Raw genomic sequence first — 461,373 nt, 5'->3', positions numbered from 1 at the left:
GTCGGCCTGGCGGCAGTCGACGTCGGCGACGCAGCGATCGACGCACAGCGTGCCGTTGTTGAAGCCGCTGGTGATCTGCGCGAGATCGACGCAGTGGCCGTCGCCGCCGGTCGCGCAGGTGCTGTCGTCACCGACGGTGCAGCCGATCCGCCCGCACTGGCCGTTCGGGAACTCGAACGGGCCGTTCTGGCACAGCGAGTCCTGCGCACACTCGGCAAACTCGGTGCACGCGGCGCCGTCGCTCGCCGAGGCGTTGCCGGGCAGGCACGCCGTCTGACCGGTGCCGAGCTCGGCCCCGGTGAACGACGTGGCGCAGACCTGGCCATCGGGGCAGCTGCACGGGTCCAGGCCGCAGGCCGGCAGGCACGTGGTGTAGGCCCCGAGCGGGTCGTTGATCGTCGCGCAGATGTTCCCGGCGCCGCAGCTCGCGTCGGTGGTGCAGTCGGTCAGGAGCACGCAGTAGCCATCGGTCGGCCAGACCACCGTGCCCTGGGCGCCCCGCAGGCAGAACCCGTCGCCGGCGCCGGTGGTCGAGTCGCACTGCGGATCGGTCGTGCACGGCGCGCCCACGCCGGTCGAGCGCACCGGGCAGCTCGCGTCGATCATCGCGTCGATCGGCCGGGCGTCGACCGCGACTGCGTCGATGTCCGGGGCGTCCGCGACCGCCGCATCGACAGGACCTGTGACGCTCAGGTTGTCGCCACAGCCGGCGACGGGCACGAGCAGAAGGAGCGCGGCGCAAGCCAGGAGGTGCCTCATCGCGAACATCCTACCCACCTTTGGCGGCCGGTAGAAATAACCGACCGCACACATCGGCCCGGATCGTGCGCCAGGACATACAACGATCTTCGCGAGTTGCAGGTCTTCTCGCGGAACGCTTGACGCGGCGTTGCCTGTGAGTAAAGTCCGCGATTCCAAACGCGCGATCGCGGAGAGAACAATGTACGCGGTGATTCAAACTGGCGGAAAGCAGTACCGGGCCGAGCCCGGCCAGACCCTGTGGGTCGAGAAGCTCGCGGGCAACGCGGGTGACCAGGTGTCGTTCGATCAGGTCCTCCTGGTCGCCGACGACGGCAAGGTGTCGGTGGGCAAGCCCACCGTCGCCGGCGCCAAGGTCACCGCGTCGATCGTCGAGCAAGGGCTCGGCGAGAAGCTGGTGGTCTTCAAGTTCCGCCGTCGCAAGAACTACGTTCGCAAGAACGGCCACCGTCAGGAGCTGACGGCGGTGAAGATCGACACGATCGTCGGCTGAGGAGCGAAGCGTCATGGCTCACAAAAAAGGACAGGGATCGACTCGCAACGGTCGTGACTCGCTGCCGAAGATGCGTGGCGTCAAGCGCTACGCGGGGCAGAAGGTCAGCGCCGGCAGCATCCTGGTGCGGCAGGTCGGGACCAAGTACCACCCCGGCGCCAACGTCGGCATCGGGCGCGACTTCACGCTGTTCGCCCTCATCGACGGCGAAGTGAAGTTCGAGCGCTCGGGTCGGACCCAGACCAAGGTCGCGGTCTACGCGGCCGCGGCCGCGGCCTGATCGTCTCCCGACGATCGACCGCCTCTTCGAACTGCGATCGCACCTCGATCGGCTCGCTCCGCGGGCCGATCGATCGCGTTTCGGGGCCCGCGATGGTCCCGGGGCCGTGATCCGCCCGCCGCCCGGGGCCGTGATCCGCCCGCCGCCCGGGTCGTGATCCGCCCGCCGCCCGGGCCATGATCCGCCCGCCGCCCGGGTCGTGATCCGCCCGCCGCCCGGCCTGCCGCCGTGATCCGCGCCGCCGCAGGTTCTACCGTCCGGACGCCGGCACGAAACCTGGCGGAAACGTCGGGCCGCTAGCGTCGTTCTCGATGTCTGCGATCAGCTCGGGCGACACGGCGTGGCTCTTGATCTCGACGGCCCTGGTCATGCTCATGACCCCGGGGCTGGCGCTGTTCTACGGGGGCATGGTGCAGGGCAAGAACGTCCTGTCGACGTTCATGCACAGCTTCTTCGCGCTGGGGCTGGTCAGCGTGCAGTGGGCGCTGATCGGCTACACGCTCGCGTTCGGGCCGACCCACGGCGGCCTCATCGGCGGGCTCGACTTCGCCGGGCTCGACGGCGTCGGCACCGACGGCGCCGGCCGCACCGTGCCGCACCTGCTGTTCATGATGTACCAGGGCATGTTCGCGGTGATCACGCCCGCGCTGATCTCGGGCGCCTACGCCGAGCGGCTGAAGTTCTCGGCCTACGTGCTGTTCACGCTGGCCTGGACCACGCTGGTCTACGATCCGATCGCGCACTGGGTCTGGGGCCCGGGCGGCTGGCTCGGCGCGCGCGGCGCCCTCGACTTCGCCGGCGGCACCGTCGTCCACTGGGCCTCGGGCGTGTCGGCGCTGGTCGCCGCGCTGGTCCTGGGCAAGCGCATCGGGTACCCGTCGCGGGCCCACACGCCGCACAACCTGACGCTGACCGTCCTCGGCGCCGGCCTCCTGTGGTTCGGCTGGTTCGGGTTCAACGCCGGCGGCGCCATGACCGGCGGCGCCGACGGGTCGGCCGCGGCCCCGGGCACCGCGGCCCTGGCGCTGGTCAACACCCACCTCGCGGCGGCGGCGGGCGCGCTGGCCTGGGCGGCGCTCGAGGCGATGCGCCAGAAGAAGGCCACGATGCTGGGCGTGGCCTCGGGCCTGGTGGCGGGCCTGGTCGGCATCACCCCCGCGGCCGGGTTCGTCGGGCCCGGCGCGGCGATGGTGATCGGCGCGCTCACCGGCGGCGCGTGCTTCGCCGGCGTGCTGCTCAAGCACCGCTTCGGCTACGACGACTCGCTCGACGCGTTCGGCGTCCACGGCGTCGGCGGCGCGGTCGGCGCGATCCTGACCGGCGTGTTCGCGACGGCGGCCCTGACCCCGGCCGCGGTCGGCGGCGGCGCGCTCGCCGGCAACCTCGGCCTCGTCGGCGAGCAGCTCCTGGGCCTGGCGGCCGCCGGCGCCTACGCCGCGATCGTCACGCTGGTGCTGCTCAAGCTGATCGACAAGACCGTCGGCCTCCGGGTCGAGCCCGAGGTCGAGTACGAGGGCCTCGACGGCGCGCTCCACGGCGAGACCGGGTACGCCTTCGGCGGTGGCGGCGGCTCGCACCCGGCGCTCGACGGCGACTGACGCCACGCGGGGCGGGGCCTGCTCACGGCTGACGTTACGCGGGGCCTGCGCACGCGGACGTCACGCGGGGCCTGCGCGCGCGGATCGACGAGACCGTCGGCCTCCGGGGGCAGTCCCGAGGTCGAGGGCCGCGCCGGCGCGCTCCACGGCGAGACCAGGTACGCCTTCGCGTCGGCGGCGTCGCGCACCCGATGCTCGACGGCGATTGACCGATTCCGCTAAAACGGATACCGTTCCGTTGATGAGCCGGCGACCCGTGGCGCGGCGCCGTCGCCCCCCATGCCTCGCCTGTCCCTGCTGTGCCCGAGCCCGTCGTCGATGCGCGTATACTCGGGCGCAGCTTGGAGCCGGTGAAAGAAAAGAAGCGTCGCGTGCGCGCTGGTAGCCCCCCGAGCAAGGACCACGGCAAGGAGCCGCGCGCGGCGCGCGTGCGAGCCGCCGCCGCCCCGGCCGTGCCGCCGGCCGACGAGCCCACCGACCTGGCGCCGGTCGTCGGCGGCAACCTCCGGCGCCTGCGCACCAAGCGCGGGCTGTCGCTCGAGCGCCTGTCGCAGCTCTCGGGCGTGAGCCGCGCGATGCTCGGGCAGATCGAGCTCGGCCAGAGCGCGCCGACGATCAACGTGCTGTGGAAGATCGCGCGCGCCCTCGAGGTCACGTTCTCGGCGCTGATCTCGACGCGCACCCAGTCGGGCGCGCTGGTGCTGCGCGCCGACGAGGCCAAGATCCTGTCGAGCAAGGACCGCTCCTTCACGTCGCGGGCGCTGTTCCCGTTCGACGAGCCGCGCCGGGTCGAGTTCTACGAGCTGCGGCTGACGCCGGGCGGCGTCGAGGACGCCGACGCCCACGCCCCGGGCACCAGCGAGAACCTGGTCGTCACCGGCGGCACCGTCGAGATCGACGTCGCTGGCGAGACCCACCGCCTCACCGCCGGCGACTCGATCTTGTTCGAGGCCGACGCGGTCCACGCCTACCGCAACGTCGGCAAGCACGAGGCGGTCATGTACCTGGTCATGACCTACGCCGAAGAGGTCGGGTAGCGCACGTCCCGGGTGGGAAACCCTCCCCCATTCTTGCGCTTCGCGAACATGGGGCCCCCCCTCCCGAAACGTGTGAGCACGCGGACCCGGGACGTTCAGCGGATGGTGGCGGCGCCGCGGCTGGCCGGTGCCCGTCGAGCCCCCGGCCGCGCGGCGCTCAGCCGACCCAGGCGATCGTCCACGAGCGCTCGCGACCCTCGATGATCACGTCGACCACGTCGCCCTGACGCCGCCCCATGACCGCGCGCCCGATCGGCGACGCCGGGGTCACGACCGACAGGAAGCCGTCGCCGCCGGGGCCCGCGAGCGTCACGCCGGCGCCGGTCGGCGCCAGGAAGAACGTGCGGCCCTCGCCGGTGTCCTCGTCCTCGATCTCGACCAGCGCGCCGGTGCCGATCGGCGCGTTCGGCCGCCACGCCGGCGGCCGGAACCCGGAGAGCTCCTCGACCGCGGCCTCGGCCGCGCGCAGCCGGCGGTCCTGGGCCTTGGCCATCGCGCCGTGCTCGATCGCGGCGCGCGCGTCCTCGCGCTTCTCGGCCGGGGTCGCGCCGTCGCGGGCCTCGGTCGCGGCGTCGTCGCGCAGCGTCTTGGCGGTGTGGGCCGAGGCCCGCAGGTGATCGACGAGCTGGACGACCAGCGCAGCCTTGTCCATGAAATCGATCGTCCCGAGGCTGGGCGGTCGGGGCAAGTTTTCGCGCGCGGTCGGCCTCCGCGTCGGTCAGCGGGGCTCGGCGCCTGGCTCGCCGCCTGATCCAGTCGGCCTGGGCGTCCCGGGGCGCCTGGCTCGCCGCCACGCCACCGCCTGTCCGCCGGGCGGCCTCAGCGTCGGTCGCGCCGCGCCGCCCGCCACAGCCACGCCGCGGTCAGGAGCCACCACAGGTACAGCGGCACCAGCGCGGCGTGGCCGGGCAGCCCGGCCTTCATCCCCAGGTTCCACGCCTGCTTGGGTCCGCGCTCGGGGTTGCCGGCCATGTCGATGCTCTGGCGCGAGATCGCCAGGTCGCCCTTCCACCAGCGCTTCCACACCACGCCGCTGTACGGGCGCAGGATCTTCTCGCTGATCTCGGGCTTGACCGCGGTCGCGGCGAACATGTGCGCGCCGCTCCAGGCCAGGCTCACCGCCACCACCACGCCCGCCGCCCGCGCCGCCGCCCGCGGCCACGACCGCGCCCAGGTCAGCACGCCGCCGCACAGCACCACCGCGAACGGCAGCATCGGCACGACGTAGCGCGGGCCGGTCGCCCAGCCGCCGTGCCACGGCTTGATCGACACGTTGAGCCACACGAACGCGATCACCGCCCACGCCGCGATCGCGACCTCGACCGCGTAGCGCCGCGCCAGCGCGATCGTCCCGGGCACCAGCAGCACCAGCCACGGCATCGCGTACAGCAGGCCGCGGTGCTCGCCCCAGAACGTGCCCTTGACCGCCGCCCACTTCGGCGCGCCGATGCCCATGAACACGCCCGTCGACGGCTCCTTCCACACCGAGTACTTGTACGGGAACGTCCCGGGGCTGCCGAACGCGACCGCGTGGTAGAGCGCCAGGAGGCCCAGCGGCACCGCGCCGCCGAGCACCGCCCACGCCAGCGGCCGCCAGCCCGCCGCGCGCCAGACGACGATCAGCCCGTAGGCGGCCATCGGCAGCACCACCAGCATCGCCGGATACTCGGTGGCGCCGGCCAGGCCCAGGCACCCGCCGATCGCGACCATGCGCAGCGGCGTCGCGCGGGCGCCGCTGCGGCGGATCTCGACCAGCAGCGTGAACGCGATGACCAGCAGCGACGCGGCGAGCTGGTTGCCGTAGAGCAAGGTCGAGTACGGCAACGCCAAGGTCGCCAGCCCCCACGCCAGCGCCAGCGCGTACGCGCGCCAGCGATCGAGCCCGAGCGCGCGGGCCAGCCGCGCCAGGAACGCCGCGGCGATCGCCGCCGGGACGCCGATCGCGATCACGATCGCCAGCCACGCGGCCCAGCCGAGCCAGGTCGTCGACGGCTTGGCCGGCGAGCCCGCGAGCCAGTACATCACCGCGTACGGCGGCGTGCACAGCCACGACGCGCCGGGCGCCTTGTCGCAGTAGTGGTGGCCGTCGCGGACCGAGTCGTCGCCGGTGTTCTTCTCGAACCGATCGATGCGCAGCGCGTGGTCCTCGACCATCGCGCGCACCAGATCGAAGCGCGAGTTCTGGTTCCAGCCGCCGGCCTGGTAGAAGTACGCGTAGGTGCCGAGCAAGAGCGCCACCAGCGCCACCGCCGGGCGGGCGGCCAGCGCACGCACGCGGGCGCGCACAGGACCAGGGGCTGCCGGCTCGGCCGTCCGCGTTGTACGACAGCCGCGCCCGGAAGTGGTATCGATGCCCGTGCCCGTCGACCTCGACGCCGCGGCCGCGCCGGTCCTGGCCACGCTGACCGCGCCACCCTTCGCGGCGGCGGTGGCGGCCCGGGCCGACCTCGCGGTCGACCACGTCGGCGCGCGCGTGGCCGACATCGCCGGCGAGCTCCGCCAGGCGCTGGCGCTGCTGGCCCGGCCGGCGCTGGGGCTCGCCGCCGGCCAGCGGGTGCTCGAGGTCGGCGCCGGCGCCGGCGCGCTGACCACCGTCCTGGCCCGGGCCGGCCTCGCGGTCACCGGGCTCGAGCCGGTCATCGCCGGCTTCGATCTGTTCGACCACGTCCACGCCGAGCTGCGGGCGCGCCACCCCGAGGCGCCGGCGCTCGACCGCCGCGAGGCCCGCGCGCTCGACCCCGATCGCGACGGCCACTTCGCGCGCATCGTCAGCGTCAACGTCCTCGAGCACTGCCGCCCGCTGGGCCCGACCCTCGACGCCCTGGCCGCGGTGCTCGCGACCGGCGGCCGGATGCTGCACGCGTGCCCGAACTACCGGATCCCGTACGAGCCGCACCTGGGCCAGTGGTTGGTGCCAGGCGCGCCCGCGATCACCGCGCGCCTGCGGCCGGCGCTGGCCGACGACGCCATCTGGCGCACGCTCAACTTCATCACCGCCGGCGATCTGCGCCGGTTCGCGCGCCGCCACCACCTGACCTGCGCGTTCGAGCCCGGCATCCTGGCCGACGCCGTGGCCCGCATCGGTCGGGACCCGGCGTTCGCGCGCCGGCAGGGCGGCGTGGCCACGCTGGCGCGCTGGCTCGATCGCGCCGGGGTCGCGGCGGTGCTGCCGCCGACCTGGGTCACGCCGATGGTCGCGATCATCGGCCGCCCGGCCTGATCGCGCCGGGGTCGCGGCGGTGCTCCTCGGTCACGCCGATGGGCGCGATCATCGGGCGCCCGGGCTGACCGCGCCGGGGCGCGTGCGCTACCCTGGCGCCATGGCCGAGCTCGACCTCGAAGCGTTCCGCGCCGCGATCTTCAAGCGCGGCTTCCGCCAGTCGGATCCGCTGCTGCACCCGTGCCCCAAGTGCGGCGTGCAGCAGGGCGTCGAGAAGTGGGTCCTGTTCGGCAAGACCGGCGGCCGCGACATCGACATCTGCATCAAGTGCGGCAAGTGCTCGTCGTGGCGCAAGCGCCCGCCCGAGGAGTCGCGCGAGGAAGACCTCGCGTTCGACCCGATCGCGTTCATGAAGTGACGATGGCGGTCGGCTGATCGAGCGCGGCCGCCTCGTCGAGCGGGCGCGCGCCCGGCCGGCGCGCGCCTGAACGGCCGAGGTCGCGGCCGCCTCGTCGAGCGGGCGCGCGCCCGGCCGGCGCGCGCCTGAACGGCCGAGGTCGCCGACGCGGTGGCTCGCGGGCGGCGCTCAGCTCTCGCGGTAGTTGTCGACCATCCGGTAGCGGCGCGCGACCAGCACGAACATGCCCGCGGCCGCGAACGCGAACAGCGCGAAGAAGAACATCAGGAACCCGGTGACCGACAGCCCGGTCGCCGCGACCCCGTCGATGACCGCGTCGCGCTTGAGGGTCTTGTCGACGAGCAGCACCCACAGGTTGCCGATCGTCACCGCCAGGCTCCAGAAGCTCATGATGACGCCCTTCATCGACTTCGGCGCCTGGCTGTAGGCGAACTCGAGGCCGGTGGCGGACACCAGCACCTCGCCGGCGGTGAGCAGGATGTACGGCACGATCTGCCAGACGATCGACAGGTCGGTGCCCAGGCGCCAGGTCGACAGCGCGGCGGGCCAGGGCACCCACGCGCTGGCCAGGAGGGTGCGGTTGTCGAGGACGACCTGCAGGATCCCGGCGACGATCCACGACGCCCCGGCGAGCGCGATGCCCAGGCCCATCTTCTTGAGCGGCGCCGGGTCGTAGCCGCGCCGCCGCAGCGCCGGGAAGATCACCAGGTTGTTGAGCGGGATCAGCAGGATCACCAGCGCCGGGTTGAGCGCCTGCATCATCGCCGGCTCGAACCAGCCGGGCTTGGCCATGGCGCCGGCCTGGAACACCCAGGTCGAGGCCTTCTGATCGAACAGCGACCAGAACGGGGTCACCAGCGCGAAGATCACCAGCACCCGCAGCACGCTGCGCACGCCGTCGACCGCCTCGTCCGGATGGGCCCCCCGGGCTCGGTCGAGCTGCAGCCACGCGCCGACGCCGATGCCGGTCAGGCCCAGCACCAGCGCCAGGCACAGCGCCATGACGATGTCCTTGCCGCCGAAGCTGGTGCCGAGCGGCCAGCCGACCAGCGCGGCCGCGGCACCGACGATCCCGACCAGCGCCAGCACGGTGCCGACGTTGCCGGTCGGCGCGCCGCCCGCGCCGACGACCTGCGCCCGGGGCACCGCGCCGCCGGCGCCGCGCAACGCCGACCGGATCACCTTGGCGAACGCGTGCGGATCGTCGGGCGCCGGCGGCACCCGCACGTAGCGCTTGCGCCCCAGCCAGAACGCGACCAGCGCGACCGCCATCAAGATGCCGGGCACGCCGAACGCCACCGACGCCGGGGTCAGGCCCCACCACCGGGCCGGGCCGTCGCCGCGCAGGAGCCGCGGCATCAAGAGCGACGCGAAGAACGAGCCGAAGTTGATGATCCAGTAGAACGCGTCGAACGCCACCTTGCCGAGGTGCTTGTTGGTCTGGTCGAACTGGTCGCCCATGAACGTCGACACCAGCGGCTTGATCCCGCCGGAGCCGATCGCGATCAGCAACAACCCCAGGTAGAAGCCGTTCGGTTCGTGCTCGAAGATCGCCAGGCACGCGTGCCCGATCACGTACAGGACCGACACCCAGAGGATCGTCCGGTACTTGCCGAAGTACCGATCGGCCAGCCACCCGCCGATCAGCGGGAAGAAGTACACGCCGATCACGAAGACGTGGAAGATGTCCTTGGCCTCGCCCTGGGCCGCGTCGCCGCTCAGGTGGGCGAAGAACGCGCCGGCCAGGAACGTCGTGAGGATGTTGCGCATCCCGTAGAACGAGAAGCGCTCGCAGCCCTCGTTGGCGATGATGAACGGGATCTGGCGCGGCATGCGCCCGGTCGGCGGACTCGACATGGCGGCCACCATACGACGCCCCGCCGGCCCCGTGCACCGCGCGCGGGCCATCGACGCACCGCGGCGGACCCGGCCGACCTTACGGCTTCGTACATGAGGTGACACGGGGCCGCGGGGGCGTCGGCGCGCGCGCGGTGCTGTTAGCGTGCCGATGCCCAGGAGGGTCCGATGCGCCAGCTCTTGTCCGTGTGCTTGCTGATCTCGATCGCCGCGTGTGGCCCGTCGGCCACCGGCAGTGACGACGACGACGACGCCCCGATCGACGCGGCCGCCGGCACCTGCACGCCCGGCGTGCCGGTCTGCGTCGGCAACGAGATCCACGCGTGCCTCGCCGACGGCACCGTCGGGCCGACCACCCAGGACTGCGCGCCCAACAGCTGCAGCGGCGGCGTCTGCACGACGCCCAACGGCACCAGCTGCGACGACGCGGTCGCCAGCCGCAGCTACCTCGGCTGCGAGTACTGGCCGGTCGATCTCGACAACGCCGTCGAGGTCAACGGCACCGAGTTCCTGCCCGGCCTCGGCTGCCCCGATCCCGCCGGCGGCTCCGGCTTCGTGCCGGCGGTGCCGATGCCGGTGTGCAACTCCGGCGGCATCCTCGCCGGGCTGTGCGACTACGGCATGAGCTGCGCCGCGTCGCCCGGCTACACCTGCCAGACGATGAACATCTGCGCGCTCAACGCGCAGCAGTCGCCGTTCGCGATCGTCGTGTCGAACCCGCAGCCGCAGCCGGTGACGGTCACGCTCACCAACGCCGCCGGCCAGACCGGCACGGACACGATCGCGCCGGGCCAGGTCAAGGCGCTGTTCCCGCAGCAGCTCGGCATGGCCGATCAGTCGCTCGACTACTCGGGCATCGAGGCCAAGGCCTACAAGCTGGTGTCGAGCGCGCCGATCGTCGCCTACCAGTTCAACCCGCTCGACAACGTCGGCGTGTTCTCGAACGACGCGTCGCTCTTGATCCCGGCCCACGCCTACGACCTCGACTACACCGGCATCAGCTACAAGACGCTGGTCCGACGCCCGGCCAAGAACGACTACAACGGCTACGTCACGGTGGTCGCGTCGGGCGCCGGCACCACGACCGTCATGGTGCGCCCGACCGCCGGCGTCCGCGCCGGCGCCAACGTCCCCGCGATCGCCGCCGGCGCCACCCAGAGCTTCACGCTGACCCAGTTCCAGACGCTGACGCTCGAGGCGGTCGGCGGCGGCGACCTCACCGGCACCGCGATCACCTGCAGCCAGGCGTGCGGCGCGTTCGGCGGCCACGAGGCCACCAACCTGACCAACCAGGCGCAGTCGCCGTGCTGCGCCGATCACCTCGAGGACCAGCTCTTCCCCAACAGCACCTGGGGCAAGGTCTATGTGGTCGCGCACTCCAAAGCGCGCACCCACGCGGTCCCCGACCTCGTGCGCGTCGTCGCCCAGCGGCCCGGCACGATGGTCACGTTCAACCCGGCCCAGCCCGGCTGCGCCACCGCGCTCGCCGCGGGCGGCTACTGCGACGTGTTCACCTCGGCCGACGTCGAGGTGTCGGCGAACGAGCCGATCGCGGTCGCGCACTACCTGCTGTCGAACATCCCGCCCCAGCCCGACACCGACGTCGGTGACCCGGCGATGGCGCTCGCGGTGCCGACCGAGCAGTACCGCACGACCTACACCGTGCTGGTGCCGCAGCAGTACCAGGAGAACATCCTGGCGATCGTCACGCCCGCCGGCGCCACCGTGCGCCTCGACGGCACCGACGTGTCCGGCCAGCTCGCGCCGTTCGCCGGCGGCACCTACAAGGCCGGGCGCATCACCGTCGCCGCCGGCCCGCACACGCTCGACTGCCCCGGCACCTGCGGCGTCGAGGTCTACGGCTGGTCCGAGGCGGTGTCGTACCTGTTCGCCGGCGGCCTCGATCTCGAGCAGATCGTGATCGGCCGCGCGGCGGTCACCGCGCCGGCGCTGCCGACCGACCGCGCGCAGTGATCGGCCGCGTGGCGGTCACCGCGCCGGCGCTGCCGACCGACCGCGCGCAGTGATCGGCCGCGCGGCGGTCACCGCGCCGGCGCTGCCGACCGACCGCGCGCAGTGATCGGCCGCGCGGCGGTCACCGCGCCGGCGCTGCCGACCGACCGCGCGCAGTGATCGGCCGCGCGGCGGTCACCGCGCCGGCGCTGCCGACCGACCGCGCGCCGCGAGCGCCTGATCGAGCGGTCACCGCGCCGGCGCTGGCGAGCGCGCGCGCGCAGTGACCAGCGGTCCCCGCGGCGGCGACCGCGCGCAGTGAGCGCCTGACCGCTCGATCGAGGCGCCGCGCTCGTCCCGCCGGTGCGCGTCGCGCGGTGGTCACGCCTCCAGCCGGCTGGCGTCGTCGTCGCCGATCGATCCGTCGCCGTGCAGCATCGGCCCCTCCTCGGGCGCCTCGGGCTCGGGCGGGATGCTCGCCTCGACCAGCAGGCCGGTCTGGAACGTGGTCTTGCGCGTGCGCAGCCAGGTGTGGTGGGGCAGGATCTCGACGAGCGTCAGCTCGCCCTCGCCGACGTGCCGGCCGTCGGGGTAGCACAGCACGAACGAGCTGTCGGCCGTGATGCCGTCGTCCTGGCCGAAGTTGGCGGCCACGCGGGTGCCACCGTCCTCGTCCCGGCGATCGACGATGTCGGTGGTCAAGGCCCGGCGCTTGCCTGGCCCGGCCGCGCCGTGCCCGCCACCCTTTGGCGCCCTTGCCGCCCTTGGTGCCCTTGCCGCCCTTGGCGGCGTCGAGGAAGTCGAACGGATCGCCGATGACCGCGCGCTTGGTCGTGGGGCCGACGACGCCGTCGACCTTGAGCCCGATGGACGCCTGCTTGGCGGCGACGTCCTGGGCGAACTCCGCCGAGTCCACCGGGGCGCTCGAGAACGCGGTCGGCGCGAACTTGAGCTTGTGCTGCAGCTCGGGGTTCTTGCGCTGGGCCCGCCGCACCAGCCGATCGGTCAGCGCGCGCTTGCCCGGCGCCGCCCCGCCCGCGCCGCCGCTGTCGGGCGCCGCCTGATCGCGGCGCTGGTCGAGGTCATGGCCCACGGCCGACCTCCGCGCTCGGGCCACGCCGGCCCAGGTGTCCTCGTCTCGATCGCGCGCTCGTGGTCATCGACGCCTCCAGGTCTGCGCGACCTCCGTGGTCGCGTGCCCCCCCTATCGACCGCTCGCGCCCGCGGTTGCGTCGATCGCGCTGAGTATCGCGTGCCCTGGTACACGCCGTTCTGGTCGTAGACCCGGGTCGCGCGGCCGTACGGGTAGTTGTCCATGATCCCCTTCACGACCTCGTGCTCCGCGCGCTGCCGATCGGACAGCTGCCGGGTCACGTCGCGGAGCTCCGCCGCCGTGGTCAGGGCGCCCGAGACGATCGCGTCGGCGCACATCACGAACATCGCGCCGGCGAAGTGGTGCTCCCGGTAGAGGAACCCGCACTTGCGGCTGCTCGACGAGCGGAACACGATGTAGTCGCCGTCCTCGGTGCCGGCCTTGTCCTCAGGCGAGTCCTGCCCCGCCTGGAACTCGCGCCCGACCGCGGTCGCGACGTCCACGTTCGCGAACTCGGCCCGATCGCACTCGGCGCCCTCGGCGATCGTCCCGGCCTGGAGCAGACACGCCAGGTGGCTGGCGGTGGCCCGCTTGCTCGTGCAGTCGCCGAGCGCCTTGTCGGGATCGAACACGGCGGCCGCCTTCGCGTCGGTCTGAGCGAGAGCGCTCAGGTGGGCCACGACCGCCGCGCAACCGCTCGGGTCGCCGGCCTCGTCAGTTGCCGCCGCGGCCTCGTCGGGGGCCGCCGGGGCCTCGTCGGGATCGTCCTCGTCCGGTGCGGGCGCCGCGCCTGGGGCTGGCACGGGATCCGCGCTTGGCGCCGTCGGAGCAGTTCCGGGCGCCGCCGCGGTGGACTTGGCCGCGGGCTTGTCACCCTTGCAGGCCCCCATCGTTGCGGCGCTCAGCATCAGGGCGATGAGCTGCTTGGTCATGGGTCGATGCTAACGCGGCGCCACCGCAGCAGCTTCGCAGTGTTTGCGAGGTCTGCGCGTCTGCGCGCAATACTTGCGCGCCTGCGACGATGAGTCGCCTACGATCCCGCGGATCAAGGCCCCGGCACGATCGGTGCACACATGGTGGGCAACCGAAACCTGGAGCGAGGACATGCACATCTCTGAAGGCCAGCAGGTTGTGGTCGCTTACGATTTCTCGAGCACCGCGGAGGTCGCCCTCACCGCTGCGATCGAGCTGGCGACCCGAGCCCCGCGCCACGTCCTGCACGTGGTCGTGGCGGTCGATGACGACCATCGCGTCCCAGGGCTGCCGACCACCAAGGTCGACTACCACTACACCGAGAAGGTCCACGAGCACCTCGCCGCCAAGCTGGCCGAGGCGTTCACCGCCAGCGCCCCGGGCGTCGAGATCCACTTCTTCGTCCACGTGCGCATCGGCAAGCCGGCCAAGGAGATCCTCGGCCTGGCCGAGCAGATCGGCGCCGACCTGGTGGTCATCGGCTCCCACGGCTGGCGCGGGCTCGACCGCGTGCTGTTCGGCTCGGTGTCCGAGGCCGTCGTGCGCGGGGCCGGCTGTCCGGTCATGGTCACCCGGCCCAAGACCTACCCGAAGGCCACGCTGGTCGACATCGTCGACACCTCCGCCGAGCAGCACTCGACCTACAAGCAGCCGCACCGCTACTCGTACAGCGGCAACCGCGTCCTCACCCGCCCGAATGACTGGCCGCTGAGCTGACCGACGTGATCGTGGGCGCCGGCGCCGCCGCGTGACCGCGCGCGGCGAGCCGGCGATTGCGATCGTGCGCGCCAGCACCGCGCGGCGCGCACGTTGCGCGCGCCGCGACCGCGACCGGCGACGCGCCGCGCAGCGCCGCGGCCGCCGCTGCCGCTGCCCACCGAGGTCGCCACACGGGTCGCGTTGCGGCCGCGACCGGCGACGCGCGCGCCGCGCCGCGGCCGACGCTGCCCACCGAGGCCGCCACACGGGTCGCGCTGCGGCCTCGACCAGCGACACGCGCGCCGCGCCGCGGCCGCCGCTGCCGCTGCCCACCGCGGCCGCCACTGCGCGCGCCGCGGCCGCGACCAGCGTCGCGCCGCGCCGCCGCCGCGGCCGACGCTGCCCACCGCGGTCGCCACACGGGTCGCGTTGCGGCCGCGACCGGCGACACGCGCGCGCGGCCGCCGCCGCGGCCGCCGCTGCCCACCGCACCTGCGCATCGTCGCGCCGCGCCGCCGCCGCCGCCGCGGCCGACGCTGCCCACCGCACCTGCGCATCGCCGCGGCGCGGCCGCCGGCCCCGCGCCTACTCCTGGCGCATACCGTCGTCGCCGACTTCCCAGGTCATGCCCTGGACCATCAACTTCGCCAGGTCGCCCTTGCCCTGCTTGGCGATGGCGTCGGTGACCTGCTGGTGCGCCATCACGTCGAACGCGGTCTTGTCCTCGACGTGGAGCACGCCGACCGGCACCGGGAACTCCGGCGTGGTCAGGCTGCTGATCAGGTGCGCGTAGGCCGAGCTGCCGCGCTCGCGGTGGACCAGCAGCGACTCCTTGGGCACGCCGTCGTCGCCGACCTTGACCAGCTCGGGCACGAGGTCGGGCGTCATGCGCACGCCCATCGTGCCGCCCGCGAACGTCAGGGGCTGGCCGTCGACCAGCGCCAGCTGGCGGTTGGCGGCGTCGTCCTTGACCTGATCCCAGATGCCGTCGTTGAACACCGGGCAGTTCTGCAGGACCTCGATCAGCGCCGAGCCCTGGTGCTTGTAGGCGCGGTCGAGGATCGCCGCGAGGCCCTTGGCGTCGGTGTCGGTGGCCCGGGCGATGAACGTCGCGCCCGCGCCGATCGCGAACTGCAGCGGGTTGAGCGGGTGATCGATCGAGCCCGACGGCGTCGACGCCGCGCGGGTGCCGACCTTCGACGTCGGCGAGTACTGGCCCTTGGTCAGGCCGTAGATCTGGTTGTTGAACAGGATGATCTTCAGGCCGACGTTGCGCCGCAGCGCGTGCAGCATGTGGTTGCCGCCGATCGACAGGCCGTCGCCGTCGCCGGTGATCACCCACACGTCGAGGTCGGGCCGCGCCAGCTTGAGGCCGGTCGCGATCGCCGGCGCGCGGCCGTGGATCGTGTGGAACCCGAACGTGTTCATGTAGTACGGGAACCGGCTCGAGCAGCCGATGCCGCTGACGAACACCGTGTTCTCGCGCTTGATGCCGAGCGACGCGAGCGTGCGCTGGACGATCGCGAGGATCGCGTAGTCGCCGCAGCCTGGGCACCACCGCACGTCCTGATCGGTCTCGAGGTCCTTCTTCGACAGCTTGACCAGCTTCTGGGCAGGTTCGGTCATGGTGGAGCTCCTAGGCGCGGGCGGCGGGGGCGGTGGGGACGGTGACGTCGGGCAGGCGCTCGCCGTCGAGCAGCTGCTCGATCGCGGCGACGACCTCGCGCACCTTGAACGGCAGGCCCTGGACCTTGTTGAGCCCGGCGATGTCGATCAGGAACTTGGCGCGCAGGACGCCGCGCAGCTGGCCCATGTTGAGCTCGGCGCACACGACGTGCTTGAAGTTGCCGATGATCTTCGCGAGGCCGGGCTCGAGCGGCGACAGCCAGCGCAGGTGCGCGTGGCTGACCCGCTTGCCCTGGCCGCGCAGCTCGTCGACGGCCTGGCGCAGCGACCCGAAGGTGCCACCCCAGCCGATCACGAGCACGTCGCCCGACTCCTCGCCGCGCAGGTCGAGCTCGCCGATGTCCTGGGCCACGCGTGCGATCTTCTCGGCGCGGACGTGGACCATGCGCTCGTGGTTGGTCGGCTCGTACGAGATGTTGCCGGTCAGGAAGTCCTTCTCGATGCCGCCGATGCGGTGCTCGAGGCCGGCCGAGCCCGGCACCGCCCACGCCCGCGCGAGCGTGGTGGGGTCGCGGTCGTAGACGTAGTAGCCGTCGGGGTCGGTGCGGTGGGTGACGTCGAACCGCGGCAGCGCGGTCACGTCGGGCACCGGCCACGGCTCCGAGCCGTTGGCGATGTAGCCGTCGGACAGGAGCATCACCGGCACCATGTAGCGGCTGGCGATCTTGAGCGCCTCGACCGCGGCGTAGAAGCAGTCGCCGGGCGAGCGCGCGGCGATCACCGGGATCGGCGCCTCGCCGTTGCGGCCGTGCAGCGCCTGATCGAGATCGCTCTGCTCGGTCTTGGTCGGCAGGCCGGTCGACGGGCCGCCGCGCTGGACGTTGACGATCACCAGCGGCAGCTCGGTCATGACGCCGAGCCCGATGGCCTCGCCCTTGAGCGCGATGCCGGGGCCGCTCGACGCGGTCACCGCCAGGGCGCCGCCGAACGACGCGCCCAGGGCCGCGCCGATCGCCGCGATCTCGTCCTCGGCCTGGAACGTCAGCACGCCGTAGTTCTTGAACTTGGCGAGCGAGTGCAGGATGGCCGAGGCCGGCGTGATCGGATAGCCGGCGAAGAAGATCGACTTGCCGGCCAGCTCGCCGCCGGCGACGAGGCCCAGCGCCAGCGCCTCGTTGCCGGTGATGTTGCGGTAGGTGCCCGGGGCGAAGCGCGCCGCCGGCACCTTGTAGACCGTCTGGAACACCTCGGCGGTCTCGCCGAAGTGGTAGCCGGCCTTGAACACCGCGATGTTGGCCTCGGCCAGCTCAGGCCGCTTGGTGAACTGCTTGGTGATCCGGCGGATCTCGCTGTCGAGCTCGCGGCCGTACATCCAGAACACCAGGCCGAGCGCGAAGAAGTTCTTGCTGCGGCCCTTCTCCTTGGTCGACAGGGGCCCGCCCTCGAGCGCGGCGACCGTCAGGCCGGAGATGTCGACGGCGTGGACCCGGTAGCGCTCCAGCGAGCCGTCCTCGAGCGGGTTCGAGGTGTACTGCGCCTTCTTGAGGTTGCTCTCGATGAAGGCGCCGCTGTTGATGATGAGCACGCCGCCGTCGACCAGATCCTTGAGGTTGGTCTTGAGCGCGGCCGGGTTCATCGCGACCAGCACGTCGGGCGCGTCGCCGGGCGTGTGGATCTCGTTCGACGAGAAGTGCAGCTGGAAGCCCGACACGCCGAACAGCGAGCCGGCCGGCGCACGGATCTCGGCCGGAAAGTCCGGGAACGTCGAGATGTCGTTGCCGGCTTCGGCCGCGGCCTTGGTGAACTCGGTGCCGGTGAGCTGCATGCCGTCGCCCGAATCGCCAGCGAATCGGATGACGACGCGATCGAGGTGCTGGGTCTTGGACTCCATGATCATTCCTGCCGTGGGGGCGCCGGGACCCTACCGATGTCGAGGCACCCGCGCAATGCCAACTCCGGGTGCTTGCGAGGGCGCGGGCAACGCTGTATGTGTAAGCCCGTACGCACCCGTAGCTCAGCTGGATAGAGCGTTGGCCTCCGGAGCCAAAGGTCAGAGGTTCGAATCCTCTCGGGTGCACAGCTTGCCCAAGACACTGGCGCAGATCGCGGTCGACGCGGGGCTCTTGTCCCGGGCCGACGTGACCCGGGCCAAGGAGCTGGCCGAGGAGCGGTCGCTGCCGCTCGCGGTCGTGGTCGTGCGCGAGCTCGGCGTCGACGAGGTCGCGCTGGTCGCCGCGTTCCGGCGCGAGCTGCGGATCCTGGCGGTCGATCCGCGCGCCGTGACGCCCGACGTCGAGGCGCTGCGCCGGGTGCCGCGGGATCTGTGTCGCAAGCACCGGGTGGTCCCGCTCGCGATGCGCGGCGGCCCCGAGCGCGACGACAAGGAGCTGTGGCTGGCGATGGCCGACCCGACCGACACCGCGGCGATCACCGAGATCGAGCGGGTCACCGGCGCCGTCGTCGACGTCGCGCTCCTGCCGCTGTCGGCGATCGACGAGCTGATCGAGCTCGGCGCCAAGCAGCTCACGACCCAGGTGGTCCGGCGCACCGCGATCCCGTTCGGCGGCACGGCGGTCGTGGTCACGCAGCCGCACGCGCGGGTCAGCCCCGACGTCGTCGACGGCACCGGCGAGACCACCGCGACGATGCGCCTGCGCGCCAGCGAGGAGGCCGACCTGGCGATCCGGCTGCAGGCGCTGGTCAAGCTGCTGGTCGACCGCGGCGTGATCAAGGACGAGGACTACGAGGACGCGGTCCGCGACCTCCTGCGCACGCGCGCCGATTGATCGACGCGCCGAACGATCGGCGCGCCTCGGCCGCCGCGCTATCGTCGGCCGTGCCCGAGGCCCCGCCGCCGGAGACGTCCGCCGCGAAGGCCCCGCCGCCGGAGACGTCCGCCGCGGCGGCCGCGCCGGTAGTGACGTCCGCTGAGGGCGCGCCGGTAGTGCCGGTCGCCGCCGCGCCTCCGCCCTCGGTGACGGTCGCGGCCGCGGCCCGGGTGTGGGCGCGGATCGGCTGGCTGTCGTTCGGCGGGCCGGCCGGGCAGATCGCGCTGATGCACGACGAGCTGGTGGTCCGGCGCCGCTGGCTCGACGAGGCCCGGTTCCTCCACGCGCTCAACTACTGCATGCTGCTGCCGGGGCCCGAGGCCCAGCAGCTCGCGACCTACATCGGCTGGTTGCTGCATCGGACCCGCGGTGGGCTGATCGCCGGCGTGCTGTTCGTGCTGCCGGGCCTGCTGATCGCCGCCGGGCTGGCGACCGCGTACTGCACCTGGCGCGACCTGACCGCGGTCGCGGGGCTGCTGTTCGGGCTCAAGGCCGCGGTCGTGGCCGTGGTCGCGGGCGCGCTGGTGCGGATCAGCCAGCGGGCGCTGCGGCGCCGGTTGCCGCAGGCGCTGGCGGTGGCCGCGTTCGGGGCGATCGCGATCGCCGGCGTGCCGTTCCCGGTGATCGTCGCCGGGGCCGCGGCCATCGGCGCGCTCGCGCACGGGCTGGCGCCGGCGTGGCTGCCGACCGCGCCCGCCGCCGACGCGCCCGAGGATCCCGCCACCGTCGTCGCCCAGCTCGCGGCCGCCGGCGGGCTCGGTCACACCCGCCCGTCGACCGCGCGGACCGCGCGCACCCTCGCGGTCTGCCTGCTCGCGTGGCTGGCGCCGGTCGCGGCGCTGATGGCGCTGGCGCCCGACAGCCTGTACCGCCACCAGGCGGTGCTGTTCAGCCAGGCGGCGCTGGTCACCTTCGGCGGCGCCTACGCCGCGCTCGCCTACGTCGGCCAGCGCGCGGTCGCGCTCGCGTGGCTGGCGCCGGGGCAGATGGTCGACGCCCTCGGCCTCGCCGAGACCACGCCGGGGCCGCTGGTGCTGGTGCTGCCGTTCGTCGCGTTCGTCGGCGCCCACGCGGTCGACGGGCTCGGCGGCGGGCTCGCGGCGATGGCGCTCGCCGCGTGGGTGACGTTCGCGCCCAGCTTCCTGTGGATCTTCGTCGGCGCGCCGTACATCGAGGCGCTGCGCGGCCACCGCGGGCTCCACGCCGCGCTCGCGTGCATCACCGCGGCGGTCGTCGGGGTGATCGCCAACCTGTCGCTGTGGTTCGCGCTGCACACCCTGTTCGCGGCGCTGCGCCCGGTCGCGCTCGGCCCGTGGACGGTCGCGGTCCCGGTCTGGGCGTCGGTCGACGGCGCGGCGGTGGCGCTGACCGCCGCGGCGCTGATCGCCGGGCTCGGCCTCCGGGTGCGCGGCCCGTGGCTCTTGCTCGGGTGCGCGCTGGCCGGGCTGGTGTGGCGGTCGCTGGGCTGACGCCGGGTGCGCGCTGCGCGGGCGCGCTGCGCGGGGCGCGCTGGCCTGGCGCTGGCCTGACACCCGGGATTTCCCGACACCCGGGCTCCGGCGCAGGCGCGCACGTGCTGACGTGGGCGGCGCTGGCGTGACGCCGGGTTTCCCGCCACCAGCACCTGTTCACCCGCGAGACAGTGACGAGATCGCGACAGGCGTGTCGATGGATTCCTGAGATCGAGAACAGCGAGATACGGCGGCGCTGGACGGTCGTTGACGTCAACCGATTGAACTTGTTGATCTCCCCGCGCCTGCGCGCCCGCCTGCGCACCCTGGCCCACAGCGTGCAAGTGGTCAGGAAGGTTCGGACTGCATGCGCTATATTCCACACGCGCATCGCCGGCCCGACGACGGAACCCCGATGCCCTTGCCCGACATGAACCCCGTCCCGGTCCCGTGTGCCAGCTGCCGGCGCGAGCTCTCGCCCGCGGCGCTGTTCTGCCCCGCGTGCGGCACGCCGCGGGTGCGCGATGGGGTCGTCGACGAGCTGATCGGCAGCATCCTCGGCGAGCGCTTCCTGGTCGTCGATCGCCTCGGCGCCGGCAAGTCCGGGACGATCTACCGCGGCGAGCACGTCACGCTCCGCCGCAAGGTCGCGATCAAGGTCCTGCACCACGAGCTGTCGCGCGACGACCTGGCGATCGAGCGGTTCCGGCGCGAGGCCACCTCGGTCGCCGAGATCGACAACGAGCACATCGTCGAGATCCACGACTTCGGCCGCACCGCCGACGGGCGCTTGTATCTGGCGATGGAGCTGCTCGAGGGCGAGACCCTCGACATGGTGCTCGCGCGCGCCGGCCAGCTGTCGATCGAGCACACGCTCGACGTGCTGATCCAGGCGGCCGAGGCGCTCGTCGACGCCCACGCCGTCGGCTTCGTCCACCGCGACCTGCGCCCGCGCAACGTCTACCTCGCGGTCCGCCGCGGCAAGGCCAACTTCGTCAAGCTGCTCGACTTCGGCCTCGCCAAGCTGGTCGAGCAGGGCGGCGGCGCCGCCTCGACCAGCCTGGGCATGACCTTCGGCGACCCGCGCTACATGTCGCCCGAGCAGGCCAAGGGCGATCCGACCGATCGCCGCGCCGATCTGTACTCGCTCGGCTGCATCGCGATGGAGATGCTCACCGGCGAGCCGCCGTTCGTCGGCGGCCGGGTGTTCGACGTGCTCACCCGCCACGTCAGCGAGGTCGCGCCCCGGGTCGCGAGCCGCCGGCCCGACGTGCCGGCCTGGCTCGACACCGTCATCGCGCGGCTCCTGGCCAAGGCGCCCGACGATCGCTTCGTGACCGCGACCAAGCTGGCCGAGGTCCTGCGCGGCGGCGGCGCCGTGCCGATCGAGGACGCGTCCTCGGCCAGCGGCCGGCGCGGGCCGACCGGGACGCCGGCGGTCGGTGTGCCGACGATGCCCGCGGCGCCGACGCCGGCCGAGCCGACCGCCAGCGAGCGCGTCGCGATCCCGGTCGCGGTGGCGGACGTGCCGTCGGGGCCGGCGGCGCCGTCGGCCGAGCTGACCGAGCGCGTGCGCCACGGCTCCGAGGCCGAGCCGCCGCGCAGCCGGGATGACCTGGAGCCGCGGGCTCGACGGGCCAGCGCCGCGCCCGCGGTCGAGTTCGAGCCCGAGCCCGGGCCGCGCGCCCGCCGGGTCAGCACCGCGCCGGTCGCCCCGCTCGAGGACGAGCCGCGGGCCCGCCGCGCGAGCGCACCGCCCGAGCCCGACGACGACCAGGCCGTGCCGCGGGCCCGCCGCGCGAGCGCCCCACCCGAGCCCGAGGGCCACCTGTCCGGCGCCTGGTTCGCCGACGGCGACGGCGGGGATCCCGGCGCCAGCGGCGTCGCCAGCCTCGAGGCCGCGCGCACCTTCATCGATCCCGGCGACAGCTACGCCGACGACGAGCTGTACCGGCCGCGGCGCTCGCTGACCAAGCCGTTCCTGATCGCCGGCGGCGCGGCCCTGGCGCTGATCGTCGCCGCGCTGCTTTTCGGCGGCGGCAAGAAGTCCAAGCAGCCGGCCGCGCCGAACCCGGTCGCGGCGGTGGCCGTCGACGCGGGGGTCGCGGCGCCCGTCGACGTCACGCCCGACGCGGCGGTCCCGGCGGTCGACCCGCCCAAGGACCCGCCGAAAGATCCACCGAAGGATCCGCCGCGCGGCCGCACGTCCGGATCCGGCTCCGGCAGCAGCGGCCGCACCCTCGACGATCCGTTCCCGACCGACGGCTCGGGCTCGGGCTCCGGCTCGGTCACCACCGCGCCCGACGACGAGGCCGCGGGCATGGCCGAGTTCTACGCCAAGGCCGGCGACGCGGCGCTGCGCTCGGGTGATCCCGTCAGCGCCGCCAGCAACTACTCCAAGGCGCTGGCGTCGAACCCGAAGAACATCGACGCGGTGATCGGCCTCGGCGAGGTCGCGCTGTCCCAGGGCCAGTACGGCCCCGCGATCACCCAGCTCAAGAAGGCCGCCAAGCTGGCGCCCCGCCGCGCCCGCATCTACACGCTGCTCGGCGAGGCGTACCTCAACAGCGGCAACGCGGTCGCCGCCGAGGCCAGCTTCAAGAAGGCGCTGACCCTCGACCCCGACGACGCGCGCGCCCGCAACGGCTACAACGAGGCCGCGGGCCGCCTGCCGCCGCCCGCCGACGATCCGTGACGCTGGCGCGGCCGGCGGTTCGATCGCCAGGATGCGCCTGCCGCCGCCCGCCGACGATCCGTGACGCTGGCGCGGCCGGCGGTTCGATCGCCAGGATGCGCCTGCCGCCGCCCGCCGACGATCCGTGACGCTGGCGCGGCCGGCGCCGAGGTGCTTCCATCACAGGCGATGCGCCCTCCGTCCGCGCCGCGCCCGCCCGCCGCGGCCGCGCCTCCCGTCGACGGCCGCCGCGCCCGCACGGTCCGCACCCGGGGCGCGATCCTCGACGCGCTGATGGCGCTGGTGCGCGCCGGCGAGATCAACCCGACCGCCGCCGCCATCGCCGCGCGGGCGCAGGTGTCGCTGCGGTCGATCGGCCAGCACTTCCCGACGCGCGGCGATCTGTTCGGCGCCGCGGCCGCGCTGTACCAGGAGCGCCCCGACTCGCCCGAGCCCGCGGCCGCGCTGCCCGTGGCCGCGCGCGTCGCCGCGTTCGTGCCGATCCGCGCGCGCGAGCTCGAGGGCTCGCGCCCCATCCGGGCCTCGGCCGCGCAGTTCGCCGCCGACTACCCCGTGGTCGCGGCCGCGATCGCCGGCAACGCCGCGCGCCGCCGGGCCCAGGTGGCGCGGGTGTTCGCCGCCGAGGTCGCCGATCACCCCGACCGCCTCGAGCTGCTCGACCTCGCGCTCGGTGGGCCGGTGTGGGACGCGCTGCGCGCGCGCGCCCTGGTACCCGCCCGCGCCCAGGCGCTGGTCCGGCGGATGGTCGCGCAGCTCGTCGCGCTGTGATCCGGGCGTCCACGTGCTGGTCCGGCGCATGGTCGCGCAGCTCGTCGCGCTGTGATCCGGGCGTCCACGTGCCGGTCCGGCGGATGGTCGCGCAGCTCGACGCGCTGTGATCCGGGCGTCCACGCGCTGGTCCGGCGGATGGTCGAGCAGCTCGTCGCGATGTGATCCGGGCGACGCTCTCGCCTGCGGCGCTGCCCGCGCCGCGCGATCGGCGTATCATGGGCCCATGCGCCGATCCTCGAGGGTGTTCGGCCGCCGCCACCTGGGCGCGCTCGCGCTCGTGGTCGCGACGGCGTGTTCCGGTGAGACCGGCTTGATGGTCGAGGTGAACTGGGAGGCCGGGTCGATCCCGCCCGGCGCCGATCAGCTGCGCATCTACGTCGGCACCGCCGTCGCCGGACTGCCGCAGTTCGTGGTCAGCGACGGCGGCACCACCCGCGCCTTCGGCGAGGTCGAGTCGCCGTACCGCTACCTGCTGCGGCCCGAGGGCGACCTCGCGGCGATCGGCGAGCTGCAGATCGCGGCGGCGATCACCCGCGGGCAGCCGCCCGAGCGCATCGAGCCGCTGGCGTTCGCCGCGTACCCGACCACGGTCAAGTTCGTCGACGGCCAGGTCGGGCTGGTCCGGCTGACGCTCGGGACGGACAGCTACCTCCCCGCCGGCCCCGCCGGCGAGTGCGCGCTCTACCGCGATCCCGACGACGGCAGCTGGAGCATCGGGCGCGCCGACGACGCCGACTGCGACGGCACGCTCGACGCGGCCGACTGCGCGCCGTTCGACCCGGCCGACGCCTCGACCGCGACCGACGGCGACGGCGACGGCGTCGCCTGCGGCGACTGCCTCGACGCCCCCGCGCCCGTGCGCCTCGGCGGCCCCGACGGCTGGATGATCAACCCCGGCACGGTGTTCCCGGGCCAGAACGAGGCCGCGTTCCGGGCCGGCAACCCCGACCTGCCCGACACCGTCGACTGCCTGCACATCGACTTCGACTGCTCGGGCGTGTGCGGCGACGAGGCCCGCAGCGACGGCGGGCCCACCCAGCCGGCCGACCCGGACGGCAGCGGCTCGAGCCGGTGCGGCGCGGTCGCGCTCCGCCCCGATCGCGTCACCTGCGCGCCGCGGCCCAGCGACTGCGACGAGCAGGCGCCGGGGCACACCCGGGCCGCGGGCGATCCCGAGATCTGCGACGGCACCGACAGCAACTGCGACGGCCGGCCGGCGCCGGCGTTGCCGTGCGCGATCGATCGCGGCGGCCCGCTCGGCTGCAACATCGGCGTCCACGCCTGCAACGACGACGTCGGCCGCTACGCCGGCGATCCGGCGGCGTGTGAGGACATCATGTTCCCCCACCTGTTCAGCCTCGAGTGCGCGACGCTGCGCGCGCTCGACGGCGGCGCCTCGAGCCGGTGCGCGTACGACCCCGATCCGCTCAAGTGCGCCGGCGCCGACGGCTCCGAGTGCCGGGTCGGCGTCGACAGCAACACCGGCGCGTGCGGCGAGGTCGAGAAGGTCACGCTGCCGGGCCTCGTCGGCATGGGCTGCGACTGGCGGATCGTCGGCGGCATGATGCAGGGCGACTGGGACGTGGGGCTGATCCCGCAGAACGACACCAGCGTCGGGATGATGCCGGCCACCCAGGCGTGCGCGCCGTTCCTGGTCGTGCGCCCGGCCAACGCCGATCCGCAGCCGCGCACGATCATGCTGCTCGGCGACGCGCGCACCGCGGTGACCCCGGTGCGGGCGTGGTTCCTCACGCTCAAGGCCGACAACGTGTGCGACGGCATGATCGACTGCGAGCCGCTGCTGGTCCCGGCCGGCCTCACCCAGCCGTGACGGCCGCGGCCAGCACTGGCAGCAGCATCGCCGCGCCGGTGCCCTCGCCGCTGCCGAGCCCGACCGACAGCACCGGCGTCAGCCCGAGCGCGGTCCGCGCCGCCGCCGCGGCCGCGCCGCCGCCGGCGTGGGCGCACGCCAGGTAGCCGCGCACGTCGGGCGCCAGCCGCGCCGCCACCAGCGCCGCCGCCAGCGTGACCGCGCCGTCGAGGACGACCGGCACGTAGGTCGCCGCCGCCGCCAGGATCATCCCCGCCACCACCGCCACGTCGCGCCCGCCGACCGCCGCCACCACGTCGAGGGCGGTCGCCCCCGGCGGGACCAGCGCCAGGCCGGCCGCGACCAGCGCCCGGCCGTCCGCCGCCGCGAGCTCGGCGCCGCCACCGGTCAGCGCCGCGATCACCGCCGCCGCCGCCAGGTCGCCGCCCGCGCCCAGCGCGCCGACCGCCAGCAGGTCGAGCCCGCCCTCGGCGAGCGCGGTCGCGATCGCCACCCCGGCCTCGAGCGCGGCGATCACCTCGACCGGCGTCAGCGCCGCGCCCTCGGCCAGATCGCCCGACGGCCCGCGCGCCACCGAGATCACCGCCGGCGGCAGCGCGCCCGCCGCCGCGACCCCGGCGTCGATCAGCACCAGCGCCGCGCTCGCCGCCGCCGCGGCCCGGGCCAGCGCCGCCTCGCCGCGCGCGATCGTCGTCGCGGCGATCGCCGTCGGGTGCTCGGCCCCCAGCGCGCCGCCGGTCGCGACCACGCCGTGATCGGCCAGCACGCACACCACCGTCCGTCGCGCGAGCGCGGGCGTCCGCGCGTGCCGGGCCGCCGCCAGCCACGCCGCCAGCGGTCCGTCGGCCGCGCGCGCCGCCGCCATCGCCGCGCTCGCCGGCCCGATCGACTCGACCAGGTGCGCGACGACCGCGCTCACTCGCTCTGCCACAGCGCCGAGCCGCGCTTGCCCCGCACCAGCAGCACCAGGAAGAACGGCCCGCCCGCGAGCGCGGTGACGACGCCGACCGGCAGCTGGCCCAGCACGCGCGCCAGCGTATCGCAGCCGACCACCAGCACGGCGCCGCCGATGAGCGACATCGGCAAGAGCACGCGGTGATCGGGCCCGACGATCGCGCGCAGCGCGTGCGGCACGATCAGCCCGACGAACCCGATCGGCCCGGCGATCGCGATGCTGGTGCCGACCAGGAGCGACGCCGCGCCGAACGCCAGCGTCTGGACCCGGCCGACCGCGACGCCGACCGACGCCGCGGCCTCGGGCCCGGCCGCGAGCGCGTTCAGATCGCGCCCCAGCCACAGGAGCACCAGCGCGCCCACCGCCAGCGCCGGCAGCGCCCGCGCCACCGTCGCCAGCTGCGTCCACTCGAGCCCGCCCATCATCCACCGCAGCATCCGGCTCATCTCGGCGAAGTCGGCGGTGGCCTGCACCACCAGCGCCGCCGCCGAGCAGAACATCGACACGGTCACGCCCGCGAGCACCAGCGTCGCCGGCGGCAGCGTCGAGCCGACCCGGCCCAGCTGCCACACCAGCGCCACCGCCGCCAGCGCGCCCAGCACCGCCGCCGCGCCCACGCCCGCGGTGCCGGCGATGCCGACCACGCCCAGGCGGATCGCGATCACCGCCGCCAGCGACGCGCCCGACGACACGCCCAGCGTGAACGGCTCGGCCAGCGGGTTGCGCAGCACCGCCTGGAACGCGCACCCCGCCGCCGCCAGCGCCGCGCCCACCAGCGCCGCCGCCAGCGTGCGCGGCAGCCGCACGTGCCAGAAGATCGTCGCGTCGGTGCCGTCGGACCACAGCGCCCGCGGCGACATCACCCCGACGCCGCGGCCGTGCGCGCCCGGGCCCACCAGCGGCGCCAGCAGCACCGCCACCGCCAGCACGATCAGCCCGATCACCAGCACCGCCGCCCACCGGGCCCGGGTCAGGCGCGCGCCGCCGCCGACGAAGCTCACCGCGCCACCCCGAACCGCGCGCCGTCGGGCAGCGCGCCACCCGGTGCACTGATGATGACGCGCATCGCGCCGCCGCGCATCAGGCCACCGGCCGCCGCGCCGCCGATGCCGCTCACCGCGCCACCCCGAACCGCGCGCCGCCGGGCACCGCGCCACCCGCTCCCCCCCCGATGACGCATCGCGCCACCCGCCGCCGCGCCGCCGATGCGGCTCACCGCGCCACCCCGAACCGCGCGCCGTCGGGCAGCGCGCCACCCGGTGCGCCGCTGATGACGCTCATCGCGCCGCCGCGCAGCAGGCCACCCGCCGCCGCGCCGCCGACGCAGCTCACCGCGCCACCACGAACCGCGCGCCGTCGGGCAGCGCGCCGACGTGCAGGGTCACGCCGAACGCCGCCTGCACCCGCGCGTCGGTCAGCACCGCCTCGGGCGCGCCGTCGGCGACCACCTCGCCCTCGGCCATCGCCACGATCCGGTCGGCGAACCGCGCCGCCAGATCCAGATCGTGCGTCACGATCAGCACCGCCGCGCCGCGGCCGCGCTCGTCGGCCAGCGCCCGCGCCACCGCGATCGCGTGGGCCGGATCGAGCGCGGCGGTCGGCTCGTCGAGGATGATCGCGTCCGCGCCCTGGCACAGGGCCTGGGCCAGCACCACGCGCCGGCGCTCGCCGCCCGACAGCGCGTCGAACCGCCGCTCGGCCAGGTCCGCCAGGTCGCACCGCGCCAGCGCCGCCCGGGCCGCCGCCTCGTCGGCCGCGCTGTCGAGCCCCGGCCCGCGCTGCCGGGCGTAGCGCCCCATCAGCACCACCTCGAGCGCGGTGAACGGGAACGCCAGCTCGTAGCGCTGCGGCAGGTACGCCAGCGTCCGCGCCAGCGCCCGGCGCGTGGTCGCGCCCGGGTCGCGCCCGTCGACGCGCACCGTGCCGGCCCGCGGCGGCGCCAGCCCCGCCGCCAGCCGCGCCACCGTGGTCTTGCCCGCGCCGTTGGGCCCCACCAGCGCCACCAGCTCGCCGCGCGCCACCGTCAGCGACACGCCGCGCACCACCGCGCGGGCGTCGTAGCCGAAGGTCACGTCGTCGAGCGCGAGCACGCCCGTTGGTACCACGCCCCGGCGCGGGCTCAGGGCGGCGCGACCGCGGCGACCGCGGTCACCGCGGCGTCGGGCGGCGCGTCGGGGGAGACGCCCGCGTCGCAGCGCACGACCTCGACGATCCGCGCCGGCCCCTCGCCGTCGACGACGGCGCAGCACACGCCGCGCTCCCCGTGTCACGGCGCGAAGCTGGCGTCGGCCTCGCGGGCGTCCTCGATGGGGCTGCCGCCGTCGCCGCACCGCGCGCAGTCGATCTCGAGCACCAACCAGAGCGTCCCGCTGCAGTAGCAGCACTTCGGCACCGCGTCGCACAGGCTACCGCACGCCTCCTGCACGCTCGGGCACGCGTCGAGCGACTCCTCGACGAACTGGCACCCGCCCGGGTCCGGCAGCACGCCGCACGCGCTCCCGCTCGCGTCGAGCGCGTCGACGGCGGCGTCGATCGGCCGGGCCTCGTCGTTGCCGCAGCCCAGCACGACCATCACCGCGATCCCCAGCAGTCGCCCCATGCGCATGGTCACGATGCTACGGCGGCCCCGCGCGCGCCCGGTCACCCGATCCGTCGCGCCGTGATCGACCGCACGAGCGCCGCCACGGTCACGGCCCCAGCGCCGCCTCGAGCTCGGCCAGCGCCGCCGCCATCCGCGGCGACGGCGCCAGGAAGTACGGCGCCTTCAGCACCCGCACGCGGCCGTCGCGGATCGCCGGCACGCTCGCCAGCTCCGGCCGCGACCGCCACTCGGCCAGCGCCGTCGCCGCGTCGGCCGTGAACGACACGTCGAGGATCGTGTCGGGCGCGGTCCGCACGATCTCCTCCGCCGTCACCTTCGGGTAGCGCGTCGCCGCGCCCGCCAGGACGTTGGCCGCGCCGGTCATCGCCGCGAGCTCATCCATCCAGCTGCCGTTGGCCGCGGCGACCATGCCGTCGAGCCCACCCGGCGCGCGGTCGATCACGATCAGCACCCGCCGCGTCCGGCCCACGTGGCGCGCCGCCGCGCCGGCCCGCGCCGCCGCGATCTCGTCCTGCCGGGCCCGCGCCTCGCGCGCCCGCCCCAGCTTCGCGCCCAGCGTCACCAGCGCGCGCTCGACGTCGGGCAGCGCGTGCATCGGCAGCTTGACGACCGCGACCCCGGCCCCGGTCAGCGCCCCCGCCGCGTCGTCGTGGATGTCGTCGGCCACCACCAGCGTCGGCCGCAGCGCGACGATCGCCTCGAAGTCCGGCGCGATGAACGAGCCCACCTTCGGCAGCCCGGCGACCCGCGCCGGGTAGGTCGAGTACGCGTCGACGCCCACCAGCGCGCCGTCCGCGCCCAGCGCCGCCACCAGCTCGGTCGCGCTCGGCGTCAACGTCACGATCCGCGCCGCGCTCGCCGCCGGCGCCGAGCGATCGCACCCGCCCGCCAGGACCACCATCGCCAGCACCAGCGCGCGCACGATCCGCATCCCCGGTCGCTACCACCCGCGCGCGCCGCTGTCACCCGGCGCGTGCGCCGCGGTCTCCGCCGCGCGCGCCCTCGGCCCCCGGCGCGATCGGCCGCGGTCTCCGCCGCGCGCGCCCTCGGCCCCCGGCGCGATCGGCCGCGGTCACCCCGCCGCGCGCGCCCTCGGCCCCCGGCGCGATCGATCAGCGGATCTGGCCGTGGCGCCGCGTCGGGCACCCCGCCATCGCGATCGTCTCGTCGACCGGCGCGAACAGCGCCAAGCGCGCCACCTCGGAGCCATCGAGCGTCAGGGTCATCGTCCCGCTGCGCGGCGGGCCGATCTCGTCACAGCCACCCTCCGGCGTCCCGCCCGCCCAGCACTCCTGCACGTTGATCTTGCCCGCCGCCGTCGTCACCCGTAGCCACCGGTCCGGGCCCACCATCACGAGCGAGTCGCGCGTCGCCGTCGACCGATCCTCGATCCGCGATGGCCACCACACCGCCGCCCGCTCGCCGCCTTGCTCGACCTCGACCCGGTACAGCCCCGGCGCCACATCGATCTGCACGTCCGCGCCCGCCGGCCCCCCGCACTCGTGCCCCGCCCTGTCGGAACGCTCACCACAGGCCGTCGACAATCCGACGATCCCCGCCACCAATGTCGCGGCCAACCCGCCCCCCAGCCCTCGTCCGCGCATACCAGCCATCATGTCCCCAATGTAAGCAACGCCCGCGCCAACCCATGGGGACAGGCTCCTACCCTCCAACTACTCGATACTACTAAGGAATTTAGACCTACCGCGTCAGGATATCCTGAACGGCGTTCGCAGGTCCGCCCTGGCAGCTAACTACCTGATCTAGCTGACCAATGGGCTCTCGCGCCCGAGCGCTATTCACAAGAATTCCGACACCTGCCCGCCACGCACCGCACCGCTTCCAGGCACGCCGCGCGCTCCTGTGGCACGGGCGGCGACGGGCACTGCGCATCCACGCACGCCGCCTTCCAGCCCTTCGCCCAGCTCGCGTACGCCCGGCTCTGGGCCACCGCGCCCAGCTCCCGATAGCTCCAGCAGCACCCCGAGTCGTCCAGGGTCCCCGCCACCACGCAGTCGATGTCCGCCGCGCACGCCCCGGGCGCCGGCGCGCCCGCCGCCGCAAAGAACCCCGGCTCGCGATCCCCCGCGCTGCCGCTCGCCGCCCCGCTCGCACCGCCACCACTCACCGCGCCGCTCGCCTGACCGCTCGGCGCGCCCTGGCCGCCCCCGCACCCCGCGATCACCACCGCGATCCAGGCCGCCTTCGTCATCTCCGCAACCTACCGCACCGCCCCGGCCAGACACCACCCACCCGCGGCGCCCCCCCGCGCCTGCGACCCACCGACGCAGGCCGATCCCGCCCTTCCCCCACCCGTACCCCACGCCAACCCAAGCGTCCACCTAACCACCCGCAATCGCTAAAACAATCGCCACGCACCCCAAGGCCCTCGCCACCCCGTGCGCACACCGCCCCACCCAGCGCCCGAGGCCCCGGATCGCGCGCGGCAAAACCCCCGTTTCCACCCCATTCGCGCTCTCGGGGCAAATTTTTTTCAGGTGGAGATCTTCCCGTGACGCGCCGCGCCAGAAAGCCTGGCACGCGATCCACAGACTTCTCCACATCCCCATCCACCCCTCGGTTTCGACTTCATTTTTCGGCCGCTCTCCACCTCATTCCACACACAATTCACAGCCCGCCCCACAGCTTGTCATGTACGCACCCACACCATCCCTAGTAGGTCGCCCCCTTCGCGCCCCCAAATCTAGTAGCTCTTTTCTTGCCCTCCCGTAGCGACACGACTACAACCGGGTTCCGTCGCGCGGTTCGTCACACGCGCGACACGCTCCAGCGCCATACACGAAATTCACCAGGGGATTCATGCAGATGCGACCCGTCTGCAGTGGGGCCCTGTCGTCTCGAACGCCGCCGCACCGACACACCAGCGCCACACGCCAGCGCGACACGCGCCAAGCGCCGCAAGCCAGTTTTCAACGATGCCAGGAGGGGCCATGCTGAACGAGGACACCACCACCATGACGAACGACGACGGCCAGGACGCCCGCGCTGCCAAGCGCGCCAAGCGCAGCACCAGCCGTGTGATCCGCGACGCCCGCCCGGGCCTCGCCGTCGAGCGTTACTTCACCCGCGAGGGCGTCGACCCCTTCGCGGAGGTCGAGTGGGAGTTCCGCGACGCCGTCATCAGCGGCGCCGATGGCAAGGTGTACTTCGAGCAGCGCCAGGTCGAGTTCCCCAAGGCCTGGTCGCAGACCGCGACCAACGTGGTCGTCCAGAAGTACTTCCGCGGCACGCTGGGCACGCCCGAGCGCGAGCGCTCGGTCAAGCAGATGATCGGCCGCGTCGCCGACACCATCTACGCCTGGGGCAAGGCCGACGGCTACTTCAAGACCCCCAAGGACGCGCTGGCGTTCCGCGACGAGCTCGTCCACCTGCTCGTCCAGCAGAAGATGGCGTTCAACTCGCCCGTCTGGTTCAACGTCGGCGTCGAGGATGATCCGCAGTGCTCGGCCTGCTTCATCAACTCGGTCGAGGACTCGATGGCCAGCATCCTGACCTTGGCCAAGACCGAGGGCATGCTCTTCAAGTACGGCAGCGGCACGGGCTCGAACCTCTCCAACCTGCGCAGCTCGCAGGAGAACCTCAACGGCGGCGGCACGGCCAGCGGCCCCGTCTCGTTCATGCGCGGCTTCGACTCGTTCGCCGGCGCCATCAAGAGCGGCGGCAAGACCCGCCGCGCCGCCAAGATGGTCATCCTCAACGTCGACCACCCCGACGTCGTCGACTTCATCGAGTGCAAGGCCACCGAGGAGAAGAAGGCCTGGGCGCTGATCGACGCCGGCTACGACGGCGGCTTCAACGTCGTCGGCGGCGCCTACGACTCGGTCGGCTACCAGAACGCCAACCACTCGGTCCGCGTCTCCGACGACTTCATGCAGGCGGTCCTCAAGGACACCGACTGGAGCACCCGCGCCGTCATCGACGGCCGCGTCGTCCAGACGTTCCGCGCCAAGGACGTCATGCACAAGATGGCCGAGGCCGCCTGGGTCTGCGGCGATCCCGGCATGCAGTACGACACGACGATCAACGAGTGGCACCCGTGCATCAACACGGCCCGGATCAACGCGAGCAACCCGTGCTCCGAGTACATGTTCCTCGACGACTCGGCCTGCAACCTGGCCTCGCTCAACCTGCGCAAGTTCCAGGACGCGCGTGGTGATCTCGACGTGGTGTCGTTCCGCAAGGCCTGCGCGACGACGATCACGGCGATGGAGATCATCATCGACAACTCCAAGTACCCGACCGAGAAGATCGCCCAGAACAGCTGGGACTACCGCCCGCTCGGCCTCGGCTTCGCCAACCTCGGCGCGCTGCTCATGTCGCGCGGCCTGCCCTACGACTCGGCCCCCGGCCGCGCCTACGCCGCCGCGATCACCGCGATCATGTGCGGCGAGGCCTACCGCCAGTCGGCGCAGATCGCCGCCGACGCCACCGGCCCGTTCGTCGGCTACGCCAAGAACGAGCAGCCGATGATGCGCGTCATGCGCAAGCACCGCCAGGCGGTCGAGAAGATCGACAGCGCGTTTGTTCCCTATGATCTGATGATCGGCGCCCGCGGCGCCTGGGACGAGGCCATCGAGACCGGCGAGAAGTACGGCTTCCGCAACGGCCAGGTCACCGTGCTCGCGCCGACCGGCACGATCGCGTTCCTGATGGACTGCGACACCACCGGCGTCGAGCCCGACATCGCGCTGGTCAAGTACAAGCGCCTCGTCGGCGGCGGGCTCTTGAAGACGACGAACCACACGGTGCCCGAGGCGCTGACCAAGCTCGGCTACGACGCCAAGGAGGTCGAGGTCATCGTCGCGCACATCGCGGCGCACGACACGATCGAGGGCGCGCCCGGCCTCAAGGACGAGCACCTGCCGGTCTTCGACTGCGCGTTCCGCTCGAGCAACGGCACCCGCTCGATCCACTACATGGGCCACCTGCGCATGATGGGCGCCGTCCAGCCGTTCCTGTCGGGCGCGATCAGCAAGACGGTCAACCTGCCGACCGACTGCACCATCGAGGACATCGAGGACGCCTACATCCAGGCGTGGAAGATGGGGTTGAAGGCCATCGCGGTCTACCGCGACGGCTGCAAGCGCACGCAGCCGCTCTCGACCAACCTGAAGCAGGCCACCGGCAACGGCCGCGCCGACGCCGTCATCGAGGAGCCGATCGAGGTCGACCCGTTCGCGCTGCTCGCCGACGACGAGCGCGCCATGGTCGCCGCGATGCGCGAGAAGAAGATGCGCCCGGCCGGTCCGCCGGTCGCGCGTCGGCACAAGCTCGCCGACGAGCGCATGAGCTTCACGCACAAGTTCAGCATCGGCGGCCACGAGGGCTACATCACCGTCGGGCTTTATGCTGATGGCACGCCCGGCGAGATCTTCGTGCGGATGGCGAAGGAGGGCAGCGTCATCGCCGGCCTGATGGACTCGTTCGCGACCGCGGTGTCGCTGGCGCTCCAGCACGGCGTGCCGCTGCCGATCCTGGTCGACAAGTTCAAGGGCACGCGGTTCGAGCCGAGCGGATTTACGGGCAACCAGGAGATCCCGATCGCCACGTCGATCATGGACTACATCTTCCGGTGGCTCGCGATCCGCTTCCCGGTCGATGGCAACCCGATCGAGCGGCACCCCGCGGCGCGCGAAGCGCAGCTCGACCTGCCGCGGGTGGGGCTAATGGCCGGCGATAGCGTCGAGGCCGCGCTCGCGAAGGTGACCGCGGTGGCTAGCGCGATCGTCCAGGGCCCGACGCTCGGGATGAAGGACCGCGCCTGGGTGCAGGAGACGGACGCCCCGCCCTGCCATGAGTGCGGGACGCTGATGGTGCGGAACGGGGCGTGCCATAAGTGCCCGAATTGCGGGAGCACGAGCGGGTGTAGCTGAGGGGCAGTTGGTACTGGAGGGGTGAGTCCAAGGCGGCGGGGACGCGCGGCCCTGGCGGCAGATACGCGTTGGCCTCTGCGAGCAACTTAGCAACTAGTGTTGTAGGCTAGGCTAGTTGGCGATGAGCGACGTGTATCAACTGCCCGCGACAGGTTGTGCGGATGGGGTTTGATCTACCCGGACTCGGCGAGCTCGTACGCGCGTTCCGGTCGGATCGTGGAATCAGCCAGGCGGCTCTCGCCGCCCGCTGCAGGCCGGCAAGCAATCGCTCCGCGGTCGCCCACCTAGAGCAGGGATTGCGTGCACCACCCGCGGGTGTTCTCAAAGCAATCTGCGAAGAACTAGCGATTCCAGCACCGCTCTGGAGGCGGTTTGTCACCAGAGTCGACCAGTATCGGACGGGTACCATCGTTCAGGGCCAAGACCCACGGCCTCGATACATCGTGGTGTCCGGAGTGATGGGAAGCGGAAAGACGACCCTTGCGCGCAGCCTCGCTAGCGTCCTCGGTATACGCTATCTACCCCATTCTGTTCCGGCCCGGTCATACATTCGCGATCTAACAAGTGACCCCAATCGATGGGCATTCGAAACGCAGCTGTCCTTCCTGTGTTCGAAGGCAGTCCAGGTTAACGAGGCACTCGCAACCGGTACGAGCTTCGTGCTCGACCGCTCCCTTCAGGAAGATATCTATGTCTTCGCCGAGCTGTTTCGTACGCGAGGGGAGATTGCCGAACGAGCCTACGAGACCTATGCGCTAGTAGCCAACCACTTTCTTTCGGTGCTGCCCCCCAGACTTGGTCATATACTGCCGTTGTGATGTGGAGACAGCGATGAAGAGAATCGGTGCGCGGCAACGCCGAGACTCGCCGCTGCATACCGAGTCGTATGTTCGCGACATCCACCATCTCACTGAGTCATGGGTACAGTCCTACGCGGATTCAACCATTGTTGCGCTGGACTCAGCTGCCGTAGATTGGCGAGATTCGAAGGCTATTCAGACCGTCGCGCAGGAGATCGACGCGCTCTGGATAGACAGATACTCGCCGCCGACACAGCTGGATCTGTTCGCCAACGGCGAGATTCCGCTCAATCAGGCCGGCACGCCGCCCCCAGTCGCGCCGCCTCCACTATTGAGTTGCGACGCGATCGACGTCCGATCGTTCACATTGATGCGCAATCGGAGTCTGACAACAGTGTCCTCCCCTATCCAGCGGCCTACATCGCGGCGCCATTCTCGGCCGTAGCCAGTGTGCCCAAATCAGGAGGGGCATCTCTTCGAGCCACAGCATGGTCGAATCCCCCGACGCAAGTATCGACGAGCGCTGGAAAGCGTCGACGCCTCACTTCGAAGCATTGGTCTTCACACCGTCCTTCCTCATCGGGACATCAACGCATGGGGGGCGACTCAATTGTCGCCCGAGCAGGTTGCAGACCAATGCGCAAGGCAGGTCGCCAACTGTGACATATTCGTCGGCATCCCAGGAACGAGCCATGGTACGCACTTCGAATTCGGGCTCGCTCGCGGCCTATCGAAACCATCGATAATTGTCCACTGCGAAGAAATTTCAGAGTCGTACATCGCCCGGGGCTTCGTCGCCGACCGGCTGCTCTTGGTACTGAGTTGTCCAACTGTCGCCAGTATCTCAATGCTATTCAAGAGCCAACAAGTGACTCACTTTCTTGAGCAGTTCATTCCACTAAGAATGGCGTTTCCACAATGATACGGTGGTTAACGCAGCTTTCGAATTTCTGGAAAGGATTTCTACAAGCGGTCCTTGCGGCAGTCATCTTCTACGGCGGGGCCGTCCTTGAGCAGTGGATCCAACAGCAAGATCTCGCACCGGGTGGGATCGTTCGCGGCATCGCATTGTTCTTAATGATTCTGCTTGCCGTACTGCTTTACGTAGGTATGCGATCTCACATCGAGGCCGCTGAGCGCATCGACGCTGACAGACGTGCGGAATTGGCCTACGCCGCCAGTCGGATGGACTATCTTGTTGCAGAACAGGTCAAGGACCTGTCGACGAAAGAGTGGTGCACAATGTCACCCGACGAGGCCATCGGGAAGGCTTTCGCGTCCTCGAGGCGCCTCGAGCTCATAGTCAAGGCGGTCCACGATCTCTTTGATGCGAAGCATTCCGCTGCTGGAGTCAAGAAGGTCGATTTTGAGGTCACTTTCATGACGAAGTCACTCCTTGACGACGGCGTGACCATAGCGGCCTACGCGAACAGTACCGGGCGAGCTCCAATCAGCATGAACAAGCGCCAAGCAAACGCCGCTCTATATAAGGACACAGAGGTCGGGCGCATGTATGCTGCGGAGAAGCCCTCGCTGAAGATCATCGAAGACACGGCGGTTCCCGAAGCGCGGTACGCGGAGATCTACCCAGGGCAGAAAGAGCGAATCCGTTCGAGCGTAGTCTGCCCCGTCTTGAACGGTAGTAATGTAATGCTCGGCGCGCTGGTTGTGCACTGCGATTCGCAGCGATTTTTCAAAGTGGTCGATTCGGGGCACTGGGGCCCGCTTTTAGAAATGTTCGCCAAGCGGCTCGCCCTCGAGAGAATTCGGCTAGAAATCGCTCACAGAGAAGGGGCGGGGGCCTTTCAGCGGAAGCCGTTCTAGCGTTTCTCGCGCCGTCCCCGCGCCTGCCCGCGTCGCCCCGTGAGCGAGGGGGGCGATGTGTAGCTCGCGACACGCGGGGGTCATGGGAGCAATCGCCACGTATCGTGGCAGCAACTAGATACTTCGGCGCCGCACTGGCGCCGAGACTCGCGCGCTTCTTATGTGAGTCGAGAAGCGCCGAGGAGAAGGCCATATGACTCGCATTGAAGGACGTAAAATGGGAGAGAGAACAATATACGTAATGATAGATCGGGACGGGACATCTCGTGTTGTTTTCGTGCCACCACTTTTGGATGGGGCGACGACGCGGAGTGAGCATCGCATTCAGGATGACCATCGCGGGGATTGGGCCATGATCGACGCTGGTAACTACTCGGGTCCCTACGGATACTCCATCAAAGGTCCGTATCGCGAGGATCTACCAAGAAGCGGGTAGCCCGACCATCCGGGATCCGAGTCGCAATCGATCGGATCGCACGCGCGGGGTGAGGTGCGACCGATGACGTCGCAGAATCTCCCGCCCGGCACGCCCCGAAAACGCCGCTGCCCGACCGGTCCGGGGTGAGTCGGACGGCCGGGAGCGGCGAGCGGGAGGGCGGTGGATGCGGCGCGTCAGCGCAAGGTCGTGCGGCGGGCCCTCAGGCCAGGGCCAGGTCGGCGTCGTCGACGCCGCGGAGCCACTCGTGGGTGATGGTGGGCGGCGCGGGGATGTACCAGCGGGGGCGGACGAGGGCGCCGGGCGGGTACTGCTTCTGGATGTCGAGCTTCGTGGCGGTGCGGTGCTTGCGCAGGCGGGCCGAGGCCTCCTGGTACAGGCCGCGGAACCGCTCGTACGCGGCGCGGAACCGCTCGCGGATCGTGCGGTGGCCGGCGTGGCACAGCGGCGCATCGGTCGCGACGAAGTTCTGCGCGCACGCGTCTGGGTCCTCGGTGAGCAGGCGCTTGACGCCGAGCACCTTGTTCCCCGGTGCTCCTCCTCGATCTCGGCGACCAGCGCGGCGTGGCGCGCGCGCAGCTCGGCGGCGGTGAGCTCGGCGAAGACCGGCAGCGGCGCGAGCTCGATGGCGACGTCGTGCTCGAGCTCGGCCTCGGGCCGCGGGCTCGGCCGGCGCGCGTTGCGGCGGCGCTCGTCGAGCGAGCGGTAGACCGCCGGGCTGGTCATGTCGCCCAGGAGCGCCGGCGTCGAGCACGCGCCCGGCCAATCGGCCGGCGACGCGACCAGGTTCGACGCGGGGCCCTGGGCCAGGATGTACCGGAGGCGCTCGATCTGGGCGTCGTCGTCGAGGACCGCGATCACGCTGCCGCGGCGGCTCCAGAAGACGCCGGTGCGGCCGCGCAGGTCGTTGACCTGGCGCGCGATGTTGCCGTGGACGTAGTCGAGGAACAGCGGCACCTGCGCCGGGTCGCTCGCCGCCAGCAGGTAGTGGAGGTGGTTGCTCTGGCGTCGTACGCGCAGCCGGACGCCCTGGTACAGCTGCAGCGCCTTGCTGAACACGCCCTCCACGATCGCCTTGCACGCCGCGTCCGGCCGCAGCCAGAACGCCCCGCCCAAGGTCCGGATCGTCACCTCGAACACCACCCCCTCCAGATACCAGCGCACTCGATGGCCCATCCCCCGCTCCCGGCGACCGCGCCCCACCGCGGGACGCTTGGACGGCCTATCGGCCAGGGCGGGCGGCGGTTGCGGCCGCGCGCCGCCCCGCAACCCGGCCGGCAGCAACCCGGCCGGCAGCAACTGCGCGCGATTCCGGGACCAGCGCGAGGACCGGTAGCGGGGAGCGCTGGGAGTAAGAAAACGCCGCCCCGCAAGCAACCGGGCCCCACCGCGGCCGATAGGGGGGCATGCGACGCCGAACCTGGCCCGATCCGCGGGGCCTGACCGCCTGCCGGTCGAGCCGCACGTGAGGTCGCATCGGTTTGACCGGCCCGAGCCCGAGGCCGAGGAGACCGCACCCAGCCCGGCTCGCTACCCCGGCAAGGTCACGCTGACCGCGGGCTTTCGCCCACGGCCGGAGCGCGACGGGGCCGAGCACCCGCCACAGAACGAGCAGATCGACAGCAAGTCGGCATCGCACCGCGCGGGGCGCCTCGCCGCACTTGACGACCCTTCGGTCTGCACGTGCCGATCCAGGCCAAGGGCGACCTCCGCGACGCCAAGACCACGGCCGACCCGCGCGCGCCCGTCCACGTCCAGCGGCACACCGCTCCCGCCCGCCGTGCGCGATCATGGAGCGCGCGTTCCACGCTGATTCGGCGACGTGCTGATCCACCCAGATTCGGCGCGGGCGGCTGCGCTCGGCGCCCGCGCCTATACCGAAGGGCAATTCGGTGCATGGCGCCGGGACAGTACGATCCGGAGTCGCAGGCGGGTCGCGAGCTCATCGGCCACGAGCTGGCCCATGTCGTCCAGCAGCGGCAGGGCCGCGTCGCCGTGACGAGCCAGGTGCGCGGCATCGCCATCAATGACGCGCCCGGCCTGGAGCAAGAGGCCGATGCGCTCGGCCAGCGGGGCCGCGAGTGGCGCGGTCGCGGCCCCAGCCCCGGCCCTGTCCGTCGAGCGGCCGGCGTCCACCACGCCGGCGCCCCGTCACCCAGGCCGTCGCGCAACGGCAGCCCGCGCCGCAGGACAACGAGGAGACGCTGGATACCGAGGTCGAGAACGCCGCGCAGCTCGAGCGGTCGAACGTCCCGGCTGAGCGGGCGTATGGCACGCGCCTGGTCTTGCTGCTGACGCTGATGCGCCCCGACGATATCGATGACGACGCGGTGCTGTTTCCGTTCATCGACAAGTGCCAGGAGCTCGCGCGCGACGAGCGGCTGACCCTGGGCTTCCTCACGTTTCGTCGCGATCGCAACACGATCCTCGAGGAAGATGGCGGTGGCTTCCCGCGGCCTGGGCCGAGCGCATGTCCCAGGAGCTGCGCATCGACGCGAACCTGAAGGAGCTCGAGACCGCGTACCGGGCCGAGCGGAGCCGCGCCCTCGACGGCGTCGCAGCGATCGGCTCGACCGTCTGGGCGCGCGGGCTCCCTCACGCTCGATCAGGCGCGCCAGCTCGATGCCGACGGGCTGGTCCGCGACGTCCTGAACTACCGCCGCCTGGCCGCCGGCTCCAGCGAGCCCACCGATCGCTACGCCGCGGCGATGGCCTCGTGGCTGCGGCTCGCCGCGCACTACGGCGCCGTGCTCGAGCACGAGCGCGACCTGGTCGATCAGGTCCGGCAGATCCGGGCCGGCGAGCTCGTGGTCACCAGGCCGTACTACAAGCAACAGCGCGCCAAGTTCGCCGAGCTGCAGGCGGCGTTGCAGTTCGTGCAGCAGGCCGGCGCGGACCCCGCCACCGTGGCGCGCAAGTTCATCCGCGTCCTGAGCTGGACCGTCGGCGCTGGCCTCTATTCGTTCGGCGGCGGCGGCGTCGCCGCCACGTGGCCGCTCGACGGCGTCGAGGCGTACCAAACCGAGCTCGCCAAGCTCGACGCCCGCCTCGCCGGGGCGGCGTCCGCCGACTCGATCACGCGGGCCCTGACGTGGGCCCACGAACGCGGCTACCTCAGCGCCGCGGGCCGGGAGGTCTGGAACGCCATCAAGGCCGACGCGGTCAAGATGATCGCCACGGCCGTCGGTATCCTGATCCTGCAACAGATCCCCGGCGTGAACGTCGCGCTCGACGTCGCCTGCTGATCGAGTTCGGGCTCGACGCGGTCGTGATGCTCGGCGAGGTGGTCGACACCTCAAGGCCGCCATCCGCGCGAAGTCGGTGGTCGACATGGAGCACGCGTCGGCGATGATGGCGACGACCATCGTCGGCGACGCCGCCAAGCTGCTGCTGTGGGCGGCGACCTGGGGCGTCGCCAAGGCCTCCAAGCGGATCAAGAGCTACCGCGACGGCAAGAAGTTCCTCGAGGAGCACGGCCATGCATCGGAGGCGCGCGAAGCCCTGGCCGGGGCCAAGGGCGACATCGACAAGGCCAGGGCGACCCTCGCGAAGAAGCGCGCGCAGGAACAGCGCGCCCGCGACCAAGCCGACCTCACTCAGAAGCCCCCGCCCGCCGCGCCGCGCCCGGACGAGCCGCCCGCGCCGCAGAAGGACACTCCACCCCCGACGCCGAAGGCGGAGACGCCCGAGGCGTGGATGGCGCGCGTCGAGGAGGGGCTCACCCCGGAGGAGAAGGTCAAGCTCACGAAGATGACCAAGGGCAAGACGCCCGAAGAGCAACGCGCGATGCTCGGCGGCAAAGACGTGGAGACCGCACGCGAGAAGATCCGCAAGGCAGTTGGCGAAGAGCGGGAAGCCGTCGCCCTCCGGACGCGCTCGCAGGCGCGGACGGCCGAGCTGAAGCAGAAGATCGCCGAACTCGATCTGATGAACGATCCCGAGGTCCGCGCGATCCTCAGGAGTGCCAAGCCCTCGCGCGTGAAGCTCGTAGACCTGCGCGACAAGGTGATGGCCAGAGTGCTCAAGGCCGAGGCCGAAGCTGCCCATCCCAATGCCGAAGTGCTCGACGGCGTGAAGATCTACGAGAAGCAAGCGGAGGCGACCATCGAGGAATGGCGGGCAAATCATCGGAATCCCGATGGCTCGCTACCGTCCAACCCTGGTCTCAGGAAATTCGGCGACGGGCTCTACCTCGAGCGCGGCGAGATGGATCTCGTGATTCTCGAACGCCCGGCAACCGGCGCCAAGGCCAAGATTCTGAAACGCGAGGAAGTGAAAACAGGCACGGGAGACACTCACGCCAAGGCCGATGCTCAGCTAAAGGCGCAAAGCGAACTGCTAGGCGTTGGCGCCCGTGGTCAAACGAAGGTCCGGCTCGTGCGCGGTAGCAATGATGGGCTCGCAGACGAGATCGATCTCGCGAGCGACGCAGGTGCGATAAAGGCGACGCGGGGACCTGCAAACAGAGTATTCAATGAATCCCTTGGGATTACGGCATCCGATCTCGAACAGCTCGTTGAGGAACTCCTCAAGACCAGCCCTTCCACATGAGGACGAGACGAAAATGGCTACTCTATACGCGGCTCGCATGGCGCCCGATTCGCTTCACTTCGAAGACGCCGAGGTGATCGATGAGATGAAGCACGGCTGGGCGGTCCTCGAATCGGCCATCACGCTGTGGCGCTTGGTAGATCCCACGCGCGCAGAGGTCCTCCGGGCGTTCATCTTCCGTGTAGCGGACGCGAGCAAAAGGCATGTCCAATTCGCTGGTGACGACCTTGCCACATTGATACAGATGATCTCTGGTGTCGGAGACGCGATCCAAGCGGCCGGCGTCATCGGTCGCGACGGGCGGGTCTCCGCAGAGCGTCTCGACGAGTTGAAGCAACTGGTGCCCGCCATGGATCTCGAACTCAACCGGCCCGAGGAGTGCAAGGCCTCCGCACTGCTGGAGGTAATCTGCGATGTGGAATCCTTGCAGGGGTTTCTCTCCAGCGCCCAGCGAGCTGGATGCGTCGTCGTTCACGACTGACGCGGCGGGGGGACGGCCCCCGGGGTGGCTGCGACCCGGATCCCCCGCGACCGGGTGGCTGCGACCCGGATCCGGGCGACCCGGATCCGGGGGGCGCCTTACTGTGCAGGTGGATGCGGAACGGCCCGACGTGGAGAACCATCCGATGACAATGACCGCCGATGTCCGCGACCAGGCGTTCTGTCGCCTCGACCTCGAAAGGACCGTTCACGAGGACAGCTCACGCGCCGTCGCCGCGGAGATGCAGCACGCGTTCTGGACGTTGGCTGATGCCGTCCCGAACCACTGATCGTCGAGGGATCTTTGGCGCCCCAACTCAGGTGCGCCCGACGAAGCGCCGCCAAGGCCGATCATCCCTACTGGCTGTTGCAGCGCGCGGCCCTACCGCCGAGCCTCGACGGGGCGCGGGTCGAGAGCCTCGGCATGCTTGGGCGGTGCGCCGCTCAGCGCGCGATCGACCGGCCCGCGATGGCCGGGTGGGTCGAAGCGCTCACACCATCGGGGGCGCGGGCCTCGAACTCGAGCATCTCACAGTGCTCGCGGGCCTCGTTCGGATTCCGCCCGTCTGGGCTGGCGAGGATGCGATGCACATCGAGTCCCCGGCTGGGCACTTGGTGGTTCCCACGGTGCGCAATGGTGACGTCGCGTGGCTGGCGCCGCCACCAGGGCGTCACGTGCTGCGGCAACCGGTCGAGTTCTCCATCGGAAGCCAGGGCAACGAGTGCTCGATCTCCCTCGCAGTCTACTGGTCACCATGGCTGGAGGAGCTCAACTGCCCCGGCCGCGCGTTGAACCGGGCAATCGAGGCGCTGCGGGCTGGCGGCTGGCGCGAGACGACAGACGTCGCTTGACGCTCGCCACGCGACGGTACCTCAGCGAGGGCGATCGAGTCGGCCCGATCCCACTCGACCGAGTGGCCCTCAACCGGTTGGCCCTCAGGCGACATCACGGACGGCACCCAAGTGCTGAGAGCCTACACGGTCGACGTTCGCAAGGCCCTCTTCGAAGCGATGGACAAGGGCAACGAACAACTCGCGACCGCTCCGGCTCGCGTGCGCCGTGTCGTCGTGTATCTTCAGCGAGGTACGGCAACTGATGTCGCGCCGTTCGCTGCGACCTTGCAGCGGTACACGCGAGAGACGGGTGTCATCATCGAAGCCGTCCTCCCCGACGGCACGCGCATCATCTCGAGCGGGGCAGTCCAATGATCCTTCATCACGGAAACGATGCCGTTGGCGAGTGGGCGTTCTGGGACCCCACTATGCACGCCTGCTCGCGCCCGACTTGGCTATCGTGATATTCGCGCCTGCGGACGGTCGGGGGCCTTTCCGTCGCCGGCTCTCAGCCAGCGATCCTATCGGTGATCTCGAGCGGCTGTTCCTGGGGGAGTGGGCCGGGAGCTTTCCCCTCAGCCTCTCCCTCGAGGGAGAGGGGACGCTCCTGTCATCCCTTGGGGAGACCGTCGTCAGGAATGTCGTGACGGCTAGCGCTTCCGACGTCGCGCATCACGGGCGAGTGCTGGTCGCGACGCGCTGCGATGCCTGGTTGCCGTACGACCTCCGCGGACGGCCACAGCCGGAGACGAGCGGCCTGAACGCCCCTCGGCTGCGGGGCGCCCTCGAACGGATCGGGCAGGTGCTCGGCATCGCGGGCGACTGCCGTCGCAGCGAGATCGCGCGCTGCGAGGGTTACACGGTCACGAATCAACTCGACGTCGACGACGAGCCGATCGACATCTTCGACCTTGGCTACGACGAGTCGAAGGTCGAGACGCCCTGATCCGATCGGCTGCCCCGTGATCCGATCGGCTGCCACCCGGTTTCGGGGGCAGCCAGGCGGCGATCCGCAGCGAGGCCGGCGACCTGGCCGGCTCGCACCAGTTCGCCGAGCAGGCGTTGATCATGGCGCGGCGCCTGGGCGATCGCCGGCGCGAGGGCAGGAGAACGGAGTAGCAACCCATCGACTCACACGCACGGGCTCCCCGATCGCCGGGTCGCCGGGTCGCCCGATCGCCGGGTCGCAGCCGATCGGATCCCGGCCGCCGATCGGATCGCCGGGCCGATCGGATCGCCGGCCGTGACGCGGTTCGCTGGGGTGCCGCTCGGCTGGCCTGCGCCGCCGCGTCCGGCGCCGCAGGCCAAGGAGCGCTACGACGAGCCACGTCGCCTTCGACCCTGAGCCGCCAGATCGTCGAACCGCCGCAGATCTGATCGCCGCACTGGACCGGCGGGTTGCCGGGGGTACGTGGGCGCGGCGACGACCGGCGCCGGGATCACCGCCGTGTGCCAGGTGGCCGTCCCCGATCCGGGTGGCCCCGATCCGGGTGGCTGCGACCCGGATCCCGGCGTCCATCCGGCATCGCGGACGGACAAGAACTGGACGGCTGCGTCAGGATGAGCGAGGGTCTCTACGTCCCGTCCATCCGGGGCATCCGTGCGGGCTCGGGTGGCGACCCGGGTCCGCACATCCTTTTCACCGCGACGCTGATCTAACGGCCAGTCCGCGAGCGGCGCGAGTTCTCGGCGCCCCGCGCCCGCACGCCGACCGCGGGGCCCGGGGGAACCCGGGCTCCGGTGTCACCGCTGGAAGTGGTTCCCACCCAGGCCGGTGGCGACACAGGTAGTGGAGGTGGTTGCTCTGGGCGTCGTACGCGTGCAGCCGGACGCCCTTGTACAGCTACAGCGCCTTGCCGAACACGCCCTCCACGATCGCCTTGCACGCCGCGTCCGGCCGCAGCCAGAACGCCCCGCCCAAGGTCCGGATCGTCACCTCGAACACCACCCCCTCCAGATACCAGCGCACTCGATGGCCCATCCCCCAGCTCCCGGCGACCGCGCCCCACCGCGGGACGCTTGGACGGCCTATCGGCCAGGTCGGGGGGCGGTTGCGGCCGGCGCCGCTGGCGGGCTCGCCCTCACGGCTCAGGGCATCACGCGCTCAAGCCAGTAGCCAGGTCGGCGGTGAGTGTGGACGACCGCCTCGATGCGCACGGTCGCGCCGACCACCCGGTAGCCAGGGCGAACGGGAAGCCGGGCACGAGTCGTCGCCGGACCGCGAGGGCTTCCGGAACGGCTGGAAACAACGGCGCCGCGTTCGGCAGCATCGCGATCAACCGCATGGCCCGCTCCACCGCGTCGTAGAACCGCAGGCCGCGGCCGCGGTAGTCGCGCTCGTAGTGGTCCGCCGCCGCATCGAGTTCGGTGCGCGCTTCGCGGCTGAACTCGAGCTGGGTCACGACTGGTCGCGCAACCGCCGCCGCCCCTCGTCCAGCACGCCCTCGGCCGGGATCCCTGGCGACGGTTCACGGATCCGACGCTCGAGCTCGGCCGCCCAGGCTTGCCGCACATCGACCTCGTCGGGCGCCTCGCCCTCGAGGCTGCGGAGCAGCTCCTCAGCCGCCGCCGCGCGCGCATCGGCGGGGAGCTTCAAGAGTTCGTCGAGCTGGCGCGGGCGAGCCACCATGAGGACAAGGCTACGGGCTCGCGCGTGTCGCCACAAGCCTCTCCCGCAACCGCCCAAGGTCCGGATCGTCACCTCGAACACGACCCCCTCCAGATCCTCCAGATACCAGCGCACTCGACGACCCATCCCCCAGCTCCCGGCGACCGCGCCCCACCGCGGTGCGCTGGGACGGCCTATCGGCCAGATCGGGCGGCGGGCACGACGGGGTGCACGCTCCTCGCCGCGCCGTGCTGTGGCTGGAAATCGGCCGCCGTCCCGCAACCGGACGCGGCGGCGGCCGATAGCCCGGGCGATGGACGCTCACGAAGCCACCGTGCCCATGCCATCTGGCGGACCCGCACTGGCCGCTCGCTTCCGCGTCCGCGGGCGGCAGACGGGGTTTCTTGTCGGCCGGCAGCGGGGAACGGTCGCGGCCATCGCGCCATTCTCGCTTGACTCGATGCCGGAGCACGACCCATCATGGCGAAGTGGCCGGACCCGTGACGCGCATGGTTGGGCGTAGTCGATGAGTCGCGACCACCAGCAGCAGCCGGGCGCGGCCCAGGGGCAGGCCGGCGCCACGTCGAGCCACAGCGGCGCCGCGAGCGACGAGATCGCGAAGGGCCACCTGGCGGTCCAGCACCTGGAAGGCGGCGTGTTCCCGCGCATCTCGACCTGGGCGGCGACAGCGATCGAGCAGCAGAACTTCGTCGCGGCGCGCGCGGCGGCGATGCAGTGGTACGTCAACAAGCCGTTCCTGCGGACGCTGGCGCAATCGCTGGATCCGCGCGACCGTCAGGTCGTGAGGGCGCAGGCGCTGCTCAATGACATGGCCCCGCTCGAGGCGCAGCTCCCCGATCTGTTCGAGGTCGGGTTCATGGACGACGAGGCCGCGACGGGCCGCGCGCGGTGGCTGGCCCGGATCGGCGGCGCCGCGCCGCGCAAGGAGGAGGCGGCGCAGCGTCCGCGGGCCGCGACGGAGACGCCGGCCGCACCGCCGGAGGCGCCGCCCGCGCTGCAGTCGCCGCTGCGCCCCGAGAACATCAGGCCCGACTGGCTCGACTGGCGGGTCGTGGCCACCGGGGTGGTCGGGGTCGGCGTGATCGCCTGGGCCGAGATGGAGCGGATGCAGGGCAATCCCGTGACGCGGGTCCCGGCGGACATCATCCACGCGCTGGTCACCTCGCCGGAGTACACCAGCGGGTTCGCGGTCGGCGGCGTCGAGGGCGTGTGGGCGGCGCTCAAGGACAACGCCGCGATCTTTGTCGACATCTACGACCTCGTGAAAGATCTGGTCAAGACGCACCTGGTGAGCGGGGACCTCGGCGTCTTGCTCGCGGTGCGCGACAAGATCATGGAGCTGATCGCCGCCGGCCGGCAGGTCCCCGCGGCGATCTCGGCGTTCGCCGAGCGCTGGAACGACAACTCCGACTTGCACGCCCAGGGGCACTTCCAGGGCCACGCCGTCGGCTACATCGCGGTCCAGGTGCTCGCGCTGGTCATCGGCGCGATCGCCCCCGGGGGCCAGTACGCCGACGTCATCCGCATCCTCAAGCTCGCCACCGATCCGCTCGGCGGCCTGCTCGAGGTCGCCACCACCGCCAAGGCCGCGCGCGCCGCCAAGGCCGCGACGACGGTCGAGCACGCCGTGGACGGCGCCGTCGTCGGCGAGCGCGCCGGCCTCCACGCGGCCGAAGGCGCCGCCGCCGGCGAGCGCCGGCTGGGCAGCGTGTTCGAGGAGGCGACCGCGGGGGGCAACGAGCCCACGAGGCCGGAGCCGCACGCCGCAGGCCAGCACACTCAGGAGTCGGCTGCCACTGCGACTGACCACAGCGTGCACGAACCTACGCGGGCACAAGAGCCAACGATCAGTGCAAGTCGCGCCGCAGAGATCAATTTCGGCATTCGCGACATCACTAGCCGACAGCAAGCGATTCTCGCAGAGCTGCCAGATGTCCGCTCAAGATTCATAGACCACAAGCGACGCATTCGAATTTCGGACCTGGCGGACCTCACTGCGAAGACTGGCGATGAGTTTACCATCTTCACGCGCGGCCCGCAGCGCCTCATCATCAGAGGTGACTCGCTCGGAGTCCCTCTCACGGTGCCCGAAATCGAAGTATTGCGGGATGCGGGATGGCGATGGTCTGGGCACACGCATCCGGGGACGAGCGACCTAGTCCTCGATGCTAGCGGTCATCCCGGCGACCGCCTGGTGCTCGAGATCATGGGCCAGGACCAGAGCTTGATCATGAACAGCCGCGGGAGTCGAAACCTCTTCGACCAGGCCGATAACACGCGCATCCCGGAGAGGAGCCGTCGATGACCATCCGCAGCATCTGCCGGTCGGGCGCCAGCACCGTCCATGAAATCAACGGCGAGTTTCGGGTCCGAGTCACACCCGGCGACGACGGTCACCTCGTCGCGGTCTCGATGGCCAGGACCCGGCGCGTCGGCGAGGCCGCAGCTGCTCGACTCGAGCAGGTGGCCCGGCAGCGGGGAGCGCTCGTACGCATCGAACCGATCATCGACGGCGCCATGCTCGTCGCCCATGACCACTTGTGGCAAGCGGTACTGGACGAGGTCGCCGAGCAGCGCCTGTGGTCGGGGACGGCCGAGGAACTCTCCATCGAAGGTGCCCACCGCGCCATCTGCGAGCGGCTCGAGGACGCCGGTGGAGAGCTTCCATGGGACGAGGTCGTCCCCGAAACCATGGAGGCAGAGTGCTTTCCGCTCGGCTATCGTGGACGAGATGCCATCAAGGCGCTTCTCGCGAATGGCACGCTCGAGCAGGATCGCAAATCGGCGGTCCCGCGCTGCGCCTCATGGCACGTTGAGGCTGCTGGCCCCCCGATCCGGGTGGCCCCCGACCCCCCGATCCGACGTGCCCGACCGCCGACGTGCCCGCCAATGGCCTGCACCCGCTCGCCTTCGCGGGCGACGCGCGCCGCTTCTACTGGACCGACACCGGCTGCGGCGAGCGCACGTCGCCGACGAGCGGCATCTCGATGCTCGAACGGGCCAGCGGACGCGTGACGCGGCTCGTCCCCAACGAATGGGGCCCTGAGCTGGCGGTCGGCGCGCGCGGCGTCTACTGGCACGGCCGGGCCGGCATCCGCCGCGTGTTCCCCGACGGTCCGCTCGACGTGCAGACTGCGGTGCCGGCACCGTGCACGCGTTCGCCGTCGACGGCGGCATCATCTGATCACCGTGAGGACATCCATGCAGGAACTGCAACGCGCCCGCGACAACCAGGTTCCCGGGAGCCACGCGTTATGCTCTGCGCTCGCCGCAGTCGTGGCGGCTTGCCACGGAAGCCCGCCTCCTCAAGGCGTTGAGCGGCGCGCGCCACTCGTTTGCCCGGTTGGGGAGGTGCAAGAACTCGCGATGGACTCGCTGCCTGCAGGGACATGTGAGTGGAACGTGGACCCACGCTCACCACGCTCACCGCCACCGCAAGACTTCCAGCCAATCACGGATGAGCGGCGCCACGGCCGAGGTCCAATGTCGAGAAGCTGTTCCCATGTCTCCGCCTTGAAGGCCTGTGCGCTTCAAATGCGTCCTCCACCGGGAGGCATTCTCCTCTACTGCAAAGATTCGACTGAAAGACTCCACGGCCCGGTAGAGGTCCTCTTTCCAGATCTCTCGGTGTCGGAGCAGGTCTATTGCGACAGTGGCCAGCCCAGCGGCCTGCATGCCGTATGGCGCCACGGCCGCCTTTGGCAGGCCGACGTGCCGGGCGACAACGGACTATGGATTACGGCAAGCGAGTACGGCTGGGAGCGACGCCCGTGACTCTCTACGTTGCGGGCTCAGCTGCTGCGGGCTCAGCTGCCGGAGATGTCGATCTCCGCGACCAGGGCGGCGTGGCGCGCGCGCAGCTCGGCGGCGGTCAGCTCGGCGAAGACCGGCAGCAGCGCGAGCTCGATGTCGACGTCGTGCTCGAGCTCGGCCGCGGGCCGCGGGCTCGGCCGGCGGGCGTTGCGGCGGCGCTCGTCAAGGCGAGCGATAGTCCGCCGGGATGGTCATGTCGCCCAGCAGCGCCGGCGTCGAGGATGCGCCCGGCCAGTCGGCCGGCGACGCGACCAGGTTGGACGCGGGGCCCTGGGCCAGGATGTAGCGGAGGCGCTCGATCTGGGCGTCGTCGTCGAGCACCGCGATCACGCTGCCGCGCCGGCTCCAGAAGACGCCCGTGCGCCCGCGCAAGTCGTTGACCTGGCGCGGATGTTCCCGTGGACGTAGTCGAGGAACAGCGGCAGCTGCGCCGGGTCGCTCGCCGCCAGCAGGTAGTGCAGGTGGTTGCTCTGGGCGTCGTACGCGTGCAGCCGGACGCCCTTGTACAGCCGGGATCCGGGTGGCTGCCACCGCTACCAGGACCGGTAAGCGACGAGCGCTGGCGGTAAGAAAACGCCGCCCCGCAAGCAAACCGGGCCCCACCGCGGCCGATAGCGGGGCATGCGACGCCGAACCTGGCCCGATCCGCGGGGCCTGACCGCCTGCCGGTCGAGCCGCACGTGAGGTCGCATCGGTTTGACCGGCCCGAGGCCGAGGCCGAGGAGACCGTACAGTGTTCCCCGTCGAGAGGTTGACACTTCCAGGAACTGGAAATCCCCCGCGGTTCGGGTAGTGGACAACGCCACGTGAGACGCCCCCGTCGTATGAACGAGAAGAACCCCGTCACCCCGTCGTCCTCGGTCCCTGCGGGTGCCGACGCAAACGAGCCCGCCGGCGCGGACGTTCGCGCCCGGCCCGGACGGCGTACCGTCGAGGAGCGGCAGCAGGCCGTGCTCGAGCTGATGGCCGGCAAGGCGACCGTCGACCAGATCGCGCGCCGGCTGGGCGTGCACGCCGCGACCGTCGAGGGCTGGCGCCAGGATGCGCTCGTTGGCGTCGAGCAGGCGCTGCGGCGCGGCAGCGGCAAGACGGCCGCCGAACTCGAGCTGGAGCGCAAGACGCGCGACCTCGAGAAGGTCGTCACGACGCTCTCCATCCAGAAGTGCCTCCTCGAGAACGCGCTCGAGGCGGAGCGTGAGAAGCGCCCTACCGTGCCCGCGAGGTCCAGGCGATGAGCCGCATGACCGTCGCGGGTGAAGCCAGCGTGTCGCTGCTGTGCGCGACGTTCCACCTGTCGCGCGCCGCGTTCTACGCCGAGGCACGCCGACAGCGCGGCGAGGGCGCGTCGGCCGCCGTGGCGACCGCCGCCGTCATCCCGCTGCCGCGGCGCCCGCGCTACACCGTCGCCGCCGTCGTGCTGGAGCGCATCCGCGACGTCCTCGCGCGGGACACCGCCCGGGCCTGGGGCGTGCGCAAGGTCTGGGCGACGCTGCGCCGGGAGGGCCTGCGGGTCTCCCGTCGGCGGGTCCACGCCATCATGCGCGCGCACGACCTCGTCCTCGCGCGTGACCGTGAGCCCGGCGAGACGCCGCGTGGGCACGTCATGGTGCCCGAGCCCAACCGGCGCATCGCGACGGACCTCACGACCGTCTGGACGCGCCGCGACGGCGTCGTCGCGCTGGTGCCGACCATCGACTGCGGCGACCGGACCACCGTCATCGAGGTGACCAAGGACCAGCACGGCCCGGCGGTGCTGGCCTCCGTCGAGACCAAGCTGGTCGCGGCGTTCGGCACGCCAGCGAACGTGCCCGACGGCGTCGAGCTGCGCACGGACCACGGGCCGCAGTACACCGGCGCCGACTGCGAGGCGCTGTGCACGCGCTGGGGCCTGCTCCACACCTACGCGCCCGTCGGCCGCCCGACCGGCAACGCCGTCGTCGAGCGTTTCATCCGCACCCTCAAGGAGGAGCTCATCTGGCTCCAGGACTGGGAGAGCGCCGACGAGCTGCGCGCGGCCATCACGCCGTGGCTCGAGCACTACAACACCAGGCGTCCGCATCAGGCGCTCAACTGGCAGACCCCACTCGAGCGGCGCACCGAGCGCTTGGCCGTGCCCCTCGTGCTCGTCACCGCCGTCGCCGCCGCCGTCGCCGCCTGACCCATGCGCTCTGCTTCCCACCAGCGCGGACCGCAGTGCGAGGCGTCCGCCTCGCGCGAGGACCGCACCGCGCGGCCGCTGCGCCTCGTGAGCCACGCGAGCGCCTGTCCGCGCGGAGCCACATCCGTCGACCACGACCCCGTCACTCGCCTGCCCGCACTGCCCGAATCCCGGGTGCGCGAGTATCTTGACTTTGGGGGGACACTACACGAGGCCGAGGAGACCGCACCCAGCCCGGCTCGCTACCCCGGCAAGGTCACGCTGACCGCGGGCTTTCGCCCACGGCCGGAGCGCGACGGGGCCGAGCACCCGCCACAGAACGAGCAGATCGACAGCAAGTCGGCATCGCACCGCGCGGGGCGCCTCGCCGCACTTGACGACCCCTTCGGTCTGCACGTGCCGATCCAGGCCAAGGGCGACCTCCGCGACGCCAAGACCACGGCCGACCCGCGCGCGCTCCCGTCCACGTCCAGCGGCACACCGCTCCCGCCCGCCGTGCGCGCGATCATGGAGCGCGCGCTCCACGCTGATTTCGGCGACGTGCTGATCCACCCAGATTCGGCGCGGGCGGCCGCGCTCGGCGCCCGCGCCTATACCGAAGGCAATTCGGTGCACATGGCGCCGGGACAGTACGATCCGGAGTCGCAGGCGGGTCGCGAGCTCATCGGCCACGAGCTGGCCCATGTCGTCCAGCAGCGGCAGGGCCGCGTCGCCGTGACGAGCCAGGTGCGCGGCATCGCCATCAATGACGCGCCCGGCCTGGAGCAAGAGGCCGATGCGCTCGGCCAGCGGGCCGCGAGCGGCGCGGTCGCGGCCCCAGCCCCGGCCCTGTCCGTCGAGCGGCCGGCGTCCACCACGCCGGCGCCCGTCACCCAGGCCGTCGCGCAACGGCAGCCCGCGCCGCAGGACAACGAGGAGACGCTGGACACCGAGGTCGAGAACGCCGCGCAGCTCGAGCGGTCGAACGTCCCGGCTGAGCGGGCGTATGGCACGCGCCTGGTCTTGCTGCTGACGCTGATGCGCCCCGACGATATCGATGACGACGCGGTGCTGTTTCCGTTCATCGACAAGTGCCAGGAGCTCGCGCGCGACGAGCGGCTGACCCTGGGCTTCCTCACGTTTCGTCGCGATCGCAACACGATCCTCGAGGAAGATGGCGGTGGCTTCCCCGCGGCCTGGGCCGAGCGCATGTCCCAGGAGCTGCGCATCGACGCGAACCTGAAGGAGCTCGAGACCGCGTACCGGGCCGAGCGGAGCCGCGCCCTCGACGGCGTCGCAGCGATCGGCTCGACCGTCTGGGCGCGCGGGCTCCCTCTCACGCTCGATCAGGCGCGCCAGCTCGATGCCGACGGGCTGGTCCGCGACGTCCTGAACTACCGCCGCCTGGCCGCCGGCTCCAGCGAGCCCACCGATCGCTACGCCGCGGCGATGGCCTCGTGGCTGCGGCTCGCCGCGCACTACGGCGCCGTGCTCGAGCACGAGCGCGACCTCGCCGATCAGGTCCGGCAGATCCGGGCCGGCGAGCTCGTGGTCACCAGGCCGTACTACAAGCAACAGCGCGCCAAGTTCGCCGAGCTGCAGGCGGCGTTGCAGTTCGTGCAGCAGGCCGGCGCGGACCCCGCCACCGTGGCGCGCAAGTTCATCCGCGTCCTGAGCTGGACCGTCGGCGCTGGCCTCTATTCGTTCGGCGGCGGCGGCGTCGCCGCCACGTGGCCGCTCGACGGCGTCGAGGCGTACCAAACCGAGCTCGCCAAGCTCGACGCCCGCCTCGCCGGGGCGGCGTCCGCCGACTCGATCACGCGGGCCCTGACGTGGGCCCACGAACGCGGCTACCTCAGCGCCGCGGGCCGGGAGGTCTGGAACGCCATCAAGGCCGACGCGGTCAAGATGATCGCCACGGCCGTCGGTATCCTGATCCTGCAACAGATCCCCGGCGTGAACGTCGCGCTCGACGTCGTGCTGCTGATCGAGTTCGGGCTCGACGCGGTCGTGATGCTCGGCGAGGTGGTCGACACCCTCAAGGCCGCCATCCGCGCGAAGTCGGTGGTCGACATGGAGCACGCGTCGGCGATGATGGCGACGACCATCGTCGGCGACGCCGCCAAGCTGCTGCTGTGGGCGGCGACCTGGGGCGTCGCCAAGGCCTCCAAGCGGATCAAGAGCTACCGCGACGGCAAGAAGTTCCTCGAGGAGCACGGCCATGCATCGGAGGCGCGCGAAGCCCTGGCTGGGGCCAAGGGCGACATCGACAAGGCCAGGGCGACCCTCGCGAAGAAGCGCGCGCAGGAACAGCGCGCCCGCGACCAGGCCGACCTCGACCAGAAGCCGCCGCCCAGCGCGCCGCGCCCGGACGAGCCCCAGGGAGCGGGGCAGCAGGGCCCGGTCGAGTCCGGCAGTGGCGAGCCCAAGCCGCCTGAGCCGGGCCCCAAGTCCGCCGAGTCCGGCAGCGGCGAGCCCAAGCCGCCCGACCCCGGCCCGAAGCCTCCCGAGCCCGGCAAGCCGAACCAGCCACACCGGGAGGCCACGGACGTCGGCGTCCAGCGGCCTGGCCCGCAGCCGGAGCCGCTGCCGCGCGATGCCGACGGCCACTTGGACTTCAGCGGGCGGCACGGCAAGACCCTGGCGCGCGATTGCGACGCCAATCCATACGCGGGAGAGGTGGCCGCCGACGCCGCAGCACGTGCCCAGGCCGCGCAGCAGGAGGTGACGGCGCGGCTCGGCGAGTTGCAGCCCTGCTTCGTCGCCGGCACCAGCGTCCTGACGGGCGAGGGCCCGCGTCCCATCGAGCGCATCGAGGTGGGCGTGTGGGTCCTCGCCGAGGACCCCGAGCGCCCGGGCTCGCGACGGGCGTACGAGGTGCTCAACGTGTACCGCGGCCACGCGCGCGAGCTGCGCCACATCGTGGCTGGGGACACGACGATCACCGCCACCCTCAACCACCGCTTCTTTGTGGTCGACCACGGCTGGGTCGCGGCGCGTGATCTCGCGGAGGGGGACGTGTTGAGGACTGCCACCGGCGGGCTCGCTGCCATCGCGGCGCTCACCGACGAGCACACCGCCGAGGACGTCGCCACCTTCAACTTCCACGTCGCCGAGGTCTCGACCTACTTCGTCGGCGACGGCACGCCAGTCTTGGTCCACAATGCCAACCCGAACTTCGAGCGACCGCTGTGGTGGCTTTTCGGGAACAAGGCTAGCTTCCGGGCAGGCGACACCGACGGCGTGTCGCTGTGGAAAACCGAGAACGAGCACGACGTCAAAGACATGTTCAAGATCCGCAAGAACATCGACGGGCGCTCCTCGAGCGACGCACACAAGGGCTACACGGCGGAGCAGCTGGCGTCGCAGGGTATCGAGGTCGAGGTCACGCCCGGGAACGGCCCGATGGCGGGGCGCTTGCAGCACGGAAGCGCGCGGCCCGCGTCGCCGCAACCGTCCGACCTGGAGCCGACGTCGGCGCAGCCGAAAGGCCTCAGCGAGACGGGGATCCGTCGCGCCGTCGACGGCATCAATGCCAGCACGCCCGACGAGAAGGCGACCCCCAAGTCGATGGGGTGCAAGTGAGCGCCGACCTCGCCGCGGCGACCGTGCCCGACACGGGGGTGGTCCTCCGCCATCAGGTGCTGGCCTGGCCGGAGCCTGACGGCGTGGGTTGCTGGCTCGACGGTACGCGGGTGCGCCTGCCGGTCGAGTGGCCGCTCGACCGGGTGGAGCTGACCTCCGACGCGCGCTGGCTCGCGGCTTGGGGTGACCAGGGACGCCGGATCCGGGTCTGGCGCACCGACGGGATGACGCCTGCGCTGGACCTGGTCGGAGCAGACCGACGACACAGCCTGTCGGGAGGGCTCGCCACGCTCGGCGACCGGGCGTACGGCTTCGTGGCCCGGCGGGATGGCAAGCTGGAGATCCACGATCTGATCGACGGGCGCCCGTGCGGATGGCTGTCGATCACCGGATGGACCTGGTTCCACGTGCACCGGGTCGCAAGCCTCGCCGGTCGGTGGCTGGCGGTGCGCGGCCACGGCGACGGCGAGCAATACGACACGGTGGTCGTGGTGCCTGGCGACCATGCGCTCGCCGAGGACCAGGCGATCCAGATGGCGCTGACCCAGGGACCGGGCTTGCGCGAATGGGGGTACCAGCTCGCGGCCGGTCCCGTGGGCGCGAGCCAGGTCGCGATCTTCCGCGACCCCGAGTGGGAGCCCGATGACGATCCGGATCCGAGCGAGGCGTTCCGCGGCGTCGCGGTCCACGACCCGCGCGATGGCTCGGTGGTGCGGATCCCACTGCAACTCACCCTGGCGGGCGACCTCACCATCGGAGGCGATGGGCAGCGGATCGTGCTCGCGCACGCGGGCCAAGTCGACATCGTGTCGCGCGCCTCGGGCGACGTGATCCGACGTCCGGCGCTCGCCCTCGATCCCGAGCGTCTCGAGATCGCGCGACGCGATGGCGATCGCATCACCGTCGAAGCGCTCTGATCTGGATCGTGCCTCCGTGGAACAGCGAGCACACCCTGCGAGCACACCCTCGACCGGGTGGCGCCTCGACCGGGTGGCCCCTCGACCGGGTGGCCCCTCGACCGGGTGGCTGCGACCCGGATCAGGGGGATCCCGCCGATCCGGTTGGCCCGATCCGGTTGGCTGCGACCCGGATCCCGGGCCTCGGGCCGCGGCGTGGGCCGGCGGGCGTTGCGGCGCCCCCGGATCCGATCGGCTGCCACCCGGTCGTCGGGTCCAGGCGCGCTGGGTGGACGACGTCACCCTGTGCATCGCGTACCCTGCAGAGCTGGATCTCGAGCGTCACAACCAGCGCGACGACCAAACGAGGATGTTCGATCAGGTCGTCCAGGTTCGCTACGAGACTCTGACTGGCCACGGCGCGGTGGTCGCCGAAGCCATCGCTCGGCGCGACCTCTTCCACAGCTCGCCGCAGCCCGCCAGCCCCCATGAGCCGGAGCCGGAGCCGATGAGCAGCTCACCCGGATCCCATCGTCGACGCGCAGATCGCCGACGACGACGGCGGCCCGCTCGGCCGCGCCGGCGGCCCATCGCCACCGACGTCGGCGGCGGATCGTCAGGGGAGCGCAGCCGGTACGCGAGGTGCGGCACGTAGCCGCCGCCGAGGAACGTGGCGCGCAGGCGCTCGTCGAGGTCGACCGCGCCCCAGCGCACGATGTACTCGACGCCGACGCACTCGCGGCCGGGGACGTCGCGGACGCTGCCGTCGGGGAAGTACAGCGTGCACTGGTACGACGGCGGGTACTCCTGCGAGTACAGCGGGCGCGGCGCGGCGAGCGGCGCGGCGACGCCGAGCGGCGTCCAGCCGGCGATCGCGTCCTTCGCCACCCACAGGACCGCGAGCACCTCGGGCGTGCGGGCTGTGCGGGCCACCTTCGCAGGGGTCGGCTGCGCCTTCGACGTGCCGCCGAGGATCGCGAGGTACGGCGACTCCAGCATCTGCGCGACCACCCAGCAGCCAGGTCGCAGCGCCGTGGCGAGCAGCTGCCCCGCGATCCACGGCGGCGCCGGCGGCGGCGGCGGTCTCGGCGCGCGCGCCTTGGGCGGAGGGCCCGACGCGGCGTCGACCAGCCGCGCCCGCAGCTTCTTCAGCTCGGCCCGGAACGCCTTCGCCTGGGCGCCCTCGGCCCACAGCTGCGCCAGCTCGGACCGGCGCACATCCGCGACGCGATCGAGCGCCGCGAGGGCGCGCTCGCGCATCGCCTCGGTCGGCTTGATCCGCGCCGCCAGGGCGGCGACGTCCGGCGGTGGCGCCGTCGTCCCCGGCCGCCCGAACGCCAGCGCCACCAGATCGCACGCCGCCCACGTCGCGCTGCCGGCATCGACGTCGATCTCGTCGCTGGCCTTGGCCGACGCCACCGCGCGCAGCGCGCTGGTGACCGATCGCCCGGGCGCCTCCTCCGCCTCGGCCAGGAAGTCCGCCGCGCCGTCGTTGTCGAACGGTCCCAGTTGCCAGGTGCCCACGGCGCCACGCTATCCTGCGCGCCGCGCGCCGAGAAGTCGCCGCCGCAAGACATCGAACCCATCATGCCCCCGACCCGACGACGCCCGCGCTGGAACATCGGCGACCTCTACGCCATCCACCTGACCCCGCGCCACGACGCGATCGCGCAGCTGCTCGAGGACAACCATGTGGCGATCCTCGACGGCGCGGTCCCCGTCGGCAGCCCCGCCCCGAGCGCGGACGAGCTCATGAAGGGCTGGATCTACCGCGTCTTGTTCGTGGTGAACGAATTCCTTGTCGAGGCGACCCGGATCGGCCGCCTGCCATTCTTGATCGCCGACGTGCCGCCGGTGTTCACCGGTGACACCGCGCGCGGCTACAAGATCCACGAGGCCGATGGGAGTTCGCGATCCGCGACGCGCGTGGAGTGTCGCGGGCTCGAACCAATGTGTGCGTGGTCACATTGGAACCTCATCAACCGCCTGCGCGACCAGTTCCTCCGCGGCGGGTACGTGCCGTCCGACCGCCATCGCCCCTGACGCCCCAATCGAGGGTCGCCCCCAATCGAGGGTCGCCCCAATCGAGGGTCGCAACCTCTCGGAACACCCTGCGCGGGTGAACGCGCGACGGATCGCGTCGCGGAATCCCCGCCACTTCTCCCCGAAAACGCCTTGGGCCCGACGAAGGGGTCGAGTAGCAACAGGGGTGGAGTAGCAACCGATCGGCTCGCAGGAACGGGTGAGGTGCGACAGATCGCATCGCAGAATCGCCGGCCCGCCGGCGAGCTCGTGGTCACCAGGCCGTATTACAAGCAACAGCGACCCCGCCGATCCGGTTGGCCGATCCGGTTGGCTGCGACCCGGATCCAGGTCGCAGCGCCCGGACCCAGGGTCGCCGCTACCGCCGCGGCTTCCCAAGCAGCGCCTGGAAGTCGGCGCGCGCCAGCAGCGGCCCGAGGTGCGGGTCGACCTTCACGCGGTCGAGGTGGGGGTAGCCGAGCTCGACCGCGCGGGCCACCTGCGCCAGCGCGTCGTCGTGGCGCCCCACCGCCGCGTAGCTGCACGCGGCCGCGTGCGTGATGTGCGGATTCTCCGGCGCGTACTGCACCACCTGGTCGGCCATGCGCGCGCTGTCGGCGAAGCGCCGGGCGGCGTGGCTGACGATCAGCGCGTTGTTGGCGGCGTACAGCCACGACGTGCGTGCATATCCATCTGGCGGGATCGGCGCCGCCAGCAGCGCGCCGTAGACGGCGAGCGCGGCGTCGATGTTCGTGCCGTGGGCGGCGTGCGCGAGCGCGGCGACCTGGACGATCAGGCCCGGGTGCGCCGCGGCGGCGCGCGCCAGCCGCTCGACCTCGGCAACCTCCAGCGCCGCCGCGCCCTGCCGGGCCTGCACGAGCAGCAGGAGCTGCGGAACATCGACCGTGTCGCCGCGCGCAAACCGCGCCTCGGCGTCGGCCTGGCGCCGGCGGTGGCGCTCGACCGAGGCAGCCCGGAGCCGCGCGCCCTCGGCCGCCAGGGCCTGATCGGCGAGGGCCTGCTTGCACAGGCTCTCGAACAGGAACGCGGCGTGGGACAGCGCGTCGTCGTCGAGCGCGTCGAGCGCCGCCGGCGCCAGCGCGGGCGCCGCGAGCTCGCGCACCACCCGCGACGCCGCCGCGCGCTGGCGCGCGTCACCCAGCTTGGCGACCTTGCGCGCCAGGCTGTAGCCCGTGACGTAGCGCTCGGCCATCCGGTGCAGCGCGTCGCCGTCGTCGCGCCGGCCGAGCGCGTCGCACAGGCCAACCATCGTCTCCCAGTTGTTGTCGTTGTACGAGTTGGCGCCGAGCACCACCGGCGCCACCTCGGCGCGCGCCTCGTCGAGCTGCCCGGCCCGCACCAGCTCGTCGACCAGGTGCGGGCGCCAGTGCGTGTCGGGCCACCGGCACCCCGGCGACGCCAGCGCGCGCCGCAGCACCTCGCGCAGCAGCGGCGCGTGCGCGGGCGTGCGCTGGGCTGGGTCGAGCAGCGCGTGCTGCAGCCCGAACAGGTCCCACGGCTCGGCCAGCCCGCGGTGCGCGAACGCCGCCGCGAACGCCGCGACCACGTCGGCCTCAGGCGGGATCGCCGCCCACGCCGCCTTCATCTCGTCGAGCGTGGGCTCGGGCGGCGGCTTCACTGGTTCCTGCGCCTGGGGCACGCCGCCGAGCGCCCGCAGCACCTTGCGCGCCTCCGGAGCCAGCGCGTCGATCACCCGCTGCTGGTCGGCCAGCGGCTGCTCGCCCAGCCAGGCCCGCCACAGGTCACACGCGTGCTCGACGTACCAGCGCGCCTTGCGGCCGGCCGCGTACAGGAACCGCATGTAGCGCGGCGCCTCACCCATGCTCCAGGCGTGCCAGTCCGACACCGCGGTGCCGTACTCCTCATCGATCGGCCGGATCACCGCGGCGATCGGCTGCCGCTGGTGCAGCCGCTGCAGCGTCGCGTCGACCGCCTCGTTGAACGCCGCCCACTGCTCGCCGGTGGCCTCGCCCTGGTCCGCCCGCGGCCCCGGACTCGGATACGTCGCCGCCACCACCCACTGCAGCGAGTCGGCGTCGTGCAGCAGCACCACCACACGCTCGCCCACCTTGGCCTCGATCGTGTCGAGCGCCACCGGCGCGCCGAGGCCCTTGATCGGGGCCCGCAGCGGCTCGCGCAAGATCGCCACCAGCCCCCACGTCTTGCGCGCGCACGACACCCCATGCCCGACGTGCAGGTACGGCCGCTCCGCCGACGCTTCCGGAGCCCGCAGCACGACCGCCCTGTCCGTCGCCCCCCGGGGGGCCGGCTTGGCTGGCGCTGCCGACCTTGCCGCCGCCTTCCCGGCCGGCTTCGTCGTCGCCCTCCGCGCCGCCGTCCCCGCCCGCCTGGACGGCTTGGCTGCCGCCGCCTTCCTGGCAGAGGCGGTGGCCTTGGCCGTCGGCGTCGCCCGCGGCTTGCGCTTCTTGTCCCCACGCTTGGCTGCTGCCACGCCGCGAGCGTACACGCCGGCGCCCGCTCCCGCGCCTCACCTGGTCAGCGCGCCACGAGGCCGAGCGGATCGCCCCGCGATCCGGGTCGCAGCCCCGATCCGGGTCACCCCGATCCGGGTCGCAGCCCCCGATCCGGGTCACCCCGATCCGGGTCGCAGCCGATCGGATCGGGGGCGTCACCGGGGCCGGGTCGGCATCGTGTAGCCGTTGTCGATCAGCACCCCCGCGACCGGGTGGCTGCGACCCGGATCAGGGGTCACCCCGATCCGGGTCGCAGCCGATCGGATCGGGGGGGCGTCACCGGGGGCCGGGTCGGCATCGTGTAGCCGTTGTCGATCAGCACCCCCGCGACCGGGTGGCTGCGACCCGGATCAGGGGGGGCCGATCGCAACGCAACGTCGCGGCGTGGCGAGCGAAACTCGACGGAGATGCCTCGCTCGTGGTAAGCTGCGCCCGTTGTCGCAGCGTCGAAAGCGCAGTCGGTTGAGGCGGGCACCACGGACAACTTCGATCGCAGAGCCTGCGCTCTTCGGCTATCTGGCGCAGTGCGAACACATCCTGATCGCCGGCGCGGGCGGTGGCTTCGATGTGTACGCGGGCCTGCCGCTGGCGCACGCGCTGTGGCGGCGCGGTCAGACGGTGCACCTGGCGAACCTGAGCTTCAGCAATTTGGCGCTGAACGGTGCGACGCAGCTCGGCCCGGCGCTCTACGAGGTCATCGCGGAGACCCAGGGTCGGGATATGTATTTTCCTGAGCGCGCGCTGGCGCGGTTCCTGGCCCAGGAAGATCTGACGGCGACGGTCTACGCGTTCCAGCGCGTGGGCGTGCGACAGTTGCTCCTCGCGTACCAGACGCTCGTCGCGCGGCTCGACCTCGACGCGATCGTGCTGATCGACGGAGGGACGGACTTGTTGATGTTTGGCGACGAGGCCGGCCTGGGCACCCCGGTCGAGGACATGACGAGCCTGGCGGCGGTGGGACAGCTACCGATCGCGCATCGCCACGTGGCGTGTGTCGGCTTCGGGATCGACGCGCACCACGGGGTGTGTCACTCGCACTTCCTCGAGAACGTGGCCGCGCTGGAGCGCGACGGCGCGTACCACGGCGCGTTCTCGATCTCGCGCCACACCAAGGAAGGCGCGCTCTACTTGCGCGCGGTGGCCCACGCGGTGCAGGCGCACGACGGGCCCGCGAGCATTGTCAATGGCAGCATCGCGGCGGCGCTGGGTGGCGCGTTCGGCGACGTGCAGTTCTCGCCACGCACGGCGGGGAGCGAGCTGTACGTGAACCCACTGATGGGGCTGTACTTCACCTTCGACCTGATGGGCGTGTGCAACCGGAACCAGTACCTCCGTCAGTTGGTCGACGCGCCAAGCGTCGTCCACGTGGAGGCGATCATCAGCGACCATCACCAGCACGCGTCGCGGCGACCCCATCGGCTGATTCCGCACTGACATCGCGCGGTCGCGAGTCGAGCGGAGCGCCCCGATCCGATCGGCCCCGACCCGGTTCGGGGGCTCCCGATCCGATCGGCGGCGACCCGGTTCGGGGGCTCCGGCGGGCCTTGTCGGGGCCCTCCTCGACCGGGTGGCTTCGACCCGAAGCGGACCCGGGATCCAGGATCAGGGACGCAGCCACCCGGATCGGCGGCCACCCGGATCGGCGGCCGGCGCTTCGGCCACCCGGACCGGCGGCCGGCGCTTCGCGCAGGCGCCGGCACGTCGCCGATCCGGGTCGCGGTAGATCCGGGTCGCTGCCAGCCGGATGGATGGCTACTCGTCGCGGCCGAACGACATCAGGAACTGCAGCACGTACCAGAACAAGGTCGCGATGGTGGAGAACAGCAAGAGCGCGGCGGCGACGTGGGCGGTGGGCGGGAAGTCCCGCGCGATCTGGCCGGTCTGGTACAGGATGTAGCCGGCCATCAACAGGATCATGGCGCCCGCGAACACGGCCCCGAGGCTGAAGCCGAAGATCATCGAGGCCACGATGATGCCGAGGGCGGCGAAGCTGCCCACCATCAAAGGCGCTGCGGAGGAACGAGAAGTCGCGGCGGGTCACGAACACCGTCAAGGTCAGGCCGACGAGATCGCCAGCGTGACCGTCGCCGCTTGCAGGATGACCGTCTGGGCATCGCCCGCGCCCAGCAGCATCGCGGCCCACAACAGCGGTTGCAGCAGCGGGGCCTGCGCGATCACGCTGACCCCAAGCCCAGGTACTGCAGCGCGCGCGACGATCGCGACCACGCCAGGCGATCGCCGACGTAGCCGACGCCCATGAACAACGCCAGCACCAGCAGCCAGTTCCAGGTGCCGGCGAACGCCCACCGGGACATCGCCAGGCTGGTCTCGGGGAAGAACCTCATCATGCCGCCGGTGAACACCGCGAGCGCGACCAGCGCGACGCCGAGGTGGGCGGTCTTGCCAGGAACGCCATGCGGTCCCTCTCTGACCGAGCGTGGCTGAGGCGAGGGGATCGAGCGGGGGGACGAGGCTGCGGCGGCATGGGGCACCTCCGGTGCGGTTAGCCACCCATGCGGCCGCGGGTCGTTGTCAACAAGCCGCAAGTTTCGAATGAAACATTCGATTATATCGAAGTGTCCGCTGATCGACCCGACCGTCGGCCCGCGACGGTCGCCGCGAGATCGTAGTCCGTCGAGTTGCCCCAGATGTCCGAGTTCGCGAAGCCGAGCGAGGTCGCGCCGCCGGATGTCCGGCTCAGCCCGGTGACGTTGCTCGAGATGATGCTGTTCGCGATCGAAACGTCCGCCGACGCACCGGCGACGGCGTCGACCCGCGGCGGTAGGCGCGCCATGGATCGTGCTGTTCACGACGTCAGCGCTGATGGCCCCGGGTGCTGGCCTGGACGAGGACCCCGTCGTTGGAATGCTGTGGACCACCGCGTTCGCGATCGCGGCGCGCCGCCGACGACGAAGCCGGGCCGAGTTCCTGATCGTGAAGGCGTCCAGCACCGGCGCGCCGCTCTCGACGCGGACCGCGGCGCCGGTCGCGTTCGTGACCGCGAGGCGGACGAGCGTCGTCGCGCCGCTGCGCATCGTCAGCCCCGTCGACGCGTTGTTGATCGTGAGGTTGCGCACGTCGGCGTGCCGCTCGCCGTCGGCAGCATGAAGAGGCCCTTCGGGAACCCAGCGTCGATCGGTCAGGGTCGCGGGCCCGAGCACGACGAGGCTGTCCCTCGACACGAAGCTCGGCGCGGCTCAAGACGTCCCCAGACTCCATGACATCCGTGCTCGCAAACGTCAACGTCACGCCCGACGCGATCGTCAGCGTGACCCCGACGCGACCGTCAGGTCGCCCTGCACAATCGCCGAGGCGGTCACCGTCGTGGATGACCAGAGCTTTCCGTACAGGCCTGGCGTCGGATCACCTGGATGCGGCAGCGCGCCGAAGGTCGCTGCCATCGTGTGCGCCGAATCGCCCCGGCGGATTCGACGTCAGGCGACTTTCCAAGTGATGACGGGATCAGGTTCCCCTGGATGATGCCAGGCCCGACGGTCGCCCCGGAAGGTATGTTGGAAGAACGAAAGACATTCGTGTACAACAAGGACACCGCCGCCTGTGACGCGCGCAAGATCGCCCCCGTGGCGATGCTGTTGCGCACGCTCTCTACAGACGTGCCATTGGCGTAGATCAGAATGCCCAGGGTCGAGATCGTGCGGTGTTCGACATCGACCGTGCCCGCATCGACCTGTAGGCCATACGTGAAACTTGTCGTGCTGCGAATCGTGACGTCGTTGAGGCATCACGGCCCCCCCTGGCTGAACCACGACCCCGAAGACGACGCATTCACGATCGTGGCGTCGTTGGTCGTGAGCGGCGCGCTGCTGGCCTTGCCAGATGATTGCCCTGGAGCGCCGGTGATGCGGACATGCGAGGCTGCACGGAGGTCGCGGTCGTGTCGACGAGGATGCCGCCGGTCGTCCAACGTCACCGGCTGCGCCGTGGTGCCCACCGCGGCGAGCTCGCCGGCGACGGAAATGGCGTAGCTGTTGCTGGCGAAGATGACCGATGCGCCTGGTTCGATCGGGTGATGCCCCAAGCGGGACGGTGACGCTGCCCTGGAGTCGATACGGCGAACCCGCCGGCGTCAGACCTGATTGACGATATTGGTCCCGGCCGGAATGACCGTGTCGGCGCGAGATGGCCTGGCGGTCATGGCGAGCGCGGCCATGCGCCGCGGCGACCGCAGGCGCGGTGCGCGTGCTCGTCAGGTTTCCGGTGCTGCGGGGTGTGTTCTGGAGCATCAGGACCTCACGTTCTATGCCGGACGTTCGAGCGTTCGAGGGGGCAGGTAGCTTCTCGGCGCTTCTCGGCCTGTCAGCCCGCCCAGATCGTCTCCGGGCCGTGCGGCAACTGGCCGACCATCGCTGGGCGTCAGGGGGCATGGGCGCCCGACCTATCGACGGGCGAGCGCCGTCGTTGCGGGAGCCAGACAGGCGGCCGGACCAAGTGCGTCGAGACTCGCGCTGACCGCCGCCCTTGGCTCGATCGACGACTCCCTCCTCGCCTCGCCCATGCTCCGCCTCGCCCCATCGCCGCGACCTTATCCCAAAGCGGGATCAGGACGCAAGAGTGCCCGCAGTTCTGGGCGTTCGGTCACGCATGCCTCATCGTTAGATCGCGTTTGCGAAGCAGCCCGCGCGGCAGCAGCGTTCCGCGTCGCACGACGTGATCGCGATGAGATGTCGATCGGCTGCATCGTGGCGTTTTAATTCGCGGATCGAGCGACTTTCATCCACTCCTGCAGTGGCGCTCGGGTCCGAGGAAGATCTAGCGCACAGAAGAAAGCCCGCGTCTGCGCGGCGTGGCGATGGTCGAGTCGCGTCCGGATCAGTCGCAACCCATCAGTACGCGGTCCGCAACGCCGAGCCGCGCTCGTGTTTCAGCCGCGGCCGGCATCCGGGCGCATCCGCCTTTCACCCGGCCGCTCGCCGCGCTACGCTTCCCTCACGGACTCTACGATCAGGGCTCGAGCTCGAGTTGCGCGACCACCCGCGGTGGTCCCAGCCCTGGCGACGGCGCCAGCTCCTGGCGGGCATCACGCCCGCCGCCGACGTGTGCAGGTTTCGCTGTCGCTGCGTCAGGCGCGCGCGCGGTCAGGTCGCGACGGTCAGGTGGCGCCGTTCCGGACCGGGTGTACGCTCGCCCGATGGTGCGACTCGGGACTGCGCCGGCGGTGCTGGCGGCCCTCGTGGCGGTCGCCTGCGGCCCGCGGCGACAAGCGAGGCCGAACGACCGACCCGCCACCGCCCTGCGACCGGCACCGCTGCAGCACCGCAGGCGCTTCGCCGTACCCGGTACGGGCACGCCGGACGACGCTGCTGGCCCGGGGACGCCCACCCTGGTCGTTGGCACCCTCGGCGACGACGCGGCTGACCGCGCGATCGTCCTTCGGGCGGAGCGGGTCCGCGAGCTGTTCGCGGGCGCCCGATCGTGCCCGGCGTCGATCGACCTCGCGGCAGGCCCGTCGGGTGGCCGCCCAACCCCGATCCTGTACGGCGGCGCGCAGGTGAACGCCCGTGGTCGCGGCGCTCGGCGGCGGCGGTGCCGCTCCGTCGACGCCAGGCGGATCGTGGTCGGCGGCGAGACCTACGCCGGCGTCGGCGAGCGCGTGATCGCGGTGGTCCCCGCTGATGCCACTCACCCGGCGTTCTTGCTCTACGCCGGCACCGGCACCCCGGGCGTCGCGGAGATCAATTCGATCCGCCACGGCGAGGCCGCCTGCTCGCCGACGTGCGTGGTCGGCTCCAGACCGGGACCTGGGTGCGGGGCGCCGACGGCGGGTGACCCGCGACGCTGGCGGCGCGCGCGGCGGATCGCGTGGCGCACCGTCGACCGCGCGGTCGCAGGCGCCACAGGTGCGGGTGGCGTTCCCCGCGCAGCTCGCGGCGGCGCCCGACAGGCGGCGGTCGTCGGCGATCGCCCGCGGCATCGCGCGCGCGCAGCCGAGCGCCTGCACGGAATCGCCGCCCGGCGGCGATGACGATCTGCGTGTACCCGGACCGCCGCAGCAGGAGACGCTGACCGGCGACCCGGGCGATGGCCACGCGGTCGCGTCGGGCGCCGCGCTCCCGTGATCCGCTTTGACCCGGCGCCCGACGGCGGCCTCGAAGCGGCTGGTCCCCACGAGGCCACGCACGCGATCACCGGTCAGCTGTGGGGTCAGCCGGCTCGGGGCTGATCGGCGAAGGCATCGCGGTGTGGGCGTCAGGCCAGTACGGCGGGCGCGCCCTCGCCGACTGGCAGCACACGCGCGGCGATCGCCCCCGGTCGCCGCGCTGCCGATGAAGAGCGTTCCGGGCCAGGCCCGGGAGGCCGACACGTACCCGCTCGGCGGCCTGCTGGTCACCATCGCGGTCAGGCGGGGTCGGCCTCGACGCCGTGCGCGACCACCTGTTCAGTGCGACCGCCGGAGACCTGGGCGGACGCGTGCAGGGCCGCCGGCACGACCGCCGAGGCGCTCGATGCCGCGCTGGCCGCGCGCCGCTGATCGCGGCCGGCGAACCGGAGCCCCGAGTCGCCCCGAGAAACCGAGTCGCAACCGATCGGATCGGCGTGATCTGCTCATGGATCACGACACCTAGGGCAGGCTGGTCGAGGTGTCGAGTTCCGCTGCCGATGCACCGGAGAACCAAGGCGCCGGAGAACCGAGGCGCAACCGATCGGATCGGCGGATCGTGCGGAGCTGGGGCCGCCGGGCCGCGGTCCCAGCCGCACAACCGGGCACGGCCTTGCGCGCGGTCTCGGCTTCGAACATCCTCGGCGGATGACGACCAAGAGCCTGGCATGGGGGGCGGCGGTGGTGGCGCTGATGCTGGCCGCGTGTGCGATGAAGCCCGTCAACACCCGTGCGCTCCACATCGAACCGACGCTACCGCTGGTCGCGACCAAGATCCCACGTCCACTCTATGTCGTGCTCGATCCCACGCAGGTCCCCGACGAGTACACCATTCCTGCGCGGACCACCAAGGAGATCCGCATACTGGAGATTCGCGAGTTCGTACGCCGCGACCTCCGCGACGCCCTGTCCTCCATGTTCGCCGTCGTGACCGTCGTCGGCCTCGACGACGTGGCGCCGCCCGACGCGATGATCGCGCAGGTCCAGATCCAGCGGTTCGCCGCGGAGATCGATCAGGTGACCTCGGGCGACCTCATCGCGGGGCGTGTCTGGACAGATGGGCTGGTCGTTCGCGATCCGCAAGATCGATGAGCCCGAGTTCAGGTTCTCGTATGCCGAGACCGTCATAGGCACATTCCCCCTCGAGAAGGTCGACCAGACCGCCGAGATGATGGAGTCGACGTACCGGATTGCCCTCGAGCAGCTGATGGCGCGCCTCTCGGACCGTGAGGTCATGGCCCGCCTGTCGGAGTGACGCGCGGAGCGCCGTCGAGCAGCTGATGGCGCGCCTCTCGGACCGTGAGGTCATGGCCCGCCTGTCGGAGTGACGCGCGGAGCGCCTCGACCGGGAGGCCGCGAACCGGAGCCCGCGGAATAGCTTTCGGTCCCTCGATACGGATCCTCGATCCGGTTGGAGGCGACCCGGATCCCGGCGACCCGGATCCCGGGCGCCCCGTGTTGGAGCGGGCGCAGCTCGTCGACTGTGCCCCCCTCAACCGGTTGGCTGCGACCCGGGGCCGGCGCGGGGTCACAGCCGGAACGGCGTCGCGTCGGCGGGGACCGGCTCGCGCAGCGCCCGCCGTCCGGCGCCGCCGGGGCGCTCGGCCTCGGCCCGACATAGCTCGGCGACCAGCGGGTGATCGCGCGTGTTGAGGCGCAGCGACCACAGGGCCGAGCCCTTGAACGCCAGCGCCAGCAGGTCGGCCGGCGCCAGCCCGAGCACCGGGAACACCTGGACGCCTTGCTCGGCGGCTCGCCAGGCCCACAGATCGAGGTCACCGTCGGTGCGGATCGCGCGCGTCGTCAGGTCGACGTCGAGCCCGACGGCGGCGAGGGCGGCAGCGTGCGCGCGCCGCCGGCCACCGGCGAACCACCGGCGCTCGGCGAGCCACGCGCCGACGTGGGCGCGCACCCGGTCCGTCCCGTCGAGCACCCCGACGAGGCGCGCGACGGCGTCGCGCCGGCCGGTCGCGAAGAACTCGGCCCACAGCAGATCGAGGTGGATCGGATCCTCGATCGGCAACGTCAGCGCGTCGGGGAAGCCCGGGGCGTCGACCTCGACGATGCGCTCGACCAGCGGCGCGTCCGGCCCGCGATAGGTGGCGACGACCTCGGCGAGCGCGGCGCGGGCGTCGTCGGCCTCGCGCGCGATGCGCCCGAACAGGTAGATCAGCGGCCCGAACCGACCGAACTCCTCGGGCGGCGCGCTCGCGAGCAGCGCGAGCGTCCCGGTCAAGGCCAGCGCGGCCTGGGTCGGTCGCGGATCGCGGTAGTACCCGTGGATCACAGCCGCGAAGGCTCGCTCGACGTCAGTGGTCGTGGTCATCGAGATGCCTCCCGCGGGCACGATCGCACGAGGCGCGGCGCGCCGCCATCGCCGGCCGCGGGATCGACCCCGCTGGATTGGGTGGCCTGGACAGCCACCCGGATCGGGGGCGACCCGGATCCGGGCGCGCCGCCATCGCCGCTCTCGGGAATAGGGTCGCAGCGGTCCGGCAGAAGGTTCGGATTCGCAATTCGTTGCCCTTCGCCCGCACGACACCCGTGCTGGAGGTCCTGCTCGCGGAGGTCGCTCGCCATCCGGAGGGCTCCGTCCGCGTGCTCGGCGACCTGGTGCGGCAGATGCTCGACTACGATCCCGCGACGGCGACACGTCTCGCCGGCGCGTTGCGCTGCTAGAGTCGCGTCGTGGGTGCGCGTCGCGAGATCCGGGCTGACTACGATCGCGACACGATCGTCGTCTATCAGGCGTACCCGCCGGCGATCGCGGAGCCGGCGATCGCCGCGCAGCGGTTCGTGGCGCCGTTCTCGCTCTCGCGGATGACGTGGATCAAGCCGTCGTTTCTCTGGCTCATGCACCGCAGCAACTGGGGCCAGAAGGCCGGTCAAGAGCGGACCCTCGGTGTCCGGCTCCACCGCGCGGGGTGGGAGCGCGCGCTCGAGCTGGGGGTCTTGACGTCGCCCGAGCGCGCCGTCTTCCGGACCGCCGACGAGTGGGCGCGACAGTTTCGCGACGCCGTGGTCCACGTGCAGTGGGACCCGGAGCGCGACCTGCGCGGCGGGTCGCTGAATCACGACAGCATCCAGGTCGGGCTCGGACGGAGCATCATCGGCGAGTTCGTCTCGACGTGGGTGAGGTCGATCGAGGACCTGACCCCGCGCGTCGCGAAGATGCGCGAGCAGCTGCGGTCGGGGCACGCGGACAGGCCCGGCGCCAGCTGCCGCCCGAGCGCGTCTACCCGGTCGCACCGGACGTCGCCCGCCGCTTGATGATCGGCGCGTAGCCAGGTCCGCGCAGGTCCGCGTCGCGGCCAGTCGCTCGAAGGCCGCAGGTCGAGCCGCAACCCATCGGGACGCCAGCGGGCAGTGATGACCGAGCGGCGGCGGCTCCAGCAGGTGTTGCGGTCAACGGACGTGGTGCCCGATCTTTGGCAGGGAGTGCGAGGGTCAGACACCAGGCGACGTAAGATCGGCGGCTTACGCGTGGCGAGGCAGTTGCATCAGGTCGGACCATGCGGACTCCGCCCGCGCTCGTGCTGACGCTCGCGCTCTCGTCGGTCGTGACCGGTTGCGGCCGCCACAACGGCGCGGTGGTCATGGGCATCGGCATCGCGACGATCGTCGCGGCGCCGATCGTCGGCTCCGCCGCCAGCGAGCCCCCGCCCGATCGCAGCGACGGGGCCCCGGACGGGCTGCACCTCGATCTCGGGCCCGCCGTGGTCGGGGCACCCTCGCGATCACCGGCGTGCTGATCGTCGTGGCTGGGCTCGTCGGCTGGGTGCGCGCGAACGCGGACCAGCGAACCTCGCCGGGCGCCGCCGGTGGCGCCCATCGCGGAAGCCACCAGTCCCCACGCTCGCACGCTCGAGCGCGCCGTCATCCGCGCGCGCGCCGGCAACTGCGCCGCGGCGCTGCGACTCGCGGACGAGCTCTTCGATCTGGACGAGTTCTTCTACGACGCCAACGTCCGCCGCGACCCCGCGCTGGCGGCGTGCCTAGCCGCGCGCGACTGACCGCGGCGACCTGCTGAGACGCGGACCTTCCGCTGCGGGCCGACCGGGTGGCCTGCCGACCGGGTGGCCTGGCGACCGGGTGGCTGCGGCCTGCCTGCCTGACCTGCCTGCCTGCCTGCCGACCGGGTGGCCGGTGGGGGGTGGCCTGCCGACCGGGTGGCGGCCGACGCGGGGTGGGTCCGACGTGGCTGCGACCCGGGGTGAGGGGGCCGGGCGGCGACGCGGCTCGGGGCGCCCCGCGGCCACCCGTTCGAGAAAAGGTTGCGACTTCTGCGGCAGCACGTCTCCTGTCAACAATGCGGACATCGTCCTGCGCGGCCCTGATCATGACCGCCTTGCTCGCGTCGCTGGTGTCATGTGCCTCCCGCCCGGGTTGGCACCGAAACCGCTACTACGCGACATCGAGCGACGAGGTGGCCCGGTCCGTGGAGGCGGTCCTGCGTGAGCTGGGCTACCAGTACGTGCAAGTCGGCGACGGCCGACCCGACTATCGCGTCGGGCCTTTCTGGTACGGCGCGGGGCACCGTCCGATCGACCCGCCCGCAGGCCGCGTTCCCGACGGGACCGAGCGAGCTGATCTGTGGGTGGGCGTCGGCGGTAAGGAGAAGTTTGGCTACTTCCTGCACGTCAGGGGCGTGGTCTATCGCTACCGCGGCGGCAAGCCTGTGTTGCAGCATCCCAACAGACCGCCGGGCTTTCAGCGCAGCCACCAGGAGGTCCGCTTCAACTCGACGCTCGCTGCGGTCGTCGATCCGGTGTTCGTCAAGGTGTACGAACGCCTGAAGGCGTCTGCGGTCAACCCGCCGTAGCAGCTCGGGTCGCCGCAGGTTCGAGGCTGGTCAGCGCTCGAGCCTGGATCCGATCCTGGATCCGATCGGCTGCGACCCGGCTCCAGGGGCGTCGGCGCGGCGGGCGGGCGGGCTACTGTGGACAGCGCTCGAGCTCGTCGAACGACGTGGCGGCGAGCACGCATCGCCGTTGTCGAGCGTCGCCCGCGCCTTTGCAGCCCGCGGCCAGCACCGAGCGCTGGGCGTCGAAGCGCGCGAGCATCTGGCCGGTGCGGTCCTTGGCCGCGATCAGCTCGCGCATGTGATCGAGCGCCGCGGCGCACTCCCGCGCGGTGATGCCGCCGCTCCGCCGCATCATGCCGGCGGTCGCGGCGACAGCCAGCACCAAGACCAGCGGGGCCGTGCCAATTCCCGATCAGGGCATGGTCGCCGCTGAGCCCGCGCCAGAGGCTCAGCGTGCCGGCAACACCGCCACGACAACCACGCCGAACGCGGCGACGTTGCCCCACTGGTACCCCGTGCGGGGACGCGGGCAGCCCGACGTCGAACCCGCGGTAGATGCCGAACGCGCCCCAGCCAACAACGATCAAAGTGAGCAGCTTCTTCACGGCCCGTCCTCCTGCGCGCACGACTGTCTCAAACGCCCCGAGCGCAGGTGATCGCCAGTCGCGACTGATTCGCACCCATCGCGAGACGCCCCCGACCCGCGCGGGATGATGGCGCTATGCTCTCGACATCCAATGGCCGCCGACCCGATGGACCTCTCCGACGTCGCGCTCACGCCGGACCGCCGACACGCAGCCGACGAGTTCCGGATGTTGTGGGTTGACGACTGGTACGACGGCCCCCTCGCCGGAATGGTCGAGCGCGGTGGTGAGCTCCTCTACCTGGCGGTGCACGAGCGGGGCGCGCTGGGTCGCGACACCCCTTGGCGCTGGGTCGTGCTGCGCCTCGCGCCCGCCGCACGTGCCGAACAAGAACGACAACACGCGCCGTTCGCGCATCACGTCGGCGAGCACTGGTGCATGCACACGGTCCCTCATCCGGAGATCGAGGAGGGGCGCTCCGCCAGCCACTTCTATCAATCAACAACAATCCACCCGTCCGCCGCTGACCCGCGCGGACTGCGAAGTCATCGGCTGGCTCGCCGACGCGCCGCCGCCCGAGCGCCGGCGCGCGCCGTCGCCAAGGCCCGCTGGCCGCCGGGGTGCAGCCGACCCAGTCTTCCTTCGTCGGCCGTGACCGGATGGCCGGAGCGACCGATGGCCGGGGAGGGGAGCGCCCCGGCGCCCGCGCCCGCGGTTGGCTGCGGCGCAGGACGGCGGCGCGGGACGGGCCAGCTTTCCGGGCCTCGCGGGCGCCGCGGTGTCTGAACGGCGTGCGTAGGTGGGGCCTGGCGTTGCTTGTGGTCGGTTGGGCGTGTGTCCCGCCGGGGCCAGCCGCGCCGCCGCCCGCGCCGCCGCTGCCGGGCTGGCGACGCCGGGGCACCCTGTTCTTGATCAGCACGGAGGACGGCGCCGCGCATTGCCAGCGGTGGGACGTCGTCCCGGCCGCGGGCGGGCGGGGCAGCTGGTCCGCGGATCGACATCAGCGGTGAGGCCGGTGTCGACACGATCGACGCTACCACCTGCGGGGGCGCGACGCTGACCCTGACTGGCCGCAGCCGCGGCATCACCGCGCGCCTGAGTTTCGATGGGCTGTGGTGCACCTGCCGTCCGAGGACCTGGTCGACGCGGTCGCGGTCGGCGACAGCCGGTGGTTCGCAGACGCGGCTGGGTGCGACCGCGCCCTGGCCCAACATGCGCGGGTCGCCACCGACCTGACCCAGTGCGAGTTCGAACCGTTCGTTCCGGACGCGGTGCAGCAGGCGACGCGGCGCAGCTTCGAGGAGCTGCTGCGCCGCGGTGGCGTCGCGTACGCCGTGGGGGGCGACGCTCGCGTGGCGGCCGCGGACGAGGACGGGCGCTGCGAGCCGTTCAACGTCACGCCCTCGAAGCGTCAGCGCGCCGGGCTGCTAGCCGGCGCGCTGTGGCGCGAGACCGTCAGCCACGGCGTGCGTGAGAAGACCAGCACGGGCTACATGTACTTGCGCGGCGGGAGGCGCGTTGGCCGCAACGGGCCCGACGAGCTGACGCGGCTGGGGCACAGCGTCACGCACGCGGACGGCTCGGGCTACGGCATCGGCTGTGCGTCCACCGCCTATGTCACCTACGGCCGCGGGGTGGTCTATGCCGATGGGCCGCTGTACCTGACGCGCGCCGCGTGCCAGGGACGCGATCGCCGCGCAACAGCTCCACGACGCGTGGGTGCCGGAGGTGGCCGAGATCGATGAACTTGACGAGGACGAGGACGCCGACGCCGGCGAGCCCGACACCGAGGAATCCGAGCGCACCACCGGTGCCGCGGTCACCGATGGTGACGAGGTCGAAGCCGACGAACTCACAGACGGCGACGAGGACGCTGACGCCACGTGGACGACCTTCGCGCTGGGCGGCTGCTGAGCGGCGCCACGACCTGGGTGGCGGCCGATCCGCTCACGAGGCCGCTGACGCCGCGCAGATTCGCCGGAACGGGCGCGCACCGACAACGCGACCTCCGCACCATGCTCACCGTCGGCGGCCCTCGGCGCCAGGGACACCCGCGTGCGGTCGGCGCGGCTCACCGCCCACGGCTTCGATGATGGCATCCCAGGAGCCGAGTCGCCCGGATCCATGGGTGTCGGCGGCGTCGCCTGGCGCGATCGAGGAGTTGCTGCGGGAGTCTTCGCCTCACCCGATGGCGGTCATTGTCGGGCATCGAGCGATTCGTAGACTGATCAGATGAGCTTCGACAGGGCGAGTCGGGAACAGGCGGGCGGCCCCGAGGCGAGCACCGGGGTGGCGGCGGGCAAGCGGACGCTGACGTCGGCGTTGCCGGTCCAGCGCCAGGCGCCGACCGCCGCGCCGACCGCGCCGATGGTGGCGCCGACGACCGCGGGCCGCGACGATCCGTTCGGGGTGCACCTCGACGGCCAGGTCTCGACGGCGACCGCGGCGCGCTCGCTCGAGCCGCCGCGAGCGCCACCTCGGGGCCGATGGCAACGTCGGCGAGCGGCTGTTCCGGGTGCCCTCCGGTGCCGAGATCACGTCGATGCTCAAGGCCGGGACCATCCCCGAGGACAAGCTCATCGCCTCGATCGAGACGGCGCTGACCCGCATGGCCAAGGAGAACAAGCTCAAGTCACCGACCCGATACCCGACATCATCAAGCGGATCTTCCCGTCGCCCGGCGTCTTCGACGAGGCAGAGTTCGCCAACGTCGTCGACACGGCCGATCGCTCGCGGATCTACCAGTCGGTGGCGGACGCGCAGACCAAGCTCAACACGACCGATCAGCCGAAGGTCGAGGGCATCATGGACGACGCGGTCAAGCTGATCGACGATGCCATCGCCGACGACACCGGGCTGACCGAGGTGTTCGGGACCAAGGCCGGGACAGCGAAGGCCGTCTACGCGAAGGCCAAGGTCGAGCTGCAGACCCGCAAGACCACGATCGACGTCTCGCTCAACACCGACTACAACCGCGACGACGAGGAGATCGGCCTCGGCGGCTGGGCCAACTTTGGCAAGAAGCAGGTCCACCTCCACCGCAAGGTGGCCGAGGTCGTCGACAAGAACGGGTCGACGGCGACGGTGGTCCACGAGTTCTGCCACCTCGCCGACAACACCGTGAAGGACAAGGGCTACTACGGCAGCGCGGGGTTCGAGGCGATGTCCGAGGACGAGAAGGTCACCAACGCCGCCCACTTCGAGGAGCTGCCGCGGCGCAAGCTCGGCACCAGCAAGTACGCCGGGCACACCTTCACGCCGGGCAAGACCAAGGGCGGCGGCGCGGTGACGTTCGAGGACGAGGTCAAGCGCGCGGTCAGCGAGTACTTTCGCAAGGCCTGGGACAAGGCTGTCGACTGCCACCTGTTCCTGCGCCGCATCAAGGGCGAGCTCGACGGCGGCGACGACTCGAACTTCAAGCTCAAGCAGCCGCGCATCATCGAGCTCTCGAAGCTCCAGCACCTGACCATCCACGAGCAGAAGCCACCGACGACGATCAACCTCAACGACATCGTCCTGTGCGAGGGCGTGGCGCACGCGACGACGAAGATCCGGCGCGAGGCGGTAACGCGACGTACCCGACCACCGCCGCCGTCGGCAAGGTCGCCGCCGACTACGTGCCGGGCATCGCCGAGGCGACGATCAAGAGCTACGGCGCGCTGACCGGCAACGACGCCGACGACCTGACGCTCATGAACTGGTTGGTCGCCGAGTACAAGCTGGCGCTATGATCCCGGCGGTGCCCACAATCCGGTTCGGCGACGCCACGCTCGGGCTCGACGCCGAGGCCGTCGACGCGGTCAACGTCGCGGTCGACGATCTCGGGCCGCTGGCCGCGCTGACGCGGCTACGCCGGCTGCGGGTGACCACGACCGATCCGCACCGCGACCTGCCGTCGCAGATCTCGTCGCTGGCGCCGCTCGCGGGCCTGACGCTCCTCGAGGAGCTCGAGCTGCCGGGGGCGCCGGTGATCGACCTGACGCCGCTGGCCGGGCTGCGGCGGCTGCGGATCCTGGATCTCAGCGGCACGGCGGTGCGCGACCTCGCGCCCCTGCGCGGGCTGACCGCGCTGACCCGACTGCGCCTGGGCGCGACCGCCGTCGCGGACCTCGCGCCGCTGGCCGAGCTGCTCGGCCTCGAGGCCTGGGCCTGGCCGGCTCGCGCGTCACCGACCTCGCCCCGCTGCGCGGCCTGGTCCGGCTCCGGCGGCTGGCGCTCGACGGCGCGCCGATCTCCGATCTGACGCCGGTGCTCGGCTCGCCGGCCCTGCGCGAGGCGACCAGCCTCGATCTCTCGGGGACGCGGGTGGCGGACCTCGCCCAGCTCGCGGGGCTCACCGCGCTGCGCGAGCTACGCCTGATCAACGCGCCGGTCGTGGCGCTGGGGCCGCTGGCCGGGCTGGCGCTCGAGCGGCTCTGGCTCGACGGGACAGACGTGGCGAGCCTCGCGGGTGTCCCGACCGCGAGCTTGATCCACCTCGCGTTGTCGGGGACCGCGGTCGCGGACCTCGCGCCGCTGACGCGCGCGCATCGGCTCCGTGCGCTCCAGCTCGCGCGCTGCCCGGTGCGCGACCTGGCGCCCCTCGCCGGGCTCGATGAGCTCGAGGAGCTCAACCTGGCGGACACCGGCGTCACCGACGTGGCGCCGCTGGCCGGCCTGCGGCGGCTGGCGCGCGTGAGCTTGGCGCGCACCGCGGTGCACGACGTCGCGGCGTTGATCGAGCTGCCGGCGCTCGCGCTGGTGGACGTGCGCGGCACGGGCGTCACCGCGGCCCAGGCTGCGGCGCTCGGTCGCGCGGGGCGCACCGTGCTGACTGCAGATCCGGCGCCAGCCGAGCGCGAGGACCACGACGTCGAGCCGGAGCCCGAGGCGTGATCCGGTTTGCGCTCGCGCTCGCGCTCGCGCTGATCGGCTGTGGGCGCGGCCGCGGCGCCACGCCGGTGCCGGCGCCGCCTCCCAGCGTCGCACACGCCCCGCGCCCGACCTGCGCTGGCACCGCGTGCGCGCCGGGCCAGTTCTGCGAGACGCGTTTCAAGGGCCACGACGCCGACCTCGACGGGCGACCGCTGGATCAGACGCGGTGTGAGCCGCTGCCGGAAGCGTGTCAGGCGCAGCCGACGTGCGCGTGCGTCGCCGCGGTGGTGTCGATGACATCGTGCGAGGACGACCACGGGTTGCTCCGCACCGACGACACGCCGTGACGCGCCAGCGTCCGGCCGCAGGCCTCACCGACGAGAACCCTCCGATCCGGCGCGCGGCCATCCGGGACCGGGGGCAAACTCCATCGATGGATCCAGCGGATGACCAGCCACCCGATGGGAACCAGCACGAGCACCTGTGCACGAAGCTCCAGCCGCAGATCAGGCGCACGCGCGCAGCCCTCGCGGCGGGCACGGCGCCGTCGCGGGTCGCCAATGAGCTGCTCCGCGTCGACGGCTTGGGCACGATCGCCATCATCCTGGTGTTCTGCGAGGCCACCGGCGCCAGCCTCGGGGACGTGCAGGCCCTCGGCCACTGGTGGAACCGTGACACCGGCGTAACGGCGGCGGGCCCGTTCGATGAGTGGGCGCGCCGAGCCTTCGCGAAATAGCACGAGCTGAAATGCGGGTCGCGGCCACCCGCACGAAGGGCCACGTGGACGAGGGCCAAGCTGTCGCCGAGGGCTGACCTCGAGGCCGGTGGCTGCGACCGCTGCGACCCCGGCCTGGGCGACCCGGATCCGGAGGCGCGACCACACCCGCCGAGCTGCGCCCGACGGCGCTGAGCGGCTCGCGTGGCGTGCCCGTTCGCCCCGCTCGGGCGGCGGAGATGCGGCAAGCTCGCGGGATGTTCGTCATCGAGCTCGTCTACAAGGTCCCGCTGGCGCAGATCGACGCCATGATGTCGGCGCACGTCGCGTTCCTCGATCGCCACTACGCCGCGGGGACGTTCCTCATCTCGGGCCGAAAGATCCCCCGCGATGGCGGCATCATCCTGGCCCTCGGCGGCAGCCGTGGGCAGATCGAGGCCATCATGGCGGAAGATCCGTTCGTCGCCAGCGGCGGCGCCGAGCTCCGCATCATCGAGTTCCGCGCCAGCCAGCGCGCCAAGGATCTGCCGGCGCGGCTCGCGCCGTAGGGCGCGCGGCGAACGTGGCGCGTCGGGCATCTGTGCCGCTGCGACCATGCCGCAACTCCACGAATGCCACGTGCCGCGCGGAGCCTCGAGCGTGCGGCGCCTCCGGCGGCTGGTGGATGAAGATGAAGGCGGCCCACCCGCAGGCACGCTCGCCGTGCAATGGTCGCGAGATGATCAGGACCAGTGCGATCGTGATCCAGCTCACTGCGGTCGTCGCGGTCGCGGTCATTGGCGCTGCGCCGCCCAGCGCCGCGGCCGAGTCGCGCATCACCGGGCCCGAGGTCATGGCCGACGGCGGGCTGACGCTCGGCGTGGTGCGCGAGCAGCGCGATGACATCTGGGAGTGGCTCCCCACGGCGGGGCTGCAGCTGCACGTCGCTGGGGCGCCGGTCCGGGTGCGGATCGCGGGGACAGCCTCGGGGCGCCACGTCGACGTCACGCTGGCGCCGGAGGTCTCGCTCGCGACCTGGCGCAACGACGTGTCGTCGGACGTCGCCGGCGGGCTCGGCGCGCGCCTCGAGCTGCGGCTGGTCAGCGCCGCGGGCCGCACCTTCACTGGCTACGTCGGCGGCCGCCGGCGCTGGTGGTCGGCAGCGACTACGATCCCGCGGTGACGATGGCCGGCGGCGTGGTGTTCCGCGCTGCCGGCGGCGCGCTGCGCTACGGCGCGGAGTTCGCGTACACCGACCGGACCGGCGGCAGCATCATCGTCAACCGGAATGACATGTGGGTCGATGGGCCGCAACCCTGGCATCTCATGACGTTCTTCGTCGGTCTCGAGCTCTGATCTGATCTTGATGACGCGACGCTGATCCGCGCCGCGCGCGCCGTGCGCCGCACGGACTGTCCGCCCGGCCGGAACCGCGAAGGACCGGAACGGAACGAGTCGCCAAGGACTGAGTCGCACCCCATCGGCGCGCACAGGTCCGGGGCCGGCGGGCCGGCGCGACGGCCGGCGTGGACGGCCGGCGCGAACGAGCGGCCCCCCCCGCGTGCGCCGCGTGCGACCGGTCGTCTCTCGACGCGGTGACCGCGAGCGCCCAGTCCGCCAGCGGACGTCGAGACCAGCGACGCGCTCGCCCAGGAGCCGCCGTCGCGCTGTGCTCGACGCTTTCGCGCGGTGTGCGAATGGGCTCACGCCCCCCTCGCTTGAACGCCTCCGTGGTCGGCGGCGTGGTCGGCGGCCACGGCGCGCTTTGTGCACCCCACGAGCGACCGGTCATGCACGCGGAGCAGCACATCCAGGACGGACAGCGAGCATGCCGTCGGTGCGCGGCTGCGCATCCGCGCGCGATGACCGCATCGGGAGCACGGGAGGCAGCCGTCCACGAGGCTGGACACCGCGCGCACCGCGTCGAGCCGACCGCGCCGATCCCTCGAGCGCACGCTGGAGCGGCTGGCGGAGTTCGGAAGTACTGATCGCGCGGCCGCGCGCGCGGCGTCACCCGGCTGCGCGACGCGTGCGACCTACACCTCCAGGCCCTCCGATCGCCAGGCCTGGGCCAGGTGGTCGCGCCAGTCTTCATCGAGCACGTCGGCGTGCCCGACGATGAGCCGTCGAGCCGGTCGCTCGAGGATGGCGTGGATCGCGCGCTCGGCCGCGGACCTGTCCGCGATCTTCTTCCTGACGTCGGGCGGCACGCGCACGCGCTCGTAGCAGCCGGTCAGGCGCGCGGCCCAGCGCCAGGTCCAGTGGTCCTGGGCGCCGGCGCATAAGACGATGTCTGCGCCCAGCAGGGTCTGCGTTGGCCGATGGTAGAGCACGGTCTCGTCGAGAAACGGCACGCCCCGGAGCGGCAAGGCCTCGAACTCGGGGACCCGCTCGCCGAACTGAGCGCCGTGGATGTCCACGTCGAGCACCAAGGCCCTGTTCCTGGCCAGCGCCGACACCGGCCCCACCACCTGCGCCTCGGGGAAGCGCGCCGCCGCCGCCGGCGTCCCGAGATGATGAAAGCAGCTGGGCACCACCAGCCAGCGCACGGGGCCCAGCGCGCGGAGCTGCTCCACCAGTGCGTCGGTGGGAGGCGCCGGACTGTGCAGGAGCAGACTGCCGTCGTCGAGGCGCACGACCGTGGTGCGGGCGCGCAGCCGGACCCCGCCGAACCACACGGGGCGGTCCAGCGTCCAGATCGTGTCATCGACCACGGCGGCGAGCTCGTGCTCAGGCATACGGTACATTCCTTCCCGGCGGCCGAACCCATCGAGCGACGAGTCGGTCGATGCGAGCGCGTACCGGCACGGTGTCATGCGATGCCGGCCACGGCGCGAACGTTCCGGATTCCGTCCAACTCAGGGTCGGTCACCGCGGCGATCCACGAGGACCGCCCTCGGCCACGCCCAGACTCGGCTGGGGCCGCGCGGTGGCGATGAAGACCCGTGACACATGGGCGAACGATACCGCGCGGCCGACCAGCAGGCCTGACCGGCGGGCCTGACCGGCGGGCCGTCCTCGCGCACGTCATGGCGGCCAAGGCGCGCGTCGGCGCCGCGCTGGCTCACGTCGCGGACAACCTCGGCGTGACTGGGCGAGTTGCCGGCGCCTCGTCGTACGCACGGATCCTGTCGCCGGCAGGGGACATGATATCGTCGCAGGCTCGCGCTCGGGCGAACCTCTCGCTCGACGCCCACTCGCCACGAGGTCCCACGATGCGAACCCGACGTGCTGCCTGCGCGCTGGTCACCTTGCTCGCTGTCCCCGCATGCGGGGCTGTCAACAACGACCCGATCGACAGCGGCACCGTCGACGCCCCCGTCGACGCCGCCATCGACGCCGCGGTCGGGATGTGCGATCCGGCGGTCAGCGCCGCGCCGATCGCGGACAGCTGTGGCGTCTTCGTCGACCCGACGGGCGGCGACGACGCGAACGTGCCGTCGAGCAAGGCCAGTCCGATGGCGACGCTCGCCGCGGCGCTGGCCCAGGTCCCAAGCGGCGGCGCAGTGTACGCGTGCTCGGGGGCGGCGCTGGTCGGCGGCGTGACGGTACCGGCCGGGGTGCGGCTCTACGGCGGCCTGGCCTGCGGCACCTGGATCTACGACCCGCAACAAGCCACGGTGATCTCCGCGATCCCCGACGTGATCCCCCTCCGGCTCGGCAGCGGCGCCGCGACCACGGTGCTGTCGGACCTCTACGTGCAAGCCGCCTCCGCGAGCGATAGCGGCGGCTCGTCGATCGCGATCGTCGCTGACGGCGCCACGGCGTCGCTCCGCCGCGTGTTGATCGTCACTGGCGATGCCCGCCCGGGTGACCCGGGCGACCCTCCCGTCGGCCAGGGTACCGCGGGGACGCGCGGCAATAACGGCGCCGGCGGCTGCACGGGCATCTCGATCCCCGGCGGTCCGGCGGTCACGCTCACGTGCAGCACCGGCGCCTCGACCGGCGGCAAGGGCGGCGATGGTGCGTACTACGGCTACGACGGTGACAACGGCACGCCCGGGCCCGCCAATTTCGGGCTGGGGATGCACATGAGCACGTCCGGATGCCTGAACGGCAGGGTCGGCGCGGTCGGCGACGTGGGCGGCACCGGCATGCCCGGCATGGGCAAGGGCGCCATCCGCGCCAACGGGTACACCGGCGTGGCCGGCGACGTCGGCGGCGTCGGTACCCACGGCCAGGGCGGTGGCGGCGGCGGTGGCAGCAGCAGCTTCGGCAACTGTCCCGCTGGGAGCGTGTTGGGCGGCGGCAGCGGCGGCGCCGGCGGCACGGGCGGCTGTGGCGGTAGCGGCGGTACTGGCGGCCAGCCCGGCGGGGCGAGCATCGGCATCATCAGCCTCGACGCCAGCTTGATCTTCGCCGAGGTGACCATCCGGACCGGGACCGGCGGCGCCGGCGGTCCTGGCGGCGACGGGCAGGCCGGCGGCCCCGGCGGCGACCCCGGGACGGCCGGGTCGTTCCCTTACAACGCCTGCGGCGGCGGCCGGGGCGGCGTCGGCGGCGTCGGCGGCATCGGCGGCGGCGGCACCGGCGGGCACTCGATCGGCATCGCGTACACCGGGGTCGCGCCGGCCTCCGCGATGGTCACCTTCATGCTGGGCACCGCGGGCGCCGGCGGGGGCACGGGCCCGGCCGCGGGCGAGCCCGGCATCGCCACCAACAGCGAGGCCTTCTGAGGTTCCCTGGAGGCTCATCGCCGGGCCGCGAGCTCGTCGGGCGCACCTACCCGAGACGCTAGACGCCCGCCGCGCCGACCGGCGCCCCATCGGAACGAACAAGGCCTGAGGTCCTCTGAAAGGTCGTCGCCGGCTCGCGAGGCCTCCCCTCGTCGAGGGGCAAGCCTCCCGCGCCTCGGTCCGACACGAGTGAACCGAGGCGCGCCTCGCCGGGCGCACGGAGGATCTGGAGCTCGTGCCGCGTGCGCGCGTGCCTCAGGGCGGGCTCGGCCAGCGCTTGCTGTCGGCGAGCACGCTCGCGACGTGATCCAGGAGCGCCGTCGCCCGGGCGGCGAAGTAGCGCCCGAACGTGGTGAGCACGATGCCTCGGCCGCGTCGCTCGAACAGCGGCTGCCCGAGCTCGTCCTCGAGCGCCTGGATCTGCCGGCTGAGCGGGGGCTGCGAGATCCGGAGCCGCTCGGCCGCGCGCGTGACGTGCTGCTCCTCGGCCACGGCGACGAAGTAGTGCAGCTGCTGCAAGCTCATGGCGCGATCATGCCGAAGTTCGTCGTCGGCATCGAGATCGAAATGGTATTGGACGCGGCGCGCCGGCGGGCGCACGGTCGGCGCGTGGCCATCACGATCCTGGCGCCGGTCGAGCGCGAGCGCATGCGGCGCGCCGGTCGCGCGGCCGCCGCGACCCTGGCGTACGTCGGCGCGCGGCTCGCGCCCGGGATGACCACCGCCGAGATCGACCGCCTGGTCCGCGCGCACACCGCCACGCTCGGTGGCCGGCCGGCGCAGCTCGGCTACCACGGCTTTCCAGCCGCGGTGTGCGTCAGCCGCAACGACATCGTGTGTCACGGCGTGCCGAGCCCGCGCGTCCGGCTGGCGGACGGCGACATCGTCAACATCGACGTCACCACCGAGCTCGACGGCTACCACGGTGACACCTCGGCGACGTTCGTGATCGGCGAGGCGTCGCCGCACGCGCGCGCCCTCGTCGCGCTGGCCCGTGGCGCGCGCGACGCCGGCATCGCCGCCGCGGTGCCCGGCGCGCGGCTCGGCGATATCGGCGCCGCGATCGTGCGCCACGTGGGCCGCGCCGGCGGCATCGTCGAGGCCTACGGCGGCCACGGCATCGGCCGCGCGATGCACCTGGACCCACACGTCGCGCACGTCGGCCGCGCGCACACGGGGCACCGGATCCGCGAGGGCATGGCGTTCACCGTCGAGCCGATGGTCAACGCCGGCTCGGCCGCGACCCGCACCGACGCCGACGGCTGGACCGTGCGCACCGTCGACGGCGCGCTGTCGGCGCAGTTCGAACACACCGTGGTGATCGGCGCGCACGGCCCCGAGATCACGACCGTGGCGGACCAAGGTTAGGGCAGGTTAGGGCCCCGCATCGCCCGGGCGGCGCGGTTGGCCTACAGTCCGCCCCATGACGATCGCGCAGGTGCAGGCGGTGTTCGACGGCCGCTCGCGGCACGCGGCCGCCGCGCGCGCGGCCTGCCGAGCTGGAACCTGGCCGAGCTTCCTGGCCGCCACCGCACCTGCCCGGCCCGGGATCTTCGGTCCTGGCCGGGGTGAACACGCCCGCTGCCTGAAGCTCGCGGCCGAGCTGTTCGCCGGTCCCCAAGCCGCGATGTTCGACGTGATCCCGGTGTGGGTCTGTCAGGCCTACGAGGAGCCGGAGGACGGCTGGGTCCGCGGCCACGTCGCGCGCGTCGACGACGAGCCCTGGAGCCTGACCGGGGTCGGGGGCCTCTACCACAAGGACGCGCCCGCGGTCCTCGACGCGCGCACGACCGGCCGCGGACGCTCCTGGAATGTCGGACAGGTGGTCGAGACCCGCGCCTACGCGCCCGACATCCCGCTCGCGCTGCGCGGCCAGCGGTTCGGGGTCATCGGCGGGACGATCTTCGAGGTCGAGGTGATCGACGCGGTCCGCGGCGTCGAGGTCCCAGCGCCGACGCTCGAGGTGCCCGCGTACTGCACGTGGGTGCGCGCGCGCATCGAGGGGCTCGAGGCCGTGGACCTGCGCGCGATCGAGGCGCTGTCGATCACCGTCGACGATGACGGCGACCTGATCGATTGACCCAGCGCCGCGCGCGCGAGAGCGGGCCAGCCACGAAGATCAGGGATCGGGGATTCAGCCGGCCGACCCGGCCGGCGTGACGCCCCGCGCGAGGATCGCGACCAGCAGATACAGCCCGGCGGCGAGGCGCAAGGTGTCGGTCGAGCCGGCGACGCGCAGGGCGAGGACGGCGATGGTGCCGCCGGCGACGGCGGCGGCGCCGTTGATGGCCCACATGCTGGCGATGCGGCTCGCGGGCGCGCCCTCGTGCGCGAGCAGCACGGGGAACGGACACCCGAGGGCGACGCCGACGGGCGCGAGGACCGCGATGATGAGCGCGAAGCGGGCGGTGTCGCTGGTGATGGCCTCGAGCCAGGCGAGGTCGCGCGCGAGCCAGGCGCTGCCGGCGACGACGATCGCGGCGGTGAGGCAGGCCCACGATGCGCCGCGCGCGCGGCGCCGCCAGTGGCCGCTGACGAACCACGCGCCGGCGGCGCACCACGCGAGCAGCCCGAACAGCACGACCGAGATCGCGTAGAGCGTCCCGCCGGCGGCGAGCGTGAAGCGCTGGATCAGCGCGAGCTCGACGCACATGAACGCGGCGCCGAGGCCGGCGGCGATCGCGGCCGGGCGCACGAACGAGCGCGGGTCGCGCCGGCGCTCGACGACGAGCAGGCCGACGAGCAGGACGGCGCCGACCAGCGCCCCCAGGCGGCCGGGCTGCGCGCGCGCGGTGGCGCGCAGGCCCTGGGTGTTCTGGAAGAAGTACGGGCGCTCGTCGTGGACCGGCGCCAGATCGTCCGCGGCGGTGGCGCCGAGCTGCGCACGATCGAGCAGCTGCGCGGCGCGCTCAGGAGGATCGCCGGGCCCCCACAGCAGCTCCGCGGGCTCGACGTCGAGCGCGTCGACGACGTCGAGCGGCAGCCGCGCGGACGCGACGACCAGCAGGTACCGATAGGCGGTCTCGGGGCGCGGGTCGCGCAGGACCGCGATGCCGTCGAGGGCGCGGTCGCGGGCGACGCCCGTTGCGGCCCGCGCCTCGAGCACGGTGAGCAGCTGCCGGTAGGCGTTGCCGGGATCGCTGTGGATGAAGATCAGCGCGCCGGTCGGGGTGAGGCGTCGCAGGTACAGCGCGACGGCCTCGACGGTGTACAGGTGGGCCTCGAGCCCGGCGGGCTGGGCGTGACCGTTGCCCGTGAGGGCCAGCGCGAGCTCGATCAGGTCGTAGCGCTCGGTCGTGTCGGCGAGGTAGCGGCGCGCGTCCGCGATGATCAAGCGGACGCCCGGCTGGTGGTAGACGTCGCCGGCGAAGCGCCGCCAGCGGGCGAGGACGCGGGGCATCGCCGGGTTCACCTCGACGCCGTCGACGCGCGTCGCGCCGTACTTCTTGGCCAGCCAGACGCTGGCGCCGGCGCCCGCGCCGAGGACGAGCACGCGCTCGGGCCGGAGCGCGCGGTACGGCAAGGACGAGAGCAGGCCCCAGGTGTCCTCGAACGCGCCGGCGCGGGCCTCCGCGGCGCGCACCATGAAGGTCGGGCTCATGCCGTCGGTGTAGACGCCGAGGCGGGTGTCATCCCCCCGCACCCGGGCGACGTCGAGCCGGCCGAGCGGGCTCCAGGCCGAGTCCAGCACGTCGCGCGGCGTCGCGCCGGCCTCGGCGAGCGCCTTCTCCGTGCCCAGGTCGGAGCGCAGCATCGACGCGAGCGCGCCGTCGGGCATCCACCCCGCACGCCCGGCGACGAGCGCGCCGGCGTGCGCCAGGACGAGCACCGCGGTCGCGGCGACGAGGCGCGGCCTGCGCTCGACGACGGCCAGCGCCCACACGCCGCCGAGCACGCCGAGCGCGGCCACGATCTCCGTCGGCGCGAGCGGGCCGACCAGGCGCGGCGCGACCAGGCAGCCGGCCGCCGCGGCCATCAGATCGAGCGCGTAGGCGGTGCGGACCCGGTCGCGGCCGCGCGCGGCGTAGGCGTCCGCCACGAACATCCCGGCCAGCGCGAACGGGGCGAGCGACACGACGACCAGCCACGGCAACGACAGGCCGCAGGTCTCGGCGACGACCAGGCCGAGCAGCGCGGCCGAGAGCCCGGGCGCGGCGCGGCGAGCGCCCGCCCACGCGGACCAGCGCGCGCGGACCAGCGCCCCGACGCTCAGCCCCAGCAGCGCGATCGACAGCGCCACCGACGTCGCGTGCGTGCTGCCGATGTACGCGTAGAGCCTGGTCGAGGTGAGCTCGAGGACCAGCACCACGAACGTCACGACCACGATGGTCGTCGCCGAGCGATCGTTGCGCGCCTGCAGGTGCGCCCAGCGTATCACGCGCGCGCCCCCGGGGACCGAGGGAGCCGCGAGGTCGGCGGGCCGGCGCTCATGCACATGGTCCTCGACCGCGCCGCCGCCGGCGCCGCGAACCTCCTCGGCGGTGCTCGCCGGCTGGTGCGCTGCCTTGGGCCGTCGAGCCTCCGCGGCAGTCGATCGGACCGGTGTGACGGCGCACGGCGCCGCCCGCGATGCTCGATCGCGGGCGACCCGATGTCCGTGGGTCGCGGCCGCCGCGATGTATCGATCGCGGGCGACCCGCTTGTCCGTGGGGCGCGGCCGCCCGGCGGGGCGCGCGCGATCCTCGGGGAGTCCCGGGCCGCCAGGGGCGCGGCGTCGCGCTCGGGCGCCGGACCATCGACCCCGACCGGGTTCTCGGGAATATCGCTGGCCCGGCCCGTCAATCTCGACATGGCTCGAGGACTTGACCAGTTTTCAGGGACTTCGTCCGATGGCCAGGACCTGGGACCGTCCGGCGGCGCCCCGGGCAAGCGCACCTTGACCTCGCGGCTGCCGACGCGCAGCGCGCCGGCCGCGCCGGCCGCGCCGGCCCGCGTGGCGCCGGTGCAAGCCGACGGCGGCGGCGCCATGGACGACCCGTTCGCGATGCACCTGATCGCCGCCCGGGGCGTCGCCGGCGGCGGCGGCGGGCTGCCTCACCAGGCGGCGATCCAGACCAGCTTCGGGCACCACGACGTCAGCGGCGTGCGCGCTCACGTCGGCGGCGCCGCGGCCGACGCGTCCGCCGCCATCGGCGCCCGCGCCTACGCGACCGGCGACGCGGTGGCGTTCGCGGCCGAGCCCGATCTGCGCCAGGCCGCTCACGAGGCGGCGCACGTCGTGCAGCAGCGCGGCGGCGTGCGGCTCGACGGCGGCGTCGGGCGCGCCGGCGATCTCTACGAGCAGCACGCCGACGCTGTCGCCGACGCGGTGGTGCGCGGCGAGTCAGCCCAGGCGCTGCTCGATCCGATGGCCCATCGCGGCGCCGCGGGCGGACCGGCGGTGCAGCGGCTGGTGTCCGAGGGCGACGCGGTGGCGGTCGGCCGGCTGCAGCGGCTGCTGTCGTCGGCGACGCCCGCGGAGGTCGCCACGATCCGCGCCGAGCTCGAGCGGGCGCTCCGCCGCGCCGGCTCCGTCGTGGTGATCGCGGTCGATCTCGACTTCCTGCACCGCGGCGAGGAGTACCGCCTGCACCTGCCCGTCGACGACGCGCGCACGATGCTGAGCGAGTGCGCCGGCGCCGCCGACCACGCCGCGCGGCCCGCGCACCGGAGCGCGGCCCCGCACGCCACCCGCACGCTCACCAGCTTCGGCGCAGCCAGCCTGGGCGCGATGATCCGGAGCCTGGCCGGCGCCGAGGGCGAGGAGAGCGAGGTGCAGTGCACCGTGCGCGCGCCGATCCCCGAGACCCCGCTGTGCGTCACCGGCGGCATCGCCATGACCGTCGGCCACACCGGCGAGGGCTGGACGGTGGAGTTCTCGCCCCAGCTCGGCCTGGGCCTGCTGGAAGGCGAAGGGCACCTCGATCTGGTCACGACCCACGCGAGCGAGGTCAGCGGCCACACCCCGGAGCTCGCCGCCGAGCTGCTGAGCGTCGCGCTCGAGCACGAGATCCGCGCCATGGGCGACGGCCCGCCGCCGCCGTTCGTGATGGCGGCCATGGCGGCCGCCGCGACGGTGGCGCCGTTCGCGGTCGGCGCCGTGGTGCTGGCCGACGTCGGCGCTCGGATCTACAACTGGGCCACGACCGGCCGCGCCACCGATCCGTTCTTCAGCTGGCTCGCCAACGCGATCTTCGGCCACGGGCACACGGCGGCCGTCGGCCGCCGCATGCACGACGGCGACTCGGTCGAGACCACCGACGGCGGGGAGCTGGCCGGCGAGGCCGGCGAGGGCAGCGGCCACAGCCGCAGCGAGGTCGGCCTGCACGTGGGCGCCGGCCACCACTGGCGCATGGAGCACGAGGACGGGGCCGTGCACGAGGGCTCGTGGAACAGCATCGACCTCGAGTTCGAGGCCGAGGTCCACGGCTTCCACGGCACGTTCGAGGCTCACCTGCCGACCAGCCGCGGCGCCCACGTCCCCGGCGGCGAGCTGAAGATCGAGCTGGGCGCCAGCGTCGAGACCCACAGCGTCGAGCGCGTGGTGGCGGCCGATCTGTTCGCGCGCGGGGCGCAGCTCCTGGTCAACGCGCTGCGCGAGCGCGAGGGCACCGAGGAGGCGCGCCGTCGGGCCCAGCACGGCGTCGACGCCGCGGGCGAGCTCGCCGGCGCGGCGCGATCGCTGCTCGCGGCGCGCGCGGTGTCGAGCGGCGCCGCCTCGGAGCTGGGCGTGGTGTTCGAGCTGACGTTCGCCCTGGGCCGCGGCGAGCACAACTCGATGGCGGTCAAGATCACCGACGGCTTCGAGGGCGACGTCGCGGCCCAGGAGGTCGAGTACAGCCACGCCCGCACCATCGGCGAGGTCCCGTTCTGATCACGCCGACGGGTCCAGCCGCGCACGATCCGGCGCGCGTGGCGCTGGACGATCTGCCGGTGCCGCGGCGCCGACAAGCTCAGGCGTAGAACGCCTTGAACTGCTTCATCGCGCCCTTGCCCTTGCACGAGAGGACGCGCGGCGCGACGTCGGACTGGTGCTTGATCCGCGCCTGCGACAGCGGGCCGAACAGGATCGTCTTGAACGACTTCAGCTCGGCGACCTTGATCACGCGGTCGGGCTGGTCGGCCCCGAGGAGGTCGACGAGGCGCTCCTCCAGCTCGGCGACCGTGAGCTCGGGCTCCGCGAGCAGCCGCTCGACGCCCTCGACGACCGGGATGCCCTCGCCGAAGTGCGCATACTTGCGGGTCCGCATCGCGACCAGGAAGTGCGTGAAGTCCTTCTTGGGCACCACGAACACGTAGGTCTTCGTGCAGACCACGCAGACCTCGGCGTTGGTGAGGCCGGCGGAAAAGTACGCCTTGGGGAAGAACAACACGTTTTCTCCGACGGTCACTGCGGCAGACATGGAGGTCCTCGTCTAGAGGTTCAAGTGGCGGCACCATACCCGAGCGCCTGTCGGGCGCGCGCGAGCCCCAAGAAGTCGTGCGCGCTGCGTCTCCCCACCGGGCCACACGGCCGCGTCACCGCGCGGTGGCCTCGGTGCCGGCGCCGCGCGCGCCGGCCTCTCCGCGGACAGGCGCGGCCTCGGTCGCCGCAGATCGCGGCTGCGGTGTCGGCGAGGCGGTCCCTAGAGATGACGCTCGAACGTCGCCAGCATCCGCGCCCACGCCCGCTCGGCTTGCGCGTGGTCGTAGACGGGCGAGTCGAGCGTGCACCAGCCGTGCTGGGCGGGATAGACCTCGACCTCGGCGGGCACGTGCGCGGCGGCGGCGGCCCGCTGGAGCGTGTCCTTGGCGGCGGGGTCGCGCGCGTCGTCGTTCTGGGCGATGCAGATCAACGCCGCGACCTTCATCCGGGGCAAGAGCGCGTGGGGGCTGGTCGGCTCGTCGGTGACGAGGCCGCCGCCGTGGAACGACGCGATGACGCCGACCCGGTCCGGCGCCGCGGCCGCCGTGCGGAAGGTGAACGGCCCGCCCATGCAGTAGCCCGTGGTCGCGAGCTTCCGGCCCGGGTCGACCTCGCGCTGCTGGTCGAGCCACGCGGCGAACGCGGCGCCGTCGCGCGCGATGCCGTCGGGCGTGATCGCCGCGCGCATCGGCGCCAGCTTGGCCTTGCCCTCGTCGGTGGTCCACTCGGCGAACGACGTGAGCACCGGCGCCTTCGACGAGCGATAGTACTGGTTGACGGCGAGCACGGCGTAGCCCGACTCGGCCAGCCGGGTCGCCATCGTCTCGTACGCCTCCCGCAGGCCCGCGACGTCGGGCCACAGGATGACACCCGGATGACGACCGCTCGTCGGCGCCACGAAGAACGCCTCGGCGGCGCCGTCGGGCGTGTCGATCGTGACCATCCTACTCGCGGTGCCCGCGGTGCCCGCGGTCGCTGAGGTCTTGGCCACCGCGGGCGCCTCCGGCCCCGCGGCGCTCGTCGAGCGGCGCGCGCAGCCGGTCAGGACCGCGGCCACCAGGGCGCCCGCGCCGATGCCGACCTCCCGGCGGTTGAGCCGCGGGTCCTTCAGAAACGTCGCGTTCTCAGCTTCGGTATCCTCGTCGCACATGGGGCAGCTCCTCGGGCGGAGTGTACTCCGTGCCGAGGCGTGCGCGCGGCGCTCGCGGTGGCGAGGAAGCTCGCGGCCTGGCCCGAGCCGCCATGGTCGGCTCGATCCGAACGGCGGCGGTCTCCGCGCGGCGGATGCGCCCGCGTGATCAGCTCACGGCGCGGGCGCGATGGTCATGTCCAGCAGGCCGATCAGATCGAAGGTCGTCACGATGCCCTCGAGGTGTCCGTCCACTCCGACGAGGACGCGGTGGACCCCGCGCGCGCGCATGAGCCGCGCGATCGTCGCGGCGGGCGTGTCGGGCGCGACCCAGATGGGCTCAGGGCTCAGGATGTCCGCGGCGCGCAGCGCCGACAGGCTCTCCTCCCCGGCGCCCGTGGGGAGCTCGTCGAGGTCGTCGTCGGAGACCTGATCCACCGCGCGGAGGAGATCGGCGGCCGTGATCACGCCGACGACCGCGCCGCGATCCCCGACGACGGCCACGCCTCCGATCTGCGCGACCACCATCAGGTGGAGCACGTCGAGGAGCGGCGTGTCCGCCGCGACCGTGACCGGGTCGCGACCCATCACGTCCTTCGCGGATGGCGGCTGGTTCGTCATGAGGGCAAGGCTCGCACACAACCGCGCGACGCACCCGATCGGTTCGGGGAAGCGCACCTCGCCGGTCCGCGCTGGGCCCGCGGTCCTCGGCGCGCTCGCCGGCGGCGCACAAAGATCGACCAGCCGAGTCACACCAGGGAGCCTGCCGACTCTGTCCGCTCATGCACGCCGTCCGCCTCACCCTGTGCCTCTCGTCCCTCGTCCTGACCGCGGGGGCCTGCGGGAGCCCCGACGGAGGGGACACCGCCGACGCCGCCACCGCTGCCGACGGCGCCATCGACGGCGCGAGCGCCGTGGATGCCCCGGTCGAGGTCGACGCGCCGGCGTGCCTGCCGGCCCTGCCGTCATCGCTGGTCCTGGCCGCGACCGACCCGATGCCGCCTACCTACACCAGCCTCGCCACCCTGACCTCGACCGGCGAGCTGGCGGTGCTCGGGTACGACGGCGCCAACGGGGAGGCGGTCCGCTGGTGGGACGGGTCGCAGTGGATGACCAGCCCGGTGTACGGCAACACCAACGGCGGGTTCGGGCGGCTCGCGCTGGGCGAGCTGGCGGGCCGCGCGGTCGTGTTCGGCGACGTCAGCGATCAGTCCAGCGACAGCGACAAGCTGCGCTACTGGATGCAGCTCGCGAGCGGCGCGTTCGCGACCGGCCAGCGCGTCGGCAACGTCACCGCGGGCGAGGTGCGCGCCACGCGCTACGACGCCGCGACCCAGGTGCTGTCGGCGGCCGGCGGTGACCAGTCGCACACGCTCGAGAGCTACGAGCGCAACGCCGCCGGGACCTGGACCGTCGCGCAGGTCGCCAGCCGGTCGACCAGTGGATCGCTCTACGCGGCCGGCATCGGCGTGCTCGCCGACGGCACCGCCGCGATCGCGGGCACTGGCACCGACGGCTTCGTCCTGTACCGCCGCACCGGCCTGCAGTGGGGCCCGTACCGCACGCTCGCGAGCGGCGGCATCTACGCCGCGCAGCTCGCGTTCCCGGCGGCGGGCGCGACCGGCACCGCGGCGGTCGCGATCTACGGCGACCCGCAGACCAACCACCCGCGCGGGCTGTTCGTCGACCTCGCGACCGGCGCGCCGACCGGCGCCGGCGACCTGATCCCGCAGGCGATCGGCATCTCGGCGGTCGACTCGACGATCGCGTTCGAGCCCGGCACCGACCGCGGCAAGATCCTGCTCGTCGACGACAACTTCAACGCTCCGCGCGCGTGGATCATCGGGTTCGAGGGCACCGCGTTCACCGCGGCCCAGGAGCTGCGCCCCGACCGGGTGTTCGAGACCTTCCCGCGCCTGGTCTATCACCCGTGCGGCGGCTACCAGGTCCTGCACGTGTCGCGCGCCCCCACCGACGCCGCCGGCACCGCGCCGCTGCGCTTCGAGCCGCTCGCGACCTTCGCCCCAGGCCTGTGATCGCCGCGGGACCTCACGGCGCGCGCGCGAAGCGCATCTGCGAGTTGCCTTGGACCGCTTCGCCTCGGAGCGATCCGGTGTATTGTCCCCCAATGTGTTGGCGCGGTGTGAGGCCCAGTAGGCCAGTGGCGGCGGGTGGCTTGGGGCCCGGTACCTGTGGTGGGGCCCGCACCCGGGTAAGCCCGAGGCTTTCGGTGATGTGCGCCTACGCCGCGGTCGCGATCGCCAGCGCGTGCGGGCCGCTCGTCAGCCAGACGCCCGAGCAGCGCGAGTACGCGGACGACGTCGCCGCGTGCCAGCGGGGCGACGGTGAAGCGTGCTACACCGCGGCGACGATCGCGCTCACCTGGGAAGGGCGCGCTCCTGGCGCGACCGAGATCGCCGAAGCCCTGCTGGGTCGGGGATGCGACGCCGGCGACCCAAGCTCGTGCCGTCGCCTCGCGAACCGGTGGCGATCCATCGAGCCGAGGACAGCCGCGATCTACGTGAAGCGCGCATGCCAGGCAGGCGATCAGGAGAGCTGCGATCTCCTCACGAGCGCCGCAGCGTCGACCGCGCCGGCGGCACCAGCGCCGGCACCGCCACCGCCGCCACCCGATCCGCCGATGCTCACGAGCGGCACGTGCTTCTTCGTCGCGCGGGCTGGCATCGCGGTTACCAACCACCACGTGATCGACGGCGCGGCGGAGCTCGTGCTCATCGACGCCCGAGGTCGGGCGCACGCGGCGAAGGTGCTCCGCGACGACAAGCAGGTCGACCTGGCGGTCCTCGAGGCGGTCACGGCGAATGACGTGCCGCCGCTGCCGCTCGCCGCGGACAAGGACGTGCCGCTGGGAGAGCAGGTGTTCACCATCGGGTTTCCGGTCCCGGGAGTGCTCGGCACCGATCCCAAGTTCAGCGAGGGGTCGCTCGGCGGCCAGGCCGGCCTGGGCGCGGCGTGGCTATATCAGGTCACGGTGCCTGTCCAACCCGGCAACTCAGGAGGCCCGCTGGTGGACCACCGAGGCTTCGTCGTCGGTGTCATCGTCGCGAAGCTGCGAGCCGATCGCTTGATGCAGACGGAGGGCGTGACTCCTGAGAATGTGAACTTCGCGATCAAGAGCGCGGAGCTTCGGCGCTTGCTCCGAGGACTCAAGCTCGGTTCCTCGAAGGCCGCGCGGACGCGTCAAGCGGCGATCGATCGGACTCGGGTATCCGTGTGTCACGTGGTGGCGAAGCCGGCCGGGTCGGATAGCAGCGGGGCTGAGGCGGCGCCGGACGGCGACTCGGTCCGTGGGCCCAGCGGTGGCGGGCCGGCTGCTCCACCGGGCGCCGACGCCCAGGGCGTCGAGGCGAACGCGCTCGTGCGCATCGCGGGTGAGCCCCGCGTCCTGCCTGACGCGGCGACCGTGGCGGAGATGCGCCGGCGCGGCCGGCCGGAGATCCGCGCGCGGGTGAAGCTGTGTATCGACCGCTCCGGCGCGGTCGAGAGCGTCATGGTCCTCGACTCATCTGGCTCGTCCCTGTACGACAAGAAGCTGACGCGGGCGGTCAAACGCTGGCAGTACCGGCCATTCATGGTCGACGGCGAGCCGGCGGCCGTGTGCAGCACGATCGCGTTCACGTACCGGCTCCGCAGCGGGGCCGCACCCGGCGGCTGATCGGTCCCCCCGACGGTACCGGGATCCGGCCCGGGAGCCCATCGGTGCGGGCATCCGATGAGCAGGCGGCGATGGTGAGGATCGTACTCAGGGCTCGATCGTGAGGACCGCGATCGCGTGGCCGTCGGCGGTGACGGCCGAGTGGTAGTACCCGACGAGCGCGGGCAGCGCGGTGACGTCGTGGAGCGCCGCGCCATCGAACCACGCGACGGTCGGGCCCACGATCAGGGCCTGGTGCGCGGGCAGCGGGTGCACGTGGCGCTCGTCGATCGGCGGTGCCGCCCCCAGCGCGAAGCCCCGGGCCTCGCCGGTGCCCGCGTCGACGCGTCGCTGGAGGAACGCGACGTCGCCCGCGAGCCCGAGGGCCGCGTCGAGGATGGCCAGGTTCGAATCGGACAGGTCGTCCCGGAGCTCATGCTGGGCCGTGGGGTCGAGCTCACGCAGCTCGCGCAGCTCGACCGCGCCGTTCAGGTCGATCGCGCCGTCGCCGGTCGCGGTGAACTGTGGGACGAACACGGTCTCGGATCCGAGGTCCTCGCCCTGGCGGTCGTCGGCGCGCTGACCGGCGCCGGAGGCGAATTCGGAGCCTCCAGCGCGACGCGCTGCAGCCACGCCCCACCCGGTCGACGTACTGTCGGCCGTGGTCCGCCCGCTCCGCCCGCTCCGCCCGCTCCCGCGCCGTGCGGGAAGCGCCGGGCTCGTCGTCGTCGTCGTGAGCGCATGCGGGGCTGGCGCACCGCGCGCGCGCCCCCCGTCGAACGCCGCGCGCGCCGACCGGCCTCCCGCGCCGGCCGCGCCGCCGGAGCCGTGGTTCCACGACAAGGCCGAGGCGTTCGACGAGTGCGTCGCGCCCGAGGCCGCGCCCGCGGTCGCGCTGCCGCCGCCGTTCGAGCGCTGCGACGGGACCGAGGAGTCGTGGTCCAGTCCGCCGGGCGGTGGCGAGCTGCACTTTCACTATCGCGAGTTCTCGGCCGCGGTCACGAACGCGCGGCGGGCGGGCGGGCCCGAGGTCTGCTGCTACCTGATCTGGGAGTTCCCGCGGCGCAGCCGGTCCGACTGACCGACGCCCCTGGCGCAGGGGCCGCCGACGGCGCCGCACGGAGCACGACCGCCGGGCGCGTCTCGATAACGGCGCCGCGCGGACCACGACCGCCGGGCGCGTCTCGCTGACGGCGCCACACAGAACACGACCGCCGGGCGCGCCTCGCTGACGGCGCCGCCCAGAACACGACCGCCGGGCGCGCCTCGCTGACGGCGCCGCACGGAACACGACCGCCGGGCGCGTCTCGCTGTCCATGACGATCGCGCGCCCGGGCGCGCCATCCGGAGCCCGGCGTGGCACGCTCGCGCGCATGAGCGACTTCCCCAGGACAGGCATCGTCACCGGCGCATCACGCGGCATGGGCGCCGTCATCGCCGAGGCCCTGGCGCGGCGCGGGATCGCGCTGGTCCTGGCCGCGCGCGACGCGGCGGGGCTGGCCGAGACCGAGGCGCGCTGCGCCGTGCACGGCCATCCGGTGCACGTGGTCCCGACCGACGTGGCCGACCCGCGCCAGCTCGCCGCGCTGGTCGCCGCCGCCGCCGACCGGCTCGGCGACGTCGATCTGCTGCTCAACAACGCCGGCGTCGAGGAGGTCGGCTTCTTCGAGGACCTGTCGCCCGAGGAGATCGAGCTGCACACGCGGGTCAACCTGATCGCGCCGATGCAGCTGGCGCGCGCGGTGTTGCCCGGCATGCTGGCGCGACCGCGGCCACATCGTCAACATGGCGTCGGTGGCGGGCCTGGCGCCGATGGGCTTCGGCGAGACCTACGGCGCCACCAAGGCCGGGCTGATCAACTTCTCGCGCTCGCTCCGCGCCAGCCTGCGGGCGCGCGGCACCCAGGTGCGGGTGTCGGCGATCTGCCCCGGGTTCGTCGAGGGCACCGGCATGTACGCCGACCAGCAGGTCCAGTACGGCTTCCAGGCGCCGGGCCTGGTCGGCTCGACCCACGTCGACGAGGTCGTGCGCGCGGTGATCCGGACGATCGAGGAGGACCTCCCCGAGATCGTCGTCAACGACAAGCCGATCAAGCCGCTGGTGGTGGCGGGCCTCACCTCGCCGCGCTTCATGGACTGGCTGCTGGGCAAGCCCAGCATCGGCCGCATGCTCTTGCCGATCGCCGAGGCGCGCCGCGCCGAGCGCAAGGCCGCCGCCGCTGACCCGCGGCCGTGAGCCGTCACGCTGGTGCGAGCGTCGCCGAGCGCAAGGCCGCCGCCGCTGACCCGCGGCCGTGGGCCGTCGTCGGGGGCTCGGCGTGCTCGCGGCGAGCAGCACGGACACCGCGACCACGGACACGGTGCGGATGATCGTCACCGCAGGCTCCTCGAGAGGTCCGGACCGCGCCGTCGCGGTCGATGATCGCGGCTTGATCGAGCGTGGTCAGGGGATCCAGCCGGGCAGCGCCGCCGCCTGCGTCACCCAGCTCGCCAGCAGCGCGTCGTCGAGCGCGTCGCCCTCGTGGATGTCGAGGTAGCGCGTGTCCTTGCCCTTGCTGGTGCCGGGCGGGATCGGGCGCAGCGACGCGCCGCGGAAGAACGCGACCTTGAGGTAGCGCGTGAAGGTGTGGAGCCCCAGGAACCAGCCCTGGCCGTCGAGTCCGTAGAACGGCGAGTTCCACTTCACCGCCTTGCGCACGCCGGGCACGGTCCGCACGATCAGCGCGTCGAGCCTGCGCCCGATGTCCTGCTTCCAGGGCGGCAGCGCGGCGAGGTACGCCTGCACCGGGGCGTCGCCGTCGGCCTTCGCGATCTGCGGGTTGCCGCCCGACAGCAGCGTCACCGGCCGCGCCCGATGACCGGCGGACGTGGCCTCGGTCGGCGGGACCGCTCGGGCCACCGCGGCGCGGGCCCTGGGCGGCTTCTGCGGCGCGGCCTTGGCGGCGGGCTTCGCAGCGGCGGGCTTCGCCGCAGGCTTCGGCGCAGCGGCTTTCGGCGCGGCGGTCTTCGGCGCGGCCTTCGGCGCGGTGGCCTTCGACGCGGCGGCCGACGGGCGCGGCGCGCGTGCGCGGGACGCGGCCCTGGTCATGCCGTCACGCCGAGGCTTCGGCCAGGCCCTTGCGCACGGCCTCGCGGAAGGCGCGGCGCTCGTCGGGCGTGAGCACGATCCACGAGCCGGTCGAGTAGCTGAACGTCACGACGAACAGGCCGTCGAACAGGTAGCGCGGCGCGAGCAGGGCCACCGCGGCCAGGCCGCCGAAGGTCGCCACGATCCACAGCCGCGCGTACCAGTGGTGGCGGCGCGGCAGGTGGTGGTTCGGGAACGGCAGGTAGGTCAGCGCCGCGACCGACGCGCCCAGGATCACCGGCACGCCGATCCAGTAGCCGCCGGGGATGTGCGCCGTCAGCGCTGCGTTGACGTAGGCGATCGGGAGGAAGCCGAGCACCGTGCGCGGCAGGCCGATCCAGATCCCGCGGTAGCTGATGGGCCGGGCGATGTTGCGGGCGTGGCGGATCGAGGCGGTCACCATGATCGACCCGCCGAGCGCGATCGCCAGCACGTGCTGGAACCACGGCACCAGGCCCAGGTCGACGTCGCGGTAGACCGTGTAGACGATCGCGCCGGGGGCGATGCAGTGCGCGAGGTGATCGGAGATCGTGTCGTATTCGGCGCCGAACAGGTTCGACGTGCCGAGCTTGCGCGCCACCCAGCCGTCGAGGGTGTCGCCGAAGGTGTAGCCGATCAGGATCGACAGGCCGGCCCAGAACGGCTCGCCGTCGATGCACAGGCAGATCGCGACCACGCCGCCGAGGGCGTTGATCGTGGTGAACAGGTCCTTGATGCCGAACCAGCCGGGCGGGCGCCGGGCGGGCGCTCCGGCGGCGGGCGGCGGCGGACTCTCGGGGGCGGTGGCAGGGGTGCTCATCGGGGGCCCCATGACTAGACCAGTCCGGCCGGAGGCGGAAGCCCATTAGCGCCGTCTCGCGCGATCGACCCACCCGCGGCGTGGCCCGACCGCCACGCCAGGGTGGGCGCCCCGCTGGATCGTGCGCGCGGGCCGTCGGTCAGGCGCCCGAGTCGAGCCGGTCCGGCGCGTCGGGGCCCGCGGGTTGTGTAGGTCGTGCACGACGCCGCATCCCGAGCTGCGGCTGGACTCGCGCAGGCCGTGGTCGCCGCCGGCATGATCGCTGCAACAGGTGCGGGGCAGACGTCCCGTCGCCCGCCGCGCACCACCGCCGCGGCACCGGTGGGACGCCACCCCTTCAAGCGAGGCACATGAGCGAGTACCAGCATGCTTTCGGACAGGTGAGCGGAGCGCGGTTCGACGAGGCCGCGTGCATCGCCCTGCGCTGGGACATCGACGCCCCGTTCGCGATCGACACCGGCGAGTCCCACTGCTTCGAGATCCGGGGCAAGGGCGCGGCCTGTTCGATCCCCACGTCCGGGCGCTTCAGCGGCATCTGGCGGGCGGCGACCGGCGAGATCATCGTCACCCACCAGGGCGGGGCGATCCTGTCGCGGCGCGACGAAGACCAGGACGCCTGGGACGTCTTCAACCAGCGTGGAGGCTTCTCGGGGGTCTGGGGCCTCGACGGTCACGACCTGGCCTTCGCGTGGGGGCTCGCGCCAGGCGGCACGCGCGGCGCGATGTTCCTGCGCGGCGCCGACGGCGCGTGGGGTGAGATCGCGGCGCCGGAGCATGCGGTCCAGGGGATGCACGGGATCCATCCCGACCTGGTGCTGGCGGTCGGCCTGCGGGGCAGCATCTCCCGCTGGGCCGGCGATCGCTGGGTCGCGGTGCCGTCGCCGGTCACGGGCGCGCTCGGATCGGTGTGGGTGGTCGGCGAGGACGAGATCTACGCGTGCGGCACCGGCGCGGACTTCATCGTCGAGGGCTCGCTGCGCGACCTGACGCGACGGGGACCGTTCGAGTACCCGCTGCACCGGGTGGCGAAGGCGTTCGGCAAGCTGTGGGTGGCGACGGGGCTCTCGGGGCTGCACCAGCTCGAGCCCGGCGCGACCGAGCTCACGGCGATCAAGCCGAACGTGGTCTCTTACCACCTCGACGCGCGCGAGGAGCTGCTGATCTCCGGGGACGAGTTCCTCGTCGGGACCCCGGACGGCGCCGACTTCAACAGGCAGCCCATCGATGCGTACAAAAGGCTCGCGGCCGTGCATCCACCGAGCTGGCGCGGCGCGGCGTGGGCGCGCGCCGAGGCCGCCGAGGACGATGACGAGGCCGCTGACGAGGCCGCTGACGAGGCCGCTGACGAGGCCGCTGACGAGGCCGCTGACGAGGCCGCTGACGAGGCCGCTGACGAGGCCGCTGACGAGGCCGGCGCCCGGCTCCGCGAGCTCAAGCGGTTCCGCGGCGTGCTCGGGAAGGTCGACCCCACCGGGCGGTTCTTCGCCATCCGCGACGACGGCCACGCGATCCATGACCTGGACGACCTCGACGCGCCACCCGTGGCGTTCACCGCGCCCGGGTCGCTCGAGGCGATCCATCCGTCGGGCCGCCGCTTCGTCTGCACGAGCGCCGGCACGCTGGCGGTGGTCGATGCCGACGGCGGCGCCGCGGTCACCGTGGCCGACGTCCGCCTGTCCGCGCGCGCGTACACGTTCTCCGCCGATGGTCGGTACCTCTGGGGCTGCCAGTGGGAGTACGACACCAACGATCACCCGGCCGTGCACCTCCACCTGTACCGGGGCGACGACCTCACGCTGCTGGACTCCTGGCGCGGGCTGGAGTCCGAGCGCGGAGATCGTTCGGTGAGCCTGTGCGCTGATTCGCGTCACGACGCCCGCGTGTTGCTGGGCGAATACGGCGGCGGCGAGGAGGCCGACGGGGTGTTCAAGGTGTTCGAGGTCGAGGACGATCGCATCGTCGAGCGCCTCAGCGCGGATGGGCTCGAGGGCCTGGTGCTCCCGAGCCCGACCGAGCCGCTCCACGATCGCGCGCTCGTGTACTCCAGCCTCACGCTGCACGGCTGGGACCTCGCCACCGGCGCGTCGTCGTCGTCGCCGCTCTCGCTCAAGACCGACGACGACGGGTGCGGCCCCGTGGGCGCGTCCATGCGCGGTCGCTACTGGCTGGAGTGGTACCGCGGCGACGATCTGATCGGCGTCGTCGTGGTCGAGCCGTGGTCGAACATGGCGCCGCGCCGCGTGCCGCTCCCCGACCGGCCGGGCCGGGGCGCCGCCGCCAAGCGGGTGCGCGACGAGTGCTTCGCCGTCCAGGCCGACGACCACGTCCAGATCGTCCGCCTCGAGGGCCTGCCGGCCCTGACCGCCACCGCGTGACCGCGTGGGGCGCTCGACGAACACGGTGACGGTCGGCCAGGCTCAGCACGCCGTTGACGCGGCGGCGTCGACGGGCCTGACGGTCGGCGCCGCGGCGCTCCACGACATCGTCGTCAACCTCCCGGTCAGCCCGCAGCGCGCGCGCCGTCGTCGCCGCCGTCTGGATCGCGCCGCCGCGGCGTCACCGCGGCGCGCGTCGGCGCAGGACCGCGGCCGCGGCGAGGAGCCAGGCGAGAGTGGCGAGGGTCGGTGGCGCGCCGGTGCGGCACCCGCAGCCGCCGGCGTCGTCGGCGTCGGTCGCGCCCGCGCCGGCGTCAGGGCCGGGCGGCTGCCCGACGCAGTCGGGGTCGTCGCAGCCGGGGATGCAGTTGCCCTCGGCGCCGCACTGCCGGGCGCAGTCGGGGTCGGCGGGGCAGGTCGGGTCGCAGACGCCGTTGTCGCCGCAGTTGCCCGCGGCGATGGCGGTGCAGTCGGGATCGCGCGGGGCGGTGCAGGCCTCGGCGCAGACGCCGTCGGCGGCGCAGTGGGCGGCGGCGCAGTCGGGGTCGCCGACCTGACCGTCGACGGTGCAGGCCTCGGCGCAGACGCCGTCGGCCCGGCACGGATCGCCGGCCTCGAACTGATCGATGTGCGGCTGGATGAAGTCGGTGATGAACGGCAGATCGGCGCGCTGCTCGGCGCCGTCGAGCGTGCAGTCGGCGTCGCCCGACGAGGTCACGCCGGTCAGCCACTCGACGCCGTGCTCGACGAAGAACGCCGGCCCGCCGGAGTCGCCGCTGCAGGTCGTGCGGTTCATCGTCTCGCTGTTGAGGAAGTAGAACAGCTCGGGCGTCAGGTCGTCGGGGGCCGGGTACGAGTTGCCCACCACCGCCGGGCCGATGACCTTGATCGGGAAGGTCGCGACGCGCCGGGTGCCGAAGCCCGCGCCGGCCCCGGAGGTCACGCCGTAGCCGACGAACACCAGCGCCGGCCCGATGAAGCGCGGGGTGTTGGTCATCGTGTCGCGCAGGAGCGGCGCCGCCTGCACTGGGGCGTCGGCGGCCAGGCGCAGGATGCCGAGATCGAACGTGGCGTTGTCGTTGGGCAGCGCGCGGTAGAGCGGGTGCAGGATCTCCTCGGCCACGGCGATCCGCGTGCCGGCGGCGCCGTTGATCGACGGACCCAGGAAGATGTTGCGGACCCCGCCGATGCAGTGGCCCGCGGTCAGCACGGTCCGGCGCGAGATCACCGTGCCGGTGCAGAACGCGCGGTTCGCGCCGCCGACGCCGACGACGTAGCGGTGGTTGGGATCGGCGATGCCGTTGACGATCGCCTGGGGCTGTTCCCCCAGCGGCGCCTCGCCCGGCTCGACACAGCCGGCGACGAGGCCGAGGGCAGCGGCCAGGAGCGGAGCGCACGACCGAGCGGCGAGCATGCCCAGCGATACCGCGGCCGCGGCAGGCCCGCGAGGCCGGACCGATGGCCGTCGATGGCGGCCCATCACCCGATCGAGGCCTCGATGCCGCAACCGGCGCCGGCCCGGGCGCCGTGGAGGCGACGCGGCGCCATCGCATCTACGCGCGTGTGCACGTGCGCGGGGGGGGGGCCCTGGACCAGCCGCGGTGCGGCATGCCCGCACCACCGCAGCGATGACGGGCGCAGATCCTGGGCCGCGGCGCTGAGCGAGGGCGGGCTCAGCCGGCGGCGGCGAGCAGCGCCGGGCCCCACGCGTCGACCCGCCAGCGGCGCACGCCGTCGATCTCGGCGAGCTCGTCGAGCGAGCGCGGGCCGGCGACGGCGACGCGCTCGATCACGCGCTGGGACAGGACGATCGCCGGGTCGAGCCGGGACCGCTCGGCCTCGCCGTCACGCCAGGCGCGCAGCGCCACGACCCGGCGCTTGGCCGCGGGCGCGAACGTCTTGCGCTCGCCGTGCGTGAGGTTCGGCAGATCGCGCTCGGGCAGCGCCAGGCCGCGCGCGATGGCCGCGGCCACGGCCTCGACCTCATCGGCCTGGCGCGGGTAGGCCGCCAGCGCGCGGGCCACGTCGGCCACGGCCGTCGGCGATCGCTCGGCCAGCGTCAGGAGCAGCTCGGGGCCGACGATCTTGAACGGCGGCCGATCGGCGGCGGCGGCGCGCGCCTCCCGCCACACGTACAGCTCGCGCAGCACGGCCTGCTGCCGCCGCGACAGCGCGGCGGAGCCCTTGATCCGCCGGAACCCGTCGGGCTCCGTGCGCGTCGAGGCGTTGGGCACCAGGCCCTCGAGCGCCGCGAACTCCTCGCGCGCCCACTCGGTGCGGCCCGCGGCGGCCAGGCGCGCGGTGAGCCGGGTCGCCAGCGCCATCAGGTGCGCGACGTCGGCCAGCGCGTACGCCTCTTGCTTCGGGGTCAGCGGACGCTTCGACCAGTCGTCGCGCTGGCTGCCCTTGCTGAGCTCGACCCCCAGCTCGGCGCGCACCAGCGCCTGCAGCCCGACCTCGGCGTCGCCCAGGAGCCGCGCCGCGATCGCCGTGTCGAAGATCGTGCGGAAGCGCAGGTCGAAGTCGCGCCGCAGCGACGTGACGTCGTTGTCGCCGCCGTGGACCACCTTGACCACCGTCGGGTCCTCGAGGATCGGCGCGAGCGGCGCCAGATCGCGCACCGCCAGGGGATCGATCAGGCACGACGCGCCGCCGAACGCGGTCAGCTGGATCAGGCAGACCTGCTCGGCGTAGTGGTGCAGGCTGTCCGCCTCGGTGTCGAGGCCGATCGCGCGGACCCCGGCCAGGTCGTCGACGAGGTCTTCGAGCTGATCAGCGGTGCGGATCCATCGAGTCGGGGCGTCGGGCACGCCGCACCATAGCCTGCCCGCCGCGGCCAGGTTCCCGCTCCGGCCCGCGGATCCTCGCGAGCCGCCCCGCGTTCTCGTGTAGTGTCGCGCGCCATGCGCTCGACCTCCCTCGCCGTCCCCGCCCTCGGCGCGCTCCTCTTCGCCGGCTGCACCGACGATCCGCCGCCGACCGACCCGCCGACCTGGGAGCCGCTGGTCACCGCCAGCTGGTCGCTGGCGCCGGGCGAGGAGCGGACCTCCCAGGTGAGCCTGACGGCCGTGCCCGACGACGTCGCGATCACCGCGATCCGCCCGATCGCGCCGCTCGGCACCCACCACACCCTGCTGGCCAAGGGCGACGCGTCGCTCACCGACGGCACGTTCATCTACGCGTCAGGCGTCGGCACCCCGGAGCTGGCGTTCCCGCCCGGCGCCGCGATGAAGCTCGAGGCCGGCCAGCTCCTCGGGCTGCAGCTGCACATCTACAACATCGCCGAGACGACCCTGACCGGCACCTCGGGCGTCGAGGTCCAGACCGCCGATCCGACGACGATCCAGCACGACGTCGATCTGTTCCTGCCGGGGCCCAAGGATCTCGCGATCGCGCCCGGCGTCGCGACCGCCCGCGGCACCTGCACCGTCACCGCGCCCCAGACCGTGTTCGCGGTGTTCCCGCACATGCACCAGTACGGTACGCACCTGACGACCACGCTCACCGCCGGCGGCGTGCCGCGCGTGATCTACGACGACGCGTACTCGTTCGAGCACCAGAAGATCGTGCCGTTCGAGTCGATCGAGCTGGCGCCGGGCGACACGATCACGACCGAGTGCACCTGGAACAACACCACCGGCGCCACGATCACCTACGGCGAGAGCTCCGACACCGAGATGTGTTACTCGATCTTGTTCCGCTATCCCGACGACGGCCGCGAGTTCTGCGAGCAGTGACGCGGCGGGCGGTGCGCTGGGCGCCGCGCTGACGTGACCTCGGCGACCGGGGCGCAGGAGTCGAGGACCGGGCGACCAAGCGGCCTCCGCTCGAGACCGATCCGGGCGCGGGTCCGGCGGGCCTGGCGTCGCTCCGGAATCATCGATGTGCGTGCGCCGACGGCTGGCGCGGTCGCGCTGGCCGGGCGCCCTCGGTTACAGTCCGAGGCGTGAGCATCCAGCCCTACGACGAGCACGACTTCAAGACTCGGGTCGACGCGGCGCTCCGGCAGATCCGGACGGTGCTCGACAACACGCGGCACCCGCAGTACCCCGCGGACGTCCCGCACCGGTACGACGACAAGTACCTGCTGGCCGAGTTCGTGACCCGCGTGGCCGCGGCCGCGGCGCTCCAGTGCCTCGAGGTCGTCGGGCTGACCGCGGCGCAGGTCGTCGAGCTGGCGACCTGGGCGAAGACCCGCTCGGTCACGATCCGGCTGACGGCCCAGGAGGACTGCCGCTACCTCCGCGAGGTGACGCGCAAGGTCGAGTCGCCCGAGGAGCGCGTGACCGAGGTGCGCGGGATCCTGGGCAAGACCAAGGTGACCGAGAAGGTCGTGACGACCGTCATCGAGCACTTCTGGAGCTTCGACTTCAAGTACGAGCTGGTGGCCTTCCAGGGCGCCGCCGCCGCCGAGGCGATCACGCTGCACGCCCGGAGCGGGAGCATCGAGATCAAGACGACGCAGAAGACCACGCCGCGGCCCAAGACCGTCGTCCGGCCGCCGCGCGACGTCAACGTGACCTGGCTGTTCACGCACCTCGACGCCGAGGCGCGGGCCGCGTTCACGATCGACCGCACCGACCCGGCCTGCCACACGCCGCGGCGCAACCCCGAGATCGACGACGCGCGGCAGGCCTTCGACGAGCTCGCGGCGTGGTGCGCGAGCGTCGTGGGGTACTTCACGGACGACCTGTTCCCGGCCCAGCAGGACCACGGCCTCGACCTCGCGGCGATCACCGACCGCGACGTGTTCGTGCCGGTGCTGCCGCTGTTCGAGCGCGAGCAGCTCGGCGACGAGGGCGTCCTGCCGGGCGCGTACGCCCACGCGTTCCTGGCCGAGGAGCAGCGCAGCCTGGAGGAGAAGTGCCGCGCGCTGTCGACCGCCTTCCCCCACGACGCGTCGGTGATCACCGCCGTCGAGGCCGGCTTGCTGGTGACGCTGCGCCACGCCCAGCAGGTGTGCCGACAGTTCGCGGACGGCGTGGACTACATCGAGGGGCTCTTGCGCGCGCAGCTCATCGCGGCGATCGGCAAGGAGGTGACCCCGGCCGACTTCGCCAGCTACATGGAGTTCCACCACCGGAAGCTGGTCAAGCCGGCGTACCGCCCGCAGCCGTTCTCGTACGCGATCCGGCGCCCGGCGCACGATCCCGAGGGGGTGCTCGCGATCGAGGCCACGCGCGGCGGCGCGATGGCCGACGCGATCTCGACCAGCGTCCGGCACACCGAGGCGCGGCGGCCGATGTACTTCACCCTCGACGCCTCGACCCGGGTGGCGTTCCTCGGCGAGCGCCACCTGCACGCGTGGATCTCGCACCAGTTCTCGGGCCAGCCGGGCACGGCCCTGAGCCTGATCGCCCGGGCCCGGCAGTTCAGCAGCTTCATCTTGCTGGTCGGGCGGATCGCCTCGGCCGACGTGTTCGAGCCGCGGTTCGGGATCATCGTCCAGAACAAGGACCTCTTGAAGATCCCGCTGATGCTCGAGCAGATCCCGACGCCGAAGGAGTTCCGCGACGCGATCGAGTCGCTGTCGCCCGAGCAGCAGCGGTTCGCGCGCGCCTACCGCGGCATGCAGCTCGAGAGCACGCTCTTCGGCGTGTGCGTCATCCACATCAAGCCCCAGCTCGAGAAGCTCCTGAAGCTCCCGCCCGACAGCCTGACCAAGGAGATCCGGGTGACGCAGGAGCTGCTGAGCCTGTTCATCGAGTACCAGATCCCCAGCGATCTGCTGTCGTACGACGGGCCGGACGAGGCCGCCACCGACGAGAAGCTCGCGCGGGTGAAGGACTACGTCGCGCGGATGCAGGACATGATCGAGCTGTCCAAGAAGCGCGAGCTCGAGCAGGAGCGCGAGCGCGAGGCGATGCGGCTCGCCGAGCAGAACCGCACGCCGGTGCCGCCGCCGGCGCCGATGTACTCGGCCATGCCGGTCGGCGCCGCCGGTCCGCCGGGGTTCGGCGGGCCGCCGCCGATGCCCTCGGCCGCGCCGCCGCCGCCGCGCTCGTCGACGCGGTCCGGCGGTCCGCCGCCGATGCCGTCGGCGCCGATGCCGGTCGCGTCGGCCCCCTCGATGGCGGCGCCGCCGCCGGCCGCGCCCGCACCGCCGCCGCAACCCGCGCCCGCGTCGGCGGCGCCGCCGACCATGACCGCGGTCGAGCGCGCGGCGATGGCGTCGGCCACGAGCGGCGAGCGCGCCGGCGACGGCGAGGCGGTGGACTACACCCGGATCCCGGGCGAGCTCGACAAGAAGTTCGAGGCGCTCGACACCGACGGCGCGCTGCGCGCGACGATCATCAACCCCGGCGAGCCGTGGACCCGCACCGCGCAGAAGGGCCTGCTGGGCGCCGCCACGACCGCGCGGCTGAGCGTCGCCGAGCAGAAGACCGAGAAGCACCGCGCGTTCGATCTGCTCGACGCGCTGTCGAAGTCGGGCGCGCTCCCGATCGAGGACGCGAGCCTGCACGTGGTGATCGCCGCGACGCACTGCTTCGACAAGACGCTGCTCGAGACCGTGATCCAGGACAACGTCAACCCGATCGAGAAGGTCGAGCGCTCGCTGATGATCGTCGGGTCGACGATCCACGGGCTGCCCGCGGGGGACCTGCTCGCCGAGGACCAGCGCGCCCGGTTCTTCGCGACGTCGCCGCAGCTCGCCAGCGGCAGCGCCGCGCCCGACGGGTCGCCGGCGCAGCTGCCGGAGGTCGCCGCGCCGGAGCAGCTACCGGACGTGCCGTAGCTACCGGACGTGCCGTCGCCGCCGGACGTGCCGTCGCCGCCGGACGTGCCGTCGCGGCCGGACGTGCCGTCGCCGCCGGACGTGCCGCACGTGCCGCACGCGCCGTCGCGAGGCGTTCGAATCCGCGCGCTTTGCCCGTGCCTGGCCGGCGCGCCCGAGGACGTCTCTCCCGAGCGCGGGTCGAGGCGCCAGCGCCGCCAGCGCCGCCGTCGCGAGCGGCGCGGCGCGCTCAGGCGTCGGCCGCGGTCAGCTCGACCGCGAAGGCCGGCCCGCGGGCGATGGTCTTCTTGACCTTGCAGCTATCGACGGCGCGGGCGAGCGCGTCGCGGTAGCGCGCCGGAAAGCCGATCGGTGGCGTGACGCGCAGGATGACGTGCGCGGGCAGGTGCGTCGCGGGGTCGTCGATCACCTCCTGCTCGAGGCGCAGGCCCTCGGTCGACAGGCCCCGCGCCTGGCAGAACCCGAGCGCGTAGATGCCGGCGCAGGTCGCGATCGACGCGAGGAACAGATCGAACGGCGCTGGCGCGCTCTCGGCGCCGCCGCCGGCAGCCGGCTGATCGGTCGCGATCGTGAAGCTGCCGATGTGCGCGTCGACCCGCTTCCCGCCCGGGAACGTGACGGTGATCCCGGGGTGGTGGGCGACGACGGCGATAGCGGCGGCGGTGGTCATGTCGCTGAGAGCCAAGGGCGCGGCCGACGGTGCGGCGCGCCCCTGCGGTGAACCGTCGCGGGGCTCCTCGGCAGACCTGATCCGCCGGGACGCGTCACAACCGCCCGAACGCTCCGGGGACGGGCGCTGCGGCTCAGCCGGCGAGCTCTGATCCGCCCGCCCGAACGCGCTGGGGACGGGCGCTGCGGCTCAGCCGGCGAGCTCTGATCCGCCCGCCCGAACGCGCTGGGGACGGGCGCTGCGGCTCAGCCGGCGAGCCCTGATCCGCCCGCCCGAACGCGCTGGGGACGGGCGCTGCGGCTCAGCCGGCGAGCCAGGCCGCGGGGACGTGGAGCTCGTGGACGTCGCGTCGGTGGGCGCCGTCGCCGCGGACGATCGTGACGTGCCCGAGCCCCTCGAGCTCCCAGGCCACCCGGACCCGATCGTGGTGCCCGAGCGCGGTGCCGGCGCACAGCTCGAGCCAGCGCCAGCACCACTCCTCGCACAGGTTTGCGGGCGAGGTCTGGCCGTCGTGGTGGGGCGAGCTGAACCGGAACCGGGCGGTGGCGCCGTGGCGCGAGCACTCGAGGTGCAGCGGCCAGCTCGAGGGCAGGCCGCGCCAGTTGCCGTCGTCGGGTGGGTCGATCGCCGCGTCGGGCGCGACGCCCAGCAAGCGGCGCACGGTCGCGAGCGCGGGCTCGGCGTGGCGCAGCCCGACCTCGATCACGAGGTCGCGCGAGTCGAGTCGAACCGTGGGCCGCGTGTAGCTCACCGTCGCGATCGCGCCCTGGCCGGCGTACTCGTGGAAGCCCGTGGACCCGGCGCCTCGGGGCGTCGGTGTCAGCGCGTCGCCGAAGTAGCTCTCGACCCACTCGAACATGTTGGTCCAGATGTCGACGTCCGGGAATCGCGTGATCGACAGCACCACGTAGCCGGGGCTGACCGCGAGGTCGGTGTGGGGCGGCTCGTAGAGGTGCGCGAGGCCGGTCCGGAACCGGCACGCGCCGCGGAACTCGACGCACGGCGCGGTCCCGCGCAGCGCGTTCACCGCGAGGCTCGCGGCTTCGCCTGGCGTCGGCAGCGGCGACGACATGGCGCCGACGCCTTCGATGTCGAGCAAGACGAGCAGCTCGCCGAAGGAGAACACCGGTTTGTCGACCTCGCCCATCACGGGGACACGCTACACCCGCGTCCACGCGCGCGCGCGGTAGTTCGCGCGACCAACTGTCGCGATCGTCGCGGCGCCGGCCGCCGGGCGGGGGTCAGGGCACGAGCTTGAACCCGGTCCGGGCGACCGGGCCCGGCCCGGATCGCCCGGCGCGGTCAGGGCACGAGCTCGACCGCGGTCCCGGCGACCGGGGCGTCGATGACCATCACCTCGGGCACGCCGCCCGAGGTGTAGCCGCCGAACTTGAAGCAGTCGTGGTCGTCGGCGGACGTGCACGCCCAGACGCCCGGGTCGGTGTCGACCGGCAGCCGCGCGCACGCCGCCGCGGTGCCGAGATCGAAGGTCATCACGCGGAGCGGGCCCTCGAAGTTCTTGGCCGGCAGGCCGAGGGTGGTGCCCAGCGCCGCCGGGTCGTGGCGCCCCGCGGTCATCGCCCGGTCGAGCGCGGCCCGGATCGTCGTCGCGGGCGCGGCGAACAGGTAGCACCCGGTCGGGTTGCACCGTCCCCAGCGCTCCGCGGCCGGCGCCACCACGTACTTCTGGTAGTCGGCGTCGCGCATCAGCCAGCTGACGTGGCCGTCGGGGAAGTTGGTGGCCAGGTGCTCCGCGATGCTCCACGGCGCGGCCCGGCCGTCGGCGTCCTGGCTGACCAGCTGTTGCTCGGGGCTGCACGCCGCGAGCGCGGGCGAGGGTGACGGTGACGGTGACGGTGACGGTGACGGTGACGGCGCGGGCGTCGGGTGTTGCACGGCCGGCGCGCTCCGATCGCAGGCGACGAGCAAGAGCAGGAGCGTCCAGCGGAGGGGCTTCACGCGCCTGAGCATACCCTCGCGCGACCGGGCGGCGCGTGTCGGGTTCAGCCGCCGAGCGTCCAGATCTGCCGGCCGGCCTTGAGGTCCTGCTCGCGGATCGAGACCGCGTCGGCTCAGCCGCCGAGCGTCCAGATCTGCCGGCCGGCCTTGAGGTCCTGCTCGCGGATCGAGACCGCGTCGGCTCAGCCGCCGAGCGTCCAGATCTGCCGGCCGGTCTTGAGGTCCTTCTTGCGGATCGAGACCGTGTCGGCGCCCTCGGCCTCGGCGATCGCGCGCAGCTCGCGCTCGTCGGCGTCGGTGCCGTCGCAGAACCCGATCGGCCGGGGGTTGCCGGCCTGGATCAGCTGGACCTGGAGCTCGCCCTTGTCCCACCGGGTCTGCGACGCGTTGTTGTGCGGGTAGATCATGATCGCGCAGCCTACGCCGACCCCATGACCACCGCGTCGGCCCAGCCCCGGCGCGCCGGGCGCGTGCTACCAACCGCTCGGTGACGTCGCTCGTCCGGAGCCTGTCGGCGTTCGAGCCGTGGTCGTTCGACCGCGCGGCGCTGGGCGCGCTGGGCCGGGCCCGCCACGCGACCTACCGCGACGCCCAGCCGTACCCGCACGTGGTGCTCGACGGCGTGCTCGGCGACGCGCGCTCGGCCACGCTCGCGCGCGCGTTCCCGCCGGCGACCCACCCGCGCTGGAAGCGGCGCGATCACGCCGAGCAGGCCGGGCGGCTCGGCCAGCTGCAGCGCGCGGCCTTCGAGGACGTCCCTGGCGAGCTGCGCTGGCTCCTCGCCGAGCTCGGCGGGATGGCGTTCCTCGACTTCCTCGGGGCGCTCACCGGACAGCGCGGGCTGATCGCCGATCCGCACTTCACCGGCGCGGGCTTGCTCGCGACCGTGGCGGGCGGGCACCTCGCGCTGCACGCCGACTTCAACCGCGACAGCGCGCGCCACCTCGATCGCGTGCTGACGGTCCTCTACTACCTCACGGTGACCTGGGACGAGGCCTGGGGCGGCGAGCTCGAGCTGTGGGACCGCGCGCGCACGGGCTGCCAGGTCCGGATCGCGCCGGTGCGCGACCGCCTCGTCGTCCTGGCCCACGGCGACGATCACTGGCACGGGCACCCGACGCCGCTGCGCTGCCCCGACGATCAGCTGCGCGCGGTGGTCGCCGCGTACTACTACGCCGCGCGCGCGGTGCCCGGCGACGACGACGGCGCCCACGGCGCCATCTGGGCGTGAGCCGATCAGCGCGGCGCCGGCGCGCCCAGCGCACTTCGGCTACGCTGCGCCGATGTCGAGCCCGCTGTCCGCCGCGCGCGTGCTGTCGGTCGACGGCGCCACCGCGCACATCCGGCTCGAGCCGCAGCAGGCCCTGACGCTGCCGTACTCGGACGCGTTCGCGCTGGCGCTGGCGTACGAGCCGCTGGCGTCGATCGTCTACTACCAGCCGGGCCGCCCCTGGCCGCACGCGATCACCGGGCCGTTGCAGGCGGCGGTGCGCGGCGAGCTCGGCGGCACCGACCGCACGGTGAACGACGCGTTCACGGGAGGCTGCGATCGCGACGCGCTCCTCACGATCGCCCGCCGCTACGTGACCTGCGTCGGCTACCGCGATCCGGTCGGCGCGCTGGTGCCGGTCGACGTCCAGCCGGACCGCGCCGGGCAGTTCGTGCCGCGATCCCCGCCGACCGCGGCGGCCGTGACCCGCGCCGTGGTCCGCGCGTTCGACCAGCACTGGATCACGCCGGTCGGTCCCGCACCGGCGGTGACGATCATCCTCGCGGCGACCGACCCGCGCTGGCTGCGTCACCTGGTCCCCGACATGCGCTGGGACAGCTACGTCTTCGACGACGACGCGCCGATGTACCCGTAGGCGGTGGTCGAGCGGCGCGCGCCCTACGCGCCGGTCCCGAGCTGCTTCTCGAGGACCTCGAACCGGAGATCGGGGCGCTTGGGCTCGCCGAAGCGCTCGTCGCCGTACGGGAACGGTCGGTGGACGCCGGTGCGGACGTAGCCGCGGCGCTGGTAGTAGGCGATCAGCTCGGCCCGGACGTCGATGACGGTCATGCGCATCGTCGGCAGGTGCCAGTCGTCGCGCACGAGCCGCTCGGCCTCGGCCAGGACCGCGCCGCCGAGCCCGCCGCCCTGTCGCCCCGGCGCGACGGCGAACATCCCGAAGTAGCCGGCGCCGTCGTCCACCATCACGTGCGCGCACGCGATCAGCCCGGCGTCGTCGTCCGCGACCAGGACGCGGCTGTGCGGACGCTCGAGGCAGGCGCGGAGGTCGGTCGCGTCGGTCCGGCGCCCGCCCAGCAGATCGGCCTCGGTGGTCCAGCCCGCGCGGCTGGCGTCGCCGCGGTACGCCGACTCGACGAGCGCGACCAGCGCGTCGACGTCGTCGAGGGTGGCGCTCCGCAAGCGCAGATCGGCGACCATGGCTGGGCGGAATCTACCCCAGGCGAGCCCGCGTGGCGGATCAGCTCGGCGCGGGCGGATCGACGGGGGGCGCGGCGGGCGCGGGCGGATCGACGGTGGGCGCGGCGGGCGCGGGCGGATCGACAGCGGGCACGGGCGGAGCTGCGCCGGGCGCGGGCGGATCGACGGCGGGCGCGGCGGACGCGGTGGTCGCGATGGTCACGGGCGGATCGACGGCGGGCGCGGCGGTCGCGGTGGTCGCGCTGTCGTGGCGGGCGTTCGCCAGCACGGTGTCGAGCTGCCACGGGATCCGCCGCTCGAGCGGCGCCGCGCGCTCGGGGCAGTCGACCATCGTGCACACCCGGCACGACGGGGGCACGCACGGATCCATGTGGATGAACAGCTCGACCTCGCGGTCGTGGTCGTTGACCAGCCGCTCCATCCGCGTGATCTCCTGGTGCGCCTGCGCGAGCGTGTAGTACCAGGGCAACGTCACGTGGCAGTCGACGTGCAGCACCGCGCCGTAGGTGATGGTGCGGAAGTTGTGGATGTCGATCCACGGCGGGCGCCGGCTGGCCTCGAGCTGCGCGATCACCGCCGCGGCGAGATCGTGGTCGGCCTCGTCCATGATGCCGGCCACCGAGCGGCGCAGCACGCGCATGCCGGTGTAGATGATGTAGAACGCGAACCCGATCGCGAACACCTGATCGAGCCAGACGACGCCGGTGAGCTGGATCATCACCAGCCCGACGACCATCGCCACCGTGCTCCAGGCGTCGCTGAGCAGGTGCGCGCCGCTGGCCTCCATCGTGATCGAGTGCGCGCGGCGGCCGCGCCGCTGGAGCCCGAGCCCCATGATCAGGTTGAGCGCGCCCGCCGCTGAGGTCAGCGCGATGCCGATCCCGAGATCGTGGAGGTGCTGGTCGGCGAGCAGCGCCGCGACCGCGCGCCAGATGATCAGGCCGCCCGCGACCATCACCAGCGTGCCCTCGATGCCGGCCGAGATGAACTCGATCTTGCCGTGGCCGTAGGGGTGCTCGCGATCGCGCGGCTGCGCGGCCAGCCACAGGCTGTAGAGCGCGAACGTCCCGGCGCTGACGTTGACGATGCTCTCGAGCGCGTCGCTGAGGATCGTGTTGCTGCGGGTCAGGCTCCAGGCGACGAACTTGATCGCCAGCAGCACCACGCCCGCCACGACCACCACGGCCTGGAGCCGGACGTTGTCACGGGCGGTCGAGGCCATGGCGCATCCTATGCCACACGGCGGGCACGCGCGGGCGAGCGGAACGAAGTCGAGGCTTGTTCAGGTCCGCGCTCCGGCGGTAGCCTCGTCGGCATGGGCTCCCTGGGACACGTCTTGGCCGCCATCACCGGGGTCGGAGCGCTGGTCGGATGCGCCGACCGTCCAGGCGCGGCCGACGCCGGCGCGGTCGTCGACGCCGCGCCGCCGGTCCCGAGCCGGGACCACACCTACGTGATCAGCCGGATCCAGATGCCGCGGGTCGCGGGCGAGGCCACCGCCTTCGGCTTCGATCTCGACGGTGTCCCCGGCGACGACCTCGACGGCATCGACAACAGCTTCGGCGGGTTCCTGACGACGCTACGGCTCCCCAGCGGGACGGCTGCGGTCGACACGGGGATCGCCCGCGGCGAGACGATCCACCTGATCAACCTCGCGGCCGGCGACCTCCTCACCCCGTCGCCAGCGGGCATGTGGCTCTTCGTCGGCGACCCAGCGACGGCGACCCCGGCGCCCTGCGTCACTCCGAGCGACATCAATTGCCGTCACCACCTCGAGGGCACGGGCCAGTTCTCGATCGCGGACGGGACCCCGACCGATCCCCACCTCGACGGCGCCGTCGCCGGCGGCGTGTTTCAGGGTGGCCCCGGCACCCTCGACCTGCCGCTGGTGCTGGTCGAGGGCCACCCGCCGGTGACGCTGACGCTGCACCGCGCGCGCGTGCAGCTCGACGTCGTGTCCGCGGGGGTCGGGAGCAAGATCGGTGGCGCCATCACGGCCGTCGACTTCGAGGCCCAGATCTACCCCGCGGTCCAGGAGATCTCGACCTTGGCGATCGAGCGCGATTGCCCGATGCCGCGGGCGTCGCCGTTCTGCAACTGTCCGAGCGGGTCCGAGGGCCTGGGGGTGATCGGGTTGCTCGATACGGCCCCCTACGACTGCAAGGTGTCTCCCTTGGAGGTCGCCCGGTTCATGGACCGCTTCCAGCGCCCCGATCTGGATCTGTTCGACGCCAGCGGCGCACCCGGGAGCGACGGCGTCAACGACTCGATGTCGTTCGGGGTCGGCCTCCAGCTCGTCTACGCGACCTTCCCGGTGCCCTGAGCTCGCGCCGACCGCGCCGTCACAGGCGCATGCACAGCAACGTCGGCCCGTCGGCCTGCGCGAGCAGCGCCAGGCGGCCGGTGTCACCGATGAACAGCGCGTCCTGGCCGCGGCCGAGCTCGAGCGCGCCCGCGACGCTGGTGCGCCGGGCGCCGGCGCCGTCGAGGTAGACGCCCGGCATCGCGCCGAAGCGCGCCTCGAGGCCCGCCGGCGACTGATCGGCGCCGGTCAGCGGCGTCGGTGCGCCGCCCAGCCAGCGCGCCAGGGTCGCCAGCGTCTCGGCCCGCCGGGCCGCGGTCGACAGCCGCTGGCCGATCTGCCGCTGCTTGGCGGCGACGACGAACCGACCGGTGAACAGCTGCACCGCCGCCTCGAGCCCGCGCTGATCGACCGGCGCGCTCGCGCTCGGCGCGCGGGGAGCGGTGCGGCGGGAGCCCACGCGCGCAGCATACCCGGGCCGCGGGGTGGGCGCGCGCGTCACGGCCGCGGCTGGCTGGCCTCGCCGTCGCGGCTCGCGATCACGACGCCGTAGCCGTCGGGGTCGCGCAGCCAGATCTCGCGGTGATCGGGCCCGCCGTCGCCCGCGGGCGGGTTGCGATGCGGCGCCCGCCACACCGTGGCGCCGAGGGCGGTCGCGCGCGCGACCGCCGCGTCGAAGTCGTCGGTCTCGAACCACAGCAGGACCCCGTTGCCATACGGTCGGTCGGCCGGGTCGCCGATGGCCCCGTGGTCGTGCTCGACGTCGAAGTGGTGCAGCTGGAGCACGAGCCGCGCGCCGATCATCAGCCGCTCGTACGCAGGCCCGCCGTGCGCGCTGTGAGCGCCGAGGATCGTCTGGTACCAGCGGCTCGAGGCCTCGACGTCGGTGCAACAGATCAGCGGCTGCGGGCGCATCCGGATCGAGTAGCACGGGCGATTCGAGCGCGCGGTCGCGCGACACGGCACCGGCGCCGCGCGGGCGCGGCCGGCGGCGATCGCGTGTGGCTCGGCGCGCGCGATCAGCGAACGCGCGCGGTCAGGTAAAAGGTGGCGGAGAGCGGTCGAGCTAGAGACCGGCGCTCTACCACTGAGCTACCTCGAGCGAGCTCGAGAGGGGGATTCGAACCCCCGACCGCCGGTTCCGGATTAGTAGAAGGAAGCGCGACCATAGCCGCCGGGGTTGAGCGTAGCGCGCGCCGGGGCGATCACGCCAGGTACTCGGCCATGATCACCTCGAGGTCGCGCGGCGTGGTGCCGGTCTCGACCGAGAACACCGTGTCGGCCTCGGCCGCGGTGTCGACCCGGGTCCCGCGCGCGTCGGCGTGCAGGCCCCACAGGCGGTGCAGGCTGGTCTTGTGCAGCACGGTCATCGCCTGGACCAGCTGCCCGAGCGACGAGCGGTTGCGCTCGACCGTCGCCGTCCACTGCGGCGGCTGGCGGTGCGCGACGTCGGTCCAGATCACCTCGCGCGTGACGACGTCGATGATCGCCGGGATCGCGATCCGCTGGTCGGCGGCGAGGTCGACCCGATCGACGACGGTGGCGGGCTCGAAGATCTCGCCCGACGCCGGCTCGGTCCGCATCATCCAGCCGACGAAGCACTCGGGCAGGTTGCAGAACGGCTGCGACGTGAACGCGAACGCCGACGCGACGATGTAGCGGACGCCGTAGTCGCGCACCGACGCCAGGTCGAGGTCGATGAACTCGCAGGCGCCGTCGGGCGCCGACGTGATGTCGCCGCTGTGGGCGCCGTGGAGCTTGCCCGACCGCAGGTTGGTCCACGAGATGTGCTCGCGGTACGTGAACGCGTCGTCGTACAGCGCCGCGCTCAGATCGATGTCGACCCGACCGGTGGGCTTGCCCTCGACCAGGCCCTCCTTCCACCACAGGAAGAACCGCAGCGTGCCGCCGGCCGGCAGCGGGATGCGCGAGCCGCGCACCAGCGTGCGCAGCGCCTTGCTGGCCGAGCGCTGCGACGACGGCACCAGGTACGTGGCGAGCTGCGGATCGACGTAGACCTTGCCGAGCGGCGCGAGGCGCGCGAACCGGGTGCGCAGCGCGCCCTCGCACGCGACGACGACCGCCGCGGTCACCGCGGGCGGCAGCGGCGGCAGCGTGTTGGGGACGGTGACCACCTTGGCGGCGTCGCCCTTGGGGAAGATCGGCCGCACCGCCTCGGGCGCGCCGCGATGCTCGAAGTGGGTGAGCACCTGCAGCAGCACCGGCGTGCTGACCTCGCCCGCGGCGGTCGTGAACGCGTCGAGCACCGCCGGCTGCTGCGCCGGCGTCGCCAGCCGCAGCAGGTGGTCGAGGCGCCGGGCCAGCTCGCCGGGGCGGGTGCGCAGCCGCGCCAGCGCGCGCGCGACGTCGGGCGTGCGCAGCGCGTGCTCGACCTGGCGGTTGAACGTGGCCGGCCGCTCGCCGGCGCGCAGGCGCGCGAACGCCGCGCCGGCCTTGGGATAGCGATCGGCCAGCTCGCCCGGGTGCAGGCGCTCGCCGAGCCGCAGCCAGGCCTCGCGGTGCCGCCAGAGATCCTCGTCGGGCGCCGCCAGCCGATCGACCAGCGCGACCAGCAGCCGGCGCTCGGCGCGCGCGAAGCTGCGAAACTTGGTCGGCGCCGCCAGGCTGACGTCGCCGTCGGAGCGCGCGACCGCCAGGCGCAGCACGTCGGTGGCGGTGCGGAAGTAGCGGGTCAAGAGCACGTCCGAGGCGACCTTGTGCTCGAGCAGCACGCCGGCCGTGAACGCCAGGTTCTCCTTGTGCGGGATCTCCGGCGGCAGCACCTCGGTGAGGTCGGCGCCGTAGTGGATCAGCAGCGCGCGCAGGTCGTCCTGGTCCTGCGCGGAGATCGAGGTCGCGGCGCCGATCAGGTTGCGCGCGATGGCGCGCAGCTCGGCGTCGTCGCCGAGGTCGAGCACCTCGAGCTCGACCGCCTCGATCAGCGGCGGCCGATCGGCGACCGGGTAGACCGGCATGATCCGCAGCCCGACCCAGTCGCCCAGGTAGTGCATGAGCGCGTTGACGTACAGCTCGGCGTCGGCGGCCTCCATCACCTGGCGCGGGAAGTTCGGGTACATCGGCTGCCACGCGACGTCGGCGCCCTTGAGCTTGCGCAACGTCGACACGAGCTGGCCGTAGGTCGCGGCGAGGTCGCGCTCGGACAGCGTGCGCAGGCGCGCCAGCAGCGGCGGCGAGCACGTGAAGCCGAGCCGCTCGAGGTTCTTGAGCGCCGTCGCGACGTAGCCGAGCGGGAGCGCGTCGGCGCCCGCGGGGACGATGACCTTGCGCTTGCGGCGCAGGTACAGCGAGTTCAACGGGTGCAGCGGCGGCGACGCGGGCCCAGGGGTGACCGTCACCGCGCGAGCATACCCCGTGGGCGAGGCGGCCTCGGGGCGCAGCTCGAGATCATCGTGCGTGCGGCGCGCGGGCGGTCGTGAGCGCGTCCGCGAGCGCGTCCAGGTACGCGCGCGCCAGGGTGTGCGCGGCGCCGCCTGCGGGTGACAGGGCCGCCGCGGCGGCGCGCAGCGCGGCGGGCGTCGGATCCGCGAGGTGGGGCGTCGCCAGGGCCACGAACTCGATGAGCTGGGCGAGGACCGCACGCTCGCCGGCGCGGACCAGCGCGCAGGCCCGGTGCCAGGCGCTGTTCGACGGTGCGGCGTCGAGCGCGGTCAGGCGAGCGCGGCTGCGGCGCGCGGCGTTCGACAGCGTGTCGAGCGCGGCGCGCTCGACCTCGGCGCCCAGCCATGGGACGTCGTCGTGGTCGTCGTCGTCGGCGCGGCCGCGGCCGTCGTCGGCGGCGGCGAGCCGCCGGGCGCTCGACAGCGCGCGGAGGAAGCGGTCGTCGGGTTCAGCGCCGACGACGACCGACGCCGCCGGGAGCGGCGCCCACGGCCGGCGCGCGCTGCGCCCGACGTCGGGCATGGTCGCGAACTCCAGCAGCGCCTCACCGGCGGGGTTCTCGGCGAGCGCGAAGCCGTAGCTGGCGAGGAGCTTGGCGTTGCTCTTGGCGCCGTACGCGAAGTGGACCTCGGCGCCGGCCGCGATGTCGCGGGCCGCGCGGACCTGGTAGCGCTCGGTCACGGGGTCGTAGTGCCAGGTGGTGTCGCCGTGGCCGTGGTTGAACAGGTCGACGACCGGGATGAACGCGAGGCGATCGTCGAGCGAGAACGGCGCGTTGAAGCCGCGCGACGCGACGATCGCCCGGCCCCACGCGAAGTCGGCCAGGGGCACGCGCGCGCGCAGCTCGGGCGGCAGCGCGGCGTAGGTGTCGACGACGTCGCGGTGCAGGTCGGCGGCCAGCCGCCGCGCCGCGGTGCCGGCTAGCGGGGCGAGGTCGTCGTCGCCGTGGAACATCGGCAGCTCGGCGAGGTGCGCCGGCAGCGCACCGAGGAAGTGGCGCCACGGCGAGTCAGTCCGCCGCGCCTCCTGCGGCAACCACGCCGCCAGCGCGTCGCACGGGCTGTGGGCGTCGACGCCGAGGTCGGTGGCGCCGGTCGCCGAGGCCGCGAGCTCGTCGCTCACGATCATCAGCCGCCGCGGGATCATCACGAGCGTCTGGCCCGCCGCGATCGCCCGGGCGGCGCGCACCGAGCCGTCACCGCGCGCGTCGACGTGGAGCTCGACGCCGTCGATCTCGGCGCCGGCCTCGGTCGCCCACGCGAGCACGCGCGCGACCGCGGTCGCGCGCTCGGCGGCGGTCGGCGTGGCGACCGCCCGCGCCGGCAGCGGCGCCCAGCCGGGCTCGTTCACCGCGGGCGTCGGCGCGCGCCGGTCGACCACGTCGCCGTCGAGATCTGCCGCCGTCATCGGGCGAGCATACGGTGCGCCGCGCTCCGCGAGTGCGGTCGAGCACATCTCCCTCCGCCCCACGTGCGCTCGGCGTATCCTCGCCCATGTCGTGTCGTCGGTTCGGTCTGGTGCTGCTCGGCGTCGCCGCGATCTGCGTGCTGCTCGCGCTGCGGGGCTCGTTCGTCTACGACTTCAAGCGGTACACCGTCGACGATGGCCTCGACGCGAGCCGCTGGACCTGGCTGGGCGTCGCCGGGGCCGGGCTGCTGGCGCTGGTCGCGGTGCGGCGGCGGGCGCTGACCGGGGTCGCGGCGGTGGCGAACGTGATCGCGGCGGCGGCGCTGGTCGCGGCGCTGGCGTGGACCGTGCGCGCCACACCGCGTCGGCCGGCCGCGCCCGAGCGACCCGAGGTCAACTGCGACAACCAGAACATCGGCGTCGCCTGCCGCCTCGGCCGGGTCCTCGACTGGTCGCCGGCGCCGCCGCCGGCCGCGCCGTCGCGGGCGCTGCTGATCGCGACCCTGGGCGCCTACGCGCTCGTCGGCGCGGTCCTGGTCGATCAGGTGCGGCGGCGCCGCGGCGCGCGCTGAGCCCTACTTGCGATCGCAGGCCTCGTCGATCCAGGCGCGCAGGCCGGCGGCCCCGAGCACCGCGGTGTACGCCTCCCAGATCTTCGACCCGTGCTCGGACAGGTCCTGCGGGTGATCGAGCGGCGTGGTCACGCCGTCGTGCTCCCACTGGAGCTGGCGCTGCTGGTCGGTGAACACGAGGCGATGGATCCCGGCCGGCCCGGTGAAGGTCATCGACCCTGACGGATAGTCGTCGGTCCAGTGCGACTCGCCCTCGTCGCCGGGATCTGCGTTGGCCATCTGGGTGCGGGCCGCCTCGGCCTCGCTCTGGAGCGCGGCCACGACCGCGCGCGGCACCGCGACGACCTTCTTCGCCGCGCGGTCGTCCTTCCAGCCGACGGTCAGCTCGGCCTCGCCCTCGAACCGGTCGCCCTGCGCCGTCAGCCGCGCCGCGAAGTCGTGGGTGCACCCGAGCCCGATCCACACGTCCTTGATCTCGATGACCTCGGCGCCGAGCAGCGGCCCGGCGTCGGTCGAGCCGGGCACCGCGACCGGCTCGTTGTGCGGCACGGCGGTCGCGGCCGGCGGTCCGCCGCCTCCGCACGCCGCGCAGACCAGGATGACGACGAGGGCCGGGTCGAGGGCGCGCATGGCCGCAGGCTAGCAGCTCGATCGGTGCGGCGTTGGCGCCGGATCCGCGGCGCCGCGTCGGGATCGGACCACGGCGCGGCGTTGGCGCCGGATCCGTGGCACGGCGTTGGCGCCGGATCCGCGGCGCCGCGTCGGCATCGGGCCGCGGCGTCGGATCGCCCGCGACCGTCGCGGCGCCGGCCCGGATCGCCCGCGACCACCGCGGCGCGCGTGTTACCGTCGGTGCCATGCGCAGATCGCTGGGGTTCGTGATGGCCGCGCTGCTCGGGCTGGTATCCGCGGGGCTCGGCGGGTGCGGCGACGACGGGACGTCCACGCCGACCGGGCCGTACTTCCGCTTCGATCTGCCGGGCGATCCGACGGCCGCGATCCCGATGGCCGAGCTGCCGTACCCGAACGACGCGCTGCGCGGCGCCGATGGACGCATCCAGGTCACGGTCGACAGCTTCGCCCACAGCCCCGACGCCGATCCGGGCGTGGTCGCGACCGCCACCGCGGCGCTGGCGCGGCGGCGCGGCTTCGGCGTGTTCACCGGCGCGATCTTCCCGGTCGCCGCGCTCGCCGCGGGCGAGACGCTGGACCCGGCCACGCTCACCGACGCGACCGTGACGCTGGTGGCGCTGGCCGACGGCGCGCGCGTGCCGCTCGAGATCACCGCCAAGCCCGACGGCAGCCTCCACCTGCAGCCGCGGCTCGGCCACGTGCTGGCCCAGGGCGCCCCGTACGCCTACGTCCTGGGCGCAGGCATCAAGACCACGCGCGGCGCCGCGCTGGTCGCCGATCCCGATCTGACCGCGCTGCTGACCACGGATCAGCCGTCGGGCCCCGCCGCCCGCGCCGCCGTCGCGTACGCGCCGCTGCGCGCCTACCTGCTCGCGCAGGCGATCGATCCCGCGACGATCGTCGGCGCGACCGTGTTCACGACCGCGGACTACACGCCCGAGCTGGTCGCCGCGCGCGCGATCCTCGACGCGCAGGCGCCGGCGACGGCGGTGATCGATCGCGTCTACCGCGCCGGCGCCGAGCTCGACGGCTTCCTGGGCACGCCGACCGACGACGACTTCCCGGGCGTCGACAACCCGGGCGGGATCGCGCACGCGCACCTGCGGGCGATGGTGCTGGGTCACTTCGCCGCCGCCGACTTCGCCAGCGCCGCGCCGCGCACGCTCGGCGCGTGGACCTACGACGCCAGCGGCGCGCCGATCGTCAAGGGCACCGAGGACGTGCCGTTCCTGCTGGCGCTGCCGGCCAGCGGCGGCCTCCAGGACATGCCGATCATGGTGTTCAACCACGGCTTCGGCGGCTCGCGCGCGGTGGTGGCGTCGGTCGCCAACGCGATGGCGGCCCGCGGCATCGCGGTGATCGGCATCGACAGCCCGTCGCACGGCGAGCGCTACTCCCGGGCCCGCGACCTGGTCCACAACTTCACCGGCGCCGACGGCGCTGACGGGCTCGCCGACGACGCCAACGCCGCGAGCCAGCTCGAGTTCCTCGACATCATCGGCGACCCCGCGGCCGGGATCGCGCAGCTCGACGTGCAGGTCATGTCGGCCAGCTTCCGGCAGAGCGTCGTCGACATCATGTCGGAGGTGCGGCTGGTCGACGACGGCGACTGGACCGCGCTGGCCGCGGACTTCCCGGGGCTGTCGTTCCGCGCCGATCGCCTGGTCTACTCGGGCCAGTCGATGGGCGGCATCCTGGGCAGCGTCGTCACGACGATCGATCCGCGGGTCGGCGCCGCGGTGCTCGGCGTCGCCGGCGGCGGGCTCCTGCAGCACGCGACCGAGAACTCGCCGTGGCTGTGGCAGGCCTTCGGCGTGGTCCTGGGCGGGGCGATGGGCGTCGCGCCCGAGCGCGCCGACCCTGGCGTCGCGCCGCCGCACACGGACCTGGCGTTCGTGCTGATGCAGACGCTGATCGAGGACGCCGACCCGTTGACCTACGCGCCGCAGACGATCCGCGCGCCGCTCGGCGCGCCCAAGCACGTCGCGCTGCTCAACGCGTTCTCCGACGAGATCCTGCCCAACCAGGCGTCCGAGGCCCTGGCCCTGGCGATGGGCCTCGAGTGGATGACGACGCCGCTGTCGGCGCCGGGCCCGCGCTACATCGAGCCGGTGGCCGTGCGGGCCGCGCCGCTCACCGCCAACGTCACCGTCGGCGCCACCGCGGTGACCGCGGGCTGGGTCGTGCTCACGCCCGCCACCCACGGCATGCAGACCAACCACCGCGACGAGTCGCAGTACGACGTGAGCTTCCCGCCGTTCCACCTGCGCGCGGCGCCGCTGGCGATCACCAACCCGATCGTCGAGGTCCAGCAGATGACCGCCGAGTTCGCCCGGACCTACATCGACACGGGCACGCCGACGCTGGTCGATCCGTTCTAGTGCTCCGACCGGATGATTCTGAACCCGCCACGATTGCTTCAGGTCGCTTCGCGCCCGTGGGAACCCTGCCGATCCATCTCCATGGGCGTCGTTCCAGCTCCGCGAGTTCCGGGCAGTAGCCCTTCGTCGTTGCGCCTCGCCCCTGGAGCGCCTCGACGCCGTGGACGGATCACAAGCACCCGGTCGGAGCACTAGCGTGACCATGGACGCCGCGTGCCGTCATCCGCTGTGCGCCCTCATCGGCGGCGCGTGCAGCCTCGCGGCCGGGGTCTCGCGCGGCTGCCGCGCCGGGCCGCGGCCGGATCGCGCGATCGCGCCCGAGGTGATCGACCGGGTCCGCGCGCTGCTGGCCCAGCTCGATCCGGCCGCGCGCGCGCAGCCAGGTGTCTCGGCACGTCAGGTCGACGCCGCGACCGAGCTGGCGCAGCTCATCCGCCGCGAGGCCCGCGACGACCGCAACCTGCTGGTCCTGGTCCGGACCGAGGAGCTCGAGCCCGAGCTCGCGACCCGGCTCGAGGCCCTGTGTCGCCGGACCCCGGCGGGGCGCTGAGCGACGGCCGCTACGGCCGCGGCGGACCGCAGTCGGTCATGCACACCGAGTCGCAGCCCGGGATGCCGCACGGATAGCAGCACTGCAGGCCGTCGGCGCACGGCGTCGCGGTGGCCTGGTCGCCCTGCGGGTGGCCCTCGCCGATCCGGCAGATCGTGCCCTCGCCGCCAGCACCGGGCGCGACCGGATCGCCGGGCTCGTCGGGCGGCGCGACCGGGTCGCCGGGGTCGCCCGCGGGCGAGGTCGAGCGGGGACCGCCACACGCGGCGGACAGGATCAGGCCGAGCACCAGGCACGCGCGCATGCGCAGACGCTACCGCGGCCGGCCGAGCCGCGCGACCACGACCGCGCAGGAGCCGGGCGCTGATCGTCGTCAGGTCGATGAACCCCCGCGCCACCTGGTACGTTCGATCGCGGATGAGGACCCCGCTCGCGCTCGTCCTGGCGCTGGTCGGCTGCGGCGCCGACGGCGCCTTGCTCCCGAGCGCGAGCGCCACGCCGCGTCCGGTGAAGAAGCTCGCGCAGGTGGCGCGCTACCAGCGGCTCGCGGTGCCGGTCGCGTTCGCCCAGGACGGCGCGCAGTGGATCGGCGCGGTCGACCACGACCTCGTGATCTACGACGGCGAGCGCGAGGTCCGGCGCATGGCGGTGATGGTCGGCGGCACCGACGCGGCCCTGGCGCCGCTGCCCGACGGCGGCTGGATCGCCGGGGCGCGCGTGCTCGCGGCCGACGGCGCCGCGCGCTTCGACGGCTGGGGCTGGGCCCACCGCTACGGCCGGTTCGGCAGCCCCAAGGCCGCGGCGATCAGCCCCGACGGTCGCGTGGCGATCGTCGACGGCGCCGACTCGCCGAGCACGTGCCTGTGCGACCAGGAGCGCGGCACCGGGGGCGGCTCGTCCGGGGCGCTGGTGCGCATCACGATCGGCAGCGAGCAGCACGGCGAGCGCGTGCTGGCCGAGCACGCCGGTCATCGCGAGTACAAGGTCGCCGCGTCGTCGACGGCGGTCGCCGCGATCGACGGCGCCGAGCTCACGGTCTGGCCCGCGCAGGGCGACGGTCCGGCCACGACGGCGGCGCTCGGCCTCACGGGGATCAAGACGCTGGCCTGGGCCAGCGATCGGTACCTGGTCGCCACGCGCTACGTCGACCTCGATCGCACCGACGTGGTCGTGCTCGATCGCGACCTCGCCTGGCGGCCGGCGTGGACCTGGTCGGTCGCGGGCATGGTGCGCGATCTGAAGGTCCGCCCCGGCGGCGCCGAGCTGGCGATCGCCTGGACCAACTACCGCGCGACCGATCGGGTGCTGGTCGACGACCGCCGGGTCGAGGTCTTCGCCCTCGACGGGGACCGCCGCGCGTCGGTCGATACGATCGGCTCGCCCGCGTCGATCGCCTGGTCGCCGCGGGGTGACGCGCTCCTGGTCGCGACGGTCGGCAACGCGCCCCGCGAGCAGGCGGTCCTGCGCTTCGCGGCGCGGTGACGGCGCGCGACTGGCGGTGGCGGCCTCCTGATCAGCCCGTCAAACGGGCTCCGTCTTGGTCCGCAAGGATCTTGCGGGGTTGACGAGGGGGCGATGGTGCGCACCTTGTGTGCCAGGAGGTCTTCATGACAACCCCGACCAAGCCCGGTGATCCCGCCGGCAAGCATGTGATTCCGCTTAGCTACGAAGAGATCGTGCGCGAGACCGTGATCTTGCCCGACAGCTCGCATCGGCCCACGGTCCCCGAAGAGGAGGCCGCGCTGCACCGCAAGCCGGCCCCGCTGAGCCTGCACCCATCCATGGCGCCGATCCGGAGCGCGCTCGCCGAGCTCGACGCCGTCGATCTGACCGATCTCGAGGTCGTCTTGACCGAGGGCCACGTGACGCTGTCTGGCTCGGTGGCGACCCGCGCCGATCGCGACCGCATCGTGGCCGCCGTCGAGGCCGTGCCCGATCACCTGGGCGTCATCGACACGCTGCGGATCCGCCTGGACTGATCGCGGCGCGCGCGGGGCTCACTCGCCGCCGTACGCGTCGCCGCCGTACGCGTCGCCGCCGTAGCCGTCACCGCCGTAGCCGGCGGCGTCGTCGATCTCGAACGACGAGCCGTCGAGCAGCCAGCTCTCGGGGCCCGGCGCCGCGACGACCGCGCCGCGCCAGGAGCCACCGTCGCGGCGGAGCTCGACGGTGAACGTGCGACCGCACTCGGTCGACGTGTCGCCGCAGCCCATCGTGGCGTCGAGCCGGGGCCCCTCGGCGCCCGGCGTGAGCGTGCCGGAGAACATCTCCAGGCCGCTCCGCTTGTCGAGCGCGTTGCCGCTGACGTCGCACCGGTGCGGCCCGTAGGCGTCCCCGCCGACCAGGAACTGGCAGCCGTGGATCCCGTCGGCGATCGACTCGGGCGCGCTCGAGGCGTTGTTGGGCGCGGTCGGCGTCGAGGACTTGGCGGTGCAGCCGGTGAGGGCGGCGGCGAGGAGTGACAAGGGCAGCAGGAGCTTCATCGGCACCAGCGTCGCAGACGCGTCGGCCCGGTCACACCCCGGCGACGGGTACGAACCGGGTACCGCGCGCCGTGACGGGCGCCCGTCGGGGTTCACGGTCGGCTACCCGCGCGACGACGTCCCGGTGGTCGAGGTCGCGTACGCGCTCCAGTTCGACGTGACCAGCGGTCCGCGCGGGCCGCGAACTCGAGCACGCGCCGATGTAAGCGGCTCTCAGCCCCCGCTCCGATCGGGCCGCCGCCGGGCCGTGTTACCTCGACGACATGCGATCTTGGACCTGGGCGCTGGCTGTTCTCGGGTGCGTCGCGTGCAGCGGCGGCGGCGGCCCGTCCTCGATGGTCGACGCGACCGTCGTCGATGGGCCCGACCCCACGGTCGACGCGGCGATCGACGCCGCCGGGCCGCTCGGGGACATCCTCGCCGAGCTCCAGGCGATCCCGGGGCTGACGGTCACCGAGCGCACGACGATGGCGCCGGGCTACCGGTTCTTCGTCATGGAGTACGATCAGCCGGTCGACCACCGCGACCCCGCGGGCCAGCGGTTCCCGCAGCGCATGACGCTGATGCACCGCGACTACGGCGCGCCGATGGTCGTGCACAACAGCGGCTACTTCGTGTCGACGCGCGGCTTCCGCGCGCAGCTCACCCAGGTGATCGACGGCAACCAGCTGTCGATGGAGCACCGCTACTTCGCGCCGTCGCGGCCGCAGCCGGCCGACTGGACCAAGCTCGACATCTTCCAGGCCGCCAGCGACCAGCACCGGATCACCCAGGCGCTCAAGGCCCGGCTCTACCGTGGCAAGTGGCTGACGACCGGCGCCAGCAAGGGCGGCATGACCTCGCTGTTCCACCGCCGGTTCTTCCCCGACGACGTCGACGCCACGGTCGCGTACGTCGCGCCGATCGACTACCCCGAGGACGCGGTCGCGTCGCCGACCAACCGCTACTTCGTGTTCCTCGAGAACGTCGGCACGGATCCGGGCTGCCGGCAGCGGCTCAAGGACTTCCAGAACCTGGTGCTGGCGCGCCGCGACGCGATGAAGGCGCAGATGCGCGCGGTCGCGACGTTCACCCAGATCCTCGGTGAGGATCGCGCGCTCGAGTTCGCGACCGAGGAGCTGCCGTTCATCTTCTGGCAGTACGGCGCGCAGTCCAACTGCGCGACCATCCCCACCGCGAGCGCGTCCGACGCGGCGGTGTTCCAGTTCCTCGACGACACGATCAGCGTCGCGTCCTACGCCGACGCCGACCTCACCGACTACCTGCCGTACTACCACCAGTCGGCGACGCAGCTCGGCTACCCGGCCGGCGACGAGAGCTACCTGGTCGGCCTGCAGTTCCCCGGCGCCGACACCGCGCGGGCCTACGTGCCCGCCAACATCCCGACGCCGGCCTACGACGACGGCGCGGCCATGCGCGACGTGCAGCAGTGGATCGCCACCAGCGGCGAGCGGATCATGTTGATCTACGGCGAGAACGATCCCTGGAGCGCCGGCGCGGTCGACCTCGGCGCCGCGACCGACTCGTTCAAGTTCATCGCGCCCGGCGACAACCACGGCGCGTCGATGGCGTCGCTGACCAGCGCCGACACCACGCTCGCGGTCGACACGGTCCGGCGCTGGGCCGGCGTCAGCGCCAAGCCGCACAAGCGCCTCGATCCGCGCGAGCGCACCGTCGAGCAGGACGAGTTCGAGCTCCGGCGCGCCCATCGGCTGCGCTGAGCCGCAGCGGTCCGTCGCCGAGCCCACGCGGGTGCGGGGGTGCTCCGCAGCCCGAGGTCTCGTTCTGGGTCCGTCACGCCGGTCGGCCTGCGCGCCCCGTCGACCGAGGCGCGGTTGCGCGCCGGGAGCCGGCGGCCGACCGCGCCGGCGCGGTACGCTGCGGCGTGCGCTTCCTCCATCCCGACCATGACGAGCAGCTCGAGCTGTCGACCGACGACGTCTTCCTGAGCCCGGGCTACTTCGACGGCGGCTCGCGCCTCGACACCGATCTGGCGCCGCCCGACTTCGCCGGCGGGGCCCACCCGATCGTCTCGGCGAACATGAACGCGGTGACCGGCAAGCGCATGGCCGAGACGATGGCCCGGTTCGGCGGCCTCGGCGTGCTGCCGCAGGACATGGCGCTCGAGACCGTCGAGCGCATCGTCACCCACATCCACACCGCCGACATCCGCTTCGACACGCCGCTGGCGGTGTCGCCCCGGGCGACCTTGCGCGACGTCCAGGGGATCATCCGCAAGCGCTCGCACGATCTCGTGGTCGTGGTCGACGACGACCGCCGGCCGATCGGCATCGTCACCCACGCCGACCTGCGCGACCGCGATCAGTACGTGCCGGCGGCGCGGCTGATGTCGCAGCGCCTGTTCACGCTGCCGGCCGACGTCTCGAACCGCGACGCGTTCCTGGCGATGGACGAGGCCCGGGTCAAGGCGGCGCCCGTGCTCGATGGCGACGGCCGGCTGCTGGGCGTGATCACCCGCACCGACGCGGTCCGGCTCGAGCTCCTGCGCCCGGCGCTCGGCGCGCGCGGCCAGCTCATGGTGGCCGCGGCGATCGGCATCTCGGCCGAGGCCGCGACCACCGCCGCGCAGCTGCTCGAGCTGGGCGTGTCGGCGATCGTGATCGACACCGCCCACGGCCACCAGCGCCGCATGCTCGAGGCGCTGCGCGCGGTCCGCGCGGTGGTCGGGGAGCGGGTGCCGCTGGTCGCCGGCAACGTCTGCACCGCCGAGGGCACCCGCGCGCTGATCGAGGCCGGCGCCGACGTCGTCAAGGTCAACGTCGGGCCGGGGGCGATGTGCACGACCCGGATGCAGACCGGCGCCGGGCGGCCGACGTTCTCGAGCGTGCTGGCGTGCGCGCGCGAGGCCCGGACCCACGGCAAGCACGTCTGGGCCGACGGCGGCGTCCGCCACCCGCGCGACGTCGCGCTGTACCTCGCGGCCGGCGCCGCGCGCGTGATGATCGGCACCGCGCTGGCCGGCACCTACGAGAGCCCCGGCGACGTCAAGGAGGACCGCGAGGGCCACCTGTACAAGGAGAACTACGGCATGGCGAGCGGCCGCGCGGTCGGCGATCGCGCGGCCGACCTCGACCCGTTCGAGGCCGCCAAGAAGGGGTTCTTCCGCGAGGGCATCTCGAGCTCGCGCATCTACATCCGCGAGGGCGCCGAGAGCGTCGGCGCCGTGCTGATGAACATGATCACCGGCGTGCAGTCGGCGCTGACCTACGTCGGCGCGCGCACGCTCGCCGAGTTCACCGACCGCGCCGTCGTCGGGGTCCAGAGCCTGGCCGGCTACGGCGAGGGCACGCCCCACGGCGCGATCCGGCGCTGACCCGTCGACGGCCGGGCGGGCGTGGTCACGGCGCCCGCGGCCGAGCGGTGGCGGCTCAGTCGGACTCTTGCGCGTGCGCGGCCTGGGCGGCGCCGAGCAGCACGGGCGGCAGCTTGGTCGGCGCGAGCCGGACCTTGCCGTCGTGGACCGCGGCGATCTCGGGGCCCGTCAGCGTGAAGTCCCCGGCGCCCTCGATGTAGATCACGATGTGGTCCTTCTCGACCATGCGGACGGCGCCGATCTCCTCGCCGCCTTCCTCGAGGAACACCTGGTCGCCGACCTGGATGAAGTATGTACGAAGCGGCATCCGAGCCTCCAGGCTCGATCCTGCCACGCGCGACACCCCGGGCGCCAGCGGCGGGCCAGCGGTGCGCGGTCGCAGCCGGCCGAGGCCGCCAGGCGCGGCGCACGCGGCGGTCACCGCGCGGCGCAGATCGAGCTCGATCGCCGGGCCGGCGTTGCTATCTTGAGCGCCACATGCCCGCCGTCACGTCTCGCGCGCTCCCGCTGGTGATCCTCGTCGGCCTCGGTGGCGCGTGCGCCGGGACCGCGGCTCCAGACCAGGCGACGCCGGCGGCGAGCGGCGCGGCGCCGACCCAGGCGACGCCGGCGGTGAGCGGCGCGGCGCTGAAGATCCGCGAGCTGTACGCGCGCCAGGGCGACGCGATCGTCGAGGCGCCGGCCGAGGATCAGGCCGTGGCCCAGGGCTACGCCGACGCGCCGCACGGCCCGACGGTCGACGGCCTGACGATGACGATCTTGACCGCGCGCACGCGCTACGCCGTCGGCGAGCCGGTGCGGGTGGTCCACGTCGTCGAGGTCGCGGCCGGCCACGAGTCGTTCGTGATGGGGCCCAAGCCGGCCTACGGCGAGTACGTCGACGGCGCGCTCCGCACGACCGCGCCGGAGGTGCCGGACTATCCGTGGGTGGGCGTCTACGACGGGGCGGTGCTGCCCGGCCCCGACGCCGACGTCAACTTCGAGGTCACCAGCTACACCTTCGCGACGCCCGGTCCGCACACGGTCGAGTGGCGGATCGGCGCCCACCGCTCGAACGCGATTGCGCTCGAGATCGTCCGCTGAGCCCCGCGGCGCGGCCGCGTCACAGCAGGCCGGACGGGTCGGGGCCGCCGATCTCGTCGTGGATCAGCGCGCCGCTGGCGTCGACCTCGCCGCGCCAGTCGCGGGCCGGCGCGCCCTTCTTGACGTAGACGTGGCCGTTGATGGTCACGGTCTGATCGGCCGTGAGCTGCAGCACGTCGGCGAACGGCGTGTCGACGCCGCCACGCCCGCGCCCGCGCCAGTCCCACACGGTCGCGCCCGACGGGTCGAGCTTGATCAGCCGCGGGACGCCGCCCCAGGCCGGGTTGACGTACTCGAGCACGAACAGGATCACCCCGTCGGGGGCCAGCGCCGCGCTGCCGCCCTCGGACTCCGGGAAGCCCTTGCGGCTGAAGTCGAGCTCCCACACCGGCGCGCCGGCGCCGTCGAAGCGGGCGGCCACCGCGGTCGAGAGCCCGGCGCGGCCCGGGCGCGGCGTGACCCGGGTGCCGACGACGACCACGCCGCCGTCGTCGGTGGCGACGATCGGCGCGAACACCCGGTCGTGGTTGCCGAGGTGACGGCGGTGGTGCGAGTACAGCTTGATGCCGTGGGTCTGGGCGGCGCGCTCGCCGAGCTCCTGGCGCGCGGCGTCGACCGCGCCGTCGCTGGGCGCGGGCGGCCCCGGCGGCGGTGGCGGCGGCGGTGGCTCGACCGCGACCGCCACCTCGGGCCCCGGCGGCGGCGGCCCCAGCGGGACCGGCGGCGGGGGTGTGCAGGACAGGGCCAGCGGCGCGAGCAGCGACCACGCCGCGATCGATCGCAGGGACATCGCCCCATCGTACCGCGGACGCCGCCCGCGCCGCCCGCGCCGCGCGCGCCCGATGTACCCTCGCGCCGATGCACCCCAGCCTGGCTCCCCACGTCGGCAAGCTGACCATCGTCACGATCCTCGGCGACGCCGAGGCCTGGTTCTTCGACTGGGCCACGCTGCCCGAGGCCGCGCGCGCCGACCTGCTCGCCCACCACCTGCCGGCCGTGCGCGATCGCATGGCCGCGACCAAGCCCGACTGGCTCGCGAAGATGCAGCCGGTCGCGCTCCTGGGCGAGTCGATGCCGCCGCCGATCCGCGGCCGGGTCGATCTCAGCGCGCCGCACAGCGGGGTCCTGCTGTTCGCGCCCGAGCACGAGGCCGTCGTCTACGCGCCCGGCGGCGATGACGACCGGCTGATCCTGTTCGCCGATCTCGAGATGCTGTCGCCCCGCGACGCGATCGAGGCCACGCTCGATCCGGCCGCCGCCGCCTTCGCCTACGAGGTCGATCGCTCCGAGAGCGAGGGCTTCACGGTCGGCGAGATCGAGATGATCATGTCGATGGCCGGCGCCGAGCTGACGCTCCTGTGAGCCGACGCCGTGTAGGCTCGGCCGATGACCGCCGACCCGCTCGCTCCCCCTGACTGGCAGGCGCTCGAGGCCGAGCTCGTGACCGAGCTGCGCGCCGCGATCGACGTGATCGCCCTGGGCCACGGCGACGAGCCGCTGGCGGCGATCGTGCTGTGGGCCGATCCGTACAAGGGCTGGTACGAGGTCCACCTCGACACCGCCGCGCGCAACCAGGCGGGCGCCAAGGCGCGCAACGCGCAGATGCGCGCGCTGATCCCCGAGGTCGCGGGCCGGCCCGACAGCTGGCAGACCGCCAAGACCGTCGCGGCCCGGACCGAGGCCCGCACGTTCGACCCACGCTACGGCGAGTACACGTCGTGCGACGAGGCCGTCCATGAGTTCACGATCAGCTACGATCCGTTCCTGCGCTCGCCCCAGTACGAGGCGCTCAACCAGGGCGGCGAGGACGGTTGGCTCGAGGGGCACGTCCGGTTCGCGATCGCCCGCGCGATCCTGCACCTGGTCGAGGCCGGGGCGTTCGCCGCGGTCAACCGGGGCCCCGCGCTCCACCTCGGCTACGCCTACCCGGACTCGGGCGACGCGATCATCGTCGCGCTGATCACCGACGACGACGCGGCCTGACCCCGGCCCGCGCGCCGTCGCCGATCACCGACGCCGACGCGGCCTGACGCCGCCGCGCGCGCGGCTCACGACCGCAGCGGGAACTCGTCGAGCACGGTCCAGGGGCCGCCGTCGACCTGCGCGATCAGGCTGATCGCGCCGAACCGCAGCCGGTCGGGCAGGCGGCGCGCCGCGATCTGCGCGAACACGGCGGCGGTGCAGGTCGCGTTGCGCGGGTGCATGAGCGTGATGTGCGCCGCCAGGGCGCGGGGCGCCGCGGTGACGCCGGCCAGCACCGCGGCCCGGAGCTGCTCGAACGGCGCGGGATCGCCGATCGCCGGCAGCAGCACGCCGGCGCCGTCCGCGAACCGGCGCGGCGGCCCGAAGGTCAGCGCCAGGCTCGGCAGCGCGGCGGCCAGGTTGCCGCGGATGCGCGGGAGCTCGAGCAGCTCGTCCTCGCGGCACAGCGTGACGTGGCTCCGGATCAGGCGGTGCTGCGCCGGGTTGAACTCGGCGCGCACCTCCTCGAGCGCGGCCGCGTCCCGGTCGTCGACGAACAGCGTGAGCTGGGTGCGGGTCGTGGTCATCGCGCGCCATTGTGACCTCGCGCGCGCGGATCTGCCGGCCGCCACGCAACCGCTGGCCGCGGCGGTCGATAGCAGGGCATGTCGATGGAGAAGGTGATCCGTGAGCGTTGGGCCCGCCGCTCGGACGAGGAGCTGCTGCACGCCTGGTACTTCGACGACCTCTCGGCCGAGGGCAAGCGCGTCATCGCCGGCCTGATCGAGGAGCGGATCGGCGACCTCGCCAGCTACCTGGCCCGCTGGGCCGCGGTCCAGGGCGAGCCGATGGGCCGGCTCACGGCGCACCGGGTCGAGGTCGACGCGGCGGGGCTCCCGGCGATGCGGGGCGCGGTGGTCTTCGCCGAGCACGGCGTCGGGTTCATCCCGGGCGGCCGCCACCGCGAGCTCGACGATCCCGGGGTCGCCCTGGCGACGCGCGTGACCGCCGGCCTGCTCGCCGGCGCGGTCGTCGGGCACGTCGTCGGAGAGGTCCTGCGTCAGCAGCATCGGGTGCCCAACCGCCTGCGCTGCAACCTCCCGGTGCCGCTGCTGGCCCGGATGGACGACCACGCGCTGTGGATCCCGACCGATCAGATCGACGCGGTGGTGTGGGGCCCGTTCGGCGGCGAGGTCTGGCGGGGGGACAGGCGCTGGTTCGCGGCCGAGCTGGCCACGGACACCGAGGCCGCGGTCGCTGCGTGGGCCGACCTGCAGGAGCTGCCGCTGCGGTCGACCTCGGCGGCCCCGCGCTGGGCGTGACGGCGCGCACGGACAACCCGCGCTGGGCCCACGCCGAGAGCGAGGTCCGCGCCGACGCCAGGATCCGCGCCGCGCTCATGGCGACGTGAGGTGCGCGCGCCCGCTCACGCGCCGGTGAAGGCGCGCTCGAGCGCGGCGACGTCGAGCTTGCCCATCGTCAGCATCGCCGCGAACGCGCGGTCGCGCGCGGCGGTGTCGGGGCCGGCCATCCACGCGGCGATCGCGCTCGGCACGACCTGCCACGACACGCCGAACCGATCCTTCAACCAGCCGCACGGGCCAGGCGTGCCGCCGTCGACCAGCGCGTCCCAGCAGCGATCGACCTCGGCCTGATCGGCGCACATCACCTGCAGCGACAGCGCCTCGTTGAACGCGACGTCGTGGGCGAGGTGGCTGTCCATCGCCACCAGCTCGTGCCCGGCGAGCGTGCAGCGCCCGTGCTTGAGCGTGCCGGCGGGGCCCTCGTCGGGCCCGTACGGCTCGAGGCTGTCGACGCGGCCGTCGGGGAAGATCGCGGCGTACCGGCGCAGCGCCTCCTCGGCCCGACCGTGCTGGGCGCCCGCGAACATCAGGCACGGGACGATCGTGTCGCCGGCGGGCGCGCGCCGGCCGGTGATCACCTGCCACGACACGCCGAACCGATCCTGGACCCAGCCGTAGCACGGGCTCCACGGGTACTGGTCGAGCGGCATCCGCACCTCGCCTCCCTCGGCGAGCCGACCGAACAGTCGACGGGCAGCTGTGCTGTCGTCGAGCTGCACGAACAGCGAGAGGCTCGGGTTGAGCGTGAACATCGGGCCGCCGTTGAGCAAGGTGCAGCGCTGCCCGGCGAGCTCGACCTCGATGGTGAGCACGCTGCCGCGCGGCCGGCCGCTGGGGTTGTCGGTGGCCTCGGGGTAGCGCGCCACCGCGGTCGTCCGGCCGCCCGGGAAGAGCTCGGTGTAGAGCGCCGCGGCCGCCTCGGCTTGATCGTCGAGCCAGACGCACGGCACGAGCATGGTGGTCATCGCCATCGGTAGCAGCGGCCCCCGAGGTTGCGCAAGCGCGTCGCTGCGGATCGCGCGGCTCCGCGTGGCGCGGCTCCGCGTCGCGCGGGACGCAGCCCGGGATCATCGCGTCGACCGCGTCCTGAACGGACCGCGGCGCAGGTCGCGCAGGCCGCGCGCGCCGGCGCGGTGGCGGCGCGCGCGCCATCGATCACCGGCGGGCGCCGGCGCAGGTCGCGCAGGCCGCGCGCGCCGGCGCGGTGGCGGCGCGCGCGCCATCGATCACCGGCGGGCGCCGGCGCAGGTCGCGCAGGCCGCGCGCGCCGGCGCGGTGGCGGCGCGCGCGCCATCGATCACCGGCGAGCGCCGGCGCAGGTCGCGCAGGCCGCGCGCGCCGGCGCGGTGGCGGCGCGCGCGCCATCGATCACCGGCGGGCGCCGGCGCAGGTCGCGAGGGGCCGCGCGCGCCGGCGCGGTGGCGGCGCGGTGGCGGCGCGGGCCGCGGATCACGGGCGGGTTCCGGCGAACGTCTCGAAGTACTGGGCGATCGTGGCCGGCGTGCCGCTGATGTAGACGACGTCGTCGGCGCCGATCACGAAGTCGCCCGGGAAGTCGACGACGACCTCGTCGGTCCGCTCGACCGCGATCACCAGGCACCCGGTGCGCTCGCGCACCTTCGCGGCGCGCAGGCGTTGCCCGGCCAGGGCGCCGGCCAGGGTCTTGACCAGCTTGATCTCGGGCTGCAGGGTCACGGCCTCCTCGCCCAGGATCTGGAACGACAGCAGCTGACCCGCGACCTGCCCGATCGACAGGACGAAGTCGGCGCCTGCGCGGTGGACCCGGGCGACGTGGTCGGCGTTGTCGACGCTGGCGATCACCGCGGCGTCGCTGACCAGATCGCGGACGACGGCCGCGGCGAACGTGGTCTCGCTGTCGCTCTCCATGACCAGCAGCACCGCCTGCGCCCCGGCGATGCCCGCGCGGCGGAGCAGCTCAGGATCGAGGATGTCGCCGACCACGTCGACGCCGGCGCCGGGCTGATCGTCGATGACCGTGACCTCCTCGCCGGCGTCGCGCAGGAACTCGGCGACCTTGCGGCCGGTCTCGTCGTTGCCGAGGATCAAGAACCGGCCGGTGCGCGCCACCGGCGTCGCCAGCTCGCCCAGCCGCGCGATCGCGTCGCGGCTGCCCGCGGCGACCAGGATCGTCCCGACCTCCATCGGCTGGGTCGGGGACGGCGGCGCGTCGAGCTCACCGCCGATCCACTTGCCGATGATCGTGGCGCCGGTCTCGCCGCGCAGGTTGGCGGTCGCCAGGGTCGTGCCGACCAGCGCGCTGCCGCGGTGCACGCGGACCTCGGCGATCTCGAGGGCCTTGCCCAGGCGGCGCTCGCCGGTGACGCGCGGGCTGATCTTCACGCTGGCCTTGGCTGCGAGCGCGGCCGCGAGGGCGTGGCGCGGCGTGAACACCGCGGTGGCCCCGGCGCGCATCATCGGCGCGCGCCGGCTCGGGGTCTCGACCAGCGCGACGATCGGCCCCTTGAAGCCGCGCTGGCGCGCGCTCAGCGTCAGCACCGCGTTCTGGTGATCCTGGCCGTTCGCGACGATGCCGCGGACGCCGCGCAGCTCACCGAGGACGTCGTCGTCGAGATCGAGATCGCCGTGGACGACCGTGTGGCCGCGATCGCGGATGCGGCGGGCGATCGCCAGGTCGTTCTCGAGGATCACCACCGGGACCCGCTCGCGGGTCAGCTCGTCGACCAAGGTCGCGACCGCCGGGCCCCAGCGGTAGACCAGCACGGTGCCGGCGCGGGTCGGCAGCTTGGTCGGCAGGCGTCCCTCGAACCGCTCCTCGAAGAACGGGATCAGGAACACAGGGAAGACCAGGAAGGTCATGAACACGCCGACGAACTGGGTCACGACCGTGAACACGACCATCACCGGGTGAGTCCAGCCCGAGTCGGCGCCGTAGCCGGTCGTGGTCACGGTCTCGCCGGCCCACTCGAGCGCCTGCCAGAAGCCGCGCTCCTTGCCCTCGAGGTGCGCCATCCCGAGCATGTAGAGGAACGCCAGCAGGACCAGCGTCACGGGCAGCGCCGCGACCAGCACCAGCAGGCGTCGACTCGAGCGTCGCATCGACTGCTAGTGTCGCCCGGCCGTCAGGCGCGCGTCACCCGTGGGACCACAAACCGCGGGCGCGAGGGGCTCGCGGGCCGCCCCTCGGGCCACGGGCCGGCCCGGGCGCGGCCTCGCCACGAGGGCAGCAGGCGGTAACCTGGGCCATGTCGGTGCGTAGCTGGTCCATGGTCACCTCGCGCCGCGCGGTCCTCGTCGCGCTGGTCCTCCTTGGCGCGTGCGACCGCGGCGGTGAGCGTGCGACGCCGACGGCGCGACCGGCGCCGGCGGATCCGTCGGCCCCCGCCGGGCCGGCGCCCGAGCCGATCACCCCGGCGGCGGGGCCGGGCCACGAGGTCGCGATCCTCGCCGGCGGGTGCTTCTGGGGCATGGAGGAGCTGCTGCGGCAGGTCGACGGCGTCGTCGACACCGAGGTCGGCTACATCGGGGGCGATCCCGCGACCGCGCGCTACGACCTCGTCCACCGCGGCGACACCGGCCACGCCGAGTCGGTCAAGGTCGAGTTCGATCCGGCCCGGCTCAGCTACGAGGTCCTGCTCCAGCGCTGGTACTTCCGCATGCACGACCCGACCACGCTCGATCGCCAGGGCAACGATCGCGGCTCGCAGTACCGCTCGACGATCTTCTACACGACCGCGGCCCAGCGCTCGACCGCGCTGGCGGTGCGGGCCCGGGTCGACGCCAGCGGGGTCTGGCCGACGCCGGTCGTCACCACCGTCGAGCCGGCCAGCGTGTTCACCGCGGCCGAGGCCGACCATCAGGACTACCTGCAGGCCAACCCCGACGGGTACACCTGCCACTTCCTGCGCGAGTGATCACGCGCGCGGCGCTCCGTTCGTGAGTGATCGCGGCGTGGCGTTCCACTCGGCGCGCGTGACCGCGAGCGCGCACGGCGTTCAGCGGCGGCGCGCACCTGCGACGCGCGTGATCACGCGCGCGGCGCGCGACGGCGACGACGCCCGACCAGCGCGGCGCCCAGGACCAGCAGGCCGGCGCCGCCGCTGGCGTGGCCGCCCGCGGCGCAGCCGCCGCTGACGTCGACCTCCTCGGTCGGGGGCGTCGTCGTCGGGTCGCCGGCCACCGGCTGCACCAGCGCGGCGTGCATGACCAGGTAGATCTCGGCGTCGTAGAAGAACTGGAAGTGCCCGACGAACTCGCCGTCGCAGCCGAGCCCGATGTTGGTCGCGCCCGGGATGATCGACGTCCGGTACGGCTGGATGTACTCGTCGGTGCACGTGTAGATCGACGTCACCGGCACGGTCGCCGGCAGCGGCGCGCTGTTGACGGTCTCGAGGAACGCGCTGCCCGGCGACAGGTCGTCGAGGGCCGGCCAGCCCGCGTAGGCGGCGGCCAGGGGCGCCTTGGGGAGGCCGTGCTGCGGCGAGATGAACGTGACCAGCCGCGACACGTGCTCGTCGCCGCCGAGCGCCTGGATGTAGTGGCGCGCGATCAGCCCGCCGGTGCACTCGGCCAGGATGTCGATCTTGTCCTCGCCGGTCTGGGCGCGGAGCTCGTCGACCACGACCGCGAGCCGCTCGGAGTTCTCGAACAGGTCGCCGCTGAGCAGATCCGGCGGCTCGTACACCACCGGCCGGAACCCGTCGCGCTCGAGCCGGGCCTTGATCGGATCGAACCAGACCGCCGGGATCGTGACCCCGGTGATGAGCAGGACCGTGCGTGGCTGGGCCAGCGGCGTCGGGCCGGGCTCCAGCTCGCCGATCACCCGCTCGTCGGCGTACTTGGCGAGGAACAGGTCGCCCCAGTAGTGCGGGTCGGTGGTGTCACCCGCGGGGAGGTCGGTGCAGGTCGAGAGGGTGGCGAGGGCGGCGAGGACGGCCTTGGTCAGCATCTTGGGTCTCCATGTGATATCGAATGAATGTTCATTCGAATTGTCGACAAACAATTGGCCCGTCACATTTCGGCGTGTCAACTGGAAAATCGGTCCGAATCCGGATTCACACGGGTTGGAACGAATATTCATTCTACGGATCGATGGCCGGGGGAGGGCCCCGCGGTCGAGCCCCGGGCTCCGGCGGCCGGTGCTAGGGTGGAGCGATGCGGTACCTCGCCCTGATCGTCCTGGCCTCGTGCGCATTCGATCCGCGCGCCGCCACGGGGACCCTGGACGCCGCGACGATCGACGGCCCGGGCGACGGCGGCGCAACGCCCGACGCCGACCTGGACGCGGCGGCGGTCGATGCGGCGCCTGACGCCCAGGTGATCGACGCGCAGGTGATCGACGCCCAGGTGATCGACGCCCAGGTGATCGATGCCCAGCCGATCGACGCCCAGCCGATCGACGCCCGCCCGATCGACGCCCAGCCGATCGACGCCCAGCCGATCGACGCCCAGCCGATCGACGCCCAGCCGCGCTGTGTCGGCTATCAGGCGGTCACCGGGGCGCCGGCCACGTCACGGTATCGACGGGTCAATACGCTGACGCTGTGGACCAGCGCCGCGGCCGACTGCAGGTCGGACGGTGGCTACCTCGTCATCCCCGAGACGACCGGTGAAGCGACCGCGGTCTACAGCTTCGTGAATCCGAACGGCAGCTCGCCGTTCTACTGGGCCGGCATCTCCGATCCGCAGCGCGACGGTATCTGGACCACGGTCGAGAACCAGACCTTCGCGAATCCACCGTTCGCGCCCGGGCAGCCCAACGCGCGCATGGGCGAGATCTACGTCCTGGTCAGCAGCAGCGGACAGTTCTACGACTGGTTCGACAACGGCACCCAGGAGTACGCGTGCGAGTGCATCCCGTGAGCCCCGCGATCCGCTGACGGGCGCGCGCGCGTGCTGACCGAGGTCGGCGCAGCGGAGCGCGCCACCCCAGGCGGAGGGCGTCACCAGGACGCGCGCGGGTGTCGCGCCGCTGGCACGTCGCCTGCACCACCCCAGCCTCGACGACCTCTCGTCGGAGCGCTCCCATGCTCGCACTCTCGCTCATCGTCGACCCGATCGAGCTCGCCCGCGTGACCGGCGGCGCCGACGCCAGCTTCGGCCGGTGCGGGCCCGGCGCGGGCATGGCGTTCCTCGGCGACGTGCGCACGCCCGCGTGCGCGCGGCACGACGGCCTGGTCGATCAGTACCGAGCCGCAGGTGACAGCGCGCTGGTCGCGCACCTCCGCGCCGCGCCCGCGCTGCCCGCGGCGATCGGCTCGTACGTCGGCGTGCGCTACCAGCAGCTCACCGACGCCCTCGGCGGCGCGGCGAAGTAGCGCGCGCGCGTAGTACGATGCGCGCATGGCCGCGACCCTGAGATGGCTGCTCGCGCTGGCGGTGCTCCCGGGCGCGTGCGGCGACGCGTCGAGCGCGCCCGACGCCGCCGTGATCGCTGACGACGCCGCGGGCCTCGACGCCGGCCTGCCCGCGACCTGCGCGGGCGCGTGTCGCACGACCGCGCTGACCGCGCGCTTCGGCGCCGCCGTGCGCACGCTCGATCACGCCATCTACGGCGTGACGATCGCGACCGGCGCGCCGCCGACGCTCTACGTCGAGATCCACCGCGGCGGCGCGGCCGGCTGCCCGACGATGACGTCGCCGACGCCGGACTACACGCTGATCCTGGGCGCCGTGCCGGTGCCGACGACCACCGCGCCGACGACGACGCCGGGGAACCTGCTCGACTTCCGTGGCGATCTGCTCGGCGGCCCGCTGGGCGCGGCCGCCACCGCGGTGACCGTGACCCCCGTCGCCGCCGACGTGTGCCCGAGCTGCGTCGGCGCGCCGGCGCCGAGCCACCCCGACGGCCTGATCGCCCTCGACGTCGACCTCACCTTCGCGGCCGGGACCGTCGTCGGGCACCTGTTCGCCAGCCACTGCGACGGCCTCGACACCGCGCCGTGAGCTGGCGGTCGGGCCTTCTCTTCGCCGGCGCCGCCGCGGTATGACGGGTCATGCGCACGTCGTCGTCCGGGCTCGGCCTCGCAGCGATCGTCGTGGCCGGGTGCGCGAGCACGCCGCCGCGCCCGACCGGGACCTATTGCTTCAGCTGCGCCGGCGTCAACCAGGTGACGTTCGCGTTCACCCCGACGCCGGCGGATCCCGAGCTCGCGTCGCTCGAGGTGACGTTCGTCGAGTGCCCGACCGAGCCGACGACGATGCCGCTGTCGTTCGAGGGCTTCGTCGTCAAGGCGGTGCCGGCGGCCGAGCACCCCGACGCCGACACCGGCTTCGCGGCCGGCGAGCTGCACATCGAGCAGTGCAGCATGGACCACCTGCGCGCGCAGCTATGGCTGCAGCGCGAGGACGGCCGCCGCATCGAGCACACCGTCGACATCCCGCTGACGGTCACGTCCCCGCCGCGCTGAGCGGATCGGGCGCGGGCTGGCGGCCGCGGTCGCTCAGCGCCTGTCAGTTCTTCGGGCACCGGTCCGCGCGCCGAGGCTCGCGTCATGAGTGGGGGCGCTATCGGGGCTTGCCCCCGACGGCGGAGGCCTTGGCGACCTGGCGACAGGCCGGCTGAACCTCAGCGCAGGACCAGCGGCGCCTGCGCGACCGGCGCGCCGTAGTCGGCGCCGCCGGTGAGCACGCGCAGGTTCGGCGCGACGTCGACCTGGCCGCCGCCGTGGGTGTGGCCGCACACGACCAGCGCGCGGGCGTCGGGGTGCGCGGCCATCGCGGCGCGCAGCGCGTCGCCCGCGGCGACGCACGTGAACCACGGCAGCCACGCGTCGTCGGAGCGCCGGCCGTCGTGCCAGCAGGCGTCGGCGAACGGCGGCACGTGCGTGACCACCAGCAGCTTGGCCGCGCGCGCGAGCGCGGCGGCGGCCGCGCGCGCGAGGTGGGCCGCGGCCTCGTCGCCGAGCGCCCGCAGCGCGGCGCAGCGGGTCGCGCGATCGAGGCCGGTGAGCTCGCGGATCTGGTACCAGTCGTTGAGCTCGACCGCCGAGCCGTCGGGGTCGCCGGCGCGCGCGTCGCCCCAGCCGTCGTGGCCGATCAGCGCCCAGCCGTCGCCGAGGTCGATCGGCCCGCACGCCGGCAGCCAGCGCAGCCACGGCGACGCGGCGGTCAGCGCGCGGGCGCGGGCGCGGACCTCGGCGATGCTGCCGCCGTAGCAGTCGTGGTTGCCGAGGACGAAGTAGATCGGGCGCGCGAGCCGCTCGGCCAGGCGCTCGAGGTGCCCGACCAGCGCGGTCGCCGTCGACTGGTCGCCGCTGAGCACGACGCCGTCGGGACCGGCCGCGGCGAGCTGCGCGGCCAGCGCGTCGAGCTCGCGCGGCGTCACGAAGTCGAGGTGGACGTCGGTGGCCCAGGCCAGGGTCGGCACCGCCGCAGGATAGCGCGCGGTGCCGGGCCCGGGGCCGTCAGTGGAACACCAGCAGCGCGCCGCTGGCGACGCTGGCGGTGGCGGTCGCCCAGAGCACGCCCCAGGTGATCCGCTCGCGGTGCAGCGGATCGAGCTGGTCGGTCTCGCGCAGGCTGTAGGCGACCGCGCTGCTGACGCCGGCCGCGGTGACCGGGATGCCGAGCAGCGGGGCGACCGCGCGCAGCTCGCGCACCAGCGCCACCGACGAGCCGATCAGCCCCCCGGTGACGTCGCCGTCGATGATCTCGGCCAGGTCGACCGGCAGGTAGTAGCCCTCGGCGTCGGAGTGGCAGCACAGGTGCGCATCGAGGTGGACCGTCAGCTCGAGGTCGAGCAGCGGATCGGCCATCGGATCGAAGTCGAGCGGCGCGGGCGCGAACGGCGCCGCGCCGGGGCGGGTGTGCGCGTAGGCCCGGCGCAGCAGGTGCAACCAGGTGTACGGGACGTGGTCGGCGTACGGCAGCACCTCGACGTCGAACGTCGCGGGTTCGACGTGGGGCGCGTGGCCGGCGGCGATCAGCGCGCGATCGAGCCGCGCCAGCTCCTCCTCGAAGTAGGCGCGCCCCTCGGCGTCCTGGGTCAGCTGGGCGCGCATGCCGACGGTGACCGCGAGGCTCATGGCGGCAGCATCGCCGAAGCCCGCGCGCGTCGCCAGGCGTCGCGGGCAGGTCGCGCCGGTCACGCGCGGGCGGCGCCGCGGTCACTCGCAGGCGACGCCGCCGATGGCGTCGAGCTCGTTCCATCCGATCACCGCGCGCGAGTCGAGGGTGACCCGGATGCTCGCGACCGGCGCCTGGGCGCACCCCAGCGCGACCGCCAGCTCGTGGCCGGCGGGGCCCAGCGGCGCGGCCGCGCCCCAGTAGACGATCCGACGCGCGCCGTCGGCGTCCGCGACCTCGACCCGCGTGATCGCGCCGGGGTTGTACGACTCGATGACGCGGAGTCCGGCGAGGCGGGTCGGCTGCGCCAGCGCGACCTCGATCCACTCGTCGCGATCGTCGGCGCCGCGCGACGCCCAGGCCTGGGGCGCGTCGGTGCCGAGCGCCTCGACGTCGGGCGCGCCGAGCACGCGCGCGGCCGACCAGGCGTCGTCGCTCCACTGCGACGAGAAGCCGAGCACGCGCGTGGCCCAGACCATCTTGGCCGTGGCGGGCGGCGGGGGCGCCGCCGGCGTCGCGACCGGCGTCGGCGTCGGGTGATCGAGCTCGGCGATGGTGGCTCGATACGCGGCGGCGTCGATGCGGCCGGCCGCGACGTCCATGCACGCCAGGGTGCGGTGCGCGATCCAGCTGCGATCGGCGTCGTCGAGCGCCGTCAGCTCGAGCCCGGCGGGCAGCGCGCACGGATCGGCGTGGGCTCGGGGCGCGCTGGCGGCGATGAGCCCGCCGCCGAGGCCCGCGGCGAGCGCCACCGAGACCGCGGCGGCGGTCGCGATCGCGCCGACGCGCGGCGCCGGCTCGACGCGCACAGGTGGGGCGAGGTGCGCGGGCGCGAGGGGACGGGACGAGTCGGGGATCGCCATACCCGAGCAACGCGCGAGCGCGCCCAGAAGTTCTGGTCGCGCACGTTATGCAAGTGCGCGTGCGACCTGCCGCGCCGCGTCGAGCGTCATGGGGGCGGGCTAGGGTGACCCGATGGAGACGACTCCCGAGGACATCACCGAGCCGACCCGCTGGCGCAAGGCCGGCTGGATCGCGCAGGTCCAGAAGAACGAGGACGACGACGGCTGGGCCGTGGCCATGACCCGCGTGGGCGACGACGAGCCGGCGCTGGTGGGGCCGTGGACGATGGGCCGCGACAAGCGCAACCCCAAGCCGCTCGACGCCGGCGCGTTCGCCACGCTGGTCAAGACCGCGAGCGAGGTGCTGCGGCGCCACGAGCAGTCGGCGCGCGCGGCCCTGCACAGGACCTTGACGTTCACGACCGACGCCGGCGCGCGGGTCAAGGCCGACCTCGACGTCGCGATCGACGATGACGATCCCCACGCGATCCTGGTGGTGACCGACGTCGCGACCGACGAGGAGGTCCGGCGCGGCCGCGTCCGCCAGGCGTTCAAGCTGACGGCGAGCACGGTCGAGAAGTTCGTCCGCACCGGCGAGGGCTGAGGGCGAGCACGGTCGAGAAGTTCGTCCGCACCGGCGAGGGCTGAGGGCGAGCACGGTCGAGAAGTTCGTCCGCACCGGCGAGGGCTGAGGGCGAGCACGGTCGAGAAGTTCGTCCGCACCGGCGAGGGCTGAGGGCGAGCACGGTCGAGAAGTTCGTCCGCACCGGCGAGGGCTGAGGGCGAGCACGGTCGAGAAGTTCGTCCGCACCGGCGAGGGCTGACCGCCCGGCCGGCGTGTGCGATCGTCGGCGCGTGGACACCGGCATCGCCAACATCCTGCACCGCGGCACGATCGCGACGATCGCGGGCGTGCGGACCTTCGAGCGCGGCGAGCGCTGCTTCGCCGCCGGCCGCGTGGCCGAGGTCATCGCCGGCCCCGGCGAGCTGCGCGGCGTCGTGCGCCCGACCGAGGCGACGCGCGCGCCCTACGCGGTGCGGCTGTGGGTGCGCGCCGACGGCCTGGCCTACGCGTGCACGTGCCCGGTCGGCCTCGAGCGCCACCTGTGCAAGCACACGGTCGCGATCACGCTGGCGCACCTCGAGCGGCAGCGCGTCGACGCCGAGCGCGGCGTCGACCTGCTGCGCCAGGCCCTGACCGCGATCCCGACGCCGGCGCTGGTCGACGGGTTGCTCGGGCTGGCGCGCCGCGACGCCGCGCTCGCCGACGAGCTCAAGCGCCTGTGCCTCGACGCGCTGGCGCGGACCTGATCGGCCACGGCCCCAGGCACGCGTTCGCAGATCCGGTCGACGCCCGGGACGGGCGCGTCAGCCCGCGGCGTGGGTCGCGATCGCGTCCCAGCAGGCCTGCTCGGCCAGCGCGAGCGTCGCGGCGTCGAGCGTCGGCAGCCGGCCTTCCCAGTGCGCGCGCATCATCCGCGTGAACCCGCCGAACACCAGCTCCATCAGCAGGTGCGGATCGCCGGCCTTGACCACGCCCGCGGCCTGGGCCGCGCGCACGAACCCGGCGCCGAAATCCTGGAGGCCGGTGTCGAGGCGCAGGCTCTCGGCGTCGAGGTACGAGCGGTGGTGGTGCAGCTCGAGGAACTCGAACGCGTGGGGCTGATCGTGCGCGAACGTCGCCATCGCGCCCCAGATCGCGGCGAACTGCTCCCGCGGCGTCGCGGTCGCCGGGAACGCGGCGTAGATCGTGCGCGCGACCGCCTCTTTCCAGCGGCGGTACAGCACGTTCACCAGCGCGGTCTTGCCGGGGAAGTAGTGATAGATCGTGCCGGCGGCGACGCCGGCGGCGCGGGCCAGCTCGGGCACGGCGGTGCCGTGGAAGCCGCGATCGACGAACAGCCGCAGGGCCGCGGCCAGGATCGCGTCGTACTTGTCGCCCACGGGCGCGACGGAGGGGTCACGGACTGCCATCTGGTACCGAATGAATGTTCAGATGAATCTGTGCGCCATGTCAAGTCCCAAACAAAACAGTTGACTGAGGCCAGGATCGTGATCAATGAATGATGCATGAACCGAATGAACGTTCAATCAATCATGGCCACGGCGTGCCTGCTGGCGCTCGGCGCTTGCACCGTGGACGGGGCCGACGGGCCCGCCGCGGGCGCGCTCGAGGGCCGGCTCGCGGCGGGCGCCGCCTTGCCGATCCTGCGCGGCGGCGCGGTCGCGCTGACCGCGGACCAGGCCGGGGTGGCGCGACCGGTGACGCCCGGGGTGCGCGGCGGCCAGGTGGTCGTCCGCGCGGTCGGTGACGACCGCCTGGCGGTCCAGGCGCTCACGATCGATCTCGACGACGTCGACCTCGAGCACGCGCTCGGCGACACGACCCGCGTCTTGCACCTGACCGACCTGCACCTGCGCCTGGGCACCCAGCGCGACGGCGTCGCGGCGTGGCGGGCCGACGGCGCCGGCGTCGACACGTCGACCACGGTCGAGCTGGTGCTCGACTGGGCGCTGCGGGCCGACGACGGCGACGTGCTGCCGTTCGCCAGCCAGCGCATCGGCGACGTCGGGCTCGAGCTGCAGGTCACCGCCGACGGGCCCGCGGTGGTCGCGACCGTCGACGCGCGGGTCGCGGGGCCGATCTGGAACTTCGGCGACGTGATCGTGCGCGATCTCGACCTGACCCTCGCGCTGGCGGACGCGCCGTGACCGGCGCCCGCGGTTGGGCCGCGCTCGCGGCCCTCGCGCTGGGCTGCGGCGGCGGCCCGGGCGATCTGCTCGAGCGGGTCGACGTCGCCGACCTGCCGCCGGGCGACGCCACCGGCGCCGACGCGACCGGCAGCTACGACCTGACGCTGTACACCAGCGCGTGCGCGGGGCGGTGCACGGTCAAGGTCGGCAGCTTCACCGCGTCGCTGTGCGACGTCGGCGAGGTCGATCACGGCGGCGCCGACGTGACGCAGACCGACGGGCGGCTGGTGCTCGACACCTCCAGCCTCGCCCTCGACCGCCTCGCCGGCGGGCTCGACGGCGACGGCACGTTCGTCGTGGGCGGCTGGGGCACCCAGCAGGGCGGCGCGGTCGAGGTGCTGATCCGCGCCGACGGCGCGCTGGCCGACGGCGCGATCACCGGCGTCGCGACCGCGCGGGCCCACGGCGCCGTCGACGGCCAGGCGATCGACTGCACCTCGAGCTACGAGGTCACGGGGGCGCGGGCGCCGTGACCCGCCGCGCGGTGAGGCGTCCGCGACGGCCAGGCGATCGACTGCACCTCGAGCTACGAGGTCACGGGGGCGCGCGCGCCGTGACGCGCCGCGCGGTGAGCGTCCGCGACGGCCACGCGATCGATTGCACCTCGAGCTCCGAGGTCACCGGGGCGCGCGCGCCGTGACCGGCCGCGCGGTGAGGCGTCCGCGACGGCCACGCGATCGACTGCACCTCGAGCTACGAGGTCACGGGGGCGCGCGCGCCGTGACGCGCCGCGCGGTGAGCGTCCGCGACGGCCACGCGATCGATTGCACCTCGAGCTACGAGGTCACGGGGGCGCGCGCGCCGTGACCGGCGCGATCAGGCGTCCGCGACGGCCACGCGCTCGACGGCGCCTCGCGCTACGAGGTCACGGGCGGGCCCGCCGTGACCCGCTGCGCGATCAGGCGTCCGACGCGCAGCTGGCGCGCCGTGATCTGACGCGCGTCACGGCGTCGGCGGGGCAGGCGGCGCGCCGTCATCGGAGCCGCGGCGGCCCGGGCGGGCGCCGGGCGGGCGATCGCCAGGCCCCCGGGCCGGCAGGGCCGCGCTCATCTCCTCGGCGCTGATCGCGCCGTCGTGGTCGGCGTCGACGGTCGCGAAGTCGAGCGCGGGGCCGCGGCCGCGGGCGCCGAACTGCGCGAACTCGTCCTCGGTCAGGCGCCCGTCTTCGTTGGCGTCGAGGCGCCCGATCATGTCGACGACCCGGCTCTCGCGCATCGCGGCGCGCTCGGCGTCCGACAGCGCGCCGTCCTGATCGGCGTCGTACATGTCCATCATCTCGGCGCGGCGCTCGGTGCGCGCGGCCTGGCGCTCCTCGCGGCTGCGCGGGTCACCCCGACCGGCCCACGGGCGGTCCGCGCGATCGCTCGGCGCCTGGTCGGCGCCATCCGGCCGGTCGGGCAGCTGCGGCCGCGGGCGGATCGGCACCCGGCGATCCCGGCTCGGCCCCGGAGGCTGCACGCCGGCGGGCGCCCGCTGCGCCGCGGTCGGCGCCGGCGGCGAGGCCTTCTTCTCGGCGCAGCCGGACAGCGCGAGGGCGGCGAGGAGCGGGGTGATCCAGCGGGGCGTCATGGGGGGCTCCAGGTGAGGATGAAGGATAGACGATCCCGCTGGTCGGCGATTCACCGGGCAGCCGGGCGCTCCGGACCGCCGCTCCAGGGAGCCCGGCGACCGGGAGGTCACAGGAGCGGCAGCGCGCCGGTGATGGCGTCGACCTCGTCGGCCCAGGCCGGGCCGATCGCCAGGCAGGTGCGGGTCGGCACGCCCTTGAACTCGGTCACCCCGGCGTCGACGATCACCGCGCACGGCAGCCCGGCGGCCTGGGCCCGCGCGGCCACGTCCTCGAGCTCCTGCTCCGAGGCCACGCCGACGCACACCTTGGTGAAGCGCCCGCCCAGCCACGCCGCCATCGCCGGCGTCACCGTGAAGGCGAAGCCATCGCCGGCGAGCGCGCCGCGGTCGAGCAGCACCTTGAGCGACGCGTGCGCCCCCTGGGCGATCATCTTGCCCTTGCGCATGTTCAGGTCCTTGCGCATCACGATGACCTGCTTGGCGTCCATCGCGCGATGGTCGGCGGGCGCGACCGCGCTGTCCACCGCGGGCGGCGATCGTCGATCCGCTGGGCTACGCGGTCACGGGCCCCAGCACTGGAGCGCGCCGGAGATCGCGTTCGGGCACTGGCTGGTGCGCAGGTCGGAGCAGCTGAGCATGCCGGCGTCGGTGCCGTCGCCGCACTGCCAGAAGTCGCAACCCGGTGTGCAGGTGGCGCCGACGCACTCCGGGCGCCGCGGCGCGCACGAGAAGCCCAGCGACTGGCAGGGGTCGTCGATGTTCGAGTGCATCACCTGGATGCAGATCTCATCAGCGGTGCAGGTGCTGCACACGCCGGCGTCGGTGGCCGCCGCGCTGTTGCCCGCGCACGCGGCGAGGGACAGCGCGAGGGCGAGCGCGCCGCGGAACGCCCGGACGCGGAGCTCGTCGCCCGGGTTGCCGACGAGCTTCGCGGCGACGCGGGAGGTCCCACCGGCGCAGGCGCGCGGCGATGGGGCGAGCGGCGTCATCGCCTGGACGAGCGGTGTCATCGACCGAGCGTACTGGACGCGGCGGCGCCCGGAGCCAGCGCGTGCGTGCGCGCGATCACGGCATGTCGTACCGATGCGGTACGAGCAGGCATGGCTCGCAGCGTCCATCAGATCCTGGGGTTGCTCGGCACCAAGGACCCGGCCACCGTGCTGGTCTATCCGCTGGCGATGGCGTCGGCGGACGTGACCCGCGCGCGCGTCGCGAGCTGGGCCGGCGTGTGGGGCGCCGACTTCGGTCGCCTGACCGCGTCGATCACATCGGACGAGAAGGCGGCGCTGGTCGAGGCCGGCGCGCGCGAGCAGCCGACCCGCGAGTGAGCGCTCGGCTCACGGCGTCGGGCAGGCGATCGGCTCGGGCGGCGGCGGGTTGCACTTCACGCCGGGGTCGCAGTCGGCGACGACGGTCACGCAGGTGCCCGGCGCCTGCTCGCTGATCGCGACCACGCTGACCGGCGGACACGCGATCTTGATCGGCGCGGGCGGGTTGCACGGCGGTATCGGCTCATCCGGCGCGCGGACGCGGCGCGCGCACGGGTCGTCCTGCGCCAGGCACTCGCGGTCGCGGCGCAGCACGTCCCAGCGGCGGCTCGGCGCGGCGGCGACCGCGGCGTCGATGGGCGGCGGCGGCTGATCGTAGCGCGGGCACGGCAGCGCGATCTGCGTGCCGTCGATCGTGCAGTGGCCGGGCGGCTGCTCGATCACCTGGAAGGCGCCGGCGGGCGCGTCGGCCGGGCACGCGATCGCGAGCGGCGGCGGCGGGTTGCAGGTCGCGACCTCGGGCGGCGGGCAGTCGACCCGGGGCATGGCCTCGCAGCCCGTCGGCGTGCGCTGCACCTGCCAGCTCGGCGCGCGCGCGGGGTGCGTCGCGCCCGACGTGCTGTCGCCGCAGCCGCCGGCGCTGGCCCCCGCGATGACGATCACGAACGGAGCGGCGAACCGGGTGCGCAGGGCCATGTCCGACGGTATCGCAGGCGACCCGGGCGGGCCACCGACTCAGCGGCCCCGGCTCACGCGGGCGCGGTCGGCGCGGCCGGCGGCCGCTCGCGCAGGCTGGCGACGAGCAGCGCGGCCACGCCGAGCACGACCCAGGCGTCGGCGACGTTCCAGACTGGCCAGCGGTGGACGTGGATGAAGTCGACGACGTAGCCGCGCGCGAGGCGATCGATCAGGTTGCCGAGCGCGCCGGCCAGCACCAGCACGTAGCCGGCGACCGCCAGCGACGTCGCGCCGCGCCGCCGCCACAGCGCCGCGCCGAGGAAGCCCAGCGCCGCCAGGCCGGCCACCAGGATCACCGCGGTGCGGCCGCTCGCCGGCAGCACGCGCTCGAGGTTGAACGCGACGCCGTGGTTCTGGTGGTACGCGAGATCGATCCCGGTCATCACCGGGCGCGGTCCGCCGTCGCGCAGCGCGTGCTCGGCGCCGAGCTTGGTGGCGTGATCGCACCCGACCAGCAGCGCCAGCGCCAGGACGACGAGCCGGGACCAGGGACGCGGGCGCATGTGGATCCAACCCGGCCCACCGCGGCGCTCATTCCCTGGCACCCGCCGTCCGCGGGTGAGGCCGCGCACGCGGCCGGCGCGCCACCGAACTCGACTCGCCCAGGCGCCGACAGCTGTGCCATGCTGCGCGCCATGCGACTTCTCGTGCGATCGTTCATCTCCGGCGCCCTGCTGGCCGCCGTCGCTGTGGTGGCCGCCTGCGGCGACGACGAGGTCCCGCCGTTCGACGTGCGGCCCTCGGTCCAGCAGCTCCACGTCACGCACGCGCCGCCGGCCACCGAGCTGGCGGTGTTCGACCGCGCCGGCGCCCAGGTCGCCGTCGGCACGACCGACGAGCTCGGCAGCCTGATGTTCCGCGGCCTGGCCCCCGGCGACGGCTACGTCATCAAGACCACCACCGCGATGCCCGCCCTCAAGACCCGCTCGTTCGAGGTCATGTCGGTCGAGTCGAGCAAGGTCGAGCCGCGCTTCTACAGCGACCAGGCGCTGACCAAGGGCTACCAGTACATCCGCACCCGCGACGGCACGACGCTGTCGGCGTACATCACGTTCCCGGCCGGCGACCCGCCGTACCCGACGGTGGTCAGCTACTCCGGCTACGAGCCGTCGAAGCCCGGCGAGCCGATCGGCGACGGCTCGCTGGCGGGCCTGTGCGACGGCATCCCGTCGATCTGCGACGCGCCCAACGATCCGTCGGCGCTGATCGCGTCGTTCTTCGGCTACGCCACGGTCAACGTCAACATCCGCGGCACCGGCTGCTCGGGCGGCGCGTTCGACTTCTTCGAGACGATGCAGCTGCTCGACGGCTACGACGTGATCGAGACCGTCGGCGCCCAGCCGTGGGTGATGAACAACAAGGTCGGCATGGTCGGCCTGTCGTACCCGGGCATCACGCAGCTGTTCGTGGCCCAGACCCAGCCGCCGCACCTGGCGGCGATCGCGCCGCTGTCGGTGATCGGCGCCGCCAACACCACGATGCTGCCCGGCGGCATCCTCAACGATGGCTTCGCGACCGCGTGGATCACCAACGTGATCTCGAAGGCCAAGCCCTACGGCCAGGGCTGGGAGCAGAGCCAGGTCGACAAGGGCGACACGGTGTGCGCCGAGAACCAGCTCCTGCACGGCCAGTACATCGACAACGTCGAGCAGGCGCGCCAGATCAGCTACTACGTGCCCGCCGAGCACGACCGCTTCAACCTCGCGACCTTCGTCGACAAGATCAACGTGCCGGTGTTCCTCGCCAGCGCCTGGCAGGACGAGCAGACCGGCCCGTACTTCTTCACGATGCTCGACAAGTTCACGAGCTCGCCGGCGCTGCGCATGACCGTCTACAACGGCGTCCACATCGACGCGTTCCAGCCGGCGGTGCTCCAGGAGTGGGGCACGTTCCTCGAGCTGTTCGTGGCCAAGCGGGTCCCGATCGATCTGCCGGTGTCGCGGGCGATCGCGCCGCAGCTCTACGAGACGGTGTTCGGCGTCAACGACATGCGGATCGACGCGAGCCGGTTCGTCAACGCGGCCAGCTACGACGCCGCGGTCAGCGAGTGGATGGCCGAGCCGCCGCTGCGGGCGCTGTTCGAGAGCGGCGCCGGCGGCCTGACGATCGGCGAGCCGGTGCCGACCTTCGAGCAGTCGTTCGCGCGCTGGCCGGCGCCGGGCACCACGCCGCTGCGCCTGTACGCGCACCCCGACGGCGCGCTCCTGCCGGCGACGCCGACGGCGCTGGCCGCCCCGTTCACCTTCAAGCTCGACCCGGACGCGGGCCGCGTCAGCATCCTGGCGCCGGGCGGCGACGTCTGGGACGTGCTCCCCGACTACCGGTGGCCGCAGCCGGCCGCGGGCTCGGCGGTGGTGTTCGACAGCGCGCCGCTGGCCGCCGACACGGTCATGTACGGCACCGCGTCGGTCGACCTGTGGCTGCGGTCGCCGGTCGACGACGCCGACCTCGAGGTCAACCTCACCGAGATCCGGCCCGACGGCCAGGAGATGTACATCCAGTCGGGCTGGATCCGGGCCAGCCTCCGCGGCAGCGGCCCCGGCGCGACCGAGCTGGATCCGGCGCCGGCGTTCACGCAGGCCCTGGCGGCGCCGCTGGTGCCGGGCGCGTGGACCCAGGTGCGGGTCGGCACCGCCGGCATCCAGCACGCGGTCCGCGCCGGCTCGCGCCTGCGCGTGACCGTCGACACCCCCGGCGGCAGCCGCGCCGAGTGGTTCTTCCTCAACAAGCCGTTCAGCGGCGACGTGGTCTACGAGATCGGCCACGACGGCGACCACCCGTCGAGCGTGGTGCTGCCGGTGGTGCCGGGCGTGAGCATCCCCAGCCCGCTGCCGCCGTGTCCGTCGCTGCGCGGCCAGCAGTGCCGCACGTTCGCGCCGTACGCCAACACCGAGTCGCTGTAGGCGCGCGCGTCCATGGACGAGCTCGACGAGCTGCGCGCCGAGCTGCGGCGCGCGATGGCGATCAGCGAGCGCGCCGAGCAGACCGCCGCCGAGCTCGGCTACGTGGTCGAGACGCTGCTCGAGATCCTGCGCGCGCGGGGCCAGCTCGGCGAGGGCCACCTGCGCATGCTCACGCGCCTGCGCCAGCACGCGCGGCTGATCACCGAGCCGCAGATCCGGCTCGAGTCCGCGCCCGACAAGTACGGGATGGCGGGCGCCGAGATCGACTGCGCCAGCCGCATGCACCTGTGCCACGGCCGGTGCTGCGCGTACGACATCAGCCTGTCGGAGCAGGATCTGGTCGAGGGCAAGCTGGCGTGGCGGCTCGAGCAGCCCTACGTCCTGCCGCACGGCGACCACGGCTCGTGCGCGTACCAGGATCGCACCGACGGCGGTTGCCAGTGCTACGCGCACCGCCCGGCCCAGTGCCGACAGTACGACTGCCGCGAGGACGCCAACATCTGGGTCGACTTCGAGGCCGGCATCGCCGCGCCGCTGCGCCCCGGGCTGGTGCCGCTCCGGCGCAAGCCGACCGCGCCGTGAGCCCCGGGCTGGTGCCACTCCGACGCACGCCAACCGCGCCGTGAGGCCCGGGCCGCCGCGCCGGTACACGCCGACCGCGCCGTGAGGCCCGGGCTGGTGCCGCGCCGGTACACTCCGACCGCGGCGTGCGGCCTGCTAGATCGACCCGGCGTGCCCGTCGACGAGCAATAGGCTGAGCCGCACCGGGACCTGCAGATCCCGGCGACGACGTGATCGCGCGGGCCTGCGCGCGGCACGCGGGTTGCTCTACCCAAAGGGCCGGGATGCGCGCCGCCCGGTTCGATCGCGGGTCGGTCCTAACCAACGGCGCAGATCATGGTCCAAGCAGCATGACGATCTCTCGCGCCTTCGCCCTCGCCTTCCTCGCCCTGTCGCTCACCGCCTGCGTCGTCAAGACCCGCCCCGGGCCGCGCGCGGCCGAGCGCCGTGACGACGCCCGCGACCATCGGGTCGAGGCCATGACCGGCTGGGACAAGCTCGGCGAGCGCTGGGTCAACGGCCGCGCCGATCGCGACGTCATCCCCGTCGGGCGCGACGACGGCCGCTTCACCACCATCAAGCTCAAGGCCGAGCACAGCGCGCTCGAGCTGTTCGACGTCGTCGTGGTGTTCGGCGACGGCACCTCGTTCTCCCCCGGCACGCGCCTCGTCTTCGGCCAGGGCGCGTGGAGCCGCGACATCGATCTGCCCGGCGGCAACCGCGCGATCCGCCGCGTCGAGTTCCGCTACGGCAACCTCCCCGGCGGCGGCAAGGCCCAGCTCGAGCTCTGGGCCCGCTGAGGGCGCGGCCGCGGCGGCGCACGATCTACCCGACGGCCGACCCGACGGCGCGTCAGGTGACGGTCGTCGCCGCCCGGGCCATCGACGACGTCGGCGTTCGATGGGCCCTTCGTCATCCCAACGAAAACTGAACGGTAGCGTCAGATAATCAAGCTTTTGTTAGAGCGCCGATCCCCTGAGGATGCCGCCATGCGCACCTCGGTCATCGCCCTCGCCAGCCTCACCTCCGCCACCCTCGCCTGCACCGACGCGGCCGCGCCGCCGCCGCCGCCGCCGGTCCCGCCGTCGCCGCTGGCGCGGTGCGCCGATCCGGCGGTCGCGGTCACGACCCGGTGGCGGGTCGACAACGTCCACGCGCCGATCACCGCGCTGGCGGGCGCCGGGGCGTCCTTCGTGATCGCCAGCGCCGACGGCGCGGTCAAGCCCTGGCACCTGTCGGCGGCCGGCGCCACGGCCGTGCGCCCGGGCTACGGCGAGCCCCTCGCCACCAGCGGCGTGGCCACCGCCGCGCTCACGGCCACCGCCGACGGCACGGTCGCGGCGATCGACGTCGAGGGCGGCGCGTCGACCTGGATCGTGGCCGCCGGCGCGCTCGGGCCGCGCCAGGCGCTCTTGCCCGCCGCCGGCGTCGCGGCGGCGCTCGACGACGACGGCCGCTGGCTGGCCGGCGCCACCGACTCCTTCGCGGGCGATCTGACGCTGGTCGAGCTGGCGACCGGCGCGCGCGTGGGCCCGCTGACGACGACCTTGTGGCACGCCGCGGCCGCGCGCCTGGCCCCCGGCGATCGCTGGCTCACGGTCGGCGAGTGGTACGGCTGCCCGGCGATCGAGCGGCGCGACCTCGCCGACCCGACCGCGGCCGCCGTCGCCTGGGACACCTGCAACGGCGCCGGCGGCGGTCTCGCGCAGGGCTGGTTCCGCAGCCTCGCCACCGATCCCAGCGGTGCGTCGGTGGTCGCGGCCGGCGATCAGCTCATCGCACGGTTCGACAGCGACCAGCTCGCGGCCGGGCCGCGCGCCCTCGCCACCACCGACGTCCGGATCGATCGCGTGCTCCGCCTCGACGGCGACGGCCTCGCCGTGACCCTGGCCCAGCGCGGCGACGGCGCCGAGCTGACCTGGTGGACGCTCGCCGACCTCCGGCCCGTGCGCACCGAGCCCATCGCCGCCGCGGTCGACATCGCGATCGAGCCGACCACCGGCGTCATCGTCGCCGCCAGCGCCGACGGCCTCGTCCGCGGCTACGCCTGCGAGTGACCGTTCACTGCGCGACGTAGCTCATCTCGTCGACGGTCGCGCCGGCCGAGAACCAGCTGCCCGACGCGATCGCGCCGGCGGTGAGGCACAGCTCCCAGCCGGCCTCGTCGCCCATCGCCATCGTGTAGGCGACGCACCAGCCGCCGCCGGCGCCGGGCTTGGCGGCGAAGACCTCGAGGCCGTCGCCGTTGTCGAGGTCGCCGAGCTGGTCCGAGTGCGCGGCCGGGGTCGCGGCGATCAGCATCTTCTTGGGATCGAGCGCCGCGACCTGGGCGTGGACCTCGTCCATCGTGAGCGAGCCGTCGAGGTGCCACAGGCCGGCGGGGCTGGCCACCCAGTAGCCGGCGGGCGCGAAGCCGTCGCCGGGCGCCTGCTCGCCGACGCACTCGATCTTGGACAGCTGCAGGTCGCCCATCGGGTGCGCCATGGCGACGGTGCAGGTCATCGCGCCGGCGGCCTCGGTGGTGGGCGGGCCGTCATCGACCGGCGGCGTGACCTTGTGGGTCAGCGCGAACGACCAGCGCGCGCCCTGCTCGAGCAGCGCCGCGTAGACCGGACCGCTGGCGCCGCCGCCGGTGTTGCCGGGCGTGGTCGGCGTCGACTTGCCGCCGCACGCCGCGGCGAGGATCACGAGAGCCGCGAGCTTGTTCATCGCGCGTTCTATACACCATCGCCGGCGGCCCGCGCGTCGCGGCGCCAGCGCCACGCCAGCCACGCCAGCGCCCCGGCCACCAGCGCCCAGCCGAGCCCGCGGGTCCACGCGGCGATCGTGGTGTCGCGCCCGAGCACGTGCCAGCGCGTGAAGATGTTGGTGAAGTCGTGCTCGCCGCCGCCGACCAGCGGCAGCTCCTGGGCGCGGGCGTCGGCCATGTAGCGCGCGATGTTCCACAGGTTCTGGCCGAACCAGATCACCCCGACCGCGACGCCGTGGGGCTGCCGGCGCAGGAAGAACGTCGCCGCGGTCGCGACCGGGAACGTCAGCTGCCCGAGCACGCCGCCGTACAGCGCCGCGGTGGCGCCGAACACGCCGTAGACCATGTGGCCGGCCTCGTGGAACGCCAGGTTGGCGCCGTCGACCACCGGCGTCCAGCCGCTGTCGTCGCCGAGCACCAGCACCGCGAGCAAGGCCGCCAGCGCCGCGACGCCGACGAGCTCCGCGGTGCGGACCGGCTGCCACGGCGCCAGCTCGATGCGGATCATCGACCCCACGGTACCGCGAAAGCCCGAGTAAGCGGGCGGTCAGCGACGGTCGCGCTCGCCGCGGCCGCCAGGCCGATGATCCGCGCGCGCACCGCCGCGCATCGCTGCTAGCGTCCGGGCATGCGCACCGCCCGCCCGATCGCGCTCGCCACCGTCGTCGGCATGCTGGCCCCGCTCGTCGCCTGCGGCGGCGACGACGGCGGCCCCGCGCCGGTCGTCGACATCCCGGGCTGCGCCGGCGCGACGCTCCTGTCGAAGCCACACGACCCGGCCGAGCGGGGGCCGTGGCCGGTCGGCGCGCGCACCGTCGCGCTGGGTCGGCTCGGCAAGGTCGAGGTCTGGTACCCGGCCACCCGCGGCAGCGAGGCTGGGCAGACGCCGGCGCGCTACGACCTGCGCCAGGCGCTCAACCCGATGCAGCAGGACGTCATCAGCGACGCCGACAACCCGTGGCAGACCTGCGACTGCTACCGCGACCTGCCCCTCGACGACGCCCACGGCCCGTACCCGGCGGTGGTGTTCGTCCACGGCACCGCCGCGTTCCGCCACCAGTCGCTGCCGATCGTCACGCACTGGGCCAGCCGCGGCTTCGTGGTGATCGCCGCCGATCACCCGGGCCTGATCCTCGGCGACATCCTGACGATGCTGTGCCCCGACACGCCGACCGGCGCCCGCGACCTGGCCGGCGACGTCGCCGCCGAGATCGCCGCGCTGGGCGCGCCCACCGACGACCTGGCGTTCCTGGCCGGGCACGTCGACGCCACCCGGATCGGCGTCGCCGGGCACTCGGCCGGCGCCGGCGTGGCCGCGTCGTCGACCGCGCTGCCGGGCGTGCGCGTGGTGATCAGCATGGCCGGCAACCAGGCCGCGGCCGCCTCGTCGACGCTCGAGCGCGTGCTGTTCATGGCCGGCGACCAGGACGGCATCGTCCAGCCGTCGGCGGCGCACACCGCGTGGTCGACCTCGGCCACGCCCCGCCACTACCTCAGCATCGTCGGCGGCGCCCACCTCGCGTTCTCCGATCTGTGCGAGACCAAGAACGCCGCGGGCAAGGACCTGCTCGAGATCGCCAACGACTACCAGCTGTGCGGCGCGGCCGCGGCCGGCCTGTTGTTCGACTGCGACCCAGCCTACATCCCCGGGCCCGAGGCCTGGGACATCATCAACTTCGCGTCGACCACGGTGCTCGAGTCGACGCTGCAGTGCGCCAGCGGCGGCCCGACCATCGACCAGGTCGACGACACCTACCCCAAGGCCCACAACTACGAGGAGGCCCTGTGACCGCGCGCTGACCAAACCGGTGGACCCGGCGAGGACGCAGCGACGAGATCGCGCACGCGCGCGCCGGGTTCGCTGGCCGCCCGACCTTGACAGGACCGGTGGCCCCGGCGAGTCCGCGACGACGAGATCGCGCACGCGCGCGCCGGGTTGGTTGGCTGGCCGACCTTGTTCCGCCAGCGGATCGTGTATCGTCCGCTCGTGGGCTACATGGTCCGGTACTACGCGGCGCAGCCGATCACGTCGAAGGCCTTGCACCAGGCCCTGCAGGCGATCGATCCGGCGCTCAAGATCGACCTCGGTGAGCTGCTGCACGGCGATCAGTCGCTGGGGCAGGTCGAGGTCAACCAGGCCAGCGGCGACCTGTTCGAGGACGACCTGCGCACCACCATCGGCGTCGTCGAGTCGACCGGCCAGGGCGCGGCGGTGGTGCCGCGGCTGCGCGCCAGCCGCGCGGTCGTCGTCGCGGACCTCGACTGGGGCGGGCGCGGGCCTGACGCCACGCTCGCGCTGGTCGCGCCGCTGTGGACCGCGCTGCGGCAGCTGTCGCCGGGGCTCGCGCAGTGGGACGGCCACGGCGTGTACGACGGCGATCATCGCCTCGTCGATCTCACCGGTCGCTGACGCAGCGCGCGTGCCGCGCGCAGTTCGCTCGACGGGCCAGCGCCTGTCAGCGGATGTACCCGCGTGGGTACTTCGCGCGCGGGTGGCGGATGCTGCATCGTCCGCCGCCAAGAGGTGCCCATGCGTTTTGCTTCCATCGTGTCTGTGTTCGCGCTCTCGATCGGTCTCGCGGCCTGCGGCGGCAGCGGCGGCGGTGACGACGTCCCTGCCATCGACGCGCGCACCAGCGACGCGACCGGCGGCAACCCCGACGCGGCCGGCGGCGGCCCTGACGCGGCCGGCGGCGGGGTCAACGCGCTCGGCCAGGTCTGTACGCCAGGCACGTGCCCGGCCGGCAACATGTGTACCGGCGTCGGCGGCGTCGGCAGCCAGACCATGGGCTGGTGCTCGCCGATGTGTACTTCGATGGGTGGCGAGTGCGCCGCGGGCTACACCGGCCCCGGCGCGCCCGCAGGGCCAGCCGCCCAGCCAGTGCGCGATCCTTGCCGCCGTCGTGCCCGAGGGTGACCTGCCAGGCGGTGCCCGCAGAATCCGCCGGTCAGCGTCTGCGCTGTCCGCCTGACCCCGGCTGCGCGGGGCCATCCTTGGCCCGCGTGCCCCGGCCGGGGGTTGGTCGATCAGGCATCTGCGTCGTCCCGGCGTGATCGCCGGCTGACCGGCCGCGACCGCGCGACCTGGTACCTTCGGCTCAAGAGTTTCGTTGCGGCCACGCGGTTGTCACCGCGCTGACGCAATGGAGCCGTACGGCCGAGGGTGACGATGCACAAGCGAACACTGTCGTGGGTCCTGGTCGGTCTGGTGGTGGTGGCGCTGGCGGCGTGCAAGAAGAAGGCGCCTGACGAGCGGTCTGGTCCCGGCCCCGGGCCCGGCACCGCGCGTCCGCCGGCGGGCCCGACCGTCGAGCTACGCATCGCCTACGGCAGCGAGAAGAAGGCCTGGCTCGAGGAGCAGATCGCCGCGTTCAACGCCAGCGCGCCGCGCACCGCCAGCGGCGGGCCCATCCACGTCACCGGCGCCGCGTCGGGCTCGGGCGAGGCGATGGCGGCGATCCTCGACGGCAGCAGCAAGCCGCACGTCTACAGCCCGGCCTCGGGCGCGTACATCGCGCTGCTCAACCAGGCGTGGCTGTCGCGCGACAACCACACCAGGCCGCTGGCGCCCGCCGGCGAGCCGATCGTGCTGTCGCCGATCGTCATCGCGATGTGGAAGCCGATGGCCGAGGCGCTGGGCTGGCCCGACAAGGACATCGGCTGGGCCGACCTGGTCAAGCTCAGCAAGGACCCGCGCGGCTGGGCCGCGTACGACCGCCCCGAGTGGGGCACGTTCAAGCTGGGCCACACCCACCCCGAGTACTCGAACTCGGGCCTGCTCGCGGTGCTGGCCGCGACCTACGCCGGCACCGGCAAAGACCTCGGGGCTGACGGCGGCCGATCTCGACGCCGCGCCCACCGCCGCGTTCCTGGCCGAGGTCGAGGACTCGATCGTCCACTACGGCAAGTCGACCAGCCTGTTCATCGACAAGATGGTCGAGCGCGGCCCGACGTACCTGTCGGCGGCGGTGCTGTACGAGAACCTGGTGATCGAGGCCAACAGCAAGGACCCGGCGCCGGCGCCGCCGCTGGTCGCGATCTACCCGGTCGAGGGCACGTTCTGGTCGGATCACCCGTACGCGATCCTCGACGCCGACTGGGTCGGCGCGCCCGAGCGCGAGGCCGCGACCGCGTTCCTCGCGTACGTCAAGGCGCGCCCGGCCCAGGACCGCGCGCTGGCGCTGGGGTTCCGGCCGGCCGATCCCGCGGTGGCGATCGCGGCGCCGATCGATCGCGCGCACGGCGCCGATCCGACGCAGCCCCAGACGCTCCTGCAGGTGCCCGACGGCGCCACGCTCGAGCGCCTGGTCGGGCTGTGGCGCGCCAACAAGAAGGCCAGCGAGGTGACGCTGGTGTTCGACAAGTCCGGCAGCATGGAGGGCCAGCCGCTGGCCGAGGCCAAGGCCGGCGCGCGCGCGTTCCTGGCCACGCTCGACGACCGCGATCACGTGACGCTGGTGTTCTTCGACGACAAGGTCTACCCGCCGGTCGGCCCGGTCGAGCTGGGCCGGTCGCGCGCGATGCTCGAGCAGCGCCTCGACGGCGCGATCGCCGCCGGCGGCACCGCGCTCTACGACGCGGTCAGCGCCGCCCACACCGGCCTGCGCGCGGCGCTGGCCAAGAACCCGCACCGGATCCACGCGCTCGTGGTCATGACCGACGGCGTCGACGAGAGCTCGCGCAAGACCCTCGACCAGCTCACCAAACAGGTCACCGTCGAGGGCGAGCGCGCGGTCAGCGTGTTCACGATCGCCTACGGCGCCGAGGCCAACGCCGGCGTGCTCGGTCAGCTGGCCGAGAAGTCGCGGGGCACGTTCTCGCGCGGTAGCCTGGCCGACATCCGCCAGGTGTTCCGCGACATCGGCACCTTCTTCTGACCGCCATGGCCGCCCGCTCCGCCTTCGCCCGCATCCTCGCCCGCGCCGCCATCGGCCCGGTCAACCTCGGCGTCGTCGGCGCCGCGGTCGCGGGGGCGGTCGCGCTGGCGAGCTGGCCGATCGCCCTGCTCGGCGGCGCCGCGTACGTGGCGCTGGTCGCCGCCGACGTCTCGAACCCGGGCTTCCGGCGCACCGTGCTGTCGGGCCGGGCCGAGCGCCCGGCGCTGCCGGCGCCCAAGACCGTCGCCGACCCCGCGCTGCGCAAGGCCGCCGAGGCGGTGGCGACCGCGCACGCCGAGATCGAGCGCATCGCCGCGGCGGTGCCCGACCGCATCCGGCGCAACGTCACCGGCGCGCTGGCGGCGACCGAGGAGCTGATCAGCCACGCCGCGGCGCTGGTCGTGCGCGGCGACGCCCTGGCCCGCTACCTGGCCGGCGCCGCGCGGGCCGAGGCCGCGGCCGAGGTGACCCAGCTCGACGGCCTCGTCGCCGCGGCGACCGACGCCGCGGCCCGCCGCCAGTACGAGCTCGCCGCCGAGGCCGCCCGGGGCCGGGTCAAGGCGCTCGACGAGATCGAGGTCGCGCACCAGCGCATCCTGGCCAACCTGACCCGGCTGGTCGCGGCGCTGCGCGGCGTGCCGACCAGCCTGATCCAGCTCCAGGCCCTCGACGACCAGGCCTCGGACGCGCTCACCGGCGACGTCGGCGGTGAGCTCGATCGCATGAACATCGAGCTGCGGGCCTTCGAGGACACCCTCGCGACCCTCGTGGAGGTTCCAACGTGAAGCAGAAGTGGATCATCGTCGTCGTGTTCGTCGCGTTCGCGGCCCTCCTGGTCGTGCTCGTGAGCGGCAAGAAGAAGTCGTCGTCACCGCCCGGCGCTGGCTCCGGCACCGGCACGGCCGCCGGCACCGCCGCGCCGCCGCAGGGCGGGGTGACCAAGATCGAGTTCATGTACTCGAGCGAGAAGAAGGACTGGGTCGAGGCCACGGTCGCGGCGTTCGAGCAGGCCAACCCCGACGTCGACGTCGTGCCGGTCAGCAAGGGCTCGCTCGAGGCCGCCGCCGCGATCCTCGACGGCAGCGCCAAGCCGGTGCTGTGGAGCCCGGCCGACTCGCTGATCGTCAACCTGCTCGCCACCGACTGGCAGACCAAGTACGGCAAGCGGCCGTTCCCGGCCGATGGCGAGGCCGGGCCCCAGCAGCTCTTGCTGTCGCCGCTGGTGTTCGCGGTGTGGGAGGACCGGGCCAAGGTGCTGATGGCCGCGTCGGGCGACGACGGCCTGAGCTGGAAGGCGATCCACAAGGCCGTGTCCTCGCCCAAGGGCTGGGCGGCGATCGGCGGCAAGCCGGCCTGGGGCTTCGTCAAGCTCGGCCACACCGATCCCAACAAGTCCAACTCGGGCCTGCAGGCGCTGTTGCTGATGACGCTCGAGTACTACACCAAGACCAGCGGCCTCACCGTCGACGAGCTGCTCGACGAGAAGTACCAGACCTGGGTCAAGGAGATCGAGCGCGGCGTGCCGATGTTCGAGGCCTCGACCGGCACGTTCATGACCGACATGGTCCGGTTCGGCCCGTCGAAGTACGACATCGCGGTGGTCTACGAGAGCCTGGCGATCTCGCAGCTCGAGAACGCCCAGGGCCGCTGGGGCAACCTGCACATCTACTACCCGCCGGTGACGCTGTGGAGCGATCACCCGATCGTGCTGCTCGGCGGCGACGCGGTCACGCCGGCCCAGGCCAAGGCCGGGCGCCGGCTGATCGACTACCTGCGCGGCCGCGACGCCCAGAGCCGCGCGCTCGGGTTCGGCTTCCGGCCGGCCGACACGTCGATGCCGATCAAGACCGCCGACGGCGCCAACCCGTTCACGCGCCTGGCCCCGTACGGGCTCGCGCTCGAGCTGCCGGCCGCGACCACGCCGCCCGACGGCGCGGTCATCCGCAACCTGCTGATGATGTGGACGCGGGTCGCGCGGCCGCAGTGAGCCGCGGGACGCGCGCTGCATGAGCACGAGCCGCGTGGCCAGGAGCCGTGAGCCGCGCGCCGTCTGACCGTGCGGCGCAGCGCGGCCAGGCCGCGCCCGGCCCGCAGACCGAGCGCACCAGCGGCGCGGCCGCAACCACGGCCGGACCGAGCGGCGCGGACCGAGCGGCGCGGACTGCGCGCCGCGTCAGCGCTTGACGATCGTCACGGTCAGCACCGCCTGGAGCTGCGGCGCGCTCGCGCTCGAGACGTTCGCGGTGGCGGCGCTGGGATCGATCGAGATCGCCTTGACCTCGATCGAGTGGTCGCCCGGCGTCAGCGTGTAGCTGCGCGCGAACGACCAGTTGGCGATCATCTGGCCGACGGTCGTGGTGTTGGCGGCGACGACGCGGCGTACGCCGCCCTGGTTCGACGCGACGCCGTCGACGAAGATCGCGACGTCGACGACGGCGTACGCGGCGCCGAGCCCGGTGCACTGGATGCCGCCGTTGGTCGCGACCTGGACCACGGCGTCGGCTGGCACGTTGACCAGCTGCGACAGCCCGGGGATCGTCGTGTAGCTGGTGAGGCCCGCGGTCACGGCGAGCTGGCCGGTGCCGTAGACCTCGCGCACGTCCTGGCCGGTGGTGCCGGTGGGGCCGGGCACGCCCTGCTGGCCGGGCTGGCCGGGCTGCCCAGGCGGACCCTCGGGGCCCTCGGGGCCGACCTCGCCCTCGACGCCACCGGGGCCGGCGCACGCGGCGCACGTGAGGAGCAGAGCGACGATCGTCTTCGCGCGCATCGCGCCGACGCTACCAGAGGCCGGGGCGGTGTGTACGATGCGGCATGCGCGCGCTCGCCGTCGTCCTCGTCGCGGTCCTCGGCTGCAGCAAGTCGGCGCCGCCGCCGCCGCCGCCGCCGCCGCCGCAACCGGTCGCGCCCGCCGCGCCGGCCGCGTGCCTGCGCGACGTCGGCCAGGTCCAGCCCGCGCGCGGCGCCCCGAGCGAGCCGCTGCGCCCGACCCACACGTTCTCGATCGTCGCGCGCGATCCGGTCACCGGCGATCTCGGCGTCGCGGTGCAGTCGCACTGGTTCGCGGTCGGCGCCGGCGTCACCTGGGCCGCGTCGGGCGTCGGCGCGATCGCGACGCAGTCGTTCGCCGAGCCCGCCTACGGCCGCAAGGGCCTCGAGCGCATGACCGCCGGCGCCAGCGCGCCCGACGCGCTGGCCGCGCTCCTGGCCGAGGACGCCAAGCGCGACGTCCGCCAGGTCGCGTTCGTCGACGCCCAGGGCCAGGTCGCCGCGCACACCGGCGCCGCCAACATCCCGTTCGCCGGCCATCACCTCGGCGCCGGCTACTCGGTCCAGGCCAACCTGATGGCCAACGACAAGGTCGTGCCGGCGATGGCCAAGGCCTACGAGGGCGCCACCGGCGATCTGGCCGCGCGCATGCTCGCGGCCCTGGCCGCGGCCCAGGACGCCGGCGGCGACGTCCGCGGCTGCCAGTCGGCGGCGATGCTGATCGTCAAGGGCACGCCCTCGGCCGAGCCGTCCCACGACACGCTGGTCGACCTGCGCGTCGACGACGCCGCCGATCCGATCGCCGAGCTGACCCGGCTGCTGGCCCTGCAGCGGGTCTACGACCACATGAACGCCGGCGACCTCGCGGTCGAGCACGGCGACGTCGCCGGCGCGCGCGATCACTACGGCGCCGCCGCGGCCGCCGCGCCCGGCCTGGCCGAGGTCCGCTACTGGCAGGCGGTCGGCCTGGCCAGCGCCGGCGATCTCGACGGCAGCCTGCCGATCTTTCGCACGCTGTTCGCCGAGGACCGCCGCTGGATCGAGGTCACCCGCCGCATCCAGCCGGCGGTGGTCCCGGCGACGCCCGCCGGCGACGCGTTGATCGAGAAGATCCTCGCGGTCGCGCCGTCTCCAAAGTGAGGTGGCGCCCCCGATCGTGAACTCATGCTCGCGGGGTGATACTGTGGAAGCGATGGACGTCGATCGCGACCTGCTCGAGCGCTGGCGCGGTGGCGACCAGGCCGCCGGCCGCGATCTGTTCGCGCGCTACTTCGATCCGCTGTTCCGGTTCTTCGGCAACAAGTGCGGCGAGCCCGACGAGATGGTCCAGGCGACGTTCTTCGCGATGGTCAAGGCCCGCGATCAGTTCGCCGGGCGCTCGAGCTTCCGCACCTACCTGTTCACGATCGCGCGCAACGAGCTGTACCGGCACCTGCGCACGCTCAAGCGCGAGCGCGAGTTCGATCCCGAGCTGTCGTCGATCGCCCAGATCGCGACCAGCGCCGGTGGCAAGCTCGCCCGCAACGAGGATCACCGCCGCCTGTGCGCCGCGCTCCGCTCGCTCACGGTCGAGCAGCAGACCCTGCTCGAGCTGCACTACTGGGAGGGCCTCGACGCCGCCGCCCTGGCCGAGGTGTTCGACGCCGGGGTCCAGGCCATCCGCCAGCGCCTGTCGCGAGCCCGCGCCGCGCTGCGGGACGCCATGGCCGCCGCCAACGCCGCGCCACCCCACGCCCTGGCCACGGTCGACGACCTCGACACCTGGGCCCGGGCGCTGGCGTAGGCCTCCGAGATTTCCTCGCATCGCCCCGGCGGCTGCGACGACATCTGGCGCGGCGGCGCAAGTGCACGGGCGCAGTCGGCGATTTTGTTTCGAGAATTTCCGTTCAACTTCAGCTGGTTGAATCGCAGGACACCCGTTTCGGGTGAGCGGTCACACGATCCTCGGTCACAACCGGGCCGGCCAGAATCTATCCAGGCACACCCTGGAGCTGGCATGACCCGAACCCACCTGGCACTCCCGTTCGCACTCCTCGCCCTCGCCGCGTGCGTCGACGAGACCGAGGATCGTCTCGGCTCGACCGATCACGACCTGATCGCATGTCCGAAGTGGGGCTGCAGCGAGAACTCCCCGATTCTCGGGCCCTTTGGCATGCACGAGCTCGAGGAGCTCGGCACGCCGAACGACGCCGGCATCTCGGTCATCGCGCTGCGGAAGGGCGCGGCCAGCTATCGCGTGGACGTCGCCGCCGATCGGCTGCGCGGCCTGAACCCCAACGGCTCGATCGGCCTGCAGGGGGCCGCGCTGATCGGGTCCACGATCCGCCTCTCGACGCCCAGCGGCCCGGCGTCGCTGCACATCATGAACGTCTCGGAGACGGTCAAGTTCTGGCGCGGCCCGGCGACGACGGTCGAGACCTACGAGCTCGGCTGGACCGGGGCTGGCTATCCGAACATGGCTGCGCCGTACCCGCTGTGCCTGAACCCGCCGAACCGACTCGACGGCGAGGGCCAGTACTGGCTCAAGCCCTACGAGGCGATCCTCTACACCGGCGATCGCTACGACGCCGACGCCAAGCTCGTGACCGCAGCGAGCTACCGGGGCGCCGGGACCTGGTTCAACATCGCCTGCGCTGGTGGCGCGCTCGCCAAGCTGCACCTGAACCGTCACACCACCGCCGGGACGGTGGCGGGCTTCCAGTCGACCGTGCCGCAGCGGCAGGCGATGCTCAAGATGTACACTGGCGACTTCTGCGGCACCGGGGAAGCGTTCACGCGGCAGGGCACGTCGCTGCGCTGGACCAGCGACCAGGGCGGGAGCAGCGTCGGTGGTGGCACCGCGTCGTACGAGTCGCTGTGGACGGCTGACGGCGCGATCTGTCTCAGCACGCACCGGCTCCACGGCTCGGCCTACGACATGGACGCGGAGCTCGGGGCGACGTGCGCGCTGCCGACGTGCTCGTCGGTCGCCGGGTTCCCCGGCCCCGCGGGCACCGGCGCGTACCTGCTGACCCAGAGCGCTGCGATCCCGTGATCAGGTCCGCGCGCGCAGGGCTGCCAGGGCCCAGCGTCGGCGCGCGATGATGGGCCGCGGCGCGCTCGCCGTCAGCCGATCGAGCAGCGCCGACGCTGCGTCGATCAGGCGGCGCGCGCGCTCGGGTTGGTCCGCGCGCAGCGCCGCGAAGGCGCCGCCGAGATCCAGGTCGGCGGCGTAGAGCACGATCCACCAGGGCGAGGTCGGCGTGATCTCCGGTCGCGCTGCGACGAACGCGGCGAGTCCCCGCGCGTCGGGGCCGTCACCGGCGAGCGCGTAGGCGCGGGCGGTCGCAACGTGTTGATCGTCCGCGCCGTGGGCGCTGGCGGCCTCGACCTGGCGCGCGAGCCGGTTGACCGCGGCGACGTCGAAGCGCCCGGCGGCGATGATCAAGAGCTCGTGGTCACACTCGCCGATCGATCCGCCCAGGTGGGGGTGGAGCGCTACCAGGGCGTCGCAGACCGGCGCCAGCGCCGTCCAGGCAGCGTCGGGGTCGGCGATCAGCTCGCCGACCACCGCGCGCGCGTCGAGGGTCGATGGATGGTTGGCACCGAGCAGGCGGCTGCGGGTCTCGACCAGGGCGCGCCCGAGCTGCGCCTGCGCGGCCTCGTCGTCGGTGATGACCAACAGGCTCATCAGACCCACGCTCATCTCGATCGCCGCGCTGCCGGTCAGGCCGGCCGAGTCGGCGCGCGCGCGCTCGAACGCGGCCCGGGCCGCGGCGCGGTCTCCGCGGGCCAGCTCGACGGTGCCGACGTTGTGGTGCAAGAGCGCCCGCGGAAACGCCGCGCGATCGTCGAGACGGCGGGTGATGGCTTCGATCAGCGGCAGCCCATCGGTCGCGCGCGCGGGCCCGGCCGTCGTCGCGATCGCATACGCCGCCCGTGCGTACGCCTCGATCGCGAGCGGCTCGTCGCCGACCTCGAGCGCGAGCCGCGTGGCCTCGGTGAAGCGGGCCCCGCCGCGGTCGTCGCGTGATTGCGCGAGCGTGATCCGGCCGCTCGCCAGCAGCGCTCGGGCCACCAGCGGCACGTACCCCAGGGCCTCGGCCCGCGCGACCGCCGCGTCGGCGTCGCGGGTCGCGGCGTCGGTGTCGGCGGCGTCGCGCTCGACGTCGACCCGCGCGATCAGATCGGCGATCGCGTCGGCCTCGTCGGCCTGGGCCGGCGTCGGCGGCGCGACCGGCGACGCCAGCGCGTCGTCGTCCTCGCAGGTGGCCAGCTCGGGCAGGCCGCCGACGGCGATCACCAGGCCGGGCAGCGCGTCGATGGCGGCGCGCCCGGCCAGCTCGCCGAGCGTGGCCAGCGCGGTCTTGCGCCGGGCCAGGCAGGCGGTGCGGCGATCGTAGGCGGGCTCGGACAGCTCGCGCCGCTGGTGGGCCTGACACGACGCGCGGTGGATCGACGCCCAGTCGCTGGCGTAGCGATCGAGCGCGCCGATGATGCGCGGCACCGACTCGCGGGTGTAGCCGCCGGTCAGCGCGGCCAGGTGGCTGTTGGCGGCGGTGCGCCGGGCGCCGCCCCAGCTCGCGGCGATCGCGCCGGCGCTGCCCTGGCACGGCTCGGGCGCCTGGTTGGCGCGACCGAGCGTGAACGCCGCGGCCACCGCGCCGAGCGCGACCACGCCGCCGCCGTAGAGCGCGCGCCGGCGCCAGCGCGTCGCCGGATCGAGCGCGAGCGCCGCGAGCAGCGCGTCCATCGACGGGAAGCGCGCGTCGGCCGTCGCCGCGGTCGCGCGGGTGAGGATCGGCTCGAGCCAGCGTGGCACCGGCCCACGCGCGGCCACCGCCTCGCGCAGCGCCACGCCCAGCGCGTACTGATCGACCGCGGCGGTCAGCGCCAGGCCGCTGCGCTGCTCCGGCGCCATGTACCGGGGCGTGCCGGCGATCTCGCCCAGCTCGTCGGTGGCCTCGCGCGCCAGGCCGAAGTCGAGCACGCGCACGCGCCCGTCGGCGCCGAGGATCGCGTTGTCGGGCTTGAAGTCGCGGTGGACCAGGCCGGCCCGGTGCGCGGCGGCGAGGCCGTCGCCGCACTGCCGGTAGGCGCGCACCAGCTCGGGCACGCTGGCGCCGTCGGTGGCGACCGTGCGCAGGGTCTTGCCCTTGACCAGCTCCATCACCAGGAACACGCCCTCGCGCGCCTCGAACACGTCGTAGATCGGCACGACGTTCGGGTGCGACAGCCGGGCCAGCGCCCGACCCTCGTCGCGGGCCCGGGCGCGGGCGTCGTCGTCGCCGGCCGACGCCAGCTTGAGCGCGACGCCGCGGTTGAGATCGGGGTCCCACGCCGACCAGACCACGCCCATGCCGCCGGCGCCGGCGCGCTCGATCAGCCGGTACCGACCGACCTGCACGGCCGCCACGTCGCCGAACAGCGCCGCCGCCGCCTTGGCCTTGGCCAGCGCGCGCTCGAGCGGATCGGCCATCGGCGCCGCGCGCACCGGGTGGCCATGGCCGACGGTGCTGGGCGTCGCCTGCGCGCGGGCGTGGTCGGCCCGCTCGGTCGGGGCCGCGGCCGCGAGGTCGCCAGCCCGCTGGGTCGCGGCCGCGCCGTCGGCGCGCGGGGTCGCGGCCGCGCCGTCGGCGCGCGCGTCATCGCGGCGCGGCGTCTCGGGCACAGTCGGGGCGAGCGGATCGGCCATGGCGCGCGACGGACACGATAGTATCCCGCCGTGGATGTAGCCGCAGACGATGGAGGCCTGACCCGGCCGGTGCCCGGCGCGCTCGAGTACGTCGGCCTGGCCGCGGGGCTGGCGCCGTTCCTGTTCCGGCTCGCCCGGGCCGAGACCCGCACCGTCGACGGCGTCGTCGTCGCGGTCCACTTCCGCGACTGGGTGGCGCTCGGCGGCGGCGCGCTGGCGCTCGCGGTCGGGCTGCTGGCGCTCGCGCGGGTGCGGCGGCTGGCGCGCCGGCAGCGTGGGCTGGCGGTGGCGATCGCCGTCGGCGTGCTCGGCCTCGGCGTGGTCCAGGTGCTGCGCGGCGTCGGCACGATCGGCGGCCCGTCGGTGGGCGCGCGCGCCGCGGTCACGGTGCCGACCCCGCCGCCGCCGCCGCCCGATCCGGTCGCGGGCTGCGCGGCCGGCGACGGCGCCGCGTGCGCTCAGCTCGGCCTGGCCGCGGTCGATCGCGCCGACTGGAGCGACGCGCGCGCGCGCTTCACCGCCGGGTGCGAGCTCAAGCACGGCCCCGCCTGCAAGGCCCTCGGCGTGCTGTACCAGCACGGCGACGGCGTCGACGCCAACCCGGTCAAGGCCGGGACGCTCTACGCCCAGGCCTGCGATCTGGGCGAGCGCCAGGGCTGCCACCTGCTCGGCGGCCTCCGCGCCGCGGGCCTCGGCGTCGCGCAGGACCTGGTCGGGGCCGCCGGCATGTTCCGGCGCGCGTGCGAGCAGGGCTACAACCCGAGCTGCTACGAGCTCGCGCTCCTGTTCGACCGCGGCGCGGGCATCGCGCGCGACGACGCCCGCGCGTTCGCGCTGTACGCGCAGACGTGCGAGGCCAAGGACGCCCGCGGCTGTCGCAACGCCGCGGTCATGCTCGACGCCGGCCGCGGCGTGGCCGTCGACGCGGCCCGCGCGCTGACGATGCTCGACCGCGCGTGCGAGCTCGAGCACGGCCAGGCCTGCGGCGAGCTCGGCGACCTCTACGCCGCCGGCACCGGCGTGACCAAGGACGGCGTGCGCGCCCGCGGCTACTTCGAGCGCGCGTGCACGCTGACCTACGGCGAGGGCTGCAACAAGCTCGGCGGCATGGCCGAGCGCGGCGACGGCGAGCCGGTCGATCTGGCCAAGGCCGACCAGCGCTACGCCCAGGCGTGCGACCTGGGTGCCGGGTACGGCTGCGCGAACCTGGCGCGACGGCGCGGCGGGCTGCCCGCGCAGCGCGACCTGTATCAGCGCGGCTGCGAGCTCGGCGCCCGCGGGGTGTGCGTCGATCTCGGCATGGCGGCGTACCAGGGCAAGGCGCTGCCCAAGGATCTGGTCGCCGCGCTGGCGCTGTTCGAGCGCGGCTGCGACCTCGGCGATCCGGTCGCGTGCCGCAACGCCGCGATCCAGTACTTCCGCGGCGAGGGCGTGGCGCGCGACCGCGATCGCTCGCACGCGCGGTTCGTGCAGGCGTGCGCGGGCGGCGACGCGCCGTCGTGCAAGGACGCGCCGTCGTGCAAGGAGCTGCAGTAGCGATGCCGCTGGTCGCGGTGCACCGCGCGCTCGATGAGGTGTTCGCGCGGGTCCGCGAGCTCTTGCTCATCGGCGACGGCGCCCGCGCGGCAGCGGTGCTGACCAGCTACCGCGCGCTGACCGAGGCCCACGCAGCGGCCGAGGAGGCCGCGCTGGTGCCGCTGCTCGACGCGCGCGCCCGCTGGCCGGCCGAGCTGTACCTCGGCCAGCATCGCAAGCTGTTCGAGGCGATCGATCGCCTGGCCGCCGCGTGCGGCGCGGTGGTCGTCGGCGCCCCGGGCTGGCGCACCGCGGCCCTGGCCGCGCTCGACGCCGCGGTGCCGCTGCACCACCTGGCCGAGCACCACCACCTCGCCGAGGAGCAGGATCTGTTCGCGGTGGTCGCGGCCCAGGCCCCCGAGCGCCTGGCGGACGTGGCGGCGCAGTTCTGGGTCGAGCTCGACGGCCACCGCGCGATCCTCGAGGACGCCGACCTCGCGCTGGCTCGCTGACGGGCGGCTGGTGCGCGCCCGCTGACGCCGGCCGACTGCCCCGTCGACCACACCGCGGTCCGTGGTCCGCGGCCGCCCACGGAGCGGGACCTGCAGATCCATCCGGCCGACCCATCACCGGGACGTCCAGGTCTCGACACCCAGCGATGTCGGGGCCTTGGCGTTGGCGAACGGCTTGCTTTGAGCAGACCCATGCGCACCGTCCTCCCCGCCGCCCTCGCCCTCGCCGTGCTCGCCTGTGGCGGCGTCGATCCGGTCCCGGCCGTCGACGCCACCAACCCCGACGCCGCGGTCGACGCACCGGTCGACGCACCGGCCCCGACCTGCGACGTGTCGGGCATCCCCGCGTACGTGCCGATGCCGATCGTCGAGCAGACGGTGCTGCCGAGCCTCACCGCGCAGGGCGGCGAGGTCATCAACGACACGCTCCAGGGCACGCTCAAGCGCCACTACCTGGTCGTGCCCGGCGCGGGGCAGCCGCGCCCCGACAAGGTGTTCCTGTGGCTGGCCGGCTCGGGCGCCGAGCCGCACCAGTTCACCAACATCCTGACGATCGCCGCGTCCGCCGGCTACGTCGGCATCTCGCTCGCGTACGACAACGAGACCCAGGTCGCGCAGCTGTGCAGCAGCGCGACGGTGCCCGCGTGCAACAGCCGCATGAACCTGGAGTGCGGCGATCAGGTGCGGCGCGAGCTCATCTACGGCCGCGACGTGTCCGACACGCCGTGCATCGACGTGCCGCGCCCCGACTCGATCGAGCACCGCGTGATCCGGCTGGTGCAGTACCTCGACGCGAACTTCCCCAGCGTCGGCGTGCGCCAGTTCCTCAACGCCGCCGGCGACGGCCTGGCCTGGGACCGGTGGGCGATCGGCGGCTGGTCCCAGGGCGGCGGCCACGCCGGGGTCCTCGCCGGCGATCACCTGGTCGCGCGCGCGCTGTACATGTCCAAGGCCGGCGACTCGGTGCTGTGCCCGCTGACCTCCGCCGATCCCGACCGCGACTGCGACGTCGACGGCGACGGCCTGTTCGATCCGACCAACGAGGACGAGCTGATGGTGCCGGCGCCGGCGTCGCTGCGGCCGCGCCTGACGCCCGGCGGCCGCCAGTTCGGCGCGATCCACGAGCGCGAGGGCGCCTGGAACTACAGCCGCGAGACCTTCGAGGCGTTCGGCATGGGCGCCAAGGCCGACGCCGTGCGCGTCGACGGCCTCGGTCCGTACCCCGCCGCCTACGCCGACCTCCAGTGCGCCCACGTGTTCTCGACCGACGCCGCGCCGAACTCCGACCCCAACGACTTCCACATCTCGATGGCGATCGACGCCGCGATGGCCCGCGACGCCAATGGCGACCTCGTGCTCGCGCCGATGATCCGCTACGCGCTCGGCGTGCCGGTGCCGTGAGCCGCGGGCGCGCGTGCCCCACCGGGTTCGGGCGCCGCCGCCGTCACGGGTCGAGCAGCGTCCGCGCCAGCGCGAGCAGCTGGTCGGTGGCGAAGGGCTTCTGCACGAAGGCCTGGCCCGCGTCGAGCAGGAGCTCCACGCCGGCGATCCGTTCGCTGTAGCCCGAGGTGAAGATGACCTTGAGCCCGGGCTGGTCGCGCTGCAGGCCCGCGGCCAGCTCCCGCCCGCCCACGCCGCCGGGCATCGCGAGGTCGGTGATCACCAGCGCGATCTGCGCCTGGTGCGCGTGCCAGACCGCCCGCGCGGCCACGCCGTCCGCGGCGTCGAGCACGCGGTAGCCGCCGGCCTCGAGCGCCCTGCGCATCAACCGGCGCAGGGCCGCGTCGTCCTCGACCACGAGGACGGTCTCGGTGCCGCCGCGCGCGCTGGGCCGCGGCGCCGCCTCGACGGGCTCCGCCGCGTACGCCTCGTGGACGGGGAGGAAGGCGCTCATCTTCGTGCCGCGTCCGACGACGCTCTCGACCTCGAGCCAGCCGTGGTGCTGCTTGACGATGCCGAAGACGCTGGCGAGGCCCAGGCCGGTGCCGTGGCCCACCTCCTTGGTGGTGAAGAACGGCTCGAAGATGCGCGGGATGATCTCCGGTGCGATGCCAACGCCCGTGTCGTTCACGCTCAGCCACACGTAGCGGCCCGCCGCGACCTCGGGGCTGTCCTGGAGCTCACCGGCGTCGACCTTGCGCGCGCCGGTCTCGACGACGATCCGCCCGCCCTGGGGCATCGCGTCCCGGGCGTTGACGACCAGGTTCATCATCACCTGCTCGAGCATCCCCGCGTCGGCGCGCGTGATCAGCGGCCCGGAGTGGAGGTGCAGCTCGAGGTGCACGTCCTCCCGGAGGAGCCGCTGGAGCATCTTGGCCACGTTGAGCAAGATCTCGTTGAGGTCGATGCGCGTCGGCTGCATCACCTCCTTGCGGCTGAACAGCAGCAGCTGCCGGGTGATCTTGGCCCCGCGCTGGGCGGCCGCCAGGATCTCGCGCATCGACTCCTGGAGCGGCGCCGGCGCCTGGTCGTCCAGCGCGGCCAGCTCGCTCTCCATGATGATCACGGCGAGGATGTTGTTGAAGTCGTGGGCCACGCCCCCGGCGAGCTGGCCGATGCTCTCCAGCTTCTGCGCCTGGAGGAACTGCCGCTCGAGCTGCCGCTCGCGCGTCACGTCGCGCTTGACGGCGGCGTAGTTGATGACGGTCCCGCGCGGATCGCGCACCGGCGAGATCGTGGCCTCCTCCTCGTACAGCGTCCCGTCCTTGCGCCGGTTGACGAGGCTGCCGGACCAGACCTCACCGCGCTTCAGCACCGCCCACATCGCGCGATAGAACGCCGCGTCCTGCTGACCGCTCTTGAGCAGGCGCGGGTTCTGGCCGAGCGCCTCGGCGCGCGTGTAGCCCGTCGAGCGCTCGAACGCCGGATTGGCGTAGACGATCGCGCCGCGCAGGTCGGTGATCAGGATGGTGTCCGACGCCTGCTCGACCACGGTCGCGAGCTCGGTCAGCGCCTGCGCCGCGCGCCGCTGCTCGGTGATGTCGTGGAACGTCGTCACCACGCTGGTCCGGCGGTCCGCCGAGTCGAGCACCTCGCGCGAGTTGATCGAGAGGAGCCGGCGCTGCGGGTCCCCGACGTCGACGCTCATGATGAAGTTGTCGACCGGCCGCCCGGTGCGGCTGGTGACGATCGAGGGGAGCTCATCGGTCGGGAGGAGCGTGCCGTCCTCGTGCTGCGCGCGCCAGCGGGGATCGACCGCGCGCGTCCCGATGAGCTGGTCGAGGGGCAGCCCGAGCATGTCGGCGGCGTGCTGGTTGGCGAGGAGGACCTTGTCGTCGACGTCCCGCACGACCAGGCCCTCGCGCATGGCGCTGAGCACCGAGGCGTGGAGCGCGTCGCGCTGCTGCAGCAGCTCCGCGCTCCGCTTGCGCTCGGAGATGTCGAAGAACGTCACCACGATCTGGACCAGCTGTCCGTCCTGGTCCCGATGCGGGTGCGCGTCGCACTGCACCCAGACCGGGTCCGCCAGGGCCGGCCGGCAGATGCCCAGCTCGAGGCGCTCGACGTGCCCGCCGCTGGCCAGCGCCCGGCTGACCGGATACTCCTCCGGCGGCATGCGCGTGCCGTCGGTCCGCACGAAGCGCCACCCGGGGTCGTCGGCCTTGCGGGCCTCCATCGCGTCCTGCGACAGCCCGAGCAGCGCCACGGCGACCGGGTTGGCGTAGCGCACGGAGCTGTCCGGCCCGTGCGCCACGAGGCCGATCGGCATGCGCTCGAGCAGCTCGCGGACCTCGCGCTCGCGCTCGGCGAGCCGGGCCTGCGCGCCCTGGAGCTCGGTGACGTCGGTGGAGATGCCGCAGATGGCGGCGATGGCCCCGCCGGCGTCGTGGATCGGAAACTTGGTGGTGATGAAGGTGCGCGGCCCCTGCGGCAGGTCCTCGACATGCCCGATGGTGTGCGGCTGGCCGGTGCGGATGATCTCCAGATCCTGGGCCGTGCGCTCCGCGGCGATCGCCGGCGGCATCAGGTCGGTGTAGCGCTTGCCGAGCAGCTCCGCCGCCGGCCGGCCGGCGAGCTCCTCGAGCTTGTGATTGGACAGGATCAGCCGGCCCGCCAGATCGAACGCGAAGATCATGGCCGGGGACTGATCGAGGATCGTCTGCAGGCGCGCGTGCGCCTCGCGCAGCGCCCGTTCGATCCGCACGAGCTCGGTGATGTCCTCGTGCGCGACCACCACGCGCACCGGCGCGGGCCCGGCGAACCGGGTCACCCGACCGAGGAACCAGCGCTCCTCCGTCGGCGCGTGGCACGGATACTCCAGCGAGTACTCCTGCTGCCGCTCGTCGATGACGGCGCGCAGCCCCGCGGCGAAGGCGGCGGCGTCGGGTTGCTCGGGGCCGGTCGCGGCGTCGCAGACGGCGAGGTAGCTGACGCCCGGCCAGGCCACCTGCACCCCGTTGGCCTCGGCGAAGCGATCCCAGGCCGCGTTGGTGGCGATGATCGCCCCGCGCTCGTCGAGCACGCAGATGTGCGCGGCGAGCGAGTCGAGCGTCCCCTGGACGAACCGCTGGGCCTCGGCGCCGGCGGCCTCAGCCCGCTTCCGCGCGGTGAGGTCGCGGCCGATGCCGAGCACCACGTCGGGGCGCCCCTCGTGCCGGACGAGCGAGGGCTGCAGCTCGAGCACCAGGCTGCGCCCGTCCCGGCAGCGCACCTGGTACTCCACCAGCCGCTCCAGGTGGCCAGCCGTGGTGAGTTCGCGCAGCTGCTGGAGCGCCGACGGGAGCTGGTCCTCGGAGAGCAACGACCCGAAACTGTGCGATGAGATCTCGTCGGCGCGGTAGCCGAGCAGGTCCAACGCCGCCGGGTTCGCATCGAGGAAGTTGCCCGCGAGGTCGGCGAGGAAGACGAGGTCGCGGGAGCGCTCGAACAGCGCCCGGAACAGACCTTCGGGCATGCTCCGCGCCGCCGCTGACGGATCCGGTACAGCGCTCGTCCTCACATCGACCATTGACTACCTCCGATGCTTGCCGCGAACATCGGAGTGTACCCCAGTCGACGGTGCTAGCTCGGCGCTCTGGAGGAGCGCGCCGGGCGCGGCGACCGGACGCCCGCGAAGGTCAGTGCGGGGTCAGCTGCAGGCCGAGCTTGACGTCGACGTCGGTGGGGTCGCCGTCGCCGTCCTGACCGGCGGAAGGTCCACTTGGTCATCAGGCCCTCGACGCAGTCGCTGAGCTTGTCGTCGACGCCGGCCGCGCGGTGGTCGGTGACCGCGCCGCGGTCGGTGACGGAGAAGGTCAGGGTCACCTTGCCCGAGAGCGTGCCGTCGGTGACCAGCGACTTCTTGTAGCAGCGCTGCAGGCCGCCGATGTACGTGGTCGAGATCTTCCTGATGATCGAGTCGACCGACGGGTCGCCCGGCGGGGTCGGGGTCGGGATCGGCTTGATCCGGCCCGGCGGGCCGACCTCGGGGTCCTTGGGCAGGGCGGTGATCACGGTCGGGCGATCGATCACCGGATCCTGGCCGGTGCCGACCCGCGGCGTCGCGTCGCCGGGACGCACCCGCCCGGTCTGATCGCCGATCGACGCGGTCTGGTTCGAGTCCTTGATCTCCCGGAGCTGCTGCGCCAGATCGGTGCCGGGCTTCTTGGCGGTGAGGTCACCGACCAGCGGGCCGTCGGTGCCGTCGGGCGCGAACAGCAGGTCGGCCATCCGGGTCGCGTCGACCGGCTCGGTCAGGGTCGGCGTCGACGGCCGCGTGCTCGGCCCCGGCGTGCTCGGGCGCGTCGTCGGGGTCGGCTCGGCCGGCCTGGTCGTCGGCGTCGGCGTGGCCTGGGTGCCCGGCCCGGATCGGTCGGCGGCTGCTGCACGTCGAAGATCGGATCGCTGGCGTCGATGATCGCGACCGTGTCATCGCGGTACTGCTCGGTGGCCCGGTGCGCCATCGTCGGCGTCGCCGGCGGGTCGTTGAGGTGCGCGGCCACCATCAGGCCGACGTGCGCGACGATCGACGCAGCGACGAAGGCCGCGACCCGCCCGTCGATGCGATCGGCCAGCGTGGCCTGGAGCGCGCGGGGCAGCGCCGCCACCGGCGCGCGCGCGGGCAGCCGCACGCCCTAGCCGAAGAGCGGGAGGATTCGAGGACTTGGAGTGCGTCGCGGACATGTACAAGCAAACGCGCGACCAGCGGCGACGATCTAGCGGGGGGCGGGCGGCGGAGGCAGGGGCGCCCGGCGCGGGCGTCGGCCTCCGAGGGGGGCGCCCGGGTAATCGCCGTCACGGCCGTGGGCAATCGCTGTCACGGGCGGTGAGCCCAAGGCGGTCGCCGTCACAGCGGTGGGCGATCCGGGGGCGGTGTGGCACGATCCTGGTTGCGCGACACCTCGGTCCAGCCGATTGTTCGGCCATGTCTGTTCGACGCGCGCTCAGCCTTGCCCTGGTCGGTCTCCTCGCTACCTCCTGCGGCCCGTCGGGGTCCGGGGACGACGACGACGACGTCATCGACGCGGGGATCGACGCCTCGGTCGACCAGGACGACGACGGCATCCTCGACACGCTCGACAACTGCCCGACGATCGCCAACCCCGACCAGGCCGACTTCGACGGTGACGGCCAGGGCGACGCCTGCGACCTCGACGACGACAACGACGGGGTCGACGACATCAGCGACAACTGCCGCTTCATCCCCAACACCGATCAGTCGGACCTCGACGACGACATCATCGGCGACGCCTGCGACGGCGACGACGACAACGACGGCGTCCTCGACGACCGGACAACCTGCCGGACCCAGCCTTAACGCCGATCAGGCCGACAGCGACGGCAATATGGTCGGCAACGCCTGCCAGGGCGTGCTGAACCCGCAGATCGCCGGCAAGATCCCGGGCGGCGGCTCCGTTCACCGTCGGGTCGCGACCGCCGGCCGGTACTGAACGTCGTCGTCCCCAACGCGCGCCGCTGACCGTCGCGGGCTGCCGACCGACGCGGTGATCATCCATGCCTGGCTCTACTGGGCGGTCATCGGCACCACCACGACGATGGTCGATCCAAGGCAGCCCGGTCACCGGCACCATCCTGGGCATCACGCCCGACACCCGCTGGGGCATCGGCATCAACACGCTCTACCGCGACGTCACCGCTGATCACCGGCAACGGCACTTTACACGGTCAACGGGCTGCCGTCGCGCACCGACCGCGTCTTCGACAGCCAGGGGTGTCAGCCCGTCGTGATGCACCAGGACCCCAACGACGCCCGCAACAACTTCGTCGTAGATCAAGGACGGCGCGCTGTAAGAGCAGGGCGCGCCGATGACGACGGTGCTGACCGGCGTGCCGGTGCCCGGAGGGCTACGAGACCGCCACGGTCACGCACATGGTCCTCGACGGCCAGCCCCAGGCCGACGACACGCTCACGATCAACGGCGTGTCCTACGGCGGCAACGACGCCTTCCCGGGGCAACGTCGGCGCGATGTGGGACGTCCGCATCGACGAGATCACCGCGTCACTGCCGCCGGCCCAGGCCGATCTGACCAACATCACCGGCACCGTCACCGCGATCGGGACGACTGCGTCGGGCCGCTGTTCATGTCAGTCGCCGTGACCAACATCGGCACCGTGATCATCGGGCGTGAGGTGCCGGCTCGCGCGGCCGTCGTCCCGGTCGCGCCGGCGCCGGCCGCGGTCCAGCGCACCGCCCCGCCGTCGGGTCGACCCGGCACGCGCCACCGCTGATCGCCGCGCGCGCGATGGCGAGGGCGGGTTGGGGGTGTGGTCCCATGGGCGCGTGGGTGAGGGGTTCCGTTCGCCGGTGCACGGGTGACCGGCGCGTTCAAACAGAATGAGTGGACCAGATGTCTACGAAGCTCGGTGGACACGTGGCGACGGCTGCGACGACGCGCTCGGCGGTCATCGCGCGATCGAATGGACGTAGGCAAGGCACGTCACAGGGAGCGAGCGTGAGTTCGTCCAGCCCCGTCGAAGACCACATGGCGCGATACTTTGGCGAGACGCTGGGCCAGCCGTCTGCGGGCACATCGCTCGAGTTCCCGGTCGTCCGCCGGTCGGGCTGGCGGCGCAGCAGATCTCGATCTGGTCGACCTTCGGGATGAGTCGACAAACGCTGAAGCACCGACGGACTGCGCGGCCGGTCCGGCAGGAGTTGGTCTTTGCGTCTGACGAGAAGTACGACTGTCGTGAGATCCCCACGGCGCTGGCGCTCGTCGCCGCGGTCGCTGTGGACACGGGCATCGGGTTCGGGCCGGGCTACGTCACGGAGCTCCCTGGCTGCATCCCAGGTACTCGAATCTCGGCCATCGCGACCTATCAGCCGACGCTCTGGCCGGATGACGCCGAGTCCGTCGTCGGGATGGACGTGCCGACGCAGGTGCGGTGGCTGCTGCCGCTGTCGCCGCATGAGTACGGGCTCGTGCGCGGCAAGGGGATCGAGGCGCTCGAGCAGTACCTCGAGCGAGATGATGTCGACGTCCTCGACCTGGTCCGACCCTGATCCGACCCTCGCGTGCAGCTGCCCCCTGCGCAGAGATCCACCGCCATGAACCCGCGGGTCGCCGATAGTCTCGTTCGCGAGCTCCTCGCACAGGGCTTTGATTCTGCGCTTGACGGCCCGAACCACGCCCTCGGCATCACTCGGTCGGCGCTTCCGACGGTGAAGCTCGGCGAGCGCCTCGTGCTCATGGGCCGTAAGCGATATTCCGCAGCACGCGCGGTCGAGGGCGAACCCGCGGGCCGGGCCCCCGCGGTGGCCGAGGACGCCGCAGCGTTCCTGACGGCCATCGATGGCGTCTTGGTCGAGCTCGGATTCGAAGGAGCGGACGAGCGTGGGCGGCTGTGGCGCGCCCGGTTCGTGCAAGCGCTGGTCGAGGTCGGGTTCTGCGTGGACGGTTCTGGTCCGAGCGGCGTCCAGGTCGCGAACCTCGAGACGCTGTCGACGACCAGGCTGTGTCGCTGGATCAGCGACGTGGTCGATCGCCGTTCCGCGACGGCCGAGCTGCGCCTCGACAAGACCGACGCTGACGCCGAGTTCATGACCGACGTGACGCTGCTCCTGGCGGTGTTCGAGCGCGAGCTGGAGGTTGCGCTCGAGGAGCTGTAGCCTGGTGGCGCCGCAGCGCACCATCGCCAGGCTGTCGATGCCGCCCACCCACCGCCGAAGCGGACAGATGATAGAAAGACCTGAATCGAAGAGCCTGGAGTCAGCGCTGGCGGATTGCCGGGGGAGAATCGGCGAGGCGTTCGACGCGTCGACCGATGGCGAGCGCACGTGCGCATCGGTCGGCGGTGACGAATGACGGGCCACATCAAGATCGCGTTTCCGTGTACAGGGCCAGGCGGCGAGCAAGAAACCGAGACGATGTGGGCGACCGCAGTCGTCGACGGATACCAGGTCGACAACATCCCCTTCTACGCGACCGGCCTGGCCTGCGGAGACGTCGTGTCGGCGCAGCCGCAGCTCGACGGCATGTTGCGGTTCGTCGGGCTGACGCGCAGCGGGGGCCACACCACCGTCAGAGTGGTCATCCCCGAACCCAAGAAGGTCGGCGAAGTCCGGGCCGCGCTCCGAGCCCTCGGATGCGAATCAGAGGGGAGCGACGTCCCATGTCTCGTCGCCGTCGATGTCCCACCCGACGTGCGCTACTCGGATGTGCGTGCCCTGTTGGACAGGCTGCTCGCTGAAGCCGTCTTGGACTACGAAGAAGCTTGCCTTGGGCAGGCCGACGATTGACGCTGCCTGTGAGGGATCGCGCAGCCATGATCCAGGCGGAGTCCCTCGAGGTTCCTCTCGTCGCAGCGCTCGTGGAGTCGTCGTCATGAGAAACCAGCCCAACGGACCCGGCGCCAGGGAGCGCCGCCGGAACCTCCGCGGCCCTGCGCGTCGATGGCGCCGGTGCGCCGAGCGTCGCGCGTGTAAGATACTCTCTAGGTCACAAGACGAACGCGCCGAAGATGATCGCGCAGCCATGAACCAGGCCGAGTCGCTCGAGTTTCCTCTCGACGTCGATGAGGATTGGCCGCCCGTGAGCATCGAGTGCATGCCGGTGCGACGGACCGCCTCCGGACACGAGGTCTTGGTCGCGCCGCTGTTTGTGAAGGGCCTGTCGGTGGGCGACGTGATCGACGCGACGCGCGAGGGCGCCCGGGTGCTCGCCTGGCGGCACGTGTCTCGTTCGAAGAACACCACCGTCTGGCTCTTGGTCGTCAAGAAAGAGGCGACGGGCGGTTTGCCAAACGTGCTGGCCGGGTTGCGTGACGCCGGTTGCGGCACGGTGGAGGCCGGCAGCCTGGGCGCATACTCGATCAACGTGCCGGACGTGGTCTCCATCACCGTGGTCGACGCCTTGCTGGCACGTCTGGACCCAGCGTCGATCGCTGTTGCCTTCCCGTCCATGCGCCACGCCGAAGCGGACGAACAGATCGAAGAGTAGACGCGGCCGCGGGGGGCGCGGGGGGCGCGGGAGGGGCGAGGGCAGGAACGCGACCATCTTGGGCGTGCATAGGTGGACGAGGCCGTCCTCGCACACGGTGAGGAAGCGGGCGCCGGCGCGGTGACCGACGCCACGCCCGTCGCCGAGCGGTTGGGCCGCGAGGCCCTCGCCGGCGTGCGCGAGGGCCTGCTGCTCTCGGAGCCGCGGCCGATCTTCCTCGGCAGCGACACGCGACGCTCACCGCGTGAGTGGTACGTCTCGCCCGGTACGCGCGGTCGCGCTCGAGCGCCTGTCGCCGCCGCCGCGGCTTCACCGCACGGCGGCGAGGGTACGACACCTGCGCCAACGGCAAGGGCCGGCTGTGCTCGACCGCCACGCACCTCAGCCGCATCGCCACCTCGTACACGTACGATCCGGAGGGCAATCGCGACTCGGAGACCCTGTCGTACAGCCTGAGCGGCCTGACCGGCTCGCGCACCTCGAGCTTCGCGATCGGCCCGGGCGGCCGGGTGCGCGAGCAGTCGTACCCCGACAACGCGACGTCACAGACCACCTACAAGACCAAGGCCCAGTACCTGTACGACGACCGGGGCCAGCCGACCACGCTGCGGTGGCTCCCGGCCAACGGCGCGGCCGCGCGCAACGTCGCGGTCCAGACCCGCAACGTCGGCGGGCAGGTGCTCACGCGGGTCGCCAGCCTCAGCGGGGTCGCGGCGACGCCGGCGTCCCCGCCCTGGCGCAACTTCACCAGCACGTGGGCCTACGACAAGCTGAGCCGCGTCCTGTCGCAAGCGGTCACCGACAGCTCGTCCGTCGCCTACGCGTCCCAGGCGCTGACCTACCGCGGGCTGGACGACCCGTGGACGATGCAGCACAAGCTGGGCGGGGCGACGTACAACTTCACCTTCGACTACTCGGCGCGGCACGAGCTGACCAGCGTCGCCGAGAGCGGGAACCGCTACACCGCGGCGTACACGTTCCACCCGAGCGGCAAGCTGAACACCGCGACGGTCTGCGCGGGGCCGCTGCCCACGTGCGTGCCGCAGACGGGCGGGGCCGTGCTGGCGCGCAACGCCACCTACGTCTACGGCTCGATGGTCGACCCCGAGGCGCCGACCGCGTTGACGACGCCGAGCGGGACCTTCCGCGAGTACGCGTACGACACGGTCGGCAACATGAGCAGCGTCCGGCCGGGCGCGACCGGGACGCCGATCACCGACGGGTTCTCGTACGACGGCGACGACCAGCTGCGGCGCGCCATCAAGTACAGCAACGGCTTCCAGACCGGCCGTGAGGAGTACTACTACGACCTCGACGGCAACCGGCGCGCGGTGGTCACCCTCTCGGGGCTCGGCGTGCCGACGTCGGCCCGGGTCTTCATCGGCGACGCCGAGATCGAGCTGACGAACACCGGCGCGATCAACAAGGTCTACTCCTACCTCTCGATGGGCACGCCGGTGGCGAAGGTCGTCTCGCCGACGGGCGGCTGGCTGCAGTCCTCGAGCTCGACGGTCGCGTCGTCGGTCGAGCTGCAGTACCAGGGCCTGGCGAACAACACCCTGCTCTCGGTCCAGCCCACCGGCGTCGTGCAGTCCGGCTTCGTCTACGGCCCGTACGGCGACGTCATCCAGACCTCGGGCACCGCCGGCGGGCTCACCGGCCAGCACCGCCGCTTCAACGACAAGTTCCGCGACGACCAGACCGGCCTGAGCTACTACGGCGTCCGCTACTACGACCCGACGCTCCTCGCCTGGACGCAGGCCGACCCGCTGTATCGGTTTGTGCCGGATGCGGCGTGGGGAGATCCGCGCAAGGCTGGACTCTACCAGTTTGTCTTGTCGAACCCGTTGAGCTACATTGATCCCGACGGGCGACAGGTTCTCATATACGGGTCGGAAAGGCAGGCGGAGCCATTGCGCCAAGCGTATATGAAAGTACTAGGCGTTGGTGTGACCGTGGTACCGTCAGGTATCCCCGACCACTTGTCAGTAGTAGTCAACGCGCCGAAAGAATGGAAGTTCACGAAAACGCAGCAGATGCTCGTGGATGCGGCTCGTGACAATTCGAAAATCGTGGTTCTTCACAACGCGAACATGGGCGATGCTAGTATGTTTGACCCGCGCGAAGTAAAGAGAGCGGGTGACGCCGCGAAGAAGTTCAATCCTGTTGAGAATGGTGGCGGAGTTACCGCAGTAACGGCAACTGGCGGCGGGAATGTGACGGTCGGTGGAAACGCTGCAGAGATCGTCGCTGACGTCGCCGTCGATTTTTCCTCGCTACCGCAAGTTGCTGCAGCCAACGGCGGCAAGACTGAGCAGACTCCAGACACGGTTCTCGTCCACGAAATGGCCCATGCATACGGAGGCTGTACGGGGGGTCATGCGCACTCGTGTGCAAAGACTAGCGAGAATAGGTATCGCGATGATACTGGAAAGACGTATCGCGACACTCAAAAGGACTGATATGAAAGAACTTGCACTGCTGGCGTTGCTCGCGGGATGCATCCGCCGAGATGTCTGCGAGAACGTGGCGCCAACAGCTCAGGCCGCTGGCGCGGTGGCGCTGCCTTCGGAACTCCACAAAATTTCGTCATATTGGATCCGGCTCGGGCCTGAGGTCGAGATGCATTTTCGAGGTTGCGGGATGCCGGGTAGTGTTGTCGATGCCGAATCGTGGGCTAGTGCGCTCTCTGACGATGGCTTCATAGTGCAGACCGCGGATGGTGGGTGGGTCTCACCCGGACCGATGGCAGTTCGATTCAGGAAAGGCGACCTTGTCGGAGACGTTTACGGAGCACAAGACGCAAAGGGATGTCGCGGCTATGTCGTTCGAATGCAGTTCCTGCGTGGTCGCGCTGCCTCGTGGCAGCGCCCGTTTGGCGGTGGAGGCGGGGTCGGGCGCTGCATTCGATTCTTCTCTGCGGATGCGCGGTTCCCGTTCGCCGAGCGCGACTACAGCTGGAACTGTGAGTAGCCCTTATATCGGATGGAGCAGGCTGCGGTTGCGCCGCCTGACGGCGAGGACCAGTTGATGGACCACAGTGTTGACGCAGGTGCGCGCCGTTGCTCTCGCTGAGCCCGAGCCCCGCCGGTCTGCGCCGCTGCCTCACCGCACGACGGCAAGGTAGACGCGGCCGGGGGCGCGGGGAGGGCTGGGCGCGCCAGGTGTCGAGGCGGCTGCCCTGGTGGGAGTAGGCGACGGGGCAGGTGGCGGCGCAGGGCTGGGCGTGGCGAAGGCCCGTCGGGCGGGGCCGCGGTGAGCACCGACCGGGCCATGGTTTTCCATGGCCCGGCCCGCTTTTGCGTGGCAGGGTGGAGGAGCGATGGGTGACCAGTCCCAGATCTCGGCGACGATCTCGGTCGCGACCAAGGAGCAGCTCGACCGCTTCACGGAGAGCCATGGGCTCAAGAAGAACTACGTGGTCGAGCAGGCGCTCTTGTACTTCATGGAGGCGCGCCGGGAGTTGCCGGACGAGGCGCTGGTGCCGGTCCGGCTCGTGCTCGAGGACAAGGCGTTCGCGCGCGTGGTCGAGCTGCTCGAGCGCCCGCCGGCGCCGACGGCCGCCCTGCGCGAGTTGATGCGTGGCAAGGGCCGTTGAGATCCGCCCGCTCGCGCGCGACGACGACCGCGGCGGGTTCTCGTGCGGCGAGCCGGACCTCGACCGCTTCTTCGAGCACTACGCGGGGCAGAACCAGTTCAAGCTCCACCTGGCGGTCACCTACGTCGCCGTGGTCGATGGCCGGATCGTCGGCTTCGCCACGGTCGCGCCGTCATCGATCGAGCGGGCGAACGTCCCCGGCGCGCGGCTGCGCAAGCGTCTCCCGAGCTACCCGTTGCCCGTGCTCCGGCTCGCCCGGCTGGGCGTCGATGTCCGGGCCCAGGGCCTCGGCATCGGCAAGGCGCTGCTGCGCACGGTGCTCCAGCTGGCGATCGAGCAGCGCGATCGCCTGGGGTGCGTCGGCGTGGTGACCGACGCCAAGCCGGACGCTGTGCGGTTCTACGCGGGCCTGGGCTTCGAGGCTCTCGACGGCGTGCGCGAGGGCCTGCTGGTCTCGGAGCCGCTGCCGATGTTCCTCGGCATCGACACGATCGCCGCGACGCTCACGGCCTGAGGGCGCGGTGCTGCGGGGTGCGACGCACCCGGCGCGCGAGGTCCATCGCACTCGCCTGAACCGAGGGCGTGCGCACGCGGGCGCGCGCGGTCCATCGCCCTCGTCTGAACCGAGGGCGTGCGCACGCGGGCGCGCGCGGTTCTCTCGCCTGATACGAGCGCGTGCGTTCGACGAGCTGTCGTCGCCGGCGCGGCCTCACCGCACGACGGCGAGGGTGACGCGGCCGGGCGGCGTGGCGGACGGCGCGGGGAGCGACGGGGGCAGGGGCTGGGCGCGCCAGGCGTCGAGGCGGCTGCCCTGGTGGGCGTAGGCGACGGGGCAGGTGGCGGCGCAGGGCTTGGGCGTGGCGAAGGCGCGGCGGATGTCGGCGACGCCGTAGTCGGCGAGCGGGCGAGCGCCGAGGCCCATCTTGGGCGTGCACAGGTGGACGAGGCCGTCCTCGCACACGGTGAAGAAGCGGGCGCCGGCGCGGCACTTCCAGGTCACCTCGCCGTCGGCGAGCAGGTCGTCCTGGAAGTCCTCGGAGAAGACGCCGGTGCCGCGGCGATCGAGCGCGCGGATCTGCGCGTAGACCGCGCGGGCGTGGGCGTCGAGCGGCTGCACGCGGCCCGACGGATCGCGGACCAGCGAGCACTTGGCGTCGAAGCCGAGCGCGTGCACCGCCTGCGCGACCGCGAGCGCCTCCTCGGGCGGGGCCGCGCCGAACACCGTGTTGACGCGCACCCGGAAGCGCGCGTGCTCGGCCAGCAGGCGCAGCTTGCCGCGCAGCGGCTTGAGCGACTTCTTGCTGATCGCGCTGGGCGTGACGTTGTCGAGGCTCAGCTGCAGCGCGTACAGCCCGGCGTCGCCGAGCGCGACGATCAGCGCGCGCGTCAGCAGGTAGCCGTTGGTGTTCATCGCCGGCGTCATGCCGCGGGCGCGGACGTGGCGGACGATCTCGACCAGGTCGGGATGCAGGAGCGTCTCGCCGCCGGTGAGCGTCACGAACACCGTGCCCAGCCGCGCCAGGTGATCGATGCGCGCCTTCATCTCGGCTAGCGGCACCGGCGCCGACACCTGGTCGTACTCGGTGCAGTAGCCGCACGACAGGTTGCAGCGGCGCGTGACCACGACGTGCGCCATCAGCGGCCGATCCGGATCGATCGCCGCCGCCGCGATGCCGCGGAGCGCGCGCAGATCCGCGCGGACCTGACCGCGGCGGCAATGACGGAGCGGGACGATCGAAGCGACTGGGTCAGACATGTCTCGGGACAGTTGCGAGCCCCGCGCCATGCGCCAACCAGTTGGAATAATTCGGCTCGGTGTCAGGGTTCGACCAATCCCTGACAGACGATGGGCAACCTGGCGGTCGCTCGTCGCCGTGCAGGGCGAGCGCGCCGGCGCGGTCGCCAATCCCGGCGGCATCGCACGGCGTGGCGGCGCCGGCATGGGAATCGGCGCGGCACGGCCGCCAGCCTGCCCGGCGGCGGCCGACGCCGGGCGCGCCATCGAGCGATCTCGGGGCCTTGTGAAGTTTCTTCGAAAGTTGGGAGCAGGGTCGGCCGCGGCGCGACTTCGGGAGGGAGGGCACGCACCCGCCGCCCGACTCACCACGCACGACGGAGTAACGACACATGGGTTTCCTCGACAAGATCAAGAAGGCTGTTGGCAAGGTCGCGCCCCCGATGCCGATGATGCAGGCCGCGGCGCCCGCGCAGGCGGCGGCGCCGGACGACGACGAGCCGGCGGCCGCGGCGGCGCCGGCGTACGACGGGCCGACGTTCGCGTGGGACGGCGACGAGCTGCCGCTGCCCGACGGCTGGAGCGACCTGTCGATCGACGACTGGTTCTTCAAGTTCGAGACGCTGCGCGATCGCATGCGCTTCATCGACAAGGAGGACCTGCCGTCGATGACCGACGCCGACGGCGATCGGCTCGATCCCGAGGAGGTGCTGCTGATCACCCAGTTCGGGTTCCGCAGCGGCGGGCACTACGAGAAGTACAAGGCCTGGGCGGTGCGCGGCTGGGCCCGGCAGACCGGCGAGAACGTCACCGACTGTGAGTTCCGCATGGGCGCGATCGCGCGCGAGCGCCTCGGCCAGGGCAAGGCCGCGGCGATGTCGGGCGCGGGCGGTGCGCTGGCCCCGGTCGAGGGCGTGAGCTGCGCGCAGTGGGCCCAGCTCCAGGCCCAGCTCGCCGGCGGCGCCGACGCGAACGCGCTGATCGCGGCGGCCGGCATCGACGGTGAGCGCTGGGCCCGGGTCAGCGCCGAGTGGAACCGGCGGATGTCGACCGACACCACCGGCACGGTCGCGGGCGCCTACGCCAACGCGTTCGCCAGCGGCGCGGTCGGCCCCTACGGCGCGGCCGCGGCCCAGTCCTCGAGCGCGGGCTACGCCGGCGACGTCGGCGACGAGCCGGTGCCGTTCGAGCTGTTCGTCGAGGTGACCGAGGCGCTGCGCGCCGGCGACAAGCGCGGCGCCGACGCGACTCAGGTGCTGGCGTCGTTCGACCTGCGCCCGGTCGACTGGTCGAACATCGGCGCCTACTGGAACCGCAAGATCGCGCAGCAGGCGACCAAGTACCACCGGCTCTACGACGAGCTCGGCGTCAAGTTCGCCGCCAAGTACGGCAACGGCGACGGCCTCACCAACGATCAGCGCGAGGTGATGATCCTCGGCAAGATCGTGCAGATGGCCGGCGCCGGCCAGGCCGCGCAGATCCTGCCGTACCTGCGCTCGTACTTTCCCGACGACGCCGGCGACGCCAGCGCGCTCGACTGGTGGCTCGACAAGGCCTGCGACATGTGCGGCAGCGCCGGCGATCGCCGCCGGGCCCAGGCGCTCCTGACGATCCGCTACCCGCTGCAGCAGGACGAGTCGGATCCGGCGCCGGTCTGGATCGCCGCGCGCATGGAGCAGCTGTTCTAGCGCGGGGTCAGCCGGCGTCGCGCTCGAGGCTGGTGCCGAACAGGTTCTCGACGTCGCCGCCGAGCGCGCGGACCGCGTCGCGCAGGTGGTCGCGGGCCCGGCTGAGCCGCGACCGCACCGTGCCCGGCTCGATCGCGAGCGCGACCGCGATCTCGGCGCCCGACAGGCCCTCCCAGTACGCCAGCTCGAGCGCGATCTGCGCGTCGAGCGGGATCTGGCGGAGGGCCGCCTGCAGCAGCTGCGCGCGCTCGGTCCGGGCCACCCGCTCGCTCGGGGTGGTGCCGAGGTCGGTCAGCGAGACCTCGGAGAACGACACGCTGCGGCCGGCCTTGTAGCGCGCGCGCAGGTGATCGAACAGCCGGCGGGTCGCGACGCCGAACAGGTAGCTGCGGAAGCTGACGCCGTCGATCCGGTCGCGGCCCTCGACGCACGCCAGGAAGGTCTGCTGGAGGATGTCCTCGACGTCGTCGCCGAGCTTGCCGCGGAAGAACCGGCTCACCGCCTCGAAGTGGGCCGCCACCAGCTCGTTGCCGGCGCGCGCGTCACCGGCGCGCCAGGCCTCGAGCAGCTCCCAGTCGTCCGCCATTTCGCCATACTATCCACCCCCGCAGGCATGGCCAGCAACGACGACCACGACGGAACGCTGCGCGCGGCCAGGCCGGCCGCGGGCGATCTGGTCGATCGGATGCTCGCCGGCAAGCTGCGCGCGGCCCTGTTCGGCGCCCCCGCGGAGCTGCAGCTCGGGCGCCTGCGCATCGAGGGCTCGCTCGGCCGCGGCGCGATGGGCGCGATCCTGTCGGCGTTCGATCCGGTGCTCGATCGGCACGTCGCCGTGAAGAGCCTGCACCCCGATCACCGCGACGATCGCGACCAGCTCCTGCGCGAGGCGCGCATGCTGGCCAAGCTGAGCCACGCCAACGTCGTCGCGATCTACGACGTCGTCGAGGACGCCGACGGGCTGTACCTGGTGATGGAGCAGCTCGACGGCGGCGACCTCCGCGCCTGGCTCGAGCAGCCGCGCACCTGGCGCGAGATCGTGGCGCTGTTCATCCAGATCGGCCACGGCCTCGCCGCGGCGCACGCGCTCGGCATCGCCCACTGCGACGTCAAGCCCGAGAACATCGTCGTCGCCGACGGCCGGCCCCGGCTGATCGACTTCGGCCTGGCGCGCCGGCGCACCGACGCGCCGTCGAGCGCCGGCACCCGCGCCTACCTCGCGCCCGAGCGGGTGGCCGGCGGCGGCGGCAGCGCGGCCGCCGATCAGTACGCGTTCTTCGCGTCGCTGGTCGAGGCGATCGAGGGCCAGCGCCCAGGCGACGGCGCGCGCTGGGCGCGGACGCCGGCGTGGCTCGAGCGCGTGGCGCGGCGCGGCCTCGAGCCCGATCCCGCGCGGCGCTTCCCCGACATGACCGCCGCGGTCGCGGCGCTGGCGCCGACGCCGCTGCGGACCAAGGTGGTGATCGGGGTCGCGGTCGCGACCGTCGCCGGGCTGACCGCGGTGGTGCTGACCCAGCGTGCCCGGGCCGCGGCCGCGCGCGAGGTCTGCCAGGGGGCCGAGGCCCAGGTGGCCAGCGTCTGGACCGAGGCCGGGCGCGCGACCGCCGCGGCCGCGTTCACCGCCACCGGCGTCGCCGACGCCGACGCGGTCTGGGCCCAGGTCGACGCGCGCCTCGATCGCTACGTCGCCGACTGGGTCCGGCTGCGCACCGCCAGCTGCAAGGCCACGCGCGTCCACCACGATCAGAGCGCCGACGTGCTCGACCTGTCGATGCGCTGCTTCGATCGCCAGCTCGCGGCGCTGACCAGCGTCACGACGCTGTTCGCCGATCCCAACCCGACCGTGGTCCAGCGCGCGGTCCGCACCGTCGGCGAGCTCGGCGACCTCGACGCCTGCGTCGATCCGGTGGCGCTGACGCGCGCGGTGCCGCTGCCGACCGGCGACGCCGCGCGGGCCCAGCTGCGCGCGCTCGAGGCCCGCTTCGACGCGCAGCAGCACCTCGAGCGGCGCGGTCAGCACCAGGAGGCGCTCGCCGCCAGCGACGGCCTCGTCGACGACGTGCGCGCGCTCGGCTACGCGCCGCTGACCGCGCGCGTGCTGCTCCTGCGCGCGGCGCTGCAGGTGACGCTCGGCGATCCCGGTGCGGCCGAGCAGACCTTCCGCGCGGCGGCGTCGGCCGCGGCCCAGGCGCAGGACGACGCCAAGGTGGCCGAGGTCTGGATCCGCGTGCTCGATCTGCTGGCCCAGCAGGGCCGCCTCGACGACGCGCTCACGCTCGAGCCGGTCGCGGTCACCAGCGCCGAGCGCGTCCCCGACGAGCTGGCGATCCAGGGCCGGCTGTACAACACGCTCGGCGGCATCTACCTCGCGAAGGCGCGCTACCCCGACGCGTACCGCGCCTACGAGCGCGCGCTCGCGCTGCAGCGGCAGCTCGGCGCCGACGGCAACCCGGCGCTGACGCCGGCGCTGGCCAACCTCGGCCTGGCGCGCTGGTACGCCGGCGATCCGCGCGGCGCGCTGCGCGATCTGCAGGAGGCGCTCGAGCGCATGCAGGTCGAGCTCGGGCCCGATCATTCGAGCGTGGCGTACGTGCACCAGAACCTCGCCGACATCTATCGCCAGCTCGGCGACGGCGATCAGGCCGCGCCGCACTACCAGGAGGTGATCCGGATCTGGCAGCAGAGCCTCGGCGCCGAGCACCCCAACCTGGCGTACCCGTACGAGCAGCTCGCGCTCCTCGCCAGCCGCCGCGGTGACTTCGCGACCGCGCGCGCCGACGTCGACCTGGCGCTCGGGCTGCGCGAGCGCGGCCTCGGCCCCGACCACCCGCTGGTGCCGCAGACGCTGACCGTCGTCGCCGAGATCGGCCTGGCCGAGGACACGCCGGCCAGCCGCGCGCGCGCCACGCACGCGGTCGCGCGCGCGATGACCACGCTCACCGCCCTGGGCGAGGCCGGCAAGCGCCAGATCGTCTACACGCTCGAGTCGCGGGCCCAGCTCGCCGAGCGCCGTCGCGATCACAAGGCCGCGCTCCGCGATCGCCAGGCCGCGCTCGCGATCCGGATCGACACGCTCGGCGCCGATCACCCCGACACCGGCATGAGCCACGCCCACGTCGCCGCCTCCTGGCTCGCGCTCGGCGACCTCGCCCAGGCCGACCGCAGCCTCGCGCGCGCGCTCGCGATCTACGACGCGCACCCCGGCGTCCACGACGCCGACGCCATCGCACTGCGCGTGACCCGCGGCGACCTCGCCGCCCGCCAGCACCGCGACGCCGACGCCACCGCGCTCTACCAGCAAGCCCTCGCCCACCTCGACCCCACCGACCCCCGCGCCGCCCCCATCCGCGCCCGCCTCGAATAGGGGGACAGGCTCCTGGGTCCTATCCGTGCTAAATCAATGACGATTTCAGGCCTACCGCGGCTGGATTCCACTCCAGAATGGAACGCCAAGGGGGACAGGCTCCCGGATTCTATTCATCTGAAATCGCACGGGAACTTGACGGGGACAGGCTCCTGGGTCCTATCCGTGCTAAATCAAAGACGATTTTCGCCCTACCGCGGCAGGATCCCACTCCAGAATGGAACGCCAAGCCGGCCTGGGGGGTGACGCATAGACCCGGCGTGGTCGCAGCGCGTCCGTAGCTGGGATGCAGCGTGTGTGGACGATCTTGCTCATGACGACGGCGTGTGTCGCGTCGGCGCCGGCGCCGCGCGCGGCGGCCCCAGTGAACGGCCTGGCGTTCCAGATCGCGCTGCCGCCAGGGGCGTTCGCCGAAGGCGCCGAGCTGGTCGTGACCCTGCGCGACCCGAGCTACGACGGCGGCTGCAACAAGTATGATCTGGAGTCGTCACCAGCGCCGTGTCCGCCGCCGCCAGACATCCGCGAGACGATGGTCGTGACAGCGCCTGCGGGCACGCGCGCGGTGACGGTCGTCAGCATGCAGTTCCGCGTCGGCGCGCTCTACGAGCTGAGCGTCGCAGGTGTGGCGGCCGACGGCTGCAACCGCGCCTACGGCTCGAGCAGCGGCGTCGCTACCGCGGCGCCGGTCGTCGTCGGCGACCTCCACGTGACCACCAGCGAGATGGCGGCGACTGCCCCGCGATGGCGTGGCGGGCGGAGCGTCACGATCGGCCCCCCCCCCCCGGCGGCGGCGCGCGGGGGCCGGGGGGCGCGCCGCCAGCGCGGCCAGATGATCGACCTCGCCGGGGGGGCCGGTGAGCCCCGGCTGGGCGGCGCAGGTCGACGACGTCGGTGCGATGGTGCGTCGCTGCGATAGTGCGTCGTCGAGTCGGACACCGCGCGGCGTAGATCGACGACGCCGTCGGTGCGTCGATGGAGGCATGCCCCGCGTGCTCACCACCGCCGCCATCTTCACCGCCCTCGTCGCCTCCTCCATGTCGCTCGCGTGCACCCGGTCGTCGTCGCGCGCGCGCGCGGCCGCGCCGGTCCGGTTCACGATCTCGCTCGACGCGCGCGCGTTCGCGCCGGGCTCGATGGTCGACGTCGACGTCTGGAGCCAGGCCAAGCTGATCGCGCGCGCCGGCGCCGCGCGGCCCGCGCCCGAGCGCTTCACCTTCATGGTCGACGAGCTGGCCCACGGCTTCACGATCGCCGCGCTGTCGCTCCGCATCGGTGAGGTCTACGAGATCGCCATCGGCGGCCGCGCCAGCGATGGCTGCAACCAGGCCGGCGCATCGGCCCGCGGCGTCGTGTCCGCAGGTGAGATCGCCCTGGCCGACCTCGAGATCTTCCAGACCAACGTGGCCTGCCGCGCAGCGGCGTGACGGCGGCGGCGTGACCGCGCCCCCAGCGCGGCGGCGGTGGCGTGACCGCGGCGTGACCGCGGCGTGACCGCGGCGGCGTGACCGCGACCCCGTGGCGGCGTGACCGCGGCGGCGTGACCGCGACCCCACCGTGGCGGCGTGACCGCGGCGGCGTGACCGCGACCGCGGCGTGACGGCGGCGTCGGTGTGACCGCGACCCCAGCGCGGCGGCGTGACCGCGACCGCGGCGTGACCGCGGCGGCGTGACCGCGGCGGCCATCCTCGCGCCTACTCGATCAGCCAGTGTCGCTCCGAGCGACACTCCCGCCCGGCCGGATCCCGGCCGCAGCTGGGCGGATACCGGCCACAACTGGCCGGATTTCGCCCATCTTTGTCCGAACTTCGGCCACCAGGGCGGGCATCCCGGACGCTGGCGCGCGAGGTGCAAAGGCGGCCGCCCATGTCCGGTATCCGCCCATCCCTGGTCTCGCTGCTCGGCGCCCTCGCGCTGATGGCTACTGCATGCGCCACCGAGCGCGACATCGAGGACGGCGAGCACGACAGCTTCGGCGGCGGCAAGGCCGATGGCGCGCTGGCCGACGGCACGCCCGAGGCCCGCGGCGTCCTCGCGCTGGTGAACGACCTCGCGGTCGACGTCGACGAGCTCGATCACGCCGCCGGCCTGTCGTCGCGCGCCGCCAAGAACATCATCGCCCACCGCGATCGCGGGCCGGGCGTCGAGGACGACGACCGCTTCGACGACCTCGCCGAGCTCGACGCCGTGCCGTACATCGGCCCGGCCGCGCTGGCCGTTCTGGTCGACTACGCGCGCGAGACCGGACGCATCAAGGCGCCGGCGTCGATCGACGTCGTGTTCTCGCCGCAGCCGAGCGCGACCGCGCACACCCAGCAGGTCGCGGCGTGGATCCGCGGCGCCCAGCGCTCGGTCGACATCGCGATGTACTCGTTGTCGGACGCCGAGGTCTCGGCCGCGCTCGCCGACGCGGTCACGCGCGGCGTCGCGGTCCGCTTCCTGTTCGAGACCGCCGCCGCCGACCGCAAGCTCGACCTGGCCCGGCGCCTGACCTCGAAGTCCGGCAAGCTCGAGGCGATGGGCGTCGACGTGCGCTGGGTCAACAAGGTGCTGCACCACAAGCTCGCGATCATCGACGGCCCCCGCGACGACGTCAGCCGCGCCGCGACGACGCGCCTGGTCACCGGCAGCGGCAACTGGTCGTACGGCGGCACGCAGATCTACGACGAGAACACGCTGTTCATCGAGGGCTCCGACGAGCTGGCGATCGCCTACCAGCGCGAGTTCGATCTGCTCTGGGACCACTCGGCCGACTTCGCGCTGGCCGAGCCGCTGCCGTACGTGCGCTCGACCGCCGACCTGGCCACCGCCGCCGCCGCGATCACCGACGATCCCGACGCCGCGGCCTTGTTCACCTCGGCCAACTACACGGTCGCCGACGGCTCGACCACGTTCCGCATCGAGCGCACGCGCACCACCGTCGCCGACGCGCTGGTCGCCGCGATCGCCCAGGCCGACCGCTCGATCTACATCGCGTCGGGCCACCTGCGGCTGCGCCCGGTCGCCGAGGCGCTGATCGCGCGCAAGCAGGCGCGCCCCGACCTCGACGTGCGGGTCTACCTCGACCAGCAGGAGTACATCTCGGCGTCGGGCCACACCGCGCAGCTCGCCGACCTCGAGGCGTGCCTGGCCGGCGCGGCCACGCCCGCGACGATCTGGAACTGCCAGTCGCGCGACTTCCTGTTCGGCAAGCTGGTCGGCGAGGCCGCGATCCCGGTCCGCTACAAGACCTACGCCTACCGCTGGGACGTGACCTACGCGGTGCAGATGCACAACAAGTTCATGATCGTCGACGGCACCGACCTCTACACCGGCAGCTACAACCTGTCGATGAACGCCGAGCAGTCGACGTTCGAGAACATCGTCCACCTGAACGCCGCCAGCTACGGCGCGGTCATCGCGGCCTACACCCGGGAGTTCGAGCGGCTGTGGTCGACCGGCCGCGCGCCCGACCGGCTGGCGGCGCTGCGCGCGACGATCGCCACCGCGTCGTCGGTGCCGCTGATGTTCGAGCCGATGGCGCTCGACCACGCCGAGGTCACCGCGCTCAAGGCGCTGATCCGCAGCCGGTGCCCGTCGGTCGACTCGACCGACTTCCGCACCAACCCCGCCGCGCACCGCACCTGCACGCCCTGACGGCGGCGGTCGCGTCGTCGTCGTCGCGCGCACGTCATCGGCATCGTCGCACGCACGGCGGCGTCGGTGGTCGAATCCACGACGGCGGCGGCCACGTCGAGGTGTCGCGCGCACGTCGTGACGACGGCGGCCATCACGCTGTGAAGGTGGCGCTCGCGTCGTGACGACGGCGGCGGTCACGCTGGCTCACGCCGTCGTCGGCAGCAGCGCGCGCGCCGGATCGCCGGTGCGCTCGTGCAGCAGGCGCCAGCCCAGGCGGAAGAGCCGGTCGGCGCCGTTGGCGGCGACGACCGTCGTGGCCGGATCGCGGGTCGCGTCGACGAGGTAGGCCAGCCCGAGCCCGCAGGTGGTGAGCACGGCGGTCGTCGCCTCGGCCGGCCGGAACCGCCGTCCGTCGACCTCGGCGCCGGCGACCAGGACGTTGGCGAGGTAGGCGAGCTCGGCCAGGCGCTGGCCGTGGCGAGCGGGATCGTTGTCGCGCAAGGTCGCGAGCGCGTCGGTGAGCGCGACCTCGCTCGGTCCGTCGGCCGCGTCGGTGGTCGCCGGCAGCGCCCGCTGGGTCGCGAGCCCGTCGTCGAGCACGCCGCTGGCACGGAGCAGATCGGTCAGGCGATCGGGCGCGGCGGCGGTGTCGCTGCTGTCAGCGTGGTGGTCGGCGCGGGCGGGCGGCGCGGGCGGCGCGAGCTCACGGAAGTACGCGCGCGTGACCGGGTCGCGGGTCTCGGTTCGGGCGGTCGCCAGCGGCGTGGTCGTGGCGAGCCGCAGGAACGCGCGCGCGTCGCTCGGCGCGACGTAGCCCGCGGCGGCGCGGCGGTCGGCGCGGTCGGCGCCGACGTCGGCGGCCAGCGAGTCCGCCTCGGTCATTACCCGGTACAGGCCGCCGTCGTCGTCGAGGTCGCGCGTCGACAGCGCGCAGCACCGCGCGAGCACGCGCGCCAGCGCGTCGTGGTGGTCTTGATCGAGCGCCACCAGCACGGCGCACAGCGCGTCCCAGCCGTCGGCGTCGCGCCCGATCACGCGGTACTGGTCGAGCTCCAGCGCCGCGCCGCGCTCGAGCGCCTTCTCGAGGCGATCGCCCTCGTCCTCGGCCAGGGCCGCGACCTCGAGGGCGACCTCGTCGAGATCGAGCACCAGCACCAGCTGGTGCAGCGCGTGGGTGACCAGATCCTCGGGCAGCTCGACCAGGCGCTGGGCGGCGAACGCGGCGCCGGCCTCGAGCATGATCTCGAGCCAGGTCGTGAACCGGGCCGCGTCGAAGGTCTCGTCGTCGCCGGCGCGCGGGCTCCGCCACAGGTCGTCGTCGAAGACCCGCGCGAGCTGCGCGGTCGTGGCCAGCGCGATCAGCTCGCCGGCGTCCTCGAGCCCGACGTGCGAGATCAGCCGGCCCAGCGCCCGCGGCTCGAGCTGCCGGATCGACGCGACCAGCCCGCGGTCGTCGAGCACGCGGGCCAGGAGCTGGCGGCTGGAGGGCTGGGTGGCGCGGGTCGAGGTCAGGCTGGTCATGGGGCTCCCGCGGCGCGCGGGCCGGACGATCGACCGGTGGGCGCGTGTCGCTCGTTGCTTGATGTGGTCAGTCCGGGCGGGCGCGTCAAGGTGTCGGCGACCGTTCGCCCGGCGATCGGCCGCCACGCGGCCTCCGCGCGCGATGGCACCTCCGTCGAGGCCGCGACCTCAGGCCACCCGGAGGCGGGCGTCGAGCGCGATCGCGCCCTGGCCAGCGCCCCGGGTCACGACCGGGTTGAGGTCGAGCTCGGCCAGCTCGGGCAGGTCGCCCATCATGCGGTCGACCCGCAGGATCACGTCGATCAGCGCGGCGCGGTCGACGGCCGGGGCGCCGCGGAAGCCGTCGAGCAGCGCCTGGCCGCGGATCTGCGCGAGCATGTCCCGGGCGTCGGCGTCGGTCAGCGGGTGGACCCGGAACACGACGTCCTTCCACAGCTCGACCGCGGTGCCGCCGCTGCCGAAGCCGATCAGCGGGCCGAACCCGGGCGCGCGGGTAGCGCCGACGAACAGCTCGGCGCTGCGCGGGATCATCGGCTGCACCGTGACGCCCGCCATCTCGGCGCCGCGGCCGAGCGCGTCGAGGCGCGCCCGGATGTCGACGAAGGCCTGCCGCACCGCGGCCGCGTCGGCGACGTCGAGCACCACGCCGCCGACGTCGGTCTTGTGGGTGATCGTCGCCGACGCCAGCTTGACCGCGACCGGCAGGCCGACCGCGTGCGCGGCCGCGACCGCGGCGTCGGCGTCGGCGGCGTCGACGCTGGCCGGCTGGCGCAGGCCGTACGCGGCCAGCACCTCGTGGGTCGCCCCCGAAGGCAGCCAGCCGTGGTGCCCGGCCAGCGCCCGGCGCGCGCGCTCGGCGTCGACGTCGGGCAGCGCCGGGATGGCGCCGGGCCCGCGGGCCAGCCAGCGGCCGTAGCGCACGACCCGCGCGAGCGCGATCGCCGCGGCCTCGGGGAACGCGTACGACGGGAACCGGCCCTCGCGCAGCGACGACAGCGCCGCCGGGACGCCGTGCATGCCCATGAACGACGTCAGCACCGGCTTGGTCGCGCCGGCGCCGCCGCGCTGGATCGCCGCCGCGACCGCGGCGGCCTGGGTGCCGACCGGCGGGACGAACAGGACGATCACCGCGTCGACGTTCGGGTCGGCGAGCAGCAGCGGCAGCGCGCGCTCGTACGCGGCCGGCGTGGCGCTGGCGATCATGTCGACGGGGTTGCGGACCGAGGCCTCGGGCGGCAGGAACTCACGCAGCGCCGCGACCGTCGCCGGCGCCAGCTCGGGCACCTCGAGGCCGTGGCTCTCGCACGCGTCGGCGGCCATGATGCCGGGGCCGCCGGCGTTGGTGAGCAGCGCGACGCGGTTGCCGCGCGGCACCGGCTGGTTGGCCAGCACCATCGCGACGTCGAACAGCTCCTCGATCGTGTCGGTGCGGATGACGCCGGCCTGGCTGATCAGCGCCTCGACCGCGACCTCGCTGCCGGCCAGCGCGCCGGTGTGCGACGACGCCGCGCGCGCGCCCGCGCCGGTGCGCCCGCTCTTGACCGCGACGATCGGCTTGCGCCGCGCGACGTCCTTGCAGATGCGCAGGAACCGCGTCGGGTTGCCGAAGCTCTCGAGGTACAGGAGCACGACCTGCACCGCCGGGTCGGCGCCCCAGTACTCGATCAGATCGTTGCCCGAGACGTCGGCCTTGTTGCCGATCGACACGAACTGGTGGATGCCGATGCCGAGCTCCTTGGCGTAGTCGAGGATCGCCAGGCCGACCGCGCCCGACTGCGACGAGAACGCGACGTTGCCGTGGGGCGGCCAGGTCGGCGCGAAGGTCGCGTCGAGGGCGATCGCGGGATCGGCGTTGAGCAGGCCGAGGCAGTTGGGGCCGACCATGCGCATGCCGGCGCCGCGGACCTTCGCGAGGAGCTCGTCCTGGCGCGCGCGGCCGGCGTCGCCGGTCTCGCCGAACCCGGCCGTGATGACGAGCACCGCCTTCACGCCGGTCGCGACGCAGTCATCGATCACCTCCGGCACGCCCGCCGCCGGCACCACGATCACCGCCAGCTCGATCTGCTCCGGCACCTCGCGCAGGCTCGGGTACGCGCGCACGCCCTGGACCGAATGCGCGCCTGGGTTCACCGGGTACACCGCGCCCGTGAACCCGTTCGCGATCAGGTTGTGAAAGATCTCGGCGCCGATCGTCCCGCGCGTCCGCGACGCACCGATCACCGCCACCGTCTTCGGCTTCAACAACGAGTCGAGTGAATGCATCGAGGGGACAGGCTCCTAGGTCGCAACTATACGGCATCGAGGGGACAGGCTCCTAGGTCGCAACTATACGGGACTACGCAGGAATTTCGCCGTACCGCGGCCGAAAAAGGGACAGGCTCCTGGGTCGCAATCCATTGAAATAACAAAAGAATTCGGACGTACCGCGGCAAAGTGCCGCTTGTCGATCGGGCGACCAGACACCGAAGTCGCAGAAAGCCTTTTGGTTACGGCCTATTACGCGGATGTTCCCGGGCCGCGGTACGGTCGAAATCGGTATGGATTCTAGATGGTTAGGACCCCGGAGCCTGTCCCTTTTCCGGCCGCGGTACGGTCGAAATCGGTATGGATTCTAGATGGTTAGGACCCCGGAGCCTGTCCCTTTTCCTTTTCCGGCCGCGGTACGGTCGAAATCGGTATGGATTCTAGATGGTTAGGACCCCGGAGCCTGTCCCTTTTCCGGCCGCGGTGCTCGAAATCGGATGATCTAGATGGTTGGCCCCCGGCCCCCCCCCCCCGGCCGCGGTACGGTCGAAATCGGTATGGATTCTAGATGGTTAGGACCCCGGAGCCTGTCCCTTTTCCGGCCGCGGTGCGGTCGAAATCGGTATGGATTCTAGATGGTTAGGACCCCGGAGCCTGTCCCTTTTCCGGCCGCGGTACGGTCGAAATCGGTATGGATTCTAGATGGTTAGGACCCCGGAGCCTGTCCCCCCAATTCCTTCGCAGTCCCGCATGGTTGGGACCCCGGATCCGGTCCCCTGCGAGTAGAGTCGGGGCATGGCGCAGACAGCTCAGAATCGGACGATGGGGACGGCGGAGAATGAGGCGCAGCGGGTGTTCCAGCTGCAGCGGCAGGCGTACCTGCGGCACCCGTATCCGAGCCTGGACGAGCGGCTGGAGCATCTGCGGTTGCTCGACCGCGTGCTGGTCGAGAACCGGCGGGCGATCGCGGACGCGATCAACGCCGACTTCGGCAACCGCGCGTTCGAGGAGACGATGATCGCGGAGCTGTTCACGTCGCTCGACGGGCTGCGCGACGTGCGCAAGCACCTGAAGAAGTGGATGGCGCCGCAGAAGCGGCACGTGTCGGTGCTGTTCGCGACCGGGCAGAACCGCGTCATCCCGATGCCCAAGGGCGTGGTCGGGATCGTGGCGCCGTGGAACTACCCGCTCTTCCTCACGCTCAGCCCGCTGACGAGCGTGCTGGCGGCGGGCAACCGCGCGATGATCAAGATGGCGTCGAGCTCGCAGCACCTGTGCCGGCTGCTCGCCGAGAAGGTGCGCGAGGTGATCCCCGAGGAGGTCGTCGCGATCCTTCCGGGCGTGCGCGCGCAGGACTTCTCGTCCCTGCCGTACGACCACCTGATCTTCACCGGCTCGGCCGACGCCGGGCGCACGGTCATGCGGGCCGCGGCCGAGAACCTGACGCCGGTGACGCTCGAGCTCGGCGGCAAGTCGCCGACGATCATCGCCGACGACTTCGACGTCGACGAGGCCGCGGCGCGGATCCTCTACGCCAAGTTCTTGAACGCGGGGCAGACCTGCCTCGCGCCCGACTACGTCATGGTGCCCGAGGGCAAGCGCGACGCGTTCGTCGCCGCGGCCCGCCGGATCATGCCGGCGCGCTACCCCGACACCGACGGGCCGCAGTACACGTCGGTGATCGACGCCAAGGCCTACCGGCGCCTGCGCGCGACCCTCGACGACGCCCAGGCCAAGGGCGCCGAGGTCGTGCCGCTGTGCCCGGGCGCGACCTTCAACGACGAGCTGCGCAAGCTGCCGCCGCACCTGATCCTCGGCGCCACCGACGACATGATCGTCATGCAGGAGGAGATCTTCGGCCCGCTCTTGCCGGTCAAGACCTACCGCTCGCTCGACGAGGTGATCGCGTACATCAACGGCCGGGATCGCCCGCTCGGCCTGTACGTGTTCACCAACGACGCGGCGACCGAGCACCGGTTCCTGTACCAGACGATCTCCGGCGGCGTGACGATCAACAACTGCATGCTCCACGTCGCGCAGCACGACCTGCCCTTCGGCGGCATCGGCGCCAGCGGCATGGGCCAGTACCACGGGCACGAGGGCTTCCTCGAGTGCTCGAAGCTGCGGCCGGTGTTCACCAGCCCGCGCCTGCCGATCCTCGATCTGTTCTACCCGCCGTACACGAAGAAGCACCGCGCGATCCTGGAGTTCCTGATCCGCTGGAAGCGCTGAACCGCGTCGCCGGCGCGCGCGTCGGTCGCGGGCGGCGGCCGGTGTCCGCTGAGCCGCCTGCCCGGCCTGCCCGCCGTACACGAAGAAGCACCGGCCGATCCTCGGCGGCGCTGCCCGCGGCAGCAGCGCGGGCGATCCTGGCGTTCCTGATCCGCTGAGCCGGCGGCGCGGCGGCGCGCGCGCGTCGGTCGCAGGCTGCGCCCGGGGCTCACCAGCCCGCGCCTGCCGATCCTCGATCTGTCCTGCCCGCCGCACACGAAGAAGCACGGGGCGATCCTGGAGTTCCTGATCCGCTCGACGCGGTGAGCCGGCGGCGCGGCGACCGTCGGGCGCGGGACGCTGTGCGCGCCGCCGGGCGCATCCTCGGCGCCGGACCCGTACACAGACGATGTAAGATCGGATGGTCGCGGTGACGCTAGGGTCCGCCCGCCCCGCGGGGCCCGATCGAGATCCGCGCGATGATGACGCCGACCCCTCCGCCCCGGTCCGAGCCCGATCGCTGGTCGGCGCCGGTGTTCCCGCAGCCGGTGCGCGGCTTCGCCGGGCGGCGTGGCGAGCTCGATCGCATCCGCGCGCACATCGACCACGACAACCTGTTCTTCGTCTACGGCGTCGGCGGCATCGGCAAGAGCGAGCTGGTCTATCAGCTGCTGCGCGAGGCGCGGACCCGACCGCGCTGGGACGCCGCGACCCCGGTGCTGCTCGAGCTGCGGCCGGGCGCGACCGCCCCGCGGGCGCTGGCCCAGCTGCTCGCCGCGGTGGGCGCGGCGCCGGCGCCGCGGCGCGGTCAGCCGACCGAGCAGGCGCACCTGTCCGAGCAGCTCGAGCTGCTGGCGCACCGGCTCGAGGCGCGGCCGTTCCTGGTGTTCATCGACGACGCGCACCACCTGCCCGCGGCGACGGTGGCCGAGGCCCTGGGCTACCTGGCGCGGCGGGTGGCGACGAGCCGGCTGGTGGTCGCGTCGCGGCGCGAGCTGGCGCTGCCGCCGGCCGCGCCGCCGCCGGTGGTGACGACGCTGGGGCCGCTCGACGCCGTCGCGGCGGCGGCGATGGCGGCCGCCCTCGCCGAGCGGCTGCAGGTCCCGACGCCCGAGCCTGACGCGATGATGCAGACCACCCACGGCAGCCCGTTCCACATCCACCAGCTGCTCCGCCTCGCGCCCGGGACCGGATCGCTCGACGCGTCGCTGGCCGAGCTGACGCCGGACGCGCGGCGGGTGCTGCGTGCGGTCGCCACCGCCCAGCACCGGCCGTCGGTCGAGGTGCTGCGGCGCGCGTCGCCAGATCCCGACCGGCTCGAGCAGACGCTGGCGGAGCTCGCGCAGCGGTTCTTGATCGACCGCGCGCACGGACGCGTCGGCGTGCACGATCTGATCCGCGAGGCGCTGCTGGGCGCGAGCGCGGCCGACGAGCAGGCCGCCGCCCACGCCGACGCGGCGGCGCTGATCGTCGACGAGCTCGCCGCCGGCGATCGGCCGCCGCTGCTCGCGGTCGACGCCGCGGGCCACTACCTCGCGGCCGGGCGCCCGGCCGAGGCGTGGGCGGTGATCGAGCGCTGGCACGGACCGCTGGCGGCGGCGGGCGACGAGCACCTGCTGTCCGAGCTGCTCGAGCGCCTGCGCGCCGCGCTGCCGGCGCGGGCGGTGGCGATCGATCTGCTGATCGCGCGCGGGCTGGTGCGCGCGTCGCTGTTCGAGGAGGCCGGCCGGGTGCTGGCGCGGACGCGCGAGGCGCGGACGCCGGCCGAGGCGGCGCGCCACTGCGTCCTCGCGGGCGAGGTCGCGCAGCAGGCCGGCGACCTGGCGCGCGCCGAGGCGCTGTTCGTGCGCGCGGTGGCGCTCGCCCCCGACCCCGACGCGCGGTTCCAGGGCCAGCTGCGCATCGCGAGCGCGGCGACCTTCGCCGACGACGCCGCCCGCGCGCGCCAGGTGCTGACGGCCGCGCTCGCGGCGCTGCCGCGGCCGACCCCGCGCCAGCGCGCGCGCCGCGTGGACCCGGACCGTCAGCTGGATGGTCGAGGAGCGGTTCGAGCAAGCCGCGACCGAGGCCCGCGCCGCGCGGCTGGCGCTGGCCGGGGCGGGCCAGGACGATCTGATCAACCAGCTCGCGATGCTCGAGACCCTGGCGTGCATCGAGCACGAGGACATGGTCCACGCCCGGGCGGCGGCGCGGGTGATCGACGAGGCCGGCTCGCGGCAGCGGGTCGCGTCGCTGTACCGGGCGATCGTGCGCTACGCCGACGGCGAGGCCCGGGCCGCCAGCGTCGAGCTGCGCGCCGCGCACGCGCACATGCGCGCGCACGGCGACACGATCAACGAGTACCTCGCGGACTACTACGGCGGCGCGGCCCTGAGCGAGATCGGCGAGCTGGGCCAGGCGCAGGTCGTGGCCGAGCGCGCGTGGCAGCTCGCGCACCGGGCCGGGCTCCGCGGCCAGGCGGCGCGGTCACGGGCGCAGCAGGCGCTGTTCGCCGCCGACGCGGTCCAGAGCGGCCTGGCCCACCGGCTGGCCGCGGAGGCCCTCGCGAGCCCGCAGATCGGGCCGCGGGCCCGGGCCCGGGCCCACTGCGCCCACGCCCGCGCCTACGCGATCGAGGGCGAGCTGCCGGTCGCGCTCGACCACGTCGCCCAGGCCCGGCTCGCGGTGGCCGCGCCGGAGCTGGCGGCGGCGCGCGCGGTCGTCGATGTCGAGGAGGCCGCGATCGGGCTCACCGGCGGCGACTTCGACCGCGCGGTCGAGCTGACCGAGCGCGCCCTGGCCCACGACCGCGGGCGCGCGCGCATCTACGAGGCCTCGCGGGCCCAGCTCGTGCTCGCGGCGGCGCTGGTCGCGCGGGCGCGCCGCACCGATCTGCTGAGCGCCGGGCGCGCGATCGCGCTGGCGCGCGAGCTGGCCGATCGCGGTCACCTGCGCCCGGTGCAGGTCGGCTGCGCGATCCTGTCGGCGGCGCTGGCGCGGCGCGGGCAGCGCGATCGCGCCGCGGGCGAGGTCCTGGCCGAGGCGCTGCGCGAGCTCGATCCCGAGCGCGGCAGCCTGCACGCGGGCGCGCTGATGGCGGCGATCGACGGCGGCGCGATCGCGCGCGCGGTGCCCGGCGTGGTCGCCCTGCTCGCGCACCTGGGCTTCCGCGAGGCGATCGACGGCTACCTGGTCGATCGCCAGGGCCGGCGCGCTGCCACCGACAAGGACCTCGCGCGAGCCCGGGCGACCCACGAGCTGTTCGTCGACGAGCGCCGCGCGGTGATCGTCGCGCGCCAGGGCGCGGTCGAGATCAAGGGGCGGCCGATGCTGTGCGCGCTGCTGGCGGTGCTGGTCCAGGCGCGCGGCGCGCCGGTGTCGCCGGAGGTGCTCTACCAGCAGGCCTGGGGCGTCGCGACTTACCACCCGCTCCAGCACCGCAACGCGCTCTACGTCGCGATCAACCGCCTGCGCAGCTGCCTGCGCGAGATCTTGCCGGGGCGCGAGGTGATCGAGCGCGCGAGCACCGGCTGGCGCCTGGTCGACGACGTCGACGCGTGCGCCGCGGTGGCGGCCCCGCGATGACGCGATGACGCGATGACGCGATGACGCGGTGGCGCGATGACGCGATGACGCGATGACGCGATGACGCGATGACGCGATGACGCGATGACGCGGTGGCGCGATGACGACGCGATGACGATGACGCAGCGACGCGGTGACGCGGTGGCGCGATGACGACGCGATGACGATGACGCAGTGACGCGGTGGCGGCCCCGCGATGACGCGATGACGCGATGACGCGATGACGCGATGACGCGATGACGACGCGATGACGCGGTGACGCGGTGACGCGGTGACGCGGTGACGCGAAGACGCGGTGACGCGAAGACGCGGTGACGCGGTGACGCGGTGACGCGGTGACGCGAAGATGCGGTGGCGGCCCCGCGGTGACGCGGTGGCGCGATGACACGATGACGACGCGATGCGCAGGCGATGACGCGGTGGCGCGGTGACGACGCGATGCGCAGGCGGTGACGCGGTGACGCGATGCGCAGGCGATGACGCGCAGGCGATGACGCGCAGGCGATGACGCGCAGGCGATGACGCGCAGGCGATGACGCGATGACGCGATGACGCACAGGCGATGACGCACAGGCGATGACGCGCAGCCGGTCACAGACGATGTAAGAACCAGCGCGCCGCCCTCGGCTAGGGTCCGCGCACATGGGCGCGCGAGCGAAGGTCCTGGTTGTCCCTGGTCGAGCGGCGCGGCGCGGTGCGCGGGTGCGTGCGTGCGCGCGGGTGCGTGCGTGCGCGTCGTCGTCCCAGGACCGCGCCGACGACGCCCCACCGACGCCGCCCGACGGCGCCGCCGCTCGCGACGACGCGCGCGCGCGGGCCGACGGCGCCCACGACGGCGCCCTGTGCTGCCGCGACTGGGCGCCGTGACCGAGGCGGGCTCGGAGCGCGCGGTGGGGACCTCGGCGCCGCCCGCCACCAGCGCCGCGCCGCCCCCGCGTCCGCCCGAGGCTCGGGCGCGCCCGGCCACGCTCGGCGCCTATCGGCTGTTCGAGCGGCTCGGCGTCGGCGGCAACGCCTCGGTCTACCGGGCGCGACGCGTCGACACGCCCGACGCGCCCGACGTCGCGCTCAAGCGCCTGCACCCGCACCTGCTCGGCGACGACCTGGCGATCCAGTCGCTGGCGCGCGAGGCCCGGCTCGCCTACCTGCTCGATCACCCGGTCATCCGTCGCGTGCTGTCGCTGGGGCGCGAGCCGGAGGAGCTGTTCATGACCATGGAGTACGTCGACGGGGTCGCGCTGACCGAGGTGCTCCGGCGCGCGCGCGCGCCGCTGCCGGTGCGCGGGGTCCTGGCGCTGCTGCGGCGCCTGTGCGACGCGCTCCACCACGTCCACGAGCTGGTCGACGAGCGCGGCGCGTCGGCGGGCATCGTCCACCGCGACATCTCGCCGTCCAACCTGCTGGTGTCGACCGACGGGCGGCTCAAGCTGATCGACCTGGGCGTGGCCCGCTCGCAGGCGGCCGAGCACGCGACCAACTCGGGCTTCATCAAGGGCAAGTACGGCTACATGGCGCCCGAGGTGATGCACGGCGAGCCGTTCGATCGGCGCGCCGACGTGTTCTCGGTCGGCGTGGTCGCGTGGGAGCTGCTGACCCGGACCCGGCTGTACCCGGTCGGCAACCCGCCGGTCGACCTCGACCGCGTGCGCGGGCGCGTGGTGCCGCCGCCGTCGACGATCGAGCCGCTGTGCCCGGTCGAGCTCGACGCGATCGTGCTGCGCGCGCTGGCGGGTGCGCCCGAGGACCGGTGGCCGACGTGCGCGGCGCTGGGCGCGGCCCTGGCGCGGGCGGCTGGCCGGCTGGGGGCGGCGCTGACCGACGCCGCGATCGCCGAGCTGCTGGACCCGCGCGACGTGCAGGCGCTGCCGGCGGTGCCCGAGCGCGGCCGCGTCGCCCGGCCCCGGTTCCCGCGCGGCACGCCGGCCGAGGTCCCGACCGCGTCGACCCAGGCGAGCCGCGCGCCGACGGCGACGCCGACCCCGACGCCGGTGCCACCCACCGCCACGCCGACGCGCTGCCCGCGGTGCCGGCGCGCGTTCGCCCTGGGCGCGGCGCTGGGCGCGCTGGCGACGATCGCGGCGGTGCTCACGGGCGCGATGGTGTTGTTGCCGGCGACCGACGCGTCCGTCCGCGTGGCCCCCGCGAGCGCGCCGCCGCGCGCCGCCGGGGCGGTCGCCGTGTCGGTGGTCGGCGCGGCGGCGGTCGACGCCTCGCCGCGCGACGCCGGGGCGGTCGCCGTGTCGGTGGTCGGCGCGCCGGCGGTCGACGCCTCGCCGCGCGACGCCGGCGTGGCCGACGCCTCGCCGCGCAACGTGTCAGTGGTCGACGCGTCAGCGGTCGCCGCGCCGGTGGCCGCCGCCGCGCCGCGCGATGCCGGGGTGGTCGACGCGCCGGACGCGCCGGACGCGCCCGCGCTCGATCGCGGCCTCGCGCTCGACGTCCGCGCCGCCGACGTCACCCGGCTCGACGGGCCGTGGCCGCGCAGCCGCAGCTCCGACGCGCGCTTCCGCGCCAACCTGTGCGTCGACGCCGCCGGCGCGGTGCAGTCGGTGGCGGTGCTCGACGGGCCCGCGCGCCTGGCGCCGCGCATCACGCACGCGCTCCTGCGCTGGCGCTACCAGCCCTACCGCGCCGCCGGCGTCGCGCGGCCGGTGTGCTTCGACGTCGAGGCCCGCGTGCGCAAGGTCCGCCGCGGCGGGTGAGCGCGCGCTACAGCGCGCCGACGAACGCGCGCACCTGCAGGTACACGTACACGTACGGCGCGAAGAACAGCACCGCGTCGATGCGGTCGAGGATGCCGCCGTGGCCGGGCAGGATCGCGCCCGAGTCCTTGACGCCGGTCGAGCGCTTGAACAGCGACTCGACCAGGTCGCCCATCTGGCCGAGCATCGCGCCGGGCACCGCGAGCAGCACGAGGTCGAGCCAGGCGAGGTGGTCGAGGCGGACGAGCTTCATGACGATCGCGGCGACGAGCGAGCCGACGACGCCGCCGACCGCGCCCTCCCAGGTCTTCTTGGGCGAGACCGCCTCGTAGAGCTTGTGCTTGCCGAGGAACCGGCCGGCGAAGTACGCGCCGGTGTCGCCGACCCACGGCACGACCAGCACGAACAGCACGAGGTCGCCGCCGGCGTTGCCGCCGCCGTCGCGCTTGAGCGCGGCCGCGGTCGTGAGCAGGACGCCGGCGTAGAAGATGCCGAACACCGTCGCCGCGTAGCGCGTGGCCACGGTCGTCATGTCGCGGAACCGGAACAGGTAGTAGAGGCCGGGCCCGATCACGCCCAGGAACAGCACGGGGTAGGTGCTGCCCTCGCGCGCCAGGATCTGCCACGCCCGGGTCTGGGGCAGCGCCGCCGGGTGCAGCCAGTAGAACGCCAGCACCGTCAGGCCGCCGAACACCAGCCCCGCCACCCGATCGCTGCGATCCGGCAGGGTCATCGAGAACAGCTCGTACATCGCCAGGAGCGACGCCGCGAACACGATCGCCCAGGTCGCTACCGGCGTGTGCAGGTAGAACGCGAGCAGGAGGACGGGCGCCGCGACGACGGCGACCAGGAAACGCGACGCGAGGTTGCCGAGGGCCACTGGCGCGCAGCTAACCCCGCGGGGCCGTGGCCGTCAAGCGCCGGTCGGCTCGACGTCGACGGCGTCGTCGACGGCGACCAGGGACCGCGCCGCGAGCCGAGGCCCCCGCGGGGCCGTGGCCGTCACGCGCCGGTCGGCTCGACGTCGACGGCGTCGTCGACGGCGACCAGGAACCGCGCCGCGAGCCGAGGCCCCCGCGGGGCCGTGGCCGTCACGCGCCGGTCGGCTCGACGTCGACGGCGTCGTCGACGGCGACCAGGGACCGCGCCGCGAGCCGAGGCCCCCGCGGGGCCGTGGCCGTCACGCGCCGGTCGGCTCGACCAGGGACCGCACCGCGAGCCGAGGCCGCCGCGGGGGCGTAATCGTCACGCGCCCGTCGCCAGCGACGTCGCCGGCGTCGTCGACGGCGACCAGGGACCGCGCCGCGAGCCGAGGCCCCCGCGGGCCGTGGCCGTCACGCGCCGGTCGGCTCGACCAGGGACCGCGCCGCGAGGTCGCCGAGGCCGCCGCGGGGCCGTGGCCGTCACGCGCCGGTCGGCGCGACGTCGACGGCGTCGTCGACGTCGACCAGGGACCGCACCGCGAGCCGAGGCCCCCGCGGGGGCGTAGTCGTCACGCGCCGGTCGGCTCGACGTCGCTGGCGTCGTCGACGAGCTGGGCGCCGGTCAGGCCGAACCGCCGCTCGCGGTTCGCGTACTGCGCCAGGCAGCGCCCCAGCTCGGCGCGCCGGAAGTCGGGCCACATCACGTCGATGAACACCAGCTCGGCGTAGGCCAGCTCCCACAGCATGAAGTTCGAGATGCGCTGCTCGCCGCTGGTGCGCACGAGCAGGTCGAGCTGCGGCAGCTGGGCGGTGGGCAGGTAGCTGCCGAGCCGGTCGGCGTCGATCGCGCGGGCGTCGACCGTGCCGGCCGCGACGTCCCGCGCCAGCGCGGCCGCGGCGGCGGCCAGCGACTCGCGGCCGCCGTACGACAGCGCCAGGGTCAGGGTCATCCCGCGGTGGTGGGCCGAGTCGCGGCGCAGGGCCTCGAGCGGCTCCCGCACCATCGCCGGCAGCCGGTCGAGGTCGCCGATCGCGTGCAGCCGGATCTGGTTGTCCATGATCTCGGCCCGCTCGTCGTGGAGGTAGTCGCGCAGGAGCTCCATCAGCCCCCGGACCTCGTCGGCGGGCCGGGCCCAGTTCTGGGCCGAAAACGCGTACAGGGTCAGGGCCTCGATGCCGAGCTCCCGGGCGGCCCGGGTGATGTCCCGGACGCTCTCGGCGCCGACCCGGTGCCCCTCGAGCCGGGGCAGCCCGCGCACCTGTGCCCACCGGCCGTTGCCGTCCATGATGATGCCCACGTGGCGTGGCAGTGCGCTCATGGCGAAGGGGGGCCACGTAGCACGCGCGGTCGTGACGTTGCAACACGGCAGTTGATCCCGTAGGCTCGAAGGACCGGCGCAACGCGGGAAAAATCCATGGGAATCTTCTCCAGACTCGGCACGCTGATCAAGTCCAACATCAACGACCTCATCACCAAGGCTGAGGATCCGGAGAAGATGCTCACCCAGGTGCTGCTGGAAATGCAGCAGCAGCTGGCCGACGCCAAGAAGGCCGTCGCGGTGGCCATCGCCGACGAGAAGAAGCTGCAGAAGCAGACCGTCGCCGAGCAGGACAAGGCGAAGGAGTGGGAGCGCAAGGCGATGGTGGCGGTGCGCGGTGGCGACGACGGCCTCGCGCGCCAGGCGCTCGCGCGCAAGCAGGAGCACGAGAACGTCGCCGGTCAGTTCCAGACCCAGTGGGTCGCGCAGAAGCAGGCGGTCGAGAAGTTGAAGGACGCCCTGCGGCTCCTCAACAACAAGATCGAGGAAGCCAAGCGCAAGAAGAACATCCTCATCGCGCGGAAGAAGCGCGCCGAGGCCCAGCAGCAGATCGCCAACACGATGCAGGGCCTGGGCGACACCAGCGCGTTCGACACGTTCGATCGCATGGCCGACCGGATCGCGCTGATGGAGGCCGAGGCCGAGGCCGGGGCCGAGCTGGCCGGCGAGCTGTCGGGCGACACGCTCGAGTCGAAGTTCCTCGCGCTCGAGGCCGGCGGCGCCAACGACGACGACGCGCTGGCCGAGCTGAAGGCCAAGATGGGCCTGGCCCTCGACGCGCCCAAGGGCGGGGCGGCGCCGCAGCTCAAGGCCGGCGAGGACAAGGACGAGGACAGCCCCGGCGTCAAGGAGACGATCGCGGGCTCGAGCTTGTCGGCCGAGGATCTGAAGGAGCTCGAGGACCTCGACCTGTCGGATCTCGACACCGGCGCCAGCGCCAAGTAGGGCCCGGAGGTCACGGTGCGGCGTGAAACACCGACGACACCGCCTCCGCCAACCCGGCGAGATCGCGCCGCGCGGCCCCGTCTCGATGGGGGAACGCCGCTTGCATCACATCGCGGCATGAGCTCCCGTGGTCTTGCTGCTGCCCTGGTCCTGGCCCTGATGGCCGCGGGACCAGCTGCGGCCGAGGACCGCAGCAAGCCTCGGGTCGGCAAGGTCACCCTGAAGGTCGCGGAGGTCTTCCCCGAGACCCGCCAGGCGCTGGTCCTGGACCGGGAGACCGGCAAGCACGTCGTCGTCAGCGAGGGCGATCACGTCGGCAAGTACGAGGTGGTCGAGGTCGGCGACAACGAGGTGATCGTCCGGCTGGGCACCCGCGAGCTGGTGCTGCTGGTCGATACGCCGACGCCAACCGCACCGGCGCAGCCGCCGACGGTCGCGCCTGTGGCCTCCGGGCCGGGGCTGCTCGATCCGTACGCGGCGGCGACGCGGCCGACGGTGACCGGGCCGACGGTGACCGGGGGCCCGATCGATCCGTACGCCCCGGTCGCGCCCGTGATTCCGCCGCCGATGGGGCCGATCCGCGAGGTGCTCGCGCCGGCGCCCCAGCGGGCTGGGGCGACCAGCTCGGCGCCGGTCGACCCGTATGCCACCGCGGCGATCCCCGTGCCGGCGATCCCCGTGCCGGCGACCCCCTCGCCCGCCACGCCCGCCACGCCCGCTCCCCCGCGCGCAACGCCCGCGCCGGCCACCCCTGCGCCGGCCCCGGCCACGCCGGCGGTCGAGGCCATCCGGATCGAGTCGGTGACCCTCAAGCGCGCCGAGCTGACCCGGTCCCTGGCCGACTTCGACAAGCTGTCCAAGGACATCGGCTTCGCGCGCACCGCCGCCGGGGTGCGCCTGACCACCGTCGGCGCGGGCACGTACTTCTACGGCCTCGGGCTGCGGTCGGGCGACGTCGTGACCGCCATCGACGGCGCCCCGCTGCGCGGCCTCGACGACGCGGCCGGCGCCTACGCCCGGCTGGGCTCGGCCAAGAAGCTGACCATCGCGATCGACCGCGCGGGCGTGCAGGGCACGCTCCGCTTCGCCCTCAAGTAGCGCGATCCTGGTATCGTCAGGCCGTGCGCGTCGTCCTGCGGCTGGACTCGCCGTCCGAGTGGATCAAGGTGTTCGATCCGCGCGACGGCACGCTCGCGGTCGAGGTGTCGCCGCGGGCGGTGCTCGGCGACACGCTGCGCATCGATCTCCTGTGCGGCGAGGGCGGGCCCCGCGTGATCCTGCGCGGCCAGGTGATCGGGCACCGCGGCGACGAGGTGGCGCTGGTCGGGCTGGGCCCCGCCGAGCGCGAGAAGGTCAACTACATGAACGGGTTCGTCCGCGGCGGGTTGCTCAACCTGCGCGAGAACCGGCGCATCCCGGTGCGCCTGGCCGTCACCTACGGCGGGCTCAAGGGCCCGGTGAAGACCCACACCCGCGACATCAACGATCGCGGCGTGTTCGTCACCACCGACGAGCCGCTGCCCGAGGACGCCGAGGTGCACCTGATCATCACGATCCCGGGGCAGGCCGAGCCGCTGTCGGTGGTCGGGCGGGTCACGCACACGGTCGTGCCCGAGGATGAAGACGTCGCGGGCATGGGCATCGTGTTCCGATCGAGCGCGGCCGACGCCGAGCTGATCACCACGACCATCGACGCGCTCGAGCAGGCGTTCCTCGCCGGCACGCTGCCGGAAGACACGCTGGCGTAGCGGGCCACAGGCGCACGCCGCGCCGGAGCCCAGGGGTGCTCTCGATCCGCGCCGGCCGCGTGCGCGAGGTGGAGGCGAGGCGGAGCCGGTTGCCGGGTGGACGGCAATGACGCACCGCCTGGTACCTCGCCGCAGGGGATCTGACCGGTTGCGGGCGTCGAGGCGCGCCGAAGGCGAACCGACGCGGGCTCTCGCTGGAACTCGAGGGGTTCAACGCGGGGCGATGGATCGGCGTCAGGATCATGGGTACTGGATCGCGCACGAGGCGCGGCGCAGCGGGCGACCGCAGCTGCGCGCTGGGGCTGGCCCGCCGCGCGACCGGTGCGGTCGCGCGGTCGCGGTCAAGCGCTCAGAAGCTCCAGCCGAGGTTGAGGTTGACCAGCGGGCGCACCCGGCTCTGCTCCTCGGTCGCGGTCGAGGCGCCGTCGGTCGCGTGGGCCTCGATCGCGGTGATCGCGATGCCGAGCTGGGCCTCGACGGTGAAGCCGCCGCGCGCGGTCCACTTGTAGCCGACGAACGGGCCGACGCTGAGGCCGTCGCCGGCGGCCTGGACCCCGTCGGGGTTGTCGCCGAGCTTGACCAGCAGGTACATGACCTCGGCGCCGAGCTGCACGCCCTGGCGGAACGAGCCGACGACGTAGTACCGGACGCTGCCGCCGAGCTCGGCGGCGGTGAACGACAGGTCCTGGCCGGCCGCGGACGTCGCGGTGATCCGCCCGGCGCCGAGCGTGCCGGCGACGCCGAGCCTCGGCCCGAGCCGGTACTCGCCGGTGACCTCGAGGATCGGGAACAGCAGGTGCAAGGGCGACACGGTGAGCGCGTAGGGGCGCTCGGGCACCGGCGCTTGCGGGCGCCCAGGCTCGGTCTCCTCGGGCGGCGGTCGGTACGACGCGGGCGGCGGTTCGTGCGGCGCCTGGGCGGCGGCGAGGGCGGGACCGACGACGAGGGCGCCGAGGACGACCGAGATCCGCATCCGATCACGATACCGCGGCCGCGGTGCTGGCCACGAGCGCGCCGGTGAAATTGCGGGGCGTCGACGGTTTGTGGCAGTGTGCGTCGATGAAGCGCCGCCCGCGCGCACCGACGCCGCCCGCCGTCACCTGGCGCGACGGCGTGCACGTGCTCGGCACGTCGATCTGGTGCGACGCGCGCCGGGCCCGGGCGGTGTGCTTCGTGTCGGCGGCCGACCGGACGGCCCGCGCCGGCCACGGCCAGCTGATCGCCACCGCGACGACGCTGGCGCTGCTGGGCGCGCGCGCCGACGCGCACCTCGCGGCGCCGCTGCACCGGACGTTCTCGCTGGGGACCACGCGCCTGACGCTCTTGCCCAGCGGCTACGCGCCGGGCGCGGCGGCGCTGGTCGTCGACACCGGCAGCCACCGGGTGCTCTACGCCGGCGCGGTCGATCCGCGGCGCGCCGATCTGGCGCCGTGCGACACGCTGGTGGTGGCCGCGCCCTACGGCGAGCGTCACCACGAGTTCGCGGCCGACGCCGAGGCCCGCGCGGTCGCGCTGTGCCAGCAGATCGCCGCCGACGGCGCGGTCGCGGTGGTGCTGGTGACCAACGCGCTGCGCGGCCTGGCGGTGGCCGAGCGCCTGGCCGCGGCCGGCCTGGTCGTCGCCGCGCACCGCGCGATCGTCGACGGGGCCACCCGCCTCGCGAGCGCGGGCCTGGCGGCGCCGGCGGTGCGGCGCAGCGTCGCGCGCGCGAGCGTGCTGGTGTGGTTGGTGCGCGATCGGACGCGGGTCGCGGCGGCGCTGGGCGCGCGCCCGGCGCGGATCGTCCTGGCGTCGGGGCTGGCGTGCGAGCGCGAGCAGGTGCGGGCGCTGGCGGTCGACGCCGCGGTGCCGTGGAGCGGCGCGGCGGATCGCGCCGGCCTCCTGCGCTTCATCGACCAGAGCGGCGCGGCGGCGGTGGTCGTGACCGGCGCGTGCGCGGCGACGATCGCGGCGGCGGTGGGGCCGCGCGCGCGGGTGCTGGGGCCGCCCCAGCAGATGGCGCTGTTCGCGTCATGACCCCGGTCGTCATCGGCAACCGTCGACGAGGCGGCGGCTGGTGGCGGCTCGCGCTGGTGGTGATCGCGTGGCTGGCGATCGCGGCGCCGACGGTCGGCGCGCTGTGGGCGATCACGACCGTGCGCGGGTGGGCGCGGACGCTGCCGCCGGTGCCGGACCTCGCGGCGTGGCGGGCCCGCGCGCCGGCGACGTCGACGATCCTGGCCCGGGACGGCACGGTCCTGACCGAGCTGCCGTTCGACGACGGCGGCGTGGTCGGGCGGCGGCGGCTGGTGGCCCTGGCCGAGGTGCCGCCGGTGCTGATCCAGGCGGTGCTCGCGGCCGAGGACGTGCGCTTCTATCGGCACCACGGCGTCGACTACGCCGCGGTGGCGCGCGCGGCGTGGATCAACTGGCGCGCCGGGCGCACCGTCGAGGGCGCGTCGACGATCACCCAGCAGGTCGCGCGCAACCTGGTGCCGGAGATCGGCCGGGCCCGCTCGGCCGAGCGCAAGGTCCGCGAGGCGCTGGTGGCGCGGCAGCTCGAGCGCCGCTGGCCCAAGGACACGATCCTCGAGTCGTACCTGAACTTCGTGTTCCTCGGCAGCGGCGCGTACGGGGTCGCGGCCGGCGCCGAGGACTACTTCGGCAAGGCGCTGGCGGCGGTCACCGTCGACGAGGCCGCGCTCCTGGCCGGGCTGATCCAGGCGCCGACGCGGCTCGATCCGCGCCGCGATCCGACCGCGGCGCGGGCCCGGCGCGACGAGGTGCTGGCGCGCATGCGGCGGGCCGGGTTCATCGACGAGGCGACCCGGGCCGACGCGGCGGCGCGGCCGCTGGCGCTGGCGCCGGCCGGGCCGCCCGCGGTCCGCGCGCCCTGGTACGCCGACCACGTGCGGCGGTTGCTCGAGGAGTCGATCCCGCTCGAGGTCGCGCAGGGTGGGCTCGAGGTCGAGACCGCGGCCCTGCCGGCGCTGGCGGCGCGGGTCGACGCGACGCTGGCGGCGACGACCGCGGCCTGGGCCGACGACGTCGACGTGCCCGAGGCGGCGGCGATCGCCTGGGATCATCGCAGCGGCTACGTGCTCGCGGTCGCCGGCGGCCGGGCCTGGCAGCTCGGCGGGTTCGATCGCCTGACCCAGGCATGTCGCCAGCCGGGCTCGGCCTGGAAGCCGATCGTCTACGCGGCGGCGCTCGAGCGCGGCGCGCTGACCGAGGGCACGGCGCTGCGCGACGCGCCGATCGCCGAGTACGACGAGGCCACCGCGGTCCACTGGAAGCCGCGCTCGGGCGCGCGCTTCCGCGGCGTGGCGGTCGCGGCCGACGCGCTCGCCTACTCGCTCAACACCTCCGCGATCGACGTGCTCGACCGCGTCGGCGCGCCGGCGGTGATCGACCTGGCGCGCCGGCTCGGCGTCACGACCGCGATCTCCGAGCTGCGGCCGATGGCGCTGGGCGCGTCGTGCGTGATCCCGCTCGAGCTGGCGCGCGCGTACGCGATCGTTGCCCGCGACGGCTGGGACGTGGCGGTGCGGGTGATCGTGCGCGTGCGCCACGGCGACCAGGTGCTGTTCGACGCGGCCGCGCCCGACGATCCCTGGCTCGACCCGGCCCGGCGGCTCGATCGCCTGGCGGCGGTGGCCGGCCTCGATCCCGCGGTCCGCGCCGGCGCCACCCGCGGCCGCATCGTCGACGAGCGCACCGCGTTCCTCGTGCGCGATCTGCTGGTGGGCGTGGTGACGCGCGGCACCGCACGCGCCGCGCGCGCGCTGGGGCGCCCGGCCGCGGGCAAGACCGGCACCACCAACCACAACAGCGACACCTGGTTCGTCGGGCTGACCGCGGACACCACCGCCGCGGTGTGGATCGGCCACGACGATCCCGCGCGCTCGCTCGGGCGCGGCGCCGACGGCGCCCACGTCGCGTTGCCGGCGTGGATGGAGATCGTGCGCGCGGTCGAGGGCGCGCGACCACCGGCGCCGGTGCCCGGGCCGCCGCCGGTCGGGCTGGCGCGCGTCCGGATCGATCGCGAGACCGGGCTCCTGGCCGCGCCCGGCGGCGGCGGCGCGCTCGACCTGTGGTTCGCGCCCGGGACCGCGCCGACCGAGCGCGCCGGCACGATCACCGGCGCCGGCGTCGACTTCGGCCGCGCCGCGCGGCAGTTCTGACCGCGGCCGCTACCCCAGCGCGGGCCCGGTACCGGTGGGGGCGCGCGCGGGCACGCGTCCGGTACGGCGGCGGGGCGGCGCCGGCGCCTCTGCTATGGTCGCCGCCATGACCGACGTGAACGAAGAGAAGACCAAGGTCGCGGGCGCGCTGGGCGACCTCCTCAAGGGTGGCGGCGCGGCCGACATCGTCAGCAAGCTCGGCCAGCACGGGCTCGGCGACATCGCGTCGTCGTGGGTCGGCCTGGGCAAGAACCTGCCGATCTCCGCCGATCAGATCAGCAAGGTGCTCGGCAGCGGCGCGATCGCGTCGATCGCGTCCAAGCTCGGCATCTCGACCGAGCGCGCGACCCACTCGCTGGCCGAGGTGCTGCCGCACGCGATCGATCACATGACGCCCACCGGCGAGCCGCCGGCGGTCGACGCCGAGGCGCCCGAGCCCGGCGGGCTGATGGCGAAGATGTTCGGCGGCTGAGCCGCGCGCCGTCGCCCGACCTCCAGGTCGCGGGCGGCGACCGTGGCGTCGTCGGGGCGCGTGCCGCACGCCGCGCGGCCGCCAGGTCGCGGGCGGCGACCGTGGCGTCGTCGGGGCGCGTGCCGCACGTCGCGCGGCCGACGGGTCGCGGGCGGCAACGGGGCGTCGTCGGGGCGCGTGCCGCACGCCGCGCGGCCGCCAGGTCGCGGGCGGCGACCGTGGCGTCGTGGGGGCGCGTGCCGCACGCCGCGGGGCCGCCGGGGCGCGGCGGCGACCGTGGCGTCGTCGGGGCGCGTGCCGCACGTCGCGCGGCCGCCAGGTCGCGGGCGGCGACCGTGGCGTCGTCGGGGCGCGTGCCGCACGTCGCGCGGCCGCCAGGTCGCGGGCGGCGACCGTGGCGTCGTCGGGGCGCGTGCCGCACGCCGCGGGGCCGCCGGGTCGCGGCGGCGACCGTGGCGTCGTCGCGGAGCTACAGGTCGCGGGCGGTGAACGTGTCGCACGCGCCGAGCGCGCCGGCCTCGAAGCCGCGCTTGAACCACTTCGCGCGCTGCGCCGACGAGCCGTGGGTGAAGGTCTCGGGGTTGACCTTCTGGCCGGCCATCTTCTGCAGGCGATCGTCGCCGATGGCCTGGGCCGCGCGGATGCTCTCCTCGATGTCGCCGACCTCGATCAGCTTGCTTCTTGGCGGTGCCGTTGGCCCAGATGCCGGCGTAGCAGTCGGCCTGCAGCTCCAGGCGCACCGACAGCGGGTTCTCGAGCGACTTGTTGCCGGCGACCTGCCGCCGGACCTCGTCGTCGGTGCCGAGCAGGTTCTGGATGTGGTGGCCGTACTCGTGGGCGAGCACGTACGCCTGGGCGAAGTCGCCGGGCGCGCCGAAGCGCTCGCGCAGGTCCTGGTAGAACGTCATGTCGATGTAGGCCTTCGAGTCGGCCGGGCAGTAGAACGGGCCGACCGCCGCCGACGCCGGGCCGCACGCGGTGTCGACCGAGTCGCTGAACACCTTCAGCACGGCCGGCTGGTAGCGCTGGCCCTCGGCCGCGAACACCTTCGCGAACGTGTCCTGGATGTCGTCGACCGCGTAGTTGATGAAGTCGAAGAGCTCCTGCTCGTCGGCCGACATCGCCGGCGGCGGTCCGCCCGAGCTGGCGCCGCCCTGGCTGGCGGCGGTGCTGCTCTCGTCGCTGCCGCTGCCGACCGGCAGCTCGACGCCGAACGCCTGCGCGATCAGCGCCACCAGCGCCAGCAGCGCCGCGCCGCCGCCGCCGACCTTGAGCGCCGCGCCGCGCCCGCTCGCGCGCTGACCGCGCGCGTCCTCGACGTACTGCGACTTGTGGCCGCGTTCCCATTTCATGGCCGGCAGGATACCGGTTCGGCCCGGCCGCCGCACCCGCGGTTACCCGGCCCGGCACCGACCGGACGCGGTACGATCGCCGGCCATGCTCGCGCTGGCCGCCGTGATCTCGACCCTGCACCTGACCGGCGCCGTGCCGCTCGACGGCGGCGCCTACCACCTGGTGACGTTCGACGTGCCGGCCGGCACCGTCGAGTTCACGGTGGCCCACGACGACGGCTCCGACTACCAGATCCTCGACTGGGGCGTCTGGTCGCCCGCCGGGTTCCGCGGCTGGGGCGGCGGCCTGACCGACCCGGCGGTGATCGGCGTGGCCGGCTCGTCGCGCGGCTACCTGGCCGGGCCGATCGCCGCCGGCGCCTGGACCGTCGTGATCGGCAAGGCCAAGCTCGGTCCGGATCCCGGACAGTACACGCTCGACCTCGAGTTCCGCGACGCCGCGACCGTCGCGCCCGAGCCGGCGGCGCCGTGGACGCCGGTCGTGCTCGATCCGACCCGGCGCTGGTACGCCGGCGACTTCCACGTCCACTCGCGCGACTCGGGCGACGCCTCGGCCACGCTCGATCAGATCGTCGGGTACGCCCGGGGCCGCGGCCTCGACTTCGTCGTGCTGTCGGATCACAACACCAGCGCCCAGTACCCGCACCAGGCCGCGGCCCAGGCCGGGGTCACCGATCTGCTGCTGGTGCGCGGCGCCGAGGTCACGACCTACGGCGGCCACGGCAACGCGGTCGGGATCGCGCGCTACGTCGATCACCGCGTCGGGCTCGGCGGCGTCGGCGCGCCGTCGATCGTCGCCGACGTGGTCGCGCAGGGCGGGCTGTTCATCGTCAACCACCCCGAGCTGCGCCTGGGCGAGCTGTGCATCGGCTGCGGCTGGGATCACGCCGACACGCCGTGGGCGATGGTCAGCGGTCTCGAGATCCAGACCGGCAACGCCGATCTGACCGGCGGCCTGTTCACGCCCCGGGCGATCGCGCGGTGGGATCAGCTGCTCGACGCCGGCAACCTGCTGGCGGCGATCGGCGGCAGCGACGATCACCGCGGTGGCACCGAGGGCGGCGCGACCCCGGCCTTGATCGGCGGGCCGACCACGATGGTCCTGGCCGACGAGCTGTCCGAGGCGGCGATCCTCGCGGCGGTCCGAGCCGGGCGCACGGTCGTGAAGATGCGCGGGCCCGACGATCCGATGGCGGAGCTGATCGCGGTCGATCCGGTCGACGCGGCCCACCGGGCCGAGCTCGGCGACACGCTGCGCGCGGTCGGCCAGGTCCGGCTCGAGGTCACCGCGCCCGCGGCCGAGGGCGCGACCGCCGAGCTGTGGCGCGACGGCGCGCTGATCGAGGCCGCGCCGATCGTCGGCGGCCACGCCGCGTTCACGCGCGCGGTCACCGGCGCGCGCGAGCGCTACCGGGTCGAGCTGTCGGGCGCGACCGGGCGCTCGACGATCACCAGCCACGTCTACGTCGAGGGCGATCCGGCCCTGGCCGACGACGGCGGCTGCGGCTGTCAGGGCGGCGGCGCCGGCGCCCGGGGCGCGCCGCTGCTGGTGGCCGCGCTGGCGCTGGCCCGACGCCGACGCCGGCGGTGATCGGCTACAGGCGCGCCCGCAGCAGCGCCGAGCCGTCGGCGCGCGCGAGCTGATCCCACGCGGTCGGGGTCGGCCCCTGCTCCGCGAGCCAGGCGAAGAACGCGACCTCGTCGGCGACGACCGCCCGGTCGGCGGGCGCGAACCGGGCGAGGGCGTCGGGGTCGTCGACGGTGACCGCGGCCACGGCCTCGGCGGTCTCGAGCGGCATGCGCTTGCGGCCTCCGCCCATCAGCGTGCCGAGATCGATCTCCTCGAGCGGCTCGCCGAGCAAGCGCTCGAGATCGAGCACGCCGGTGCCCATGCCGTCCGCAGGTCCCGACAGCGACCGCACCGCCCGCCGCACCGCCCGCCGCGCGGCCGCGGCCAGGCCGGTCACCCCGAAGCGCGCGATCAGCGAGTCGCGGCCCCAGTACGACAGCCAGTTCGCGACCGCGCCCGCGACCATCGCCGTCGCGAACGACGTGCCGGTGCCGGCCCGCACGCCGTCGCCGGGGCCCGCGGCCGCGCACCACACGCCGACCCCAGGCGCGGTCACGGCGACGGCGTCGCCGCGGCTCGAGCCCGACCAGCGGCGCAGCTCCCGATCGCACGCCCCAACGCCGATGACCTCGGGGAACCGCGCCGGCCACACCACCACGCGCACGCGGTTGCCGGCGGCCGCCACCACGATCACGCCGGCGCGGGTCGCGTCGCGGACCGCAGCGTGGAGCGCGTAGGACCAGAGGCCACCGGCGGACAGCGAGATCACGTGCGCGCCGCTCGCGACCGCGCGCTTGATCGCCTTGACCATGCCCACCATCGACAGGTGCACGACCGACCGCGAGATCCGGTACGGCAGGATCGACGCCTCGGGCGCGACGCCGACGATGTGGCCTTGATCGCGCTCGCGGCTGACGAGCACGCTGGCGGTGCTGGTGCCGTGCCCCGGGAACAGCCCGAGTCCGTGCTCGAGCCGATCCTCGGGTGTCGCGTCCTCATCGACGTAGTCCCAGCCGAGCCCGGCGAGCACCGCGCCGTCGAGATCTCGGTGCGGGGTCAGCCCGGTGTCGAGGTGTGCGACCACGACGCCGGCGCCGCGGGTCCGGCCGGTCGGGCCGACCCGGCGCCACGCCTCGGGCGCACGGATGGCGCGCAGGGCCCAGTCGGCGTCGCCGTCGGCCGGTCCCTCCTCGGGGCCGTGGCCTCCGCGCGTGGCCCACAGCGGCTCGGCGAACGTCAGGCCGGCGGCGCCGCGCAGCGCGTGGATCCGGTCCCAGGCCTCGGTGACCGTGACCCCGGCCGGCGGCAGCAGCAGCGCCGTGTCGTCACCAGCGAGGCCGGCGATCGCGGTCCAGCCCGGCGCGAGCGTCGCGGGATCGTGGCGGCCCAGGCCCACGTGGATCGCCTCGAGCGCCGCCGGCGCGGTCGCCAGCGGGTCGATCGGCGCAGGGCCGCCCATCGTCCGCGCGACCACCGCGTCGTTCATCGCGCGCTGCCGGTCCTGCACCTGGCGCCACAGCGCGGTGTCGGCCGGCGCGCGCGTGAACGCGGGGCCGGTCGGCGCGGCCGCGCCACCCATCAGCGGGGGTGGCGGCGGCGGGTAGAAGCTCGGGCCGAGCGCGGCGAGCGGCGGTGGCGGCACCGGCGCGGTCCGCGGCACCGGCCAGCCGGCGCCGGGCACGCCGTCGAGCAGCCTGGCGAGGCTGACCGCCTCGTGGACGCGCGGCACCTGCGCGAGCAGCGGCTCCGGCGCGCAGAACCGATCGAGCACCGTGCGCACGATGCTGGCGTGATCGAGCGCGACGTCGCACACGCCCGGCGCCAGCCACGGCGACACGAACAGCGCCGGCACGCGGAAGCCTCGTCGGCCAGGGCCCGCGGGGCCGTCCGCGACGGCCGACGGATCTGCGCCTGCCGAGTCGTAGAACCCGCCGTGCTCGTCGTAGGTCACGACCAGCAGCCAGTCGGTGTGCCCGGTCGCGGTGAACTTCACCAGCGAGTTGTAGACGTCGGCGAGGAAGCCCTGCCCGAACTTGACGTCGGCCGGGGGATGGTCGTCGCTGGCGTGGCTGGCGCCGAAGTCGGCGATGTTCGGCTCGATCCAGCTCACCGCCGGGAGCTGTCCCTGGGCCGCGCCGCGGTGGAACTCATCGACCGGCACGATCCGGGTCTGGTCGAGCGCCCAGCGACGGTACAGCTCGAGGAACGTGACGTCGCTGCGGTAGTAGCGCCAGCGCGCGCCCTGGGCCTGCAGCACGTCGCACACGGTGAGGAAGTCGAACAGGTCGAAGCCGCCCTCGGCGTTGTCGAGCGCGCCGCCCGAGGTTCCCGACAGTGCGTAGTTCCGGTTGGGCCAGGTCGAGCCCGGCACCGCTGCGCGCCAGGCCCGGCACACGCACCCGTGCTCGACCAGGTGGGCCAGCGTCGGGATGTTGGCGACCGGCTGGTACGTGAGCACGTCGCCGAGGTTGGGCGGCTGGCGCGGCGCGTACGGCCCCAGCCAGTCGCCGGCCGCGTTGGCCGTCTGCGCCGCGGGCCCGTGGGGTGGATCGACGATGACCTGCGAGGTCGTGGCCGCGGTGAAGGGGTAGGTCGTCGGGCCGTGGGTCGCCTGGTAGTTCGGCATCGTGCCGAGCGCGGGGTGCGCGGCGAACAGCGCCGCGAGCATGTGATCGTAGGAGCGGTTCTCCATCATCACGACGATGAGGTGCTGGAGGCGCCCGCTCGGCGTCGGGGCTGGCGCGGTCGACAGCGGCGGCGGCGCGCCGCGCACGGTGGTGTAGTCGAGGACCAGCCCGGCCGCGGTCACCTGCACGTCGAGCAGCTCGTCCATCCGCACGAGCCGGCGCAACCACGTGGTCGCGGTGGCGAGCACGCCGGCGCGCGGCCCGGCGAGTTGCTCGACCAGCGCGGCGCGGAGCGCGGTGGCCAGGCGGTCCTTGGCGTCGACCAGCGCCAGCAGGTTCGCGAGGCCCTTCAGATCGCCGGTCAGCGTCACCGCCACCGGCGTGATCGCGAGCGCACCGCGGACGACCGCCAGGCCGGCGCGGATCGTCAGGCGGGCGTCGTCGATCCCGCCCAGCGAAATCCCCTTCTTGAGCCGGACGTCGTCGCACCCGAGCACCAGCTCGATGCCGCCGCGCGGCAGATCGTCGGCGGGCGGCACGAACTGGATCGCGCGCTTGTCGATCCGGCCGCGGGTGATCGTGATGCCGCGGACGACGTTGACGTGGTGCGCCCAGCCCTCGGGGATGTAGCCGACGAACTGGCGATCGCAGCCGACGTCGAAGTGGCCGTCGACCACCGCCGCGGTGAGGCCGATCTCTCGCAGCGCCATGACCGCCATGTCGTTCAGCTTGGGCAGCGGCGCGATCTCGCGCTCGAACGCCGCCGGATAGGCGATCTCGAGGGCGGCGACGCCGCGGGCCGCGCCGGTGTTGACGACGCGGACAGACCAGGTCTGGCCGAGGCCGGCGTGGTCATCGGGGATCTGCCACGTCAGCGCGAGCTGGTTCAAGTTCCCGACGTACGGGGCGGTCACGGCGACGCCGTGCGGGTCGTGGAGGGCGGCGGTGACCTTGCAGTTGTCGGCGCCGACGACCGCGCGCACGATCACCGCGCCACCGGTGGCCGGTCGAAGCTCGATGGCGCGCGCCGGCCCGGCGGGCAGCAGCACGAACTCGGGGCTGATGAACTCGCGTTGACGGTAGCTCGGCATCTGAACCTCTCAGGTGGTGCGGGCGCGAAAGGACGCGAGCGCGCGGGCGGCGGCGGCGCGCACCGACGCGGCTACGGGCGGTGGCGTCGCGGTGGAGGACTTCATCAAGGCGTCGCCGACGGCGTCGGGTGTGACCTGCAGCAGGGCGTCGACGTGCTCGGCCAGCGCGGCGGCGTCGCGGCCGGCGGTGGCGGCGGCGGCCTGCGCCGCACCCCGGGCCTTGTCGATGATCTCGACCTGGGCGCGCGCGCGCAGCGCCGAGATCACCGCCCGGCCGAACAGGCCGGTCATGATCGAGCTGGCGATCATGCCGAACCCGTCGGCCGGCTTGACGACGAACAGCATGATCACCGCGGCCGCGGCGCCGACCATGATCTCGGCCGCCACGCGCGTCACCGTCTTGGTGGCCGCGTCATCGGGGTCGGGCGTGATCACCCCGGCGACCGCGCCCAGCCAGTGGGTGAAGCCGCCGATCGCGCCAGCGCCGGCGGCGACGGCCAGGACCGTCCAGGTGTCGGGGTCGCGCAGGTTGGTGACGAGCTCGGTCGAGGTGGTCATGGCGACGGCTCCGGGTCGAGGGCGCAGGTCGGGGCGTGCACGTGCGCGTGCGCCGGCGCGTACGCGGCGTAGGCGAGGCCCATCGGGTTCAGGTCGCGCAGCAAGCTGCGCCGCATCGCCAGCATCGCGGCGCCGACGCGCTCGCCGCGCGCGAGGCGCTCGAGCAGCTCGCGACCGACGACGGTCGCGACGTCGGTGAACACCTCGATCGCCGTGCCGATGACACCGACGGCGCCGAGCCGGCGGAAGCGCTGGATGAACTGGCTCAGGTTGTTGGCGTCGAACGCAGCCGTGTCGCAGCCGTTGAGGAACACCAGCGGTGTGCGCCGGTGCCAGGTCCAGCCGGCCGGACCGACCGGCAGGTCGGAGGTGTAGATGTACTCCTTCCATTGCTGCGGCCCGACCCGGAGCGCGAACCCGAGGGCGGTCTGATCGCCGTGGCAGAAGAAGTAGACCAGCGGCTCGTCGCCGCGCTTGAGCTGTTCGAGCACCGCGGCGCGGGCGGTGGCGGGCGTCGTGGCGGCGATCGTCGCGACGCCCCTCAGCGCGGTGAAGTGCGCCGCGAGGCACGCGAACTCGTGCGGGGCGATCGTCACCGCCGCCGGGAGCGAGGCGCTCGCGATCTGCACGACGCCGAGCGCCGGGGGTTGGGTCCCGGCGACCTGGTACGGCGGCTCCTCGAGCTCGAGCCGCATGCCCCAGAACCCGAACGGGCAGACGGCGGAGCCGGGGGCGGTGACGGCCGGACAGGTCGCGCGGGCGGCGCAGCTCGCGGGGCGATCGACGATCGTCGGATCGGCGCGCGAGTCGTCGATGAAGTGCTGGCACAGCGGGGTGGTCGCCCCGGCGTCGAGGGGGAGATCGTACGCGAGGGCCCACGGCACGGTCGCGCCGCCGACGTGGCAGCGCGCGATCTGGAGCAGGTGGTCGTCGCCTGCGAGCGTGGCCTGGAACTCGGCCAGCACCTCGTCCTGGGTCCGCGGGCCGTTGGCGCCGAGCGCGTTCTCGATCAGATCGGCGTAGAGCTGGCGCCCGGCGGCGGCCAGCGCGGCGATGGCGTCCGCGCGACCCTGCTCGTTGGCGTGGTCGCGCGGGCCCGCGAAGGCGTACGACGGGCGGGGCAGCGGCTGGCCCTGGGCGCCCACGCCGCCGAGCACCTGGCCCAGCGCGGTGCGGCTGCCCTGGACGAAGCCCAGGCGGTTGCGGGCCAGATCGGTCGCGGCCTGGACCGCGAGCGGGTCGAGCTCGAGCGGCCACGGCGCGGCGCCGGGCATCGCGCCGCCGGCGCGGCTGTACGCCGCTAGCCAGTGGGTGCCGGTCGCCGCCTCGTTGAAGATCAGCGTGCGCGCCGGCGCCGGCAGGTCCGCGAACCCTGGCTGGAGCGCGACGTTCCAGTCGCACCGCTGCCGCACCGTCCCGGCGTCCGCGCCGACGGTCGTGTGCAGGACCACCGAGGCGATCAGGTGGTCGCGCACGAACAAGGCCGCGCGGATCGACAGGCGCCCGGGCTGGCGCGGCGTCGCGGTCGTCGTGACGATCGCGCTGTCGCCGTAGCGGGCCAGGTCGAAGTCGAAGCGGCGCTCGGCGAGCTCGACCGCGTCGCGGGGCGCGAACAGCACCAGCACCGCCCGCGTCGTCGCCCAGCCCGGGCCGAGCAGCTCGGTCAGGACCTCGTCGTCGACGACCGCGCTCGCGGCGTCCGCGCGCGCGGTCTCGAGCACGGCGAACGCGAGCGGGTAGGGCGTCGCGACCTCGAGCGCCGGGCGCGCGGTGGCGCGGCCCAGCCGCGGGCGCGGCCGATCGCTCCACCACAGGTTGGCGTGGCGCACGTAGCGCGCGGTGGCCAGCACCTGCCGGACCCGCTCGCGGCGGGCGAACAGGTCGAAGGTCCGGGTGACGCCGTGGAGCTCTTGATCGAAGTCGATCGCGTCGAGCTGCGCGTGGCCGGCGTCGAGGAAGTCGCGCGAGCGCGTGACCAGGTCGGAGACGTCGACGCTCGCCTTGACCGACGTCGCCGAGCTCGTGCGCTCGGCCTGCTCGAGGATCGCGCTGCTCAGCCGCAGGTCGTCCTCGCCGCCGCGCATGAGATCGAGGCGCAGCGCGCTGGTCGGCAGCCCGGAGCGCGCGGCGGCGGTGGCGGCGGCGGCGTCCAGCGGCGCGTCGTGCTGGAGCGCGCGGTAGAACTCGCGCAGGAACTCGGGGCCGCGCTCGGGCGTCGCCAGCGTCAAGGTCGAGGTGCGATCACGCGGGCTCACGGGCGCGGTCGCGCCGGTGCGGATGGTCAAGCGGGTCGCGCGGTGCCAGTCGGGCAAGCGTTGATCGCGGTCCAGCTCGACGACGTCGGCCGCGCCGGTCGCGCGGCGCCAGCCCTGGCCCTCGACGTGCCGCACCATCGGGTCGAGCGTGATCGCGGCGGGCGCCGCGACGTCGACGGCGAGGTCGAGCGGCAACGTCAGGCGCGGCCGGGACGGCGCCGGCGGCCCTTCGATCGTGACCAGCGCGGTCGGCCACCACGCGTGCAGCCAGGTCGGCCACGGGTGCTGGCGGACCCAGGTGACGAGCTCGCGGCTGCCGCTCGCGACCACGTGCAACCGCACCAGCGGCTCGTCGACGCCGGCCACCGCGTCCGTCAGCGCGCTCGCGATCCGCGGCGCCAGCCTAGCGATCATCGGACCTAGCCCGCCTTCGTCGACGACCGCGCGCGCGAGGTCCTCGTCGGGGTACAGCACCGGCGCCGCGGCGCGCGGCTGCGGGTAGCTGGTCGACTCGCGACGCAGCGTGATGGTGACCGCCAGGCGACGCCGGGTGTGGCGACGCACGTCGATCGCGACGAACAATCTGGACCAAGGACCCATGGGAACGCCCCCCGGACGTGCCGCCTTGTGGCGACCGCACCACACGGTCGCCGCGGCGACGATATCTCAAGGTAGCGTTCTGGGCGAGTGCATCGTTTGTGCCGACTCTGACCGTCCCCCCTGAGGTGGCGCGAAGCCCGGTGTCCACTCGCGCGGACCACCGCGCCAGGGTGTCGTCTGGGCTGGACACCCAGCGGGTTGCTACGAGCAGCACGCGCGGTTCTCGGGCGGCGCGTACCTGCCGATCGTGAGCCGGTGCCTGGCGTGGAGCGATCGACCGCTGGCCGAGGTGCTGGTCGAGCGCGAGGCCCAGGCCGTCAAGCTGGTCGAGCTCGACGGCGCGGTCGCCGAGGCGGTGCAGCGCCTCAAGGACGCGGGCTTCACCAGCGGCAACCTGAAGCCGGTGGTGGTGGCGCGCATCAACCCGCTGCGGTTCGTGCGGGCCAAGCCCGGCCAGCCGGTGCGCGGCGACCTCGATCAGGTCATCGCCAAGATGCTCGCCGGCGCGCGTGGCTTCGACGCGTCGAAGGTGAAGGAGGCCGACATCGCGGCGGCGGCGGCCATGGGCGGCGGCAGCGACGAGTAGTCCGCGCTACCTTCGCGGCATGAACCTCCGCACGCTCGCCGTGGTCGCCGCGCTGGTCGCGGCTGGATGTGGCTCGTCGGGATCGTCGGCGCGGGCGCCGGCTGGGCCGACGCCGCCGGCGGCGCCCGAGGACGAGGCGCTCTTGCCGTGGCTCACCGGCGATCACGCGCTGGCGGCGCCGGCCGGCGGGCAGCTGTCGTTCGTGGCCAGCCGCGGCGCGCGCTACGGCGTGTGGCTGGGCGACGACGGCGGCGCGCGGGTCTGGATCTTCGACGAGACCAGCGCGACCGACGCGACGCCGCGGGCGTGGAGCGTGCGCCTGGTCCCGGGCGCGGCGCCGACGTCGATCGAGCTCCGCGCGGCCGAGATCGGCGCGACCGCGGCGCTGTTCACCAGCGACGACGCCGGCACCGCCACGCTGACCTTGCGGCGCGGCCCCGACGGCGCGCTGGCCGGCGCCGAGCCGCCGGGCCTGGCGTGGGAGCGCAGCGCGCCCGTCGCCGCCGCCGCCGCCGGTGAGATCGCCGCGCTCGAGGCGCTGTTCGCGAAGGACTCGGCCGAGCGCGGCGCCGACGCCTGGGTGCAGTGGTTCGCGGCCGACGGCGCCGAGCTCAGCGGCGGCGCGCTCGTCAGCGGCCACGACGCGATCCGCGCGGAGATGACGCAGCTGTTCGCGGGCGCGCAGCTGGTCTGGACGCCGAAGGTGACGCGCGCCCGCGGCGACGTCGCGTTCGCGGTCGGGACGTTCGAGGTGCTGTCCTTGGCCGGCGAGCAGGTGGGGGCCGGCAGCTACGTGACGGTGTGGAAGAAGGATCCGACGTCGGGGTGGAAGGTGTGGTTCGACGGCGGCCGGCCGCAGTAGGGCGAGTCCTTCCGCGGCTGCGACTTCCGGGCTCCGGCTCCGGCTCCGGCTCCGGCTCCGGTTCGGGGTCCGGTTCGGGGTCCGGATTCGGCTCCGGAACGTCGGCTCTGTCCCCAGCCCGCGCTCGGTCCCGCTCCGGATAGCGCAATGCGTTGTGTGTTTACATGCAATGTGAATGCATTGACCAATTCGTGAACTTGTAAATCATATTGTCAATATAAATCAATATGTTACAGATTGACAAAACGTTCCTGGTACATTATTGTTTCTCTTGTACAGGAGGATCTGATGTCTGAACTGCACAAGATCGGTATCGTCGGCAGCGGGTTGATGGGAGCGGGGATCGCAGAGGTCGCGGCGCTGGCCGGCCTGCCGGTCGTCCTGGTGAAGGCCACCGGGGGCGACCCTGCCGCGGTCCACGCCCGGATCGGCGCGGCGATGGCGGCGCGGGTCGCCAAGGGCAAGCTGGCCGCGGCCGACGCCGAGGCCGCGCTGACCCGCATCACGGTCGCGCTGGAGGAGACCGCGGTGGCCGGGTGCGACCTGGTCATCGAGGCGATCGTCGAGGACCTCGCGGCCAAGCGCGCGCTGTTCACGCGGCTCGACACGATCATGGACCCGACCGCGATCCTGGCGTCGAACACCTCGACCCTGAAGATCGCCGACCTGTCGGCGGGGCTGCGGACGCGCCGCACGCTCGGCCTGCACTTCTTCTCGCCGGTGCCGGCGATGAACCTGGTCGAGATCGCGCACCTGCCCGACACCGACGCCGACGCGCTCGCGGCGTGCGAGGCGTTCGTCACGCGGCTCGGCAAGACCGCGGTGCCGGTGCTCGACTCGACCGGCTTCGTCGTCAACCGCCTGCTGGTGCCGATGCTGCTGGGCGCGATCGCCGCGTACGAGCAGGGCCTCGCCGGCGCCGAGCACATCGACACCGCGATGCGCCTGGGCTGCGGTCATCCGATGGGGCCGCTGGCGCTGTCGGATCTGATCGGCCTCGACGTCGTCTACGCGATGGCGAAGCTGCTCTACAAGGAGTTCGGCGACGACCGCTATCGGCCGCCGGCGCTGCTGCGCCGCCTGGTGCAGGCGGGTCAGCTCGGCCGGAAGACCAAGGTCGGCCTCTACGACTACGCGAGCAAGCCGCCTCGCGCCAACCTGGCGGCGCTGGCGACGCCCGATCGTACGTCGATCGCGGCGTAGCGCCGGCGGGCCGCGCGGCGGTCGGCGCTCGCGCGGTGACCGCTATGGCGTGCGCGCCGCCATAGCGTGCGCGCGCGATCTTCCGCGCGCACCCAAACCCTGTACGGTCGCGTGGATGCGGATCGGCGTCGTGACGACCTCGTACCCCCGCTGGCCCGGGGATGCGGCCGGGAGCTTCGTCGCTGGACACGTCGCCTACCTGCGCGGCACCGGCGCCGAGGTCGAGGTGATCGCCGCCGGCGACGCCCAGATCGACGCGCGCTGGGATCGCGCCGAGCAGGTGACGCGCGTCGCGGCCCCGCCGGGGCTGTTCTACGCCGGGGGCGCGCCCGAGGCGCTGGCGGCTGGTGGCGGACGCGGCGCGGTCGGGTTCACCGCCCGCCTGAGCCTGACGGTGGCGGGGCGGGCGCGACGCTGGGACGCCGTGGCCGCGCACTGGCTGGCGCCGTCGGCGTGGGCCGCCCTGCCGACCCGCGGGCCGCTCCTGGCCATCGCGCACGGCGGCGACGTGCACCTGCTGGCGCGCCGCCGCTTGCTCGGCCCGACGCTGCGCGCGCTGGCGCTGCGGCGCGGGCGGCTGGCGTGCGTGTCGCCGGCGATCCTCGATACGGTCGCGGCGGCGTGGCCGGCGGCCCGGGCCCACGCGATCGTCTCGCCGATGGGCGTCGACGACGCCGCGACCGCGGCCATCGTGGCCGCGCGCGCCGCGCGGCCGACCCGGACGACGATCACCGTCGTCGTCCTCGCCCGCCTGGTGCCGATCAAGGGCGTCGACGTCGCGCTGGCCGCGCTGGCGCGGCTGCCAGCGCACGTGCGGCTCCGGATCGCGGGCGACGGTCCGGCGAGGTCGGCGCTGATCGAGCGCGCCGCGGCGCTCGGGATCACCGCGCGCGTGCGCTTCGACGGCTGGCTCGACGCGGCGGCGCGCGATCGCGCGCTGGTCGACGCCGACGTGGTCGCGGTGCCGTCGATCGCCACCGCCGATGGCCGCCACGAGGGCACACCGCTGGCCGCGCTCGAGGCCCTGGCCGCGGGCGTGCCGCTGGTGGTCACCGCGACCGGCGGGCTGTCGTCGCTCGCGCTGCTCGGGGCGCACGTCGTGCCGCCGGGGGACGTCGACGCCCTCGCGGCCGCGATCGAGCCCGCCGCGCGCGCGCCGATCGACCCCGTCCCCACGCTCGGCTGGAGCGCGGTAGGGCCGCGGCTCGACGGGCACTGGGGGCGGTAGGTGCGTAGCCGGCTGCGCACCATGTGCGCGAACTTCGACGCAAGCTGACGGCGCGATGGTCGGGCCATGCGATCACTGACACGACCGGCGCCAGCGAGTCCGGGCGGTTGCGGTGGTCGTCCAGCGTCGCCGGCGCGTCACGTTCCCGGCACAGAAGCTGCTGCGGTACGTCAGCTTGATGTCGTCCTGCTACGAAGTCTCGGTCGTGCTGCCCTTCGGCGATGACGAGGACGCGATCGGTCCGGCGGTGCAGCGGCTCGCGAGCGAGCTGCGGACCCTGGGCCTGTCCTTCGAGATCCTGGCGGTCGACGAGGACTCCGGCGACAACTCCCACGCGGTGCTCGCGCTCCAGCGCGCCCGCGTGCCCGAGCTGCGCGTCATCCACGCGCCGCGCCGCGGCCGTGGCGCCGACGCCGGCGCCGCCCGCGCCCAGGGCCGGGTGCTGTGGATCATCGATCCGCACAAGGTGCTCGGCCCGATGGCCGGCGCCACCGAGGCGATCCTGTCGGTCCGCGACGGCGCGGTCGACGCGGTCGTGATGCACGACGCGTTCATCGTCGCCAACCGCGTGCGCGCGCTGCCCGCGACCACGGGCCTGCGCGGCTTCCGCGACGCGCGCCAGCGTCGGCTCGCGCGCCGGCTCGCCGCCGGCGGGCTGCGCATCGACGTCCAGCAGGTCGAGGCCGCGAGCGCGGCCCGGCCGCGCTGGTTCTCGGCGTTCTTGCCGCGCCGCGCGCCGTCGTCGACCACGCGCCCGTCGTGACCGCGACCGGGCTGCTATAGTCAGCGGCGACATGATCTACTTCGGCGCGATCCTCGCGCTCGGCATGCTCATCATCGTGCATGAGGCCGGGCACTTCTTCGTCGCGCGCTGGTGCGGCATGCGGGTCGAGCGCTTCTCGATCGGGTTCGGCCCGGCGATCGCCAAGTGGCGGTCCAAGAAGGGGACGCAGTTCCAGCTCGCGCCCATCCCGTTCGGCGGCTTCGTCGAGATCAAGGGGATGAACATCGCCGAGGACGTCGACCCCGACGACCGCGAGGCCTACCCCAACCGACCGGTGTGGCAGCGCATCGCGACCATCTTCGCCGGGCCGGGCACCAACTACCTCACGGCCGTGGTCATGGCGTTCGGCATCTACAGCTGCGCCGGCATCCCGGGCTGGGCCGATCACTACAAGGTGTCGGCGGTCGATCCCAAGGCGCCGGCCCACGGCATCCTCCAGCCCGGCGACGTGATCGTCGAGGCCAACGGCCAGCCGCTCAAGCTGCGCGGCGCCGGCCCCGACGACAAGCCCCTCGCGGTGCTGACCAACGACGCCAAGGGCGTGCCGATGAAGCTGGTGGTCGAGCGCAAGGGCCAGCGGGTCCCGCTCGAGGTGCCGACCGCGGAGGTCGAGGTCAAGAACGCGGCCGGCGAGACCATCAAGGTCTGGCGCATGGGCATCGCGCTCGAGACCCGCGGCGAGGTCGGCGTCGGCACCGCCGCGGTCGAGGCGGTGCGCTACCCGTGGGTCCAGACCAAGCAGATCGTCGGCGGGCTCTACGCCGCGATCCGCGGCGAGGCCAAGGTCACCGTCACCGGCCCGGTCGGCATCTTCAACGAGTTCTCCGGCGCGTTCGGCTCAGGGCTGATCTACGGCCTCGAGCTCTTGATGATGCTCAACGTCTACCTGGGCCTGTTCAACCTGCTGCCGCTGCCGGCCCTCGACGGCGGTCGCCTGGCCTTCCTCGGCTACGAGCTGGTCACCCGGCGCCGCGCCAACCCGCGGGTCGAGATGACCGTGACCATGGTCGGCGTGCTGTTCCTGATCGTGCTGATGGTGTTCGTCACGTTCAAGGACATCGCGCACCTGTAGTCCGGCCGCGCCGCCCGCAGGGGCGCCCGCCGCCTCGCCGCCTCGCCGCCGTCCGAGCCGAGCGCTGGCGTTGCGCGGGTCGGTCAGCGTTGGTATGGCATGGGCCGAGGCCGACCTCACCGAGTCGAATGATGGACCCGCGCGCCGCGCACTTCGACGAGCTCCTCGCGCGCCTGCCGACGGACCCGGGCGTCTACGTCATGAAGGACGCGGGCGGCAAGGTGATCTACGTCGGCAAGGCCAAGAACCTGCGCGTGCGCGTGCGCCAGTACTTCCGGCCGGGCGGCGACGAGCGCTACTTCGTCGCGGCCGGGTTCCTGGGCAAGGTGCTCCACGACGTCGAGACCATGGTGGTCACCGACGAGAAGGAGGCGCTGCTCCTCGAGAACCACCTGATCAAGAAGCACCAGCCGCGCTTCAACGTGAAGCTGCGCGACGACAAGCAGTACCTGGTGCTGCGGGTGCGGCCGCCGGCCACCACGCCCGGCGCGCCGCCGCACCGCCAGTTCCCGCGGGTCGAGGTGGCGCGCAACATCAAGGACGACGGCGCCCGCTACTTCGGGCCGTACCACTCGGCGACGTCGTGCCGCGAGACCCTGCGCGTGCTCAACCGCCACTTCCAGCTCCGCACCTGCACCGACCACGTCCTCGAGCACCGCGGCCGGGTGTGCCTGCAGTACCAGATCAAGCGCTGCTCGGGCCCGTGCGCGCTGCCGGTCGAGCCGCGGGCGTACGCCGAGCAGGTCGACGACGTCGTGCTGTTCCTCGAGGGCCGCGACCGCGAGCTGGTCGGGCGCCTGCGCGAGCGCATGGCCGCGCGGGCCGCGGCCGAGGACTTCGAGGTCGCGGCCAAGCTGCGCGACTCGGTCGCCGCGGTCGAGAAGACCGTGTCGCGCCAGACGATCGTCCAGGACGACTTCGTCGACCAGGACGTGTTCGGGTTGCACCGCGAGGGCGACGCCGCCGAGCTGACCGTGCTGTTCGTGCGCGCCGGCAAGCTGGTCGGCAAGCGCTCGGTCGGGCACAAGGACCAGGAGCTGCCCGACGCCGAGATCCTGGCCGCGTTCGTGCAGCAGTACTACGCGACGGGCACGTACATCCCCGACGAGGTCGTCGTGCCGGTGCCGCTCGACGACGCCGAGGTGCTGGCCGAGTGGCTGGGCGCGGCCCGCGGCAAGAAGGTGCGGCTGGTCTGGCCCCAGCGCGGCACCCGCACGCGCCTGATCGAGCTGGCCGAGAAGAACGCCGCGGCGGCGATGACCGCGCGCCGTGACAAGGGCGCCGACGCCGAGGCCACGCTCGCGAAGCTGCGCGAGCGCCTGGGCCTGCGCCGGCTGCCGCAGCGGATCGAGTGCTTCGACATCGCCCACGTCTCCGGCACCGACACGGTCGCGTCGATGGTGACGTTCGTCGACGGGCTGCCGGCCAAGCAGCTCTACCGCACGTTCAAGATCAAGACCGCCGGCAACGACGACTTCGCGTCGATGTACGAGGTGCTGTCGCGCCGGTTCAAGCGATCCCAGGGCGGCGACGATCCGGCCTGGGCGGTGCCCGACCTGCTGGTGATCGACGGCGGCAAGGGCCAGCTCGCGATGGCGGTGGCGGCGCTGCGCGACCTCGGCATCGCGCTCGACGGCGACGCCGCGGCGCTCGACGTGATCGCGCTGGCCAAGGAGCGCGAGCTCGCCGCCGGCGACATGCCCGACCGCGTGTTCGTGCGCGGGGTCAAGGACCCGCTGGCGCTGCGGGCCAACACCGCCGAGCTGTACCTGCTGGCGCGGCTGCGCGACGAGGCCCACCGCTTCGCCAACACGTTCCACCGCGAGCGCCGCGGCAAGGCGGCGCTGCGCAGCTCGCTCGACGAGATCCCCGGCATCGGCGCGAGCCGGCGCCAGGCGCTCCTGCGGCACTTCGGCACCGTCGCGGCGATCGCCGCGGCCTCGGTCGAGGAGCTGGCGCGCGCGCCCGGCATGAACAAGAAGGCCGCGGCCGCGGTGTCCGCGCACTTCGCGGCCGCGCCGGCCGAGGCGGCGGTGGCGCCCGACGGGCCCGCGGTGGCGCCCGACGGGCCCGCGGTGGCGCCCGACGACGGCGCGTGACCAGCTAGCGCGCGCTCGTCGCCTCGCGCAGGCGCGCGGCGTTGTCGTGCCCGGAGCGGCGGCCGCAGATCAACGCGCGCTCGTCGCCTCGCGCAGGCGCGCGGCGTTGTCGTGCCCGGCGCGGCGGCCGCAGATCAACGCGCGCTCGTCACCTCGCGCAGGCGCGCGGCGTCGTCGTGCCCGGCGCGGCGGCCGCAGATCAGCGCGCGCTCGTCGCCTCGCGCAGGCGCGCGGCGTTGTCGTGCCCGGCGCGGCGGCCGCAGATCAACGCGCCCTCGTCGCCTCGCGCAGGCGCGCGGCGTTGTCGCGCCCGGCGCGGCGGCCGCAGATCAGCGCGCCCTCGTCGCCTCGAGCAGGCGCGCGGCGTTGTCGTGCAGGATCGCGGCGCGCAGGTGCGGGCGATCGCGCGTGACCATCATCAGCTTCGCGAGCGGCAAGACCGGGTGATAGAACGGCCAGTCGGAGCCGAAGACCACGCGCGTCGGGTCGGCCTCGGTGACGACCTCGCGCAGCTGCGCCAGCGACAGCCCCGAGATCTCGAGCCAGGCGTTGGGGTAGCGGCGCTGCAGCGCGATCGCCTCCTTGTGCTGGAGCGAGCCGGCGTGGCCGAGGACGAACTGGGTGCCGGGCAGCTCGCGCAGCGGCCGCTCGTAGAAGCGCATCTGCGCGCAGTACTGCCCGATCTTGGGCTCGATGCCGGCCGGGCCGGCGTGGAAGAACACCGGGATGTTGGCGGCGCCGCACCAGCGGTAGATGCGCATCGCGTACCAGGCGTCGGGGCGGAACAGCTGGTTGGGCGGGTGCAGCTTGATGCCGCGCGCGCCCAGGTGGACCTGCTCCTCGAACCGGATCTTGGCCAGCGGCGAGCGCGGGTGGACGCTGCCGTAGCCCGTGGCCTCGGATCGCGTCGCGACGGCGCGCAGGGTGTCGGTCGGGTGGCGGTTGGGGATCGCCATGTCGATGCCCAGCACGACCGCGTGGGTCACGTTCATGCTGGCCATGTCGCGGGCCAGGTTGGGCGCGGTGTGATCGGGGCGCTTGCCGCGCCCGGTCAGCCCGCCGAGCAGGAGGTCGCGCTTGAGCTCGGCCAGCTCGTGCGGCGCGAAGCACTGGTTGGCGCGGATGTCGAGGTGGTGCGCGCAGCACGCGCCGAGCAGCAGGTTCGAGTCCGGCGTCGACCGCGTCATGTCGAGGTGGTGGATCGACAGGGTCGGCAGCGCGTAGTGGGTGTGGGTGTCGATGATCGGCCCGATCGTCGGGTCGGCCACGACGATCTCACCGTGATCGATCTCGAACCACGGCAGCGCGGCCAGCGCGTTGCGGGTGGCGAAGCGCAGGGGCAGATCGTCGTCGGCGGTCACGGCGTCGTCGGTGGGAGTCACCGCCACGTCGTAGGTCCCCCGGCCGGCGCTGTCAACGGCGTTCCGCGCGGCTGGTCACACCGGCAGCAGGCGCTGCATCGCCGCCGACCACGCGCGCCGGGCCGGCCCGCGGCGCGGGAACAGCCGGCCCAGGGCCAGCGCGGCCGCGGTGCGGGTCGCCAGCTCGATCACGCCGCGCTCGCGCAGCGCCGCCGGCAGCTTGGTCGCGAGCGCGCGCGGGCTCAGGCGCGGCAGATCTTGATCGAGGCCGGCCCGGGCCAGCTCGGCGTCGAACACGCCCCGCGCGATGACGGCGTCGAGCTCGTCGGGTGTCTGGTGCTGGTTCCAGCGGCGGACGGCGTCGTAGGCGGCGAACATCCCGCCCCAGCGACGGTGCCACGCGACCTCGTAGTCGAACGGCGTGCCGCCGGCGGCCAGGGTCTCGGCGACCAGCTTGCCAGCGAGGATGCCGGCGCCGATGCCCGAGCCGTGGGCCGCGAACACCTGGCAGGCGGTGTCGCCGACCAGGATCACCTTGCCGTCGGTCAGCTCCTCGCGCGGGCGCCGCAGCGGGATCGCGCCGCCGCCGCCGTAGATCATCGGGCCGATCCACGGCTGCGCGCGCACGAACTCGTCACGCAGCGCCTTGCCGCCGGGGTGGCCGAGCGCCGGGATCGAGCCGGTCAGCACGCCGACGGTGTCGCCGCCGGGATGCACGCGCACGTTCAGGAGCGAGAAGCCGCCGGCGATGCCGACGCGGGCGCAGATCTCGCCGAGTGGGATATCGCGCGCCGCGAAGTACGCGGCGGCGCCGGCGCGGTCGCGCACCTCGTAGACGCCCTGGGCCGCGACGCACAGGTGCTCGGCCGCGACGGCCGCGTTGGCGATGAGCCCGGCGCCGGCCAGGCCGCTGGCGTCGACGATCCAGCGCCCGCGCACCGGCCCGGCGTCGGTCAGCACGGTCACGCCGTCGCGGCCGCGCACGGCCACGTCGCCGATCAGGGTCGCGCCCGCCGCCTGGGCCCGGGCCTGGAGCTGCGCCACCAGCGCGCGCATGTCGAGATCGACGATGTCGTGGCGCGGCACGGTCACGCGGCGGTGCGCGCTGACGAGGTGGAACCGCGGCGGCTCGGCCAGGCCCTCGTCGGGCACGATCCCGGCCTCGCGCAGCGCGGCGCGGGTGACGCCGTTGACCCAGCGGGCCCCGGCGCCGGTCAGCGGCCGTCGATCGAGGCACACCACCCGGAGCCCGCGCTCGGCGGCGAACGCTGCGGTGGCGGCGCCGGCGGTGCCGGCCCCGACCACGATCAGATCGACCGACGACGGCAGGGGCGGGCGCGGGGCGGACATCGGCCGCTACATAACACCGCGGCGCCGGCGATCACGCCGCGGCGTCGGCGAATCGCCCGCGGCAGCGGACGGCGCTACGTCGCGCGCGGGGCCCGGGATCGCGGCGCGGCGTCGCGGCCTTCGTCGGAGCCGGCGGCGTCGGACCGCGCTACGTCGCGCGCGGGGTGCGGCGCGCGCGCGGCGGCGCCGCGGCCTTCGTCGGTGGCGGCGGCGGCGGCGCGACCACGGGCACCGCCGCCACCGCCTCGACCCGCTCGAGCACGGCCTTGGCGACCAGGGTGCGCTTGTAGACGTAGAGCGCGCCCGGCAGCTCGCCGTCGAGCGCGGCCTCGCTGACCCGCAGGTGCTGCCCGACCGCGAACACCACGCGCGCGGGCAGGCCGCGCTCGATCAGCTCGACCCGCCTCCACACCGCGTCGCGGCTCCAGTAGCCCAGCACCTCGAGGTAGACGCACACGCCGGTGTCGCGGTGGGTGAACGCCAGATCGGGCGCGCACAGGCCGACGCCCGGCAGATCGAGCACGGCCTCGGCCGGCGCGACGGTCCACGGCGTCGCCAGCGCGGTCACCGCGTCGACCAGCGCCACGACCTCGTCGGCCAGGTCGGCCCGGGCGTCGTCGGCGCCGGCGCGCGCGCCCTCGTGCTTCCAGCGCAGCGGCGTGCGGGCCGGACCCCAGCGGATCTCGGCCTCGAGCTTCCAGCGATCGCACGCCTGGATCGCCGGCAGCGCCAGCGCCAGCGCCAGGCCGTAGCGCGTCGACGCCTCGAACAGGCTGAACGGCCCGTCGATCTCGATCCGGTAGCCGCCCTTGGCGCCGGGCGTGATCGTGTGCAGCAGGCGCTGGAACTTGAGCTGGCGGAACAGCGCGCGGTACGCGGCCGGCCCCGCGCACTCGACCTCGACGACGACCGCGACCGCGCGCAGGAGCACCGCCTGGGCCTGGCCCTGCTCGTAGGCCTCGACCAGCGCCGCCGGCGTCAGCGTCGCGAACCGCACCAGCACGTGGGCGCCGCGCAGATCGGCGAACAGCCCGCGCTCGACCGCGTCGACGTCGACGCCGCGCGCGGCCGCGGCCGCGGCCAGGACCGCCTCGCGCCCGAACCGCTCGCCGGGCCCCAGCGCCGCCCGCGCGACCGCGGCGCGCTCGAACACGTCGCGGCGCAGCTCGACCGGATCGGCGGTGGCGTCGACGTCGAACTCGGCGCGGTCCTCGATCAGCTTGGCCAGGCCGGCGGCCAGGCGCGGCTCGAGCGCGGCCGCGACCACCGCGGCGCAGGCCTCGTCGAACGCGTCGCGGCGCTCGCCGACGTGGGCCTCGGCCACCGCGATCAGCGCGGCGGCGCTGTCGAGCGCGCCGGCCCGGGCCTTGGCGTCGAGCGCGAGCAGCCGCAGCTCGCCCTTGGCGCGGCGGGCCCGGACCAGATCAGCGGTAAGCAACGTGCTCCCGGCGGCGATCGCTGGTGTAGGTCTCGCCGGTGTCGCCGGTGACGAGCTCGTAGAGGATCGCGCGCTTGCCGTCCTGCTGGCGCAGGATCCGGCCTAGGCGCTGGACGTGCTCGCGCACCGAGCCCGAGCCCGACAGCACGATCGCGACGCTGGCCTCGGGGATGTCGACGCCCTCGTTCAAGACCTTCGACGCCACCAGCGCGCGGTAGCGCCCGGCCGCCAGCCCGCGCAGGAGCTCGGTGCGCTCGCGGACCTTGGTCTGGTGGGTGATCGCCGGGATCAGGAACCGGCGCGCGACCTCGTAGCAGGTGGCGTTGTCCTGGGTGAACACCAGCGCGCGCTCGTCCTTGTGCTCGCCCAGCAGGTGCTCGACGTAGTCGAGCTTGGCCGGCGCGCACAGCGCCAGCGCCCGCTGGTTGCGGAACGCCTGCATCGCCCGACGCCCGGCCGGGCTGCGCGACGACTGGATGATGAACTGGGCCCAGCCATCGGGCCCGCCGAGGCGGATGCCGCTCGCCACGATGAAGTCGCGGTAGATCTTGCGCTCGGCGTCGTAGGCGACGCGCTCGTCGGGCGCGAGGTCGACCTCGATGCGCTCGGTGACGTAGTCGGCCAGGTAGTCGCCGGCCAGCTCGACGATCTCCTTGCGGTAGACGATCGGCCCGATCAGCTCGGTCAGGAGCGCGTCCTTGCCGTCGGTGCGCTCGGGGGTCGCGGTCAGCCCCAGCCGGAACGGCGCCAGCGCCAGCCGCGCGGCCATGGCGTAGCTGCCGCTGGGCAGGTGGTGGCACTCGTCGAACACGACCATCCCGAACCGCGCGCCGAGGTGCTCCATGTACAGGTACGCCGAGTCGTAGGTGGTCACGGTCAGCGGCCGCACGTCGTGCTCGCCGCCGCCGACCAGGCCGACCGGCCCGCCGAAGGTCGCGGTCAGGAGCTCGTGCCACTGCCGCACCAGATCGAGCGTCGGCGCCACCACCAGCGTGTCGCGCCGGCGCAGGTCGATCGCCATGAGCGCGACCTGGGTCTTGCCGGCGCCGGTCGGCAGGACCACCACGCCGCGCCCGGCGCTGGCCTGCCACGCGGCCAGGGCCTCGGCCTGGTACGGCCGCGGCGGCCGGTGGACCCGCGCGCCCGCGGCCAGCTCGCCGTAGCGGCGGGCCTCGTCGAGGTACGGCCGGCGCTGCGCCACCAGCGCCCGCACGATCGCCGCGTACGCGACCGCCGGCGCGCGATGGCACGCGGTCCGCTCGTCCCAGACGCAGCCGGGCAGGCCGGCGCCGACGGTGGCGTCGGCGCCGCGCACCTCGAGGGTGCCGGCCATGAAGCCGAGCGTGATCGCGGGCGCGTCCACGGGCGCAGGATGCCACGACCGCGGGCGCGGGTCAGGCCCGTGTAAGGGCTCGCGCGCGCGGGACGCATCGTCGGGGTCGCGCGCGTAGTAGGGGCATGCGCACCTCCCGTCCTGCCGCCGCTCGCGTCGCCCTGTCGCTCGTCTCGGTCCTGGCCCTCGGCGCCGGCGCCGCCGCGTGCCGCCAGCCGGTCACCCACGTCCACGTCGACGGCGCCCGCGCCGACACGCCGCAGCCGGGTCAGTTCGTGGTGGTCGGCACCGCGGTGCTCGACGTGCGGCCCGACGTCGCGGACCTGCACCTGACGATCGCGGCCGAGGCGCCGCGCGCCCGGGTCGCGGCCACCCAGCTGCGCGCGCGCCAGGCCGAGCTGCGCCAGGCGCTGATCGCCGCGGGGATCGCCGCCGAGGACCTGACGTTCTCGAGCCTGGGCATCCAGCCGGTCTACGACGAGAAGCGCGAGCGCGTGCGCGGCTACCGCGCGGCGATCGATCTGACCGCGACCACCGCGAGCTTCGAGGCGCTGCCCGAGCTGCTCGAGGTCGCCGTCGGCGCCGGCGCGACCAACCTCACGACCGAGCGCCGCGTGCTCGATCTGCCCGCGCGCAAGCGCGAGGTCCGCGACCTGGCGCTGGCCGCCGCCAAGGCCAAGGCCGAGCAGACCGCGTCGGCGCTGGGCGTGAAGCTCGGCCGCATCACCTCGATCAGCGAGGGCTCGGGCGACGGCTACGGCTGGAACGGCCGCTGGGGCGCCGAGCTGCCCAACGCCGCGGGCTTCGTCCAGGCCCACGTCGCGGCGCCGAGCGGCGGGCCGACGCTGTCGGGCGACGCGCAGCAGCTCAGCCTGACGATCTCGCTGACCTACGAGCTGTAGCGGCTCCGGGTCCGGGTCCGGCTCCGGCTCCGGGTCCGGCTCCGGGTCCGGCTCCGGGTCCGGGTCCGGCTCCGGCTCCGGGTCCGGCTCCGGGTCCGGCTCCGGCTCCGGCTCCGGCTCCGGCTCCCGGGCTCCGGGCTCCGGCTCCGGCTCCGGCTCCGGCTCCGGCTCCGGCTCCGGTTCCGACTCCGGCTCCGGCTCCGGCCTCCGGCCGCGCGAGCACCGCCGCGCCGCCGCGCCGCCCGGCGCGCGCTACGCTCGCGGGCGTGGACCAGCTGCGCGAGCGCTTGCTCGATCTCCATCGCGCGCTGATCGAGGTCGAGCGCGTCGCCCTCGAGCGCACCCGCGGGCGCCTGACCGCGACCGCGCTGTGGCACCTGCTGGTCGAGGATCCAGCGCTGGCCTGGCTCGGCCCGCTGTCGTCGCTGATCGTCCGGCTCGACGAGGGCGTCGCCGCCGACGACGAGGCCGACCTGCGCGCGACCGTGCGCGCGCTGCTCACCGCCGAGCCCGACGGCGCGCTGTTCCAGCGCCGCTACGCCGAGCTGCTGCAGGCCAGCCCCGAGGTCGTGCTCGCCCACCGCGCCGTGACGCGGGTCTGGTAGCCGGCGGCAGGCCGAGCGCGCCGAGGTCACGCCGCGTGGTCGATGGTAAGCTATCGACGATGGACTCGCTCGAAGCGGCCAATCGTCTCCTGGAGGCCCAGCGGGCGGCGCTCGGCGAGACCAGCGAGCGGGCCCGCGAGGCCGAGCTGTGGCGCGACGCGACCCCGGCCGAGTGCCTCGCGACGATGTTCGCGCTGTGTCGAGAGGCCGATCACTACCTCGCGCAGCTGACCCCGGGCCAGCTCGAGCGGGCGCTGGCACCCGCGCCGCTGCCGGCCGACACCGTCCTCCTCCTCGCCGCGCAGCGCGCCCACGCGGCATGAGCGCCGCGGACGCCGCCGCGAGGGTCGCCGATCGTTTCGACGAGGACGGCATCGACTACGCGATCGGTGGGGCGCTGGCGCTCGGCGTGTGGGGCGCGCCGCGCAACACCGTCGACGTCGACGTGACCGTCTTCGTCGATCCGGCCGGCGTCGCGCGGGTGATCGACGCGCTCGAGCGCGCGGGCGTCATGCTCGGACCGGACGCCGCGCGGGACGCCACGCGGATCGGCCTGATCCGAGGGCGCCTCGGGCGCGCGCCGATCGACGTCTTCATCGCGAGTCATCCGCACCACGTCGCGATGCGGACCCGCCGTCGGGCGGTGATCGATCCCGGCGGCCACGCCCGCTGGTTCATCTCGCCCGAAGACCTGATGGTCCTGAAGCTCTTCTTCGGCCGCCCCAAGGACGTGCTCGATCTCGAGCGGCTGGTCGCGATCCGCGACGACCTCGACCTCGACTATGTGGCGGGCTGGCTCGCCAAGATGGTGCCGGCCGACGACCGTCGGTTGGCGCTGCTCGCCGCGCTGCGCCGCCGCCCGGCGTGACCGCTACCAGGTCAACGTGGCGTCGCGACTGTCGAGCGTGAGCTCGCCGGCGCGATCACCGACCTCGACCGAGATCGACCAGTCGAGCGTGGTCCCGACCTCGAAGGTGGGCGCGCCCACGACGCTCGGATCGAACCATGGCAGCGCGCCGGCGCCGCCCCGGGCCGCCTGCCACGCGCCCGAGGCGTTCATCGTGACGGTCACCGGCGGGTTGGTGGTGGAGCGCAGCCACGTGTAGACCATGTCGGGCGTGGCGCCCCAGGTGGCTCCGCTGCGATCGCCCGCGATCGTCGGGAACGCCGCGAACGCCAGCGTCGGCGCGGTGGCGTCAGAGACGAAGCGCTGGACGATCTGCGTGGTGCCTGCGGACTCGGCGTAGGCGAGCGCGACCATGCGATCGGTGGCGACGCGCTGGGCCGGCGGCACCAGCCAGACCGCGTCGGCCGTGCCGAGCATCGGCACGTAGGTCCCGGTGCCGTCGTGGGTGTGGAGCTCGGAGCCGAGCGACACCGCCGCGGCGCCTGCGCCGGTGACGGTCACGGGCGCGAGCACGCGGTCGAACCCGGTCGCGAGATCGAGGTCGAGCGTCGCGTCGACGGTGAGGTCCTGGCCGCGATGGATCAGCGCGCGCGGACCGTCGGTGGCGAGCGCCACGACGTCGTAGGTCCCAGGCGCTCTGGCCACGTCGTAGCTCCCGTCCGTGCCGGCCGGCTCGGCAGAACCGTTCAGGCCGACGAACACCTCGGCGGTGTTCGGCGTGAGCTGGCCCCGCAGGTGGACCGCCGCGGCCGGGACCCCACCGCACGGCTCGATCGGCCGGCCGCGGTCGCCGGCGTCGTAGTTCACCCGGACGAACGAGAACCCGTCGCACTTCACCGCCCAGGCGTGGAAGCCGGCGGTCACGTCGAACGTCGCGCCGCCGGCGACGTACGCCACCGGCTGCCAGCCTCCGTCGCCGTCCTGGGCCACCAGCCCGGTCGGCGCGGTGCCCGCGAAGGTGAGCGTGTACGGCGTCGGGGGATCGTCGCCGCCACACGCCGCGAGCGCGCCCATCGTCAGCACCCAGACCAGACCTGCGTTCTTCATGGCAACCTCCTCGACCACCGTGCCGGTTGCTGCCGGCGGACTCAACCCGCCGCCGCCGACAGCCCCTCGCCGCCTGCGACCACGCCACCGCGACCGCGGTCGCACCTATCTGACGAGCTTCTTCAGCTCGATGACCTCGGCGTGGGCCGGCTCGGTCCTGGCCGCCAGCGCCAGCGCGGCCCGGGCCTTGGCCTTGTCGCCCAGGGCAAGGTACGCCCGGGTCCGGCCCAGGTGCGCCAGCGCCGGCCGCCGGATCGGCGGATCGATCACCAGCGCGCTGTCGTAGCTGGACAGCGCCGCCGCGCCGTCGCCCAGGGCCAGGTAGGCCTTGCCCAGCGACAGCAGCAAGTCTGGGTCGGCCGGGTAGATCGCCAGCGCCATCTCGCCGTAGGTCTTGACCTTGGGCCACGCGCCGCGCGTGGCGTAGGCGTCGACCAGCTCGCGCAGCGGCGCCAGCTGCATCTGCTCGAGCATCACGTAGTGCTCGAGCTCGGTCAGGGCGAGGTCGGCCTGCTGCTGCTTCTTGTAGATCTCGGCCAGCGCCATGTACGGGTAGCTGCGTTCGGGGTCGAGCCGCTTGGCCGCGCACAGCTGCGCGATCGCGCCGGCCAGATCGCCGTCGGTGACCGCCAGCTCGGACAGCCGGATCCGCAGGTCGTAGCTGTCGTGGCCGTCGGCGATCAGGCCCTCGATCAGCGCCTTGCCGCCGGGCTCGTCGCCCTTGCGCAGCGCGATCTCGGCCAGGATGTAGCGCGCGATCGGCTGCTTCTTGTCGAGCTTGAGCGCCGCGGTCGCGGCGGTCTCGGCCGGATCGGCGTCGCCCTGGTAGAAGTGGCCCAGCGCGAGCCGGGCCCGGACCAGCGCGTCCTTGGGCTTGGCGTCGGCGGCGATCGCGAGCGCGGTCACGTCGTCGAGGCCCGCGGTCGGCAGCCGGAACGTGCCCTGGTACGGCGCCAGGCGCACCTTCAGGTACGCGCGGAAGTCCTGATCGAACTCGGCGACGGTGCGGCCGGTGATCGCCTGCACCACCGCCGGCGTCTCCTGGCCCTTGCCGAACAGCTTGAGCGCCGCGACGATCTTCGGGAACCCGTAGGTCGACGCGATGTACTCGATCATCACGCTCGACAGGTAGTACGCGACCACGACCTTCTGCGCGTCGGGCTGGACGAACTCGTAGTTGATGGTCGCGACCGACGGCAGCGTGCCCTCGAGCACGGCGCCGTAGACGTCGGCGTCGTTCTCCCGCCGCCACGACGGGTTGGCGATCAGCGTCTCGTACTCGGACAGGCCCTCGGTGAACCAGCGCGGCACGCGCGAGTTCGACAGCTGGATCGCGAAGACGTGGCCGAGCTCGTGCCACAGCACCATGCCCCAGTTGATGTCGCCGTTGGAGGGCGACATCGCGGTGATGACCTGGCCGAAGCACACGCCGAGCGCGCCGAGGTTGGGCAGGCCGACGGTGCGCACGCTGTAGTGATCCGAGTCCTGGTACAGCTCGACGACGACCGGCGTCTTGGGCGTGAAGCCGTAGCGCTTGACCATGTCGGCGAACGCGCGCTCGAGCGTCGGCTCGATGTAGCGCGACAGGATCTTCTGCTCGCCCTTGTGGTAGCGGAACTTGAACGACTTCGACGACGAGAACGTGTAGTCGGACGGGATCGTGTCGTTGAACAGGTTGCGGGTGTTGTAGGTCCGGACGTTGTACTTGTCGCCGGCCCAGGCCTTGTTGAGCCACGCCACGCCCTCCTGCTCCTCGCCCAGGCGCAGGTAGCCCATGCCGACCTCGCTCATCGCGTCGTAGGCGTCGGGCCGCAGCGCCACCGCCTGCTTCGACAGCTCGATGGCCTCGCGGTAGCGGTGCTCGCGGACGGCCGAGCGCGCGACCGTCTGGTACAGGTCGGCGTCGGCCGGGTTGATCGCGAACGCCTTGGCCTTGGCGGCGTCGTAGGCCTTGGTGTCGTCGCGCAGCCACGCGATCGTGGCCTCGAGCGCCAGCGCCTCGAGCGACTGCGGGTTGACCGCGCGCACCTCGGCCAGGGTCTTGCCGGCCGCGTCCCACTGGTTCTGGTCGATCTCGATCGAGGCCCGCACCAGCAGCGACGGCAGGTGGCGCGGGTTGACCGCGAGCGCCTCGGCGAGGTGGTGGCGGGCCTGGGCCAGGTCGTAGCGGTTCTCGAGCAGCACCGCGGCCATGCCGGCGTGGGCGTCGGGCTGGTGCGGGTTGATCTTGAGCACCTCGTCGTAGGTCTGCTCGGCGACCTCGCCCGAGTACTTGCTGCGGAACAGATCGGCCCAGGCCAGGCCGGCCTCGGTCGAGGTCGGCGCCAGGTTGACCGCCTCGCGGTAGGCGTCGTTGGCCAGCTCGAACTCGCCGCGCGCGCGCGCGGCCTCGCCCAGCGCGAACAGGTCGGCGGCCTTGTCGAGATCGAGCAGCTTGGCGTCGTACTCGTCGATCGTCCGCTTCCACAGCGCGTCGGCCTCGGCCAGCTTGCCGGTGGCGGTCAGGAGCCGGGCCAGCGCGCGCCGCGCCGGCCGGTGGCCGGGGTCGGCCGCGACGACCGCCTCGAGCAGCTTCTGCGCCTCGGCCACGCGGCCGGTCGCGCGCAGGACGTCGGCCAGCGCGACCTTGCCGTTCGTTGCCACCACCGCGTTGGCGTCCTTGCTGGCCGCGGTCGCGGTGGCCTCCGCGCCCTTGACGTCGCCGATCGCCAGCTGGGCGTCGACCTGGAGCAGCCGGGCGTTGCCGGCGTCGGCGCCGCGGGTCCGGCTCAGCTCGCCGATGGCGGCCTTGTAGTCGCCCCGCGCGAGCTGCTCGGCCCCGGTGGCGAGGTCGGCGCGCGCCGGTCCCGCGGACAGGATCACCCCGAACAGCCCGGCCAGCGCTGCGGTTCGCATGGGACGAATCTGAGCCGGCGAAGGGCCTTTCGCAAGCAGGTCGGGCAGCGGCAGGCCGGCGACGCGCTACACTGGCCGCATGGCAGACCAGCGGGCCACGGCGGCGCCGCGCGATGACGGCGGCATCTACCGGGACTTCGACGCCTTCCAGAAGCAGGCGGTCCGCGACTACTACGACCGAGGCTGGACCACGCGGCGCGGCAACTTCATCGCGCTGCTGATCGCGGCCGGCGGGGGCACGTCGGTCGGGCTCGCCAAGGACTCGGTCGTCGACGGCACCGGCACCAAGAAGGTCGCGATCGGCGCCGGCCTGGCGCTGGCGCTGCGGGTCGGGCTCCGCTACGCGCTCGGCGGACCGCTGTCGCTGGTGCTGACCGCGGCGGCGGGCGCGTCGATGCTCGCGTATCTGATCCGCAACCAGAAGGACATCCTGAAGAAGGTGCAGCGCTACAAGGTGGTGCTGGCCGACGTCCACAAGAAGTACGACGACACGAAGAGCGCCTGGCGCGACGGCAAGTACGACGTGGCCCAGCGCAACCTGATGATCGACGGCCTGATGAAGCGGTTCGTCGCGGACGTCGACGAGGCCTGATGCGCGCGCTGGTCGTGGCGGTGGCGGTGACGGCGCTGGCGGCCCCGACCTGGGCCCAGCCCGCGAAGCCGCGTCCGGCGCCGGCCGACACCGACGACGTGATCGGGTTGCTCGACGTGCGGGTCGAGGGCCTGTCGGCCGACGCCGCCGAGGTGTTCACGCGCAAGATCGAGGACGGCCTCGAGCTGTCGGGCCTCAAGGTCGCGTCGCGCGAGCGCCTGCGCGCGTACCTGGCTGGGACGCCCTGGAACACCGCGTGCCTGCTGGGCACGTGCCTGGCCGAGCTCCAGCGCGGGGCCGCGGTCGCGACCGTGATCGAGGTCGCGCTCGCCACCAGCGGACCGAGCTATCACTACGTCATCACCTTGCTCGACACCCGGAGCGGTCAACCCCTGACCCAGGTCGCCGCCAAGTGCGACGTGTGCACGACCGACGAGGCCTTCACCGAGGCCGCGCTCGCGGTCGTCGCGCTGGTCAACGGCGTCGGCGACGGCGCGCCGATCGACGTGCCGGTCGTGATCGATCCGGCGACGCGGCGGGCCCGGGCTCGGGTCGCGCACGCGCGCAGCCGCACCCGCTGGCTCGGCGTCGTGCTGCTCGGCGCCGCGGCCGCCGCCGGGGCCGGGAGCTGGTACTTCTACCGCGACGATCGCGACGCCCTCGGCGGCGCGACCGCGGGCGCGGCCGGCGCGCTGGGCGTGGCCGGGTTCACCTCGCTGGGACTGTCGTTCTCGTTCTGACGCCGAGGCACCGATGACCAAGTCCACAATCCTGGCCGCCACCGTCGTCCTCGTGGCCGCGTGCGAGTCGCCGCCGGTGGTGCCGCCGGCGCCGGTCGCCGCGGTGTTCGAGGTGCCGCGCCTCGGCGTCGCGCCCAGCGAGTTCTACGCGCTGCCGTTCCCGTCGGACATCCGTCGCGACGACGACGGCCACCCGATCATGACCGACTACCCGGTCCCGGTCGGCATCATCGGCGCCTACACCAACGCGCTGCCCAAGCTCGACGGCTTCGGCACCAACGCCGCCATCTTCCAGCGCTTCTCCGGCGCGATCGATCTCGACTCGCTGCCGGCCGACGCGGCGGCCTCGATGGCCGACGGCGCGTCGGTGTACCTGGTCGACGTCGATCCTGCGTCACCGACACGCGGCGCCCGCCACCCGCTGCGGTTCCGGTTCCAGGATCGCCACGGCTTCACGATCGGCCCCAACTGGCTGGCGGCGTTGCCGTACCCGGGCTTCCCGCTGCACGAGCACACCACCTACGCGCTGGTCGTGACCCGGCGGGTGCAGGCCAACGGCGAGCCGGTGCTGGTCGCCGACGAGTTCGCCGCGATCGCCGCGGCGGCGGCGCCGGCCGACCCGACCCTGGCCCGGGCCCAGGACCGCTACGCGCCGCTGTGGACCTGGCTCGACGAGCCCGGCGGCGACGAGCGCGCCGATGTCGTGTCCGCGGCGGTGTTCACGACCCAGACCGTCACCGCGATCATGGGCCAGCTGCGCGCGAAGGTGCGGTCGCTGCCGCCGGTGGTGGCGCGCGACGTCGAGCGCCAGCCGGCGCTCGCGGTCCCGTACGCGATCTACAACGGCGTGTTCGACGCGCCCAACTTCCAGAACGGCGAGCTGCCGTACCGCCTGACCGGCGGCGACATCGTGCTCGGGCCCGACGGCCTGCCGGTGGTGCAGCAGACCGAGGCGCTGCGATTCTCGATCACCGTGCCCGAGGGCCCGGCGCCGGCCGGCGGCTGGCCGGTCGTGATCTACGCCCACGGCACCGGCGGCAGCTACCAGTCGTTCATCGGCGACGGCACCGCGGTGCGCATGGCCGAGCAGGGCCTGGCGACGGTCTCGATCGATCAGGTGCTGCACGGGCCGCGCAACCCCGGCGGCGATCCCGAGCTCGACTTCTTCAACTTCCAGAACCCCGACGCCGGGCGCAACAACGCCATCCAGGGCGCGGCCGACGACTTCTCGGTGGTGCGGCTGCTCGAGGGCCTGACCATCGACGAGGCCGAGCCGGCGCCGCACACGATCACCTTCGACACCGCCAAGCTGTCGTTCTTCGGCCACTCCCAGGGCGGCCTGACCGGGCCACCATTCCTGGCGGTCGAGCCCTCGGTGCGGGCCGCGGTGCTGTCGGGCGCGGGCGGGCTCCTGTACTTCGCGCTGCTCAACAAGACCGAGCCGTTCGACGTGACGTCGCTGGTGCGCTCGATCATCCAGGACGAGCCGCTCGACCAGTGGAACCCGGTGCTGGCGCTGCTGCAGACCTGGGTCGAGCGCTCGGACGCGATCAACTACGGGCCGCTCTTGGTGCGCGAGCCGCCGGCCGGGCTGGCGCCGATGGACATCTACCAGAGCATGGGGTTCGTCGATCACTTCACGCCGCTGCCCGACATCGAGGCGCTGGCCGTGGCGATCGGCGGCGATCAGGCGGCGCCGGTGATCGCGCCGATCGCGGGCTTGGCCATGCGCGGCCGCGGGGTCGCGACCGCGCCGATCGTCGGCAACCTCGACGGCCACACCGCCGTGATCGTGCAGTACCAGGCCACGTTGAGCGACGGCCACTTCGTCGTGTTCGACACCGCGGCCGGGCGGCGCCAGTCGTCCGAGTTCCTCGGGACGTTCGCGCGCACCGGCCAGGCCACCCTGGTCACCCCCCAGTAACCCGAGGCGGAGCGATGGCGCGCAAGCGGATTGGCGAGATCCTGATCGAGACTGGCCTGATCGACGAGGACGGCCTGCGCGCCGCGCTGGTCGAGCAGCGCCGCCACGGCGGCCCGATCGGGCGCGCGCTGGTCGATCTCAAGCTGGTGAGCGAGGAGCAGGTCGTCGTGGCGCTGTCGCGGCAGCTCGCGGTGCCCGTGGTCGAGCTCGACGGCATGGAGATCCCGCAGGCGGTGATCGACCTGGTGCCGGGCGAGCTGGCCGAGACCTGGGGGCTGATGCCGTTCGGGCAGCCGATGAAGTTCCTCGACGTCGCGATGAGCGACCCCAACAACCTGCGCGTGCTCGACGAGCTGCGCGTGCGGACCAACCTCAACATCCGCGCGTACCTCGCGGGCCCCAAGGCCATCGAGCGCGCGATCGGCAGCTACTACGGGCGCGGGCTGGGCCGCAACCGCCGGCGGGACACCGTCGACGTGCCCCGGGCCGCCGAGGAGGAGATGGAGCTGGTCAGCGCCTACGACCCGGCCGCCAGCCGCACCGTCAACGTCGACGGCACCAGCGCGCCCAGCACCCAGAGCCGGGCGCGCATCGCCATGGCCACCGTGACCTCGCCGCCCGCCGCGCGCGGCCCGTCCTACGCCGACCTCGCCGAGCTGCAGGAGCGGGTCGCGTCCCTCGAGGCCCTCGTCCGCCGCGACGAGGACGTCCTCAAGAAGCTGATGGGCCTGCTGATCGAGAAGGGCGTCTGCACCCGCGACGAGATCCTCGAGCGGCTGCGGTAGCGGGGACCGCGGGGGCTCTGGACCGGGCTGCCTCCGCTGGCTCTGGACCGCGGCACCGGACCGGGCGCTGGCCGGAACGGCACCGGGTGGCTCCGGACCGGGTGGCTCCGGACCGGGTGGCTCCGGACCGGGTGGCTCCGGACCGGGCGCTGGCTCCGGACCGGGTTGCTCCGGACCAGGGGTAGGGCGGCAAACGGCGGCGCGGGGGGCCGCCTGGGGCAGGCTGGCGGCGCGGTGGCGCGTGCTGCCGGCGGGCGGAGAGGGCGCGAGCGGCGGCGTTTCGGCCACGCCGGGTGGCTCCGGACCGGGGGTAGGGCGGCGAGGGCGGCGGGTGGCTCCGGACCGGGGCTCCGGACCGGGGGTAGGGCGGCTCCGGACCAGGGGTAGGGCGGCACCGGACCAGGGGTAGGGCGGCAAACGGCGGCGCGGGGGGCCGCCTGGCGCAGGCTGCCGGCGCGGCGGGGCGGGCTGCGGGCGGGTGACGGGGGCGCGAGCGGCGGCGTTTCGGCCACGCCGGGCGGCTCCGGACCAGGGGTAGGGCGGCAAACGGCGGGGCGGCTCCGGACCAGGCGGCTCCGGACCAGGGGTAGGGCGGCAAACGGCGGCGCGGGGGGCCGCCCGGGGCAGGCTGCCGGCGCGGCGGGCGGGCTGCGGGCGGGTGACGGGGGCGCGAGCGGCGGCGTTTCGGCCACGCCGCGACGGCGCGTGCGGGGTGCACGCGCTGGGGGACGGCGCGGGGCTGGGGTCAGGCGGCGGCGACCGTGATGGCCGCGAAGCGGGCGAGCCAGTAGGTGCCGGCGGGGAAGATGGCGGGGCGGCCGGCGAGCCAGCGGAGGCGGGCGTCGCGGTAGGCCTCGCGGAAGGCGCGGATGGCCTTCAACGCGGCGACGCGGTGCGCGGTGTTACGCGCGGCGATCAGCGGGCGCAGGCGGCGGCGCGGCGCGGGCGTGTCGGGGCTGTCGCGCCACGACTGGCGGAGGACGGCGCGGCGGCCGAGGACGCGGGCGCCGGTGCGCCGGCGCTCGGCGGCGGCCGCTTCCTCGACGGCGGCGACGCGCTCGCGCAGCTCGCGGCGGACCACGTCGGGGTCGCCGAGCTCGGGCGGGATGGTGAGCGTGAGGGTCGCGACCTCGGGCAGGTCGCCGTCGGCGCGGAAGAAGTGCCGCGGGCGCTGCACCGTGATCGTGCGCCCGCGCAGCAGCGCGCCGAGGCCGTTGACGCCGGGCCAGTGGTGGACCCGCTCGACGAGGCCGTCCTTGACCGGGTTGGTCGCGGCGTAGACCAGCTTGTCCATGACGTCGGCGGGATCGACCAGCTCGACGGTGCACGGCGCCTCGGCCGACCAGAAGTTCTCCGCCCGGCCGAGGAGCGCGTTCATCGCCCGCGCGACCAGCATGTGGAAGTACGCGCGGAACTCGACCTCACAGCCGTGGCGGTCGTACGTGACGTCGTGGTGGTGGTTCGACATCACCGACGGCAAGATCATCTCGAGGCCGAAGCGCTCGACCGCGACCGCCAGGCAGTACAGGTACGTCTGGTTGGTCCCGGGGCTCGGCCGCAACAGGAACTGACGCTGCACGCAGCGCCGGTTCACCATCAGGAACCGTCCGGGCCGGACCGGGCGGGGCAGCGACATCGCACCAGCCCAGAGCAAGCCGCTTGCCAGCGCCAACCCCGCGCCACGACAGCGAGTCGCTGTCCGGTCGCGGCCGGCGCCCGGACATCTGTCCGCGAACCGGACAACCTCGGACGAGCCGGCGCCCGGCTATCGGTCCGCAAACCGGACAACGTCGGATGAGCTCGACGCCCACCGATCGTCAGGCGCCGCGAGGAGCCCGGCGCCCACCGATCGTCAGGCGCCGCGAGGAGCCCGGCGCCCACCGATCGTCAGGCGCCGCGAGGAGCCCGGCGCCCACCGATCGTCAGGCGCCGCGAGGAGCCCGGCGCCCACCGATCGTCAGGCGCCGCGAGGAGCCCGGCGCCCACCGATCGTCAGGCGCCGCGAGGAGCCCGGCGCCCCGATCGTCAGCGACCCGCGACGCGGTCACGTCGACCGCTCGGCGAAGTGCCGGACGCCCTCCATCTCGTAGTCCCAGTCGCCGCGCGAACCGCAGAAGATGTGGGTCTTGATCCCCACGCCGAGCGGGTCGTCGAAGGTGCCGGCCGTCAGGTAGACGTTGTCCGCGTCCTCTTCGGCCGGCAGCGGCGTGCCACAGGTCTTGCACCGGGTGATCGTGTACGTCGGCCGCAGCGCGTAGGTCACGCGGTGGTCCTCGCCCGCGAGCCAGCGAAAGTCGGCCCGCTTGACGATCACGATGGCGTTGCCCGTGCCGCCGCTCGCCTTGCGGCAGTTGGAGCAGTGACACATCCAGACACCCTCGATCTCGCCCGCGACCTCGTAGCGGAGCGCGCCGCACAGGCAGCTGCCTCTTCGTCCCGACATGGTCCAGGGAACCTACTCCGACACGCGCCGTCATGTCCCCGGTTTCCTCGCGGCCCCGACGCGCGGCCGCGGCGGGCTCGCGGCGGCTGGTAGAGTCCGCGCATGGGCCGCGTGGATCTGCACCGAGCGCTCGACGTGCGCTGCGTCGAGGGCGTCGCGGTCGAGCTGCGCCACTGCCTGCCCGCGGGCTGGACGGTGCGCGAGGACGGCGACTCGTTCGTCGTGCGCGGCCCGCTCGAACCCGACGCCGTCGACGCGGTCTGGCGCGTCGCCCGGTTCGTCGCCTACGCGCCGTTCGTGTCCCTCGCGCGGACCCACGCCACCGACGACGAGCTCCGCTACGAGCTGCTGTCCGAGGGGCGCACCGGCCTCGCGTTTCGCGTGGAGTTCCAGCTCACACGGGCGGCGACGGTCCCGTCGGTGTGACACGTCCGGCGGCCGCGGCGCGTCGGTCGCGGTCATCCGCCCTGTCCGACGGCACCGTCGCAGCGGTGGTGCCGGCCATCAGGCCGCGCGAGCGCCCACCGCCGTCCGCATCCGGGCGCGGCCCGCCGGCCCGCCGCCCGCGCGGGTGCGTTACGATGGCCGGCGATGAAGATCCTCGTCGTCAACGTCGGCTCGACCTCGGTCAAGTACGACCTCTACGAGATGGACACCGAGCAGAGCCTCGCGCGCGGTCGGGTCGAGCGGATCGGCACCGCGGGAGCGGTCCACGTCCGCGACGGCGTCGAGCAGCAGGTGTCGGCGCCCGACGTGCCGGGGGCGCTGACGGCGATCCTGGCGGGCCTGTCGGCGCCGGGCGCGCCGCTGGCCGGCGGTGACCTGGGCGCGGTCGGCCATCGGATCGTCCACGGCGGCGAGCGGCTGATCAAGCCGGTGCGGATCGACGACGCGGTCGAGGCGGTGATCGAGGAGTGCGCGGTGTTCGCGCCGCTGCACAACCCGGTCAACCTGGCGGGCGTGCGCGCGGCCCGGGCGCTGTTCACCGACGTGCCGCACGTGGCGGTGTTCGACACCGCGTTCCACGCGGCGATGCCCGAGCACTCGTTCATGTACGGGCTGCCCCACGACCTGTACGTCCACCGCGGCGTGCGCCGCTACGGCTTCCACGGCCCCAGCCACCAGTACATGGCGGCGTGCGCGGCCGAGTTCCTCGACGTGGCGCCGGCGCGGCTGCGGCTGGTCACCTGCCACCTCGGCGGCGGCGCGAGCGTCGCGGCGATCGACGGCGGGATCTCGGTCGACACGTCGATGGGCATGACGCCGCTCGAGGGCCTGCTGATGGGCACGCGCACCGGCGATCTCGACCCCGCGATCCCGCTGCTGCTCGCGCGCGGCGGCATGAGCCTCGACGAGGTCGACGCGCTGCTCAACCGCAAGTCGGGGCTGGCGGGGCTGTCGGGCCTCGGCGCCGACTTCCGCGACATCGAGGCGGCGGCCGAGCGCGGCGACGTCCGCGCGCGCCTCGCGATCGACGTGTTCGTCCACCGGCTGCGCAAGTACGTCGGCGCCTACGCGGCGACCCTGGGCGGCGCCGACGCGGTGGTCTTCACCGGCGGCATCGGCGAGAACTCGGCGCTGGTGCGCGCGCGGGTGTGCGATCGCCTGGGCTTCCTCGGCGTCGATCTCGACGACGCGCGCAACCGCACCGCGCGCGCGGCCGACGCCGGCGGTGTGGTCGACGTGGCCGATCGCCACGCCCGGACCCGGGTGCTGGTGGTGCGGACCGACGAGGAGCGCATGATCGCGCGCGAGGTCGCGCGCTGCCTGCACGGCCCGACCGCGGCGGTGCGCAGCGTGCGCGCGCAGCCGATCCCGATCGGCGTCTCGGTCCGCCACGTCCACCTGTCGCGCGCCGACTGCGACGCGCTGTTCGGCGCCGGCGTCGAGCTGACCCGCCGCCGCGACGTGACGCAGCCCGGCCAGTACGTCACGCGCGAGACCGTCGACCTGATCGGCCCCAAGGGCGAGATCGCGCGGGTCGCGATCATCAACCCGCTGCGGGCCGAGACCCAGGTCGAGGTCGCGCGCACCGACGCGCTCCGCCTCGGCGTCGATCCGCCGCTGCGCGAGTCGGGCAAGCTCGAGGGCACGCCCGGCCTGCGCCTGCGCGGCCCGTGCGGCGAGGTCGAGCTGACCCACGGCGTGATCGTCGCGCAGCGCCACGTCCACATGAGCCCCGAGGACGCGCGCCGGTTCGGGGTCGGCAGCGGCGACGTGATCGAGGTCAAGGCCGAGGGCGATCGCGAGATGACCCTGGGCGACGTGCTGGTCCGGGTCAGCTCGACGTACGCGCTCGATCTGCACCTCGACACCGACGAGGCCAACGCCGCGAGCCTGACCAGCGACAGCGTCGTGGCGTTCGACGGCGTCCAGTCGCGAAACCCGACGCCCTGACTCACAGCCTGAGCAAGAATCGCCCGGCGGCGTAGGTCCGGCCCCCGGGGTCACGGCGCGGGCCCCGGGATGGTTCATCACCCTGTGCGGCTGAGCGACACGCCGACCGCCGAGTCCGCCGAGACCGCCGAGACCGCCGATGGGCGACGGCCGCCGGCCCGACCCCGTCGCCGTGCGGTCACCGCTGCGCATCGCCGGCCGTCCCGCGCGGCGTGCCCAGGCCGGCCCCGCACGGCGTCGCCGACCGACCCTGCCGTTGCGGCCTGCCGGAGCGCATTCGCGCGTCCGCGGTGGGCCGTCGATTCCTGCTCCGGCTCTCAGGCCGCCGACCCGGCGGTGAGCGGCGCGGCCGGCGGCGCCCGCCGCAGCGTCTCGGTCATGCGCACGGCGACGACCACACCCGAGGCGAACGTCAGCGCCGCGACCGCGCCCATCGCGACCGCGAGGCCGAACGCGTCAGCGATCAGTCCGGCCACCACCGCGCCGAGCGCGTAGCCCAGATCGCGCCACAGCCGGTAGACGCCGACCGCCGACGCGCGCCAGCTCGGGTGCGCGACGTCGCCGATCGCCGCGAGCAAGGTCGGGTAGACCAGCGCGGTGCCGAGCCCGAGCAGCGCGGCGCCGACCGCGAAGCCGGCGAACCCGCCGGCGCCGATCACCACGACGATCCCGAGCGCCTGGATCCACATGCCGGCGACGATCGGGCGCTTGCGGCCGACCCGATCCGACCACGCGCCGGTGCCGAGCTGCGCCAGGCCCCAGGTCGCGGGGTAGATCGCCGCGAGCACGGCGATCTGGTCGAGGCTCATCCGCGCCGCGGCGAAGAACAGCGGGAACAGCCCCCACGCCATGCCGTCGTTGAGGTTGTTGACCAGCCCGGCCTGCGTGACGCTGGCGAGGTCGCGATCGCCCAGCGTCGTGCGCCAGAACACCGTGCGCGCTGACGGGACGCGCACGTCGGGCGGCGGGCCGTGGGCGCGGGCCTCGTGCGCGACGTGGCCGCGGGTCTCGCGCGCCGCCAGCACCGACAGCCCGAGGCCGGCGATCACGTACCCGACGCCGAGGTAGAACGGCGCGGGGCGCAGGCCGGCGCGCGCGGCGATCCAGCCGGTCGCGAGCGCGCTGGCGGCGACGGCGAAGTAGCCGGCGAACTCGTTGAGCCCCATCGCGAGGCCACGCCGGTGCGGGCCGGCGAGATCGATCTTCATGATCACGGTCGTCGACCAGGTCAGGCCCTGGCTGACGCCCAGCAGCACGTTGGCGACGAGCACCCAGCGCCAGGTCGGCGCCCACATGAGCAGGAACGGCACTGGCACCGCGACCAGCCAGCCGGCGATCAGCACCGGCTTGCGCCCGAGCCGATCGGCCAGGCGGCCGGCCGCGTAGTTGGTCGCGGCCTTGGTCACGCCGAACGCGACGATGAACGACAGGATCGCGCCGCGCGCGACCAGCCCGAACTCGTGCTCGGCGATCGCCGGCAGGATGCTGCGCTCGAGCCCGATCATCGCGCCGACGAACGCGTTGACCACGACCAGCAGCACGAACTGGCTGAGGTTGGCGCGGATGCCCAGGCGCAGGCCGGCCCCGGTCACGGCGCCGCCGCGGCGACGATCGGCAGCCCCGCGGCGCGCCACTCGGCGACGCCGTCCTCGGTCCGGACCGCCGCGACGCCGCGCTTGCGCAGGGCCGCCACCGCCTGCAGCGCCGACACGCAGTAGGGCCCGCGGCAGTACGCGACCACCGGCCGGCCCCGGGGCGCGGTCCGGGCCCACCGCGGCACCTGCGCCAGCGGCACCGAGACCGCGCCGGGCAGGTGGCCCTGCGCGTACTCCTCGGCCGGGCGCACGTCGATCAGCGTCACGGTGCCGGCCCGGACCCGCCGGACCAGCTCGGCCCGCGCGATCGGCTCGAGCTGATCGCGCCCGACCAGGTAGGCCCGCGCCACGTGCTCGAGCTCGGTCAGCCGGGCCTCGGCGGTGTGGCGCAGCGCGTGCCACAGCCGCTCGACCGACGGATCGGCCAGCCGGTAGTAGACCCGCTGGCCGTCGCGGCGGGCCTCGACCAGCCGGGCCCCGGCCAGCACACGCAGGTGCTGCGAGGCGTTCGCGACCGACAGCTCCGCGACCTGGGCCAGGGCCTCGACCGAGCGCTCACCCTGGCCCAGCAGGTCGAGCAGCTCGAGCCGGGCCGGCGCGGCGAGCGCCTTCGCGACCCGCGCGAACTGGGCGTAGATGCGTTGCTTGGCGGCGTGGGGCGCGGTGGTCGGTGTCGTAGACATTCAAGTAATCAATTGAATACTATGATCGACGCGACTGTCAACCGCGCCGAGCACGCCGGCCGGGCGCGCGGAGACCGCGGTCGCCGGTTGGCGGCTCGTGCGCGCTGAGGCCGCGGTCGCCGGCCGGCGGTCGGGTGGCTCGGGCGCGCGGCGCGCATGCGCCGGCGGCCGGCCTGGTCGAGGGCCGCGGTCGCCGGCCGGCGGTCGGGCGGCTCGGGCGCGCGGAGCGCATGCGCCGGCGGCTGGCCTCGTCGAGGGCCGCGGTCGCCGGCCGGCGGTCGGGTGGCTCGGGCGCGCGGAGCGCATGCGCCGGCGGCTGGCCTGGTCGAGGGCCGCGGTCGCCGGCCGGCGGTCGGGTGGCTCGGGCGGGACCAGGCCCGCTCGGCACATGGTCGCGGCCCGCTCAGCGCGCGGGCGGCCCGCTCAGCGCGCGGTCACGGCGCGGCCGGACACGCGCGCCAGCACACCAGGTCGGTGCCGCCGAGCCGGGCCGCCAGCTCGGCCGCGGCGCGGTAGGCGTCGGCCTCGAACGCGCGCGCGTCGGTGGCCACCACCAGCACGCGGTCGCCGAGGCGGAAGCCGGCCCGCAGCGGGTAGGCCTTCTCGAGCTCGGGGTGGTCGCGGACCCCGTCGTGGAAGCGCGCGATGCGGCGCTTGGCCGCGGCCTCGTCGGTGAAGGTCTGCAGGCGCAGGACCAACCGCGGGTACATGCGCGAGCGCGGCCGCGGCGCCCGCCGCTTCACGCGCCAGCAGGTCGCGCCGAGCGCCTGGAACGCTCGCTCCTCGGGGCCGGTGCACGACGTCGGGGCCGCGAGCTTGAACCCGGCGCGTCGGGCCCAGGTCGCGATCGCGGGCTGGTGCGGCGGCGGCGCGGCGGCGGCCGCGCTGGCCGCGAGCACGCCGGCGACGACGATCGCGATGCTGCGGCGCATGCGTCCGACGCTAGCGCGGTCGTCGCGGCGGGGCCACTTCGGACGGACTTCGGGCGCCGAACCCGCGACGGCTCACGCGTCGTCCGTGGGCGGGTCGTCGCCGGCGGTGTCGGGGCGCGGGCGCGGGCGCGACGCCAGCAGGCGCAGGCACTCGCCGACGATGTCCTCGTCGGCGCACGGCTTGGGTACGAACGCCGCGGCGCCGAGCCGGGCCGACAGCTCGGGCCCGTGCGACGACGACGACACCAGCACCAGCGGCGGCGGCTCGGGCAGGCGGTCGAGGGCGTCCACCAGCGTTCGTCCGTCCTGGGGGCGCTCGCTGGCGTCGAACACGACCGCGTCGATGCCGCCCTCGCGGGCGTGGCCGACGGCCTCGGGCACCGCGCCGACCGCGACCACCGCGTGCTCCTCGGCCTCGAGCGCGGCGGTCCAGGCGCGGCGCGCGTCGGCGTCGGCGGTGATGATCAGGACCGTGCCGTGGTGTCGGCGCGCCGGCATCACTCGTGGACCGCGGCGCTGGCGCGATGCTCGCCCTCGGTCCACCCGACCTCGTGCGCGAGATCGCGCGCCTCCTTGAGCACCTCGGGTGAGATCTTCATCAGCGTGCGCCCCGGGCTGGAGCCGTACAGCAAGAGCTCGGCGGTGCCGCGGCGATCGCCCAGGCGGCGCATCTCGTCGACGGCCGCCCGGCGGTGGCGCTCGGCCAGGATCCCGTTGCCGAGCTTCTCGTACGCGGTGGCCAGGAGCGCCCGCGCCCGCGCGACCCCGGCCGACGAGCCGGCGTGCTGGGCCTGGACCAGCGCCACCTCGGCCTGCGAGGCCGCGCGGTTCATGTCGCCGTCGGCCGCCGCGAGCTGCGCCAGCTTCTGGACGATCTTCCACATGTTCACCGGCGCGCGCGGGGAGCGCGGGCCGTCGCCGAGCGTCATCAGGTCGATGGCCTCCTCGAGCTCGCGCACCGCGGTCGCGCTCTTGCCGGCCCGGATCAGCACCGACGCCAGGTCGAGGTAGCTGTCGGCGATCAGCTCGCTGTCGCCGGTGGCGATCGCCGCGCCGATCGCGCGCTGCAGGTACGGCACCGCCGCGTTGGGATCGCGCTCGGCCGCGATCAGCTGGCCCAGCGACCGCACCAGCAGCGCCTGCAGCCGCGGGCCCTGATCGCCCCAGCTCTCGGCCTCGTGCAGGATGCCGCGGGCCAGCGCCAGCTCGCCGTTGGCGCGCAGGATCTCGGCCAGGCGCAGCGAGATCGCGACCAGGTCGGCCGGCGCCAGATCGCCGCTGGCGATGCCGGCCCGGGCGCAGGTCAGGGCCTGGCTGTAGCACCGGGCCGCGCCGGCGTCGTCGAGTTGGCGCGCGGCGGCGTCGCCGGCCTCGGCGAAGAGCGTCGCGGCCTCGGCGCGCAGGCCCGCGGCCTCGGTCTGGTGCGCGACCACCGCCGGCGGGGTCGCCGCGTCGAGGTTGACGCGGACGAACTCGTGCAGGCCGCGTCGGATCGACGCCGGCATCGCGCCGTAGGTCACGTCGCGCACCAGGCCGCTGGTGAACGTGAGCAGATCCTCGGTCGCGGTCAGCCAGCCGCGCTCGATCGCGACGGCGAGCGCGCGCTCGGTCTCGGCGCCGAGGTTGACCGCCGCGGCGACCAGCGTGGTCGGCGCCTCGCGCCCGAACACCGCGGTGGCCTGGCACAGGAGCAGCGCCTCGCGCGGCAACGTCGCCAGGCGCGCGGCGACGAGGTCGGGCAGCGAGGTCGGGGCGTGCTCGAGGTCGCCGCCCTCGCCGAGGTACCGGACCAGGTGCTCGACGTGGGCGGGCAGGCCGCCGGTGCGCTCGGTCAGCTCGAGCGCGCTGAGCTCGCCGACCGCCGAGGTGCGCGCCAGCTGCGTCGCGAAGAAGCCCAGGGCCTCGCCGTCGAGCGGCTCGAGCACCAGGCGCTGGCAGTCGGCCGGCCAGGTCTTGGCCTCGGCCGCGGTCAGCGACACGACGATCCGGACGCCGCTGGCGTGGCGCTCGGCCACGCGCCGGATCATGTCGATGCTGGCGCGGTCGTAGCGATCGAGGTCCTCGAACGCCATCACCGTCGGGCCGCGGGTGGCCTCGGCGGCGAGCGTGCGGATCAGCGACGCGAACATCTCACGCCGGCGCACCGGGGCGTCGAGCTCGGCCAGCTCGGTCGGGTTGCCGAACAGCTCGGCCAGGCCGGGCACGTCACGCTCGCCGAGGCCCCGCGCCATCGTGGCCGCCGCCAGGTCGTCGCGACCGCACACGGGCGGCAGCTCGAGGATCGTCGCGATCAGCGCGCGCAGCGGGTACAGCGGCGTGGCCACGCCCGAGGGATCGGCGTCGGCCTGGTAGACCGTCACGCCGGTCGCCTCGGCCACGCGCTCGTAGGCCTCCCGCAAGAGCGCGGTCTTGCCGCTGCCGGGCTCGCCGATCAAGAGCAGGGCCGGCGCCAGCACCCGGCCCGCCAGGAAGTCGACGACGCGGTCGAGCTCGGCGTCGCGGCCGATCAAGGCCACCGGCCAGGCCTGGCTGACCCGGACCTCGGCCACCGCCCCCGCCGGCGCGCTGATCTCGGCGGTCGCGGACAGGGCCCGGCGCGGTTGTCCGCATTCCGGACAGAACCGGAAGTCGGTCGTGGCCTGGGCCCCGCACGACGCGCACACGTACGCGGTGGCGGTGCGGGGCGGGCCCGCCAGCGCGGTGATCGCCCCGCGCATGGTCGAGGCGTCGACGAACCGATCGCCCGGGCGCTTGGCCAGGGCGGTCATGACCAGCGCGTCGATCGCTGGCGAGATGTTGGCGACCTCGCCCGGCGGCCGCGGCGCCAGCTTGAGCTGGCGGGTGAGGGATGTCGATCGCCGAGCCGCCGACGAACGGCGTCTGCCCGGTGAGCAGCTCGTACGCGACGATCCCGACCGCGTACAGATCGGTGGCCACCGACGGGGCGGCGCCGCCGATCAGCTCGGGCGCCATGTACTCGGGCGTGCCGCAGATGTTGCGGTCCTCGCCCTCGCGCGGGGCGTTGACCAGCCGGGCGATCCCGAAGTCCACGACCTTGACCTGATCCTGGCCGGTCCGGCGCTGCTCGATCAGGATGTTGTCGCTCTTGAGGTCGGCGTGGATCACGCCCGCGAGGTGGGCCTCCTCGACGCCGGCCAGGATCTGGTCGACGATCGCCAGCACCCGCGTCGGCGGCAGCGGGTGCTCCTTGGCGATCAGGTGCGTCAGCGTCGGGCCGCGCAGGTACTCCATGACCAGGTACAGGAGCCCGTCGCCGGTCTGGCCGTAGTCGATGATCGACACGGTGTTGGGGTGGTTGAGGCGGCTCGCGGCCAGCGCCTCGTCCTGGAACCGCTTCACCAGCCGGGCGTCGCGCGACAGATCCTCGTTGAGGATCTTCACCGCCACGGTGCGACCTAGCGCGATCTGATCGGCCTTGTAGACGGCGCCCGAGCCGCCGATGCCGATGCATCCGCGGAGGCGGTACTTGTCGTCGAGCACGCGCCCGACCAGCCGCTGGGCTAGAGCCTGTTCGTCAGTCGACATCGGGGGCGAGGTGGCAGCATACCCGTTCGTCGCGCAGGGTGGAGCCTGCGTCACACCCATGGCCGCGTAAGGCTGGTTGGACCTTTACGACCAGGTGAAACGAAGGGATCTCACGTGGCTACGCGCGCTCGAGGATCATGGCGATCCCCTGCCCGACGCCGATACACATCGACGCCAGGCCGCGGCGGCCGCCGCCGTTGGCTAGCTCGCGGGCGAGCGTCAGCACCAGGCGCGCGCCCGACGCGCCCAGCGGGTGGCCCAGCGCGATCGCGCCGCCGTTGACGTTGACGCGCTCGGGGTCGAGGCCGAGCTGCGCGACGCACGGCAGCGCCTGGGCCGCGAACGCCTCGTTCAGCTCGGCGACGTCGATCGCGTCGACGGCCAGGCCCGCGCGCGCCAGCGCCTTGCGCGACGCCGGGATCGGCCCGAGGCCCATCAGGCTCGGCGCGACGCCAGCCACCGCCGACGTGACGTAGCGTACCTGCGGGGTGAGGCCGAGCTCCGCGATCGCGGCCTCGCTGGCGAGGAGCACCGCGGCGGCGCCGTCGTTGAGGCCCGAGGCGTTGCCCGCGGTGACCGTGCCGTCCTTGGCGAAGGCCGGGCGCAGCCGGGTCAGGCTCTCGATCGTGGTGTCGGCCCGCGGGTGCTCGTCGACGGCGACCTCGAGCGTGGCGCCCTTCTTGTCGGTGCCCGTGGTGATCGCGACGATCTCCTGCGCCAGCCGGCCGGAGGCCAGGGCCGCCGCCGCCCGCTGCTGCGACCGCAGCGCGAACTGATCCTGGGCCGCCCGGGTGACGTCGCACTGCCGGGCCACGCGCTCGGCGGTCTCGCCCATCGGCAGGGTCTCGTGGGCCGCGGTCATCTTCGGGTTGACGAACCGCCAGCCGAGCGTCGTGTCGTAGAGCGTCTGGTTGCCGCGGGGGAACGCGGCGTCGGGCTTGCCCATGACCTGCGGCGCCCGCGACATCTGCTCGACGCCGCCGGCGATGATCAGGTCGGCCTCGCCGGTGGCGATCAGCCGGGCCCCGTCGGCGATCGCCTGCATGCCCGAGCCGCACAGGCGGTTGACGGTCACGCCGGGGATCTCGATCGGCAGGCCGGCGAGCAGCGCGGCCATGCGCCCGACGTTGCGGTTGTCCTCGCCGGCCTGGTTGGCGCAGCCCGCGATCACGTCGTCGATGCGGTCGACCGGGACCTTGGTGCGCGCGACCAGCGCGGCGATCACCGCCGCCAGCAGGTCGTCGGCGCGGACGCCGGCGAGGCCACCGCCGAAGCGGCCGAACGGAGAGCGGACCCCATCGATGATGAAGGCTGGGCGCGTCATGGCCGGCACCATATCCGAAAAGTTGGTCGGTGCCGTGGCGGCGCCTACCGTCGGCGCATGGCGCTCTTCGATCCGTCCAGCCTCGCGACCGCGCCCTGCTCCGACGCGCCGGCCCAGGAGCTGGCGTGGTTCGCGATCCGCCAGCCGGCGGTGGTGCGCTTCCTCGAGCGGCGGCTGTGGTCGGCCGACGGCGACGCGTTCGCGGTCGCGCTCGACGCGACCTGCCGGCTGCACGCCGCGGTGACCCTGCACCACGGCCTCGAGCCGGTGCGGGTCGACGACCGGCTCCTGCGCGACGGCCTCGAGATGGACCCGCCGCCCAGCCTGCTGGCCTGGATCGAGACCCGGTGCCGCGCGGCCCCGGTGGTGCTGACCGACGCCGAGGAGGCCGCGGTGGCCCGGGCGGTGGCGGCGATCGCGTGGGGCTTCACCAGCGGCCGCGCCAGCGGCGTCGACGAGCGTATGCTCGGCTGATGGCGCGACGCCTGCTGGGACTGGGGATGGTGCTCGCGGTCGCCGCGAGCTGCGGCGACAACCGCCCGCCCGAGGTGGTGGTCTCCGCCCGCGGCGCCGCGTGGATCGCGACCCGGGCCGCGCCGGCCGCGCCGTGGGTGCGCACCGACGGCGCGACCGCGGTGTTCGACGCCGACGGAGACGGCGCTACCTACGACGCGGTGATCGTGTGCCGGACCGACGTCGGCGCCGGCTGGTCGCTGACCGCGACCTACGAGGACGGGGTGATCTGGGACCGGCCGTGCCGGGCCGACGTCACCGGCGCGGTCGACGTCGGCTTCGACCTGGGGTCGCCCGCCGACGCGGTCTTCATCGGCGAGGTCGCGAACCACGCGCCCGCGACCGCGCCGACCCAGGTGCCGCCGGGGACCTACGACGTGATCGCGGTCGTCGACGACGCCCAGGGCGAGCCGACCCGGGTCGAGCTCCAGCGCGGCGTGCGGATCGTGGCGGGGACCCGCGTCGACGTCGACGTCGCGGCGGGTGGCGTCGACCTGGTCCCGATCGCGGTGACCGTCGACGGCGGCCGGCCGGACTTCGGCTCCGTGACGTTCACGAGCGCCGGCGGCACCTGGGCGTCGCTCGGCACCGCCTACCGCGTCGTGCCGGCCGCGGCGCGCGCCGATGGCGACCTGCACCTGGTCACGGTCTTCGACCGCGACTACTTCGCCGAGGCGCCGGTCGACGAGGCCGGGATCGCGTTCGAGCGCGAGTTCGTCTCGCCGGACGTGTCGTTCGCGTGGACCGACGCGCCGGTCGCGACCTGGCGCGGCGCCCCCGGCCACCGCGCCCGGCTCGACGTCGTCGCCGACAACCTCGCGTCGTCCCCGGGCTGGTTCGCGTACGCCTACCCCGCGGCGCTGGCGAACCAGACGGTCGAGGGCGTCACCACGTTGGTCATGCCGGCGCCGGTGGTCGACGGCTGGGATCCGGCCTGGTGGCCGACCGGGCCGGCCTACATCGGGCTCGGGCTCGCCCGCGGGCGCGCCGACGGCGGCAGCGCCGGCTTCACGTTCGGCGAGGCGATCGTCGCGCCCTGAGCGCGCCGGCCGGCGGTCAGAATCGCGGCCGGCGCGCGACGGGTGCGCGCGAGCCTTGACGGCGGCGGCGCGACTCACGAACATGCGCGCCAAATGTCGACCGTCGTGGTCTCTGCCGAGGAAGTCGAACGCACCATCACCGCCTTCACGCGCCTCGACCAGCGCGGCGACAAGAAGGCGATGAACAAGCTCGCGGGCCGGTTGCAGCGCGAGCAGCCGCACCTGCTGCAGTTCGCGGCGGCGATCCGCAACGAGCACGGCGACAAGGCCGGCGAGGCGGCGGTGTTCTACGCCACGCTGGTCTGGGCGATGTTCGACCGCGAGCGCGAGGGCACGCTGCCGCGCCTGACCGAGGCCAACCTCGGCGCCGCCGCCGGCGTGGTCGAGGCCGCGCACGCCGCCGAGCCCGGCCTGGCCGAGCGCCCGGTCCACGAGCGCTACGCCGCCAGCCAGGCCGAGATCCAGCCGCACCTGTACGCGAAGCTGCGCGAGCTGCTCGAGGAGGACGTGCGCGAGGAGGCCATGTCGGCCGAGATCGCGGCGACGATCTATCCACCGACCCAGGTGGCGATCGAGGCGTTCGACGCCGCGCTCAGCGGCCGGCGCCCGGGCGAGCGCCAGGGCACCGTCGTCCACGACGCGCCCAAGGTCGGCCGCAACGACGTGTGCCCGTGCGGCTCGGGCAAGAAGTACAAGAAGTGCCACGGCGCCGCGGCCTGACGCCGCGGCTCACTCGCCGATGACGACCGGGCAGCGCGGGTCGACGGTCGTGAACTGCCGGCGCGCGTAGGTCGACTCGACGGTCGGCTTGATCGCGACCGCGGCCGGGTCGTAGGTCCAGATCCACTGCGCGGTCGAGCCGGGCGCGAGGCTGGCGAAGACCGCGCCCCACGGCGCGATGCCGACCTGGCCGAGCGTGACCGCGGCCGGCCAGGCGCTGTCGTCGAAGCCAGGCTGCTCCCAGCCGGCGGTCAGGGTGTTGGTCGCGCGGAACGCCGCGTCGGTGACCACGGTCTGCGGTACGCCGTCGATCGTGAAGCGCAGGTCGGCGACCGTCGCGCGATCGTACCCGGCCTGGTTCTGCAGGTTGATGCCCTCGATCGCCAGGACGTTGGGGTGGCCGGGGTGCGCGAAGATCATCACGTCGTAGCGCTGCGGGTCGCTCCAGATGCGCGCCACGTCGTCGACGAGCACGCCGTTGAGCCAGACCTTGGTGTTGTCATCGGTGGTGATCGCCAAAGACGCCGGCGCCAGCGCGTCGAGCCCGACCGGGCACAGCGCGGCGGCGTCGGGTGCGGTCGTCGCGTCGGGTGCGAGCGTCGCGGCGTCGGTGCCGGTCGCGTCGGGGAGCGCGGCGGCGTCGGTGCCGGTCGCGTCGGGGAGCGCGGCGTCGGGGACGGTCGTCGCGTCCAGGAGCGTCGCGTCCGGGAGCGTCGCGGCGTCGGGGACCAGGGTCGCGTCATCGCCGGTCGCGTCGGCCGCGGTCGCGTCGGCCGCGCCGGCGTCGAGGTCGGCCGCGTCGGGGACCGTGCCCGCGTCCGGCGCCGCCGCGTCGCCGTCGGCGCTGGCGTCAGCCCGCCCGTCGGGGCTGGCGGCGTCGATGATCGCGCCGCCGCCATCGCTGCAGCCCGTGATCGCGAGTCCAGCCGCCAGCCACCATGCGCGCATGTCCCACGGTCGCACGACCGCCCGGGGTCGCGCCAGCCGGGTCAGCGGGCCCACGGCATCGCGCGCAGCGCCTGCGCGGTCGGCGCGGTGCGCGCGGTCAGCGCGGTCAGCGCGGTCAACGGACGGCGCGGACGGCGGTCAGCGCGGACGGCGCGGTCAGCGCGGTGCGCGCGGTCAGCGCGGTCAGCGCGGCCAGCGCGGTGCGCGCGGTCAACGGACGGCGCGGACAGCGTCAGCGCGGTCAGCGCGGTGCGCGCGGTCAGCGCGGTGCGCGCGGTCAACGGCCGGCGCGGTCAACGGCCGGCGCGGTCGGTGCGGTCAGCGCGGCCGGCGCGGCATCAGCGGGTCGGCAGCCGGCGCCGCAGCCCCCGCGTCGGCGCCTTGGGCTTGCCGATCGGGTTGATGATCTTCAGGTCGCTGCCGCCGGCGAACGCGTAGCTGCCGACGTTGTAGTAGCCGTAGACGGTCACGCCGAACGGATCGCTGCCGGCGACGGTGTGCTGGCCCTCGGTGACGGGGCAGGTGACCTGCTCGTAGTTGATGCCCAGGACCACGCCGATCGGCTCGACCTGGCAGCCGGCGAACTCGCCGAGCGCGCGGCCGTCGACGGTGAACGTGCCGCTGACCGGCTTGGCCAGGACGAAGTAGTTCTGGCGGAACGTCGACGGCACCAGGAACACGTAGTCCTTGCGGTGCTGCTCGGCCGACGGGAAGATCACCAGCGACGGATCGCCGGTGAAGCCGTCGGGCACGCGGTGCTGCGACACCAGCACCTGGCCCAGCGTCACCGCGCCGGTGGCCGACAGCGTGAAGCCGCGGTCGGCGTAGAACGCCTTGTACTCGCCGGCGTTGAGCGAGAACGACGCGAACGGCCCCGGCAGGCTGGTGGTGATCTGGACGCCGTCCTCCGACGCCAGCACCCGGTACATGTCGGGCTCGCGGTAGCTGGGGTTGGTCGAGCGGACCGGCGACCGGCTGACCGCGAACTCGCGGCCGAGCGCGGTGGTCGGCAGCAGCTGCTCCTCGAGGTGATCGGTGCAGCAGCTCTCGCCGTCCCAGTTGGGCGGGTCGGGGGGCATCGCCCCGCCGGTGCCGATGCCGCGCTCGAGCCCGGTGAACACCGCCACCTTCTTGTCGGACGTGACCAGCGAGCCCATGAAGTCGCCGTCGCGGTCGAGGAAGTTGAAGCACTCCTGGATCGGCACCGTCGGCTGATCCGACTCGAGGTTGACGACGTCGTAGCGGTCGATCGTGAAGGTCAGCGGCTGCCCGGCCGGGGTCGCGGCGATCGAGAAGCCGGTGTCGCCGGCCGAGGCCTTGATCGGGTGGGTGGCGTTGACCGTGACCTGGGTGTTGTCCTCGACGCCGATGATCGTGATCGAGGTGTGGTCCGGGATGCTGGCGTCGATGCCGGGCACCGTGCCCGGCGCCGGCCCGCACGGGTTGGCGGTCGGCCAGCCCCACACGTAGTAGTGGCGGCCCAGCGCCTGGATCGGGATCAGGATCGAGGCGTCGTTCGAGAACTGCTGGACGATCGGGTTGAACTGGTACGCGACCACCGGGCCGGTCGTGACCATGTGGTACGCGTGCGGCGACACGAACGTGCCCGAGCCGCTGTAGCGGGCGTAGGTGCCGTTCTGGCCCATCGTGCCGTCGACCTCGCGCGCCGGCAGATCGACCTGCTTGGCCGAGCGGGCCAGGGCGACCGTCTGCAGCACGACCTGCTCGTCGAGCCCGCCGACGCGGCCGGCGTTCTTGAAGACCGTGATCTGCACGTCGTAGTCGTTGTTGTTGGCGACGACGATCGAGTACTGCTGGGCCGCGGCGTCGTTGACGAGGAACAGCGTCTCGGCGGCCTCGTTGTCGAGGTCGGCGGCCCAGAAGTCACAGCCGACGTTGGACGGCTCGCCCAGCGCGCGCTGGCACGGGGTCGTGCAGACGCCGGCGCCGCAGACCTCACCGGCCGGGCACTGCGTGACCAGCGTGCCGCTGGTGCCGTCGCCGTTGCACATCCAGACCTGATCGATCGCGCCACAGTAGACCTGATCGGGCGTGCACACCGCGCAGCCGACGTCCTCGAGGCAGACCTCGTTGGCCTCGCACCGGATCGGCACCTCGTAGACGCCGTCGGACAGGCAGTGCTCCCAGCCGAACGAGGTGCACCGATTCTGGCAGCCGGTGTCGTCATCGTCGCCGCTGGCCGACGGGCCGCAGGCGAGGGTGGCGACGGCGACCGCGGCCGTGAACAGCAAGACGAAGGCGCGCATGTCCGCGCACGATCGTTCGTCGGCCGGTCCGATCGCAACCGGACATCGTCTGTCACACCGTCGCCGACGTCACTTGCCGCGCCGCGTCAGCCCCCGGTCTGGACCCGCACGCGCTCGGCCAGCGCCGCGCGATCGAGGCGGCGGGCCGCGATCGGCAGGCGCATCCGCATGCCGGGCTGGTCGGCGGCGTCGGCGCGGCCGGGCGGTCGGCGCTCGCGCAGGCGGTCACGGCGATCGCGGCGAGCCAGCGCATGCACGACCTACGCGCCACCGCGGCCGTGGTTACGTGCGATGCTCGCGCCGATGCGTGGACGCGCGATGGTCATGGCGGTCGCGCTGGTCGCGAGCACCGGGGCGTCCGCGGTCGCCGACGATGACGGCGGGGTGAGCGCGGCGGGCCGCGAGGCCGCGCGGCTGGCGCACGAGGCGGCGCGCCTGGCCGAGACCGCGCGCGACGTGCGCGATCTGCTGTACTACCTGAGCGACCCGCGCGGCTTCCAGTACGACTACTACCGCGCCGCCGATCAGGTGCAGCACGACCCGGTGCTGGGGCCGCTGGTGCGCAACCTGGCGGCGCTGTACCAGCACCGCACCTGGGAGTGGAAGGCGCAGGCGCAGGCCCTGGCCGACACCGCGACGCCGGCGTCGGCGGCGGTCGGCGTCGGGCTGACCTGGGACGCGCCGCTGTGCCGGCTGTTCGAGGCCCAGGGCAGCGCCCAGGGCTTCTACGAGGACCGCGCCGCCCACGCGGCGCTGGCGTGGGGCGTCGGCGGCTGCCTGCCGCTGCCGTTCGACACCTTCGAGCTCGGCTACCGCGGCCGCCGGCAGGTGCGGCGCTCGCTCCTGGCGCTGCCGATCGCCACCAGCGGCGAGCGGGCCAGCGGCGACACGGTCTACGCCAACCTGCGCTTCTACCGCTGGCTGTCGGCCGGCCACCAGGTCGACGTCGCGCCGATGAGCTTCCAGTTCGACTGGGCCCGCACCACCGCGACCACGTTCCAGTCGTGGGCCTCGATCGCGCCGGTGCACTGGGCCCGGCGCGGCAAGGGCCACGGCGGTCGCGACCAGACCTACGACTTCATGCGGATCGAGTTCACGACGCTGGGGCTGCTCGACGACGGCGTCGTCGACCCGCTGGTGGCGGCGATCTCGCCGCTGGCGATCGACGGCGTCCGCCTCGGCGATCAGGTCGCGGTCGGCCTCGACGTCGGGTTCGAGATCGGCGAGTTCACGTCGACCGCGACCACCGCGGTCCAGCGCCGGGCGCTCCACCTCGACGCCAGCGTCGTGGCCAGCGCTGGCCCGGCGACGATCGAGGTCCACGCGCGCAACGCCATGCAGCCGACGGTCGCCAACCAGATCCTCGACGAGGATCGCCTGACCGCGCGGATCGATCTCGACCGCCCGGCCGCGTGGGTGCGCGCCGACGCGTTCGCGTCGCACGCGCGCCTGCTCAGCCTCGACCGCTACTCGCAGAAGGTCTGGACCTACGGCGCCGGCGCCGACCTGACGATGGCGCTGACCGACCTCGTCTACCTCTACGCGCGGGTCGAGGGCGCCCGCAACATCGTCGTCGACGCGACCGCGGCCCAGCCCGCCACCGCCGACGAGCTGCGCGGCACCGTCGGCGTCACCGCCGAGCTGCGGCGGCGGCTGTAGCGGGGAGGGGACGGTCGTCGACGAACGGTGGGCGGCGGCGGGATCTGGACATTCGCAACGCCTGGACAGAACCGACCGGTCAACCGGCCCACGGAACCGCGCATGTGATCGCGGGCGTTTGCGCGAGGCGCAGGCGAGGCACAACGTCGACGCGGTCGCGGCCCAGCCACCGACGAGGTGCCCGCCGCCCCCGACGAGCCGCGCCACCGTCGGCGTCGTCGGCGTCACCGCGCCACCGTCGGCGTCACCGCGCCACCGTCGGCGTCACCGCGCCACCGTCGGCGTCACCGCCGAGGCCGCCTCGCGGTTCATCCCGCGAGCATGAGGACCGCGCAATCCGGAATTCTCGAGCGCGTCGGTCACGGGTGGCCCCGCCGCGAGGTTCTGGTAGGACGGGACATGCGTGTTCACATTGCTACCGTCCTCAGCGTCCTGGCCCTCGCGGGCTGCTCGAAGAAGTCCAACACCAAGGTCGCCGAGCCGACCGAGCCGAGCGGGCAGGTCGCCGCGACGCCCAAGCCTGCGACCGCGACCGCGCCGCCGACCCAGGTGAGCCCGAACCTCAACGTGTCGGGCGACCTGGCCGCGCAGTGCGGGCTGAAGGCCAGCGCCGCCGTTCCACCGAACTTCGAGTACGACCAGACGGAGCTCTTGCCCGAGGACCGCCAGGTGCTCGAGCAGGTCGCGGTGTGCCTGACCACCGGACCGCTCACGGGGCGCGGCCTCGACCTGATCGGCCGCGCCGATCCGCGGGGCACGGGGGAGTACAACCTCGGTCTTGGCGCGCGGCGCGCGCAGAGCGTCAGCGACTACCTCCACAAGCTGGGCGTGACCGCGCCGCAGCTCGCCGAGACCACGCGCGGCGACCTCGAGGCCACCGGCACCGACGAGTCCGGCTGGCAGAAGGACCGCCGCGTGGATCTCGAGCTGCGCGACTGACCGGTCGGGCGCCGGGGAGGGACTGGGCGTCCGCCGCGACCCGAACGTTGTCAACGTTGACACCGTCCCCCGGCCCCGACCCCGGCCCGGGTCGCCGCCGAGCGCGAGCGCGACCATGACGTAGACCATCCCTGGCCATCCAGCGCGCTGCGCTCGGGGCGATCGTGGTGCCGCACGGCGCGCAGAAGTTGCTGGGCTGGTTCGGCGGCTACGGCTTCGATGGCACGATGACCTACTTCACCGAGACGGTGCACCTCTAGACAGCCGCGACCCCAAGGTTGTGGACGTTGACGCCGTCCCCTGGTCTAGCACACCGACCCCTTTGAAGTGCCTGCTGCGACGCGACCTTGCGGGCACCTCCGGGCGTACGTCCGATGCTCGCTCGTCACGTCGGTCCCTACGCTCCTCGCTGCGCTTCGGGCGTGCGCCCGGATCTGCCTCGCACGTCCGCGTCTCGCGACGGCATTCAAACCGGTCGGTGTCTAGCCGCGGCGCGCGGCCTGCGCGCGGGTCAGGTTCTCGACGATCGCCGGCGCCAGCGTGCGCGCGGCCAGCGGGAACAGCGCGCGCTCCTCGGCGAGGATGTGGGCCCGCTGCATCTCGACGAATCGGCGGACCAGGTCGGCGACCGTGCCGATCCGCGCCGGCGCGCCCGGCTGGAGCGCGGCCCGCAGCTCGGCGAGCGTGCCGTCGTTGAGCTGGTGCTGGCACTCGAACGCCGGGATCATCTGGGTGAAGGCCGGCAGCGACCGGAGCTGGGGGAACAAGAGCTGCTCCTCGTCGGCCTGATGGCGCGCGGCCGGACCGTCGAAGTACGCGAGCGCGGTCGCGAGCGTCGCGAGCGCGGCCGCCTCCCCGGGGACCGCGTCCAGCTGGTCGGCGGCGCGCCCGAGCTCGACGACGCAGGCCTCGAGGTCGTGGTGATCGCGCAGCAGCTGGGCGAAGAAGTCCGGGACGGGCGCGCTCGGGTCGTTGGTCACGGTGCCATGGTAGGCGCGATCAGTCGTCGCGATCGCCGTCGACGATCGTGATGCGCGGGCTGTCGTCGACCGCGACCTCGTCGCGATCGCGATCATCGTCGGCATCGGCCCGCGGCGGCGGCGCCTTGAACCGGACGACCGCGCTGGTCGGCTTCTTGCGGGCCGGGCGCTTGCGGGCGGCGGGCGCCGCGCGCTTCTTCTTGGGCGCGACCGTCGTGGTCGTCGTCTTCTTCTTCGGCTTCCACAGCTGGGCCGAGGCCGACCCGGCCGAGCCCAGCCCGATGGCGGCGGCGACGAACGCGGCGAGCAGGTTGCGAGCGGTCACCGGTCGAGCGTGCCACAGCTCACGGCCCGGCGTCGGTCAAAATCGCCCGCGGGGTGATCCGGATCGCGACCGTGCGCGCGGGCGATGGGCGCGGGCACTGGCGCCGCTAGGATCTGCTGATGGCTCGACTGATCAGCGCGCTCGCGATCGTGCTCCTGGGTGCCTGCGCCGACGACAGCCATCCGGCGTGTGCCGCGTGCGGGCCCGACCAGATCTGTGTCCAGAAGTTCGACGGTACCTGCGGCACGTTCCAGGTCGAGTGCCAGGACAAGAACCCCGCCTGCGCTGGGGCCACGTGTAGCCCCGCGTGCGACTTCTGGCAGTGCGGCGGCGGCGCCGACGCGGGCGTGCTCACCTGCTCGGCTCCGTCGTGCGGCACCGAGATCCAGGGCGCCCTGCACTGCTACGGTCCCTGACCTTTGACGGTCCCGCGACCACGGCGTAGCGTCGGCGGATGAGCGGCCCGGCCGACGCTCCCGACCTCGCGGCGGCGCCGCTGGTCGAGATCATCGAGCACGTCGAGCGCGCGCGCGCGGCCGGCGCCGACGAGATCTGGCTGCAGGTGCTCGATCCCGATCGCGGCCGTGGCCGCTACGCCGGCGAGGACGTCGACGGGGCGCGCCACCGTCCGCTGCGGGTCTGGGTCGAGCTGGCCGATCGCCTGGGCCTGCGGCTGCGGACGCCGGTGGCGCTCGGCGGCGGCCGGGTGGCGATCGGCTTCGAGCCGCTGGCGCCCGCGGCGCCCGACGCACCAGCGGCGCCGGTGGCCGAGCGGTACGGCGCGGCCTCGACGTTCGCGCGCATCCGCAAGGCCGAGGAGCCGGGCTTCGTGCTCGACCTCGCCGAGGCGCTGGCCCGGGCGCGCCTGCCGCCGCGGCCGCGGATCCTCGAGCTGGGCATCAACACCGGGGACGCGATCGCGCTGATCGCGCGCCTGCGGCCGGAGCTCGCGCCGGCGGTGGTCGGCGTCGATCACAGCGCCAGCGCGCTGGCGATCGCGCGCGCGCGCCTCGCCGACCTCGACGTCGACCTGACCGCGCTCGAGCTCGACCTCGCCGACCTGCCGGCCCACGCCCTCGGGCGCTTCGATCTGGTCCTGGCGATCGGCACGCTCCAGAGCCCGGGCGTCGACGATCGCGCGCTCCTGCGCCACGTCGTCCAGGCGTGCCTGACGCCGACCGGCGCGGTCATCGTCGGCGTGCCCAACTGCCGCTACCGCGACGGCGAGCTCTGCCACGGCGCGCGCATGCGCAACTTCCGTCAGCCCGAGCTGGGCCTGGTGATCAAGGACGTCGCGTTCTATCGCAAGTACCTGCAGCAGCACGAACGCGAGGTGTTCGTGACCGGGCACCACTACCTGTTCGTCACCGGCGCCGCCCGCGCCGGCGCGTGATCACTGGCAGGGATCGCCGGCGACCTGGCCGCCGCCGTCGACGGGCATGCCGCCGATCGCGCGACCGCGCAGGGCGGCTGGGGCGATCACCATGCGGCGGTTGGCGGCGCGGCCTTCGGCCGTGCGGTTGTCGGCGACCGGCTTGTTCTCGCCGAACCCGACCGGGAGCAGCCGCGCGCAGGCGACGCCGCGGGCCACCAGCGCGCGGGCGGTCGCCAGGGCCCGGGCCTCGGACAGGCGCTGGTTGGCCTCGCCCATGCCCATCGCGTCGGTGTGGCCCTCGATCCGGACCAGCGTGAGGTCGGGCTTGGCGGCGAGGAGCTCGGCCAGCGCGGTCAGCGGCGAGGCGCTGGCGTCGGCGAGCTCGGCGCCGCCGGCCAGGAACAGGATCGGCTGCGACAGCACGATCGCGCCGTCGGCGATCGCCGCGGTGGCGGGCTCGGTCGGCACCGGCGGCTGGGTCGGCGGCCGCGGCTCGGGCTCGTCGGGCTCGTCGGGCTCGTCGGGCTCGGCGGGCTCGGTCGGCTCGGTCGGCTCGGTCGGCTCGAGCGCCAGCGGCGCGCTCGGGGGCGGCGGCGCGTGCGCGGCGGGGCCGCAGGCGGCCGCGAGGACCAGGAGCGGGAGCCGGCGCAGGTGCTTCACCCGTCGACCATACGCCGGGACCACGCGGCTCGGCGCGCGCGAGATGCGGTAACGTCCCGGGTATGGCAGGCCAGGTCACCGTCATCGGACATCCGCTGGTGCAGCACAAGCTGACGCTCATGCGCGTCAAGGACACCAGCACCAAGACCTTCCGCACGCTCTTGCGCGAGATCAGCGTGCTGCTCGGCTACGAGGTCTGTCGCGATCTGCCGCTGTCGATGGTCGAGATCGAGACCCCGATCGCGCCGATGCTGGCGCCCAAGCTCGACGGCAAGAAGATCGTGCTGGTGTCGATCCTGCGGGCGGGCACCGGCATCCTCGACGGCATGCTCGAGATCTTGCCGAGCGCGCGGGTCGGCCACATCGGCCTGTACCGGGATCCCAAGACCCTCGGCGCGGTCGAGTACTACTTCAAGGTCCCGAGCGAGATGCAGGACCGCGACTGCATCGTCGTCGATCCGATGCTCGCCACGGGCAACAGCGCGGTGGCCGCGGTCGAGCGCCTGAAGGCCGCGAAGCCACGCTCGATCAAGTTCGTGTGCCTGCTGACCTGCCCCGAGGGCATCCGCACCCTGCACACCCACCACCCCGACGTGCCGATCTTCACCGCGTCGATCGACGAGCGCCTCAACGAGAAGGGCTACATCGTGCCCGGCCTCGGCGACGGCCGAAAAAAAAAAAAAAAAAAAAAAAAAAAAAAAAAAAAAAAAAACCGGCCCGCCATGTTCGGCGCCCCAAGTCGCGCCAGAGCCCGCGCGCACGCGCGCGACCGTCCGCACCCAAAAAAAAAGCCGGATGTTCGGCGCCAGGTCGCGCCTGCCCGCGCGACCATCGCGCGGCCCACGCAACCGCTCGCTCCGCCAGCGCAAGAAGGCCCCCCCCCCCCCCCCCCCCCCCCCCCCCCCCCCCCCCCCCCCCCCCCCCCCCCCCCCCCCCCCCCCCCCCCCCCCCCCCCCCCCCCCCCCCCCCCCCCCCCCCCCCCCCCCCCCCCCCCCCCCCCCCCCCCCCCCCCCCCCCCCCCCCCCCCCCCCCCCCCCCCCCCCCCCCCCCCCCCCCCCCCCCCCCCCCCCACCACGCGGCAGGCGCGCGACGGGTCTCGGCCCCCGTCCGTAGGAACGTCCGGACCTCCGCACCACGCACCGGGTGCAGAGAAACTTCAGACCGCGATGCCGGCCGCGCGCACTTCTTCGGCGCGGCGGCGGAGCATCACCTCGACGACGGTCGAGGCCTTCTTGAGCTTGTCGTCGATGACCTTCTCGTCGACCGGGTAGTCGGTCCGGAACCCGAGGCCGTCCTCGAACAGCTCCTCGCGGGCGTCGTCGTTGTCCAGGTAGACCGGGACCTTCTTGCCCTTGTAGCTCTGGTTGCGCAGCCCCTCGACCTTGCCCTCGAGCCAGCCCATCAGGTCGCCCATGTGCTCGCGACAGACCTTGAGGTCGTCGTCGAGCCCATCGAACAGCTCGGTGAAGCGGTCGCGGAAGGCCTCACCGTCTTCGCCGCCGCCGCTGACCACCACCTGCAGCGCCAGGCGCAGCAGCACGGCGTCGTCGGAGAAGCTCGCCACCACCTCGTTGCGGTCCGCCACGAAGTCGTTGGGCGAGACGACGTACATGATCGCGCCCACCGCGATCTCGCGGGACGACCTCGGCAGGTTCTCGTCGTCCATCGCCTCGTACGCGATCTTGAGGTCGTGGGGGAGGGAAACCAGCCAGGTCTTGAACAGCTCGACGAATCGAGCTTCCGGAGTCGACACGGACGTACTCTCTTGCAGAGGCCCCCAGGGGGAGCCGGGTGAACAGACAGGGCACGACGCCCCGCCCCTAAGTACCAACCGCACCTGGAAAAGACAACCCCTTCGATAGGATGCCGAAATCGTGGCGGCCCGTCCGCCGCGGCGGCGCGAGCGTCGCGGGGCCCGAGGGCGCTGCCGCCCTGGGCGTGTGGTGGCGGCGGGGCCCGAGGGCGCTGCCGCCCTGGGCGTGTGGTGGCGGCGGGGCCCGAGGGCGCTGCCGCCCTGGGCGTGTGGCGGCGGCGGGCCCCGAGGGCTACCCACGCCGGCTCGATCGCGCGCCCACGAGTGATCCGCCGCTCACCGGTGCGTGGTAGGTTCGAGAACTCCTCGTGGCTGCCAAGCGCTCGCCCATCCTTGGCTACAACCACAATGTCCGCTTCCGCGGCATCGTGTTTCATATCCAGACCGAGGACTCGGGGATCGTCAACCCGCACGTCTTCACGCACCTGTTCCACGGGGGCGTGATCATCTCGACGCGCAAGCTGGTCTACGACCCGGGCTCCAACGACGACGCGGTCAAGTCCCTCATGCAGGCCCAGCACAAGGCCGTCATGAAGGATCTTCGCAAGGGGACGTTCGACGAGAAGATCGACTCCTATCTTGCTGGAACTCCAGGGCTTGTCCCGCGCGAGCAGGACGCCTCGGCGCCCGTCGAGGTCGTGGCCGAGGCGCCGCTGGTCGAGGATGGGAGCACCGCCGACGGCTCGCTCGACGGACCCTCGATCGAGCTGATGGACCCGCTCGGCGCCGCCGGCGGCTCGATCGACGGACCGCCGATCGAGCTGATCGACCCGCTCGGCGCCGCCGACGGCTCGGTCGACGGACCGCCGATCGAGCTGATGGACCCGCTCGGCGCTACCCACTCGCCGTACGACGACGTGCCGCTGCCGGCGCTCGACCTCGACGACCCGTCATCGCCGTCGATCGAGCTGCTCCCAGCCTCGGACGAGCTGAGCGGGCCGGTGATCGAGCTCATCCCGGCGGGGCGCGCGTCGACCGCCACCGGGCTCGAGCTCGACGGGATCCCCAATGCCGCGGGTATCGACGCCACGATCCCGATGCAGATCCTGCCCGACATCCCGTCGCCGCGGGCGCCCACGCTCGAGGCCGCCGCCGCGCCGCCTGCCCCCCGCCCGCCGATCGTGGTCGAGCCGCGGCCCGGGGCGTCGACGCCGCCGCCGGTCCGGGTCGCGTTCACCTCGGCCGAGGTCGCGCGGGCGCCCACCGAGCAGGTCAGCCCGCAGCTCGCCGCCGCGGCGGACCTCGACGCCGGCGGCGCGGCGAGCGCGCGCAACGACGTGTCGGCGGCGATGCGGGCGATCCAGGTCACCGACGAGGAGCTGACCGCCGCCGGGCTCGCCGAGGTCCCCGAGGTCGCCGAGGTCCACTCACCTGCGCCGCCGTCGGCGCCGACCCCGCCCGGCGCCAGCCCCGAGCGGGCCGGCTCGTACCACCTCGGGCGCAAGACCGGCATGGTCGAGGTCGCGCGGCCGCCGATCCCGCGTCCGTCCTCGGCGCCGCCCGTGCGTCCCCCGGCGCGTCCGCCGGCCACGCCGCCGCCGCTGCCGCGGGCCCTGCCGTCGGCCGCGGCGCGCGCGACGCCGACCGGATCGCGCGTGCCGACCCCGTCGCGGGCGGTGCCATCGGTCCCGCGCGCGCCGACGCCGCGGCCGTCTCCGCCCCGGCCCCCGACCCCGACCGCCAGCGCGATCCCGCGCTCCTCGAACCCGCCCGGCTCGGGCCCGGCCGCCCGCGGTCGTCCCCCCAGCGGCGGCGTCGTGGTGTCGCGGCCCGCGGTGATCGTCGGCGGCAAGGGCGCGCCCACCTCGGCGCCGGCCAAGGTCCGCCGCGCGCGCGAGGCCGAGGGCTTCGGCGGCGATCTCATCTCGGAGCGCAGCCTCGACGAGGTCATCCTGGCGTACCTGTCCGAGGACGCGGCCGACGACTGATGGCGACCGTGGTCATCTATACCCGGGCGATGTGCCCGTTCTGCTGGCGGGCGACCAAGCTCCTCGACAAGAAGGGCGTCGCCTACGAGGAGCGCGACTGCACCGGCGACAACGCCACCCGCGCGTGGCTGGTCGAGGCCACCGGCCAGAACACCGTGCCGCAGGTGTTCATCAACGATCGCCCGGTCGGCGGCTACGACGACATCGCCGCGCTCGACCGCCGCGGCGAGCTCGATCGCCTGCTGGCCGAGCCAGCGCCGGGCTGAGTTCCAGGGAGGCCTGTCGTCAGGCCCCTCGTCGGGGCAAGCGGCGACGAGCCGCCCCTCCACGACCTCCACGACGCGCGACTCCGGGCGCGTGGACCCGTGCTCGACCGAGCAACGTACGAGCGCTGAGCAGTTCCAGCGGGCCGCGAGCCTCCGAGCCCCGCGCCTCCGCGACCGAGCCGCCCGTCGCGGAGCTCTGCGCCCGCGCGAACCGCTACGAGCTCTGTCCCTCGGTCGGCCCGGTCTCGATCGCCGACTCGCTCACGCGCCAGTCGCTGCCCGCGGGCGTGTCGAGGATCTCGACCCCGAGCGCGATCAGCTCGCCGCGGACCGCGTCGGCCCGGGTGAAGTCCTTGGCCGCGCGGGCCTCGGTGCGGGCGGTCAGGAGCGCCTCGACCGCGGCGGCGTCGAGGCCGCGGGCGCGGACCAGGCGCGCGCGGCGCCCGTGGGCGTAGCGGACCGGATCGTCGGCGAGCACGCCCAGCGCCCAGCCGACCGCGCGCAGGTCGCGCCCGAGCCGCGCCAGCGACCGCCGCCGCACGGCCTTGTCGACGCCCTTGGCGACGTCGAGCAGGCGGTTGGCGACCCGGGCCGCCTCGCCCAGCGCCGCGACCACGATCGGCGCGTTGAAGTCGTCGGCCAGGGCCTCGCGGGCCTCGGCCGCCAGGCGCTCGGCCTCGGGGATGACCGCGCCGTCGCCGCCGTCGCCGCCGGCGGCGACGAAGTCGTCGATCCGGCGCAGCGTGTTGTAGAAGTAGTCGAGGCGACGGTCGGCGGCCTCGAGCGCGGGGAAGCGCGGCTCGATGATCTTGTTGTCGGCGTCGCGCTTGCCCTCGATCTCGAAGTCGATCGGCGAGCGGTAGTGGTGCGAGACGAAGTAGAAGCGCAGCGCCTCGGGGCCGACCGCGGCCGCGATCTCGGTGCAGCCGAGCACGTTGCCGAGCGACTTCGACATCTTCGTGCCGTCGAAGTTGAGGAAGCCGTTGTGCATCCAGTGGTGGGCGAAGGTGTCGTCGCCGTGCGCGCCCTGCGACTGCGCGATCTCGTTCTCGTGGTGCGGGAACACCAGATCCTTGCCGCCGGCGTGGATGTCGAAGGTCGGGCCCAGGTGGCTCGCGCTCATCGCCGAGCACTCGATGTGCCAGCCGGGGCGGCCCGCGCCCCAGGGCGACGGCCACGACGGCTCGCCGGGCTTGGCGGCCTTCCACAGCGCGAAGTCGAACGGGCTGCGCTTGCGCTCGTCGACGGCGACCCGGCTGCCGGCCTGGAGATCGTCGAGGGACTGGCCGCTGAGCCGCCCGTAGGACGGGAACGTCGCGACCTCGAAGTAGACGTCGCCGTCGACGACGTAGGCCTTGCCGCGCTCGACCAGGCGCGCGGTGATCGCGACGATCTCGTCGATGTGCGTCGACACCCGCGGCTCGACGTCGGGCGGCAGCACGCCGAACATGCGCATGTCGGCGTTGTAGAGGTCGGCGAAGCGGTTGGCCCACGCCAGCCAGTCGTCGCCGGCCGCGGCCGAGGCGGTGAAGATCTTGTCCTCGACGTCGGTGATGTTGCGGACGAACCGCACCTGGTACCCGAGGAAGATGAACCCGCGGCGGATCAGATCGAAGCAGATCGCCGAGTAGGCGTGGCCGATGTGGGCCGGCGCGTACGGGGTCGGCCCGCACAGGTACATGCCGACACGATCGGGCTCGATCGGGGTGAAGGCGACCTTCTGCAGGCGGAGGGAGTCGTAGAGTCGAACCGGCGTGGCCAAAGTCCGGCGGTTGTAACACGGCGCGTCGGAGGGACCGCGCCGCGTGCGCTACCGCACGCACACCGCCGCGACGATCGGGGCGGTCGGCACGGTCCGGTACCAGCCGTTGACCCGCTCGCCGCCGTTGCCGGTGCAGTTGCCGGCCTGGGCCACCTGCAGGACGACGTCGTGGCGACCGGGCGTCGTCGGCATCGTGATCTGCTGGGCCACCCGGGTCTGGCGCTGGGTCTGGCTCTGGGTCGGGTTGCCGAAGTCGAAGCACTGGAACCGGGCGCCGGCGGCCCAGCCGACCTCGATCTGATCGTTGCACCCGGTGCAGGCGTCGTTGCTGTCGCGCATCGCGACCGAGTCGCCGAACAGGAGCTGGGCGCCGGGGCTGACCTCGATGACGTTGCCGTCGAACCCGAACGACCACGCCTCCATGGTGGCGTTGAGGTCGCCGCCGGTCGAGGTCGGCAGGTTGATCGACGGCGCCGTCGGCCCGCAGTCCCAGGCGTCGCACGCGTCGGGCGTGCCGTCGGCGTCGCGGTCCTGGCGATCGTCCTGCCCCGGGCACCGATCGCCGATGTTGCAGACGGTGTCGCCGTCGTCGTCGGGGCAGGGCCCTGGTGCGTCGATCGAGAGCGGGTCGGGGGCGTCGAGCTCGGCGCGGGCGTCGGGGCCGGTGGGCGCGTCGTCGTCGCCGCTGGTCCCGCGCGCGCTCGGATCGAACGCGCAGCCCGCGACGAGCGCTAGCGCCAGCGCTCCGATGCCAGGGCCCCGCATGGCCGAAATGTAGCGGCGGTCGGGCGCGACGGTCAACGCGCGACAGCCGAGCGATCGAAGAACTCGCGGCGCACCGCGCGCACAAGCGCCCACAGCGCGAGCAGCCCGATCAGCGCCAGCCCGCCATAGATCGGCTGCAGGTACCAGTAATCGCCGGGGCGCTCGTCGGCGAGGATGATCCACGCGCCGGCGGGGATCGTGCGCGGCGCCCACACGCCGGCCACGTCGATCGCCGACCACGGCACCAGCTCGCCGCCGGGGCCGGTCACGCCGGCCTCGCTGGCGGCGAACGTCGCCCAGGGCCCGCGGACGTTGATCGTCGACACCTCGGCGCGCGCGCCCCAGAGCTGCGCGCCGTCGAGCGCGGCCTGGACCGAGGCGACCGCGTCGGGACGCTGGACCCGCCAGCGCACCAGATCGGGGGTGGCGCTGATCGGCGCCTGGCCGGCGGTGATCAGCCCGGCGGCGGTCAGCGCCGCGTCCCAGTCGGGGATCGCGTAGCCCGGGCTGAGCGCGGCCACGACCACGGCGGTGCCGGGGTCCGCGATCGCCAGGTCGATCTCGTCGGTGCCGGTCACCGCCAGCGTGGCGCCGTCGAGCAGCGTCACCTGGGTCGCGTTGGCGGCCTTGGCGCGGCGCAGCTCGGCGCCGGTGATGAACCGCGGCGTCGGGAACGTGCGCAGCGCCTGGGCCAGCGGTCCGGCGTAGCGGACGTCGTCGAGCTTGCGCAGGCGGCCGCTGACCTGATCGTCGTGCTGGTACGGGTGATCGAAGCTGTCGCCGGGCAGCGCCAGCCACAGGCGATCGCCGGCGCCGCGCGCGGCGGCGAGGCGCGAGCCCGAGTTGCCCTTGGACGCGCGCAGGCGGATGGCGCCGACGCGGTCGGGCGTGGCCTCGAGCGTGACGTACGAGTTGGCGGGGACCTTGCCGTCGACGATGCTGGCGACGGTGACGGCGCGCGGCGTGCCGCGCTCGCGGGCGTAGGCGAAGTCGTGGCGCAGGCGCACGAACAGCGCGACGCACAGGATGATGACGCCGGCCGCGGACACCAGGCCGATCTGGGGGACGCCGCGGCCCAGGCGGATGAGGTCGGGGTCGATCTCGTCGGGCCCGATGGGGGCGCCGGGCTCGCGGGTCACGTCGTCGGGCATGGCCAGGGCGTGCATGGTATCCGCTACTCCGACACCACGCCAGGGAGCCGGGTTGCAACGAACCGGCCCGGCGGTTGCGCCGCCGGGCGCCGGTTGGCTACCGTGGGGCGTGTCCACGGGTCAGAGCGGCGCGCCCGACGGGCCCAAGCCGGCCAGCCGCGAGCGCCCGCTGCGGGTGGTCGACGTGGTCCGCTGGGCCAACGCCGCGGTCGAGCGCTATGGCCTCTTGTGGGTCGAGGGCGAGGTCGGCGAACTCAAGCGCCCGTCGAGCGGCCACGTCTACTTCGCGCTCAAGGACCGCACGTCGCAGATGCCGGCGGTGATGTGGCGCACGACGGCCCAGCGGCTGCGGTTCGCGTTCGAGGCCGGCATGGTCGTGCGCGTGCGCGGCAAGCTGGGCGTGTTCGATCGCGACGGCCGCCTGCAGCTCTACGTCGACTACGCTGAGCCGGCCGGGGCCGGGGCCGAGGCGGCGGCGCTCGAGGAGCTCAAGCGCAAGCTCGCGGCCGAGGGCCTGTTCGCCGACAGCCGCAAGCGGGCGCTGCCGACGGTGCCGCGGCGGATCGGGGTGGTCACGTCGAAGTCGGGCGCGGCGCTGCGCGACATCGTGCGCACGATCCAGCGCCGGTTCCCGCCGGCGCAGATCGTCGTCGCCGACTGCGTGGTCCAGGGCGCGAGCGCGCCGGCGCAGATCGTGGCCGCGCTGCGGATGATCGACGCGGCCGCGGTCGACGTGGTGATCGTCGGGCGCGGCGGCGGCGCGACCAGCGACCTCGCGGCGTTCAACGACGAGCGGGTCGTGCGCGCGGTCGCGGCGTGCCGGGTGCCGGTCGTCAGCGCGGTCGGGCACGAGGTCGACATCACGCTGTGCGACCTGGCGGCCGACCGGCGCGCGTCGACGCCGACCGCGGCCGGCGAGCTGGTGGCCCCGGTCCAGCACGAGCTGCGCGCGGCGCTGGTGCTCGAGCAGCGGCGGCTGCGGCGCGAGCTGGGGCTGTACCTGCGCGCGGCCCGGCAGGAGCTCGACGATCGGATCGGCGGCGCCCGCGGCGCGCTGACCGCCCGGCTCGGGGCCCACGGCACGGCGCTGCGCCGGCTCGAGGTGCGGCTGCTCGCGGCCCACCCCCGCGCGCAGGTGGCGGCGCGCCGGGCGGCGCTGACGGCGCTCGAGCGGCGGCTGCCGAGCCCGCGGCCCCGGCTGGCGCTGGGCCGGCGCAACCTCGACGCCGCCCGGGCCCGGCTCGACGCGGCCCTGGCGCGCGGCCTCGAGCGGCGGCGCTCGGCGTTCGGGCAGCTGGTCGCGCGCCTCGACGCGCTGTCGCCGCTGCGCGTCCTCGAGCGCGGCTACGCCCTGGCCACCCGCGACGGCCACGTGGTCACCGACGCCGCCGCGCTGGCGCCGGGCGATCCGATCGAGCTGCGCTTCGCCCGCGGGCGCGCGCGCGGCCGCATCACCGACGTCGAGTGAACCGCGGGCAGATCTGGTAGGGTCACCGCCGATGCCCGAACGCTCGCGGCGTGCGCCGAGTCAGCCCGGTCGGGTGCGGCGCGCGCCGTCGCGGGCCGGCACCGCGGCGATCGAGGAGGATCAGGTCATCGAGGTCGCGCCGCTGGCGCCGATGCCGAGCGCGCGCGTGGCGATCCACGAGGCCTCGACCGAGGCGGTCGCGCAGGTGCGCGCGGCGGTGATCGCGCAGGGCTTCGCGGTCGCGTACGCCGCGGTCGGCCTGGCGGCGATCGGCGAGATCAACCGGCGCCTGGCCAGCGACGCGATGCCCGACGTGGTCGTCGTCGGCCTGCCCGCGGGCACGGCGATCCTCGACGCGGCCCGGGCCCTCGAGCCGCGCCGGCCGGTGCTGATCGCCGCGGTGGCCGGGGTCGGCCAGGCCGCGGCCGAGCGCGCCCACGGCGCCGGCGCCGATCTGGTGGCGGTGCGGCCCCACGACCTCGAGCGGCTGGGCCCGGTGCTGTTCGCGGCCGCCAAGCTCGCCGACGAGCGGCGCCGGGGCGTGGCGGCGCGCGGCAACGAGCTGCGCCTGCGCGAGCGCCTCGATCGCATGGCCCAGGTCGATCCGTCGACCGGCCTGCAGCCGATGGAGTTCTTCCAGCGGGCGCTCGAGCTCGAGCTCAAGCGCGCGCGCCGCTACGGCTACGCGCTGTCGGTGTGCATGGTCCGGCTGCCGCCGCCGGCCCACGCCGATCCGACCGCCGCGGCCGAGCTGCGCGCGCAGGCGGCGGCGGCGCTGTCGGCGGCGGTGCGCGACATCGATCTGCCGGTCGAGATCGGCGGCGATCGCGTGCTGATCCTCTTGCCGTACACCGACGCGATCGGCGCCGCGCTGGTGGCGCGCCGGGTGGTCGCCGCGATCGCGGTGGTGCAGCGGGGCAAGGAGCGCGCGGCGGCGGTGGCCGGCGTGGCCGGCGTGCTCGGCGGCGCGGCGCTGTCGCTCGCGACCCTGATGCGCGCGGCCGCCGCGGCGCTGCGCGAGGCCGAGCGCGGGCCCGCGCCGGTCGTGGTCGCGCCGTGACCCGGCGCCTGGCCGCGGTGCTGGGCTGGCCGATCGAGCACTCGCGCAGCCCGGCCATGCACGACGCGGCGTTCGCCGCGGTCGGCCTCGACGCGGTCATGGTGCCGCTGCCGGTGCGGCCCGAGCGCCTCGCCGACGCGGTCCGCGGGCTAGCCGCGGTCGACGCGCTCGGCGCCAGCGTGACGGTGCCGCACAAGGCCGCGGTGGCGGCGCTGTGCGACGAGCAGACCCCGCTGGCCGTGGCGATCGGCGCGGTCAACTGCCTGGCGTTCGTCGACGGCGAGGTCGTCGGTCACAACACCGACGCCGGCGGCTTCGTCGACGGCCTCCGCGCCGCCGCGGTCCCGCTCGACGCGCGCCCGGCGCTGGTGCTCGGCGCCGGCGGCGCGGCCCGCGCGGTGGTCGCGGGGCTCGCGGCCGCGGGCGTGGCGACGATCGTCGTCGCGCGGCGCCCGGCCGAGGTCGCGTGGACCGCGGCCCGGCCGTGGGCCGAGCTGGCGGCGCTGCTGCCGCGCGCCGGGATCGTCGTCGACTGCACCTCGGCCGGCCTCGACCCCGCCGCCGACGCCGCGCTAGCCGCGAGCGTGCCGCTGGCCGCGGCCGCGGCCGACGCGACCGTCGCGACCTTGGTCTACCACCGCCCGACCGCGCTGCTGCGCGCGGCCGCGGCGCGCGGCCTGGCCACCGTCGACGGCCGCGCGATGCTGCTGCACCAGGCCACGCGCGCGTTCGCGATCTGGACCGGCCACCCGGCGCCGACCGCGATCATGCGCGCGGCGCTCGACGCGTCACTCGGGCGGTAGCGCGCCGGGCCCGGCCGGCGCCGTCGGGGCCGTCGACGTCGGCACCGGCGCGACGATCGCCGTGTCGGAGCCCCAGGCCTCGCGGACCGTCCGACACCGCGACACCGTCGGATCCCACGCGCGCAGCTGATCGGCCAGCGGCCGGTCGACGGTCGCCAGGGCCTTGAGGCTGCCGAACGCCTCGACGCACTTGCCGGCGGCGGCGAGCGTGCGCGCGCGATCGGCGAGCTGCACGGCCATCGGCGAGTGCAAGGCGTTGGCGCTGGCCGGCGGCGCCGGCGGCGGCTTGACCGCGATCGCGGTCGGCTCCGGCCGCTCGGGGTCGGTCACCGGCAGGAGCTGGAGGCCGATCGTCGCGATCAACCCGAGCAGCGACACGCCGCCCCAGAAGTTGCGATCGTCGATGCGGTCGGCCTCGCACTGATCCGACGAGCCGTTGATCGAAGGATCGCAGTGGGCCAGGAAGCGACTGAAGGCGTACCCGGCGGTGACGCCGGTGAACACCGCCCCGCTGATGACCGCCACCTTGCGCTGCTGCCGCGTCACCGCGCAGCCCGACACCAGCGCCGCGACACACGAGGCGGCGATCAGCCGCTGAGAGGTCCGCTTCACCCGCGCAGCCTATCAGCGCGCCCGCGCCGCGCAAGGCGTCGCGTCGGCGCGTGGCGTGCATCACCTCACCTCAGCCGGAGGAGGCCCGCACGATGCGCACTGCCAAGTCTGCGCGTCGACTCGATCGAGTCGGCGCTGGGATCACATTCGCCCTGTTGCTGACATTCACAGGCACCACCCGCGCTGTCGCGGACGCACCACCTGACGCACCGCGCGAGCGTGACCCGAGGTGGGTCGACGATCCCTACGGACCCCACGACACGACCGGCGCGAACCTGCGTCTCGGCAGCGCGGTCGGCCACCTCGTCCACGACGGCAAGTCGTACACCGCGCTCGGCGCCGCGCTGGCGTTCGGCCCGCGGATCGGCCGCTTCACCTTCGAGGGCGACTTCCTCTACCTGAGCCTGACCGAGCCGGGGCCGTCGAACCTGCACTACGGCAGCGTGCAGCGGCTCGGCGCGATGGCCCGGGTCGATCTGGTCCGCCTCGGCTCGCACGTGCTCGGCGCCAACTCGATGCTGGCGCTCTACGGCGAGATCGGCGGCGCCCGCCAGTGGCACCAGTGGAGCCGGCCCGGCGCCCACGACCCCGCGCGCGCGATCCCGGTCGACAGCGCCGCGACGATCGGCGTGGTCGGGTTCGGGATCAACCTCGACCACCGGTTCGAGAAGCCGCTGGGGTTCCCGTCCCGGGTCGGCTGGCAGCTCGGCTGGCAGCTCACGTCGACGCCGACCCGGGCGTCGGATCCGATGGTGATCTGCCGCGGCCCGACGTGCGCCGCGGCGCCGTCGGAGCCGTCGACGATCGGCCGCAACACCGCGCTCCTGGTGACGTCGACGATGGCGTTCACCTGGTAGCGGATGCCGATACCGCACGTGCGCCCCTGCACAATCCGCAGGTCGGCGACCGCGGTCGGCCCGAACCCAAGTCGTGGCGAGCACTTGGCGGCGTCGACGGGGCGGCACAGCGCTTGCTCTATGAGCTGGCGTCCCCCCAAGGAGTACGCAGATGAAGTCACTCACCAAGACCAAGCTCGGCCTCGTGGCCGTCCTCTCCGCCGCGCTCATCGCCGGTGCCACCGGCCTGGCCCTCGCCAACGGGCGCGGCGGCCCCGATCGAGCCGCCAAGCGCGCCGAGATGATGAAGCGCGCCGACACCAACGGCGACGGCAAGATCGACGACGCCGAGCGCGCGGCGATGCGCGCCACGATGCAGGCGCAGCACGAGGCCCAGCGCAAGGCGATGCTGGCCAAGTACGACGCCAACAAGGACGGCAAGCTCGACGACGCCGAGCACACCGCGATCCGCAACGACCGCGCGGCCGAGCGCTTCAAGGCGCTCGACACCAACCACGACGGCGCGCTCAGCCTCGCCGAGTTCCAGGCCGGCCACGCCGCTTTCGGCCCCGGCGGCCCCGGTGGCCACGGGCGCGGCGGCCCCGACGGTCACGGCCCCGGCGGCCCCGGCGGTCCCGGCGGTCACCACGGGCGCGGGCCCGGCCCCGGCGGCGGGCGCTGATCAGAACGAGCGGGTCGCGGTGGTGAGCAGCGCCCGACGATCGCGGCGAACCACGCCACCGCCGCGACCGCGCGCGCGCCGATCACCACGCGCAGCGCCCGAGCCGCCTGACCCGCGGCGAACCACGCAACCGCGGCGGGCGCTGATCAGAACGAGCGGGTCGCGGTGGTGAGCAGCCCGACGATCGCGGCGAACCACGCCACCGCGGCGACCGCGCGCGCGCCGAGCACCACGCGCGGCGCCCGAGCCGCCTGACCCGCGGCGAACCACGCAACCGCGGCGGGCGCTGATCAGAACGAGCGGGTCGCGGTGGTGAGCAGCCCGACGATCGCGGCGAACCACGCCACCGCGGCGACCGCGAGCGCGCCGAGCACGACCAGCGCGACCGGCCCGTCGCGGACCGGCTCGTGCTCGCCGGGGCGCCACGCGCGCACCACCGCGAGCACGCCCAGCCCGAGCACCAGGCCGACCGCGGCCCAGTGCTCCTTGGCGTCGAACCAGCGCGCGATCTTCGCCGCGCGGGTCGGCGCGTCGCCGGCCAGGCGGCGCGCGCGATCCTCGTCGACCGGCCCCGGCACCCGCCCGGCCGCGCGGTCGGCCAGCTCGTCGGCGGCGACCCGGCGCACGGCGTGGTCGTCGATGACCGACGTCGGCCGGGTCAGGTACTCGAGCTTCACCCGCGCCTTGTAGGTCGGGTAGAGCAGCAACCCGACGGCCATCGCCGCGCCGTACAGCGCCAGCGCGATCGTCGCGAACCGGCGCATCGCCGCGGCCCGCGGCGCGCGGCCGCGCCACAGCGGCCACAGCCACACCACCCAGTGCGTCGCCGCCGCCACCGCCGCGGCGCCGAGCACCGCGTGCAGGACGAGCAGCCACCGGGCGGCGGTCAGCGACAGCACGCGCGCACGGTACCCGAAAAAGCGTCGGCCGCCGTGTCACCACGGCGGCCGGTCGATGCGTCGCGAGCGACCGCGGCTCAGCCCGGCTGGCTGGCCGAGTGGCGGCGGATGAACGTCGGCACGTCGAGCTCGTTCTCGACCTCGTCGCCGAGGATGCCCTTGAGGCTCGGGCGCGGCAGGCCGCGCTTGCTGCGCTCGGGCAGGGTCGCGGCCGCGACCACGGCGTCGCTGCTCGACGGGCCCGAGCCCAGCGCGACCCGGACCGACATCTCGGCCTCGGGCACCGGCTCGATCGCGCCCAGCTCCGACAGCGCGCGCTCGACCGGGGTCATCTCGTCGGACCACGACACGTCGACGTCGGCGTCCTCGACCACCATCGCCTGCGACTTGATCTCGCCCGAGACCTTGCGGGCCGGCGGCACCAGCGTCGCCGGGTACTCCTTGGTCGTCACGCTGGCGTGGTCGTAGGGCATCGTCACCTGCTGCGAGGTCCGCGACCGCATCGGCGTCGGCACCGAGGCCTCGGGCGCCGGCGCCACGGTCTTGCCCAGCGCGATCGAAGCCGGTCGCGATGACCGTGATGCGGACCTCCTCGGTCAGGTTCGGATCGATCACCGAGCCGAAGATGATGTTGGCGTCCTCGTGCGCGGCCTTCTGGATCAGGCTCGACGCCTCGTTGACCTCGTGCAGCGTCAGGTCGGGGCCGCCGGTGATGTTGATCAGGATGCCGGTGGCGCCCTCGATCGACACGTCCTCGAGCAGCGGCGAGCTGATCGCCATCTCGGCCGCCTCGGTCGCGCGCTTCTTGCCCGAGCCGACGCCGGCGCCCATCAGCGCGCGGCCCATGTCGTTCATGATCGTGCGCACGTCGGCGAAGTCGACGTTGATCAGGCCGGGGACGGTCATCAGGTCGCTGATGCCCTGGACGGCGTTGAGCAGGATCGAGTCGGCGCGGCGGAAGGCGTCGACCATCGACATCTGGGCGCCGGCGAGGGCCAGGAGCCGGTTGTTCGGGATCACGATCAGCGTGTCGACCGCGGCCTCGAGCCGGCTGATGCCGTCGTCGGCGTTGCGCAGCCGCTTCTTGCCCTCGAAGCCGAACGGCTTGGTCACGACGCCGACGGTCAGCGCGCCGCAGTCGCGCGCGACCTGGGCGATGACCGGCGCCGCGCCGGTGCCGGTGCCGCCGCCCATGCCGGCGGTGACGAAGACCATGTCGGCGCCCGAGATCGCGTCGGCGATCTGCTGGATGCTCTCCTCGGCGGCGCGGCGGCCGACGTCGGGGTTGGCGCCGGCGCCGAGGCCCTTGGTGAGCGCGCCGCCCAGGCCGATCTTGTGCGAGGCCAGGTTGGCCTCGAGCGCCTGCCGGTCGGTGTTGGCGGCCACGAACTCGACGCCGTCGAGGTTGCCCGCGATCATCGTGTTGACGGCGTTGCCGCCGCCACCACCTACACCGATGACCAGGATCTTGGCGTGGTTCACGTCGTCGAATTCGATGAGGGCCATGTGTCGATCTCCCGTTGGTAAGCCCATATGAGAGGGCGGGATCTGTAGGGGCAACTTTTTCGTGGCAGCGGCGCGACGTTTTATTGCGATCCGGATCTCGTCAGCGGATCACGCGGCGCGTGGCCGGGCCCAGGGCCCGGCCGGGGCGTCGCCGGCGACATCGCCGGCGACGATCAGAGAATCAGAACATCTCGGCCAGGCGCGACCACGCGCGCTTGATCAGGCCGCGGTCGCCGGCCTGCTGGGCCTGGGCCCGGGTCTGGAGCGAGCGGCCGTGGCTGGCGCCGTAGACGACGAGGCCGACGCCGGTCGAGTAGGCCGGCGACCGGACCACGTCGACCAGCCCGCCGATCCGCGTCGGCGTCGCGCGGCGCACCGGCAGGCCCAGCACCTGCTCGGCGACCTCGGCGGTGCCCTCGAGGATCGTCGCGCCGCCGGTGAGCACGATGCCCGCGGCCAGGCTGTCGGCGTAGCCCGAGCGCATCAGCTCGCGCTTGACGTGCTCGAAGATCTCCTCGATGCGCGGCTCGATGATCTCGACCAGCGTCGAGCGCGGCAGCACCCGCGGCCCGCGGCCGCCGACCGACGGCACCTCCATCGTGTCGCCGTCGTCGATCATCGAGCGCGAGGCGCAGCCGTACTTGCGCTTGATCTTCTCGGCCGAGTCGAGCGGCGTGCGCAGGACCGTGGCGATGTCGTTGGTGACGTGGCCGCCGCCCAGCGGCAGGACCGCGGTGTGCACGATCGCGCCGTCGGCGAACACCGCGATGTCGCAGGTGCCGCCGCCGATGTCGATCAGCGCGACGCCGAGCTCCTTCTCGTCCTCCTCGAGCACGGCCTGGGCCGAGGCCAGGGGCTCGAGCACGATGTCGGCGACCTGGAGGCCGCAGCGGTTGGCGCACTTGACGACGTTCTGGGCGCTGGTCACCGCGGTCGTGACGATGTGGACCTTGGCCTCGAGCCGGACCCCGGCCATGCCGAGCGGGTCACGGATGCCGTCCTGGTCGTCGATGACGTACTGCTGCGGCAGGACGTGCAGGACCTCGCGGTCCATCGGGATCGCGACCGCCTTGGCGGCCTCGAGGACGCGCGCGATGTCGGCCTCGCGGACCTCCTTGTCCTTGACCGCGACGATGCCGTGGCTGTTGAGCCCGCGCACGTGCGCGCCCGAGATCGCCGCGAACACCGTCGAGATCTGGCAGCCGGCCATGTTCTCGGCCTCGTCGATCGCGGCCCGGATCGCGCTGACCGTCGCGTCGATGTTGACGACGACGCCGCGGCGCAGGCCCTTCGACGGCGCGGTGCCGATGCCGATGATGTCGATGCCGTCGTCGGTCACCTCGCCGGCGATCGCGGCGATCTTGGTGGTGCCGATGTCGAGGCCGACGATGATCTCGGAGGTCTTGTTCTTGGCCATGGTGCTCTCAGGGCTCGCGCGACGCGAGATCGGGGGTCTCGAACGAGACGGTGACGAGATCGGTGCGGGTGTCGTTGTCGACGCGCATGGTCCGGAGGGTCCGGCGCTCGTCGGGCGACAGCGCCGCCCAGACCGCGTCGAAGCGAGCCAGGTGCGCGGTCAGCGCGGTCGGCGACACGGCGCCGATCCGGACCGCGATGGCGTCGTCGTAGGTGTAGATCGTGGCGCCGCTGGCGCCGAGCTTGACCTCGCCGGCCCGGGGCCGATCGGCCTCGCTCCAGGCGGTCAGCACCGCGAGGCCGTCGCGCACGCGCGCGGCCGCCTGGCCCGGCGCCGCCGCGAACAGCTCGCGCGGGATGCCCGAGATGACCGGCAGGTCGCGGGCCTCGCCGGCGCGCAGGTCAGCGCGCTTGAACGGCTGGCCGTCGGCGTCGGCCAGGTACAGGCCGTCGGCGGCGACGACCGCGGCCGGGCGGCGCTCGACCACGTCGATGACGATCGTCCGCGGCAGCCGCCGGCGCACGGTCGCGCGGGCGATCCACGGCTCGGCCGCGAGCGCGGCCTCGGCGTCGCCGGTGTCGACCCGGAAGATGTTGTCGCCGACGCCGAACGGCAGCCGGGCGCGGACGGCGTCCTCGGTGAGCGTGGCCTCGCCGTTGACCTCGACCGCGGCCACCGCGAACCGCGGCGAGGTCGTCAGCCAGCGGTAGCCGTAGCGGCCGGCCTCGGCCACGCCGCCGATCAGCGCCAGCGCCGCCACGGCGGGCGCGACCCGGCGCAGCGCGCGGCCGCACGCGTCGACGACCTCGCGCGGGGCCGGCACACGCTCGCGCAGCGGCGTGCGCGCGCGACGGTTGCCGCGGCCCGGCCGCAACGTCATCCGCGACACCCGCGGGACGCGGGCGTCGTCGACGCGGGCGGGCTCGGCACCCCTCGGCCGGGATCGATCCATGATGAGCGAAATAGGCACGCGCAGATCACGCGGGCAATTTTTCGACCGCGGGCGGGTGCGATTTGCCGTCACTCCGGATCTCTCCGGTGCGGACGTTCAGTGCCCGACGGTCTTGACGCCCGCGCGCGGCGCGCTCACGCGCGATGGCGGCGCGCGGACGGGCGTGCGCGCCGGCGCGCTCAGGCGCTCAGGCGCGATGGCGGCGCAGCTGGCGCAGGCGCGTGTGCTCCTCGCGCTCGCGCTCGTCGAGCGCGCGGCCGATCGCGGCGAGGCGGGCGCGCAGGGCCGGGGCCACCCGCTGCTCGAGCGTGTGGAGCTGACGCGAGGTCCGCGCCAGGGCCTGGCCGAGCGCGCGCACGTGCAGCTCGCGCGCGGCGGCGTCGAGCAGCTCGGCGGCCAGCCGCTCGAACCGGCTCGCGGCCTCGACCAGCACCGGGCCGGTGGCCGCGGGCGCCGTGCCGCGCGCCGCCAGATCGCGGTCCCACGACGGCAGCGGCCCGAACCGCGGCACCGCGAGGCCCCAGACCCGCTGCACGGTCACGTCGACCGCGAGCTCGCGCGGCGGCCAGCCGGTGGCGGCGACCGCGCCCTCGCCGTGGATCGCGAGCGCGCCCAGCTCGGCGGCGTAGGCGGCGGTCGCGGCGTCGGCGATCGCGCGGCGGGCGTCGGCCGCGGGCCGGGCCAGCGGGAACAGCTCGCGCACCAGCGCCTCGCGCTTGCGGGTCAGGAGCGCCGCGCCCTTCTCGACCCGCGCCAGCAGGCGGCGGCTGCGCAGCAGCTCGGCCCGGGTCGGGGCGGCGCGCGCGGTCACGGCGTCGCTCCCGGCCGCCGAGCCCAGGTGGCGTCGTCGATCCGCTCGAGGTCGTCGCGGGGCAGCTCGACCAGGAGCCGCCAGCCGACCGCGATCGTCTCGGCGATCGTCCGCGCGGCGTGGCCGTGGCCGATCAGCTCGCGCTCGAACCGGGCCGCGAACCCGAGCGCGCGGCGATCGGCGTCGGCCAGGCCGGCCTCGCCGACGATCGTCGCCATCATCCGGGCCTCGCGGCCGCGGGCGTAGCTGGCGTAGAGCTGGTCGGCCCAGCGCCGGTGCTCGGGCGCGGTCTTGCCGGCGCCGATGCCAGCGTTCATCAGCCGCGACAGCGACGGCAGCACGTCGATCGGCGGCGCGATGCCCTGGCCGTGGAGCTCGCGCGACAGCACGACCTGGCCCTCGGTGATGTAGCCGGTGAGGTCCGGGATCGGGTGGGTGATGTCGTCGTCGGGCATCGTCAGGATCGGCAGCTGCGTCAGCGAGCCCGGGCGGCCGTGGAGCACGCCCGCGCGCTCGAACAGCGACGCCAGGTCGGTGTACATGTAGCCGGGGTAGCCGCGGCGGCCGGGCACCTCGTCGCGCGCGGCCGCGACCTGGCGCAGGGTCTCGCAGTAGTGGGCCACGTCGGCCATCACGACCAGCACGTGCAGCCCGGCCTCGAACGCCAGGAACTCGGCCTGGGCCAGCGCGAACCGCGGCGTCAGCAGCTGCTCGATCGTCGGGTCGCGGGCCTCGTTGAGGTAGAACACCGTCCGCGCCCGGGCCGGGCTGTCGCGCAGGCGCTCGACGAACAGCCGGGTCTCGCGCGCGGTGATGCCGATCGCGGCGAACACCACCGCGAACGGCTCGTCGCCGGCCCGGGCGTGCTCGACGATCTGCGCCGCCAGCTCGAGCGCGGGCAGGCCGGCGCCCGAGAACACCGGCAGCTTCTGGCCGCGCACCAGCGTGTTGAGCCCGTCGATCGCCGACACGCCGGTCTCGATGAAGTCGCCGGGCGGTCGCCGCCGGGCCGGGTTCATCGGCGCGCCCCACACCGGCCGCAGCGCCTCGCCGATCGGCGGCGGCAGATCGTCGAGCGGCGCGGCCACGCCGGTGAGCGTGCGGCCCAAGAGCTCGCGCCCGACCGGCGCCTCGGCGGTGGCGCCGGTCAGCGTGATCGCGACCCGGGCCGGCGCCAGGCCGAGCGGCTCCTCGAGGATCTGGACCACGGTCAGCGCGGCGCCGGCGTCGATGACCTGGCCGCGGCGCGGGGCCTGGCCGGCCTGGCGGATCTCGACCACCTCGCCCATCGCGGCGCCGCGGGCGTCCTCGACGTAGAGGAGGGCGCCGACCAGGGCCTGGGCGCCGTGGTGGGTGCGGGCGGCGATCATCGGCGCGCCTCCAGCCGGGCGAGGACCGTGGCGACGTCGGCCGCGCGCGCGGCCACGTCATCGGGCGCGGCCGCGCGCAGCCCGGCGTAGGCGCGGCGCAGCCCCGGCAGATCGAGCTCATCGATGGCGGCGCCGGCCGCGACCGCGGCCTCGGCGGCGTCGAGCGCGGCCACCGCCAGCGCGGCCATGCGCCCGGTCTTGGCGACGGCGCACGCGGCGTCGTTGGGATCGTAGGCGCTCTGGCCCAGCAGGTGCTCGTGGACCAGCCGCGCGATCTCGAGCACGACCCGATCGCGATCTTGCAGCGCCTCGTGGCCGAGCAGCCCGGCGATCTCGCGCAGCTCGGCGTCGCGCTGGAGCAGCTGCAGCACCCGCGCGCGCAGGCCGGCCCAGTCGACGCCGGCGGCGTCGGCGAACCACGCCGCGGTGGCGTCGACGTAGAGCGAGTAGCTGGTGGCCCAGTCGACCGCCGGGAACTGGCGCTTGCGGGCCAGCGCCGGATCGAGCGCCCACAGCCCGCCGGCCACGCGCAACGACGCCTGGGTCACCGGCTCGGCGAAGTCGCCGCCGGGCGGCGACACCGCGCACACCAGGCTGACCGCGCCGACGCGATCCGGCGCGCCCGCGGCCCGGGCTCGACCGGCGCGCTCGTAGAGCTGTCCGAGCCGGCTGGCCAGGTGGGTCGGGTAGCCCTCCTCGCCGGGCATCTCCTGCAGGCGCGCGGCGATGTCGCGCAGCGCCTCGGCCCAGCGCGACAGGCTGTCGACCATCACCGCCACCCGGTAGCCCATGTCGCGGTAGTACTCGGCGATCGACACGCCCAGGTAGACCGACGCCTCGCGCGCGACCACCGGCATGTTCGACGTGTTGACCACCAGCACCGTGCGCTCCATGACCGGCCGGCCGGTGCGCGGGTCGACCAGGCGCGGGAACTCCTGCACGACCTCGGCGATCTCGTTGCCGCGCTCGCCGCAGCCGATGAACACGATCACGTCGGCGTCGGCGTGGCGGGCCAGGCCGTGCTCGATGACGGTCTTGCCGGTGCCGAAGCCGCCCGGCACCGCGATCGCGCCGCCCTCGGCCAGCGGGAACAGCAGATCGAACACGCGCTGGCCGGTGACCAGCGGCCGATCGGCGGGCAGGCGCTCGGCCACCGGCCGCGGCGTGCGCAGCGGCCAGCGCTGCGCCAGCGTCAGCGGCGTCCCGTCGACGAGGTGGCCGATCGGCGCGGCCACGGTGACGTCGCCGCTGGCCAGCGCCGCGAGCGCGCCGCCGACGCCGGGCGGCACCAGCACGCGGTGCACGAACCCGGGCTGCTCCTCGACCGTGCCGAGCACGTCGCCGGCGGCGACCACGTCGCCGGGCCGCGCGGTCGCGGTGAACCGCCAGCGCCGGTCCGGATCCAGGGTCGGCGCGGCCGCGCCGGGCGCGATGAAGTCGCCGGTCGCGGCCGCCAGCCGCACCAGCGGGCGGCCGACGCCGTCGAGGATCGACCCGAGCAGCCCCGGGCCCAGCTCGACGGTGAGCGGCCCGCCGGTCGCGGTGACCGCCGCGCCCAGCGCCAGGCCGGTGGTGTCCTCGTAGATCTGCAGCGTCGCGACCTCGTCGCGGAACCGGATGATCTCGCCGAGCAGGCCGCGCGGCCCGACCCGGACCAGGTCGTAGAGCCCGGCGTCGCGCAGCGGGCGCGCCTCGGCCAGCGTGCCGGTGACGCGCGTGACCACCGGCGCGGTCACCGCAGCCTCACGCGGTAGCCGACCGACCGCCGCAGCAGATCGAGCAGCTCTTGCTCGGGCGCGGCGCCGGTGGCGTCGAGGGTCGGGCCCGGGAACGGCATCAACAGCGGCGCGCCGTCGCGCTCGACCTGGCGGCGCAGCGCGCCCGGCAGCTCGTCGTAGAGCGCGCGCTCGATCAGGATGACCGCGCCGCCGGCGGCCTCGATCGTCGCGATCGCCGCGGCGGCGGTGGCGCCGTCGGGCGCCTCGGTGCAGGCCAGACCGGCCAGGCCCAGGCCCAGCGCCGCCGGGCGCCGGCACACGACGCGGATCGGCGCCCTCACGGCGCGCCTCCGAGCGCGATCCGCCAGGCGGCGTGGCGCACCCGCCGGGTCTCGGCGCGCCGGCGCAGCACCAGGGAGAGCACCGGCGCCAGGCCGAGCGGCGCCGCGCGGGCGAGGCGGCGCTGGGTCGCGAGGTGCCAGACCAGCGCGGCCCGCTCGACCGCGTCGGGCGCGGCGTCGGTGAGCGCGTCGGCCACCGGCGTGCCGCCGAACGACCGGGCGAGCGCGGTGGCCGCGATCGCGGGGGTGGCGGTCGCCGCGGCGACGAACTCGGGCCGGGCCAGGCGCCGGCCGCCGTCGACGAAGCTGGCGTCCGGCTCGAGGGTGCGGCCGCGCGCCGCTAGCGCCAGCGCGGCGCCGGCGTTGGCGACGTCGATCACCTGCGCGACGTGGACCGCGAGCGCGGCGTCGGCGCGCGCGCTGACGCGGGCCCGGGCCGCGAACCACGCGGTCAGCGCGCGCTCGACCCCGAGCAGGTCGAGCGGCGTCTGCGCCAGCGGCGCGGCCAGCGCCGCCGCGGCCGGGTGCGCGCACCGAGTCAGCGCCGCAGCCAGCGCCGCCGCGGTCGGCTGGGCCGCGAGCGCGCGCAGCGTCGCCGCCGGCAGGCGCGAGGTCGGCACCGCGCCGGTGAGGCGGGCCGCGGCCGGCGCGCCCGCGACCAGCCCGCGGATCAGCCCGCGCAGGCTGCGCCGATCCTGATCGTCGACGAGCACCGCCAGGGCGCCGGCCCGCGCGCCGGCCCAGCGCTCGAGGATCGCCAGCTCGGCGGCCGCGCGCGCGGTCGCCGCCGCCTCGACGGTGGCCGGCGCGCCCGGATCGTCGGCGCCGGCGATCGCCGGCAGGCCGGCGCGGGCCAGCGCCGCCGCCAGGCTCGCGCGGTCGTGGGCGCGATCGAGGTCGGCCAGCGCCGCGTCGCTGGCCAGGTGCGTCGCGAGCCCGCGGGCGCGGGCGACCAGATCGACCCAGGTCATGACGACACCTCCGTGGGGACCGGGGCCGCGACCGGCTGCGCCTCGAGGCGCAGCCGCGGCCACATGCGCGCGAGCAGCGACCCGAGCGTCGCGTCGACGACGACCCGGCCGCCGGCGCGCTCGCCGATGGCGCCGCCGATCACCGTCGGGTCGGCCTCGACCTCCAGCGCGGGGTGCGCGGCCAGGCGCGCGCGGACGCCCTCGACCAGCGCGGGCGCGCACCGCACCCGCGCGCGGTCGCCGGCGGCGGCCACCAACCCGGCGACCAGCGCGTCGAGCACGCGGTCGCCGTCGGCGCCGCGCAGCAGCGCGGGCAGCGACGCGCCGATGCAGGCCTCGAGCCGATCGAGCGCGGCGGCGCGCGCGGTCAGCACGTCGCGCCGGGCCTGGCGCGCGGTCGCGGCGAGCGCGGCGTCGGCCGCCGCCTGGTGCTCGGCCCGACAGCGCGCGAGCAGCGCGGTCCGGCGCGCGGTCCGGCGCGCGGCGGCGTCGGTGCGCAGGCGCGCGGCGTCGGCGCGCGCGGCCGCGGCCAGCGCGGCCACCTCGGCGGCGGCCTCGCGCTCGAGCGCGCTGATGAGCTCGTCGATCGCCATGGCGCCGCCTCAGCCGTTGCGCAGCACGATCAGCACGGCGATCACGAACCCCAGGATCACCATCGTCTCGGGGATCGCGACCAGCAGCACCGCCGTGGTGCGCAGCTCGGGTTTCTCGGCGAGCGCGGCCGCGGCCGCGGCGCCGATGCGGGACTGGGCCCACGCGGTGGCGAACGCGCTGCCGGTGATCGCGAGCGCGGCGCCGAGGCTGATCCACAGGACGTCCATGGCTACATCTCCTAGGGCTCCGGGACGGGTTGAGGGTGCCAGTGCGCGAACGGCCGGTACGGGTCGCCACCCGGGTCGAAGAACGTGCCGAAGAACTCGACGTAGTGGAGCCGCAGCACGTGGATGGTCGGGCTGAACATCGCGATCGCGAAGTTCACGAGGTGGAACACCAGCGCGAACAGCACGCCGATCACGGCGCCGCCGAACGCGCCGACCATGCGGTTGGCGACCATCGCCAGCATCACCGACGCGGTGCCCAGCGCCATCACGCGCGCGTACGACAGCACGTGGCCGAGCGTGGTGATCAGCTCGAGCAGCGCGGTCGCGCCCTCGAGCACGACCAGCACCGGGAACGCGACCAGCAGCACGACCAGCGCGGGCGTGAACAGCACCGACGGCAGCAGCTCGAGCAGCGCCGCCAGCGTCACGCCGACCAGGACCAGCATCAGCGCCGCCAGCCCGCGCCCGGCCGCCTCGCGCGGGTGGTGGCGGCGCGCGACCGCGGCCGTGACCAGGCCGAGCACCAGGTGGACCAGGCCGATCGACACCGCCAGGCCGAGGAACGGCATGATCGACGCGTGGCGATCCATCCACAGCGGCCGCAGCCCGAACGCGCGCAGCCCGAGATCGCCGAACAGCTCGCCGAACAGCGCGCCGAAGATGATCGTGTAGGCCGCGACCGCGGCGGCGATGCGCGCGAGGTCGTGGGCCAGGCCGGGCTGGCGCCCGCGCCGCCACAGCACCAGCGCGATCACCGCGACCAGCGCGCCGTAGCCGATGTCGCCGACGATCAGCCCGAACAGCATCGGGAAGAACACCGCGACGAACGGCGTCGGATCGACCGAGCCGTAGCGCGGCAGCGGCAGCATCGCGGTCAGGCGCTCGAACGGCTCGAAGATCGGCGGGTTGGTCAGCACGACCGGCGCGCCGCTGTGGCGCCAGGTGTCGTGGGCGACCTCGACCGCCGACACCTCGGGCACGTCCTGCCGGAGCCGCGCGATCAACGCCGGGGCGGTCCGCGCCGGCGTCCAGCCCTCGAGCACGAACGCCCGCGGGGTCTCGCCGGCCAGCGCCCGCGCGTCGAGCTCGGCCAGCGCGTCGCGGAGCGCGCGCCGCGCCGCGGTCAGGGTCGGGCCGTCGCGGCCCGCGAGCGCCGCGACCTCGTCGGCGATCTGCGCCAGCCGCGCCTCGACCTCGGCCAGCCGCGGCCGCAGCCGCGCCAGCGCCTCGCGCAGGCTGCCGCCGCCCAGCGCCAGCGGCACCGGCGCCGACTCGACCGCGGCCTCGACCAGCAGGCGTTCGACGTCGGCGGCGCGCCCGGTCGGCGCGAGCAGCAACAGCGCGACCTCCCCGCCGGGCAGCGCGCGGGCGCGCAGGTCGTGCTCGCCCAGCACGCGGTCGAGGACCTCGCGCAGGCGCTTGATCATCGCGCCGTCGCGGAGGCGCAGCAGGTGCACGGTGAAGCGGTGGTGCGCGTGGGCGTCGCCGAGCAGGGCCTCGAGGTCGGTGAACAGCGGCGCGAACGCGCGCAGGGCGTCGCGCTCGTCGGTGCGGGCCTGCCACTCGGCGACCAGCGCGGCGGCGCGCCGGCGCACCCGGGCCGCGCACCAGGCCGCGCGCGCGAGGCCCACCGGCGCGGTCGCGGCGACCTCGGGCACCTCGGCGCCGAGCGTCGCGAGGCTGGCCAGGGCGGCGTCGACGTCGGCCAGCGCCCGGGTCAGGTGACGCTGGCGACGCCGCTCGAGCGGCGTGGGCGCGTGCGGCGTCATCGTCGCGGCGGGCGCGGTCAGGTGCAGCGTGCCGACGTCCTGCAACGCCGCCAGCGTGCGGGGCAGCTCGGCGCGGCGTCCGATCACCCGGACGCGGGTCATCGGGATGATCACGACGCCTCCACGATCAGCGCGCCCAGGCGCGTTCGCAGCTGGTCGGCGGCGGCGGTCAGCGCGGTGCCCTCGAGCGCGGTCCAGCTGGCCACCTCGGCCCGGGCCGCGGCCTCGATCGCCGCGCTCCGTGCCCCGGCCTCCCCGGCCACCTGATCGGCCACGGCGCCGCGCGCGGCCTCGAGCTCGCGCTCGGCGTCGGCGTCGGCGGTCGCGATCGCCGCCACCGCGGCGGCGCGGCCCGCGTCAGCGTCGGCCCGGGCTTGGGCGAGCGCGTCCTCGAGCCGCCGCTCGGTCGCGAGCAGCAGCGCGAGGTCCGGGTCCAGCGTCGGGACGCCGGGAGGTGCCACGGGCGCCATGGTGGTCTAGCTGGCTGCACCACACGTGCCACGCCGAGGCCGCGCGCGGCCGGCGCGTTCGGGCCTCGCGGTCGCGATCGAGTGCAGGGGTTGCGTCGATCATCTGCGCGCGCGGCAGCGGTTGCGCATCACCAGCCGAGCAACGCCACCGCGATCCCGGTCGCGGCGATGGTCGCGCCGGCGGCGCCGTCGGCCCAGCGCTCGGTCCGCGGACCGCCGACCAGGCGCGACCCGACCCGGGCCAGCGCGGTGAGGCCGACCATCGTCGCGATCGTCGCGACCTCGTACACGACGACGATGACGACGGTGGCGGTCGCCGACAGCGACGCCGCGGCGAACAGGATCGGGATCACCGCGACGCACGGGTCGGCGCAGTAGATCGCGAACAAGGTCCACGCGCTGACCCGCGCCGGGGCGTGGACGTGGTCGTAGTGGTGATGGTGGTGGCCGTGCAGGTGCGCGCGGGCGTGGCGCATGCCCCAGACCGCGTAGGCGACGCCGAAGCCGATCAGCAGCAGCCCCGACACCGCGGCGGTGCGGTCGCCGAGGGCCTCGACCACGCCGCGCCCGGTCGCGAGCCCGACCAGCCCGAGGATGACCGACACGGTGACGTGCCCGACGCCGCACAGGAGCGCGATCCGGGCCGTGCGCCCGACCGACCAGCCCTGGCCGCGGCCGACCGCCGCGATCGGCAGCCAGTGATCGGGCGCGAGCGCGTGCAGCGCGCCGACGCTCGCCGCCGCCAGGGCCAGCGCGACCGCCACGTCAGCCACGATCGGCCCCCGGGTCGAGGTGGTCGCGGCGCCGTCGAGGTGTGCGTGCAGGTCTCGCGTCCATGCGACCTCCGCGACCAACCAGAAGCAACCTGCGTGCCCGGCGCCGACGTGCGCGCCGGCGCGCGGTCAGCTCACAGCCGCACGCCGACGAACGCGGTCGGCCACACCTGCACGCGCACGCCGTCGTCGCCGGGCGTCGTCATGCGGCGCGCGTCGATGCGATCGCGGGTCGGGTCCGAGGTCACGTAGACGTTGACCGCGGCGCCGACGACCACCGCGGCCGGGCCGACGCGGTGGCCGACCACCAGGCGCAGCTGGTTGAGCAGGTCGAGCTCGTCGCCGAACTCGCCGCCGTAGACCACGTGCCAGGCCATCGCCTCGAGATCGAAGGTGGTCGCGCCACGCCGCCAGCTCGGGCCCATGCCCAGGCCGTACATCCACACGTCGCGCTCGTCGACCGTGCGGTCGGTCAGGCCGCCGTCGAGGTGGCCGCCGACGCCGTAGACGTTGTGCCACCGCGAGCTGCCGTGGCGCAGCACGACCGCGCCGATCCGCTGCTGGTCGACCGTGGCCTCGACCTCGGTCCGGCCGCCGCGGACGACGTTGAGCAGGCCGATCGACACGCCGTCGCCGCTGCCGGCGACGTTGACGACGCCGACCTGGACCCCGTCGACGCGCCCGGCGACGTTGACCGCGCCGGCGACCTGGAGGCCGCGGACCCGGCCGGCGACGTTGACCGCGCCGGCGACCTGGGTGTCGACCGCGCCGCCGGCGATCGCGACCGCGCCGGCGACCTGGGCGCCGCGGACGTCGCGTCCGGCGACCGCGACCGCGCCGGCGAGCTGGGCGCCGTCGACGGCCTTGGCCACGGTGATCGCGCCGGCGATCTGGGTGCCGCGCACCGGACCGGCCGCGGCGATCGCGCCGGCGATCTGGGTGCCGCGCACCGGACCGGCCGCGGCGATCGCGCCGGCGATCTGGCTGCCGCGCACCGAGCCGGCGGTGGTGAGCGCGCCGCCGATCTGCGTGCCGGTGACGTCCTCGGTGACCACGCTGGCCACGCCGGCGACGTTGAACGACGCCAGGCGCCGGCGCCCGCCGACGACCAGATCGATCGTCACGCCGCCGGGGCCGTGGCGCCGCTCGACGTCGAACGCCAGCGGCGGCACCAGGCCGACGCCGGCGTGGGTCGCGAGGCGCGGGCCCGGCGTCGGCGCGGGCGCGGCGGTCGGCGCGGGCATCGGCGCGGCCGACGGCGCGAGCACCGGCGCGGCTGGCGCGTCGCTGCCGAGCCTGCCGTCGAACGGGGCGGGCGGGGCCGCGACCGCGTCGGGCGTCGTGACCGGCGCGGCCAGCGCGGCCAGCAGGTCGCCGGCCTGGTCGCGCGCCAGGTTGCCGACCACCAGCGCGACCACCTCGGCCGCGGCCGCGGCCGCCGCCGGCAGCTCGATCGTGCGCGCGTACCGATCGCCGGCCAGCACCATCACGATCGTGGCGCGCGCGCGATCGTCGACGACGACGTCGACGCACGGCGCGGCGCACGGCGCGCCCTCGGCGGCGAGCGCGACCGGCACACCCAGCTCGGCGGCGACGGCGGCGGCGAGCGCGGGGCGATCGGCGACGCCGCGGATCCGGAGGATCAACGCGTCGGTGACCGACGCGGGCGCAGCGATGACAGGGGGCGGGGGGGCGGGTGCGTCGTCGCCGCGCGCGTCGACGGCGGACGCCGCGAGCGCGCCGACGAACGCGACGCAGGAGGAGCGGAGCGAGGGGGCGGTCATGATCGTGCGTCTCCGCTCGCGTCCGGACCGTTCACGGCGTCGGCGCCAGCGCGTCGCGCAGCTCGGTGGCCTCGCGCTGCCGATAGCCGCCCTCGACCTGGCCGGCCGCGAACGGCGCCAGCGCCGCGCGGGCGTCGGCTCGACGGTCCAGCCGCACCAGCATGATCGCGCGATTGTAGCGCGCCTCGGCGGTGAAGCGGCCCGCCGGAAACTCCGCCAGGTACGCGTCCCACGCGGCGAGCGCGTCGGCCGCAGCGCCGCCGCGGAAGTGCAGCGCGTGGGCGCGGCGGTAGGCGGCGAGGTCGGCGGCGACGTCGATCGCTTGTGCCGCCGGGCGCGCCGTCGGCTGCGGGCGCGCCGTCGGCTGCGGGCGCGCCGTCGCGGTTGTCGAAGGGACCGACGGCGATGCGCCCGACGGCGCGGGTGTGCCCGACGGCGCGGGTGCGCCCGACGGCGATGCGCCCGACGGCGGCGATGCGCCCGACGGCGGCGATGCGCCCGACGGCGATGCGCCCGACGGCGGCGATGCGCCCGACGGCGGCGATGCGCCCGACGGCGGCGATGCGCCCGACGGCGATGCGCCCGACGGCGGCGATGCGCCCGACGGCGATGCGCCCGACGGCGACGATGCGCCCGACGGCGATGCGCCCGACGACGGCGATGCGCCCGACGGCGCGGGTGTGCCCGACGGCGCCGATGCGCCCGACGGCGGCGATGCGCCCGACGGCGCGGGTGTGCCCGACGGCGCCGATGCGCCCGACGGCGGCGATGCGCCCGATGGCGATGCGCCCGACGGCGGCGATGTGCCCGACGGCGCCGATGCGATCGTCGGCTCCGACGGCGCGGTCGGCGCCGGCATCGGCGCGATCGACAGCGACGGCGTCGGCGCGATCGTCGCGCGGTCGAGCACCGGCCGCCGCGGCCTCGAGGTCATGCCCAGTTGCTCGAGCGCCGCGTCGATGCGCCCGGTCGCCGCCGCCCACGACAAGGTCGCGCCCGACAGCGCGAACGCGAACACCGTCAGCCCGACCCGCCAGCGCCGGGCGCGGGGGCGCTCGCTCACCGACGCCAGCACGCGCCGGCGCGTCGCCTCGACCGGCGCGTCGCCGACCTCGGCCTCGTCGCGCAGCGCCGCGGTCGCCTGATCCAGCAGCCGGTCGAGCGGATCAGCCACGGGGCGCCTCCTCGGCCAGGAGCTCGCGCAGCCGGCGCCGCGCGTGGAACACCCGCGACCGCACGGTGCCCTCGGGCACCGCCAGGATCACCGCGACCTCGACCGCCGAGCGCTGCTCGACCTCGCACAGGACGAACGCGACGCGCTGATCGTGGGCGAGCTGATCGAGCGCCAGCGCCAGGCGCTCGGCCAGGCGTCGGCGCTGCGCCAGGTGATCGGGTCCGACCGCGTGGTCGTCGCGCACGGCGGTGGTCTCGGCCAGGCGCGCCATCGCGCGCCGACGGCGGGCGACGGTGCGGACGTGGCGCCGGGCGCGGTTGGCGGCCACGCCGATCACGAAGCTGCGCAGCGACGACGCGCCGCGGAAGTTGGCGACCGTGCGCGGCAGCGCGATGAACGTGTCGTGGACGACGTCCTCGGCGGCCGCGTCGTCGCCCAGGAGCCGGCGCGCGAACGCGCGCACCGGCGCGTGGTGGGCGCTGTACGCCTCGGAGATGGCCATCCGGTCCCCGCGGCGCAGGCGCGCCACGAGGTCCAGGTCGCCCTCGGGGGCGACGCTCACGATCGGCATCGACAGGCTCAGCTCCGCGAGTGGCACCGGGGGACTCCGACATGAGTGCCCGGACGGGCCTCCGCCGTTGACCGAAACCTAGCCGGGCCTGTCGATTCGGCTAGCCAGCGGAAGTCGCACGGGATTCTGAGCGCCGCGGGCTGGAAGCCGTCCCGCCTGGTTGCGAGCGCGCCCACGGCGCCGGAGAGGGCGAGCGACCCAACGCGCGGCGGGGAGGCCTGCTCCTGGCCTCATCCATGCAACACCGACGGACATGTGGGCCAAGTTCGCAACCGTCGCAGCCCTCGCCATCGTCGCCTGCGCGCGCCCTGCGCCCGCGCCGGAGAAGCCCCAGAGCTACCGAGCGCACATGGACGAGGCCGCGGCCCACGACCGCGCCGCCGCCGCGCACGAGCGCGCCGCCAACGAGGCCCGCCGGAGCGGGTCGGGCGGCTACGCGTGCGGCGATCGCGCCCTGTCCGATCAGACCACCACCGGCGGCGAGCCGGTGACGCGCTGGGTCCCGTGCTGGAGCGTCGAGCAGGAGGGCAGCGCCGAGCATGAGGCGGCGGCCGAGCGCCTGCGCACAGAGGCCCGTGAGCACCGCGCAATCGCGCGCACCCTCGTCGACGTCGAGCGCACGTTTTGCGCAATCCTCGTCGACGACGAGCTCACGCACACGCCGCTGTTCCACCGCGACGACATCGCCAGCGTCGAGCCGTACCGCGAGGACGACCGCGTGGTCGGCGCCCGCGTCACGTTCAAGCGGGTCCGCGGCCTCGACGCCGACTACCTGCGGCAGGCGCTCCTCTGCCACCGCGCACGCATGGCCACGCTCGGCTACCCGGCGACGTACATGGCCTACGACCCCAGCATGCTGGCGCACAGCCACATCGCGGTCGACGAGCGCGGCGGGCCGGTGGTGCTGACCGTGCGCGGCGACGACGAGGTCACCGCCGCGGTGGTGTGGTCGCGCGCGGAGGCGCTGGTCGGCGCGCGCTGAGCGACGGCGCGTCACGGCGGCGCGCGGCGCTGGACGGTGCGCGCTGCGCGAGGGCGGGCTCACGGCCGCGGCGGCGCTGGACGGCGCGCGCGGCGCGACGGCGCGGTCACGGCGGCGGAGGCCCTGGGCGGCGCGTGCTGAGCGACGGCGCGCTCACGGCCACGGCGGCGCTGGACGGCGCGCGCGGCGTGACGGTGCGTCACGGCTGGGCCGCGGCCCACACCCGGTACGCGCCGCACTCGGCGAGGATCTCGCGGTAGTAGGTCGTGTCCTTGAACGAGCGGACGATCGGGTACCAGGTCGTCGGCACCGGCAGGACGTCGGCCTGCTCGTACGGCTCGTACGTCGCGGTGATCAGCGCCGCCAGCTCGGTCTTGGCGGCGAAGAACGCCGCCTTGGCCTTGAAGTCGCGATCGGTGGCGAGCTCGTACGCGCGCTTGTACCAGCGGGCCGCCGCGGCGGTGTCGCGGCTGTCCTGGTGCGTGCCCTCGAGCACGGCCCGGGCGTTGCCGTACCAGGTCAGGTTGTAGAGCGCGGTGCCCAGGTCGAACGCGGCCGCGGCGGCGGCCTGGCCCTTGCCGCGCGCGCGCTTGTGCAGCTCGGCCAGGCGCGCGCTCACCGTGGCCTCGGTCCACGGCGCGTTGCCGAACGCGTCGTGGTCGCAGTCGTGGCAGTCGACGATGTGCGCGACGAACGGGTCGGTGCCGAGCCGGCTGGTCGCCTGGGCGTTGCGCGCGAGGCCCTTGGCGGCGCTGGCGAAGTCGCCGTCGAGCAGCTGGCGCATCGCGAGCTCGTGCTCGAGGCCGACCCGGGTGTAGTTGCTCGCGAGCACGAACCGATCGAACGGGGTGCGGGTCTTGGCGGTGCGCGCGATCATCTGCTTCAGGAACGCGACGTCGGTCCACTTCGACCGGGCGCCGCGGGCGTGGGCGCCGGCGTCGGCGCTGCCGCCCACCAGGAACTCGGCGTCGACCAGGCGGCCGCGCTTGATGGCGTCGGCGGCGAGCTTGCGCCGCACCTCTTGCGTCAGCGCGTTGAGGCGGCCGTAGTCGGGATCGATCGCGGTCATCGTGCGCGCCAGCTCGTCGGCGAGCTTGGGGCTGACCTTGCTGCCGGACACGAACGCCACCGCCAGGCTGGCGCGGGCCTGGCTCGCGACCTTGGCGTCACCGGGCCGGCCGGCGATCGCCGCGGCCAACCGGGTCCGGGTCGCGGCCAGATCGCCGCGCCGCGCCGCCAGGTGGCCGGCGACCAGCTCCATCAGCCACGGGCGATCGGCGCCCGGCGCCGCGGCGATCGCGACCGCGAGCTGCTCGAGCGCGGCGAAGGCCTTCCGCTGCGCGGCCACGACGCTCGGATCCGGCGCGCTGTCCCACGGCGGCACGCCGCTGCTCTCGGCGCGCTCGAGCTCGCGCACGACCAGGAGCCCGAGCAGGTCGGACGCCGGATCGAGCTTGAAGATCTCCTGCGCGGCGACCAGCCCGTCGAGCTTGACCCCGACCAGGCGCCACAGCTCGGTGCGCTCGCGCACGGTCGTCGCCAGCGCCAGGGTCGCGCGCCAGTCCTGGTCCTCCATCGGCTGGAAGTCCTGGGCGGTGACGCCCGCGAGCGCTGGCGCGCTGGCGTGGACCCGCGCCAGCTCGAGGTTGGCGCGCGCGCGATCGCCCTTGCGCCGGAGCGCGCCGGCGACGTAGTAGCGCGCGCGCGCCGCCAGGTCCGCCGACGGGCCCGCGAAGGTCGCGCCGCCGCGATCGAACAGCGTCACCGCGCCGGCCCAGTCGCCGCGGTAGAACGCGATCCGCAGCCGCTGGTAGGCGTAGCGCTGCTGCAGGAACGCGTTGCCGGCCTTGGCCGCGGCCGCGCTGAGGGCCTTGGCGTCGTCGGCGAGCTTGGTCAGGGTCGCGCCCGAGGCGCCGTTGTCGAGCGAGGCGATCTGCTCGACCCGGCGGGCCAGCCCGACGTAGGCCAGCGCGCGCATCATCGGCTCGCGCATCGACGTCCGCTTCGCGACCGCCTGCGCGATCGGCTCGAGGCCGCGCGGGGCGGCCGTGCCGGTGACGACGCTCCGCCGCAGGTCGCTGAGCTCCTTCGGCGACGCCTGGAGCAGCACGCGGTCCCAGTCGGCGGCGCTGACCTGGCCGCCGAAGTAGGTGTTCCAGTCCGCGGTCATCGCGGTGCGCGCGCAGTCGTCGCACGGTCCGCCGAAGCCGGCCACGAACGGATCGTAGTTGAGGCCGGGGCCGGTCGGCTCGGCGGCGACGCTCGGGTCGAACGTGGTCAGCTCCTCGAGCTCGGGGCCGCCCCAGCCGCAGGCGTCGGCCTGGCGCTCGCGCGCGGTGCCGTCACCGACCAGCATCACCGCCGCCGCGAGCGCCGCGGTGCTAGCGAGCCGTCCGAAAGACGTGGTCGAGGTGCGTGAGGTCATGGCGAGCGAGGTTCCTTTCGGACAGATCGAACAGGGCGATCGTGCGCGGCGGCGACACCGCCGCGAGGTGCGCGGCCAGCATACCCGCGGCGGCCTGGGTCTCCGACGGGCCGGTCACCTCGATCTTCAAGATGTCGCCGGCCCGCAGCAGTGTTCCATGCAAGAAGGTCGTGCGCGTCACCTGGTAGCGATCGGGCCCGGCCGGCCGCACGAAGTCGAGCGCGGCCAGCTCGTCGGGATCGGTGCTCTGCAGCAGGCCCTCGACCTGATCGTCGCGCAGGTGGATCGTCCACGACCAGATCGGCAGCGCGCCATCGAGCGGCAGCGGGTAGTCGGCGAGGCGCGCGAGGTAGCGCTCGGCGGCCGCGGGGTCGAAGATCGCGCGGGCCTCGGGATCGGCGCTGAACCGGCCCATGTTGTAGAACATCAACATGCCGCGATCGACCGGCGGCACGCCGGTGCGCTCGCGGTACTTCACCTGGTGCAGGCGGATCGTCGCCGACAGCGCCGCGCCCGCCGGCAGCCGCCCGCGCACCGCGCGCACGAACTCGAAGAACCGCGCGCGGGTCGTGTCGGTCCAGTCGCAGTCGAGCTGCAGCTCGCGCGGCGCGAACCCCAGCGCCGCCGCGCGCTCCGCCACCGCGCCCCACGTGTCCGCCGCCAGCGCCGCCACGCCGTCCGCCCCGACGTGCGCGAACACCTCGTTCTTCAGGTAGACGACCGGCACCACCTCGACGCCCGCCGGCACCGCCGCCGCGCCGCCCGCGATCGGCCCCAGCCGCGCCGGCGCCCCATCGACCCACGCCACGTCGAACATCCGCACGTACAGGCGCTCGACCCCCAGCTCCGCCAGCGCCCGCCGCTCCGCCCCCGACAGCGCCAGCGTCGTCCGCCAGAAGTAGAACGCCCGTCGCGCCGGCCCCTTCTCCACCTTCGGCGCCGCCCGGCACGCGAGCACCACCGCCAGCACGAGGAGGAATGGGGACCGGATCCTGGGTCGCAACAACTGGAAACTACTCCGAAAAAAGACCTACCGCGTCAAAAAAGGGGACCGGATCCTGGGTTCCAACACGCTGATCTCAAAGATGTTTTTGGGCCTGCCGCGTCGACATGCGGTCACGGACGCCCGCGATCCAGCGAACGCGTGCCCGGCAACCAGTCTTCCATGGCGATCGAACGGGGGCGCCAAGCGACCTGCGCGCCGGGACACCCGCGCGCGGTGAGGCGCGCGGCAAGAATGCGCCATGGCACGCGCCGCGATCTGCGCGCCGCGCCCCGCCCGCCCTGACCGCCGCGCGGTGAGGCGCGCCGCGCGGGTGACCCCGCCGACGGCATTGCATAGAGTAGCCTGGTGACCGTCACGCCCTACGCCGAGCCGATGGCGCACCTGCTCGATCAGCTGGTGATCGTGCGGGTCGCGCTGCAGGCCGCGGTCGCCCGGCGCGGCGGCGGCGACGAGGCCGCGCGCGACCTCGAGGTCGAGCAGGCCCGGCTCGACGCGGAGAGCCGGGCCCGGGCCGCGGTGTCGGCGCCGGCCGCGGTGCCGCTCGAGCGCCTGCGCGGCGTGTTCCAGCTGTCGCCGACGGAGATCGGCGTGCTGGTCTTGCTCGCCGGCCTCGAGCTCGACGTCAAGCTGCGCGAGTACGCGCGCGGCGTCATGGCCGACGCCGCCCGCACCGCGCCCGACGTCGGGCTGCTCGACGAGGTGCTCTACGTCGGGACCGCGCGCGGCCACATGCCCGAGGAGCTCGGCGCCGACGGCACGCTCGTGCAGTTCGGGCTGATCCACGTCGAGCCGATCGCCGACGCCGCGTTCGCGCTCCGCCGGGTCCGGGCGGTCGAGCGCGTGATCGATCTGCTCCACGGCAAGGACGTGCTCGATCGTCGGGTCGCGCGCTTCGCCGAGCTGATCACCGCGCGCGACCGCGCCGAGCTGGTGCTGGCGCCGGGCGCGTACGAGGAGATCGGCGGGCTCCTGACCGCCGCGGTCCAGATCAGCCGCACCGGCACGGCCCACCCGGTCATCGTGCTGTCGGGCCCCGCCGGCTCCGGACGCACGACCTTGCTCGCCGCCGCCGCGCTGCCGGTCGGCCTGCGCACGCTGCGGGTCCGCGGCGCCGCGCTCCCGCGCGACGAGCCCAGCCTGCGCGCCCTCGGGGCGATCCTGGTGCGCGAGGCCGTGCTGTGGGGCGCGCTGCTGCTGCTCGACGGCGTCGATCAGCGCCCCACCGACGGCGCCGGCCACGAGCTCGACGAGATCATGTTCAGCTGGTACCCGGGCCCGGTCGCCGCGACCGCCGGGCGCATCACCGGCAAGCCGCCGCAGTTCGCGCGCGGCGTCGTCGTGATCGAGCTCGGCATCCCCGACGAGCCGGCCCGCGAGGAGCTGTGGCAGCGCGCGCTGCCGCCGGCGGTCGCGCCGACCTTGGCGCGCTGGGCCGCCGAGCGCTACTTCGTCACGCCCGGCGTGATCGATCAGGCCGCGGTCGCCGCGATCGCCCGGGCCGAGGCCCGCGGCGCCGGGGCGCCGGCGCTCGACGCCGCCGACGTCCACGAGGGCCTGCGCGGCGTGCTCGACGCCAAGCTGACCACGCTCGGGATGCGCATCACCTGGCGCCAGCGCTGGGACGATCTGGTGCTGCCCGACGAGGCCGCGCTCGACGTCCGCGAGTTCATCGCGCGCGTCAAGCACCGCCGCCGGGTGTTCCTCGAGTGGGGCTTCGGCCGCAAGGTCGCCAAGGGCCTGGGCCTGTCGGCGCTGTTCTCGGGCCCGCCCGGCACCGGCAAGACCATGGTCGCCGGCCTCATCGCCACCGAGCTCAAGCTCGACCTCTACCAGATCGATCTGTCCAAGGTCGTGTCGAAGTGGGTCGGCGAGACCGAGAAGAACCTCGGCGAGCTGTTCGACGCCGCCGAGGCCGGCCACGCGATCCTGTTGTTCGACGAGGCCGACTCGCTGTTCGCCAAGCGCACCGAGGTCAAGTCGAGCAACGATCGCTACGCCAACCTCGAGGTCAACTACCTCCTCCAGCGGATGGAGTCGTTCTCGGGCATCGTCATCCTCACGACCAACCACGACACCGCGATCGACGACGCGTTCCGGCGCCGCCTGTCCCTGCGGGTCGAGTTCCCGGTGCCCGAGCCCGACGAGCGCGCGCTGCTGTGGCGGGCGCTCTTGCCGCCCGAGGCCGCGATCGACCCCGACCTCGACTTCGCCGCGCTCGGCGATCGGTTCGAGATGACCGGCGGCTACATCAAGAACGCCGCGGTGCGGGCCGCCTTCCTGGCCGCGGACGAGGGCACGGCGATCGGCATGCGCCACCTCGTCCGGGCCGCTCGAGCGGAGTACACCGCGATGGGCAAGGTGGTCTCCCAGCTGTGACCACTTCGGTCGGGCCGCGTAATTTCAGTAGTTTGGGTGAATATTGAGGGGCGATCTCGGGGAAGGTTTGGGGGCCCCGTGGCGTATTCTGGCAAAGCCCGATGCCGTGAACCGGCCCACGCCCCGCAGGAGCCCCCGACATGAGCACTGATCGCCTGACCCAGGCCCCCGAGCAGACCGACCTTCCGCCCCAGGCGATGTCCGAGCCCGTGCAGATGCGCGCGCAGCCCGAGGGCGACGCGCACCAGCAGTGGTGCAGCGACAAGATGGTGCAGCTGATGGCCGAGCCCATCCCGGGCCGGGTCGTGCAGCGCGACGGCGGCGACGGCGGCTCGCCCGGCCACGTCCACGCGGCGGCCGAGCGCGGCATCTCGTCGGCGTCGACGAGCATGCCCCACGCCAGCACGATCCAGGCGTCGTTCGGCAAGCACGACATCTCGCACGTCCAGGCCCACGTCGGCGGCGGCGCCGCCGACGCCTGCAACGACATGGGCGCCAGCGCCTTCGCGTCCGGCGACCACGTCGCGTTCGCGAAGTCGCCCGATCTGCACACCGCGGCCCACGAGGCCGCGCACGTCGTGCAGCAGGCGCGCGGCGTCAACCTCTACGGCGGCGTCGGCCAGGCCGGCGACTCCTACGAGCGCCACGCCGACCAGGTCGCCGACGCGGTCGTCGGCGGCAAGTCGGCCGAGGGCCTCCTGTCGGCCGGGCCGTTCGGCGCCGAGCCGGCCGGGGGCTGGGGCGAGAGCGTCCGCAGCATCGCCGCGCCGACCGTGCAGCGCAAGGGCGGGGCCGAGGGCGAGGGCGCCGAGGCGCCGGCGGTCGATCCCGCCAACGCCAAGGTCGCCAAGCTGCACCTCTACGCCGACATCGAGGCCAAGTCGATGGGCATCGCGGAGCTGCAGAACGGCTCGGTCGGGCACACCTGGATCGCGCTCGAGTACCTCGACACCGCGGCGATCCCCGACTCGGTCCCCGGCAATCACAAGGCCCTGCTCCAGAACGGCGGCAAGTACGCCGACCCGATGGGCTTCTGGCCGGACATCGCCAACGGCATCGGGTACAGCCCGAACCCGCTCAACTCGTACGTCCAGGGCTGGATGCGTCACCCCGACGACGCGCACCAGGGCGCCGAGAAGGCGTCGCAGACCTGGCTCCTCACCCAGGCCGAGGTCGACTCGGTGATCCGCTACGCCGAGTCCAAGCGCGGCGCGAAGTACTCGGTCTTCTTCTTCAACTGCACCCACTTCGGCGTCGGCGCGGTCAAGGCCGCCGGCAAGAGCGCGCCGTCGGCGACGATGGCCGGCATCGCGATGCCCAACGCGCTGTACGATGGCATCAAGGCCCGCCAGCAGAAGGGCGAGGGCGACACGATGACCAAGGACTTCGACGGCGCCAACGAGGTCGTCACCCACGGCGCCGAGCAGAACAAGAAGAACTGATCATGGCCATCGGTGACTGGACGTTGCGCGTGACGGGCGCGGTCGAGCGGATCGATCGCGAGGACGTCGACAAGAGCGGTCGCGCCCCGCGCTACTTCTTCACCTACCTGATCAAGCCCAGCGCGCTGGCGGACGTGCCCGACGGCGCGGTCGTGCCCGAGCTGGTGCCGATCCGCATCAAGGACATCGAGCTCGATCGCATGATCAAGGTCGCGCCCCAGGTCGGCGATCGGGTCGTGATGACCGCGCGCGCCAGCGGCGCCAAGCCGTCGTCGTTCTACATGGCCTCGGTCGAGGCCGCGCCGGCCGGGCTGGCCGCCGACCCGTCGGGCTGAGCGACCTCGCTACCGACCCAGCTCGGCGCGCACGATGCGGGCGCCGTCGGCCAGGGCCCGCAGCTTCTCGCGCGCGCAGGTGCGCGGCAGCTGCTTGAGGCCGCAGTCGGTCGTGAGCGTGACCCGCTCGGGCTCGATGTGGCGCAGCACCTTGCGGATGCGCTCGGCCACCTGCTCGGGGTGCTCGATCTCGAGCGTGCGCACGTCGATCACGCCGGCGGCGATGCGCTTGTCGGCCGGCAGCTGCCGCAGCAGATCCGCGTCCGCCATCTCGCGGCACGCGAAGTCGAGCACGTACTCGTCGACCGCGACCTCGAGGTAGTGCGGCAAGATCGCGCGGTAGCCGCCGGCGGTCATGCCCTCGAGCTTGTTGCCCCAGGCGTTGCCCATGCAGAAGTGCCACGACGTGTGGACCTGCGCGCGATCGATCCCGCGCATCGTGCGATCGACGACCTCGTTGACCCAGGCGTAGTCGGCGTCGCCCGACAGGAACGGCATCCACGCGCCCAGATCCTCGAGCTGGACGTCGCGGCAGCCGGCGTCGATGACCTCGTGGATCTCGGCCGAGAACACGTCGGCCAGGGCCCGCGACAGGTCGTAGCGATCCTTGATCGGGCCGCGCTTGAAGTGCGCCAGCGTCGACAGCTGCACCGGGCCCGCGCCGATGCAGGCCTTGACCGGCTTGGCGGTGTGGGCCTGGGCCCAGCGGTACAGGAGCTCCATGCGCACCGGGCCGCGCTCGATCGGGCCGATCACGCCGACGCCGCCGGCCTCGTCGAGCGCCCAGATGTCGCGGCCCCGGGCCTTGCCGCGGGCCGGGTGCGGCAGCTTCTCGGGCGAGAAGCCGCCGGTGCGCTCGAGCCAGTACCAGAGGAACGAGCCGATCCCCATGTGGTAGTCGTCGAACCACATCTGGCCGTCGGTGACGACGTCGAGGCCGGCGTCCTCCTGGTCCTTGATCACCGCGCGGGTCGCGTCGTGGAAGGCCTCGGCGTGGCCCGCGAGCTTGAACGCCTCGAGCACGTCCTTGCCGGCCAGCTGGTGCGTGAACCACGCCGGCCGCGGGTAGCTGCCGACCATCGTCGTGGGCAAGATCGTCATCGCGCGCGACTCTACGCCCGGGCGACGGCGCGCCACCGCTTACCCGACTTACTTCGCCGCGGCGACCCGCGCGGCGCGCGTGCGCCCGACCTGCGCTAAGCTCGAGCGCTCATGGCCGCCGACGACGCGCACGACGAGACCGCGACCAGCGGCGTCGTGCCGCCGGCGCGGCCGGCGCGGGCCGACGGCTTCCGCGCGGGCGAGCAGCTGGGCCGCTACGTGATCGAGCGCGTGCTCGGCGCCGGCGGCATGGGCCTGGTCTACGCCGCCCACGATCCCGATCTCGATCGACGCGTGGCGATCAAGGTGCTGCGCGGCGACGCCTCCGACGACTCGCGCGTGCGGCTGCTGCGCGAGGCCCGGGCGATGGCCAAGCTCAGCCATCCCAACGTCATCACGGTCTACGAGGTCGGCACCGCGGCCGGCGTCGACTTCGTCGCGATGGAGCTGCTCGAGGGCGGCACGCTCGGCGAGTGGCTGCGCGCCGAGCGGCGCGCGCCGGCGGAGGTGCTGCGGCGGTTCCGCGCCGCCGGGGCCGGCCTGGCCGCGGCCCACGCCCGCGGGCTGGTCCACCGCGACTTCAAGCCGGCCAACGTGCTGCTCGGCCGCGACGGTCAGGTCGTCGTCACCGACTTCGGCCTGGCGCGCGGGTTCGACAGCGACGCGGTGGCGGCGACCCTGCCCGCGGCCGCGGCGCCGCCGGCCCAGGCCGTCGCGCGCTCGGTCGAGCTCGAGGACACGGTCGCGGCCACGCCGTCGCCGTCGCGCTCGCCGTCGCGCTCGCAGCCGGCCGACCTGGCGAGCACGCTCACGCGCACCGGCGCGGTGCTCGGCACGCCCGCGTACATGGCGCCCGAGCAGTTCGCGGGCGGCCAGGTCGGGCCGTGGGCCGACCAGTTCGCGTTCGCGGTGGCGCTGTGGGAGGGCCTGGTCGGGCAGCGGCCGTACCGCGGCGCGACGCTCGAGGAGCTGCGGGCTGCGGTCGAGCGCGGCGCGCCCGACGTGGGCGCGCTGCCGCGCTCGGTGCGCTCGGTGCTGCAGCGCGCGCTGGCCCGCGACGCCGCCGCGCGCTGGCCCGACATGACCGCGCTCCTGGCCGCGCTCGATCGGCGCGTGCGACGGCCGCGCCAGCTCGCGCTGGTGGCCGCGGTCGGCGCGGTCGTGATCGTCACCGGCGGCGCGTTCGCGCTGCGCGAGCGCAGCCGCCAGGCCACGCCGGCGGGGGTGGCGTGCGCGCTCACCGACCGCGATCTCGATCTCGTCTGGTCCCCGACGCAGGCCGCGGCGCTGGCGGCCCACCTCGGCGACGCGCGCTGGGGCACCGCCCGCCCGTTGTTCGACAGCTTCGCGGCCCGCTGGAAGGCCGAGCGCGCGACCACCTGCGCCGCGCCGGGCGAGCGCACCTACCACGGGCGGCTCACGTGCCTCGCCGGGCTGCGCGACGAGTTCGCGGCGCTGACCGAGATGCTCGGGCAGCTCCCGATCGACGCGATCCCCGACGAGGCCTGGCGTGAGATGGTGCCGGAGCCCGACGCTTGCCGCAGCGGTCGCCGCACCGCGATGCCACCGCTGCCGACCGATCCTGCCACGCGGGCGGCGTTCAGCGAGGTGGTCCGCGCGGCCTCGACCGCCGGGATGGTGGCCCGCGGCCCCAACCCCAAGGCGGCGCGCGCGATCGCCGAGGGCGCGGTGGCCCAGGCCCGCCAGATCGACTACGCGCCGGCCCTCGCGATCGCGCTCCAGGCCGAGGCCTCGGTCGTCCACGTCGCCGGCGACTGCGCCGCGGCCGCGCCGCTGTACGAGGACACCGCCACCGCGGCCGAGGCCGCCGGCGCCGACGGCATCCGGGCCATGGCGCAGATCGGCCTGCTCGAGTGCGCGATCTCGCGCTCGTCCGATCTCGCGGAGATCCAGCGCCGCGCCACCGCCGCCGACGCCGCGATCCAGCGCGCCGGCGACGATCGCTCGTTGCGGGCCGCGCTCGACAGCACGCTGGCGCAGATCGACGGCGAGACCGGCGACTACGACACGGCGATCGCGCGCACCGAGCGCGCGCTGGCCACGTTCGTCGAGGTCCGCGACGCCCGGCGCGCGGCCCACACCGCGTCGGTCGCCGCCGCGTACCGGATGGCGCGCGGCGCCGACGGCGATCTCGACCGCGCCTACGCCCTGGCCGAGCTCGCCCTGGCCCAGACCGCCACCGCGTTCGGCCCCGACCACCCGATGACCGGCCGGATGCGCATGCAGCTCGGCCTGTTCACGCTCGATCGCGATCCCGCGGCCGCCCGGGCGATGATCGACCTCGGCATGGCGGCGGTGCCCGAGGCCGAGGCCCCGGCCGACGCGCGCGCGGTGCGCGGTCGGGTCCGGGGGCCGGACGGCGCCCCGGTCGTCGGCGCGCAGGTGTTCGCGGCGACCTCCCTGGTCGCGCCCGCCGACGGCGTCCCCCTGAGCGATGGCTCGACCTGGACCGCGCGCGCCACCACCGACGCCGCGGGTCGATTCGAGCTGCGCGCCAGCCCGGGCTCGGTCGTGTACGCGATCACCGCGACCGAGGCCGCGCGCCCGGTGCGCGTCGACGGCGACGACGTCGATCTGCGCCTGGTCGCGACGGCGCGCCTGCGCGTGCACGCGGTGGTCAACCCGCCCGCCGCGGCCGCGGCCGACGCGCCCCGCGAGCTCCGCCTGGCCGGCACCGGCCGGGCGGTCGGGGTCGTGGTCAACTTCGTCGACCGCGGTCGGATCTTGCAGATCTTCGGCCGCCGCGACGGCGACGACGCCTGGGTGATCGATCGGGTCCCCGCCGGGCCGGTCTCGTACGGGGTCGTGACGTCGAGCGCGCTCGGCGACGGGGCCATGCAGCTCGCGACGACCACGCTGACCGCGGGGCGCGACGCCGCGCTGGAGCTCGCGGTCGACCTGCGCGGCAAGGTCGTCGACATCATCGTCCGGGCCGAGCGATCCGGCACGATCCCGACCGCGCGGGTGCTGGTGGCGCCGGGCCGCGTCGCGCGGTTGCCGACGACCGCGGCGGGCGTCTGGGCGGCGCTCGCGCACGGGCGGACGTTGATCGGCCTCAACGCCGCGCCGGTGGTCGAGGCCACCCGCACGAGCGCCGGCGCCGGGCGCTACCTGCCGGACGACATCCACGCCCGGGTCGGGGCGATCCCGCCCGGGCCGCTCACCATCTGCGTGATCCCGTTCGCCGGCGACCTGCGCGACCGCGCCTTCATGGCGCCGCTGGTCGCCGCCGACGATCTCGAGGTCCGCTGCCGGGTGGTCGAGGTCGGCGAGGCGCCGATCCAGGCGTTCGTGATCGAGACGCCGCCGATGAAGCGCCTGCCGTGAGCGACGCCCGCTGAACCCGCCGCCCGCGCTGGCGCCGTGCTGGCGCCGTGCGGGCGCCGTGCTGGCTCAGTGCTGCGACGCGCAGGCCAGGCCGGCGCTGCCCGGGCGGTGGACGCAGACGCCCAGGCGGTTGCCGTCGAGCCGGCACACGTCGGCCACGCGCTCGCACACCGCGACCGGATCGGTGGGCGTGCCGGTGGGCTTGGCCGACGACCCCGGCCCGCACGCGGCGACGCCCACGAGCCCGATGAGCAACCCGATGAGCGACGCGCCGCGGAGCATCGGCGCACCGTAGCACCTGCGCGGCGCTCGACCGAACGCGGCGCGCCCGCGCCGCTCAATAGCCGAGGTCGATCCAGACCCAGCGGTCGCGCCAGGCGATCGCCGCGGTGGCGTCGGGGCCGGCGAGCCACAGCGCTACCCCCGCCGGCGCGGCGTCACCGAGGAGCTCGAGCGGCCGGCGCCGGATCGGCCCGCGCGCGGGGTCGGCGGCGGTGACCAGCCGCACCGGCACGCCCATCGGGTCGCACGCGGCGACCCCGACCGCCTCGGCGTGGCCGTCGATGAGCTCGACCTGATCGATCGTCGTCGGGGGCATCGCGCGGCACACCAGCGTCGGCGCGGCGGTCGCGTGGATCTCCAGGCACGCGACGGTGTCGGCCGCCGGCGCCAGCCGCACGCGATCGACCCGGCCGTCGCCGTCGAGGTCGACCTCGAGGTCGGCCCCGGCCGGGCAGACCCACGCCGCCCCAGGCGGCGCCGCGGTCGGGGCGCGATTGCCGATCGTCGTCGGCGCCGAGCCGCCGCCGCAGGCGGCCACCAGCGGCCCCACCGCCAGCGCGCCGCGCATCACGAGCCCGCGAGCCGATCGACCGCGCCTCACGAGCCCGGGATCAGGTCGATCGTGTCGCCCGCGACCTTGGTGCCGCGCAGCACGCGGTAGTCGCTGCCCCACTGCTCGATCATCGCGGTGTCGTCGCCCGACGACTGGTAGAGCCACCAGCGGCAGCGCTCGACCGTGCCCCCGGGCGCGGCGGCGCGCGCGCCCAGCAGGTTGCCCACGTCGCCGGTGACCTTGCAGGTCGCGGTGCCGCGCTTGTCGAGGGAGAACCGGACCTCGCCGATCACCAGCACCTCGGGCGGGTAGCCGGCGACGTCGGTCGGGTCGGGGCGGAGCATGCGCACGACCTGGGAGCCGACCCGCTCGATCCCGACGACGCACCAGACCACGTGCTGGCCGTCGACGAGGCGCGCGCCGACCCAGCGGTGGCCGTCCTCGTCGTAGGCGATCGCGCCCTCGCACAGGAGGTCCTTGCCGTCGACCGTCACGACGTCGCCCACGCGCAGCTCGCGCAGGCCGCGCTCGATCAGCGTGTCGCCCACGGCCGGCAGCGCGCGCTGGCCATCGCCGCCGAGCCCGCGGCGCTTCTGCTCGTTCCGGTACGCGACCGCGCCCGCCCCGGCGCCGCCGACGGCGACCACGAGCGCCGCGATGATCAAGATCGTCAGCATCGATCCTCCGGGTCGGACCATAGCGCACCGCGGCGCGACGCGTGCGCAACCGGCGACGCAGGCAGATGCGGGCCCGTCGCCTTGACACGTGCGGACGCCACTCGCTACACCGTCCGCGACGCGGACCTCCGCGTCGCACCACGACCCCGCCCGATTTCTCACCGCCGACCCGCTCGGCGCGGAGGCCCCATGGTAGCCGTGCAAGCTCAGGACGACCTGCGCCGCGTACTCGACGACGATGGCCGCGTGCTCCCCGGAGCCCGCGTCCCCGACGTCGCCGACGACCTGCTGCGCACCATCTTCGACAAGATGTCGCTGGTGCGCATCATGGACGACCGCATGATGCGGCTCCAGCGCCAGGGCCGCCTCGGCTTCTACATGAAGGCGATCGGCGAGGAGGCCACCCACTTCGCGGTGGCCCAGCTCCGGGCCAGCGACTGGATCTACCCAAGCTACCGCGAGCAGGGCGCGTGGTTCTGGCGGGGCTACACGATCCGGCAGTTCGTCAACCAGCTGTTCGGCAACGCCAACGATCCGGTCAAGGGCCGGCAGATGCCGGTGCACCACTCGGCCAGCTGGCTGAACCTGGTGTCGATCAGCTCGCCGGTCGGCACCCAGATCCCGCAGGCGGTCGGCTCGGCCTACGCCGCCAAGGTGCTGGGCAAGGACGACGTCTCGATGGTGTACTTCGGCGAGGGCACGTCCTCGACCGGCGAGTTCCACGTCGGCATGAACTTCGCGGGCGTCTGGAAGGCGCCGTGCGTGTTCGTCTGCCGCAACAACGGCTGGGCGATCAGCGTGTCGGCGGCCAAGCAGTGCGCGGCCAAGAGCTTCGCCGCGAAGGCGGTCGGCTACGGCATGCCCGGCGTCCGCGTCGACGGCAACGACATGCTGGCGGTGCTGCAGGTCGCGCAGGAGGCGATCGACCGGGCCCGCGCCGGCGAGGGCCCGACGCTGATCGAGGCGCTGACCTACCGGGTCCAGGGCCACTCGAGCTCGGACGACCCGTCGGTCTACCGCGATCCCAAGGAGCCCGAGATCTGGGAGAAGCGCGACCCGCTCAACCGGCTGCGCAACTACATGAAGTTCCGCGGGCTGTGGGACGAGGCCGAGGAGAAGCAGCTGGGCGAGCGCTACAACCAGGAGATCACCGACGCCCTGGCCGAGTCCGACGCGACCCCGCCGCCGCCGGTCGAGAGCATGTTCGACGACGTCTACGAGGACATGCCCTGGCACATCCGCGAGCAGAAGGCCTGGCTCATGGCCCAGGCCCGCACCAAGTCTCCGCATCACCACGGCTAGTCGAGGACCATCCCATGCCCGTCATGAACATCATCCAGGCCGTCAACGACGCGCTGCGCTTGCAGATGCGCCTGGAGCCCAAGACCGTCGTGCTCGGCGAGGACGTCGGCAAGTTCGGTGGCGTGTTCCGCGCCACCAGCGGCCTGTTCGAGGAGTTCGGCGGCGAGCGCGTCATCGACACGCCGCTGGCCGAGGCCGGCATCATCGGCACCGCGATCGGCATGGCCCTGTACGGCCTGCGGCCGGTGCCGGAGATCCAGTTCGGCGACTTCATCTTCCCGGCGTTCGATCAGATCGTGAACGAGCTGGCGAAGTTCCGGTACCGCTCGGGCGGCCAGTACCCGTGCCCGGTCATCATCCGCACGCCGGTCGGCGGCGGCATCCGCGGCGGCCACTACCACTCGCAGTCGCCCGAGGCGCTGTTCATCCACACGCCCGGCCTCAAGGTGATCGCGCCGTCGAACCCGTACGACGCCAAGGGCCTGCTGCTGGCGTCGATGCGCCAGAACGACCCGATCCTGTTCATGGAGCCCAAGCGCATCTACCGCGCCAGCAAGGGCGAGGTGCCCGAGGGCGACTACACCCTCGAGCTGGGCAAGCTGGCGGTGACCCGCCCCGGCACCCAGGTGACGCTGATCGCCTGGAGCGGCATGGTCTCGATCGCCGAGGAGACCGCGGCCAAGGCCGAGGCCGCCGGGATCTCGGTCGAGGTCCTCGACCTGCGGTCGCTGATGCCGTTCGACATCGACGGGATCCTGGCGTCGGTCAAGAAGACCGGCCGGTGCGTGATCGTCCACGAGGCCCCCAAGACCTGCGGCTTCGGCGCCGAGCTGATCGCCTCGATCCAGGAGCGCGCGCTCGAGCACCTCGAGGCGCCGATCACCCGCGTCACGGGTTCGACACGCCGTTCCCGTACACGCTCGAGCACGAGTACATGCCCAACGCCGATCGCGTCCTCGGCGCGATCCGCCAGACCCTGGAGTGGTGACATGGCCTTCGAGTTCCATCTGCCCGACATCGGCGAGGGCGTCGTCGAAGGCGAGATCGTGTCGTGGAAGGTCAAGGTCGGCGACGTGGTCAAGCTCGACCAGCCGATCGTCGAGATCATGACCGACAAGGCCACCGTCGAGATCCCGTCGCCGCGCGCCGGCACGATCGCGGCGATCAACTACGGCGAGGGGCAGATCTGCCCGGTCGGCGACGTGCTGCTGGTGATCGACGACGGCGCTGGCGCCAGCGCCGGTGGCAACGGCCACGGCCACGCCCACGCCGCCAGCGCCACCGCGCCCGCGCGCTCGCCGGCGCCGCAGCTGCAGCTGGCCGGCCACCTGCCCGAGGCGCTGCCGGCGACGCCACCGGCGCGGATCGAGGTGGTCGACGCCTCGGGCGCGCAGGCGCGCGTGCTGGCGACCCCGGCCACGCGCCGGCTGGCCCGGCAGCTCGGCGTCGCGCTCGGCCGCGTGACCCCGACCGGCAAGCGCGGGCGGGTCACCAGCGACGACGTCAAGGTCTACGCCGCCGCCGGCACGACGATGGCGATGCCCACGCTCACCGCGGCCGCGCCGGCGGCCAAGGCGTTCACGCCGATCGCGATCGCGCGCGGCGGCGACGAGGAGCGGATCCCGCTGCGCGGCATGCGCAAGCGCATCGCCGAGTCGATGACCCGGTCCAAGCAGACCGCGGCCCACTTCACGTACGTCGAGGAGATCGACATGACCGAGCTGGTCGCGGTGCGCGAGCGCGCCAAGACCCGCGCGGCCGATCGCGGCGTCAAGCTCAACTACCTGCCGTTCATCGTCAAGGCGGTCGTGTCGGGCCTGAAGAAGTGGCCGATGCTCAACGCGTCGCTCGACGAGACCACCCAGGAGATCGTCCGCAAGAAGTACTACCACGTGGGCATCGCGGCCCAGGGCCCGCAGGGCCTGGTGGTCTCGGTGGTGCGCGACGCCGACCAGCGCTCGATCTTCGATCTCAGCAAGGAGATCGAGCGGCTGGGCGAGGCCGTGCGCGCCGGCACCGCGACCCGCGAGGAGCTGACCGGCTCGACGTTCACGATCAGCTCGCTGGGCAAGCTCGGCGGCGTGCTGGCCACGCCGATCATCAACTTCCCCGAGGTGGCGGTGGTCGGCGTGCACAAGATCGACGAGAAGCCGGCGGTCCGCGGCGGCCAGATCGTGATCCGCCAGCTCATGAACCTGTCGATCTCGGTGGATCACCGCCTCGCCGACGGCTGGGACGGCGCGATGTTCCTCCAGGACGTGAAGGGCCTGCTCGAGGATCCGACGACGATGTTCATGGAGATGGTCTAGCGCCCGTGGGCTTCACCGACTGGTGGATCCCCGGGGCCGAGCTCGAGGCCGGTGAGGTCGTCAGCGCCACGTGGCTGGCGAACCACAGCTCGGCCAACAGCAGCGCCGGCGGGAAGCTCGAGCTGACCGACCGGCGGCTGCGGTTCCGGCCCAGTCGGGTCGATCGGGCGCTCGGCAGCCGGGTCTGGAGCGTGCCGTTCGCCGCGCTGACCGAGGTCGGCCGCGCGCCGCGGACCTGGCACCCGTTCAACGGCGGCCTGCGCACGCGCCTGCGGCTGGCGACCACCGACGGCGCCGTGCACCTGTTCGTGGTCAACGGCCTCGCGCGCGTGATCGCGGCGATCGACGACGCCCGCGCCGCCGCGTGATCGCCGCTCGAGCTGGCGCCGTGATCACGGGGTCGCGGAGGGCCACGGCGTCGGCGAGGCGGTGGCGGAGGGCGTCGGGGTCGCGGACGGCCACGGCGTCGGCGAGGCGGTGGGGGAGGGCGTCGGGGTCGCGGAGGGCCACGGCGTCGGCGAGGCGGTGGGGGAGGGCGTCGGGGTCGCGGAGGGCCACGGCGTCGGCGAGGCGGTGGGGGAGGGCGTCGGGGTCGCGGACGGCCACGGCGTCGGCGAGGCGGTGGGGGAGGGCGTCGGGGTCGGCGAGCACACCGGCTCGGGCGCGCACGCCGGGTCGGACGCGACCTCGAACTCGCAGTCGTCGACGCACGCCTCGCCGCCCGATCCGGAGCCGCCGCCGGAACCCGAGCCGGCGCCGAGGTCGTCGGTCAGCGCGTAGACGTCGCACGGCATGCACGTGCAGCCGACCTTCTTGCCCTTGGCGCCGCACGACGCCTTCTTGCGACAGGCCTTGACCGAGGCGGCATCCGGCGGCCCGAGCTCGCACATCTCGCGGGTCGTCGGCGCGTCCTTGTCGCCCGGGTTGTCAGGCCAGCGCGGGTCGCCGTCGCCGTCCTTGGGCAGGTACTCGCACTTCACCTTGTCCTTGGCGGTCACGAAGCACATGTCGGCGGCGACGGTCTGGCCCGCCGGGATCGGGGCCTGCCCCGGCAAGAGCCCGGCCTCGCCGCACTTGATGAAGCGCTCGTTCAGGCACTTGTCGTAGTCGGCCGGCGGGACGTCGAGGCGGTTGCAGTCGCAGTCGTCGATGTCCTTGCCGAAGCCCAGACAGATCGGCTTGCCGTTGGTCCAGTTCGCATTCCACTTCTTGCCCGCCGACGGGCCGGCGCAGGCCGCGGCGGTCGGCGTGAACGCCGGGCAGCCCGCGTAGGGATCGCCCAGGTCGTTGCACTCCTGCTTGGTCAGCGGGTCGAGCGACTGATCGACGGCGGGCCCTTCGGCGTAGCAGGCACCCAGGATCGCGATGAGGACGGGGATGAGTCGGCGCATGGCGACTCGAGACTGCAGCGCCCGTGCCGCGGCCGCGGTGGTCGGCCGGCGCGCGCGCGCGGGCGTGGTGCCGCCGCGGTGCCGGCGCGCGCCCGCAGATCGCGGGCGCCCGCTCGCAGCGACGCCGTGCGCGGTCAGGACGGCCGCACGAGCGACGGGGACGGCGACGACAGCGGCGACGGGGACGGGATCGGGGACGGGGTCGCGGTCGGGGACGGGGTCGCGGTCGGGGACGGGGTCGCGGTCGGGGTCGCGGTCGGGGTCGCGGTCGGGGCCGGGGTCGCGGTCGGGGACGGGGTCGGGGACGGGGTCGCGGTCGGGGACGGGGACGGCGGCGGCGGGGTCGGGGTCACCGTCGGGGACGGGGACGGGGTCGGCGGCGGCGGGATCGGCTCGCAGCCCTCCGCGCCGAGCTGCAGCCCCGCGCAGCACGCGCCGCCGCCGGGGCCGGGCGTCTCGCCCTCGGCGGCGCAGCAGCCCCAGCCGGTGGCGTCGCAGCAGTGGCCCTCGGGCCGACCCGGCGACGGCGTGAGGTCGATGCCGCGGCGCTCGCACTCGCATGGATCGGTGATCAGCTCGGGCGGGTTCTTGGTCCGGTCGTAGCAGGCCTGCTCCTCACCGCAGGTGTCGTCGTTGGGATCGGCCGGGTCGCCGCAGCACGCGCTGGGCCCGCAGTCGGCGCCGCCGAGCGTCCGGCAGCGCAGCGAGCACCAGGACACGTCGGTGTGGCACTGCCTGCACGCCGCGGTGCACTCACCGGCAGCGATCTGTGCCGGCGTGCAGCCGCCGACCGCCTTGTGTCCCTCCGAGCACTCGCGATCGATGCAGTCGTCGTGGACGTCGCAGCATTGGCCGCCGGCGCCGCAGCTCCCGCCGACGACGTCGCAGCCGGCCTGGTTGGCCGTGCCGACCTCGTCGACGTAGATGAAGGTGTCGAGGTTTGGCTGCGCTTGTTGATCGCGCGGCGCGATCTCGCCCGGCGGTGCGGTCGTGCGCTCGAGGCAGCCGACGAGCGCGAGGACGACGACGAGTGGGATGATGGCTTTGGTCATGACCGACCTCGATATCAAGGGCCGTGCCACCCCCGTGCAGCGATCCGGTCCGCGTGTCGATGCGTCCGCGCGTCGACGCGCGCGTGCGCCGCGACTGCCAGCCTGCGGCTTGCGGGCTGCGTACCGCAGCGCCCGGTGGCCGCGGCGCCTGGGCGCGTCGCGGTGACGCGCGCGCGCGCATCGCTCGTGGCATCGACCGTGCAGAAGCGCGGTGCATGCTCAACCAAACCAAGTCCAAGAAGTCTTCGCGAATCGGGCTCGCCATGCGTGCGCTGGCCGTCGCGCTGTCGCTCAGCGTCGCCACCGCGGGCTGCACCAGCCCCCAAGATCCGGTCGACGACGTGACCGAGGGCGCGCCCAAGGTGATCGAGGAGGCGCGCATCGAGTTCGACGCCAGCGGCTACCACGCCGTCGTCAACGCCCAGCGCGTCGAAGGCGACGATCTGTTCCACGGGCAGATGGTCATCACCGACGCCAGCGGGGTCGTGCACATGCAGGACATCGAGTACCCCGCGACGCTCGACGCCGCGATGATGCCGACGCCGGTCCACGACGAGACCGGTGACTGGCTCGAGGTCGACGGCAACCGGCTCCGGATCTCCGACACCACGCGGACCGACACTGGCGTCGAGTTCCTGATCGAGGGCGCCGACGGGATCGAGTACCGCTACACCCACACCGGTGGGAACAACCACCACGCGATCCAGATCGTGCTGGGCCCGGCGGCGATCGTCGCCATCGTCGGCATCACGGTCTGCGGCCTGGTGGTCATCACCAGCATCCTGGCCTGCGCCTACAACAACCGCTGCTGGACGTACAGCCTGACCGGCGGCGTGACCGCGCTCTGCACCGGCACCTGCACCGCGTGCCCGCCGACGCCGACGCCGACGGCGACCGCGACCGCCAGCGCGACGCCGCTGCCGTCGCCGACCGCGAGCGCGACGCCGGTGCCGACCGCGACGCCGGTGTCGACGCCGGCGCCGTCGCCGACCGCGAGCGCCACGCCCGCGCCGTCGCCGAGCGCGAGCCCGTCGCCCTCGGGGTCGCCGGTCTGAGGTCAGGCCCACGTGCCCGGGCGACGCTCGCCCGGCACGCTTCGTGCTGAAGCCAGGAGGCGATGACTCGCCGCGCCTGGCTTCTGTGCGTTGTGATCCTCGGCGTCGCCGCCTTCCTCCGGCTGTGGGACCTCGAGCTGCGGCCGCCGCACCACGACGAGGGCGTCAACGGCTGGTTCGTCGAGGGGATGCTCAAGAAGGGCTTCTACGCCTACGACCCCGGCAACTACCACGGGCCGTCGTACTTCTACCTGCTCGCAGGGGCGCGGAAGGTCTTCGGTTTCGGGCTGTGGCAGCTGCGGCTCCCCGGCGCGCTGCTCGGCGTCGCGCTGTGCTTCGTGCCGCTCGTGGTGCGCCGCCAGCTCGGCGCGGCCCGGGCGCTGGCCGCGTGCGCGCTGCTCGCGACCTCGCCGACCCTGGTCTACTACGCCCGCTACGCCATCCACGAGACCCTGCTGGCCGGGCTCGGGCTGCTGGCTGCAGCCTGCACCCTGCGGTGGGCAGCCAGCACCCGCGGCCGCTGGCTGCTGCTGGGCGCGGCCGTCGTCGCGCTGATGGTCGCGACCAAGGAGACCACGGTGTTGTTCCTGGCGGTGGCCGGCCCGTGGCTCGTGGGTGAGGTCGTCGTCGAGTCGATCCGCGCGCGGCGGCTGATGGTGCTCGGGCACCGCCCGCGGTGGTCGTGGCGGGTGCCGGCGATCGCGCTGGCGTGCGTCGCGGTGATGCTGGCGATCCACGTCGCGCTCTTCACCGGGTTCTTCCAGGCGCCGGGCACGCTGACCGCGCAGCTCCAGCGCTCGGTCCGCGCGTACTTCGTCTGGCGCGACACCGGCACCAGCCACGGCGGGCACGTCAAGGACGCCTGCTACTACCTGCACCTCGGCGTCCGCTACGAGCTGGTGCTGTACCTGCTGGCCGCGGTCGGCCTGGTCGCGGGCTTCCGCGAGCGCGCGATCCGCGGGCCCGGTCTGGTCGGGTTCGGCATGCTGGCCGCGTACTCGGCCATCGCCTACAAGATGCCGTGGCTGCCGATGAGCTGGCTGGCGCTCCTGGCGCTCCCGGCCGGCCACGGCGCGGTCGTGCTCGGGCGCGTGCTGGCGGCCGAGGTGTCGGCGCGGCTCGGGACGGTCGCCGCGGTGGCGGTGGCGCTGGTGCCGGCGCTGGCGATCACCGCGCGCGCGTCGTTCGTCCGGCCGGCGGACAAGCGCGAGGCGCTGGCGTACGTCCACACCGACGCCGACTACAACCGCTGGTTCCCCCTGATCGAGGCCGGCGCGGCGCGGCTCGGCGCGCGCCGCATCACCGTCGCGGTCGAGCACGACGCGCAGTGGCCGCTGGCGTGGTCGCTGACGCGCTACCCGCGGACCCGGTGGGCGGCGACCGGGGACGAGGACGTGCTGATCGTCGCGGTCGATCGGTCCGCGCAGGTCGAGGCGCGCCTGCGCCACGCCTACCTGCGGCGGCCGGCGCAGCTGCGCGACTCCGCCCAGCCGGCGTTCATCTACTTCCGCCGGGACCGCTTCGGCCAGGCGCTCGCGGCCCGGATCGCGCGCGGCGAGTTCGCGTCGATCGAGCGCGCGCCGGTCCCGACCGCGCTGGCGGGGCGCTGACGGTGCGCGCCCGCGGACTGCAGGCCGCGGTCGGCACCTCCGCCGGCAAGTGCGCGATCGTCCGGGATCCGGACTCGGCGTGGTGGTTGCAATCGAGGGTGAGCATGAGCACCTCGACCCCGACCATGTCGATCGTCATCCCCGCGTACAACGAGGCCGCCCGGATCGCGCCGACGCTGGCGCGGGTGGTCGCCTACGCCACCGCCCGCTGGGCCCGGTTCGAGATCATCGTCGTCGATGACGGCTCGCGCGATCGCACGGCGGCGGTGGTCGAGGAGGTGGCCGCGGGCTGCGCCAGCGTGCGCCTGGTGCGCCTGTCGGCCAACGCCGGCAAGGGCGCGGCGGTGCGGGCCGGCGTGCTGGCCAGCCGCGGCGCGCTGGTGCTGTTCAGCGACGCCGATCTGTCGACGCCGATCGGCGAGGTCGTGCGGCTCGAGCGGGGGCTGCGCGACGGCGCCGACGTGGCGATCGGCTCGCGCGCGGCGCCGGGCGACGTCGCGCGCACGCAGCCGCTCCTGCGGCGGATCCAGGGCCGCGGCTTCCACTGGGTCGTGCGCGCGCTCGGCTTCCGCGCGGTCGCCTCGATCCGCGACACGCAGTGCGGCTTCAAGCTGTTCCGCGGCGCGGTCGCCCGGGCGCTGTTCCGCGAGCTCACGCTCACCGGGTTCGCCTTCGACGTCGAGCTGCTCGAGCTGGCGTGCGGCCGGTTCCGCGTCGACGAGATCCCGGTCGCGTGGACCCACGTCGACGGCTCGAAGGTCCGGCCCGGCATCGACGCGGCCCGGATGGTGGTCGACCTGATGCGCATCCGCTGGTCGTGGCTGCGGCGGGGCCGGCCGACCTTGGGGCTGCCCGCGGGCGAGCCCGGGGTCGGCTGACGTGCTCGGGCTGGCGTTGATCGTCGGCGCGGCGCTGTTCGGGCGCGGCGCGGTCCGGCGCCTGGGCTGGACGCTGACCCCGCTCGAGACCGTGGCCCTGGCGGCGGCGCTGGCGCTGACCGCGGCGCCGTGGTGCTGGTTCCTGGCGTCGTGGGCGCTGGGCTTCGCGCTCGGCCTGCCGCTCGCGACCGCGGCCCTGGCCGGGCTCGGCCTCGCGCTCGGGCGCGGCGTCGCGCGACGTCCAGGCCCCGCGCTGCCGGGCACCAGCGCGCTGTCGTGGGCGGCGCTGGCGCTGGTGCTGGCGCTCGGGTTCCACGGCCACATGCTCCACGTCGAGGGCGGCGGCCTGTACTCGGGCGGCTCGACCTGGGGCGACCTGGCGCTGCACGCGACGCTCGCCAACCACTTCGCCAGCGGCCCGGTCGATCTGCGCTCGCCGATCACCGCGGGCGCGCCGTTGACCTACCCGTTCCTCGGCGACTTCCTGGTGGCGTGCCTGGTGCGCGGCGGCTGGTCGCTGTCGACCGCGTTCGCGCTGACCGGCTGGGCGACGGCGATGACCGGGTTCGCGCTGATCCAGGCGGTCGCGGTGCGGCTGTTCCGGCGCCGGGCCGCGGCGACGATCGCGGTGTGGCTGATCGTGCTGTCGGGCTCGGCGGTCGGGCTGTGGTACGCGGTCGCGGATCTGCGCGCGCACGGCGCGCCGGCCGAGCTCGCGCGCCTGCCCAGCTACGCCAACGATCCCGCGCGCGGGCTGGTGTGGTCGAACTTCGTCGCCGATCTGCTGCTGCCGCAGCGAGCGCTCCTGGCGGCGCTGCCGGCGGCGTGGGCCGCGGTGTGGGCGCTGCGGGCCGGCGCCGAGGACGAGCAGCCGCGGGCGCCGCTGGTGGCCGCGGTCCTGATCGGCGCGCTGCCGCTGGTGCACGTGCACTCGTTCATCGTGCTGATGGGCCTGCTGGCGCTGACGGTGGCCGTCCGCACCGCGCGGATGGGGCGCGCGGCGCGGCCGTGGTGGCTGGCGCTCGCGGTGGCGGGCGCGCTCGCCGCGCCCCAGCTCGCGTGGCAGCTCGGCGGCGGGTGGCACGCGTCCTTCGGCGGCTGGCGGCTCGGCTGGCTGGCGCCGCGCGGCGCGGCTGGGTTCGGCTGGTTCTGGCTGCGCAGCCTCGGCGCGCTGGCGCTGCTGGCGCCGGTGACCGCGCTGGTGACCTGGCGGCGCGGCCGCGGCAGCTACGCGCGGGTGCTCGGGCTCGGCGCGCTCGGGCTGTTCGTCACCGCGAACCTGTATCAGTTCCAGCCCAACGCCTGGGACAACATCAAGCTGCTGGCCTACGCGTTCATGTTCGGCGCGGTGCTGACCGCCGGCGCGCTCGCGGCGCTGCTCGAGCGCGGCGCGCTGGCCCGCGGCGCGGTCGGCGTCGTGCTGATCGCCGCGACCGGCGCCGGCGCGCTGACCCTGGCGCGCGAGCTCGATCAGCACGATCAGCTCGCGTCGACCGCGGACCTCGCGCTGGCCCGGCAGATCCGCGCGGTCGTGCCCGCCCGCGCGCGCGTGCTCACCGCCGATCAGCACAACCACGTCGTGCCGATGCTGGCCGGGCGCGCGATCGTCATGGGCTATCGCGGCTGGCAGTGGACCCACGGGCACGACACGCGCGCGCTCGAGCGCGACGAGCGCGCGATCTTCCAGGGCGCGCCCGGCGCCGCGCGGTTGATCGAGCACCTCGGCGTCACCCACGTCTACGTCGGCCCCGGCGAGGTCCGCGACTTCGGCGCCGACCGCGCGTGGTTCCGCGCGCGCTACCCGGCGATCCTCACCGTCGGCGAGGTCGAGATCTTCGACGTGCGCAGCCCGCCGCCGTGGCTCGCCCGGCGCGTCACCGCGAGGCGGTCGTGAGCGGCGCGCCGCTCCGCCGGGCGTGGGCGCGGCTGCCGGGCCCGCTCCGCCAGCTGGTCGCCAGCGGCGTCGCGACCTGCGTCGACACCGCGGTGCTCCTGGCGCTGGTCCACGGCGCGGGCCTGGTCGCGGGCGTGGCGGCGGCGCTGGGGTGCCTGGTCGGCGGCGCGGTCAACTTCGCGATCACGCGCGCCTGGGTGTTCGCCGCGCGCGACCGCGCGTGGGTCGGGCAGGCGCTCCGCTACGGCGTGATCGTCGTGGGCGGCGGCGCGGTCGTCAGCGGCCTCGCGGTCGCGGCGCTCGGCGCGGCCGGCCTGCCGCTGCTCGTCGGCAAGGCGATCGCCGTGGTCGTCACGATGCTGGCGTGGACCTACCCGCTGTCGGCGCGGGTCGTGTTCGCCGCGGCGCCAACGCCCACGTCGGCGCCGGCCGCGGCGGGCGCGCGCTGACTCACCGGCGCGGCGACGTGTGGACCGCGGCGGGCGCGCGCTGACTCACCGGCGCGGCGACGTGTGGACCGCGGCGGGCGCGCGCTGACTCACCGGCGCGGCGACGTGTGGACCGCGGCGGGCGCGCGCTGACTCACCGGCGCGGCGACGTGTGGACCGCGGCGGGCGCGCGCTGACTCACCGGCGCGGCGGCACGCGCGGCGGCGGCGTGTGCACCGCGTCGACGAAGCCGCGCAGCGATCGATCGAGCGAGTCGTCGCTGGTGGCGTCGACCGCGGGGAGCTGGTCGGTGCGGCGGCTCCGGCGATCGGTGGGCTCGCCGATCAGCGCGTCGGCGATCAGCGCCAGCTTGATGCCCGGGTTGGTCTCGGCGACGAAGTCGCACAGCTCGTCGCCGTCGGTCTGGGTCAGGTGCTCCGCGACAGCCACGCCGGTGATGTGGTTCGACGGGCGCTCGATCAGGTCGATCGCCTCGAGCGGCGTCGCCGCCTCGTAGGGATCGCAGCCGGCCGCGCGCAGGCGCTCGGCGATGTGGTGACGGCGATCCGGCGACGGATCGACCACCAGCAGCCGCGGTCGGCTGCGCGCGGCCATCGCGGTGTGGACCTCCGCGCCGATCAGCTGCGCGACCTCGTCGGCCAGCGGATCGAACTGCAGCACGAGGTCGTTGAAGTCGCAGCGGATGACGCGTCCGTCCTGGGCGATCCATCCGCCCGGGCCCAGCTCCAGCTCGATCAGCGCCGCTGAGCCCACCGCCGGGCACGGCACGGCGTCATCGACACGCCGCACCTTCACGCCCCCGAGCGACAGGTCGATGCTGCGACCGCGCACCGTGGCCCCGACCGCGTGGATCCTCGCGCCGAGCTCGGTGTCGGCGCGCATGTGACGCCTGCGCTCGTCTCCCATGGTCGAAGTGCCTCCCGTGATCCAGTCTAGGGAGGTCATCGACGGAGATCATCCGAAAAGGACCCAACCTGACGCCGCCACGCCTCGATCTACGTCGACCGTCCAGTCGCGACGGAAAAATCCTTCAATCACCGCCGCCGAGATCCCAGGCGTGCTCGGCGGTGACCGGATCGTCGGCCTGATCGAGGCACGCTGCGCAGAACACCGCCGCGAGGTGTTCGCCCGGGCGTGCGACGAAGCGGCCGCCGCACGCGCGGCAGATGTGGCGTGGGCGCATGCGCGTGCTCGATGCGACGATGCGGCGCGCGGAGCTGGTCGGAGCGTGAGTCACCATGACGACCTCCCGAGTAGCGTGTTTTTTTCGGTGGTACCGCGGACTCTCCCAACTTCATCGTGGCTCCCGCGGAGGAGCGGTCGCAACCGCATTCGTCTCCCGTTCCGCGAGGGGTGTGCGCGGGCACGCTCACGTCGCGCAACCGCCCGGACCACCGTCGACACCGGGCGTCCGTACTTGCGACCGACGCAGGACCTGCGCGACGCTGCAAGCCGTGCAAGCTCGCATCGACGCCGACGAGGTCCAGCTCGGCACCGGCACCGTGATCCACCCCGGCGCGATCCTGTGCGGCGCGGACGGCGGCCGCGCGCGCCGGATCGCCCTCGGTGATCACTGCTACGTCGGCGACAGCGTGCAGATCCGCTGCGACGACTTCGCGCTGGGCGACTACGGCAAGATCCACCACCACACCAACGTCCACGGCGCGCGCCCGTGCCGCATCGGCCACAACGCGTGGATCGGCCAGTACTGCATCATCGACGCGATCGGCGGCATGACCATCGGCGACAACTGCGGCGTCGGCGCGCACTCGCAGCTGTGGAGCCACATCAAGTACGGCGACACGCTCGAGGGCTGCCGCTTCCTCGGCGAGAAGCCGATGTCGATCGGCAAGGACGTGTGGTTCGTCGGGCACTGCATCGTGTCACCGATCACCGCGGGCGATCGCGCGATGGCGATGGTCGGCAGCGTCGTCACGCGCGACATGGCGCCCAACCACGTCTACGGCGGCTCGCCGGCGATCGATCTGACCGCGAAGGTCGGCCCGCAGTTCGCGCCGGTGACCGTCGCCGACAAGCTCGCGCGGCTCACCGCGCTGGTGGCCGAGGCCGGCGTCGACGCGGGCGCGATCGCCGTCGTCGCGACCGCGGCCGAGATCGTCGAGGACGGCCGCAGCTACTTCGTCGTCGACGATCGCACGTACACCAAGCGCGGCACCGCCGCCGAGGTCGCGCTGATGAAGTTCCTGTTGCCGGCCCGCGGCAAGTTCACCCCGCGGTGACGGCGGCCACGGTCGTGGCGACCGTCGATCGATGGTCACGCACGATCGGCGGGGCCGCGGGCGCTCACGCCCCGGCCAGGGGCATCGCGATCGCGATCGCGATCGTGACCAGCAGCGCCGCGACCAGCGCCAGGCGCGGGCGCCGGGTGGTCGGCGGCGGCGCCGCGGGCGGGCCGACGTACCGGGTCAGGTCGACCTTGCAGTGCCGGCACCGCCCGGCGATCGGATGGATCGGCTGACGGCACAGCGGGCAGGGGACCCGCAGCGGAGCGAGCTCGGTCGGCGCGGCCATGCCAGGGAGACGCGCGATGGCCCGCCGCTATTGCAGCGCGGCGCCCAGCGCCCCGGCACGACAGCAGGTGAGGGGTGCGATACGCTTGCCCGGCCATGCCCGCGCGTGAGTTGTTGCGCCGACCCGACGCCCGGGCCGAGTCTGTCGAGGACCTGGTCGCGATGGTCCTGCGCGGCGAGGTCCGCATCCCGGTGTTTCAGCGCCCCCTCAACTGGGACGTGGCGGATGTGGTCGCGCTGTTCGATAGCATCTACCGCGGCTATCCGATCGGATCCTTGCTGCTGCGACGAGCGGCGGCGGCGGCGGGACCGTTTCAGCTCGGTCCGCTCCAGCTCTTTGGCGAAGAGACGACCCACGCGCTGTGGGTCGTGGACGGCCAGCAGCGGCTGACGTCGCTCGCGGCCGGACTGGGGCGGCAGGACGCACCGTCCTCCAAGCCGGTGTCGACCGATCCGTACGCGATCTTCTTCGACCCGGCTACCGAGGTCTTCTCGGGACCGCGGGCCGACGGTCAGATCCCCTCGACGTGGGTCCCGGTGCCGCGGCTGCTGAGCGCCAGCGACCTGAGCGAGTGGGTGTTTACGGCCTGGGCCCACGGCAAGGACGCCGAGCTCAGGGCGATCGTGTTCGAGGCCGGGAAGCGCCTGCGCGACTACAAGGTCCCGATCTACATCATCGAAACCCCTGATGAGCAGGTGGCGCGGTTGATCTTCGACCGGGTCAACACCTCCGGCAAGCAGCTCGAGCGTGAGGACGTCTTCAACGCGCTGTTCGGACACACGGCCGGTGTGCCATCGACGCTGCAGGAGCTCGCGCAGGATCTCGAGCGGCTCGGAATGGGCAGTCCCGACGAAGAGTCGCAGGTGCTCCCCAGCCTCGTGGCGCTGCGCGGCTTCGACGTCACGCGCCGCTTCAGCGAACTGGCCCATGAGCATCCGGATGCGTTCGCGGGCATCACGGTCGAAGCCGCGCCGATCCTGCGGACCGTCCTGGGGTTCTTGCGCACCCACGCCGAGATCCCGCACCTGCGGCTCTTGCCATACTCCGCGCCGATCGTGGTGTTGACGCGATTCTTCGCGAAGCATCGCGAGCCGAGCCCGCGAACCGAAACCTTGCTGGTGCGCTGGACCTGGCGCACGTTCCTGGCCCCGACGCTGGATGATCGCACCCTGCGCCGCCGTGGCGTCGCGGCCATCGATGACGACGAAGAGGGCAGCGCCCAGGCCTTGCTGGCCTTGGTCGACAGCGTGCAGCGCGCTGGGTTCGGGATGCCAGATCGCTTCGATGCCCGTGCGGCGGCGACGCGGCTGGTGTTTCTGGGACTCGCAGCGCAGCAGCCACGCCTCGCCCCTGCCGCCGATGGCGCGACGACGATGCTCGACGTGGCCGGGGCCGTCCGCGACTTCGACCGCGACGCCTTCCGGCAGATCTTCCCCGGCTCCGGTGGGGCGCTTAGTTCCCCGGCCAACCGGTTGCTCCTGCCCGGGCCGGGCTCGGCGCGGGCCGCGCTGGTTGGGCTGCTGGAGGCCGACGGCGACGCACTCCCGTTCTTCCATTCGCACCTGATCGACGGCGACGCTGCGCGCGCGCTGGTCGATGGCGATGCGGAGCGGTTCGTCGCGCTGCGCAAGGCGGTGATCGAGAAAGCGGTGGACACGCACGCCGACCGGCTCGCCGAGTGGGGCCGGAGCGATCGCCCCTCGATCGAGTACTTGCTTCGTCTCGGAGATGAGCCGTGAGTGGTCGCGAGGCGATCGTGCGGCTTGGTGAGCTGCGCGTGGGGCGCTTGGTCGAGGGCGGTGATGCGCGGATCGAGTTCCGGATCGATCCGGACTACCTCGGCATGGCGCGACGCCCGGTGCTCGGCCAGTGGTTCGAAGATCGGCGGCGGGCAACCCAATCAGGCGAGCGCCCAGGCGACCTGCCACCGTTCTTCGCCAACCTCATTCCCGAAGGCGACTTGAAGCTGACGCTCATGGAGCGGCTGAACGTCGCCTACGATGACGACTTCGGCCTCCTGTGCGCAGTCGGGGGTGACCTGCCGGGGGCGATCGTGGTCGAACGGGAGGTTGGTTCCGCACCTCCGCGGCTCGCGCCCGCGCCACCGCCACCGGACAGCGGCGGTCTGCGGTTCTCGCTCGCCGGCGTCCAGCTCAAGTTCTCGATGGTGCGTGGCGCGGACCGGTTCTACATGCCGGGCCACGATCAGCGCGGCGGCTGGATCGCCAAGATCTCGTACGACAAGTACCCCGACCTCGCCGCCAACGAGTGGACGACGATGGAGTGGGCGCGTCGCGCGGGCTTCGATGTGCCTGCGACTGAGCTGCGGCCGTTGGTCGAGCTCGTCGACCTCCCGTACCAAGGTGGGCCTGACGCGCGGGCGTTCCTGATCGAGCGCTACGATCGGTCCCCGGATCGGCGCATCCATCAGGAGGACTTCCAGCAGATCGTGGGGCGGCGGCCGGTCACGAAGTACGATGACATGACCTACGACAAGCTCACGTTGCTCGCGACCAACATCGCCGGCGACGGAACCTACCGGGAGGTGGTGCGGCGGCTCGCGTTCATGGTCGCGTCCGGCAACGACGACGCGCACATGAAGAACTGGTCGGTGGTCTATCCCAACGGCATCGACGCCGTGTTGAGCCCGTTCTACGATCAGGTCTTCACGGCGCAATGGCCAGAGTTCGCGCGTGCGATGGCGTTGAAGGTCGACGGGACCAAGGAGTTCGCCGAGATCGACCTGCGGCACTTTCGCGTGATGGCTGGACGCGTCCAGGCGGACGAGGCCGAGACCGAGGCGATCGTCGCGGCGACGATCGCGACCGTGGCGGACGCCTGGCGCGAGGTGCGTGACCACCCCAACGTGACCGAGTCGTATCGAGCGGCGTTGCGCCGACATTGGCAACGTGTGCCGCTGCTGCGACCGCACGCGCTCGTGATCTGACCGCCCGCCGCTATTGCAGCGCGGCGCCCAGCGCCCCTGCCAGGGTCGGGTGCGCGAACCGAAAGCCGAGGCGGGTCAGCGCGGCCGGCACGACCCGGCGGCCCTCGAGCAGGTACTCGGCCAGCTCGCCGACGGCGGCCTTGAGCGCGAAGGCCGGCACCGGCAGCCACGACGGCCGGTGCATGGCCTGGCCCAGCGCCCGGGCCAGGTCGCGGTTGCGCACGGTGTCGGGGGCGACCAGGTTGATCGGCCCGCGGTAGCGCGCGTCGTCGATCGCCGCCAGGTAGCCGGCGACGGCGTCGTCCTGGTGGATCCACGCGAACCACTGCTCGCCCGAGCCGATCCGGCCGCCCGCGAACAGCTTGAACGGCGTCGTCATCTTGGCGAGCGCGCCGCCGGGACCGATGACCACGCCGGTGCGCATGCGCACGACCCGCACGCCCAACGGCTCGGCGGCGGCGGCCTCGGCCTCCCACGCCTTGCACACCCGCGCCAGGAACGAGCTGCCGGCGCCGTCGGCCTCGGTGATCTCGTCGTCGTCGTCGAGCGAGCGATCGGCGAACGGGTAGTAGTCAGCGCCCGACGCGGTGATGAGCGCGCCCGGGCGGCGCTCGGCTGGCAGGCGCGCCAGGCCCTCGACGATCATCCGGGTCGACTCGACCCGCGAGTCGCGGATGGCCTGCTTGCGGCGCGCGTCCCAGCGGCCGCCCGCGATCGGCTCGCCGGCGAGGTGGACGATCGCGTCGGCGCCGGCGGCGGCGTCGAGCCACGGCCCCGCGGTCTCGAGGTCGGCGACCACGGCGGTCACGCCGTCGCCGAGCGCGGCCCGGGCCCGGGCGGCGTCGCGGCACCAGACGGTCACCTCGTCGCCGCGGGCCACGAGCGCCGCGACCAGCGGTCGACCGAGCAGCCCCGTGGCTCCGGACACGACGATGCGCTTCATCCCCGGTTCATAGCACCGCCGCGCGGCCTCGCCCCGGGCGGGCGGGCGCGGCGATCCGCGCGGCCACGAACGCCTTGGCGTCGGCGCACGCGGTCGCCAGCGTCGCGCCCCGCGCCAGGCCGCAGGCGATCGCGGTCGCCAGCGCGCAGCCGGTGCCGTGCACCGACCCGCCGGCCACGCGCGGGCCGCGCAGCTCGACGACGCCCGCTGGGGCCACGAGCACGTCGATCACCTCGTCGTCGTCGCCGCCCCAGTGGCCGCCCTTGATCAGCACCGCCTCGACGTCGCGCTGATCGCGCAGCACGCTGGCGACGCCGATCGCGTCGGCGATCGAGCTGATCGGCCCCAGCCCGGTGATCGCCCGGGCCTCGTCGGCGTTGGGCGTCACCAGCGCGCAGCCGGGCCCGAGCACGCCGGCCGCGCCGCCGAGCTCGTCGTCGGTCAGCGCCGTCGCGCCCTGGGACGCGCGCGCCACCGGATCCCACACGACCGGCGCCGCCGTCAGCGCCAGCGCCTCGGCCACCGCCTCGGCCATCGCCACCGAGCCGAGCATCCCGATCTTCACCGCCGCCAGCTCGACGTCGGACAGGAGCGCGATCAGCTGCTCGCGCACCATCGCCGGATCGACCGGGTTGACCGCGCGCAGCCCCAGCGTGGTCTGCTCGGTCAGCGCGGTCGCCACCGCCACCGGTCGGCACCCGTGCAGCTCGCACACCCGCACGTCGGCGATCAGCCCGGCCCCGCCCGACGGGTCGAGGCCCGCGATCACCAGGACGTTGGGCGCCTCAGGTGGTCGGTTCATCGAGGGACCCTCGCCTGGGCGCGCGCGCCTCGGGCGTCACCGCCAGACCACGTCGGTCGACGCATCGCCGCGGACCACCTGCCGCGCCCCGGGGCCCAGCGCGCGATCCTGCTCGGAGCGCGCGCCTCAGCCATCGAACGCGGCCAGGCCGGTGACGTCCTGCCCGACCACGAGCGTGTGGATGTCGTGGGTGCCCTCGTAGGTGTAGACGCTCTCGAGGTTCAGCATGTGCCGGCCGCACTGGTAGTCGTCGGTCACGCCGTTGGCGCCGAGGATGTCGCGGGCGTCGCGGGCGATGTCGCGCGCCACGCTGACGCAGTTGCGCTTGGCCAGCGACACGTGGCGCGGCTCGAGCTTGCCGGTGTCCTTGAGCTGGCCCAGCCGCCAGCACATGAGCTGGCCCTTGGTGATCTCCGAGACCATCTCGACCAGCTTCTGCTGGACCAGCTGGTAGCCGGCGATCGGCCGCGAGAACTGCACGCGGTCCTTGGCGTAGCCCAGCGCCTCGTCGTAGCAGCTCATGGCCGCGCCGATCGCGCCGAAGCAGATGCCGAACCGCGCCTGGGTCAGGCACGACAGCGGGCCGCGCATGCCGCGCACGCCCGGCAGGAGCGCGTCCTCGCCGACCTCGACGTCCTCGAGGTGAAGCTCGCTGGTGGTCGACGCGCGCAGCGACCACTTGCCGTGGATGTCGCGGGCGGTGAAGCCCTTGGTCGCGGTCGGCACCAGGAAGCCGTGGACGACGCCGTCGAGCTTGGCCCACACCAGCGCGACCTGCGCGACCGAGCCGTTGGTGATCCAGCGCTTGGTGCCGTTGAGCACGTAGCCGCCGCTGGTGCGCCGGGCGGTGGTGAGCATGCCGGTCGGGTTCGAGCCGAAGTCGGGCTCGGTCAGCCCGAAGCAGCCGATCAGCGTGCCGGCGGCCATGCCCGGCAGGTAGCGCTGCTTCTGCTCCTCCGACCCGAAGGCCCAGATCGGGTACATGACCAGGCTCGACTGCACCGAGCAGAACGACCGGATGCCGGAGTCGCCGCGCTCGAGCTCCTGGCAGATCAGCCCGTAGGCGGTGGCGCTGGTGCCGGGGCAGCCGTAGCCGGTCAGCGACGCGCCCAGGAGGCCCATCTCGCCGAACACCGGCACCAGCTCGTGCGGGAAGGTCCCCGCGGTGAAGTGCTTGCCGATCGTCGGGACGATCCTGTCCGAGACGAAGTCGCGCACGGTGTCACGGATCAGCCGCTCCTCCTCGGTGAAGAGCTCGTCGATCCCGTAGTAGTCGAGTCCGCGGTAGGCGCCGGCCATGGGGTCCTCCTCGCGCGGCCAGGCGCCACGCGGTCGCCGGCGGTATACTCCCGGGCCCATGGTGCGAGCAACCGTCGTCGCGTGCGTGCTGCTGGCCACGGCCACCTCCGCCCGCGCCGACGACGCCGCGGCCCAGCGGTTGGGCCAGGCGTTCGCGGCCTACGACGCCGGCGATCTGGCCGGCGCGACCGCGGCCCTGGCCGGCCTCGAGCCCGAGGCGCTGGCCAACCCCGACTACCTCCTGTGGCTGCGCGGCCAGGTGGCGCTCCTCGACCAGCGCCCGGCCGACGCGGCCCGGGCCTTCGCGGCGCTGGCGGCCATGCCCGACTCGCGGTTCGCGCGCACCGCCGCGTGGCGCGCCGCCGACGCGGCCTGGGACCTGGGCCAGCGGGTCGACGCCGCGCGCAGCTACGCGCGCCTGCGGGCCGCGCCCAACGCCGACGACCACGCCGACCTCGGCGTCGTGGCCTACCGGATCGCGGTGGCCGCGGGCGAGGCCGACCCGGCCCGCGGCCAGGCGGCGCTGCGCGACTTCCTGGCGACCTACCCGGCCCACCCGCTGGCGGCCGAGGCCGATCGCGCGCTGGTCGCGGCCGGCGCCGCGCCGACGTACACCGCCGAGGACCGCATCGCGCGGGCCCAGCGCCTGGTCAGCGCCCACGCCTGGGACGCCGCGGTCGCCGAGCTGACGATGATCGACGCGCGCGTGCCCAAGGCCACGCGGATCCGCCGCGACTACTGGCTGGGCACGACCCTGTTCAAGATGCGCCGCCGCTACGCCGACGCCGGCCGCCTGCTGCTGAGCGTCGCCGACGAGATGCGCTCGGCCGAGGCGCTGTTCCACGGCGCGCGCGCGCTGTCGCGGGCCGATCACGACGACGACGCCATCCGGCACTACCGCCGGGTCGTCAAGCAGTACCCGAAGACCTCCTGGGCCGAGGAGGCGCAGTACCTGACCGGCTGGCTCGAGTTCAACCGCGGCGACTACCGCAAGGCGATCGGGCCGCTGGCCGAGACCATCCGCCGCTATCCGAAGTCGAAGTGGATGGACGACGCGCTGTGGTTCCTGGGCATGAGCCACTACCTGGTCGGCGATCGGGCCGCGGCGCTGCCGCACCTGGCCAAGCTGGCCGCGCGCTCGGGCTCGCTCGAGGCCGGCAAGGGCGCCTACTGGCAGGCGCGCGCGCTCGACGGCCTGGGCCGCGCCGACGAGGCCACGCCGATCTACCAGCGCATCGTCGGGCGCTGGCCGTTCTCCTGGTACGCGCTGCTGGCGACGGCGCGGCTGGGCGAGCGCGGCGTCGCGATCGGCCCGTTCGGCACGACGCCGCCGAGCCCGCGCGGGCCCGAGATCGCCGACACGATCGAGCCGGCGCTCGTCGCCGACCCCGCCATCCGCGCGTTCGACGAGCTGATCACCGCCGGGCTCGCCACCGACGCCGGCGTCGATCTGGCGCGGCGCGAGCGCGGCTTCGTCAAGCGGCACCCGCGCGCGCAGGCGCTGGCGGTGCTGTTCGAGCGCTACGGCGCCGGCCGCAACTGGACGCGGCCGTGGAAGCTGGCCAACGCCTACGACGGCGGCGCCCTCGACACGCCGGCCGAGGGCCGGGCCCGGCCGTGGTGGCTCCACGCGTACCCCGAGGCCTACAAGGACCTCGTCGAGCGGTACCGACCGCTCGGCGGCAGCCCGCCGTACTACCTCTACGCGATCATGCGCAAGGAGAGCGGCTACGACCCGGGGGTGCTGTCGTACGCCGACGCCCAGGGCCTCTTGCAGATGATCCCGGCGACGACGATCCGGGTCGCGCGCCAGCTCCACCTGACCTACGCGCCCGGCGACCTGTACGCGCCCGAGCTCAACATCCACACCGGCAGCTGGTACATCGGCAGGCTGCTCGCCAAGTTCAACGGCCAGATCCCGATCGGCGCGGGCTCGTTCAACAGCGGCCCGCGCCCGGTGGTGAAGTGGGTCGCCGAGAACGGCGCGCGGCCGATCGACGAGTTCGTCGAGCTGGTCAGCTACGTCCAGACCCGCGAGTACATGAAGAAGGTCACCGAGAACTACGCCCGCTACGTCTACCTGTACACCGGCGAGGTCTACGCCCAGCCGCTGGTGGTCGATCAGGGGACGATCGTCGACGACCTGACGTATTGATCGCGGTCACTTGATCGCGGTCACTTGATCGCGGTCACTTGATCGCGGTCACGTTTGGGCTGCCGCTGACCGGCCTGATCGCGAGCCAGCCTCGGTCGACGAGGCCAGCCGGCCGGCGTTGACCGCGGTGGTCCGGCGGGTCTTCGACCACGGCGGCGCGCGCGCGGAACGACGACGATCCGACGGCTTGATCGCCGCCCCGGGTGGGACGACGATCGGCGCGGAGGGCCTGGTTCGACGTCGACGGGTTCCTCGCGGGGCCTGCCCGCCCGCGGCCGGCCGGCGGCGCAGGTGTGTTCCTGGCGCTCGCGATCGGCCTGGCGATCGCCTGCGTCGCCAGCGTCCTGGCCTACCGCGGCGCAGCGGCGCCGGGCGCGCCCAGCGGGTTCGTCGACGACTGACCCGGCGTGCGCCCGTGGCCGGTGCACCTGCGCACCTGGGCGCCGCGCAACCGTGCGCCCGGGTCCGTGTCCTTCCCCGCATGAAGCGCATCGCTCCCCTGTCGCTCGCCATCATGCTCTCGCTCACCGCCGTCGCGGTCGCCCAGCCCAAGGCCGGTCAGCCGACGCCGCCCGCCAAGGCCGACAAGGTCAAGGTCCTCAACATCACCGACGGCGACGACATCACCGGCGACCGCCCCTCCGGCGAGCTGGTCCCGATCGGCATCCGTGAGGCGGCGAAGTCGAGCAGCCTCATCCGCATCCGCCACGACTTCATCGACCTGATCCTGAAGGCCGCCGAGGCCGTCTGAGCCCCCCGCGGCAATGAACACGGGAGCTTGAGGCGGCGGCACGCGCGCGCTGAGCGGCGTGGCAGAGTGCGGTGATGCCGATGTGCATGGCCCGCTTCCAGTTCGCGGCGCCCCTCGATTCGGATCAGTGGCGGGCGCAGCTCCAGCGCGAGGTCGGCGCCCGCCGGGCGAGCCCCCGCAACGTCGAGCTCGAGTGGGGGCCCAGCGCCGCCGGCCCCGGCGGCGAGCTGATGGTGCTGTCGATGGACGCGATCGCGCTGACCTACGCGGCCAAGGTCAGCCTGGCGCTCGGCGGCGCCCGGGTCACGGCCGACGGCGCGCCCTGGGTGGTCCCGACCTGGGCCGCGCCGCGCTGGGTCGACCTGCCGTGGCGCCGCCGGATCCGGATCTGGATCGGGCCGACGCGGTGCTGAGCGCGCGCGGCCCTGGGCGCCCCCGCGTCTCGTCCGCCCGGCCGGCGCCTCGGCCGCGCTCGATCGTGGGCGCGTCGCCAGCGCCCCTGGGGCCCAGCCCGCCTACGCCCGAGGTCCGGCGTCGGTCAGCGCGTCGTCGAGGTCGACCGCGCGCCGGCCCGGCGCGCCGGTGGACCGCCCGCGCCGCGGCGCGCGATCGCGACCCGCGCCCGCGTCACGGACCCCAGCAGACGTCGTCGACCGCCGAGGACGCCGACAGCGTCATGATCCCGGACAGGCCGGCGCCGGTCAGCGTCGTGGTCCCCATCGCCGAGCTCTCGTAGACGCCGTCGCGGGCGGCGTCGACGCGCAGGGTCACGGTGGTCCCATTGACGCACGCCTCGACGGCCGGCGTGGTGCCCCAGGCGCCCGAGATCGAGGGCGTGAGGCTGGTGACGGCGGGGTACTGGTAGATGTAGCCGGTGTTCCAGGTGCCCGAGTTGGTGTTGTCCTGCACCAGCGCGACGATGTAGTTCATGGGCGGGGTCCAGCGCAGGATGGCGCCCGCCGACGCGATCGTCCCGGCCCCGCTGTAGACCGCGGTGAAGCGCACGCAGCCGTCGGTCTGCGTGCTGTTGTCCATCGTGATGTGGCGGCTGTAGATCGTGCCGGAGGTGCCGGTGCTGTCGCGCAGCAGCCCGCCGCTGACGACCCAGTCGCCCGCGCGCTCGGTCCAGCCCGGGATCGTCGTCGTGTTGCCGATCGAGAAGCTGTCGCACATCCCGGCGGCGAACGTCGCCGTGACCGTGACCGCCGCGGTGATCGTCGTCGCGCAGGTGCCGGTGCCGCTGCAGCCGCCGCCCGACCAGCCGCTGAACACCGCGCCGCCGCTGGGGGTCGCGGTGAGCACGACCGCGGTGCCGTAGTTGAAGCTGGCCGCGCAGGTCGCGCCGCAGTTGATGCCGGCGGGCGACGACGTCGCGGTGGCGTCGAGCTGACCGCCGGGGCCGCGGTGAGCGTGACCATCGTGCCGAAGTTGTAGGGCTCGGAGCAGTCGGCCCCGCAGTTGATGCCGGCGGGCGTCGAGGTCACGGTGCCGGTGCCGGTGCCGGCGCGCGCGACCGTGAGCGTGAGGACGTTGAGCGTGAAGGTCGCGGTGATCGTGGTGTCGGCGGTGAGCCCGATCGAGCACGCGCCGGTGCCGGAGCAGCCGCCGCCCGACCAGCCGGCGAACGTCGAGCCGGTCGCGGGGGTCGCCGTGAGCACCACGCTGGTGCCGGACGGGTAGACCTCGGTGCAGTCGGCGCCGCAGTTGATCCCGGCGGGCGTCGACGTCACGGTGCCGGCGCCGTTGCCGGCCCGGGTCACGGCGAGCGTCGGGTTGTTGGTGAACGTCGCCGAGACCGCGGTCGCCGCGGTCATCGTGACGACGCACGTGCCGGTGCCGGTGCAGCCGCCGCCCGACCAGCCCGCGAACGTCGAGCCGACCGCCGCGGTCGCGGTCAGCGTGACGGTCGTGCCGAGGTCGTAGTTCTCGGTGCAGTCGGCCCCGCACGTGATGCCGGCCGGCGCCGACGTGACGATGCCCGAGCCGGCGCCGGCGTTGACCACGGTGAGCACGACCTGGTTCAGGCCGAACGTCGCGGTGACCGCCACCGCGGCAGTGAGCGTGACCACACAGGTGCCGGTGCCGGAGCAGCCGCCGCCGGACCAGCCCATGAACGTCGAGCCGGCGCCCGGCGCCGCGGTCAGCGTGACGACCGTGCCCGACGCGTAGACCTCGTCGCAGTCCGCGCCACAGGTGATGCCCGCCGGGGTCGACGTCACCGAGCCGGTGCCGTTGCCCGCCAGCGTGACCATCAGCGAGTTGTCGAGGGCGAACGCCGCGGTGACCGTGACCGCGGCGGTGACGGTGACCTCGCAGGCCCCGGTGCCGGAGCAGCCGCCGCCGGTCCAGCCCATGAACGTCGAGCCGGCCGCCGGCGCGGCCGTCAGCGCGACGACGGTCCCCTCATCGTAGGTTTCGGTGCAGTCGGCGCCGCAGCTGATGCCCGCTGGCGCCGAGGTGATCGTGCCGGCGCCGTTGCCGCTGGTGGCGGCGGTCAGCGTGAAGGTCGGCGTGGGTGGAGCGTCGATCGGCGAACCGCCGCCGACCTCGCCGCAGGCCACGACGGCAGTGAGAACGACGAGCCCGAGCAGCGAAGCGAGGCGAGACATGGAACCCCCGATAGGTGAATACGCCATCGTACACCACGCCGCGCCGAGACTGTCGCCCGCCGAGGCCGCGCGCAGCGGCCCGGCCGGATCGACTGCCGGTCAGTCCTCGCGGCGCTCGCGGGTCTTGCGCTGGGCGTCGTCCCAGTCGGTGCGGTGGCGCTCGATCGTGTCGCGCTCGGCGCGCGCGGTGGCGGCGGCGCCGCGGGCGGCGGCGGTGGTCGTGCGGCGCTCGGCCAGCGCGGCGGCCGCGCTGGTCTGCGCGGCGCGGGCGCGGTCGAGGTCGCGCCGCAGCCGCGCGGCGTAGGCGTCGCGCTGGGCCAGCGCCCACGCCGGCCGGGGGCCGGCGAGCGCGCCCGCGGCGGCGATCGCGGCCTGCAGCCGCGCGACCGCGGCGGCGGTGCCGGCCAGCGCGGCCTCGGCCTCGACCTCGTCGGCCAGCGCGCTCGCCAGATCGCGCACGCGCTCGGTCGCGACCTCGGCGCGCAGCTCGCCGACCCGAGCCAGCGGATAGCGGGGCGAGGCCACGCCCCAGCTTGGCAGGTTTCGGCGCGCCGGTCGCGGGTCAGCCGCCGGCGGGTGGCGCCGGCGGAACTTCGGCCGGCGGCGGCGCGCCTGGGTCGCCGGCCGGCGCGGTCAGGCGATGGGCCTCGGCCTGCCACACCAGCAGGTCGCGGTGCGCGCGCCACCACGCGGCGCGGGCGGCGTCGTCGGTGGCGGCCGGGTCGATCGCGACGTGGGCGTGGAGCGCGTCGGCGGCGTCGCGCCGGGCCGCGCGCGGGGCGCCGTCGTCGGTCGCGATCTGGATCAGCACGTCGCCGGCGCGCCGGAGCTCGTCGTCGTGGCCGGCGACGGCCAGATCGAAGCCGGCCATCGCCAGCGCCACCGCGAGGTCGGGCTCCTCCTCGCGCGCGGCCGCGTCGACCAGCGCCGGCACGACGCTGGCGTCGCCGAGCGCGCGCAGCGCCCGGATCACGCCCTCGCGCAGGTTGTCGTCGGGCTCGACCCCCGGGCCCAGGCGCGCGGCCAGGGGCGCCGCGGCCTCGACCGCCTTGACCTCGACCAAGAGGGTGGTCGCGGCGTCGCGCACGACCGGGTCGGCGTCGCTCACCATCGGCAGCACCAGCGGGATCCAGCGGGTCCGCTCGTCGGGGAAGTTCCGGAAGCTGACCATCGCCTGGCGCATGTGGGTCGGATCGCCCGAGCGCGCGAACTCGACCGCGGCGGCCAGCTCGTCGGTCCGCTGCGGCTTGCGGAACATCAGCGTGCCGCCCAGGAACGCCGCGAACACCACCGCCAGGCCCACCACCTGCAACACCGCGCGGCCGGCGAACCCGCGCGCCCGCAGGAACAGGAACACGCCCAGGATCACGAGCGCGGCCGCGAACAGGCACACGATCGTCGGGCCGGGATCGAGCTGCGACGCCCGCGCGGTCTCGAGCCCGACCAGGCTGATCACGCCGGCGAAGATCCAGCCGAAGATCAGCCGGGCCCGCACCGACTCGAACAGGAACGCCGCCGCGACCGCCGGGATGACCAGGTACGCGAACACCGGCAGCACGCCCAGCACCGACACCGACTGGGTGATCAGCACGCCGAACAGCAGGTAGAAGACGAAGTCCCACGCCCGGATCGACATGCCGGCGGCCTCGGCCGCGGCCGGGTCGGCGCTGATCCGCATCAGCCGCCGGTGCAGGATCAGGAACACCGCGCCGACCAGCGCGCAGGTGATCACCAGCTTGGTCAGGATCGCCGGGGTCACCAGCGCGACCCGGCCGGCGATCAGCTCCTTGAGCGCCTCGGTGCCGAGCGCGAACCGATCGGCCAGCACCAGGCCGCCGGCGGTGGCGGTGACGTAGATGATGCCGATCAGCGCCTCGTGCGGCACCCGCTCGTTGCGGGTCCGGGTGATCGAGAAGATCAGCGCGCCGACCGCGGTGAACGCCAGCGAGTAGAGCGTGACCGCGAGGGTCTCGGTCTCGTGGTCGTAGCCCATCAGGATCGCCCACATCACGCCGAGCGCGGCGATCTGCGCCAGCGCCAGGTCGACGAAGATGACCTTGCGCTCGACCACGTGCATGCCGAGGTAGACCAGGATCCCCGACACCGCCAGGCACGCCAGCAGCGGCAGGCCGTTGATCGAGATCAGCTGATCGAGGTAGCCCACGGCCGGCCTACTTCGCCGCCGCGAGGACGCGCGTGATCAGCGTGTCGATCAGCGCGAAGTAGTCGCCGGTGCCAGGCGCGCCGCCGACGTCGATCGGGCTCGACACGACCTTGGCGCCGGTCTTGCCGGCGATGAACGCGCCGTCCTTGCTCGGGTAGATCGGGTCGACGAACAGCACCTTGACGCCGTCGGCCTGGACCTTCTTGATCAGCCGCGCCAGGTAGTCCTGCGACGGCGGGATGCCGGGCTTCTCCTCGATCTCGCCGTCGATCGTGATGCCGAACCGGTCGCAGAAGTAGATCCAGGTCTTGTGGTAGGTGACGATCTTCAGGCCGCGCAGCGGCTCGGCCCGCTTGAGCCAGCCGCCGAGCTTGGCGTACGTGCCCTTGGTCTTCAGGTAGTCGACCAGCTCGTTGCGGCGTGACAGCCGCTCGAGCTTGCTGGCGCCGTACTCCTCGACCAGGGCGCGGCCGTAGAGCGCGTCGTCGAGCTTGACCTGGAACGCCTTGAGGTTGGCGGCGTAGGTGGCGGCGCCGTCGGGGTCGACCCGGGTGAGGCCGGCCGCGATGTTGGCCGCGAGCTGCTTGGCGTTGACCGGATCGAGCCAGACGTGCGGGTTGCCCTGCGGGTGGATGTCGCCCCACGACTTCGACAAGGTCGTCGGCAGCTCCTTGGTCGTGATGCCATCGGACGCGACCACGCGCCCGGGCTGGCCGAGCTGGATGCCCGGGTTGCCCGAGGCGTCGGTGACCGCCGACGCCCAGCCGTCGAGGCCGAGGCCCAGCTCGACGAACATGCGCGCGTTCTTGGCCGCGACCTTGTAGGTCGGCTTGGCGACGAGCGTGTGCGGATCCTGGTTGGGCTTGGCCAGCGCGCTGACCGCGACCCGGTCGCCGCCGATCTCCTTGGTGACCGCGGCCAGGACGTTGAGCGTGGTGACCACCGTGACCTTCTTGGGGCCGGCGGCGGCGGGGGTGGCGGTGTGCGCGAGCGCGACGAGCGCGGTCGCGAGGATGACGAGGATGGTGCGCATGGGGAGGCTCCGAATCAGCGGTTGACCCAGTAGGGTTCGGTGGGGTGCGAGCCGAAGACCACGTTCACCTCGGTGATGAACGAGTTGATGCCGTCGTCGGCGGGGACGTCGCTCCAGCGGTGCTCGTAGCCGGCCCGGAAGCGGAGGAACTCGGACGTGTAGTAGCTGAGGTACCCGGCCGCGACCTTGGTCGTGATCGACGCGTCGCCCACGTCCTGGGCCAGGTCGAAGCGCGCGCCCAGGTAGGTGTGCCAGGACAGCTGGACCTGGCCGAACGCGTACCCGGCCAGCGGCTTGGTCCGGGCCTCGGTGCCGTCGTCGCGGGTGAACCGGCGGTCGGCCATCATCAGCTCACCGCCGAGGACGACGCTGTGGAACTCGCCGGCCGCGACCGGCTTCCACTTGTAGAGCAGGTCGACGCCGTAGAGCCGGGCCTCGTGGTCGCCGCGCTCGAGGTACGCCGACGCGCCCAGGTTGACGTCGTGGGCGTCGGCGACGGTGAAGAACAAGTTGTAATGGCCGAGGTAGCCGAGGTGGTGGTGCTCGTCGGCGCCGATGCCGCTGATCGCGACCGCGCCGCCGTCGACGACGTCGGCGTTGACCTCCATCACCGCGCCCGGGATGACCTCCGGCAGGATGACCTCGGCGTCGACGCCGACCGGGTTCCAGCCGCCCTCGAACAGCTCGCCGTGCTCGTTGCCGAGGAACCGGCTGATCGGCAGCGGCCGCGTGGTCCACGGCAGGTCGTGCATGTGGATGCGGTTGACCAGGCCGAACGGCGCGCGGTAGCGCCCGACCTTGAGCTTGAGCCCGAGCGGCGCCGACTCGAGCACCGGCAGGCGCTTGATGACGACGTAGCCCGCCTCGAGGTCGACGCCGAAGCCATCGGCCAGCTCGTTCTCGAGCGACAGGATCGCGACCGCGTCGGCGAACGGATCGACCGCGGCCCGGAGCTCGACCTCGAGCGTGCGCATGAACAGGCGGTCGTCGACGCGATCGCCGTTGGGCGTGTAGACCGGGCGGTCGTCGAACCGGGCCGCGCCGTTCAAGAACGCGGTGATCTGCGGGTTGAGCGCGGTGAGCGACGTCGGCGGCTTGCTCGCGGCGACGCGCTCGCGCAGGTCGACGAGCTCGGACCGGAGGTCCTCGTTCTCGCCCTGGACGTCCTCGAGGTCGGCGGCGAGCGCGTCGACCTTGGCCGCCAGCGCCGCCGGATCGTCGGTCGCCGTCGGGGTGGGAGGGGGTGGCGGAGGCTCCGCCGGGGGTGTCTGGGCCACGGCCGGGGTCACCCCGGCCAGGATCAGCCACGCGAACGTGATCGAGACGTGTGAGACGCGCACGCGCGCTCCTGGAGATATGCAGCGGTGCCGCAGGTCCGGGCGGACGCGCGGCGGGAGCCGGGACGGACCCGGCGCGCACCTGAGCTGGCAGGCGGCCGCGCGCTCCGCGGGCCGCGGCTACGCCGGCGGCGAGGTCTTGGGGGCGCTGCGGTAGACGCCGCGCCCGAGGGTCACCCGGGCGTTGCCGTCGAGCGCGACGATCGTGGCCGTGGTCGGGCGCGTGGTCACCGCGACGCGGCGCGGGCTCACGGTCTGGGTCGGCGCGGCGCAGGCGAGGCCGCAGTGCGAGTGCCCGGGGCCGGCGTCGGCGGGGCCCGGCCGACCGCGCACGCCGACGCCATCGGCGGCGTGGTCGTCGACCGTCAGCGCCGCGCTGGCGCTCTGGTGCCGGTCGACCAGCTCGCCGTGCTCGGCGCAGCGGACGTGGCGGGTCGTGGCCTGGTGGTACAGCTCGAGGCCGCCGGCCAGCAGGAGCGCCAGCGCCGAGCACAGCGCCACCACGCGCACGCCGAGCCCGGCGCGGAGCGCCTGGCGGAGGTGCGGTGCAGGACGAGCGAGCGCCACGGTCAGCCCGCTCAAGCTAGCCCAGCCGCGCGGCCGAGACAACTACGGGCTGTGATCCGGCGCCCGAAACGGACGACGTGCCAGAGCTGCTACAGTCGCGCGGATGGTCCAGGGCGGCACCTCCGCGCCGATCGAGCGCTACGTCGTGCTCGAGTTCCTGTCCGAGGGTGGGATGGGGGCGATCTACCTGGGCAAGAAGCTGGGCGCGGGCGGGTTCGAGAAGGAGGTCGTGCTCAAGCAGCTCCTGCCCGAGTTCACGCAGCAACCCGAGTTCATCGACCTGTTCCTGCGCGAGGCCCGGCTGTCGGCGACCCTCGACCACGCCAACATCATCCACACGATCGACCTGGTCACCGCCGGGCCCGAGCACTTCATCGTCATGGAGTTCCTCGACGGCGCCGACCTGCGGACCCTCGCGAAGCGCGCCAAGCGCCGCCGCGCCAAGCTGGGCCCGGCCGCCGGCATCTACGTCGCCCGCGAGGTGTTGTCGGCGCTGGCCTACGCCCACAGCAAGGCCGGGCCCGACGGCGCGCCGCTGCGCCTGATCCACCGCGACGTGTCGCCGTCGAACATCCTGGTGTCGCGCAACGGCGAGGTGAAGCTGACCGACTTCGGCATCGCCAAGGCCGCGACCCACACGTCGATCTTCTACAAGGTGAAGGGGAAGATCGGCTACATGTCGCCCGAGCAGGCCAAGGGCGACCCGCTCGATCACCGCAGCGACCTGTACTCGCTGGCGGTGTGCCTGTACGAGCTCCTGACCGGCGAGCGCCTGTTCGTCGCGGCTGGCCTGACCACCTCGGCCGAGGAGATCTACTCGCAGCCGGTCGAGCTGCCGTCGCGCAAGGTCGCGGGCCTGCCGCCCGAGCTCGACAAGGTCATGCTCAAGGCCCTCGCGATCGACGCCAACGCCCGCTACCAGACCGCCGGCGAGTTCCAGGAGGCGCTGCTCCGGTGCGCCCACCGCAACAGCCTCATGATCTCGGCGCCCGAGCTGGCCACCCACCTGCGCCAGGTGTGCGGGCCGCCCGAGGAGTGGCGCGACGTCGGCGAGCAGATCGGCGGCCACACCGCGCAGCTCGGCGGCGCCGGCACCGAGGTCTACGACGCCGCCAGCGGGGTCGAGGTCCAGGAGGGCACCGAGCAGCTCGACGCCCGCGGCTTCGACGACGACGACGGCGGCCTCGACGATCTCGTCGGCGCGCTGGCCGCGGCCCGGAGCGACGGCGGGCGCCGCGATCGCAACGATCGCAGCGGGCTCGTCGATCTCGGGCGGCTCAAGCGGCTCGAGCTGACGTCGATGGTCAACATCGCCGAGCTCGAGCAGCGCGGCGCCAAGCCCCTGGTCGACTGGGGCGACCTGTCGGCGCGGCTCGACAGCGAGCCGGGCGCGGCCCCGCTCCGGGCCAACACCGCCACGCCCCTGCCGCTGGCCGAGCGCCAGCCGGTGCCGGCGCGGCGCGAGGCGCGGCTCGAGGCGCCGCCCCCGCGCGCGGGCCGCGATCGGCTGATCTCGGCGCCGCCGCCGGCCGAGCCGAACCGGCGGCGCTGGCTCATGCCGGTCATCATCGGCGCGGCGCTGCTGGTCGCGGCGGCGGTGGCCGGGGCGATCATCGCGTCGGGGCCCGGCGTGGCGGCGGTGCCCGCCGGCGGGGCCGCGCCGCAGGTCGACGGTGGCGCGGACGCCGCGGCGAGCGCGGACGCTGGCGCCGACGGACCGTGATCGCGATCGAGCGGCCAGCCGGCATGGACATGTGGCGCCGGCGGGCGCTACCATCTCGGGCACCCGCTTCATGACGAAGGACCGGTCCAACGTCACCGCTCTGCTCGACGACGTTCCGTCGTTTTCACGGCAGAACCGAGGCGGCATCTTCTTGGTCATCAAGGGGCCCGACCGCGGCGAGTCGGTGCGCCTGACCGAGCGCTCGGTCGCGTTCGGGAGCGCGCCCAGCTGCGAGCTGTGCCTGTCGGACAAGACCGTGTCGCGCAAGCACCTCGTGGCCGAGCTGGTCGGCGACGAGGTCCTGATGATCGATCAAGGTTCGACCAACGGCACGTTCATCGGCGACTCGCGCTTCGAGAAGATCTCGATCGGGTTCGGGGCCGAGGTCAAGCTCGGCCGCACCGTCATCAAGTTCCTCCCGGACGAGGAGGTCGTCGAGCCCGAGCCGTCGGCCGAGACCGCGTTCGGGTCGATCGTCGGCGCCGACACCAAGATGCGGCAGCTGTTCCACCTGCTGACCGACGTCGCGGCCACCAACGCGACCGTGCTGATCGAGGGCGAGACCGGCACCGGCAAGGAGCTGATCGCCGAGGCGTTGCACAACCACTCGCCGCGCGCGACGGGCCGTTCGTGGTGTTCGACTGCGGCTCGGTGCCGCGCGAGCTGATCGAGTCGATGCTGTTCGGGCACGTCAAGGGCTCGTTCACCGGCGCGATCACCGACCGCAAGGGCGCCTTCGCCGAGGCCCACGGCGGCACGATCTTCCTCGACGAGATCGGCGAGATGGCGCTCGACCTGCAGCCGTCGCTCCTGCGCGTGCTCGACAAGCGCGCGGTCCGCAAGGTCGGCTCGAACGTCTACGAGAAGATCGACGTCCGGGTCGTGGCCGCGACCAACCGCGATCTGCGGGCCGAGGTCGCCAAGAAGGCGTTCCGCGAGGACCTGTACTACCGGCTCGCGGTCATCCGCGTGAGCGTGCCGCCGCTGCGCGAGCGCGGCGCCGACATCCCGCTCCTGGTCGGGCACTTCATGCAGTCGTTCGGGCCGCAGCTCACGTGCGCGCAGGACGACATGGCCAAGCTGGTGCGGCACTCGTGGCCGGGCAACGTGCGCGAGCTGCGCAACGCGATCGAGCGCGCGTGCCTGCTGTCGCGCAACGGCAACGTCAACATCGAGGACGCGCTCCTGGGCCAGGAGGCGGCGCCGGCGCTGGGCATCCGCACCGACCTGCCGTTCAAGGAGGCCAAGGGCCAGCTGGTCGAGATGTTCGAGCGCGAGTACATCGAGGACCTGATGCGCCGGCACAAGATGAACCTGTCGGCCGCGGCCCGCGAGGCCCAGATCGATCGCAAGCACCTGCGCGAGCTGATCCGCAAGTACGCGCTCGATCCGCGGGCCAAGCTCGACGACGACGCCGACGAGGAGTAGGCCGGGCGACCGGCCTCTCGCCGCGCGGGCTCAATCCATCTTGATGCGGGTCGAGCGGCTGATCTGGACCACGCGCACCGACGACGAGCGCCGGGTCTCGGTCAGCAGGTCGTAGACCTCGACGGTGTGGGTGCCGAGATCGACCGGCACCCGCTCGGTCGGGCACAGCTCGCCGGTCGGTTCGCCGTCGATGAACACGTAGTAGCGGCGCTTGGCCTTGCAGCGCACCTTGATGCCGCCGCGGCCGGTGCGCGGCGCCAGCGCGGTCAGCGCCGCGTCGTGGACGCCGCTGCCGTCGATCGTGGCGAGGTACAGGTCGTGACCGGGCGCGAACACCGCGAGCGCGTGCTCGTCGGCGGTGGCCGCCAGGGTCAGCGGCGTGACGCCCTGATCGGCGCCATCGAGGTAGACCATGGCGCCCGGTGGCGTCGACGTGATCACGACCTTGTCGCTCGGGGGCGGCGGGACGCCGGCGGCGGCGTCGGCGGCGGCGGCGTCGGGCGGGGGCGCCGCGGCCGCGGCATCGGGCGGGGGCGGCGCGAGGGCGATCACGGCGCCGTCGACCGGGGCCGTCGGCGCGATCGCGATCGCGTCGGCGTCCGGGCCCGGCGCGCCGGCGTCGACGCGCGCGACGGTGGGCCCGGGGTCGGGCGTGGCCGACCCGCGCTCGCGGGTCGCCACGAGCGCCGCACCGCCGCCGGCGATCGCCACCAGCGCGACCGCCGCGATCGCCCACGGTCGCCGGCGGCGGGCCGGTGGCGCGGCCACGCGCAGCGGCGGCGGGCCGGTCATGGGCACCATCGCCATCGGCGGGTGGGACGACTGCGGCCGCGCGCGCGGCGGCGGCTCGCCCATCGGCGGCGGCAGCGTCGGCGGCGGCAGCGTCGTCGGCGGCGGCTGGGACGGCGGGGCGACGCGCGGTGGCGGCGCCGGGGCGACGCGCGGCGGCGCCAGCATCGGGGCCGGCCCGCGCAGGAGCTGGACCGGCTCGGTCGGGGGCCACAGCGGCTCGATCCGCGGCGCGGTCTCGTCGCCGATCGACAGCTCGACGTGGCTCGGCGCGCCGTCGCGCGCGCGCGTGATCTCGTCGCCGGGCTCGGTCGGTGGCACCCGGAGCGGCGGTACGGCGCCGGCGCGGAACGGGCGCGCCGGCAGCGGCGGGGGCGTCGGCGGGGGCGTCGGCGGGGCGCTCGTCGGCGGCGGCAGCGGCAACGCGCCGACGTTGCCGCGCTGCGGCATCGGCACCGAGAAGTTGAGCGCGCCCGAGAGCTGCTGCTCGTTGAGGCGGGTCAGGTGCTCGGTCGCGGTGCGCACGCGCGTGGCCAGGTCCTGGCGGCTGCCGCTCAGCGGCGACAGCCGCAGCGCCGCGTCGAGCGCGTCGGCCAGCGACCGCGCGTCGGGGAACCGCTCGAACGGCGAGCGCGCGAGGCAGCGATCGATCACGCGCGCGATCGGCCGCGGCAGCTCGAGCTGGGCCGGGCGGCCCGACACGATCGCGTGCTCGATCTCGGCCGCGGATCCACCGACGAACGGTCGCACGCCGCTGACCAGCTCGTACGCGATCACGCCGAGCGCGAACACGTCGGCCGCCGCGGCGACCGCCTCACCGAGCAGCTGCTCCGGCGCCAGGTACGGGATCCGCGCGACCAGCGTCTCGTCGGCCGCGGGCCGCGGCCCCAACCGGCACGAGATGATGCCGAAGTCGGTGACCTTGACGTCGCCGTCGAGGGTGGCGATCAGGTTGGTCGGGCACAGCCCGCCGTGGCTGACCCCGCGGCCGTGGGCGTAGCCGATCGCCCGCGCCGCGGCCGAGACCAGCGCCAGCGCCGCGCCGGCGGGGACGCGATCGCGATCGTTGGCGGCCATCTCGGCGAGGCGGCCGATGTCGAGCCCGACCACCAGCTCGGTGGCCGTGAAGGTCGAGCCGCTCGCGACGCCGAGCTCGGCGAGCCGCGCGATGCGCGGGTGATCGAGCCCGCCGTACGTGCGCGTGGCCTGCTGGAGCCGGGCGTTGGCCTCGGGCCGCGCCAGCACGGTCGGGTAGAACCGCTTGATCGCGAACTGCCGCTCCATCCCCGCGACGCCGACCACCTTCGCGCGGAACACCTCGCCGCACGGACCCGCGCCGATGGGTTCGACGAGGTGATAACGGCCTAGCCGTCGGCCAGTGGGCGCGACCACCTATCGGAATGTACCGCAGAAGTGAGGCGTGAGGGTCGGTCCCGACGTCCCGACGGCCCCCGTCGACGCGGTCGAGCGCGGGCGCTGAAAACTGGCCCCACGGGCCGAACCCTGGCACGCCAGAACTATGGCGAAGCGCACCCCTCGACAGGAACTGCGGGCCAACGCGACCCGTGCACCCTACCGTCGTGCCAAGGCGTCGACGGCGGCACCCCCGGTCAACCTCGATCTACCGATGCCGGCGCCGCCGGCCTCGCCGGTCGCGAGCGCGCCGGTCGTCGCGCCGACCTCCGTCGCGCGGGTGACACCCGTGACACCCGAGACTCCGGTTGCCCCGCCGGTCGCCGTGGCGCCGACGCCCCTGGAGCCGCCGATGGTGGTGGCCCCGCCCCCGGTCGCGGTCCTGGCCCACGCCGACCAGCCCGACTGGGTCGCGGTCGCGCAGAGCGCCCTGGGCTTCGCGGACGCGGCGTTGACCTACCTGCCGACCCCCGATGAGATCGTCCATCGCGCCCCCTCCGCGCCCGAGCCGCCGCCTGGCCGAGCGCCCCGCGGCGATGCCCGATCCATGCGCAGTGACTCGCAATTCTCGCTCATCTACCGGTCCGGCTCATCCGTCGTGACGCGGCGCGGCAAGCTCGGCGAGCACGGCGTCTGGAGCGTGGTCGAGTACCCCGGATCTGCCCAGGCGGCGCACGCGTACGCGGTGGAATGTTCTAGACTCATCGAACAGGGCTTCCACGACGTCCCGTAGCCGATGCTGCATGAGCGCCGCCGAATGAGCGATCGAGACGACCCGTCCCAGCGCCGGAAGCTCGCCAACCTGCGCGAGAGCGCCCGGGCGGCGGTGCAGCGGTCGTCGTGGGTCGCGCGCTGGATCGGCGAGGCGCCGTCGCGCTGGCTCGGGCGCCGCAGCGTCGTCGGCCAGGATCTGGTCGGCGGCGCCGACGGCCTCGCGTACCTGCGCGGCCTCGCGCGCGGCAATCGCGTGCGCCGGCAGGAGAACTTCAGCGAGCTCGATCCCGGCGCGCCGCCGGTGTTGCTGATCCACGGCTTCCTCGGCACCCGCGGCTCGATGTACCTCCTCGAGAAGCGGCTGCGCGACGACGGCTTCATGGTGATCTCGTTCAACATCGGCGCCGTCAACACCCGCGACATCCGGCGCTCGGCGTTCCTCATCCGCACCAAGGTCGAGCGGATCCTGGCCGGCTCGCCGTGGCAGAAGATCGACATCCTCGGCCACTCGATGGGCGGCCTGATCGGCCTGTACTACGCCAAGAAGCTCGGCGGCGCGGCGCGCATCCGCAAGCTGATCATGATGGGCACGCCGGTGCAGGGCACGTGGGTCGCGCTGGCCGGCATCGCGACCCTGGGGCTGTGGTCGACGTCGTCGTGGCAGCTCCTGCCGCGCAGCCGGTTCCTCGACGAGCTCGCGGCCGGGCCCATGCCGCCGGGGCTCGAGGCGTACACGCTGGCGGCGGCCCGCGACTGGGTCGTCCCGCTGCGCCGGACCAAGGTGCAGGGCTCGACGCCGGTGACGGTGCCGCTCGGGCACTCGAGCCTGGTCGTGTCCGAGGACGTCTATCACCGGGTCTCGACCATCCTGCGCCCGCCGGCCGATCCTGATTCGCCCATCGACCCGCTCGAGGAGCCGTGAGCGCGCGCTTGTTTCCTGTCGCCGACTTGCGCTCGACGCCGACCTCGAACTACAATTTTCCTGATGCAGCGTAACGGTTTGGTAGCCAGACCGAGCGCGCGCCCGCCCCATGACTGAACGGCCACGCTTCGCGCTTCGTTTCATCTCCGGCAAGTACCAGGGGGGAGAGTTCCCCCTGCGCGTCAACCGCGAGATCATCATCGGCCGGTCCAGTGATCTGGACATGGTGCTGGTCGAGGACATGGTCTCCCGGCGCCACGCCAAGATCACGACCACCGAGAACGACATCCTGATCCAGGACGTCGGCTCCACCAACGGCACCTTCGTCAACGGCGAGAAGATCGCCGGGCGCGCGCGGCTGACCGAGGGCGACCGCATCCTGGTCGGCACCTCGATCATCAAGGTCGTGCAGGTCAGCGAGCAGGCCGCCGCCCCGACCGAGGCCGAGGCCCGCCGCAAGCTCGAGGCCGGCGCCGCCCGCCAGAGCTCGACCGCCGGCCGGCCGATGTCGGGCGTGATCGAGGAGATCCCGCTGCCCGACCTGCTGCAGCTGCTGTCGACCAGCCGCAAGTCGGGCGTGCTGTCGATCGGCTCGAGCGGCGGCGTCGGCAAGATCTACCTGCGCAAGGGCCAGCTCTACTTCGCCGCGATCAACGACGACTTCGCGCTGTCGCCGCAGAAGGCGATCTACCGGATGCTGACCTGGCAGACCGGCACGTTCGAGCTCGAGCCGTCGGTCGAGATCCAGGTGATGGAGGAGATCCAGGAGTCGACCGAGGCGCTGCTCATGGAGGGCGTGCGCCAGCTCGACGAGATCAACAACGTCGCCCACCTGCTGCCGCCGCCGGGCTCGCCGCTCGCGGTGCCGACGCCGCTGGCCGGCCGCCTGCGCGACCTGACGCCGGCCGAGCTCGACACGTTCCAGCTCGTGCTCGACCACGGCCAGCTGCAGAAGGTGCTCGATCACTACCCGGGCACCGATCTCGACTGCGCGAACACGCTGGTCGCGCTGATCAAGCGCGAATTCGTCGTCGTGCCGTGACGTCGCGCGGTGACGTCGCGCGGTGATGTCGCGCCTCTGATCTGACGACGCGCGGTGATGTCGCGCGCCCCTGACGACGGGCCCTGACGACACGCCTGGGCTCGCGTCGCGCGCTGCTGGGTGCCCGACCTTCGGCACCGGCGGCCAGGTCGTCCCTCGCACGACTCCAGTGACGACGCCCCGCTCGCGCCGACCGGGCGCGGGCCGTCAGGGGACGGGTCAGCGGCGGCGCACGACGCGGACGATCAGGACGATCGGGATCAGCGCGGCCAGGACCGCGAGCAGCAAGAGCGCGATGGTGCCGAGGATCGCGGCCTTGAGCGAGTAGCGGCCGTCGTCGCGGGCCAGCGCGTCGATCACCATCGTCGCCGGCCAGGCCTGGGCGAGCGCGAGGATGACCCCGAGCACCGCCGGGATCCCGATGACCGCCGCGGCCGTCCGCTGCAGGCGCTGGAGCGCGGCCGGATCGGGGGCGGGGCGCGGCGGCGTCACCGCAGCCACGCGCCGGTCGAGGTGCGCGGGTCGTCGGTGGCGGCCCCGGTGCTGACCGTGCCGGCGGGCTCGAACAGCAGCACCCAGACCTCGTCGACGGCGACCGGCAGGTGGCGCACGCCGCGCGGGATGATCGTGAGCTGGCCCGGGCCGAGCGTGAGGTCGCCGTCGTCGAGCCGGATGACCAGCGTGCCGCGCACCACCAGGAACAGCTCGTCGGCGTCGGCGTGGTCGTGCCACACGAACTCGCCGGCCAGGCGCGCCAGCTTGACGTGCTGGCCGTTGAGCGCGCCGACGATGCGCGGGCTCCAGGGCTCGGCGATCTGCGCGAACGCGGCCGCGAGATCGACGACGGCGGCCGCGGTCACAGCGACAGCTCGAGGCCCTCGGCCGCGGGCACCAGCTCGATCGCGGCGCCGCCGTGGCCGTCGAGGTAGGCGCGGCACGCGGCGCACAGCGCGTCGACGTCGGCGTCGCTGTAGTCCTGGTCGTAGTGGAACGTGACCAGGCGCCGGGCGCCGGCGGCGATCGCGGCGTCGGCGGCCTGCTCGTACGACGAGAAGCCGCGGGCCTGGCGGTGGACCTGGTCGGCCGGCGTGTAGGTGGTGTCGTGGAGCAGCGCGTCGGCGCCGCGGTAGAGCGCCCGCACCTCCGGCGTCGGGCCGTCGGGGCCGTAGCCGACGTCGGACGCGTAGACGAAGCTGCGGCCGCCCTCGTCGATCCGGAACGCGAGCGCGGTCGTCGTGCCGTGGGGGTTGGGCTGGGCGGTCACGCGCAGGTCGCCGATCTCGAACGGCTCGCCCGGCACCACCGCGCGCACGTCGATCGACGCGCCCAGGTTCTTGAGCGTGTACAGCGGCGAGAAGTTCGGGTTCATCTGGCCCTCGAGGATGCCCTCGAGCATCGCCGACGATCGGCCGTGGCCGTGCAGCGCGAACTGGTTGCCGGGGATGAACACCGGCGCGAAGAAGCCCAGGCCCTGGATGTGATCCCAGTGGGCGTGCGACAGCAAGATCGTCGCGCGGCCGCCGCCCTTGCCGAACGCGGACGGCAAGAGGTGGTTGCCCAGGTGCATCAGCCCGGTGCCCATGTCGATGATCACCAGCTCGCCGCCGGCCGAGGTCACCGACACGCACGAGGTGTTGCCGCCGTAGCGGTTGGTCTCGGGGCCGGGCGCCGGGATCGAGCCGCGCACGCCCCAGAACCGGATCTTCATGGGCCGACCCCGTCGTCGTCACCGAGGACCAGCTCGAGGCCCTCGTAGGCGGCGATCACCTCGAACGCGTCGCCGTGGCTCTTCACCGCCCACCGCGCCGCCAGCAGGATCGCGTCCTGGGCCTCGTCGGAGCGCATCGGCGCGTGGTGGTACAGGCACAGCTTCTTGACCTTGGCCTCGCGCGCGATCGCGATCGCGTCATCGGGCGTCGAGTGGCCCCAGTGCGGCCGCAGCTTGTACTCGTCGATCGTGAACTGGGTGTCGTAGATGAGCAGGTCGGCGCCCCGGCACAGCGCCACCAGCGACGCGCGCATCGCCGCCAGCTTGTCGGCGACGGCGCGCGGCAGCGGCTCGCCGGTCGGCGGCTTCGAGATGAACTCGTGCTCGAGCAAGATGTCCGAGAACGGCGCGGTGTCGGAGCAGTACACGACCGCGGCGCCGTCGCAGTCGAGCCGGTACGCCATCGCGATCCACGGGTGGTTGAGCTGGGTGCAGGTGACCAGGGTCTTGTCGATCGCGAACCGGTTGCCCTCGACCAGCTCGTGGAACTCGATCGAGGCCTCGAGCGCCGACAGCGGCACCGGGAAGTACGGGTCCTCGGTCTGGGACGCGAACACCGCCTGGAGGTGGGTGTCGCCGCGCTGGCGCGCGAACACGTGCATCTTGTTGCCGGCCCGGTACAGCGGCGAGAAGAACGGCATCCCCTGGATGTGGTCCCAGTGGGTGTGGCTGATCAGGATGTGGGCCGTGCCCGAGCCGTCGCCGAAGCGCTCGTCCATCAGCGCCTTGCCCAGGCGGCGGATGCCGGTGCCGGCGTCGATGATGATCGGCCAGGCGCCCCGCGGACGCACCTCGACACACGACGTGTTACCGCCGTAGCGATTGGTGCTGGGTCCCGGCACGGGAATGGAGCCGCGAACGCCCCAAAATCGGACTTTCATGGCGGCGCGATGCGCGTCAGGACGATACCACGCGCTGCGGGGCTCCGGCGAACTTCACGGGGTCGTGGCCAGGCCGATGGCCGATCGGCGCCCGTTGAAGGCGGCGAACGCCATCAGGCCGTGATTGCCCGAGATCACCACGCTGGGGTCAGCGGCCGGCGCCGCGGCGACTGGCCGGTTCCCGGGCAGCCGGCTCCACGTCGCCCCGTCCCAGGACGCCGCGTAGCCGATCGCGTACAGCGGGTTGTCACCCGCGGCGGGTGACTTCTCGAGGCCGGCGTACCACAGGGCCCAGTGGCCCCGGCCGGTGCCCTCGACCAGCCAGGCCAGGGCCGGCGCGGCCACCCCGACGTGATCGAAGGCGTCGGGATCGTCGACGCGGGCGGTCATGATGGGGTCCGGGTCCCGGACGAAGTCGTGGCCGTCGGTCGACCGGGCCACCCCGATGGCGCCGCTGGCGTCGACGAACGCCAGGAGCCAGTTCGCGCCGTCGTAGGCCGCCCCGGCGAGGTGGCGTTGGTCAGGATCGGCGCGGGCCACTTGGTCCAGGTGACGCCGCCGTCGGTCGAGTCGGCGCGGCCGATGCCGGCGCCGCCGGCGTAGAACATCACCAGCGTGCCGCCGTCGGCGATCAGCGCGGGCGCGCCGACGTGGCCCTCCTCCCACGACAGGTCGGGCTCGACCACCGACGCGAACGGGGTCGGCAGCTCGGTCAGGCTGGACAGCTCGGCCCGCCAGATCGAGGTGTCGCCGGCCGGCTCGGCGGCGCTCTCCCGGGTGACGAACGCCAGGTAGCCGCCGCCGCGGCGCGGCCACAGCGCCGGCTCGGTCAGCTCGAGCACCGGGTCGGTGGCCAGCCACGGCTCGTCGGCGGGGGTGGCGCTGTCGTACTCGAGTCGCTTGAACGGGCCGGCGCCGGTCGCGGGCAGATCGTCGTGGCCGCCGGAGCTGTCGTCGGCGAGGCCGAACCCGCACGCGGGCAGCGCGAGGGCGAGGGCGAGGGCGGCGGGGAGCGCGCGCATCAGAACCTCCACCGTGACATGACGCTGGCGGTGACGATCACGCCGGCCGAGCGATAGTCGCCGACCGGGTCGGCGGCGAGCAGCTTGCGGTGGTCGCGGCCCGGCAGCCAGGTGGCCGTGACCGCGACGTCGAACGAGATCGGCCGCAGCACGATGCCGCCGAGCCCGGCCTGGTCGACGCCCGCGCCGAGCGCGAGCGTGTGCTTGTCGTTGTCGATGAAGTTGGTCGCGCCCTGCTGGGCCGGCGCCGGCGACGGCTCGTAGGCGTAGCCGGCGCGCCAGCGGGTGGCGCCGCGGGTGTGCTCGACGCCGAGGCGGGGCACCGCGATGTCGTGGTAGTGCGGCAGCGGCAGGGGCTCCTGCGGCGGGATGTCGACGAGGTCCTGGAACTGCCCCAGGTCGAGGCCGATCTCGATCTGCGCCGCCGGGTTCTCGAACGCGCTCCAGCGGTGCCAGGCCAGGTCGAAGTCGACGGTCCAGCGCGGCGTCATCCGGGCCGCGGCGCCGACGGTGACCTGGGCCGGCTGGAACAGATCCTGGGCGCGCGAGCGCAGGTGCAGCGAGCCGTCGGCCACGACCGGATCGACGCCGGGCGTGCCGACGTCGCCGGTGATGTCGAAGGTCTGATCGATCTCGAGGCGGAAGCCGCCGCGGTACGACGCGCCGAGCGTGAGCCACGGCAGCGCCTCCCACGCGACGCCGGCCTGCGGGTAGCGGATGGTCTTGAGATCGACGTCGATCGCCAGGTCGAGCTGGCTGACGCCGGGGTCGGGGAAGCCGACCACGCCGTCGAGCGCGACCGTGCCCTGGGTGCTCGACATGTACGCGATGCCGGCGCCGAGGTAGACGCCGCGCGGCAGCGCCACGGCCATGTTCGCGGCGAGGAACAGCCGCTGCGGCCGGTTGTCGTAGAGCGCGAACCGCGGCTGCGCCGACGCCAGCGTGCGCGTGCGGGTGATGTGCTGGTCGGGCAGGAACAGCCCGGCGCCGACCGCGAGCCGGCCGCCGAGGAGCTGGCCGGGCACCGCCAGGCCGATCGCCAGCCCGCGCGACGCGTCGACGCCGGTGTCGTGGCCGTCGATGGTCAGGCGCGGCACCGCCAGCTGGTAGCCGACGTCGATGCGGATCGCCGACGACGCGGCCAGCAGCGCCGGGTTGTAGTAGGCGGCGCTGGTGTCGTCGGCGCCGGCCACCTGGGCGCCGGCCATGGCCTGGGCGCGCGCGCCGAAGCCGTACGCGTCAGCGGGGTTGGCGCGGGCCGCGGGCGCGGCCACGAGCAGCGCCAGCGCGGCGGCCCAGCGGGCGGCCGTCACAGGTCGACCCCGACGGTGAGGCCGCCGACGACGAGGTCGCCGCCGGTCGAGAGCACCGTGAACGGCACCTCGTCGCCGGGCCCGAACAGGGTGGCGTCCTTGCGGTGGCGCCGGGCCACGAGGTGGTGGAGCTGGACCCAGGCGTCGACGTGCAGCGGCAGCGCGCGGCCCGGCCACGCCAGCCCGACGCCAGCGGCGAGCTCGTGGCGGTGGTTGTCGAGCAGCGACTGCCGGCCCCGCATCTCGGGCGCCGGGCTCCACAGGAACGCGTAGCCAGCGCGCGCGGTCACGACCCCGCCGGCGGCCGGGCGCGCGTGCTCGATCGACACCCGCGGCACCGCGGTGTCGTGGAAGTCGGCCGGGCCCTGGGGCGCCGTGCCGGCGACCGGGTTCTCGGTCGGCAGCGGGAACGCGCTCCACCGGTGCCAGGCCAGGTGGCCGGTCAAGGTCGTCGACGGCGCCGGCCGCCACGCCAGCTCGGCCGCGACGATCAGCGGATCGTACTGGGCGGTGCCGGCGATGTGGATGATCGGCAGGGTCAGCGGCAGCGCCGCGCCGAGATCGCTCGTGACCTCGATGTCGTAGTCCGAGCGCGACGGCGCCCGCACGACCAGGCCGACGTCGGTGGTCGGCGAGCGGTGCCAGCGCGCGCCGGCGATCGGCGCGAACCGCGTGAGCAGGCGCTGCTCGCTCTGGGTCGTGAAGCGGCCGGCGCCGTCGATCGTGACGTCGATCGTGCCGCGCAGCACCGCGAGCGCGTTGACGCCGAGCCCGACCGACCAGCGCGGGGTCACGCGCACGCCGACCGCGACCATCAGCCCGACCACGAACGCGCGGCTCTCGAGCAGCGCGAACGTCGGCGTGCCGGGGAACGGCGCGCGCGCGCGGTTGATCGCCTGGGACGGCACGTAGAAGCCGAAGCCCAGCCCGACCCGATCGCGCAGCGCGCCGCCGAGCGGCATCGGCACCTGGCCGCCGATCGTGAGGCCGCGGGGGCTGGTCGTGCCGCTGTCCTGGCCGCCGAGCTCGAGCCGGAAGTCGCCGGCGAGGCCGCCGACGGTGGCGCGCTTGCGCGGGGTCTCGGCCAGGCCGGCCGGGTTGAGGTAGACCGCGTCGTAGTCGGTCGACGTCGCGACGCCAGTGCCGGCGAGGCCGGGCGAGCGGCCGCCGAACCCGAACAGATCGAGCGGCGACCCGGCCGCGCCGGTGGCCATCGCGGCCACGAGCGCAGCCCCCAGCGCGATGCGGCGGACCATCGCGGTGACGGTACCTCAGGTGATGACGGCGCGGCGATCCGCGGGCGCGCGATCAGCGGGTCCGCAGCGCCAGGTCGGCGCGGAGCCAGGTCTCGGCGTCACGTCTCGGCGTCAGGTCTCCGCCGGCGGCGGCGGCGGCGGCGTCGTCGGCGCCGGCGCGTAGGCGATCCGGCAGCTCGCGATCGCGCCGACGAGGTCGGCGGCGAGCGGCACGTCGACGGCGATCGGCGGGCCGCCCAGCGGGTGCGTCAGGCCCAGGTGCGCGGCGTGGAGCGCCAGGCGCGCCAGGCCGTGCTCGCTGCGGAAGATGCGGTTGTGCTCGCCCTTGCCGTACTTGACGTCGCCGATCAGCGGACACGAGATGTGCTTGCAGTGGCGGCGGATCTGGTGGAGCCGGCCGGTGCGCGGGCGGGCCTCGACCAGGGCGTAGCGCCCGAAGGTCTCGAGGCAGCGCAGCTCGGTGACCGCGTCGCCGCGCGGGCCGCCGACCTCGGTCGGGATCGCGTAGTCGATGACCAGGTGCGCCGGCGGGTGGCCGCGGGTGATCGCCAGGTAGCGCTTGTCGACGGTGCCCGCGGCGAACGCGTCCGAGGCCGCGCGCGCGGCCGCGGCGTCGAGCGCGAACAGCACCGCCCCCGACGCGCCGCGATCGAGCCGGTTGATCAGCCACACGTACGCGCCGACCAGATCGCGCACGCGCTGCAAGAGCGGCTCGTCGTCGTCGCCGCCGGCGGCCCAGCCGCGGTGGACCGCGACCCCGGCCGGCTTGTCGACCACGACGAACCGCTCGTCGCGCCAGGCGATCGCGACCTCGGCCACGTCAGGGCTGCGGCGCGGCGGCGGCCGGCGTCGGCAGGCCGAGGTGCGCGCGGAAGAAGTCGATCTGCCGGGTCAGGAGCGCGGCCTCGGCGGCGGGGTCGGCCACCATGTGGGTGCCCGACAGCGCGACGAAGTCGAACGGCTTGCCGGCCTTGAACAGCGCCTCGGCCAGCGCCAGCGTGTTGACCGCGTAGACGTTGTCGTCGGTGAGCCCGTGGATGAGCAGCAGCGGCACGCTCAGCTTGTCGGCGTTGACCACGGCGCTGGCGGCGTCGTAGGCCGCCGCGTTGGTGCTGGGCAGGCGCATGTAGCGCTCGGTGTACGCGGTGTCGTAGTAGCGCCAGTCGGTCACCGGCGCGCCGGCGATCGCGGCCTTGAACACGTCGGGGCGCAGCTCGGCGGCCATCGCCGAGAAGTAGCCGCCGAACGACCAGCCGACGACGCCGACCCGGGCCAGATCCATCTCGGGGTGGGCGGCGCCCAGCGCCTGCAGGATCTCGATCTGATCGTTCATCGGCACCGTGATCAGATCGCCGCTGATCACCCGCTCCCACGCGCGGCCGCGGCCGGGGGTGCCGCGCCCGTCGCCGCGCACGACGATGAAGCCGGTGTCGGCCAGCAGCTGATCCTTCCAGTACGCCCGCGGGTTGCTGGTCACGGTCGTGACCGTGGGGCCGGCGTAGACCTGCAGCACGACCGGGTACTTCTTGCCGGGATCGAAGTCGCGCGGCCGCACGACCGCGGTCCAGTAGCCGCTCGTGGCCCCGGTCACCGGCGCCACCTCGACCTGCGGCAGCGCCGGGCCGGGCTCGGCCACCGACGGCAGCTCGCCGGCGGCGGTGCCGTCGGCGCGCACGACCGTGATCGATCGGGCGCCGTCGGCGCCGTCGTGGACGAGCAGGCGCGTGCCGCCGCGGTCGGCGATCACGACGCGCTGCGAGCCGGGCGCGTCGGTGCGCTGGGTCAGCTCGCTGCCGTCGGCGCGCACGCTCCAGACGTGGCCCTCGACCGGCGTGCCGCGGGTGAACCAGATCTCGCCGGTCGCGTCGTCGACCGCGTAGCGGCCGTGGAAGTCGGCGTCGTCGCCGATCACCGTGGCCAGCGGCGCGCCGTCGGCGGCGTGGCGCACCAGCGTCCACGCGTCCTCGCCCTCGTGCAGCCACAGGAAGCTCTTGCCGTCGGCGGCCCAGCGCGGCCCGCCGACCGCGTTGACCCAGGTCGGATCCGACTCGGTCACGACCACCTTGGTGGCGCCGGTCCGGTCGTCGATCGTCAGCACGCGCAGCTCGGTCTGGGCGCGGTCGAGCACGACCAACGTCGGCGGCCCGTGCTCGGGCCACTGCACGTCGTGGACGTACGGGAACGCGGCGCGATCCCAGGCGACCTCGAGCGGCTTGCCGCCCTTGGCCGGGTAGATCGCGAGCCGGACGTCGGCGTTGTCGGCGCCCGCGCGCGGATAGCGGAACGGCGTCGGCGGCCGCTCGGGGTGCGCCGGATCAGCGACGTAGAGCGTCGCGACCTTGGCCTCGTCGGTGCGCTGGATCAGCAGCCGGTCGCCGGCCGGCGACCACCACGTGCCGGCGGTGCGATCGAGCTCCTCGGCGGCGGCGAACTCGGCGGCGCCGAACGACACGTCGGGGCCGTCCTTCCTGGTCAGCTTGCGCGGCTTGCCGCCGGCGACGTCGGTGATCCAGACGTCGCCGTCGCGCAGGAACGCCAGCCGGCGGCCGTCGGGGGACAGCAGCGGGCTGTCCGGGTAGCCGTCACCGGTCGCGACCGCGGTGGCCTTGCCGGTGGCGCGGTCGACGACGAACACCTGCGCGCCCAGCGGCACCAGCAGGCGGTCGCCGGCCCGGTTGGCGCTGACCGAGACGATGCCGCGCATGGTCATGCGCATGCGCTCGCGCTTGGCCTTCTCGGCCGCCGACAGCGCCACGTCGGCCGAGCTGACCAGGTCGGCCGCCGACGCCAGCTTGCGCGCCTGGCCGGTGGCGAGGTCGAACTCGAACAGCTCGGCCACGTAGTCGCGCGGGCCGGTGCGCAGGAACAGCACGTCGCCGTCGGGCAGGAGCGCGACCGGGCGCGGCAGGCCGAGGTTGAAGCTGCGGGTCGCCGCCAGCTCGGCGATCGCGTCGCGATCGATCGCGGGCGGCGGCGGCGGCGGCTCGCCGAGCTCGGTCGGGCCGGGCTCGACCACCACCGGGGTCGGATCGACGGCCGGGCACTGCGCGGCCGGCGAGTGGCCACCGCAGGCGGCGGCGACGAGGGCGATCGAGGCGAGGCGCTTCACCGCGGCAGTCTACGCCGGTCCCGCCGAAATGTTGCCAGGCGCGGGCCCCGCGCCGACGATCGGGCCATGCGTGCCACCAGCTCTCGCGCCGACGGCGACGTCCGCCGCCGGCGCAGCCAGGATCCCTCCCTCGCGCTCCACTTCCAGCTCGCGGCCTGCTGCGACGACGGTGAGGTCACCGCGATGGCCATGGCCGACGACGACGGCAACCCGCTGGCGCTGGCCGGCGAGTTCGGCGCGTGCCGCGAGGTCGCGAGCAAGCTGGCGCGGGTGGCCTCGCGGATCCACTCGGCCGAGTACATCGCCTACGGGCCCGGGCAGCGCTGGGACGTGTCGATGCAGCGGATCGCCACCGGCCAGGGCGACGTGATCGTGTGCGCCATCGGCGGCTCGTCCGAGGAGCGCAGGAGCCGCATCGGCCGCACCGCCGCCGCGGCCCAGCGGATCCTGCAGGCGTAGCCTCGAGCGATCGCGCGACCGTGCTCGACGAGCGGTCCAGCCGTGGTCGACCGCGATCTGCGGCCTCGGCATCGGCGACGCCACCGGGATCGGCCCGGCCGCGCCGAGCAGATCCACGCACCTGATCCGGCGATCGCCAGGCCGCCGTCGACCGGCAGCGCGACACCGGTGACGTAGCTCGCAGACGCCAGGAAGGTCACGGCGCCCCCGTCGGCCGCGCGCCGACGGCCGCGGTCACGGGCGGCGGGGCGTCAACCAGCGCAGCGGGCCGGTGGACGGCGCGGTCGGGACCAGCACGCGCCCGCGATCGTCGATGGCGAGGGCGTCGGCGCCGAGCGTGGTCACGACCACGCCGGCCGCGAGATCGACCACGTGCCGGCCGTACAGGAGCCAGGTCCCGGCCGCGTCGACGAACTCGGGCGGCGCGAGCGCGCCGGCGGTCTGGCGCTTGCCGGTCACCGTGTCGACCGTGACCGCCGCGGTCAGGCGGGGCAGCGTCACGTCGAGGTGCGCCACCGCGCCGGTCGCGTCGGGCGGCAGGCGATCGATCGCCAGGCCGGCCGGCGGCGCGCGCACGACGAGCTGGTCGTCGTGCCAGACCAGCGGGCTCTGCCAGGTCGAGAAGTCGGCGCCGGTGAGCAGATCGACGCAGCCGCCGCTGTTGCAGACGACCCGCTGGCCCAGCGTCAGCCGCTCGGCGATCGTGGCCTGCGTGTGCTGGGTGGTGCCGAGCGTGATGTGGACCCACTGCTGAAAGCCGGCCGGGCCCGCGACGACGTCGCGGCCGCCGCACTGCGCGAGCACCCGCGGCGGGCTGGCCAGCGCGGCGATCACCGTCGGCACGCACTCCTCGCCGATGACCACCTCGCCGTCGAGCGTGACCTGGCCCTGCGGCGTGAGCGCCAGCTCGGGGCCGATCCGGTCGACCGCCTCGGCCCCGGGATCGAGATCGACCGTCTCGGTGGGCGCGCCGGTGAACGCCGACGGCGTGTCGCAGCCGACGCCGCGAGCGGATCGCACCGCGCCGTGCTCGATCACCGCCCAGCGGCTGGTGCGCAGCCACACCGCCGACACCGCGCGCGCGGTCGCGATCGTCCGCGGCGCGGCGCCGCGATCGAACACCACCAGGTCCGACCCGCGCGCCACGACGACCCGCCGGCTGGCGTCGTCGACCGCCGCCGGCGCCAGCGGGCCGAGCACGCGCTCGGTCCGCGCCACCGCGTCGACGTGGACCACGGCGCCCGCGCGGCTCACGAGCACGTCGTGGGTCGCGGTCGCGAGCACCCGGTCGACCGCCAGGCCAGGGCCCGCGCCGACGCTCAGGTACGGCCGCGCCTCGGCGTCCTTGCAGATCGCGACCCAGCCGCCGTCGTCGGCCACGCCGAGCAGCCGCAGCGGCGCGGCCGGGCCGATCGCCCCGTCGCCGGCCTCGGGCGCCAGCGGCGTGGGCGCTCCCAGCACCGCGGCCGCGGGCCCCGCGTCGACGGCCGCCCGGGCGACCGCGCGCTCGCTCGGCTTCTTGCAGCCGGGCGCCGCGCTCGCGATGGCGAGCACCGCGGCGCTCGCGATCGTGCGCAGCCGGCCGGTCACGGCGCATCGTACCCCGGCGCGGCGGGTGGTCGGTGGTCCCGGCGGGGTGAACGACGTGGACGGCGTCACGCGCGCGGTCGTCGGCGCGCTCGGCGTCTCGCGCGGCGGCGGTCGCCTCGGTACGATCGACACCTATGCATCGATTCATCTCGCTCGCGCTCGTCGTCACGCTCGGTTGCGACTCGTCGGGAGGCGACGACACCACCGACCCGATCCGCGCTTGCACCGAGATCGACGCGACCGGGATCACCAGCGCCACGATCGATCAGCTCGTCGCCCGCTACCAGGGCCAGGCGTGCGTCGAGCCCCTCGCGGGCGGGATCAGCGGCCTGCTCCAGGAGTGCCAGTACGGCACGTCGTTGACGGTCTGCGGCGGCAGCTCGGGGCTGTCGCAGTTCGGCTGCTCCTGCAGCGGTGGACACCTGACGTGCAGCAACGGTGAGGCGATCAAGGAGGCGCAAGAGCGCCTGTGCGACGCCGGCGTCAACTGACGCCGCGGCTCAGGCGACCGGCGCGCGCCGCGGGCGGCGATCGATCTGCACCAGCTCGGCGGCCGCGCGGGCCGCGGCCGGGATCGGGCGCGTCGAGGGCCTCGACCACCAGCTCGAACGTGCCGTTGTCGAACGGCAGGCCGTCGGCGGCGGCGCCGGGCACCAGCCGCTCGCGCTGCCCGCGCTTGGCCAGCGTGCGCGCGCGGAAGTGGCAGTACGGGTTGTTGCCGGGCCGGCCCAGGATCGCGTGGGCGGTGAACGTGCACCCGCCCAGGCAGTCCTCGGCGAAGTCGCACGTGCGGCAGAAGCCCCAGAGCGCGTCGACGGTGCGGCCGCGGTTCCAGGTCAGCTCGGGCGCGCCCCGCCAGATCTCCGCCAGCGGGCGCTCGCGCAGGTTGCCGCCGACGTAGTGCGCGGTCTGCAGCGACGGACAGCCCTTGACCGCGCCGTCGCTCTCGATGCCCATGACGTACTTGCCGGCCTGGCACCCGCGCCAGTGATCGCGATCGTCGGGCCGCAGCGAGCGCAGGAGCGTCTCCTCGGGGCCGAAGTACCCCAGGTTGTTGCCGGGCATCAGCGTGATGCCGTCGGCGCGGGCGGCGCGCTTGAGCGCGGCGATGCGCGGCACGACGTCGAGCAGGTCCCACGGCTGCAAGATCATCGCGACCCGGTCGGCGGCGCGCCCCAGCGGGGCGGTCAGCTGCACCTGCCAGCCGACGATGCCGCGCGCGCGCAGCGCCGCGTACAGCCCCTCGAGGTCGCCGCGGTTGAGCCGGTTGACGTTGGTGTTGGCGGTGATCGCGACGCCGGCGGCGCGCAGGTGATCGAGCGCGGCCATCGCGCCGGCGTAGCTGCCGCGCAGGTGGCGCATGCGATCGTGGGTGGCCTCGAGCCCGTCGACCGACACCGACGCCTGGCGGAGGCCGGCCGCGGCCATCGCGGCGGCCAGCTCGGCGGTGACGCCGCGGCCGCCAGTGGTCAGCCCGACCGTGACCCCGCGGCCCGCGAGCGCGCGGACCACGTCGAGGAAGCCGTCGTGCAGGTAGGCCTCGCCGCCGATCAGGATCACCTCGCGGGTGCCGGCGTCGGCCAGCTGACCGGCCACCGCCACGGCCTCGGCCGTCGACAGCTCGCGGTCGCGCGCGACCCCGGCCCGGGAGCCGCAGTGGGTGCAGGCGTGGTCGCACGCGAGCGTCAGCTCCCAGACCGTATAGATCGGCGCGTGGGCCGTGCGCACCACGTCGAGCCGCCGCCGGTGGCCCGTCGTCGTCACGGCGGGTCGACCGCGATCGCCTTGGGCGTCGGCGTCGGCGTGGCCGCGGCCTCGTCGGGGTCGGTCGCGACCGCGGCCGGCGCGGGCGCGGGCGCGCTGGGGTCGCGCCAGCCGTCGACCCCGTCGCAGTTCTGATCGACGTTGTCGCCCTCGAGATCGGCCGCGCCGGGGTACACGTCGACCCGGGTGTCGTCGCAGTCGGTGGGCTCGGTCACGCCGTCGCCGTCGCCGTCGCGGCTGTCGTCGCCGGGGCCGTACGGGCGCATCATGCCGTAGCAGGCCATCAGCGTGACCAGCGCGGTGCCCGCGCACGCGGTCCGCACCAGCCACCGCCCGGCGCCGCGGGCCCGGCTGGGCCGGTCGCAGTGGGGGCAGCGCCGCCGCGCGGGTGGGATCAGGCCGTCACAGTGGTCGCACGCGCGCAGGCTCATGCCCGCTCAACGGTCAGCATGGCCCCGAGCTTACGCCGTCCGGCGGCGTCGCCGCACCAGGATCGCGGGCCCGAGCTTGCGCCGACCGGCGCGGCCGCACGCGATCGCGGCCCCGCCTCACGCCGTCCGGCGGGGGCGCCGCACGAGGATCGCGGCGGGGAGCTCGCGCCCGTCGCTCGAGGATCGCGCCCCGAGCCTACGCCGTCCGGCGGCGTCGCCGCACCAGGATCGCGGCGCTGGCCAGGCCCAGCAGCAGCGCGCCCCGGGGATCGGCGCCGGTCGAGCAGCAGCCGCCGTCGCCGTCGTCGACCGTCGGCTCGAGCACGCAGTCGGCGGCGCAGCCGTCGCCGTCGACGAGGTTGCCGTCGTCGCAGGTCTCGGCGCCCTCCATCGTGCCGTTGCCGCACACGGGCACCAGCGGGCCGGTGCCGGCGGCCATGACGCAGAAGTCGTCGATGTTCCAGCCGCCGAACTCGACGCCTTCGTCGCTGGCCATGTGGAAGTCGATCCGGACCGAGCCGTCGGTCGCCGCGGCGCTCACGTCGATGTCGACGTCGCGCCACTCGCGATCGAGCGCGTGGGTGGTGCCGTTCTCGTCGGGGCTGGCGTAGTTGCGCCAGACCTCGACCCCGTCGGCCTTGACGATCGCCTCGTCGAAGAAGCCGTCCTCGACGGTGAGCCAGCGCTTGAACTGCACGCGCACGCCGGTGTAGCCGTTGACGTTGATCACCGGCGACGACAGCGTCTCGATCGAGTTGCGCGGGTACAGGCCGTTGGAGCGCAGGTCCTGACCGACGATGTTGGTCCCGCTCGCCGCGACCAGCGGGTCGCCGTTGCTGGCGTTGCCGTTGGCCGGGCCCCACTGCCAGTCGTCGCCGGCCGAGGCCGCGCTGTGGGTCCAGCCGGCCGCGAACGGATCGCTCTCGAAGTCGGTGCAGTACACCGGCGTCAGCGGGCCGACGTAGTACTCGTAGTAGCGGTCGGCCTGGTTGTCGGGGAAGCGCAGCATCGCGCCGCTGGCCATCGTCGCGACCACGCGGTACTCGACGACGGTGCCGTCGGGCTGGGTCGGGATCGCGCCGGTGAAGGTGGTGCCGGTCGCGGTCATCGCCAGCGCCGCGTCGTTGCCGCCGGCCACGCGCCAGACCAGCGCGACGTTGCCGACGACCGGCGCGGCGCAGCCGCCGACGCTGGCCACGGTCAGCGTGATGACGTCGCCGGCGCGGGTCGGGCGGCCGACGCCGAACGTGCTCGTGCCGTCGACCAGGCCGTGGGGCCCGAACGCGGCGTCGATCAGGCAGCGGTTGGGGGTGCCGTTGGCGAGGTTGCCGTCGTCGTCGTCGGCCGCCAGCACCTCGGGGTAGGTCGTGGGGATGTCGTCGGCGCGCTGCAAGGTCGCGTAGAACAGGTCGTCGGCGCGGCGCTTGCCGAGGGCGGCGCCGTACTCGGCGATCATCGCCTTGCGCACGTCCCAGAGCGCGCCGGCGATGATCAGCCCGGTGGCGTGGGGATCCGACGAGATGTTGGTCGGCCAGTAGTACTCGCCGCCGTTGGGGTCGATGTCGCGGAGCGCCGCGTCGGTGCCGACGAAGAAGCCGCGGCCCATGCCGGGATCGTCGGTGGTGGTCGCGGCGAGGTAGTCGGCGATCCCCTCGGACATCGCGCTGTCGAAGCGGCCCGCGCCGGGGATGATCGAGTTGTCGTGCAGCGAGTGCCCGAACTCGTGATAGATGACGTCGGGCAGGCGGCCGGTGTTCTCGCAGCCGCCGCCGGCCTGGAGGAAGTGGATCGCGTCGCCGTCGGAGTAGGCGTTGCAGTCGCCGCCCTCGTTGACGACGACCGGCATCTGGTTGGCCAGCCAGGACATGCCGGGGTTGAGCTCGGCCAGGCCGAACGACTTCATCCGGCTGGCGTGGACGAAGCCGGTGAGCTGGGCGTCGAGGCGCGCGTTGGTCGGCGCGGCCCACAGGCCGGTGCCGTCGGCCGGCACGCTCAGCATCGTCGTCGCGGCGCTGGCGCCGTCGTCGAACACCCGCACCCGCGGCCCCGCGAGCGCGGTGGTCACGGTCACCGGGCCCGCGCCGGTGAACATGAAGCCGCCGTCGTCGTCGGTGGTGGTCGGCGCGCCGGCGACGTTGATCGTCGCCCGCACCGCCGGGAACGCCTGGCGCGCCGCGCCCGGGTGCCGCACCGGCGTCTCGTACTGGAGCGCGCCGTTGGCGAACCGGAGCAGCTGGGCGCGCGCGATCGGCGCGCCGGTGACCGCGTCGACGTAGACGTCCCAGCGGGCGCGCGGGCTGGCGAGGTCGAGCGTGACCACGCGGGCGACGCGGTGCTCGACCGCGGCGGCGCCGTCGGCGGGATCGCGCACGATCGGCAACACGACCACGTCGCCCACGGCGAGCACCGTCGGCGCGGCGCCGTAGATCCCGGCGATCCACGCGATCGCCTTGGTGGTCGCGGCGGCGCCGTCGACCGGCGCCCGCGGGATCGCGACCGCGACGCCGGGCTGCGCGCGCGAGCCCAGGACGATGATCCGATCGCGCTTGAACAGGAAGCTGACGCCGCCGCCGACCACCGGCACGCCGTCGAACACCTGCGTGAAGCTGACCGTGCGCATCGCGTCGCCGCGGCCGTGGGTGACGTTGGCGGCGAGCCGCCAGTGCTCGCGCTTGGTGCCGGGCGCGAGCAGCCCGAGCTGCTCGTCGAGCAAGGCCCGCGCGGCGGCCTCGGCGATGGCCGGGTCGGCGTTGGCGCCGGGCGCGGCGATGCCCTCACCCCAGATGCGCGCCGGCACGCCGGTGTGCTCGTCCCACAGGCCCTGCCAGCTGCCGTGGGCGGCGGTGAACGCCTTCCACGCCGGGGCGCCGGCCGCGGTCGGGCGGCGCTGGGTGTGCCGCACCAACCGACCGGGGCCGCCGTCGGCGGTCTCGAGCGGACGCTCGTGCAGGTAGTCCGGCGTGCGCACCGCCCCCGCCTCGCGGGCGACGAGCAGGGTGGGCAGGGCGAGCGCGAAGATCGACAGCCGACGGAGCATCCCTGCCTGTGTCGCGTGTTATCGCACCACCCGCAACCGGGACAAGCTGACACATACCGGCCGGATCGCCGCGCCCGGGCGTCAGATCTGCAGGCGCGCCCCTGCACCCATGACTTCATGAACGATCTCATGGGCTAACGAGCGTGATCGGGACCACGCCCGCACCCCGATCACGCCAAGGCCGCGGAGCCCGCGCGACCCGCAACACTGGGGACCGGCTCCTACCGGCTCCTACCCTCCATCCCCTCGAGATCAAAAGGGAATTCCGGCGTACCGCGTCCGAAAAAGGGACAGGCTCCTACCCTCCATCCCCTCGAGATCACAAGGGAATTCCGGCGTACCGCGTCCGAAAAAGGGACAGGCTCCTACCCTCCATCCCCTCGAGATCACAAGGGAATTCCGGCGTACCGCGGCCGAAAGGCCCCCACCCCCCCCCCCACCCCCCGGACGGCCGCCCCGGGACAGGCTCCTACCCTCCATCCCCTCGAGATCACGCAGGAATTCCGGCCTACCGCGTCCGAAAAAGGACAGGCTCCTACCCTCCATCCCCTCGAGATCAAAAGGGAATTCCGGCGTACCGCGTCCGAAAAAGGGACAGGCTCCTACCCTCCATCCCCTCGAGATCACAAGGGAATTCCGGCGTACCGCGTCCGAAAAAGGGACAGGCTCCTACCCTCCATCCCCTCGAGATCACAAGGGAATTCCGGGCTACCGCATCCGAAAAAGGGACAGGCTCCTACCCTCCATCCCCTCGAGATCACGAAGGAATTCCGGCCTACCGCGGCCGAAAAAGGGACAGGCTCCTACCGTCCATCCCCTCGAGATCACAAGGGAATTCCGGGCTACCGCATCCGAAAAAGGGACCGGCTCCTACCCTCCATCCCCTCGAGATCACGAAGGAATTCCGGCCTACCGCGTCAGAACCGGGGACCGGCTCCTACCCTCCATCCCCTCGAGATCACGAGGGAATTCCTGGATGCCGCGGCACCGGAATCCGGAGCCCGATCCGGCCTCGGAACCAACCTGATCCCACCCGCCACTCGCCACCTCGCCACCTCACCTCGTCCGCGACCCCGCGCGGGTCACGGGCGTCGTCGTCTCACGCCTGGGCGGCGATCGACTTCGACTTGCCGTTCTTGCTCGCCTTCGCCACGCCGTTGCCGCTGTGGACCGCGTCCTTGAGCGCGTCGAGCTTGGGCGTCTTCTCCCACGTGAACTCCGGCTCCTCGCGGCCGAAGTGACCGTAGGCGGCCGTCTTCTTGAAGATCGGGCGGCGCAGGTCGAGCTCGGCGGTCAGCATGCCCGGGCCGCGCGTCGAACACGCGCGACACCGCGGCCGAGAGCTGCTCGTCGGACACCACGCCGGTGCCGAACGTCTGCACCAGCATCGACACCGGCTGGGCCACGCCGATCGCGTACGCGAACTGCACCTCGCACCGGCGCGCGAGCTTGGCGGCGACGACGTGCTTGGCGATGTAGCGCGCGAAGTACGCGGCCGAGCGGTCGACCTTGGACGGGTCCTTGCCCGAGAACGCGCCGCCGCCGTGGCGAGCCATGCCGCCGTAGGTGTCGACGATGATCTTGCGGCCGGTGAGGCCCGAGTCGCCCTTGGGCCCGCCGGTGACGAAGCGCCCGGTCGGGTTGATGTGGAACTTGGTCGCCTTGGTGATCAGGCTCGCCGGGACGATCGGCTTGATGACGAGCTCGCGGATCGCCTCTTCGATCTGCTTGTTCGTGATCTTCTTGCCGTTCAGCTTGTCGGCGTGCTGGCTCGACACGACGATCGCCTCGACGCCGACCGGCTGGTCGTCGATGTAGCGGACCGACACCTGGGTCTTGCCGTCGGGGCGGAGGAAGTCGACGCCCTGGGTCTTCTTCTTGCGGACCTGCGCCAGCCGGTACGCGAGCTGGTGCGCGAGCTGGATCGGCAGCGGCATCAGCTCCTTGGTCTCGTCGCAGGCGTAGCCGAACATCAGGCCCTGGTCGCCGGCGCCCTGCTTGGCCACGTCGCCGCGATCGACGCCCTGGGCGATGTCGGGCGACTGCTGCTCGAGCGCGACCATCACGCCGCAGGTCGCGGCGTCGAAGCCCATGTCCGAGTCGGTGTAGCCGATCTCGGCGACGGTCTTGCGCACGATCGACGGGATGTCGACGTAGGTCGAGGTCGTGACCTCGCCACCGACGAGCACGAAGCCGGTCTTGGTGAAGGTCTCGCACGCGACGCGCGCGTTGGGGTCATCGGTGAAGATCGCATCGAGGACGCCATCCGAGATGGCGTCGCACATCTTGTCGGGGTGACCTTCGGTGACGGACTCGGAAGAGAACAGGTGGCTCGCCATGGGTGGCCGGGGTTATACCGAGGTGACCGGGGGTGTCAACGCACACGATCGTCCGTCGGTCGATCGCGGTCGGGCCCCCAAGCGCTCGCGTCGCGGGCTCGGCACCTGTACGATGACCACGATGCGCCGGTCGCTGTGTCTGGCCCTCGTGCTGGTCGTGGGGGCTGCGTGCGGAGGGCATCCGCCGCCGCCGCGCCGAGGCGTGGCCGAGACCTCGATCTCGGACTGGCAGTTCCGGCGGTTCCAGGAGGTGCTCGACATCGAGGTCTGGGTGCCCGAGAACAAGGCGGTCGCCTACGCCGGCACCTACGTCCACGGCGCCGCCGAGCACCGCGGCAAGCTCGAGGACGACGACCTGGTCAACGTGTTCGTGACCCGGTACGAGCGCGACGACGGCGTGGTCCGCGCCACCGTCAAGTTCGCCCGGCGCCTGGCCCAGGAGGCCGGGTACACCGTCGAGGAGGACAAGATCGACGGCGTGCGGGTGCTGCGCCTCGACGGCAACGGCGAGCTGTGGGCGCTGTGGTCGGCCAAGGGCCACGTCGTCAAGGTCGGCGGCCGCGGCCGCACCAAGCTGCCGGGCAATGTCATCGAGTACTACGGCGACCGCTACCCGTCGACGGTGCCGGCCGGCGCCCTCGAGGGGCCGCTGCCGGCCGGGCCCGACCAGGTCAAGCCCGTCGACCCCGACGCGCCCTACGATCCCGACGCGCCGACGCCTGACTGGGAGACCTACGATCCCAACAAGACCAAGGTGCCAGCGCGCAAGGACGACGAGTAGCGCCCGGGCAGCGGGGCGGTCGACGCGGCGGCCCTGGTTGGCGCGCGCGGCCCTGGCGACGCGGCGGATCGACGCGGCGGGACGGTCGACGCGGGCCGGTCGACGCGGGCTGGCGACGCGGCGGATCGACGCGGCGGTCCGAGCGACGCGGCGGGACCGTCGATGCGCCGACGCGGCGAGTCTACCCGCCGGCCGCGTCCCCGCCGGTCATCGGCACGAACCGCACCGCGAACACCGGCCGCTCGACGATGCGATCGTCCTGCGCGCGCAGCACCAGCCGCAGCTCCTGATCGAGCGCGGCCGCGCCCACCGGGATCACCATGCGGCCGCCGCGCGCGAGCTGGGCGACCAACTCCGGCGGCACCGTCGGCGGCGCCGCGGTGACGAGGATCGCCGTGAACGGCGCGGCCTCGGGCCAGCCGGCCCAGCCGTCGCCGACCCGCAGGTGCAGGCGATCGTCGCCGAGGCCGAGCCCGCGCAGCGTCGTCGCCGCGTGCGCCGCCAGCACCGGATCGATCTCGATCGACCACACCTCGGCGCCGAGCGCGACCAGCACCGCGGCCTGGTAGCCCGAGCCGGTGCCGATCTCGAGGACGCGTGACGTCGGCCCGATCCCCGCCAGCTCGGTCATCGCCGCCACGATGAACGGCTGGCTGATCGTCTGCGCGCGCCCGATCGGCAGCGGTCGATCGTCGTAGGCGTACCCGACCAGCTCCGCGGGGACGAACGCGTGGCGCGGCACGGCCGCCATGGCCGCGAGCACGCGCTCATCCGTGATGTCCGGCGCCAGCTGTCGCCGCACCATCTCGGCGCGGGCCCCGGCCAGCGCGACGTCGGCGCGATCGCTCACCCGTCGACGGTACACCCGGACCGCACCCCATCGCCGGGACGCGCCGTCGCACCTGCGCCGACGGCGGCGCCGCTCCCCACCTCGGGCCCCGTCGTCGGTGCGCGTCGCCTGCCCACCCACATCGCGCGCATCGAGATCGCTCGCTCGACGGCGCGAGCGCTGCTGCGGCGATGTTACGTTGCTCGCCCGGAGGCTTGATGAGTCCTTGGTCCAGGTCGTGTGCTCTCGGTGGCGGCGTGGTCGCGCTCCTCATGGTCGCGTGCTCGACGAGCGGCGACCCGCCCGCGGTCGACGCGACGGTCGCCGCGTCGGCGCCGTCCGTGGCGACGCCGACCGCGCCCCTGGCGCAGGCCGCGCTCGCGCGCAACCTCGTCGCGCAGTCGCTCGACGACGACGGCCGGCCGCGGTTCCTGCGCGCGACCCGGCGCTGGATCGCTCGCCCGGGCGCCAGGCCCGAGATCGCGGCCCGCGGGTTCGTCGACGAGCTCGCCCCGATCTGGGGCCCGCGCCCGCCGGCCGATCTCGCCGTCGACGCGGTCCACGCGCTCCGCGGCGGCGCGACGATCGTGGCGCTGCGCCAGGAGGTCGACGGCGTCCCGGTCTGGCACGGTCGGATCAGCGTGCTGCTCGCCGCCGACGGCGCGCTCGAGGCCATCGGCGGCACCCGGGTGCCGCGCGGCGCCGGCGCGCGCGCCGGCTTCGTCCTCGACGCCCGCGCGGCCACGACCATCGCGGTCGCCGATCGCTTCCCGGCCGACGCCGAGCTCGGCCCGTCGCAGGCGCTGCGCGCGCTCGTCCCCGACGGCGGGCGCCTGGTCGCGACCTGGGTCGTCGAGGCCTACGGCGCGCCCGCCGGCAGCACGGACGCCCGGCTGTGGCGGGTGTTCGTCGACGCGGCCACCGGCGCGGTCGCGCGCCGCGAGGACCTCACCGTCGACGCCGCGTTCACCTACCGGGTGTTCGCCGACGCCGACGCCGCCGGCCAGCCGTTCGACGGCCCCCAGCAGAGCTTCGTGCCGCACCCGACCGGCCAGCCCGACGGCAGCCAGCCCGCGTTCGTCGCGCCCAACCTCGTCTCGATGGAGGGCTTCAACAGCAACCCGGCCGGCGCGGTCGACCCGTGGCTGGCCGCCACCGCGACCACCACCACCGGCAACAACGTCGACGCGTACGCCGATCTCAACCCGCCCGACGGCTTCGGCGGCGCCGACCTCCGGGGCACGACCACGGGCGTGCGCACGTTCGACCGCACCTACGACACCGCCCAGGCGCCGACGGCGTCGACCGACCAGAGCCGCGCCGCCGCGACCCACCTCTTCTACGTGAACAACTGGCTCCACGACTGGTGGTACGACTCCGGCTTCGACGAGGCGGCCGGCAACGCCCAGGTCGACAACTTCGGCCGCGGCGGCGTCGGCGGCGATGCGATCAACGCCGAGGCCCAGGACAACAGCGGCACCAACAACGCCAACATGTCGACGCCGTCCGACGGGATGTCGCCGCGCATGCAGATGTACTCGTGGAGCGGCGTGTCGACGCACACGCTCACGGTGACCCCGGGCGACCTGGCGATGGCGAACGCGACCGCGGCGTTCGGGCCCCAGGTGTTCGACCTGACCGCCACGGTCGTCGTCGCCAGCGACGCGGCCGGGGAGGCCTGCGGCGCGATCACCGGCGCGAACGGCCACATCGTCCTGGTGCGGCGCGGCACCTGCAGCTACGCCCTGAAGGCTGGCAACGTCCAGGGCGCGGGCGGCGTCGGCATGATCGTCGTCAACAACGTCGATGGCACCGCCAACATGGGCGGCACCGGCGCGATGCTGCCGCCGGCGTTGATGATCAGCCCGGCCGACGGCGCCGCGCTCGAGGCGCTGATCGCCGCCGGCACGACCTCGGCCCACATGGTCCGCGGGGCGGTCGGCCCCATGCGCGACGGCGATCTCGACACCGCGGTGGTCGCGCACGAGTGGGGCCACTACCTCCACCACCGCCTGGCCCCGTGCGGCGCGAGCCAGTGCGCGGCGATGAGCGAGGGCTGGGGCGACTTCGTCGGGATGATGACGGTCATGCGGCTGACCGACGATCCGCACGGCACCTACGCGATGGGCGTCTACACCGGCGCCGCGTCTGGCGACGCGTACTTCGGGATCCGGCGCGCGCCCTACAGCACCGACTTCACCAGGAACGGCTTCACCTTCCGCCACATCGCGCAGGGCGAGGCGCTGCCGACGACGTTCCCGATCGCGTTCGGCGGCAACAACCAGGAGGTCCACAACGCCGGCGAGGTCTGGACCGCGATGATGTGGCAGGCGTACGTCGGGCTGATCGACAAGGACGGCGCGGCGATCGCGCGGCGCGAGATGACCGACTACGTCGTGGCCAGCCTCCAGCTCACGCCGAGCGACGCCACGTTCACCGAGGCCCGCGACGCGCTCCTGGCCGCGGTCCAGGCGATCGATCCCACCGACACGATGACCGTGGCCCAGGCGTTCGCGCTCCGGGGCGCCGGCACGTGCGCGGTGTCGCCGGCGCGGACCTCGACCAGCTTCGTCGGCGTGGTCGAGGACTTCACGGTCAGCGGCAAGCTCGGCGTCGGCCCGGTGACCGTGACCGACGGCGGCGTCAGCTGCGACAGCGACGGCATCCTCGACGCCGGCGAGACCGGCGCGCTGGCCGTGACGATCATCAACGGCGGCGTGGCCCCGCTGACGGGCACCGTGGTCACCGTCTCGACCACGACCCCCGGCGTGACCATCGTGAACCCGAGCCGCGTGGCCGCGCCGGTGGCCGGGCTGGCCAGCTCGATCGAGTCGTTCACGATCCGCATGGACCCGACCGTGACCGCAGCGACCCCGATCGCGATCGCCGTGCAGCTCGAGAACCCCGCGGCGTGCACCGCCATCGCCACCGCCGCGGTGACGGTGCGCGCCAACTACGACGTGCTGACCAACGCGTCGGCCACCGACGACGTCGAGGCCGACCAGACGGTGTGGACCCAGACCGGGACGACCGGCGTGTGGAGCCGCGAGCTCCTCGGCACCAGCAACGGCTGGCACGGCCTGGACACGGCCTCGCCCACCGACGGGCAGCTGGTGTCGCCGCCCCTGGCCGTGGGCACCGCCCCGCTGACCCTCACGTTCTCCCACCGCTTCGACTTCGAGTGGTCGGGCGGCACGTACTGGGACGGCGGCGTGATCGAGCTCTCGACCGACGGCGGCGGCGCCTGGGCCGACGTGACGACCTTCGGCGCCAGCCCCGGCTACACCGGTATGCTCACCGACACCAGCGGCAACTCGCTGGCGCTGCGCCAGGCGTACGGCCGCCGCAACGCCGCCTACCCCGCGCGCGACACCGTCAGCCTCGACTTCGGCACGCAGTTCGCCAACCAGACGATCCAGCTCCGGTTCCGCATCGGCACTGACGCGGCCGCGGGCGGCGAGGGCTGGGAGCTCGACGACCTGGCCTTCATCGGCCTCACGACGACGCCGTTCCCCGTGCTCGCCGCCGAGGGGCCGACCTGCCAGGCGGCGCCGACCGTCAGCGCCGGGCTCGATCGGACCGTCTTCGCCGGGAGCGCGGTCGCGCTGGCCGGCACCGCGTCGGATCCCAACGGCGATCCGCTCACGCTGGCGTGGACCCAGACCGGCGGGCCCGCCGTGACGCTCGCCGGCGCGACGACGCTCACGCCCAGCTTCACCGCGCCCATGACGCCGACCGCGCTGACCTTCCAGCTCGCCGCCGCCGATCCGTTCGCGTCCGCCACCGCGAGCGTGAACGTGACCGTCGTCGACGCGCCGCCCATCGACGCCGGCGTGCCCATCGACGCCGCCATCGACGCCGCCGTGCCGATCGACGCCGGCCCCGCGGACCCCGACGCCGGGCAGGCCGATCCCGACGCCGGGCAGGCGACCGGCGACGCCGCCGCCGCGCCCGACGCCGCGTCCACCGACGGCAGCGCCGACGGTGGCTGCTGCTCGACCGGCTCGACCGGCGCCCCCGGCTCCGCCGTCCTCGCGATCACCGCCCTCGGCCTCGTGCTGCGCCGCCGGCGTCGGGGACCCGCTCGGCCCGCCTGAATCAGCGCGGGGCGTCGGCCCGGGGCGTCATCCTCGACCCGGGCAGTGCGCTGTTCGATCGGGGATCCCGGCGCCGTCTCCCGCTCGATGGCGGCGCTCCGCGTGTTCCTCTGTTACCGCGCCGCGGACCGGGCCGAGGCCGAGGGGCTCGCGGCCTGGCTGCGCGGGATGGGGCTCGACGTCGTGTTCGACGCCCACCAGATCCACCCGGGCGACGACCTCGGCGCGGTGATCGAGCGCGGCCTGAGCGACTGCGGCGCCGGCGTCGTGCTCGCGTCGCGGTCCGGTGTCGGCGCGTGGTGGACGCGCTGGGCGCCAGCTGCGGATCTCGCGGCGCGGCTGCACGCGGGCGCGCCGGTCGTGGTGGCGCTGATCGATGACGACGCACGCGTCCCGGTGGGCCTGCGCGCGGTGGCGCGGGTCGCGCTCGCAGATCGCGACCTGTTGCTGGCACGGCTGCGCGGCGGTGCCGGCCCGGCGCCACCGCCGATCGCCGCCGACGCTCACTACCAGCTCCGGATCGAGCCCGACGGCGCGGGCTACGCGTGGACGCTGCGCGGCCCCGACGACCTGCGCGTGCGCGTCTCGCTCGACGACCGCCCGCCGCGGGTGTCGACCGAGGTGCCACGGCTCCCGCCGGCGATCCTCGGCGCCTTGCCGAGGACCGGTGGGTTCCAGCTGCGCCTGGAGCTGACGACGCCGGCGCTCGCGGCGCTCCCGATCGAGCTGGCCGAGGCCGCGTCCGGTCGGCCGCTGGCCCTCGAGCCCGGGGTCACCGTCGGCCGCGAGCTCGCCGCGCCGCGATCACCGTGCGTCGAGCTCGGCGGGCCGCTGCGGGTGCTGGCCGTGACGCCGCCGACCGATGGCGGCGCTCGCGGCCACGAGCTCGCGAGCTTGCTCGACGCGCTCGACGGGATCTGCGCCAGCGCGCACGTGACGCTGCTCGATGGCGACGGCGCGACGCCGGCCGCGGTCGGTGGCGCGGTCCGGTCGCGACGACCGCACGTGGTGCACCTGTGGCACGACGACCAAGGGCTGCTGCACCTGCCGACCGGGCCCGACGGCGTGACCGCGGCCGTCGTCACCGCCGCGCTCATCGCGGACGGGGCGCCGGTGCCGCTGGTGGTGCTCTCGGGTCGAGCCAGCGGGATGGCGTCGGCCGGCCGTCGGCTCGCCGCGGCGCTGGTCACCGCGGGGCTCCCGCGGGTCGTGTGCGCGCCGTCGTCGGGTTCGGGGCTCGCCGCGGCGATGCTCGGCGCGCTGTACGCCAACCTCGCCGCGGCGCCGCTGGTCGGCTGGGCGCTCGCGACGGCGTGGCGCGACGTCGAGCGTCGTCGGTCGCGCGCGGCGGCCGCGTCCGACGGCGTCGGGGCGATCGACGACGACGCGCCGTGCTACGCCGCGCACCCCGACGCGTGGGACGCGCCGCTGTTCGATCCCGATCTGCCGGGGCTGGCGCCCGCGCCGGTCGCGCCGGTGCTGGTCGGGCGCCACGCGGCCCGCGAGCGGGTGCGGCGCGCGGTCATCACGCGTGGCGGCCACGGCGCGCTGGTGTGCGGCATGGGCGGCGTCGGCACGTCGCGGCTCGTCGACGATGTCATCCAGCGGCTGCGGCGCGTCGGCTGGGCGGTGGCGGTGCCGGCGTCGATGACCGCCGGCGGGCTGGAGCGGGCCGTCGTCGCGGCCGCGGACGTGGCGCTCGCCGGTGGCGTCGGCGACGACGGGCTCGCGGCCGAGGCCGAGCGGGTCCTCGCCACCCGGCCGGTCGTGCTGGTGCTCGACGCCCTGCACGACCAGCTCGATCGCGATCGACGGCTGCGCGACCGCGGCCTGGCCGCGACGCTGGGCCGCCTGGTCCGGGCCGCGTCGGTCGGGGCGGTGCTGGCGGTCAGCCGGTGCCCGATCGCCGAGCTGCGCGGCCTCCTCGACGAGGTGCGGGTCGGTCCGCTCGCTGACCTCGAGATCCGGCAGCTCCTGTGGCAGCTGCCGGCGCTGAGCGGTCGCGCCGACGCCCGGGCGCTGGGCCGCGCCCTCGGCGGGCACCCTGGCGTCCTCGAGCTGGCCGACGCGGTGGCGCGATCGGCGCGCCCGCGCGAGTTCGCACATCTGCGCGCGCGGGTCGCTCGGCTCGACGAGCTCGGCGAGCTCGACCTGGCCCTCGCCGCCGAGCCCGGCGACGATCCCGCGACCCGCGCCGACGTCGCGCGCGCGCAGGCGGCCGCCGACATCGTGCTCGAGCAGCTGCTCGGTGGGCTCGGCGACGCCGACCTCGCGCTGGTGCGTGCGCTGGCCGTGTTCGACCGGCCGGTGCCCGTGGCCGCGGTCATCGCGTCGGCACCGTCGGAGGACGTCGGCGACGCGCTCGCCGGCCTGGTGGCGCGCGGCCTGGTGGTCGCGACCATCGAGCTGGGCGAGCCGCGCTGGCTGGTCCCGCGCTGGATCAGCGAGCCGATCTGGCGTCGGACCGGCGGGCGCCCGGGCGCCGCCGATCGCGCCGCCGCGCGCTGGTGGGTCGAGCGTCCCGGCGCCACCGTCGACGATCGCCGGCGCGCGCTCGACCACCTGATCCGCGCGGACGACCACGCGCGCGCGTGCGAGCTCGGCGAGGCGCTGACCGCGCAGCTCCGGACCGACGGCCGCGACCTCGACGCGCAGGACGTCGGCGAGCGCCTGGTCATGGCGCTGGCCGAGCGCGCGACGCCCGTGTCTCCGGGCTGAGCGTTACCGATGTCTCCGCGTGCACCTCGGCTCCCGAAGGGGCCGCTGGAAGCTCCGATCCAGATCAGCGGTTGTCATTTCATTGCTCGAGCGCAGGTGACGGCGCGGTCGACCGCGGCCAGCAGGTGGTCGCGGGTCGCGTCGACGCCGAGCAGCGTCGTGACCGCGAGGCCGGCGCGCGTCGAGACCGCCGCCAGCGCGCGGGCGTCGTCCTCGGCGCGGGCCAGCGCACGCGGGCGCACGCGGTAGCTCGTCGGCGCGTCGTGGTGGACGCCGAGGTGGATCGCGCGGGCGGTGGGCACTCGTCCAGATAGACGACGCGACCGCGATCGACCGAACCGCGCGATGGATGCGCGCGTACGAATTCTTGTCCGACCAGACATGCGCGTCACGTCTCCGGGCCAAGCGCCCGTCCGCCCTCGTCGGGTGGGGCGCCGGAGGACCCATGGCGACCGAGACCAAGCTGCTGTTCGGCCTCAACACCATCGAGGCCACGACCCTGACCGTGCCGGGCCCGGCCACGGCGCAACCCGCGTTGATCGCGACCTGCCGCGACGGCTCGGTCATCACCGCGCCGTACGATCTCGTCGCGAAGCGCTGGGTGATCGACCTCGGCACGCACGACTACCTGATCAAGCTGGCGCTGACCAAGACCGAGTGGTTCGACGGCGCGCTGACGATCACGGCCAGCGTCGACACCAACTTCGTGTACTTCGGGCCGCTGCCCGGCGGCGCCGAGGCGACGGTCGCGTGGCGCGAGCTGGTCGCAGTGTCCGACGGAGACCCCAAGGATCCGTGGCCGCCGCCCGGCCTCGATCTGGTGACGCTGTCACCCGAGTCTTTCGCGTGGCACGACGCAACGCTGCGGTACGAGCGGTCGCTGTTGCCGTGAGGGTTCGATCCCGGCCTCCTGTGGACGTCGATCACGGCGTCGCGGGTAGGCCGACGACGTCGATCACCTCGATCACACCGAGCGCGAGGCGCGCACCGCGAGCGCGCGCGGCCAGCACGTCGGCGTCGAAGTCGCCCGTCGACGTGAGCGTGATCCCCCCGTCCGCCGCCATCACGCGATAGCGTGCGATCGTGGTCGGCCGGAACCGCAACACCAGCGCCGCGCCCTGGACCGTGCAGGCCGGGCCGGGGCACCGGGCGACCAGCTGATCGGCCTGGTACAGCCACATGGCCGTCGCGGGGGTCGCGTGCGCCGTCACCAGCGCGCCTGGCGTGGTCACATAGATCGTCGTGGGCGGGCGCGACAGCGCCGACGACGGACCGGCGATCGCGATCACCGGCGCGCGCGACCGCTCGGTCGGCGTGGTCGGCGTGGTCGGCGTGGTCGACGTGGTCGGCGTGGTCGAGGTGGTCGAGGTGGTCGGTGCGGTCGATCGCTCGGGGGCAGCGACCGCGATCGTCACCACGGCCGCCACGATGACCCGCCGCCCACCGGCGGCCGTCGGCGCGACGCTCGCCGCGACGAACACCGGCATCAGCCGTTCCCGGCGCGGGTGCTCGATCGAGCGCCGCGACGAGGCCCGCGCGGTGGGCGCGGGTGTGTCAGGGCCGCACCACGATCGGCGCCGGCAGCACGATGGTCGCGCCGGCGCTGCGCGCGGCCAGCAGGTCGGCGTCGAGGCCCGCGCCGGGCGCCGGGATGGCGCTGGCGCTGGTCATCGTCACGACCCGGTAGCGGCCGACGTCGGTCAGGCGCAGCTCCAGGCGGATCGAGCGCGCCGAGATCTGGCACGCATCGGCGCCGGGACAGCGCGTGACCAGCGTGGTGTCGCGGTAGACGCGCAGCTCGGTCTGGGCCTGGGCTCGGTCGACGGCGATCTGCACGGCGTCACCGACCGCCGCGTCGCCGCGCCGCGCCGCGCCGTCGGCCGCGATCACCGCGACCGTGACCGGGCGAACCGGCGCGGGCGCGGGTCGCGGCCACAGCACGACGGCGGCCGCCACCGCCGCCGCGGCCGCCACGCCGCCGCCGATCAGCCACCAGCGTCGGCGCTGCTCGCGCGCGCGCGCCTCCCGCAGCCGCGCGTCGAGGCGCCGCTCCCAGCCGGCTGGCGGGTCGCGGGGATCGAGCGCCTGGAGCTGTCCGGCCAGGCGCTCGTACGGCGCTCGGGCCGCGGCCTCCTCGGGCGAGGCCGGCGCGACGCCGTCGCCCATCCGATCGAGCAGCTCGTCGTCGCGATCGTCGGCGGTGGTCACGCGGTCACCCCCTTGGCCTTGAGGCAGGCCCGCAGGTCCTTCAGCACGCGCTTGACCCGCATGCGCACGGTGTCGACCGGCACGCCGATCGCGGTCGCGATCTCCTGCCACGGCCGCGCGTCGCGGTAGTGCATGAACACCGCCGTCCGCGTGCCGGGTTCGAGCTGATCGAGGCAGTCGTAGAGCGCGGCGACGGCCGCGGGCTCGGCGTCGGCGGGCGTCCCTGGCGGCGTGCGCTCCTCGTCGGCCACGACCTGGTTCGCGCGCGCCAGGCGGGTGCGGCGCTGGGCCTTGCGCAACATATCGACCGCGACGTTGCCGGCGATGCCGAGCAGGTAGCCGCGCACGGAGTCGGCCGCGGCCAGCTGCCGGCGCTTGCGGAACGCGTTGACGAACGCGTCCTGCATCGCCTCCTCGGCCAGGGTCGGGTCGCGCAGGCGCGCCAGGCACGCGCGGAACACCGGGCCGCCGTGACGGGCGCGGAGCAGCCGGAACGCCCCGTCGACGTCACCATCCCGCAGCCCGGCACGGATGTCGTCGTCGTCCACGCCGCCATGCTATTCGCGCCGGTGGCACCGCTGCACGCACCGGTCCCGACAATCGTGTCGGGGCGATCCCTCGCCGGGGCGGCGCGCGGTGCCAGCATTCACACCAGAGACGCCGCGGCCCGGCAGCGTCGAACACGCGCCGAGGAGCGCCGTGCGATCGGGCCGACCGGCCGTGCTAGGGTGAGGTCCTTGGGCGCGCTCCGTCTCGCTGGCCCCGGATGGATCGTCGTGGCCGTCGCGGCGATCGCCTGCGGTCGCCCCGCCGGGGTGGATCCGTGCGTCGACGCGTACGCGCACGAGCGGTGGGACGACGTCGTCGCGCGCTGTCCCGTCGGGTCCGACCGGGTCGCGCTGGCCCGGGCCTATCGTCAGCTCGGCGACCACCACGCCGCCGATGCGGCCACCGCCGCCGAGGCCCTGCTGACCGGCCCCGTCGCCGCCGACGCCGCCTACTTGGCCGGCTACGTCCGCGCGCAGGACGAGGATCCCAGCCGCGTGGCGCACGGCCGCGAGCTGCTCGTGCGCGCGCTCGCCGGCTTCCAGCGCGTCGGCGCGCACGGCAAGGCCGCCAAGGCCGCCAGCTTCCTCGCGCGGGTGCCGCGCCCCGAGGCCCACTTCGAGGACGCGCTGACGTACGCGCGGCTCGCGAGCGCCGAGGCCGAGCTGGCCCAGGACGACGGCGCGCGGGCGCGGGCGGCCACCACGCTGGCCGAGCTGTACGACGAGATCGGCCTGGCCGAGGACGCCCGCGACGCGTTCTTCGACGCCGAGGAGCACGCGCGGCCGTGGCCGTCGCTGCTCGCCCACACCTACCTGCAGCACGGGCTGTTCTTGATCGACCTGGGCGGCGAGCGCGACCTGCGCGCGGCGCTCGGCTACCTGGCCGAGGCGCGCGCGCACAACCGCGCCGGCGGCGACGCGACGCCGCACCAGCGCCGCGCGATCGAGGTCGCGGTCCAGCTCAACCGCGCGAGCGCGCTGGCCGAGCTGGGCGAGGTCGACGCCGCGCTGGCCGAGCTGACCGAGCCGCCGGCCGACGCCTACGAGGCGCGCCGGCTCGCCCTCGTGCGCGGCTTCGTCGCGGCGCGCGTCGGCGATCTGCCCGCGGCCGCGGCCCTGTTCGCCGCCGCCGACCTCGGCGAGGTCGAGCTCGACCTCCGCGGTCAGGTGGCGCTCGAGCTGGCCCGGGCCTATCGCCGCGCCGGCGACGCGGCCGCCGCCGAGCGCTACTACCGCGAGGCGATCGCCGCGGTCGAGGCGCTGCGGCAGGGCGCGGACCGACCCGAGCTGCGCCCGTGGATCCTGGCGGCGCGGACCCGGCCCTACCTCGAGCTGCTCGGGCTCCTGGCCGAGGCCGAGCGCGGCCTCGACGCGCTGGTCGTCGCCGAGTCGCTCCACGCCCGGGCCTGGCTCGACGCGGCGCTCGCGCGCGACCGCCATCCGCTCGACGCGGCCGCGCAGTCGCTGCTCGACGCCCGGGTCCGCCAGCGCCAGGACGCGGGCCCCGCGCTCGATCGCGCGTCACTGCTGGCGCGCCTCGACGGGCGCGAGGCGGTGGTGCTGCTGGCGATCGATGACGCCGCGTGGCGGGTCCACGTCCGCGGCGGGGCCGCCACGATCGCCGCGCTCACCACTGATCAGATCGCCGCGGTGGGGCGCTGGCGGCGCGCCCCCGGTGAGCCCGCGCTCGCGACCGCCGCCGCCGCCGCGCTGCTGCCTCGCGACGTGACCACGCGCGCCGATCCGCTGTACGTCGTCACCAGCGACGCGCTCGCCGATCTGCCGTTCGCCGCGCTGCGCGTCGACGGCCAGTTCGTGATCGCCGCGCGGCCGATCGTGCGCCTCCCCGGCCTGGCGGCGCTCGGCTGCCGGGACGGCGCCTGGACCGACGAGCGGGTGCTCGTCGGCGACGCCCGCGGCGACCTGCCCCACGCCGCCGACGAGGTCCGCCGCCTCGCCGGCGCCCACGCCCGCCTCGGCGCCGCCGCCGATCGCGCCGCGGTCACGGCGTCGGCGCGCGCGGCGCTGCTCCACGCCGCGGTCCACGGCCGCGGCGGCGGGCTCGAGCTCGCCGACGGCCTGGTCACGCCGGCCGACGTGCTCGACCAGCAGCTCGCGCCGCGCACCGTCGTGCTGACCGGCTGCGACACCGCCGCCGGCGCCGACGCCGAGGCCTGGAGCAGCTTCCCCTCGGCGTTCCTCGCCGCCGGCAGCCGCCACGTCGTCGCGACGCTGCGATCGGTGCCCGACGACGCCGCCGCCGAGGTCGTGCGCGCGTACTACGCGCAGCCCGAGCCGCTCGGGCCCGCCGCGCGCCTCGCCGCCGCCCAGCGTCAGGTCGCCGCGACCGTGCGCGTCGACGTCTGGGCCGCCTTCACCGTCTGGGGCGACGCCGCCTGCGGCCCGTGAGCGGTCCTGCTGCGGTGGGCTCGCTCGCGGTCGGGTCAAGGAGGCGGGCGACTCGTCGCCGCGATGTTCGTGTTCTACAGCGGGCTCGCGATCCAGTGGCCCAGCGCCGCCGGGCTCCAGTCGAGCGTCACGGTCGCCCGACCCGCCAGCGCCGCCGGATCGCCGCCGCGCGTGCCCTTGAGGCGCATGCCACGGATGCGCCGCCAGGTCTGCGGCCCCGCCAGCGGCACCTTCTGCTCGAAGAAGGAGCGCACCTCCCACTCGATCCACGGGTGACTCTCGGTGGTGTCGCCGATCAACACGACCAGCCGCGCGCACTGCGCCAGCTGCGCGCCGATCGCCGCCTTCACTGGCGCCGCCCGCGGATCCGTCGGCCGGACCCTGACGCCCTTGCCGCCCGGCTCGACCACCACCACCCGCTCGTGGACGCGGAGCTCGTACGCCGCGTTGGCGCGCAGCTTGGCCAGCGCCCGCACCTGCGCGGCGTCATCGTGATCCATGCTGACGTAGACGAGGGCCATGGCGCTCCGGTCGCACGCGCGACTCGCCCCCAGGACGTCGCGAACCGCGGCGATCGAACAGCCGCGGCGCGGGATTCGCGCGCGGCGACCGTGCGACCGGCCACAGCGCGGGCACGATCACCTTGCCGCGCGACGCCGTCCGCGCGACCGTCGGGCATGGCCCGCGCTCGTCCTGCTGCGGTCGTGTTCGCGGTGCTGGCCACCGGCGCGCTGGCGCGGCCGGCGCGCGCGGGCGACGGCGAGACCTACCGCGGCACGATGGTGATCGTCGACCTGGCGAGCGTGGGTGTCGTGGTGGCGGGCGCGGCGACGGAGGCGACGCCGGCGCTGGCGCTGGGCGTGGCGGGCTACGCGCTGGGCAGTCCGATCGTGCACGCGGCGCACGGGCGCTGGGGCGCGGCGGGGCTCGCGTTCGGCGCGCGGGTTGGGATCCCGGCGGTCGCGATGGTGATCGGGTGCGGCGCGGGCGGCAGCGGCGGGCGCGGCGGGTTCGGACAGGCGATGGGCTGCATCGGCGGCGGGATGCTGGGGGTCGCGGTCGGCGTGGTCGCGGGCGTGGTGATCGACTACGCGGTGCTGGCGGCGGTCGATGACACGACGACGCCGGTGATGCTGTCGTTCGGCGCGAGCTTCTGAGCCACAGACACTCGTGCTGCTCGACGTCACGGCGCCGCGGCGCGGTACGCTGGCGCATGCGCTGCTCGCCGCTCGCCCTGCTGGTCCCGCTCGCGCTGGGGGCTGCGGCGCAGATGATCAACCGCCGCTGGGCGATGACGGGGGCGCGCTCGACGGCGGCGGCCCTGACGCGGCGGCGGTCGATCCGCTGGCGGGCGCGGGCGCGGTGACCGAGGTCGCGAGCGGGTACCAGTTCGTCGAGGGGCCGCAGTGGCGCGCGGCGACGGGCGACCTGTTGTTCTCCGACATCCCGGCGGCGACGATCTATCGCTGGGCACCGGGCGCGGGCGTGCCGACGGTGTTCCGCGCGGCCAGCGGCAACAGCAACGGCCTGGCGCTCGATCCGCAGGGCACGCTGGTCGCGTGCGAGCACGGCGGCCGGCGCGTGGCGCGGGGCGACGGCGAGATCGCGGTGACGATCGTCGATCGGTTCGAGGGCGCGCGGCTCAACTCGCCCAACGACGCGGTGGTCCGGGCCGACGGCACGATCTACTTCACCGATCCGCCGTTCGGCATCACCGACGCCCAGCGCGAGCTGGCGTTCATGGGCACGTTCCGGGTCACGCCGGCCGGCGCGGTCTCGACCGTGCGGCGCGGCGCCCTCGACGAGCGGCCCAACGGCATCGCGCTGTCGCCCGACGCGGCCGTGCTGTACGTGGGCGACGCCGACCACGCGCTGGTCCGGGCGTACGACGTCGACGCGGCCGGGGCGACGACGGGCGAGCGCGTGTTCACGACCACCGCCGCCACGCCGGACGGTCTCGCGGTCGACGCCGCCGGCAACCTGTTCGTCGCGACCGCCGCCGGCGTCGAGGCCTTCGCGCCCGACGGCCGCCGCTGGGGCGTCCTGGCCGTGCCGCAGCAGCCGTCCAACGTCGGGTTCGGCGGGGCCGACGCCCGCACGCTGTTCGTGACCGCCCGCACCGCGGTCTACCAGGTGACGCTGGCGAACCCGGGTCTGCCGCGCAACTGAGCCCGACCGAAGAAGCACCGCACCGTCGGATCTCGTCGCCGAGCCGAGCCGAGCCGACCGAGTCGAGCGAGCCGAGCCGAGCCGAGCCGAGCCGAGCCGAGCCGAGCCGAGCGAGCCGAGCCGAGCCAGCCGAGCCGAGCCGAGCCGAGCCGAGCGAGCCGAGCCGAGCCGAGCCGAGCCGAGCCGACCGGGCCGAACCGCGCCGACCGGGCCGAACCGCGCCGACCGGGCCGAACCGCGCCGACCGGGCCGAACCGCGCGGACCCGACCGAGCCGAGCCGAGCCGAGCCGAGCCGAGCCGAGCCGAGCCGAGCCGAGCCGAGCCGAGCCGACCGGGCCGAACCGCGCGGACCCGACCGAGCCGCGCCGAGCCGGGCCGAACCGCGCGGACCCGACCGAGCCGCGCCGAGCCGGGCAGGTGCAGGGGCGGTAGGTCGAGGCGCGGTCCCCGACGTGGACGTGGGCCGACGAGAAATTGTTCGATCGCGTGTTCGGTCGGGCTGGCTCGCGGCGTCTTGCCTGTGGGTGGGCCGCAACCGTTGCGGCGGGCGCCTCGCCGGTCAGCAGTGGAGTGCGACGGGTCTCGGGACAGGAAAAAGGTCGACGATGGGCGGGCCGGGACCGCGTGACCGGCGAGGCGCGTGTGATGTGGGTGACGCCTCGGCCGCGCGGGCCACGCCTGCTCACCGACGCGTGGGTGGGCAATCGTTGCTCACGCGCTGCGCGCCCGGCGAGCGCCGGCGCAGGTCGCGGCTGGTCCGGGCCTTGCTCAGGGCGTCGGCATGACCCTCACGCGCTCACTTCAGTCCTTGGTTGTCGGTGCCGCTGTCGCGGCGCTGTTCGCAGGCTGCCTCGACGACGACGACGCGCTCGACGACGAGGAGGCGGCCCTGGCCGGGACGCCCACGACGGCGCGCCCGGAGATCGGCCGGCTGATCACCGACGCGAGCGGCGCGCCGTGCATGGCGACCCTGATCGCGCCGCAGGTCGTGGTGACCACGAGCCGATGCGCCACCAGCCTGTACCGCAACACCAGCGAGGCCCCGCTCGCCGGCGCGGCGTTCTCGTTCACCGACAAGAACGGCCAGCTGCGCACCTACGCCATCGACCGAGCCCACTCGTTCTTCGCCAACTGGGCCGAGCGCATCCTCGACGACGATTTCGGAACGACGCTCGCGCTCGCGCACCTGACCACGCCGGTGCCGTCGAGCCAGGCGACGCCGGCGTCGCTGGCCGTGCGGCTGCCCAGCGACGGTGACCGCGCCAACGTCTGGGGCTGGGACCGCTACGAGACCCTCGGCAAGCAGGTGCGCGACTTCCTCTTCGCGCGCGGCCCGGCGCCGTTCGTCTGGGACTCCGTCGACGACGGCGGGCCGGCGTTCACCGGCTACGCCTCGGGCACCGGCGACCTGTGGGGCACCGTGCATCACTACGTGCCGCACGCCGGGACGTCGTTCCTGGGCTTCACGTCGATCCCGTTCTACGGCAAGCAGATCGAGGACGTCATGCACACCTGGGACGGCCCCGACGAGGTCGGGATCGATCGCCCGGGCATGGACTACGGCAGCGTCATCACCGCGACGGTCGCGGCGTGCCGCGCGCAGTGTGAGGGCGCGGCCGCGTGCAAGGCGTTCACCTGGGTCGCGAGCAGCGCGCGCTGCTACCTGAAGGAGGGCGTGCCCGAGATGCGCGGCGGCGTCGGCGTGACCTCGGGGCTGCCCACGCGCTTCGAGCTCGGCACCGATCGCCCTGGCCTCGACCTGACCTCGCTGACGACCGCGCGCGTCGACGTCTGCGCCGCCGCGTGCGGGCGCACCGCCGCGTGCCGCGCGTGGACCTGGGTCAACGCCACCCACCGGTGCTGGCTCAAGTCGGCCGGCACCACCAAGGTCGCGAGCGCGGGCTGCACCTCGGGCGCCACCACGCACCTGTACGAGGGCGACGTCAACCGACCTGGGTTCGACTACGCGGTGTGGACCCGCGACGACGGCGTCGCGTGCGCGGCGACCTGCGCCGGCGACGCGCGTTGCAAGGCCTACACCTTCGACGCGTTCACCCGCTACTGCTGGCTGAAGGACGCGGTGCCGTGGGCCACACACGCCACCGCGATGACGTCGGGCGTGCGGCGCGGCCTCGAGGTCGACGTCAACCGCAGCGGCTCGGACTACCGCTCGTTCTCGAACCCGGACCTCGACCCGACCGTGTGCCAGGCCGCCTGCGCCCGCGAGGCGCAGTGCCAGGCCTGGACCTACGACGGCCGCACCGATCGCTCGCCGAAGTGCAACCTGAAGAGCGGCGTGCCGGCGCCGTCGAAGATGCTCGGCGTCGTGTCGGGCCTCAAGGGCCTGGAGATGATGTAGCGGCCGCGCCACGCGTCCGGCCTCGGTCCCCGCGCGGCGCGAGCGTCCCGCGCACCCGTCAGGCGAGGCGTAGGCGCGCGCGCAGCTCGTCGACCGGCAGGGCCAGCAGCTCGTCGATCGACCCTGCGCGCTCCGTCGACTCCGCGCGGCGCACCAGCTGGTACAGGCTCTTCGACCGTCGACCGCGGACGAACGCGCGGACGACGCGACGCGGCGCCAGCACCAGGCCGATCAGCATCGCGCCCGCGTTGAGCCCCCACGCCGCCCAGTAGCGACCGCAGCCCGCCGCCAGCTCCCACGCCGCGATCTCGCCCTCGCCCCGCCAGGTCGTCTCGTAGCCGGTCGCGATGTGGTGCAGGTCGTGCAGCGGCACCGCCGCCCGCCGCGCGCGCGAGTTGGGAAACCCCAGCGGGATCCGCCCGAGCCGCAGCTTGACCCAGGGCGCGTCGTAGTCCGCGAGCGTGAAGCCGTTGGCCGTGAGGTACGCCGTGCGGGCCTCCGCCACCGTTGCCACCGTTGCCACCGTTGCCACCGTTGCCACCGTTGCCACCGTTGTCTCCATGTGCCTCTGACGCAGACCGGTGGCCCGATCGTTGCGCTCGATCGGCTCCGCCGTGACCGCGACGTAGCGGCGATCTGTCGCACGGGTCGGTCGATCGGACGCCGGGGTCGCGTACGGTCGTCGCGTGACCACCTGGGAGCGGACGATGCGCTCCCATCGCTTGCACGCGCCCGGCGGTCCCGAGGCGCTGGTCCTCGACGAGCTGCCCCGCCCGCGCGCCGCGCCGGGCCAGGTGTTGATCGAGGTCCGGGCGTTCGGGCTCAACCGCTCCGAGTGGTTCACGCGCAACGGCGACTCGCCGACGGTGCGGCTGCCCCGCGTGCTCGGCATCGAGTGCGTCGGCACCGTGCTCGAGGCCCCCGGCGGCGAGGTCGCGCCCGGCCAGCGCGTCGCCGCCATGATGGGCGGCATGGGTCGTGAGTTCGACGGTTCGTACGCCGAGCTCACCTGCGTGCCCGCGTCCAGCGTGTTCCCGCTCGAGACCGCGCTCGACTGGCCGACGCTCGGCGCGCTGCCCGAGGTGCTGCAGACCTGCCACGGGTCGCTGCGCGTCGGCCTCGGCGTGCAGGCCGGCGAGACGCTGCTGATCCGCGGCGGGACCGCGTCGGTCGGGCTCACCGCCCTCGCGATGGCCCGCGCGCTCGGGCTCGAGGTGATCGCCACGACCCGCACCGAGGCCAAGCGCGAGCTCCTCCACGCCCACGGCGCCCGGCACGTGCTCGTCGACGACGGCCACCTCGCCGATCAGGTGCGGCAGCTGACCGGCGGCGGCGCCGACCGGGTGCTCGAGCTGATCGGCGCGACGACGCTGCTGGACTCGCTCGCCTGCGCGCGCGCCGGCGGCGTCGTGTGCATGACCGGGATCCTCGGCGGCGCCTGGGAGCTCGCCCGGTTCCAGCCCATGACCGACATCCCGACCGGCGTCCGCCTCACGTCCTACTCCGGCGGCGCGGCCGACATCACCGCCGCCGAGCTGCAGGCCTACGTCGCCCAGGTCGAGGCCGGCGCCCTGCGCGTGCCCCTCGGCCCCGTCTGGCGCTTCGATCAGCTCGTCCTCGCCCATCGCGAGATGGACGCCAACCGCGCCAACGGCAAGATGGTCGTCGTCATCGATCCTTGAGGTCGTCGGCGGTCCGCACGCGTGGCCCGGTGCGACCTCGTGCGCCGACTGATCCCACAGGCGCTTGCGCGAGGTCGACGCGCGGCGGCGCCGGTCGCGGGGCTGCCCCGGCGAGTCCGCGACGGGGAGATCGCCCGAACGGCGCAGTGATCTCCCCGCCCCGCGACCCCACCAAGATCGACAAGGGCGCCAGCCGCGAGGCGACGCGGTCAGCCGCGTAGGCGGGTGATTGCGCGAGGGCCGCAGCACCCCGCGCCTGGAACTGGACGCAGGAACAAGCGCCGGCCAGCGCCCGCGCCTGCCCCGTGGTGGATACTCCGCCGCATGGCCATCACGCTCTATCATCACCCGTTCTCGCGCGCCGCCACCGTCCTGTGGATGCTCGAGGAGGTCGGCGTCCCGTTCACGCTGGAGTTCGTCGACTTCACGGCCGGCGCGCACAAGTCGCCGGACATGCTCGCGCGCAATCCGATGGGCAAGCTGCCCGTGCTCGTCGACGACGACGTGGTCGTCACCGAGGTCGCGGCCATCGGTCTGTACCTCGCCGACCGCTACGCGCCCGGCCGCCTCGCGCCCGCCCTCGACGATCCCGCGCGCGGCACCTACTTCCGCTGGGCGCTGTTCGCCCCATCGGTGATCGAGCCCGGCGCGATGGCCAAGGCCGCCGGCTGGGACTACAAGCCCGGCCAGGCCGGCTGGGGCACCCACGACGCCATGCTCGACACCATGGAGGCCGCCATCGGCCCCCGCACCTGGCTCCTCGGCGAGACCTTCTCGATGGCCGACGTCATCTTCGGCGGCACCCTCCGCTACATGCTCCGCTTCGGCATGCTCGAGCCCCGCCCCGCCTTCGCCGCCTACGCCGAGCGCCTCGGCGATCGCCCCGCCGCCAAGGCCGCCGACGCCCGCAACGCCGCCGTGGTCGCCGAGCGCGGCCTCGGGAAGTAGCGGGGGGGGGGCCGGCGGGGGCCGCTGCGCAGCGCACGCGGTTTCGCGCAATCTTGCGGGCTTCGGTAGCGGAGTCAGCCCAGGCGGGCTCGCTCGCGGCGAGGCCCGCTCGGGCCATCACGCAACCGGCGCGCCGAACGGTCGATACCTGGCGCGATGACGTTCGAACTCGCCGCGCTCGCGCTCGCCCTCGCCCAGGAGGACGAGCCTCGACTCGGCGCGACGCGGCCGAACGTGGCCCCAGGCAAGCGCACGTTGACCCAGCGGTTCGCTGGCGCCAGCGCACCCGTCGCGCAGCCAGCGGGCACTTCGGTCGCCCCCAGCGCGAGTCCGACGATCGACCACGCCGCGCCGTTCGCGCTGCACCTCACGCCCGAGACAGACGCCGTCGAGCTCGGCGACGAGGCCGACGAGGTCGAGGCCGATCGCGAGGCCGACGCGATCGTCTCGCGGCTGCGGCCCGCGGCGCGCGCCGGAGGTAGCTTCGATGACCACCGCGCGCGGTTCGAGCGGGCGATGGGCGTCGGCCTCGCCCACGTGCAGGTCCGTTGCGATGACGAGCGCAACCACGCGCTCGGCGCGCTCGCGCACGCCCGCGGCAGCGTCTTGTCGTTCGCCCCGCGCGCCTTCGCGCCCGGTACCCCCGCCGGCGACCGGCTGATCGCCCACGAGCTCGCGCACACCCGACAGTCCGCCGGACCGTTGCGGCGCAAGGTCGCCGTCGCCGGCCACGCGTGGGACGACGCCGAGATCGAACAGTTCCTGCAGCGGCTGCACCGCAAGTACCCCGATCTGTCCGAGGATCCGCTGCGGGCGCAGAAGCGGCTCCGTCGTCCCAACCCGCGGATGCAGCTGACCCTGCGCCGCATGGGTGCTCAAGATCAGGTCTTCACGTTCCGCTCCGTCGTTGAGCTCGAGCGCATGCTCGTCATGCGCGAGCGGTCCGTGGCGAGCCTCGATCAGCCGGCGTCGTGTCAATACCCCGACGAGGACGCTCACCCGCGCCTCAGCCCGAGCCACTGGGAGCGGGCCGGCCACGGGTCGTTCAGCTGGCGCGTGAAGAAGGGCGTCCAGCCGTCCGCCGCCATCCACAGCATCTTCGACGGCAGCGAGGGCGAGTGGCGGCTCGAGTGCTTCACGATGACCGCCGGCGCGGTCTACAAGGGCCAGCTCGACGCCCTCGGTGACGAGCAGTTCGACCGGCACTACCCGGCGGGCCTGACGCTGTCGACCAACAAGCGTGAGGGTGGCGGCGTCCCAGGTCTCGTGCGCGCCGGCGTGCTCGAACAGGTCAAGGTCGACTCGGTGTACGATCTGCTCCCCGGTGACTGGGTGTACTTCAAGAACCATCCCGGGTATCGGGCGAAACACCCCGGCGGTTACATGCAGGGCATCAACACGATCTGCCTCGGTCGAACCGAGGGTGCGGATACACAGTTTCGCGGCTTCGGGATTCCCGACTCCACCGCTCACGAGATCCGCGTGGAGCTCGCCGCGGCCTACAACGCTCGACCCAAGGACCGCGATGAGCGCGATGGTGCGAGCATCGACGACAAGGTGATGCCGGACGAGATCCCCGGGCCGTTGCTGGATCGTGTCCGTCGGCCGGCGCGGGCCGCACTGGAGACGCGATGAGGCCGGCGGCGACGTGCGCCATGATCGCGCTGTGCGCGTGCGCCGGCCGACCGCGATCGGTGCCACCCGCCGGCGTCGCGCCCATCACCGTCGCGCTGGCCGCGATCGATCCGACCCGGCCCGCAGCGGCGGCGGATCGGCTGGTCGACGAGTGGTTGGCGACCGACGCTCCAGCGCTGATCGTCGGTCTCGAGCACGCGCGGCTCGACACGCTGTGCGCCATCGGCGCGGCGCTCGATCGCCGCGGGCAGCTGGCTCGCCTCGATCCATCGCGCCAGGTGATCGTCCGTCAATGCCTGCGGACCTGGGCGCCGGCGGCGTCGACCGATGCCGGGATGATCGCGGTCGCGGCCGCGGGCATCGTCCTGCGCACGGCCGACCTCGAGCGCACGAGCCCGACGATCGATCGCGTCATCGAGCATGCGGCGATCACGGGCCTCGCCCAGCGGATCGCTGACCACGACCTCGCCCGGCTGCTCGCCGACGGGCTCCTGGCCCATGTCGATGCCGAGCAGTTCTTCGCCTCCGCCGGCGGCCGGCTCGTGTGGCTGGTCGCGCTGGCGTTGCGCGCGCCAACGGTCGACCCCGACGTGGTCTGGCTGGCGCGCCAGTTGACCGATCGCGCGCCCGACAGCGCCGCCGTCGCGACCGCCGATCGCGCGGCCCTGTCGACCGAGCTGGCGACGCGCTGGCACGCCGAGGGCGACTACCTGTATCTGGATAGCGACGTCTACTCGAACAGCGGCGACGCGCCCCGCGGCGCGTGGGTCCTCCTCGACGACTGGGCGATGTTCCTCGGCGTCCCCCTGCTGGTGAACCGCGGCGACTACGTCGTTCCACCCGCATGGCGCGCGCTGCCAGCCGGCCGTCGCGTCGAGCTCGCGCGCGCGAGCCAGCGCCACCGCTCGACCCACCTGGGCGAGTGGCAGCCGTGGCTCGCCGCCCAGCGCGCGGCCCTCGGGCTGTGACGCGTGACACCGCATTCGTCGACGGGATCCGGCGCTCGTGTGCTCGTTGGGCGCACTTCAAGAACGACCGCAGGACCCTGCTGAAGCACCCCGGGGGGCTACATGCAGGGCATCAACACGATCTGTCTCGGGCGCGTCGAAGGACGAGATACGCTGTTCCGCGGCTTCGGGATCCCGGACTCCACCGAGCTCGAGCTTCGCGCCGAGCTGGCCCCGGCGTACAACGCGAGACCGACCAATCCGAGGGTCCGAGCGAGCGACCTCGGCGATCACCACGTGACGCCCGATGCGATCCCTGGCCCCATGTTCGACCGCGTCCGTCGTCCCGCGCGCACGGCCCTGGAGACGCGATGAGGGTGCTCGCGCACACCGGTCGCGCGCTCACCGGTCTGCTCGCGGCCGGCGCGTGCGCAGGCTCCTCGTCGGTGCGCGATGCGCGCGGCCCCGTCATCATCGCGCTCGATGGCATCGACGAGGCCCGACCCGCCGCGGCCGCCGATCGCCTGGTCGACGAGTGGCTGGCCAAGGACCCGGGCGCGCTGATCGTCGGGCTCCAGCACGCGCGGCTCGACACGCTCTGCGCGGTCGGCGCGGCCCTCGAGCGACGCGGGCAGCTGCGCCGGCTCGACCTGCCGCGCCAGGCCGTCGTGCAACAGTGCACGCACACGTGGCGCGCAGGGGCGTCGGACAGCGACGGCACGGTCGAGATCGCTGCGGCGGCCATCGTCCTGCGCACCGCCGATCTCGCGCACCTCACGTGGCCGATCGAGCAGGTCATCGACCAGGCCGTGGTCACGTCGGCGATCAGCGCGACCTCCGACTACGAGCTCGCGCGCCTGCTCGCCGAAGGCCTCCTGGGCCACGTCTCGGATCCCAACTTCTACGCCGCCGTCGGTGGTCGGCTGATCTGGCTCGTCGCGCTCGCCCTGCGCGAGCCCGTCGTCGACGAGGGCGTCGTCTGGCTGGCGCAGCGACTCGCTGGCCGTGAGGACGTCGACGCCGACGCCGACACGGCGCCTGCCACGCCGGCCGAACTCGCGGACCTGTCCGCGGCGCTCGCCCAGCGCTGGAACACCGAGGGTGAGTTCGTCTACCTGGACGGCACGCTGTCGGAGAACAGCGGCGACGAGCCCGCTGGCGCGTGGGTCCTCCTCGACGACTGGGGCATGTTCACCGGAGTGCCCCTGCCGGGGAATCGTGGCGAGCCGGTCGTCCCCGCGGTGTGGCGCGCCCTCCCAGCCGAACACCGCCTCGCGCTCGCCCGCGAGAGCCGCCGTCGGCGGGCCCGATCGGCCGAGTGGGCGCAGTGGCTCGCCGCCCAGCGCGCGGCCCTCGGGCTGTGACGGTCCGCGCCGCCGGCACTGGACGCGTCCCGGTGGAGCCGATGTTCGATACGGCGGCGGCTCGACCTCGAAGGATGAGAGCGGTTGTGCAGCTCGGTGAGGATCCCCGTCAAGGAGCCGGCGTCGTGGCCGCCTGCGTGATGCGGCGCGCGCCCGCCTCGTCGGTCAGCACTGACGCCAGGTATTCGGCGTCGAGGCGCGTCGGGAGGCACGGCTGGAACTTGGACAGGCGGCCGCGACCGCAGCTCTCGGCGAGGCGCAGGGCATCGCTGTGGTCGGGACGACCCTCTGTCCGAAGCCGCGCAACAGCCTCGCGGATCGCGACGTCCGACCGAGCGGCGGCGTCGCGAAACCCGATGTACAGGTTGTCGACAACGACCTTGTCGCCGAGCAGCTCGCCGAGGACCTTGCCGAACAGGTTGTTGGCCTTGCCGCCGGCGAAGGTCCACAGGCGGAGGCCGTGCCCGTCCGCGACCAGCTCGGCGGTCGTGTCGGGCGTGAGCGCGTACTCGGCGCGCAGCTCGACGAGCCGCGCCCGCGCGCGCTGCGACCACTCGGGCGCGTCGTCGTCGCCGACCAGGACCGCGCGCATGGCCTGGCACAGCTCGGAGCTGAGCAACCGGGGGCTGCCCTGCCAGCGTGCCAGGCCGCTGGTCGCCATCGGCTCGACCCGGACGAAGCCTTCGCGCCAGTCGATCGCGACCGCGTGCCAGGCGCGGGCCCCGAGCACGAAGCTCAGCTCCTCCTGCCTGGCCTGCTGGGCGAAGTGTGCGTCGATCGAACCGATCTCGCTCATGCCCCACAGGACCTTCAGCGTCTGGGGCGCGGAGAACACCGCGTACAGCTCGGCGAAGTTGCGCCAGCCGTAGAGCTTCTCGCCACGGGCGCCGAGCACGTAGCGCCCGTCAGCCTCGGCCAGGATGTCTTGCGCAAGCATGTGCGCGACGAGGGCCTGACGGTCGTCGGCCGAGAGGTCGCGAAACGGCGTCGCGGCCGAGACCCAGGCCCACCAGTCGGAGACCGGGATGCCGCCTTCGCGCTGGATCGTCAACGCCATCAGCTGATGCGCGAGCAGGTGCGCCGAGCGGGTCGAGGTTGGTACTGACTCGACGAAGCCCTGTCGGAACAGCTGGATGATCGCCGCCGCCCGCAACAGTCCCTCAGGTTCGATCGCCAGGAACGTGCAGTTGGGGAGCCGTCCCTCGCGACGACCGGTGCGGCCCATGCGCTGGAGGAACGCGGCCACGGTGCTCGGTGCGTCGAGTTGAAGGACGTGGTCGAGATCGCCGATGTCGATGCCCAGTTCGAGCGCGCTCGTCGCGACGATCACGCAGTCGTGGCCGTCCTGGAACGCGGCCTCTGCGGCCTGCCGCTCGTCGAACGACAGGCTCGAGTGGGTGACGTAGGTGTCGACGCCGAGGCCGCGCAGCGCCTGGCCGAGCGCCTCGACCTGCCGGCGGCTGTCGACGAAGACCAGCCGCTTCTTGCCGGGGTGGAGCCGCGCGATCATGTGCGCTGCGTTGCCCAGGTTGGCGACCCAGTCGAGCTTGATCTCGGGCGGCGTGCGTCCGCCTCCGGGGTCGATCACCGCGCCGGACCGCTGCGAACTCCCGGCCATCCAGCTGAGGATCGCCGCCGGGTTGCCGACCGTCGCCGACAGGCCGATCCGCTGCACGTCGTTCCCGCAACACCGGGTGAGGCGCTCGAGCACCGCCGCCAGGTGTCCTCCGCGATCGTCGCCTACGAAGGCGTGAATCTCATCGATGACCACCGCCCGCAGCCCGCGGAACAGGCGCTCGGCGGGGACCTTGCGGCTCATCAACATGACCTCGAGGCTCTCGGGCGTCGTCAGCAGGATGTCTGTCGGGTCGGTGATGAAGCGCTGCTTGGCCGAGGCGGCGACGTCGCCGTGCCACTTGAACGCGCGGCGGCCGATCAGGCCGCCGTAGCGGACGATCCGCTCCTCGAGGTTGTTCAGCAGCGCGCGGATCGGCGCCACGTAGACCAGCGATACCGGACGCCAGTCCTCGGCGTCCATTCGAGACAGCAGGGGGAAGAACGCCGCCTCGGTCTTGCCGCCGGCGGTCGGCGCGAGCACGACGCAGTTCTTGCCGTCGAGGATCGCGTCCGCGGCGGCCTCCTGGACGGGGCGCAGCCCACCGAAGCCGAGCCCGTTGACGATCTGATACTGCATCGCCGGCGACAGCCGGGCGAACGCATCGCTCATGGTGCGGGCTCGTCGGCGGCGAGGTCTAGCTCGATGTCGTCGACCGTGCGCGCCAGGCCGGCGGCCGCCGACTCCTCGGGCGTCATCTCCGAGGCCTTGAGCGCGAGGTCGTAGTCCTTCGCTGGATCGAAGTCCGGGAACTCGTCGACGCGGTCGAGCACGTCGACCAGGCGTCGCAGGAACAGGCGGGGAGCGATCCCGACCCGGTTCCCGAGCTGTCCCGCGACGCCGCGGGCGATCAGCTCGACGACCGGATCAGACACGCGCGCGATCATGCCGGTCGTGGCCGCGGCCGGGTACAGGTCGCGGACGCGGCGGCCGACCTCGATCAGCCGGGCGTGGTCGAACGGCTGTAGCCAGATCTGCGGGGCCCGCGGGTTGTGGAAGCGCGGATCGCCCGAGAAGTCGGTCTCGAGCCGCTGCGCCAGCGGCGCCAGCCTGCGCACGCCCTGGGGGCCGTCGAAGAACGCCGGCGTGCCGGTGATCAGCACGTAGAGGCCGGGGTAGCGACCCGCGTGGACGTCGTCGATGAGGGCGCGGAGCGCGTTCAGGCTCTTGTCGCGGCTGTCCGCCCGGACCCGCTGGATGGTCTCGACCTCGTCGAGCACGAGCACCAGGCCCTTGCGCCCGGTCTGACGCAGCACCTCGAGCAGGCCGCGCAGAAACCCGGACGCGCCGTCGGAGTCGAGGTCGCCCTTGATCCCCGCGTCCCGCTTCAGCGACGCCGCGACGTTGGGCTGGCCCATGAGCCAGGCGATCAAGCCTTGCTCGGTCGCGTGGTCGCCGCTGAGGCGCGCCGCGTAGCAGCTGCGCAGGGCCGCGGCGTACTGCGGTTGGGTCTTGCTGACGTCGACCAGCCGGCGCTCCAGCAGATCGCCGACCGCGACGCCGAACCCGTCGGGGTCGTCGGGGTTGATGCCCCCGCGCTCGATGATCTCCTCCTCGAGCGAATACAGCCAGCGATCGATGAGGCTCGCGAACGCGCCGTCGGTCCACTCCTGGGTCTGCAGGTTCTCGATCGCGCGTCGGTACAAGGTCTGCAGCTTGTACAGCGGGGTCTCGGTCTCGGAGATCTGCACCAGCGTGGTGGCGAACCCGCGGGCGCGCGCGCGGTGCTCGAGCCAGCGCGCGAAGAAGGTCTTGCCCGAGCCATAGTCGCCGCGGATCGCCTTGAACCGTCCACGCCCGGCGGCGACCGCGTCGAACTCCTCGTCGATCGCGCGCTCGAAGCGCTCGAGCCCGACCGCGAACAGCTCGAGGCCGCGCCGGGGGACCGCGCCGATCCGCAGGGCCTCGACGATCTCGCGTCGCTTGAGCGGGCTCGCGGCCGCAGGAGTGGAGTCGGTCATCGGACGTGCATCCTGAGCTAGAGCGTCACTTCGAACTGCTGCGCGAGCTTGGCGACGTCGAGGTGGACCTGCTTGCCCTGGCGATCGTAGCGGAGCACCTGGTAGCCGTCGACGTTGAGCACCTCTTGCATCCTCGAGACCAGCCCGCTCACCCGGGCGACGAACTCGCCCAGCTCGGCCGCGAAGGCGGCCGCGTCGGCGACGCCGCCGCGCGACCGGAGAAATTCGACCGCGGCCACGACCCGCTCGCGCTCGGCGGCGCCCACGACGCGTGCGATCAAGAGCGGCGCGGTCGCCAACGGCGACGCGCTCGGTGGCCGGCGGGGTGCTGGCGTCGGGGCGACGGGCGGTGTCACGCCGACCAGCGCGAGCTGGTTGTCGGGCGCGGGCTTCTTGCGCCGGCCCGACCGCGGGTCGTCGACCTCGAGCACCGGCTCCGTGCCACCGACGTCGAAGTTCCACCATGTCGGGGACCTCGCCGGCCGCACCGCCTGGCCCGGGTCATCCTCGGCGGCGGGGTTGTCCTTGCAGCCGACGAACAGGCACGGTGCGAGCGCCTCGGCCAGGGTGGCGCCGCCGTGCTCGCCCGCGCCGGTGCCGCCGCCGTAGCGCTGGGTATCGTCGGCCAGGAGCACCACGCCGTGCGCGCCGCGCGGCGCCCAGACGCCATCGGCTGCGGCGAGCCCGATCTCGTGCTCGCCGACCGGCGCGTCAGCGCTGGCCCACGGCCGCCAGCGCGCGCCGCCGTCCTGCAGGCGGACGCCGCCCGTGAACCGGTCGGACGGCACGTGCCCGTGGTCGCTGCACAGCAGGACCGCGCGGCCGGCTTCGGCGGCGCGCTCGAGCAGGTCGCGCAGCGCCTTGACGGTGTCGAGGGTCCACACGTGCTGGTGGGCCGCGTCGGTCTTGAGCGACATGTCGATGGTGTTGATCACCACGGCGGTGACCCGGCGCGATCGGTCGAGCACTTGACTGAGCGCCTCGGGGGTCGCCGAGCCGTCGGCGGTCTGGCCATCGCCGCGGAGCAGCAGCTGCGGCGCGTCGGTCGCCCCGCAGAACTTCACCATGTCGCGGTGCGCGCGCCAACGCTTGGGATCGTCTTGCGTGTTCGGCGACGGGCCCGCCGGCATCGGCTTCCCCGCGAAGAACGCGGCGCGGCTGATCTCGGTCAGCGAGGGGAACGTGGTGATCACCGGCGGGAACGGCGCGTCGCCGATCCGATGCCCGGCCAGGCCGTGCCACGCCAGCGGTCCCCAGACCGACGCGCGCCGTCCCATCGACTCGAGCAGCTCGGCCGCCTGGGCCCAGGCCATGCCGTCCATCAGCACGACCAGCAGCCGTCGCTCCGCCTTCTCGCGCAGGAACCGCCCGGCCAGGCGCTTCACCGCCTGATCGATCGGCACGACCTGGGTCGACGGTCGGCCGGCCTCGTGCCACCCGCGCAGCCCCGCCGCGAACCGACGATCGAGCTCGACCCGCGCCGCGTCGACCGCGGCGAGCACCGACACCACGCCGCGCCCGAAGGCTCCGTCATCGGTGCCCCGGGCGCCCCGCCGGGCCCAGTCGAGGTAGCCGCCCTCGCGCACGTACCGGCTCGCGGGCGTCTCGACGTCGCCGCACGCCGTGGTCGCAGGTGGCAGCTCGCGGTCGGCGCGCGCGACCAGCCACGTCGCCAGCCGCACGGCCATCTCGGCGCGGCGCACGACCGCCGTCTGCTCGTCGCTGTCGGACAGCTCATGGCGCCGCACCAGCCGCAGGCGATCGATCGCCGCGCGCGCGCGGCGTCAAGGGTCGGCGCCGCGGCGAGGTCGACGAGGCTCTCGCCGAGGCGGTCGAGCCGGGCCCGCCACGCCGACGGGAGCCGCGCCGACGCGATCAAGTGCGGGCGCAGCGCCGGATCGACGGCGCGCGCGTCGGCCGCCTGGATCAGCCGGCGGCCGCGGTCGGTGCCCTGGCGGCGGACGACGTCGCGCAGCGCCGTGTCGGCGGCCTCGCCGAGGCGCGCCAGCGCCGCCGCCGGGACCTCACCACCGAGGACCAGCGGCGCCGCGGTCCGGACCCACATGGCCACGACGTCGTCCGCCGTGATGGCGGACCCCAGCGCCCCGAGGACCAAGGCGAGCTCGAGCGTCGCGGTGCCGCGGCCCGCCTCCCACGCCCGCCACACCACGGGCCCCGCCGGTCCCAGCTTGCGCCCGAGGTGCGCGAGCAGCTCGGTGCGCACCGTCGCGGCCAGCCCGCTGGCCATCGACGCCGCGAACCGCGGGCCGTGGCCATCGACCGCCGCCCAGCCGAGCAACACGTCGAGCGCCAGCTCGCCGCCGGAGCCCAGGCCCCACGCGCGATCGAGCCACGCGGTCCACATCGCGTCGAGCGTCAGCCGACCGCCGCCGACCGCGAAGTGCTCGTCGGCGTGGTGCTCGAGCAGGTAGTCGACGAGCGGGCTGCCGTGGACGCCGTCGACCTCGGCGGCGCCGAACAGCGTCCGGATCCGGACCTCGCGGCCGATCCGGAACACCCGCCCGCTCTTGGCGAACCGGCCCTGCAGATCGATCGGCATGGCGACGGTCCACGGCACCAGGAACGCGACGCGATCGTCGTCCTGGACGGCGAGCAAGCGCCGCCGGAGCTCGAGCTCGCCGCGCACCGGCACGACCCGGACCCGGGCGCCGTTCACATCGACGATCTCCTCGTCGCCGGTCCCGTGGAACGCCACCAGGTAGTGATCTCGCGCCGCGCCATAGACGCGACCGAGATCGACCTCGAGGTCGCGCCGGGTCAGGCGCGGCAGCGTCATGCCTTGCCGCCTCGCCGTGGCGACGGCGCGGCGGTCCGGGCCTTGACGTGCAGCGCGCCGCTCAGCTCGACCTCGTCGTCGCCGCCCTCGATCGCCGCGCGCGCGGCCGCGACCGCGTCGTCGAGCGCCGCCAGCGCCCGGGCCTTGCCCTGGCCGTGGACGGTCCGCTCGAGCACGACGCGCCAGCCGGGTGATGGCGGCGGTGGCTGCGGCACGGTCCCGGTCAGCAGGCGCTGGGCCTCCTCCGCCGCGCGCCGGACGTGCTCGGGCAGCGCGGCGACGATCTCGTCCTGGCGCACGATCGCGGCCACGCGGTCGAGCAGCTCGGCCGCGCCTTCGACGACGCCGCGGCGGGCTGTGAGCGCATCGAACTGGCCCATGGTGAGACGATCCGTGAGCACCTGGGCGACGGCCTTGCTGGTGGCCAGGCTCCGCGCCAGCGCCTGGGCCGAGGTCACCGGCGCGCAGGCTGCGAGCACCGCGACCTGACGCAGCGCGGCCTGGCCGAGGAGCGCGCCGCACAGGTCGGCGGCGGCGCGGGCCGTGCGCAGGCGATCGATGTCGGCGCCCAGCTCGAACGCGCTCCGCGCGCCGTCGATCAGCGCCGGCAGCTTGTCGGCCGCGGGCGCGACCTCCTTCACGCGCTCGGCGACGAGCAGCTCGAAGCGCTTGAGGTTGTCGGCGTGGAGCGCGCGCCCGGCCATCGTCACGCCCAGCAGCGCGCCCGCCATGTCGAGCGCGCGGGCCCAGTCGGCCTGGCCCGGGAGCTGGGGCTTCTCGAGGACGACCTCGGCGGGGATCGGCCGCCCGGCCTCGGGCGTGTAGGCCTTCCCGAAGTAGACGAACGTGCGCGCGGCGTGGCGGGCGTAGCAGCGCACCGTCAGGTCTTCGGCCTCGGTCGGCAGGCCCATCTTGCCGGTGTCGTCGAGCCACGCGCGGAGCTGACTCACGGTCGGCTGGTCGACGGCCTTCTGCGAGCGGCGGTTCTCGAGCTCCTGCAGCGTCCGGTCCTCGAGCAGGTGGATCGCGTTCTCGGTGGTGCGCACCAGGCCCAGCTCGCCGAGCGTGCCGCGGACCTCGTCGACCAGCGCCCGCTCGGCCGGGAGCCGCTTGTCGTCGCTGTCCACCAGCTGGCCGAACACGTCGATCAACGTCTCGACCCGACGCTTGGTCAGCTTGGCGGTCAGGCGCGGGTGGCGCGGCCACCGGGTCGCGAGCAGATCCTCGACGTAGATGTCGACCGCCTCCGCGAAGTTGGGCGGGACCCGGGCCGCCAGCTGCGCGCCCGGCTTGAGCACGAACAGGTGGCGCTCGATCGTGCGCGCCGAGTCGAGGTCCCCCTCCTTCGGCGTGGCCAGGCCGTAGGCCTGCTCGAGCACCAGCATCAGCCGCTGCTTCTTGGCGCTGCGCAGGTTCTCGAGGTCGGTCAGCGCGCGGCTCTGGTTCTCGACGCTCAGCTCGGCGACGTAGCCCCGCGCGGTCTCGCGGGTCTCGAGGATGTGCTCCAGGATGACCAGCTCGCCGAGCAGCTTCTCGAGCGCGTCCGACAGGAAGCTCGGCAGCCACACCAGCGTCCAGCTCCCGCCGCTGGTCTCGGTGAAGCGCTCCAGCGCCTCCTGATCGTCGGCCGGGCCGAACTCGTGATCGTCGAACGGGTAGTCGATCACCAGCCGCCAGTCCTCCCCGTCGCCGCAGCGGAGGGTGTCGGGGCCCATGGTGCGGACGTTCCCGAACAGCACCAGGCCCGAGCGGTTGGTGCTGCGCCACTCGACGCTGTGGGCCTTGCCCTTCTCGAGCACCTTCTCCAGGCCGAGGGCCTCGAACAGCAGGTCGCGCATGACGCGCTGGCGCGCGCCGCTGGAGTCGACGTGGCGGGCGCGCTCGAGGATCGGCCCCAGATCGACGCCCTCGAGGCGCAGCCGCGCGCGCGGATCGGCCTCGGTGCCGACCTGGAGCTGCCCGATCTCGGCGGCCCAGCTGCGCAGCTTGCCGGCGACGTGGCTGGCCTCGTTGCCCGGGATCGGCAGCTTGAGCGACCCGTGGTTGAGCTGGACCAGCCGCGACGCCGACAGGTCCTTGACCGCGTCGACCTCGGGCACGAGCGCGGCGATGAGCAGCGTCTTGATCAGGCGGTTGTCGGTGCGGCACGCGCGCTCGGCGCAGCCCGAGCAGCCCAGGCGGACGGCGTCGTCGCGCACGCGCTGGCACCGGGCGGCGCCGTCGGTGCCGTTCTGGCGCTGGATCAGCGGCAGGAACTGATACTTGTAGATCTGCTTGGCGGCCTCGAACCGGCTGCGCATGACGCCGTCGGCCGAGTCCTGGCCAGCCGCGAGCACGTCGAACAGATCGCCCACGCGCACGACGTCGCCCAGGACCAGATCGCTGGTGTGATCGACCAGGATCTCGAGCAGCAGCTTGATCGCGGTGCGCTGCCGCTGCAGCGAGTTCGACAGCGCCACCAGCACGTCGACCAGCGCCGGGCTGAACGGGTACAGCTTGCGGAACGCCGCCTGGTCGTCGCCGCCGAGCATGACGTTCCAGGCCGGCCCCGCCGATCGCCGCATGCGCTCGAAGGCGTCGTCGAGGGTCTGGCGAGCTTGGTCATCCCGCGCGCGCAGCACCCGCTTCTCGACGATCGCCGGCAGGTTCGAGTCCTGCAGCTCGATCGTGTCGTAGCGCCCCTCCCAGTGCTTGAGCGACTGGCGCAGCCGCATCTCCTCGACGCCGGCGTAGTCCTCGCCCACCAGATCGGCGAGGTTGCGCTGGCGCGCGATGAACGACACCAGCGGGATCTGCCGGTGCATGTCGGCGGCCTCGACCAGCTTGACCATCTTCTGGGCCTCGCTGTGCAGCCACGCGGCGTCCGCGGCGCGGCCCGCCAGCCACAGGATCAGCTCGTCGAGGAACAGCACCACACCGTGGTAGCCGAGCCCGGCCGCGTGGCGGGCCAGGGTCGCCAGGCCGCTATCCAGATCGACGAAGTTGCTGGCGGCGCGGTCCCAGCCCTGGAAGTGGGTCTGGACCAGCGCGGTGAACAGCTCGGCGCGCGCGTCGGGCTCGGCCGACGTGGTCGCGGCCACGAAGCTGGCGCCGGTCCAGCGCTGGCCGAAGCTGCCCCAGCCGGCGTCGGCGCCCGCGCCGGCGTTCATCGGCGCGAAGAACGCGTCGTCGCCGAGCGTGGTCCGCAGCCGCACCGCGTTGTCGAACAGCCCCTCGTCGGCGAACAGCCCCGGCAGCGGCGCGGACGGGTGGTGCGCGCGCACGTGCGCCAGGTAGCCGCCGAACACCGCCGCCTCGAGCGACGGCTGGCCGATCATGTGAAAGTGCAGCTCGAGCAGCCGCCGCTGCCCGACGAACTCGTGCTTGGCCCGCAGCCGGTGCAGCTCGGGGATGCGCCACGCGTCCTCCTGGCCCGCGAGCAGGAGCGACAGCAGCGCCATGAAGTGCGACTTGCCCGAGCCGAAGCTGCCATGGAGGTACGCCGCCTGGCTGCGGCCGTCGCGCAGCGCGCCGCCGACCAGCGTCAACGCCGCGTCGAAGGCCTGGGCCAGCCGCGGGGTGACCACGTAGGTCTCCGCCGTCACGCGCGGGTTGTCGATGCCCTCGGACAGCTTGAGGACGAAGTCACCCTTGCGGATCTGCTCCGGCAGGTTGAAGAGATCGCGGACGAAGGTCGGTTCGGCCATGGTCGGGAGCGCCGCGGGCGCGCCGGGCGACTATAGACGGAAGCCGCCAGGGCCGGGGCCGCCGCCCGGTCGTTCACGGCGCGCGCCGCGGGTCCGATTCACCCGCGCCGGGTGATCGATCGCGCGCGGCTCGGCGCATGTCCGTCAGGGCGCGGTCTGCTCGCCCGAATCGTTCCGCTTCCGACCGGTCGGTCGGCGTCCCTTCGGTCCCGAAGCCACTGCAGCGGTCGGTGCCGGTGCGCTGGTCGCGGCGCTCACCGCGACCGCGGGCGAGACCTCCAGCTGGGCCGCCTCGACCACGGCGCGGCCCAGGCGCGTCAGCGAGTGGATCCGCTCCCGCCGACTGGCGCTGGGGACGTGCTCCACCAGCTCCCGCTGCCGCAGGTCTTCGAGCGCGATCGAGATGGTCGACTTCGCGCGCGGCTCGGCCTGCGCGTGGCCGAGCTCGACCTGGTTGACCGGACCGGCGGCCAGGCGCGCGAGGATGGTCTGCCAGGTCGGCATCTCCTTGACCTCGTCCGCCAGGCTCTCGACCCGGGTCACCGCCTCGATCGTCGCGAAGTACCCATCGAGGCTCGTCGTGAGCGCGATGAGGAAGCCGCGCAGGCTCGAGGCGTCGGCGGCGTTGCGCCGCAGCGCGCGCAAGCGGTCGTAGCCCTCACGGAGGGACGCGTCGTCGCGTCGGGCGAGGCACTCGCCGAGCACATAGGCGACCGCCTTGAGGTCATCGCCGGTGGACTGCTCCGTGAGTTGATTCAACACGGACGCTAGATTGGTCATGACACCCTCCACACACAGGACGAATCGCGGAGCGATTCAGAGCGCAGGCTGAGGCATTGAGGCTCGCGGCGCAGCGCGTATCGTCGGGGCCGGACGTGGGGATCCTGGCGACCGTCGTGGGCGCGCGTCGCGGTGAGGCGCTGACCCCAAACTGGCTGTGGCGACGGACCGCCCGCATGCGGCTTCGGCCATCGCGACCCCGGTCAGCAGCCAGGTGAGGGCCTGGCGTGCGCCGCGATCGACCTCGCTCTCGATCGAGGCCGCGGCGAGCTGTGTGACCGCACGGTCGATATCGTGCGTCACCAACCCCGCCGCCGACTCTCCGATCTGCTGAGCCACCTGGATGCTCGCTGGCAACGCCGTGGTGCTGCTCATGCTAATAGTTTTGTCACTGCCGAACGGTTCTGTCAATAACGAACAAATATGGGCCCCGTTATCCCAAGCAAGATCGAGTGGTTGTGCAACCCCGAGAGCGGATGGGACTCGACGTGGCCCGTCTCCTGGGGCCCCGCCGGACTCGCCGGGCGCACGATCAGCCCGTAGTCCGGCCGGGCGGTTCCATCGGGCGGAATGTTCGCCAGCACCACCGTGCCCCAGCCCAGGTCCGCGATGCTGCGCGCGAATGGATCATGCCAGGGCTCGAGCACGTCCTTGCAGATGAGCACCGTGTACGTGAGCCGCGGGCCGGCCATGATCGTGACGCGTCGCCGCCCGCGCTTGATCGACTCCCCGCCGGTCGCCTTGTGGTGGAACCACGAGTACTTGTCGTGGTGGTGCCGGGCGCGGCCGCGCGGCCAGATCGCTGATCGATTGCTGCCCCCAGGGCTGTCGTCTTCCGGCGGTCGCCAGGTCGAGCCGGCGACCAGCAGCTGGATGTGCCCGAGCTGGTTGTGCGCATGAGAGGCGTCGATCGCGTCCTCCACGTTCGGCGCGCTGGTGAGCTCGGGCATGACCACCAGCGCCGCATACTCGGCGGCCCGCGCCAGCTCGCGCAGCACGAGGGCGTGGAGCGCGTCGGGGTCGCGCGGCTGGACCCGCTCGAACGCCAGCGGGACGCCGGCCTCGTCCTCGATCACCTCGTAGGTGAAGCCCTCGTCCAGGTGGGTCGCGGGCACGATGAAGGCGACGGTGCCAGCGCCCTTGGCCCCCGCCGTGAACGGGCACACCTCCTGGCCCAGCGACGGATCGAGGTACACCTCGCCATCGACGCTCGGCGGCATGAGGCGCAGCGACGGGAGCCCGCGGTACCCACCCGGGCACATCTCGTGCGGCCCCTCGCGCTTGTCCGGGCACGGCGAGAGCCGCAGCGGACGGCGGTAGATGTGGTGCAGCTCGGTGCGCGTCGGGACCGGCACCGGATCACCGGGCTCGAGCTTGCGCGGGTGGTCCCAGTCGGCGAAGTACGACCAGAGGTGCGCGCGGCGCTCTTCGTGCACCGCCTGGGCGAGGGCGCGGGCGGTGAGCGAGCCCTCAGCGACCTCATCGTCGACGGCCGCGCGGCCGTGGCGGCTGAGGATGGCCGCGAGCTCGGCCAGCTCGATGGCCGACATCCGGTTGCCGCCAGCCGGCGCCGCCGCCAGGACCGCCGCGGCCTCGTCCCGGATCGCCCGGTAGCGTCGGCACTGGCCAGCGTCGTCGAACAGCGCGTTCAGCCGGCTGCCGTCGACGGCCCGCAGGCACGCCGCGGCGAACGTCGTCACGTGACAGCCACCGTCAGCGAGCAACGCCTGTAGCGCGGCCTGCGATCCCGGAACGTCCAGCATCCTGAATCCCCCCTGGTGTGTGCGCGTGACGAGAGCCGGACGCGCGCCCCGGATGACGGTACGCGAGGGTCAGGAGCGTGGCAATGATCACCCCGGGCGGGTGGGAACAGCGGAGAGCAGCAACGGCGGTGGGTGGGCCGGCCGTCAGGCTGCCAGCTCTTCGACCCACCGCAGCAAGAACTCGGCGATCTTTTCTGATGCCTGGCGACCTCAAGGCGTCCCAGCCACAGACTCGTGACTGTACGCGTCGTCGTCGTACCGCAAAATGACCGTAATGGGGTGAGCCAGAGGCCGCACAGGGCAGCCAGTTCCAGAGCTCCAGCGTGCGAGACTGCGGACATGGTCCGCAACCCATGGAGCAAGCTGATCCAAGACCAACCATGGTCGAAGCCCGTACGACTCGCCGAGGCCGAGCCGCCGAAGGCGCCCGGCGTCTACGTCGTGCAGGCCAAGAAGCGCGGGCGCCTCCGCGCGATCCCCCGCGCTGCTGGCGTCGACCCCGACGGCGTGTTGGTGATCGGAGAAACGATGCATCTCGCGCGTCGCATTCGTTCGCTGCTGAAAGCGATGAGTCTGGAGGTCACCCAGAAGTCGGTGTCTCATCGCGCCGGCCTCGACTACTCGAAGGGGCATGGATGGGACTACGGTCGGTCGTTCCCGCTCACGGACCTGGTCGTTCGCTGGTGGCCGACCAATCGGCACAAGGTCCTCGAGGCGGGACTGCTCGAACGATATCGCTGGGAGTTCTTGGACCGCCCGCCGCTCAACGCGTCGATCGGCTCTGCGGGAAAGGCGCAGCGCGATGCGCATGGGTGGCTCGTGCTATGAGTACGAGAGACGACGAGATAATGGCGGACTTGCGGGCTGTCCTGGATCGCCTGACGACCCATCAGGAAGAACTGAGAAGGCTCGTCGATTGGGTCGGTCAGTACACGCACCTGTGGACGAGCGTAGAATTGGTTGCGCTCGTCGCGCGCCCAGGCGACACGTGGGTCTCGATCTCGTGCCGCTTGACCCTGACGGACGAGCCACCCAGCGATGCGGAGGTGACTGGGACGAGCCAGCTCAAGGTGTGTCGCCAGCGCATTTCATTGGCTCGGATCCCGGCGTTGCTGGAACAGATCGGCCGGGGCCGGCTGGAGGCCTTCGATAGCCTAGGCGGCGAACCGCTGCGCCTCTGCGATGTCGACAAGGTTGAATGGCATCGCGTTCACGGTTCGCCGCGCGACCCGAGCCGGTTCGGCAACGACATCACCAGCAACAGGTACCGCTACGAACTCGAGTTCGAGACAGCGGCGGGGCTGGAGCATGATATCTCATCTGGGTCGGCACACGAATGGCTGTCCAATGCGCGTGCGACCTTCGAGGGCGAAGGACACGGGACGCTCGTGCGTCAACTCAAGCGCCTAGGCCTTGCCACTCGGTTCGATAGCGTTGATGCAATGCGTCCGCGCGTCGTCACGTTGGTCATCCCAGTACTCGCCGCTCTGAAAGACGTCCGTGAGTCGGACGATCGAACGACCGTGGAGGTCGAGCTGACGACCGCCAAGACGGTGCGCCGAGCAGAGCTCGCGATCACGCTGGAGTCCGAGCACGGGCCGCTCGCGCCGCTGCGTCACTCACCGATGGCTAGCGACGTGGTCTCCTTCCGGGCACCCGGCCCCGGTTCCGCAACGGTGGCGCTGAGCTACCTCGGCCGACGGCTCGAGCATCGCGAGGTGGCGTTGTCTGCCATCCAACGGGGCTCGGTGCGAGCGCTCGGGCTCGCCGAGTTCGAGCGTTCGAAAGGAAGCCTGCTAGCCCAAGGCCTTGTACAGCAACAGGGCGGAACACTCGACGAGGCGGCATTCGAGCGGTCGGTGTCGCATCTGATCAGCCTGCTTGGGTTCACTTCGCTGTGGTGGGGGCCACCGCGGAGCAAGTCCGGTATGCCCGACAACCAAGCCGACATCTTGGCGTTTCCGCCGCACGACGGCGCGGTGCTCGTCGTGGACGCAACGCTCGAACCGAACAAGGATCCCAAGGTCGCGAAGCTCGTCGCGCGGGCCGGCGCCTTGGAGGCAAAGATTCGGGCCGAGTTGGCAGACCCAGCCTTCGTCGCAATCCCCGTTCTCGCTGTAGGAGTCGGCGCAAATCTCGTGCCGCAAGGTTGGTCGGACAGGGATGTTCAGGTCCTGACCGGCGAGAAGCTCAGGTCGGCCATGGAAGCGGTCACACGGGGTGAGCCCGCGGTCTCAATCTGGGGCAGTCTTTGCCCCGCGATACGGGACGTGCTGTTGCGGCCACGGCATGGACACAGCGTCTGGTAGTCGGCCTCATGTCGCTGCCTGTCGAGAAAGCCCATGAGCGCACCCAGTCGAGTAGTCATCTCACTGTCATGGACGAGCGCCGGTGTCGGGAGACAGATCACGCTATCACAGGGTCGCGTGCTCAGCGCCTTCGACCACTGGGCCGCAGGCCCAGGCAATACAATGAATGTTCCGGCACCTTCACACCGAATGAGTCGCCCATCGATTCTCCAAGCAACCCGGTCACGGTACGTGATCATCTTGTCAATCTTTAGCGAGACGCCACCCCGCTCGGGGTCAGTGAGGGTAGCGTCGCCGATCGCGAAAGCGCGCCGGCCGTCGGCTGACGTGTATCGAATCGCGAAGTCTGGGGTCTCACGCCCGTAGGAGACGAGCCCTACAGGAGCGGTCGGTCGAGCCCCCAGGATGTCAATGCCTTGGCGACCTCGTCGATGCATGTCCAGAAGACCGCTCACACCAAGATCCTTGATCGCGGGCTGATACTCCAGCTGCGCCACATCTCCAGTCCGCCGCAGCACCACCTCGTGGTGGATCGGCATACCTCCATCGGGCTCGCTGAAGAACGTTCGCCTGCCCGAAACCTCCCACCCCAGCAACTCCAGCGACGCGACGATGCGAGCCGTGCACCACAACTCGAACACCCTTGTTGCCCTTAACGGCGGCGATTCCGAGAATGCATCGGTCTGGGCGTCGGCCCACCGCTCGCGCTCGGTGGCCACGAACGCATCCATAAGGCGGCGAAGTCGGTGGTCTCGCTGCATCGCCGGAGACAGCCGAAATGGACCCAGTTTGCCGTGGAGACGGCGAGCAACTTGGGAGACTTGATAGAAGAGCTGCGTGATCGCATCGGCCGCTTCCTCTACACGCTTGCGCTGGGCGGGCGAGGGGATCTCGCCGCCGGCGCTCGCCAGATCCCGCTCCGCTCGTCTGTGGGCTTCGAGTTGGTCGCGGATTGCAGCAAGCATCAAGGCACGGCGCATCGCCCACGCCGCAACCAATCCCTGTTCGGGAAGGGCCTCTTCCGATTTGCTACGATTCACGGCGAGCCATTGCTGGCACGCCCGAAGTTCTCGGACAGTGGCCGCGGCAACATCAGCGTTCCGCCGCACGCCCGACCTGCGCCGCGTGTATGACCGCACGGCGTCGGCACCCGGGAGCCATTCCACCGTGCGGCCATATTCCGTGTAGATCTCGTCGAGCACGCGACGGTATTCGTTGGGCCCGAAGTACTTGCCTGGCCAGACGATGCACGTGACAACGACTTCTCTCGGTTCGACGATCTCGATGTCAAACCTGCCAAAGCGTCGACCGTCTCCAATGGACTCTCGACTCGGCGCGAGAGGGCAGCAGGCCCACCAGGCAAACCCGGCGCGGGGAACGGCGCCGTGGATGCTCGGATCATGTCGCACGACGAACTGCTGCGACGACCTTGTGATCGCTGTCGCACTAGATCCGGATTCGCCAAAGCCGATCAGTACCCAAGGTCGCGCATCGTCGATCGAGAACACCATGCCGCGCTGGTACGGGTGAAGTTGAGCCGGGGCGCGGCGACCCAGCGGGAAGGTAGCGAGAAGAATCTCGCCAGGCATTCCTACTGCCACGGGCTCACGAAGCCGAGCCGGAGCTGTGCTCGCGCGACCGCCAGCCGCCGTTGGCAGCGCCGCAGCCGTGGATGAGTCGACAGCACCTGCTCGAGAGCTCTGACCAAGGGCTCGACTTGTTCGGCGGCTCCCGCGATCTTCGTCAGGAGGCGGCCCGCGACAAGGTGGTCCTCGAGATCGTCCAAAGAAAGGAGGGATGGATTGAGAGCACATGACTCATACGTTGCCGTAAGGTGAGCGAGATCGATAAGATCACGCCGCGACGGCAAGAGATCCTGTCGCAGGCGCTCCTTCTCCACTGTCTGCTGAAGGACCTCTACGACCGCGCCGACGCGTGGCGACAGGGAGCGCCGAGCCAGCGGTGCTGGCGCAGGCAACCCGTCAAGTCGGGCGCCGGCAACGACTTCGGCGGGATTTGGCATCGCCTCGAGCCCCTTGGGCGCGTCGATCTCGATGAAGAACGCCCTGTCGATGATCGTCGGTGAAGGCGGGCGCGACGAGTCATCGATGTTGAGCGTGCCGCACGCGAGCATCGCGGCGCGCCCGTGAGGCTGTTTGTCCAGGAGTCGAAGGAACGGCATCAGGTAGGACTCGGGACTCGCCAAGTTGATCTCATCGAAGAGGTAAAGACGTCGATGGCCATCAGAGGTCCTTGTCCACGAGGCACGCACCTCGGCTTCGACATGGCGTTGCGACTTCCAGTGCGGTTGCACTGTGATCTCATGATAGGTCGTCCCCTCGAAGAGTCCCAGGATCTGCGCAGCAAGTCGTGCCAGCGACGACTTGCCGCTTCCCGGGGGGCCCGCAAGCAGGACGAATGGCCGCGTGCTCAACGCGAGTAACAACATCGTGAGATCTGCAACGGTATCGACCAGCCCTTCTTTGACAAGCGGTTGGACAAGCGCGAGCAACGCCGTGCCGAATGCTTCGGGCTCGACATGAACGGCGGGCGGCTCTGGTTTGGCGGCGACCTGCGGCGGCGGCGTTGCGGCGCCGCGGCCATGGGTCTGCGCGTGCCCACCCGCCGGAGGTGAGCCCCGCGATGCCACCTCGGCTCGGTCGACAGGTTCCGGTGCCTGTGGTGCCGGGGGCGCTTCGTCGGGAGCTCGGGTTACAAGAACGTGGTGGCGTGCGGCTGGGGCCTCGGGAGTCGGGGGACTCTCCGGCGTCTCCCGCGTCTCCGGCGTCTCCGGCGTCTCCGGCGGGCCATGGGGGCCGGCGGTGTTGTCAGCAGATGGGAAAACGCGCGGCGCGCTTTCATCGGAAGCCCACAGGAACGGACCGCTGTCAGCGGCCAGGACCACGGTCTTGGACATTCCTAGGTCGATAATGACGTCGGGCGCGGCATCGGACCAGAGCCCGACGGACACCGGGACGGGCTTCGGCAGCGAGCGAGTTTCAGGCGCTTCGTCCTCTTCGAGGACAAGGTGGTGGAGCGCAAGGTGTAGTTGACCAGTCTTGCTGATCTGCTCTGAACGCACTCGGGCCTCGCGGCTCTTGGCGTCCCAAGAGATCGACAACTCGGCGGGGGCCTTGCGTACCGACATCCGCACGGGCTTGATCCCGATTCTTGAGTATCCGGGGCCCGGAACCAATCGCCCCTCCAGCGGGCCCAGATTGAAGTTGGGAATGGTGGCCGCAAACGGATGCACGCCGCCGTGGTCGAGCAACGGATCGTCGCGATCCAGCGCGAGAATCTCCTCTTCTTGCGCGCTACGCTGCTTCCAGGCGAAGTAGATGTCGGTGACCGGTGTGCCGATGAAGGTCGCCTCAGCGAGGTTCCCTTGCACGGCAGCGGCCTCCTGTGGCACGCGAAGTCGGCTCGGCCGATGATGTACCGCCAAGACGTTCGCGAGCGCACCCGAGTGCCGCGGCGACGCTGTAGTCCTCGCCTACGGTGTAGATATACATGTCTGGACGATCGGGAAACAGGTGTCGGAGCATGGCGCGCCGAAATCCTGGTAACTGACTGGTTCCCCCTGCGAGGATGACGCCGTCGATGAGTTGCTGTGCGCCGCCGACATCGATCGTGGTCAAGCCTTCCAAGCGCTCGTGAAAGAACTCGGCGTCCGCTCCGCTCTGCAAGTCGATAAGGAGTTGCTCAGCTTGTACGAGGTACGTAGGCAATATACTTTGCCAGAGCAGGTCGGAAACCTGCTCGAGATCTTCACGTTCCATCTCCCGCTTGCACGGGAGGCCCATCGCGGGCAGGTGCTTCCGCTCGGGTCCGGAATTGAGACTGGAGAGCTTGCACTTGACTCGCTCAACGTCAGCAAGAATCGCATGCCGCTCAGCGGCCTTGTTCGGCAGTTCAATGCCAATGGCGCGCGCGAGGTTCCTCGTCGACCCAGGCGCCTGCAAATCGCGCAGCATCGCCCCGCTTGGCGCGTAACGACGCTTTCCGCGCGACGCCTTCCTTTGCCTTCTGCGAGGCGATCGCGACGGGTTAGAACGAACGTCAAATTGACGGTCGAGGCTCCGGCGTCAACGACCAGCAGGACGCTCGAGTGCCGCTCCTTGAGTTCTAGTTCGCGACGTACGAGTCGGAAGTACTCAACCAGCATCTCGGGCTCGGGCAGTAGCTTTACCCCGGGCATCGCGAGTTCAGTGCGTTCCGATAGCGGCGGCGTCGGTCCGGATCGCCGATGCCGGGGATGAGACACCACAGCGGTGCTCCGCGATAGTCCTGCGGCAGTGACGCGACCACGGCACGCGCGTAGCGATCGAGGACTTCCTCGCGCTTGTATTGCCGCATATCAGTCGGGCTGATCGCGCTGCGAAAGCTGAAATGACGATGCGCACTGTCGCCAAACAGCATCCACCGCTTGAGGTCCGGCACAGCGACTGATTCGCCGTCGGGACGAGTCAGGTGAAGCGACCAGTCAGTGAGTCGGCCGGGCTCGGCGCGTATCCAGCAGTGCGTTGGGCGGAACTGAGTTCCGTCGCCGTCGGTGTACAGAAAGCGAATGGCTGACCGTTCGCCGCGATCGCTCGTCATCGATCAACCTCAGACGTGGGCTTGGGTTTGCGGGGGCGTTTGGGCTTGGTGGGAGCGGGGGAGTCTGAGGTGGCGGGGGCGGGCTTGGGTTTGCCGCGGGGCTTCTTGGCGGGGCGCCAGGCGCGGAGGTCGGCGGGGGTGAGGGAGTGGAGGCGGAGCTCGCCGTCGAGGAACTGGGCGAAGTAGTCGCCCATGCGAAGGCCGTCGTACTCGGCGCTGGGCTCGTTGTGCCACTGCTTGACCCAGGGGATCAGCTCGAGGAGGCCGGCGAGCATGGGGACCAGCCGCTCGCGCGGCCAGCCCTCGCGGGTCTTGCGATCCATGTACAGCGCGGCCAGCGCCTGGGCCCGCTGCAGATGATCCCAGCCGGCCCAGCCGTACACCGGCTCGCCGTCGTCGTCCGACTCGCAGCCCGGATAGCTGATGAAGCGCTCCTTCGGCACGTCGAGCTGGCCGCGAAGGCTGTAGTACGACGCCTCCCGGAAGTCGCCGATGGCGTACTTCCCCGGAGTACTGCACACGGTTGTCACTCCGCCGTCTTCGAGTCGCTGGGCCTCCCATGACGCCTCCCAGTCAGCCCGCCGAGAAAGCCCCGAGTCTGCAAAGGCAAGGCGGCCAGGTAAGGCACGGCATTTGATGAAAGCAGCGCTGCTACGGCGTCCGGCGAATCCTCAACGGTGTGTGCCAGCAGTGTGCGAAGAAAAGAGATCTCTTGCACCTCGTTTATGCGTCGAGAACTGACGGGGATCTCCCGAATTCGCGAACCTCCGCCTCGAGGACCCCACACATCTGCTCGCGCAATGCCGCTCGAAGCAGCTCGGCGTACGTCCAACCGTCACGATGGAACACCCCTTGAACACCAAGCCAAGGGCGCTTATACAGCGGTTGTTCCATCAATCCAAGAGCCGGACGCTCCGCGATCGCGGCGCGACGCTTCTCCCACAACATCGCCAGCGCGGACGATGACGGAAGTCCTTGGTGGCATGGCCGCTCACCCGGATGCGCTTCTGCGCCCTCAAGCACAAGGCTGTGATGGCTGTGATCAGCGGCAAGAAGACCCGCGGGACACAACTGCGCAGCAGTATAGATCTCCCAGTCGATCTCCTCCTGCAGAACCACCAACTGCCGCTGCAACGAGTCGTATCGCGCAGCGTCAGCTTCGAACGCTGCCTTTAGCGCTGTGACACTACCCACCGGCACAGTCTTTCGACCGGGTCTTACGCTGGCTCTCTCGCGTGCCAGCGAGTCCATTTGGCGGCCAATCTTGCGCAAGCGCGGCGACAGCGGAGGAATTGGCAGCGGACCAAGGGCCGTTCCAGAAAACTGATAGGCGATGCGCTCAGCAACGCCGCGCATTTCACCAACATTCGTTCCAGACGTCTTTGGGAAGGCGACTTGCTTCATCCAGAAGCACGCCGTCGAGCTGTTCAGGTACGCCAGCAGCGCGAGGTGGTCGTCCTCGGAAGCGTCCGCCGAGAGCTTGATGAGCGGGGCCGTTTGCTTGAACACATGCCCGCCACGGTCGAGCGCAAAGTGATTGTGAGTAGCCACCTCGGCAAACGTGATGCTCAGCGGGGTGCTGCGCTTGGACTTGTAGAAGCTGCGGTACTCGTACCACTCCAGACCGGCTTCGACAGTGTTCTTGCCGAATGCCTCCCGCTCGGTGAGGAATACGAAACTGCCAGAAGTGAGAGCGCAGCAGGCGAACTTGCCGGCACGGTTTCGAGGCGCTCGTCGTACGGGAAGAGTGCTGACGCCGGGCTAGCGATGCTCCAGTCCCGCACCCCCTCGCCTTCGACGAGCTTCCGCATCTGAGCGCCGTCGACACCCAGCCTGCGCAACCAGTGCTCAGGACCGACGAACAGATCGTCTTCACCCATGATCGCGTCGAACCAATTGCCGTCGCCACATCCCCCAGCCTCCTCTCCGCCCTCTCCTCCAGCAACTCCTTCAGCTCGCTCGCCCCGCCGCCGCCGAGGCTCCAGGGATGCTTCGCGAGTCCATCCCGCGCTACCCGCGCCACCGACAGATACTCATCCTCATACCCGACTTCCTCCCAGTGCTCGACCACGCTCCGCCACACCTTCCCCTCCGCCGGATTCTCCGGCGTGCTGGGCTCGCCGCGCTTCGCCAGCACCGCGAGCACATCCCGCGACGTCGCCGCCTCCTGCGTCCCGAACAGCAGCACGGTCGGCGTGCCGTGCCCCGGGATGTACGCGCCTGACGTGTTCACGATCAGGTCGAGGTTTACGGTCGGCAGGTACTCCTCGATCAGCTTCTTGCCGAACTCCCGCTTCATGAACGAGTTGGCCGTGATCTGGCCGACGTAGCCGCGGGGGCGGGCGAGCTGGAAGAAGCGTTCGCAGAACGGGGCGGACAGCGCGTCTTGCCGGCGGCCGAGACGCCCACATCTTGCGGTAGACCTCGCGCTTGGCTGGGTCCTTCTCGGTGATGTACGGCGGATTGCCCACCACGGCGGCGAACCGCCGGAACAGCGCGTCGCGGGCGGCCTGGTCGTCCTCGAGGGCGAACGCGTCGCCGACCCAGGCGGCGCCAGCGCCGCGCGCGTGTCTTGCTGCCGCAGCTCGGCTGGGCGTGCTGGGGATTGACGCGCAGCGAATCCGCCACCACGACGTGCAGCGGCAAGGCCGGCGCGTCCGCCAGCTTCCCGTACCCCGCCTTCTCCCAGCACCTCCAGCGTCAGGCGGAAGCGCGCGATCGCGACCGCGTACGGGTTGATGTCCGCGCCGTACACCGCGTCCACCGCCTTCACCGCCGCGACCCGCGCGTCCACCCCCGGCTCCAGCCTCCTCCGATGCTCGAACAGCCTTCCGAACGCCCCCAGCAAGAAGTGCCCGCTGCCGCACGTCGGGTCGATGACCGTCGTGTCATCGAGCCCGAAGCGCACCACCGCCGGCTCCAGCGTCCGGTCGAGGATGAACGACTCGACGAAGTCCGGCGTCTGCAACAGCGCGTAGCGCTTCCTGACGTCCTCGCTGAGGTCCTGGTACAGGTCGCCCAGGAAGCGCGTGCTGGCCTGGCCGAACCGGAAGGCCGGGGCCTCGGCGGTCGGCGTGCGGAACAGCGCGAGCAGCTCCTTGGCCAGCTCGGCCGACGGCGACAGCCTCCAGACCAGGCTGTGCTCGGCGTCGAACAGTCCGCGGGCCGCGGGGTATTGCGCCAGCTCCTTCCAGACCATCAGCAGGTAGTCGCGCTCGGTCAGCGATGGCGCCAGCTGGAAGAACAGCCGTTGGCTGTCCATCGCGCCCAGCCCGCGATGCGGGCCTGGCGCAACAGCCCGCGATCCTCGAGCGTCCGCACGAACACGCACGACAACAGCCAGGCCGCCGCCACCTGGGTCGCCAGCGCCGCGGTCCAGCCCGCGAAGCTCTCGGCCGTGCGCTGGGCCGCCTTCTCGCGCTCGTACTGATCGCGCAGCGCCAGGGTCACCGCTGGCGACGCCTCGGCCCGCTGGCGCAGGTCGGCCTCGAGCCGCGCCAGCACCTTGCGCGCGGCGTCGAGCAGCGCCGCCGAGTCGAGCGGCGCGCGGGGATCGTCGGTGCCGGCCAGCGCAGCGAGCGCGGCCTTCTTCTTCTTGGTCGAGGTGCTCTTGGCCATGGCGGGACGTGGGCGAGCTTACCCGCCGCGGCGCGCTTCATGGTTCACCCGAAGCGGGTGAATGGGGACGATCTCGGGGCGATCTCGGGGCGATCTCGGGGCGATCTCGGGGCGTGCGCGCGCGGCGGCGATGCGGTCGCCGCTAGAGTGGCCCGATGTTGACGCTGGACGATCTCGAGGCGTGTCCGGGCCTGGCGCCGACGTTCCGGACGCTCGATGCATACGCGCGGTTCGACCGAGCGGTGCTGATCCGCGGCGAGACCACCACGGCGCGCCTGCTGTTCGCGCGCCTCGCCAACGGCGGCGCAATCCACGAGATCTACTGCCCGCTGGTCACCGTCGCCGATGGCGCGATGCAGGAACAGCTCCGCGGCGCGGCGCACGCAGGCGGGCGTCGCGGACCGGCGGTGGTCGCGTTCGTCGAGGTGAACCGGCTGACGGTGGACGATCAGCAGCGCGTTCTGGCGGTCGCGCGCGACCGGGTGATCGATCTGCGGGCGACCCGGATGACGGCCCGGCCGGTGGCGCAGGTCGATCCGCGGTTCGGTGCGCTGGTGTGGCCGCCGGGCGTGTGTCTGGAAGTCGATGTGCCGAACCTGGGCGATCGGTCCGAGGACGCGGTGGTGCTGCTGCCGCGGTTGCTCGAGCGCATGCTCGGCCGGCCCGTGCGGCTCGATGCGCTGGCCGAGGAGGCGCTGACCGAGCACGCCTGGCCCGGTGACGTGTCAGAGCTGCTCGCGTGCGTCCAGCGGATCACCGGGGCGTGGCCGACTGAGCGCACCGCCCCGACGGTGTATGCGCAGGACCTGGGCATCCCGTTCCGGTCGGCTGCGGCGCGACGGGCGCAGACCCGGCGACCCCGGGGCGCACGCTCGAGGCGATCATGACGGAGTACGAGGCCGAGGTCGTGCGCCTGGTGATGACCCGGCTGGGCGGGAACAAGTCGCAGGCGGCGCGAGAGCTGGGGATCAGCCGGTCGTATCTGATCCAGAAGTGCCAGCGGTACGGGATCGAGTAGCGAGGCGGCTACTGGCCGCCAGCGGCGGGCTGGGGAGCGGCGGGCGGGGCAGCGGCGGGCGGGGCAGCGGCGGCCTTTTCGGCGGCGGCCTTTTCGGCGGCGGCCTTTTCGGCGGCGGCCTTTTCGGCGGCGGCTTTTTCGGCGGCAGCCTTTTCGGCGGCAGCCTTTTCGGCGTCGTCGTCGCCCTTCTTGTCCTTGCCGCCGACGACCTCCCAGGGCAGCACGAACGTGAGTCCGGCCTGGAGCTGGGCGCCGGTGAGCCCGGGGATCGCGTCGTTGAAGTTCGAGAGCCCAGTGAGCCGGGCGTCGACGATGACCGTGCCGAACTGGACCGCGACGCCGAGCTCGGGACCGAGGACCCACCGCCGGGCGGTGCCGAAGGCGAGCGCGCGCTCGCCGTCGGGGACGTCGCCGCTGATCACCCGCAGGCCAATGCCGGCGTACCCGGAGACGACGAGGCCGCCGCCGGCCGACTTGAGCGCCTCGGGCGGGACCCCTTCGATCCGACTGGTCAGGCCCGCGGTCAGGGCCAGCGGCACCATGTGACCGGACGCCAAGGTCTGCTCGGCGGCGTCCTGGATCGTCACGTTGAGATCGGCGGCCTCGAGCGTGGCGTACGCACCCCAGCTCCACTTGGACGTCACCGCGGCAGCGTCGCTGTCTTCCTTGGCGTAGCAGTCGCTGCGGCAGCGCAGGTACGACGCGAAGCGGTGCTCGGCGTGGATCGCCAGGCTGAAGTTGGCGGTCGCGGGGCGCAGGACCGCGCGGCCGAAGTCGCGGGCGCCGGCCGCGGCGGTGAGGGTGCTCTCGGAGACGTTCTTCTTGATCGAGAACCGGGCCAGGTTGAACGGCGTGGCGTACTCGAGACCGAGGCCCGCCGACGGCTGCGAGACGTCGAGCGTCGTCACGTTGGTGTCGGCGACCAGCACCCAGACCGGCGCGGTCGACCGGGACAGGCCGGTGATGCCACCGGTGGTCTGGAGCGGGCGGTCATCAGTGCTGCGGAGGTTCGCGGCGGCCTTGGCCTGATTGATCGCATCCTGCGCGTTCTTGGCGTCCGCGACCGCCTCGATCGCCGCTTGCGCGTTCGCGGCGTCCCTGGCCGCCTCGATCGCAGCTTGCACGTTCGCGACTGCCGTCTTGTCGGTGGAGGCCGGTTCGGCGGTGGCTGCTGATACGGCGGCCGTCAACCCGGCGGCGAAGATGGCGAGACGACTGAGGTGCTGCATGGTTGGCAGCCACAGAGCAAGCGGCGCGCCGGGGCCGCACAGGCCCCCGGCGCGGTCGGGGCGCACACGCACGGCGCCAGAGGTGTCCACCGCAGTTGACGCTGCGCTGCGCGCGCGGGCCGGGAGTTGACACATACCGGCACGCGCCGCGCGAACACGGTATGGTCGCGCCGGGGATGTCGACAGACGCGCGTGAGCGGAGTGCGGCCGAGCCAGCGTTCTACCGCAGGCTGCTCGAGCTGGGCGGCCAGCGCGAGCTCGGGCCGCTGCTCGATGAGGCGCTGGCGCTGATCGTCGAGGTGAGCGGCGCCGCGACGGCGTACCTCGAGCTCCACGCCGACGGCGCCGGGGCGTCCTGGTGGCGCGGCGCCGGCTGCGACGACGACGACGTCGCCGAGATCCGCGCGTCGATCTCGGGCGGCATCATCGCGCGGGCGATGGCCGAGGGCCGGACGGTCGACACCCCGTCGGCGCGGATCGATCCGCGCTTCGAGGACCTGACCAGCGTCGGACCGGGGCATCGACGCGGTGCTGTGCGCGCCGGTGGGGGCGCCACCGATCGGGGGTCATCTACCTGCAGGGCCGGGCGGGCGGCGCCAGCTTCTCGACCGGCGATCGCGAGCGGGTCGAGCTGTTCGCGCGGCAGCTCGGGCCGCTGGCCGACCGCCTGCTCGCCCACGAGCGCGAGCCGGGTCAGCGCGATCACACCGCAGAGGTGAGGCGACGCTTCGGGTGCGCGGAGCTGGTCGGTCGATCGGCCGCGCTGGCGCGGGTGCTGCGCGACGCCTCGCACGTGGCGCCCCTGGACATCAGCGTGCTGATCACCGGGCCGACCGGGACCGGCAAGACGCTCCTGGCCCAGACCATCGCGCGCAACAGCCCGCGGGCCGAGGGGCCGTTCGTCGAGCTCAACTGCGCGGCGATCCCCGAGGCGCTGATCGAGAGCGAGCTGTTCGGCGCCGAGCGCGGCGCGCACTCGACGGCGACCCAGCGGACGATCGGCAAGGTCGGCAGCGGCCGCGGTGGGACGCTGTTCCTCGACGAGGTGGGCGAGCTGTCGCTGGCGGCCCAGGCCAAGCTGCTGCAGCTGCTGCAGGACGGCGTGTACTACCCGCTGGGCGCGAGCGCGCCGGTCGTGGCCGACGTGCGCGTGGTGAGCGCGACCAACCAGGATCTGAAGGCGATGGTCGCGCAGCGGCGGTTCCGCGACGATCTCTACTACCGCCTGAACGTGCTGCCGCTGGCCATGCCGGGGCTCGACCAGCGCGTCGACGACATCCCGGACCTGGTCGAGCACTTCGCGGCGGCGGCGTGTCGCCGTCATCGGTTCGCGCCGCTGCGCGTGGCGCGGCGAACGGTGGTGGCGTGCCAGGAGGCGTCGTGGCCGGGGCACCTGCGCGAGCTGGGCAATGCGATCGAGGCGGGCGTGGTGCGGGCGCACGTCGAGGGCGGGGGCGCGCTGCACGCGCACCACGTGTTCCCCGACATCGACGCCACGACGCGGGAGGCGATCAGCCTCCAGGAGGCGACGCGCAGCTTCCGGCGGCGGTACGTCAAAGAGGCGCTCGAGCGCAACGACTGGAACGTGGCCCAGACGGCACGCGAGCTCGAGGTGACGCGAGCCCACCTGTACAACCTGCTGACCGAGTTCGGGTTCCGGCGCGACGGCGCGGACGACCCGACCCGTCACTGAGCCGGGGCCGCGTCAGGCACGGGCGCCCACGGGGTCGGCTCGATCTCGGAGGCGATCGGCGTGCGGGCCATGGTGGCGTCGTCGTCGTCGAGCAACGCCTGGGTGGGGCGATGGGCGCAGCCGCCGTCGTCGAGGCCGAGCCACGCGCGCTGGCGGGCGCGGGCGCCGCGGGGCAACGGCGCGGCGCGACCTGCCGCGGTGAGGGTCGCCGCGACGTCGTCGGCGAGCACGGCGTCGAGGAAGCGGCAGGTCGCGGCCGGCAGCGGGTGGGCGCGGCGCGCGGCGAGGTAGAGCCACAGCACGCGCCGACCATCGAAGCGGGTGTGGGCCGCACGATCGACGAGCTCGACCGCGCGGACGTCGGCGCGCGCGAGGCTCGCGGTCGAGAGGCCGAGGCCGCCGGGCTGGTGGGCGACGGCGGCGAGGAGATCGCGGAACGCGCCGTCGTAGGCGACGGTGCCGGGGCACAGCTGGGCCGGGGCGCACAGCCACTGATCGGCGATCCGCAGCGTCGATGAGGTCGTGTCCCCGGGCGCGGGCGTGCCGCGGCGGCCGAACAGCATCCAGGCGACGTCGCCCGTCATGGCCGCGGCGGGGGCGAGGGTCGACCAGGTCGTGGGCCGGCCGCGCTGGCCGGCGCTGCAGCACAGGCTGGCTCGAAATGCGGCGACATCGAGGGGCCCGCGCGGGGCTGGCGGTGGGCACGAACAGCGCGATCTGATCGTAGCCGACGGCGACCTCGATCAAGATCGAGTCGGTGGCGGCGAGCTCGGCCGGCGCTGCACCTGTGAAACGCTCGGAGCGCGCGCCGACGCTGGCCGGACCATGCGCGAGCGCGGGGATCGCGCCGCTCGAGCCCTTGTCTTGCTCGTCCTCGAGCGGCAGGTCGATGCCGGCGTGGCGCTCGATGGTCGCCTTCGCCGGCGCCAGGAGGCCGTGGAGGACCGAGTCGCTGCCGACCACGAGCACGCGTGGATGGCCCGGCCGCGAGCCCTGCCAGGGGTGGGCCAGCCCGAGGCCGACCGCCGCTGCGACCGCGACACCGACGACCGGCGCCTGCCATCGCCGTCGCCGCGGGGCGGGTGAGGGCGCGCGTCGATCGACCAGCGCGTCGGCGAGCTCGTCGGCAGACTGGTAGCGGGCCGTCGGGTCGGTGGCGAGCGCCCGCGTCAGGACCGCGCGCAGGTGAGGGTCGGTGACGCCGTCGAGGGCGTCGGCGGGTACGTCGACGGTGGTGCGACGCCAGCCGGTCAGGAGCGTGACCAACACCAGCGCGGCGGCGTAGAGATCGGAGTGAGCGTCGACCCGATTGCCCGTGAGCTGCTCCGGGGCCATGTACGCCGGCGTGCCGCCGAGGGCGCGCGCGGGCTGGCCCGGGCGTCGCAGCCGCGCGAGGCCGAAATCGACGAGGACCAGCTGATCGCCCGCGTCGCCGACGACGAGGGCGTTGGCGGGCTTGATGTCGGCGTGGACCAGCCCCGCGGCGTGGACCGCGCTGAGACCGGCGAGCAGCTGCCGCACCAGGGCGACGGCGCGCGCGGCCGGGAGCGGACCCTGGGCGGCGCGCTCCTGCTCGAGGTCCCGACCCGACAGCAGCGCCATCGCGAAGAACAGGCGGCCATCGTCGGTGTGCTCGGCGTGGTAGATGCGGACCACGTTGGGATGGTCGATGCGGCCGACGGCCTGGATCTCCTGGACGAACGCGCGGCCTTCGCGCGAGTCCGCGGCGATCGACTCGTGCAGCACCTTCACCGCGACGTCGCGCCCGACCGCGAGCTGGTGCGCGCGGTAGACCACGCCGAAGCCGCCGCGCGCGAGTTCGCCGTCGATCCGGAAGCGTCCGGGCAAGATGCGCCCGACCAGCTCCGAGGCGGTCATCGCCAGCGCGCGCCGCAGCTGACGGTGAGGCGGAAGCGCGCGCCCGGCATCACGCCGCCTTCGGCGTGTGCTGGCTGAGCCACGGCCGCGGGATCCACGCGTACTGGCCGGGCAAGAGCCCTGGCACCGCGACCTCGCCGATCATCGGCCGGCCGCCCTCGTGGCCGGGGACGAGCAGCACGATCGCTTGACCGGCGTCGTCGTCACGGGCCGACGCGACCAGCCGCTCGAGGAAGGTCGTGAGACCGTAGCGCCCGATCAGCCCCGGCTGCGTGAGCACGAGCGGCGCCGTGGGCGGCAGGAGCGCGCCGGCGATCGCCGCGGCGGTGGCCTCGGCGAGCTTGCGCAGGCGCGGCCAGGCGTCGTCGGCGCGGCCGGCGCCATCGGTGCGATAGACCAGGTCCGCGCTGATCCCCTCGCGGGTCATGATCCGCTCGAGCTCGGCGACGAACAGCGCGTCGAACGAGCGCGGCGCGAGGCCATGGTGTGTCGCCAGGGCGCGCTCGGCGACGCCGGCCTGATCGGCGGTGACGCCGAGCACCAGCAGCGCGCGCCGGGCCAGGCACAGGCGCACGCGGTCGTCGAACTCGGCGATGGCGACCTCGCGGGCCGAGATCTCGGCGGCGGGTCGGACGCGCGTGAACGTGGTCAGCGGCGAGCGGACGCTGGTGTGGATCGAGGACCGCGCGTCGTCGCCGGGCCGGACGAACGCGCCGTCGGCCGACACGTAGCGCAAGCCGAAGCTGGCGACCAGCTCGTCGAGCGCGGGCCGCGGCGGCAGCGGCGCGGCGTCGGGGTAGCGCGCGGCGACCCGGCGGCGCAGCTACGTCCTCGGCCAGGGGCGAGGTGGAGGACCGCGGCCGACAGCGCCAGGGCGCGGGCCGGGGGCAGATCGCGCGGGTACAGCTCGAGGCGGGTCGACGCCGCCGCGCGACGGCTGGCGGCGGCGGCGAGGCGGACCAGGCGGTCGGCGGGGAGGCCGGCCAGCGGGGTGTCGTCGGCGATCTCGGCGAGGGCGCGGGCGACCTCGGCGGGGCCCGCGAGGACGTCGCGGCCGGCCAGATCGTCGGCGATCGCGCCGAGCCGGCGGACCACGTCCTCGACGTCGTCGCGCAGGACGATCCACGGCGCGTCGCCGTCGAGGCGGACGAAGCGCAGGCCGGCGGGGTCGTCCTTCTCGAGCTCGGCGACCACCCGCACCAGCGCCGTGGCCCGGACCTCGGCGTCGGGCTCGCCCGCGTGGGGCAGGTCGGTGAGGAGCTCGACGCCGGTGCGGGCCAGCGGGGCCGCGCCGCCGGCGCGCTCGACCGCCGCGTGGACGGCGGCGACCAGGGACGCGATCGCGGGGTGCTTGCGCCACTCGTCGCGGGCCTTGCCGAGCGCGATGTAGATCGCGGCGGCGGTGAGCTCGAGGCGCTCGGCCAGCTCGCGGGGGCTGGCGCCGACGCGGCCGAGGAGCGGACCCTCGAGGCCGAACAGCTCGCGCGGGTGCTGAGAGCGCTTCTTGCCCGCGGGCAGGAGCGCGTCGCACCAGGCGCCGAGCGTCGTCGGCTGTGAGCGGACGGCGGCCTTGGCGTGCTCGGCTGAGAGCGCCGCGCGGACCGCGGCCTCGTCGAGCCCGGCGGTGCGCGCGAGGTTGGCGAGCTGGGCGCGCGGCGCCGCGGCGACGGGAGCGAGCGAGCGCAGGCCAGCGTCGGCGAGACGCTCGGCGGTGGCCGTGGCGAGCCCGGCGAGGTGGATCATCAGGTCGTCGCCGCGATACCCGGGGAAGAACGCGGCTCGCCGGACGCGACCGTGACCTTGGCCAGCGAGGTCCAGCGCCGGCGGAAGTCGAGGATCTCCGAGGGCGACCTGCTCGCCGACCCCGCGGATGGACGAGATGTTCTCAGGAGGTCGAGCAGCTTCGACGGCGCGCAGGCCGCCCGCGCGATCGAGCGCGTTCTTGGCGCGCGCCGACAGCGGCAGCGCGTGGACCGGCGTGTCGGCGGCGATGGCGGCGATGGCGGCGTCGGCCAGCGGCGCGGGCGCGGGCGCGGGCGTGGGCCCGTCGGGGTCGGGGGTGTCGCCGGCGCCGGCGGTCTGGGCCTCGAAGGCCCGCTCCCAGGCGCGCCGCATCGACTTGGCGTCCGGGTGCCGCGCGGCCAGGCCCCGGGCGAACGCGGTGGGGAAGAACGCGGTCAGGCGCGCGGACGCCCGCGTCGATCCGCTCGGCCGAGATGGGCACCGTGTGGGGCGCGGCGTCGTCGCTGGGCCCGGTCGGGCGCTGGCCGGTCAGGAGCTCGTAGAGCGTCATCGCGGCGCTGTAGCGATCGGCGGCGGCGTCCAGCGCCCGCGCGCGGCGACCTCGGGATCGCGGTAGGCCGCGGTGCCGACGCGGACGTCGGCGGGGTCGGCGGCGGCGAGCGAGAAGTCGAACAACGTCAGGCTCGCGGCCTTCTTGTGGACCGCGCCGACGCCGACGTTGGCGGGCTTGATGTCACGGTGCAGGAGCTCGCGCTCCTCGAGGTGCTCGAGCGCGCCCAGCAGATCGGTGCCGTAGCGGGCGGCGTAGTCGAGCGACACGGCGCCGTGCGCGGCGAGCTCGCGCTGCAGGGTCTCGCCGGCCAGCGACATCAGCAGGCACGGGCGTCCGCCGATCATCAGCGGCTGGCGCTCGGCCGGGCCCTCGAGCTCGACGATGCGCGGGTGGCGCAGGCGCGCGAGCGCCCGGGCCTCGGCGCGCAGGCGGTCGTCGTGATCGGGCCCGAGCGAGACCTTGAGCGCGAAGCGGCGGCCGTCGTCGCGCTCGACCTCGAGCACGCGCGACGACGCGCCGTGGCCCAGGACGCCGTGGACCAGGAAGCCCGCGACGACGTCACCCTTGCGGGCGTCGAGCGGGCTGGGCTCGGGCGCCGCGGGCGCGGCGGTGGCCTGGGCGGCCGCGTCGAGGAGGAACTCGACCCACTGCGCGGCGTCGTCGAAGCGCAAGGCGACGGTGGTGTGGGTGGCCTCGGCGATCAGCTCGACCACCGGCTCGGGGATCCCGTCGCTCACCGCGCGCGCGTCGAGGTGGCGATCGGCGATGAGGCGCTCGTCGATGGCGGCGAGGCTGGTGCCGGGCGCCTGCCCGGTGAACACCAGGTAGGCCACCGCGCCCAGGCTGAACAGGTCGGTGCGCGGATCGGGGCTGGCGAGGCCCTTGCGCAGCTCGGGCGCCTGGTAGATCGGGACCTGATCGTCGCCGAGGTTGGAGCGGTGGCTGGTCGGGTCGACGCCGTCGGCGCCGCCGAGCTGGAAGTTGAACAGCCGGGTCTCGGGCACGCCGCCCGGGCCCCGGCGCACCAGATGGCCGACGGCGACACGCCACCATGGACGACGCGCCGGTGGCAGTGGGCGAGCGCGCGGCCGACGCCCCGAGGATCGCCACGCGATCGGCGAACGCGAGATCGGGTTCGCGCCGCAGGAAGGCGTCGAGCGGGATGCCGTCGGTGAACGCGTCGAACAGGACGGTGGGGCCGACCTCGGCGTCGGGGACGTAGTCGGTGTACGTGAGGATGCTCGGGTGCTCGCGGACCTCGTAGAGGAGCTGGGCCTCACGACTGGCGGCGCGGCGGAGCTGCTGGCGCAGCTCCACCGAGGTCTGATCGGGCACCAGGTAGGTGCGGGCGCGGCGCTTCTGGGCCGAGATGTCGTGGTGCGAGGCCTCGCGATCCTGGTAGCTGTCGGTCTCGGCCAGCAGCTCGCCGAGGACGTACGAGCCGACGTGGAGCTTGCCGCGGCGCTCCCGGAAGCCGATCGTGCGCAGCGCCTGCAACACCGCGCGCTGGGTCGGCGCGTTGATGACGTTGCCCTGGTGGCGCACGTCAGCGCCGGGGAACTCGTGGCGCGTGATCGCCGCGGCGAAGTTGTCGCGCCGGACCACGCCGATCAGGCCGTCGCGCGTGAGGCCGAGCTTGACGTCGGCGTCGGTGAGGAACACCAGCGGCTCGATCCACGGCGCGCGCGTGCCGTGCGGCAGCGCGCGCTCGAGGCGCGACTTAGGATCTGTGCCTTCCGGTGCGCGAGCGGGCGCGGGTTGTCGCGCCACACCCGACGACCGTCGGGCGTGACCCACCTGCCAGTCGACGGCGTCGCCCTCGATGCGGCCCGGCCAGGCCTTGAGCTCGACCAGGTACAGGCAGGAGTACCGAGGACGAGCAGGTCGATCCTCGAGCAGGCGTCCGCTCGAGGGATCGAGCAGGTCGACCAGCGCCCAGGCGTGGAACGGATCGCGATCGGGCAAGGCCGCGAAGCGCGAACGCGACGCCCTCGCGCTCGTGCGGGTAGGGCGTCGTGCCTTCCGCCAGGACGCGGGTGCGGGGCAGGGCCACGGCTAGGTCCGGGCGGCCACGGTGAGCATCGCGTCGGCGGCGGCGTGATCGCGGGGATCGGCGTCGGGCGAGGCGAGCAGCCGGGCGCTGGCGGGTGCGGTGCCGGGCGCATCGTGCGTGCGCAGCGGGAAGGCGCGCGTCAGGTTCAACGCCGCGGTGGCGGCGGCGGCGACGTGGCGGTGCGCCGGCGGGGTCGCGATGACGGTGACTTGCTCAGCCCAGTCAAGGGCGGCGCCGGCCGCGAAGGCGGTGATCATCGCGGCGACCGCCGATGGGCCGACGACGATGAGGCGATCGGTCGGGGCCACGGCGCCCACGGCGTGCGGCGAGAGGACGAGGTCCCAGGCAGCCGCGACGGCGTCTACGACCTCGGCCGCGGTGGTCGGCGCGGGCGCGGTGCGGAGCGCGCGCCACAGCTCCTCGGCCGCGATCGGATCGATCGGGGGCCACTGCGAACCGAACGGCTCGTCCTCGGCTACCGCGCGCAAGCCGTAGACCGTGCGCGCGCCGAAGCCGCCCGGCCACTCGGCGTCGGCGTCGCGCAGCAACAGCTCGATGCGCTCGGCGGTGCGGAGGTCGCCCCTGAAGCTGTGCCAGCGCGCGTCGGCGTCGGCGCCGAACCGGCGGCCGGTTGGACGACGCGCCTCGACGAACTGCAGCAGCCGCAGCGCTCCTGCCAGGTATCGGCTCGGCCCCTCGAGCGTGAGCATCCGAGCGGTTGTAACATGGGCGGCGACGTCCCCGCCGCGGCGGCGTCCGACGGCGTACGCGCCGTGTCATCACCGCCTGGGGGTGAGTCGGCCGGCCATGCTGCGAGGTGCTTGGGCAACGCCGCTCCGGTGGTGCTCAGGGCACGCAACCGTGGCCCGCGCGGTCGATCGCCTTTGCACGAACGGTGCGGACGTCCTCGTGGCTGGCGCGATGGCGACCCGTTGGTCGTCCCGGCGCTGGCTCGAATCGCGTACGTCGACGACGCTACGCTGCTCGATGGCCGCCCAGCGGCGGCGCCCACGACCCGCGCCACCCACCGACGGGCTCGGCCTGCGTGACATCGGGCTGATATCGGCGTTCGCGGGGCGGCGCGCACGCTGCCTTGATGCGATCGTTCCAGGACTTCCACGGCGCCGACGATGGTCAGGTTCACGGCGGAGCGGGATCGCGCCAGGCAAGCGCAGCCGACCCAGTCCCTGCCGGTGCAGCGCAGCAGCGCGCCGGGGCAGGACGGGGGGCGCCCGGCGGCGGCGGGGCGCCAGCGCGCTGGGACCGGCGGCGGCGGGGCGCCAGCGCGCTGGGGTCGACCGGCAGCCGCGGCGGGGGCGGCGGCGAGGACCCGTTCGCGACGCACCTGCTCGGCGCGCGCGGGCCCCGGGGCTCGGCGGGCTGCCGACCGACGTGCAGGCGCGCATGGAGTCGTCGTTCGGCTACGACCTGTCGTCGGTGCGGGTCCATCAGGACGGCGCCGCCGACGAGATGGGCGCGCGCGCCTTCGCCCGCGGCACCGACGTCCACTTCGGCGCCGGCCAGCTCGATCCGTCGAGCGCCGACGGCCAGCACCTGATGGCCCACGAGCTCGCCCACGTCACGCAGCAGGCGCTGGGGCGCGCGCCGCGGTCGGCGCAAGCCAAGCTGGCCAGCCTGCTCGGCGGTCACGATCCGCTAGAGGCCGAGGCCGACGCGATGGCAGATCGCGCGGTGCGTGGCGAGCCGGCGTGGGCGGGCGCCGATCAGGGCCCACTGCGCAGCCTGCCGACGCTGAGCGGGGGCGCGGTGATGCCCAAGCTCAAGGTCGGCGGCTACAACTACAAGCTCGCCGAGACCATCGCGCAGCACGTCGCGGACGCTGGCGGAGATCGGGAGATCGTGGCGCTGCTGCAGCGCTGGGGGCGCGACAACAAGAAGGCCGGGCGCACGTTCGACGGCTGGGCGGACGCGATCGAGGCGGCCCGACGCGAGCTCGACGGCGAGGGCAGCGAGCTCGACAGCGACGACGAGGGCGGGCCGGACGGCGGGCCGCCCGACGACGGTGGCCATGGGGGTGGACCGGCGGAGTGGTCGACCTTGCGCAAGGTGCTCACCGCGTTCTTCATCTTCGTGCTGCTGATCGGCATGCCGATGCTGGGCGTGCTGCTGCACGGCATGAACCAGTACGAGGTCCGGCCCGGCATGCAGAACACCGCGGTGACGATGCGTCGCGAGCTCGAGCCGGTCATGCAGATGGGCACCCAGATCCAGCAGCTGGCCGCGAGCTCGGTGACCGAGGCCCTGCGCGAGCGCGCCGAGGGCCTGCCGATCGGGGAGTTCCTCGACGGGAACCCGATGCTGGAGCTGGCGGCGCCCGACCTGCGCCGCCTGCGCGACATGGGCCCGCTGCTCGACCAGATCGCGCCGCAGCTCGACGCCCTGGCGCCGATGCTGCAGCAAGGTGCAGCCGCTCATCCAGGAGGTCGGGCTGCACACCCTCGACACCCCGGCGAGCACCGGCTTTCACCACATGCACATCATGCTCGAGCCGCCGCCGACGACGTCGGACGTCCCCGGCGACGGCCTCGCCAGCGACCAGGAGCAGAGCCCGCTCCACCCGCCGGATCTGGGCTTCTTCCACGACGGCGTGCACCCCGATCGATCCGACATGATGCCGACGTACGGCCCGGCGCTGCACGCCTACGATCGCGACCTCGCTGGAGCGCGCCGCGCCGCCGTCGCCGCCGACTATGGCCACACAAGGGCATCACCCACAACTGCCAGGACACGTCGACGCCGTGGTCACCGCGTACAAGGAGCTGGGGGCGAGGTCGTCCCCACCCACCGCAGCGCCGCCATGCTGGCCGTCACCGACTACCTGATCGCCTACGGCTCGTCGCTGCTCGACAGCGCGATCGCCAAGGCGGTCGACGAGGAGCTGGCCGCGTTGCCCCCAGGCCGCCGACGGCGGCAGCGCGTGCGCCCGGGCGGTGGCCAACAAACCCGGCCTCGCGCCCGGCACCTTCGCCGGTTCGGTCGACGCCTTGCTCGACCAGCCGTTCGAGGTGCCCGACCGCGGGACGGTGACGGTGCGCAAGCTCTTGTGCGAGCCCTTCGATCCGCACAAGGTCGACGTCGGGCTCGGCCTGGCCAGCGTGGCCATGGACGTGCCCTTCGAGATGCCCGAGGAGGGTCACGCCAGCGTGCGCGACGCGCTCTGCACCCCCAAGGGCGGCTCCAACGCCCTCGAGGGCCTGGTGTTCCGAGCTCGCCCGCGTGAAGGGCGGAGGCCCAGATCGTCGCCGAGCTCAGCGGCATGCTGCCGGCGTCGATGATGGAGGACCCGCTGGTGCGCAACAAGCTGGTCGGCGACCTCGTCGGCCGCCTCGGCCGCGACCTCTACCGGCGCCTCAACCTCAAGGGGCTGTGCTGAGAGGTCTTGCGAAGTCCGAGGAGTCGCCGGCGACGGCGCGCGTCACCGCGACGCTCGCGGCGCCGCTGCCGCCGCCGTGAGGTGCGCCGGCTCGGCGGGATCTCCGAAACGCCGAAGGGCCCCGCATCGCTGCGAGACCCTTGACGTTTTCCGGTGGAGCCATGGGATCGAACCCCAGACCTCTAGAGTGCGATTCTAGCGCTCCCAGCTGAGCTATGACCCCGGAACGGGCGTGTAGGTACCAGCGGGCGCGGGGGTTGTCAAGCGCGGGCGAGCGATCTGGTGAGGGACGGGGCGCGGGGTAACCAGGGCGGCGCGGGGCGCGTAAGGTACGTCATGCGCATCACGGCGATCTCTGCGATCTTGCTGGCCCTGGGAGCGGGGCGGGCTGCCCGGACGACCCGAAGGGCGTGGACCCGGCGACGGCGCCGCGGCACCCGATCGATCGGTTCAGCGCGGCGGCGGGCACGGTGTTCGTGCGCGACGCCGATCCGAGCTTGCCGGCGGCGGACGCGGCGATCGACTACGACGCGACCTAAGATGGACGCTGGGGCCGGGGGCGAGGCGGTGGCCTTGTACCTGTTCGACGTGCAGCCGACGACGCCGGCGCCGATTCACGTGCTGTTCCGCGAGGGCGAGAACGGGCCGGTGGACGGCCAGAAGAACATCGTCACGGTGGTGCCGGGATGGCCGGCTACAACGACCTGTGGCAGCCGATCCGGGTCGACGTGCCGGGCGACTACGTCGCGAACACGATCACCAGCTACGCGGAGATCGTGGCGCGGGGCCTCACCTTGACCCCGATGCCGGCGCTGGTGAATTGCCCGCTGGTGCCGGAGGGCTCGGTGGCGCGCGTGCGCACGCCGGGCGACTACGCCGAGCTGTCCCAGGCCTGGTACGACGACAAGATCGTCCACTACTTCCACTTCGGTGAGCGGCCGAGCCCTGGCGCCGGCGGGCGATCCGTGCCGACCTCGACGATCTACGTGGCCTACGACGTCAACCCGACGGCGGGCGCGCCGGTGGCGGGCAAGGGCTTCGCGACCGAGGCGGGCAGCGCGCTGACCCACAACGTCGTCGCGGCGCTGCCGGGCGACACCGCGTACTCGCCGCTGTGGTCGGTGCAGGTCTGCGACCGCGCGGCGTTCGACAGCGTGGTCGATCTGGCCTCGGCCCAGGCGGCGCCGGCGATCGCGACGGCGGGCGCGAACCTGAACGCGCCGATCGTGCGCGTGACGCCGTAGCTGGCGGCGATCACGCCGGCGGCGGCGAACCGGAAACGCGCCGATCGTGCGCGTGACGCCGTCGCTGGCGGCGATCGCGACGGCGGGGGCGAACCTGACCGCGCCGATCGTGCGGGTGACGCCGTCGCGTCGCGGCCCTAGACGACCTCGGCGCGGGCGAAGTCGGCGGTGTCCACGGCGGCGAGGCGGCGCGGCAGATCGTCGCCGCCGTCCTTCCAGTAGCGGTACTCGCGCTCGCTGATCGGCACGGCCGAGGTGATCGTGATCGCGGGGGCCCTCGTCGAGCGGCAGGCGCAGGCCCCAGCGGCGGGGCACGGTGAAGAACATGTGCGGGAAGCGCAGCGACAGGTCGCCGAGGCGGAGCACGCCGACGAGGTCGCGCACGACGCTGCCGGGCGTCGGGTAGAACTGCTGATCGATGATGTGAAACGCGGTGTTGGCGACGAGCTGCGGCATGCCGGCGCTGTCGTGCACGCACGCCAGCAGCACCTCGATGCGCGGGCGGCCGTCGGGCCACTCGACGTTGGACAGGCCGAGCGAGCCGTAGGTGACGTGGCCGGGCTCGGGCACGTCGGGGTAGCGCGCGACGTCGATCGCGCGGGTGGGATCGGCGGCGTGCCGGAACGCGCAGGCTGGGCGGGCCGAGCGCGACCCGCAGGATCTCGCCGGCGTAGGTCGAGATCTGGAGGAACTGCGCGAGCGCGGGCACCGAGCGCGCGAGCTCGGTCCACGACGGCTGCAGCGCGAGCGTGCGCTTGAGGTAGTTCTGCGCGATCGGCTTGTGGCCGAGGTCGGCGTGGGCGAGCGCGCCGCCCCAGAGCGCGGTGGCGCTGTCGGACTTGAGGCCGATGGCGCGGTCGAACGCGCGCGCGGCCTCGGTGGGGCGCGCCAGGCACAGGAGCGCGTGGCCGAGGCCCTTCCAGGCGAGGTGGTGCTCGGGGAACAACACCGCGGCGCGCTCGTAGCGCTCGGCCGCGCCGGCGAAGTCGCCCTGCTGAAAGAGTGCGTTGCCTTCCCCCGTCAGACGATCGGCCGCCACCAGGCTCATGTAGGTGGAACGTAGCAGAGGTTACGGGCGAAACAGCTTGCGATCGCCGGCGGTGGATCTGAGGATCGAGGGTGATGCAGCTCCGTGCCCGCTTGCTCGCCCTGGCCCTGTCCGCGGCAACGACCCTGGGCGGGTGCGCGTCGTCGCGGCCGGCCGGCGCCGACGTGGACGCGGTGGCCGACGACGACGGCGCGACCTCCGACGGCACCGCCGCGGTCGACGGCGCCGACCCTGATCCCGACGGCGCGACGCCCGACGGCGCCGGTGGTCCCGACGGCGCCAGCGCCGACGCCACCGCGGTCGACGGCGCGACCGACGCGCCGACCGACGCGCCGACCGACGCCAACGGCTGCTCGACCCAGCCGTGCTCGCTGTTCCCGCAGTGCGGGTGCACGCCGCCGCTGACCTGCGACATCGACTTCACCGATCTGATGGGCACGGCGTGCCGGGCGGTCAACGTGCCGGGCACCGAGGCCAGCACCTGTTCGACGTTCTCGGAGTGCGCGACCGGCTTCGTCTGCGCGGGCGGGCGCTGCCACAAGTACTGCGCGGTCGACGGCGACTGCCCGCAGCCGCGGGCGCTGTGCGCGATCCAGATCACCGACCAGATGGCGCAGCCGATCCCGGGCGCGCTGACCTGCTCGGCCAACTGCAACCCGACCAACAGCGCGGCCGGCGGCTGCCCGGCCGGACAGAAGTGCGGCTTCTTCACGACCACGCGGGCCGGCAACCCGCTCGACATCCTCGACTGCGCGACCCCGGGCGCCGGCGCGATCGGCGCGGCGTGCACGTCCGACGCGACCTGCTCGTCGAACACGCTGTGCTCGACCTACAACGCCCAGCAGCGCTGCCGCAAGGTGTGCACGCGCCCGGCCGGCAACGAGTGTGCGACGGTGGCGGGCACGACCTGCGTCGGCTTCAACCCGGCGCTGTCGATCGGCGGCACCGAGTACGGCGTGTGCGCGCCGTAGCCCGCTGACCGCGATCACGAATCACGATCACGATCACGATCTCGAGCATGACCGCCGTCCCAGCCTCCGTGCCAGTCTCCGTCGGATCCCTCGGATGAGGCGCGCGCCGCCGCTGGCCGACCCGACCGCGCACAGCCTCGACGGCGCGCTGCTCGACGCGCCTGATCCCGCGGCCCGGGTCGCGGTCGCGGCGGTGGCTGCGCCGGCTCGAGGTGCCCGACGGCGCGGTCGTCGTGCGCGAGGGCGACGGCGACCGGACGATGTACGTGATCCTCGACGGCGTGGCCGAGGCCCGGCGCGGCGACGTGACGCTGGCGCGGCTGCTGCCGGGCCAGCACTTCGGCGAGCTCGGGATGATCGGCGGCGGGCCCCGCGCGGCCAGCGTCGTGGCGGTGACGCCGCTGGTGCTGGGCGTCCTGACCCGCGACGCCTACCGGGAGCTGGCGGCGGCCGACCCGACCGCGGCGCTGTGGCTGCTCGAGGCGGTCGTGTCGGGCCTGGGCGTGCGCCTGACCGAGGTCACCGACTCCGTCGGCGCGCTCCTGACCGAGCGCTCGCTGCCGCGCCGCACGCAGATCCGCGTGCGGATCGGCGACGAGGTCCGCCAGGTGCCGACCGGGGTGACCGTCGGCAGCCTGCTGGCGCGCGCGAACGGCGACGTCGTGGTCGCGGCGCTGATCGATCGTCGGCCGGTGTCGCTGGGCACCCGGATCACGTCGCCGTGCACGGTCGCGCCGCTGACCAGCGCCAGCAACGACGGCGAGCGCATCCTGCGGCGCGGGCTGGGCCTGCTCTTGCTCGAGGCCGCGCGCCGGGTCGATCCGCTGGTCGAGCTGCGCCTGGGCCACTCGCTGGGCGTGGGCCAGCGGGTGCTGGTCGCGGGCCGGATCGCCGACGAGCTGCCGACCCTGGCGGCGGCGCTCGAGCACGAGATGGCGGCGCTGGCCGCGGCCGACGTGCCGATGCGCGAGGAGCTGTGGCACGTCGACGAGGCCCGCGAGCGCTTCGTCGAGGTCGGCTGGGACGACGCCGAGGCGCTGCTCGACGGCTGGTTGCAGCCGATGGTGCCGGTCGCGACCTTCGGCGAGGTCCAGGCGCTGGCGCTCGATCCGCCCGGCCCCGACGCCGGCGCGCTGACCGGCGCGCGGGTGGTCGCCAACGGCAAGGAGCTGGTGCTCATGTACCCGCCGTCGATCGTCCGGCGCTCGCCCGACGACGGCCACGTCGGCGTGGCCCGGGTCGAGTCGGATCACGCGGCGGCGCTGGTCAGCGACCAGGAGCGGTTCCTGGCCAGCCTCGGCGTCACCAGCGTCGGCGCGTTCAACCAGGCCTGCGTCAAGGGCGGCCTCACCGAGCTGATCCGCGTGTCCGAGGGCTACCACGAGAAGCGGCTGTCCGCGATCGCCGACCGGATCGCCGGCCGCGCCGGCACGCGCATCGTCGCGATCGCCGGGCCGTCGTCCTCGGGCAAGACCACGTTCATCAAGCGCCTGCGGGTCCAGCTCCAGGTCGACGGCATCCGTCCGCACGAGCTGTCGCTCGACAACTACTACTGCGATCGCGAGGCCACGCCGCGCGACGAGCACGGCGAGTACGACTACGAGGCGTTCGAGGCGCTGCGCATCGACCTCTTGACCGAGCACCTGCGCCGCCTGGCCGCGGGCGACGAGGTCGCGACCGCGCGCTACGACTTCCGCACCGGCAAGAGCGACCCGACCGGCGGGCGCACGCTGCGGCTGGGGCCGGGCGAGATCGTCCTGCTCGAGGGCATCCACGGGCTCAACCCGCGCCTGCACGCGATGCTGCCGCCGGCCGCGGCGTTCGCGGTGTTCGTGTGCCCGCTGGCGCAGCTGCCGTTCGATCGGCTGTCGCGGGTGCACCCGTCGGACGTGCGCCTGGTGCGCCGGATCGTCCGCGATCGCCACACCCGCAACCTCGACGCCGCGGCCAACATCGGCCGCTGGGACTCGGTCCGGCGCGGCGAGCGCCGCCACATCTTCCCCTACCAGCACACCGCCGACGTGGTCTTCGACACCAGCCTCATCTATGAGCTGTCGGTGCTGAAGATCTACGCTCAGCGCTACCTGCTCGAGGTCCCGCACGATCACCCGTCGTACACGACCGCGTTCCGGCTGCTGCGCCTGCTCGACCGGTTCGTGCCGATCTACTCGGACCACGTGCCGCCGACCTCGATCCTGCGGGAGTTCATCGGCGGCGGCGGCTTCGAGTACTGACCGACACCGGCGGGCGCGCCGGCCTGAACGGGCGCGTGCGCCATCGCCGCCGTCGTCACGGTGTTCGACCGAACGATCTCGACGCCGCGCCGCCCCGCCCGCGCCGGCGCCGAGGTCGCGGTGGCCTTCACCGTCGTCATGGGGTTCAGGCGAACGAGGCCCCGCGCCGCAGGACCACGAGCGCCTCGTCGTCGCGTCGCGGCCGCGCGCGCAATTCTCGCGCCTGGGGCCGCCGCCCGCCGCAGCCCTTGCGTCGCGGCGGGGCGCACCGGGGCCCACACCGCGCGCGGGCTGGCACAGGGCTCGCACCATGCGGGGCGATGGCTGACCCGGCCGCGACCGTCACTCCCGCCACTCCCGTCTTCAAGACCTTCGACGCCAACGAGGCGGTCGCGCACGTCGCGTATCGGCTGAGCGAGGTGATCGCGATCTATCCGATCACGCCGGCGTCGGCGATGGGCGAGTACGCCGACGCGTGGTCGGCCGATCGCCGGCCCAACCTGTGGGGCCAGGTGCCCGACGTGATGGAGATGCAGTCCGAGGGCGGCGCCGCCGGCGCGGTCCACGGCGCGCTGCAGACCGGCGCGCTGACGACGACGTTCACCGCGTCCCAGGGCCTGCTCTTGATGCTGCCGGATCTGTACAAGATCGCCGGCGAGCTGACCGCGTTCTGCATGCACGTCGCGGCCCGGGCGCTCGCGACCCACGCGCTGTCGATCTTCGGCGATCACTCGGACGTGATGGCGGCGCGCTCGACCGGCATGGCGCTCCTGTGCTCGGGCTCGGTCCAGGAGGCCCAGGACCTCGCCGCGATCGCCCACGCGACCACGCTCGCGGCGCGCGTGCCGATCCTGCACTTCTTCGACGGGTTCCGGACCTCGCATGAGGTCGCCAAGGTCGAGCCGCTGGGCGACGACGTGCTGCGCGCGCTGATCGATCCCGAGGCGATCTCCGCGCACCGGGCCCGCGCGCTCGATCCCGACCACCCGGTCGTCCGCGGCACCTCGCAGAACCCCGACGTCTACTTCCAGTCGCGCGAGGCGGTCGAGCCGTTCTACGCCCGGCTGCCGACGATCCTCGACCGGACGATGGCGCGCTTCGCCGAGCTGACCGGTCGGCGCTACCGGCTGTTCGACTACGTCGGCGACCCGGCGGCCGAGCGGGTGGTGGTGGCGATGGGCTCGGGCGCCGAGTGCCTGCACGAGACCGTCGAGCACCTGGTCGCGCGCGGCGAGAAGGTCGGCGTGCTCAAGGTCCGGCTGTTCCGGCCGTGCTCGATCGAGCACCTGCTGGCGGCGCTGCCGACCACCGCGCGCGCGCTCACCGTGCTCGATCGCACCAAGGAGCCGGGCGCCAGCGGCGATCCGCTGCTGCAGGAGCTGACCTCGGCGCTGGTCGAGGCGGTGGCCGAGGGCCGGTTCCCGGCGCTGCCGCGGCTGGCCGGCGGCCGCTACGGGCTGGCGTCGAAGGAGTTCACGCCGGCGATGGCCCGGGCGATCTTCGACGACATGGCCGGCGCGGGGCCGCGGCGGCGCTTCACGATCGGCATCCGTGACGACGTCTCGGGCTCGTCGATGGCGTACGACGCGGCGTTCGATCTCGAGCCCGACGACGTGACCCGGGCGCTGTTCTTCGGGCTCGGCGCCGACGGCACGGTCTCGGCCAACAAGGCGACGATCAAGATCATCGGCGAGGAGACGCCGCGGTTCGCGCAGGGCTACTTCGAGTACGACTCGCGCAAGTCGGGCTCGACGACGATCTCGCACCTGCGCTTCGGGCCGCGGCCGATCCGGTCGAGCTACCTGGTGCGGCGGGCGCAGTTCGTCGCGATCCACGACCCCGAGGCGCTCGAGCGCCGCGACGTGCTCGCGGCGGCGATGCCGGGCGCGACCGTGCTGCTCAACACCTCGGCGACGCCGGCGCGGGTCTGGGACGCGCTGCCACGCGAGGTCCAGGCCCGGCTGATCGAGCAGCGGTGCCGGCTGTTCGTGATCGACGGCGGCGGCGTGGCCGAGCGCGCCGGCCTGGGCGGCCGCATCAACACCGTCATGCAGGTGTGCTTCTTCCAGCTGGCCAAGGTGCTGCCGATGGACGAGGCGATGGCGCACATCCGCCACTCGCTCGAGGCCACCTACGGCCGGCGCGGCCCCGAGGTCGTGCGCCGCAACCTGGTCGCGCTCGACGCGGCCCTGGCCGAGCTGGTCGAGGTGCCGGTGCCGACCGCGGTCACGACCACGCGGGCGCGGCCGCCGGCGGTGCCGCCCCACGCGCCGGCGCTGGTGCAGCGGGTGACGCGGCTGTTGCTCGAGGGCCGCGGCGACGAGCTGCCGGTCAGCGCGTTCCCGCCCGACGGCACCTGGCCGACCGGCACCAGCAAGTTCGAGAAGCGCGCGATCGCGCACGAGATCCCGATCTGGCAGCCCGACGTGTGCGTGCAGTGCAACTTCTGCGTGATGAGCTGCCCGCACGCGGCGATCCAGGCCAAGATCTTCGACGCGCACGAGCTCGCGCACGCGCCGCCGGAGTTCCGCTCGGAGCCGGTCAGCTTCGACCCGACGCTCGCGCACCTGCGCTACACCGTGCAGGTCGCGCCCGAGGACTGCACCGGCTGCGGCCTGTGCGTCGAGGTCTGCCCGGCCAAGGATCGGCTCAAGCCGCGGCGCAAGGCGCTGGTCAACGAGCCGCTCGCGCCCAACCGCGCGCGCGAGAAGGAGGCGTTCGCGTTCTTCGAGGGCATCACCTCGGCGCCGCTCGACGGGCTCGCGATCGGCAAGCGCACCGCGGTGCTGCGGCAGCCGCTGTTCGAGTTCTCGGGCGCGTGCGCGGGCTGCGGCGAGACGCCGTACATCCGGCTCTTGACGCAGCTGTTCGGCGACCACCTCGTGATCGCCAACGCGACCGGCTGCTCGTCGATCTACGGCGGCAACCTGCCGACGACGCCGTACACGACCGACGCCACGGCCGCGGGCCGGCGTGGTCCAACTCGCTGTTCGAGGACAACGCCGAGTTCGGCCTGGGCATGCGCCTGGGCATCGACGCGCGGCGCACCCGGGCCGAGGCGCTCTTGACCGCGCTGGCGCCGCGGCTGCCGGCGGCGCTGGTCGACGGGCTGCGCGCGCCCGGCGACGGCGAGACCTGGTACGCGGCGCAGCGGGCCCGGGTCGAGTCGCTGATCGCGCACCTGGCCGGCGACGCGTCGGCCGAGGCCCGGGCGCTGGCGACGGTGGCGCCGGCGCTGGTGCCGCGCAGCCTGTGGATCATCGGCGGCGACGGCTGGGCCTACGACATCGGCTACGGCGGCCTCGATCACGTGCTCGCGTCGCACCGCAAGGTCAACGTGCTCGTGCTCGACACCGAGGTCTACTCGAACACCGGCGGCCAGGCGTCGAAGGCGACGCCGCTGGGCGCCGCGGCCAAGTTCGCGACCGCCGGCAAGGACACGCGCAAGAAGGACCTGGGCCTGCTGGCGATGAGCTACGGCCACGTCTACGTCGCGACGATCGCGATGCAGGCCAAGAGCGCGCAGACCGTCGAGGTGCTGCTCGAGGCCGAGCGCCACCCCGGCCCGTCGCTCGTGATCGCCCACAGCCCGTGCATCGCCCACGGCTACGATCTGGTGCACGCGCCGACCCAGCAGAAGCGCGCGGTCGACAGCGGCATGTGGCCGCTGTACCGCTACGATCCGGCGCGGGTGGCCCGCGGCGAGGCGCCGCTGGTGCTCGACTCGGGCGCGCCCAAGCTCGACGTCGCGGCGTACATGCAGCACGAGGCGCGGTTCCGCATGGTCGAGCTGCGGTCGCCCGAGCACTACGCCGTGCTCCTCGACGCGGCCCGGACCGCGGTCCGCCAGCGCTACGCGTTCTACGAGCAGCTCGCGCGCATCCACCTGCCCCAAGAGAAGCACCATGGCTGATCTATCCACCTCCTGGCTCGGGCTCGACCTGAGCTGTCCGCTCGTGGTGTCCGCGAGCCCGCTGTCGAGGGACGCCGACGCGATCGCCGCGGCGGTCGCGGCCGGGGCCGGCGCGGTCGTCATGTACTCGCTGTTCGAGGAGCAGCTCGTCAGCGAGCAGCTCGCGGCCAACCGGTTCTTCGACGCGCGGCTCGACGCCGACGCCGAGGCCCGGACGTTCATGCCCGACGTCGACGTGTTCTCCCTCGACGCCGAGCCCTACGTCCGCCAGCTCGAGCGCCTGCGGGCGCGGGTGGCGGTGCCGATCGTGGCGTCGCTCAACGGCACCACGCCCGGCGGGTGGACCAGCTACGCGCGCCAGCTCGAGGCGGCCGGCGCCAGCGCGCTCGAGCTCAACCTGTACGAGGTCGCGACCTCGGCCGACGAGACCGGGGCCGCGCTCGAGGCGCGCCAGCTCGAGGTGGTCGCGGCGGTCGTGGCCACGGTCGCGATCCCGGTGACGGTCAAGCTGTCGCCGTTCTACTCGTCGCTGCCGGCGTTCGTGCGCCGGCTGGCCCAGGCCGGCGCGCGCGGCGTGACCGTGTTCAACCGCTTCTACCAGCCCGACCTCGACCTCGAGGAGCTCGACGTCGATCGCCGGCTGGTGGCGTCGACCTCGAGCGAGCTGCCGCTGCGCCTGCACGCGCTGGCGGTGCTGGCGCCGACCACGCCGCTGGCGCTGGGCTGCACCGGCGGGGTCCACAGCGGCACCGACGCGGCCAAGGCGATCCTGTGCGGCGCCCACGTGCTCCAGCTGGCGTCGGCGCTGCTGGTCAACGGCCCGGCCTACGTCGGGGTGATCCGCGACGAGCTCTTGGCGTGGCTCGACGGCAAGGGCTACCGCTCGAGCGCCGAGGCCCGGGGCGTGATGGACGCGCGGTCGTCGCCCGACCCGCACGCGTGGGCGCGCCTGAACTACGCGCGCATGCTCGACAGCTGGCGCGAGCGCCCGCGCAGCGCGTGAGCGCGACGGTGGCGAGGGCGCCCTGGCGTGGGCGCACCCGCGGCGCGGCGAGCCCGCGCAGCGCCTGATCCGGCCGGCGTCGGCGCACGCGCAGCGCGTGATCAGGCCGCGGGGCCTCGAGGGCGCCCTGGCGTGGGCGCACCCGCGGCGCGGCGCGCACGCGCGCAGCGCCTGATCCGGCCGGCGTCGGCCACGCGCGCAGCGGCTGATCAGGCCGCGGCCGGCGTCGGCCACTCGCGCGCGAGCATGCTCATGCGCAGCATGTCGTGCCAGCCGCCGTCGTGGAAGTACTCCTCGCGCAGGACGCCCTCCTCGACGAAGCCCAGCCGCGCGTAGGTGCGACGGCTGCGCTCGTTGGTGCGGAAGATCATGAGCCAGACCTTGTGCAGGCCCAGCGGGCCGAACGCGTGGTCGAGCGTGGCCCGGATCGCGGCCGAGCCGAAGCCGCGGCCCATGTCGCCCTGGGCGGCGATGATGCAGGCGAGCCGGCCGACCTTCGAGCGGTCGTGGATCTGGTGGACGCCGCACTGGCCGAGGTAGCGGCCGGTGGCGGCCTCCTCGATCGACCAGACCCGGTCGCTGGCCGAGGCCAGGGTGCGGCGGATGTAGGCCAGCTCCTGGTCGCGGGTGAACGCGTGGCCGGAGAACGCCGCGATGTTGCCGACGATGGCCGGATCGTTGACCCAGGTCAGGATGTCGTCGACGTCGGACTCGGCCAAAACGCGGAGGCGGACCAGGCTCATGCGACAACGGTAGCGCGCCGGGCGCCGACGCTGTATACGTCGGCCCGCATGACCCCAGCTGTTGGCGCCGATATCGAATCCCTGTGCAGCAAGTGCGGTGACGTCTGGCACGTCATCGTGGCCAAGGTCGGGGAGCAGATCGTGCGGGTCATCTGCAAGGAGTGTGGCGGTCAGCACCGCTACAAGAACCCCAAGCTGCCGCCCGGCACCAAGACCCGCGCCGCGTCGACGCCGCGGTCGCCGCGCTCGACCCGCCCGGTGAAGGTGGTCGCGCGGTTCGAGACCCCGGCGGTGGCCGCCGACCTCAACAAGCCGCCGCGCGCGTACGCCGCCAGCGAGCGGTTCGCGATCGGCGAGCGGGTCGAGCACCCGACCTTCGGCCAGGGCGTCGTCGAGGCGCTCGAGCTGGGCAAGATGACCGTCTTCTTCGCGGTCGGGCGCAAGGTCCTGGCCTGCGGCAAGGGCGAGGCGGGCGCGGCCGGTGGCCTGACCCGGCCCAAGCCGTTCGAGCACCGGCCCGCGGGCGCGCCGCCTGACGCGGCCCCGGTGGCCGTGGCCAGCGACGACGACGTCGGCTGAGCGTTCCGGCGGCCTGACGCCAGTTCGCGGGGCTGTCCCTCGGCGCAGCCCCGAATGATCCTGGGGCGAGCCCAGTCGCCAGGGCGCGGCCCGACGGCATTGCCACGCGACCCGGCCCCCGGCCCGCGCGATGCGGTACCACCGGGGCCATGACCCTCTGGACCCGCGGCCTCGTGTTCGCGCTCGTGGCCACCGTCGGCGCGTGCGGGTCGAGCCCGGCGCCGGCGCCATCGCCGCCGGCCGCGAGCCCCGCGCCGCCGCCATCACCGCCGGCCGCGCGCCCCGCGCCGCCACCATCACCGCCGGCCGCGCGCCCGGCGCCCGCCGCCACCGAGCGCGCCGACTGCGAGCGCGTGCTGGCCCACACCTGGCAGCTGATCGGCGGCGATCCGGACAGCGACAAGCTGCGCGGCGCGCGTCACGAGCGCGAGCTCGCGGAGTGCATGGCCCACATCACCCCGGCCGCGCGCGCCTGCGTGCTGGCCGCGCGCACCGACGACGAGCTGGCGCCGTGCGAGGCGCTGGCCCGGTAGCGTTCGGGGAGGGCGCCCTCGATCGCGTCACCGACACGTCAGCGCCCGAGGTGAGCTCGAGCATCACGCCGGGTCTGCGCGGCGAGACGGAGGACGCGGACGCTACGACGGGGACCGCCGCGGCAGCGCCCACGCGAGGTGCGGCCCGCCGCGCGCGCTGAGCGGACGGAGCGCGCGCGCTTGCGCCGTCAGCCGGAGTTGCTATTGAAGTCGTCGTGCGGCGGCGGCGGGTTCCACAGGTGGTGGGCGATCGCCTCTTGCTCGATCCACAGGCCGGTGGCGTGGATCGCGCGGAGGAGATCGTGGCACGGCGCGTCCGGAGGATCGGCGGCGACCAGGCGCGCGAGCCGGTCGCGCTCGTCGGGGTCGAGGGGGCGGCCGGCGGTGGCGGCGAAGCGTGCGTGGGTGGCGGCGTCCATGTGCCACGGCGCGATGGGCGCGTGGGCGCGGGCGGCGAGGCTGCGCAGGATGAGCACGCCGCTGCGATCGAGGTCGCACGCGGCGCGGATCGGCGCGCCGGTGGCGGCGCACAGCCGCACCAGCGTGACCACCGCCCAGGTGGCCTGGCCGCGCGCGCACACGACCAGCTCGCGGCGCGGGTCGGCGCGATCGAGGTAGTCGAGGAACGGCGCCTGGTTCTCGAAGATCGTGATCTGGGCGAAGGGCGCGTCGACGAGCCGGGCGGTCCGGAGCTGGGCGAGCGACAGCGGCGTCGGGACGCCGAGCACGGCGTGGTCGGCGACGTGGCGGAACGTGAGCTCACCGACGGCGTAGGTGAGCGGGCCGAACACGTGGACAAGGACGCTGGTCAGGTCGCGCACCAGGCCCCGGGCCTCGAGCGCGAGCGCGGCCGCGGCCAGGGCCGACCGAGGCTGGCGCGCGGCGACCTCGGCCTGGACGACCGGGTCGAAGCGGAGCAGGGCGTCGCCGACGGCGCGGGCCAGCTCGGTGCCGGGGCCCAGGGCCTTGCTGTCGCCGAGCGCGCGGGCCGCGAAGCTGGCGACGCGCAGCGGCTCGGTGACGGTGGCGAGGGCGTCGAGCGCGCGGGTGACCTGGGCGATCTGGTGGAGCGCGTGGGCCGGGCCGCGGTCGCGGGCCAGGGTGTGGAGCCCCGCGAGATCGTCGGTGACCGCGGCGAGGTACGCGGTCGCGGTCGGCGCGGCCGCGGGCACGCGCGCCAGGCCAGCCTGCAGCTCGGCGTCGAGGCGCCGGCGCTCGTCGGCGGGGTCGCGCGGGGCGCGGTCGAGGGCGGCGTAGAGCAGCGCGGCCAGGTCGTGGGCGGGGACGCGGGCGAGCTCGAGGCGGGCGCGCCCGTCGGGCAGCGCGGCGACCGCGCGCGGCGAGAAGATCGACCGCAGCGCGACCAGGCCGGGCGCGTCGACGGCCACGGTGATCCGCTGGGGCATGCGGCCGGTCGCCTCGGCGCGGTCGAGGACCGCCGCGAGGGCGCGGCGCGCGGCCGGCGCGTCGGCGACCGCGGCGCGCAGGTCGCCGAGGGTGCTCTGGTCGACGCCCGCCCCGCTCACGGTGTCGAGCGTAGCAGCGCGGCGGCCCTGACGCTCGACCTGGACGCGGCGGCCCGGCTGGTCGCGACGACGCCGGGCGCGCAGGCGGCGGCGTTCGCGGACGGGCTGGCGCCGGCGCTGGCGCTGGGGCTGCGCGGTCGGGTCGCCGCCGTGGTCACCGCCGAGCGCGCGCCGTTCTACCTGACGATCCTCTACGCGTTGCTGCTCGACCGGCGCGCCCACGAGCTCGAGCCGCTGCACGAGGACGTGCTGGCGCGGGTCGTGGGTCCGGCCGGGCGCCACGGCGCGTACGACCCGGTCGGGTTCGCGCACGACGTCGAGCAGCTGATCGCGTGGGGCGCGATCGACCGCATCACCGAGGCCCACAAGCTCCGCAGCTACAAGGACAACCGGCGCGAGCGGTTCCGCTACCGGCTGACCGACGACGCGGTCGCGCTGCTCGAGTGGCTCGAGGCCCGGCTGGTGGCCCGGCTGCACGCGCGGGTCGGCGACTCGCGCGATCGCCTGACCGACCTCCTCGGGCAGGTGCGCGAGCTGGGCCGGGTGCTCGACCGCGGGCGCGGCGACGACGGCGACGACGGCGGCGACGGCGACGACGAGCTGGCGCGCCGGGCCATGCACCTGGTCGAGCTCATCGGCGACACGATCGATCAGGTCGGCGCCGAGCTGGTCGGCCTGCGCGCCGAGATGCTGGGGTTCGCGGCGCGGCCCTACGACCTCGACGGGCTGCGCGCGATCCTCGCCTGGCTCGAGCGCTACCTGCGGGTGTACGTCGCGCGGGTCGAGGAGCTGCGGGCGGAGCTGGCGGCGCGCCTGACCGAGCTGGCGGCGCCGCGCTACCGCGTCGCGCTGGCGGGGTGCCTGCAGGCGGTCGCGCGCGATCGCGACCTGACGCCGCGCGGGCTCGGGGCGACCGCGATCGCGGACCCGAGCGAGCGCCTGGCCGCCCACACCGCGTTCTTCGTCGCCGGCGGGCCGCTCGCGCGGATGACCGCGCTGGTCGACAGCGCGGCGCGCGACGTGCTCGCCAAGATGCAGCGCCACGTGCGCGAGCTCGAGCGGCGCAGCACCCGGCTGGCCGATCTTCGGCACGCGCTCGCCGCGGTCGCGGCCGGGCCCGCGCGCGACCCGCGACGCGCGGTGTGGTTCGAGCAGCTGGTGGCGTCGGCGCAGGTGCGCGTCGACCTGCGGCCGGCGACCGCGGCCCACCGGCTGGCCCCGCCGCCGCCGCGGGGCGCGCCGCGGGCGATGGGTGCCGACGCGCCCGCGCCGCTGGCGCGCAAGCAGCGGTCGCTCGAGGCGGTGCGCGAGCTGGCGGCGCGGCGGCAGGCCCTGCTGCGGGCCTGGCTGGCGCGGGCGCTGGCCGGCCACGCGCGGGTGGCGCTGGCCGACCTCGCCGGCAGCGCGCTCGCCGCCGCGGGCGGCGCGGCCCGGTGGATCGAGGTCGCGCGGGCGGCGCACCTCGGCGGGGGCCGCGGGCTGCGCGCGGCCGGGGCGCGGCTGCGCCTGGTCGACGGCGAGGTGACGATCGTAGACGGACCGGCGCGGCTGGACGCGCCGGCGGCGTGGCTCGAGGAGGAGGAGGGACCGTGACGTACTTCGACAAGCTCAACCGGCCGCGGGTGCAGGCCCTGGTGAACATCCTGGCCGAGGCGCCGTTCTTCTACCGGACCGACGACCCCGAGGCGTTCGCGTACCTGCGGCGCCACCGGGCCGAGTTCACGCAGTTCTACGACGAGGTGTTCGGCTGGGAGCTCCTGGTCGATGCGACCACCGCGCGCGTCTACAAGGGCCGCTGGCACAACCCGGCGCTGCGGCCGAGCCAGCGCGACGCGTTCGACCCGAGCCGTCGCCTCGACTGCGTCGGCTTCCTGCTGGTGCTGGAGTTCTATGAGCGCGTGCTCGAGGCCAACAACCGCGCCCCGACCGACGAGCCGGCGCCGCGGTTCGCGTTCGGCGAGCTGTTCGAGTTCGCGCGCGATCGCCTGGCGACGCTCGGCGGCGCCGGGCTCGACGACGACGGCGTTCGGCGGATGCTGCGCCAGCTGATGCCGATGCTCGAGCGCTACCGGTTCGTCCGCGAGGTGCCGCGCGAGCGCGACCAGGTCGTCACCGACGAGCGGGTCCTGTACGAGGCGCTGCCGGGCCTGTACCACTACGACGCGCGCAAGCTGGCGCCCGACGTGATCGCGCGCGCGCTGGCGCCGGCGCTGGCCGACGACGGCGACGGCGCGCTCGGGGCGGCGCCCGACGTGATCGCCCGCGCGCTGGCCGACGACGGCGACGACGACGGCGACGGCGCGCTCGAGGTGGCGCCCGACGTGATCGCCCGCGCGCTGCCCGACGACGGCGACGGCGCGCTCGAGGTGGCGCCCGACGTGATCGCCCGCGCGCTGCCCGACGACCGCGACGACGACGGCGACGGCGCGCTCGAGGTGGTGCCGTGACCTACCAGCTGCGGCGGGTGCGGCTGGTCAACCTGCACAACTTCGTCGACGAGACCGTCGAGGTGCGGGCCGGCGGCCACCTGTTCCTCCTGGGCGACAACGGCTCGGGCAAGACCACGGTCCTCGACGCCGTCCACGACGTCCTCGCCGGCGGCGAGCTCGAGTGGAACGCGGCCGCGCGGGTGGGCGGGCGGCGCGACGAGGGCCGCAGCCTGCAAGGCGTGGTGCTGCGGTTCGACGCCGAGCGCGGCGTGCGGCGGGCCGGCGGCGCCATCGCCTACGCGGCGCTCGAGCTGTGCGACCCGGCGACCGGGCGCGTGCTGACGATCGGGCTCGGGACCGAGGCCACGACGCTGGAGGCGCGGACCTCGCGCTGGGGCTTCGTGACCGCGCGCCCGCTGGCGGAGGTGGCGCTGCTCGACGCCGACGACCGCCCGTGCGATCGCGAGGGCCTGCGGCGGCAGCTCGGGGCGGCCGCGGTGTTCGCGCCGCTGGCGGCCTTCCGCCGCGAGCTGGCGGGCCGGCTGTTCGGGTCGGCCGCGGCCTACCAGGACGCGGTGCGGTTCTGGTCGATGGCCAAGGCGTACCGCGAGATCGTCGCGACCGCGCGCGACTTCGGCGCGCTGTTCGAGCGCCTGCTGCCGGCGCCGGACGGCGAGGTGTTCGACGAGGTGCTGCGCGCGCTGGCGGCGATCGACGACCTCGAGGCGGCGCTGCGCGACCTCGGCGATCAGGCGGCGTACGTCGGCGGGCTGGTCGGGCTGGCCGACGAGGTCGGCGCCGCGCGCGAGGCCGGCGCGCGCTATCGGTGGCTGGCGGGGCAGCGCGACCTGGACGCGGTGGCGGCGGCCGAGGCGGCGGCCCGCGCGGAGGCGGCGACCGGTGCGGCGCGGGCGGCGCTGCTCGACGGCGAGGTCGGCGTGGCGCGGTCGGCGCGCGATCGGGCGGTCGAGGCGGTGCGCCGCGCCGAGGCCGCGGACGACGCGGCGGCGGCGGTCGCGATCCGGTCGGTCGAGGCGCGCCGGCGCGAGGTCGAGGCCGATCGCGTCGCCCGGGGCGCGGAGGCGGCGGCGCTCGAGCGCGAGGCCCGCGGCTGTGACGTGGCGCGGGCCGAGGTGTGGGCGACGCTCGAGGGCCAGGCGCGGGCGCTGGCGGCGCGCGTAGCCGCCGCCCCGCCGGGCGAGGTGCCGGGCGACGACGCGCCGCTGCGGGCGCTGGCGACCGCGCTCCTCGAGCTCGCGCCCGGCGCGCGCCCGGCGACCACGGGGGCCGCCGCGTGGATCGGCCAGGCGGCGGAGGGCGCGCGCGGGCGCCAGGTCGACGCCGAGGTCCGCGCCCGGGAGGCCGCCGCGATCCACGGGGCCGCCGCGCGTGCGGTCGTGACGCTGCGCGCCGGCGTCGACGCGGAGGTCCGCGCGCGCGCGGTCGAGGACGCGCTGGCGGCGCTGGCCGCGGTCGGGGTGCGCGCGCGCCCGCTGTACGAGCTGCTCGAGCCGCGGCCGGGCGCGGCGAGCCGGCAGGTGGCGGGCCTCGAGCGGCTGCTCGGCGTCGACGTGCTCGAGGCGCTGGTGGTCGATGGCGACGACGACGCTCGGGCGCGCGCCGCGGCGGCGCTGACGGCGGTCGGCTCGTCCGTGCGGATCGTGGTCGCGACCTCGACGGTCGCGCTGCCGCCCTGGTGCGCGGCGCTGTTCGCGGAGGAGCTGGCGGGCGGGCCGGCCGGGCGGGCGCTCGCGACCGCGCTGGCGCAGCCCGCGGACCTCGGCGTCGTGCGGGCGCCCGAGCAGCAGGGCACGCTGCGCGGCCTGGTCGCGGTGGTCGCGGCCGACGAGCCGCGCCGGCTCGGCGTCGAGGCGCGCCGGCGTGCGCGCGCGCGCGCGCTGGCCGAGGCCGAGGCGGCGCTGGCGACGGCTCAGCGGGAGCTGGACGATGCGTCGGGCCGGGCCGCGGCGTCGCGGCGCCAGCTCGGGCAGCTCGAGGAGGTCGCCGGGGCGATCGCCGAGGTGGCGGCGGGCGCGCTGGCGCGGGCGTGGAGCGAGCACGATCGCCTGGTCGATCGACGGGGGCTGCTCGGCCGCGCGCTGCGCGAGGCGATCGGGCGGCGCGAGGTCGCGGCCGCGCGGGTGGCGGTGGTCGACGACGAGCTCGGCGCGCTGCGGGCCCGGCTCGATGGCGCCGACGCGGCCGAGATCGAGCGGCGCCTGGCGCGGCTGCGCGGCCAGCGGGACCGCGCCGACGCCCAGGTGATCGACGCCGAGCAGGCGCTGGCGGCGGCGCGGGCCCAGGTGATCGACGCCGAGCGCCGCGCCGCGAGCCACCAGGCCGCGGCGCACCTCGGGGCCGCGGCCCTGGACGACGCCCTGGCCGAGCTGCGCGTGGCGCTGGCGGCGATCGGCAACCCGGTCGCCACAGCCGACGCGGCGACGGTGGCGAGCTACGTGCGCGTCACCCAGCGCGGCGACAGCTTCCGCACCACCGACGCGATCCGCCAGCGCGCGGCCGACGCCGACCGCGCGGCCGAGGCCGCCGCCGCCGAGCTCGAGCGCGACGGCGCCCGCGGCGTGCGGTGCCTGGCGCATGCGTCGACCTTCGGGTTCGGCTACGATCGCGCGCGCAACCAGGTGGTCGATCGCCGGGACCAGCCCGCGGTCGGGGTGCTGGCCGAGCTGACCCGGACCATCGACGAGCAGCGCTCGGTGATCAACGAGCGCACGCGGGAGCTGATGGACCGGCTGGTCATGGGCACGCTGGCGCGGCAGCTCCAGGATCAGGTGCACCGGCTCGAGGAGACCGTGCGGGGCATCAACCGGGTGCTGGCCGAGCTGCGGTTCGGGCCGAGCCGCTACCAGTTCAAGGTCGCGCCGCGGCCCGAGCGCCGCGAGCTGGTCGAGCTGGTGCGCCGGCTGTCGATCCTCGACGACGCCAGCCGCCGCGAGTTCCGGGCGTGGATCGACCTGCACCTCGACGAGCTGCGCGCCGGCGACCCGCGCGCCGACGTCGACGCCGCGCCGCGGCTGCTCGACTACCGCCGCTGGTTCGAGTACCGCCTGCACGTCCAGGCGACGACCGAGGGCGGCGTCGAGCTGACCCAGCGCCTGCGGCAGGTCGGCTCGGGCGGCGAGCAGGGCGTGCCCAACTACCTGCTCGTGCTGGCGCTGGCCAAGCTCATGTTCGACGCCGCCGACGCGCGGGTCCGGCCGCTCCTGTTCGACGAGGCGTTCTACGGCATCGACGCCGGTCGCCGCGACCAGCTGCTGCGCCTGGCCACCGATCTGGGGCTGCAGCTCCTGGTCGCGTCGCCGGATCAAGACGGCGTGACCCCGGCGGTCCACGCGGCCACGACGCTGTTCGTGGTCAAGGACGCCGACGGCGATGTCCACCTCGCGCCGTACTACTACTGGAACGCGGCGCGCGCCCCCCAGGTGGCGCTGTTCGCCGGCGGCGGCGATCCGCCCGAGGACGCGGTGTGCGCGCTCGCGGCGCCGGCCGAGGTGCCGCTCGCGCCCGTGGACGACCTCCCGCCCGCGTGACGAGGGCCGCGGCGTCGGGACGGCCCGCGGCGGTCCTCGACGAGGGACCGCGGGTGGGGCGGGCGCGGCCGTCAGCCGTTCGGAACCGTCGGCGCTCGTGACCGCCGAAA

At 73.7% G+C, this 461,373-nt stretch carries 402 protein-coding genes, 2 tRNA genes and 16 pseudogenes (1 of these 420 cut by a window edge); 227 read left to right on the top strand and 193 right to left on the bottom strand.

Features of this window, described 5'->3' with window-relative positions; genetic code table 11:
* Positions 1-759, bottom strand: partial view of a hypothetical protein gene (locus IPL61_27675; GenBank protein ID MBK9035000.1) — the 5' portion only. The gene continues 354 nt to the left of window position 1, outside the view; the window shows 759 of its 1,113 coding nt (coding positions 1-759); the start codon lies at positions 757-759; its stop codon lies off the left edge, out of view.
* 181 nt (positions 760-940) lie between these two features.
* Between IPL61_27675 and rplU the strand changes: the two genes are divergently transcribed.
* From rplU to IPL61_27655, 4 genes are all read left to right on the top strand, one after another.
* On the top strand, positions 941-1,252 hold the full coding sequence (rplU, locus tag IPL61_27670; GenBank protein MBK9034999.1) for a 50S ribosomal protein L21: 312 nt from the start codon (positions 941-943) through the stop codon (positions 1,250-1,252).
* A 13-nt stretch (positions 1,253-1,265) separates the two neighbouring features.
* On the top strand, positions 1,266-1,532 hold the full coding sequence (gene rpmA / locus IPL61_27665) for a 50S ribosomal protein L27 (protein MBK9034998.1): 267 nt from the start codon (positions 1,266-1,268) through the stop codon (positions 1,530-1,532).
* A 311-nt stretch (positions 1,533-1,843) separates the two neighbouring features.
* On the top strand, positions 1,844-3,130 hold the full coding sequence (locus tag IPL61_27660; protein ID MBK9034997.1) for an ammonium transporter: 1,287 nt from the start codon (positions 1,844-1,846) through the stop codon (positions 3,128-3,130).
* 452 nt (positions 3,131-3,582) lie between these two features.
* Positions 3,583-4,167: a helix-turn-helix transcriptional regulator gene (locus IPL61_27655; GenBank protein MBK9034996.1), complete on the top strand. Its 585-nt coding sequence runs from the start codon at positions 3,583-3,585 to the stop codon at positions 4,165-4,167.
* Between the two features lie 157 nt (positions 4,168-4,324).
* Here the strand turns inward: IPL61_27655 and IPL61_27650 are convergent, their stop codons facing one another.
* Both IPL61_27650 and IPL61_27645 read right to left on the bottom strand, forming a co-directional pair.
* Positions 4,325-4,819 (bottom strand): GreA/GreB family elongation factor, encoded by a 495-nt coding sequence (locus IPL61_27650; protein MBK9034995.1) that lies wholly within the window; start codon positions 4,817-4,819, stop codon positions 4,325-4,327.
* Between the two features lie 167 nt (positions 4,820-4,986).
* Entirely contained in the window at positions 4,987-6,441 is a 1,455-nt protein-coding gene (locus IPL61_27645) for a hypothetical protein (GenBank protein MBK9034994.1), read from the bottom strand.
* Positions 6,442-6,517: 76 nt separating this feature from the next.
* On the opposite strand from IPL61_27645, the gene IPL61_27640 reads away from it, so the two are divergent.
* Together IPL61_27640 and IPL61_27635 are read left to right on the top strand one after the other, a co-directional pair.
* On the top strand, positions 6,518-7,387 hold the full coding sequence (locus IPL61_27640) for a methyltransferase domain-containing protein (GenBank protein ID MBK9034993.1): 870 nt from the start codon (positions 6,518-6,520) through the stop codon (positions 7,385-7,387).
* Positions 7,388-7,487: 100 nt separating this feature from the next.
* Positions 7,488-7,745 carry a hypothetical protein gene (locus IPL61_27635; protein ID MBK9034992.1) on the top strand — a complete coding sequence of 86 codons (258 nt, stop codon included), beginning with the start codon at positions 7,488-7,490 and terminating at the stop codon, positions 7,743-7,745.
* Positions 7,746-7,913: 168 nt separating this feature from the next.
* Here IPL61_27635 and IPL61_27630 read toward each other — a convergent pair whose 3' ends face one another.
* Entirely contained in the window at positions 7,914-9,602 is a 1,689-nt protein-coding gene (locus IPL61_27630) for an MFS transporter (GenBank protein MBK9034991.1), read from the bottom strand.
* Positions 9,603-9,770: 168 nt separating this feature from the next.
* Between IPL61_27630 and IPL61_27625 the strand changes: the two genes are divergently transcribed.
* A complete protein-coding gene (locus IPL61_27625) occupies positions 9,771-11,576 on the top strand; it encodes an IgGFc-binding protein (GenBank protein MBK9034990.1) in 1,806 nt (601 codons plus the stop codon).
* Between the two features lie 360 nt (positions 11,577-11,936).
* On the opposite strand, the gene IPL61_27620 is transcribed toward IPL61_27625, so the two are convergent.
* Together IPL61_27620 and IPL61_27615 are read right to left on the bottom strand one after the other, a co-directional pair.
* The gene (locus IPL61_27620; GenBank protein ID MBK9034989.1) at positions 11,937-12,257 is read right to left on the bottom strand and encodes a hypothetical protein; all 321 of its coding nucleotides are present in this window, start codon (positions 12,255-12,257) and stop codon (positions 11,937-11,939) included.
* Positions 12,258-12,560: 303 nt separating this feature from the next.
* A complete protein-coding gene (locus IPL61_27615) occupies positions 12,561-13,580 on the bottom strand; it encodes a hypothetical protein (protein ID MBK9034988.1) in 1,020 nt (339 codons plus the stop codon).
* Between the two features lie 199 nt (positions 13,581-13,779).
* Between IPL61_27615 and IPL61_27610 the strand changes: the two genes are divergently transcribed.
* The gene (locus IPL61_27610; protein MBK9034987.1) at positions 13,780-14,337 is read left to right on the top strand and encodes a universal stress protein; all 558 of its coding nucleotides are present in this window, start codon (positions 13,780-13,782) and stop codon (positions 14,335-14,337) included.
* A gap of 567 nt (positions 14,338-14,904) precedes the next feature.
* Here the strand turns inward: IPL61_27610 and IPL61_27605 are convergent.
* Both IPL61_27605 and IPL61_27600 read right to left on the bottom strand, forming a co-directional pair.
* Positions 14,905-15,945, bottom strand: coding sequence for a 2-oxoacid:ferredoxin oxidoreductase subunit beta (locus tag IPL61_27605; protein MBK9034986.1), 1,041 nt, complete (start codon positions 15,943-15,945; stop codon positions 14,905-14,907).
* 10 nt (positions 15,946-15,955) lie between these two features.
* The gene (locus IPL61_27600; GenBank protein ID MBK9034985.1) at positions 15,956-17,836 is read right to left on the bottom strand and encodes a 2-oxoacid:acceptor oxidoreductase subunit alpha; all 1,881 of its coding nucleotides are present in this window, start codon (positions 17,834-17,836) and stop codon (positions 15,956-15,958) included.
* Between the two features lie 112 nt (positions 17,837-17,948).
* Between IPL61_27600 and IPL61_27595 the strand changes: the two genes are divergently transcribed.
* The 6 genes from IPL61_27595 (at position 17,949) to IPL61_27570 (ending at position 25,521) form a co-directional block, all read left to right on the top strand.
* Positions 17,949-18,022 (top strand) — tRNA-Arg (locus IPL61_27595).
* A 4-nt stretch (positions 18,023-18,026) separates the two neighbouring features.
* Positions 18,027-18,731 (top strand): hypothetical protein, encoded by a 705-nt coding sequence (locus IPL61_27590; protein MBK9034984.1) that lies wholly within the window; start codon positions 18,027-18,029, stop codon positions 18,729-18,731.
* A 158-nt stretch (positions 18,732-18,889) separates the two neighbouring features.
* Positions 18,890-20,242 carry a chromate efflux transporter gene (gene chrA, locus IPL61_27585; protein MBK9034983.1) on the top strand — a complete coding sequence of 451 codons (1,353 nt, stop codon included), beginning with the start codon at positions 18,890-18,892 and terminating at the stop codon, positions 20,240-20,242.
* A gap of 412 nt (positions 20,243-20,654) precedes the next feature.
* Positions 20,655-22,919, top strand: a complete 2,265-nt coding sequence (locus IPL61_27580) for a protein kinase (GenBank protein MBK9034982.1) — start codon at positions 20,655-20,657, stop codon at positions 22,917-22,919.
* A 168-nt stretch (positions 22,920-23,087) separates the two neighbouring features.
* Positions 23,088-23,687 (top strand): hypothetical protein, encoded by a 600-nt coding sequence (locus IPL61_27575; protein MBK9034981.1) that lies wholly within the window; start codon positions 23,088-23,090, stop codon positions 23,685-23,687.
* A 226-nt stretch (positions 23,688-23,913) separates the two neighbouring features.
* Positions 23,914-25,521: a putative metal-binding motif-containing protein gene (locus IPL61_27570; GenBank protein MBK9034980.1), complete on the top strand. Its 1,608-nt coding sequence runs from the start codon at positions 23,914-23,916 to the stop codon at positions 25,519-25,521.
* Here IPL61_27570 and IPL61_27565 read toward each other — a convergent pair.
* The 7 genes from IPL61_27565 to IPL61_27535 all read right to left on the bottom strand — a co-directional run bounded on the left by IPL61_27565 (position 25,508) and on the right by IPL61_27535 (position 31,290).
* Positions 25,508-26,440 carry a nicotinate-nucleotide--dimethylbenzimidazole phosphoribosyltransferase gene (locus IPL61_27565; protein MBK9034979.1) on the bottom strand — a complete coding sequence of 311 codons (933 nt, stop codon included), beginning with the start codon at positions 26,438-26,440 and terminating at the stop codon, positions 25,508-25,510. The two genes, IPL61_27570 and IPL61_27565, sit on opposite strands and share 14 nt — an antisense overlap.
* Positions 26,437-27,477, bottom strand: a complete 1,041-nt coding sequence (locus tag IPL61_27560) for an iron ABC transporter permease (GenBank protein ID MBK9034978.1) — start codon at positions 27,475-27,477, stop codon at positions 26,437-26,439. Before IPL61_27560 ends, IPL61_27565 begins: the two co-directional genes overlap by 4 nt.
* A 327-nt stretch (positions 27,478-27,804) precedes the next feature.
* Complete coding sequence (locus IPL61_27555) at positions 27,805-28,566, bottom strand: ABC transporter ATP-binding protein (GenBank protein MBK9034977.1); 762 nt, start codon at positions 28,564-28,566, stop codon at positions 27,805-27,807.
* A gap of 176 nt (positions 28,567-28,742) precedes the next feature.
* Entirely contained in the window at positions 28,743-29,081 is a 339-nt protein-coding gene (locus IPL61_27550; protein ID MBK9034976.1) for a hypothetical protein, read from the bottom strand.
* An 82-nt stretch (positions 29,082-29,163) separates the two neighbouring features.
* The gene (locus IPL61_27545) at positions 29,164-30,009 is read right to left on the bottom strand and encodes an ABC transporter substrate-binding protein (protein MBK9034975.1); all 846 of its coding nucleotides are present in this window, start codon (positions 30,007-30,009) and stop codon (positions 29,164-29,166) included.
* Between the two features lie 181 nt (positions 30,010-30,190).
* Positions 30,191-30,694, bottom strand: coding sequence for a hypothetical protein (locus tag IPL61_27540; GenBank protein ID MBK9034974.1), 504 nt, complete (start codon positions 30,692-30,694; stop codon positions 30,191-30,193).
* Positions 30,695-30,873: 179 nt separating this feature from the next.
* Positions 30,874-31,290 (bottom strand): hypothetical protein, encoded by a 417-nt coding sequence (locus IPL61_27535; protein MBK9034973.1) that lies wholly within the window; start codon positions 31,288-31,290, stop codon positions 30,874-30,876.
* Positions 31,291-32,053: 763 nt separating this feature from the next.
* Here IPL61_27535 and IPL61_27530 point away from each other — a divergent pair.
* From IPL61_27530 to IPL61_27515, 4 genes are all read left to right on the top strand, one after another.
* Positions 32,054-34,972 (top strand): vitamin B12-dependent ribonucleotide reductase, encoded by a 2,919-nt coding sequence (locus IPL61_27530; GenBank protein MBK9034972.1) that lies wholly within the window; start codon positions 32,054-32,056, stop codon positions 34,970-34,972.
* Between the two features lie 161 nt (positions 34,973-35,133).
* Positions 35,134-35,790 carry a deoxynucleoside kinase gene (locus tag IPL61_27525; GenBank protein ID MBK9034971.1) on the top strand — a complete coding sequence of 219 codons (657 nt, stop codon included), beginning with the start codon at positions 35,134-35,136 and terminating at the stop codon, positions 35,788-35,790.
* Position 35,791: 1 nt separating this feature from the next.
* Positions 35,792-36,217, top strand: coding sequence for a deoxynucleoside kinase (locus IPL61_27520; GenBank protein ID MBK9034970.1), 426 nt, complete (start codon positions 35,792-35,794; stop codon positions 36,215-36,217).
* Positions 36,218-36,690: 473 nt separating this feature from the next.
* Positions 36,691-37,596 carry a hypothetical protein gene (locus IPL61_27515; GenBank protein MBK9034969.1) on the top strand — a complete coding sequence of 302 codons (906 nt, stop codon included), beginning with the start codon at positions 36,691-36,693 and terminating at the stop codon, positions 37,594-37,596.
* A 638-nt stretch (positions 37,597-38,234) separates the two neighbouring features.
* Here the strand turns inward: IPL61_27515 and IPL61_27510 are convergent.
* Entirely contained in the window at positions 38,235-38,552 is a 318-nt protein-coding gene (locus IPL61_27510; GenBank protein ID MBK9034968.1) for a hypothetical protein, read from the bottom strand.
* Positions 38,553-38,563: 11 nt separating this feature from the next.
* On the opposite strand from IPL61_27510, the gene IPL61_27505 reads away from it, so the two are divergent.
* The 10 genes from IPL61_27505 to IPL61_27460 all read left to right on the top strand — a co-directional run bounded on the left by IPL61_27505 (position 38,564) and on the right by IPL61_27460 (position 44,843).
* Entirely contained in the window at positions 38,564-39,475 is a 912-nt protein-coding gene (locus tag IPL61_27505; GenBank protein ID MBK9034967.1) for a hypothetical protein, read from the top strand.
* Between the two features lie 453 nt (positions 39,476-39,928).
* Positions 39,929-40,327 carry a DUF4157 domain-containing protein gene (locus IPL61_27500; GenBank protein ID MBK9034966.1) on the top strand — a complete coding sequence of 133 codons (399 nt, stop codon included), beginning with the start codon at positions 39,929-39,931 and terminating at the stop codon, positions 40,325-40,327.
* Positions 40,318-40,536, top strand: a complete 219-nt coding sequence (locus IPL61_27495; protein MBK9034965.1) for a hypothetical protein — start codon at positions 40,318-40,320, stop codon at positions 40,534-40,536. Before IPL61_27500 ends, IPL61_27495 begins: the two co-directional genes overlap by 10 nt.
* Before the next feature lie 204 nt (positions 40,537-40,740).
* Positions 40,741-41,277 (top strand): hypothetical protein, encoded by a 537-nt coding sequence (locus IPL61_27490; protein MBK9034964.1) that lies wholly within the window; start codon positions 40,741-40,743, stop codon positions 41,275-41,277.
* A gap of 85 nt (positions 41,278-41,362) precedes the next feature.
* Positions 41,363-42,583 (top strand): hypothetical protein, encoded by a 1,221-nt coding sequence (locus tag IPL61_27485; protein ID MBK9034963.1) that lies wholly within the window; start codon positions 41,363-41,365, stop codon positions 42,581-42,583.
* A gap of 37 nt (positions 42,584-42,620) precedes the next feature.
* On the top strand, positions 42,621-43,064 hold the full coding sequence (locus IPL61_27480; protein ID MBK9034962.1) for a hypothetical protein: 444 nt from the start codon (positions 42,621-42,623) through the stop codon (positions 43,062-43,064).
* Positions 43,065-43,215: 151 nt separating this feature from the next.
* On the top strand, positions 43,216-43,353 hold the full coding sequence (locus tag IPL61_27475) for a hypothetical protein (protein MBK9034961.1): 138 nt from the start codon (positions 43,216-43,218) through the stop codon (positions 43,351-43,353).
* A 244-nt stretch (positions 43,354-43,597) separates the two neighbouring features.
* The gene (locus tag IPL61_27470) at positions 43,598-43,915 is read left to right on the top strand and encodes a hypothetical protein (protein MBK9034960.1); all 318 of its coding nucleotides are present in this window, start codon (positions 43,598-43,600) and stop codon (positions 43,913-43,915) included.
* 111 nt (positions 43,916-44,026) lie between these two features.
* On the top strand, positions 44,027-44,272 hold the full coding sequence (locus IPL61_27465; protein MBK9034959.1) for a hypothetical protein: 246 nt from the start codon (positions 44,027-44,029) through the stop codon (positions 44,270-44,272).
* Between the two features lie 307 nt (positions 44,273-44,579).
* A complete protein-coding gene (locus IPL61_27460) occupies positions 44,580-44,843 on the top strand; it encodes a hypothetical protein (protein ID MBK9034958.1) in 264 nt (87 codons plus the stop codon).
* Between the two features lie 1,150 nt (positions 44,844-45,993).
* On the opposite strand, the gene IPL61_27455 is transcribed toward IPL61_27460, so the two are convergent.
* Entirely contained in the window at positions 45,994-46,299 is a 306-nt protein-coding gene (locus IPL61_27455) for a hypothetical protein (protein MBK9034957.1), read from the bottom strand.
* Positions 46,296-46,526: an addiction module protein gene (locus IPL61_27450; GenBank protein MBK9034956.1), complete on the bottom strand. Its 231-nt coding sequence runs from the start codon at positions 46,524-46,526 to the stop codon at positions 46,296-46,298. Before IPL61_27450 ends, IPL61_27455 begins: the two co-directional genes overlap by 4 nt.
* A gap of 505 nt (positions 46,527-47,031) precedes the next feature.
* Here IPL61_27450 and IPL61_27445 point away from each other — a divergent pair.
* Together IPL61_27445 and IPL61_27440 are read left to right on the top strand one after the other, a co-directional pair.
* Positions 47,032-48,831: a hypothetical protein gene (locus IPL61_27445; protein ID MBK9034955.1), complete on the top strand. Its 1,800-nt coding sequence runs from the start codon at positions 47,032-47,034 to the stop codon at positions 48,829-48,831.
* Positions 48,828-49,541 (top strand): hypothetical protein, encoded by a 714-nt coding sequence (locus tag IPL61_27440; GenBank protein ID MBK9034954.1) that lies wholly within the window; start codon positions 48,828-48,830, stop codon positions 49,539-49,541. Before IPL61_27445 ends, IPL61_27440 begins: the two co-directional genes overlap by 4 nt.
* A 960-nt stretch (positions 49,542-50,501) precedes the next feature.
* Here the strand turns inward: IPL61_27440 and IPL61_27435 are convergent.
* Positions 50,502-50,711: a hypothetical protein gene (locus tag IPL61_27435; protein MBK9034953.1), complete on the bottom strand. Its 210-nt coding sequence runs from the start codon at positions 50,709-50,711 to the stop codon at positions 50,502-50,504.
* Positions 50,712-51,163: 452 nt separating this feature from the next.
* Between IPL61_27435 and IPL61_27430 the strand changes: the two genes are divergently transcribed.
* Genes IPL61_27430 through IPL61_27415 form a run of 4 tightly spaced genes read left to right on the top strand, consistent with a single transcriptional unit; the run spans position 51,164 to position 56,978 of the window.
* A complete protein-coding gene (locus IPL61_27430) occupies positions 51,164-51,574 on the top strand; it encodes a transposase (protein MBK9034952.1) in 411 nt (136 codons plus the stop codon).
* Complete coding sequence (locus IPL61_27425) at positions 51,571-52,497, top strand: IS3 family transposase (protein ID MBK9034951.1); 927 nt, start codon at positions 51,571-51,573, stop codon at positions 52,495-52,497. Before IPL61_27430 ends, IPL61_27425 begins: the two co-directional genes overlap by 4 nt.
* Before the next feature lie 3 nt (positions 52,498-52,500).
* The gene (locus IPL61_27420) at positions 52,501-56,061 is read left to right on the top strand and encodes a DUF4157 domain-containing protein (protein MBK9034950.1); all 3,561 of its coding nucleotides are present in this window, start codon (positions 52,501-52,503) and stop codon (positions 56,059-56,061) included.
* The gene (locus tag IPL61_27415) at positions 56,058-56,978 is read left to right on the top strand and encodes a hypothetical protein (protein ID MBK9034949.1); all 921 of its coding nucleotides are present in this window, start codon (positions 56,058-56,060) and stop codon (positions 56,976-56,978) included. Before IPL61_27420 ends, IPL61_27415 begins: the two co-directional genes overlap by 4 nt.
* A gap of 375 nt (positions 56,979-57,353) precedes the next feature.
* Here IPL61_27415 and IPL61_27410 read toward each other — a convergent pair whose 3' ends face one another.
* The gene (locus IPL61_27410; protein MBK9034948.1) at positions 57,354-58,481 is read right to left on the bottom strand and encodes a DUF4259 domain-containing protein; all 1,128 of its coding nucleotides are present in this window, start codon (positions 58,479-58,481) and stop codon (positions 57,354-57,356) included.
* Between the two features lie 63 nt (positions 58,482-58,544).
* On the opposite strand from IPL61_27410, the gene IPL61_27405 reads away from it, so the two are divergent.
* Positions 58,545-59,000 carry a hypothetical protein gene (locus IPL61_27405; GenBank protein MBK9034947.1) on the top strand — a complete coding sequence of 152 codons (456 nt, stop codon included), beginning with the start codon at positions 58,545-58,547 and terminating at the stop codon, positions 58,998-59,000.
* A gap of 358 nt (positions 59,001-59,358) precedes the next feature.
* On the opposite strand, the gene IPL61_27400 is transcribed toward IPL61_27405, so the two are convergent.
* Positions 59,359-61,236, bottom strand: coding sequence for a hypothetical protein (locus IPL61_27400; GenBank protein ID MBK9034946.1), 1,878 nt, complete (start codon positions 61,234-61,236; stop codon positions 59,359-59,361).
* A 727-nt stretch (positions 61,237-61,963) separates the two neighbouring features.
* Between IPL61_27400 and IPL61_27395 the strand changes: the two genes are divergently transcribed.
* On the top strand, positions 61,964-62,908 hold the full coding sequence (locus IPL61_27395; protein MBK9034945.1) for a DUF1152 domain-containing protein: 945 nt from the start codon (positions 61,964-61,966) through the stop codon (positions 62,906-62,908).
* A 318-nt stretch (positions 62,909-63,226) separates the two neighbouring features.
* On the opposite strand, the gene IPL61_27390 is transcribed toward IPL61_27395, so the two are convergent.
* Positions 63,227-63,475, bottom strand: coding sequence for a Bax inhibitor-1 family protein (locus IPL61_27390; protein ID MBK9034944.1), 249 nt, complete (start codon positions 63,473-63,475; stop codon positions 63,227-63,229).
* A 173-nt stretch (positions 63,476-63,648) separates the two neighbouring features.
* Positions 63,649-64,635 carry a hypothetical protein gene (locus IPL61_27385; protein ID MBK9034943.1) on the bottom strand — a complete coding sequence of 329 codons (987 nt, stop codon included), beginning with the start codon at positions 64,633-64,635 and terminating at the stop codon, positions 63,649-63,651.
* 210 nt (positions 64,636-64,845) lie between these two features.
* Here IPL61_27385 and IPL61_27380 point away from each other — a divergent pair, with 210 nt between their 5' ends.
* Entirely contained in the window at positions 64,846-65,103 is a 258-nt protein-coding gene (locus IPL61_27380) for a hypothetical protein (GenBank protein ID MBK9034942.1), read from the top strand.
* Between the two features lie 113 nt (positions 65,104-65,216).
* Here the strand turns inward: IPL61_27380 and IPL61_27375 are convergent, their stop codons facing one another.
* Positions 65,217-65,513 (bottom strand): hypothetical protein, encoded by a 297-nt coding sequence (locus tag IPL61_27375; protein MBK9034941.1) that lies wholly within the window; start codon positions 65,511-65,513, stop codon positions 65,217-65,219.
* Positions 65,514-68,240: 2,727 nt separating this feature from the next.
* Here IPL61_27375 and IPL61_27370 point away from each other — a divergent pair.
* Both IPL61_27370 and IPL61_27365 read left to right on the top strand, forming a co-directional pair.
* Positions 68,241-68,684, top strand: a complete 444-nt coding sequence (locus IPL61_27370; protein MBK9034940.1) for a hypothetical protein — start codon at positions 68,241-68,243, stop codon at positions 68,682-68,684.
* A complete protein-coding gene (locus tag IPL61_27365) occupies positions 68,650-68,847 on the top strand; it encodes a hypothetical protein (protein MBK9034939.1) in 198 nt (65 codons plus the stop codon). The genes IPL61_27370 and IPL61_27365 overlap by 35 nt, the downstream gene beginning before the upstream one ends.
* A 273-nt stretch (positions 68,848-69,120) precedes the next feature.
* Here the strand turns inward: IPL61_27365 and IPL61_27360 are convergent, their stop codons facing one another.
* Positions 69,121-69,918 carry a hypothetical protein gene (locus IPL61_27360; protein MBK9034938.1) on the bottom strand — a complete coding sequence of 266 codons (798 nt, stop codon included), beginning with the start codon at positions 69,916-69,918 and terminating at the stop codon, positions 69,121-69,123.
* Between the two features lie 362 nt (positions 69,919-70,280).
* Between IPL61_27360 and IPL61_27355 the strand changes: the two are divergent.
* The 4 genes and pseudogenes from IPL61_27355 (at position 70,281) to IPL61_27340 (ending at position 72,414) form a co-directional block, all read left to right on the top strand.
* Positions 70,281-70,876, top strand: a pseudogene (locus IPL61_27355) (DUF4291 domain-containing protein).
* Positions 70,877-71,104: 228 nt separating this feature from the next.
* Entirely contained in the window at positions 71,105-71,344 is a 240-nt protein-coding gene (locus IPL61_27350; GenBank protein MBK9034937.1) for a hypothetical protein, read from the top strand.
* Positions 71,345-71,413: 69 nt separating this feature from the next.
* Positions 71,414-71,605 carry a hypothetical protein gene (locus IPL61_27345; GenBank protein ID MBK9034936.1) on the top strand — a complete coding sequence of 64 codons (192 nt, stop codon included), beginning with the start codon at positions 71,414-71,416 and terminating at the stop codon, positions 71,603-71,605.
* 335 nt (positions 71,606-71,940) lie between these two features.
* Positions 71,941-72,414, top strand: a complete 474-nt coding sequence (locus IPL61_27340) for a hypothetical protein (protein ID MBK9034935.1) — start codon at positions 71,941-71,943, stop codon at positions 72,412-72,414.
* Positions 72,415-72,526: 112 nt separating this feature from the next.
* On the opposite strand, the gene IPL61_27335 is transcribed toward IPL61_27340, so the two are convergent.
* Complete coding sequence (locus IPL61_27335) at positions 72,527-72,778, bottom strand: hypothetical protein (protein ID MBK9034934.1); 252 nt, start codon at positions 72,776-72,778, stop codon at positions 72,527-72,529.
* 355 nt (positions 72,779-73,133) lie between these two features.
* On the opposite strand from IPL61_27335, the gene IPL61_27330 reads away from it, so the two are divergent.
* The 10 genes from IPL61_27330 (at position 73,134) to IPL61_27285 (ending at position 79,884) form a co-directional block, all read left to right on the top strand.
* On the top strand, positions 73,134-73,766 hold the full coding sequence (locus IPL61_27330; GenBank protein MBK9034933.1) for a hypothetical protein: 633 nt from the start codon (positions 73,134-73,136) through the stop codon (positions 73,764-73,766).
* A gap of 329 nt (positions 73,767-74,095) precedes the next feature.
* Complete coding sequence (locus IPL61_27325; protein MBK9034932.1) at positions 74,096-74,725, top strand: hypothetical protein; 630 nt, start codon at positions 74,096-74,098, stop codon at positions 74,723-74,725.
* Positions 74,709-74,894, top strand: coding sequence for a hypothetical protein (locus IPL61_27320; GenBank protein MBK9034931.1), 186 nt, complete (start codon positions 74,709-74,711; stop codon positions 74,892-74,894). The genes IPL61_27325 and IPL61_27320 overlap by 17 nt, the downstream gene beginning before the upstream one ends.
* Positions 74,895-75,728: 834 nt before the next feature.
* Complete coding sequence (locus IPL61_27315) at positions 75,729-76,643, top strand: hypothetical protein (GenBank protein MBK9034930.1); 915 nt, start codon at positions 75,729-75,731, stop codon at positions 76,641-76,643.
* 76 nt (positions 76,644-76,719) lie between these two features.
* Positions 76,720-77,223 carry a hypothetical protein gene (locus IPL61_27310; GenBank protein ID MBK9034929.1) on the top strand — a complete coding sequence of 168 codons (504 nt, stop codon included), beginning with the start codon at positions 76,720-76,722 and terminating at the stop codon, positions 77,221-77,223.
* 5 nt (positions 77,224-77,228) lie between these two features.
* Positions 77,229-77,855: a hypothetical protein gene (locus IPL61_27305; GenBank protein ID MBK9034928.1), complete on the top strand. Its 627-nt coding sequence runs from the start codon at positions 77,229-77,231 to the stop codon at positions 77,853-77,855.
* 412 nt (positions 77,856-78,267) lie between these two features.
* On the top strand, positions 78,268-78,570 hold the full coding sequence (locus tag IPL61_27300; protein MBK9034927.1) for a hypothetical protein: 303 nt from the start codon (positions 78,268-78,270) through the stop codon (positions 78,568-78,570).
* 236 nt (positions 78,571-78,806) lie between these two features.
* The gene (locus tag IPL61_27295) at positions 78,807-79,097 is read left to right on the top strand and encodes a GTP cyclohydrolase (GenBank protein MBK9034926.1); all 291 of its coding nucleotides are present in this window, start codon (positions 78,807-78,809) and stop codon (positions 79,095-79,097) included.
* A 170-nt stretch (positions 79,098-79,267) separates the two neighbouring features.
* Positions 79,268-79,711 (top strand): hypothetical protein, encoded by a 444-nt coding sequence (locus tag IPL61_27290; protein MBK9034925.1) that lies wholly within the window; start codon positions 79,268-79,270, stop codon positions 79,709-79,711.
* Entirely contained in the window at positions 79,708-79,884 is a 177-nt protein-coding gene (locus IPL61_27285) for a hypothetical protein (protein MBK9034924.1), read from the top strand. The genes IPL61_27290 and IPL61_27285 overlap by 4 nt, the downstream gene beginning before the upstream one ends.
* 680 nt (positions 79,885-80,564) lie before the next feature.
* On the opposite strand, the gene IPL61_27280 is transcribed toward IPL61_27285, so the two are convergent.
* On the bottom strand, positions 80,565-81,242 hold the full coding sequence (locus tag IPL61_27280; GenBank protein MBK9034923.1) for a DUF4336 domain-containing protein: 678 nt from the start codon (positions 81,240-81,242) through the stop codon (positions 80,565-80,567).
* A 501-nt stretch (positions 81,243-81,743) separates the two neighbouring features.
* Here IPL61_27280 and IPL61_27275 point away from each other — a divergent pair.
* Positions 81,744-83,204 carry a hypothetical protein gene (locus IPL61_27275; protein MBK9034922.1) on the top strand — a complete coding sequence of 487 codons (1,461 nt, stop codon included), beginning with the start codon at positions 81,744-81,746 and terminating at the stop codon, positions 83,202-83,204.
* 255 nt (positions 83,205-83,459) lie between these two features.
* Here the strand turns inward: IPL61_27275 and IPL61_27270 are convergent, their stop codons facing one another.
* Complete coding sequence (locus IPL61_27270) at positions 83,460-83,729, bottom strand: LysR family transcriptional regulator (GenBank protein ID MBK9034921.1); 270 nt, start codon at positions 83,727-83,729, stop codon at positions 83,460-83,462.
* Positions 83,730-83,771: 42 nt separating this feature from the next.
* Here IPL61_27270 and map point away from each other — a divergent pair, with 42 nt between their 5' ends.
* Together map and IPL61_27260 are read left to right on the top strand one after the other, a co-directional pair.
* Positions 83,772-84,572 (top strand): type I methionyl aminopeptidase, encoded by an 801-nt coding sequence (gene map, locus IPL61_27265; protein MBK9034920.1) that lies wholly within the window; start codon positions 83,772-83,774, stop codon positions 84,570-84,572.
* Between the two features lie 55 nt (positions 84,573-84,627).
* The gene (locus tag IPL61_27260) at positions 84,628-85,284 is read left to right on the top strand and encodes a hypothetical protein (GenBank protein ID MBK9034919.1); all 657 of its coding nucleotides are present in this window, start codon (positions 84,628-84,630) and stop codon (positions 85,282-85,284) included.
* Between the two features lie 54 nt (positions 85,285-85,338).
* Here the strand turns inward: IPL61_27260 and IPL61_27255 are convergent, their stop codons facing one another.
* On the bottom strand, positions 85,339-87,582 hold the full coding sequence (locus tag IPL61_27255; GenBank protein MBK9034918.1) for a hypothetical protein: 2,244 nt from the start codon (positions 87,580-87,582) through the stop codon (positions 85,339-85,341).
* 411 nt (positions 87,583-87,993) lie between these two features.
* Here IPL61_27255 and IPL61_27250 point away from each other — a divergent pair.
* Positions 87,994-88,545: pseudogene (locus IPL61_27250) on the top strand (DUF4157 domain-containing protein).
* A 1,591-nt stretch (positions 88,546-90,136) separates the two neighbouring features.
* On the opposite strand, the gene IPL61_27245 reads toward IPL61_27250, so the two are convergent.
* The 3 genes from IPL61_27245 to IPL61_27235 form a co-directional block, all read right to left on the bottom strand.
* The gene (locus IPL61_27245) at positions 90,137-90,586 is read right to left on the bottom strand and encodes a hypothetical protein (GenBank protein ID MBK9034917.1); all 450 of its coding nucleotides are present in this window, start codon (positions 90,584-90,586) and stop codon (positions 90,137-90,139) included.
* Between the two features lie 222 nt (positions 90,587-90,808).
* Positions 90,809-91,738 carry a dienelactone hydrolase family protein gene (locus IPL61_27240; protein MBK9034916.1) on the bottom strand — a complete coding sequence of 310 codons (930 nt, stop codon included), beginning with the start codon at positions 91,736-91,738 and terminating at the stop codon, positions 90,809-90,811.
* 153 nt (positions 91,739-91,891) lie between these two features.
* Entirely contained in the window at positions 91,892-92,395 is a 504-nt protein-coding gene (locus IPL61_27235; protein MBK9034915.1) for a CBS domain-containing protein, read from the bottom strand.
* Between the two features lie 104 nt (positions 92,396-92,499).
* Between IPL61_27235 and IPL61_27230 the strand changes: the two genes are divergently transcribed.
* Together IPL61_27230 and IPL61_27225 are read left to right on the top strand one after the other, a co-directional pair.
* Positions 92,500-93,753 (top strand): hypothetical protein, encoded by a 1,254-nt coding sequence (locus IPL61_27230; GenBank protein ID MBK9034914.1) that lies wholly within the window; start codon positions 92,500-92,502, stop codon positions 93,751-93,753.
* Positions 93,754-93,950: 197 nt separating this feature from the next.
* Positions 93,951-95,393, top strand: coding sequence for a TonB family protein (locus IPL61_27225; protein MBK9034913.1), 1,443 nt, complete (start codon positions 93,951-93,953; stop codon positions 95,391-95,393).
* A gap of 87 nt (positions 95,394-95,480) precedes the next feature.
* On the opposite strand, the gene IPL61_27220 is transcribed toward IPL61_27225, so the two are convergent.
* Positions 95,481-95,909, bottom strand: a complete 429-nt coding sequence (locus tag IPL61_27220) for a hypothetical protein (GenBank protein ID MBK9034912.1) — start codon at positions 95,907-95,909, stop codon at positions 95,481-95,483.
* A 196-nt stretch (positions 95,910-96,105) separates the two neighbouring features.
* Between IPL61_27220 and IPL61_27215 the strand changes: the two genes are divergently transcribed.
* On the top strand, positions 96,106-96,453 hold the full coding sequence (locus IPL61_27215) for a hypothetical protein (GenBank protein MBK9034911.1): 348 nt from the start codon (positions 96,106-96,108) through the stop codon (positions 96,451-96,453).
* A 235-nt stretch (positions 96,454-96,688) separates the two neighbouring features.
* Positions 96,689-97,594 (top strand): SDR family NAD(P)-dependent oxidoreductase, encoded by a 906-nt coding sequence (locus IPL61_27210; protein ID MBK9034910.1) that lies wholly within the window; start codon positions 96,689-96,691, stop codon positions 97,592-97,594.
* A 220-nt stretch (positions 97,595-97,814) separates the two neighbouring features.
* Here IPL61_27210 and IPL61_27205 read toward each other — a convergent pair whose 3' ends face one another.
* Positions 97,815-98,459 (bottom strand): DUF1801 domain-containing protein, encoded by a 645-nt coding sequence (locus IPL61_27205; protein ID MBK9034909.1) that lies wholly within the window; start codon positions 98,457-98,459, stop codon positions 97,815-97,817.
* Positions 98,460-98,463: 4 nt separating this feature from the next.
* Positions 98,464-99,297 (bottom strand): CDP-alcohol phosphatidyltransferase family protein, encoded by an 834-nt coding sequence (locus IPL61_27200; GenBank protein MBK9034908.1) that lies wholly within the window; start codon positions 99,295-99,297, stop codon positions 98,464-98,466.
* Between the two features lie 80 nt (positions 99,298-99,377).
* Here IPL61_27200 and IPL61_27195 point away from each other — a divergent pair, with 80 nt between their 5' ends.
* Positions 99,378-101,672 (top strand): hypothetical protein, encoded by a 2,295-nt coding sequence (locus IPL61_27195; protein MBK9034907.1) that lies wholly within the window; start codon positions 99,378-99,380, stop codon positions 101,670-101,672.
* A 181-nt stretch (positions 101,673-101,853) separates the two neighbouring features.
* Here IPL61_27195 and IPL61_27190 read toward each other — a convergent pair whose 3' ends face one another.
* Positions 101,854-103,086: a trypsin-like serine protease gene (locus tag IPL61_27190; GenBank protein ID MBK9034906.1), complete on the bottom strand. Its 1,233-nt coding sequence runs from the start codon at positions 103,084-103,086 to the stop codon at positions 101,854-101,856.
* Between the two features lie 259 nt (positions 103,087-103,345).
* Positions 103,346-104,482: an HRDC domain-containing protein gene (locus tag IPL61_27185; protein ID MBK9034905.1), complete on the bottom strand. Its 1,137-nt coding sequence runs from the start codon at positions 104,480-104,482 to the stop codon at positions 103,346-103,348.
* A gap of 93 nt (positions 104,483-104,575) precedes the next feature.
* Between IPL61_27185 and IPL61_27180 the strand changes: the two genes are divergently transcribed.
* Both IPL61_27180 and IPL61_27175 read left to right on the top strand, forming a co-directional pair.
* On the top strand, positions 104,576-105,409 hold the full coding sequence (locus tag IPL61_27180; protein ID MBK9034904.1) for a hypothetical protein: 834 nt from the start codon (positions 104,576-104,578) through the stop codon (positions 105,407-105,409).
* A 209-nt stretch (positions 105,410-105,618) separates the two neighbouring features.
* On the top strand, positions 105,619-108,408 hold the full coding sequence (locus IPL61_27175) for a hypothetical protein (GenBank protein MBK9034903.1): 2,790 nt from the start codon (positions 105,619-105,621) through the stop codon (positions 108,406-108,408).
* Between the two features lie 229 nt (positions 108,409-108,637).
* On the opposite strand, the gene IPL61_27170 is transcribed toward IPL61_27175, so the two are convergent.
* The 4 genes from IPL61_27170 to IPL61_27155 form a co-directional block, all read right to left on the bottom strand.
* Positions 108,638-109,078 (bottom strand): OsmC family protein, encoded by a 441-nt coding sequence (locus IPL61_27170; protein MBK9034902.1) that lies wholly within the window; start codon positions 109,076-109,078, stop codon positions 108,638-108,640.
* A gap of 301 nt (positions 109,079-109,379) precedes the next feature.
* On the bottom strand, positions 109,380-110,228 hold the full coding sequence (locus IPL61_27165) for a hypothetical protein (protein MBK9034901.1): 849 nt from the start codon (positions 110,226-110,228) through the stop codon (positions 109,380-109,382).
* Between the two features lie 152 nt (positions 110,229-110,380).
* Positions 110,381-111,037, bottom strand: coding sequence for a hypothetical protein (locus tag IPL61_27160; protein MBK9034900.1), 657 nt, complete (start codon positions 111,035-111,037; stop codon positions 110,381-110,383).
* Positions 111,038-111,219: 182 nt separating this feature from the next.
* Positions 111,220-111,444 (bottom strand): hypothetical protein, encoded by a 225-nt coding sequence (locus IPL61_27155; protein ID MBK9034899.1) that lies wholly within the window; start codon positions 111,442-111,444, stop codon positions 111,220-111,222.
* A gap of 80 nt (positions 111,445-111,524) precedes the next feature.
* On the opposite strand from IPL61_27155, the gene IPL61_27150 reads away from it, so the two are divergent.
* Together IPL61_27150 and IPL61_27145 are read left to right on the top strand one after the other, a co-directional pair.
* Positions 111,525-112,268 carry a 2OG-Fe(II) oxygenase gene (locus IPL61_27150; GenBank protein ID MBK9034898.1) on the top strand — a complete coding sequence of 248 codons (744 nt, stop codon included), beginning with the start codon at positions 111,525-111,527 and terminating at the stop codon, positions 112,266-112,268.
* A 52-nt stretch (positions 112,269-112,320) separates the two neighbouring features.
* Positions 112,321-112,902, top strand: a complete 582-nt coding sequence (locus IPL61_27145) for a hypothetical protein (GenBank protein MBK9034897.1) — start codon at positions 112,321-112,323, stop codon at positions 112,900-112,902.
* 23 nt (positions 112,903-112,925) lie between these two features.
* Here the strand turns inward: IPL61_27145 and IPL61_27140 are convergent, their stop codons facing one another.
* Both IPL61_27140 and IPL61_27135 read right to left on the bottom strand, forming a co-directional pair.
* Positions 112,926-113,465, bottom strand: a complete 540-nt coding sequence (locus tag IPL61_27140) for a GNAT family N-acetyltransferase (GenBank protein MBK9034896.1) — start codon at positions 113,463-113,465, stop codon at positions 112,926-112,928.
* A 244-nt stretch (positions 113,466-113,709) separates the two neighbouring features.
* Positions 113,710-114,687 (bottom strand): annotated as a pseudogene (locus IPL61_27135) (cation transporter).
* Positions 114,688-114,780: 93 nt separating this feature from the next.
* Between IPL61_27135 and IPL61_27130 the strand changes: the two are divergent.
* A complete protein-coding gene (locus tag IPL61_27130) occupies positions 114,781-115,788 on the top strand; it encodes a hypothetical protein (protein MBK9034895.1) in 1,008 nt (335 codons plus the stop codon).
* 19 nt (positions 115,789-115,807) lie between these two features.
* On the opposite strand, the gene IPL61_27125 is transcribed toward IPL61_27130, so the two are convergent.
* From IPL61_27125 to IPL61_27110, 4 genes are all read right to left on the bottom strand, one after another.
* The gene (locus IPL61_27125) at positions 115,808-116,227 is read right to left on the bottom strand and encodes a hypothetical protein (protein ID MBK9034894.1); all 420 of its coding nucleotides are present in this window, start codon (positions 116,225-116,227) and stop codon (positions 115,808-115,810) included.
* Between the two features lie 38 nt (positions 116,228-116,265).
* Positions 116,266-116,682, bottom strand: a complete 417-nt coding sequence (locus IPL61_27120; protein MBK9034893.1) for a VOC family protein — start codon at positions 116,680-116,682, stop codon at positions 116,266-116,268.
* 290 nt (positions 116,683-116,972) lie between these two features.
* Entirely contained in the window at positions 116,973-119,090 is a 2,118-nt protein-coding gene (locus IPL61_27115) for a TerD family protein (GenBank protein ID MBK9034892.1), read from the bottom strand.
* A gap of 82 nt (positions 119,091-119,172) precedes the next feature.
* The gene (locus IPL61_27110; GenBank protein MBK9034891.1) at positions 119,173-120,573 is read right to left on the bottom strand and encodes an SET domain-containing protein; all 1,401 of its coding nucleotides are present in this window, start codon (positions 120,571-120,573) and stop codon (positions 119,173-119,175) included.
* Between the two features lie 86 nt (positions 120,574-120,659).
* Here IPL61_27110 and IPL61_27105 point away from each other — a divergent pair, with 86 nt between their 5' ends.
* A complete protein-coding gene (locus IPL61_27105; protein ID MBK9034890.1) occupies positions 120,660-121,145 on the top strand; it encodes a hypothetical protein in 486 nt (161 codons plus the stop codon).
* Positions 121,146-121,148: 3 nt separating this feature from the next.
* Here the strand turns inward: IPL61_27105 and IPL61_27100 are convergent, their stop codons facing one another.
* Positions 121,149-121,775, bottom strand: coding sequence for a hypothetical protein (locus tag IPL61_27100; protein MBK9034889.1), 627 nt, complete (start codon positions 121,773-121,775; stop codon positions 121,149-121,151).
* A gap of 227 nt (positions 121,776-122,002) precedes the next feature.
* Here IPL61_27100 and IPL61_27095 point away from each other — a divergent pair, with 227 nt between their 5' ends.
* On the top strand, positions 122,003-124,159 hold the full coding sequence (locus tag IPL61_27095) for a hypothetical protein (protein ID MBK9034888.1): 2,157 nt from the start codon (positions 122,003-122,005) through the stop codon (positions 124,157-124,159).
* A gap of 196 nt (positions 124,160-124,355) precedes the next feature.
* Positions 124,356-124,709: a hypothetical protein gene (locus IPL61_27090; GenBank protein ID MBK9034887.1), complete on the top strand. Its 354-nt coding sequence runs from the start codon at positions 124,356-124,358 to the stop codon at positions 124,707-124,709.
* A 10-nt stretch (positions 124,710-124,719) separates the two neighbouring features.
* Here the strand turns inward: IPL61_27090 and IPL61_27085 are convergent, their stop codons facing one another.
* Positions 124,720-125,013, bottom strand: a complete 294-nt coding sequence (locus IPL61_27085) for a hypothetical protein (GenBank protein ID MBK9034886.1) — start codon at positions 125,011-125,013, stop codon at positions 124,720-124,722.
* 113 nt (positions 125,014-125,126) lie between these two features.
* Between IPL61_27085 and IPL61_27080 the strand changes: the two genes are divergently transcribed.
* Together IPL61_27080 and IPL61_27075 are read left to right on the top strand one after the other, a co-directional pair.
* On the top strand, positions 125,127-126,191 hold the full coding sequence (locus IPL61_27080) for a hypothetical protein (protein MBK9034885.1): 1,065 nt from the start codon (positions 125,127-125,129) through the stop codon (positions 126,189-126,191).
* 194 nt (positions 126,192-126,385) lie between these two features.
* Positions 126,386-126,688 (top strand): BON domain-containing protein, encoded by a 303-nt coding sequence (locus IPL61_27075; GenBank protein MBK9034884.1) that lies wholly within the window; start codon positions 126,386-126,388, stop codon positions 126,686-126,688.
* An 18-nt stretch (positions 126,689-126,706) separates the two neighbouring features.
* Here IPL61_27075 and IPL61_27070 read toward each other — a convergent pair whose 3' ends face one another.
* On the bottom strand, positions 126,707-127,192 hold the full coding sequence (locus IPL61_27070; protein MBK9034883.1) for a hypothetical protein: 486 nt from the start codon (positions 127,190-127,192) through the stop codon (positions 126,707-126,709).
* Between the two features lie 263 nt (positions 127,193-127,455).
* On the opposite strand from IPL61_27070, the gene IPL61_27065 reads away from it, so the two are divergent.
* Complete coding sequence (locus tag IPL61_27065) at positions 127,456-128,913, top strand: aminopeptidase (GenBank protein MBK9034882.1); 1,458 nt, start codon at positions 127,456-127,458, stop codon at positions 128,911-128,913.
* A 164-nt stretch (positions 128,914-129,077) separates the two neighbouring features.
* Positions 129,078-130,526, top strand: coding sequence for a GuaB1 family IMP dehydrogenase-related protein (locus IPL61_27060; GenBank protein ID MBK9034881.1), 1,449 nt, complete (start codon positions 129,078-129,080; stop codon positions 130,524-130,526).
* 55 nt (positions 130,527-130,581) lie between these two features.
* Here the strand turns inward: IPL61_27060 and IPL61_27055 are convergent, their stop codons facing one another.
* Positions 130,582-130,833, bottom strand: coding sequence for a hypothetical protein (locus tag IPL61_27055; GenBank protein MBK9034880.1), 252 nt, complete (start codon positions 130,831-130,833; stop codon positions 130,582-130,584).
* A gap of 170 nt (positions 130,834-131,003) precedes the next feature.
* Here IPL61_27055 and IPL61_27050 point away from each other — a divergent pair, with 170 nt between their 5' ends.
* On the top strand, positions 131,004-131,609 hold the full coding sequence (locus tag IPL61_27050) for a hypothetical protein (protein ID MBK9034879.1): 606 nt from the start codon (positions 131,004-131,006) through the stop codon (positions 131,607-131,609).
* Positions 131,610-131,628: 19 nt separating this feature from the next.
* On the opposite strand, the gene IPL61_27045 is transcribed toward IPL61_27050, so the two are convergent.
* The gene (locus IPL61_27045; GenBank protein ID MBK9034878.1) at positions 131,629-132,399 is read right to left on the bottom strand and encodes a hypothetical protein; all 771 of its coding nucleotides are present in this window, start codon (positions 132,397-132,399) and stop codon (positions 131,629-131,631) included.
* 68 nt (positions 132,400-132,467) lie between these two features.
* On the opposite strand from IPL61_27045, the gene IPL61_27040 reads away from it, so the two are divergent.
* The gene (locus IPL61_27040) at positions 132,468-132,971 is read left to right on the top strand and encodes a hypothetical protein (protein ID MBK9034877.1); all 504 of its coding nucleotides are present in this window, start codon (positions 132,468-132,470) and stop codon (positions 132,969-132,971) included.
* A gap of 24 nt (positions 132,972-132,995) precedes the next feature.
* A complete protein-coding gene (locus IPL61_27035) occupies positions 132,996-133,592 on the top strand; it encodes a hypothetical protein (GenBank protein MBK9034876.1) in 597 nt (198 codons plus the stop codon).
* A 65-nt stretch (positions 133,593-133,657) separates the two neighbouring features.
* Here IPL61_27035 and IPL61_27030 read toward each other — a convergent pair whose 3' ends face one another.
* Positions 133,658-134,158: a 2'-5' RNA ligase family protein gene (locus IPL61_27030; protein ID MBK9034875.1), complete on the bottom strand. Its 501-nt coding sequence runs from the start codon at positions 134,156-134,158 to the stop codon at positions 133,658-133,660.
* A 78-nt stretch (positions 134,159-134,236) separates the two neighbouring features.
* Here IPL61_27030 and IPL61_27025 point away from each other — a divergent pair, with 78 nt between their 5' ends.
* Positions 134,237-134,893 (top strand): hypothetical protein, encoded by a 657-nt coding sequence (locus IPL61_27025; protein MBK9034874.1) that lies wholly within the window; start codon positions 134,237-134,239, stop codon positions 134,891-134,893.
* Positions 134,894-134,997: 104 nt separating this feature from the next.
* Here the strand turns inward: IPL61_27025 and IPL61_27020 are convergent, their stop codons facing one another.
* Together IPL61_27020 and IPL61_27015 are read right to left on the bottom strand one after the other, a co-directional pair.
* Positions 134,998-135,891, bottom strand: coding sequence for a VOC family protein (locus IPL61_27020; protein MBK9034873.1), 894 nt, complete (start codon positions 135,889-135,891; stop codon positions 134,998-135,000).
* A gap of 493 nt (positions 135,892-136,384) precedes the next feature.
* Positions 136,385-138,013: an NAD-binding protein gene (locus tag IPL61_27015; GenBank protein MBK9034872.1), complete on the bottom strand. Its 1,629-nt coding sequence runs from the start codon at positions 138,011-138,013 to the stop codon at positions 136,385-136,387.
* Between the two features lie 146 nt (positions 138,014-138,159).
* On the opposite strand from IPL61_27015, the gene msrA reads away from it, so the two are divergent.
* Complete coding sequence (gene msrA, locus IPL61_27010) at positions 138,160-138,828, top strand: peptide-methionine (S)-S-oxide reductase MsrA (protein MBK9034871.1); 669 nt, start codon at positions 138,160-138,162, stop codon at positions 138,826-138,828.
* A gap of 113 nt (positions 138,829-138,941) precedes the next feature.
* On the opposite strand, the gene IPL61_27005 is transcribed toward msrA, so the two are convergent.
* Positions 138,942-139,862: a hypothetical protein gene (locus tag IPL61_27005; GenBank protein ID MBK9034870.1), complete on the bottom strand. Its 921-nt coding sequence runs from the start codon at positions 139,860-139,862 to the stop codon at positions 138,942-138,944.
* 206 nt (positions 139,863-140,068) lie between these two features.
* Here IPL61_27005 and IPL61_27000 point away from each other — a divergent pair, with 206 nt between their 5' ends.
* The 4 genes from IPL61_27000 (at position 140,069) to IPL61_26985 (ending at position 142,323) form a co-directional block, all read left to right on the top strand.
* The gene (locus IPL61_27000; protein ID MBK9034869.1) at positions 140,069-140,776 is read left to right on the top strand and encodes a C-type lectin domain-containing protein; all 708 of its coding nucleotides are present in this window, start codon (positions 140,069-140,071) and stop codon (positions 140,774-140,776) included.
* A 164-nt stretch (positions 140,777-140,940) separates the two neighbouring features.
* A complete protein-coding gene (locus IPL61_26995) occupies positions 140,941-141,231 on the top strand; it encodes a hypothetical protein (protein ID MBK9034868.1) in 291 nt (96 codons plus the stop codon).
* A 25-nt stretch (positions 141,232-141,256) separates the two neighbouring features.
* The gene (locus IPL61_26990) at positions 141,257-141,859 is read left to right on the top strand and encodes a hypothetical protein (GenBank protein ID MBK9034867.1); all 603 of its coding nucleotides are present in this window, start codon (positions 141,257-141,259) and stop codon (positions 141,857-141,859) included.
* 50 nt (positions 141,860-141,909) lie between these two features.
* Complete coding sequence (locus tag IPL61_26985) at positions 141,910-142,323, top strand: hypothetical protein (GenBank protein ID MBK9034866.1); 414 nt, start codon at positions 141,910-141,912, stop codon at positions 142,321-142,323.
* Between the two features lie 158 nt (positions 142,324-142,481).
* Here the strand turns inward: IPL61_26985 and IPL61_26980 are convergent, their stop codons facing one another.
* The 3 genes from IPL61_26980 to IPL61_26970 all read right to left on the bottom strand — a co-directional run bounded on the left by IPL61_26980 (position 142,482) and on the right by IPL61_26970 (position 144,789).
* The gene (locus IPL61_26980; GenBank protein ID MBK9034865.1) at positions 142,482-143,282 is read right to left on the bottom strand and encodes a metallophosphoesterase; all 801 of its coding nucleotides are present in this window, start codon (positions 143,280-143,282) and stop codon (positions 142,482-142,484) included.
* A gap of 37 nt (positions 143,283-143,319) precedes the next feature.
* Positions 143,320-143,940: a hypothetical protein gene (locus tag IPL61_26975; GenBank protein ID MBK9034864.1), complete on the bottom strand. Its 621-nt coding sequence runs from the start codon at positions 143,938-143,940 to the stop codon at positions 143,320-143,322.
* Between the two features lie 81 nt (positions 143,941-144,021).
* Positions 144,022-144,789, bottom strand: coding sequence for a hypothetical protein (locus IPL61_26970; protein MBK9034863.1), 768 nt, complete (start codon positions 144,787-144,789; stop codon positions 144,022-144,024).
* Positions 144,790-144,955: 166 nt separating this feature from the next.
* Here IPL61_26970 and IPL61_26965 point away from each other — a divergent pair, with 166 nt between their 5' ends.
* Both IPL61_26965 and IPL61_26960 read left to right on the top strand, forming a co-directional pair.
* Complete coding sequence (locus tag IPL61_26965) at positions 144,956-145,426, top strand: hypothetical protein (protein ID MBK9034862.1); 471 nt, start codon at positions 144,956-144,958, stop codon at positions 145,424-145,426.
* A gap of 251 nt (positions 145,427-145,677) precedes the next feature.
* Complete coding sequence (locus IPL61_26960) at positions 145,678-146,133, top strand: hypothetical protein (protein ID MBK9034861.1); 456 nt, start codon at positions 145,678-145,680, stop codon at positions 146,131-146,133.
* A 57-nt stretch (positions 146,134-146,190) separates the two neighbouring features.
* Here IPL61_26960 and IPL61_26955 read toward each other — a convergent pair whose 3' ends face one another.
* The gene (locus IPL61_26955) at positions 146,191-146,796 is read right to left on the bottom strand and encodes a TetR/AcrR family transcriptional regulator (protein MBK9034860.1); all 606 of its coding nucleotides are present in this window, start codon (positions 146,794-146,796) and stop codon (positions 146,191-146,193) included.
* A gap of 123 nt (positions 146,797-146,919) precedes the next feature.
* Between IPL61_26955 and IPL61_26950 the strand changes: the two genes are divergently transcribed.
* Together IPL61_26950 and IPL61_26945 are read left to right on the top strand one after the other, a co-directional pair.
* Positions 146,920-147,534, top strand: coding sequence for a hypothetical protein (locus IPL61_26950; protein MBK9034859.1), 615 nt, complete (start codon positions 146,920-146,922; stop codon positions 147,532-147,534).
* Complete coding sequence (locus IPL61_26945; GenBank protein MBK9034858.1) at positions 147,531-148,049, top strand: hypothetical protein; 519 nt, start codon at positions 147,531-147,533, stop codon at positions 148,047-148,049. Before IPL61_26950 ends, IPL61_26945 begins: the two co-directional genes overlap by 4 nt.
* A 469-nt stretch (positions 148,050-148,518) precedes the next feature.
* On the opposite strand, the gene IPL61_26940 is transcribed toward IPL61_26945, so the two are convergent.
* From IPL61_26940 to IPL61_26930, 3 genes are all read right to left on the bottom strand, one after another.
* Positions 148,519-148,851, bottom strand: a complete 333-nt coding sequence (locus IPL61_26940) for an EF-hand domain-containing protein (GenBank protein MBK9034857.1) — start codon at positions 148,849-148,851, stop codon at positions 148,519-148,521.
* A gap of 401 nt (positions 148,852-149,252) precedes the next feature.
* Positions 149,253-149,633, bottom strand: coding sequence for an aminoacyl-tRNA hydrolase (gene pth2 / locus IPL61_26935; protein ID MBK9034856.1), 381 nt, complete (start codon positions 149,631-149,633; stop codon positions 149,253-149,255).
* A 72-nt stretch (positions 149,634-149,705) separates the two neighbouring features.
* Positions 149,706-150,155, bottom strand: coding sequence for a hypothetical protein (locus IPL61_26930; GenBank protein ID MBK9034855.1), 450 nt, complete (start codon positions 150,153-150,155; stop codon positions 149,706-149,708).
* A gap of 90 nt (positions 150,156-150,245) precedes the next feature.
* Here IPL61_26930 and IPL61_26925 point away from each other — a divergent pair, with 90 nt between their 5' ends.
* A complete protein-coding gene (locus IPL61_26925; GenBank protein MBK9034854.1) occupies positions 150,246-150,473 on the top strand; it encodes a hypothetical protein in 228 nt (75 codons plus the stop codon).
* A gap of 9 nt (positions 150,474-150,482) precedes the next feature.
* Here the strand turns inward: IPL61_26925 and IPL61_26920 are convergent, their stop codons facing one another.
* Positions 150,483-151,109 carry a hypothetical protein gene (locus IPL61_26920; protein MBK9034853.1) on the bottom strand — a complete coding sequence of 209 codons (627 nt, stop codon included), beginning with the start codon at positions 151,107-151,109 and terminating at the stop codon, positions 150,483-150,485.
* 53 nt (positions 151,110-151,162) lie between these two features.
* A complete protein-coding gene (gene lspA / locus IPL61_26915) occupies positions 151,163-151,654 on the bottom strand; it encodes a signal peptidase II (protein MBK9034852.1) in 492 nt (163 codons plus the stop codon).
* A 132-nt stretch (positions 151,655-151,786) separates the two neighbouring features.
* On the opposite strand from lspA, the gene IPL61_26910 reads away from it, so the two are divergent.
* From IPL61_26910 to IPL61_26895, 4 genes are all read left to right on the top strand, one after another.
* On the top strand, positions 151,787-154,054 hold the full coding sequence (locus IPL61_26910) for a CocE/NonD family hydrolase (GenBank protein MBK9034851.1): 2,268 nt from the start codon (positions 151,787-151,789) through the stop codon (positions 154,052-154,054).
* Positions 154,055-154,066: 12 nt separating this feature from the next.
* A complete protein-coding gene (locus IPL61_26905) occupies positions 154,067-154,636 on the top strand; it encodes a YkgJ family cysteine cluster protein (protein MBK9034850.1) in 570 nt (189 codons plus the stop codon).
* A 329-nt stretch (positions 154,637-154,965) separates the two neighbouring features.
* On the top strand, positions 154,966-155,415 hold the full coding sequence (locus IPL61_26900) for a hypothetical protein (protein MBK9034849.1): 450 nt from the start codon (positions 154,966-154,968) through the stop codon (positions 155,413-155,415).
* Positions 155,416-155,604: 189 nt separating this feature from the next.
* The gene (locus tag IPL61_26895; GenBank protein MBK9034848.1) at positions 155,605-156,672 is read left to right on the top strand and encodes a hypothetical protein; all 1,068 of its coding nucleotides are present in this window, start codon (positions 155,605-155,607) and stop codon (positions 156,670-156,672) included.
* Positions 156,673-156,676: 4 nt separating this feature from the next.
* On the opposite strand, the gene IPL61_26890 is transcribed toward IPL61_26895, so the two are convergent.
* The gene (locus IPL61_26890) at positions 156,677-157,324 is read right to left on the bottom strand and encodes a hypothetical protein (GenBank protein MBK9034847.1); all 648 of its coding nucleotides are present in this window, start codon (positions 157,322-157,324) and stop codon (positions 156,677-156,679) included.
* 8 nt (positions 157,325-157,332) lie between these two features.
* Complete coding sequence (locus IPL61_26885) at positions 157,333-157,872, bottom strand: hypothetical protein (protein ID MBK9034846.1); 540 nt, start codon at positions 157,870-157,872, stop codon at positions 157,333-157,335.
* Positions 157,873-157,992: 120 nt separating this feature from the next.
* Between IPL61_26885 and IPL61_26880 the strand changes: the two genes are divergently transcribed.
* The 7 genes and pseudogenes from IPL61_26880 (at position 157,993) to IPL61_26850 (ending at position 164,228) form a co-directional block, all read left to right on the top strand.
* A complete protein-coding gene (locus IPL61_26880; protein MBK9034845.1) occupies positions 157,993-159,153 on the top strand; it encodes a hypothetical protein in 1,161 nt (386 codons plus the stop codon).
* Between the two features lie 198 nt (positions 159,154-159,351).
* Positions 159,352-159,774 carry a hypothetical protein gene (locus tag IPL61_26875; GenBank protein ID MBK9034844.1) on the top strand — a complete coding sequence of 141 codons (423 nt, stop codon included), beginning with the start codon at positions 159,352-159,354 and terminating at the stop codon, positions 159,772-159,774.
* A 138-nt stretch (positions 159,775-159,912) separates the two neighbouring features.
* The gene (locus tag IPL61_26870; protein MBK9034843.1) at positions 159,913-160,281 is read left to right on the top strand and encodes a hypothetical protein; all 369 of its coding nucleotides are present in this window, start codon (positions 159,913-159,915) and stop codon (positions 160,279-160,281) included.
* A gap of 252 nt (positions 160,282-160,533) precedes the next feature.
* A pseudogene (locus IPL61_26865) lies at positions 160,534-161,175 on the top strand (substrate-binding domain-containing protein).
* Positions 161,176-161,296: 121 nt separating this feature from the next.
* Complete coding sequence (locus IPL61_26860; protein ID MBK9034842.1) at positions 161,297-162,241, top strand: VWA domain-containing protein; 945 nt, start codon at positions 161,297-161,299, stop codon at positions 162,239-162,241.
* Positions 162,242-162,246: 5 nt separating this feature from the next.
* On the top strand, positions 162,247-163,026 hold the full coding sequence (locus IPL61_26855; protein MBK9034841.1) for a hypothetical protein: 780 nt from the start codon (positions 162,247-162,249) through the stop codon (positions 163,024-163,026).
* Positions 163,023-164,228: a substrate-binding domain-containing protein gene (locus IPL61_26850; GenBank protein ID MBK9034840.1), complete on the top strand. Its 1,206-nt coding sequence runs from the start codon at positions 163,023-163,025 to the stop codon at positions 164,226-164,228. The genes IPL61_26855 and IPL61_26850 overlap by 4 nt, the downstream gene beginning before the upstream one ends.
* A gap of 186 nt (positions 164,229-164,414) precedes the next feature.
* Here IPL61_26850 and IPL61_26845 read toward each other — a convergent pair whose 3' ends face one another.
* The gene (locus tag IPL61_26845) at positions 164,415-165,008 is read right to left on the bottom strand and encodes a hypothetical protein (GenBank protein ID MBK9034839.1); all 594 of its coding nucleotides are present in this window, start codon (positions 165,006-165,008) and stop codon (positions 164,415-164,417) included.
* Between the two features lie 44 nt (positions 165,009-165,052).
* Between IPL61_26845 and IPL61_26840 the strand changes: the two genes are divergently transcribed.
* From IPL61_26840 to IPL61_26830, 3 genes are all read left to right on the top strand, one after another.
* Positions 165,053-166,147 (top strand): DUF1028 domain-containing protein, encoded by a 1,095-nt coding sequence (locus IPL61_26840; protein MBK9034838.1) that lies wholly within the window; start codon positions 165,053-165,055, stop codon positions 166,145-166,147.
* Positions 166,148-166,199: 52 nt separating this feature from the next.
* Entirely contained in the window at positions 166,200-166,790 is a 591-nt protein-coding gene (locus tag IPL61_26835; protein MBK9034837.1) for a sigma-70 family RNA polymerase sigma factor, read from the top strand.
* A 213-nt stretch (positions 166,791-167,003) separates the two neighbouring features.
* Positions 167,004-168,041 carry a hypothetical protein gene (locus IPL61_26830; protein MBK9034836.1) on the top strand — a complete coding sequence of 346 codons (1,038 nt, stop codon included), beginning with the start codon at positions 167,004-167,006 and terminating at the stop codon, positions 168,039-168,041.
* On the opposite strand, the gene IPL61_26825 is transcribed toward IPL61_26830, so the two are convergent.
* Entirely contained in the window at positions 168,042-170,861 is a 2,820-nt protein-coding gene (locus IPL61_26825) for a serine/threonine protein kinase (protein MBK9034835.1), read from the bottom strand.
* Here IPL61_26825 and IPL61_26820 point away from each other — a divergent pair.
* The 3 genes from IPL61_26820 (at position 170,751) to IPL61_26810 (ending at position 174,109) form a co-directional block, all read left to right on the top strand.
* Positions 170,751-172,217 (top strand): SEL1-like repeat protein, encoded by a 1,467-nt coding sequence (locus IPL61_26820; GenBank protein MBK9034834.1) that lies wholly within the window; start codon positions 170,751-170,753, stop codon positions 172,215-172,217. The two genes, IPL61_26825 and IPL61_26820, sit on opposite strands and share 111 nt — an antisense overlap.
* Positions 172,181-172,708 (top strand): hypothetical protein, encoded by a 528-nt coding sequence (locus tag IPL61_26815; GenBank protein MBK9034833.1) that lies wholly within the window; start codon positions 172,181-172,183, stop codon positions 172,706-172,708. The genes IPL61_26820 and IPL61_26815 overlap by 37 nt, the downstream gene beginning before the upstream one ends.
* Before the next feature lie 192 nt (positions 172,709-172,900).
* Complete coding sequence (locus IPL61_26810; protein ID MBK9034832.1) at positions 172,901-174,109, top strand: hypothetical protein; 1,209 nt, start codon at positions 172,901-172,903, stop codon at positions 174,107-174,109.
* Positions 174,110-174,152: 43 nt separating this feature from the next.
* Here IPL61_26810 and IPL61_26805 read toward each other — a convergent pair whose 3' ends face one another.
* The 3 genes from IPL61_26805 to IPL61_26795 all read right to left on the bottom strand — a co-directional run bounded on the left by IPL61_26805 (position 174,153) and on the right by IPL61_26795 (position 178,758).
* Positions 174,153-177,602, bottom strand: a complete 3,450-nt coding sequence (locus IPL61_26805; protein ID MBK9034831.1) for a PAS domain S-box protein — start codon at positions 177,600-177,602, stop codon at positions 174,153-174,155.
* Between the two features lie 107 nt (positions 177,603-177,709).
* Complete coding sequence (locus tag IPL61_26800; protein ID MBK9034830.1) at positions 177,710-178,357, bottom strand: hypothetical protein; 648 nt, start codon at positions 178,355-178,357, stop codon at positions 177,710-177,712.
* Between the two features lie 23 nt (positions 178,358-178,380).
* On the bottom strand, positions 178,381-178,758 hold the full coding sequence (locus IPL61_26795) for a hypothetical protein (GenBank protein MBK9034829.1): 378 nt from the start codon (positions 178,756-178,758) through the stop codon (positions 178,381-178,383).
* A gap of 50 nt (positions 178,759-178,808) precedes the next feature.
* Here IPL61_26795 and IPL61_26790 point away from each other — a divergent pair, with 50 nt between their 5' ends.
* The 8 genes from IPL61_26790 to IPL61_26755 all read left to right on the top strand — a co-directional run bounded on the left by IPL61_26790 (position 178,809) and on the right by IPL61_26755 (position 187,200).
* On the top strand, positions 178,809-179,444 hold the full coding sequence (locus IPL61_26790; GenBank protein MBK9034828.1) for a thrombospondin type 3 repeat-containing protein: 636 nt from the start codon (positions 178,809-178,811) through the stop codon (positions 179,442-179,444).
* 1,306 nt (positions 179,445-180,750) lie between these two features.
* Positions 180,751-181,152, top strand: coding sequence for a suppressor of fused domain protein (locus tag IPL61_26785; protein MBK9034827.1), 402 nt, complete (start codon positions 180,751-180,753; stop codon positions 181,150-181,152).
* 45 nt (positions 181,153-181,197) lie between these two features.
* On the top strand, positions 181,198-181,758 hold the full coding sequence (locus tag IPL61_26780) for a hypothetical protein (protein ID MBK9034826.1): 561 nt from the start codon (positions 181,198-181,200) through the stop codon (positions 181,756-181,758).
* A 192-nt stretch (positions 181,759-181,950) separates the two neighbouring features.
* Positions 181,951-182,388, top strand: a complete 438-nt coding sequence (locus IPL61_26775; GenBank protein MBK9034825.1) for a DUF4265 domain-containing protein — start codon at positions 181,951-181,953, stop codon at positions 182,386-182,388.
* A 235-nt stretch (positions 182,389-182,623) separates the two neighbouring features.
* Positions 182,624-183,088, top strand: a complete 465-nt coding sequence (locus IPL61_26770; GenBank protein MBK9034824.1) for a DUF4265 domain-containing protein — start codon at positions 182,624-182,626, stop codon at positions 183,086-183,088.
* A 248-nt stretch (positions 183,089-183,336) separates the two neighbouring features.
* Positions 183,337-185,550: an RHS repeat-associated core domain-containing protein gene (locus IPL61_26765; GenBank protein ID MBK9034823.1), complete on the top strand. Its 2,214-nt coding sequence runs from the start codon at positions 183,337-183,339 to the stop codon at positions 185,548-185,550.
* 860 nt (positions 185,551-186,410) lie between these two features.
* Positions 186,411-186,686 (top strand): DUF1778 domain-containing protein, encoded by a 276-nt coding sequence (locus IPL61_26760; protein ID MBK9034822.1) that lies wholly within the window; start codon positions 186,411-186,413, stop codon positions 186,684-186,686.
* Positions 186,670-187,200, top strand: coding sequence for a GNAT family N-acetyltransferase (locus IPL61_26755; GenBank protein ID MBK9034821.1), 531 nt, complete (start codon positions 186,670-186,672; stop codon positions 187,198-187,200). Before IPL61_26760 ends, IPL61_26755 begins: the two co-directional genes overlap by 17 nt.
* 195 nt (positions 187,201-187,395) lie before the next feature.
* Here the strand turns inward: IPL61_26755 and IPL61_26750 are convergent, their stop codons facing one another.
* Positions 187,396-188,442, bottom strand: a complete 1,047-nt coding sequence (locus IPL61_26750) for a radical SAM protein (protein ID MBK9034820.1) — start codon at positions 188,440-188,442, stop codon at positions 187,396-187,398.
* A gap of 371 nt (positions 188,443-188,813) precedes the next feature.
* On the opposite strand from IPL61_26750, the gene IPL61_26745 reads away from it, so the two are divergent.
* Positions 188,814-190,109 carry a hypothetical protein gene (locus IPL61_26745; GenBank protein ID MBK9034819.1) on the top strand — a complete coding sequence of 432 codons (1,296 nt, stop codon included), beginning with the start codon at positions 188,814-188,816 and terminating at the stop codon, positions 190,107-190,109.
* A 7-nt stretch (positions 190,110-190,116) separates the two neighbouring features.
* Here IPL61_26745 and IPL61_26740 read toward each other — a convergent pair whose 3' ends face one another.
* Positions 190,117-190,695 carry a sigma-70 family RNA polymerase sigma factor gene (locus tag IPL61_26740; GenBank protein MBK9034818.1) on the bottom strand — a complete coding sequence of 193 codons (579 nt, stop codon included), beginning with the start codon at positions 190,693-190,695 and terminating at the stop codon, positions 190,117-190,119.
* Between the two features lie 27 nt (positions 190,696-190,722).
* On the opposite strand from IPL61_26740, the gene IPL61_26735 reads away from it, so the two are divergent.
* The 4 genes from IPL61_26735 to IPL61_26720 all read left to right on the top strand — a co-directional run bounded on the left by IPL61_26735 (position 190,723) and on the right by IPL61_26720 (position 197,103).
* Complete coding sequence (locus IPL61_26735; GenBank protein MBK9034817.1) at positions 190,723-193,470, top strand: serine/threonine protein kinase; 2,748 nt, start codon at positions 190,723-190,725, stop codon at positions 193,468-193,470.
* Positions 193,471-193,783: 313 nt separating this feature from the next.
* A complete protein-coding gene (locus IPL61_26730) occupies positions 193,784-194,386 on the top strand; it encodes a hypothetical protein (GenBank protein ID MBK9034816.1) in 603 nt (200 codons plus the stop codon).
* A gap of 64 nt (positions 194,387-194,450) precedes the next feature.
* Positions 194,451-194,894 carry a hypothetical protein gene (locus tag IPL61_26725; GenBank protein ID MBK9034815.1) on the top strand — a complete coding sequence of 148 codons (444 nt, stop codon included), beginning with the start codon at positions 194,451-194,453 and terminating at the stop codon, positions 194,892-194,894.
* 439 nt (positions 194,895-195,333) lie between these two features.
* Positions 195,334-197,103, top strand: coding sequence for a DUF1669 domain-containing protein (locus IPL61_26720; GenBank protein MBK9034814.1), 1,770 nt, complete (start codon positions 195,334-195,336; stop codon positions 197,101-197,103).
* 186 nt (positions 197,104-197,289) lie between these two features.
* On the opposite strand, the gene IPL61_26715 is transcribed toward IPL61_26720, so the two are convergent.
* Positions 197,290-198,606: a hypothetical protein gene (locus tag IPL61_26715; protein MBK9034813.1), complete on the bottom strand. Its 1,317-nt coding sequence runs from the start codon at positions 198,604-198,606 to the stop codon at positions 197,290-197,292.
* A gap of 168 nt (positions 198,607-198,774) precedes the next feature.
* Positions 198,775-200,850 carry an acetate--CoA ligase family protein gene (locus IPL61_26710; GenBank protein ID MBK9034812.1) on the bottom strand — a complete coding sequence of 692 codons (2,076 nt, stop codon included), beginning with the start codon at positions 200,848-200,850 and terminating at the stop codon, positions 198,775-198,777.
* 795 nt (positions 200,851-201,645) lie between these two features.
* On the opposite strand from IPL61_26710, the gene IPL61_26705 reads away from it, so the two are divergent.
* From IPL61_26705 to IPL61_26690, 4 genes and pseudogenes are all read left to right on the top strand, one after another.
* Positions 201,646-203,082: a coniferyl aldehyde dehydrogenase gene (locus IPL61_26705; protein MBK9034811.1), complete on the top strand. Its 1,437-nt coding sequence runs from the start codon at positions 201,646-201,648 to the stop codon at positions 203,080-203,082.
* A 458-nt stretch (positions 203,083-203,540) separates the two neighbouring features.
* Positions 203,541-204,041 (top strand): annotated as a pseudogene (locus tag IPL61_26700) (ATP-binding protein).
* A gap of 1,051 nt (positions 204,042-205,092) precedes the next feature.
* The gene (locus IPL61_26695) at positions 205,093-206,625 is read left to right on the top strand and encodes a helix-turn-helix domain-containing protein (protein ID MBK9034810.1); all 1,533 of its coding nucleotides are present in this window, start codon (positions 205,093-205,095) and stop codon (positions 206,623-206,625) included.
* An 842-nt stretch (positions 206,626-207,467) separates the two neighbouring features.
* A complete protein-coding gene (locus IPL61_26690; protein ID MBK9034809.1) occupies positions 207,468-209,327 on the top strand; it encodes a serine/threonine protein kinase in 1,860 nt (619 codons plus the stop codon).
* 7 nt (positions 209,328-209,334) lie between these two features.
* Here IPL61_26690 and IPL61_26685 read toward each other — a convergent pair whose 3' ends face one another.
* Both IPL61_26685 and uppS read right to left on the bottom strand, forming a co-directional pair.
* Positions 209,335-210,207 (bottom strand): phosphatidate cytidylyltransferase, encoded by an 873-nt coding sequence (locus IPL61_26685; protein ID MBK9034808.1) that lies wholly within the window; start codon positions 210,205-210,207, stop codon positions 209,335-209,337.
* Between the two features lie 612 nt (positions 210,208-210,819).
* On the bottom strand, positions 210,820-211,569 hold the full coding sequence (gene uppS / locus IPL61_26680; protein ID MBK9034807.1) for a di-trans,poly-cis-decaprenylcistransferase: 750 nt from the start codon (positions 211,567-211,569) through the stop codon (positions 210,820-210,822).
* Between the two features lie 96 nt (positions 211,570-211,665).
* Between uppS and IPL61_26675 the strand changes: the two genes are divergently transcribed.
* From IPL61_26675 to IPL61_26665, 3 genes are all read left to right on the top strand, one after another.
* Positions 211,666-212,514: a PspA/IM30 family protein gene (locus IPL61_26675; GenBank protein MBK9034806.1), complete on the top strand. Its 849-nt coding sequence runs from the start codon at positions 211,666-211,668 to the stop codon at positions 212,512-212,514.
* 117 nt (positions 212,515-212,631) lie between these two features.
* Positions 212,632-213,612 (top strand): hypothetical protein, encoded by a 981-nt coding sequence (locus tag IPL61_26670; protein ID MBK9034805.1) that lies wholly within the window; start codon positions 212,632-212,634, stop codon positions 213,610-213,612.
* A 23-nt stretch (positions 213,613-213,635) separates the two neighbouring features.
* The gene (locus IPL61_26665; protein MBK9034804.1) at positions 213,636-214,262 is read left to right on the top strand and encodes a PilZ domain-containing protein; all 627 of its coding nucleotides are present in this window, start codon (positions 213,636-213,638) and stop codon (positions 214,260-214,262) included.
* Positions 214,263-214,611: 349 nt separating this feature from the next.
* Here IPL61_26665 and IPL61_26660 read toward each other — a convergent pair whose 3' ends face one another.
* A complete protein-coding gene (locus IPL61_26660) occupies positions 214,612-215,235 on the bottom strand; it encodes a DUF3575 domain-containing protein (GenBank protein ID MBK9034803.1) in 624 nt (207 codons plus the stop codon).
* Positions 215,236-215,321: 86 nt separating this feature from the next.
* Between IPL61_26660 and IPL61_26655 the strand changes: the two genes are divergently transcribed.
* From IPL61_26655 to IPL61_26645, 3 genes are all read left to right on the top strand, one after another.
* Positions 215,322-216,278, top strand: a complete 957-nt coding sequence (locus IPL61_26655) for a hypothetical protein (GenBank protein MBK9034802.1) — start codon at positions 215,322-215,324, stop codon at positions 216,276-216,278.
* A complete protein-coding gene (locus tag IPL61_26650) occupies positions 216,275-218,425 on the top strand; it encodes a transglycosylase domain-containing protein (GenBank protein MBK9034801.1) in 2,151 nt (716 codons plus the stop codon). The genes IPL61_26655 and IPL61_26650 overlap by 4 nt, the downstream gene beginning before the upstream one ends.
* Before the next feature lie 94 nt (positions 218,426-218,519).
* The gene (locus IPL61_26645) at positions 218,520-218,897 is read left to right on the top strand and encodes a DUF937 domain-containing protein (protein ID MBK9034800.1); all 378 of its coding nucleotides are present in this window, start codon (positions 218,520-218,522) and stop codon (positions 218,895-218,897) included.
* A gap of 469 nt (positions 218,898-219,366) precedes the next feature.
* Here the strand turns inward: IPL61_26645 and IPL61_26640 are convergent.
* Positions 219,367-220,249 (bottom strand): annotated as a pseudogene (locus tag IPL61_26640) (neutral zinc metallopeptidase).
* An 85-nt stretch (positions 220,250-220,334) separates the two neighbouring features.
* Here IPL61_26640 and IPL61_26635 point away from each other — a divergent pair.
* Positions 220,335-221,840: a CehA/McbA family metallohydrolase gene (locus tag IPL61_26635; GenBank protein ID MBK9034799.1), complete on the top strand. Its 1,506-nt coding sequence runs from the start codon at positions 220,335-220,337 to the stop codon at positions 221,838-221,840.
* A gap of 4 nt (positions 221,841-221,844) precedes the next feature.
* On the opposite strand, the gene IPL61_26630 is transcribed toward IPL61_26635, so the two are convergent.
* Genes IPL61_26630 through IPL61_26620 form a run of 3 tightly spaced genes read right to left on the bottom strand, consistent with a single transcriptional unit; the run spans position 221,845 to position 228,914 of the window.
* Positions 221,845-225,537: a S8 family serine peptidase gene (locus IPL61_26630; protein MBK9034798.1), complete on the bottom strand. Its 3,693-nt coding sequence runs from the start codon at positions 225,535-225,537 to the stop codon at positions 221,845-221,847.
* 9 nt (positions 225,538-225,546) lie between these two features.
* Positions 225,547-226,095, bottom strand: a complete 549-nt coding sequence (locus IPL61_26625) for a hypothetical protein (protein MBK9034797.1) — start codon at positions 226,093-226,095, stop codon at positions 225,547-225,549.
* Complete coding sequence (locus tag IPL61_26620; GenBank protein ID MBK9034796.1) at positions 226,092-228,914, bottom strand: CHAT domain-containing protein; 2,823 nt, start codon at positions 228,912-228,914, stop codon at positions 226,092-226,094. The genes IPL61_26625 and IPL61_26620 overlap by 4 nt, the downstream gene beginning before the upstream one ends.
* Positions 228,915-229,197: 283 nt before the next feature.
* On the opposite strand from IPL61_26620, the gene IPL61_26615 reads away from it, so the two are divergent.
* The 7 genes from IPL61_26615 (at position 229,198) to uvrC (ending at position 236,784) form a co-directional block, all read left to right on the top strand.
* Positions 229,198-229,536 carry a hypothetical protein gene (locus IPL61_26615; protein MBK9034795.1) on the top strand — a complete coding sequence of 113 codons (339 nt, stop codon included), beginning with the start codon at positions 229,198-229,200 and terminating at the stop codon, positions 229,534-229,536.
* A 19-nt stretch (positions 229,537-229,555) separates the two neighbouring features.
* Positions 229,556-230,398, top strand: a complete 843-nt coding sequence (locus IPL61_26610) for a hypothetical protein (GenBank protein ID MBK9034794.1) — start codon at positions 229,556-229,558, stop codon at positions 230,396-230,398.
* A gap of 288 nt (positions 230,399-230,686) precedes the next feature.
* Positions 230,687-231,601, top strand: a complete 915-nt coding sequence (locus IPL61_26605; GenBank protein ID MBK9034793.1) for a 3-hydroxyacyl-CoA dehydrogenase family protein — start codon at positions 230,687-230,689, stop codon at positions 231,599-231,601.
* 115 nt (positions 231,602-231,716) lie between these two features.
* Positions 231,717-232,829, top strand: a complete 1,113-nt coding sequence (locus IPL61_26600; protein MBK9034792.1) for a glycosyltransferase — start codon at positions 231,717-231,719, stop codon at positions 232,827-232,829.
* A gap of 178 nt (positions 232,830-233,007) precedes the next feature.
* Positions 233,008-233,592: a glycosyltransferase gene (locus IPL61_26595; protein ID MBK9034791.1), complete on the top strand. Its 585-nt coding sequence runs from the start codon at positions 233,008-233,010 to the stop codon at positions 233,590-233,592.
* A gap of 31 nt (positions 233,593-233,623) precedes the next feature.
* Positions 233,624-234,685 (top strand): site-2 protease family protein, encoded by a 1,062-nt coding sequence (locus IPL61_26590; GenBank protein MBK9034790.1) that lies wholly within the window; start codon positions 233,624-233,626, stop codon positions 234,683-234,685.
* Between the two features lie 128 nt (positions 234,686-234,813).
* On the top strand, positions 234,814-236,784 hold the full coding sequence (uvrC, locus tag IPL61_26585) for an excinuclease ABC subunit UvrC (protein MBK9034789.1): 1,971 nt from the start codon (positions 234,814-234,816) through the stop codon (positions 236,782-236,784).
* Positions 236,785-237,113: 329 nt separating this feature from the next.
* On the opposite strand, the gene IPL61_26580 is transcribed toward uvrC, so the two are convergent.
* From IPL61_26580 to IPL61_26565, 4 genes are all read right to left on the bottom strand, one after another.
* Complete coding sequence (locus IPL61_26580; GenBank protein MBK9034788.1) at positions 237,114-238,166, bottom strand: amidohydrolase family protein; 1,053 nt, start codon at positions 238,164-238,166, stop codon at positions 237,114-237,116.
* A 54-nt stretch (positions 238,167-238,220) separates the two neighbouring features.
* A complete protein-coding gene (locus IPL61_26575) occupies positions 238,221-239,495 on the bottom strand; it encodes an FAD-binding protein (protein MBK9034787.1) in 1,275 nt (424 codons plus the stop codon).
* 148 nt (positions 239,496-239,643) lie between these two features.
* Positions 239,644-240,933 carry a DUF790 family protein gene (locus tag IPL61_26570; GenBank protein ID MBK9034786.1) on the bottom strand — a complete coding sequence of 430 codons (1,290 nt, stop codon included), beginning with the start codon at positions 240,931-240,933 and terminating at the stop codon, positions 239,644-239,646.
* Positions 240,920-242,266, bottom strand: coding sequence for a DEAD/DEAH box helicase family protein (locus tag IPL61_26565; GenBank protein MBK9034785.1), 1,347 nt, complete (start codon positions 242,264-242,266; stop codon positions 240,920-240,922). The genes IPL61_26570 and IPL61_26565 overlap by 14 nt, the downstream gene beginning before the upstream one ends.
* Before the next feature lie 125 nt (positions 242,267-242,391).
* Here IPL61_26565 and IPL61_26560 point away from each other — a divergent pair, with 125 nt between their 5' ends.
* From IPL61_26560 to IPL61_26545, 4 genes are all read left to right on the top strand, one after another.
* Entirely contained in the window at positions 242,392-243,168 is a 777-nt protein-coding gene (locus IPL61_26560) for an SIMPL domain-containing protein (protein MBK9034784.1), read from the top strand.
* 266 nt (positions 243,169-243,434) lie between these two features.
* Positions 243,435-243,773, top strand: a complete 339-nt coding sequence (locus tag IPL61_26555; protein ID MBK9034783.1) for a hypothetical protein — start codon at positions 243,435-243,437, stop codon at positions 243,771-243,773.
* Between the two features lie 59 nt (positions 243,774-243,832).
* On the top strand, positions 243,833-244,096 hold the full coding sequence (locus IPL61_26550) for a hypothetical protein (protein MBK9034782.1): 264 nt from the start codon (positions 243,833-243,835) through the stop codon (positions 244,094-244,096).
* Positions 244,093-244,641 (top strand): hypothetical protein, encoded by a 549-nt coding sequence (locus IPL61_26545; GenBank protein MBK9034781.1) that lies wholly within the window; start codon positions 244,093-244,095, stop codon positions 244,639-244,641. Before IPL61_26550 ends, IPL61_26545 begins: the two co-directional genes overlap by 4 nt.
* 3 nt (positions 244,642-244,644) lie before the next feature.
* Here IPL61_26545 and IPL61_26540 read toward each other — a convergent pair whose 3' ends face one another.
* Both IPL61_26540 and IPL61_26535 read right to left on the bottom strand, forming a co-directional pair.
* Positions 244,645-245,727 carry a hypothetical protein gene (locus IPL61_26540; GenBank protein MBK9034780.1) on the bottom strand — a complete coding sequence of 361 codons (1,083 nt, stop codon included), beginning with the start codon at positions 245,725-245,727 and terminating at the stop codon, positions 244,645-244,647.
* 105 nt (positions 245,728-245,832) lie between these two features.
* Complete coding sequence (locus IPL61_26535) at positions 245,833-248,622, bottom strand: tetratricopeptide repeat protein (GenBank protein MBK9034779.1); 2,790 nt, start codon at positions 248,620-248,622, stop codon at positions 245,833-245,835.
* A 79-nt stretch (positions 248,623-248,701) separates the two neighbouring features.
* Between IPL61_26535 and IPL61_26530 the strand changes: the two genes are divergently transcribed.
* Genes IPL61_26530 through IPL61_26515 form a run of 4 tightly spaced genes read left to right on the top strand, consistent with a single transcriptional unit; the run spans position 248,702 to position 252,663 of the window.
* Positions 248,702-249,214, top strand: a complete 513-nt coding sequence (locus IPL61_26530) for a hypothetical protein (GenBank protein ID MBK9034778.1) — start codon at positions 248,702-248,704, stop codon at positions 249,212-249,214.
* Positions 249,214-249,954: a hypothetical protein gene (locus IPL61_26525; protein MBK9034777.1), complete on the top strand. Its 741-nt coding sequence runs from the start codon at positions 249,214-249,216 to the stop codon at positions 249,952-249,954. Before IPL61_26530 ends, IPL61_26525 begins: the two co-directional genes overlap by 1 nt.
* 13 nt (positions 249,955-249,967) lie before the next feature.
* Entirely contained in the window at positions 249,968-251,878 is a 1,911-nt protein-coding gene (locus IPL61_26520; GenBank protein MBK9034776.1) for a hypothetical protein, read from the top strand.
* Positions 251,879-251,892: 14 nt separating this feature from the next.
* Positions 251,893-252,663, top strand: coding sequence for a hypothetical protein (locus tag IPL61_26515; GenBank protein MBK9034775.1), 771 nt, complete (start codon positions 251,893-251,895; stop codon positions 252,661-252,663).
* Positions 252,664-253,408: 745 nt separating this feature from the next.
* Here IPL61_26515 and IPL61_26510 read toward each other — a convergent pair.
* Together IPL61_26510 and IPL61_26505 are read right to left on the bottom strand one after the other, a co-directional pair.
* Positions 253,409-254,299 carry a hypothetical protein gene (locus tag IPL61_26510; GenBank protein MBK9034774.1) on the bottom strand — a complete coding sequence of 297 codons (891 nt, stop codon included), beginning with the start codon at positions 254,297-254,299 and terminating at the stop codon, positions 253,409-253,411.
* Between the two features lie 408 nt (positions 254,300-254,707).
* Positions 254,708-255,106: a GFA family protein gene (locus IPL61_26505; protein ID MBK9034773.1), complete on the bottom strand. Its 399-nt coding sequence runs from the start codon at positions 255,104-255,106 to the stop codon at positions 254,708-254,710.
* A gap of 102 nt (positions 255,107-255,208) precedes the next feature.
* Here IPL61_26505 and IPL61_26500 point away from each other — a divergent pair, with 102 nt between their 5' ends.
* Both IPL61_26500 and IPL61_26495 read left to right on the top strand, forming a co-directional pair.
* On the top strand, positions 255,209-255,532 hold the full coding sequence (locus tag IPL61_26500) for a hypothetical protein (protein ID MBK9034772.1): 324 nt from the start codon (positions 255,209-255,211) through the stop codon (positions 255,530-255,532).
* 165 nt (positions 255,533-255,697) lie between these two features.
* Complete coding sequence (locus IPL61_26495; GenBank protein ID MBK9034771.1) at positions 255,698-257,503, top strand: acetate/propionate family kinase; 1,806 nt, start codon at positions 255,698-255,700, stop codon at positions 257,501-257,503.
* Between the two features lie 317 nt (positions 257,504-257,820).
* Here IPL61_26495 and IPL61_26490 read toward each other — a convergent pair whose 3' ends face one another.
* The 5 genes from IPL61_26490 to IPL61_26470 form a co-directional block, all read right to left on the bottom strand.
* Positions 257,821-259,008, bottom strand: a complete 1,188-nt coding sequence (locus IPL61_26490) for an MFS transporter (protein ID MBK9034770.1) — start codon at positions 259,006-259,008, stop codon at positions 257,821-257,823.
* Between the two features lie 83 nt (positions 259,009-259,091).
* Positions 259,092-259,781: a metalloregulator ArsR/SmtB family transcription factor gene (locus tag IPL61_26485; GenBank protein MBK9034769.1), complete on the bottom strand. Its 690-nt coding sequence runs from the start codon at positions 259,779-259,781 to the stop codon at positions 259,092-259,094.
* Positions 259,782-260,215: 434 nt separating this feature from the next.
* Positions 260,216-260,713, bottom strand: coding sequence for a hypothetical protein (locus tag IPL61_26480; GenBank protein MBK9034768.1), 498 nt, complete (start codon positions 260,711-260,713; stop codon positions 260,216-260,218).
* Positions 260,714-260,785: 72 nt separating this feature from the next.
* The gene (locus IPL61_26475; protein ID MBK9034767.1) at positions 260,786-261,211 is read right to left on the bottom strand and encodes a response regulator; all 426 of its coding nucleotides are present in this window, start codon (positions 261,209-261,211) and stop codon (positions 260,786-260,788) included.
* Complete coding sequence (locus IPL61_26470) at positions 261,211-263,229, bottom strand: AAA family ATPase (protein MBK9034766.1); 2,019 nt, start codon at positions 263,227-263,229, stop codon at positions 261,211-261,213. The genes IPL61_26475 and IPL61_26470 overlap by 1 nt, the downstream gene beginning before the upstream one ends.
* A 250-nt stretch (positions 263,230-263,479) precedes the next feature.
* Between IPL61_26470 and IPL61_26465 the strand changes: the two genes are divergently transcribed.
* Positions 263,480-264,133, top strand: coding sequence for a hypothetical protein (locus IPL61_26465; GenBank protein MBK9034765.1), 654 nt, complete (start codon positions 263,480-263,482; stop codon positions 264,131-264,133).
* A gap of 244 nt (positions 264,134-264,377) precedes the next feature.
* On the opposite strand, the gene IPL61_26460 is transcribed toward IPL61_26465, so the two are convergent.
* On the bottom strand, positions 264,378-265,583 hold the full coding sequence (locus IPL61_26460; protein ID MBK9034764.1) for an acetyl-CoA C-acyltransferase: 1,206 nt from the start codon (positions 265,581-265,583) through the stop codon (positions 264,378-264,380).
* A 57-nt stretch (positions 265,584-265,640) separates the two neighbouring features.
* Between IPL61_26460 and IPL61_26455 the strand changes: the two genes are divergently transcribed.
* The 3 genes and pseudogenes from IPL61_26455 to IPL61_26445 all read left to right on the top strand — a co-directional run bounded on the left by IPL61_26455 (position 265,641) and on the right by IPL61_26445 (position 267,856).
* A complete protein-coding gene (locus tag IPL61_26455; protein MBK9034763.1) occupies positions 265,641-266,057 on the top strand; it encodes a hypothetical protein in 417 nt (138 codons plus the stop codon).
* Entirely contained in the window at positions 266,057-267,136 is a 1,080-nt protein-coding gene (locus IPL61_26450) for a hypothetical protein (GenBank protein ID MBK9034762.1), read from the top strand. Before IPL61_26455 ends, IPL61_26450 begins: the two co-directional genes overlap by 1 nt.
* 624 nt (positions 267,137-267,760) lie before the next feature.
* Positions 267,761-267,856: pseudogene (locus IPL61_26445) on the top strand (SEC-C domain-containing protein).
* A gap of 9 nt (positions 267,857-267,865) precedes the next feature.
* On the opposite strand, the gene IPL61_26440 reads toward IPL61_26445, so the two are convergent.
* From IPL61_26440 to IPL61_26430, 3 genes are all read right to left on the bottom strand, one after another.
* The gene (locus IPL61_26440) at positions 267,866-268,804 is read right to left on the bottom strand and encodes a hypothetical protein (GenBank protein MBK9034761.1); all 939 of its coding nucleotides are present in this window, start codon (positions 268,802-268,804) and stop codon (positions 267,866-267,868) included.
* Between the two features lie 338 nt (positions 268,805-269,142).
* Entirely contained in the window at positions 269,143-271,071 is a 1,929-nt protein-coding gene (locus IPL61_26435) for an IgGFc-binding protein (protein ID MBK9034760.1), read from the bottom strand.
* Positions 271,072-271,157: 86 nt separating this feature from the next.
* Complete coding sequence (locus tag IPL61_26430) at positions 271,158-271,328, bottom strand: hypothetical protein (GenBank protein MBK9034759.1); 171 nt, start codon at positions 271,326-271,328, stop codon at positions 271,158-271,160.
* Positions 271,329-271,374: 46 nt separating this feature from the next.
* Between IPL61_26430 and IPL61_26425 the strand changes: the two genes are divergently transcribed.
* From IPL61_26425 to IPL61_26415, 3 genes and pseudogenes are all read left to right on the top strand, one after another.
* On the top strand, positions 271,375-272,730 hold the full coding sequence (locus IPL61_26425) for a hypothetical protein (GenBank protein MBK9034758.1): 1,356 nt from the start codon (positions 271,375-271,377) through the stop codon (positions 272,728-272,730).
* 399 nt (positions 272,731-273,129) lie between these two features.
* On the top strand, positions 273,130-273,669 hold the full coding sequence (locus tag IPL61_26420; protein MBK9034757.1) for an OmpA family protein: 540 nt from the start codon (positions 273,130-273,132) through the stop codon (positions 273,667-273,669).
* Positions 273,670-273,800: 131 nt separating this feature from the next.
* Positions 273,801-273,917 (top strand): annotated as a pseudogene (locus tag IPL61_26415) (DoxX family protein).
* A gap of 234 nt (positions 273,918-274,151) precedes the next feature.
* Here the strand turns inward: IPL61_26415 and IPL61_26410 are convergent.
* Together IPL61_26410 and IPL61_26405 are read right to left on the bottom strand one after the other, a co-directional pair.
* Positions 274,152-274,649 (bottom strand): hemerythrin domain-containing protein, encoded by a 498-nt coding sequence (locus IPL61_26410; GenBank protein MBK9034756.1) that lies wholly within the window; start codon positions 274,647-274,649, stop codon positions 274,152-274,154.
* Positions 274,650-274,668: 19 nt separating this feature from the next.
* On the bottom strand, positions 274,669-274,974 hold the full coding sequence (locus IPL61_26405) for a hypothetical protein (protein MBK9034755.1): 306 nt from the start codon (positions 274,972-274,974) through the stop codon (positions 274,669-274,671).
* A gap of 119 nt (positions 274,975-275,093) precedes the next feature.
* Here IPL61_26405 and IPL61_26400 point away from each other — a divergent pair, with 119 nt between their 5' ends.
* A complete protein-coding gene (locus tag IPL61_26400; protein ID MBK9034754.1) occupies positions 275,094-275,390 on the top strand; it encodes a hypothetical protein in 297 nt (98 codons plus the stop codon).
* Positions 275,391-275,428: 38 nt separating this feature from the next.
* Complete coding sequence (locus tag IPL61_26395) at positions 275,429-276,367, top strand: class I SAM-dependent methyltransferase (protein ID MBK9034753.1); 939 nt, start codon at positions 275,429-275,431, stop codon at positions 276,365-276,367.
* Here the strand turns inward: IPL61_26395 and IPL61_26390 are convergent, their stop codons facing one another.
* Positions 276,368-277,009, bottom strand: a complete 642-nt coding sequence (locus tag IPL61_26390) for an OmpA family protein (protein MBK9034752.1) — start codon at positions 277,007-277,009, stop codon at positions 276,368-276,370.
* A 62-nt stretch (positions 277,010-277,071) separates the two neighbouring features.
* Between IPL61_26390 and upp the strand changes: the two are divergent.
* Positions 277,072-277,674 (top strand): annotated as a pseudogene (gene upp, locus IPL61_26385) (uracil phosphoribosyltransferase).
* Here upp and IPL61_26380 read toward each other — a convergent pair.
* Together IPL61_26380 and IPL61_26375 are read right to left on the bottom strand one after the other, a co-directional pair.
* Positions 277,650-277,841 (bottom strand): hypothetical protein, encoded by a 192-nt coding sequence (locus tag IPL61_26380; protein ID MBK9034751.1) that lies wholly within the window; start codon positions 277,839-277,841, stop codon positions 277,650-277,652. The pseudogene upp and the gene IPL61_26380 overlap by 25 nt on opposite strands.
* A gap of 324 nt (positions 277,842-278,165) precedes the next feature.
* Positions 278,166-278,762 carry a hypothetical protein gene (locus IPL61_26375; protein ID MBK9034750.1) on the bottom strand — a complete coding sequence of 199 codons (597 nt, stop codon included), beginning with the start codon at positions 278,760-278,762 and terminating at the stop codon, positions 278,166-278,168.
* A gap of 368 nt (positions 278,763-279,130) precedes the next feature.
* Here IPL61_26375 and IPL61_26370 point away from each other — a divergent pair, with 368 nt between their 5' ends.
* Both IPL61_26370 and grxC read left to right on the top strand, forming a co-directional pair.
* Positions 279,131-280,750, top strand: coding sequence for a hypothetical protein (locus IPL61_26370; GenBank protein ID MBK9034749.1), 1,620 nt, complete (start codon positions 279,131-279,133; stop codon positions 280,748-280,750).
* A complete protein-coding gene (gene grxC, locus IPL61_26365) occupies positions 280,750-281,016 on the top strand; it encodes a glutaredoxin 3 (protein ID MBK9034748.1) in 267 nt (88 codons plus the stop codon). The genes IPL61_26370 and grxC overlap by 1 nt, the downstream gene beginning before the upstream one ends.
* Before the next feature lie 214 nt (positions 281,017-281,230).
* Here the strand turns inward: grxC and IPL61_26360 are convergent, their stop codons facing one another.
* The 3 genes from IPL61_26360 to IPL61_26350 are packed head-to-tail and all read right to left on the bottom strand — an operon-like array spanning position 281,231 to position 284,709.
* Entirely contained in the window at positions 281,231-282,778 is a 1,548-nt protein-coding gene (locus IPL61_26360; GenBank protein ID MBK9034747.1) for a cysteine--tRNA ligase, read from the bottom strand.
* A gap of 48 nt (positions 282,779-282,826) precedes the next feature.
* Complete coding sequence (locus IPL61_26355; GenBank protein ID MBK9034746.1) at positions 282,827-283,543, bottom strand: hypothetical protein; 717 nt, start codon at positions 283,541-283,543, stop codon at positions 282,827-282,829.
* A gap of 32 nt (positions 283,544-283,575) precedes the next feature.
* Complete coding sequence (locus IPL61_26350; GenBank protein MBK9034745.1) at positions 283,576-284,709, bottom strand: hypothetical protein; 1,134 nt, start codon at positions 284,707-284,709, stop codon at positions 283,576-283,578.
* 94 nt (positions 284,710-284,803) lie between these two features.
* Between IPL61_26350 and xseA the strand changes: the two genes are divergently transcribed.
* From xseA to IPL61_26335, 3 genes are read left to right on the top strand one after another with little or no spacing between them, the layout of a single operon-like run.
* Positions 284,804-286,162, top strand: a complete 1,359-nt coding sequence (gene xseA, locus IPL61_26345) for an exodeoxyribonuclease VII large subunit (GenBank protein MBK9034744.1) — start codon at positions 284,804-284,806, stop codon at positions 286,160-286,162.
* Between the two features lie 31 nt (positions 286,163-286,193).
* A complete protein-coding gene (locus IPL61_26340; GenBank protein MBK9034743.1) occupies positions 286,194-287,222 on the top strand; it encodes a hypothetical protein in 1,029 nt (342 codons plus the stop codon).
* Positions 287,219-288,025 (top strand): shikimate dehydrogenase, encoded by an 807-nt coding sequence (locus IPL61_26335; GenBank protein ID MBK9034742.1) that lies wholly within the window; start codon positions 287,219-287,221, stop codon positions 288,023-288,025. The genes IPL61_26340 and IPL61_26335 overlap by 4 nt, the downstream gene beginning before the upstream one ends.
* Here the strand turns inward: IPL61_26335 and IPL61_26330 are convergent.
* On the bottom strand, positions 288,011-288,637 hold the full coding sequence (locus tag IPL61_26330) for a hypothetical protein (GenBank protein ID MBK9034741.1): 627 nt from the start codon (positions 288,635-288,637) through the stop codon (positions 288,011-288,013). The two genes, IPL61_26335 and IPL61_26330, sit on opposite strands and share 15 nt — an antisense overlap.
* A 155-nt stretch (positions 288,638-288,792) precedes the next feature.
* Between IPL61_26330 and IPL61_26325 the strand changes: the two genes are divergently transcribed.
* Both IPL61_26325 and IPL61_26320 read left to right on the top strand, forming a co-directional pair.
* Positions 288,793-289,494 carry a hypothetical protein gene (locus tag IPL61_26325; protein MBK9034740.1) on the top strand — a complete coding sequence of 234 codons (702 nt, stop codon included), beginning with the start codon at positions 288,793-288,795 and terminating at the stop codon, positions 289,492-289,494.
* A 151-nt stretch (positions 289,495-289,645) separates the two neighbouring features.
* Positions 289,646-290,155 (top strand): EF-hand domain-containing protein, encoded by a 510-nt coding sequence (locus IPL61_26320; protein ID MBK9034739.1) that lies wholly within the window; start codon positions 289,646-289,648, stop codon positions 290,153-290,155.
* Positions 290,156-290,445: 290 nt separating this feature from the next.
* On the opposite strand, the gene IPL61_26315 is transcribed toward IPL61_26320, so the two are convergent.
* From IPL61_26315 to IPL61_26245, 15 genes are all read right to left on the bottom strand, one after another.
* Positions 290,446-291,054 (bottom strand): hypothetical protein, encoded by a 609-nt coding sequence (locus IPL61_26315; protein MBK9034738.1) that lies wholly within the window; start codon positions 291,052-291,054, stop codon positions 290,446-290,448.
* 36 nt (positions 291,055-291,090) lie between these two features.
* Positions 291,091-292,560 (bottom strand): cell division protein FtsZ, encoded by a 1,470-nt coding sequence (gene ftsZ, locus IPL61_26310; protein ID MBK9034737.1) that lies wholly within the window; start codon positions 292,558-292,560, stop codon positions 291,091-291,093.
* Between the two features lie 181 nt (positions 292,561-292,741).
* Positions 292,742-293,977: a cell division protein FtsA gene (gene ftsA, locus IPL61_26305; GenBank protein MBK9034736.1), complete on the bottom strand. Its 1,236-nt coding sequence runs from the start codon at positions 293,975-293,977 to the stop codon at positions 292,742-292,744.
* Between the two features lie 7 nt (positions 293,978-293,984).
* A complete protein-coding gene (locus IPL61_26300) occupies positions 293,985-294,857 on the bottom strand; it encodes an FtsQ-type POTRA domain-containing protein (protein MBK9034735.1) in 873 nt (290 codons plus the stop codon).
* 259 nt (positions 294,858-295,116) lie between these two features.
* Complete coding sequence (locus tag IPL61_26295; GenBank protein MBK9034734.1) at positions 295,117-295,740, bottom strand: V-type ATP synthase subunit D; 624 nt, start codon at positions 295,738-295,740, stop codon at positions 295,117-295,119.
* Positions 295,737-297,110 (bottom strand): V-type ATP synthase subunit B, encoded by a 1,374-nt coding sequence (locus IPL61_26290; GenBank protein MBK9034733.1) that lies wholly within the window; start codon positions 297,108-297,110, stop codon positions 295,737-295,739. The genes IPL61_26295 and IPL61_26290 overlap by 4 nt, the downstream gene beginning before the upstream one ends.
* Positions 297,107-298,834: a V-type ATP synthase subunit A gene (locus IPL61_26285; protein ID MBK9034732.1), complete on the bottom strand. Its 1,728-nt coding sequence runs from the start codon at positions 298,832-298,834 to the stop codon at positions 297,107-297,109. Before IPL61_26285 ends, IPL61_26290 begins: the two co-directional genes overlap by 4 nt.
* Positions 298,835-298,842: 8 nt before the next feature.
* Positions 298,843-299,169: a hypothetical protein gene (locus IPL61_26280; protein ID MBK9034731.1), complete on the bottom strand. Its 327-nt coding sequence runs from the start codon at positions 299,167-299,169 to the stop codon at positions 298,843-298,845.
* A complete protein-coding gene (locus IPL61_26275) occupies positions 299,166-300,140 on the bottom strand; it encodes a V-type ATPase subunit (GenBank protein MBK9034730.1) in 975 nt (324 codons plus the stop codon). Before IPL61_26275 ends, IPL61_26280 begins: the two co-directional genes overlap by 4 nt.
* On the bottom strand, positions 300,137-300,733 hold the full coding sequence (locus IPL61_26270) for a hypothetical protein (GenBank protein MBK9034729.1): 597 nt from the start codon (positions 300,731-300,733) through the stop codon (positions 300,137-300,139). The genes IPL61_26275 and IPL61_26270 overlap by 4 nt, the downstream gene beginning before the upstream one ends.
* A 9-nt stretch (positions 300,734-300,742) precedes the next feature.
* Entirely contained in the window at positions 300,743-300,961 is a 219-nt protein-coding gene (locus tag IPL61_26265) for an ATPase (protein ID MBK9034728.1), read from the bottom strand.
* Between the two features lie 11 nt (positions 300,962-300,972).
* On the bottom strand, positions 300,973-302,832 hold the full coding sequence (locus IPL61_26260) for a hypothetical protein (GenBank protein MBK9034727.1): 1,860 nt from the start codon (positions 302,830-302,832) through the stop codon (positions 300,973-300,975).
* Between the two features lie 8 nt (positions 302,833-302,840).
* Positions 302,841-303,191 carry a hypothetical protein gene (locus IPL61_26255; protein MBK9034726.1) on the bottom strand — a complete coding sequence of 117 codons (351 nt, stop codon included), beginning with the start codon at positions 303,189-303,191 and terminating at the stop codon, positions 302,841-302,843.
* 137 nt (positions 303,192-303,328) lie between these two features.
* Positions 303,329-303,964 (bottom strand): hypothetical protein, encoded by a 636-nt coding sequence (locus IPL61_26250; protein ID MBK9034725.1) that lies wholly within the window; start codon positions 303,962-303,964, stop codon positions 303,329-303,331.
* A gap of 143 nt (positions 303,965-304,107) precedes the next feature.
* Positions 304,108-305,757, bottom strand: a complete 1,650-nt coding sequence (locus IPL61_26245; GenBank protein MBK9034724.1) for a hypothetical protein — start codon at positions 305,755-305,757, stop codon at positions 304,108-304,110.
* Positions 305,758-306,182: 425 nt separating this feature from the next.
* On the opposite strand from IPL61_26245, the gene IPL61_26240 reads away from it, so the two are divergent.
* Complete coding sequence (locus IPL61_26240) at positions 306,183-306,902, top strand: hypothetical protein (GenBank protein MBK9034723.1); 720 nt, start codon at positions 306,183-306,185, stop codon at positions 306,900-306,902.
* 21 nt (positions 306,903-306,923) lie between these two features.
* Here the strand turns inward: IPL61_26240 and IPL61_26235 are convergent, their stop codons facing one another.
* Positions 306,924-307,502 (bottom strand): RNA polymerase sigma factor, encoded by a 579-nt coding sequence (locus IPL61_26235; GenBank protein ID MBK9034722.1) that lies wholly within the window; start codon positions 307,500-307,502, stop codon positions 306,924-306,926.
* Between the two features lie 349 nt (positions 307,503-307,851).
* Here IPL61_26235 and IPL61_26230 point away from each other — a divergent pair, with 349 nt between their 5' ends.
* Positions 307,852-308,484 carry a hypothetical protein gene (locus IPL61_26230; protein MBK9034721.1) on the top strand — a complete coding sequence of 211 codons (633 nt, stop codon included), beginning with the start codon at positions 307,852-307,854 and terminating at the stop codon, positions 308,482-308,484.
* A 199-nt stretch (positions 308,485-308,683) separates the two neighbouring features.
* On the opposite strand, the gene IPL61_26225 is transcribed toward IPL61_26230, so the two are convergent.
* Together IPL61_26225 and IPL61_26220 are read right to left on the bottom strand one after the other, a co-directional pair.
* Positions 308,684-310,909: a hypothetical protein gene (locus tag IPL61_26225; protein ID MBK9034720.1), complete on the bottom strand. Its 2,226-nt coding sequence runs from the start codon at positions 310,907-310,909 to the stop codon at positions 308,684-308,686.
* Positions 310,866-311,912 (bottom strand): hypothetical protein, encoded by a 1,047-nt coding sequence (locus IPL61_26220; protein ID MBK9034719.1) that lies wholly within the window; start codon positions 311,910-311,912, stop codon positions 310,866-310,868. Before IPL61_26220 ends, IPL61_26225 begins: the two co-directional genes overlap by 44 nt.
* Before the next feature lie 348 nt (positions 311,913-312,260).
* Here IPL61_26220 and IPL61_26215 point away from each other — a divergent pair, with 348 nt between their 5' ends.
* From IPL61_26215 to IPL61_26205, 3 genes are all read left to right on the top strand, one after another.
* Positions 312,261-314,291: an ATP-binding protein gene (locus IPL61_26215; protein ID MBK9034718.1), complete on the top strand. Its 2,031-nt coding sequence runs from the start codon at positions 312,261-312,263 to the stop codon at positions 314,289-314,291.
* A gap of 197 nt (positions 314,292-314,488) precedes the next feature.
* Positions 314,489-315,733 carry a DUF4157 domain-containing protein gene (locus tag IPL61_26210; protein MBK9034717.1) on the top strand — a complete coding sequence of 415 codons (1,245 nt, stop codon included), beginning with the start codon at positions 314,489-314,491 and terminating at the stop codon, positions 315,731-315,733.
* A 2-nt stretch (positions 315,734-315,735) separates the two neighbouring features.
* On the top strand, positions 315,736-316,068 hold the full coding sequence (locus tag IPL61_26205; protein MBK9034716.1) for a hypothetical protein: 333 nt from the start codon (positions 315,736-315,738) through the stop codon (positions 316,066-316,068).
* Positions 316,069-316,077: 9 nt separating this feature from the next.
* Here the strand turns inward: IPL61_26205 and IPL61_26200 are convergent, their stop codons facing one another.
* Positions 316,078-317,169 carry a cobalamin-independent methionine synthase II family protein gene (locus IPL61_26200; GenBank protein ID MBK9034715.1) on the bottom strand — a complete coding sequence of 364 codons (1,092 nt, stop codon included), beginning with the start codon at positions 317,167-317,169 and terminating at the stop codon, positions 316,078-316,080.
* A gap of 111 nt (positions 317,170-317,280) precedes the next feature.
* Between IPL61_26200 and IPL61_26195 the strand changes: the two are divergent.
* Positions 317,281-318,153: pseudogene (locus IPL61_26195) on the top strand (serine/threonine protein kinase).
* A 2,430-nt stretch (positions 318,154-320,583) separates the two neighbouring features.
* Here IPL61_26195 and IPL61_26190 read toward each other — a convergent pair.
* The 3 genes from IPL61_26190 to IPL61_26180 are packed head-to-tail and all read right to left on the bottom strand — an operon-like array spanning position 320,584 to position 322,029.
* Positions 320,584-320,799: a hypothetical protein gene (locus tag IPL61_26190; GenBank protein ID MBK9034714.1), complete on the bottom strand. Its 216-nt coding sequence runs from the start codon at positions 320,797-320,799 to the stop codon at positions 320,584-320,586.
* 55 nt (positions 320,800-320,854) lie between these two features.
* Complete coding sequence (locus tag IPL61_26185; GenBank protein MBK9034713.1) at positions 320,855-321,367, bottom strand: hypothetical protein; 513 nt, start codon at positions 321,365-321,367, stop codon at positions 320,855-320,857.
* Between the two features lie 29 nt (positions 321,368-321,396).
* Positions 321,397-322,029, bottom strand: coding sequence for a DUF4178 domain-containing protein (locus IPL61_26180; GenBank protein MBK9034712.1), 633 nt, complete (start codon positions 322,027-322,029; stop codon positions 321,397-321,399).
* A 246-nt stretch (positions 322,030-322,275) separates the two neighbouring features.
* On the opposite strand from IPL61_26180, the gene IPL61_26175 reads away from it, so the two are divergent.
* The 4 genes and pseudogenes from IPL61_26175 to IPL61_26160 all read left to right on the top strand — a co-directional run bounded on the left by IPL61_26175 (position 322,276) and on the right by IPL61_26160 (position 326,008).
* Positions 322,276-323,331 carry a thiamine pyrophosphate-dependent dehydrogenase E1 component subunit alpha gene (locus tag IPL61_26175; protein MBK9034711.1) on the top strand — a complete coding sequence of 352 codons (1,056 nt, stop codon included), beginning with the start codon at positions 322,276-322,278 and terminating at the stop codon, positions 323,329-323,331.
* Between the two features lie 14 nt (positions 323,332-323,345).
* A pseudogene (locus tag IPL61_26170) lies at positions 323,346-324,319 on the top strand (alpha-ketoacid dehydrogenase subunit beta).
* Between the two features lies 1 nt (position 324,320).
* A complete protein-coding gene (locus IPL61_26165) occupies positions 324,321-325,640 on the top strand; it encodes a 2-oxo acid dehydrogenase subunit E2 (protein ID MBK9034710.1) in 1,320 nt (439 codons plus the stop codon).
* 5 nt (positions 325,641-325,645) lie between these two features.
* Positions 325,646-326,008 carry a hypothetical protein gene (locus IPL61_26160; protein MBK9034709.1) on the top strand — a complete coding sequence of 121 codons (363 nt, stop codon included), beginning with the start codon at positions 325,646-325,648 and terminating at the stop codon, positions 326,006-326,008.
* 24 nt (positions 326,009-326,032) lie between these two features.
* Here IPL61_26160 and IPL61_26155 read toward each other — a convergent pair whose 3' ends face one another.
* Both IPL61_26155 and IPL61_26150 read right to left on the bottom strand, forming a co-directional pair.
* Positions 326,033-327,031: a hypothetical protein gene (locus IPL61_26155; GenBank protein ID MBK9034708.1), complete on the bottom strand. Its 999-nt coding sequence runs from the start codon at positions 327,029-327,031 to the stop codon at positions 326,033-326,035.
* Between the two features lie 134 nt (positions 327,032-327,165).
* Complete coding sequence (locus IPL61_26150) at positions 327,166-328,083, bottom strand: hypothetical protein (protein MBK9034707.1); 918 nt, start codon at positions 328,081-328,083, stop codon at positions 327,166-327,168.
* A 263-nt stretch (positions 328,084-328,346) separates the two neighbouring features.
* Here IPL61_26150 and IPL61_26145 point away from each other — a divergent pair, with 263 nt between their 5' ends.
* The 5 genes from IPL61_26145 to IPL61_26125 all read left to right on the top strand — a co-directional run bounded on the left by IPL61_26145 (position 328,347) and on the right by IPL61_26125 (position 333,969).
* Complete coding sequence (locus IPL61_26145) at positions 328,347-329,138, top strand: hypothetical protein (GenBank protein MBK9034706.1); 792 nt, start codon at positions 328,347-328,349, stop codon at positions 329,136-329,138.
* A 62-nt stretch (positions 329,139-329,200) separates the two neighbouring features.
* Positions 329,201-330,748 carry a TIGR03663 family protein gene (locus IPL61_26140; GenBank protein ID MBK9034705.1) on the top strand — a complete coding sequence of 516 codons (1,548 nt, stop codon included), beginning with the start codon at positions 329,201-329,203 and terminating at the stop codon, positions 330,746-330,748.
* A gap of 104 nt (positions 330,749-330,852) precedes the next feature.
* Entirely contained in the window at positions 330,853-331,626 is a 774-nt protein-coding gene (locus IPL61_26135; protein MBK9034704.1) for a glycosyltransferase family 2 protein, read from the top strand.
* Between the two features lies 1 nt (position 331,627).
* On the top strand, positions 331,628-333,520 hold the full coding sequence (locus IPL61_26130) for a hypothetical protein (protein ID MBK9034703.1): 1,893 nt from the start codon (positions 331,628-331,630) through the stop codon (positions 333,518-333,520).
* Entirely contained in the window at positions 333,517-333,969 is a 453-nt protein-coding gene (locus IPL61_26125; GenBank protein MBK9034702.1) for a GtrA family protein, read from the top strand. Before IPL61_26130 ends, IPL61_26125 begins: the two co-directional genes overlap by 4 nt.
* Positions 333,970-334,146: 177 nt before the next feature.
* On the opposite strand, the gene IPL61_26120 is transcribed toward IPL61_26125, so the two are convergent.
* Positions 334,147-334,851, bottom strand: a complete 705-nt coding sequence (locus IPL61_26120) for a PilZ domain-containing protein (protein MBK9034701.1) — start codon at positions 334,849-334,851, stop codon at positions 334,147-334,149.
* 148 nt (positions 334,852-334,999) lie between these two features.
* Positions 335,000-335,152 (bottom strand): hypothetical protein, encoded by a 153-nt coding sequence (locus IPL61_26115; GenBank protein ID MBK9034700.1) that lies wholly within the window; start codon positions 335,150-335,152, stop codon positions 335,000-335,002.
* 271 nt (positions 335,153-335,423) lie between these two features.
* Here IPL61_26115 and IPL61_26110 point away from each other — a divergent pair, with 271 nt between their 5' ends.
* Positions 335,424-336,209 carry a hypothetical protein gene (locus IPL61_26110; GenBank protein MBK9034699.1) on the top strand — a complete coding sequence of 262 codons (786 nt, stop codon included), beginning with the start codon at positions 335,424-335,426 and terminating at the stop codon, positions 336,207-336,209.
* 64 nt (positions 336,210-336,273) lie between these two features.
* Here the strand turns inward: IPL61_26110 and IPL61_26105 are convergent, their stop codons facing one another.
* Complete coding sequence (locus tag IPL61_26105; GenBank protein MBK9034698.1) at positions 336,274-336,501, bottom strand: hypothetical protein; 228 nt, start codon at positions 336,499-336,501, stop codon at positions 336,274-336,276.
* Between the two features lie 95 nt (positions 336,502-336,596).
* Here IPL61_26105 and IPL61_26100 point away from each other — a divergent pair, with 95 nt between their 5' ends.
* Together IPL61_26100 and IPL61_26095 are read left to right on the top strand one after the other, a co-directional pair.
* Positions 336,597-338,240 carry a DUF262 domain-containing protein gene (locus tag IPL61_26100; protein ID MBK9034697.1) on the top strand — a complete coding sequence of 548 codons (1,644 nt, stop codon included), beginning with the start codon at positions 336,597-336,599 and terminating at the stop codon, positions 338,238-338,240.
* Positions 338,237-339,448: a HipA domain-containing protein gene (locus IPL61_26095; protein ID MBK9034696.1), complete on the top strand. Its 1,212-nt coding sequence runs from the start codon at positions 338,237-338,239 to the stop codon at positions 339,446-339,448. Before IPL61_26100 ends, IPL61_26095 begins: the two co-directional genes overlap by 4 nt.
* Positions 339,449-339,458: 10 nt before the next feature.
* On the opposite strand, the gene IPL61_26090 is transcribed toward IPL61_26095, so the two are convergent.
* The 3 genes from IPL61_26090 to IPL61_26080 all read right to left on the bottom strand — a co-directional run bounded on the left by IPL61_26090 (position 339,459) and on the right by IPL61_26080 (position 342,492).
* Positions 339,459-340,391 carry a TIGR01777 family protein gene (locus tag IPL61_26090; protein MBK9034695.1) on the bottom strand — a complete coding sequence of 311 codons (933 nt, stop codon included), beginning with the start codon at positions 340,389-340,391 and terminating at the stop codon, positions 339,459-339,461.
* Between the two features lie 7 nt (positions 340,392-340,398).
* Positions 340,399-341,193, bottom strand: a complete 795-nt coding sequence (locus IPL61_26085; protein MBK9034694.1) for a hydroxymethylpyrimidine/phosphomethylpyrimidine kinase — start codon at positions 341,191-341,193, stop codon at positions 340,399-340,401.
* Positions 341,194-341,319: 126 nt separating this feature from the next.
* A complete protein-coding gene (locus IPL61_26080) occupies positions 341,320-342,492 on the bottom strand; it encodes an acyl-CoA dehydrogenase family protein (protein ID MBK9034693.1) in 1,173 nt (390 codons plus the stop codon).
* 58 nt (positions 342,493-342,550) lie between these two features.
* Here IPL61_26080 and IPL61_26075 point away from each other — a divergent pair, with 58 nt between their 5' ends.
* From IPL61_26075 to IPL61_26060, 4 genes are all read left to right on the top strand, one after another.
* Positions 342,551-344,647, top strand: a complete 2,097-nt coding sequence (locus tag IPL61_26075) for a transglycosylase SLT domain-containing protein (protein MBK9034692.1) — start codon at positions 342,551-342,553, stop codon at positions 344,645-344,647.
* A gap of 203 nt (positions 344,648-344,850) precedes the next feature.
* Complete coding sequence (locus tag IPL61_26070) at positions 344,851-345,048, top strand: hypothetical protein (protein MBK9034691.1); 198 nt, start codon at positions 344,851-344,853, stop codon at positions 345,046-345,048.
* Between the two features lie 80 nt (positions 345,049-345,128).
* Positions 345,129-345,398 carry a hypothetical protein gene (locus IPL61_26065; GenBank protein MBK9034690.1) on the top strand — a complete coding sequence of 90 codons (270 nt, stop codon included), beginning with the start codon at positions 345,129-345,131 and terminating at the stop codon, positions 345,396-345,398.
* A 74-nt stretch (positions 345,399-345,472) separates the two neighbouring features.
* Positions 345,473-345,811 carry a hypothetical protein gene (locus IPL61_26060; protein ID MBK9034689.1) on the top strand — a complete coding sequence of 113 codons (339 nt, stop codon included), beginning with the start codon at positions 345,473-345,475 and terminating at the stop codon, positions 345,809-345,811.
* A gap of 214 nt (positions 345,812-346,025) precedes the next feature.
* Here IPL61_26060 and IPL61_26055 read toward each other — a convergent pair whose 3' ends face one another.
* Positions 346,026-346,700, bottom strand: a complete 675-nt coding sequence (locus IPL61_26055) for a hypothetical protein (protein ID MBK9034688.1) — start codon at positions 346,698-346,700, stop codon at positions 346,026-346,028.
* Between the two features lie 159 nt (positions 346,701-346,859).
* Between IPL61_26055 and IPL61_26050 the strand changes: the two genes are divergently transcribed.
* The 4 genes from IPL61_26050 to IPL61_26035 all read left to right on the top strand — a co-directional run bounded on the left by IPL61_26050 (position 346,860) and on the right by IPL61_26035 (position 347,810).
* Positions 346,860-347,078 (top strand): hypothetical protein, encoded by a 219-nt coding sequence (locus tag IPL61_26050; protein ID MBK9034687.1) that lies wholly within the window; start codon positions 346,860-346,862, stop codon positions 347,076-347,078.
* Positions 347,079-347,084: 6 nt separating this feature from the next.
* Positions 347,085-347,321: a hypothetical protein gene (locus IPL61_26045; protein MBK9034686.1), complete on the top strand. Its 237-nt coding sequence runs from the start codon at positions 347,085-347,087 to the stop codon at positions 347,319-347,321.
* Positions 347,322-347,327: 6 nt separating this feature from the next.
* On the top strand, positions 347,328-347,567 hold the full coding sequence (locus tag IPL61_26040; protein ID MBK9034685.1) for a hypothetical protein: 240 nt from the start codon (positions 347,328-347,330) through the stop codon (positions 347,565-347,567).
* Between the two features lie 90 nt (positions 347,568-347,657).
* A complete protein-coding gene (locus tag IPL61_26035) occupies positions 347,658-347,810 on the top strand; it encodes a hypothetical protein (protein MBK9034684.1) in 153 nt (50 codons plus the stop codon).
* A gap of 296 nt (positions 347,811-348,106) precedes the next feature.
* Here the strand turns inward: IPL61_26035 and IPL61_26030 are convergent, their stop codons facing one another.
* The 5 genes from IPL61_26030 to IPL61_26010 all read right to left on the bottom strand — a co-directional run bounded on the left by IPL61_26030 (position 348,107) and on the right by IPL61_26010 (position 353,108).
* Positions 348,107-348,532 (bottom strand): hypothetical protein, encoded by a 426-nt coding sequence (locus IPL61_26030; GenBank protein ID MBK9034683.1) that lies wholly within the window; start codon positions 348,530-348,532, stop codon positions 348,107-348,109.
* 37 nt (positions 348,533-348,569) lie between these two features.
* Positions 348,570-350,171: a metal ABC transporter permease gene (locus IPL61_26025; GenBank protein ID MBK9034682.1), complete on the bottom strand. Its 1,602-nt coding sequence runs from the start codon at positions 350,169-350,171 to the stop codon at positions 348,570-348,572.
* A 7-nt stretch (positions 350,172-350,178) separates the two neighbouring features.
* Complete coding sequence (locus IPL61_26020; protein ID MBK9034681.1) at positions 350,179-351,204, bottom strand: zinc ABC transporter substrate-binding protein; 1,026 nt, start codon at positions 351,202-351,204, stop codon at positions 350,179-350,181.
* A gap of 14 nt (positions 351,205-351,218) precedes the next feature.
* Entirely contained in the window at positions 351,219-352,544 is a 1,326-nt protein-coding gene (locus tag IPL61_26015; GenBank protein MBK9034680.1) for a hypothetical protein, read from the bottom strand.
* Positions 352,545-352,661: 117 nt separating this feature from the next.
* Entirely contained in the window at positions 352,662-353,108 is a 447-nt protein-coding gene (locus tag IPL61_26010; protein MBK9034679.1) for a hypothetical protein, read from the bottom strand.
* Between the two features lie 103 nt (positions 353,109-353,211).
* On the opposite strand from IPL61_26010, the gene IPL61_26005 reads away from it, so the two are divergent.
* Together IPL61_26005 and IPL61_26000 are read left to right on the top strand one after the other, a co-directional pair.
* Positions 353,212-354,831 (top strand): serine/threonine protein kinase, encoded by a 1,620-nt coding sequence (locus IPL61_26005; protein ID MBK9034678.1) that lies wholly within the window; start codon positions 353,212-353,214, stop codon positions 354,829-354,831.
* Positions 354,832-354,901: 70 nt separating this feature from the next.
* Positions 354,902-356,259: pseudogene (locus IPL61_26000) on the top strand (sigma 54-interacting transcriptional regulator).
* A gap of 30 nt (positions 356,260-356,289) precedes the next feature.
* Here IPL61_26000 and IPL61_25995 read toward each other — a convergent pair.
* Positions 356,290-358,440: a protein kinase gene (locus IPL61_25995; protein MBK9034677.1), complete on the bottom strand. Its 2,151-nt coding sequence runs from the start codon at positions 358,438-358,440 to the stop codon at positions 356,290-356,292.
* Positions 358,441-358,567: 127 nt separating this feature from the next.
* On the opposite strand from IPL61_25995, the gene IPL61_25990 reads away from it, so the two are divergent.
* The 3 genes from IPL61_25990 (at position 358,568) to IPL61_25980 (ending at position 361,139) form a co-directional block, all read left to right on the top strand.
* Positions 358,568-359,194 (top strand): hypothetical protein, encoded by a 627-nt coding sequence (locus tag IPL61_25990; GenBank protein ID MBK9034676.1) that lies wholly within the window; start codon positions 358,568-358,570, stop codon positions 359,192-359,194.
* A 24-nt stretch (positions 359,195-359,218) separates the two neighbouring features.
* Positions 359,219-360,097, top strand: coding sequence for an alpha/beta fold hydrolase (locus IPL61_25985; protein MBK9034675.1), 879 nt, complete (start codon positions 359,219-359,221; stop codon positions 360,095-360,097).
* Positions 360,098-360,206: 109 nt separating this feature from the next.
* The gene (locus IPL61_25980) at positions 360,207-361,139 is read left to right on the top strand and encodes a DUF4388 domain-containing protein (protein MBK9034674.1); all 933 of its coding nucleotides are present in this window, start codon (positions 360,207-360,209) and stop codon (positions 361,137-361,139) included.
* 219 nt (positions 361,140-361,358) lie between these two features.
* Here IPL61_25980 and IPL61_25975 read toward each other — a convergent pair whose 3' ends face one another.
* The 10 genes from IPL61_25975 to IPL61_25930 form a co-directional block, all read right to left on the bottom strand.
* Positions 361,359-361,640, bottom strand: coding sequence for a hypothetical protein (locus IPL61_25975; GenBank protein ID MBK9034673.1), 282 nt, complete (start codon positions 361,638-361,640; stop codon positions 361,359-361,361).
* Positions 361,628-361,999, bottom strand: coding sequence for a cupin domain-containing protein (locus IPL61_25970; protein ID MBK9034672.1), 372 nt, complete (start codon positions 361,997-361,999; stop codon positions 361,628-361,630). Before IPL61_25970 ends, IPL61_25975 begins: the two co-directional genes overlap by 13 nt.
* The gene (locus IPL61_25965) at positions 361,996-362,847 is read right to left on the bottom strand and encodes an MBL fold metallo-hydrolase (GenBank protein MBK9034671.1); all 852 of its coding nucleotides are present in this window, start codon (positions 362,845-362,847) and stop codon (positions 361,996-361,998) included. Before IPL61_25965 ends, IPL61_25970 begins: the two co-directional genes overlap by 4 nt.
* Positions 362,844-363,698, bottom strand: a complete 855-nt coding sequence (locus IPL61_25960; protein ID MBK9034670.1) for an MBL fold metallo-hydrolase — start codon at positions 363,696-363,698, stop codon at positions 362,844-362,846. Before IPL61_25960 ends, IPL61_25965 begins: the two co-directional genes overlap by 4 nt.
* Before the next feature lie 144 nt (positions 363,699-363,842).
* Positions 363,843-364,178, bottom strand: a complete 336-nt coding sequence (locus IPL61_25955) for a hypothetical protein (GenBank protein ID MBK9034669.1) — start codon at positions 364,176-364,178, stop codon at positions 363,843-363,845.
* Complete coding sequence (locus IPL61_25950) at positions 364,175-364,810, bottom strand: hypothetical protein (GenBank protein ID MBK9034668.1); 636 nt, start codon at positions 364,808-364,810, stop codon at positions 364,175-364,177. Before IPL61_25950 ends, IPL61_25955 begins: the two co-directional genes overlap by 4 nt.
* The gene (locus tag IPL61_25945) at positions 364,810-366,123 is read right to left on the bottom strand and encodes an outer membrane protein transport protein (GenBank protein MBK9034667.1); all 1,314 of its coding nucleotides are present in this window, start codon (positions 366,121-366,123) and stop codon (positions 364,810-364,812) included. The genes IPL61_25950 and IPL61_25945 overlap by 1 nt, the downstream gene beginning before the upstream one ends.
* A complete protein-coding gene (locus IPL61_25940) occupies positions 366,120-367,379 on the bottom strand; it encodes a hypothetical protein (protein MBK9034666.1) in 1,260 nt (419 codons plus the stop codon). The genes IPL61_25945 and IPL61_25940 overlap by 4 nt, the downstream gene beginning before the upstream one ends.
* 111 nt (positions 367,380-367,490) lie before the next feature.
* Complete coding sequence (locus IPL61_25935; GenBank protein MBK9034665.1) at positions 367,491-368,183, bottom strand: pseudouridylate synthase; 693 nt, start codon at positions 368,181-368,183, stop codon at positions 367,491-367,493.
* Between the two features lie 16 nt (positions 368,184-368,199).
* Complete coding sequence (locus tag IPL61_25930) at positions 368,200-370,488, bottom strand: S9 family peptidase (protein MBK9034664.1); 2,289 nt, start codon at positions 370,486-370,488, stop codon at positions 368,200-368,202.
* Positions 370,489-370,554: 66 nt separating this feature from the next.
* On the opposite strand from IPL61_25930, the gene IPL61_25925 reads away from it, so the two are divergent.
* Positions 370,555-370,947 carry a hypothetical protein gene (locus IPL61_25925; protein MBK9034663.1) on the top strand — a complete coding sequence of 131 codons (393 nt, stop codon included), beginning with the start codon at positions 370,555-370,557 and terminating at the stop codon, positions 370,945-370,947.
* Positions 370,948-371,181: 234 nt separating this feature from the next.
* On the opposite strand, the gene IPL61_25920 is transcribed toward IPL61_25925, so the two are convergent.
* Positions 371,182-372,537, bottom strand: coding sequence for a hypothetical protein (locus IPL61_25920; GenBank protein MBK9034662.1), 1,356 nt, complete (start codon positions 372,535-372,537; stop codon positions 371,182-371,184).
* Positions 372,538-372,671: 134 nt separating this feature from the next.
* Here IPL61_25920 and IPL61_25915 point away from each other — a divergent pair, with 134 nt between their 5' ends.
* Positions 372,672-373,028, top strand: coding sequence for a hypothetical protein (locus IPL61_25915; protein ID MBK9034661.1), 357 nt, complete (start codon positions 372,672-372,674; stop codon positions 373,026-373,028).
* Here IPL61_25915 and IPL61_25910 read toward each other — a convergent pair.
* The 4 genes and pseudogenes from IPL61_25910 to IPL61_25895 form a co-directional block, all read right to left on the bottom strand.
* Positions 373,021-374,301: a radical SAM protein gene (locus IPL61_25910; GenBank protein MBK9034660.1), complete on the bottom strand. Its 1,281-nt coding sequence runs from the start codon at positions 374,299-374,301 to the stop codon at positions 373,021-373,023. The two genes, IPL61_25915 and IPL61_25910, sit on opposite strands and share 8 nt — an antisense overlap.
* Positions 374,298-374,732, bottom strand: a complete 435-nt coding sequence (locus IPL61_25905; GenBank protein MBK9034659.1) for a putative metal-binding motif-containing protein — start codon at positions 374,730-374,732, stop codon at positions 374,298-374,300. The genes IPL61_25910 and IPL61_25905 overlap by 4 nt, the downstream gene beginning before the upstream one ends.
* Positions 374,733-374,928: 196 nt before the next feature.
* Positions 374,929-375,228, bottom strand: a complete 300-nt coding sequence (locus tag IPL61_25900; GenBank protein MBK9034658.1) for a DUF4215 domain-containing protein — start codon at positions 375,226-375,228, stop codon at positions 374,929-374,931.
* A 3,640-nt stretch (positions 375,229-378,868) separates the two neighbouring features.
* Positions 378,869-380,108, bottom strand: a pseudogene (locus tag IPL61_25895) (methionine adenosyltransferase).
* 121 nt (positions 380,109-380,229) lie between these two features.
* On the opposite strand from IPL61_25895, the gene IPL61_25890 reads away from it, so the two are divergent.
* Positions 380,230-380,889, top strand: a complete 660-nt coding sequence (locus IPL61_25890) for a hypothetical protein (GenBank protein MBK9034657.1) — start codon at positions 380,230-380,232, stop codon at positions 380,887-380,889.
* A 181-nt stretch (positions 380,890-381,070) separates the two neighbouring features.
* Here the strand turns inward: IPL61_25890 and IPL61_25885 are convergent, their stop codons facing one another.
* Positions 381,071-381,694, bottom strand: coding sequence for a protein-L-isoaspartate(D-aspartate) O-methyltransferase (locus tag IPL61_25885; GenBank protein MBK9034656.1), 624 nt, complete (start codon positions 381,692-381,694; stop codon positions 381,071-381,073).
* Positions 381,695-381,975: 281 nt separating this feature from the next.
* Here IPL61_25885 and IPL61_25880 point away from each other — a divergent pair, with 281 nt between their 5' ends.
* Complete coding sequence (locus tag IPL61_25880; protein MBK9034655.1) at positions 381,976-385,815, top strand: M36 family metallopeptidase; 3,840 nt, start codon at positions 381,976-381,978, stop codon at positions 385,813-385,815.
* An 87-nt stretch (positions 385,816-385,902) separates the two neighbouring features.
* Entirely contained in the window at positions 385,903-388,533 is a 2,631-nt protein-coding gene (locus tag IPL61_25875; protein ID MBK9034654.1) for a toll/interleukin-1 receptor domain-containing protein, read from the top strand.
* A 74-nt stretch (positions 388,534-388,607) separates the two neighbouring features.
* On the opposite strand, the gene IPL61_25870 is transcribed toward IPL61_25875, so the two are convergent.
* Positions 388,608-388,835, bottom strand: a complete 228-nt coding sequence (locus IPL61_25870) for a hypothetical protein (protein MBK9034653.1) — start codon at positions 388,833-388,835, stop codon at positions 388,608-388,610.
* Between the two features lie 143 nt (positions 388,836-388,978).
* Here IPL61_25870 and IPL61_25865 point away from each other — a divergent pair, with 143 nt between their 5' ends.
* The gene (locus IPL61_25865; protein MBK9034652.1) at positions 388,979-389,425 is read left to right on the top strand and encodes a hypothetical protein; all 447 of its coding nucleotides are present in this window, start codon (positions 388,979-388,981) and stop codon (positions 389,423-389,425) included.
* Between the two features lie 31 nt (positions 389,426-389,456).
* Here IPL61_25865 and IPL61_25860 read toward each other — a convergent pair whose 3' ends face one another.
* The 3 genes from IPL61_25860 to IPL61_25850 all read right to left on the bottom strand — a co-directional run bounded on the left by IPL61_25860 (position 389,457) and on the right by IPL61_25850 (position 391,289).
* Complete coding sequence (locus tag IPL61_25860) at positions 389,457-390,020, bottom strand: hypothetical protein (GenBank protein ID MBK9034651.1); 564 nt, start codon at positions 390,018-390,020, stop codon at positions 389,457-389,459.
* 67 nt (positions 390,021-390,087) lie between these two features.
* The gene (locus tag IPL61_25855; protein MBK9034650.1) at positions 390,088-390,741 is read right to left on the bottom strand and encodes a hypothetical protein; all 654 of its coding nucleotides are present in this window, start codon (positions 390,739-390,741) and stop codon (positions 390,088-390,090) included.
* Complete coding sequence (locus IPL61_25850; GenBank protein MBK9034649.1) at positions 390,738-391,289, bottom strand: RNA polymerase sigma factor; 552 nt, start codon at positions 391,287-391,289, stop codon at positions 390,738-390,740. Before IPL61_25850 ends, IPL61_25855 begins: the two co-directional genes overlap by 4 nt.
* 189 nt (positions 391,290-391,478) lie before the next feature.
* On the opposite strand from IPL61_25850, the gene IPL61_25845 reads away from it, so the two are divergent.
* Positions 391,479-393,698: a CHAT domain-containing protein gene (locus IPL61_25845; protein MBK9034648.1), complete on the top strand. Its 2,220-nt coding sequence runs from the start codon at positions 391,479-391,481 to the stop codon at positions 393,696-393,698.
* 74 nt (positions 393,699-393,772) lie between these two features.
* Here IPL61_25845 and IPL61_25840 read toward each other — a convergent pair whose 3' ends face one another.
* Entirely contained in the window at positions 393,773-394,219 is a 447-nt protein-coding gene (locus IPL61_25840) for a TIR domain-containing protein (GenBank protein MBK9034647.1), read from the bottom strand.
* 156 nt (positions 394,220-394,375) lie between these two features.
* Here IPL61_25840 and IPL61_25835 point away from each other — a divergent pair, with 156 nt between their 5' ends.
* The 4 genes from IPL61_25835 (at position 394,376) to IPL61_25820 (ending at position 398,227) form a co-directional block, all read left to right on the top strand.
* Positions 394,376-394,855, top strand: a complete 480-nt coding sequence (locus IPL61_25835) for a hypothetical protein (protein MBK9034646.1) — start codon at positions 394,376-394,378, stop codon at positions 394,853-394,855.
* Between the two features lie 56 nt (positions 394,856-394,911).
* A complete protein-coding gene (locus tag IPL61_25830; protein ID MBK9034645.1) occupies positions 394,912-395,064 on the top strand; it encodes a hypothetical protein in 153 nt (50 codons plus the stop codon).
* Positions 395,043-395,867, top strand: a complete 825-nt coding sequence (locus tag IPL61_25825; GenBank protein MBK9034644.1) for an SMP-30/gluconolactonase/LRE family protein — start codon at positions 395,043-395,045, stop codon at positions 395,865-395,867. Before IPL61_25830 ends, IPL61_25825 begins: the two co-directional genes overlap by 22 nt.
* A gap of 782 nt (positions 395,868-396,649) precedes the next feature.
* Positions 396,650-398,227 carry a hypothetical protein gene (locus IPL61_25820; protein MBK9034643.1) on the top strand — a complete coding sequence of 526 codons (1,578 nt, stop codon included), beginning with the start codon at positions 396,650-396,652 and terminating at the stop codon, positions 398,225-398,227.
* A gap of 58 nt (positions 398,228-398,285) precedes the next feature.
* On the opposite strand, the gene IPL61_25815 is transcribed toward IPL61_25820, so the two are convergent.
* A complete protein-coding gene (locus IPL61_25815; GenBank protein MBK9034642.1) occupies positions 398,286-398,741 on the bottom strand; it encodes a hypothetical protein in 456 nt (151 codons plus the stop codon).
* Positions 398,742-398,934: 193 nt separating this feature from the next.
* On the opposite strand from IPL61_25815, the gene IPL61_25810 reads away from it, so the two are divergent.
* From IPL61_25810 to IPL61_25785, 6 genes are all read left to right on the top strand, one after another.
* Complete coding sequence (locus IPL61_25810; GenBank protein MBK9034641.1) at positions 398,935-399,909, top strand: zinc-binding dehydrogenase; 975 nt, start codon at positions 398,935-398,937, stop codon at positions 399,907-399,909.
* Positions 399,910-400,233: 324 nt separating this feature from the next.
* A complete protein-coding gene (locus IPL61_25805; GenBank protein MBK9034640.1) occupies positions 400,234-400,857 on the top strand; it encodes a glutathione S-transferase family protein in 624 nt (207 codons plus the stop codon).
* 156 nt (positions 400,858-401,013) lie between these two features.
* Entirely contained in the window at positions 401,014-402,492 is a 1,479-nt protein-coding gene (locus IPL61_25800; GenBank protein ID MBK9034639.1) for a DUF4157 domain-containing protein, read from the top strand.
* Between the two features lie 20 nt (positions 402,493-402,512).
* Positions 402,513-403,460 (top strand): hypothetical protein, encoded by a 948-nt coding sequence (locus IPL61_25795; GenBank protein MBK9034638.1) that lies wholly within the window; start codon positions 402,513-402,515, stop codon positions 403,458-403,460.
* 102 nt (positions 403,461-403,562) lie between these two features.
* Positions 403,563-403,814, top strand: a complete 252-nt coding sequence (locus IPL61_25790) for a hypothetical protein (protein MBK9034637.1) — start codon at positions 403,563-403,565, stop codon at positions 403,812-403,814.
* 71 nt (positions 403,815-403,885) lie between these two features.
* Positions 403,886-404,803: a hypothetical protein gene (locus tag IPL61_25785; protein ID MBK9034636.1), complete on the top strand. Its 918-nt coding sequence runs from the start codon at positions 403,886-403,888 to the stop codon at positions 404,801-404,803.
* 109 nt (positions 404,804-404,912) lie between these two features.
* Here IPL61_25785 and IPL61_25780 read toward each other — a convergent pair whose 3' ends face one another.
* The 6 genes from IPL61_25780 to IPL61_25755 all read right to left on the bottom strand — a co-directional run bounded on the left by IPL61_25780 (position 404,913) and on the right by IPL61_25755 (position 417,342).
* Positions 404,913-407,030 carry a DEAD/DEAH box helicase gene (locus IPL61_25780; protein MBK9034635.1) on the bottom strand — a complete coding sequence of 706 codons (2,118 nt, stop codon included), beginning with the start codon at positions 407,028-407,030 and terminating at the stop codon, positions 404,913-404,915.
* Positions 407,027-408,379: a BREX system ATP-binding protein BrxD gene (gene brxD, locus IPL61_25775; GenBank protein MBK9034634.1), complete on the bottom strand. Its 1,353-nt coding sequence runs from the start codon at positions 408,377-408,379 to the stop codon at positions 407,027-407,029. The genes IPL61_25780 and brxD overlap by 4 nt, the downstream gene beginning before the upstream one ends.
* Before the next feature lie 17 nt (positions 408,380-408,396).
* Positions 408,397-410,127 (bottom strand): BREX-2 system phosphatase PglZ, encoded by a 1,731-nt coding sequence (gene pglZ / locus IPL61_25770; protein ID MBK9034633.1) that lies wholly within the window; start codon positions 410,125-410,127, stop codon positions 408,397-408,399.
* Between the two features lie 1,045 nt (positions 410,128-411,172).
* Positions 411,173-414,862 (bottom strand): phage resistance protein, encoded by a 3,690-nt coding sequence (locus tag IPL61_25765; protein MBK9034632.1) that lies wholly within the window; start codon positions 414,860-414,862, stop codon positions 411,173-411,175.
* A gap of 144 nt (positions 414,863-415,006) precedes the next feature.
* Positions 415,007-415,654 carry a hypothetical protein gene (locus IPL61_25760; GenBank protein ID MBK9034631.1) on the bottom strand — a complete coding sequence of 216 codons (648 nt, stop codon included), beginning with the start codon at positions 415,652-415,654 and terminating at the stop codon, positions 415,007-415,009.
* Positions 415,655-416,049: 395 nt separating this feature from the next.
* Complete coding sequence (locus IPL61_25755) at positions 416,050-417,342, bottom strand: hypothetical protein (protein ID MBK9034630.1); 1,293 nt, start codon at positions 417,340-417,342, stop codon at positions 416,050-416,052.
* Positions 417,343-417,744: 402 nt separating this feature from the next.
* On the opposite strand from IPL61_25755, the gene IPL61_25750 reads away from it, so the two are divergent.
* Positions 417,745-418,233, top strand: a complete 489-nt coding sequence (locus IPL61_25750; GenBank protein ID MBK9034629.1) for a hypothetical protein — start codon at positions 417,745-417,747, stop codon at positions 418,231-418,233.
* A 1,339-nt stretch (positions 418,234-419,572) separates the two neighbouring features.
* Here the strand turns inward: IPL61_25750 and IPL61_25745 are convergent.
* The 8 genes from IPL61_25745 to IPL61_25710 form a co-directional block, all read right to left on the bottom strand.
* Entirely contained in the window at positions 419,573-421,225 is a 1,653-nt protein-coding gene (locus IPL61_25745) for a hypothetical protein (protein MBK9034628.1), read from the bottom strand.
* Between the two features lie 80 nt (positions 421,226-421,305).
* Positions 421,306-423,105, bottom strand: a complete 1,800-nt coding sequence (locus IPL61_25740; protein MBK9034627.1) for an ATP-binding protein — start codon at positions 423,103-423,105, stop codon at positions 421,306-421,308.
* Positions 423,086-423,688 carry a hypothetical protein gene (locus tag IPL61_25735; GenBank protein MBK9034626.1) on the bottom strand — a complete coding sequence of 201 codons (603 nt, stop codon included), beginning with the start codon at positions 423,686-423,688 and terminating at the stop codon, positions 423,086-423,088. The genes IPL61_25740 and IPL61_25735 overlap by 20 nt, the downstream gene beginning before the upstream one ends.
* A 211-nt stretch (positions 423,689-423,899) precedes the next feature.
* A complete protein-coding gene (locus tag IPL61_25730) occupies positions 423,900-424,313 on the bottom strand; it encodes a hypothetical protein (protein ID MBK9034625.1) in 414 nt (137 codons plus the stop codon).
* A complete protein-coding gene (locus tag IPL61_25725) occupies positions 424,310-424,834 on the bottom strand; it encodes a hypothetical protein (protein MBK9034624.1) in 525 nt (174 codons plus the stop codon). Before IPL61_25725 ends, IPL61_25730 begins: the two co-directional genes overlap by 4 nt.
* A gap of 202 nt (positions 424,835-425,036) precedes the next feature.
* Entirely contained in the window at positions 425,037-425,717 is a 681-nt protein-coding gene (locus IPL61_25720) for a hypothetical protein (GenBank protein MBK9034623.1), read from the bottom strand.
* A complete protein-coding gene (gene pglX / locus IPL61_25715; protein MBK9034622.1) occupies positions 425,671-427,575 on the bottom strand; it encodes a BREX-2 system adenine-specific DNA-methyltransferase PglX in 1,905 nt (634 codons plus the stop codon). The genes IPL61_25720 and pglX overlap by 47 nt, the downstream gene beginning before the upstream one ends.
* On the bottom strand, positions 427,533-427,931 hold the full coding sequence (locus IPL61_25710) for a hypothetical protein (GenBank protein ID MBK9034621.1): 399 nt from the start codon (positions 427,929-427,931) through the stop codon (positions 427,533-427,535). The genes pglX and IPL61_25710 overlap by 43 nt, the downstream gene beginning before the upstream one ends.
* 242 nt (positions 427,932-428,173) lie before the next feature.
* On the opposite strand from IPL61_25710, the gene IPL61_25705 reads away from it, so the two are divergent.
* Together IPL61_25705 and IPL61_25700 are read left to right on the top strand one after the other, a co-directional pair.
* Positions 428,174-428,818 (top strand): hypothetical protein, encoded by a 645-nt coding sequence (locus tag IPL61_25705; protein ID MBK9034620.1) that lies wholly within the window; start codon positions 428,174-428,176, stop codon positions 428,816-428,818.
* Positions 428,815-428,949, top strand: coding sequence for a hypothetical protein (locus tag IPL61_25700; GenBank protein MBK9034619.1), 135 nt, complete (start codon positions 428,815-428,817; stop codon positions 428,947-428,949). The genes IPL61_25705 and IPL61_25700 overlap by 4 nt, the downstream gene beginning before the upstream one ends.
* Before the next feature lie 8 nt (positions 428,950-428,957).
* Here IPL61_25700 and IPL61_25695 read toward each other — a convergent pair whose 3' ends face one another.
* Positions 428,958-430,268, bottom strand: coding sequence for a hypothetical protein (locus IPL61_25695; protein ID MBK9034618.1), 1,311 nt, complete (start codon positions 430,266-430,268; stop codon positions 428,958-428,960).
* Between the two features lie 86 nt (positions 430,269-430,354).
* On the opposite strand from IPL61_25695, the pseudogene IPL61_25690 reads away from it, so the two are divergent.
* Positions 430,355-431,871, top strand: a pseudogene (locus IPL61_25690) (sigma-54-dependent Fis family transcriptional regulator).
* Here IPL61_25690 and IPL61_25685 read toward each other — a convergent pair.
* From IPL61_25685 to IPL61_25660, 6 genes and pseudogenes are all read right to left on the bottom strand, one after another.
* Complete coding sequence (locus tag IPL61_25685; protein ID MBK9034617.1) at positions 431,865-432,455, bottom strand: hypothetical protein; 591 nt, start codon at positions 432,453-432,455, stop codon at positions 431,865-431,867. The pseudogene IPL61_25690 and the gene IPL61_25685 sit on opposite strands and share 7 nt — an antisense overlap.
* 661 nt (positions 432,456-433,116) lie before the next feature.
* A pseudogene (locus tag IPL61_25680) lies at positions 433,117-433,749 on the bottom strand (serine/threonine protein kinase).
* A 49-nt stretch (positions 433,750-433,798) separates the two neighbouring features.
* Entirely contained in the window at positions 433,799-434,485 is a 687-nt protein-coding gene (locus IPL61_25675; protein ID MBK9034616.1) for a hypothetical protein, read from the bottom strand.
* Positions 434,398-435,864, bottom strand: a complete 1,467-nt coding sequence (locus IPL61_25670; protein MBK9034615.1) for a hypothetical protein — start codon at positions 435,862-435,864, stop codon at positions 434,398-434,400. Before IPL61_25670 ends, IPL61_25675 begins: the two co-directional genes overlap by 88 nt.
* A 174-nt stretch (positions 435,865-436,038) precedes the next feature.
* Complete coding sequence (locus tag IPL61_25665; protein ID MBK9034614.1) at positions 436,039-437,070, bottom strand: protein kinase; 1,032 nt, start codon at positions 437,068-437,070, stop codon at positions 436,039-436,041.
* A gap of 1,030 nt (positions 437,071-438,100) precedes the next feature.
* Positions 438,101-438,808 carry a hypothetical protein gene (locus tag IPL61_25660; GenBank protein MBK9034613.1) on the bottom strand — a complete coding sequence of 236 codons (708 nt, stop codon included), beginning with the start codon at positions 438,806-438,808 and terminating at the stop codon, positions 438,101-438,103.
* A gap of 277 nt (positions 438,809-439,085) precedes the next feature.
* Between IPL61_25660 and IPL61_25655 the strand changes: the two genes are divergently transcribed.
* On the top strand, positions 439,086-441,146 hold the full coding sequence (locus IPL61_25655) for a DUF4157 domain-containing protein (GenBank protein MBK9034612.1): 2,061 nt from the start codon (positions 439,086-439,088) through the stop codon (positions 441,144-441,146).
* The gene (locus IPL61_25650) at positions 441,104-441,394 is read left to right on the top strand and encodes a hypothetical protein (protein ID MBK9034611.1); all 291 of its coding nucleotides are present in this window, start codon (positions 441,104-441,106) and stop codon (positions 441,392-441,394) included. Before IPL61_25655 ends, IPL61_25650 begins: the two co-directional genes overlap by 43 nt.
* Positions 441,395-441,646: 252 nt before the next feature.
* Here IPL61_25650 and IPL61_25645 read toward each other — a convergent pair.
* Together IPL61_25645 and IPL61_25640 are read right to left on the bottom strand one after the other, a co-directional pair.
* Positions 441,647-441,715, bottom strand: a tRNA-Ala gene (locus IPL61_25645).
* A 391-nt stretch (positions 441,716-442,106) separates the two neighbouring features.
* Positions 442,107-443,330 (bottom strand): suppressor of fused domain protein, encoded by a 1,224-nt coding sequence (locus tag IPL61_25640; GenBank protein ID MBK9034610.1) that lies wholly within the window; start codon positions 443,328-443,330, stop codon positions 442,107-442,109.
* Positions 443,331-443,337: 7 nt separating this feature from the next.
* Between IPL61_25640 and IPL61_25635 the strand changes: the two genes are divergently transcribed.
* The 5 genes and pseudogenes from IPL61_25635 (at position 443,338) to IPL61_25615 (ending at position 451,905) form a co-directional block, all read left to right on the top strand.
* On the top strand, positions 443,338-443,799 hold the full coding sequence (locus IPL61_25635; GenBank protein MBK9034609.1) for a hypothetical protein: 462 nt from the start codon (positions 443,338-443,340) through the stop codon (positions 443,797-443,799).
* A 59-nt stretch (positions 443,800-443,858) separates the two neighbouring features.
* Complete coding sequence (locus IPL61_25630; GenBank protein MBK9034608.1) at positions 443,859-444,755, top strand: hypothetical protein; 897 nt, start codon at positions 443,859-443,861, stop codon at positions 444,753-444,755.
* Between the two features lie 212 nt (positions 444,756-444,967).
* A complete protein-coding gene (locus IPL61_25625; GenBank protein ID MBK9034607.1) occupies positions 444,968-446,989 on the top strand; it encodes a cyclic nucleotide-binding domain-containing protein in 2,022 nt (673 codons plus the stop codon).
* A 320-nt stretch (positions 446,990-447,309) separates the two neighbouring features.
* Positions 447,310-450,902, top strand: a pseudogene (nifJ, locus tag IPL61_25620) (pyruvate:ferredoxin (flavodoxin) oxidoreductase).
* On the top strand, positions 450,895-451,905 hold the full coding sequence (locus tag IPL61_25615) for a dihydroorotate dehydrogenase-like protein (GenBank protein MBK9034606.1): 1,011 nt from the start codon (positions 450,895-450,897) through the stop codon (positions 451,903-451,905). The pseudogene nifJ and the gene IPL61_25615 overlap by 8 nt, the downstream one beginning before the upstream one ends.
* A gap of 209 nt (positions 451,906-452,114) precedes the next feature.
* On the opposite strand, the gene IPL61_25610 is transcribed toward IPL61_25615, so the two are convergent.
* Positions 452,115-452,648, bottom strand: a complete 534-nt coding sequence (locus tag IPL61_25610) for a GNAT family N-acetyltransferase (GenBank protein ID MBK9034605.1) — start codon at positions 452,646-452,648, stop codon at positions 452,115-452,117.
* Positions 452,649-452,696: 48 nt separating this feature from the next.
* Here IPL61_25610 and IPL61_25605 point away from each other — a divergent pair, with 48 nt between their 5' ends.
* Together IPL61_25605 and IPL61_25600 are read left to right on the top strand one after the other, a co-directional pair.
* Positions 452,697-453,227 carry a hypothetical protein gene (locus IPL61_25605; protein MBK9034604.1) on the top strand — a complete coding sequence of 177 codons (531 nt, stop codon included), beginning with the start codon at positions 452,697-452,699 and terminating at the stop codon, positions 453,225-453,227.
* 149 nt (positions 453,228-453,376) lie between these two features.
* Positions 453,377-453,760: a hypothetical protein gene (locus IPL61_25600; GenBank protein ID MBK9034603.1), complete on the top strand. Its 384-nt coding sequence runs from the start codon at positions 453,377-453,379 to the stop codon at positions 453,758-453,760.
* A 188-nt stretch (positions 453,761-453,948) separates the two neighbouring features.
* On the opposite strand, the gene IPL61_25595 is transcribed toward IPL61_25600, so the two are convergent.
* The gene (locus IPL61_25595) at positions 453,949-455,286 is read right to left on the bottom strand and encodes a DUF2399 domain-containing protein (protein ID MBK9034602.1); all 1,338 of its coding nucleotides are present in this window, start codon (positions 455,284-455,286) and stop codon (positions 453,949-453,951) included.
* 150 nt (positions 455,287-455,436) lie between these two features.
* On the opposite strand from IPL61_25595, the gene IPL61_25590 reads away from it, so the two are divergent.
* Genes IPL61_25590 through IPL61_25580 form a run of 3 tightly spaced genes read left to right on the top strand, consistent with a single transcriptional unit; the run spans position 455,437 to position 461,263 of the window.
* Positions 455,437-456,879: a DUF2397 family protein gene (locus IPL61_25590; GenBank protein ID MBK9034601.1), complete on the top strand. Its 1,443-nt coding sequence runs from the start codon at positions 455,437-455,439 to the stop codon at positions 456,877-456,879.
* Positions 456,876-457,733, top strand: a complete 858-nt coding sequence (locus IPL61_25585; protein ID MBK9034600.1) for a DUF2398 family protein — start codon at positions 456,876-456,878, stop codon at positions 457,731-457,733. The genes IPL61_25590 and IPL61_25585 overlap by 4 nt, the downstream gene beginning before the upstream one ends.
* Entirely contained in the window at positions 457,730-461,263 is a 3,534-nt protein-coding gene (locus tag IPL61_25580; protein ID MBK9034599.1) for a hypothetical protein, read from the top strand. The genes IPL61_25585 and IPL61_25580 overlap by 4 nt, the downstream gene beginning before the upstream one ends.
* The last annotated feature ends 110 nt before the right edge of the window (positions 461,264-461,373 follow it).

Source organism: Myxococcales bacterium, from assembly GCA_016717005.1.
Classification (GTDB): Bacteria; Myxococcota_A; Polyangia; order Haliangiales; family Haliangiaceae; genus UBA2376.
The sequence above is the reverse complement of the archived record's forward strand: the minus strand, read 5'-3'. Positions and strand labels throughout refer to the sequence as shown.

Coding starts and splice junctions, on each gene's coding strand:
- IPL61_25860 (MBK9034651.1), bottom strand. CDS start 390,020: ATGCCGGTGTTCGTCGCGGCGAGCGTCGCGCCGACGGCCGCCGGTGGG.
- IPL61_27515 (MBK9034969.1), top strand. CDS start 36,691: ATGATACGGTGGTTAACGCAGCTTTCGAATTTCTGGAAAGGATTTCTA.
- IPL61_27030 (MBK9034875.1), bottom strand. CDS start 134,158: ATGACCACGACCCGCACCCAGCTCACGCTGTTCGTCGACGACCGGGAC.
- IPL61_26515 (MBK9034775.1), top strand. CDS start 251,893: ATGGCGCGCAAGCGGATTGGCGAGATCCTGATCGAGACTGGCCTGATC.
- IPL61_25810 (MBK9034641.1), top strand. CDS start 398,935: ATGCGCTCCCATCGCTTGCACGCGCCCGGCGGTCCCGAGGCGCTGGTC.
- IPL61_27130 (MBK9034895.1), top strand. CDS start 114,781: ATGGGCTCCCTGGGACACGTCTTGGCCGCCATCACCGGGGTCGGAGCG.
- IPL61_26050 (MBK9034687.1), top strand. CDS start 346,860: ATGCCGGCGGGCGTCGAGGTCACGGTGCCGGTGCCGGTGCCGGCGCGC.
- IPL61_27080 (MBK9034885.1), top strand. CDS start 125,127: ATGAGGACCCCGCTCGCGCTCGTCCTGGCGCTGGTCGGCTGCGGCGCC.
- IPL61_27065 (MBK9034882.1), top strand. CDS start 127,456: ATGCGATCTTGGACCTGGGCGCTGGCTGTTCTCGGGTGCGTCGCGTGC.
- IPL61_26260 (MBK9034727.1), bottom strand. CDS start 302,832: ATGACCCGCGTCCGGGTGATCGGACGCCGCGCCGAGCTGCCCCGCACG.
- IPL61_27550 (MBK9034976.1), bottom strand. CDS start 29,081: ATGCGCATGGGGCGACTGCTGGGGATCGCGGTGATGGTCGTGCTGGGC.
- IPL61_27100 (MBK9034889.1), bottom strand. CDS start 121,775: ATGCGCGCCCTCGACCCGGCCCTCGTCGTCATCCTGGTCTGCGCGGCG.
- IPL61_26060 (MBK9034689.1), top strand. CDS start 345,473: ATGCCGATGTGCATGGCCCGCTTCCAGTTCGCGGCGCCCCTCGATTCG.
- IPL61_27020 (MBK9034873.1), bottom strand. CDS start 135,891: ATGCTCGTGCCGTGCGTCTGGCTCGACGATCAAGCCGAGGCGGCCGCG.
- IPL61_26750 (MBK9034820.1), bottom strand. CDS start 188,442: ATGTCTGACCCAGTCGCTTCGATCGTCCCGCTCCGTCATTGCCGCCGC.
- IPL61_26320 (MBK9034739.1), top strand. CDS start 289,646: ATGAAGTCACTCACCAAGACCAAGCTCGGCCTCGTGGCCGTCCTCTCC.
- IPL61_27370 (MBK9034940.1), top strand. CDS start 68,241: ATGACGACCAAGAGCCTGGCATGGGGGGCGGCGGTGGTGGCGCTGATG.
- IPL61_27045 (MBK9034878.1), bottom strand. CDS start 132,399: ATGTCCCTGCGATCGATCGCGGCGTGGTCGCTGCTCGCGCCGCTGGCC.
- IPL61_25655 (MBK9034612.1), top strand. CDS start 439,086: ATGGCCGCCCAGCGGCGGCGCCCACGACCCGCGCCACCCACCGACGGG.
- ftsA (MBK9034736.1), bottom strand. CDS start 293,977: ATGGCCAAGAACAAGACCTCCGAGATCATCGTCGGCCTCGACATCGGC.
- uvrC (MBK9034789.1), top strand. CDS start 234,814: ATGATGGACCCGCGCGCCGCGCACTTCGACGAGCTCCTCGCGCGCCTG.
- IPL61_27245 (MBK9034917.1), bottom strand. CDS start 90,586: ATGTCTGCCGCAGTGACCGTCGGAGAAAACGTGTTGTTCTTCCCCAAG.
- IPL61_26975 (MBK9034864.1), bottom strand. CDS start 143,940: ATGAGCCTCGCGGTCACCGTCGGCATGCGCGCCCAGCTGACCCAGGAC.
- IPL61_27380 (MBK9034942.1), top strand. CDS start 64,846: ATGCGGCAGCGCGCCGAAGGTCGCTGCCATCGTGTGCGCCGAATCGCC.
- IPL61_27205 (MBK9034909.1), bottom strand. CDS start 98,459: ATGACCAGGGCCGCGTCCCGCGCACGCGCGCCGCGCCCGTCGGCCGCC.
- IPL61_25780 (MBK9034635.1), bottom strand. CDS start 407,030: ATGAGCGATGCGTTCGCCCGGCTGTCGCCGGCGATGCAGTATCAGATC.
- IPL61_25955 (MBK9034669.1), bottom strand. CDS start 364,178: ATGACCGCCCGCGTCGACGATCCCGACGCCTTCGATCACGTCGGGGTG.
- IPL61_25630 (MBK9034608.1), top strand. CDS start 443,859: ATGCAGCTCCGTGCCCGCTTGCTCGCCCTGGCCCTGTCCGCGGCAACG.
- IPL61_25745 (MBK9034628.1), bottom strand. CDS start 421,225: ATGGTGTTCTCGATCGACGATGCGCGACCTTGGGTACTGATCGGCTTT.
- IPL61_25990 (MBK9034676.1), top strand. CDS start 358,568: ATGGCGAAGCGCACCCCTCGACAGGAACTGCGGGCCAACGCGACCCGT.
- IPL61_27105 (MBK9034890.1), top strand. CDS start 120,660: ATGTCGTGTCGTCGGTTCGGTCTGGTGCTGCTCGGCGTCGCCGCGATC.
- IPL61_25835 (MBK9034646.1), top strand. CDS start 394,376: ATGGCCCGCGCTCGTCCTGCTGCGGTCGTGTTCGCGGTGCTGGCCACC.
- IPL61_27210 (MBK9034910.1), top strand. CDS start 96,689: ATGACGATCGCGCGCCCGGGCGCGCCATCCGGAGCCCGGCGTGGCACG.
- IPL61_26900 (MBK9034849.1), top strand. CDS start 154,966: ATGACGATCTCTCGCGCCTTCGCCCTCGCCTTCCTCGCCCTGTCGCTC.
- IPL61_25985 (MBK9034675.1), top strand. CDS start 359,219: ATGAGCGATCGAGACGACCCGTCCCAGCGCCGGAAGCTCGCCAACCTG.
- IPL61_25830 (MBK9034645.1), top strand. CDS start 394,912: ATGCGCTGCTCGCCGCTCGCCCTGCTGGTCCCGCTCGCGCTGGGGGCT.
- IPL61_27425 (MBK9034951.1), top strand. CDS start 51,571: ATGAGCCGCATGACCGTCGCGGGTGAAGCCAGCGTGTCGCTGCTGTGC.
- IPL61_25610 (MBK9034605.1), bottom strand. CDS start 452,648: ATGAGCCTGGTCCGCCTCCGCGTTTTGGCCGAGTCCGACGTCGACGAC.
- IPL61_26350 (MBK9034745.1), bottom strand. CDS start 284,709: ATGCACGCCCTGGCCATGCCCGACGACGTGACCCGCGAGCCCGGCGCC.
- IPL61_26840 (MBK9034838.1), top strand. CDS start 165,053: ATGCGCGCGCTCGCCGTCGTCCTCGTCGCGGTCCTCGGCTGCAGCAAG.
- IPL61_26165 (MBK9034710.1), top strand. CDS start 324,321: ATGGCCTTCGAGTTCCATCTGCCCGACATCGGCGAGGGCGTCGTCGAA.
- IPL61_26275 (MBK9034730.1), bottom strand. CDS start 300,140: ATGACCTGGGTCGATCTGGTCGCCCGCGCCCGCGGGCTCGCGACGCAC.
- IPL61_27430 (MBK9034952.1), top strand. CDS start 51,164: ATGAACGAGAAGAACCCCGTCACCCCGTCGTCCTCGGTCCCTGCGGGT.
- IPL61_26890 (MBK9034847.1), bottom strand. CDS start 157,324: ATGAACAAGCTCGCGGCTCTCGTGATCCTCGCCGCGGCGTGCGGCGGC.
- IPL61_27095 (MBK9034888.1), top strand. CDS start 122,003: ATGCGCAGATCGCTGGGGTTCGTGATGGCCGCGCTGCTCGGGCTGGTA.
- IPL61_27145 (MBK9034897.1), top strand. CDS start 112,321: ATGTCGAGCCCGCTGTCCGCCGCGCGCGTGCTGTCGGTCGACGGCGCC.
- IPL61_26355 (MBK9034746.1), bottom strand. CDS start 283,543: ATGCGGGGCCCTGGCATCGGAGCGCTGGCGCTAGCGCTCGTCGCGGGC.
- IPL61_27485 (MBK9034963.1), top strand. CDS start 41,363: ATGGAGCACGCGTCGGCGATGATGGCGACGACCATCGTCGGCGACGCC.
- IPL61_25885 (MBK9034656.1), bottom strand. CDS start 381,694: ATGGTGCGGCGACAGCTGGCGCCGGACATCACGGATGAGCGCGTGCTC.
- IPL61_27110 (MBK9034891.1), bottom strand. CDS start 120,573: ATGACGGCGGCAGATCTCGACGGCGACGTGGTCGACCGGCGCGCGCCG.
- IPL61_26225 (MBK9034720.1), bottom strand. CDS start 310,909: ATGACCTCACGCACCTCGACCACGTCTTTCGGACGGCTCGCTAGCACC.
- IPL61_26905 (MBK9034850.1), top strand. CDS start 154,067: ATGGACGAGCTCGACGAGCTGCGCGCCGAGCTGCGGCGCGCGATGGCG.
- IPL61_27055 (MBK9034880.1), bottom strand. CDS start 130,833: ATGCCGCTTCGTACATACTTCATCCAGGTCGGCGACCAGGTGTTCCTC.
- IPL61_26525 (MBK9034777.1), top strand. CDS start 249,214: ATGCGCGCGCTGGTCGTGGCGGTGGCGGTGACGGCGCTGGCGGCCCCG.
- IPL61_26455 (MBK9034763.1), top strand. CDS start 265,641: ATGGCGCTCTTCGATCCGTCCAGCCTCGCGACCGCGCCCTGCTCCGAC.
- IPL61_25735 (MBK9034626.1), bottom strand. CDS start 423,688: ATGCTGCGCGATTTGCAGGCGCCTGGGTCGACGAGGAACCTCGCGCGC.
- IPL61_26090 (MBK9034695.1), bottom strand. CDS start 340,391: ATGAAGCGCATCGTCGTGTCCGGAGCCACGGGGCTGCTCGGTCGACCG.
- IPL61_26730 (MBK9034816.1), top strand. CDS start 193,784: ATGACGACGGCGTGTGTCGCGTCGGCGCCGGCGCCGCGCGCGGCGGCC.
- IPL61_26740 (MBK9034818.1), bottom strand. CDS start 190,695: ATGGCGGACGACTGGGAGCTGCTCGAGGCCTGGCGCGCCGGTGACGCG.
- IPL61_26985 (MBK9034866.1), top strand. CDS start 141,910: ATGCGCACGTCGTCGTCCGGGCTCGGCCTCGCAGCGATCGTCGTGGCC.
- IPL61_26630 (MBK9034798.1), bottom strand. CDS start 225,537: ATGCCGAGCTACCGTCAACGCGAGTTCATCAGCCCCGAGTTCGTGCTG.
- IPL61_26120 (MBK9034701.1), bottom strand. CDS start 334,851: ATGCGCGCCGACACCGAGCTCGGCGCGAGGATCCACGCGGTCGGGGCC.
- IPL61_26575 (MBK9034787.1), bottom strand. CDS start 239,495: ATGTCCGCCCCGCGCCCGCCCCTGCCGTCGTCGGTCGATCTGATCGTG.
- IPL61_26265 (MBK9034728.1), bottom strand. CDS start 300,961: ATGGACGTCCTGTGGATCAGCCTCGGCGCCGCGCTCGCGATCACCGGC.
- IPL61_26145 (MBK9034706.1), top strand. CDS start 328,347: ATGCGTGCGCTGGCCGTCGCGCTGTCGCTCAGCGTCGCCACCGCGGGC.
- IPL61_26460 (MBK9034764.1), bottom strand. CDS start 265,583: ATGACGCGCCCAGCCTTCATCATCGATGGGGTCCGCTCTCCGTTCGGC.
- IPL61_26200 (MBK9034715.1), bottom strand. CDS start 317,169: ATGACGATCTTGCCCACGACGATGGTCGGCAGCTACCCGCGGCCGGCG.
- IPL61_25865 (MBK9034652.1), top strand. CDS start 388,979: ATGGCGACCGAGACCAAGCTGCTGTTCGGCCTCAACACCATCGAGGCC.
- IPL61_26670 (MBK9034805.1), top strand. CDS start 212,632: ATGAGCTCCCGTGGTCTTGCTGCTGCCCTGGTCCTGGCCCTGATGGCC.
- IPL61_27365 (MBK9034939.1), top strand. CDS start 68,650: ATGGGCTGGTCGTTCGCGATCCGCAAGATCGATGAGCCCGAGTTCAGG.
- IPL61_26780 (MBK9034826.1), top strand. CDS start 181,198: ATGAACCCGCGGGTCGCCGATAGTCTCGTTCGCGAGCTCCTCGCACAG.
- IPL61_26610 (MBK9034794.1), top strand. CDS start 229,556: ATGAACCTCCGCACGCTCGCCGTGGTCGCCGCGCTGGTCGCGGCTGGA.
- IPL61_27445 (MBK9034955.1), top strand. CDS start 47,032: ATGAGTCGCGACCACCAGCAGCAGCCGGGCGCGGCCCAGGGGCAGGCC.
- IPL61_26895 (MBK9034848.1), top strand. CDS start 155,605: ATGCGCACCTCGGTCATCGCCCTCGCCAGCCTCACCTCCGCCACCCTC.
- uppS (MBK9034807.1), bottom strand. CDS start 211,569: ATGAGCGCACTGCCACGCCACGTGGGCATCATCATGGACGGCAACGGC.
- IPL61_26625 (MBK9034797.1), bottom strand. CDS start 226,095: ATGACCACCTCGACCGAGCTCGTCACCAACCTGCGCGACCCCGACACC.
- IPL61_27490 (MBK9034964.1), top strand. CDS start 40,741: ATGGCCTCGTGGCTGCGGCTCGCCGCGCACTACGGCGCCGTGCTCGAG.
- IPL61_26990 (MBK9034867.1), top strand. CDS start 141,257: ATGGCCGCGACCCTGAGATGGCTGCTCGCGCTGGCGGTGCTCCCGGGC.
- IPL61_27295 (MBK9034926.1), top strand. CDS start 78,807: ATGTTCGTCATCGAGCTCGTCTACAAGGTCCCGCTGGCGCAGATCGAC.
- IPL61_26395 (MBK9034753.1), top strand. CDS start 275,429: ATGAGCGGCCCGGCCGACGCTCCCGACCTCGCGGCGGCGCCGCTGGTC.
- map (MBK9034920.1), top strand. CDS start 83,772: ATGGTATTGGACGCGGCGCGCCGGCGGGCGCACGGTCGGCGCGTGGCC.
- IPL61_27260 (MBK9034919.1), top strand. CDS start 84,628: ATGACGATCGCGCAGGTGCAGGCGGTGTTCGACGGCCGCTCGCGGCAC.
- IPL61_27625 (MBK9034990.1), top strand. CDS start 9,771: ATGCGCCAGCTCTTGTCCGTGTGCTTGCTGATCTCGATCGCCGCGTGT.
- IPL61_26485 (MBK9034769.1), bottom strand. CDS start 259,781: ATGTCTACGACACCGACCACCGCGCCCCACGCCGCCAAGCAACGCATC.
- IPL61_26635 (MBK9034799.1), top strand. CDS start 220,335: ATGCTCGCGCTGGCCGCCGTGATCTCGACCCTGCACCTGACCGGCGCC.
- IPL61_27035 (MBK9034876.1), top strand. CDS start 132,996: ATGACCGCCGACCCGCTCGCTCCCCCTGACTGGCAGGCGCTCGAGGCC.
- IPL61_26950 (MBK9034859.1), top strand. CDS start 146,920: ATGGCCACGGCGTGCCTGCTGGCGCTCGGCGCTTGCACCGTGGACGGG.
- IPL61_27480 (MBK9034962.1), top strand. CDS start 42,621: ATGGCGCCCGATTCGCTTCACTTCGAAGACGCCGAGGTGATCGATGAG.
- IPL61_27300 (MBK9034927.1), top strand. CDS start 78,268: ATGGATCCAGCGGATGACCAGCCACCCGATGGGAACCAGCACGAGCAC.
- IPL61_26775 (MBK9034825.1), top strand. CDS start 181,951: ATGACGGGCCACATCAAGATCGCGTTTCCGTGTACAGGGCCAGGCGGC.
- IPL61_27545 (MBK9034975.1), bottom strand. CDS start 30,009: ATGCGGATCGTGCGCGCGCTGGTGCTGGCGATGGTGGTCCTGGCGGGC.
- IPL61_27500 (MBK9034966.1), top strand. CDS start 39,929: ATGGCGCCGGGACAGTACGATCCGGAGTCGCAGGCGGGTCGCGAGCTC.
- IPL61_27450 (MBK9034956.1), bottom strand. CDS start 46,526: ATGGTGGCTCGCCCGCGCCAGCTCGACGAACTCTTGAAGCTCCCCGCC.
- IPL61_26450 (MBK9034762.1), top strand. CDS start 266,057: ATGGCGCGACGCCTGCTGGGACTGGGGATGGTGCTCGCGGTCGCCGCG.
- IPL61_26065 (MBK9034690.1), top strand. CDS start 345,129: ATGAAGCGCATCGCTCCCCTGTCGCTCGCCATCATGCTCTCGCTCACC.
- IPL61_25750 (MBK9034629.1), top strand. CDS start 417,745: ATGGTCCGCAACCCATGGAGCAAGCTGATCCAAGACCAACCATGGTCG.
- IPL61_27085 (MBK9034886.1), bottom strand. CDS start 125,013: ATGCGCGCGTGCCTGGTGCTCGGCCTGATCCTGTCCGCCGCGTGTGGC.
- grxC (MBK9034748.1), top strand. CDS start 280,750: ATGGCGACCGTGGTCATCTATACCCGGGCGATGTGCCCGTTCTGCTGG.
- IPL61_27330 (MBK9034933.1), top strand. CDS start 73,134: ATGGCCGCCGACCCGATGGACCTCTCCGACGTCGCGCTCACGCCGGAC.
- IPL61_26760 (MBK9034822.1), top strand. CDS start 186,411: ATGGGTGACCAGTCCCAGATCTCGGCGACGATCTCGGTCGCGACCAAG.
- IPL61_26745 (MBK9034819.1), top strand. CDS start 188,814: ATGGGTTTCCTCGACAAGATCAAGAAGGCTGTTGGCAAGGTCGCGCCC.
- IPL61_27640 (MBK9034993.1), top strand. CDS start 6,518: ATGCCCGTGCCCGTCGACCTCGACGCCGCGGCCGCGCCGGTCCTGGCC.
- IPL61_26290 (MBK9034733.1), bottom strand. CDS start 297,110: ATGATCGCCGCCCGCACCCACCACGGCGCCCAGGCCCTGGTCGGCGCC.
- IPL61_26465 (MBK9034765.1), top strand. CDS start 263,480: ATGACCAGCGCGTCGATCGCTGGCGAGATGTTGGCGACCTCGCCCGGC.
- IPL61_27015 (MBK9034872.1), bottom strand. CDS start 138,013: ATGCGACGCTCGAGTCGACGCCTGCTGGTGCTGGTCGCGGCGCTGCCC.
- IPL61_26270 (MBK9034729.1), bottom strand. CDS start 300,733: ATGGCGATCGACGAGCTCATCAGCGCGCTCGAGCGCGAGGCCGCCGCC.
- rplU (MBK9034999.1), top strand. CDS start 941: ATGTACGCGGTGATTCAAACTGGCGGAAAGCAGTACCGGGCCGAGCCC.
- IPL61_27600 (MBK9034985.1), bottom strand. CDS start 17,836: ATGGAGTCCAAGACCCAGCACCTCGATCGCGTCGTCATCCGATTCGCT.
- IPL61_26590 (MBK9034790.1), top strand. CDS start 233,624: ATGATCTACTTCGGCGCGATCCTCGCGCTCGGCATGCTCATCATCGTG.
- IPL61_26505 (MBK9034773.1), bottom strand. CDS start 255,106: ATGTCGGGACGAAGAGGCAGCTGCCTGTGCGGCGCGCTCCGCTACGAG.
- IPL61_26695 (MBK9034810.1), top strand. CDS start 205,093: ATGGTCGAGGAGCGGTTCGAGCAAGCCGCGACCGAGGCCCGCGCCGCG.
- IPL61_27350 (MBK9034937.1), top strand. CDS start 71,105: ATGCGGACTCCGCCCGCGCTCGTGCTGACGCTCGCGCTCTCGTCGGTC.
- IPL61_25765 (MBK9034632.1), bottom strand. CDS start 414,862: ATGGCCGAACCGACCTTCGTCCGCGATCTCTTCAACCTGCCGGAGCAG.
- rpmA (MBK9034998.1), top strand. CDS start 1,266: ATGGCTCACAAAAAAGGACAGGGATCGACTCGCAACGGTCGTGACTCG.
- IPL61_25600 (MBK9034603.1), top strand. CDS start 453,377: ATGACCCTCTGGACCCGCGGCCTCGTGTTCGCGCTCGTGGCCACCGTC.
- IPL61_26140 (MBK9034705.1), top strand. CDS start 329,201: ATGACTCGCCGCGCCTGGCTTCTGTGCGTTGTGATCCTCGGCGTCGCC.
- pglX (MBK9034622.1), bottom strand. CDS start 427,575: ATGGACAGCCAACGGCTGTTCTTCCAGCTGGCGCCATCGCTGACCGAG.
- IPL61_27270 (MBK9034921.1), bottom strand. CDS start 83,729: ATGAGCTTGCAGCAGCTGCACTACTTCGTCGCCGTGGCCGAGGAGCAG.
- IPL61_26595 (MBK9034791.1), top strand. CDS start 233,008: ATGTCGTCCTGCTACGAAGTCTCGGTCGTGCTGCCCTTCGGCGATGAC.
- IPL61_26560 (MBK9034784.1), top strand. CDS start 242,392: ATGCGCACCTCCCGTCCTGCCGCCGCTCGCGTCGCCCTGTCGCTCGTC.
- IPL61_26885 (MBK9034846.1), bottom strand. CDS start 157,872: ATGATCCGCATCGAGCTGGCGCCGTGGCAGCCGGTCCGCACCGCGGAG.
- IPL61_27170 (MBK9034902.1), bottom strand. CDS start 109,078: ATGACCACCGCCGCCGCTATCGCCGTCGTCGCCCACCACCCCGGGATC.
- IPL61_27360 (MBK9034938.1), bottom strand. CDS start 69,918: ATGACCACGACCACTGACGTCGAGCGAGCCTTCGCGGCTGTGATCCAC.
- IPL61_26245 (MBK9034724.1), bottom strand. CDS start 305,757: ATGACCGCCCCCTCGCTCCGCTCCTCCTGCGTCGCGTTCGTCGGCGCG.
- IPL61_26500 (MBK9034772.1), top strand. CDS start 255,209: ATGGGCCGCGTGGATCTGCACCGAGCGCTCGACGTGCGCTGCGTCGAG.
- IPL61_25805 (MBK9034640.1), top strand. CDS start 400,234: ATGGCCATCACGCTCTATCATCACCCGTTCTCGCGCGCCGCCACCGTC.
- IPL61_25820 (MBK9034643.1), top strand. CDS start 396,650: ATGACCCTCACGCGCTCACTTCAGTCCTTGGTTGTCGGTGCCGCTGTC.
- ftsZ (MBK9034737.1), bottom strand. CDS start 292,560: ATGGCCCTCATCGAATTCGACGACGTGAACCACGCCAAGATCCTGGTC.
- IPL61_26565 (MBK9034785.1), bottom strand. CDS start 242,266: ATGGCCGGCACCCTCGAGGTGCGCGGCGCCGACGCCACCGTCGGCGCC.
- IPL61_26230 (MBK9034721.1), top strand. CDS start 307,852: ATGGACGAGGCCGCGGCCCACGACCGCGCCGCCGCCGCGCACGAGCGC.
- IPL61_26490 (MBK9034770.1), bottom strand. CDS start 259,008: ATGATCGGGCTCGAGCGCAGCATCCTGCCGGCGATCGCCGAGCACGAG.
- IPL61_26790 (MBK9034828.1), top strand. CDS start 178,809: ATGTACAAGCAAACGCGCGACCAGCGGCGACGATCTAGCGGGGGGCGG.
- IPL61_26190 (MBK9034714.1), bottom strand. CDS start 320,799: ATGCTCCGCGGCGCGTCGCTCATCGGGTTGCTCATCGGGCTCGTGGGC.
- IPL61_26075 (MBK9034692.1), top strand. CDS start 342,551: ATGGTGCGAGCAACCGTCGTCGCGTGCGTGCTGCTGGCCACGGCCACC.
- IPL61_25905 (MBK9034659.1), bottom strand. CDS start 374,732: ATGAGCCTGCGCGCGTGCGACCACTGTGACGGCCTGATCCCACCCGCG.
- IPL61_26440 (MBK9034761.1), bottom strand. CDS start 268,804: ATGCGCGCATGGTGGCTGGCGGCTGGACTCGCGATCACGGGCTGCAGC.
- IPL61_27050 (MBK9034879.1), top strand. CDS start 131,004: ATGCCCGCCGTCACGTCTCGCGCGCTCCCGCTGGTGATCCTCGTCGGC.
- IPL61_26675 (MBK9034806.1), top strand. CDS start 211,666: ATGGGAATCTTCTCCAGACTCGGCACGCTGATCAAGTCCAACATCAAC.
- IPL61_26185 (MBK9034713.1), bottom strand. CDS start 321,367: ATGCGCGGCGCGCTGGCGGTGGGGCCGCTGGTGGCCGCCTGCGGCGGC.
- IPL61_27200 (MBK9034908.1), bottom strand. CDS start 99,297: ATGAGCACCCCTGCCACCGCCCCCGAGAGTCCGCCGCCGCCCGCCGCC.
- IPL61_26770 (MBK9034824.1), top strand. CDS start 182,624: ATGAACCAGGCCGAGTCGCTCGAGTTTCCTCTCGACGTCGATGAGGAT.
- IPL61_27605 (MBK9034986.1), bottom strand. CDS start 15,945: ATGACCGAACCTGCCCAGAAGCTGGTCAAGCTGTCGAAGAAGGACCTC.
- IPL61_27180 (MBK9034904.1), top strand. CDS start 104,576: ATGCGCTCGACCTCCCTCGCCGTCCCCGCCCTCGGCGCGCTCCTCTTC.
- IPL61_26880 (MBK9034845.1), top strand. CDS start 157,993: ATGCGCACCGCCCGCCCGATCGCGCTCGCCACCGTCGTCGGCATGCTG.
- IPL61_26600 (MBK9034792.1), top strand. CDS start 231,717: ATGCGGATCGGCGTCGTGACGACCTCGTACCCCCGCTGGCCCGGGGAT.
- IPL61_27535 (MBK9034973.1), bottom strand. CDS start 31,290: ATGACGAAGGCGGCCTGGATCGCGGTGGTGATCGCGGGGTGCGGGGGC.
- IPL61_26720 (MBK9034814.1), top strand. CDS start 195,334: ATGTCCGGTATCCGCCCATCCCTGGTCTCGCTGCTCGGCGCCCTCGCG.
- IPL61_26340 (MBK9034743.1), top strand. CDS start 286,194: ATGCCCGAACGCTCGCGGCGTGCGCCGAGTCAGCCCGGTCGGGTGCGG.
- IPL61_26785 (MBK9034827.1), top strand. CDS start 180,751: ATGAGTCGACAAACGCTGAAGCACCGACGGACTGCGCGGCCGGTCCGG.
- IPL61_26100 (MBK9034697.1), top strand. CDS start 336,597: ATGCCCGCGCGTGAGTTGTTGCGCCGACCCGACGCCCGGGCCGAGTCT.
- IPL61_26930 (MBK9034855.1), bottom strand. CDS start 150,155: ATGACACCGCTCGTCCAGGCGATGACGCCGCTCGCCCCATCGCCGCGC.
- IPL61_26855 (MBK9034841.1), top strand. CDS start 162,247: ATGGCCGCCCGCTCCGCCTTCGCCCGCATCCTCGCCCGCGCCGCCATC.
- IPL61_26705 (MBK9034811.1), top strand. CDS start 201,646: ATGGCGCAGACAGCTCAGAATCGGACGATGGGGACGGCGGAGAATGAG.
- IPL61_25605 (MBK9034604.1), top strand. CDS start 452,697: ATGACCCCAGCTGTTGGCGCCGATATCGAATCCCTGTGCAGCAAGTGC.
- IPL61_27635 (MBK9034992.1), top strand. CDS start 7,488: ATGGCCGAGCTCGACCTCGAAGCGTTCCGCGCCGCGATCTTCAAGCGC.
- IPL61_26810 (MBK9034832.1), top strand. CDS start 172,901: ATGCGCACCGTCCTCCCCGCCGCCCTCGCCCTCGCCGTGCTCGCCTGT.
- IPL61_26235 (MBK9034722.1), bottom strand. CDS start 307,502: ATGCCGATCGTGAGCGTCGCCCCCGAGGGCGACCTGGACCTCGTGGCG.
- IPL61_25720 (MBK9034623.1), bottom strand. CDS start 425,717: ATGAAGCAAGTCGCCTTCCCAAAGACGTCTGGAACGAATGTTGGTGAA.
- IPL61_27615 (MBK9034988.1), bottom strand. CDS start 13,580: ATGACCAAGCAGCTCATCGCCCTGATGCTGAGCGCCGCAACGATGGGG.
- IPL61_26955 (MBK9034860.1), bottom strand. CDS start 146,796: ATGGCAGTCCGTGACCCCTCCGTCGCGCCCGTGGGCGACAAGTACGAC.
- IPL61_27540 (MBK9034974.1), bottom strand. CDS start 30,694: ATGATGGCTGGTATGCGCGGACGAGGGCTGGGGGGCGGGTTGGCCGCG.
- IPL61_27530 (MBK9034972.1), top strand. CDS start 32,054: ATGACGAACGACGACGGCCAGGACGCCCGCGCTGCCAAGCGCGCCAAG.
- IPL61_26480 (MBK9034768.1), bottom strand. CDS start 260,713: ATGCGCCGCAGCATCGCGATCGTCGTCGCCGGCGTGCTCGCGGCCAGC.
- IPL61_26180 (MBK9034712.1), bottom strand. CDS start 322,029: ATGCTGACGATCTTGATCATCGCGGCGCTCGTGGTCGCCGTCGGCGGC.
- IPL61_25925 (MBK9034663.1), top strand. CDS start 370,555: ATGCGTGCCACCAGCTCTCGCGCCGACGGCGACGTCCGCCGCCGGCGC.
- IPL61_26400 (MBK9034754.1), top strand. CDS start 275,094: ATGGCTCGACTGATCAGCGCGCTCGCGATCGTGCTCCTGGGTGCCTGC.
- IPL61_26655 (MBK9034802.1), top strand. CDS start 215,322: ATGAAGCGCCGCCCGCGCGCACCGACGCCGCCCGCCGTCACCTGGCGC.
- IPL61_27005 (MBK9034870.1), bottom strand. CDS start 139,862: ATGCTGACCAAGGCCGTCCTCGCCGCCCTCGCCACCCTCTCGACCTGC.
- IPL61_26530 (MBK9034778.1), top strand. CDS start 248,702: ATGGCAGACCAGCGGGCCACGGCGGCGCCGCGCGATGACGGCGGCATC.
- brxD (MBK9034634.1), bottom strand. CDS start 408,379: ATGACCGACTCCACTCCTGCGGCCGCGAGCCCGCTCAAGCGACGCGAG.
- IPL61_25790 (MBK9034637.1), top strand. CDS start 403,563: ATGCAGGGCATCAACACGATCTGTCTCGGGCGCGTCGAAGGACGAGAT.
- IPL61_27575 (MBK9034981.1), top strand. CDS start 23,088: ATGCGCCCTCCGTCCGCGCCGCGCCCGCCCGCCGCGGCCGCGCCTCCC.
- IPL61_26835 (MBK9034837.1), top strand. CDS start 166,200: ATGGACGTCGATCGCGACCTGCTCGAGCGCTGGCGCGGTGGCGACCAG.
- IPL61_27390 (MBK9034944.1), bottom strand. CDS start 63,475: ATGGTGGGCAGCTTCGCCGCCCTCGGCATCATCGTGGCCTCGATGATC.
- IPL61_26735 (MBK9034817.1), top strand. CDS start 190,723: ATGGCCAGCAACGACGACCACGACGGAACGCTGCGCGCGGCCAGGCCG.
- IPL61_26085 (MBK9034694.1), bottom strand. CDS start 341,193: ATGAACCGACCACCTGAGGCGCCCAACGTCCTGGTGATCGCGGGCCTC.
- IPL61_25900 (MBK9034658.1), bottom strand. CDS start 375,228: ATGGCCAGCGACGAAGGCGTCGAGTTCGGCGGCTGGAACATCGACGAC.
- IPL61_26830 (MBK9034836.1), top strand. CDS start 167,004: ATGACCCGAACCCACCTGGCACTCCCGTTCGCACTCCTCGCCCTCGCC.
- IPL61_27440 (MBK9034954.1), top strand. CDS start 48,828: ATGACCATCCGCAGCATCTGCCGGTCGGGCGCCAGCACCGTCCATGAA.
- IPL61_26995 (MBK9034868.1), top strand. CDS start 140,941: ATGCTCGCACTCTCGCTCATCGTCGACCCGATCGAGCTCGCCCGCGTG.
- IPL61_25795 (MBK9034638.1), top strand. CDS start 402,513: ATGATCGCGCTGTGCGCGTGCGCCGGCCGACCGCGATCGGTGCCACCC.
- IPL61_27120 (MBK9034893.1), bottom strand. CDS start 116,682: ATGCGCCCGCAGCCGCTGATCTGTTGCACCGACGTCGAGGCCTCGAGC.
- IPL61_26605 (MBK9034793.1), top strand. CDS start 230,687: ATGTCTGAACTGCACAAGATCGGTATCGTCGGCAGCGGGTTGATGGGA.
- IPL61_27660 (MBK9034997.1), top strand. CDS start 1,844: ATGTCTGCGATCAGCTCGGGCGACACGGCGTGGCTCTTGATCTCGACG.
- IPL61_27420 (MBK9034950.1), top strand. CDS start 52,501: ATGCGCTCTGCTTCCCACCAGCGCGGACCGCAGTGCGAGGCGTCCGCC.
- IPL61_25950 (MBK9034668.1), bottom strand. CDS start 364,810: ATGCGCGCGCTCCCCGCCGCCCTCGCCCTCGCCCTCGCGCTGCCCGCG.
- IPL61_26475 (MBK9034767.1), bottom strand. CDS start 261,211: ATGCCGGCGCGCCGACACCACGGCACGGTCCTGATCATCACCGCCGAC.
- IPL61_26020 (MBK9034681.1), bottom strand. CDS start 351,204: ATGCGCACCATCCTCGTCATCCTCGCGACCGCGCTCGTCGCGCTCGCG.
- IPL61_27230 (MBK9034914.1), top strand. CDS start 92,500: ATGCACGCCGTCCGCCTCACCCTGTGCCTCTCGTCCCTCGTCCTGACC.
- IPL61_26925 (MBK9034854.1), top strand. CDS start 150,246: ATGGCTCGCAGCGTCCATCAGATCCTGGGGTTGCTCGGCACCAAGGAC.
- IPL61_26940 (MBK9034857.1), bottom strand. CDS start 148,851: ATGATGGACATGTACGACGCCGATCAGGACGGCGCGCTGTCGGACGCC.
- IPL61_25915 (MBK9034661.1), top strand. CDS start 372,672: ATGCATCGATTCATCTCGCTCGCGCTCGTCGTCACGCTCGGTTGCGAC.
- IPL61_27025 (MBK9034874.1), top strand. CDS start 134,237: ATGTCGATGGAGAAGGTGATCCGTGAGCGTTGGGCCCGCCGCTCGGAC.
- IPL61_25940 (MBK9034666.1), bottom strand. CDS start 367,379: ATGGTCCGCCGCATCGCGCTGGGGGCTGCGCTCGTGGCCGCGATGGCC.
- IPL61_25670 (MBK9034615.1), bottom strand. CDS start 435,864: ATGCGGCGCGCCTGGGAGCGGGCCTTCGAGGCCCAGACCGCCGGCGCC.
- IPL61_27190 (MBK9034906.1), bottom strand. CDS start 103,086: ATGCTCGCCGCTCGGTCGTGCGCTCCGCTCCTGGCCGCTGCCCTCGGC.
- IPL61_26805 (MBK9034831.1), bottom strand. CDS start 177,602: ATGCCCGAAGGTCTGTTCCGGGCGCTGTTCGAGCGCTCCCGCGACCTC.
- IPL61_26105 (MBK9034698.1), bottom strand. CDS start 336,501: ATGGCCGCGCCGACCGAGCTCGCTCCGCTGCGGGTCCCCTGCCCGCTG.
- IPL61_27155 (MBK9034899.1), bottom strand. CDS start 111,444: ATGATCTACCCGCACAACAACGCGTCGCAGACCCGGTGGGACAAGGGC.
- IPL61_25710 (MBK9034621.1), bottom strand. CDS start 427,931: ATGGCCAAGAGCACCTCGACCAAGAAGAAGAAGGCCGCGCTCGCTGCG.
- pth2 (MBK9034856.1), bottom strand. CDS start 149,633: ATGGACGCCAAGCAGGTCATCGTGATGCGCAAGGACCTGAACATGCGC.
- IPL61_25730 (MBK9034625.1), bottom strand. CDS start 424,313: ATGACGAGCGATCGCGGCGAACGGTCAGCCATTCGCTTTCTGTACACC.
- IPL61_26645 (MBK9034800.1), top strand. CDS start 218,520: ATGGTCGCCGCCATGACCGACGTGAACGAAGAGAAGACCAAGGTCGCG.
- IPL61_26115 (MBK9034700.1), bottom strand. CDS start 335,152: ATGCGCCCACGCCACATCTGCCGCGCGTGCGGCGGCCGCTTCGTCGCA.
- IPL61_26155 (MBK9034708.1), bottom strand. CDS start 327,031: ATGCGCCGACTCATCCCCGTCCTCATCGCGATCCTGGGTGCCTGCTAC.
- IPL61_26080 (MBK9034693.1), bottom strand. CDS start 342,492: ATGGCCGGCGCCTACCGCGGACTCGACTACTACGGGATCGACGAGCTC.
- IPL61_27140 (MBK9034896.1), bottom strand. CDS start 113,465: ATGGTCGCCGATCTGCGCTTGCGGAGCGCCACCCTCGACGACGTCGAC.
- IPL61_26425 (MBK9034758.1), top strand. CDS start 271,375: ATGCGTGGACGCGCGATGGTCATGGCGGTCGCGCTGGTCGCGAGCACC.
- IPL61_25965 (MBK9034671.1), bottom strand. CDS start 362,847: ATGAAGATCCGGTTCTGGGGCGTGCGCGGCTCGATCCCGGCGCCCGGC.
- IPL61_26540 (MBK9034780.1), bottom strand. CDS start 245,727: ATGAAGAACGCAGGTCTGGTCTGGGTGCTGACGATGGGCGCGCTCGCG.
- IPL61_26860 (MBK9034842.1), top strand. CDS start 161,297: ATGGTCGAGCGCGGCCCGACGTACCTGTCGGCGGCGGTGCTGTACGAG.
- IPL61_27240 (MBK9034916.1), bottom strand. CDS start 91,738: ATGTGCGACGAGGATACCGAAGCTGAGAACGCGACGTTTCTGAAGGAC.
- IPL61_27225 (MBK9034913.1), top strand. CDS start 93,951: ATGTGCGCCTACGCCGCGGTCGCGATCGCCAGCGCGTGCGGGCCGCTC.
- IPL61_26380 (MBK9034751.1), bottom strand. CDS start 277,841: ATGGTCGCGCGGGCAGGCGCGACCTGGCGCCGAACATCCGGCTTTTTT.
- IPL61_26535 (MBK9034779.1), bottom strand. CDS start 248,622: ATGCGAACCGCAGCGCTGGCCGGGCTGTTCGGGGTGATCCTGTCCGCG.
- IPL61_26435 (MBK9034760.1), bottom strand. CDS start 271,071: ATGCGCGCCTTCGTCTTGCTGTTCACGGCCGCGGTCGCCGTCGCCACC.
- IPL61_27040 (MBK9034877.1), top strand. CDS start 132,468: ATGCACCCCAGCCTGGCTCCCCACGTCGGCAAGCTGACCATCGTCACG.
- IPL61_25980 (MBK9034674.1), top strand. CDS start 360,207: ATGACTGAACGGCCACGCTTCGCGCTTCGTTTCATCTCCGGCAAGTAC.
- IPL61_26660 (MBK9034803.1), bottom strand. CDS start 215,235: ATGCGGATCTCGGTCGTCCTCGGCGCCCTCGTCGTCGGTCCCGCCCTC.
- IPL61_25700 (MBK9034619.1), top strand. CDS start 428,815: ATGACGGAGTACGAGGCCGAGGTCGTGCGCCTGGTGATGACCCGGCTG.
- IPL61_26650 (MBK9034801.1), top strand. CDS start 216,275: ATGACCCCGGTCGTCATCGGCAACCGTCGACGAGGCGGCGGCTGGTGG.
- IPL61_25840 (MBK9034647.1), bottom strand. CDS start 394,219: ATGGCCCTCGTCTACGTCAGCATGGATCACGATGACGCCGCGCAGGTG.
- IPL61_27290 (MBK9034925.1), top strand. CDS start 79,268: ATGATCAGGACCAGTGCGATCGTGATCCAGCTCACTGCGGTCGTCGCG.
- IPL61_27275 (MBK9034922.1), top strand. CDS start 81,744: ATGCGAACCCGACGTGCTGCCTGCGCGCTGGTCACCTTGCTCGCTGTC.
- IPL61_26550 (MBK9034782.1), top strand. CDS start 243,833: ATGGACTCGCTCGAAGCGGCCAATCGTCTCCTGGAGGCCCAGCGGGCG.
- IPL61_25685 (MBK9034617.1), bottom strand. CDS start 432,455: ATGACGGGCGACGTCGCCTGGATGCTGTTCGGCCGCCGCGGCACGCCC.
- IPL61_26725 (MBK9034815.1), top strand. CDS start 194,451: ATGCCCCGCGTGCTCACCACCGCCGCCATCTTCACCGCCCTCGTCGCC.
- IPL61_25800 (MBK9034639.1), top strand. CDS start 401,014: ATGACGTTCGAACTCGCCGCGCTCGCGCTCGCCCTCGCCCAGGAGGAC.
- IPL61_26510 (MBK9034774.1), bottom strand. CDS start 254,299: ATGTCGCTGCCCCGCCCGGTCCGGCCCGGACGGTTCCTGATGGTGAAC.
- IPL61_25890 (MBK9034657.1), top strand. CDS start 380,230: ATGCGCCGGTCGCTGTGTCTGGCCCTCGTGCTGGTCGTGGGGGCTGCG.
- IPL61_26420 (MBK9034757.1), top strand. CDS start 273,130: ATGCGTGTTCACATTGCTACCGTCCTCAGCGTCCTGGCCCTCGCGGGC.
- IPL61_26210 (MBK9034717.1), top strand. CDS start 314,489: ATGTCCGAGCCCGTGCAGATGCGCGCGCAGCCCGAGGGCGACGCGCAC.
- IPL61_26135 (MBK9034704.1), top strand. CDS start 330,853: ATGAGCACCTCGACCCCGACCATGTCGATCGTCATCCCCGCGTACAAC.
- IPL61_27525 (MBK9034971.1), top strand. CDS start 35,134: ATGGGGTTTGATCTACCCGGACTCGGCGAGCTCGTACGCGCGTTCCGG.
- IPL61_26520 (MBK9034776.1), top strand. CDS start 249,968: ATGACCAAGTCCACAATCCTGGCCGCCACCGTCGTCCTCGTGGCCGCG.
- IPL61_26300 (MBK9034735.1), bottom strand. CDS start 294,857: ATGACGTTGCGGCCGGGCCGCGGCAACCGTCGCGCGCGCACGCCGCTG.
- IPL61_26495 (MBK9034771.1), top strand. CDS start 255,698: ATGAAGATCCTCGTCGTCAACGTCGGCTCGACCTCGGTCAAGTACGAC.
- IPL61_27570 (MBK9034980.1), top strand. CDS start 23,914: ATGCGCCGATCCTCGAGGGTGTTCGGCCGCCGCCACCTGGGCGCGCTC.
- IPL61_26965 (MBK9034862.1), top strand. CDS start 144,956: ATGGAGACGACTCCCGAGGACATCACCGAGCCGACCCGCTGGCGCAAG.
- IPL61_27000 (MBK9034869.1), top strand. CDS start 140,069: ATGCGGTACCTCGCCCTGATCGTCCTGGCCTCGTGCGCATTCGATCCG.
- IPL61_26150 (MBK9034707.1), bottom strand. CDS start 328,083: ATGACCAAAGCCATCATCCCACTCGTCGTCGTCCTCGCGCTCGTCGGC.
- IPL61_26800 (MBK9034830.1), bottom strand. CDS start 178,357: ATGGCCGACCTGCTGTTCGCGCCCGACGGCACCGACGGCCCGCTGGTC.
- IPL61_26910 (MBK9034851.1), top strand. CDS start 151,787: ATGCGACTTCTCGTGCGATCGTTCATCTCCGGCGCCCTGCTGGCCGCC.
- IPL61_27580 (MBK9034982.1), top strand. CDS start 20,655: ATGAACCCCGTCCCGGTCCCGTGTGCCAGCTGCCGGCGCGAGCTCTCG.
- msrA (MBK9034871.1), top strand. CDS start 138,160: ATGTCGGTGCGTAGCTGGTCCATGGTCACCTCGCGCCGCGCGGTCCTC.
- IPL61_27405 (MBK9034947.1), top strand. CDS start 58,545: ATGCCCCCGACCCGACGACGCCCGCGCTGGAACATCGGCGACCTCTAC.
- IPL61_27650 (MBK9034995.1), bottom strand. CDS start 4,819: ATGGACAAGGCTGCGCTGGTCGTCCAGCTCGTCGATCACCTGCGGGCC.
- IPL61_27630 (MBK9034991.1), bottom strand. CDS start 9,602: ATGTCGAGTCCGCCGACCGGGCGCATGCCGCGCCAGATCCCGTTCATC.
- IPL61_27070 (MBK9034883.1), bottom strand. CDS start 127,192: ATGAAGCTCCTGCTGCCCTTGTCACTCCTCGCCGCCGCCCTCACCGGC.
- IPL61_27475 (MBK9034961.1), top strand. CDS start 43,216: ATGACCGCCGATGTCCGCGACCAGGCGTTCTGTCGCCTCGACCTCGAA.
- lspA (MBK9034852.1), bottom strand. CDS start 151,654: ATGCGCCCGCGTCCCTGGTCCCGGCTCGTCGTCCTGGCGCTGGCGCTG.
- IPL61_26715 (MBK9034813.1), bottom strand. CDS start 198,606: ATGACCAGCCTGACCTCGACCCGCGCCACCCAGCCCTCCAGCCGCCAG.
- IPL61_26205 (MBK9034716.1), top strand. CDS start 315,736: ATGGCCATCGGTGACTGGACGTTGCGCGTGACGGGCGCGGTCGAGCGG.
- IPL61_26845 (MBK9034839.1), bottom strand. CDS start 165,008: ATGCGCGCGAAGACGATCGTCGCTCTGCTCCTCACGTGCGCCGCGTGC.
- IPL61_25660 (MBK9034613.1), bottom strand. CDS start 438,808: ATGCTCACGCTCGAGGGGCCGAGCCGATACCTGGCAGGAGCGCTGCGG.
- IPL61_26005 (MBK9034678.1), top strand. CDS start 353,212: ATGGTCCAGGGCGGCACCTCCGCGCCGATCGAGCGCTACGTCGTGCTC.
- IPL61_25875 (MBK9034654.1), top strand. CDS start 385,903: ATGGCGGCGCTCCGCGTGTTCCTCTGTTACCGCGCCGCGGACCGGGCC.
- IPL61_26545 (MBK9034781.1), top strand. CDS start 244,093: ATGAGCGCCGCGGACGCCGCCGCGAGGGTCGCCGATCGTTTCGACGAG.
- IPL61_25615 (MBK9034606.1), top strand. CDS start 450,895: ATGGCTGATCTATCCACCTCCTGGCTCGGGCTCGACCTGAGCTGTCCG.
- IPL61_26920 (MBK9034853.1), bottom strand. CDS start 151,109: ATGGCCCTGCGCACCCGGTTCGCCGCTCCGTTCGTGATCGTCATCGCG.